At 73.6% G+C, this 449,640-nt stretch carries 437 protein-coding genes, 2 tRNA genes and 4 pseudogenes (2 of these 443 running past the window's edge); 226 read left to right on the top strand and 217 right to left on the bottom strand.

Annotated elements, in window-relative coordinates; translation table 11 throughout:
* The 3 genes in view from ACQPYX_RS10750 to ACQPYX_RS10740 are tightly spaced (at most 35 nt apart) and all read left to right on the top strand, a layout consistent with a single transcriptional unit that may run on beyond the window.
* On the top strand, positions 1 to 1,063 hold the 3' portion of the coding sequence (locus ACQPYX_RS10750; protein WP_433802897.1) for a serine/threonine-protein kinase. 584 nt of this gene lie to the left of the window's left edge; only the last 1,063 of its 1,647 coding nucleotides appear in the window; the start codon falls outside the window, past its left edge; its stop codon occupies positions 1,061 to 1,063.
* 35 nt (positions 1,064 to 1,098) lie between these two features.
* A complete protein-coding gene (locus ACQPYX_RS10745) occupies positions 1,099 to 1,860 on the top strand; it encodes an FHA domain-containing protein (protein WP_433802896.1) in 762 nt (253 codons plus the stop codon).
* Positions 1,848 to 4,220 (top strand): ATP-binding cassette domain-containing protein, encoded by a 2,373-nt coding sequence (locus ACQPYX_RS10740; protein ID WP_433802895.1) that lies wholly within the window; start codon positions 1,848 to 1,850, stop codon positions 4,218 to 4,220. The genes ACQPYX_RS10745 and ACQPYX_RS10740 overlap by 13 nt, the downstream gene beginning before the upstream one ends.
* 51 nt (positions 4,221 to 4,271) lie before the next feature.
* Here the strand turns inward: ACQPYX_RS10740 and ACQPYX_RS10735 are convergent, their stop codons facing one another.
* Complete coding sequence (locus ACQPYX_RS10735; protein WP_433802894.1) at positions 4,272 to 4,730, bottom strand: hypothetical protein; 459 nt, start codon at positions 4,728 to 4,730, stop codon at positions 4,272 to 4,274.
* Positions 4,731 to 4,814: 84 nt separating this feature from the next.
* Here ACQPYX_RS10735 and ACQPYX_RS10730 point away from each other — a divergent pair, with 84 nt between their 5' ends.
* From ACQPYX_RS10730 to ACQPYX_RS10720, 3 genes are all read left to right on the top strand, one after another.
* Complete coding sequence (locus ACQPYX_RS10730) at positions 4,815 to 4,949, top strand: hypothetical protein (RefSeq protein WP_433802893.1); 135 nt, start codon at positions 4,815 to 4,817, stop codon at positions 4,947 to 4,949.
* Between the two features lie 13 nt (positions 4,950 to 4,962).
* Positions 4,963 to 5,355: a type II toxin-antitoxin system VapC family toxin gene (locus tag ACQPYX_RS10725; RefSeq protein WP_433803707.1), complete on the top strand. Its 393-nt coding sequence runs from the start codon at positions 4,963 to 4,965 to the stop codon at positions 5,353 to 5,355.
* Between the two features lie 261 nt (positions 5,356 to 5,616).
* Positions 5,617 to 6,657, top strand: a complete 1,041-nt coding sequence (locus ACQPYX_RS10720; RefSeq protein ID WP_433802892.1) for a ketopantoate reductase family protein — start codon at positions 5,617 to 5,619, stop codon at positions 6,655 to 6,657.
* Between the two features lie 4 nt (positions 6,658 to 6,661).
* On the opposite strand, the pseudogene ACQPYX_RS10715 reads toward ACQPYX_RS10720, so the two are convergent.
* Positions 6,662 to 7,036 (bottom strand): annotated as a pseudogene (locus ACQPYX_RS10715) (tautomerase family protein); the annotation flags it as partial.
* Between the two features lie 122 nt (positions 7,037 to 7,158).
* Between ACQPYX_RS10715 and ACQPYX_RS10710 the strand changes: the two are divergent.
* Positions 7,159 to 7,605 (top strand): winged helix-turn-helix transcriptional regulator, encoded by a 447-nt coding sequence (locus ACQPYX_RS10710; RefSeq protein WP_433802891.1) that lies wholly within the window; start codon positions 7,159 to 7,161, stop codon positions 7,603 to 7,605.
* 68 nt (positions 7,606 to 7,673) lie between these two features.
* Here the strand turns inward: ACQPYX_RS10710 and ACQPYX_RS10705 are convergent, their stop codons facing one another.
* From ACQPYX_RS10705 to ACQPYX_RS10685, 5 genes are read right to left on the bottom strand one after another with little or no spacing between them, the layout of a single operon-like run.
* Entirely contained in the window at positions 7,674 to 8,903 is a 1,230-nt protein-coding gene (locus tag ACQPYX_RS10705) for an aminotransferase class III-fold pyridoxal phosphate-dependent enzyme (RefSeq protein ID WP_433802890.1), read from the bottom strand.
* The gene (locus tag ACQPYX_RS10700) at positions 8,900 to 9,931 is read right to left on the bottom strand and encodes a transketolase family protein (protein WP_433802889.1); all 1,032 of its coding nucleotides are present in this window, start codon (positions 9,929 to 9,931) and stop codon (positions 8,900 to 8,902) included. The genes ACQPYX_RS10705 and ACQPYX_RS10700 overlap by 4 nt, the downstream gene beginning before the upstream one ends.
* Positions 9,928 to 10,737 (bottom strand): transketolase, encoded by an 810-nt coding sequence (locus tag ACQPYX_RS10695; protein ID WP_433802888.1) that lies wholly within the window; start codon positions 10,735 to 10,737, stop codon positions 9,928 to 9,930. Before ACQPYX_RS10695 ends, ACQPYX_RS10700 begins: the two co-directional genes overlap by 4 nt.
* 17 nt (positions 10,738 to 10,754) lie before the next feature.
* Complete coding sequence (locus ACQPYX_RS10690) at positions 10,755 to 12,920, bottom strand: N,N-dimethylformamidase beta subunit family domain-containing protein (RefSeq protein WP_433802887.1); 2,166 nt, start codon at positions 12,918 to 12,920, stop codon at positions 10,755 to 10,757.
* The gene (locus tag ACQPYX_RS10685; RefSeq protein ID WP_433802886.1) at positions 12,917 to 13,966 is read right to left on the bottom strand and encodes an ABC transporter substrate-binding protein; all 1,050 of its coding nucleotides are present in this window, start codon (positions 13,964 to 13,966) and stop codon (positions 12,917 to 12,919) included. The genes ACQPYX_RS10690 and ACQPYX_RS10685 overlap by 4 nt, the downstream gene beginning before the upstream one ends.
* 236 nt (positions 13,967 to 14,202) lie before the next feature.
* Here ACQPYX_RS10685 and ACQPYX_RS10680 point away from each other — a divergent pair, with 236 nt between their 5' ends.
* The 6 genes from ACQPYX_RS10680 to ACQPYX_RS10655 are packed head-to-tail and all read left to right on the top strand — an operon-like array spanning position 14,203 to position 19,380.
* Positions 14,203 to 15,126 carry an ABC transporter permease gene (locus ACQPYX_RS10680; protein ID WP_433802885.1) on the top strand — a complete coding sequence of 308 codons (924 nt, stop codon included), beginning with the start codon at positions 14,203 to 14,205 and terminating at the stop codon, positions 15,124 to 15,126.
* Complete coding sequence (locus tag ACQPYX_RS10675; protein ID WP_433802884.1) at positions 15,123 to 15,911, top strand: ABC transporter permease; 789 nt, start codon at positions 15,123 to 15,125, stop codon at positions 15,909 to 15,911. Before ACQPYX_RS10680 ends, ACQPYX_RS10675 begins: the two co-directional genes overlap by 4 nt.
* Positions 15,908 to 16,993 (top strand): ABC transporter ATP-binding protein, encoded by a 1,086-nt coding sequence (locus ACQPYX_RS10670; RefSeq protein ID WP_433802883.1) that lies wholly within the window; start codon positions 15,908 to 15,910, stop codon positions 16,991 to 16,993. Before ACQPYX_RS10675 ends, ACQPYX_RS10670 begins: the two co-directional genes overlap by 4 nt.
* Positions 16,990 to 17,619, top strand: coding sequence for a class II aldolase/adducin family protein (locus ACQPYX_RS10665; RefSeq protein WP_433802882.1), 630 nt, complete (start codon positions 16,990 to 16,992; stop codon positions 17,617 to 17,619). The genes ACQPYX_RS10670 and ACQPYX_RS10665 overlap by 4 nt, the downstream gene beginning before the upstream one ends.
* Positions 17,616 to 18,560 carry a carbohydrate kinase family protein gene (locus ACQPYX_RS10660; protein WP_433802881.1) on the top strand — a complete coding sequence of 315 codons (945 nt, stop codon included), beginning with the start codon at positions 17,616 to 17,618 and terminating at the stop codon, positions 18,558 to 18,560. The genes ACQPYX_RS10665 and ACQPYX_RS10660 overlap by 4 nt, the downstream gene beginning before the upstream one ends.
* A gap of 43 nt (positions 18,561 to 18,603) precedes the next feature.
* Positions 18,604 to 19,380 carry an IclR family transcriptional regulator gene (locus tag ACQPYX_RS10655; protein ID WP_433802880.1) on the top strand — a complete coding sequence of 259 codons (777 nt, stop codon included), beginning with the start codon at positions 18,604 to 18,606 and terminating at the stop codon, positions 19,378 to 19,380.
* Positions 19,381 to 19,384: 4 nt separating this feature from the next.
* Here the strand turns inward: ACQPYX_RS10655 and ACQPYX_RS10650 are convergent, their stop codons facing one another.
* The 5 genes from ACQPYX_RS10650 to ACQPYX_RS10630 form a co-directional block, all read right to left on the bottom strand.
* Positions 19,385 to 22,516 (bottom strand): AAA family ATPase, encoded by a 3,132-nt coding sequence (locus ACQPYX_RS10650; RefSeq protein WP_433802879.1) that lies wholly within the window; start codon positions 22,514 to 22,516, stop codon positions 19,385 to 19,387.
* Between the two features lie 77 nt (positions 22,517 to 22,593).
* Positions 22,594 to 24,108 carry an SDR family NAD(P)-dependent oxidoreductase gene (locus ACQPYX_RS10645; protein WP_433802878.1) on the bottom strand — a complete coding sequence of 505 codons (1,515 nt, stop codon included), beginning with the start codon at positions 24,106 to 24,108 and terminating at the stop codon, positions 22,594 to 22,596.
* A gap of 34 nt (positions 24,109 to 24,142) precedes the next feature.
* Positions 24,143 to 24,781 carry a LysE family translocator gene (locus ACQPYX_RS10640; protein WP_433803706.1) on the bottom strand — a complete coding sequence of 213 codons (639 nt, stop codon included), beginning with the start codon at positions 24,779 to 24,781 and terminating at the stop codon, positions 24,143 to 24,145.
* A 51-nt stretch (positions 24,782 to 24,832) separates the two neighbouring features.
* Positions 24,833 to 25,552, bottom strand: a complete 720-nt coding sequence (locus tag ACQPYX_RS10635; protein ID WP_433802877.1) for a serine hydrolase — start codon at positions 25,550 to 25,552, stop codon at positions 24,833 to 24,835.
* A gap of 153 nt (positions 25,553 to 25,705) precedes the next feature.
* Positions 25,706 to 25,864, bottom strand: a complete 159-nt coding sequence (locus ACQPYX_RS10630; RefSeq protein ID WP_433802876.1) for a hypothetical protein — start codon at positions 25,862 to 25,864, stop codon at positions 25,706 to 25,708.
* Between the two features lie 186 nt (positions 25,865 to 26,050).
* Between ACQPYX_RS10630 and ACQPYX_RS10625 the strand changes: the two genes are divergently transcribed.
* On the top strand, positions 26,051 to 26,383 hold the full coding sequence (locus ACQPYX_RS10625) for a hypothetical protein (RefSeq protein ID WP_433802875.1): 333 nt from the start codon (positions 26,051 to 26,053) through the stop codon (positions 26,381 to 26,383).
* 58 nt (positions 26,384 to 26,441) lie between these two features.
* The gene (locus tag ACQPYX_RS10620; protein WP_433802874.1) at positions 26,442 to 27,479 is read left to right on the top strand and encodes an AbrB family transcriptional regulator; all 1,038 of its coding nucleotides are present in this window, start codon (positions 26,442 to 26,444) and stop codon (positions 27,477 to 27,479) included.
* 68 nt (positions 27,480 to 27,547) lie between these two features.
* Here ACQPYX_RS10620 and ACQPYX_RS10615 read toward each other — a convergent pair whose 3' ends face one another.
* The 3 genes from ACQPYX_RS10615 to ACQPYX_RS10605 form a co-directional block, all read right to left on the bottom strand.
* Complete coding sequence (locus ACQPYX_RS10615; RefSeq protein ID WP_433802873.1) at positions 27,548 to 27,880, bottom strand: TfoX/Sxy family protein; 333 nt, start codon at positions 27,878 to 27,880, stop codon at positions 27,548 to 27,550.
* Between the two features lie 140 nt (positions 27,881 to 28,020).
* Positions 28,021 to 29,316 carry an acyl-CoA dehydrogenase family protein gene (locus tag ACQPYX_RS10610; RefSeq protein ID WP_433802872.1) on the bottom strand — a complete coding sequence of 432 codons (1,296 nt, stop codon included), beginning with the start codon at positions 29,314 to 29,316 and terminating at the stop codon, positions 28,021 to 28,023.
* On the bottom strand, positions 29,316 to 30,653 hold the full coding sequence (locus tag ACQPYX_RS10605; RefSeq protein WP_433802871.1) for a PucR family transcriptional regulator: 1,338 nt from the start codon (positions 30,651 to 30,653) through the stop codon (positions 29,316 to 29,318). The genes ACQPYX_RS10610 and ACQPYX_RS10605 overlap by 1 nt, the downstream gene beginning before the upstream one ends.
* Before the next feature lie 113 nt (positions 30,654 to 30,766).
* Between ACQPYX_RS10605 and ACQPYX_RS10600 the strand changes: the two genes are divergently transcribed.
* Together ACQPYX_RS10600 and ACQPYX_RS10595 are read left to right on the top strand one after the other, a co-directional pair.
* Complete coding sequence (locus ACQPYX_RS10600; protein ID WP_433802870.1) at positions 30,767 to 31,858, top strand: LLM class flavin-dependent oxidoreductase; 1,092 nt, start codon at positions 30,767 to 30,769, stop codon at positions 31,856 to 31,858.
* A 65-nt stretch (positions 31,859 to 31,923) separates the two neighbouring features.
* Entirely contained in the window at positions 31,924 to 32,568 is a 645-nt protein-coding gene (locus tag ACQPYX_RS10595; protein WP_433802869.1) for a TetR/AcrR family transcriptional regulator, read from the top strand.
* Between the two features lie 3 nt (positions 32,569 to 32,571).
* Here the strand turns inward: ACQPYX_RS10595 and ACQPYX_RS10590 are convergent, their stop codons facing one another.
* From ACQPYX_RS10590 to ACQPYX_RS10575, 4 genes are read right to left on the bottom strand one after another with little or no spacing between them, the layout of a single operon-like run.
* Positions 32,572 to 33,318 carry an SDR family oxidoreductase gene (locus ACQPYX_RS10590; protein ID WP_433802868.1) on the bottom strand — a complete coding sequence of 249 codons (747 nt, stop codon included), beginning with the start codon at positions 33,316 to 33,318 and terminating at the stop codon, positions 32,572 to 32,574.
* Positions 33,319 to 33,320: 2 nt separating this feature from the next.
* Positions 33,321 to 34,130, bottom strand: coding sequence for an alpha/beta fold hydrolase (locus ACQPYX_RS10585; RefSeq protein WP_433802867.1), 810 nt, complete (start codon positions 34,128 to 34,130; stop codon positions 33,321 to 33,323).
* Between the two features lie 7 nt (positions 34,131 to 34,137).
* Positions 34,138 to 35,679 carry a long-chain-fatty-acid--CoA ligase gene (locus tag ACQPYX_RS10580; RefSeq protein ID WP_433802866.1) on the bottom strand — a complete coding sequence of 514 codons (1,542 nt, stop codon included), beginning with the start codon at positions 35,677 to 35,679 and terminating at the stop codon, positions 34,138 to 34,140.
* Positions 35,676 to 36,689: an LLM class flavin-dependent oxidoreductase gene (locus tag ACQPYX_RS10575; protein ID WP_433802865.1), complete on the bottom strand. Its 1,014-nt coding sequence runs from the start codon at positions 36,687 to 36,689 to the stop codon at positions 35,676 to 35,678. The genes ACQPYX_RS10580 and ACQPYX_RS10575 overlap by 4 nt, the downstream gene beginning before the upstream one ends.
* Before the next feature lie 127 nt (positions 36,690 to 36,816).
* Here ACQPYX_RS10575 and ACQPYX_RS10570 point away from each other — a divergent pair, with 127 nt between their 5' ends.
* The 4 genes from ACQPYX_RS10570 to ACQPYX_RS10555 are packed head-to-tail and all read left to right on the top strand — an operon-like array spanning position 36,817 to position 40,072.
* Entirely contained in the window at positions 36,817 to 37,848 is a 1,032-nt protein-coding gene (locus ACQPYX_RS10570) for a phosphotransferase family protein (protein ID WP_433802864.1), read from the top strand.
* 40 nt (positions 37,849 to 37,888) lie between these two features.
* Complete coding sequence (locus tag ACQPYX_RS10565; protein ID WP_433802863.1) at positions 37,889 to 38,572, top strand: ThuA domain-containing protein; 684 nt, start codon at positions 37,889 to 37,891, stop codon at positions 38,570 to 38,572.
* On the top strand, positions 38,565 to 39,311 hold the full coding sequence (locus tag ACQPYX_RS10560) for a sugar phosphate isomerase/epimerase family protein (RefSeq protein WP_433802862.1): 747 nt from the start codon (positions 38,565 to 38,567) through the stop codon (positions 39,309 to 39,311). The genes ACQPYX_RS10565 and ACQPYX_RS10560 overlap by 8 nt, the downstream gene beginning before the upstream one ends.
* 2 nt (positions 39,312 to 39,313) lie before the next feature.
* Positions 39,314 to 40,072 (top strand): SDR family NAD(P)-dependent oxidoreductase, encoded by a 759-nt coding sequence (locus tag ACQPYX_RS10555; protein ID WP_433802861.1) that lies wholly within the window; start codon positions 39,314 to 39,316, stop codon positions 40,070 to 40,072.
* 3 nt (positions 40,073 to 40,075) lie between these two features.
* On the opposite strand, the gene ACQPYX_RS10550 is transcribed toward ACQPYX_RS10555, so the two are convergent.
* The gene (locus ACQPYX_RS10550) at positions 40,076 to 40,948 is read right to left on the bottom strand and encodes a TrmB family transcriptional regulator (RefSeq protein WP_433802860.1); all 873 of its coding nucleotides are present in this window, start codon (positions 40,946 to 40,948) and stop codon (positions 40,076 to 40,078) included.
* Positions 40,949 to 40,969: 21 nt separating this feature from the next.
* Positions 40,970 to 41,737 (bottom strand): SDR family NAD(P)-dependent oxidoreductase, encoded by a 768-nt coding sequence (locus ACQPYX_RS10545; protein ID WP_433802859.1) that lies wholly within the window; start codon positions 41,735 to 41,737, stop codon positions 40,970 to 40,972.
* A gap of 142 nt (positions 41,738 to 41,879) precedes the next feature.
* Here ACQPYX_RS10545 and ACQPYX_RS10540 point away from each other — a divergent pair, with 142 nt between their 5' ends.
* On the top strand, positions 41,880 to 43,226 hold the full coding sequence (locus ACQPYX_RS10540; RefSeq protein ID WP_433802858.1) for an amidohydrolase family protein: 1,347 nt from the start codon (positions 41,880 to 41,882) through the stop codon (positions 43,224 to 43,226).
* Entirely contained in the window at positions 43,219 to 44,220 is a 1,002-nt protein-coding gene (locus ACQPYX_RS10535) for an amidohydrolase family protein (RefSeq protein ID WP_433802857.1), read from the top strand. The genes ACQPYX_RS10540 and ACQPYX_RS10535 overlap by 8 nt, the downstream gene beginning before the upstream one ends.
* A gap of 704 nt (positions 44,221 to 44,924) precedes the next feature.
* Here ACQPYX_RS10535 and ACQPYX_RS10530 read toward each other — a convergent pair.
* The 4 genes from ACQPYX_RS10530 to ACQPYX_RS10515 are packed head-to-tail and all read right to left on the bottom strand — an operon-like array spanning position 44,925 to position 48,455.
* On the bottom strand, positions 44,925 to 46,250 hold the full coding sequence (locus tag ACQPYX_RS10530) for an MFS transporter (RefSeq protein ID WP_433802856.1): 1,326 nt from the start codon (positions 46,248 to 46,250) through the stop codon (positions 44,925 to 44,927).
* 21 nt (positions 46,251 to 46,271) lie between these two features.
* Complete coding sequence (locus ACQPYX_RS10525) at positions 46,272 to 47,018, bottom strand: SDR family oxidoreductase (protein WP_433802855.1); 747 nt, start codon at positions 47,016 to 47,018, stop codon at positions 46,272 to 46,274.
* Between the two features lie 19 nt (positions 47,019 to 47,037).
* Positions 47,038 to 47,262, bottom strand: coding sequence for a ferredoxin (locus tag ACQPYX_RS10520; protein WP_433802854.1), 225 nt, complete (start codon positions 47,260 to 47,262; stop codon positions 47,038 to 47,040).
* Complete coding sequence (locus tag ACQPYX_RS10515; protein ID WP_433802853.1) at positions 47,259 to 48,455, bottom strand: cytochrome P450; 1,197 nt, start codon at positions 48,453 to 48,455, stop codon at positions 47,259 to 47,261. The genes ACQPYX_RS10520 and ACQPYX_RS10515 overlap by 4 nt, the downstream gene beginning before the upstream one ends.
* A gap of 134 nt (positions 48,456 to 48,589) precedes the next feature.
* Between ACQPYX_RS10515 and ACQPYX_RS10510 the strand changes: the two genes are divergently transcribed.
* From ACQPYX_RS10510 to ACQPYX_RS10495, 4 genes are read left to right on the top strand one after another with little or no spacing between them, the layout of a single operon-like run.
* Positions 48,590 to 49,786 (top strand): cytochrome P450, encoded by a 1,197-nt coding sequence (locus tag ACQPYX_RS10510; protein WP_433802852.1) that lies wholly within the window; start codon positions 48,590 to 48,592, stop codon positions 49,784 to 49,786.
* Positions 49,783 to 50,169, top strand: a complete 387-nt coding sequence (locus ACQPYX_RS10505) for a nuclear transport factor 2 family protein (RefSeq protein WP_433802851.1) — start codon at positions 49,783 to 49,785, stop codon at positions 50,167 to 50,169. Before ACQPYX_RS10510 ends, ACQPYX_RS10505 begins: the two co-directional genes overlap by 4 nt.
* A 25-nt stretch (positions 50,170 to 50,194) precedes the next feature.
* A complete protein-coding gene (locus ACQPYX_RS10500; RefSeq protein WP_230752696.1) occupies positions 50,195 to 51,037 on the top strand; it encodes an SDR family NAD(P)-dependent oxidoreductase in 843 nt (280 codons plus the stop codon).
* A 1-nt stretch (position 51,038) separates the two neighbouring features.
* Positions 51,039 to 51,548 (top strand): nuclear transport factor 2 family protein, encoded by a 510-nt coding sequence (locus ACQPYX_RS10495; RefSeq protein WP_433802850.1) that lies wholly within the window; start codon positions 51,039 to 51,041, stop codon positions 51,546 to 51,548.
* A 1-nt stretch (position 51,549) separates the two neighbouring features.
* On the opposite strand, the gene ACQPYX_RS10490 is transcribed toward ACQPYX_RS10495, so the two are convergent.
* The 5 genes from ACQPYX_RS10490 to ACQPYX_RS10470 all read right to left on the bottom strand — a co-directional run bounded on the left by ACQPYX_RS10490 (position 51,550) and on the right by ACQPYX_RS10470 (position 57,624).
* Positions 51,550 to 51,873: a hypothetical protein gene (locus tag ACQPYX_RS10490; RefSeq protein ID WP_433802849.1), complete on the bottom strand. Its 324-nt coding sequence runs from the start codon at positions 51,871 to 51,873 to the stop codon at positions 51,550 to 51,552.
* Between the two features lie 468 nt (positions 51,874 to 52,341).
* Positions 52,342 to 53,745: a hypothetical protein gene (locus ACQPYX_RS10485; protein WP_433802848.1), complete on the bottom strand. Its 1,404-nt coding sequence runs from the start codon at positions 53,743 to 53,745 to the stop codon at positions 52,342 to 52,344.
* 54 nt (positions 53,746 to 53,799) lie between these two features.
* On the bottom strand, positions 53,800 to 55,131 hold the full coding sequence (locus tag ACQPYX_RS10480; RefSeq protein ID WP_433802847.1) for a phosphotransferase: 1,332 nt from the start codon (positions 55,129 to 55,131) through the stop codon (positions 53,800 to 53,802).
* A 96-nt stretch (positions 55,132 to 55,227) separates the two neighbouring features.
* The gene (locus ACQPYX_RS10475; RefSeq protein WP_433802846.1) at positions 55,228 to 55,656 is read right to left on the bottom strand and encodes an SsgA family sporulation/cell division regulator; all 429 of its coding nucleotides are present in this window, start codon (positions 55,654 to 55,656) and stop codon (positions 55,228 to 55,230) included.
* 414 nt (positions 55,657 to 56,070) lie between these two features.
* On the bottom strand, positions 56,071 to 57,624 hold the full coding sequence (locus ACQPYX_RS10470; RefSeq protein ID WP_433802845.1) for a hypothetical protein: 1,554 nt from the start codon (positions 57,622 to 57,624) through the stop codon (positions 56,071 to 56,073).
* Positions 57,625 to 57,861: 237 nt separating this feature from the next.
* Between ACQPYX_RS10470 and ACQPYX_RS10465 the strand changes: the two genes are divergently transcribed.
* Both ACQPYX_RS10465 and ACQPYX_RS10460 read left to right on the top strand, forming a co-directional pair.
* Positions 57,862 to 59,112: an acyl-CoA dehydrogenase family protein gene (locus ACQPYX_RS10465; RefSeq protein ID WP_433802844.1), complete on the top strand. Its 1,251-nt coding sequence runs from the start codon at positions 57,862 to 57,864 to the stop codon at positions 59,110 to 59,112.
* On the top strand, positions 59,081 to 59,893 hold the full coding sequence (locus tag ACQPYX_RS10460; protein WP_433802843.1) for an enoyl-CoA hydratase/isomerase family protein: 813 nt from the start codon (positions 59,081 to 59,083) through the stop codon (positions 59,891 to 59,893). Before ACQPYX_RS10465 ends, ACQPYX_RS10460 begins: the two co-directional genes overlap by 32 nt.
* A gap of 409 nt (positions 59,894 to 60,302) precedes the next feature.
* Here the strand turns inward: ACQPYX_RS10460 and ACQPYX_RS10455 are convergent, their stop codons facing one another.
* Positions 60,303 to 60,800: a VOC family protein gene (locus ACQPYX_RS10455; protein ID WP_433802842.1), complete on the bottom strand. Its 498-nt coding sequence runs from the start codon at positions 60,798 to 60,800 to the stop codon at positions 60,303 to 60,305.
* An 84-nt stretch (positions 60,801 to 60,884) separates the two neighbouring features.
* On the opposite strand from ACQPYX_RS10455, the gene ACQPYX_RS10450 reads away from it, so the two are divergent.
* Positions 60,885 to 61,595 carry a DsbA family protein gene (locus ACQPYX_RS10450; protein ID WP_433802841.1) on the top strand — a complete coding sequence of 237 codons (711 nt, stop codon included), beginning with the start codon at positions 60,885 to 60,887 and terminating at the stop codon, positions 61,593 to 61,595.
* 3 nt (positions 61,596 to 61,598) lie between these two features.
* On the top strand, positions 61,599 to 62,492 hold the full coding sequence (locus ACQPYX_RS10445; protein WP_433802840.1) for a cytochrome c biogenesis CcdA family protein: 894 nt from the start codon (positions 61,599 to 61,601) through the stop codon (positions 62,490 to 62,492).
* Between the two features lie 37 nt (positions 62,493 to 62,529).
* Here ACQPYX_RS10445 and ACQPYX_RS10440 read toward each other — a convergent pair whose 3' ends face one another.
* A complete protein-coding gene (locus ACQPYX_RS10440) occupies positions 62,530 to 63,525 on the bottom strand; it encodes an NAD(P)-binding domain-containing protein (RefSeq protein ID WP_433802839.1) in 996 nt (331 codons plus the stop codon).
* A 364-nt stretch (positions 63,526 to 63,889) separates the two neighbouring features.
* Between ACQPYX_RS10440 and ACQPYX_RS10435 the strand changes: the two genes are divergently transcribed.
* From ACQPYX_RS10435 to ACQPYX_RS10415, 5 genes are all read left to right on the top strand, one after another.
* Positions 63,890 to 65,935, top strand: a complete 2,046-nt coding sequence (locus ACQPYX_RS10435) for a hypothetical protein (protein ID WP_433802838.1) — start codon at positions 63,890 to 63,892, stop codon at positions 65,933 to 65,935.
* A 233-nt stretch (positions 65,936 to 66,168) separates the two neighbouring features.
* Positions 66,169 to 69,474, top strand: a complete 3,306-nt coding sequence (lysS, locus tag ACQPYX_RS10430) for a lysine--tRNA ligase (RefSeq protein WP_433802837.1) — start codon at positions 66,169 to 66,171, stop codon at positions 69,472 to 69,474.
* On the top strand, positions 69,471 to 69,944 hold the full coding sequence (locus ACQPYX_RS10425) for a hypothetical protein (protein ID WP_433802836.1): 474 nt from the start codon (positions 69,471 to 69,473) through the stop codon (positions 69,942 to 69,944). Before lysS ends, ACQPYX_RS10425 begins: the two co-directional genes overlap by 4 nt.
* Positions 69,941 to 71,356 carry an amino acid permease gene (locus ACQPYX_RS10420; RefSeq protein ID WP_433802835.1) on the top strand — a complete coding sequence of 472 codons (1,416 nt, stop codon included), beginning with the start codon at positions 69,941 to 69,943 and terminating at the stop codon, positions 71,354 to 71,356. The genes ACQPYX_RS10425 and ACQPYX_RS10420 overlap by 4 nt, the downstream gene beginning before the upstream one ends.
* The gene (locus ACQPYX_RS10415; protein ID WP_433802834.1) at positions 71,353 to 72,573 is read left to right on the top strand and encodes an alpha/beta hydrolase; all 1,221 of its coding nucleotides are present in this window, start codon (positions 71,353 to 71,355) and stop codon (positions 72,571 to 72,573) included. Before ACQPYX_RS10420 ends, ACQPYX_RS10415 begins: the two co-directional genes overlap by 4 nt.
* Positions 72,574 to 72,688: 115 nt before the next feature.
* Here the strand turns inward: ACQPYX_RS10415 and ACQPYX_RS10410 are convergent, their stop codons facing one another.
* Positions 72,689 to 73,366: a hypothetical protein gene (locus ACQPYX_RS10410; protein ID WP_433802833.1), complete on the bottom strand. Its 678-nt coding sequence runs from the start codon at positions 73,364 to 73,366 to the stop codon at positions 72,689 to 72,691.
* A 375-nt stretch (positions 73,367 to 73,741) separates the two neighbouring features.
* Here ACQPYX_RS10410 and ACQPYX_RS10405 point away from each other — a divergent pair, with 375 nt between their 5' ends.
* Positions 73,742 to 75,064 carry a hypothetical protein gene (locus ACQPYX_RS10405; RefSeq protein ID WP_433802832.1) on the top strand — a complete coding sequence of 441 codons (1,323 nt, stop codon included), beginning with the start codon at positions 73,742 to 73,744 and terminating at the stop codon, positions 75,062 to 75,064.
* Positions 75,065 to 75,135: 71 nt separating this feature from the next.
* On the opposite strand, the gene ACQPYX_RS10400 is transcribed toward ACQPYX_RS10405, so the two are convergent.
* Positions 75,136 to 76,104, bottom strand: a complete 969-nt coding sequence (locus tag ACQPYX_RS10400) for a PaaX family transcriptional regulator (RefSeq protein ID WP_433802831.1) — start codon at positions 76,102 to 76,104, stop codon at positions 75,136 to 75,138.
* A 178-nt stretch (positions 76,105 to 76,282) separates the two neighbouring features.
* On the opposite strand from ACQPYX_RS10400, the gene ACQPYX_RS10395 reads away from it, so the two are divergent.
* From ACQPYX_RS10395 to ACQPYX_RS10355, 9 genes are all read left to right on the top strand, one after another.
* A complete protein-coding gene (locus ACQPYX_RS10395) occupies positions 76,283 to 77,194 on the top strand; it encodes a transporter substrate-binding domain-containing protein (protein ID WP_433802830.1) in 912 nt (303 codons plus the stop codon).
* Positions 77,195 to 77,196: 2 nt separating this feature from the next.
* Positions 77,197 to 78,075, top strand: a complete 879-nt coding sequence (locus tag ACQPYX_RS10390) for an amino acid ABC transporter permease (protein WP_433802829.1) — start codon at positions 77,197 to 77,199, stop codon at positions 78,073 to 78,075.
* A complete protein-coding gene (locus ACQPYX_RS10385; RefSeq protein ID WP_433802828.1) occupies positions 78,072 to 78,845 on the top strand; it encodes an amino acid ABC transporter ATP-binding protein in 774 nt (257 codons plus the stop codon). Before ACQPYX_RS10390 ends, ACQPYX_RS10385 begins: the two co-directional genes overlap by 4 nt.
* 5 nt (positions 78,846 to 78,850) lie before the next feature.
* Positions 78,851 to 79,975, top strand: coding sequence for a CapA family protein (locus tag ACQPYX_RS10380; protein ID WP_433803705.1), 1,125 nt, complete (start codon positions 78,851 to 78,853; stop codon positions 79,973 to 79,975).
* Positions 79,972 to 81,210, top strand: a complete 1,239-nt coding sequence (locus ACQPYX_RS10375; protein WP_433802827.1) for a CaiB/BaiF CoA transferase family protein — start codon at positions 79,972 to 79,974, stop codon at positions 81,208 to 81,210. Before ACQPYX_RS10380 ends, ACQPYX_RS10375 begins: the two co-directional genes overlap by 4 nt.
* Positions 81,210 to 82,238, top strand: coding sequence for a 2-hydroxyacyl-CoA dehydratase (locus ACQPYX_RS10370; RefSeq protein ID WP_433802826.1), 1,029 nt, complete (start codon positions 81,210 to 81,212; stop codon positions 82,236 to 82,238). Before ACQPYX_RS10375 ends, ACQPYX_RS10370 begins: the two co-directional genes overlap by 1 nt.
* Positions 82,235 to 83,479, top strand: coding sequence for a 2-hydroxyacyl-CoA dehydratase (locus tag ACQPYX_RS10365; protein WP_433802825.1), 1,245 nt, complete (start codon positions 82,235 to 82,237; stop codon positions 83,477 to 83,479). The genes ACQPYX_RS10370 and ACQPYX_RS10365 overlap by 4 nt, the downstream gene beginning before the upstream one ends.
* Before the next feature lie 66 nt (positions 83,480 to 83,545).
* A complete protein-coding gene (locus ACQPYX_RS10360; protein WP_433802824.1) occupies positions 83,546 to 84,499 on the top strand; it encodes an Lrp/AsnC family transcriptional regulator in 954 nt (317 codons plus the stop codon).
* A 125-nt stretch (positions 84,500 to 84,624) separates the two neighbouring features.
* Positions 84,625 to 85,734 carry an alkene reductase gene (locus ACQPYX_RS10355; RefSeq protein ID WP_433802823.1) on the top strand — a complete coding sequence of 370 codons (1,110 nt, stop codon included), beginning with the start codon at positions 84,625 to 84,627 and terminating at the stop codon, positions 85,732 to 85,734.
* Here ACQPYX_RS10355 and ACQPYX_RS10350 read toward each other — a convergent pair.
* Positions 85,692 to 86,909, bottom strand: coding sequence for an FAD-dependent monooxygenase (locus ACQPYX_RS10350; protein WP_433802822.1), 1,218 nt, complete (start codon positions 86,907 to 86,909; stop codon positions 85,692 to 85,694). The genes ACQPYX_RS10355 and ACQPYX_RS10350 overlap by 43 nt on opposite strands.
* 61 nt (positions 86,910 to 86,970) lie before the next feature.
* On the opposite strand from ACQPYX_RS10350, the gene ACQPYX_RS10345 reads away from it, so the two are divergent.
* Entirely contained in the window at positions 86,971 to 87,456 is a 486-nt protein-coding gene (locus ACQPYX_RS10345) for a MarR family winged helix-turn-helix transcriptional regulator (RefSeq protein WP_433802821.1), read from the top strand.
* On the opposite strand, the gene ACQPYX_RS10340 is transcribed toward ACQPYX_RS10345, so the two are convergent.
* Positions 87,422 to 88,249, bottom strand: a complete 828-nt coding sequence (locus tag ACQPYX_RS10340) for a helix-turn-helix transcriptional regulator (RefSeq protein ID WP_433802820.1) — start codon at positions 88,247 to 88,249, stop codon at positions 87,422 to 87,424. The two genes, ACQPYX_RS10345 and ACQPYX_RS10340, sit on opposite strands and share 35 nt — an antisense overlap.
* Positions 88,250 to 88,350: 101 nt before the next feature.
* Here ACQPYX_RS10340 and ACQPYX_RS10335 point away from each other — a divergent pair, with 101 nt between their 5' ends.
* A complete protein-coding gene (locus tag ACQPYX_RS10335) occupies positions 88,351 to 89,322 on the top strand; it encodes an aldo/keto reductase (RefSeq protein ID WP_433802819.1) in 972 nt (323 codons plus the stop codon).
* A 277-nt stretch (positions 89,323 to 89,599) separates the two neighbouring features.
* Positions 89,600 to 90,469 carry an LLM class flavin-dependent oxidoreductase gene (locus tag ACQPYX_RS10330; RefSeq protein WP_433802818.1) on the top strand — a complete coding sequence of 290 codons (870 nt, stop codon included), beginning with the start codon at positions 89,600 to 89,602 and terminating at the stop codon, positions 90,467 to 90,469.
* A gap of 17 nt (positions 90,470 to 90,486) precedes the next feature.
* Here the strand turns inward: ACQPYX_RS10330 and ACQPYX_RS10325 are convergent, their stop codons facing one another.
* Positions 90,487 to 91,248 carry a sulfite exporter TauE/SafE family protein gene (locus tag ACQPYX_RS10325; RefSeq protein WP_433802817.1) on the bottom strand — a complete coding sequence of 254 codons (762 nt, stop codon included), beginning with the start codon at positions 91,246 to 91,248 and terminating at the stop codon, positions 90,487 to 90,489.
* A gap of 73 nt (positions 91,249 to 91,321) precedes the next feature.
* Here ACQPYX_RS10325 and ACQPYX_RS10320 point away from each other — a divergent pair, with 73 nt between their 5' ends.
* The 6 genes from ACQPYX_RS10320 to ACQPYX_RS10295 all read left to right on the top strand — a co-directional run bounded on the left by ACQPYX_RS10320 (position 91,322) and on the right by ACQPYX_RS10295 (position 94,348).
* A complete protein-coding gene (locus ACQPYX_RS10320) occupies positions 91,322 to 91,642 on the top strand; it encodes a hypothetical protein (RefSeq protein WP_433802816.1) in 321 nt (106 codons plus the stop codon).
* Positions 91,643 to 91,676: 34 nt separating this feature from the next.
* Positions 91,677 to 92,510, top strand: coding sequence for an alpha/beta fold hydrolase (locus ACQPYX_RS10315; protein ID WP_433802815.1), 834 nt, complete (start codon positions 91,677 to 91,679; stop codon positions 92,508 to 92,510).
* A 116-nt stretch (positions 92,511 to 92,626) separates the two neighbouring features.
* The gene (locus tag ACQPYX_RS10310; protein WP_433802814.1) at positions 92,627 to 92,785 is read left to right on the top strand and encodes a hypothetical protein; all 159 of its coding nucleotides are present in this window, start codon (positions 92,627 to 92,629) and stop codon (positions 92,783 to 92,785) included.
* Positions 92,782 to 93,414, top strand: a complete 633-nt coding sequence (locus ACQPYX_RS10305; RefSeq protein WP_433802813.1) for a TetR family transcriptional regulator — start codon at positions 92,782 to 92,784, stop codon at positions 93,412 to 93,414. Before ACQPYX_RS10310 ends, ACQPYX_RS10305 begins: the two co-directional genes overlap by 4 nt.
* Before the next feature lie 134 nt (positions 93,415 to 93,548).
* On the top strand, positions 93,549 to 94,022 hold the full coding sequence (locus tag ACQPYX_RS10300) for an Asp23/Gls24 family envelope stress response protein (RefSeq protein WP_433802812.1): 474 nt from the start codon (positions 93,549 to 93,551) through the stop codon (positions 94,020 to 94,022).
* A complete protein-coding gene (locus tag ACQPYX_RS10295) occupies positions 94,019 to 94,348 on the top strand; it encodes an Asp23/Gls24 family envelope stress response protein (protein ID WP_433802811.1) in 330 nt (109 codons plus the stop codon). Before ACQPYX_RS10300 ends, ACQPYX_RS10295 begins: the two co-directional genes overlap by 4 nt.
* A gap of 13 nt (positions 94,349 to 94,361) precedes the next feature.
* Here ACQPYX_RS10295 and ACQPYX_RS10290 read toward each other — a convergent pair whose 3' ends face one another.
* Positions 94,362 to 94,859: a hypothetical protein gene (locus ACQPYX_RS10290; protein WP_433802810.1), complete on the bottom strand. Its 498-nt coding sequence runs from the start codon at positions 94,857 to 94,859 to the stop codon at positions 94,362 to 94,364.
* A 65-nt stretch (positions 94,860 to 94,924) separates the two neighbouring features.
* Between ACQPYX_RS10290 and ACQPYX_RS10285 the strand changes: the two genes are divergently transcribed.
* Positions 94,925 to 95,152, top strand: coding sequence for a hypothetical protein (locus tag ACQPYX_RS10285; protein ID WP_433802809.1), 228 nt, complete (start codon positions 94,925 to 94,927; stop codon positions 95,150 to 95,152).
* Between the two features lie 2 nt (positions 95,153 to 95,154).
* Here ACQPYX_RS10285 and ACQPYX_RS10280 read toward each other — a convergent pair whose 3' ends face one another.
* Both ACQPYX_RS10280 and ACQPYX_RS10275 read right to left on the bottom strand, forming a co-directional pair.
* Positions 95,155 to 96,717, bottom strand: coding sequence for a DICT sensory domain-containing protein (locus ACQPYX_RS10280; protein ID WP_433802808.1), 1,563 nt, complete (start codon positions 96,715 to 96,717; stop codon positions 95,155 to 95,157).
* A gap of 110 nt (positions 96,718 to 96,827) precedes the next feature.
* The gene (locus tag ACQPYX_RS10275; protein WP_433802807.1) at positions 96,828 to 97,709 is read right to left on the bottom strand and encodes an SDR family oxidoreductase; all 882 of its coding nucleotides are present in this window, start codon (positions 97,707 to 97,709) and stop codon (positions 96,828 to 96,830) included.
* A 151-nt stretch (positions 97,710 to 97,860) separates the two neighbouring features.
* Here ACQPYX_RS10275 and ACQPYX_RS10270 point away from each other — a divergent pair, with 151 nt between their 5' ends.
* A complete protein-coding gene (locus ACQPYX_RS10270) occupies positions 97,861 to 98,457 on the top strand; it encodes a hypothetical protein (RefSeq protein ID WP_433802806.1) in 597 nt (198 codons plus the stop codon).
* On the opposite strand, the gene ACQPYX_RS10265 is transcribed toward ACQPYX_RS10270, so the two are convergent.
* From ACQPYX_RS10265 to ACQPYX_RS10255, 3 genes are all read right to left on the bottom strand, one after another.
* Positions 98,447 to 99,037, bottom strand: a complete 591-nt coding sequence (locus ACQPYX_RS10265; RefSeq protein WP_433802805.1) for a hypothetical protein — start codon at positions 99,035 to 99,037, stop codon at positions 98,447 to 98,449. The two genes, ACQPYX_RS10270 and ACQPYX_RS10265, sit on opposite strands and share 11 nt — an antisense overlap.
* The gene (locus ACQPYX_RS10260; RefSeq protein WP_433802804.1) at positions 99,034 to 99,195 is read right to left on the bottom strand and encodes a hypothetical protein; all 162 of its coding nucleotides are present in this window, start codon (positions 99,193 to 99,195) and stop codon (positions 99,034 to 99,036) included. The genes ACQPYX_RS10265 and ACQPYX_RS10260 overlap by 4 nt, the downstream gene beginning before the upstream one ends.
* Before the next feature lie 91 nt (positions 99,196 to 99,286).
* Positions 99,287 to 99,775, bottom strand: coding sequence for a thermonuclease family protein (locus tag ACQPYX_RS10255; RefSeq protein ID WP_433802803.1), 489 nt, complete (start codon positions 99,773 to 99,775; stop codon positions 99,287 to 99,289).
* A 200-nt stretch (positions 99,776 to 99,975) separates the two neighbouring features.
* Between ACQPYX_RS10255 and ACQPYX_RS10250 the strand changes: the two genes are divergently transcribed.
* From ACQPYX_RS10250 to ACQPYX_RS10235, 4 genes are all read left to right on the top strand, one after another.
* Complete coding sequence (locus ACQPYX_RS10250) at positions 99,976 to 100,581, top strand: DUF4190 domain-containing protein (protein ID WP_433802802.1); 606 nt, start codon at positions 99,976 to 99,978, stop codon at positions 100,579 to 100,581.
* Between the two features lie 120 nt (positions 100,582 to 100,701).
* Positions 100,702 to 101,223 carry a 2Fe-2S iron-sulfur cluster-binding protein gene (locus ACQPYX_RS10245; protein ID WP_433802801.1) on the top strand — a complete coding sequence of 174 codons (522 nt, stop codon included), beginning with the start codon at positions 100,702 to 100,704 and terminating at the stop codon, positions 101,221 to 101,223.
* The gene (locus tag ACQPYX_RS10240; protein WP_433802800.1) at positions 101,220 to 102,224 is read left to right on the top strand and encodes an FAD binding domain-containing protein; all 1,005 of its coding nucleotides are present in this window, start codon (positions 101,220 to 101,222) and stop codon (positions 102,222 to 102,224) included. Before ACQPYX_RS10245 ends, ACQPYX_RS10240 begins: the two co-directional genes overlap by 4 nt.
* Positions 102,221 to 104,308 carry a xanthine dehydrogenase family protein molybdopterin-binding subunit gene (locus ACQPYX_RS10235; protein WP_433802799.1) on the top strand — a complete coding sequence of 696 codons (2,088 nt, stop codon included), beginning with the start codon at positions 102,221 to 102,223 and terminating at the stop codon, positions 104,306 to 104,308. The genes ACQPYX_RS10240 and ACQPYX_RS10235 overlap by 4 nt, the downstream gene beginning before the upstream one ends.
* Here the strand turns inward: ACQPYX_RS10235 and ACQPYX_RS10230 are convergent.
* From ACQPYX_RS10230 to ACQPYX_RS10205, 6 genes are all read right to left on the bottom strand, one after another.
* Positions 104,305 to 104,904: an Rv1733c family protein gene (locus tag ACQPYX_RS10230; protein WP_433802798.1), complete on the bottom strand. Its 600-nt coding sequence runs from the start codon at positions 104,902 to 104,904 to the stop codon at positions 104,305 to 104,307. The two genes, ACQPYX_RS10235 and ACQPYX_RS10230, sit on opposite strands and share 4 nt — an antisense overlap.
* Before the next feature lie 90 nt (positions 104,905 to 104,994).
* Complete coding sequence (locus ACQPYX_RS10225; protein WP_433802797.1) at positions 104,995 to 105,576, bottom strand: hypothetical protein; 582 nt, start codon at positions 105,574 to 105,576, stop codon at positions 104,995 to 104,997.
* 216 nt (positions 105,577 to 105,792) lie between these two features.
* On the bottom strand, positions 105,793 to 106,617 hold the full coding sequence (locus ACQPYX_RS10220; protein WP_433802796.1) for a CBS domain-containing protein: 825 nt from the start codon (positions 106,615 to 106,617) through the stop codon (positions 105,793 to 105,795).
* 9 nt (positions 106,618 to 106,626) lie between these two features.
* Entirely contained in the window at positions 106,627 to 107,202 is a 576-nt protein-coding gene (locus ACQPYX_RS10215; protein WP_433802795.1) for a hypothetical protein, read from the bottom strand.
* A gap of 44 nt (positions 107,203 to 107,246) precedes the next feature.
* A complete protein-coding gene (locus ACQPYX_RS10210; protein ID WP_433802794.1) occupies positions 107,247 to 108,860 on the bottom strand; it encodes a hypothetical protein in 1,614 nt (537 codons plus the stop codon).
* Positions 108,861 to 108,869: 9 nt separating this feature from the next.
* Complete coding sequence (locus tag ACQPYX_RS10205; protein ID WP_433802793.1) at positions 108,870 to 110,303, bottom strand: sugar transferase; 1,434 nt, start codon at positions 110,301 to 110,303, stop codon at positions 108,870 to 108,872.
* A gap of 199 nt (positions 110,304 to 110,502) precedes the next feature.
* On the opposite strand from ACQPYX_RS10205, the gene ACQPYX_RS10200 reads away from it, so the two are divergent.
* A complete protein-coding gene (locus ACQPYX_RS10200) occupies positions 110,503 to 111,213 on the top strand; it encodes a hypothetical protein (protein WP_433802792.1) in 711 nt (236 codons plus the stop codon).
* 183 nt (positions 111,214 to 111,396) lie between these two features.
* Here ACQPYX_RS10200 and ACQPYX_RS10195 read toward each other — a convergent pair whose 3' ends face one another.
* Together ACQPYX_RS10195 and ACQPYX_RS10190 are read right to left on the bottom strand one after the other, a co-directional pair.
* The gene (locus ACQPYX_RS10195; protein WP_433802791.1) at positions 111,397 to 112,164 is read right to left on the bottom strand and encodes a hypothetical protein; all 768 of its coding nucleotides are present in this window, start codon (positions 112,162 to 112,164) and stop codon (positions 111,397 to 111,399) included.
* Between the two features lie 410 nt (positions 112,165 to 112,574).
* Positions 112,575 to 115,712 (bottom strand): AAA family ATPase, encoded by a 3,138-nt coding sequence (locus ACQPYX_RS10190; protein ID WP_433802790.1) that lies wholly within the window; start codon positions 115,710 to 115,712, stop codon positions 112,575 to 112,577.
* Between the two features lie 98 nt (positions 115,713 to 115,810).
* On the opposite strand from ACQPYX_RS10190, the gene ACQPYX_RS10185 reads away from it, so the two are divergent.
* Both ACQPYX_RS10185 and ACQPYX_RS10180 read left to right on the top strand, forming a co-directional pair.
* Entirely contained in the window at positions 115,811 to 116,689 is an 879-nt protein-coding gene (locus tag ACQPYX_RS10185) for a hypothetical protein (RefSeq protein ID WP_433802789.1), read from the top strand.
* 284 nt (positions 116,690 to 116,973) lie between these two features.
* Positions 116,974 to 117,915: a helix-turn-helix domain-containing protein gene (locus ACQPYX_RS10180; RefSeq protein ID WP_433802788.1), complete on the top strand. Its 942-nt coding sequence runs from the start codon at positions 116,974 to 116,976 to the stop codon at positions 117,913 to 117,915.
* Here ACQPYX_RS10180 and ACQPYX_RS10175 read toward each other — a convergent pair.
* Complete coding sequence (locus ACQPYX_RS10175; RefSeq protein ID WP_433802787.1) at positions 117,912 to 119,126, bottom strand: glycosyltransferase family 4 protein; 1,215 nt, start codon at positions 119,124 to 119,126, stop codon at positions 117,912 to 117,914. The two genes, ACQPYX_RS10180 and ACQPYX_RS10175, sit on opposite strands and share 4 nt — an antisense overlap.
* Positions 119,127 to 119,317: 191 nt before the next feature.
* On the opposite strand from ACQPYX_RS10175, the gene ACQPYX_RS10170 reads away from it, so the two are divergent.
* Positions 119,318 to 120,283, top strand: coding sequence for a glycosyltransferase family 2 protein (locus tag ACQPYX_RS10170; RefSeq protein ID WP_433802786.1), 966 nt, complete (start codon positions 119,318 to 119,320; stop codon positions 120,281 to 120,283).
* Here the strand turns inward: ACQPYX_RS10170 and ACQPYX_RS10165 are convergent.
* The gene (locus tag ACQPYX_RS10165) at positions 120,244 to 121,761 is read right to left on the bottom strand and encodes a DUF4397 domain-containing protein (protein WP_433802785.1); all 1,518 of its coding nucleotides are present in this window, start codon (positions 121,759 to 121,761) and stop codon (positions 120,244 to 120,246) included. The genes ACQPYX_RS10170 and ACQPYX_RS10165 overlap by 40 nt on opposite strands.
* Positions 121,762 to 121,808: 47 nt before the next feature.
* Positions 121,809 to 124,730 (bottom strand): AAA family ATPase, encoded by a 2,922-nt coding sequence (locus ACQPYX_RS10160; protein ID WP_433802784.1) that lies wholly within the window; start codon positions 124,728 to 124,730, stop codon positions 121,809 to 121,811.
* A gap of 362 nt (positions 124,731 to 125,092) precedes the next feature.
* Here ACQPYX_RS10160 and ACQPYX_RS10155 point away from each other — a divergent pair, with 362 nt between their 5' ends.
* Positions 125,093 to 126,529 carry a sugar transferase gene (locus ACQPYX_RS10155; protein ID WP_433802783.1) on the top strand — a complete coding sequence of 479 codons (1,437 nt, stop codon included), beginning with the start codon at positions 125,093 to 125,095 and terminating at the stop codon, positions 126,527 to 126,529.
* Complete coding sequence (locus tag ACQPYX_RS10150) at positions 126,526 to 127,800, top strand: right-handed parallel beta-helix repeat-containing protein (RefSeq protein ID WP_433802782.1); 1,275 nt, start codon at positions 126,526 to 126,528, stop codon at positions 127,798 to 127,800. The genes ACQPYX_RS10155 and ACQPYX_RS10150 overlap by 4 nt, the downstream gene beginning before the upstream one ends.
* A 7-nt stretch (positions 127,801 to 127,807) precedes the next feature.
* Here the strand turns inward: ACQPYX_RS10150 and ACQPYX_RS10145 are convergent, their stop codons facing one another.
* Positions 127,808 to 128,920 carry a glycosyltransferase gene (locus ACQPYX_RS10145; protein ID WP_433802781.1) on the bottom strand — a complete coding sequence of 371 codons (1,113 nt, stop codon included), beginning with the start codon at positions 128,918 to 128,920 and terminating at the stop codon, positions 127,808 to 127,810.
* A 148-nt stretch (positions 128,921 to 129,068) separates the two neighbouring features.
* Between ACQPYX_RS10145 and ACQPYX_RS10140 the strand changes: the two genes are divergently transcribed.
* The 3 genes from ACQPYX_RS10140 to ACQPYX_RS10130 all read left to right on the top strand — a co-directional run bounded on the left by ACQPYX_RS10140 (position 129,069) and on the right by ACQPYX_RS10130 (position 133,653).
* Complete coding sequence (locus ACQPYX_RS10140) at positions 129,069 to 130,115, top strand: hypothetical protein (RefSeq protein WP_433802780.1); 1,047 nt, start codon at positions 129,069 to 129,071, stop codon at positions 130,113 to 130,115.
* A 95-nt stretch (positions 130,116 to 130,210) separates the two neighbouring features.
* The gene (locus tag ACQPYX_RS10135) at positions 130,211 to 131,545 is read left to right on the top strand and encodes a hypothetical protein (RefSeq protein WP_433802779.1); all 1,335 of its coding nucleotides are present in this window, start codon (positions 130,211 to 130,213) and stop codon (positions 131,543 to 131,545) included.
* Positions 131,542 to 133,653: a Wzz/FepE/Etk N-terminal domain-containing protein gene (locus ACQPYX_RS10130; protein WP_433802778.1), complete on the top strand. Its 2,112-nt coding sequence runs from the start codon at positions 131,542 to 131,544 to the stop codon at positions 133,651 to 133,653. The genes ACQPYX_RS10135 and ACQPYX_RS10130 overlap by 4 nt, the downstream gene beginning before the upstream one ends.
* A 31-nt stretch (positions 133,654 to 133,684) precedes the next feature.
* Here ACQPYX_RS10130 and ACQPYX_RS10125 read toward each other — a convergent pair whose 3' ends face one another.
* The 3 genes from ACQPYX_RS10125 to ACQPYX_RS10115 are packed head-to-tail and all read right to left on the bottom strand — an operon-like array spanning position 133,685 to position 136,874.
* Entirely contained in the window at positions 133,685 to 134,944 is a 1,260-nt protein-coding gene (locus tag ACQPYX_RS10125; protein WP_433802777.1) for a lipopolysaccharide biosynthesis protein, read from the bottom strand.
* A complete protein-coding gene (gmd, locus tag ACQPYX_RS10120) occupies positions 134,941 to 135,924 on the bottom strand; it encodes a GDP-mannose 4,6-dehydratase (protein WP_433802776.1) in 984 nt (327 codons plus the stop codon). Before gmd ends, ACQPYX_RS10125 begins: the two co-directional genes overlap by 4 nt.
* Entirely contained in the window at positions 135,921 to 136,874 is a 954-nt protein-coding gene (locus ACQPYX_RS10115; RefSeq protein ID WP_433802775.1) for a GDP-L-fucose synthase family protein, read from the bottom strand. The genes gmd and ACQPYX_RS10115 overlap by 4 nt, the downstream gene beginning before the upstream one ends.
* A 280-nt stretch (positions 136,875 to 137,154) precedes the next feature.
* Between ACQPYX_RS10115 and ACQPYX_RS10110 the strand changes: the two genes are divergently transcribed.
* A complete protein-coding gene (locus tag ACQPYX_RS10110) occupies positions 137,155 to 137,742 on the top strand; it encodes a hypothetical protein (RefSeq protein WP_433802774.1) in 588 nt (195 codons plus the stop codon).
* A 4-nt stretch (positions 137,743 to 137,746) separates the two neighbouring features.
* Here ACQPYX_RS10110 and ACQPYX_RS10105 read toward each other — a convergent pair whose 3' ends face one another.
* Complete coding sequence (locus ACQPYX_RS10105) at positions 137,747 to 138,037, bottom strand: hypothetical protein (protein WP_433802773.1); 291 nt, start codon at positions 138,035 to 138,037, stop codon at positions 137,747 to 137,749.
* Positions 138,038 to 138,197: 160 nt separating this feature from the next.
* Between ACQPYX_RS10105 and ACQPYX_RS10100 the strand changes: the two are divergent.
* From ACQPYX_RS10100 to ACQPYX_RS10090, 3 genes and pseudogenes are all read left to right on the top strand, one after another.
* Positions 138,198 to 139,241, top strand: a pseudogene (locus ACQPYX_RS10100) (DUF222 domain-containing protein); the annotation flags it as partial.
* 464 nt (positions 139,242 to 139,705) lie between these two features.
* On the top strand, positions 139,706 to 140,227 hold the full coding sequence (locus ACQPYX_RS10095) for an HNH endonuclease signature motif containing protein (protein ID WP_433802772.1): 522 nt from the start codon (positions 139,706 to 139,708) through the stop codon (positions 140,225 to 140,227).
* Between the two features lie 43 nt (positions 140,228 to 140,270).
* Positions 140,271 to 141,536, top strand: coding sequence for an IS256 family transposase (locus ACQPYX_RS10090; protein WP_433802771.1), 1,266 nt, complete (start codon positions 140,271 to 140,273; stop codon positions 141,534 to 141,536).
* A 48-nt stretch (positions 141,537 to 141,584) separates the two neighbouring features.
* Here ACQPYX_RS10090 and trpS read toward each other — a convergent pair whose 3' ends face one another.
* Together trpS and ACQPYX_RS10080 are read right to left on the bottom strand one after the other, a co-directional pair.
* Positions 141,585 to 142,646, bottom strand: a complete 1,062-nt coding sequence (gene trpS / locus ACQPYX_RS10085) for a tryptophan--tRNA ligase (RefSeq protein WP_433802770.1) — start codon at positions 142,644 to 142,646, stop codon at positions 141,585 to 141,587.
* 220 nt (positions 142,647 to 142,866) lie between these two features.
* The gene (locus ACQPYX_RS10080) at positions 142,867 to 143,559 is read right to left on the bottom strand and encodes a hypothetical protein (RefSeq protein WP_433802769.1); all 693 of its coding nucleotides are present in this window, start codon (positions 143,557 to 143,559) and stop codon (positions 142,867 to 142,869) included.
* A 160-nt stretch (positions 143,560 to 143,719) separates the two neighbouring features.
* Between ACQPYX_RS10080 and ACQPYX_RS10075 the strand changes: the two genes are divergently transcribed.
* From ACQPYX_RS10075 to ACQPYX_RS10065, 3 genes are all read left to right on the top strand, one after another.
* On the top strand, positions 143,720 to 144,229 hold the full coding sequence (locus ACQPYX_RS10075; RefSeq protein ID WP_433802768.1) for a mycothiol transferase: 510 nt from the start codon (positions 143,720 to 143,722) through the stop codon (positions 144,227 to 144,229).
* A gap of 151 nt (positions 144,230 to 144,380) precedes the next feature.
* The gene (locus ACQPYX_RS10070) at positions 144,381 to 145,013 is read left to right on the top strand and encodes an acetate uptake transporter (RefSeq protein ID WP_433802767.1); all 633 of its coding nucleotides are present in this window, start codon (positions 144,381 to 144,383) and stop codon (positions 145,011 to 145,013) included.
* A 66-nt stretch (positions 145,014 to 145,079) separates the two neighbouring features.
* On the top strand, positions 145,080 to 145,460 hold the full coding sequence (locus ACQPYX_RS10065; protein WP_433802766.1) for a hypothetical protein: 381 nt from the start codon (positions 145,080 to 145,082) through the stop codon (positions 145,458 to 145,460).
* Here the strand turns inward: ACQPYX_RS10065 and ACQPYX_RS10060 are convergent.
* Genes ACQPYX_RS10060 through ACQPYX_RS10030 form a run of 7 tightly spaced genes read right to left on the bottom strand, consistent with a single transcriptional unit; the run spans position 145,457 to position 150,625 of the window.
* Positions 145,457 to 146,704, bottom strand: a complete 1,248-nt coding sequence (locus ACQPYX_RS10060) for an amidohydrolase family protein (protein WP_433802765.1) — start codon at positions 146,702 to 146,704, stop codon at positions 145,457 to 145,459. The genes ACQPYX_RS10065 and ACQPYX_RS10060 overlap by 4 nt on opposite strands.
* A 58-nt stretch (positions 146,705 to 146,762) precedes the next feature.
* Entirely contained in the window at positions 146,763 to 146,993 is a 231-nt protein-coding gene (locus ACQPYX_RS10055; protein WP_433802764.1) for an MbtH family protein, read from the bottom strand.
* 41 nt (positions 146,994 to 147,034) lie between these two features.
* Positions 147,035 to 147,733, bottom strand: coding sequence for a class I SAM-dependent methyltransferase (locus tag ACQPYX_RS10050; protein ID WP_433802763.1), 699 nt, complete (start codon positions 147,731 to 147,733; stop codon positions 147,035 to 147,037).
* Complete coding sequence (locus ACQPYX_RS10045) at positions 147,730 to 148,347, bottom strand: carboxymuconolactone decarboxylase family protein (protein ID WP_433802762.1); 618 nt, start codon at positions 148,345 to 148,347, stop codon at positions 147,730 to 147,732. The genes ACQPYX_RS10050 and ACQPYX_RS10045 overlap by 4 nt, the downstream gene beginning before the upstream one ends.
* A gap of 9 nt (positions 148,348 to 148,356) precedes the next feature.
* Entirely contained in the window at positions 148,357 to 148,809 is a 453-nt protein-coding gene (locus ACQPYX_RS10040; RefSeq protein ID WP_433802761.1) for a GNAT family N-acetyltransferase, read from the bottom strand.
* Positions 148,806 to 150,194, bottom strand: coding sequence for an MFS transporter (locus ACQPYX_RS10035; RefSeq protein ID WP_433802760.1), 1,389 nt, complete (start codon positions 150,192 to 150,194; stop codon positions 148,806 to 148,808). Before ACQPYX_RS10035 ends, ACQPYX_RS10040 begins: the two co-directional genes overlap by 4 nt.
* Complete coding sequence (locus ACQPYX_RS10030; RefSeq protein ID WP_433802758.1) at positions 150,191 to 150,625, bottom strand: MarR family winged helix-turn-helix transcriptional regulator; 435 nt, start codon at positions 150,623 to 150,625, stop codon at positions 150,191 to 150,193. The genes ACQPYX_RS10035 and ACQPYX_RS10030 overlap by 4 nt, the downstream gene beginning before the upstream one ends.
* A gap of 522 nt (positions 150,626 to 151,147) precedes the next feature.
* On the opposite strand from ACQPYX_RS10030, the gene ACQPYX_RS10025 reads away from it, so the two are divergent.
* Positions 151,148 to 151,966, top strand: coding sequence for a C40 family peptidase (locus tag ACQPYX_RS10025; RefSeq protein ID WP_433802757.1), 819 nt, complete (start codon positions 151,148 to 151,150; stop codon positions 151,964 to 151,966).
* 103 nt (positions 151,967 to 152,069) lie between these two features.
* Positions 152,070 to 153,728: a DHA2 family efflux MFS transporter permease subunit gene (locus ACQPYX_RS10020; protein WP_433802756.1), complete on the top strand. Its 1,659-nt coding sequence runs from the start codon at positions 152,070 to 152,072 to the stop codon at positions 153,726 to 153,728.
* 59 nt (positions 153,729 to 153,787) lie between these two features.
* On the opposite strand, the gene ACQPYX_RS10015 is transcribed toward ACQPYX_RS10020, so the two are convergent.
* Together ACQPYX_RS10015 and ACQPYX_RS10010 are read right to left on the bottom strand one after the other, a co-directional pair.
* Positions 153,788 to 155,683: a primary-amine oxidase gene (locus ACQPYX_RS10015; protein WP_433802755.1), complete on the bottom strand. Its 1,896-nt coding sequence runs from the start codon at positions 155,681 to 155,683 to the stop codon at positions 153,788 to 153,790.
* Positions 155,680 to 157,125, bottom strand: a complete 1,446-nt coding sequence (locus ACQPYX_RS10010) for an APC family permease (RefSeq protein ID WP_433802754.1) — start codon at positions 157,123 to 157,125, stop codon at positions 155,680 to 155,682. The genes ACQPYX_RS10015 and ACQPYX_RS10010 overlap by 4 nt, the downstream gene beginning before the upstream one ends.
* Positions 157,126 to 157,419: 294 nt before the next feature.
* Here ACQPYX_RS10010 and ACQPYX_RS10005 point away from each other — a divergent pair, with 294 nt between their 5' ends.
* From ACQPYX_RS10005 to ACQPYX_RS09985, 5 genes are read left to right on the top strand one after another with little or no spacing between them, the layout of a single operon-like run.
* Positions 157,420 to 158,814 (top strand): APC family permease, encoded by a 1,395-nt coding sequence (locus ACQPYX_RS10005; RefSeq protein ID WP_433802753.1) that lies wholly within the window; start codon positions 157,420 to 157,422, stop codon positions 158,812 to 158,814.
* The gene (locus ACQPYX_RS10000) at positions 158,811 to 159,557 is read left to right on the top strand and encodes an IclR family transcriptional regulator (RefSeq protein WP_433802752.1); all 747 of its coding nucleotides are present in this window, start codon (positions 158,811 to 158,813) and stop codon (positions 159,555 to 159,557) included. Before ACQPYX_RS10005 ends, ACQPYX_RS10000 begins: the two co-directional genes overlap by 4 nt.
* A gap of 24 nt (positions 159,558 to 159,581) precedes the next feature.
* Positions 159,582 to 159,869, top strand: a complete 288-nt coding sequence (locus ACQPYX_RS09995) for a hypothetical protein (protein WP_433802751.1) — start codon at positions 159,582 to 159,584, stop codon at positions 159,867 to 159,869.
* 58 nt (positions 159,870 to 159,927) lie between these two features.
* On the top strand, positions 159,928 to 160,308 hold the full coding sequence (locus ACQPYX_RS09990; protein ID WP_433802750.1) for a hypothetical protein: 381 nt from the start codon (positions 159,928 to 159,930) through the stop codon (positions 160,306 to 160,308).
* Entirely contained in the window at positions 160,289 to 161,812 is a 1,524-nt protein-coding gene (locus tag ACQPYX_RS09985; protein ID WP_433802749.1) for a putative bifunctional diguanylate cyclase/phosphodiesterase, read from the top strand. Before ACQPYX_RS09990 ends, ACQPYX_RS09985 begins: the two co-directional genes overlap by 20 nt.
* Here ACQPYX_RS09985 and ACQPYX_RS09980 read toward each other — a convergent pair.
* Both ACQPYX_RS09980 and ACQPYX_RS09975 read right to left on the bottom strand, forming a co-directional pair.
* Positions 161,772 to 163,199: an AMP-binding protein gene (locus ACQPYX_RS09980; protein WP_433802748.1), complete on the bottom strand. Its 1,428-nt coding sequence runs from the start codon at positions 163,197 to 163,199 to the stop codon at positions 161,772 to 161,774. The genes ACQPYX_RS09985 and ACQPYX_RS09980 overlap by 41 nt on opposite strands.
* Before the next feature lie 24 nt (positions 163,200 to 163,223).
* The gene (locus ACQPYX_RS09975; RefSeq protein WP_433802747.1) at positions 163,224 to 163,532 is read right to left on the bottom strand and encodes a hypothetical protein; all 309 of its coding nucleotides are present in this window, start codon (positions 163,530 to 163,532) and stop codon (positions 163,224 to 163,226) included.
* Positions 163,533 to 163,672: 140 nt separating this feature from the next.
* On the opposite strand from ACQPYX_RS09975, the gene ACQPYX_RS09970 reads away from it, so the two are divergent.
* Positions 163,673 to 163,852 (top strand): hypothetical protein, encoded by a 180-nt coding sequence (locus ACQPYX_RS09970; RefSeq protein WP_433802746.1) that lies wholly within the window; start codon positions 163,673 to 163,675, stop codon positions 163,850 to 163,852.
* Here ACQPYX_RS09970 and ACQPYX_RS09965 read toward each other — a convergent pair.
* Positions 163,821 to 163,895 (bottom strand) — tRNA-Ile (locus ACQPYX_RS09965). The two genes, ACQPYX_RS09970 and ACQPYX_RS09965, sit on opposite strands and share 32 nt — an antisense overlap.
* A 316-nt stretch (positions 163,896 to 164,211) precedes the next feature.
* Between ACQPYX_RS09965 and ACQPYX_RS09960 the strand changes: the two genes are divergently transcribed.
* The 4 genes from ACQPYX_RS09960 (at position 164,212) to ACQPYX_RS09945 (ending at position 167,058) form a co-directional block, all read left to right on the top strand.
* Positions 164,212 to 164,403, top strand: coding sequence for a hypothetical protein (locus tag ACQPYX_RS09960; protein WP_433802745.1), 192 nt, complete (start codon positions 164,212 to 164,214; stop codon positions 164,401 to 164,403).
* A gap of 132 nt (positions 164,404 to 164,535) precedes the next feature.
* Complete coding sequence (locus ACQPYX_RS09955) at positions 164,536 to 164,682, top strand: hypothetical protein (RefSeq protein ID WP_433802744.1); 147 nt, start codon at positions 164,536 to 164,538, stop codon at positions 164,680 to 164,682.
* 97 nt (positions 164,683 to 164,779) lie between these two features.
* Positions 164,780 to 165,409 (top strand): hypothetical protein, encoded by a 630-nt coding sequence (locus ACQPYX_RS09950; protein ID WP_433802743.1) that lies wholly within the window; start codon positions 164,780 to 164,782, stop codon positions 165,407 to 165,409.
* A gap of 14 nt (positions 165,410 to 165,423) precedes the next feature.
* Positions 165,424 to 167,058, top strand: a complete 1,635-nt coding sequence (locus ACQPYX_RS09945) for an alkaline phosphatase D family protein (protein WP_433802742.1) — start codon at positions 165,424 to 165,426, stop codon at positions 167,056 to 167,058.
* 52 nt (positions 167,059 to 167,110) lie between these two features.
* On the opposite strand, the gene ACQPYX_RS09940 is transcribed toward ACQPYX_RS09945, so the two are convergent.
* Positions 167,111 to 167,908, bottom strand: a complete 798-nt coding sequence (locus tag ACQPYX_RS09940) for an enoyl-CoA hydratase/isomerase family protein (RefSeq protein ID WP_433802741.1) — start codon at positions 167,906 to 167,908, stop codon at positions 167,111 to 167,113.
* An 87-nt stretch (positions 167,909 to 167,995) separates the two neighbouring features.
* On the opposite strand from ACQPYX_RS09940, the gene ACQPYX_RS09935 reads away from it, so the two are divergent.
* The 4 genes from ACQPYX_RS09935 (at position 167,996) to ACQPYX_RS09920 (ending at position 173,340) form a co-directional block, all read left to right on the top strand.
* The gene (locus ACQPYX_RS09935; protein WP_433802740.1) at positions 167,996 to 168,550 is read left to right on the top strand and encodes a Uma2 family endonuclease; all 555 of its coding nucleotides are present in this window, start codon (positions 167,996 to 167,998) and stop codon (positions 168,548 to 168,550) included.
* A gap of 100 nt (positions 168,551 to 168,650) precedes the next feature.
* A complete protein-coding gene (locus tag ACQPYX_RS09930) occupies positions 168,651 to 169,796 on the top strand; it encodes a metallophosphoesterase family protein (RefSeq protein WP_433802739.1) in 1,146 nt (381 codons plus the stop codon).
* On the top strand, positions 169,793 to 172,636 hold the full coding sequence (locus ACQPYX_RS09925) for a hypothetical protein (RefSeq protein ID WP_433802738.1): 2,844 nt from the start codon (positions 169,793 to 169,795) through the stop codon (positions 172,634 to 172,636). Before ACQPYX_RS09930 ends, ACQPYX_RS09925 begins: the two co-directional genes overlap by 4 nt.
* Positions 172,637 to 172,773: 137 nt before the next feature.
* Positions 172,774 to 173,340, top strand: a complete 567-nt coding sequence (locus tag ACQPYX_RS09920; protein WP_433802737.1) for a hypothetical protein — start codon at positions 172,774 to 172,776, stop codon at positions 173,338 to 173,340.
* A gap of 518 nt (positions 173,341 to 173,858) precedes the next feature.
* On the opposite strand, the gene ACQPYX_RS09915 is transcribed toward ACQPYX_RS09920, so the two are convergent.
* On the bottom strand, positions 173,859 to 174,524 hold the full coding sequence (locus ACQPYX_RS09915; RefSeq protein WP_433802736.1) for a 4'-phosphopantetheinyl transferase family protein: 666 nt from the start codon (positions 174,522 to 174,524) through the stop codon (positions 173,859 to 173,861).
* The gene (locus tag ACQPYX_RS09910; protein WP_433802735.1) at positions 174,521 to 175,417 is read right to left on the bottom strand and encodes a metallophosphoesterase family protein; all 897 of its coding nucleotides are present in this window, start codon (positions 175,415 to 175,417) and stop codon (positions 174,521 to 174,523) included. Before ACQPYX_RS09910 ends, ACQPYX_RS09915 begins: the two co-directional genes overlap by 4 nt.
* Positions 175,418 to 175,470: 53 nt before the next feature.
* Here ACQPYX_RS09910 and ACQPYX_RS09905 point away from each other — a divergent pair, with 53 nt between their 5' ends.
* The gene (locus tag ACQPYX_RS09905; protein WP_433802734.1) at positions 175,471 to 176,652 is read left to right on the top strand and encodes an adenylate/guanylate cyclase domain-containing protein; all 1,182 of its coding nucleotides are present in this window, start codon (positions 175,471 to 175,473) and stop codon (positions 176,650 to 176,652) included.
* A 220-nt stretch (positions 176,653 to 176,872) separates the two neighbouring features.
* Here the strand turns inward: ACQPYX_RS09905 and ACQPYX_RS09900 are convergent, their stop codons facing one another.
* The 6 genes from ACQPYX_RS09900 to ACQPYX_RS09875 all read right to left on the bottom strand — a co-directional run bounded on the left by ACQPYX_RS09900 (position 176,873) and on the right by ACQPYX_RS09875 (position 181,870).
* Entirely contained in the window at positions 176,873 to 177,103 is a 231-nt protein-coding gene (locus ACQPYX_RS09900) for a hypothetical protein (RefSeq protein WP_433802733.1), read from the bottom strand.
* Positions 177,104 to 177,123: 20 nt separating this feature from the next.
* Entirely contained in the window at positions 177,124 to 177,384 is a 261-nt protein-coding gene (locus tag ACQPYX_RS09895; RefSeq protein ID WP_433802732.1) for a hypothetical protein, read from the bottom strand.
* 225 nt (positions 177,385 to 177,609) lie between these two features.
* The gene (locus ACQPYX_RS09890) at positions 177,610 to 178,212 is read right to left on the bottom strand and encodes a histidine phosphatase family protein (RefSeq protein WP_433802731.1); all 603 of its coding nucleotides are present in this window, start codon (positions 178,210 to 178,212) and stop codon (positions 177,610 to 177,612) included.
* Entirely contained in the window at positions 178,209 to 179,693 is a 1,485-nt protein-coding gene (locus tag ACQPYX_RS09885; protein ID WP_433802730.1) for an FGGY-family carbohydrate kinase, read from the bottom strand. Before ACQPYX_RS09885 ends, ACQPYX_RS09890 begins: the two co-directional genes overlap by 4 nt.
* A complete protein-coding gene (locus ACQPYX_RS09880) occupies positions 179,690 to 181,015 on the bottom strand; it encodes an MFS transporter (RefSeq protein ID WP_433802729.1) in 1,326 nt (441 codons plus the stop codon). Before ACQPYX_RS09880 ends, ACQPYX_RS09885 begins: the two co-directional genes overlap by 4 nt.
* 57 nt (positions 181,016 to 181,072) lie before the next feature.
* Positions 181,073 to 181,870 carry a DeoR/GlpR family DNA-binding transcription regulator gene (locus ACQPYX_RS09875; RefSeq protein ID WP_433802728.1) on the bottom strand — a complete coding sequence of 266 codons (798 nt, stop codon included), beginning with the start codon at positions 181,868 to 181,870 and terminating at the stop codon, positions 181,073 to 181,075.
* Between the two features lie 109 nt (positions 181,871 to 181,979).
* Here ACQPYX_RS09875 and ACQPYX_RS09870 point away from each other — a divergent pair, with 109 nt between their 5' ends.
* From ACQPYX_RS09870 to ACQPYX_RS09845, 6 genes are all read left to right on the top strand, one after another.
* Complete coding sequence (locus ACQPYX_RS09870) at positions 181,980 to 182,642, top strand: HAD family hydrolase (protein WP_433802727.1); 663 nt, start codon at positions 181,980 to 181,982, stop codon at positions 182,640 to 182,642.
* A gap of 28 nt (positions 182,643 to 182,670) precedes the next feature.
* Entirely contained in the window at positions 182,671 to 183,705 is a 1,035-nt protein-coding gene (locus ACQPYX_RS09865; RefSeq protein ID WP_433803704.1) for a 2-hydroxyacid dehydrogenase, read from the top strand.
* A complete protein-coding gene (locus ACQPYX_RS09860; RefSeq protein ID WP_433802726.1) occupies positions 183,702 to 185,201 on the top strand; it encodes an FGGY family carbohydrate kinase in 1,500 nt (499 codons plus the stop codon). Before ACQPYX_RS09865 ends, ACQPYX_RS09860 begins: the two co-directional genes overlap by 4 nt.
* On the top strand, positions 185,198 to 185,839 hold the full coding sequence (locus ACQPYX_RS09855) for a class II aldolase/adducin family protein (protein WP_433802725.1): 642 nt from the start codon (positions 185,198 to 185,200) through the stop codon (positions 185,837 to 185,839). Before ACQPYX_RS09860 ends, ACQPYX_RS09855 begins: the two co-directional genes overlap by 4 nt.
* A gap of 10 nt (positions 185,840 to 185,849) precedes the next feature.
* Complete coding sequence (locus tag ACQPYX_RS09850; RefSeq protein WP_433802724.1) at positions 185,850 to 186,734, top strand: hypothetical protein; 885 nt, start codon at positions 185,850 to 185,852, stop codon at positions 186,732 to 186,734.
* Between the two features lie 175 nt (positions 186,735 to 186,909).
* A complete protein-coding gene (locus tag ACQPYX_RS09845; protein WP_433802723.1) occupies positions 186,910 to 187,323 on the top strand; it encodes a hypothetical protein in 414 nt (137 codons plus the stop codon).
* 3 nt (positions 187,324 to 187,326) lie between these two features.
* Here ACQPYX_RS09845 and ACQPYX_RS09840 read toward each other — a convergent pair whose 3' ends face one another.
* The 4 genes from ACQPYX_RS09840 to ACQPYX_RS09825 are packed head-to-tail and all read right to left on the bottom strand — an operon-like array spanning position 187,327 to position 189,902.
* Positions 187,327 to 187,815 carry a MaoC family dehydratase gene (locus ACQPYX_RS09840; RefSeq protein WP_433802722.1) on the bottom strand — a complete coding sequence of 163 codons (489 nt, stop codon included), beginning with the start codon at positions 187,813 to 187,815 and terminating at the stop codon, positions 187,327 to 187,329.
* Positions 187,816 to 187,823: 8 nt separating this feature from the next.
* Positions 187,824 to 188,255, bottom strand: coding sequence for a pyridoxamine 5'-phosphate oxidase family protein (locus tag ACQPYX_RS09835; RefSeq protein WP_433802721.1), 432 nt, complete (start codon positions 188,253 to 188,255; stop codon positions 187,824 to 187,826).
* A gap of 58 nt (positions 188,256 to 188,313) precedes the next feature.
* Positions 188,314 to 188,910 (bottom strand): HAD family hydrolase, encoded by a 597-nt coding sequence (locus tag ACQPYX_RS09830; RefSeq protein WP_433802720.1) that lies wholly within the window; start codon positions 188,908 to 188,910, stop codon positions 188,314 to 188,316.
* The gene (locus ACQPYX_RS09825; RefSeq protein WP_433802719.1) at positions 188,907 to 189,902 is read right to left on the bottom strand and encodes a class I SAM-dependent methyltransferase; all 996 of its coding nucleotides are present in this window, start codon (positions 189,900 to 189,902) and stop codon (positions 188,907 to 188,909) included. Before ACQPYX_RS09825 ends, ACQPYX_RS09830 begins: the two co-directional genes overlap by 4 nt.
* A 42-nt stretch (positions 189,903 to 189,944) precedes the next feature.
* On the opposite strand from ACQPYX_RS09825, the gene ACQPYX_RS09820 reads away from it, so the two are divergent.
* Positions 189,945 to 190,403, top strand: coding sequence for an SRPBCC family protein (locus ACQPYX_RS09820; protein WP_433802718.1), 459 nt, complete (start codon positions 189,945 to 189,947; stop codon positions 190,401 to 190,403).
* A gap of 172 nt (positions 190,404 to 190,575) precedes the next feature.
* Here the strand turns inward: ACQPYX_RS09820 and ACQPYX_RS09815 are convergent, their stop codons facing one another.
* The 7 genes from ACQPYX_RS09815 to ACQPYX_RS09785 all read right to left on the bottom strand — a co-directional run bounded on the left by ACQPYX_RS09815 (position 190,576) and on the right by ACQPYX_RS09785 (position 196,350).
* Positions 190,576 to 192,183 (bottom strand): transposase, encoded by a 1,608-nt coding sequence (locus ACQPYX_RS09815; RefSeq protein ID WP_433800559.1) that lies wholly within the window; start codon positions 192,181 to 192,183, stop codon positions 190,576 to 190,578.
* A gap of 118 nt (positions 192,184 to 192,301) precedes the next feature.
* On the bottom strand, positions 192,302 to 192,628 hold the full coding sequence (locus tag ACQPYX_RS09810) for a VOC family protein (protein ID WP_433802717.1): 327 nt from the start codon (positions 192,626 to 192,628) through the stop codon (positions 192,302 to 192,304).
* Between the two features lie 23 nt (positions 192,629 to 192,651).
* Complete coding sequence (locus ACQPYX_RS09805) at positions 192,652 to 193,344, bottom strand: DUF998 domain-containing protein (protein ID WP_433802715.1); 693 nt, start codon at positions 193,342 to 193,344, stop codon at positions 192,652 to 192,654.
* A gap of 6 nt (positions 193,345 to 193,350) precedes the next feature.
* The gene (locus ACQPYX_RS09800) at positions 193,351 to 194,355 is read right to left on the bottom strand and encodes an isopenicillin N synthase family dioxygenase (protein WP_433802714.1); all 1,005 of its coding nucleotides are present in this window, start codon (positions 194,353 to 194,355) and stop codon (positions 193,351 to 193,353) included.
* Between the two features lie 203 nt (positions 194,356 to 194,558).
* Positions 194,559 to 194,789, bottom strand: a complete 231-nt coding sequence (locus tag ACQPYX_RS09795; RefSeq protein WP_285588378.1) for a hypothetical protein — start codon at positions 194,787 to 194,789, stop codon at positions 194,559 to 194,561.
* Complete coding sequence (locus ACQPYX_RS09790; RefSeq protein WP_433802712.1) at positions 194,786 to 195,928, bottom strand: anion permease; 1,143 nt, start codon at positions 195,926 to 195,928, stop codon at positions 194,786 to 194,788. The genes ACQPYX_RS09795 and ACQPYX_RS09790 overlap by 4 nt, the downstream gene beginning before the upstream one ends.
* A 152-nt stretch (positions 195,929 to 196,080) precedes the next feature.
* On the bottom strand, positions 196,081 to 196,350 hold the full coding sequence (locus ACQPYX_RS09785; protein WP_433802711.1) for a hypothetical protein: 270 nt from the start codon (positions 196,348 to 196,350) through the stop codon (positions 196,081 to 196,083).
* A 112-nt stretch (positions 196,351 to 196,462) separates the two neighbouring features.
* Here ACQPYX_RS09785 and ACQPYX_RS09780 point away from each other — a divergent pair.
* Positions 196,463 to 196,535 (top strand) — tRNA-Asn (locus ACQPYX_RS09780).
* 172 nt (positions 196,536 to 196,707) lie between these two features.
* Here the strand turns inward: ACQPYX_RS09780 and ACQPYX_RS09775 are convergent.
* The 3 genes from ACQPYX_RS09775 to ACQPYX_RS09765 form a co-directional block, all read right to left on the bottom strand.
* Positions 196,708 to 197,220, bottom strand: coding sequence for a hypothetical protein (locus ACQPYX_RS09775; protein ID WP_433802709.1), 513 nt, complete (start codon positions 197,218 to 197,220; stop codon positions 196,708 to 196,710).
* Positions 197,217 to 199,118 (bottom strand): DNA primase, encoded by a 1,902-nt coding sequence (gene dnaG / locus ACQPYX_RS09770; RefSeq protein WP_433802708.1) that lies wholly within the window; start codon positions 199,116 to 199,118, stop codon positions 197,217 to 197,219. Before dnaG ends, ACQPYX_RS09775 begins: the two co-directional genes overlap by 4 nt.
* A gap of 126 nt (positions 199,119 to 199,244) precedes the next feature.
* Positions 199,245 to 200,438 carry an alpha/beta fold hydrolase gene (locus tag ACQPYX_RS09765; RefSeq protein ID WP_433802707.1) on the bottom strand — a complete coding sequence of 398 codons (1,194 nt, stop codon included), beginning with the start codon at positions 200,436 to 200,438 and terminating at the stop codon, positions 199,245 to 199,247.
* Between the two features lie 81 nt (positions 200,439 to 200,519).
* Here ACQPYX_RS09765 and ACQPYX_RS09760 point away from each other — a divergent pair, with 81 nt between their 5' ends.
* Complete coding sequence (locus ACQPYX_RS09760; protein WP_433802706.1) at positions 200,520 to 201,065, top strand: TetR family transcriptional regulator; 546 nt, start codon at positions 200,520 to 200,522, stop codon at positions 201,063 to 201,065.
* On the opposite strand, the gene ACQPYX_RS09755 is transcribed toward ACQPYX_RS09760, so the two are convergent.
* Both ACQPYX_RS09755 and ACQPYX_RS09750 read right to left on the bottom strand, forming a co-directional pair.
* A complete protein-coding gene (locus ACQPYX_RS09755) occupies positions 201,066 to 201,416 on the bottom strand; it encodes a thioesterase family protein (RefSeq protein WP_433802705.1) in 351 nt (116 codons plus the stop codon).
* Positions 201,413 to 202,387 carry a LysR family transcriptional regulator gene (locus ACQPYX_RS09750; RefSeq protein ID WP_433802704.1) on the bottom strand — a complete coding sequence of 325 codons (975 nt, stop codon included), beginning with the start codon at positions 202,385 to 202,387 and terminating at the stop codon, positions 201,413 to 201,415. Before ACQPYX_RS09750 ends, ACQPYX_RS09755 begins: the two co-directional genes overlap by 4 nt.
* 103 nt (positions 202,388 to 202,490) lie before the next feature.
* On the opposite strand from ACQPYX_RS09750, the gene ACQPYX_RS09745 reads away from it, so the two are divergent.
* Genes ACQPYX_RS09745 through ACQPYX_RS09735 form a run of 3 tightly spaced genes read left to right on the top strand, consistent with a single transcriptional unit; the run spans position 202,491 to position 205,539 of the window.
* Positions 202,491 to 203,882, top strand: a complete 1,392-nt coding sequence (locus ACQPYX_RS09745) for a CitMHS family transporter (protein ID WP_433802703.1) — start codon at positions 202,491 to 202,493, stop codon at positions 203,880 to 203,882.
* Positions 203,879 to 205,231: an acyclic terpene utilization AtuA family protein gene (locus ACQPYX_RS09740; RefSeq protein WP_433802702.1), complete on the top strand. Its 1,353-nt coding sequence runs from the start codon at positions 203,879 to 203,881 to the stop codon at positions 205,229 to 205,231. The genes ACQPYX_RS09745 and ACQPYX_RS09740 overlap by 4 nt, the downstream gene beginning before the upstream one ends.
* Complete coding sequence (locus tag ACQPYX_RS09735; protein ID WP_433802701.1) at positions 205,228 to 205,539, top strand: AtuA-related protein; 312 nt, start codon at positions 205,228 to 205,230, stop codon at positions 205,537 to 205,539. Before ACQPYX_RS09740 ends, ACQPYX_RS09735 begins: the two co-directional genes overlap by 4 nt.
* A 49-nt stretch (positions 205,540 to 205,588) precedes the next feature.
* On the opposite strand, the gene ACQPYX_RS09730 is transcribed toward ACQPYX_RS09735, so the two are convergent.
* The 4 genes from ACQPYX_RS09730 to ACQPYX_RS09715 are packed head-to-tail and all read right to left on the bottom strand — an operon-like array spanning position 205,589 to position 211,052.
* Positions 205,589 to 207,241 (bottom strand): GMC family oxidoreductase, encoded by a 1,653-nt coding sequence (locus ACQPYX_RS09730; RefSeq protein WP_433802700.1) that lies wholly within the window; start codon positions 207,239 to 207,241, stop codon positions 205,589 to 205,591.
* Between the two features lie 7 nt (positions 207,242 to 207,248).
* Entirely contained in the window at positions 207,249 to 207,890 is a 642-nt protein-coding gene (locus tag ACQPYX_RS09725; RefSeq protein WP_433802699.1) for a gluconate 2-dehydrogenase subunit 3 family protein, read from the bottom strand.
* A gap of 32 nt (positions 207,891 to 207,922) precedes the next feature.
* A complete protein-coding gene (locus ACQPYX_RS09720) occupies positions 207,923 to 209,305 on the bottom strand; it encodes a phenylacetate--CoA ligase family protein (protein WP_433803703.1) in 1,383 nt (460 codons plus the stop codon).
* Between the two features lie 10 nt (positions 209,306 to 209,315).
* Positions 209,316 to 211,052: a thiamine pyrophosphate-binding protein gene (locus ACQPYX_RS09715; protein WP_433802698.1), complete on the bottom strand. Its 1,737-nt coding sequence runs from the start codon at positions 211,050 to 211,052 to the stop codon at positions 209,316 to 209,318.
* Between the two features lie 182 nt (positions 211,053 to 211,234).
* Between ACQPYX_RS09715 and ACQPYX_RS09710 the strand changes: the two genes are divergently transcribed.
* A complete protein-coding gene (locus ACQPYX_RS09710) occupies positions 211,235 to 211,960 on the top strand; it encodes a GntR family transcriptional regulator (RefSeq protein ID WP_433802697.1) in 726 nt (241 codons plus the stop codon).
* A gap of 79 nt (positions 211,961 to 212,039) precedes the next feature.
* Here ACQPYX_RS09710 and ACQPYX_RS09705 read toward each other — a convergent pair whose 3' ends face one another.
* From ACQPYX_RS09705 to ACQPYX_RS09660, 10 genes are all read right to left on the bottom strand, one after another.
* The gene (locus ACQPYX_RS09705) at positions 212,040 to 212,561 is read right to left on the bottom strand and encodes a gamma carbonic anhydrase family protein (protein WP_433802696.1); all 522 of its coding nucleotides are present in this window, start codon (positions 212,559 to 212,561) and stop codon (positions 212,040 to 212,042) included.
* A 13-nt stretch (positions 212,562 to 212,574) separates the two neighbouring features.
* The gene (locus ACQPYX_RS09700) at positions 212,575 to 213,225 is read right to left on the bottom strand and encodes a hypothetical protein (protein WP_433802695.1); all 651 of its coding nucleotides are present in this window, start codon (positions 213,223 to 213,225) and stop codon (positions 212,575 to 212,577) included.
* 37 nt (positions 213,226 to 213,262) lie between these two features.
* Positions 213,263 to 213,697, bottom strand: a complete 435-nt coding sequence (locus tag ACQPYX_RS09695) for a hypothetical protein (RefSeq protein WP_018331909.1) — start codon at positions 213,695 to 213,697, stop codon at positions 213,263 to 213,265.
* Positions 213,698 to 213,775: 78 nt separating this feature from the next.
* On the bottom strand, positions 213,776 to 215,239 hold the full coding sequence (locus ACQPYX_RS09690; protein ID WP_433802694.1) for a hypothetical protein: 1,464 nt from the start codon (positions 215,237 to 215,239) through the stop codon (positions 213,776 to 213,778).
* A gap of 345 nt (positions 215,240 to 215,584) precedes the next feature.
* Complete coding sequence (locus tag ACQPYX_RS09685) at positions 215,585 to 217,480, bottom strand: hypothetical protein (protein WP_433802693.1); 1,896 nt, start codon at positions 217,478 to 217,480, stop codon at positions 215,585 to 215,587.
* Positions 217,477 to 218,700 (bottom strand): deoxyguanosinetriphosphate triphosphohydrolase, encoded by a 1,224-nt coding sequence (locus tag ACQPYX_RS09680; RefSeq protein ID WP_433802691.1) that lies wholly within the window; start codon positions 218,698 to 218,700, stop codon positions 217,477 to 217,479. Before ACQPYX_RS09680 ends, ACQPYX_RS09685 begins: the two co-directional genes overlap by 4 nt.
* Positions 218,697 to 219,335, bottom strand: coding sequence for a YdcF family protein (locus tag ACQPYX_RS09675; RefSeq protein ID WP_433802690.1), 639 nt, complete (start codon positions 219,333 to 219,335; stop codon positions 218,697 to 218,699). Before ACQPYX_RS09675 ends, ACQPYX_RS09680 begins: the two co-directional genes overlap by 4 nt.
* Entirely contained in the window at positions 219,332 to 220,342 is a 1,011-nt protein-coding gene (locus tag ACQPYX_RS09670; protein WP_433802689.1) for an XdhC family protein, read from the bottom strand. The genes ACQPYX_RS09675 and ACQPYX_RS09670 overlap by 4 nt, the downstream gene beginning before the upstream one ends.
* 59 nt (positions 220,343 to 220,401) lie before the next feature.
* Positions 220,402 to 221,829: a glycine--tRNA ligase gene (locus ACQPYX_RS09665; protein ID WP_433802688.1), complete on the bottom strand. Its 1,428-nt coding sequence runs from the start codon at positions 221,827 to 221,829 to the stop codon at positions 220,402 to 220,404.
* Positions 221,830 to 221,867: 38 nt separating this feature from the next.
* Positions 221,868 to 222,224 (bottom strand): antibiotic biosynthesis monooxygenase family protein, encoded by a 357-nt coding sequence (locus tag ACQPYX_RS09660; RefSeq protein ID WP_433802687.1) that lies wholly within the window; start codon positions 222,222 to 222,224, stop codon positions 221,868 to 221,870.
* A 90-nt stretch (positions 222,225 to 222,314) separates the two neighbouring features.
* Between ACQPYX_RS09660 and ACQPYX_RS09655 the strand changes: the two genes are divergently transcribed.
* From ACQPYX_RS09655 to ACQPYX_RS09645, 3 genes are read left to right on the top strand one after another with little or no spacing between them, the layout of a single operon-like run.
* On the top strand, positions 222,315 to 222,614 hold the full coding sequence (locus tag ACQPYX_RS09655) for a DUF6703 family protein (protein WP_433802686.1): 300 nt from the start codon (positions 222,315 to 222,317) through the stop codon (positions 222,612 to 222,614).
* The gene (locus tag ACQPYX_RS09650; protein ID WP_433802685.1) at positions 222,611 to 222,946 is read left to right on the top strand and encodes an ArsR/SmtB family transcription factor; all 336 of its coding nucleotides are present in this window, start codon (positions 222,611 to 222,613) and stop codon (positions 222,944 to 222,946) included. Before ACQPYX_RS09655 ends, ACQPYX_RS09650 begins: the two co-directional genes overlap by 4 nt.
* Before the next feature lie 34 nt (positions 222,947 to 222,980).
* On the top strand, positions 222,981 to 223,391 hold the full coding sequence (locus tag ACQPYX_RS09645; protein WP_433802684.1) for a Fur family transcriptional regulator: 411 nt from the start codon (positions 222,981 to 222,983) through the stop codon (positions 223,389 to 223,391).
* A 236-nt stretch (positions 223,392 to 223,627) separates the two neighbouring features.
* On the opposite strand, the gene ACQPYX_RS09640 is transcribed toward ACQPYX_RS09645, so the two are convergent.
* From ACQPYX_RS09640 to recO, 4 genes are all read right to left on the bottom strand, one after another.
* Positions 223,628 to 225,526: a BCCT family transporter gene (locus tag ACQPYX_RS09640; RefSeq protein ID WP_433802683.1), complete on the bottom strand. Its 1,899-nt coding sequence runs from the start codon at positions 225,524 to 225,526 to the stop codon at positions 223,628 to 223,630.
* Between the two features lie 157 nt (positions 225,527 to 225,683).
* Positions 225,684 to 226,094: a hypothetical protein gene (locus ACQPYX_RS09635; protein ID WP_433802682.1), complete on the bottom strand. Its 411-nt coding sequence runs from the start codon at positions 226,092 to 226,094 to the stop codon at positions 225,684 to 225,686.
* Positions 226,095 to 226,892 carry an isoprenyl transferase gene (locus ACQPYX_RS09630; RefSeq protein WP_433803702.1) on the bottom strand — a complete coding sequence of 266 codons (798 nt, stop codon included), beginning with the start codon at positions 226,890 to 226,892 and terminating at the stop codon, positions 226,095 to 226,097.
* 77 nt (positions 226,893 to 226,969) lie between these two features.
* A complete protein-coding gene (recO, locus tag ACQPYX_RS09625) occupies positions 226,970 to 227,824 on the bottom strand; it encodes a DNA repair protein RecO (protein ID WP_433802680.1) in 855 nt (284 codons plus the stop codon).
* 120 nt (positions 227,825 to 227,944) lie between these two features.
* Here recO and ACQPYX_RS09620 point away from each other — a divergent pair, with 120 nt between their 5' ends.
* Complete coding sequence (locus ACQPYX_RS09620) at positions 227,945 to 228,268, top strand: DUF4190 domain-containing protein (RefSeq protein WP_433802679.1); 324 nt, start codon at positions 227,945 to 227,947, stop codon at positions 228,266 to 228,268.
* Positions 228,269 to 228,446: 178 nt separating this feature from the next.
* Positions 228,447 to 228,818 (top strand): nuclear transport factor 2 family protein, encoded by a 372-nt coding sequence (locus ACQPYX_RS09615; protein ID WP_433802678.1) that lies wholly within the window; start codon positions 228,447 to 228,449, stop codon positions 228,816 to 228,818.
* Positions 228,819 to 228,912: 94 nt separating this feature from the next.
* Here ACQPYX_RS09615 and era read toward each other — a convergent pair whose 3' ends face one another.
* The 13 genes from era to ACQPYX_RS09550 form a co-directional block, all read right to left on the bottom strand.
* On the bottom strand, positions 228,913 to 229,812 hold the full coding sequence (gene era, locus ACQPYX_RS09610; protein ID WP_433802677.1) for a GTPase Era: 900 nt from the start codon (positions 229,810 to 229,812) through the stop codon (positions 228,913 to 228,915).
* Complete coding sequence (lhgO, locus tag ACQPYX_RS09605; RefSeq protein ID WP_433802676.1) at positions 229,809 to 231,056, bottom strand: L-2-hydroxyglutarate oxidase; 1,248 nt, start codon at positions 231,054 to 231,056, stop codon at positions 229,809 to 229,811. Before lhgO ends, era begins: the two co-directional genes overlap by 4 nt.
* Before the next feature lies 1 nt (position 231,057).
* On the bottom strand, positions 231,058 to 232,488 hold the full coding sequence (locus ACQPYX_RS09600; RefSeq protein WP_433802674.1) for a hemolysin family protein: 1,431 nt from the start codon (positions 232,486 to 232,488) through the stop codon (positions 231,058 to 231,060).
* Positions 232,485 to 233,045, bottom strand: a complete 561-nt coding sequence (gene ybeY, locus ACQPYX_RS09595) for an rRNA maturation RNase YbeY (protein ID WP_433802673.1) — start codon at positions 233,043 to 233,045, stop codon at positions 232,485 to 232,487. Before ybeY ends, ACQPYX_RS09600 begins: the two co-directional genes overlap by 4 nt.
* The gene (locus ACQPYX_RS09590; RefSeq protein ID WP_433803701.1) at positions 233,046 to 234,098 is read right to left on the bottom strand and encodes a PhoH family protein; all 1,053 of its coding nucleotides are present in this window, start codon (positions 234,096 to 234,098) and stop codon (positions 233,046 to 233,048) included.
* A 37-nt stretch (positions 234,099 to 234,135) separates the two neighbouring features.
* A complete protein-coding gene (locus tag ACQPYX_RS09585; protein WP_433802672.1) occupies positions 234,136 to 235,755 on the bottom strand; it encodes an ABC-F family ATP-binding cassette domain-containing protein in 1,620 nt (539 codons plus the stop codon).
* A gap of 301 nt (positions 235,756 to 236,056) precedes the next feature.
* A complete protein-coding gene (locus ACQPYX_RS09580; protein ID WP_433802671.1) occupies positions 236,057 to 236,962 on the bottom strand; it encodes an alpha/beta hydrolase family protein in 906 nt (301 codons plus the stop codon).
* Positions 236,962 to 237,744 carry a 16S rRNA (uracil(1498)-N(3))-methyltransferase gene (locus ACQPYX_RS09575; RefSeq protein ID WP_433802670.1) on the bottom strand — a complete coding sequence of 261 codons (783 nt, stop codon included), beginning with the start codon at positions 237,742 to 237,744 and terminating at the stop codon, positions 236,962 to 236,964. Before ACQPYX_RS09575 ends, ACQPYX_RS09580 begins: the two co-directional genes overlap by 1 nt.
* 16 nt (positions 237,745 to 237,760) lie before the next feature.
* Positions 237,761 to 238,912 carry a molecular chaperone DnaJ gene (gene dnaJ / locus ACQPYX_RS09570; RefSeq protein ID WP_433802669.1) on the bottom strand — a complete coding sequence of 384 codons (1,152 nt, stop codon included), beginning with the start codon at positions 238,910 to 238,912 and terminating at the stop codon, positions 237,761 to 237,763.
* 43 nt (positions 238,913 to 238,955) lie between these two features.
* Positions 238,956 to 239,975, bottom strand: coding sequence for a heat-inducible transcriptional repressor HrcA (gene hrcA, locus ACQPYX_RS09565; RefSeq protein WP_433802668.1), 1,020 nt, complete (start codon positions 239,973 to 239,975; stop codon positions 238,956 to 238,958).
* A gap of 115 nt (positions 239,976 to 240,090) precedes the next feature.
* On the bottom strand, positions 240,091 to 241,650 hold the full coding sequence (locus ACQPYX_RS09560; RefSeq protein ID WP_433802667.1) for a dynamin family protein: 1,560 nt from the start codon (positions 241,648 to 241,650) through the stop codon (positions 240,091 to 240,093).
* Entirely contained in the window at positions 241,647 to 243,626 is a 1,980-nt protein-coding gene (locus ACQPYX_RS09555; RefSeq protein ID WP_433802666.1) for a dynamin family protein, read from the bottom strand. Before ACQPYX_RS09555 ends, ACQPYX_RS09560 begins: the two co-directional genes overlap by 4 nt.
* Before the next feature lie 349 nt (positions 243,627 to 243,975).
* The gene (locus tag ACQPYX_RS09550; RefSeq protein WP_433802665.1) at positions 243,976 to 244,944 is read right to left on the bottom strand and encodes an IniB N-terminal domain-containing protein; all 969 of its coding nucleotides are present in this window, start codon (positions 244,942 to 244,944) and stop codon (positions 243,976 to 243,978) included.
* 297 nt (positions 244,945 to 245,241) lie between these two features.
* Here ACQPYX_RS09550 and ACQPYX_RS09545 point away from each other — a divergent pair, with 297 nt between their 5' ends.
* Together ACQPYX_RS09545 and ACQPYX_RS09540 are read left to right on the top strand one after the other, a co-directional pair.
* A complete protein-coding gene (locus ACQPYX_RS09545) occupies positions 245,242 to 247,407 on the top strand; it encodes an Hsp70 family protein (RefSeq protein WP_433802664.1) in 2,166 nt (721 codons plus the stop codon).
* The gene (locus ACQPYX_RS09540) at positions 247,404 to 248,948 is read left to right on the top strand and encodes a helix-turn-helix transcriptional regulator (protein ID WP_433802663.1); all 1,545 of its coding nucleotides are present in this window, start codon (positions 247,404 to 247,406) and stop codon (positions 248,946 to 248,948) included. Before ACQPYX_RS09545 ends, ACQPYX_RS09540 begins: the two co-directional genes overlap by 4 nt.
* Before the next feature lie 213 nt (positions 248,949 to 249,161).
* Here ACQPYX_RS09540 and ACQPYX_RS09535 read toward each other — a convergent pair whose 3' ends face one another.
* The 8 genes and pseudogenes from ACQPYX_RS09535 to ACQPYX_RS09500 all read right to left on the bottom strand — a co-directional run bounded on the left by ACQPYX_RS09535 (position 249,162) and on the right by ACQPYX_RS09500 (position 256,644).
* Positions 249,162 to 249,722, bottom strand: coding sequence for a MarR family winged helix-turn-helix transcriptional regulator (locus ACQPYX_RS09535; RefSeq protein WP_433802662.1), 561 nt, complete (start codon positions 249,720 to 249,722; stop codon positions 249,162 to 249,164).
* Positions 249,723 to 249,778: 56 nt separating this feature from the next.
* The gene (locus ACQPYX_RS09530; protein WP_433802661.1) at positions 249,779 to 252,154 is read right to left on the bottom strand and encodes a xanthine dehydrogenase family protein molybdopterin-binding subunit; all 2,376 of its coding nucleotides are present in this window, start codon (positions 252,152 to 252,154) and stop codon (positions 249,779 to 249,781) included.
* A gap of 101 nt (positions 252,155 to 252,255) precedes the next feature.
* On the bottom strand, positions 252,256 to 253,065 hold the full coding sequence (locus ACQPYX_RS09525; RefSeq protein ID WP_433802660.1) for a mycofactocin-coupled SDR family oxidoreductase: 810 nt from the start codon (positions 253,063 to 253,065) through the stop codon (positions 252,256 to 252,258).
* A pseudogene (locus tag ACQPYX_RS09520) lies at positions 253,062 to 253,244 on the bottom strand (acyl-CoA dehydrogenase family protein); the annotation flags it as partial. The gene ACQPYX_RS09525 and the pseudogene ACQPYX_RS09520, both read right to left, overlap by 4 nt.
* 111 nt (positions 253,245 to 253,355) lie before the next feature.
* Positions 253,356 to 254,309 (bottom strand): YihY/virulence factor BrkB family protein, encoded by a 954-nt coding sequence (locus ACQPYX_RS09515; protein ID WP_433802659.1) that lies wholly within the window; start codon positions 254,307 to 254,309, stop codon positions 253,356 to 253,358.
* Positions 254,310 to 254,370: 61 nt separating this feature from the next.
* Positions 254,371 to 255,123, bottom strand: coding sequence for an SIR2 family NAD-dependent protein deacylase (locus ACQPYX_RS09510; protein WP_433802658.1), 753 nt, complete (start codon positions 255,121 to 255,123; stop codon positions 254,371 to 254,373).
* 13 nt (positions 255,124 to 255,136) lie between these two features.
* Positions 255,137 to 255,790, bottom strand: coding sequence for an alpha/beta fold hydrolase (locus ACQPYX_RS09505; protein ID WP_433802657.1), 654 nt, complete (start codon positions 255,788 to 255,790; stop codon positions 255,137 to 255,139).
* Positions 255,787 to 256,644, bottom strand: coding sequence for an aldo/keto reductase (locus ACQPYX_RS09500; protein WP_433802656.1), 858 nt, complete (start codon positions 256,642 to 256,644; stop codon positions 255,787 to 255,789). Before ACQPYX_RS09500 ends, ACQPYX_RS09505 begins: the two co-directional genes overlap by 4 nt.
* An 82-nt stretch (positions 256,645 to 256,726) precedes the next feature.
* Between ACQPYX_RS09500 and ACQPYX_RS09495 the strand changes: the two genes are divergently transcribed.
* On the top strand, positions 256,727 to 257,320 hold the full coding sequence (locus ACQPYX_RS09495; RefSeq protein ID WP_433802654.1) for a TetR/AcrR family transcriptional regulator: 594 nt from the start codon (positions 256,727 to 256,729) through the stop codon (positions 257,318 to 257,320).
* A gap of 163 nt (positions 257,321 to 257,483) precedes the next feature.
* Here the strand turns inward: ACQPYX_RS09495 and ACQPYX_RS09490 are convergent.
* From ACQPYX_RS09490 to ACQPYX_RS09480, 3 genes and pseudogenes are all read right to left on the bottom strand, one after another.
* A pseudogene (locus ACQPYX_RS09490) lies at positions 257,484 to 258,248 on the bottom strand (hypothetical protein); the annotation flags it as partial.
* Between the two features lie 60 nt (positions 258,249 to 258,308).
* The gene (locus tag ACQPYX_RS09485; protein WP_433802652.1) at positions 258,309 to 259,772 is read right to left on the bottom strand and encodes a dihydroorotase; all 1,464 of its coding nucleotides are present in this window, start codon (positions 259,770 to 259,772) and stop codon (positions 258,309 to 258,311) included.
* Complete coding sequence (locus tag ACQPYX_RS09480) at positions 259,769 to 261,145, bottom strand: FAD-dependent oxidoreductase (protein ID WP_433802650.1); 1,377 nt, start codon at positions 261,143 to 261,145, stop codon at positions 259,769 to 259,771. Before ACQPYX_RS09480 ends, ACQPYX_RS09485 begins: the two co-directional genes overlap by 4 nt.
* 165 nt (positions 261,146 to 261,310) lie before the next feature.
* Between ACQPYX_RS09480 and ACQPYX_RS09475 the strand changes: the two genes are divergently transcribed.
* From ACQPYX_RS09475 to ACQPYX_RS09450, 6 genes are all read left to right on the top strand, one after another.
* Positions 261,311 to 262,099, top strand: coding sequence for an IclR family transcriptional regulator (locus ACQPYX_RS09475; protein ID WP_433802648.1), 789 nt, complete (start codon positions 261,311 to 261,313; stop codon positions 262,097 to 262,099).
* A complete protein-coding gene (locus ACQPYX_RS09470; protein WP_433802647.1) occupies positions 262,096 to 263,277 on the top strand; it encodes a CaiB/BaiF CoA transferase family protein in 1,182 nt (393 codons plus the stop codon). Before ACQPYX_RS09475 ends, ACQPYX_RS09470 begins: the two co-directional genes overlap by 4 nt.
* The gene (locus ACQPYX_RS09465; RefSeq protein WP_433802646.1) at positions 263,274 to 264,107 is read left to right on the top strand and encodes an HpcH/HpaI aldolase/citrate lyase family protein; all 834 of its coding nucleotides are present in this window, start codon (positions 263,274 to 263,276) and stop codon (positions 264,105 to 264,107) included. The genes ACQPYX_RS09470 and ACQPYX_RS09465 overlap by 4 nt, the downstream gene beginning before the upstream one ends.
* Positions 264,107 to 264,919, top strand: coding sequence for a cyclase family protein (locus tag ACQPYX_RS09460; protein ID WP_433802645.1), 813 nt, complete (start codon positions 264,107 to 264,109; stop codon positions 264,917 to 264,919). Before ACQPYX_RS09465 ends, ACQPYX_RS09460 begins: the two co-directional genes overlap by 1 nt.
* Positions 264,916 to 266,313, top strand: a complete 1,398-nt coding sequence (locus ACQPYX_RS09455) for an MmgE/PrpD family protein (RefSeq protein WP_433802644.1) — start codon at positions 264,916 to 264,918, stop codon at positions 266,311 to 266,313. The genes ACQPYX_RS09460 and ACQPYX_RS09455 overlap by 4 nt, the downstream gene beginning before the upstream one ends.
* A 131-nt stretch (positions 266,314 to 266,444) precedes the next feature.
* Positions 266,445 to 267,722, top strand: a complete 1,278-nt coding sequence (locus tag ACQPYX_RS09450) for an MFS transporter (protein WP_433802643.1) — start codon at positions 266,445 to 266,447, stop codon at positions 267,720 to 267,722.
* Here the strand turns inward: ACQPYX_RS09450 and ACQPYX_RS09445 are convergent.
* Both ACQPYX_RS09445 and ACQPYX_RS09440 read right to left on the bottom strand, forming a co-directional pair.
* Positions 267,712 to 268,365, bottom strand: coding sequence for a class I SAM-dependent DNA methyltransferase (locus tag ACQPYX_RS09445; protein ID WP_433802642.1), 654 nt, complete (start codon positions 268,363 to 268,365; stop codon positions 267,712 to 267,714). The genes ACQPYX_RS09450 and ACQPYX_RS09445 overlap by 11 nt on opposite strands.
* 43 nt (positions 268,366 to 268,408) lie before the next feature.
* Positions 268,409 to 268,912 (bottom strand): putative immunity protein, encoded by a 504-nt coding sequence (locus ACQPYX_RS09440; protein ID WP_433802641.1) that lies wholly within the window; start codon positions 268,910 to 268,912, stop codon positions 268,409 to 268,411.
* Between the two features lie 105 nt (positions 268,913 to 269,017).
* On the opposite strand from ACQPYX_RS09440, the gene ACQPYX_RS09435 reads away from it, so the two are divergent.
* Positions 269,018 to 269,944 carry an SDR family oxidoreductase gene (locus ACQPYX_RS09435; RefSeq protein WP_433802640.1) on the top strand — a complete coding sequence of 309 codons (927 nt, stop codon included), beginning with the start codon at positions 269,018 to 269,020 and terminating at the stop codon, positions 269,942 to 269,944.
* On the opposite strand, the gene ACQPYX_RS09430 is transcribed toward ACQPYX_RS09435, so the two are convergent.
* Together ACQPYX_RS09430 and ACQPYX_RS09425 are read right to left on the bottom strand one after the other, a co-directional pair.
* Entirely contained in the window at positions 269,931 to 270,509 is a 579-nt protein-coding gene (locus tag ACQPYX_RS09430; protein ID WP_433802639.1) for an HAD-IA family hydrolase, read from the bottom strand. The genes ACQPYX_RS09435 and ACQPYX_RS09430 overlap by 14 nt on opposite strands.
* A 54-nt stretch (positions 270,510 to 270,563) precedes the next feature.
* A complete protein-coding gene (locus ACQPYX_RS09425; protein ID WP_433802638.1) occupies positions 270,564 to 271,406 on the bottom strand; it encodes a LysR family transcriptional regulator in 843 nt (280 codons plus the stop codon).
* A gap of 71 nt (positions 271,407 to 271,477) precedes the next feature.
* Here ACQPYX_RS09425 and ACQPYX_RS09420 point away from each other — a divergent pair, with 71 nt between their 5' ends.
* Positions 271,478 to 272,332 (top strand): EamA family transporter, encoded by an 855-nt coding sequence (locus ACQPYX_RS09420; RefSeq protein WP_433802637.1) that lies wholly within the window; start codon positions 271,478 to 271,480, stop codon positions 272,330 to 272,332.
* Between the two features lie 25 nt (positions 272,333 to 272,357).
* Here ACQPYX_RS09420 and ACQPYX_RS09415 read toward each other — a convergent pair whose 3' ends face one another.
* The 3 genes from ACQPYX_RS09415 to ACQPYX_RS09405 all read right to left on the bottom strand — a co-directional run bounded on the left by ACQPYX_RS09415 (position 272,358) and on the right by ACQPYX_RS09405 (position 276,816).
* Positions 272,358 to 273,926, bottom strand: a complete 1,569-nt coding sequence (locus ACQPYX_RS09415) for a dynamin family protein (protein WP_433802636.1) — start codon at positions 273,924 to 273,926, stop codon at positions 272,358 to 272,360.
* Positions 273,923 to 275,734 carry a dynamin family protein gene (locus tag ACQPYX_RS09410; protein ID WP_433802635.1) on the bottom strand — a complete coding sequence of 604 codons (1,812 nt, stop codon included), beginning with the start codon at positions 275,732 to 275,734 and terminating at the stop codon, positions 273,923 to 273,925. Before ACQPYX_RS09410 ends, ACQPYX_RS09415 begins: the two co-directional genes overlap by 4 nt.
* Positions 275,735 to 275,874: 140 nt before the next feature.
* Entirely contained in the window at positions 275,875 to 276,816 is a 942-nt protein-coding gene (locus tag ACQPYX_RS09405) for an IniB N-terminal domain-containing protein (protein WP_433802634.1), read from the bottom strand.
* A 327-nt stretch (positions 276,817 to 277,143) separates the two neighbouring features.
* Between ACQPYX_RS09405 and ACQPYX_RS09400 the strand changes: the two genes are divergently transcribed.
* From ACQPYX_RS09400 to ACQPYX_RS09390, 3 genes are all read left to right on the top strand, one after another.
* Positions 277,144 to 279,198, top strand: coding sequence for an Hsp70 family protein (locus tag ACQPYX_RS09400; RefSeq protein ID WP_433803700.1), 2,055 nt, complete (start codon positions 277,144 to 277,146; stop codon positions 279,196 to 279,198).
* Positions 279,195 to 280,766 (top strand): LuxR C-terminal-related transcriptional regulator, encoded by a 1,572-nt coding sequence (locus ACQPYX_RS09395; RefSeq protein ID WP_433802633.1) that lies wholly within the window; start codon positions 279,195 to 279,197, stop codon positions 280,764 to 280,766. The genes ACQPYX_RS09400 and ACQPYX_RS09395 overlap by 4 nt, the downstream gene beginning before the upstream one ends.
* 85 nt (positions 280,767 to 280,851) lie before the next feature.
* Positions 280,852 to 281,742, top strand: coding sequence for a type IV toxin-antitoxin system AbiEi family antitoxin domain-containing protein (locus ACQPYX_RS09390; RefSeq protein ID WP_433802632.1), 891 nt, complete (start codon positions 280,852 to 280,854; stop codon positions 281,740 to 281,742).
* Between the two features lie 124 nt (positions 281,743 to 281,866).
* Here ACQPYX_RS09390 and ACQPYX_RS09385 read toward each other — a convergent pair whose 3' ends face one another.
* From ACQPYX_RS09385 to ACQPYX_RS09375, 3 genes are all read right to left on the bottom strand, one after another.
* A complete protein-coding gene (locus ACQPYX_RS09385; protein ID WP_433802631.1) occupies positions 281,867 to 283,759 on the bottom strand; it encodes a S9 family peptidase in 1,893 nt (630 codons plus the stop codon).
* Positions 283,760 to 283,988: 229 nt separating this feature from the next.
* On the bottom strand, positions 283,989 to 285,857 hold the full coding sequence (locus tag ACQPYX_RS09380; protein ID WP_433802630.1) for a putative bifunctional diguanylate cyclase/phosphodiesterase: 1,869 nt from the start codon (positions 285,855 to 285,857) through the stop codon (positions 283,989 to 283,991).
* A gap of 88 nt (positions 285,858 to 285,945) precedes the next feature.
* The gene (locus ACQPYX_RS09375; protein ID WP_433802629.1) at positions 285,946 to 287,292 is read right to left on the bottom strand and encodes an amidase; all 1,347 of its coding nucleotides are present in this window, start codon (positions 287,290 to 287,292) and stop codon (positions 285,946 to 285,948) included.
* A 183-nt stretch (positions 287,293 to 287,475) separates the two neighbouring features.
* Here ACQPYX_RS09375 and ACQPYX_RS09370 point away from each other — a divergent pair, with 183 nt between their 5' ends.
* Positions 287,476 to 287,793: a hypothetical protein gene (locus tag ACQPYX_RS09370; RefSeq protein ID WP_433802628.1), complete on the top strand. Its 318-nt coding sequence runs from the start codon at positions 287,476 to 287,478 to the stop codon at positions 287,791 to 287,793.
* A gap of 3 nt (positions 287,794 to 287,796) precedes the next feature.
* Here ACQPYX_RS09370 and ACQPYX_RS09365 read toward each other — a convergent pair whose 3' ends face one another.
* Positions 287,797 to 288,924, bottom strand: coding sequence for a zinc-binding dehydrogenase (locus ACQPYX_RS09365; RefSeq protein ID WP_433802627.1), 1,128 nt, complete (start codon positions 288,922 to 288,924; stop codon positions 287,797 to 287,799).
* Entirely contained in the window at positions 288,924 to 289,115 is a 192-nt protein-coding gene (locus ACQPYX_RS09360) for a hypothetical protein (protein WP_433802626.1), read from the bottom strand. The genes ACQPYX_RS09365 and ACQPYX_RS09360 overlap by 1 nt, the downstream gene beginning before the upstream one ends.
* Before the next feature lie 109 nt (positions 289,116 to 289,224).
* Here ACQPYX_RS09360 and ACQPYX_RS09355 point away from each other — a divergent pair, with 109 nt between their 5' ends.
* Positions 289,225 to 290,220, top strand: coding sequence for an AraC family transcriptional regulator (locus tag ACQPYX_RS09355; protein ID WP_433802625.1), 996 nt, complete (start codon positions 289,225 to 289,227; stop codon positions 290,218 to 290,220).
* 25 nt (positions 290,221 to 290,245) lie between these two features.
* On the opposite strand, the gene ACQPYX_RS09350 is transcribed toward ACQPYX_RS09355, so the two are convergent.
* The 3 genes from ACQPYX_RS09350 to ACQPYX_RS09340 form a co-directional block, all read right to left on the bottom strand.
* Positions 290,246 to 290,875: a TetR family transcriptional regulator gene (locus ACQPYX_RS09350; protein WP_433802624.1), complete on the bottom strand. Its 630-nt coding sequence runs from the start codon at positions 290,873 to 290,875 to the stop codon at positions 290,246 to 290,248.
* Positions 290,872 to 292,746: a DHA2 family efflux MFS transporter permease subunit gene (locus ACQPYX_RS09345; protein WP_433802623.1), complete on the bottom strand. Its 1,875-nt coding sequence runs from the start codon at positions 292,744 to 292,746 to the stop codon at positions 290,872 to 290,874. The genes ACQPYX_RS09350 and ACQPYX_RS09345 overlap by 4 nt, the downstream gene beginning before the upstream one ends.
* A 122-nt stretch (positions 292,747 to 292,868) precedes the next feature.
* Positions 292,869 to 294,512: a cation:proton antiporter gene (locus ACQPYX_RS09340; RefSeq protein WP_433803699.1), complete on the bottom strand. Its 1,644-nt coding sequence runs from the start codon at positions 294,510 to 294,512 to the stop codon at positions 292,869 to 292,871.
* 92 nt (positions 294,513 to 294,604) lie between these two features.
* Here ACQPYX_RS09340 and ACQPYX_RS09335 point away from each other — a divergent pair, with 92 nt between their 5' ends.
* Positions 294,605 to 295,558, top strand: a complete 954-nt coding sequence (locus ACQPYX_RS09335) for an ATP-binding cassette domain-containing protein (RefSeq protein ID WP_433802622.1) — start codon at positions 294,605 to 294,607, stop codon at positions 295,556 to 295,558.
* Complete coding sequence (locus ACQPYX_RS09330) at positions 295,555 to 296,367, top strand: ABC transporter permease (RefSeq protein WP_433802621.1); 813 nt, start codon at positions 295,555 to 295,557, stop codon at positions 296,365 to 296,367. Before ACQPYX_RS09335 ends, ACQPYX_RS09330 begins: the two co-directional genes overlap by 4 nt.
* Before the next feature lie 5 nt (positions 296,368 to 296,372).
* Here the strand turns inward: ACQPYX_RS09330 and ACQPYX_RS09325 are convergent, their stop codons facing one another.
* Positions 296,373 to 297,578, bottom strand: a complete 1,206-nt coding sequence (locus ACQPYX_RS09325) for an alpha/beta hydrolase family protein (RefSeq protein WP_433802620.1) — start codon at positions 297,576 to 297,578, stop codon at positions 296,373 to 296,375.
* A 134-nt stretch (positions 297,579 to 297,712) separates the two neighbouring features.
* Here ACQPYX_RS09325 and ACQPYX_RS09320 point away from each other — a divergent pair, with 134 nt between their 5' ends.
* From ACQPYX_RS09320 to ACQPYX_RS09310, 3 genes are read left to right on the top strand one after another with little or no spacing between them, the layout of a single operon-like run.
* A complete protein-coding gene (locus tag ACQPYX_RS09320; protein WP_433802619.1) occupies positions 297,713 to 298,336 on the top strand; it encodes a sensor domain-containing protein in 624 nt (207 codons plus the stop codon).
* Positions 298,237 to 299,028, top strand: a complete 792-nt coding sequence (locus ACQPYX_RS09315; RefSeq protein WP_433802618.1) for a sensor histidine kinase — start codon at positions 298,237 to 298,239, stop codon at positions 299,026 to 299,028. Before ACQPYX_RS09320 ends, ACQPYX_RS09315 begins: the two co-directional genes overlap by 100 nt.
* Entirely contained in the window at positions 299,028 to 299,678 is a 651-nt protein-coding gene (locus ACQPYX_RS09310; RefSeq protein ID WP_433802617.1) for a response regulator, read from the top strand. The genes ACQPYX_RS09315 and ACQPYX_RS09310 overlap by 1 nt, the downstream gene beginning before the upstream one ends.
* 10 nt (positions 299,679 to 299,688) lie before the next feature.
* On the opposite strand, the gene ACQPYX_RS09305 is transcribed toward ACQPYX_RS09310, so the two are convergent.
* The gene (locus ACQPYX_RS09305; RefSeq protein WP_433802616.1) at positions 299,689 to 300,069 is read right to left on the bottom strand and encodes a hypothetical protein; all 381 of its coding nucleotides are present in this window, start codon (positions 300,067 to 300,069) and stop codon (positions 299,689 to 299,691) included.
* A 107-nt stretch (positions 300,070 to 300,176) separates the two neighbouring features.
* Here ACQPYX_RS09305 and ACQPYX_RS09300 point away from each other — a divergent pair, with 107 nt between their 5' ends.
* From ACQPYX_RS09300 to ACQPYX_RS09280, 5 genes are all read left to right on the top strand, one after another.
* On the top strand, positions 300,177 to 300,527 hold the full coding sequence (locus ACQPYX_RS09300) for an MmcQ/YjbR family DNA-binding protein (protein WP_433802615.1): 351 nt from the start codon (positions 300,177 to 300,179) through the stop codon (positions 300,525 to 300,527).
* A gap of 34 nt (positions 300,528 to 300,561) precedes the next feature.
* Complete coding sequence (locus ACQPYX_RS09295; RefSeq protein ID WP_433802614.1) at positions 300,562 to 301,371, top strand: SMP-30/gluconolactonase/LRE family protein; 810 nt, start codon at positions 300,562 to 300,564, stop codon at positions 301,369 to 301,371.
* Between the two features lie 52 nt (positions 301,372 to 301,423).
* The gene (locus ACQPYX_RS09290; protein WP_433802613.1) at positions 301,424 to 301,882 is read left to right on the top strand and encodes a hypothetical protein; all 459 of its coding nucleotides are present in this window, start codon (positions 301,424 to 301,426) and stop codon (positions 301,880 to 301,882) included.
* On the top strand, positions 301,803 to 302,426 hold the full coding sequence (locus ACQPYX_RS09285; RefSeq protein ID WP_433802612.1) for a DUF3558 domain-containing protein: 624 nt from the start codon (positions 301,803 to 301,805) through the stop codon (positions 302,424 to 302,426). Before ACQPYX_RS09290 ends, ACQPYX_RS09285 begins: the two co-directional genes overlap by 80 nt.
* A gap of 297 nt (positions 302,427 to 302,723) precedes the next feature.
* Complete coding sequence (locus ACQPYX_RS09280; RefSeq protein WP_433802611.1) at positions 302,724 to 303,146, top strand: hypothetical protein; 423 nt, start codon at positions 302,724 to 302,726, stop codon at positions 303,144 to 303,146.
* Here the strand turns inward: ACQPYX_RS09280 and ACQPYX_RS09275 are convergent, their stop codons facing one another.
* Complete coding sequence (locus tag ACQPYX_RS09275) at positions 303,147 to 303,815, bottom strand: hypothetical protein (RefSeq protein WP_433802610.1); 669 nt, start codon at positions 303,813 to 303,815, stop codon at positions 303,147 to 303,149. It lies immediately after the preceding gene.
* Positions 303,816 to 303,940: 125 nt separating this feature from the next.
* Between ACQPYX_RS09275 and ACQPYX_RS09270 the strand changes: the two genes are divergently transcribed.
* The gene (locus tag ACQPYX_RS09270; protein ID WP_433802609.1) at positions 303,941 to 305,338 is read left to right on the top strand and encodes an alpha/beta hydrolase; all 1,398 of its coding nucleotides are present in this window, start codon (positions 303,941 to 303,943) and stop codon (positions 305,336 to 305,338) included.
* Entirely contained in the window at positions 305,335 to 305,772 is a 438-nt protein-coding gene (locus tag ACQPYX_RS09265; RefSeq protein ID WP_433802608.1) for a Rieske 2Fe-2S domain-containing protein, read from the top strand. Before ACQPYX_RS09270 ends, ACQPYX_RS09265 begins: the two co-directional genes overlap by 4 nt.
* A gap of 4 nt (positions 305,773 to 305,776) precedes the next feature.
* Here the strand turns inward: ACQPYX_RS09265 and ACQPYX_RS09260 are convergent, their stop codons facing one another.
* Entirely contained in the window at positions 305,777 to 306,220 is a 444-nt protein-coding gene (locus tag ACQPYX_RS09260) for a hypothetical protein (RefSeq protein ID WP_433802607.1), read from the bottom strand.
* 67 nt (positions 306,221 to 306,287) lie between these two features.
* Between ACQPYX_RS09260 and ACQPYX_RS09255 the strand changes: the two genes are divergently transcribed.
* Positions 306,288 to 306,779, top strand: a complete 492-nt coding sequence (locus ACQPYX_RS09255; protein ID WP_433802606.1) for a hypothetical protein — start codon at positions 306,288 to 306,290, stop codon at positions 306,777 to 306,779.
* 390 nt (positions 306,780 to 307,169) lie between these two features.
* Here the strand turns inward: ACQPYX_RS09255 and ACQPYX_RS09250 are convergent, their stop codons facing one another.
* From ACQPYX_RS09250 to ACQPYX_RS09235, 4 genes are read right to left on the bottom strand one after another with little or no spacing between them, the layout of a single operon-like run.
* Positions 307,170 to 308,420 (bottom strand): alpha/beta hydrolase, encoded by a 1,251-nt coding sequence (locus ACQPYX_RS09250; RefSeq protein ID WP_433802605.1) that lies wholly within the window; start codon positions 308,418 to 308,420, stop codon positions 307,170 to 307,172.
* Positions 308,417 to 308,659, bottom strand: a complete 243-nt coding sequence (locus ACQPYX_RS09245) for a hypothetical protein (RefSeq protein ID WP_433802604.1) — start codon at positions 308,657 to 308,659, stop codon at positions 308,417 to 308,419. The genes ACQPYX_RS09250 and ACQPYX_RS09245 overlap by 4 nt, the downstream gene beginning before the upstream one ends.
* The gene (locus ACQPYX_RS09240) at positions 308,656 to 309,276 is read right to left on the bottom strand and encodes a VOC family protein (RefSeq protein ID WP_433802603.1); all 621 of its coding nucleotides are present in this window, start codon (positions 309,274 to 309,276) and stop codon (positions 308,656 to 308,658) included. The genes ACQPYX_RS09245 and ACQPYX_RS09240 overlap by 4 nt, the downstream gene beginning before the upstream one ends.
* Before the next feature lie 31 nt (positions 309,277 to 309,307).
* The gene (locus ACQPYX_RS09235; protein ID WP_433802602.1) at positions 309,308 to 310,042 is read right to left on the bottom strand and encodes a TetR/AcrR family transcriptional regulator; all 735 of its coding nucleotides are present in this window, start codon (positions 310,040 to 310,042) and stop codon (positions 309,308 to 309,310) included.
* Between the two features lie 63 nt (positions 310,043 to 310,105).
* Here ACQPYX_RS09235 and ACQPYX_RS09230 point away from each other — a divergent pair, with 63 nt between their 5' ends.
* Positions 310,106 to 310,453 carry an antibiotic biosynthesis monooxygenase gene (locus ACQPYX_RS09230; protein WP_433802601.1) on the top strand — a complete coding sequence of 116 codons (348 nt, stop codon included), beginning with the start codon at positions 310,106 to 310,108 and terminating at the stop codon, positions 310,451 to 310,453.
* Here ACQPYX_RS09230 and ACQPYX_RS09225 read toward each other — a convergent pair.
* Both ACQPYX_RS09225 and ACQPYX_RS09220 read right to left on the bottom strand, forming a co-directional pair.
* Positions 310,417 to 311,640 carry an amidohydrolase family protein gene (locus ACQPYX_RS09225; protein ID WP_433802600.1) on the bottom strand — a complete coding sequence of 408 codons (1,224 nt, stop codon included), beginning with the start codon at positions 311,638 to 311,640 and terminating at the stop codon, positions 310,417 to 310,419. The two genes, ACQPYX_RS09230 and ACQPYX_RS09225, sit on opposite strands and share 37 nt — an antisense overlap.
* 60 nt (positions 311,641 to 311,700) lie before the next feature.
* Positions 311,701 to 312,357 carry a TetR/AcrR family transcriptional regulator gene (locus ACQPYX_RS09220; RefSeq protein WP_433802599.1) on the bottom strand — a complete coding sequence of 219 codons (657 nt, stop codon included), beginning with the start codon at positions 312,355 to 312,357 and terminating at the stop codon, positions 311,701 to 311,703.
* 68 nt (positions 312,358 to 312,425) lie between these two features.
* Between ACQPYX_RS09220 and ACQPYX_RS09215 the strand changes: the two genes are divergently transcribed.
* The 3 genes from ACQPYX_RS09215 (at position 312,426) to ACQPYX_RS09205 (ending at position 314,805) form a co-directional block, all read left to right on the top strand.
* On the top strand, positions 312,426 to 313,334 hold the full coding sequence (locus ACQPYX_RS09215) for an NADP-dependent oxidoreductase (RefSeq protein WP_433802598.1): 909 nt from the start codon (positions 312,426 to 312,428) through the stop codon (positions 313,332 to 313,334).
* Position 313,335: 1 nt separating this feature from the next.
* A complete protein-coding gene (locus tag ACQPYX_RS09210; RefSeq protein WP_433802597.1) occupies positions 313,336 to 314,346 on the top strand; it encodes a zinc-binding dehydrogenase in 1,011 nt (336 codons plus the stop codon).
* Between the two features lie 207 nt (positions 314,347 to 314,553).
* The gene (locus ACQPYX_RS09205; protein WP_433802596.1) at positions 314,554 to 314,805 is read left to right on the top strand and encodes a hypothetical protein; all 252 of its coding nucleotides are present in this window, start codon (positions 314,554 to 314,556) and stop codon (positions 314,803 to 314,805) included.
* Between the two features lie 24 nt (positions 314,806 to 314,829).
* Here the strand turns inward: ACQPYX_RS09205 and ACQPYX_RS09200 are convergent, their stop codons facing one another.
* Positions 314,830 to 315,771, bottom strand: coding sequence for an amidohydrolase family protein (locus ACQPYX_RS09200; protein WP_433802595.1), 942 nt, complete (start codon positions 315,769 to 315,771; stop codon positions 314,830 to 314,832).
* Between the two features lie 323 nt (positions 315,772 to 316,094).
* Here ACQPYX_RS09200 and ACQPYX_RS09195 point away from each other — a divergent pair, with 323 nt between their 5' ends.
* The 3 genes from ACQPYX_RS09195 to ACQPYX_RS09185 all read left to right on the top strand — a co-directional run bounded on the left by ACQPYX_RS09195 (position 316,095) and on the right by ACQPYX_RS09185 (position 317,893).
* Positions 316,095 to 316,400 carry a hypothetical protein gene (locus tag ACQPYX_RS09195; RefSeq protein ID WP_433802594.1) on the top strand — a complete coding sequence of 102 codons (306 nt, stop codon included), beginning with the start codon at positions 316,095 to 316,097 and terminating at the stop codon, positions 316,398 to 316,400.
* Positions 316,401 to 316,523: 123 nt separating this feature from the next.
* The gene (locus tag ACQPYX_RS09190) at positions 316,524 to 317,549 is read left to right on the top strand and encodes a hypothetical protein (protein ID WP_433802593.1); all 1,026 of its coding nucleotides are present in this window, start codon (positions 316,524 to 316,526) and stop codon (positions 317,547 to 317,549) included.
* Positions 317,546 to 317,893: a hypothetical protein gene (locus ACQPYX_RS09185; protein WP_433802592.1), complete on the top strand. Its 348-nt coding sequence runs from the start codon at positions 317,546 to 317,548 to the stop codon at positions 317,891 to 317,893. Before ACQPYX_RS09190 ends, ACQPYX_RS09185 begins: the two co-directional genes overlap by 4 nt.
* A gap of 364 nt (positions 317,894 to 318,257) precedes the next feature.
* On the opposite strand, the gene ACQPYX_RS09180 is transcribed toward ACQPYX_RS09185, so the two are convergent.
* The 6 genes from ACQPYX_RS09180 to ACQPYX_RS09155 all read right to left on the bottom strand — a co-directional run bounded on the left by ACQPYX_RS09180 (position 318,258) and on the right by ACQPYX_RS09155 (position 327,024).
* A complete protein-coding gene (locus tag ACQPYX_RS09180; RefSeq protein ID WP_433803698.1) occupies positions 318,258 to 318,530 on the bottom strand; it encodes a type II toxin-antitoxin system Phd/YefM family antitoxin in 273 nt (90 codons plus the stop codon).
* A gap of 113 nt (positions 318,531 to 318,643) precedes the next feature.
* Complete coding sequence (locus ACQPYX_RS09175) at positions 318,644 to 319,399, bottom strand: maleate cis-trans isomerase family protein (protein WP_433802591.1); 756 nt, start codon at positions 319,397 to 319,399, stop codon at positions 318,644 to 318,646.
* A complete protein-coding gene (locus tag ACQPYX_RS09170; protein WP_433802590.1) occupies positions 319,396 to 320,955 on the bottom strand; it encodes a (2,3-dihydroxybenzoyl)adenylate synthase in 1,560 nt (519 codons plus the stop codon). The genes ACQPYX_RS09175 and ACQPYX_RS09170 overlap by 4 nt, the downstream gene beginning before the upstream one ends.
* Positions 320,952 to 322,616 (bottom strand): FAD-dependent monooxygenase, encoded by a 1,665-nt coding sequence (locus ACQPYX_RS09165; RefSeq protein WP_433802589.1) that lies wholly within the window; start codon positions 322,614 to 322,616, stop codon positions 320,952 to 320,954. Before ACQPYX_RS09165 ends, ACQPYX_RS09170 begins: the two co-directional genes overlap by 4 nt.
* Positions 322,613 to 324,916: a hydantoinase B/oxoprolinase family protein gene (locus ACQPYX_RS09160; protein ID WP_433802588.1), complete on the bottom strand. Its 2,304-nt coding sequence runs from the start codon at positions 324,914 to 324,916 to the stop codon at positions 322,613 to 322,615. Before ACQPYX_RS09160 ends, ACQPYX_RS09165 begins: the two co-directional genes overlap by 4 nt.
* A gap of 2 nt (positions 324,917 to 324,918) precedes the next feature.
* Positions 324,919 to 327,024 carry a hydantoinase/oxoprolinase family protein gene (locus ACQPYX_RS09155; RefSeq protein ID WP_433802586.1) on the bottom strand — a complete coding sequence of 702 codons (2,106 nt, stop codon included), beginning with the start codon at positions 327,022 to 327,024 and terminating at the stop codon, positions 324,919 to 324,921.
* Between the two features lie 211 nt (positions 327,025 to 327,235).
* Here ACQPYX_RS09155 and ACQPYX_RS09150 point away from each other — a divergent pair, with 211 nt between their 5' ends.
* From ACQPYX_RS09150 to ACQPYX_RS09090, 13 genes are all read left to right on the top strand, one after another.
* Complete coding sequence (locus ACQPYX_RS09150) at positions 327,236 to 327,673, top strand: hypothetical protein (RefSeq protein WP_433802585.1); 438 nt, start codon at positions 327,236 to 327,238, stop codon at positions 327,671 to 327,673.
* A gap of 5 nt (positions 327,674 to 327,678) precedes the next feature.
* A complete protein-coding gene (locus ACQPYX_RS09145; protein WP_433802584.1) occupies positions 327,679 to 328,098 on the top strand; it encodes a hypothetical protein in 420 nt (139 codons plus the stop codon).
* A 95-nt stretch (positions 328,099 to 328,193) separates the two neighbouring features.
* Positions 328,194 to 328,436 carry a hypothetical protein gene (locus tag ACQPYX_RS09140; RefSeq protein WP_433802582.1) on the top strand — a complete coding sequence of 81 codons (243 nt, stop codon included), beginning with the start codon at positions 328,194 to 328,196 and terminating at the stop codon, positions 328,434 to 328,436.
* A 75-nt stretch (positions 328,437 to 328,511) separates the two neighbouring features.
* On the top strand, positions 328,512 to 328,910 hold the full coding sequence (locus ACQPYX_RS09135) for a hypothetical protein (RefSeq protein ID WP_433802581.1): 399 nt from the start codon (positions 328,512 to 328,514) through the stop codon (positions 328,908 to 328,910).
* Positions 328,911 to 328,981: 71 nt separating this feature from the next.
* Positions 328,982 to 329,515, top strand: coding sequence for a MarR family winged helix-turn-helix transcriptional regulator (locus ACQPYX_RS09130; protein WP_433802580.1), 534 nt, complete (start codon positions 328,982 to 328,984; stop codon positions 329,513 to 329,515).
* Positions 329,516 to 329,662: 147 nt separating this feature from the next.
* Entirely contained in the window at positions 329,663 to 330,931 is a 1,269-nt protein-coding gene (locus ACQPYX_RS09125; protein WP_433802579.1) for an FAD-dependent monooxygenase, read from the top strand.
* Between the two features lie 50 nt (positions 330,932 to 330,981).
* On the top strand, positions 330,982 to 332,382 hold the full coding sequence (locus ACQPYX_RS09120) for an MFS transporter (protein WP_433802578.1): 1,401 nt from the start codon (positions 330,982 to 330,984) through the stop codon (positions 332,380 to 332,382).
* Between the two features lie 86 nt (positions 332,383 to 332,468).
* Positions 332,469 to 333,344 carry an FAD binding domain-containing protein gene (locus ACQPYX_RS09115; protein ID WP_433802577.1) on the top strand — a complete coding sequence of 292 codons (876 nt, stop codon included), beginning with the start codon at positions 332,469 to 332,471 and terminating at the stop codon, positions 333,342 to 333,344.
* The gene (locus tag ACQPYX_RS09110) at positions 333,341 to 335,731 is read left to right on the top strand and encodes a xanthine dehydrogenase family protein molybdopterin-binding subunit (RefSeq protein ID WP_433802576.1); all 2,391 of its coding nucleotides are present in this window, start codon (positions 333,341 to 333,343) and stop codon (positions 335,729 to 335,731) included. The genes ACQPYX_RS09115 and ACQPYX_RS09110 overlap by 4 nt, the downstream gene beginning before the upstream one ends.
* A complete protein-coding gene (locus ACQPYX_RS09105; protein WP_433802575.1) occupies positions 335,728 to 336,213 on the top strand; it encodes a (2Fe-2S)-binding protein in 486 nt (161 codons plus the stop codon). The genes ACQPYX_RS09110 and ACQPYX_RS09105 overlap by 4 nt, the downstream gene beginning before the upstream one ends.
* Positions 336,210 to 336,866: an SRPBCC family protein gene (locus ACQPYX_RS09100; protein ID WP_433802574.1), complete on the top strand. Its 657-nt coding sequence runs from the start codon at positions 336,210 to 336,212 to the stop codon at positions 336,864 to 336,866. The genes ACQPYX_RS09105 and ACQPYX_RS09100 overlap by 4 nt, the downstream gene beginning before the upstream one ends.
* Entirely contained in the window at positions 336,856 to 337,524 is a 669-nt protein-coding gene (locus ACQPYX_RS09095; protein ID WP_433802573.1) for an isochorismatase family protein, read from the top strand. Before ACQPYX_RS09100 ends, ACQPYX_RS09095 begins: the two co-directional genes overlap by 11 nt.
* Complete coding sequence (locus tag ACQPYX_RS09090; RefSeq protein WP_433802572.1) at positions 337,521 to 338,369, top strand: alpha/beta fold hydrolase; 849 nt, start codon at positions 337,521 to 337,523, stop codon at positions 338,367 to 338,369. The genes ACQPYX_RS09095 and ACQPYX_RS09090 overlap by 4 nt, the downstream gene beginning before the upstream one ends.
* 1 nt (position 338,370) lies before the next feature.
* Here ACQPYX_RS09090 and ACQPYX_RS09085 read toward each other — a convergent pair whose 3' ends face one another.
* The 4 genes from ACQPYX_RS09085 to ACQPYX_RS09070 form a co-directional block, all read right to left on the bottom strand.
* Positions 338,371 to 339,153, bottom strand: coding sequence for a maleate cis-trans isomerase family protein (locus ACQPYX_RS09085; protein WP_433802571.1), 783 nt, complete (start codon positions 339,151 to 339,153; stop codon positions 338,371 to 338,373).
* Entirely contained in the window at positions 339,150 to 340,181 is a 1,032-nt protein-coding gene (locus tag ACQPYX_RS09080; RefSeq protein WP_433802570.1) for a leucyl aminopeptidase, read from the bottom strand. Before ACQPYX_RS09080 ends, ACQPYX_RS09085 begins: the two co-directional genes overlap by 4 nt.
* A gap of 311 nt (positions 340,182 to 340,492) precedes the next feature.
* Positions 340,493 to 341,782, bottom strand: coding sequence for a hypothetical protein (locus tag ACQPYX_RS09075; RefSeq protein WP_433802569.1), 1,290 nt, complete (start codon positions 341,780 to 341,782; stop codon positions 340,493 to 340,495).
* Positions 341,783 to 342,002: 220 nt separating this feature from the next.
* Entirely contained in the window at positions 342,003 to 342,434 is a 432-nt protein-coding gene (locus ACQPYX_RS09070; protein WP_433802568.1) for a very short patch repair endonuclease, read from the bottom strand.
* A 90-nt stretch (positions 342,435 to 342,524) separates the two neighbouring features.
* Here ACQPYX_RS09070 and ACQPYX_RS09065 point away from each other — a divergent pair, with 90 nt between their 5' ends.
* A complete protein-coding gene (locus tag ACQPYX_RS09065; RefSeq protein ID WP_433802567.1) occupies positions 342,525 to 343,586 on the top strand; it encodes a DNA cytosine methyltransferase in 1,062 nt (353 codons plus the stop codon).
* A gap of 7 nt (positions 343,587 to 343,593) precedes the next feature.
* Here the strand turns inward: ACQPYX_RS09065 and drmB are convergent, their stop codons facing one another.
* The 7 genes from drmB to ACQPYX_RS09030 all read right to left on the bottom strand — a co-directional run bounded on the left by drmB (position 343,594) and on the right by ACQPYX_RS09030 (position 358,762).
* On the bottom strand, positions 343,594 to 345,420 hold the full coding sequence (gene drmB, locus ACQPYX_RS09060) for a DrmB family protein (protein WP_433802566.1): 1,827 nt from the start codon (positions 345,418 to 345,420) through the stop codon (positions 343,594 to 343,596).
* Positions 345,420 to 348,632 (bottom strand): helicase-related protein, encoded by a 3,213-nt coding sequence (locus tag ACQPYX_RS09055; protein WP_433802565.1) that lies wholly within the window; start codon positions 348,630 to 348,632, stop codon positions 345,420 to 345,422. The genes drmB and ACQPYX_RS09055 overlap by 1 nt, the downstream gene beginning before the upstream one ends.
* Positions 348,625 to 350,442, bottom strand: a complete 1,818-nt coding sequence (locus ACQPYX_RS09050; protein ID WP_433802564.1) for a UvrD-helicase domain-containing protein — start codon at positions 350,440 to 350,442, stop codon at positions 348,625 to 348,627. Before ACQPYX_RS09050 ends, ACQPYX_RS09055 begins: the two co-directional genes overlap by 8 nt.
* The gene (locus ACQPYX_RS09045; RefSeq protein WP_433802563.1) at positions 350,439 to 355,097 is read right to left on the bottom strand and encodes a sacsin N-terminal ATP-binding-like domain-containing protein; all 4,659 of its coding nucleotides are present in this window, start codon (positions 355,095 to 355,097) and stop codon (positions 350,439 to 350,441) included. The genes ACQPYX_RS09050 and ACQPYX_RS09045 overlap by 4 nt, the downstream gene beginning before the upstream one ends.
* A complete protein-coding gene (locus tag ACQPYX_RS09040) occupies positions 355,094 to 355,819 on the bottom strand; it encodes a DUF6339 family protein (RefSeq protein WP_433802562.1) in 726 nt (241 codons plus the stop codon). The genes ACQPYX_RS09045 and ACQPYX_RS09040 overlap by 4 nt, the downstream gene beginning before the upstream one ends.
* Before the next feature lie 94 nt (positions 355,820 to 355,913).
* Entirely contained in the window at positions 355,914 to 356,855 is a 942-nt protein-coding gene (locus tag ACQPYX_RS09035) for a hypothetical protein (RefSeq protein WP_433802561.1), read from the bottom strand.
* Positions 356,852 to 358,762 (bottom strand): hypothetical protein, encoded by a 1,911-nt coding sequence (locus ACQPYX_RS09030; RefSeq protein WP_433802560.1) that lies wholly within the window; start codon positions 358,760 to 358,762, stop codon positions 356,852 to 356,854. Before ACQPYX_RS09030 ends, ACQPYX_RS09035 begins: the two co-directional genes overlap by 4 nt.
* 213 nt (positions 358,763 to 358,975) lie before the next feature.
* Between ACQPYX_RS09030 and ACQPYX_RS09025 the strand changes: the two genes are divergently transcribed.
* The 19 genes from ACQPYX_RS09025 (at position 358,976) to ACQPYX_RS08935 (ending at position 374,021) form a co-directional block, all read left to right on the top strand.
* Positions 358,976 to 360,112, top strand: coding sequence for a DNA cytosine methyltransferase (locus ACQPYX_RS09025; RefSeq protein ID WP_433802559.1), 1,137 nt, complete (start codon positions 358,976 to 358,978; stop codon positions 360,110 to 360,112).
* A 63-nt stretch (positions 360,113 to 360,175) separates the two neighbouring features.
* Positions 360,176 to 360,631, top strand: a complete 456-nt coding sequence (locus tag ACQPYX_RS09020; RefSeq protein ID WP_433802558.1) for a hypothetical protein — start codon at positions 360,176 to 360,178, stop codon at positions 360,629 to 360,631.
* 157 nt (positions 360,632 to 360,788) lie between these two features.
* Positions 360,789 to 360,956: a hypothetical protein gene (locus ACQPYX_RS09015; RefSeq protein WP_433802557.1), complete on the top strand. Its 168-nt coding sequence runs from the start codon at positions 360,789 to 360,791 to the stop codon at positions 360,954 to 360,956.
* The gene (locus ACQPYX_RS09010; protein WP_433802556.1) at positions 360,956 to 363,076 is read left to right on the top strand and encodes a 3'-5' exonuclease; all 2,121 of its coding nucleotides are present in this window, start codon (positions 360,956 to 360,958) and stop codon (positions 363,074 to 363,076) included. The genes ACQPYX_RS09015 and ACQPYX_RS09010 overlap by 1 nt, the downstream gene beginning before the upstream one ends.
* Before the next feature lie 102 nt (positions 363,077 to 363,178).
* On the top strand, positions 363,179 to 364,870 hold the full coding sequence (locus ACQPYX_RS09005; RefSeq protein WP_433802555.1) for a hypothetical protein: 1,692 nt from the start codon (positions 363,179 to 363,181) through the stop codon (positions 364,868 to 364,870).
* 3 nt (positions 364,871 to 364,873) lie between these two features.
* Positions 364,874 to 365,704, top strand: a complete 831-nt coding sequence (locus ACQPYX_RS09000) for a hypothetical protein (protein ID WP_433802554.1) — start codon at positions 364,874 to 364,876, stop codon at positions 365,702 to 365,704.
* Between the two features lie 200 nt (positions 365,705 to 365,904).
* Complete coding sequence (locus ACQPYX_RS08995; RefSeq protein ID WP_433802553.1) at positions 365,905 to 366,996, top strand: SIR2 family protein; 1,092 nt, start codon at positions 365,905 to 365,907, stop codon at positions 366,994 to 366,996.
* Positions 366,996 to 367,916: a PGN_0703 family putative restriction endonuclease gene (locus tag ACQPYX_RS08990; protein WP_433802552.1), complete on the top strand. Its 921-nt coding sequence runs from the start codon at positions 366,996 to 366,998 to the stop codon at positions 367,914 to 367,916. Before ACQPYX_RS08995 ends, ACQPYX_RS08990 begins: the two co-directional genes overlap by 1 nt.
* A 147-nt stretch (positions 367,917 to 368,063) precedes the next feature.
* Entirely contained in the window at positions 368,064 to 368,525 is a 462-nt protein-coding gene (locus ACQPYX_RS08985) for a hypothetical protein (RefSeq protein ID WP_433802551.1), read from the top strand.
* A 23-nt stretch (positions 368,526 to 368,548) separates the two neighbouring features.
* Positions 368,549 to 369,061, top strand: a complete 513-nt coding sequence (locus ACQPYX_RS08980) for a hypothetical protein (RefSeq protein ID WP_433802550.1) — start codon at positions 368,549 to 368,551, stop codon at positions 369,059 to 369,061.
* A 77-nt stretch (positions 369,062 to 369,138) separates the two neighbouring features.
* Positions 369,139 to 369,555, top strand: coding sequence for a prevent-host-death protein (locus ACQPYX_RS08975; protein ID WP_433802549.1), 417 nt, complete (start codon positions 369,139 to 369,141; stop codon positions 369,553 to 369,555).
* Positions 369,556 to 370,112: 557 nt separating this feature from the next.
* Entirely contained in the window at positions 370,113 to 370,373 is a 261-nt protein-coding gene (locus ACQPYX_RS08970; protein ID WP_433802548.1) for a type II toxin-antitoxin system Phd/YefM family antitoxin, read from the top strand.
* 171 nt (positions 370,374 to 370,544) lie between these two features.
* On the top strand, positions 370,545 to 370,826 hold the full coding sequence (locus ACQPYX_RS08965; protein WP_433803697.1) for a hypothetical protein: 282 nt from the start codon (positions 370,545 to 370,547) through the stop codon (positions 370,824 to 370,826).
* Positions 370,827 to 371,014: 188 nt separating this feature from the next.
* On the top strand, positions 371,015 to 371,521 hold the full coding sequence (locus ACQPYX_RS08960) for a hypothetical protein (protein WP_433802547.1): 507 nt from the start codon (positions 371,015 to 371,017) through the stop codon (positions 371,519 to 371,521).
* A gap of 6 nt (positions 371,522 to 371,527) precedes the next feature.
* The gene (locus ACQPYX_RS08955) at positions 371,528 to 372,196 is read left to right on the top strand and encodes a hypothetical protein (protein ID WP_433802546.1); all 669 of its coding nucleotides are present in this window, start codon (positions 371,528 to 371,530) and stop codon (positions 372,194 to 372,196) included.
* Positions 372,197 to 372,299: 103 nt separating this feature from the next.
* Entirely contained in the window at positions 372,300 to 372,533 is a 234-nt protein-coding gene (locus ACQPYX_RS08950) for a DUF433 domain-containing protein (protein WP_433802545.1), read from the top strand.
* A complete protein-coding gene (locus tag ACQPYX_RS08945; protein ID WP_433802544.1) occupies positions 372,530 to 372,895 on the top strand; it encodes a DUF5615 family PIN-like protein in 366 nt (121 codons plus the stop codon). Before ACQPYX_RS08950 ends, ACQPYX_RS08945 begins: the two co-directional genes overlap by 4 nt.
* A gap of 445 nt (positions 372,896 to 373,340) precedes the next feature.
* Positions 373,341 to 373,469 (top strand): hypothetical protein, encoded by a 129-nt coding sequence (locus ACQPYX_RS08940; RefSeq protein WP_433802543.1) that lies wholly within the window; start codon positions 373,341 to 373,343, stop codon positions 373,467 to 373,469.
* Between the two features lie 33 nt (positions 373,470 to 373,502).
* The gene (locus ACQPYX_RS08935) at positions 373,503 to 374,021 is read left to right on the top strand and encodes a Uma2 family endonuclease (protein ID WP_433802542.1); all 519 of its coding nucleotides are present in this window, start codon (positions 373,503 to 373,505) and stop codon (positions 374,019 to 374,021) included.
* On the opposite strand, the gene ACQPYX_RS08930 is transcribed toward ACQPYX_RS08935, so the two are convergent.
* Positions 374,018 to 375,100 (bottom strand): alpha/beta fold hydrolase, encoded by a 1,083-nt coding sequence (locus ACQPYX_RS08930; RefSeq protein ID WP_433802541.1) that lies wholly within the window; start codon positions 375,098 to 375,100, stop codon positions 374,018 to 374,020. The genes ACQPYX_RS08935 and ACQPYX_RS08930 overlap by 4 nt on opposite strands.
* 120 nt (positions 375,101 to 375,220) lie before the next feature.
* Between ACQPYX_RS08930 and ACQPYX_RS08925 the strand changes: the two genes are divergently transcribed.
* Both ACQPYX_RS08925 and ACQPYX_RS08920 read left to right on the top strand, forming a co-directional pair.
* On the top strand, positions 375,221 to 377,419 hold the full coding sequence (locus ACQPYX_RS08925; RefSeq protein ID WP_433802540.1) for a helicase-associated domain-containing protein: 2,199 nt from the start codon (positions 375,221 to 375,223) through the stop codon (positions 377,417 to 377,419).
* 79 nt (positions 377,420 to 377,498) lie between these two features.
* Positions 377,499 to 377,819, top strand: a complete 321-nt coding sequence (locus tag ACQPYX_RS08920) for a DUF6247 family protein (RefSeq protein ID WP_433802539.1) — start codon at positions 377,499 to 377,501, stop codon at positions 377,817 to 377,819.
* Between the two features lie 71 nt (positions 377,820 to 377,890).
* Here ACQPYX_RS08920 and ACQPYX_RS08915 read toward each other — a convergent pair whose 3' ends face one another.
* The 3 genes from ACQPYX_RS08915 to ACQPYX_RS08905 are packed head-to-tail and all read right to left on the bottom strand — an operon-like array spanning position 377,891 to position 380,396.
* Positions 377,891 to 378,616, bottom strand: coding sequence for an alpha/beta fold hydrolase (locus tag ACQPYX_RS08915; protein ID WP_433802538.1), 726 nt, complete (start codon positions 378,614 to 378,616; stop codon positions 377,891 to 377,893).
* A gap of 47 nt (positions 378,617 to 378,663) precedes the next feature.
* Positions 378,664 to 379,482, bottom strand: a complete 819-nt coding sequence (locus tag ACQPYX_RS08910; RefSeq protein WP_433802537.1) for an SCO6745 family protein — start codon at positions 379,480 to 379,482, stop codon at positions 378,664 to 378,666.
* 26 nt (positions 379,483 to 379,508) lie between these two features.
* Positions 379,509 to 380,396, bottom strand: coding sequence for a LysR family transcriptional regulator (locus tag ACQPYX_RS08905; RefSeq protein WP_433803696.1), 888 nt, complete (start codon positions 380,394 to 380,396; stop codon positions 379,509 to 379,511).
* Positions 380,397 to 380,479: 83 nt separating this feature from the next.
* Here ACQPYX_RS08905 and ACQPYX_RS08900 point away from each other — a divergent pair, with 83 nt between their 5' ends.
* Positions 380,480 to 380,923: a cupin domain-containing protein gene (locus tag ACQPYX_RS08900; RefSeq protein WP_433802536.1), complete on the top strand. Its 444-nt coding sequence runs from the start codon at positions 380,480 to 380,482 to the stop codon at positions 380,921 to 380,923.
* Entirely contained in the window at positions 380,920 to 381,282 is a 363-nt protein-coding gene (locus ACQPYX_RS08895) for a DoxX family protein (RefSeq protein WP_433802535.1), read from the top strand. The genes ACQPYX_RS08900 and ACQPYX_RS08895 overlap by 4 nt, the downstream gene beginning before the upstream one ends.
* Positions 381,283 to 381,313: 31 nt before the next feature.
* Here ACQPYX_RS08895 and ACQPYX_RS08890 read toward each other — a convergent pair whose 3' ends face one another.
* Both ACQPYX_RS08890 and ltrA read right to left on the bottom strand, forming a co-directional pair.
* Positions 381,314 to 381,787 (bottom strand): DUF4262 domain-containing protein, encoded by a 474-nt coding sequence (locus tag ACQPYX_RS08890; RefSeq protein WP_433802534.1) that lies wholly within the window; start codon positions 381,785 to 381,787, stop codon positions 381,314 to 381,316.
* A 134-nt stretch (positions 381,788 to 381,921) separates the two neighbouring features.
* Complete coding sequence (gene ltrA / locus ACQPYX_RS08885) at positions 381,922 to 383,184, bottom strand: group II intron reverse transcriptase/maturase (RefSeq protein WP_433798656.1); 1,263 nt, start codon at positions 383,182 to 383,184, stop codon at positions 381,922 to 381,924.
* Between the two features lie 745 nt (positions 383,185 to 383,929).
* On the opposite strand from ltrA, the gene ACQPYX_RS08880 reads away from it, so the two are divergent.
* Positions 383,930 to 384,334, top strand: a complete 405-nt coding sequence (locus ACQPYX_RS08880) for a hypothetical protein (RefSeq protein WP_433802533.1) — start codon at positions 383,930 to 383,932, stop codon at positions 384,332 to 384,334.
* Positions 384,306 to 384,698: a hypothetical protein gene (locus ACQPYX_RS08875; protein ID WP_433802532.1), complete on the top strand. Its 393-nt coding sequence runs from the start codon at positions 384,306 to 384,308 to the stop codon at positions 384,696 to 384,698. The genes ACQPYX_RS08880 and ACQPYX_RS08875 overlap by 29 nt, the downstream gene beginning before the upstream one ends.
* A 96-nt stretch (positions 384,699 to 384,794) precedes the next feature.
* On the opposite strand, the gene ACQPYX_RS08870 is transcribed toward ACQPYX_RS08875, so the two are convergent.
* From ACQPYX_RS08870 to ACQPYX_RS08855, 4 genes are all read right to left on the bottom strand, one after another.
* Positions 384,795 to 385,436: a winged helix-turn-helix transcriptional regulator gene (locus tag ACQPYX_RS08870; RefSeq protein WP_433802531.1), complete on the bottom strand. Its 642-nt coding sequence runs from the start codon at positions 385,434 to 385,436 to the stop codon at positions 384,795 to 384,797.
* The gene (locus ACQPYX_RS08865) at positions 385,436 to 385,870 is read right to left on the bottom strand and encodes a VOC family protein (RefSeq protein WP_433802530.1); all 435 of its coding nucleotides are present in this window, start codon (positions 385,868 to 385,870) and stop codon (positions 385,436 to 385,438) included. The genes ACQPYX_RS08870 and ACQPYX_RS08865 overlap by 1 nt, the downstream gene beginning before the upstream one ends.
* Positions 385,871 to 385,935: 65 nt before the next feature.
* Positions 385,936 to 386,721, bottom strand: coding sequence for a class I SAM-dependent methyltransferase (locus tag ACQPYX_RS08860; protein ID WP_433802529.1), 786 nt, complete (start codon positions 386,719 to 386,721; stop codon positions 385,936 to 385,938).
* A gap of 29 nt (positions 386,722 to 386,750) precedes the next feature.
* Entirely contained in the window at positions 386,751 to 387,488 is a 738-nt protein-coding gene (locus tag ACQPYX_RS08855; protein WP_433802528.1) for a tetratricopeptide repeat protein, read from the bottom strand.
* 57 nt (positions 387,489 to 387,545) lie between these two features.
* Between ACQPYX_RS08855 and ACQPYX_RS08850 the strand changes: the two genes are divergently transcribed.
* On the top strand, positions 387,546 to 388,220 hold the full coding sequence (locus ACQPYX_RS08850; RefSeq protein WP_433802527.1) for a 2OG-Fe(II) oxygenase: 675 nt from the start codon (positions 387,546 to 387,548) through the stop codon (positions 388,218 to 388,220).
* Here the strand turns inward: ACQPYX_RS08850 and map are convergent, their stop codons facing one another.
* Positions 388,221 to 388,991: a type I methionyl aminopeptidase gene (map, locus tag ACQPYX_RS08845; protein ID WP_433802526.1), complete on the bottom strand. Its 771-nt coding sequence runs from the start codon at positions 388,989 to 388,991 to the stop codon at positions 388,221 to 388,223. It abuts the gene before it with no gap.
* A 50-nt stretch (positions 388,992 to 389,041) separates the two neighbouring features.
* On the opposite strand from map, the gene ACQPYX_RS08840 reads away from it, so the two are divergent.
* On the top strand, positions 389,042 to 389,305 hold the full coding sequence (locus ACQPYX_RS08840) for a helix-turn-helix domain-containing protein (RefSeq protein WP_433802525.1): 264 nt from the start codon (positions 389,042 to 389,044) through the stop codon (positions 389,303 to 389,305).
* Here the strand turns inward: ACQPYX_RS08840 and ACQPYX_RS08835 are convergent.
* A complete protein-coding gene (locus ACQPYX_RS08835) occupies positions 389,302 to 389,880 on the bottom strand; it encodes a TetR/AcrR family transcriptional regulator (protein WP_433802524.1) in 579 nt (192 codons plus the stop codon). The genes ACQPYX_RS08840 and ACQPYX_RS08835 overlap by 4 nt on opposite strands.
* 62 nt (positions 389,881 to 389,942) lie before the next feature.
* Here ACQPYX_RS08835 and ACQPYX_RS08830 point away from each other — a divergent pair, with 62 nt between their 5' ends.
* Positions 389,943 to 391,034, top strand: a complete 1,092-nt coding sequence (locus ACQPYX_RS08830) for a hypothetical protein (RefSeq protein WP_433802523.1) — start codon at positions 389,943 to 389,945, stop codon at positions 391,032 to 391,034.
* 164 nt (positions 391,035 to 391,198) lie between these two features.
* On the opposite strand, the gene ACQPYX_RS08825 is transcribed toward ACQPYX_RS08830, so the two are convergent.
* From ACQPYX_RS08825 to ACQPYX_RS08815, 3 genes are read right to left on the bottom strand one after another with little or no spacing between them, the layout of a single operon-like run.
* Positions 391,199 to 391,549, bottom strand: coding sequence for a hypothetical protein (locus ACQPYX_RS08825; protein ID WP_433802522.1), 351 nt, complete (start codon positions 391,547 to 391,549; stop codon positions 391,199 to 391,201).
* Between the two features lie 43 nt (positions 391,550 to 391,592).
* The gene (locus ACQPYX_RS08820; protein WP_433802521.1) at positions 391,593 to 395,990 is read right to left on the bottom strand and encodes a DUF6531 domain-containing protein; all 4,398 of its coding nucleotides are present in this window, start codon (positions 395,988 to 395,990) and stop codon (positions 391,593 to 391,595) included.
* Between the two features lie 50 nt (positions 395,991 to 396,040).
* Entirely contained in the window at positions 396,041 to 396,748 is a 708-nt protein-coding gene (locus ACQPYX_RS08815) for a DUF4253 domain-containing protein (RefSeq protein WP_433802520.1), read from the bottom strand.
* A 133-nt stretch (positions 396,749 to 396,881) separates the two neighbouring features.
* Here ACQPYX_RS08815 and ACQPYX_RS08810 point away from each other — a divergent pair, with 133 nt between their 5' ends.
* Together ACQPYX_RS08810 and ACQPYX_RS08805 are read left to right on the top strand one after the other, a co-directional pair.
* A complete protein-coding gene (locus ACQPYX_RS08810; RefSeq protein WP_433802519.1) occupies positions 396,882 to 397,289 on the top strand; it encodes a DUF6069 family protein in 408 nt (135 codons plus the stop codon).
* 180 nt (positions 397,290 to 397,469) lie between these two features.
* A complete protein-coding gene (locus ACQPYX_RS08805; protein ID WP_433802518.1) occupies positions 397,470 to 398,384 on the top strand; it encodes an SEC-C domain-containing protein in 915 nt (304 codons plus the stop codon).
* Position 398,385: 1 nt separating this feature from the next.
* Here the strand turns inward: ACQPYX_RS08805 and ACQPYX_RS08800 are convergent, their stop codons facing one another.
* The 3 genes from ACQPYX_RS08800 to ACQPYX_RS08790 form a co-directional block, all read right to left on the bottom strand.
* Positions 398,386 to 399,786: an FAD-dependent monooxygenase gene (locus ACQPYX_RS08800; RefSeq protein WP_433802517.1), complete on the bottom strand. Its 1,401-nt coding sequence runs from the start codon at positions 399,784 to 399,786 to the stop codon at positions 398,386 to 398,388.
* 101 nt (positions 399,787 to 399,887) lie between these two features.
* Entirely contained in the window at positions 399,888 to 400,121 is a 234-nt protein-coding gene (locus ACQPYX_RS08795) for a PASTA domain-containing protein (protein WP_433802516.1), read from the bottom strand.
* Positions 400,122 to 400,165: 44 nt separating this feature from the next.
* Positions 400,166 to 400,462, bottom strand: a complete 297-nt coding sequence (locus ACQPYX_RS08790) for a WhiB family transcriptional regulator (protein WP_433802515.1) — start codon at positions 400,460 to 400,462, stop codon at positions 400,166 to 400,168.
* A 100-nt stretch (positions 400,463 to 400,562) separates the two neighbouring features.
* Between ACQPYX_RS08790 and ACQPYX_RS08785 the strand changes: the two genes are divergently transcribed.
* On the top strand, positions 400,563 to 401,228 hold the full coding sequence (locus ACQPYX_RS08785) for an ATP-binding protein (protein ID WP_433802514.1): 666 nt from the start codon (positions 400,563 to 400,565) through the stop codon (positions 401,226 to 401,228).
* Here ACQPYX_RS08785 and ACQPYX_RS08780 read toward each other — a convergent pair.
* Together ACQPYX_RS08780 and ACQPYX_RS08775 are read right to left on the bottom strand one after the other, a co-directional pair.
* Positions 401,189 to 401,680 (bottom strand): DUF4262 domain-containing protein, encoded by a 492-nt coding sequence (locus tag ACQPYX_RS08780; RefSeq protein ID WP_433802513.1) that lies wholly within the window; start codon positions 401,678 to 401,680, stop codon positions 401,189 to 401,191. The genes ACQPYX_RS08785 and ACQPYX_RS08780 overlap by 40 nt on opposite strands.
* A 58-nt stretch (positions 401,681 to 401,738) precedes the next feature.
* The gene (locus ACQPYX_RS08775) at positions 401,739 to 402,299 is read right to left on the bottom strand and encodes a DUF308 domain-containing protein (RefSeq protein WP_433802512.1); all 561 of its coding nucleotides are present in this window, start codon (positions 402,297 to 402,299) and stop codon (positions 401,739 to 401,741) included.
* 110 nt (positions 402,300 to 402,409) lie between these two features.
* On the opposite strand from ACQPYX_RS08775, the gene ACQPYX_RS08770 reads away from it, so the two are divergent.
* Positions 402,410 to 403,030, top strand: a complete 621-nt coding sequence (locus tag ACQPYX_RS08770) for a TetR/AcrR family transcriptional regulator (RefSeq protein ID WP_433802511.1) — start codon at positions 402,410 to 402,412, stop codon at positions 403,028 to 403,030.
* A 65-nt stretch (positions 403,031 to 403,095) separates the two neighbouring features.
* On the opposite strand, the gene ACQPYX_RS08765 is transcribed toward ACQPYX_RS08770, so the two are convergent.
* The 3 genes from ACQPYX_RS08765 to ACQPYX_RS08755 form a co-directional block, all read right to left on the bottom strand.
* Positions 403,096 to 404,112, bottom strand: coding sequence for an LLM class F420-dependent oxidoreductase (locus tag ACQPYX_RS08765; RefSeq protein WP_433802510.1), 1,017 nt, complete (start codon positions 404,110 to 404,112; stop codon positions 403,096 to 403,098).
* Positions 404,113 to 404,115: 3 nt separating this feature from the next.
* Positions 404,116 to 405,783, bottom strand: coding sequence for an AMP-binding protein (locus ACQPYX_RS08760; protein ID WP_433802509.1), 1,668 nt, complete (start codon positions 405,781 to 405,783; stop codon positions 404,116 to 404,118).
* Positions 405,784 to 405,864: 81 nt separating this feature from the next.
* The gene (locus tag ACQPYX_RS08755; protein WP_433802508.1) at positions 405,865 to 406,497 is read right to left on the bottom strand and encodes a TetR/AcrR family transcriptional regulator; all 633 of its coding nucleotides are present in this window, start codon (positions 406,495 to 406,497) and stop codon (positions 405,865 to 405,867) included.
* Between the two features lie 153 nt (positions 406,498 to 406,650).
* On the opposite strand from ACQPYX_RS08755, the gene ACQPYX_RS08750 reads away from it, so the two are divergent.
* From ACQPYX_RS08750 to ACQPYX_RS08710, 9 genes are all read left to right on the top strand, one after another.
* The gene (locus ACQPYX_RS08750) at positions 406,651 to 407,802 is read left to right on the top strand and encodes an acyl-CoA dehydrogenase family protein (protein WP_433802507.1); all 1,152 of its coding nucleotides are present in this window, start codon (positions 406,651 to 406,653) and stop codon (positions 407,800 to 407,802) included.
* Complete coding sequence (locus ACQPYX_RS08745) at positions 407,802 to 409,376, top strand: AMP-binding protein (protein WP_433802506.1); 1,575 nt, start codon at positions 407,802 to 407,804, stop codon at positions 409,374 to 409,376. Before ACQPYX_RS08750 ends, ACQPYX_RS08745 begins: the two co-directional genes overlap by 1 nt.
* A gap of 2 nt (positions 409,377 to 409,378) precedes the next feature.
* Positions 409,379 to 410,977, top strand: coding sequence for an acyl-CoA carboxylase subunit beta (locus tag ACQPYX_RS08740; RefSeq protein ID WP_433802505.1), 1,599 nt, complete (start codon positions 409,379 to 409,381; stop codon positions 410,975 to 410,977).
* A 75-nt stretch (positions 410,978 to 411,052) separates the two neighbouring features.
* The gene (locus tag ACQPYX_RS08735) at positions 411,053 to 412,993 is read left to right on the top strand and encodes a biotin carboxylase N-terminal domain-containing protein (RefSeq protein WP_433802504.1); all 1,941 of its coding nucleotides are present in this window, start codon (positions 411,053 to 411,055) and stop codon (positions 412,991 to 412,993) included.
* A complete protein-coding gene (locus tag ACQPYX_RS08730) occupies positions 412,990 to 414,489 on the top strand; it encodes a class I adenylate-forming enzyme family protein (RefSeq protein ID WP_433802503.1) in 1,500 nt (499 codons plus the stop codon). Before ACQPYX_RS08735 ends, ACQPYX_RS08730 begins: the two co-directional genes overlap by 4 nt.
* Complete coding sequence (locus tag ACQPYX_RS08725; protein WP_433802502.1) at positions 414,486 to 415,241, top strand: enoyl-CoA hydratase/isomerase family protein; 756 nt, start codon at positions 414,486 to 414,488, stop codon at positions 415,239 to 415,241. Before ACQPYX_RS08730 ends, ACQPYX_RS08725 begins: the two co-directional genes overlap by 4 nt.
* 16 nt (positions 415,242 to 415,257) lie before the next feature.
* Positions 415,258 to 416,034, top strand: coding sequence for a TIGR03084 family metal-binding protein (locus tag ACQPYX_RS08720; RefSeq protein WP_433802500.1), 777 nt, complete (start codon positions 415,258 to 415,260; stop codon positions 416,032 to 416,034).
* Positions 416,031 to 417,824 (top strand): acyclic terpene utilization AtuA family protein, encoded by a 1,794-nt coding sequence (locus ACQPYX_RS08715; RefSeq protein ID WP_433802499.1) that lies wholly within the window; start codon positions 416,031 to 416,033, stop codon positions 417,822 to 417,824. Before ACQPYX_RS08720 ends, ACQPYX_RS08715 begins: the two co-directional genes overlap by 4 nt.
* Before the next feature lie 79 nt (positions 417,825 to 417,903).
* Positions 417,904 to 418,149 (top strand): CDGSH iron-sulfur domain-containing protein, encoded by a 246-nt coding sequence (locus ACQPYX_RS08710; protein ID WP_433802498.1) that lies wholly within the window; start codon positions 417,904 to 417,906, stop codon positions 418,147 to 418,149.
* Here ACQPYX_RS08710 and ACQPYX_RS08705 read toward each other — a convergent pair.
* On the bottom strand, positions 418,095 to 419,099 hold the full coding sequence (locus tag ACQPYX_RS08705; RefSeq protein WP_433802496.1) for an iron-containing redox enzyme family protein: 1,005 nt from the start codon (positions 419,097 to 419,099) through the stop codon (positions 418,095 to 418,097). The two genes, ACQPYX_RS08710 and ACQPYX_RS08705, sit on opposite strands and share 55 nt — an antisense overlap.
* 266 nt (positions 419,100 to 419,365) lie before the next feature.
* On the opposite strand from ACQPYX_RS08705, the gene ACQPYX_RS08700 reads away from it, so the two are divergent.
* The 7 genes from ACQPYX_RS08700 (at position 419,366) to ACQPYX_RS08670 (ending at position 424,096) form a co-directional block, all read left to right on the top strand.
* Positions 419,366 to 420,154, top strand: a complete 789-nt coding sequence (locus tag ACQPYX_RS08700; RefSeq protein ID WP_433802495.1) for a HemK2/MTQ2 family protein methyltransferase — start codon at positions 419,366 to 419,368, stop codon at positions 420,152 to 420,154.
* A gap of 93 nt (positions 420,155 to 420,247) precedes the next feature.
* Positions 420,248 to 420,421, top strand: a complete 174-nt coding sequence (locus ACQPYX_RS08695; protein WP_433802494.1) for a hypothetical protein — start codon at positions 420,248 to 420,250, stop codon at positions 420,419 to 420,421.
* A 199-nt stretch (positions 420,422 to 420,620) separates the two neighbouring features.
* On the top strand, positions 420,621 to 421,454 hold the full coding sequence (locus tag ACQPYX_RS08690) for an EamA family transporter (RefSeq protein ID WP_433802493.1): 834 nt from the start codon (positions 420,621 to 420,623) through the stop codon (positions 421,452 to 421,454).
* 23 nt (positions 421,455 to 421,477) lie between these two features.
* Positions 421,478 to 422,119 carry a hypothetical protein gene (locus ACQPYX_RS08685; RefSeq protein WP_433802492.1) on the top strand — a complete coding sequence of 214 codons (642 nt, stop codon included), beginning with the start codon at positions 421,478 to 421,480 and terminating at the stop codon, positions 422,117 to 422,119.
* Between the two features lie 6 nt (positions 422,120 to 422,125).
* A complete protein-coding gene (locus tag ACQPYX_RS08680; RefSeq protein WP_433802491.1) occupies positions 422,126 to 422,512 on the top strand; it encodes a hypothetical protein in 387 nt (128 codons plus the stop codon).
* Positions 422,512 to 423,678, top strand: a complete 1,167-nt coding sequence (locus ACQPYX_RS08675) for a hypothetical protein (RefSeq protein WP_433802490.1) — start codon at positions 422,512 to 422,514, stop codon at positions 423,676 to 423,678. Before ACQPYX_RS08680 ends, ACQPYX_RS08675 begins: the two co-directional genes overlap by 1 nt.
* Positions 423,679 to 423,787: 109 nt before the next feature.
* Positions 423,788 to 424,096, top strand: coding sequence for a hypothetical protein (locus ACQPYX_RS08670; protein WP_433802489.1), 309 nt, complete (start codon positions 423,788 to 423,790; stop codon positions 424,094 to 424,096).
* Positions 424,097 to 424,148: 52 nt separating this feature from the next.
* On the opposite strand, the gene ACQPYX_RS08665 is transcribed toward ACQPYX_RS08670, so the two are convergent.
* Both ACQPYX_RS08665 and hemW read right to left on the bottom strand, forming a co-directional pair.
* Complete coding sequence (locus ACQPYX_RS08665) at positions 424,149 to 425,003, bottom strand: alpha/beta fold hydrolase (protein ID WP_433802488.1); 855 nt, start codon at positions 425,001 to 425,003, stop codon at positions 424,149 to 424,151.
* Positions 425,003 to 426,238, bottom strand: coding sequence for a radical SAM family heme chaperone HemW (gene hemW, locus ACQPYX_RS08660; RefSeq protein WP_433802487.1), 1,236 nt, complete (start codon positions 426,236 to 426,238; stop codon positions 425,003 to 425,005). The genes ACQPYX_RS08665 and hemW overlap by 1 nt, the downstream gene beginning before the upstream one ends.
* A 70-nt stretch (positions 426,239 to 426,308) precedes the next feature.
* Here hemW and ACQPYX_RS08655 point away from each other — a divergent pair, with 70 nt between their 5' ends.
* The 8 genes from ACQPYX_RS08655 to ACQPYX_RS08620 all read left to right on the top strand — a co-directional run bounded on the left by ACQPYX_RS08655 (position 426,309) and on the right by ACQPYX_RS08620 (position 434,276).
* Positions 426,309 to 426,482: a putative leader peptide gene (locus ACQPYX_RS08655; protein ID WP_433802486.1), complete on the top strand. Its 174-nt coding sequence runs from the start codon at positions 426,309 to 426,311 to the stop codon at positions 426,480 to 426,482.
* Positions 426,483 to 426,665: 183 nt separating this feature from the next.
* Positions 426,666 to 428,366 (top strand): nitrite/sulfite reductase, encoded by a 1,701-nt coding sequence (locus tag ACQPYX_RS08650; RefSeq protein ID WP_433803695.1) that lies wholly within the window; start codon positions 426,666 to 426,668, stop codon positions 428,364 to 428,366.
* The gene (locus tag ACQPYX_RS08645) at positions 428,363 to 428,491 is read left to right on the top strand and encodes an Insertion element protein (RefSeq protein WP_433802485.1); all 129 of its coding nucleotides are present in this window, start codon (positions 428,363 to 428,365) and stop codon (positions 428,489 to 428,491) included. The genes ACQPYX_RS08650 and ACQPYX_RS08645 overlap by 4 nt, the downstream gene beginning before the upstream one ends.
* On the top strand, positions 428,488 to 429,207 hold the full coding sequence (locus ACQPYX_RS08640) for a phosphoadenylyl-sulfate reductase (protein ID WP_433802484.1): 720 nt from the start codon (positions 428,488 to 428,490) through the stop codon (positions 429,205 to 429,207). The genes ACQPYX_RS08645 and ACQPYX_RS08640 overlap by 4 nt, the downstream gene beginning before the upstream one ends.
* Entirely contained in the window at positions 429,204 to 430,112 is a 909-nt protein-coding gene (gene cysD, locus ACQPYX_RS08635; protein WP_433802483.1) for a sulfate adenylyltransferase subunit CysD, read from the top strand. The genes ACQPYX_RS08640 and cysD overlap by 4 nt, the downstream gene beginning before the upstream one ends.
* Entirely contained in the window at positions 430,112 to 431,389 is a 1,278-nt protein-coding gene (locus ACQPYX_RS08630; protein WP_433802482.1) for a sulfate adenylyltransferase subunit 1, read from the top strand. Before cysD ends, ACQPYX_RS08630 begins: the two co-directional genes overlap by 1 nt.
* 288 nt (positions 431,390 to 431,677) lie before the next feature.
* Positions 431,678 to 433,003 carry an MFS transporter gene (locus ACQPYX_RS08625; RefSeq protein ID WP_433802481.1) on the top strand — a complete coding sequence of 442 codons (1,326 nt, stop codon included), beginning with the start codon at positions 431,678 to 431,680 and terminating at the stop codon, positions 433,001 to 433,003.
* A 58-nt stretch (positions 433,004 to 433,061) separates the two neighbouring features.
* Entirely contained in the window at positions 433,062 to 434,276 is a 1,215-nt protein-coding gene (locus tag ACQPYX_RS08620) for an acyl-CoA dehydrogenase family protein (protein ID WP_433802480.1), read from the top strand.
* Here the strand turns inward: ACQPYX_RS08620 and ACQPYX_RS08615 are convergent.
* The 4 genes from ACQPYX_RS08615 to ACQPYX_RS08600 are packed head-to-tail and all read right to left on the bottom strand — an operon-like array spanning position 434,273 to position 438,302.
* The gene (locus ACQPYX_RS08615) at positions 434,273 to 435,133 is read right to left on the bottom strand and encodes a fumarylacetoacetate hydrolase family protein (protein WP_433802479.1); all 861 of its coding nucleotides are present in this window, start codon (positions 435,131 to 435,133) and stop codon (positions 434,273 to 434,275) included. The genes ACQPYX_RS08620 and ACQPYX_RS08615 overlap by 4 nt on opposite strands.
* Before the next feature lie 28 nt (positions 435,134 to 435,161).
* Positions 435,162 to 435,605, bottom strand: a complete 444-nt coding sequence (locus ACQPYX_RS08610; protein WP_433802478.1) for a nuclear transport factor 2 family protein — start codon at positions 435,603 to 435,605, stop codon at positions 435,162 to 435,164.
* A gap of 2 nt (positions 435,606 to 435,607) precedes the next feature.
* On the bottom strand, positions 435,608 to 437,374 hold the full coding sequence (locus ACQPYX_RS08605; protein WP_433802477.1) for an FAD-dependent monooxygenase: 1,767 nt from the start codon (positions 437,372 to 437,374) through the stop codon (positions 435,608 to 435,610).
* A 1-nt stretch (position 437,375) separates the two neighbouring features.
* Positions 437,376 to 438,302, bottom strand: coding sequence for a VOC family protein (locus ACQPYX_RS08600; protein ID WP_433802476.1), 927 nt, complete (start codon positions 438,300 to 438,302; stop codon positions 437,376 to 437,378).
* A gap of 117 nt (positions 438,303 to 438,419) precedes the next feature.
* Between ACQPYX_RS08600 and ACQPYX_RS08595 the strand changes: the two genes are divergently transcribed.
* On the top strand, positions 438,420 to 439,112 hold the full coding sequence (locus tag ACQPYX_RS08595) for a GntR family transcriptional regulator (RefSeq protein WP_433802475.1): 693 nt from the start codon (positions 438,420 to 438,422) through the stop codon (positions 439,110 to 439,112).
* Here ACQPYX_RS08595 and ACQPYX_RS08590 read toward each other — a convergent pair.
* Positions 439,109 to 440,305: an NAD(P)/FAD-dependent oxidoreductase gene (locus ACQPYX_RS08590; protein ID WP_433802474.1), complete on the bottom strand. Its 1,197-nt coding sequence runs from the start codon at positions 440,303 to 440,305 to the stop codon at positions 439,109 to 439,111. The genes ACQPYX_RS08595 and ACQPYX_RS08590 overlap by 4 nt on opposite strands.
* Positions 440,306 to 440,389: 84 nt before the next feature.
* On the opposite strand from ACQPYX_RS08590, the gene ACQPYX_RS08585 reads away from it, so the two are divergent.
* From ACQPYX_RS08585 to ACQPYX_RS08565, 5 genes are all read left to right on the top strand, one after another.
* Positions 440,390 to 441,499 carry an LLM class flavin-dependent oxidoreductase gene (locus ACQPYX_RS08585; RefSeq protein ID WP_433802473.1) on the top strand — a complete coding sequence of 370 codons (1,110 nt, stop codon included), beginning with the start codon at positions 440,390 to 440,392 and terminating at the stop codon, positions 441,497 to 441,499.
* A gap of 111 nt (positions 441,500 to 441,610) precedes the next feature.
* Entirely contained in the window at positions 441,611 to 441,805 is a 195-nt protein-coding gene (locus tag ACQPYX_RS08580; RefSeq protein WP_433802472.1) for a hypothetical protein, read from the top strand.
* Positions 441,806 to 441,862: 57 nt separating this feature from the next.
* Complete coding sequence (gene msrA / locus ACQPYX_RS08575) at positions 441,863 to 442,378, top strand: peptide-methionine (S)-S-oxide reductase MsrA (protein WP_433802471.1); 516 nt, start codon at positions 441,863 to 441,865, stop codon at positions 442,376 to 442,378.
* A 178-nt stretch (positions 442,379 to 442,556) separates the two neighbouring features.
* Positions 442,557 to 443,732 carry an LLM class flavin-dependent oxidoreductase gene (locus ACQPYX_RS08570; protein ID WP_433802470.1) on the top strand — a complete coding sequence of 392 codons (1,176 nt, stop codon included), beginning with the start codon at positions 442,557 to 442,559 and terminating at the stop codon, positions 443,730 to 443,732.
* Complete coding sequence (locus ACQPYX_RS08565) at positions 443,729 to 445,036, top strand: MFS transporter (protein ID WP_433802469.1); 1,308 nt, start codon at positions 443,729 to 443,731, stop codon at positions 445,034 to 445,036. The genes ACQPYX_RS08570 and ACQPYX_RS08565 overlap by 4 nt, the downstream gene beginning before the upstream one ends.
* Before the next feature lie 78 nt (positions 445,037 to 445,114).
* Here the strand turns inward: ACQPYX_RS08565 and ACQPYX_RS08560 are convergent, their stop codons facing one another.
* The 3 genes from ACQPYX_RS08560 to ACQPYX_RS08550 all read right to left on the bottom strand — a co-directional run bounded on the left by ACQPYX_RS08560 (position 445,115) and on the right by ACQPYX_RS08550 (position 447,873).
* Positions 445,115 to 445,411 carry a hypothetical protein gene (locus ACQPYX_RS08560; protein WP_433802468.1) on the bottom strand — a complete coding sequence of 99 codons (297 nt, stop codon included), beginning with the start codon at positions 445,409 to 445,411 and terminating at the stop codon, positions 445,115 to 445,117.
* Between the two features lie 300 nt (positions 445,412 to 445,711).
* Complete coding sequence (locus ACQPYX_RS08555) at positions 445,712 to 446,539, bottom strand: alpha/beta fold hydrolase (RefSeq protein ID WP_433802467.1); 828 nt, start codon at positions 446,537 to 446,539, stop codon at positions 445,712 to 445,714.
* 86 nt (positions 446,540 to 446,625) lie between these two features.
* The gene (locus tag ACQPYX_RS08550) at positions 446,626 to 447,873 is read right to left on the bottom strand and encodes an acyl-CoA dehydrogenase family protein (protein ID WP_433802465.1); all 1,248 of its coding nucleotides are present in this window, start codon (positions 447,871 to 447,873) and stop codon (positions 446,626 to 446,628) included.
* A 551-nt stretch (positions 447,874 to 448,424) separates the two neighbouring features.
* Here ACQPYX_RS08550 and ACQPYX_RS08545 point away from each other — a divergent pair.
* Positions 448,425 to 448,640: a dodecin gene (locus tag ACQPYX_RS08545; protein ID WP_433802464.1), complete on the top strand. Its 216-nt coding sequence runs from the start codon at positions 448,425 to 448,427 to the stop codon at positions 448,638 to 448,640.
* 167 nt (positions 448,641 to 448,807) lie between these two features.
* A protein-coding gene (locus ACQPYX_RS08540) for an LLM class flavin-dependent oxidoreductase (RefSeq protein WP_433802463.1) crosses the window boundary here: on the top strand, positions 448,808 to 449,640 show its 5' portion. Its footprint extends 298 nt past the window's final position; only the first 833 of its 1,131 coding nucleotides appear in the window; it begins with the start codon at positions 448,808 to 448,810; the stop codon falls past the right edge of the window.

Here is a 449,640-nt window from a genome sequence, read left to right as displayed (position 1 = left end):
CGACGTCTACTCCCTCGGCTGCGTGCTCTACGAGGTGCTCGCCGGGGACAAGCCGTTCCCCGCGACGACCCTGCCCGAGGCGATGCACGCCCACCTGAACCAGGAGCCGCCTCGCCTCGCGGAGGTGCGTCCGGACGTCCCCGCGGGCCTGGACGACGTGATCGCCCGGGCAATGGCCAAGGACCCGGCGGAGCGCTACACCTCGTGCGGGGCGGTCGCCGTCGCCGCCCGGGCCGCCCTCGAGCAGGCGACCGACACCCCGGTACCGCAGGGCGCCGTCGAGACCGTCCTCCCGACGCCCGAACCGGCCGCTGCGGCCGTCGCGACCGCACCCGCCGTCACGAAGACCCCCGACGACGAGCCGGACGACGAGCCCGCACCCTCACTCCCGCCCGCCGCTCCGACGCTCGTCCCGGCGCGGCGGCGTCCCCGCACGCCCGTGCTCGTCGGTGCCGGGGCCTTCGTGGCCGCCCTGGCGGTCGGTGGCGCGGTGCTCGTCGGCACCGGCGATGCGGGCGCGCCGGCGGCGGCCGCCCCGGCCGCGGTGGTCGGCGCGCCGGCGGTCTCCCCGGCCGCTGACACGGTGGTCCCGGCCATCGCCGACGGCGCCTACACGGGTCGTAGCAGCGGGAACGAGGTGACGGTCGCGCTGGCGGTCAAGGGCGGGAAGGTCGCCGCCTACCTCTGCGACGGCAAGAAGATCGAGGCGTGGCTCGAGGGCACCGTCTCCGGCACCACCATGGAACTGAGCAACCCCAAAGGCGCCGCGGTCCGCGTGGACGTCACCGAGACCGCCGCCCTCGGTTCGATGACCGTCGGCGGGCGCACGCTGCCGTTCTCCGCGGAGCGCTCGGCGCCACCCGCCGGCCTCTACAGCGCCCGCACGGGCACGTCCCGCGTCGGCTGGATCGTCCTCGCCGACGGCGAGCAGGTCGGGACCCGGAAGGACGGGGAGGTGGTCTCACCAGCCCCGGCGCTTGACCCCGCGGCGCGGACCACCACCGTCGACGGCCAGACCGTCCAGGCCACCCTGGTGGAACCCGCTCCCGGCGCGGGCTGGTGAGCGCACCCACCGCTCGCGTCACCGCCGGGGAGCGAGTGGCCGACCTCGTCCCGGGCGGCGAGCTGCTCATCGGCCGGGACGTGCGCTGCGAGATCCCCGTTCCCGACGAGGGGCGGCTGTCGCGTCGGGCCGTGCGGCTGCGCTCGCGCGACGGGGGCGTCGTCGTCACCAATCTCAGCCACACGCACGCGGTGCTGGTCGACGCGCACGGCACCGTGTCCCGGCTCGAGCCCGTCGGGCCCGAGGGCGCCGACGGCGGCTTCGTCCTCCGCGCCGGGTCGGCGCGGCTCACCGGTCCCTCCTGGGGACGGTCCCCCTTCGCGGTGTGGATCACCGTCGAGGGCGCTCATCACCGGACGGTGCTGCCCGGCTGGACCGCCGGCGGCGTCTCCGTGACCGCCGAGCCGCTCCGGCTGCAGCGCCGCACGAAGGAGTTCGTCGTCGCGCTGCTGCTGTGCCGGCACCGGCTCGAGGACCCGACGAGCGCCGCTCCTCCCCCACCCGTCCCGAAGCTCGCGCGGGACGTGCTCGAGGCGACCAACAGCTGGCACCTCGTCCGCGACTACGACGTCGACGAGCGCACCCGGCTGCGGCTGACCCGGCGCATGCACGAACACCTCAAGACGCTGCGCGCGAAGGTCGTGCGCAGCGGCCTCGCCGAGGAGGGTGCGGAGCTCCCGCCGATGCTGCTGGTGAGCCTCCTCCTCGACTCCGGCGCCGTCCGGCGCGACGACCTCGCCCTGCTCTCCGACGAGGCATGGCTCGAGCGGCAGGAGCAGCAGTGGTGGGACGCGTAGACCGACCGGTCGTCGGGCAGGAGGTCCTCGACGTCCGCGCCCCCGGCGAGCGGCGCGTGGTCCGCCCGGGCGTCGAGTTCGTGATCGGTCGCGACGAGACCTGTGACCTGCAGGTCGTCGGCCCGCAGGTGTCCCGGCGCCACCTCGTGGTCAAGCCCGGGCCCGAGGGCTGGGAGGTCGTCGACGTCAGCCGCAACGGGGCATGGAGCGACGACCGACCGCTCGGACGGCAGCCCGTCCGCGGCTCCCTCGCCATCCGTCTGGGTTCCCGAGCCGACGGACCCGTCATCGAGCTGAGCACCCGCCGGGCGCCGGCGGCCCTGCCGACCCCACCCGTCGTCGGGATCACCGAGGCCGCAGCGCGCTCGCAGCGACAGGGACGGTTCTCGGTCTCGCACGAGCTCAGCACCGTCCCGACGAAGGCGGTCACGATCGGGCGGGACGCCGTCAACGACGTGGTGGTCGACGATCTCCTCGCCTCCCGACGGCACGCGGAGCTGCACCGGCGGGACGGCCGGTGGGTGCTGATCGACCTCGGCAGCTCGAACGGGACGTTCGTCAACGGGCAGCGGGTCCGTCAGCAGGAGATCGGCCCCGACGACGTCGTGGGTATCGGCCACGCCCTGCTCCACCTCGACGGCGACCGGCTGGTCGAGTACGTGGACACCGGCGACGTGGAGTTCCGGGCGCACGGGCTCGTCGTCCGGGCCGGCGGGAAGACCCTGCTCGACGACGTCGGCTTCGCGCTGGAGTCGAAGAGCCTCCTCGCCGTCGTCGGACCGTCCGGCGCGGGCAAGTCGACGCTGCTCCGTGCTCTCACCGGGTTCCGGCCCGCCGACGAGGGACGGGTCGAGTACGCCGGCCGCGACCTCTACGCCGACTACGACGAACTGCGACAGCGGATCGGCCTCGTCCCGCAGGACGACATCCTGCATCCCCAGCTCACCGTCCGCCGGGCCCTGCGCTACGCCGCAGAGCTGCGGTTCCCCGACGACGTCGCCGCCGCCGAACGCGACCACCGCGTCGAGGAGGTGATCTCCGAACTGGGACTGTCGGGGCAGGCCGACCAGGCCATCCGCACCCTGTCCGGCGGCCAACGCAAGCGGACCTCCGTCGCACTCGAGTTGCTCACTCGCCCGTCGCTGCTCTTCCTCGACGAGCCGACCTCCGGCCTGGACCCGGGCCTGGACAAGTCGGTCATGCGCACGCTGCGCGAGCTGGCCGACGACGGGCGCACCGTGGTCGTGGTGACCCACAGCGTCGCCAACCTCGACGTCTGCGACCGCCTGCTGCTGCTCGCCCCCGGCGGGGAGGTCGCCTTCTTCGGGCCGCCCCGCGAGGCGCTCGCCTACTTCGGCGAGACCGACTTCGCCGACGTCTTCCTCCGGCTCGCCGAGCGGGACGACTGGGGCGAACGGTTCCGGGGATCCCCGGCGCACGCCCGCTGGATCGGCCGGGACCGCGGCCGGGCCGGCCGCACCGAGCGGCTCGGGAAGTCGGTGGGGGCGGCGGCACCCCGACAGCAGTCCGTGGTCCGGCAGCTGTCGGTCCTGTGCCGCCGCTACCTCGCGGTGATCGCCTCCGACCGCCAGTACCTGATCTTCATGGCGGCCCTGCCCCTGGTGCTCAGCGTGCTTGCACACGCGCTGCCCGGGGACGCCGGGCTGTCGATGCTCGAGCAGCTCCGGGGCGCTGCCGGGGCGCCCAACAGCATCTGGCTCGTCCTGGTCGTGGGCGCCGCCCTCATGGGCTCGGCCGCCTCGATTCGCGAGCTGGTGAAGGAACGCGAGATCTACTCCCGCGAGCGGGCCATCGGGCTGTCCCGCGGCGCGTACCTGGCCTCGAAGCTGATCGTGCTCGGCGTCATCGTCGGGGTGCAGGCCGTGGTCCTCGGCGTGCTCGGGACGATCGGCCGGCCGCCGCCCGATGCTGCGGTGGTGCTGGGCTCGCCCGTCGTCGAGATCGTGGCGGCGTTGGTGCTGCTGACGGTCGCGAGCATGGCCGTGGGGCTCGCCGTCTCCGCGCTGATCGACAACGCCGATCGCGGGATGCCGCTGCTGGTGCTGCTCGCCATGCTGCAGTTCATCCTGTCCAGCGCCCTGCTCCAGATCAGCGACCGGATCGGGCTCGGGCAGCTGGCGTGGCTGGTGCCCGCGAGATGGGGGTTCGCGGCGGGTGCGGTGACCATCGGGCTGCCCACCGGCCCCGGCACGTTCTACCCGTACGCCGACCCGCTGTGGGAGGTCTCGGCCGGGGTGTGGGTGCTCGACATGCTCGCCCTCGTCGTCCTCGCGGGGCTGTACGTGGCGGCGGCGTGGTGGCTTCTGCGCCGGCTCGACCCGCAGCGACGTTCGGGCTGACGGTACGAGGTCGGTCCACGGTCCTCCTCGGACCGTGGACCGACCCGTCGCTCACGCCGGACCGCTGTCACAGTGTTCGTTGCGCAGGTGAACGCTGCCGAACCAACCATGGGTGACGGCAGGCTTGGGGAACTTGTAGATCAGACATCTCCCGTCGTTCGCCGCGCCGTTGATCATGTGATTGAACTCCAGCGACCGCACCGCCACGGCCGCTCCGACACCGGCCACGATCGGTGCGGCGGGACCACTGGCAGCGGCCGCTCCGACGGTTGCTCCGGCCACACCCACCGCACCTGCTCCGACCAGCGTCTCCTTCCACTCGGCGTGAATCTCGCGGGTCCGCGCCACCGACCAGTACGCCGTGCAGGTGGTGATCCCACAGGCGACCTCCGACGGCGCGAGGCCGATCGGCTCCGCCGCGGCCTCCTTCGCCGCGATCGTCCCGCCCGAGACCACCAGCGCCGCCGTGAGCAGCGCTGTCGCCGCAGCGCGGGGAACCGAGATCCGCATGACGTCCCTCCTTCTCGTTGTCTCCGTCCGTGCAGGCCAGAGACTCCGCGAAGGAGCGGATCGGGACGATCCCGGAACTCAGGGGTGGCGTGGCGGCTCCAGCTGCCCCGGCCGCGGCTCACCCGGGAGGCACTCCTGTCCCGCTGGCGTGGTGTGCCCGCGATCGATCCCGACGCGTTCCGCGCCGAGGTGGACGGCGTGATCGACAGCGACCTGTGACCGCGGGGAGGGCCTGCTCGACACGAGCGTGATCATCGCTCTGCCGACCCTGACCGATGCGAGTCAGCTCCCGGTCACGCCGTTCATCTGCACGGTCACGCTGGCCGAGCTCTCCGTCGGCCCACTCGTGGCGCGCTCGGACGACGAACGGGCTGCGCGGCAAGCTGTTCTCCGACAGGCCGAGGCCGACGTCGATCCGCTGCCCTTCGACGCGCCCGCTGCACGCGCGTTCGGACGCGTCGCGACAGCTTTGCGCCAGGCCGGACGGAAATCCCGGGCCCGGAGCTACGACGCGATGATCGCCGCCGTAGCCCTCGCCCGCGCCCTGCCGCTGCACACGGCAAACCCTGACGACTTCCCGACCCTCCCGGGACTGACCGTCGTGCCGGTGGCGCAGCACGGCTGAGTGGACGGCGGGTCCGCCGGCGTATCGAGGCGGACCCGAACGCATCGCCGGCGGACGACGAGTTCCTCGCGCAGCGCGACCCGGAGCCGGTGCAGCTGTGGCAACCGAACACCGGGCGTTCGCCGAGAGCGGCTGATGCGGCGACGCCAGGCCTCCCTCCACGATCTGCCGCATCAATGCGGCCGACCGCCGCGTCCACGGTCCGCGCCCCGGCGGCGACACCTCCGACCTCCCGCTCCGACCGCGGAGTAGGAAGGGGCGGTGGCTCGCTCCCCGCGGTACGTGTTCCTCGGCGCCGGCGCGGTCGGCAGCGCCCTCGGCGGCCTGCTCGCCCGGCAGGGACGGGAGGTCCTGCTCGTCACGCGGGGCGAGCACGCCCGGGTCATGGCCGAGCGGGGTGTGACGCTGCGCTGCCCCGACCTCACCGAGACCGTCGCCGTGCCCGTCGCCACCACACCCGACCAGGCCCGACTCACCGTCGACGACGTCCTCGTCCTCACCGCCAAGACCCCGCAGGCCGCCGACGTGCTCGACACCTGGGGTGACGTCCCGGTCCACGACGAGGACGGCTCCGTGGTCGGCCGGGCTCTCGACGTCCTGCCGGTGCTCGTCGCCCTCAACGGCGTCGAGGGCGAGGAGATCGCCCTGCGCCGGGCCGAGCGCGTGTTCGCCGTGTGCGTCTGGTTCCCGACGGTGCTGCTCGAGCCCGGGGAGGTCATCGTCCGCGGGGCACCGCTCCGCGGGGTGTTCCACATGGGTCGCTACGGCCACTCCCCCGACCCGGCCGCCGACCAGGCGCTGCTCGCGGCGATCGCCGCGGACTGGGACCCGGCCGGCTGCCTCGTCCGCCCCACAGAGGCGGTGATGGCCTGGAAGTACCGGAAGCTGATCGCGAACGTCGGCAACGCCCTCGAGGCCCTGCTCGGCGACACGACCGGGGCCGAGGACATCACGACGGCGCTGCGCGCCGAGACCGAGCGGGTCCTCGAGGCCGCCGCCGTACCCGTCGTCGGGAAGGAGGAGGCCCGCGCCGGGTGGAAGCCCGAGGGCCTCGAGTTCCTCCCCGTGCCAGGGGAGCCGGAGCAGCTCGGCGGGTCGAGCTGGCAGTCGCTGATGCGCGGCACCGGCAGCATCGAGACCGACTACCTCAACGGCGAGATCGCGCTGATCGCACGACGCGTCGGCGCGGCCGCGCCGATCAACGCCCGGATCGCCGCGCTCGCGCGGGAAGCGACCCGGGACGGGCGCCGTCCGGGCTCGATCACCGCCGACGAGCTGCGGCGGGAGCTCGCGTTGACGTGAAGCCTCAGGCGATCGCGCCGACGTCGTCCGCCGACTCCGGCAGGATCTCCCCGTCCTCGAGGACGTTGGCCCCGGGCACCTCCTGCAGGAAGATCGCCATGTCCTTCTTCGCGACCCCGGTGATCTCCGACCAGGCGTCGGCGATCCCGTGCAGCAGACGGCCACGCGTCGCGGCGGACCGGCCGTCGCGGATGATCCCGACCATGCGCGGCCCGGTCACGGCCTCCCCCGCCACGAAGATGCTGCCCGGCGGGACCTCGACGAACGAGCAGTGCACGTAGGCGCTCGGGGCGCCGGTCACCTCGGCGTGCACCTTCGTCACCGCCGCCGCGACCTCGGCCCGGTGCTGCAACGTCGGGTCCCCGGTGGGCACGGTGAACTGGTAGAAGGGTACGTCGACCTCCGGACTCGTGGGTCACACTCGAACTGAGTCCGACCGTAGAGCGGACTTCGTCACCTCTGCAAGCTGCTGAGACTCGAAAAAGGTCTAGGGTTGCCGACGTGCGACACGACGAACTGGGCGACGTCTACTGCTCGGTGGCGCGCACCTGGTCGGTCATCGGTGAGCGCTGGACGATGATGATCCTGCGCGAGTGCTTCCGCGGGGAGCGGCGCTACGACCACTTCCGGTCCAAGCTCGGCCTCGGGGCCAACGTGCTCAACGATCGGCTCCGCGTGCTCACCGAGGAGGGCGTGCTCGAGCGGGTGCCCTACCAGGACCGGCCCGTCCGCCACGAGTACCGCCTCACCGCCAAGGGCGCCGACCTCTATCCGGTCCTGGTCGCCCTCATGGCGTGGGGCGACAAGTACGAGAACGACGTCCCGCCGGTGCAGCTGGTCCACCGCGCGTGCGGGCACGCGGCCGAGCCGCGGACCACGTGCGCGCACTGCGGCGAGCCGATCGCCTGGCGGGACATGACCGCGGACGTGCAGCCGACCGCCTGGTGAGCGGCCGGAACCGAGTCCACCGGACTCGGCTCCGGCGACGCACCACGCCGTCGCCGCCGGACGGCTCGCTACGCGACCGCCGCGAACGCCCCGTCGGTGCGCTCGAGGATCGCGTCGATCACCTCGTCGGTGTGCGCGGAGGACAGGAACCAGTTGTGCCAGGGGTGCAGGTACACCCCGCGCTGCACGGCCGCCTCGGCCCACGCGGTGACGCGTCGGAAGTCGGGGTCGCCGTCGAACGACAGCATCGGCATCTGCACCGGCCCGGTCTGCCGGATCGACACCCCGTGCGCGGCGGCCTGGGCGGCGAGTCCCTCGCGGAGCCGCGTCCCGGCCCGCTCCATCGTCGGCAGGGCCTCCCCGCGGCGCAGCTCGGTCAGGGTCGCCAGCCCCGCGGCCAGTGGCACCGCCCCCGTCCAGAAGGAGCCGGTCACGTAGATCGTCCGGACCGCGTCGCGCAGCGCGTCGATGCCCGTCACCGCGCCCAGCGGCTGGCCGTTCGCGAGCGGCTTCGACCACGCCGAGAGGTCGGGCCGCACCCCGAGCGGCTCCCACGAGCCGGCCAGGTCGAGCCGGTGGGTCGCGCGCACGTCGTCGAGGACCAGCACCGCGCCGGTCCGGTCCGCGAGGTCCCGGAGTCCGCGCGCGAAGGCCGGGTCGACCAGCTCCTGGTCGCGCTTGATGTCGTGCCGGAACGGCGTCACCAGGATGGCCGCCAGGTCGGAGCCCGCCTCGTCCGCGGCGGCCCGCGCCGAGGCCAGGTCGTTGTACTCGTAGCGGATGAGGTGCGCCTGGTCCTCCGCGGTCACGCCCCCGCCGCGCACGGCGAACCCCGGCACCGCGCCGTGGTAGGCGCCGCGGGCCACCAGCACCTTGCGTCGCCCGGTGGCCGCGCGGGCCGTCGTCATGCAGGTGGTCATCGCGTCGGTGCCGTTCTTGCAGAACAACGCCCAGTCCGCGGCGGCGACCGTGTCGACCAGCAGTTCCGCGTACTCCACCGCCGTCGGGCTGATGCCGTCGAGGCAGTCGCCGCGGCCGAGCTGGTCGACGATCGCCGCCGTCACCGCGGGATGGCGGTGCCCGACGATCATCGGGCCCCAGCTGCACATCAGGTCGAGGTACTCGCGCCCGTCGGCGTCCCACACCCGCGCGCCCTCCCCCGACACCACGAACTGCGGGTGGGCGGTGGAGAACGCCGACACCGACATGTGGCCGTACATGCCGCCCGGGATCACGCGGCCGGCCCGTTCCCGCAGCGCCAGCTCCTGCTCACCCAGACCCAGCTCGGTCGTCGTCATGATCTCGTCTCCTCCAGGAGCTCCCGGGCCGCGGCGGCGATCCCCGCGCCGTCGAGCCGGTAGTGGGCGTAGAGCGCGGCGGGGGGGCCGACCGGAACGTGCTGGTCGGGCACCCCGTGGCGGCGGAACCGGGGTGCGAGACCGGCCTCGAGCAGGCACTCCGCGACCGCCGAGCCGAGCCCGCCGGTCACGTTCGCCTCCTCGACCGTGAGCACGGCCCCGGTCTCCCGGGCCGCGGCCAGCACGGCGTCGCGGTCGAGCGGCGACACGGTCCACATGTCGACCACGCGGGCCTCGAGGCCCCCCGCGGCGAGGTCGTCGGCGGCCTGCATCGCCGGTGCGACCTCGGAGCCGGTCGCGATGATCGTCAGGTCGCCGCCCTCCCGCAGCGTCAGGGCCTTCCCGACGACGAGCTCGGGCACCTCCGCGTACACCTGCGGGTCCCGCCCCCGCCCCAGTCGCAGGTACATCGCGTGCGGGTGGTCGAGCGAGAGCCGCAGCAGCGCGCGCAGGTGGTTCGCGTCCGTCGCCGCGACCACCGTGAGGTCGGCGATCGACCGCATCATCGCCAGGTCCTCGAGGCTGTGGTGACTCGTCCCGTAGAATCCCATCGACATCCCCGAGTGGTGCCCGACGACGCGGACGGGCAGGTCGGGGTACGCGCAGTCGGTCCGGATCTGCTCGGCGCACAGCAGCGCGGCGAACGAGCCGAAGGTCGCGGCGAAGGGCAGGAGGCCGCTCGCCGCCATCCCCGCGGCCATCGTGATCATGTTCTTCTCGGCGATCCCGGCGTTCACGAACCGGTCCGGGTGCCGCGCCGCGAAGTCGGTGGTGCGGTTGGACCGACCGAGGTCGGCGGTCAGCACGACGATCCGCGGGTCGACGTCCGCGAGGTCCGCGAGCTCCTCGCCGAGCACGAACGCCGGCACGGCGCGGGTGTCGGTGCCGTCGACCGACCGGGAGTCCTTGAACGCCGCCGTGCCGTTGAAGATCGCGGCCTGGTCCTGGGCTTCCTCCGTGCTCGTCATGCGTTCAGCTCCGCCATCACGTCGTCGTAGTCGGCGCCGACGAGGTTGCCGACGTGCCAGTCCGGGCTCAGCTCCATCCGCGCGACGCCCTTGCCCTTCACGGTGTCGGCGACGATCAGCTGCGGTCGGGTCCCGCCCCGCGCGGGCAGGGCGGCGAAGGTCGCGAGCAGGGCCTCGAGGTCGTGCCCGTCCACCCGGTGGGTGTCCCAGCCGAACGCCGCGAAGCGCTCCTCGATCGGCTCGGCCGCCATCACGTCGGCGACGAACCCGTCGATCCCGAGCTGGTTGGCGTCGACGACGGCGACGATGTTCCCCAGCCCGTAGTGCGCGGCCGACATCGCCGCCTCCCACACCTGCCCCTCGGCGAGCTCGCCGTCGCCCAGCAGGCACCAGGTCCGGTGGTCGCTCCCCCGGTGCCGACCCGCCCACGCCATGCCGACGCAGATCGAGAGTCCGTGGCCGAGCGACCCGGAGGAGAAGTCGACGCCGGGGATCCGCTTGCCGTCGGGGTGGTCGCCGAAGGCACTGCCGAGCCGGGTGTAGGTGTCGAGCTCGGCGGGGTCGTAGAACCCGAGGTCGGCGAGCAGGGGGTAGAGCCCGATCGCGGCGTGGCCCTTGCTCATCACGAAGCGGTCGCGGTCCGGCCAGTCGGGTCGGGCCGGGTCGAGCCGCAGCTCGGCGTAGTAGAGCGCCGCGAGGATCTCCGCGCACGAGAACACGGCGCTGTAGTGCCCGGCGCCCGCGATGCGGGTGAGGCGCACCGTCTCGGTGCGCACGAAGCGGGCGCGCTCGGCGAGGTCCGTCATGGTCCCTCCTGAGATGGTCACGGGGCGACCGGTCCGTCGTGGTCGCGGAAGCGGTCGAGGACGGTCCCGGTGATGCGGGCGACGTCGTTGTCCCCGCCGTCGTGGCTCATGGCCGTCGACCAGCCGATCGAGCCGACGGAGAACACGGCGCCGCCTCCCGGCAGGCCGAACAGCACGAGGTCGGCGCGGACGTTCGGGTGCACGCCGGGCGGGGGCGCGGCGTAGCCGTGGTCGATCTCCTCGGGCGCGAGCCCGATCTTGTGGGAGTGGCCGACCGACGACCCGAGCACCGCGGCGTCCGGCGGCGTCCCGAGCCCGATGTCGGCGCGGTCGAACTCGTCGGCCGCCGCTCCCCCGAGGCCCGGACCGTCGGCGCCGACGACCTCGCCGACGCCCGCCTTCACCCCGTCGAACACCCACGACACGTCCGGCTCCGCGCTGCGGGCACTGCGCCGGTAGCCGTGACCCCGGTCGAAGCCCTGCGCGGTGAACCCGACCCCGACGAGGCGGTTCGGCGCCCGGCCACGCATGCGCCACAGGCCCCCGGGCTCGCCGGTCGCCGAGAGGTGCTCCTCCCCCGGGTCGGAGACCCAGGTCGCGACGCCCGCGTGGCCGCGACGGATCTCCAGGGCGTCCGGCACGCCGGGGTGGCGGGCCGTGACCTGGTAGAAGCCGTTCCCGCCGAGGTACATCAGCCGCCCGCCGGTGGCGGTGTAGGCGGCGTAGGAGTCGAGCATCCCGGCCGAGCAGTACTCCGGGTGCCCGCCGGTCAGCACGACGCGGTACCGGTCGAGCAGCGCCGTCCCCTGTTGCTCCACCTCGTCATCGGTGACCACCGCGTAGTGCTCGCCGCGCCGCTCGAGCCAGTCGAGCAGCAGCAGGTCCTGCGCGTAGTGCCGGAAACCGCAGGTCGTCGGCGTGTAGTAGTCGGGGCGGATGTTCACGATCGGTCGACGCCGCGTGGAGTAGCAGACCCCGCTGCCGTCGGAGTGCACGTCGTAGAGCGAGCGCCCGAACTCCGGGTGCGCGGCGAGCCACCGGTCGCGCTCGTCGATGCCGCGGTCCTCCCCGTAGAGCCCGAGCCGCTCGGTCTCGTACTCCGCGTACGTCCGCCAGTTCGCGTAGGCGAGGTAGGTCCACGTCGGCAGCACGAGCAGGACCGACGCACCGTGTCGCGCGGGGGTCACGACGACGGGGACGCGGTCCACGTCGTCGCCCGCGGTGAGACGCACCGCGTAGACCCCGCTCGGGAGGTCCGTCGGGACGGTCCACGTGGCGTCGACGTCCCAGCCGGCGTCCGCCAGGTCGTCCTCGTGCAGGTGCAGCGCGTCGAACTCCGCGGGCGCCGGGCGGAAGTCGCGCTCGGCCCCGGTCCAGAACGGTCCGGGGACGCCCCGCGTGGGGAGGTGGTGCACGGCTGCGCCGCCGGTGAGGGCGCCGCGGTCGGGCACCCGGACCCCACCCGGGTCGGCGGCGAGGTCGAGAGCGCTGGTCGACCCGGCGTCGAGCAGGGCGAGCGGGTCGGCGCCGCAACGCAGCGCCTCGGTCACCTCCGGTCCCCACGACCGCGAGACGACGGGCCGGGCGACCCCGCCGTCGAACGTGGCACCGGGCCCGGGCCGCACGACCCCGTCGCTGCCGAGCAGCAGGCGCTCCGAGACGGTCACCGGAGCCGCGGTCGTCTCGACCGCCTCGTCGGGAAGGCCCGGCCGGTGCAGCGTGAGCCGCACGCGACCGGCCGCGTCGACCGTCGCCGCCGCGAACGCCCAGCGTCCGCGCACCGCGTGTGCCTCGAGACGGGCGAGGACGTCGTCACCGTCGCGCAGCTCGAGCGCGTCCGCCGAACACCAGAGCCCCAGGCTCCCGACTACGAGCAGCGGGCGCTGCTCGTCCGTCGGGGCCGTCGGGCGGAACCAGAGCGCGCACCCGACGTCGGGAAGACGTGCGCGCAGCTGCGCCTCGGCGAACGAGCCCGAGGTCGTGCGCTGCACGCGCCCGGGCACGGTCGTCGGCAGGTCGGAGGCGACCGACTCCTCGACGAGCTCCACGTGGTGGCGGGGCGACCCGCCCCGGCGGAGGCGTACCAGCGACACCCCGACCTCGGGGTGCTCGCTCGACACGTGCACCGCGACCCGCCCACCCGCGGGCACCGAGAGCCGGTCGGCGTAGCCGAGCAGCCTCACCGGTTGACCCACGAGGTCCAGCGCTGCGTGGCCTGATCGAGGTTCTGGGCCCACCACGCGTTGTCCCGCACCACGGTGGTGCCGTTGGACTGCGGGCCGTCGATGAACTCGCGGATCGTCGGGTCGGCGCTCGGGGCGGCGGCGGAGTTCGTGGGCAGGTAGGGCATGCGGTCCGTGATGGCCTTCTGGTTCTTCTGCCCGATCAGCGCGTTGATCAGCTGGTAGGCCTGGTCGCGGTGCGGGGCTCCCTTGACCACCGTGACCGTGTCGAAGTAGCTCAGCGGCTGGTTCCACACCACGCCCAGCGGCGCCCCGCCCTTCACCGCGTCGTAGGCGCGGCCGGGCCAGGCGAGCATCATGTCGACCTCGCCCGACTGCAGGGCCTGGGTCTGTTGGGCCCCGGTGTCGTAGAACCGGGTCGACGCGCGGATCGTGTCGAGCTTGCGGAACGCCCGGTCGTAGTCGAGCGGGTAGAGCTGGGTGCCGGGGACGCCGTCCGCGAGCAGCGCTGTCTCCATCCCGGCGTCCTTGGCGTAGTTCATGATCCCGCGGGTGCCGGGGAAACGGGTGGTGTCGTAGAAGTCGGCCCAGCTCGTCGGCGGGTTCGCCCCGAACTTGGCCTTGTTGTAGACGAGCAGGAACGACGAGTTGATGATCGGGACGCCGCACTCGGAGGTCTGCGCGGGGTCGAGCCCGGACCGGTCGACGCGGTTCCAGTCGATCGGCTCGAACAACGTCCCGCACTTGCCCATCGCGGTGTAGGGCGTGGAGTAGAAGACGTCCCAGGTCGGGTTCCCGCCCTGCACCATCGCGGTCAGCTTCGCCTCGTTGTTCGGCGACTCGTCGGCCACCGTGACGCCCTGCGCGGAGAGGTCGGCGTACGCGTTCGCCTTGAACACCTCGGCGAGGGCCCCGCCGGTGTTGGCGAACACCACCGGTGCGCCACCCGCGCCCTGGGCGCCGACCGGGCCGAAACAGCCGGCGGTGGTCATCGCGACGACGCCGGCGAATGCGACGGCCGCGAGAGTGCTCCTCCGAGTACGCACGGTGCCCACCTCTCGAGTTGATTTCATATTGCGAAACGCTGTTCGCATGAAGAAAGCATGGAGCGCACTTCTTCGCGCTGTCAAGACGCCGTACAGCCGTGCTCCGCACGGCGTTACACGCGGGTTTCGGCAGCTTGACGACTGAATCCGGGCTTGACAGGGAGGACGACGAGCCGAGACGGTGATTCCACTTCGTGAAACGCTTCTCGGCTGCCGCGCCCTCAGGAGGCCCGTCGATGACCGTGACGTCACCCGTGGCGGGGGCGGCCACCTCCGCCCCGCCGGAGGCACCCGACCCGCCGCCGGGACGGCGACCGTCCCCGGCGCGCCGGGCCACGCTGCTGCTCGCGGTGCCGGCCCTGCTGGTGCTGCTGGTGTTCTTCGTCGTCCCCGCGCTGCGGCTGCTCTGGCTCTCGGTGACCACGCCCGAGCCGGGGCTCGGCAACTACACCGCGCTCGTCGGGGACGAGGTGACCACCACCGTCGTCCTGCGCACCCTGCTCATGGCCGCGGTGGTGACGGTCGTCTGCGTGGTGGTCGCCTACCCCTACGCCTACCTCATGACGATCGTGTCGGGCCGCTGGCGCGGGGTGCTGCTCGCCGTGGTGCTCGTGCCGTTCTGGACCTCCCTGATGGCACGCACCTTCGCCTGGGTGGTGCTCCTGCAGGACAACGGCGTGGTCAACCAGCTGCTCGGCGCCGTCGGCCTCCGGCCCGTACGTCTCCTCGGCACCACGGCGGGCGTCACGCTCGCGATGGCGCAGGTGATGCTGCCGTTCGTCGTGCTGCCCGTGTACACGGCCATGCGCGGGATCGACCGCCGCCTCGTCGACGCGGCGCTCTCGCTCGGGGCACGGCCGATCACCGCGTTCACCCGGGTCTACCTGCCGCTCTCGCTCCCCGGCGTCGCCGCGGGTGCCACCCTGGTCATGGTCCTCTCGCTCGGCTTCTACGTGACGCCCTCGCTCGTGGGCTCGCCGAAACAGTCGATGCTCGCCCAGTTCATCTCGGTGCAGGTCAACCAGCTCGTGAACTTCGGGGCGGCCGGGGCGCTCGCGGTGACACTGCTCGTGGTCACGCTCGTCCTGCTCGGCGGGGTGCGGATGCTGACCCGCACCCGCGGCACCACCGGCGCCGGGATCGCGGGAGGCCTGACGTGACCGGCGGGACGACCCTGCGCCGCGTCCTCGTCGGGATCGGGGTCCTGGTCGGGGTCTGGCTGGTGGTCCCGACGCTCGTCGTGGTGCCCATCAGCTTCTCCGGCGAGGACAGCTTCGCCTTCCCGCCGCGCAGCTGGGGGCTCGGGCACTACGCCACGTTCTTCACCGAGTCGAGCTGGCTGACCTCGCTGCTGGTCTCGCTGCAGCTCGCGCTCATCGTCACGGTCGTCGCCACCCTGCTCGGAACGGCGGCGGCGCTCGCGCTCGACCGGACGTCGTTCCGTGGTCGGGGGGCGCTCGACGGCCTGTTCATGGCTCCGCTGATCGTCCCCGGGATCGTGGTGGCGGTGGCGCTCTACGCCGCGTTCCTCGGGTGGGGCCTGATCGGGACCCCGCTGGGGTTCGTCATCGCCCACACCGTGCTCGCCCTGCCCTTCGTGGTGGTCAACGTGGCCGCCGCCCTGCAGAACGTCGACCCCGTGCTCGGGCGGGCGGCGGCGGGCCTCGGCGCCTCGGGCTGGGCGACCTTCCGTCAGGTCACCCTCCCGATCATCCGGCCCGGCGTCCTGGCCGGCGCGCTGTTCGCGTTCGTGACCTCCTTCGACGAGGTCGTCGTCTCCCTGTTCGTGCAGTCGCCGCAGCTGCAGACCCTCCCGGTGCGGATGTTCACCTCGGTCACCAACGAGGTCGACCCCACCATCGCGGCGGCCTCGACCGTCGTCCTCGTCGTGTCCACCGCCCTGCTGGGCCTCGTCGCGCTGACCCGGAGGAAGTCCACCCCATGACCGACCGCGCAGGCGCCACCATCCGCGCCGAGGCACTGACCAAGCGCTTCCCCGGGACCACCGCTCCGGCCGTCGACGCCGTCGACCTGCACGTCGCCGCGGGTGAGTTCATGACGTTGCTCGGGCCGAGCGGGTCGGGGAAGACCACGACGCTCAACATGATCGCGGGCTTCGAGGACGTCACCTCCGGGCGCATCCTGCTCGACGACGACGACATCGCCCGTCTGCCCGCGTACCGCCGCAATCTCGGCATGGTGTTCCAGAGCTACGCCCTGTTCCCGCACATGACCGCGGCGCAGAACGTCGCGTTCCCGCTGCGTCAGCGCAAGGTCGGCAAGGCGGAGACGGCGCGCCGGGTCGCCGAGGCCCTCGAGCTCGTCCACCTCGGTGGGCACGGGGACCGCCTGCCCTCCCAGCTCTCCGGCGGCCAGCAGCAGCGCGTCGCGCTCGCTCGCGCCGTCGTCTTCTCCCCGCGGGCGCTCCTGCTCGACGAGCCTCTCGGCGCGCTCGACAAGAAGCTGCGGGAGTCGCTGCAGCTGGAGATCTCGCGGCTGCACTCCGAGCTCGGCATCACCTTCGTGTTCGTCACCCACGACCAGGAGGAGGCCCTGGCCCTCTCCGACCGGATCGCGGTGTTCCGGGACGGACGGATCGAGCAGGTGGGCACGCCGGACGAGCTCTACGAGTCCCCCGCCTCCCGGTTCGTCGCCACCTTCCTCGGCGACTCGAACGTCTTCACCGGCACCGTCCGCGGCGGTCTGCTCGACACCGGCTCCGCCCAGCTGCACTGCGACGGACCGGACGGGCCGGGCTGCCTCGTCGTGCGCCCCGAACGGCTGCGGATCGGCGCCCCACCCACCGACGGCACCAACCGCCTCTCCGCGACCGTCACCGACGTCGTCTACCAGGGTGCGTTCCGCCGCATCCTGGTGCGCTTCGACGACGGTTCCACCGGCCTCGTCCGCGATGCGGGCGAGGCGGCGAGCGCCAGGCGGGACGACCGCGTCGAGGTGTCGTGGCCCGCGCAGGCCGGCGTGCTGGTGCCCGAGACCGCCGGCGAGCGGGTCGAGGTCGGGGCATGACGACCGAGCTCGACGCCGCCCGCGAGGCGGTCGCCGACGCCGGCCGGGCGATGCTGGCCGACGGCCTCGTCACGGGGACCGCGGGCAACGTCAGCGTCCGCGTCGGCGACCTCGTCGCCGTGTCCCCGTCGAGCATGTCCTACGACGCGGTCGGTGCGGCCGACGTGTGCGTGGTCGACCTCGACGGCACCGTCGTCGAGGGGCCGCACCGCCCGTCGTCGGAGACGCCGCTCCACCTGGCCGTGTACGCGAGCACCGAGGCCGGCGCCGTCGTGCACCACCACGGGATGCACAGCACCGCGGTGTCGGTGGTGCACGACGAGCTGCCCGCCCTGCACTACTACGTGGTCCGGCTCGGAGGTCCGCCGCGCGTCGCCCCGTACGCCACGTACGGGACGCCGGAGCTGGCCGCCTCGGTCCAGACCGCGTTGACGGACCGGTCCGCGGCCCTCATGCAGAACCACGGCGCCGTCGCGTACGGCGCCGACCTGGAGGAGGCCTACGACCGCGCCCGGCTCGTGGAGTGGCTGTGCGAGCTGCACACCACCGCGGCCCGACTCGGGCAGCCCCGGGTGCTGCGCGCCGACGAGCTCGACGCGGTCGTGGCCCGGCGGGCGACGTCGTGAAGGTCGTCTGTCTGGGCGCGCACATCCTGGACGTCCTCGGGCGACCGGTGACCGACATCCCCGCCGGCCAGGGACGCCGCGTCCTCGACGAGATCCGCCTGACGGCGGCGGGGACCGCCGGGGGCACCGCCGTCGACCTGGCGAAGCTGGGCGCGGACGTGACCAGCGTCGGGGCGGTCGGCGACGACAGCGCGGGCCGGCTCCTGCGCGCCCTGCTGACCGACCACGGTGTCGACGCCTCCGGGCTCGCGGTGCGACCGGACGGGGCGACCCCGTCGACGATCCTGCCGATCCGCCCGGACGGGTCCCGGCCCGCCCTGCACGCCCCCGGGGTGATGGCGACGCTGACCGCCGACGACGTCGACCTCGACCTCGTCGCCCACGCCGACGTGCTGCACGTCGGCGGGCCGGACGTCCTCGGCGGGTTCGCGACGTCGGACCTGCCCGGCATCCTGCGCCACGCCGTCGCCCACGGGACGACCGTCTCGATGGATCTGCTCAGCGTCGGACGTCCCGGCCTGCTCGAGGAGCTCGGCGCGCTGTGGGAGCACGTGGACTGGTTCCTGCCGAACGACGACCAGCTCCGCGCTCTCACCGGACGGCACGACCTCGAGGACGCGGCCGGGGAGCTGCGCGCGCTGGGGGTCGGTGGTGTGGTCGCCACCTGCGGGGCCGACGGCGCCCTGCTGGTCGGCGAGGTCACCGAGCGCGTCGGGGCCCTGTCCGTCGACGTGGTGGACACGACGGGGTGTGGCGACGCGTTCTGCGCGGGTTACCTCGTGGGGCTCGACCGGGGCCTCGTCCCGGTGGGTGCCGCTCTGTGGGGCACGGCGGCCGCAGCGCTCGTGGCGGGGGGCCTGGGGTCGGACGCGGGCATCGTCGACCTCGACACGACGCTCGCGTTCCTGGCCGAGCACGGAGGCCGAGGGGTGCCGGTGTGAGGATGAGCGGCGTTACGGCCGGCGGGTGCGCAGGGGGCGACGGATGACGGACCGGACCGCGGGTGCCGAACCCGTGCGTGTCCTCGTCAAGGCGATGGCGGTGCTCGACCTGCTGGCCGAGTCGACCGAGCAGATGACCCTGGGCGACATCGCCGCACGCCTCGATCTCAACAAGAGCACCTGCTACCGCATCCTCAGCACGCTCGCGAGCGAGGACTTCGTCGAGCGACCCTCCCCCGGCTCCTACCGGCTGGGCGTCGGCGCGTTCCGGATCGGCTCGGCCATGGCGCGGCGGATGGGCGTGCGGGAACGCGCGCTGCCGGCGATGCAGGACCTCTACCGGGCGACCGGCGAGACCGTCTTCCTCCTCGTCCCCCACGGCGACGAGGCCGTCTGCGTCGAGCGGCTCGACGGGCGCTACGCCGCGACCCACACCCTGCGGGTGGGAGGCGTCCTGCCCCTGCACCTGGGCGCGGGCCCGCGGTTGCTGCTCGCGGCGCTTCCCCCGGACCAGCGGGAGTCCTACCTCGCGGGGCCCTTCGCCCGCCGCGTCGTCCCGGGTCTGCGTGAGGAGGCGCTCCGCGCCCAGCTCCAGCGCATCGACGAGGACGGCTACGCCTTCAGCGAGGACGACGTCGAGACCGGCGTGTCAGCACTGAGCGCCCCGGTCCGGGACCACACCGGCTCCGTCGTCGCGGCGCTCAGCCTCTCCGGACTCAGCGCCCACCTCCCCGTGTCCGAGCGTGACCAGCAACTCGCCGCCCTGTTCGAGGCCGCGGGTCGCGCCTCGCGCGCACTGGGGCACCGCGCCACGGCATAGCCGGTCACGACGATCGGCGCCGCGGGAGCCCGAACGGCAGAGGTGCGGCCGGGTCGTCCAGGGCGGCGAGGGCCTGCCTCGCCGCTGCCGACCACGGCGGCCACCCGGCGCGGTCGGCGAAGGCCACGGCCGCCTCCAGGTCGGCGCGGGCGGCGTGGTCGTACCCCACGGTCCACGCCGCGAGCCCGGTCCACAGGCACACCGGCCCGATCACGGCGCCGCCGTAGCCGACGAGCACCGCGGCGTCCGGGTCCGAGGGCATCACCGCCCGGACCTCCGCGGCCACCTCGACGTCGCCGAGACCGCACGCGGCGCCCGCCGCCAGCGCGAAGGCGGCCCGCTTGAACCACATCGCGGGGTTCGCCGCCCGCCGCCGGTACTCCGCGAGATGGACCCGGGCCTCGTCGTAATTCGCGGCCCGGACCTCGCCGAACGCCGCGGCCGCCGCCCACACCGCGGTGTTCGGGACCCGGGCGGACGCCTGCGCGGCCACCGGACCGAACGGGAAGGACGAGTTGGCGAGCAGGTGGCGCATGAGGAGGTGCGCGCCGGCGGCCATCGGCGCGGCGGACAGCCCGAGCTCCGCGCCCCGGGACGACGCGCGCTGGGCGGCCTCGTCGGCGGCGGGGTCGCCCTCGGCCAGGAGCATCGCCGCCTCGACGACGAGGGCCGCCCACATCGCCCGCGGGCGGAACCAGCGTTCGGCGAGGGCCTGGAGCTCCGCGCGCAGCTTGTGGGCCCGCTCGGTGTTGCCGACCGTGAGCTCGGCCGACATCAGCAGTTCGATCGCGTCGAGGTGCAGGGCGGGCACGTCGGTCTCGAACGCGAGCCGGTGGGCGTCCTGCGCGATCGCCAGGCGATCGAGCGCCGGCGCGGCGATGTCGACGAGGTGCCGGGCCTGCAGCGCCCGCACCCGGGCGCGGGCGAGGGGGTCCTCGGCGGCGACCACGTCGGCCAACCGCAGCGCCTCCTCGATCGCCGGCTCCGCCGGGCGCTCGCCGGTCGCGCCCTCCTCGCGGATCAGGCCGGTGAGCAGTTCCAGGCGCAGGCGTGGCGGCAGCGGACGCTCGGCGAGCCGACGTAGCCGGGCGAGTCGACGGAGGTCGCCGTCGATCGCCAGCCCCAGCGGCTCGTCGCCCATGGCCGCGAGCAGCGCGAGCTCGTCGTCCTCCCCCAGCGCCGCGTCGAGGGCGTCGTCGAGGGCGTCGTCGGGAACCTCGTCCGCCGACCCGAGCACCGACAGACAGAGCGCCCGGTGGACGAGCAGTGCCGCGCGGACCGGCCCGACGGCCGCGGGGCGGGCGGCGTCGAGCAGGGCGAGCGCCTCCGGGAGGGCCCGGGACCGGTACGCCTCGACACCCGCGGCGACCCGCGCGGCTGCCACGTCGGCCGGATCGATCAGGCTCGCCGCGCCGAGGGTGTGGCGGAGGACGACGAAGGCGTCGGCGCCCTCGGGCAGGTCCGCGAGCCGCGCGGCGTGCAGGTGCGCCCGCCGGACCGCGGGGACGCCGGCGCGGAGGCCGTCGACGTCGAGGTCGTGGCGGAGGGTGTAGCGGTCGTCGTGGTCGGCGAGCAGGCCGGCGCGACGGGCGGGTTCGAGCGCGTCGGCCACGGCGAGTGGGCTCTCCTCGAGCACCGCCGCGAGCGCCGTCAGGTCCACGGGGTGCAGCACGGCGAGCGCCTCGAGGGCCCGGCGGGTGCCCGCGGACAGGCGGTCGACCTGGTGGGCGAGGACGGCGCGCACGCGGGTCGGCACCGCCGCGACCGCCCGGGCCGCCGCCGCACGGGAGTCGGTCCGCGCGACCTCGTCGAGCAGGGCGGTGAGGTGCAGCGCGTGCCCGCCGCAGCGTCGGGCCAGGGCCGTGACCAGGTCGTCGTCGGGATCGAGGTGCGCGAGCCGCTCCCGGACGAGCGACCGGACCACCGGCTCGGGCAGCGGGCCGAGCTCCGTCGGGACGTGGCCGTCGGTAGCCAGGTCGGCGAGGGCGGCGCTCCAGTGCGGGCGGTCGACGACGTCCGGGACGCGCGCCGCGACGACGAGCACGGTGCCGCGCGGGAGCTCGCGGCGGGTCAGGGTGCGCAGGACGTCGAGCGAGGCGGAGTCGGCGCGGTGGGCGTCGTCGAGCGCGACCAGCAGACGGTCGCCCCCGGTCCGGACGAGGTGCTCGTGCAGCCGGACGGCGAGTTCGGCCGGGCGCAGCGGGACCCCCGGCACGACCAGGTCGGCCGCGAGCTCGTTCCACGGCGCGACGGGCGCGTCCCCCTCGCCCCACGCGGAGGCCGCCGTCCGTGCGCCGCCGGCCCGCGCGTCGCGCAGGAGCGCCCGCAGCAGGGTGGACTTCCCGCTCCCCGCGGGTCCTGTCACGACGACGAGGCCGCCGGGCCCGTCGAGCCGGGCCAGGACGTCGTGCAGGAGGTCCTCGCGGCCCGGCAGGGTGCCGGCAGTCGCGACGGGGCGGCGGGCGAGCTCGTCGTGGAGGGCCTGGAGGTCGCTGTCGGGCTCGTCGGCGTCGCGGATCCGCGCCCGTGCCGCGTCCAGCGCCTCCCCCGGCCGCCCCGCCGCGACGAGGGCCTCGACGTGCGGGACGGCGAGCTCGTCGTCGGGATGATCCAGGACCTCGACCGCCTCGTCCGCGCGGCCCGCCTCGCGCAGGAGGGCGGCGTGGCGCAGACGCAGCGCGCGGTGGCGGTCCTCGGCGTGGGCGCGGACGGCGTCGAGGCGGCGGCCGGACAGGTCGGGGAACGGGCGGCCGGCCCACGCGTGTTCCGCGGCCTCGTACGCGGCGAGGTCGGTGCCGGTGAGGGCCGCGGCGGCGAGCCGGTGGAAGCGGAGCAGGTCGACGGCGTCGGGGTCGATCCGCAGCGTGTAGCGCCTCGCGGCCGCGGTGATGGTCGGTCCGTCGTCCCCGAGCCACTGCTTGCGCACGCGCGTCAGGGCGATCCGCAGCTGGTTGAAGTCGTCGGGGTCCTGTCGCGCCGAGGACTCCCAGAGCTCGTCCCGGAGCGTCTCGCGGGGCACCGCCTCCCCCGCGTGCGCGGCGAGGAGGGCGAGGACGCCGCGCTCGGTCGGGGCGTCGCGTTCCACCGGCGTGCCGTCGCGCTCCACGGCGACGGTGCCGAGCAGACGGATCCGCACCGTCGCCATCGCGCCCCCCAGACCCGATCACCCGGCGCGGATCGTAACCACACGAACGACCCGAACGGGTGACAAAGTCAGCGACGGACCACGGAGGCCAGACGGCGGCGCACCGCCCGGGGAACGACCCGACCGGCCAGATCGACCAGCGCGACGCGCGGCGGCGCGACGACCACCGAGCCGGACCGGGTGGCACCGGTGATCTCCCGCTCGGCACGCCGCGACAGACCGGTCCGCGACGGGATCACGGCCACGACGTCCACCTCCGAACCGAGCACACCGATGCCCAGCGACCGCGTGAGGGAGAGCAGGAACGCCTCGGTCGCCCCTCGACCCGGGCTGAGGCCGGCGGCGTCGGGCAGCGTCACGATGCGTCCTCCGCCGCCGGCCGACAGCGCGGACAGGGCCACGCGGAGGACTTCGAGCGAAGCCATCGGGCCGGCCTGCAGGTCGCGCTGCAGGACGTCGAGGGGCGTCGTCGAGAAGGGCGTCGACGACGAGGGCCGCTCGACACCGAGCACGACGAGGTCGACGGGCCTGCTCCGGTCCTGGAGGCGTCGGCCGACGTCCTCCCGGTCGGCGGGCACCGCGAGGTCGGCGACCACCACCTCGACGGCCTCCCGCTCGGCGCTTCCGAGCGACTCGACCAGTCGGTCCATCCGGTCCTTCGCGCGGCCCACCAGGACGACCTCTGCACCTCCGGCCCGGAGAGCGCGCGCCACGGCGGCGCTGAGGTCGGAGTCCGCCGACGTGATCAGAGCGCGACGCGGGGCGACGCCCGGAAGCCCGGACCGGCGTCGTCGGGCCAGGGCCGGGAGGACCCCCAGCGGGCGATAGGGCACGAGACGGCCCAGGGTCGCGGTGACCCGGAACCGGGCGCCCGGCACGGAGACGACCCGACCCCACGCGAGATCTCCGAGGCAGGCCTCCGCCATGTCGGCGGGCGACCACGAGCGGGCACCGAGCCGGCGGGGCGGCGTGTCACCGACCTCGTTCCGCTCGGAGAACTCGGTGTCGGTGAGGCCCGGACACAGGGCCATCGCGTGCACGCCGGTCCCCCGGAGCTCCCGGGCCAGCGACTCGGTGAGGACCGTGACCCACAGCTTCCCCGCGCTGTAGACGGCCGCGGGACCGGCCTTGGACACGAAGACGTCGACGCTGGCGACGTTGACCACCGCGCCCCGGCCGCGGGCGACCATCGCCGGCACCGCGGTGCGGGTGAGGGCGAGGACGGCGCCGAGGTTGAGGGCGACGTGGCTGCGCAGTCGGTCGACGCCGACGTCGGCCAGCGAGGCGTCGATCGTGTCCCCGGCGTTGTTGAACAGCAGGTCGACCGGTCGCTCCGGCTGCGTGAGCCGGGCTCCGACCCGCGCGAGGTCGTCCGGGTCGGTGAGGTCGGCGGCCAGCACCTCGACCGCGACCCCGTACCGCTGACCCATCTGCTCGGCGAGCGTCTCGAGCCGGGTCCGGTTCCGGGCGACGAGGACGAGGTCGTGCCCCCGTGCGGCGAGCGCCTCGGCCAGGGCGAGCCCGATGCCCGAGCTGGCTCCGGTGATCAGTGCGGTCCGGAGCCCGGCCAGGTCCACCCTCACGGGCGTGAGGGTATCCACGCTGGACGACGTCGGATCAGCTCGCCCGCTGCGCCGTCGCCGCTCCCGCGCCGAGGCCGATCATCGCCACGCCCCCGACGGTGCCCAGCCCCGCCAGGCGTCGCGGTGAGCGACTGAACCACGCCCGGGCCGATGCCGCGGTGAGCGCCCAGATGCTGTCGAGCACCACGGCGATGCCGGCGAAGAGCGCCCCGAGCACGAGCAGTTGGCCCGGGACACTGCGGCCGGGGTCGACGAACAGCGGGAGGAAGGCCGCGAAGAACACCACGGTCTTCGGGTTGAACAGCCCGACCGGCACCCCGCGCAGCACGCTGCGGACGAGCCCGGTCGCAACCTCCGGCGTCGCCGCGGCCAGCTGTCCGGAGGCGTCGTGGCGGTGCCGGATCGCCTGCACGCCGAGCCAGACCAGGTAGGCCGCGCCGACGAGCTTGATCACCGTGAACGCGACGACCGACCGCTCGATCAGCTCCCCCAGCCCGACCGCCAGCCCCGCGACCTGCAGCAACACCCCGAGCGCATTCCCGACGACGGACGCGAGCGCGCTCCGCCGTCCGACCACCAGCGCGCGGCTGATCGCGAAGACCACGCTCGGCCCGGGGATGACGATGATCAGCACGGCCGTGCCGACGAAGGCGAGCAGGCGGGGGTCCACGATCGGGAGTGGACCATAGGCGCGGGGAGGCGGCGATGCCTTTCCCGACGACGCTCAGGCGCCGAGTTCGTCGCGGATCGCCGCGGCCACGTCGTCGAGCACCTGCCGGGCCTCGGGGTAGCCGTAGGGCTGCCGCGACAGGATCGAGACGACGTAGCGCCCGTCCGGGCCGGTGAGGCCGGCGGAGTGCAGGTCGACGCGGTCGTCGACACAGCACAGCCACCCCTGCTTGGCCGGGGTCCCGTCGCGCCGCTCCGGGTCGAGCAGGCCGAACGCCTGGTCGAAGCCGTCGGTGGCGACCGCCGGGGCGGCGCCCAGGGCGGACAGCACGACGTCCCGGGCGTCGGGCGCGAGGTCGTCCGCGACGTACCGCAGGACGCCCGCCATGTCCCGCGCCGAGAGCTGGACCTCGCCCCACTGCGACGCGTCGTCGGGAGCCGTCGTGTCCTGCAGGCCGAGCGCATCGACGGTGCGCTCGATGCCGTCCTCCCCGCCGAAGCGCGACCACAACGCGTTCATCGCGTCGTCGTCACTGGGCCCGAGGGCCGCCCGGATCAGGTCGCGGTCCGTGCCGCTGACCGGCGAACCGCCGGTCAGCGCGTCGACGACGGTCAGCACCTTCGACAGCGACGCCGAGTTGAACGGCGTGGCGCCGTCGGGGTTGGTGGCGAGGGTGCCGGTCGTGCGGTCGAGCACGGCGATCCCGACGACGGTGTCGGCCCGCGCCACCGCTGCGTCACCGGCGTCGACCGCCACCTGCGCGGGCGAGGGCACGGCCGGTACGCTGCTCCTCGACGGCGTGGACGGCGCCGGACCGGCCGGCGCGCAGCCGACGAGCACGACCGCGAGCACACCGACCAGGACGAACCGCCACCAACGACCCACCCGGTGCGATACCCGATCGTGGTGAGCCGCCGGTGAAGGCCGTCATTCGTCGTCGTCGTTCTCCACGGGCGTCCGTGCCTGGACCCGGACGACGCCGCTCTCCAGGTCGAGCCCGACGAGCCGGGCGCGCTGCCCGGACTCGTCGCCCTCCTCCACGCCCTCGAGCTTCGGAGCACGGAAGACACCACCGAATGCGGTCATACCTCCCACGGTAGGTGGGCCGACGTGAGGGGAGGATGCGAGCGCTCCAGCGGCCTGAGGGGTCCCCTCACGTGGGCGTCCTTCGATCCGGTCATTCCCGACGACGCGCGGGGCCGGTCGGCGGCGCGCCTCGTTGCGTGAGCAGGGCGGCCGACGAGGGCCGCACTCCTCGAGGAGGCACCGCACATGGCGGCCCACAGCGCTCCGTCGTCGCGACGGCAGCTCCGCATCACCGCTCTCACGTCGATCGCGACCGCGCTCGCCGTCGTCGCCCTCATGTTCGTGGGTTCCGCGCTGACGACCTCCCCGCCCGGACGCGAGCCGGCGACGATCGGGACGACGACGGGCCCGGTCGCCCTCGTCGACGCGGCCGTGCCGGCGAGCCCGACCAGCTCGACCACGTCCGTCGTCCGGAAGAGCGAGGCGCCGCGGAGCAGCGCGAAGCCGACCACCACCACGACGAAGCCGCCGCGCACCACGACGACGACGCCTGACGCGGACTCCGACCCGGACGAGTAAGTCCCGCGCGCCACATCCGCTCGACGCGCTCGGCGTGGGCGCGGGATCGTCGGCCGCGATGACGGCGTGGATGCGGTGGGCGGTGCTGGCGGCCCTGACGCTGCTGGCCACCCTCGCGCTGCAGGCCATGGACGTGCCGTCGGCGGCGCTGTTCGCGGGGCTCGGGGTCGCGACGGTCCTGGCGCTGCTCGGGGTCGGGCCGCGGACCGTGTCGCGCCCGGCAGTCGGCGGGGCGCAGGCCGTGATCGGCGTCGTGATCGGGCTGCTGGCGCGGCCGGACACGTTGGGCGCGGTCGCCTCGCAGTGGCTGCCGGTGCTGCTGGTCAGCCTCGGGACGCTCGCCGTCAGCATGGGCGCCGGCCTGCTGCTCGGCGTCCAGCGCGGGGTGTCGCCGCTGACCGGGATGCTGGCGTTGACCGCCGGTGGGGCATCCGGGCTCACCGCGATCGCACGGGACATCGGCGGCGACGAACGCATCGTGTCGGTGATCCAGTACCTGCGGGTCGGGCTCGTCACGGCGACGATGCCGGTGGTCGCGGCGGCGGTGTTCGGCGCCTCGCACGTGGGGTCGAGCGGGTCGTCGGAGGGCACGGCGCCCTGGTACGTCGGGCTGGCGCTGGTGGCGGTGTGCTCGCTCGCCGCGTGGCCGGCCGAGAAGCTGAAGGTGCCGGCCGGGGCGCTGCTCGGACCGATGGTGGTCGCGATCGTGCTGTCGGTGTCGGGCCTGACCTTCGGCGGGTCGGCGCCGGACCTGCTCGTCGACCTCGCCTACGCGGTGATCGGCTGGCAGGCGGGCGTGCGCTTCACCCGCGAGGCGGTGCGGACGGTCCTGCGGGTGCTGCCGCTCGCGACGGCCCTCATCGTGCTGATCATGGCCGTCTGCACGGCGCTCGGGCTGCTGCTCTCGGCGATCACCGGCGTCACCCCGCTGGAGGGTTACCTCGCGACGAACCCGGGCGGCATCTACGCCGTCCTGGCCACCGCGATCTCCTCGGGCGGCGACGTCACGTTCGTCGTGGCGGTGCAGGTGGTCCGGGTGATCCTCATGCTGCTCGTGGCCCCGGCGCTGGCCCGTGTCGCGGGCGCTCGGTCGTAGCCGTCTCCCTGAGCAAACGGCACTGTCGCGCACATAGATGCTGCGAGGGTGCCGTTCGTTCCGGCGGGTCAGCGGCCGCGGGCCGGGGCGCGGGGATTGAAGTCGAGGGCGACGTCGAGCCAGAACCGCATCTGCTCGTCGTCGTCGACGCGGTCCGCCGACACCGTGAGCCAGCTCGGCCCCATCGAGCGGCCGGCACCCATCTCGGCCTGTTCGGCGCCGTGGTCGGCGACGAGCTCGGCCGACCGGGCCGGGTCGACACGGACGAGCAGGTCACCGCTGCCGCGGACGTTGACCAGGATCTTGTCGTCCACCATGAACGACACGCCGCCGAACATGCGCTTCTCCGCGAACGGCACCGTGAGGTTCTCCCGCACCCGGGCCGCGACGTCGTCCTCCATGGCGTGAGTGTGCCGCGCGTGCCGGACACGGCGTAAGACCACAGCTCTCGGCTCGAGATCCTGTTCTGCGGAGCGAAGTGCGCGGCCAGCGAGCACATCGCGCGGCGCGTCGTGATCTTGCCGGGCGAAGAACCGGGCGATCAGGCGTTGGCCACCAGGTGCTCCAGCCGCGCCGCCACGTGCGCCCGCGCCGCCTCGGTGCGCGTCGGGAGGTGGCCCGAGCCGAACAGCGGCTCCCCCGGCTCGACGTCGCGCAGCAGCTGCCGCGCGAGGGTCTGCCGGTGCACCTCGGTGGGCCCGTCGGCGATCGCCATGACCTGTGCGTCGACCATCATCGCGGAGAACGGCATCTCGTTGGAGATCCCGAGGGCGCCGTGCAGCTGCATCGCCCGCTGCACGACGTCGTGGTAGACGCGCGGCATCGCGACCTTGACCGCGGCGATGTCCTTGCGCACGGCGCGGTAGTCCTGGTGCTTGTCGATCAACCAGGCCGTGCGCAGCAGCAGGAGCCGGAACTGCTCGAGGTCGAGCCAGCTCTCGGCCACCTTGTCCTGGGTGGACTGCAGGTCGGCGAGCCGGCCGTGCCGGGTGGTGCGCGAGACCGCCCGCTCCAGCATCAGGTCGAACGCGCGCCGCATCTGGGCGATGGTGCGCATGCCGTGGTGGATGCGGCCGCCGCCGAGCCGGGTCTGCGCGATCGCGAAGGCCTCGCCCGGCTCCCCGAGCAGGTGGTCGCCGGGCACGCGCACGCCGGCGTAGCGCAGGTAGGCGTGGCTGGAGTGCTCGGGCGACTCGGTGCCGACCCCGGCGTCACGGATGATCTCCACCCCCGGCGTCTCCCGCGGCACGATGAACATCGACATCGAGCGGTGCGGCGGCGCGTCGGGGTCGGTGACCACCATGACGATGAGGAACGCCGCATGGCGCGCGTTCGAGGAGAACCACTTCTCGCCGTCGATCACCCACGAGTCGCCGTCGCGCACCGCGCGGGTCGTGAACAGCGTCGGGTCGGCGCCCGCGTGCGGCTCGGTCATCGAGTAGCAGGACGAGATCTCGCCGTCGAGCAGCGGCTGCAGGTACCGCTGCTTCTGCTCCGGGGTCCCGAAGCGGGCGAGGATCTCGGCGTTGCCCGAGTCGGGCGCCTGGCAGCCGAACACCGACGGCGCCCACCGCGACCGGCCGAGCAGCTCGTTCAGCAGCGCCAGCTTGACCTGGCCGTACCCCTGGCCGCCCAGCTCCGGCCCGAGGTGCGCCGCCCACAGCCCCTGCGCGCGGACCTCGTCGCGCAGCGGGGCGACGAGCCGACGCGCGGTCTCGTCGGTCTTGTCGTACGGGTCGCCGAGGACGAGGTCGAGCGGCTCGACCTCGTCGCGGACGAACGCGTCGACCCAGTCGAGCTTCGCCTGGAAGTCCGGCTCGGTGCTGAAGTCCCACATCAGACGTTCCCCTTCGTCCGGTCGCCGTCCGCCGTGCCCATCCTGTCCTGCCGCGGAGCTCCGGGGCCGACGCCCTCGCCACCGGCGAGGCCCTCGATCTGGAACGCGAGCTGCGCGACGAGCAGCGCGTCGAAGCGCCGCAGGTCGAGCCCGGTGAGGTGCTGGATCCGGCCCAGCCGGTACCGGACGGTGTTCTCGTGCACGCCCAGTGCGCCGGCCGCGGCGCGCACCTGGGCCCCGGCGGCGAGGTAGGCCCGGAGGGTCGCGACGAGGTCGCCGCCCGAGCTCTCGTCGCTGCGCCGCAACGGGCCGAGGTTCTGCTCGGCGAAGCGGACGGCGGCGCCCGCCTTGTCGGCGCTGACGACGAGCCGCACGGTGTCGAACTCGTCGACCGCGACGACCTCCGCGGCTCCGCCGAACGCCCGGACGATCTCGTCGACCTCCCGGGTGCCGGCGAGCGCGCCCGGGAGCCCCTCGGGATCGCCCACCACCCCGGACACGACGATCCGGCGGATCCCGGTGGCGGCCTCGACCCGGTCGAGCTCGCCGTGCAGGTGCACCCGGAGGGCCCGGGCGCGCGCGGCCGGGTCGCCCGGGAGCGCCACGAGGCCGACCACCGCGTCCGGCTCGAGATGGGTCGCCACCACGTGCTCGAGCGCCGCCGCCACCGGGCCGCGCGCGTCGACGGGAGCCGTCCCGGGCCTCGTCGGGAAGCGGACCAGGACGTGGGCGGGCTCGAGGTCGAGCCCGGAGCGGGCGGCGAGCCGCCGGAGGTCGTCGAGCGGGCGCGTGCCGCGCAGCAGGTCGGCGAGGACGTCCTCCCGCGTGCGGGCGAGGACGCGTTCGACGCGGACGTCGCCGGCGAGCCGCAGCGAGACCATCCCGGCGGCCTGCTCGACGAGCACGGCGTCCGCGGGCCGCAGCCGCCGCCCGAGCTCGCCGACGTCGAGGTAGCCGGCCGGCTCGCCGTCGACCACGAGGACCGCGAGCAGGTGCCGTCGCACGAGACCGTGCACGGGAACGGGCGGGAGGACCGTCGAGGGCTGCCGCGGACCGAGTCCGGCGACCAACGGCGCCACGGCGGCACACGACCACGCCGCGGCGGGCAGCACCGGGGGCCGGGCGAGCCCGAACACCGCCGGGGCCGACCAGCACCGGACGCCCAGGTCGGGCTCGCGCAGCGCCACCGGCAGCCCCAGCAGCCCCGCGACCCGCTCCACGAGACGGCCGACGTCCATGCCGCTCAGGGCGCCCTCGGTGAGCCCGGCGAGCCGGCGTGGGAGGTCGTCGACGTCGTCGACGGCACCGGCGACAGCGCTGTCGACGGAACTCGTCATGGCTTTCCGACACCTCCGCCGATGCCTTGACCCGCTGTGATGGACAGCACTACCGTCGCAGCCCTAACGATCGTTAGGCAACCCCGAAATCCGAGGGACAGAGGTGACCCACCATGGACGTCGGCGTGCTGCTCGTCTTCCAGAACTGGCACGAGGACCTGACCGACGCGGAGATGTTCCGCCAGGAGGCAGAGCTCGGAGTGCTCGCCGAGGAATGGGGCTTCGACTCCGTCTGGGCCGCTGAGCACCACTTCGACGACTACTCGATGTGCCCGGACAACCTGCAGCTGATGAGCTACCTCGCGGCGCGGACGAGCCGGATCAAGCTCGGCACGGGCGCGGTGATCCTGCCGTGGAACGACCCGCTGCGCGTCGTCGAGAAGGTGACGATGCTGGACATCCTCTCCGAGGGACGGGCCGTCTTCGGGATGGGCCGCGGGCTCGCGAAGATGGAGTACGAGGGCTTCCGCCAGGACATGAACGAGTCGCGCGGCCGGTTCGACGAGGCCGCCCCGCTCATCCTCGACGGTCTGCGCAACGGCTACGTCGAGGGCGCCGGCCCGTACTTCGCGCAGCCCCGGGTCGAGATCCGCCCGGCACCGGAGGCCGGTCGGGACTGGACCGACCGCCTCTACGGCGTGGCGATGTCGCCGGACTCCGTCCCCGCCGTCGCGAAGGTCGGCGCGCGGATGATGACCTTCATGCAGTACCCGGCCGAGATGCACGTCCCGGCCATCGAGCGCTACCGCGAGTGCTTCCGCGCCGACCACGGCATCGAGCCCGGTCCGGTGCTCACCCAGGACTTCATCTACTGCCACGAGGACGCCGACGAGGCCGAGGGCATCGCCCGCGACTACCTCTCGCGCTACTTCCTCTCCGTGGTCAAGCACTACGACTTCGCCGGCAAGCACTGGCGCGAGACCAAGGGGTACGAGGCCTACCAGGCGGGCGCCGACATGATCCGCGAGGCGGGGATGGAGGCCGCGGCCGCGGGCTACGCCGACACCCAGATCTTCGGCACCCCCGAGCAGATCGTCGAGAAGTACCGCCATCGGTTGGAGCTGTTCGGCGACCACCAGCCCAACGTCGCGCCGTCGTTCGCCGGATTGCCCTTCGACAAGGTGCGGGCCAGCCTGAAGCTCTTCAGCGAGAAGGTGGTCCCGGAGCTCCACAAGATGGGCGTGAAGACCGCCGTTCCCGCCTGACGACGCCCGGTCCGGCCGTGGTCGTCGTCCGGCGACCACGGCCGGGACCTGCTGATGAAGGGGGCGTGAGGCGGGTGGCAGGCTACGTCGCCATGGACGCCGGTGGCGGGCCGCCTCGCACGGGAACGCGGCGCAGCGAACTCATCGCGCTGGCCGGCCGGATGTTCCGCGAGCACGGCTACCACGGCGTCGGGATGCGGGCGCTCGCCGACGCCGCCGGGATCCAGGCCGCGTCGCTCTACCACCACTTCCGCAACAAGGAGGAGCTCCTCCTCCAGACGATCTTCGTCGTGGACCGCGACCTGATCGTCGAGCAGCTCCCCCTCCTCGACGGCCCGGGGCACCACGCCGAACGGCTGGCCGAGCTGGTGCGGGCCCACGTGCGCCACATCGGTGCCAACCGCGACGCCTGGTACGTCGCCGGCCGCGAGCTGCGGGCGCTGAGCCCGGAACGCCAGGAGGCCGTCCAGTCCTACCGCCGCGACTACCAGCGGCGGATCGCCCGGCACCTCGCCGAGGGCGTGGCGGCCGGCGAGTTCGACTGCCCCGACCCGCGGCTCGCGACGCTCGCGCTCCTCGACCTCATCAACGGCCCCCACGAGTGGTTCGAGCCGGCCGGCCGGCTGACGATCGAGGAGATCGCCGACCGCTACGCGGAGATGGTCGTGCGGCAGCTCTCCCCGCTCGCGCAGCCGGCGACCACCGGCTGACCCTCAGCCCGCCGCGCGTGAGCGCGGCCGCGGTGCCCCGAAGGACGCGAGCAGGCCGCCGTCGACGGCCACCGTCGACCCTGTCATGTAGCTCGCGCCCGCCACGGCGCAGATGACCTCCGCGATCTCCTCGGCGCGCCCCACCCGGCCCATCGGGATGCCGTCGACGATGGCCTGCCGGGCGGCGGGCGGGATGCCCGCCGTCATCTCGGTGTCGACGAAGCCGGGCACGACGAGGTTGACGCGCACGCCCTGCGGGGCGAGCTCGACGGCGAGAGTGGACGTCAGCCCGGACAGGCCCGCCTTCGCCGAGCCGTACGCCGCGTCGCCGGGGAAGCCGCGGAGCCCGACGACGGCGCCGACGTTCACCACCGACGAGCCGTCGACCAGCAGGCGCCGCACCGCCCGCGCGACCCGGAAGGCCCCGGTCAGGTTGGTGCCGATGACCTCCTGCCACGCCTCGTCGCCGAGCCGCTCGAGGCGGCCGCCGCGGTGCACCCCCGCGGCCTGGACGAGGGCGTCGACCGCACCCGAGTCCTGCTCCACCGCCGTGACGGCCCGCTCGACGGAGTCCGGGTCCGCGACGTCGACCGCCACCGGACGCACCCGGTCGCGCACCCCCGCCGGCCAGGAGTCCCGGTCGACGGTGCGGGCGAGCACGTGCACGGTGTCGCCCCCGGCCAGGGCCCGGTCGACGACGGCCCGCCCGATCCCGCGCGAGCCGCCGGTGACGACCCAGTTCCGTCCCATGCTCAGCCGTCCAGGCCCTTCAGGTAGGCGAGCAGCTCGGCGCGGTAGCGCTCCCCGTCCTCCAGGAACGGGGCGTGGCCGACCCCCTCGAACTCCACGAGCCGGGCGTCGGGGAAGAGCTCCACCGACGCCGCGACGGCGGAGAACGGGACGAAGCCGTCCTGGTGCCCGCCCGTCACGAGGACCGGGCACCCGATGGTCGGCAGGATGTCGCGCTGGTCGATGTGCGCGAGGTCGCGCAGTGAGGCGTCCGCCGCGGGGCCCGCCTGGAGGAAGGCGTGCCAGATGGCGAGCACGGCCGGCTCCCCCACGGGCTTCGCGCAGACCGCGTCGGCCACCGCGCGGAACGTGCCCGGCCGGTCGGCGGCGAGCCCGGCGAGCACGCCCTCGACGTCGTCCGGCGTCCCGCCGTGCGGCCAGCCGTCCGCGGCGGTGTAGCGGGGCGTGGCCCCGTTGGTGAGGACGAGGCCGCCCAGGTCCGCCCCCAGTCGGTGGGCCGCCTCCACGACGACCGCGCCGCCCAGCGACCAGCCGTTCAGCACCGGCCGCTGCAGCCCGAGGTGCGCCACGAGGGCCACGACGTCGCCGGCGATCGCGCCGATCGAGGTGTCGGCGAAGTCCTGGTCGGAGCGTCCGCAGGCCCGGTGCTCGATCGTCACGACGGTGTGGTCGGCGGCCCGCAGCGCCCCGAGCACCGTGTCCCAGCAGCGGGCGTTCGCGCCCCAGCCGTGCACCAGCACGACCGGCCGCCCGGAACCCCGGTGGTGCTCGTAGTAGACGTGCCTGCCGTCCTCCACCTCGAGGAACGCCATCGTCGGATCACTCCTTCTCGTCGTGCGCGTAGCGGCCGCGCAGCGCCCGCTTGTCCGTCTTGCCGACACTCGTGCGCGGGAGGGCGTCGACGAGGACGACCTCCTCGGGGAGCCACCAGCGCGGCACCCTCGTCGCGAGCCGCTCCCGCAGCGCCGCGCCGTCGACGGCCGCCCCCTCGCGGGCCACGACGACGGCGAGCGGGCGTTCCTGCCACCGCGGGTGCGGCACGGCGACGACCGCCGCGTCCGCGACGTCGTCGTCCTCGAGCAGCGCCTGCTCCAGGGCGAGCGAGCTGATCCACTCGCCGCCGCTCTTGATGAGGTCCTTGGTGCGGTCGACGACGTGCAGCCACCCGTCGTGGTCGATGGTGGCGACGTCGCCGGTGCGCAGCCAGCCGTCGACGAAGCGGTCGGGGGCCTCGTCGAGGTAGTAGGAGGTGGCGACCCACGGGCCGCGCACGAGCAGCTCGCCGGCCGCGGCCCCGTCGTGCGGGAGCTCGCGCCCGTCGCCGTCGACGATCCGCCACTGCAGGCCCGGCAGGAGGCGGCCCTGGCTCCGGGTGCGTCGGACCCGTTCCTCGCGGTCGTCGGGCGGGTCGGGGTCGCGGGTGAAGGTCGCCATCGGCGAGATCTCGGTCATCCCCCAGCCCTGGAAGACCGGGACCCCGAGGTCGTCGAACGCGCGGATCAGGTCGGTCGGCGGGGTCGACCCGCCGAGCACCAGGGCGCGGAGCGACGACAGGTCCGTCCCGTGGGTGCGCACGTGCGCCAGCAGGTCGGTGGCGACCGTGGGCACCATCCCGAGGTAGGTGACCCGCTCCCGCTCGAGGATCCCGGCGATCTCCGCGACGGTCGGGCGCGGTCCGGGGAGGACCTGCGCGGCCCCGGTGAACGTCGCCGCGAACGGCACGCCCCAGGCGTTGGCATGGAACATCGGCACCACGTGCAGCACCGTGTCGCGCGCGGAGATGGCGTGACCGTCGGACAGGCAGGCCGCGAAGGTGTGCAGGGAGAGCCCACGGTGGGTGTAGCCCACGCCCTTGGGGCGGCCCGTGGTGCCGGAGGTGTAGCAGAGCACCGCCAGGTCGTCCTCGGTGCGCCTGGGATCGGGGAGCTCCGGGGCGCCACCGGCGATCAGCTCCTCGTAGGCGTCCCCCGAGTCGATCACGCCCAGCTCGGGGCGGACGCCGTCGAGCAGCCCGACGACGTCGGCGTCGGCCACGATGAGCCGGTCGTCGGCGTGCCCGGCGATGTAGGCGATCTCCTCCGCGGACAGCCGCAGGTTCAGGGTGTGCAGCACGGCGCCGGCCAGCGGGACCGCGGCGTAGAGCTCGAGGTGCCGGTGGTGGTTCCAGCACAGCGACCCGACCCGGTCGCCGGGCCGGACCCCGAGCGCCCGCAGCGCGGACGCCAGCCGCAGGACGCGGTCGTGGTACCGGGCGTAGTCGTAGCGCAGGACCTCCCGGCCGTGCTCGTAGGCGACGATGCCCCGGTGCGGGTGGTGCTCCCGGGCCCGCTCGGCGAAGTCGGTGACGAGCAGTCCGGTCACAGCGCCGCGCGCACCTGCGGGAGCACCTTCTCGGCCAGGTAGGCGATCCGTTCCGACCCGCTCGCCACCGGCTCCCCGGGCAGCATCGCCCAGAAGTGCACGTCGCGGATCTGCGGGGTACTGCGGAGCAGCTCGGTGAAGTGCGGGACCGCCGTCCCGGCGTCCATCAGCTGGTAGGCGCCGGCGTCGACGATCTGCTGCGGGTCGGTGAACCGCGGCGTGCTCTCCGGCGGGCCGAACGCGCCCCAGGAGATGTACTCGTTGAGCTGGTAGAGCGCGTGCTCCCCGATGCTCGCCCACACCTTCTCGGGGTCCTCGGCCACGATCGCCCACTGCCCGGCGTAGATCCGGGCCTCGTCGGCGGGGCGGCCGACCCGCGCGCAGGCGTCCAGGTAGCTGCGGTGGTGCACGTTCTGGGTGGAGAGGAAGCCGTCGGCGATCCGGGCCGCCCGCTCGATCGCGACGTCGGCCATGGCGCCGACCAGCAGCTTCGGCGGCGTCTCCGGCACCGGGGTGACGGGCAGCGGCGGCAGCCGGTAGCGCCTCCCCGCGTAACCCGCCGCCGACCCGGACCACGCCGTGCGGATCAGCTCGACGCCCTCCTCGAGCAGGCTCGGGCGCTGCTTCAGCACCCGGCCGAACGCCTCGAACTCGCGCGCCCAGTACCCCTGCCCGACCCCGAGGTCGAAGCGGCCGCCGGAGAGCAGCGACAGCGTCGCGGCGTCCTCCGCGAGCCGGACCGGGTCGTGCAGCGGCGAGACGATGAGGTTGGTGCCGATCCGCATCCGCTGCGTGCGCTGCGCGATCGCCGAGCCGAGCACGAACGGCGAGGGGCTGTACCCGTCGTCGCAGAAGTGGTGCTCGGTGAGCCACACCGAGTCGAGGCCCAGCGACTCGGCCCACGCGATCTGGTCGAGCACCTCGGCGTAGAACGCGCTGAAGGAGCGCCCGGCGTCCGGGTTGCGGAAGTCGTACCAGAGTCCGAAGTCGGGAGCCGCCGTCTCAGCCATGGCGGCACTGTCCCGACGACCGCCGCCTCTGTCACCGCACCGGAGAGCCCGCCGTTGTCGACTCCTTCAACGTCCCCCGATGCCGGATCTCGATCGTCCGCCCGCCCGAGGACTAGCCTCGACCGCCGTGCCCACCGATGCGGACCTCGTCGACGTCGCGGCGCTGCGGGCCTGGGGCCGCGGGCAGGGCCTTCCCGACGACGGCCCCGAGGGACTCACGCGCATCGGCGGCGGCACCCAGAACGTGGTCCTCGGCCTGCGCTGGGGCGGGCGTGACCTCGTGCTGCGCCGCCCGCCGGAGCACCCGCGCCCGAGCAGCAACGCCACGATCGCCCGCGAGATCCGGGTCCTCTCGGCGCTCGCCGGGACCGACGTGGCGCACCCGGCGTTCGTCGCGGGCTGCACCGACGAGAGCGTCCTCGGCGTCGTCTTCTACCTGATGGAGCGTGTCGACGGCGACAACCCCGGCGAGGTCGTCGCCCCGCTCTACCGCGACTCCCCCGACGCGCGCCGGGCCGCCGGACTGGACGCCGCGGCCGCGCTCGCGCGCCTCGCCGCGGTCGACCACGAGGCCGTCGGGCTCGGTGACCTCGGCCGGCCGGCCGGGTTCCTGGAGCGCCAGGTGAAGCGCTGGCTCGACCACCTCGCGTCCTACGACGCCGTCCCCGGCTACGGCGACGACCCGCTCCCGCACGTGCCGGAGCTTGCCCGCTGGCTCGACGCCCACCGGCCCGACGACTCGGCCCCCGGGCTGGTGCACGGCGACTACCACCTCAACAACGTGCTCCTCGACCGGGCCGCACCGCGCGTGGCGGCGATCGTCGACTGGGAGATGTGCACGGTCGGCGACCCGCTGCTCGACCTCGGCTGGCTCCTCGTGACCTGGCCCGAGGGGCACGGCGACGAGGTCACCGGCGCGGCCCTCGCCGCCCTCGGCGGGCTGCCCGGGCGCGACGACCTCGTCGCCGCCTACGCCGCCGGCAGCGACCGCGACCTGTCCGCGATCGACTGGTACACGGTCCTCGCCGGGTTCAAGTTCGCGATCGTCATCGAGGGCACGCAGGCGCGGGCGCTCGCCGGCCAGGCCGACCCGGCGGTCGGACAGCGCCTGCACCGCGCGGCCGTGCATGCCCTGGAACGGGTCGCCGCACTCACGTAGGGTCCGTAGTCGTCAGCTTCCTGACGACGGGAGTGGTCCAGTGCGCGCGGTGGTGCTGTCCGGTGGACTGACCCACGACTTCCCGGCGACCACGGCGTGCCTCACCGCCGAGCTGGACGCCGTCGGGCTCACGGCCGAGGTGCACACCGAGGTCGACGACGCCCTCCTCGCGCTCGAGGGCGTCGCGCTCCTCGTCGTGAACGCGCTGCGGTGGACGATGACGAATGCCGGGGTCCCGGAGCGCTACCGGGCGCAGGCCGAGGCCGAGGGGGCGACCCCGTCGCCGGAGGCCCGCGCGGCGTTCGACGCGCATCTCGCGGGCGGCGGCGGGCTGCTCGCGATGCACACCGCCCCGATCTGCTTCGACGACTGGCCGGAGTGGGCCGACGCGCTCGGCGCCCGGTGGGTCTGGGGCCGCTCGCAGCACCCGCCGCTCGGGCCGGAGGTCGACGTCGACGTCTGTGGCGACCACCCGATCGTCGACGGGCTCGGCGGCTTCACCCTCGTCGACGAGGTCTATGGCGACCTGGAGTTCCGGGCTCCCGTCGACCCGCTCCTCGAGGCCGCCCAGCCCGACGGACGGGTCATGCCGCTGCTGTGGGCCCGGGAACACGGCGGCGGGCGCGTCGTCGTCGACCTGCTGGGACACCACCCGCCCTCGTACGCGGTACCCGAGCACGCCGAGATGGTGCGCCGCGCGATCCGGTGGACGTGCCGTGCCTGAGCTGTCGCTCAGCGCGGGGAGCGTGCTCGACCTCGCCCCGGCCGACGTCGTCGAGTGCGCCGCGGCGGCGGGCTACGACCTGGCCGGGGTCCGCCTCGCCGACCCCCGACGCGAGGCCCCGGCCGTCGCGGCGGCGCTGGCGCGGACCGGGCTGGGCCTGCTCGACGTCGAGGTGGTGCGGCTCGGGCCGGCCCCGCTGACCGACCACCACCGCGCCCTCGCGGACGCGGCCGCCACGCTCGGAGCCCGCTTCCTCCTGACGGTCGCCGACCACGACGACGAGGCGCTCGCCGTCGAGCAGGTGACGGCGCTGATCGACCACCTGCGCAGCTCGGACACCCGCGTCGCCCTCGAGTCGATGGCGTTCACGGGTCTCCGACGACGCGCGGACGCCGAGCGCGTGGCGCGGGCCGCGGGCGCCCGGGTCCTGCTCGACCCGCTCCACCTGCACCGTGCGGGCGACGACCTCGGCGCGCCCGCCTCGGAGGTGGTCGGCTATGCGCAGCTCACCGACGCTCCGGACGCGTCTCCCGGCACGGACTTGGCGCACGAGGCCCGGCACCTCCGGCTGCCGCCGGGCCAGGGCGGGCTCGACCTGGACCGCTTCCTGACGACGCTGCCGGCGGACCTGCCGCTCTCCGTCGAGGTCCAGTCCGACGCGCTGCTGGAGACGGCACCGCACGAGCGGGCGGCGACGCTGCTGGCGGCGACGCGGACTGTGCTGACGAGGAGGAGCTGAGCGTGGGACGGGCGATCGCGGGGATGTCCGTGCTGGTGACGGGCGGGGGCTCGGGTCTCGGCGAGGGCGTCGTCGAGCGCCTGACCGGCCTCGGGGCGCGCGTGACCGTCACCGGGCGTCGTCGGGAACGGGTGGAGGCCGTGGCGGCGCGGACCGGTGCCCGGGGCGTCGTCGGGGACGTGACCGACGAGGCCGACCGGCACGCCATGGTCGACGCGGCGGTGGCGCACGGCGGCGGGCTCGGCGCCGTCGTCCATGCGGCCGGGAACATGTACCGCGGGCCGCTCGCGGAGCTGACCGCCGAGGGCCTGCACGACGTGTTCGCCTCGAACACCATCGCGCCGATGCTGCTGACCGGGCTCGCGCTGCCGCACCTCGTCGCGGCGGGGGGCGCGGTCGTGTTCTTCGGCTCGGTGCACACCCAGCGCGCGTTCCCGGGCGCCTCCCCCTACGCCGCGACGAAGGGGGCGCTCGAGACGCTGACCGGGGTGCTGGCCGCCGAGCTCGGGCCGCAGGGCGTGCGCGTGAGCTGCGTGCGGCCCGGCGGGGTGCTCACCGAGATCAACCAGCGAGCCGGGGTGTTCGACGACGCGACGGCGGCCGAACGGATGGAGTCGCTCGGGCCGGCGCACGCCCTGGGGCGGCCGGGCACGGTCGAGGAGGTGGCCGAGGCGGTCGAGTACCTGCTCACCGCGGAGTGGGTCACCGGGAACGTGCTCACCGTCGACGGCGGGCTGGGCCTCGGGGTGACGCAGGCCTGAGCGCTACCGGCGGCGTCGTCGGGCGGGTCGCGCCCCGCCGAGCTGGAGCAGCGCGGCGGGGATGCCGTGGTCGTCGCGCAGGCGCCGCAGGGCGGGCTCGTTCTCCCAGAAGTGCTCGAAGTCGTCGGGGGCGAGCTTCTCCGCGATCAGGTGCATCGCGATGTCGTGGCGGACGTACTCGACGGCGACGAGGACGACGGCCGGGTCGTCGGTGAACACGCCCCACGCGTCGTCGCCGACCACCCCGCCGATGACGGCCTGCTCGCGGTCGGCGGCGACCACCAGCAGCCGGCAGCCGAGGTTCTCCAGCACCACCTCGGGGCTGGAGTAGCGGTGGACCGTGGTGCGGCCGACCGGCTCCGGGTCGTCGCCGAAACTCACCACCGACACGTCGACGCCGTCGGTCTCGGCCCGGCGCGCCGCCGGCTTGAGCGACGCGATCTCGCCCGGCCAGCCGGAGAGGAACAGGTCGTCGCGGGCGGCACCGACGACGTCCTCGGCCCGCTCGAGCAGCGCGGCCCGGTCGGTGAGGGTGTGGACGATGCGCACCTGCGGCGGCGCCGCGATCTGCGGGAGCGCGTCGGACAGCGCGTCCATCGAGGCGTCGAAGTCGCGGCGCATCCGGTCGAGCAGCGCCGAGGGCGGCAGCGACAGGTAGCCGACGCCGGACTCGCCGGCCCGGACCTCGTACGCCGCGCCCCGCGCGACGAGCTTGCCGAGCGTCTCGTACACCGTGCTGCGCGGGACGCCCGACCGCTTGGCCACCTCGTAGCCGTTCAGCGGCGTCCCGGCGCCCACGAGCGCGACGTAGGCCTTCGCCTCGTAGCCCGACATCCCGAGGCGGCCGAGTTCGTCGATGACGCCCTGCTGCGACATGCTCGTCATGATCCCAGGTCGTCAGGTCTCGAGCTGGGAGCGCGCCCGCGGCATCGCGTTGAGCGCGCCGCGGGTGATCCCGCCGTCGACCGCGAGCGTCTGCCCGGTGACGTAGGCGGCCCGGTCGGAGCCGAGGAAGAGGACCGTGTCGGCCACGTCCTGCGCCGTGCCCAGACGACCCAGCGGGACCCGGCCGGAGCGCAGCCGCCGCACCTCGGGGTCGGCGTAGATCGCGTCGGACATCCCGGCGTCGATCAGTCCGGGGGCCACCGCGTTCACCCGGATCCCGTGGGCGCCCCACTCCAGCGCCATGTGCTCGGTCAGCATCACGACCCCGGCCTTCGACGCGGTGTACGCGCCCGCGCCCGGGGCGGCGGCGAGGCCGTTGATCGAGGAGATGTTGACGATCGAGCCGCCGAGCCCCTCGTCGATCATCCGGGCCGCGGCGGCCCGGGCGACGAGGAAGGTGCCGGTGAGGTTGACGTCGAGGGCGGTGCGCCAGTCGGCGGCGCTCAGCTCCAGGAGGGGCCCGAACCGGACCACCCCGGCGTTGTTCACGACGAGCGCGGGGGCCTCGGGGAGGGCGGCCACGGCGGCCCGGACGGCGTCGTCGTCGGTGATGTCGACGCGGGAGGGCACGCATGCCTCGCCGATCGCCGTAGCGCTGGCCCGGACGGCCGACTCGTCGACGTCCCAGGCCGCGACGCGGTAGCCGTCCTTGGCCGCGTGGCGCGCGAGCACCGCCCCGATCCCGCTGCCCGCCCCGGTGATCACGGCCCAGCTCGTCACTCGGTACTCCTCCTGCTCGCCGTGCGGTCGTCGTGCTCCGGGTAACGACGCTAGTGAGTGTCGGTCCCCGCGTCTATGGTGCGAGGTGGCACACGGAGCGCGAATCCGTAGTCGTCAGACGGCGCACGACGCAGGAGGCACCATGTCCGGCATCCTCATCCGGGGCGGCACGCTGATCGACGGGACCGGGTCGCCCGCGCGGGCCGGCGAGGACGTCCTGCTGCGCGACGGGCGGGTCGCGGCGATCGGTCCCTCCCTGCCGATCGAGCCCGACACCGAGGTCGTCGAGGCGGCCGGCCGGACCGTGATGCCCGGCCTGATCGACGCGCACACCCACCTGACGTTCGGCGAGCCGACCGGCAACGACGAGCTGTTCAACCACCGCACCGAGGCCTACAGCTCGATGCTCTCGGCCTACAACGCCCGGAAGGTGCTGCGCGCCGGCGTCACCAGCGTGCTCGACGCCGACTGCCTGTGGAACATCGGCGTGGAGCTCCGCGAGGCCATCGAGTCGGGCATCGTCGAGGGCCCGCGGATGCGCGCGGGCGGCCAGGCGCTCATGACGATGCTCGGCGGCACCGCGGGCCGGATGATCCGCGACGAGGGCACCACCGGCTACGCCACGGTGGTCACCGGGCGGGACGTGATGGTCAACGAGATCCGCCGGCAGATCAAGTACGGCGTCGACTGGATCAAGATCATGGTCACCGGGCTGATCCCCTCGATGAAGGGGCCGGAGGTCAAGGTCTGGAACATCGACGAGCTGCGCACCGTGTGCGACACCGCGCACGAGCTGAACACCAAGGTCGTCGCGCACTGCCGCAACTCCGACTCGACGCGCGACGCCGCCCGCGCCGGGGTCGACCTGATCTACCACGCGTCCTACGTCGACGACGAGGCGCTGGAGGCCGTGATGGAGGCGGGCAGCGCGCTGTGCCCGACGTTCACGCTGCTGGGCAACCTCGCCGACTACGGCGCGAAGATCGGCACCGCGCCGGAGCTGCTCGACGTGTTCCGCGCGGAGATCGAGGTGACGGCGAAGCAGCTCGCGAAGGCCCACGCGGCGGGCGTCCCGTTCCTCGCCGGCTCGGAGACCGGGTTCGCCGTGACGCCGGTCGGCGAGTGGCACGCCCGCGAGCTCGAGATGTTCGTCGAGTACATGGGCATGACGCCGATGGAGGCGATCGTCGCCGCCACCCGCAACGGCGCCTTCGCGATGCGCGCCGAGGGCGAGCTGGGGACGCTCGAGGTCGGGCGGATCGCCGACGTGCTCGTCGTCGACGGGGACCCGCTGCGCGACGTCCGGGTGCTGCAGGACAAGGAGCGGATCGTCGAGGTGATCAAGGACGGGCGCCGCATCGACATCACGACGCCCATCCCGGAGCGCACGCAGCGCGCCTCGGACCAGGTGCGCTTCCTCGCCGCCTGCCCGCTGACCCGCTCGCTCGCGCTCACCGAGGACGACCTCGAGCGGCTCTCGCATGTCTGACGGCTCGGCGGCGGACGTCCTCGACGTGCACGCCCACGCGGTGCTCGCCGCGTCGGAGGGCGCGGCGGGCGCGGCCGGGCCGGAGCTCGGGGCGCTGGAGGACGGCACGCCGTTCTACCGCGTCGGCGACTACGTACTGCGCGGCGTGCGCTACGCGGGCAGCCCGTTCATGGACGTCGACGTGCGGCTCGCGGCGATGGACCGGGCGGGCATCGGACGGCAGCTGCTCTCCCCCAACCCGCTGACGTACTTCGGCGACCTGCCCGTGGCCGACGCGGTCGCCTTCGCGCAGCAGTACAACGACGGGTTGGCTGCTCTCGTCGCTGAGCACCCGTCGCGCCTTCTGGCGGCCGCCCAGGTGCCGGTGCAGGACGTGGGCGCGGCGGTGGCGGAGGCCCGGCGGGCGGTGCGCGACCTCGGGATGGTGGCGGTCTACCTCGACACCGACCCGGCCGGGCGGACGCTGGACGACCCGGCGCTCGACCCGCTGTACGAGGCACTCGTCGAGCTGGACGTCCCGCTGTTCGTGCACCCCTCTCCGCTCGGTCCGGGTGGTCCGCCCGCCGACCCCCGGCTGCGGCGCTTCGACCTCGACCTGCAGTGCGGGTTCGCCTACGACGAGACGTTGGCGGTCGCGGCGCTCGTGTTCGGCGGTGTGCTGGAGCGGCACCCGTCGTTGGACGTCTGCTTGTCGCACGGCGGTGGAGCGGCGGCGTTCGTGGCGGGGCGGTTCGCGCGGGCCGTCCGCAAGCGACCGTGGGCCTCGGCCGCTCTGCGCGAGCACGGGTTCGACCACTTCTTCCGCCGCCTGTGGCTCGACGTGCACGTGCACGACGAGGGGTCGCTGGAACTGCTCTGCGCGCGGGCGGACCCCGACCGCCTCGTGTTCGGCACCAACTTCGCCGGGTGGGACTCCGACGCCGACGACACCCCGACGGGTCCGTGGGCGGCACGGCTGACCGCGAACGCCGAGCGGCTGCTGCGGCTGCCCTGACGCTGGCGCGTGCGCCGCTCGAGGTGCACACCAGGCATGGTCGCGTGCCCACCGAGCTGCCTCACGTCATTCTCGCAACCGTGGCTCCGTCGCGCCGCATCCATCGTTGCGCGCCGCACACGGTCCGGACCCGCCACCCCACGCCTCACCGGCGTTGCGTCACGCACACGGCGCGGACCCGTCACACCACCCCTCACTGGCGTTGCGTCGCGCAGACGGCGCGGGCGACGAGGGGTCGACCCCGTCCACCGGTGCGCGACGCGACGGACTCGTCAGGGCCAGCGAAGGTGACATCAGGCATGGTCTGGCGCCCGCCGAGCTGCTTGGTGTCACCCTCGCGACGACGTGGCGCCGGGCCCCCACACCATCGTTGCGTCGCGCACACGGCGAGGACTTGTCACACGGCATAGCCCCCACGTTGCGTCCCGCAACCCGCGGGCGCCGAGAGGGCGAACCCGCCGACCGTGTGCGCGACGCACGACGCCGCCCGGCACAGGCAACCCCGCCGACCGTGCGCGTCCCGCAACCCGCGGGCGCCGAGGGGACGACCCTGCCGTCCGTGTGCGTCCCGCAACCCGCGAGCGCCGAGAGGGCGACCCTGCCGACCGTGTGCGCGACGCACGACGCGGCCCGGCACGGGTCGGTCCTGCCCACCGTGTGCGCGACGCACGAGACACCCCGGGAGCCGGCCGCGGCGGACGTCGTCAGGAACGCAGCGGACGACCGGCCGTCTCGCGGAGCGCGAGCACCGCGGGCAGCGAGACCAGGGCCAGCAGGATCACGTAGAACGCGCCGACCATGGTGCTGCCGGTGACCCCGCCCAACCACGTGAGCAGGTAGGGCGCGGAGCCGCCGAAGAGCGCGACGGACAGGTTGTAGGTGATGCCGTGGCCGCTGACGCGGACGTTCGTCGGGAACTGCTCGGTCAGCGCCGCGTTGATCACCGCCGCGTACGCGCCGGCGAGCAGACCGAACAGCACGAGTCCGCACGCGATCAGGCCGAAGGTGCCCGACGTGATGAGCAGGAAGCTCGGGTAGGCCAGCAGGAGCAGCCCGAGCCCGCTGGTGAGGAGCACCGGCTTGCGGCCGACGCGGTCGGAGATCCATGCGCCCGCGACCTCCGCGACCAGGCACGCCGCGAGGGCGATCAGCGACGGCGCGAAGGCCTGGACGCCGGTGAGGGCGAGGCTCTTCGTCGCGAAGCTCGGGAGGTAGCCGACGATCATGTAGAACGACGACGCGTTCACCGCGACCAGGCAGAACGCGACGACGAGCAGGCGCCGGGCCGCGCGTCCGCTCAGTGCGGCGCGCACCGGGTTGGCGGCGCGGGCGGACTCCCGGCGCAGGGCGACGAAGAACGGCGTCTCGTCGAGCCGGCGGCGGATGAACAGCCCGACCAGGCCCAGCGGCAGCGCGACCAGCAGCGGGATCCGCCAGCCCCACGCCTGCATGTCCGCGGTGGACAGGGTCAGCAGAAGGATGCCAGGCAGCAGACTGCCGAGCAGGGTCCCGACGACCGACCCGACCGAGATCATCCCGACGAACAGGCCGCGGCGGTGGTCGGGTGCGTGCTCGGCGACGAACGACACCGCGCCGGAGATCTCGCCGCCCGCCGACACGCCCTGCACGAACCGCAGCAGGACCAGCAGGACCGGCGCGGCCACACCGATCGCGGCGTACCCGGGCAGCAGGCCCATCAGCGTCGTCGCGACCGACATCAGCAGCACGGTGAGCGCGAGGGTGCCGCGCCGGCCGATACGGTCGCCGACCGCGCCCCAGACGAACCCGCCCAGCGGCCGGGCGAAGAACGCGACCGCGAACACCGCGAGGGCCGAGAGCAGGCCCGTCGTCGGGTCGACCGCCGGGAAGAACACCGCCGCGAGCGTCGTCGCGAGCACCGCGTAGACCGAGAACTCGTAGAACTCGACGAGCGACCCGATCACCCCGCCGAGCAGCAGGCGGCGCAGCGCCCGCTGGGTCGCCGGGTCGTCCGACCTCGCGGTGACGGGGGTGGGGTCGAGCGCGGACATCGGGCCTCCCGGGGTCAGGGGTCAGAGCAGGCCGGCGTAGGCGCCGCCGTCGACGGGCACCGCCGCGCCGGTGACGAAGCCCGCGGCCTCCGAGCAGAGGAAGGTCACCAGCGCGGCGCACTCCTGCGGCGTCCCGAGCCGCCCGGCCGGGACCCCGGCGAGCGCCGAGGCCAGGGCGTCCGGGTCGGTGTAGACGCCGCGGACGCGGTCGGTGTCGTGCAGGCCGGGGAGCACGGAGTTCACGGTGACGCCCTGCGCGGCGATCTCGCGGGCGAGCGTGCGCAGGAACCCGGTCGCCCCGGCCCGGGCGGTGTTCGACGGCGCGAGGTTCGCGTACGGCTGCCGCACCCCGAGCGAGGTGATCGCGACGATGCGTCCCCAGCCCTGGGCGGTCATCGTCGGGACCGCCGCCTGGCACATCGCGACGACGGCGAGCAGGCTGCGGTCGACCGCGACGCGGTAGTCGTCGAGGGTCGTGTCCGCCACGCGGCCGGGGCCGGGACCGGGGCCGTTCACGACGAGGACGTCGAGGCCGCCGAGCCGGTCGGTCGCCTCCATGACGAAGCCCGACGCCGCCTCGGGCACGGTGAGGTCGGCGACGGTCCAGTCGGCGCCGAGCTCCTCGGCCGCGGCCCGCGCACGGCCCTCGTCGGACCCGCAGAGCACGACCCGCGCGCCCTCGGCGACCAGCGCCGCCGCGCACGCGCGCCCCAGACCGGCCGTCCCCGCCGCCACCGCAGCGCGGCGTCCGCGCAGCCCCAGGTCCATGTCCGCCTCTCCCCCGACGTCAGAAGACGTCGATCTCCTCGCCGGTGTCCGCGTCGACGAGCTGCACGGCGCCGGACGGGCACGCCCGGGCCAGCTCCAGAGCCTGCTCGTCCGGCGGGCTCGGCGCACCGGGCACGATCTCGGCGACCTCCTCGGCGTCGAAGCGGAAGACGTCCGGCCGCTCGGCGACGCACCGTCCCGAGCTGATGCACACCTCGCCGTCGACGACGATGCGGTAGCTCATCGCGCACCGCCCAGCAGCACGGGATAGGTGCCCCAGTAGGGCCGGGCGGTGGCGGCGTCGGGCTCCGGCGGGCGCTCCGGGTCGCGACGGACACCGGCCTCGAACAGCTGCTGCACGGCGCCGGTGACCAGGCCGGTCAGGTGCGACGACGGGTCGACGCCGGGGCCGGCGACCACGCCGGCGGCGAGGTCCTGGCCGATGCACACGTGCATCCCGGCCGCGAAGCTCAGACCGAACGGCCCGACGCCGGGCGGCACGACCCGGTCGGGGTCGAACTCGGCGGCGTCCGGCCCGAACACCGACGCGTCGCGGTTCACGGCGTGCAGGTCGACGACCACGGTGTCGCCCTCGGCGATCTCGACCCCGGACCGCAGCCGCACCGGCGCGAGCGCCCGTCGTCGGCCGACCGGGCTCGACGGGTTGAGTCGCACCGTCTCGTGCACGCAGCGCTGGACGAACAGCGGATCCCGCCACCGGCCGGCGTCGTCGGGACGGCGCTCCAGCCAGGTGAGCAGGTGGTCGACGGTCCGGACGAACGCCGTCGCGCTCGTGTGCCCGCCCGCGAGCAGGAAGAACGCGACCTCGCGCCGGACCACGTGCCGGGGCAGGCCGAGCTCGTCGCCGTGGCGCAGCAGCGTCGTCAGGACGTCCGCCGGGACCTCGACGTCCTCCCCCGCCGCCTCGGCCGCGAGGAGGGCGCGGCGGCGCTCGAGCGAGGGCGTCAGGAACTCGACGTCCCAGTCCTCGAGGGCCTGCGCGACGGCGGCCGCGGTCGCCTCCCGGTCGCCCGTCCCGTGCGCGAGCGTGGCGCCCTGGATGAACCGGAGCATGTACGCGTGCAGCCGGTCGGTCTCCGCCGCCGTGCCCTCCGGCCGGTCCACCCCGGCGGTGAGCGCAGCCAGGTTCAGCATCAGCTCGTGGCCCAGGTGCACGAGGTCGGCCCCGCCCGCCTCGACGTACGGGGCGAGGGTCCGCCCGACGATGCCCGGGAACAGGTCGCGCTCGTAGTGCTCGACGATCGCGCGCCGGAAGAGTCGGTTCTCCACCCGGCGGCGGTCGCGGTGCTCGGTCCCGTGCAGGTTCACCAGCACGTCGGCCATCACGACCTCGCCCTCGTCGTAGAGGGACTGCCGGAGGTCGCGGCTGCGGTAGACGTCCTTCGCGTCGGCGAACGTGTCGACGGTGACGGTCATCGGTCCTCCTCGCTCCGGCCCGCGGGACGCTAGTCGTCAGCCCACTGACGCCGCAACGAGCCGTTGTCCCTTCCCGCAGGAGCCCACCGTCGTTAGGGTCGGAACGCCGACGACGCCGGACCGAGGGAGCGCTCATGTCGACCATCACCCTCGACCGCTACGCCGACGTCCGCGACGCCTTCCGGCGCCACGAACTCGCCCAGGCGCTCTACGACGCCGGCGGCGTGGTGATGGCCGACTGCCTGCTCGTGCTGCACGGGGCGGAGCACCGGGTCCGACGGCGGGTCGAGAACCGCCTCTTCCGCCGCGGCACGTTCCGGCACTGGGAGCGGGAGTTCCTGCGCGACGTCGTCGTCGACACCCTGCGGCCCTTCACGACGACGGGTCGGGCCGACCTGATCGAGCTCGGCTACCGGACGATCATGACGCTCACCGCGATGGTGGCCGGGGTCGACCGGCCGACCGGCTCGGTCGCCGAGACCGACGCGCTCTACCGGTTCGCGAAGAAGTTCTCCGAGGGCGCGACCCTGGTGCACACGACCCGCGACGCCGACGAGGTCCGGGCGGAGGTCGCCGCCGCGCTCGACGAGTTCGACCGCGACTTCCTGCAGCCCTCGATCGCCCGCCGCACCGCGCTGCTGGACCGCCTCGCGGCCGGGGAGATCGCCGAGGACGAGCTCCCCCGCGACGTCCTCACCGCTCTGCTGCGCCACCGCGACGAACTCGGCCTGTCCGACGACGCGATCCGCCGCGAGTGCGCCTTCTACCTGCAGGCCGGCTCGCACAGCACCGCGGACGCCTTCAGCCACGCCGCCGACGACTGGTTCGCGTGGTCGGCCCGGGAGCCGGAGGCCGCCGGCCGCGCGCGGCACGATCCGGCGCTGCTGCAGGCGTGCGTGTACGAGACGTTGCGGCTGCACCCGGCGAGCCCGGTGGCGCAGCGGCGGGCCGAGTCGGCGATCGCCCTGCGCAACGGCACGGAGGTGCCGGAGGGGACGGTCGTCGTGCTGGACATCGCCGCCGCGAACCGCGACGCGACCGTGTTCGACCGGCCGGAGGAGTACGACCCGACCCGCGACGTGCCCGCCGAGGTCCCGCGCTGGGGCCACGCCTTCGGCGGCGGGATGCACGCGTGCATCGGCACCGAGCTGGCGGGCGGGGTGCCGGTGGACTCGAACGACGACGGGTCGCAGGTCCTCGGCACCGTCACGCTCATGCTGGAGGCGTTGCTCGCCGCGGGCGCCCGCCCCGACCCCGAGCACCCGGCGCAGCGCGACCCGCACTCCGCGCGCGACCACTTCGCGTCCTACCCCGTGCTGTTCGGCCGATGAGCATGCCGGCGGCGCTCGCCCGCTTCCTCGACGCGGTCGAGGCGCGCGACGCCCGGGCCGCCGGGGCGTGCTTCGCCGACGACGCCCCGTACGCGAACGTGCCGCACCCGCCCGTCGTCGGGCCGGACGGGGTGCGGGAGATGCTCGCGCCGGTCCTGGACCGCTCCGAGCAGGTGCGGTGGGAGATCGTCACCTCGGCGCTCTCCGAAGAACGCTGCTTCCTCGAGCGCGTCGACCGGTTCGTGATCGACGGCCGCGAGTACGCCGTGGCCTGCACGGCGGTCGTCGAGATCGACCCGGCGGCGGACCGGATCACCGCCTTCCGCGATTACGTCGACCTCGGCGAATGGCGCGCGCGCCTGGCCGAGGCGTTCACGCCCTGAACCACCCGTCACCGAGGAGGACCCGATGCCCGCGATGCTGCGAGGACTCGAGGGGAAGACCGTCCTGATCACCGGCGCCGCGAAGGGGCAGGGCCTGAGCCACGCCCTGGCGTTCGCCGACGCGGGCGCGGACGTCGCCGCCCTCGACATCACCGACCCGATCGACGACATCTATCCGCTGGCCACGGCGGACATGCTCGAGGCGACCGTGCAGGCCGTCGAGGCGAAGGGCCGGCGCTGCCTGCCGCTGCCCTGCGACCTGCGCGACGAGGCCCAGGTCGAGGCGAGCGTGGCCAAGGCGCTCGGCTACTTCGACAACCGCATCGACATCGTCGTGAACAACGCCGGGGTCGCTGCACTGGACACCATCCAGGGCATGCGCTCGCACGTGCTCGACGCCGTGATCGACACGATCGTCAAGGGGCACATGTACGTCGCCAAGTACGTCGTGCCGAGCATGATCGGCCACCGGAGCGGCAAGATCATCAACATCTCGTCCGGCGTGACCGGGTCCGGCCACGCGCAGCTGTCGCACTACGTCGCCGCCAAGCACGCGATCCAGGGCCTGACCTCCGCGTGGGCGTTCGAGCTCGCCGAGTTCGACATCAACGTCAACGCGATCGCCCCGGCGACGATCAAGCCGGGTGAGGGCCAGGGCTCGGGCATGGTGCTCGGCCTGGCCGGCGAGGTCGGCATGACCCCCGACGACGCCTACGAGATGTTCTCCGCCGCCGGCAACATGCCGGGACCGAAGTGGCGCACCGAGGTCTCCGACATCACCGACGCCGTGCTGTTCCTGGCCTCCGACAACGCCGATCAGATCACCGGTCACGTCCTGCGCGTCGACGCCGGGCAGGGGGCGAAGTGAGGTGAGCGCCGACGCCGATCTCGTCGCGGAGCTGGCGGACCTGCGACGGCGGGTGGAGCGGTTGGAGAGCGAGTCCGCGATCCATGCCCTGCGCAACCGTTTCCACGAGTTCGTCAACACCGACCGCTGGGACGAGATCGGCGGGCTGTTCGCCGAGGACGCCGTGCTCGACTACTCCTACCTCGGCTCCGCATCGGGTCGCGCGGAGATCACGGCGTTCTTCGCGGCCATCCCGCGTCTGCTCCCGGCGGCGGAGGGACGGCCGTTCGTGCGGCAGTTCATCCACGGGCACGACGTCGAGGTCGACGGCGACACCGCCCGCGGCACGAGCTTCCTGCTGGCGACCCCGATCTACCACGGCGAGAGCTTCCTGCTCGCCGGGCGCTTCACGGACACCTACGTGCGTCGAGGGGAGGTCTGGTCCTTCGCCTCGGTCACGCTCGACGTCGACTACTCGGTGCCGATCCGCGAGGGCTGGGCGGGCGAGGACCGACACCGGATGCGGCTGTGAGTCAGCGCGCGCCGGCCAGCTGGGTGTCGATCCAGGCGTCGTGCGACCGCTGCCGGCCCTGCGCGTCGGTGTAGCCGCAGGCACGGTTGGTGATCACGTCCGGGTGGGCCGGGTCGCCGAACACGGGTGGGCCGTCGAGGTCGCAGGTGGGTGTGATCGGCGCGGTGACGGCGGTCGGGCTCTCGACGGCGGCGGGCGCCGTCGCCGGGACCGGGGCGGGCGCCGCGAGCGCGTAGGTCGCCGAGCACATCAGCCCGGCCACGGCGGCCGCGCCGAGCGGGAGGTGGACACGACGTGCCGTGCCCTGCTGGTGGTGCCGCCCCATGGTGTCCCCCGACCTCGATCCGTCGACCGGTGGTTCGGGATGACCGCCTTCGGCGTTATCGAACCGTCACCTGGTGCACCCGATCGAGGGCCTCCGCGAGTCGTCCTGCAGGAACCCAGGCACTGGTGCGCACCGAAGATCACGACGCGCCGAGCGATCTGCTCGGTGAGAGCGCGCAGATCGCTCGGCTCGTCGTGATCATGCCGTGGCCGACCCCTGCCAGGACTCCTGCGACGGGCCGCCGCAGGTCGCCTCGCAGAACCGATGCCGGCGGCACCGGTTCTGCGACGTGGCCCGCGAACCGACGTCACCCTCAGCGACGGGCCGCCGCAGGTCGCCCCGCAGAACCGATGCCGGCGGCACCGGTTCTGCGTCATCGCCGGGGGACCGAGCACCGATGCGCACCCAAGATCACGGCGCGCCGAGCGATCTGCTCGCTGAGCGAGCACATCGCTCGGCTCGTCAGGATCATGCCGAGGGCGACCCCGCCAACGCCTCCGCGATCGGCCGGGGCTCCAACCCCGACGCCTGCACGACGACGAGCGACCCCGACCCGGCGGGCTCCACCCGCGGCGGTTCCTCGCCGCACACGGCGTGCACGAGTGCACGTTCCAGCGCCGGCCGCACCAGGTCGGCGAGATCGGCGAGGTCGCGCGGCTTCGCCAGGCCGTCCACGATCGCCGGCTCGTCCACGAGCGCTGCGGCCGCACTCGGCGAGCTCAGCGTGCACACGTCTCGTTCCCGACGACGGCTCGCGGTGCTCCGCGACCAGGTCAGCACCACGGTGGCGTGCAGGTCGGTCCAGAACTGCTGCTCCGCGACCGGCGCCGGCAGCGGACCGGCCACGCCGGCCGGGATCGTCCGCCACCGCCGGACGTCCTCCGCGTTCGTCTCCAGGGCGGCGAGGCGGTCGGTGTCGTCGGGGTCGTCGGCGAGGTCGCTCAGGACCCGGAACGCGCCGTCGGTCGCGAGCATGGCGGGGAGGTCGAGCCGCGCCGCCTCCACGCGGTACTGGTGCACGACGAGCCGCGGCCCGTCGGTCGTCGCGTCCGCGCGGGTGCTGACGACGGCGAGGTCGAGCCGGTCCGGCGGGGTGTCGTCCCCGTCCGAGACCTCGTACGACCGCGAGCGGTCGGGCCAGTGCACCAGCGCCCGAGGAGCGTCGTCGGGAAGGGCCCGGCCCTCCCGCGTCCGGTCGAGGACGAGCCCGAGCAGGCGCAGCTGGTCGGTCTCCAGGGCGTCGACGTAGTCGCGGACCTCGGTCAGCGCGCGGTCGTGCTCGCCGGCGAGGTCGTCGACACGAGCATCGAGCCCGTCGTCGCGCTCCACCCTCGCGCGCAGGTCGGCGATCTCGGCGCCCAGCCGCTGCCACGCACGCCACCCGACGTAGCCCACCCCGCCGATCAGGGCGAGCAGCACGAGCCCGACGACCAGGAGCCACGGCCACCCGAGCCCGCGCTGCTCGATCACCGGCGCCGGGGTCACCGTGACGGGGGTGTCGACCGTCGTCGCCTGCACCCCGAGCCGGGTCAGCCCCTCGATCGCCACGGGATTCCCGACGTCGAGCCGCTGCGCCGCCTGGTAGTGCCCCGTCGCGCCGGTCGGGTCGCCCGCGGCCTCGGCCGACGCGCCCGCGGCCACCTCGGAGTACGCGGCGGCGTACCGCTCGCTCGCCGCCGTGAGACCGCGCGTCGCGCAGTCGCCCTCCTGCGCCGTGACCGCCCGCGCCGACAGCTCGGTCGCGGCGCCCACCCGGCCGGCCTGCAGCTGCGTCGCCGCCGCGTCGCACAGCGGCGTGGGCGCAGCGGAACACCCGGCGGTCGTCGTCGCGACCGCGAGCAGGACCGCGGACGCGGCGAGGAGTGATCGCACCGGGCATGTTCCTACAACATCGCCCACCCGTTCCCGACGACGGGTCGGTGCAGGTCAGCTGCTCCGCGGCGGCCGCGTCCGTGGGTGCCGCGGGTTCGCGACGGCGAGCCGGGTCAGGGTGCTGCTCCGCACCGCGGCCGCCACGGCCGGCTCGTCGGGGTCGAGCGTGCCGGCGCGCAGCCCGGCCGCGAGCGCGGCGTCGTCGGGACAGCCGGCCGCGCGCAGGGCCTCGTCGTGCAGGCGGCCCAGCCCCGGGCCGAGACGCTCCTCGCGCCGCACGATGCCCACCGCCGTGCGGGACACGCGGGCCAGGTAGCGCGAGCGGTCGTCGGCCGCCTCGAGATCCTCGGCGAGGAAGCCGTCGACGGCCTCCAGCAACTCGTCCACCGTCGGACGGTCGGTCCCGGTCGGCGCGGGGTCGACCTCGGGCAGGGGGTCGTCCGGGTCGACCAGCCCGAGGACGAGCAGCGCGTCGTACTCCGCCTCGACCGCGCGGCGGCCGAGCACCGCCAGCTCCACGGATCGTTCGGCGCCGGACAGGTGCCGCTCCGCCTGCCACCGGCAGATCACCGCCCAGTGCACGCACGCGTACAGCTCCCACCAGCGCACGGCTTCGGGGTCCGGCCGCTCCCCCGCGACCTCGGCGTACCCGTCCAGCAGCTCGTCCCGGGAGCCGAAGCCGCCGACCTCCTCGGCCGCCCCGAACCGCCACGTCCGCAAGCACAGCCACCCGAGGTCCTCGCGCGGGTCACCGAGGTGCGCGAGCTCCCAGTCCAGGACCGCGCGCAACCCGTCCTCGCCGATCAGCAGGTTGCCGTTGCGGAAATCGCCGTGCACCACGCCGAAGGGACGTCCCGACGGCGAGCGCTGGGCCAGCCGCCGGAAGGCCACCTCCAGCGCGGGCCGGGCCTCGTACGCGTCCTGGTCGGCGCGCAGGCGGGCCACCGGGTCGGGCACGGGCTCGAGCGACGGCACCTCGGCCGGCGGGATGGCGTGCAGCCGGGCGAGGGTGCGACCGAGGTCGCGGGCGAGGTGCTCGCGGGCGGCCGCGTAGCGCTCGTCGCGCAGCAGGCGCGGCGGCAGCGTCTCGCCCGCGAGCCGTTCCATGATCAGGTAGGGGCTGCCGACCGCGTCGGTGCCGTCGCCCGTCGTCACGAGCCGTGGGATCGGCACACCCGCCCGCGCGGCGGCCCGGAAGCACTCCGCCTCGCGCCTGACCTCGACCGGGCGCGGCACCTCGGGCGGGTCACGGCGCAGGACGAGGGCGCGGCCGTCGGCGTCGAACGACCAGGTCTCCCGGCTCGCCCCCGCCGTGAGCCGGCGCAGCCCGGTGATCGTCGCGCCGTCGAGCACGGTGGCCAGGGCTGCGGCGAGGTCCGCGCTCACCGGGCGCTCTCGACCACGTCGAGCGGGGACCGCCCCGCAGCCGCGAGGCGGTGCATGCGCCGCACCGTACCGCGCCGGTCGCCCGGTTCCATGCCGTCAGAAGCGTTGCTCGGAGCACCCGGGAGGGGCGACCCGGAGCATCGCGACGGCGTGGTCGAGGTCGAGCCACTCGTGCTCGGCGCCGAACGCGACGATCTCCTGTGTGCGGGCCAGGTACTCCTGGAGGACCGTGCGGGGCGCCCGGAAGACGGCGCGCTCGCCCGGCCAGCGCAGCTCGATCTCGACGACCGTGGCCGGCGCGGGGGTGTCGAGGGGCCGGACGCGGACGTCGCCCTCGCCGGCCGCCTCGATGAGGCCCTGGGCCAGGAGGCCGCGCGAGAACCGCCACACGACGTCCCGGGAGTGGGCGGTCGGGAACGCGAGGAGCACCGCGTAGGGCTCGGACCGGGCGTAGCGCAGCTCCACCTGGGCCGGGACCGGGGCGCGGTCGGTGCGCAGGAGCTCGAGGACGACGGGAACGCGCACGAGGACGTCGTGTCGCATGGCAGGCCTTTCACAGCACGTCTGGTGGTCGGGAGTGGAGCGGCGACGACCACGCGTGGGGCACATCCCGCGGCGTGCGCGGCGGGGATGGGCCGCCCCCTCGTTCGGCCCTCCCCCGCCGCCGGTGCACGACGAGGTGGCCCCACGCGTGGTCGCCCCGGGCCGTCCGACACGGGTGGCGCGATGGGCGCAGCACCTCGGAGCCGGCGGCCGGTCCAGGAGGGACAGGTGATCGCCGATCGGCGCCCGGACCGGTCCGCCCGCGTTCCGCTCCGGTCGTCGGGACCGGGTGAGCGCGGCGAGCGTCGAGATCCTGGGCAGCGGCCGATGGGCCTGTCCCGGGGTCAGGGAGACGTCAGCGGTCGTCCGTCACGGAGTGTGGCGGACGGCGAGGGCTCAGTCGGGCCCGACGGCGACCTCGGGGAACCACCACACGGCCCGGCGACGGCAGGCGGCGAGGACCAGGCCGACCAGGATCGCCGTCATCGCGAGCTCGTCGCTCAGCACGCCGGACAAGCCGGCGACGGCGCCGCCCGCCGAGGCGCCGGCCGCGCCGGTCGGGGCGACCGGAGCGTTCGGAGCACCCGGGGCGGGCGCACCGGGCATGTCGGGTCGGGACGCGGGATCGAGTGCGGCCGTGGGCACCGGCGCGTTCGAGCCCGTGTTCCCGTCCACGAGGGCCGGCGCGGACGGAGGCGGGACGGCCGCGGACGGAGTCGGGCCGGAGGCCGGGGTGACCGTCGGCGACATCGCCGGGACAGCGGCGGCGCCGACCGGCCCGAGCGGCACGGGCCCGAGGACGGCCCCACCCGCGATCCCGACCGTCCCGGTCAGCGCCTGGAGCGGCGGTCCGAGGACGCCGCCGGCCACGGTCGCGACCGCCCCGGTGAGCGCCGTCGTGGTCCCGGTCAGCCCGGAGACCGTCCCGACGAGGAGGCCGCCGGTCGCGTCGACGAGTTCGGGAAGTGGGAGCCGGCCCGGCACCGCGAGAACCGGGGCGAGCAACGTGGCCACGGTGGATGTCCGAGTCACCGTCGCCGTCAGCTCCCCGACGGGCGCGAGGACCGGCTGGAGCGGGGTCGTGATCGGCAGCACCGCGGGGAGAAGGGTCGACAGGTCGGTCGCCGTGCTCGTGAGGGAGGCGGTCGTGGCAGTGGTGGTGGCCAGGACCGGGTCCGCGACGGCTGAGGTCGTCGCGCCGAGTGTCCTGCTGAGGTTCGCCGCCGTCGCGGACCCGAGCTGCACCGCATCGGAGGTGGTCTCGATGATCGCGGTCGATGGCACCACCCTCGCCGGGAGGGCCGACCCGACGGAGTCCAGGGTCGTCGAGACCGCGCCCGAGATCGTCGTCCCCGAGGTCGCCTTCGTCGAGGTCGCCTTCGCCGGGGCCGCCCCGCCCACGAGCGCCTTGGCCGAGGACACCGTTGCGGACGCCGCCTTCGCCGGTGTGCTCGTCGCCGGGGTGGTCGTCGTCGACGTCAGCTTCGCCAGGGTGTTCTTCGTCGAGGCGGTCTTCCCAGGTGTGGCCTTGTTCGAGGTGGCCTTCACGCGCGCCGTGCCCGACGACGCCTTCCCCGAGTCCGCCTTGGTCGCCGCCTTCCCCGACTCCGCCTCGCCCGACGACGCCTTCCCCGGGTTGGCCTTGGTCGCCGCCTTCCCCGAGTCCTTGCTCGACGACGCCTTCCCCGAGTCGGCCTTGGCCGCCGCCTTCCCCGAGTCCTTGCCCGACGAGGACGTCCCCGAGGCCTTGCCGGTGACCGCGTGGACCACGGAGCTCACCGGGCCGTCCCCGGAGCCGCCGGAGGACGATCCGTCCTCGTCGGAGGACGCGTGCGCGGGGCCGGCGAGGAGGAGGGCGGCGAGGAGGAGCCCGCCCAGCAGACCGGCGAGGAGGACGAGGCGGCGGAGGATCGCGGGCAGGCGGGAGTCCGAGCGGAGGGCGTCGTGCACGGATCCCACCCCCTCGACGTGGCGGCCTCAGATGCGAGGAGTACCGCGAGGACTCCCGAGAGTGAAGACAAAGGGCCTGAATCACAGAGGTCGGGCGGAAAGTTCGTGCCTTCGCAGTCGGACGGTTACTGCCAACGGTCCATCGCGCTCACGACCCCTCCACCGGGCCCGACGACCGTGCTCTGGCCGACCCGCGACCCGCGCGGTAGAACAGCACGGGCCCTGGGAGGTGCTGTGATGATCTCGCCCGACCCCGACGTCGCGACCCTCCTGCGGGAGCTCGACGCCTTCATCGACGCCGAGATCGTCCCGCTGCAGGCGCAGGACGACAACGAGCGGTTCTTCGACCACCGCCGCGAGTTCGCCCGGACCGACGTCGAGGCGGGTGGGCTGCCGCGGCGCGAGTGGGAGGACCTGCTCGCCGAGGCCTGCCGGCGTAGCGACGCCGCCGGCTTCTACCGGTTCTCGCTGCCCGAGGAGATGGGCGGGCGCGCCGGCACCGAGTCGCAGATGGCCGCGATCCGCGAACACCTCGCCCACCGCGGGCTCGGGCTGCACAACGACCTCCAGAACGAGCACTCGGTCGTCGGGAACCTGGTCTTCGCGCACCTGCTGCACCTCTACGGGACACCGGAGCAGCGCGCGGAGTTCGTCGAGGACGTCATCACCGGCCAGCGGGGCCTCGCGTTCGGGCTGACCGAGCCCGAGCACGGCAGCGACGCGACCTGGATGGAGACGACCGCCCGGCGCGACGGCGACGACTGGGTCATCGACGGATCCAAGCGGTGGAGCACCGGTGTGCACCGGGCCAGCCACGGGATGGTGTTCGCGCGGACCTCCGGCGAGCCGGGCAGCGCCCGCGGCCTCTCGGCGTTCCTCGTCCCCACCGACGCGCCCGGCTTCGAGGTCCCCTTCTACTGGTGGACGCTGAACATGCCGACCGACCACGGCGAGGTCGTGCTGCGCGACGTCCGCGTGCCGGGCTCGGCATTGTTCGGCGAGGAGGGGCGGGCCCTGGACGTCGCCCAGACGTTCGTGCACTCCAACCGCATCCGCCAGGCCGCCTCGAGCCTCGGCGCCGCGCAGTACTGCATCGACCGGGCCGTCGCCCACGCCCGGGAGCGGCACACGTTCGGCCGTCCGCTCGCGAGCCGGCAGGCGATCCAGTGGCCGCTGGTGGAGCTGCACACCGAGGCGGCGATGCTGCGCGCACTGATCCGTGACACGGCCGCAGAGCTCGACGAGTGCCACCGCGAGGGCCGCTCCGAGGTGTCGGTGGGCCACCACGTGTCGATGTGCAACTTCCGCGCCAACCGGCTCGTGTGTGACGCCGCCGACCGCGCGATGCAGGTGTTCGGCGGGCTGGGCTACTCGCGCCACGAGCCGTTCGAGCACATCTACCGCCACCACCGCCGGTACCGGATCACCGAGGGCGCGGAGGAGGTGCAGATCCGTCGTGTCGCCGGACAGCTCTTCGGGTTCCTCTGACCCCGTCCTCTCCTCCACCGCGGACGGCGTCCGCACCCTGACCATCGACCGGCCGCGCCGGAAGAACGCGTTGGACGTCGACGGGTGGGCGTCGCTGGCCCGCGAGCTGGAGGCGGCGCAGGACGACGGCACGCGGGTCCTGATCCTGCGCGGCACGGGCGGGGATCTGTGCGCCGGGGCCGACCTGTCCGACGTCGGGCCGGGGCACCCGCTGCCCCGGATGCGGCGCATCAACGAGGTGCCGCTGGCGCTGCACGACCTCCCTGTGCCGTCGATCGCGGTCGTCGACGGCGTGGCGGTCGGGGCGGGGTGGAACCTCGCACTGGGGTGCGACGTCGTGGTGGCGACCCCGCGCTCGCGGTTCTCCCAGATCTTCGCGGCGCGCGGGCTCTCCCTCGACCTCGGCGGCTCCTGGCTGCTCCCGCGCCTCGTCGGGATGCTGCAGGCGAAGCGGCTCGCGCTGCTGGCCGAGATGATCGACGGGGTCGAGGCGCACCGGCTGGGGCTCGTCACCTACCTCGTCGAGCCCGACGAGGTCGAGACGACGGTGGCCTCGTTGGCGGAGCGCCTCGCGGCCGGTCCCCCGATCGCCCTCGGGCAGACGAAGGAGCTGCTCCACGGCGCCGTGGGCGTGACGCTCGCCGAGGCGCTGGCGAACGAGGCCCGGGCCCAGGCCGTGAACCTCGCCGGTGACGACGCCACGGCCGCGTTCGAGGCGTTCCTCGACAAGCGCCCGCCGACGTTCACCGGCGGGTGGAGCCCGGACACGCTCGAGCGCTGACCCGCAACCGGCACCGCGTTGCGCCGCGCACACGGCCAGCGGGCGGCGCCCACCCCGGCGACCGCGTTGCGCCGCGCACACGGCCAGCGGGCGGCGCCCACCCCGTGCACCGCGCCGCGCACACGGCCAGCGGGCGGCGCCCACCCCGTCCACCGTGTTGCGCCGCGCACACGGCTAGCCGGGGGCGACCACCCCGTCCACCGCGTTGCGCGACGCACACGGCCCGCGGCAACCCGACGAGCTCCGCCACCGTGTTGCGGCGCGCAACGCACCGCGACCTGAGTACCGACCGCTCCCACCGTGCGCGCCACGCAACAGGACACCGCAGGGGCACCGGCTGCTCCCACCGTGCGCGCGACGCAACGCGACACCGCACGAGCACCGCCCCCGGCGCCGCGCCCGCCGCGGATCAGCCCGGGTTCGTCCCGACGATCCACGTGACGCCGAAGCGGTCGGTCACCATGCCGTACGGCGCGCCCCACGGCGTCGGCGCCAGTGACTGGATCACCCGACCGCCCTCAATCAGCTTCGTCCAGTACCCGGTGACCTCCTCGAGGGTGTCGCCGTTGAGCAGGACGAACAGCGACTCGGAGTGCACCAGGGCATCGGCCCGCCCCGGACCGCCCGATCCGGCGAGCGACCCACCCGTCGCGTCGAACACGTCGTACGCCGCGATCCGGAACCCGTTCTCGGCTGCGACCAGGCCGAACCCCACGAGGTCGGCGTTCGGGGAGTCGGCCGCGACCGGGACGAAGGTGACCTGGTCGGAGTCGGCCGAGTCCTGCGGCACGCCGCCCTCGCCGTAGGTCCCGATCATGAGCTGTCCGCCGAAGACGGAGTGGTAGAACTCGAGTGCCTGCCGGGCGTTGCCCGTGAAGTTGAGGTGGGTGACGGTGCTGAGTGCCATGAGCAGACTCTCGCAGCCGAGGCGGTCAGGTCCGGTCCTCGTCCCGACGACGGGTCGAGGCCGCCATGCGGGGTACACCGTCGTGTGACCGACACGCAGGAACGCCGTCCGACCCGCACCCGGATGCTGGTCGGCGCCGGGATCGTCCTGGTCGTCCTGGTCGTGCTGGCGGTCGTCACCGTCTCGACCTCCCGCAGCACGCCGACGGCGGCCCCCACCTCGTCGGACCCGGTGGCGCAGGCGCGACTGGACGTGCCGCGTCGTCAGGACGGCGACCCGCTCGCGCTCGGGCGGGTGGGCGCTCCGGTGGTGATCGCCGAATGGGGCGACTTCCAGTGCCCGTTCTGCCGGCTGTACTCGACGACCACCGAGCCGGCGCTGATCCGGCAGTACGTCGACTCCGGGCAGGTCCGCATCGAGTGGCACGACTTCGCCTATCTCGGCCCGGAGTCCGTCCTCGAGGCGCGGGCCGCGCGCGCAGCGGGCCGCCAGGGACGGTTCTGGCCGTTCCACGGCGCGCTGTACGCCGACCAGGCCCCGGAGAACCGCGGCGAGGTCACCGAGGCGTCGCTGACCGCGCTCGCCGCGCGGCTCGGGCTCGACGTGCCACGGTTCCGGGCCGACTTCGCCGATCCGCGGATCGCCGACGACGTGGCCGCCGACCAGCAGCTGGGGTCGCGGCTCGGGGTCGGCGGCGTGCCGTCCTTCGTGATCGGCGACCAGCTGATCTTCGGCGCCCAGCCGCTGCCGACGTTCCAGCAGGCCGTCGACGCAGCGCTCGCGAAGACCCGCTGACCCGTGCCCGACCTCGGTTACGCCGCCGCCCTCCTCGGCGGGGTGCTCGCGCTGCTCAGCCCGTGCAGCGCCCTGCTGCTCCCGTCGTTCTTCGCGTACGCGTTCAGCGGTCGCACCGAGCTGGTGGCGCGCACGGGTGTGTTCCTGCTCGGGCTCGCGGCCGTCCTCGTGCCGCTGGGCGCCGGGTCGGGGGCGCTCGCGGGCGTGCTGACGCAGTACCGGTCGGTGGTGGTGACGGTCGCGGGCGCGCTGATCGTGGCGCTCGGCGTGGTCCAGCTCCTCGGCGGCGGGTGGGCGTTCGGAGCGGCGGCGCGATTCCAGTCGCGGATGGCGCGGCGCGGGACGTGGGTGGCGACCCTCGGGCTCGGCGCCGCGTACGGGTTGGCCGGGTTCTGCTCCGGGCCGATCCTCGGGGCGGTCCTGACGGTGGCAGCGGCGTCCGGTCAGGCGGTGCGCGGCGCCGCGCTGCTCGCGGTCTACGCGGTGGGGATGGCGTTGCCGCTGTTCGTGCTGGCCCTGCTCTGGCAGCGCTTCGACCTGGGCCGCCGCCGCTGGCTGCGGGGCCGTGAGTTCTCGATCGGCCGGCTGCGGCTGCACACCACGTCGGTGCTCTCGGGCGTGCTGTTCATCGTGATCGGCGTGCTGTTCATCATCTTCGACGGCACGGCCGGCCTGGTCGGCGCCGACCCGGCGACGTCGGCCGCGGCGGAGAACGGGGCGGTGTCCCTCGGCGACGCGGTGCCGGACCTGGTGGTGCTCGGCGGGATCGCGGTCGTGACGATCGGCGTCGTCGTCTGGAAGGTGCTCCGCCCCGACGACAGGTCCGACGACAGGCCCGACGACCGGTCCGAGACGTCATCCATCGGTGCGGGCGACGGCCGCGAGCCGGACAGGTGACGTCTCGTCCGACGCGGCACCGACCCGTCGTCGGGAATCAGTGCCGCAGGCGTGCGCGGACCTCCGCCTCGGAGCGGGCGATGTCCGAGCCCTCCGCCTCGCGGCGCAGTTCCGCCAGCCGCTCGGCGGCCTCCGGCCGACTCCACTCGCGGGCGAAGGCCCCGGAGAGGATGTCGTCGTGCAGGACGCCCGAGAAGCGTTCGTGCAGTGCGGAGACGTCGGTGGCGGCGAGGCCACGCAGCTGGCCGTACTGCGAGGTCCGCGAGTGCAGGCCGAGCTGGCCGAACAGGCCGTCGCGGGCGATGTGGTCGAACACCTCGGCCGGCTCACCGGAGAGGTAGAGCTCGGAGAGCACCGCCTCCTCGCTGAAGCCCGCCTCGACCAGGACGGCGTGCGCGGTGCGCAGCATCCCGAGGACGGTCGGCCAGACCGCCTGCTCGCTGAACAGGTCCAGCGCCGCCTCCTCGCGGGCCGAGGACACCACCGCTCCCCCGAGCGTGCCGCCGATCGCCCGGGTGATCGCCATCGTCGTGTCCCAGGCGCGCCCGGAGTCGTCGCGTTCGACCGAGACGAGGCAGGGGAAGCCGACCCGTGAGACGTAGCGGTCGCGCACCGCGGCGCCGATCATCCGCGGCGCGACCATCACGACGTCGACGCCCTCGGGCACGTCCAGCAGCCCGAAGTGCCAGTTGTAGCCGCTCGCGACGACGAGGGTGTCCCCCGCCCGCAGCCCGGGCGCGACCTCGTCGCGCACCAGGTCGGGCTGCACCTCGTCGGGCACCAGGAGCAGCGCCACGTCCGCCGCGGCCGCGGCTTCCGCGATCGGGCGCGGGGCGAAGCCGGCCTCGTCAGCGGCGGTCGCGTACTCGTCCACGCGGTTCCCGACGACGGGCGTCACGCCCGAGTCGCGCAGGTTCGCCGCCTGCGCCGCGCCCTGGTTGCCGTACCCGAGCACCGTGACCGTCCGCCCCGCGAGGGCGTCGAGGTCGCCGAGGCGTTCCGGGCCTTCCTGGTGGATCTCCGCGTGAGCCATCGCAGCAGGGTGCCATCACAGGCCGTCCACCCGGGGATCCTCGGGCTTTCCCCTAGGGTGCGCGCCCCGTGGTGCGCCGACCATCCATCACGTGCCGCACCGTCTGCCCAGTCCCCCGCCTCGTCTCCGAACAGCCCGTGCGCGAGGGCATCTCGCGCTGGCCCTCGGTGGTGTCCTCCTCGCAACGGCGTGCTCGGTCTCCGGAGGGGCGCCGCAGGCCTTCGCCCTCGGAGCGCCTGCTGCGCCGGCCCCGGCGTCGGTCCCGGCGTCGGTCCCGGCGTCCGCGGGCTGCCCCGGGGACGTGATCACGTCCGGCTGCACCATCTCGGGCGCCCGACACCAACAGCTCCACGTGCCCCCGGGCATGACCGAGGTGGGCATCGTCCTCCGCGGAACCGCCGGCGCGAACGGGGACCGGGGCGCCACCGGGGGACGCGGCGGCTTCGTGACCGCACTCGTCCCGACGACGCCCGGCGGAGGCCTCCAGATCGTGCTCGGCAGCCCCGGGGACAGCTACCACCCCGGTGGCGGTTTCCGGAACGGCGGGGAGGGCCAGCAGTCCACGGTCTACGACGACGCGGGCGGCGGCGGAGGGGCCAGCTCGGTGTCGTCGAACGGCACGCTCTACATGGTCGCGGGCGGTGGCGGCGGAGCTGGTGGTGCACCGCTCAACGATCCGGGGGTGGCCATCGGCGGCAACGGTGGCGACGCGGGCGCTCCCGCCGACGACGGCGCCCAGGGCGGCGACTCGAGCAACATCAACGGTGTCAACGGGGGCACCGGCGGTGGCGGCGGCTGTGCCGACGGCCGGATCGGGGGCGATCAGTGTCAACAGCCGCAGGGCCAGAACGACGGGAACGGCGGCCGCGGCGAGGCCCCGCACCAGGGCGACGTGCTCACGATCTTCCAGGCCTCGGGGGCGGGCGGCGGAGCAGGCTGGCCGAACGGGGGCGGAGGTGGGCAGGCCGCTCACATCGGCCTCAACCCCCTGGTCCAGGCCGGGGGCGGGGGTGGCGCGGGCGGACAGAACTTCGTCGGCAACGGGGCGGAGCTGCTCGCGCAGGGCATCACGCCCGACAACGGTGCCTCGATCACGTTCTTCGCCGCGGGCGGTCCGGTGTTCACGGCGTCCTGCAACGGCTCCAGTGAGCCGCGGCCCTACACCCCGCCGGTGGGGACCACGGCGGTCCTCGCCGTCGCACAGGGCGGGACGGGTTCCCCCACGGGCGATCCGGTCGACACCGGCCCGGCGGGCCGGGGCGCCATCACGGTGGGCACCATCCCCGTCGTGCCCGGTCAGCGCCTGGCCGTCGTCCCCGGCTGCCAGGGCTACGGGAGGGGCATCAGCCCGGGCGCCGGGATCGGCGGCGACGGCGGGTCCGCCCCGTGCCTCGCGTCACGTAACGGAGGCGGCGGTGGCGGTGGCTCGACGGTCTTCGCCGGCGGCCGGTCCCTGCTGACGGCCGGGGGCGGTGGGGGGTCCGGCGGCAATGCCGTCTCCGCGCTGAACCAGGGCCAGCCCACCCCCGGAGGCGCGGGCGGGGACGCGGGTCTCGGCTGGGGCCGCGCCGGCGCCGGCGACGGCGCCGCAGCCGGAGGAGGGGGCGGCAAGGGAGGATTCTCCGCTCAACCCGCAGGTCGCGGTGACACGGGCAGTCACGCGGTGGACAACCCCTGCTCCGGCGGCGGCGGGGGCGGCGGCGGCGGTGGTGAGGGCGCCGAGGGCGGGGACGCCGGGTACGCGAGCGGCGGCGGCGGCGGAGGTGCCGGGACGTCCACCTTCCAGGCGGGGGCCGTGCGCGACCCCGTCGTCGGGTCGGCCTCGCGCGTCGGCGACGGCTTCGTCAAGCTCCTGGCGGTCGACCCCATCCCCTACAACAACACGGCGCTCGCCGTGCCGGGCACCGCAGGACCCGGCTTCGACGGCGTCGGCAACGTCTACGACATCGACGCCGTGACGAAGGCGGGGAGATCCGGCGACACCGACGTGTACTTCGGGCAGATCGGCGGCGTCTTCGGCTGGAACTCGCCGCCGGGCTCGCCGGACAACTGGGCGCAGGACGGACAGACGATCCCGATCGCGCGCTCCGGCCCGGGCATCGTCGTGTTCGGGGCCAGCACCAGCGGCCCGACCGCGGCCGTCGCGACCGTGAGGTTCAGCGACGGCACATCCCAGCCGGTCACCATCTCGTTCCCGGACTGGACACGCCCCTTCGATCTCGCGCCGAACGTGCAGGAGGTGTTCCGGGTTCCGCGCTCCGACGGCACCCAGGTGTCCGTCTACGGGCAGTACATCCCGTCGCCGCCCGGGAAGACCGCCGTGTCGTTGACGCTGCCGCCGGCGAACCCCGGCGGCCCGACCGCGCCGACGTCGCACGTCTTCAAGGTCGAGGCCGGGGACCCCGACTGAGCGGGCGTCGCGGGGCGGTCCGGCTCTGACGTGGACCGGGGAGGAGTCGCGCTGCGGGCCGGGAGGCATCCGCGGCCGGCTCGTCTCCTCGGCGGGGTCACGCGGGTCGTCGCCCGCGGTAGCCGGAGGGGACCTCGGTGTGCCCTAGGGGAAATCCCCAGGGTGCAGACCACCCTCGGCGACCTACGTTCGCGGAGCTGACAGGTCCACGAACGACCGAGGGGTGGCGGCCGATGGCGACGACGGAACAGGAGGCCCTGCCCTACCGCTTCGCGATCGACCGCGGGGTGGCGGACCTGCGCGCGGAGTTCGACGACCTCGCGCCGGACACCGACACGGGTGTCGTCGTGCGGATCGCCGGACGCATGATCGGCCGCCGCCGCCACGGCGGTCTCTCGTTCGCCGACCTGCGCGACGGCACCGACGCCGTCCAGCTGCTGCTCGACACGGCCGTGCTCGGCGCGGACACCCACCACGCGTTCGACGCCCTCGACCTCGGCGACTGGATCGGCGTCACGGGCACCGTCATGACGACCCGCGCGGGCGAGCTGTCCGTCCGGGTCACCGGGTACGTGCTGCTGGCCCGCGCGAAGCGCCCGCTCCCCCTCGGTCACGGCGGCCTCACCGACGTCCAGACCCGCTACCGGCGCCGCTACGTCGACCTGTCGGTGAACGCCCGCACCCGCGACATCTTCCGGATCCGGCACGCCGCGATCCGCGCGATCCGCGAGCAGTTGGCCGAGGAGGGGTTCACCGAGGTCGAGGGCCCGGTGCTGCAGAACATCCAGGGCGGGGCGTCGGCGCGCCCGTTCGTCACCCACCACAACGCGCTCGACCTCGACATGTACCTGCGGATCGCGCTCGAACTGCACCTCAAGCGGCTGATCGTCGGCGGGATGGGCCGGGTGTTCGAGATCGGCCGCGTGTTCCGCAACGAGGGCGTCGACACCCGGCACAACCCCGAGTTCACGATGCTCGAGGCCTACCAGGCCTTCGCCGACTACCACGACATGATGGACCTGACCGAGAAGCTCGTGGTGGCGGCCGCCCGCGCCGCGCTCGGGCGGGGCTCCGACCTGACCGTGCACTACCTCGGCCGCACCGTCGTCCTCACGCCGCCGTGGCCACGGAAGCGCTTCGCCGACATGATCGCCGAGAAGACCGGCGAAGTCATGCACCCGGACATGCCGCTCGACGACGCCCGCGCCGCCCTCACCCGCCTCGGCATCGACTACGAGCAGGGCTGGGGCGCGGGCCGCCTGATGACCGAGGTCTACGACGAGCGCGTGCAGCACGACGTCGACGGCCCGGTGTTCTGCGTCGACTACCCGCGCGAGGTCTCGCCGCTGGCCCGCGTGCACCGCGACGACCCCGCCTACAGCGAGCGCTTCGAGCTCATCGTCGCGGGCTTCGAGCTGTGCAACGCCTACTCCGAGCAGAACGACCCGGCCGAGCAGATGGCCGCGTTCGTCGAGGAGGCCGAGGCCAAGCGCAACGGCGACCCCGAGGCCGGCGACATCGACGAGGACTACGTCCGCGCCCTGGAGTACGGCATGCCGCCCACCGGCGGCCTCGGCATCGGCATCGACCGGCTCGTCATGCTGCTCGCGAGCGTCGACTCGATCCGCGAGGTCCTGCTGTTCCCGACGCTGCGGCCCGAGTTCGCCCCGCCACCGGGCGCCGGGCCGACCGGGGCCGTCCGCCCGCTCCTCCCCCCGACCGGGCTGCCACCGGCCCCGATGGAACTCCCACCACCGGTGCCGAACGCGAGCGTCGAGCCCCCCGAGCGGCATCCCACCGTCGCCCCGCGGGTCGTCGCCGGCATCACCGCCGTCGCCGGGGTCCTGCACCTGCTCTCGATGCTCCCGGGAATTCACCGGCGCGTGCTCGGCGGCCTGGCCGTCGACGTCGTCCCGCCCTGGGCGATCGTCTCCGGCCACGTCATGTCCGCCGTGATCGGGCTCGTCCTGCTCCTGCTCGCCGACCAGCTCGCCCGGCACAAGCGGGCCGCCTGGCGCGTCGCCGTCGGGCTGTTCGGGATCGGCCTGGTCGCACACGTCCTCAAGGGTCCGCACGAGGTGGGCATGCTGCTCTGCCTCGTGATGCTCGCGCTGCTCGCGCGCTACCGCCGTTCGTTCCACGCGCCGGCCGACCCTCCGTCGTTGCTGCGGCTGCTCCGCGTCGTCCCGATCTACCTCGGCGCCGTGCTGCTCTTCGGCTTCGTCGGGCTCGCGTTCCAGCGCGGCCACGTGACGCCGGAGCTCAGCCTCGGCGGCGGCCTGGAGACGATCTTCGGCGGCCTGATCGGCCTCGACGGGCCGTACACCTTCGCCAGGCCGCTGTTCGCCGCATGGTTCCCCGACGCGCTGCTCGCGCTCGGGATCGCCGGGCTCGTGATCGTGCTGATCCTCGTCTTCCGGCCGCTGCTGTCCCGCTCCCCGCACACCCCGCAGGAGTGGGCGCACGCACAGACGCTGGTGACGACGTTCGGCTGGGACACGCTCGCCGCGTTCGCGCTGCGCGACGACAAGAGCTTCTTCTTCGCCTCCGACGGCCGCGCCATGATCGCCTACACCTACCTGCGCGGCTACGCGCTCGCCTCCGGCGACCCGATCGGCGACCCCGCCTCGATCCCCCGGGTGGTCGACGAGTTCCTCGCGATGTGCGAGGAGCGCGCCTGGACCCCCGCCTTCCTCGCCGCCCGCGAGGACACCGTCACCGGCGACGGGCCGCTCGCCGCCCGCGGGTTCAAGAGCTTCTACCTCGGCGACGAGGCGATCCTCGACTGCACGACGTTCACCCTCGAGGGTCGCGCCCGCAAGAGCGTCCGCGCCGCGGTGCGGCGGGTCGAGCGGTCCTACCGGTTCCAGCTCGTCACCGAGGCCAACGCCTCGCCCGAACTCGTCGCGGGCCTCAACGCGATCAGCGAGCAGTGGCGCGGCAAGGCCCCCGAGCGCGGGTTCACCATGGCGCTCTCCCAGGACGTCGCCGGAGCCGGCCGGAACCCCGCCTTCCTGCTGTGCGTCGCGCTCGACGAGCGCGGGGTGCCGGGCGGGTTCCTCCGGCTCGTCCCGGCCTACGGCGGGCCGCAGACCGGCACCACGTTCGGCTACACGCTCGACCTCATGCGCCACGACCCGTCGGCGCCGAACGGCATGACCGAGTTCCTCATCGCGAGGAGCGCCGAGGCCCTCGGCGCCCGCGGCGTGACGCGGTTGTCGATGAACTTCGCGCTCTGGGGGCGCCTGTTCGCCGACGACGTGCCGTTCACGCCCACCCAGCAGCTGGCGCGGAGGGCCGTCGGCGTGCTCAACCCGTTCTTCCAGGTCCGGTCCCTGCACGACTTCAACGCCAAGTTCGACCCGCAGTGGCTCCCCCGCGTGCTCGCCTACCGTCACGCGGCCGACCTGCCGCGGGTCGGGCTGCTCTACGCCGGGGCGGAGGGGTTCCTCGCCCTGCCGGGCCTCGGCCCGCTGTTCGTCCCCGCCGCGGTCGGCGGGACGCCGTCGCCGTCCGCCCCGTCGGGCGCTCCGGCGTGACCGCCCCGGCACCCGGGCGCGGAACGCTGCGGGCGGCGGGGGCGGTCGTCGCCGTCGCCCTGCTCGTGGTCCTGCTGCTGCTCGTCCTCTGGATCGACGGCGGGCGGGCGACCTTCGTCCGCGCCGGCGTCGACGCCGCGACCGGGGCGCTGGAGTCCGCGGGCCTCGCGGTCTGCGCCCGGGCCCCGCGGACCGGCGCCACCCCCAGTGCGCTCGAGGCGGTCACCCTCGACGTCGCGAACGACCGTCCCGGCTGCACCGCAGGACCCGTCGCGCGGATCGGGGTCGAACAGTTCGGCTCCGCCGGCGACCGCGACGCGGCGGCCCGGGCCGAGGAGGTCCGGGTCCGGCCGCGCGGCAGCACGCTCGTGCACACCCTCGACGACCTCGTCGTCTCGGTCCCCGGCCTCGCCGACGACGACCTGACCGACCGCATCAGCGCGGCACTCACCGCGCGGGGGGCCCGATGACCGCACGCGGCACGAAGCTGGGTGTCCTCGCCCTGGCCATGATCAACGTGGCGGCCATCGTCAGCGCCCGGAACCTGCCGGTGATGGCCGAGTACGGCTGGTCGATGCTCGCGCTGTTCGCGATCTCGATCCTCGTCTTCCTCATCCCGATCGCGATGGCGGCCGCCGAGCTGGGCACCGCCTGGCCGCGCGACGGCGGCGTCTACGCCTGGGTGAAGGAGGCCTTCGGCGAGCGGACCGGCTTCCTCGCGGTCTGGTGCGACTACTCCGAGAACGTCGCCTGGTTCCCGACGGTGCTCTCCTTCATCGCCGCGAGCCTCGCCTACGCGATCAACCCGGCGCTCGCGACGAACACCGTCTTCCTCGTCGTCGTCATGATCACGATCTTCTGGGCGACGACGCTCGCGAGCCTGCGCGGGGTCGGCGCCTCGGCGAAGCTCGGGGCCGTCGGGACGATCGCCGGGTCGATCGTGCCCGCGGTGCTCGTCGTCGTCCTCGGCGCCGCGTTCCTGGTGCAGGGCCGGCCGTCGGCGATCCCGTTCTCCGCCGGGGCGCTCGTGCCGGACCTGCAGATCGACAACCTCGCGTTCCTCGCCGGCATCGTCCTGCTGTTCACCGGCATGGAGATGGCGGGCTTCCACGCCCGGCACGTGGAGAACCCGGGCCGCGTGGTGCCGCGGGCGATCCTGCTCTGTGTCGGGATCACGATCGTCTTCTCGGTGGTCGGCTCGCTCTTCATGGCCTTCGTCGTGCCCGCCTCGGAGCTCAGCCTGGTCTCGGGGACGATGGAGCTCTTCCGCAGTGTGCTCGACCTGCTCGGCGTCGGGTGGCTCGTCGTCCCGCTGGCCCTGCTCATCGCGTTCGGCGGCGTCGCGCACCTCGCGCCGTGGATCCTCGGGCCGGCCGAGGGCGTCGCGGCGGTCGCCCGCGAGGGCAGCGCGCCGCGCCGGCTCGGGCGCACCAACGCCCGGGACGTACCGGTCACCCTCGTGATGGCCCAGGGCGTCGCGGGGACCGTCTTCGCACTGCTGTTCCTGCTCGTGCCGAGCGTGAGCACGTCCTACTGGATGCTCTCGGCGGTCACCGCCCAGATCGTGGTGATCATGTACGGGCTGATGTTCGCCGCCGTGATCCGGCTGCGCTACACCCGGCCCGACGTCCCGCGGCCCTACCGCATCCCGGGCGGGCTGCCCGGCGTGTGGGCCGCGGGCGGGATCGGCCTGCTCGGCTGCGTCTTCTCGTTCGTCCTGGGCTTCGTCCCGCCCTCGCAGCTCACCACGGGCAACACGACCGCCTACGTCGCGCTGCTCGCGGTCGCCGTGGTGGTGCTCTCGTGCCCGCCGTTCGTCGTCGCAGCCCTCGACCGCCGGAGGGCCCGGCTCCGGCCGACCGCTCCCGCCCCGGTCGCGTGAGCGAGCACGGGCGCCACGAGGCCCCACGTCGCTACGACCGCCCGTTCCTGCGGGCCACGCTCCTCGCGGTGGCCACCGCCGCCGTCCTGTTCGCCGTGTCCGCGGTCGTGCAGGCCGGCGGCCTCGTGTTCGAGATCGAACTCACCGACGCGTGGTTCGGCGCCCTGCTCGTCGCCCTCGTCCTGGTCGCGGTGGTGGCCCTGCTGCTGTCCCGACGACGGGCCGCGCGGGTCCTCGCCGTCCTCGGGCTCGTCGTCGCGCTGCTGCTCGGCGCGGCGGCCGCGGTCAACCTGCACTTCGACTACTACCGGACCCTGGGCGAGGCGGTCGGCGCGCCGGCGCGGGACCAGGTCACGATCGACACGATGCTGCGCGAGGACGCGGACCCCGGACCGGGCGTCGTCGCCCCGGTCCCGATCCCGGCGTCCGCGTCGGGCTTCCAGGCCCGGCCCGCGATGATCTACGTCCCGTCGGCGTTCTTCACGAGACCCCGCCCGCAGCTGCCGGTGATCATGCTGCTGCACGGCACCCCGGGGACCCCGCAGGACTGGATCAACGGCGGCCGGGCCGACACGATCGCGGACGCCTTCGCGGCGGCGCACGGCGGGGTCTCCCCGATCCTCGTCATGCCCGACATCAACGGCTCGACGACGGCCGACACCGAGTGCGTGGACGGGCCGGCCGGCAACGCCGAGACCTACCTGACCCAGGACGTGCCGGACTACGTGCTGTCCACGTTCCGGACGCGGCCGACCGGGTCGGCGTGGGCGGTCGCCGGGCTCTCCGAGGGCGGCTCGTGCGCGGTGATGCTCGCGCTGCGGCACCCGAACATGTTCCACACCTTCGGCGACTACGCGGGTCTCGAGGGCCCACGCAGCGGCGACACCAACGCCGGCGTCGTCGACACGGTCACCCAGCTCTTCGGCGGCTCGCAGGCGGCCTTCGACGCGCACGAGCCGACGACGATCCTCGGTACGACGCGCTTCCCGGCGCTCGGCGGCTGGTTCGAGGTCGGCACGGCGGACCCCGATCCCGCGGCGGCCCAGGCTCTGCTCGTGCCGGCCGCACGCCGCGCGGGGATCGCCACCTGCTCGGTCCTCGTCCCGAACGGCGGCCACACCTTCGACGTCTTCTCGGCGGCCTTCGAACGGTCCCTGCCCTGGATGTCGAGCCGTCTCGGCATCCCGACGACGGGTGCGGCCTGCCCGCAGCAGTGACCGCGTCGAGGGGACACGGTTACCGCGCAGCGATCCGGTGCGCGACGGCACGGACGAACGGGCCGTCCGTCACGGTGGATCGTGACGAACGGCCCGCTCGTGGGGTGGTGTCGGGTCAGCGGCGGGGCATGACCTCGGTGCGCGGCTCGCGGTAGTCCTGCCGGGCCTGCGCCGCCCGGTCGGCCTGACGTCCGCGACCGAGCGCGTACGCCCCGCCGCCGAGCAGCACGATCACGCCCGCCCCGCCGAGAGCCCAGGGCAGCACGTCCGACCCCGCGGTGTCGGTCACGTCGGTGCTGGTGCTGTCGCTCCCCGACGACGAGCCGTGCCCCGAGGAGTGCGTCCCCGCGGCGGTCCCGCTGCCGTGGTGCGCCGGGGCGGGCGCGGCGCCGGTGACGGTGATCCGGCTGGACACGGTGCCCGCCGACGAGGACGCGGTGACGGTGTAGGTGCCGGCCTTCGCGCTCGAGGCGATGGTGGCCGAGCCGGAGAACGCCTCCGGGTTCGTCCTCGACATCGTCGCCGGCCCGGCGAAGGCGGACGAGGTGACGGTGATCGGGCCGGTCGCGGTGGAGGCGGCGGGCTCGGCGAAGGTGCCGGAGAACGTGATCTGCGCGCCGGGCTTCACCGACGACGCCGACAGGGTGAGCACCCCCGGCTCGGCGACCGCGGCTTGGGCGCTGGAGGACTGGGCGGTGACCGGGGTGACGGTGTCGGCCAGGGCGACGCCGGTGCCGGCGAGGGTGAGCGAGCCGGCGATCAGGGTGGCGGCGGCGATCCGGGTGAGGCGCATGACGTGCTCCCGAGGGTGAGGGACGCGGTGCGGGGAGGAGTCCTGGTGGGCGCTTCCCGTGCTGACACCGGGAACTCTGCCGCCGCGGGGACCTCCGTCCCGTCCCCCGAGGAGCCGGTCCTGCGGACGACACCGCTGTCCCCCGACGAGGGGACACCGCACGCCGCTAGGCAATTGATCATGTCGAGCGCGACGGGCCGGGCGTCGCGCTCGACATGATCGACTGCCTAGCGGTCCGAGGCGCCCGTCCCCCGACGGGAGGACAGCCGTGTCGTCCGGACCCCGGCCGACGAGCCGACAGGACGCGGGTCCCTCGAGATCGACGCTTCATGGCGTCACCGGGACACACCCGGTCAGCCCGGAAGGGGCAACGTCATGAGCGTCGCCACCCTGCCCGTCCCCGCAGTCACCACCGCTCCCGCCACGCCGCGCGTCGTCGACCCGGCCCGGCTCGCGACCCGGCCGATGCGCCGCTGGCTGCTGGCGGTCCTCGCCGCCAACGTCGTCGCCGCCGCGATCCTGCTGATCACCGCCCCGTCCCTGGCCGCCGCGGCCACCGCCGCCGGCACGATGGCCGGCGTCGACGTCGGGCTCGCCGCGCTGATCCGCCAACAGGACGTCGTCAACGGCCTGTTCGCCCTGGCCACGCGGACGCCGAAGCGCTGGCCGCTGCGTCTGCGGGCCGCGATCGCCCAGGTCCACCAGGTCGGCGCCGGCGTCCACGTCGGCGCGGCGATCTCGGCGGTCGGCTGGTTCCTCGCCTTCACCGCCCTGACCGCGCTCGCGCCGGCGACACCGCTGCGCCCCGCGGTGCTCGGGATCGCCGGCGGCATCCTCGCGGTGCTCGTGACGATGGCCGTCCTCGCCCGGCCGAGCGCCCGCGAGAGCCGGCACGACCGCTTCGAGCACTCCCACCGCTGGGGCGGATGGGCCGCGCTCGCCCTGTTCACCGCGCTGACCGTCGTCCTCGCCGCCGACGCCCCGACCTCGTTCGCCACCGCTCTCGTGACCTCCCCCGGCGCCTGGATCCTGCTCGCCGTCGCCGTCGCCGCGGTGATCCCGTGGCTGCAGCTGCGCCGGCTCGCGGTGACGATCGAGACGCCGTCGGACCACGTCGCCCTCGTCACCGCCGACCGCGGCCGCCCGGTCCGCATCGGGTCGGCCACCCGCATCGCCCGCCACCCGCTCGGCCAGTGGCACGCCTTCGCCACGGTCGCCCGCCCGGACCGCACCGACTTCCGCCTCGCGGTCTCCCGCGCCGGGAACTGGACCGGGGACTTCATCGACGACCGCCCCGGGGCCGTCTGGGTCCGCGGGGTCCCGACGACGGGTGTCGGCAGCGTCTCGCGCCTGTTCCACGGCGTCGTCTGGATCGCGACGGGCAGCGGCATCGCCCCGGTGCTCCCGCACCTGCTCGGCGAGGACACCCCGGCCCACCTGCTCTGGGTCACCCGCAACCCCGAGCGCACCTACGGCTCGGATCTCGTCGCCGACATCCGCACGGCCGACCCGAGCGCGCTGTTCTGGGACACCGACGCGAACGGCAAGCCCGACCTGGTCGCCCTCGCCCGGGAGGCCGTGGCCCGCACCGGTGCCGAGGCCGTCGTCTGCATCTCGAACCGGCGCACCACGCTGCGGGTGGTCGGCGAGCTGCGGCGCCAGGGCATCCCGGCCTACGGCCCGATCTGGGACTCCTGAGGTGCGTAGCCCGTGAGTACTTGTGACGGCTATCGCCGTCACAAGTACTCACGGGCGAAGCACCTCGGAGCTCACATGCTCCGCACGCCGGCCGCGTCCACCGCCCGCTCGAAGGGGGTGTCGCCGCGCGGCACGTCCTCGCCCAGCTGCCGGTACAGCTCGGCGATCCGCGTGCTCACGTGGTGCGAGGCCAGCTCGGCGAGGGCGGGGTCGACCTGCGCCACCAGCTGGCGGAAGCGCAGCTCCGCCAGCGAGCCGAGCTGGTCGTAGACGTCGACGAACACCTGTTGCGCCTCCGCGCGGCGCCACCCCGCGGGCAGCAGGTCCGCCGGGAGGTCGGGGTCGCGCTCGGGGAACTTGCGCCAGTCGATGCGCATCTCGGTCCGCAGGCGCAGCGCCTCGGTCGGGCCGACCGAGCCCGCCGTGAGGCGCCGCCGCAGGGCGCCGTAGGTGTCGGCGAACGCGGCGTACTCGGCGGTGAGGTCCGAGAGGTCGAAGGCGCCGCCGAGCGCTCCGGCCTCGTGGCAGCCCGGCACCTCGGTCGCGCGCAGCACGGTGCTGCGCCCGACGCCGAGCTCGGCGAGCAGTGCCTGCACCCGGGAGGTCACGTCGCGCGGCGAGACCCACAGCCCGTCGTAGAGGGCCGCCAGCCCGAGCACCCGGAGCCGGGACCGGAGGGCCGTCCGCACCTCCCGCTCCTGCTCGGGCACCGAGAACGCGACCACCGTCCAGCACCCGTCCCAGGGCGGCGTGGTGGCACCGAACGTGAGCATCCGGTGGGTGCGCCCGACGACGACGGCCGGGGACCGCGGCGGGATGCCGTAGGCCGTGGTCCGACCGGTCCGCGAGGTGGTGAGCAGGCCCTTCGCGGCCAGGCGACGCATCGCGGCCCGTGCGTTCTCCGCGCCCACGTCGAAGTCGGCCAGCAGGCGCAGGAGGGCTGCGGACGGCAACTGCTCGTCGCGCCAGTACCAGTAGTCCCCGAGCAGCGAGGTCAGGAGCAGCTGGGGCTCCGACCGCGCGCGATCGTCGTCGGACACGGTCCACCTCCCCCGGGCGCAGCGTACGGGTCGTCCGACGCCGTCGGAATCCGGCGAGCGTGACCCTTGCCATTGACGACTACTACTGCGACGCTCGTCGCAGTCGACGTCGCCAATGATCGCGGTCACACCCCGAGGCGGCGCCACGACCGGTACCCCAACGCAGGGAGAACCCGCCATGCGCCTCCGTCCCCGTGCCGGCGCCCGCGTCCACGTCGCCGCCCTCCTCGTGGTCGCCGCCGTCCTCCTCGCCGGCTGCGGCGCCACCGTGGGCGACGGCGGCGGAGGCGGACCGGCACCGGGGGCGAACGCCGCGCTCTACGACCGACTCCCCGAGGCCGTCAAGCAGGCGGGCGTGCTCCGGTTCGCGGGCGACAGCCACCCGCCGTACCGCACCGTGGGTCCCGACGGCCGGATCACCGGCATCGACAAGGACTTCCAGGACGCGCTGAGCCGGGTCCTCGGCGTGCGCATCCAGACCACCATCGTCGACAGCCTTCCCGCCGCCCTGCAGGGCATGCTCGCCAACCGCTACGACGCGTTCAACGGCCCGGTCAAGGCCACCGCCGAGCGCGAGCGGCAGTTCGACACCGTCACCTGGATGACCACGCGCACCTCCTACGTGGTGCCGGCCGCCTCCCCCGTCACCGCCACCGACCAGCTGTGCGGGCGCCGGGTCGCGGTGGCCACCGCGAGCATCGTCGAGCAGCAGCTGGCCAACCTGTCCGCGTACTGCCAGCGCACCGGGCGACCGGCCACGACGTCGATCGGGCTGGCCGACACCAACGCCACCCTCCTCGCCGCGCAGTCCGGCCGGGCCGACGCCGCGGGGATGACCCAGGCGGCCGCCATCGACGTCGTGGCGCAGCAGCAGGGCGTCTACCGCTACGTCACGCAGACCGAGGAGCAGGGCGCGACAGCCGACAAGCTGGCGCTCTACGTCGCGAAGTCCTCGCAGCTCGGCCCGGTCATGGAGCAGGCCTGGCAGCAGGTGTTCGCCGACGGCGACTACGCCCGGATCATGGCGAAGTGGGGTCTGTCGGACGTCACGGTGCCCGCCCCGCAGTACAACGCCGGGACCGCGTCGTGACCGTGACCGCCCCACCCCCCTCGTCCACCACGACGGCGCCGGACGTCGCCGACGCCCGACGACGGTTCCGCCCCGGCCGGCTCGTCGGCGGCCTCGTCCTGCTCGTCGTGCTCGCCGAGATCGTGACGTTCCTGGTGACGAACGAGCGCTTCCAGTGGGACGTCGTCGCCGCCAACCTGGTCGCGCCGTCCGTGCTGGCGGGCCTCGGCACCACGGTCGGTCTCGCGGTGGCCGCCATGGCCATCGGCTCCGTGGTCGGCGGGCTCCTCGCGGCGGCGCAGCTCTCCGGCTTCGCCCCGCTGCGCTGGGCGGCGACCGCCTACGTGGGGCTCTTCCGCGGCATCCCGCCGCTGGTCCAGCTCATCTTCTGGTTCAACCTCGCCTACCTCCTGCCGCGGCTCTCGATCGGCATCCCGTTCGGCCCGACGCTGCTCAGCTGGGACACCAACGCGGTGATCACCCCGCTGTCGGCCGCCGTGATCGGCCTGTCGCTGGTGGAGTCGGCCTACCTGGCCGAGATCGTCCGTGCCGGCGTCCTGAGCGTGGACCGCGGCCAGCGCGAGGCGGCGTCCTCCCTCGGTTTCACCCCCGCGCAGACGTTCTTCCGCATCGTCCTGCCGCAGGCGATGCGCGTGATCATCCCGCCGGCGGGCAGCCAGTTCATCAGCGTGCTCAAGGGCACGGCACTGGTGTCGGTGATCGCCATGAACGACCTGCTGCACGCCGTGCAGGTCATCTACAACCAGACCTACGAGATCGTGCCCATGCTGATCGTCGCGTGCTTCTGGTACCTGGTCGTCGTCACGCTGCTGACGATCGGGCAGCGGCGGCTCGAGCGGCGCTTCGCCCGCGGGCACGTGCGGACGGAGGTGCCCGCGTGAGCGTCCTGCACCTGCACGCGGTGACGAAGCGGTTCGGCGCCCACACCGCGCTCGACGCGGTGGACCTCGAGGTCGCCGAGGGCGAGGTCGTCGTCGTGATCGGCCCCTCCGGCTCGGGCAAGTCCACCCTGGTCCGGGCGGTCCACCAGCTCGAGCCGATCGACGGCGGGGCGATGTACCTCGACGGCGAGCTCCTCGGCCACGAGGAGCACCGCGGCGCGCTGCGCCCGCTGCCCCCGAAGGGCGTCGCGGCCCAGCGGCGCCGGATCGGGATGGTCTTCCAGCAGTTCAACCTGTTCGGTCACTTCACCGCCCTGCAAAACGTCACCGAGGCACCCCGCCTCGTCCACCGGGTGGGACGGGCGCGGTGCGAGCGCGAGGCGCGGACCCTGCTCGAGCGGGTCGGGCTGGGCGACCGGACCGGTCACTATCCGAGCCAGCTCTCCGGCGGGCAGCAGCAACGGGTGGCCATCGCCCGGGCGCTCGCCACCGCGCCCCGCATCATGCTGTTCGACGAGCCCACCTCGGCGCTCGACCCGGAGCTGGTCGAGGAGGTGCTGGGCGTGCTGCGCGGCCTCGCCGCCGACGGCTTGACGATGCTCGTGGTCACCCACGAGATGGCGTTCGCGCGGGAGGTCGCCGACCGCGTCGTGTTCATGGAGGCCGGCCGGATCGTGGAGTCCGGCCCGCCGGACGAGCTGTTCACCCGGCCGCGGAGCCCTCGCCTGCGCACCTTCCTCGCCCGGCACGCCCGGGAGGTGTCCGCGTGAGCCTCATGGTGGCCGCCGTCGGGGACCTCATCCTCGACGAGCCCGACCCCGCCTCCTTCCTCGCACCCGCGGCCCCGGTGCTGCGCGCCGCCGACGTCACCGTCGGCCACGTCGAGGTCCCGCACTCCACCACGACGACGCAGGTCAGCACGGACGTGCCGGCACCCCCGGCGGACCCGGCGGCGCTCACGGCGCTGCGCGAGGCCGGCTTCGACGTGGTCACCCTCGCGGGCAACCACGTGTTCGACGCCGGCGAGGTCGGGGTGACCGACACCGTCGCGCACGCCCGCGCGGCCGGGCTCGTGCCCGTCGGCGCCGGCGCGGACCTCGCCGAGGCACGCCGGCCCGCCGTCGTGGCGGCGCAGGGCCGGAGCGTCGGCGTGCTCTCCTACAACTGCGTCGGGCCGCGGGAGTCCTGGGCGACCTCGCGCAAGGCCGGGTGCGCCTACGTCCAGGTGCTGACGCACTACGAACTGGACCACGCGAGCCCCGGCGGCCCGCCGCGGGTCTACACGTTCGCCGACCCCGACTCGCTCGAGGCCATGCAGGACGACGTGGCAGCCCTGCGCGCGGAGGTCGACGTCGTGCTCGTCGCGCTGCACAAGGGCGTCGGGCACACGCCTGCGGCGGTCGCCATGTACGAGTCCCCGGTGGCCCGCGCCGCGATCGACGCCGGCGCGGACGCCGTGTTCGGCCACCACGCCCACATCCTGCGGGGCGTGGAGGTCTGGCGCGGGCGGCCGATCTTCCACGGCCTGGGCAACTTCGTCACCGTCACCCACGCCCTCACCCCGGGCGGCGACGGCGACAGCGCCGAACGGGCCGCGTGGGCGGCCCGGCGCACCGAGCTCTACGGCTTCGCCCCCGACCCGGCGATGCCGCACTACCCGTTCCACCCGGAGAGCCGCGACACCGTCGTCGCGACCTGCCGGTTCGACCGCGACGGCCTCGTCGGGGCCGGGATCGTCCCGTGCCGCATCGACGACGCCGGGCGACCGGTCCCGCAGGGACCCGACTCCCCCGCCGTCGACTACCTCAGCGACATCACGCGCCGGGCCCGGCTGAACGGCCGCCTGGTCCGCCGCGGCGACGACTGGCTCGTCGCCGGCACCACCGAGGAGACCGCGTGACCGACCAGCCCCTCGCCGGACGCACCGTCATCGACCTGACCACCGCCCTCGCCGGCCCCTACGCGACCCTGCTGCTCGCCGGGCTGGGCGCGACCGTCATCAAGGTCGAGAACCCGGTCGTCGGCGGCGACGCCTCACGGAACAACGCGCCCTACGTCGGGCGCGACGGCCTCGCCCTCGGCCGCCGGCACCCGGACGACATGTCGGTCTCGATGCTCGTCCGCGGCCGCGGCAAGAAGTCGGTGACGCTGAACCTCAAGGACCCCCGCGCGGTCGCGATCCTGCACGACCTCGTGCGGGACGCCGACGTCCTCGTCGAGAACTACTCGTCGGGCGTGACCACGCGGCTCGGAATCGACCACGCCACCCTGCGCGAGATCAACCCGCGGCTGGTCTACACCTCGATCAGCGGCTTCGGCGCGCAGGGTGGCCCCGGCTCGGGCAAGGCGATGGACTCGATCGTCCAGGCCCTCTCCGGGGTGATGATGACGGCGGGCGAGCCGGACGGGGACCCGGTCCGCTTCGGGCTGCCGGTGGGCGACCTCATCGCGCCGCTGTTCGCGGTGATCGGCACGGTGTCCGCGCTGCTGCAGCGCGAGACGACCGGGGAGGGTCAGCACGTCGACGTCTCCATGCTCGGCGCGCTGACCTCGCTCGTAGCGTGCGAGCCGTTCGACGCCTTCGACGCCGTCGGGCTCCCGCAGCGCACCGGCCAGATGGTGCCCCGCCTCGCCCCGTTCGGGATCCTGCCGGCGCTGACCGGGCACGTGGCGCTCTGCGCGCCCACCGACGCCTTCGCCCACGGCGTGCTGCGCGCGATGGGCCGCGAGGACCTGCTCGACGACGGCCGCTACCGCACCCGCGACGAGCGGGTGCGCCACGCCGACGAGCTCCACGGGCTGATCGGGGCCTGGTGCGCGACCCTGCCGGCCGACGAGGTCGTCGACCGGCTGGCCGCCCACGGCGTCCCGGCCGCGGCCGTCCGCGACCCGCAGCAGGCCGTCCGCGACCCGCTGGTCCGCGAGCGCGGCGAGGTCGTCCCGCTCGCCCACCCGCACTACGGCGCCGTCGGGGACCTGTCGTCCACCGGCGTGCCGATCGTGTTCTCCGGGTCGTCGGTCGGCCTCGACGCCCCGCCGCCGGCCCTCGGGGAGCACAACGACCACGTCTATCGGGAACTGCTCGGCTACAGCGCCGAGGAGCTCGCGGCCCTGCACGCCGACGCGGTGATCTGATGCCGCTCGTCGCCGGCTACGTGGGCGCGGACGTCCCCGTCGAGCTGCTGACCGCGGCGGGCTACCTGCCCCGTCGGCTGTCCGGCTCCCCCGACGAGGACGCCGAGCCCGGCCGCCGCCACCTCGGGGGCGGGCTCGACCCGGTCGCCTGCTCGATCCTGACCCGCCTGCTCGCCGGGGCCTACGGCCACCTCGACGTCCTCGTGGTCTCGCACGACTGCGAGGCCTCGCTGCGCCTGTTCTACGTGCTCCGCGAGCTCACCCGGGTGGCGCCGGAGGTCGACCTGCCGCCGCTGCACCTCGTCGACGTGCTGCACCTGCCGCACCGCACCACGACCCGCTACGACCTCGCCCAGGTCCGCCGCTTCCGCGCCTGGCTCGCGGAGCGCGGCACCCCCGTTCCCGACGACGCGCTCGCCCGCGCCGTCGCGGCCCACGACGACCTGCGGTCCCTCCTGCGGCAGGTCGGCGCCCACCGCGCGCGCCGGGTGCTGAGCGGCACCGAGATGCTCGGGCTGGTGGACCTGGCCTGCACCCGTCCCGTCGACGAGGCCCGGGCGCTCCTGCGCGACCGGCTCGCCGAGCTGCCCGCCCGCCCCCCGCTGCCGGGCACGCCCGTCGTCGTGACCGGCAGCAGCCACGACACCCCGCACGTCTATTCCGCGCTCGAGGCGCACGGCCTGCTCGTCGTCGGGGAGGACCACGACCGCGGGGACCTCGTCGCGCTGACCGACGTCGGCGCCCCGACCGAGCCGGCGCTCGCCGAGCGCTACCAGGCCGCGGGCCCGGCGGCCGCCCACGCCGCGATCGCGGACCGCGCCGCGCACACCGCCCGCCTCGTCCGGGACCGCGGTGCCGTCGGCCTGCTCGCCTACGTCCGCCGGCACGACGACGGACCCCGTTGGGACGTGCCCGCGCAGCGCGCGGCGGTCGGGGTCCCGACGGTGCTCGTCGACCACCAGGAGTACGGCCGGATCGACGACGTCGCCGCGGTGGCGGACGCCCTGCGCGGCGCGGTGGCCGCGTGACGCGGCTCGACAGCGCGACGGCGGCCACCGCCCACCAGCGCGCCTGGTTCGCGGACCTGCGGCGCGAGGTCGGTGCCGGCGGGCCGTTCGCGCTGGTCAACGCGGACGCCCCGCAGGAGATCTTCCGGACGATGGGCGTCCCGTACGTCGTCAACCAGTGGTGGGCCTCGATCATCGCCGCGAAGCGACGGACCCAGGACCATCTCGCGCTCCTGCGCGAGCGCGGCTATCCCGACGACAGCGAGCAGTACAGCGCCTCGACCCTGGGCAGCGCGTACGACCCGGACCCGTCGTCGGGACCGTGGGGCGGGCTGCCCCGGCCGACGATCGTCCTGGCCGAGACCACCGGCGACGCCTCCCGCAAGATCTTCGACCTGTGGGGCGAGCAGCCGGGCGTCACGTTCTACCCGCTGGAGAGCGCGGCGGCGGACACCGTGCCGGTCCGCTGGTGGGAGCTGATGCCGGACCGCTGGGAGGAGGCGGTGGGCAGCGACCGGCTCGACCTCATGGTCGGCGAGCTCGAGGGCCTCGTCCGCGTCCTGGAGCAGACCACCGGCCACCGGTTCTCCGAACAGCGGTTCGTCGAGGTGATGGCGCTGGTGAACGAGCAGGCGGAGTGGAACCGGCGCACCCGCGACCTCGTCGCCGCCGCCCGGCCCTGCCCGGTCGCCGTCACCGACTCCATCCCGGCGGTGATGGTGCCGCAGTGGCACCGCGGCACCCAGTGGGCCCGGGACGCCGCGCGACGCCTGTACGAGGAGGTCGCCGAGCGCGTCGACGCCGGCACGGCCGTGTGCGACGACGAACGGGCCCGGCTGATGTGGATCGGGCGCGGGCTGTGGTTCGACCTCGAGTTCTACCGGCGCTTCCAGGACCGGTACGGCGCGGTGTTCGTCTGGTCGATGTACCTCGCGATCGCCGCCGACGGCTACGCGCGCTACGGACCCGACCCGATGCGGGCGCTCGCCGCCCGCTTCGCGGCCTTCTCCGACCAGCTCTACACCCCGCCCTGGTCGGCGGAGTGGTACGTGAAGGAGGCCCGGGCCCACGGCGTCGACGGGGTGGTGCACCTGGTCTCCGACGACGCCCGCGGGAGCTGGGCGACCACCCGCGCCCTGCGCACGGCCGGGATCCCGGTCCTGGAGCTGCACGCGGACAACGTCGACGCCCGCCGCTCCGACCCCGGCCACCTCGACCGGACCGTCGGGGACTGGCTGGAGAGGTGCGCTGCGCGCCCGTGAGTACGTGTGACGGCGATAGCCGTCACACGTACTCACGGGCGAAGCACCTCGTGCTGTGCTCGCACCGTGCCCGCCCCCGCCGACGAGATCGACCGCGGACTGCTTCAGGCCCTGCAGCTCGACGGTCGGGTGCCGTTCGCCCTCGTCGCCGAGGCCGTCGGGGTGTCCGAGCGGACCGTCGAGCGCCGCTACCGCGACCTGCGCGCGTCCGGGGCGGTGCGGGTGGTCGGGCGGACCTGGCCGGAGGCGGTCGGCGAACGGCAGTGGCTGGTGCGGGTGGGCTGCGTGCCGGACGCCGCGGAGGGACTCGCGCACGCGGTCGCGCGGCTGCCGGAGACGTCCTGGGTGCAGCTCACCTCGGGCGGCGCGGAGCTGCTCTCGATGGTGCGCGTGCCGACCTCCGACGACCCGCCGTCGTCCTCGGTGCTCTCCCGGCTGCCGCGCAGCCCCCGGGTCACCCGCGTCGACGGGCTGTCGATCCTGCGGGTGTTCGCGGGTGGCCGGATCAGCCCGCTCACCCGCGAGGGGCCCCTCCCCGACGAGGCCGTGGCCCGGATCGCGCCGGCGCCCCCGGCCCCCGGGACCGTCGCCCTCACCGCGGACGACCGGGAGCTCCTCGCCGTGCTCGCCCGGGACGGCCGCGCCCGCTGGCGCGACCTGGCGGCGGCCACGGGTCGCTCGGCCGCCACGGCCCGACGACGGGTCGGCGAGCTGACGCGCGGCGGCGCGATCTTCTTCGACGTCGACTTCGCGCCGTCGCTGCTCGGCCTGCGCACCTCCGCCGCGCTGTGGATCTCGGTGCACCCCGCCGACCTGGTGGCGGCGGGCGAGGCGCTGGCGCGGCACCCCGAGGTCGGGTTCGCCGCGGCCACCACCGGCGCGACGAACCTCTACGCGAGCGTCCAGCTCCGCGACGACCGTGCGCTGTTCGACTACCTCACCGGACCCGTCACCGCCCTGCCCGGGCTCGTCGCGATCCAGACCGCGCCCGTCCTGCGCACCGTCAAGCAGAGCGGGTGACGCGAACGGGCGCACCGGCCCCGATCGTCGTCGGGAACGAGCAGATCACGTCCGACACGGTCGTCGATCGTCGATCTCGGCGGCCTCGCTGGAGCGACCGCCCCGACCGGCGCACCGTCGCCGCCATGAGCACCGCGTTCGACCCCCTCGACCTCCCGACGATGCACCTGCCGAACCGGATCGCGATGGCGCCGCTGACCCGCCGTCGGGCCTACGGGCCGGGGCTGTCGGCCACCGACCTCATCGCCGAGTACTACGAGCAGCGGGCCACGGCCGGGCTGATCGTGGCCGAGGCGATGCAGCCCGAGCCGGTCGGGCAGGGCTACACCGACACCCCGGGCCTGCACGACGAGGCGCAGGCCGCGTCGTGGCGACCGGTCACCGCCCGCGTGCACGCCGCCGGCGGCCGGATCGTCGCGCAGCTGATGCACGCCGGCCGCAACAGCCACCCCGAGCTGCTCGGCGGCGGGCTGCACCCGCTCGCGCCGTCGGCGGTCGCGGCCGAGGGGCGGGTGCGGATCCACGGCGGAGAGCCCGCCGTCCGCAAGTCCTACCCGGTCCCGCGCGCGCTGCCCGTCGAGGACGTCGAGCGCACGATCGCCCGCTTCGCCGACTCCGCCGCGCTGGCGCTGACGGCGGGCTTCGACGGCGTCGAGCTGCACGGCGCCTACTGCTACCTGATCCAGCAGTTCCTCTCCTCGAACGCCAACCTCCGCACCGACCGCTACGGCGGCGACCTCGCCGGGCGCCGCCGGTTCGTCCTGGAGCTGGTCGACGCGGTGGCCGCCCGGATCGGGGCGGGCCGCCTCGCGCTGCGGCTCTCCCCCGGTTGCACCGCGTTCGGGCTCGTGGAGGACGACGTCGACGAGCTGTACCGGGGCCTGGTCGACCAGCTCCCCCGCGACCTCGGCTACCTGCACCTCTTCGAGTGGCCCGGGCACCGCGACCTCACAGTGGAGCTGCGACGACGGTGGCCCGGGACGCTCGTGCTGAACCCGCACGCCGCCTGGACCGACTTCCCGACCGGGCCGGACGCCCTGCGCGTGGTGGACGAGGGGCTCGCGGACGTCGTGGCGTTCGGGACGCACTTCATCTCGAACCCCGACCTCGTCGAACGCCTGCGCGTCGGCGCCCCGCTCGCCCCCGCCGACGACTCGACGTTCTACCGCGGGGACGCGCGGGGGTACACCGACTACCCGACGCTCGCCGCCGGGCGCACGGTCGGCAGCGGGTAGTCCGGCAGGTCCACCTGGTCGGCCGGCGGGCGGAAGAGCCTGGCCGCGAGGCCGCCGAACCGGTGCTGCAGACCCGCGGCGACCTTGAAGACCGTCTGGTTGACGGCCAGCGCCGCCCGCGACTGCGGGTTGACCAGGCGGATCGTCGAGAGCTTGACGTCCTGGGCCTTCGCGACGAACGGCCGCATGACCTCCTCGTAGCGGGCCAGGGCGACCCGGTGGTCGGGGGTCCGCTCGAGCTCCCCCGCCAGCACGTGCGCCGCGGTCAGCGCCAGGGTGGTGCCGGTGCCGAACGGGCCGGTGGCCCACGCCGCGTCCCCGAGCAGGACGCGCCGGCCCGTGCTCCAGCGCGGGAGCCGGACCTGGGCCACGGCGTCGAGGTACATCGGGGCGTCGTCGTCGAGGGCGTCGAGGACCCGGGGCGCCACCCAGCCCGCGTCGGCGAACGTGCGGCGCAGGATCATCACCTGGTCGTCGCGGTCCAGGCGCTCGAGACCCCGCACGTCGGTCATGAAGCTCAACATGGCCCGGGTGGTGCCGAGGTTGTCCGGCCGCAGGCTGACCCCGAGGGTGCGCTCGGTGTGGTACCAGTTCCACCACCGGTCGTCCTCGGGCGTGCGCGGGATCGTCAGGTAGGCGATGACCAGGCCGACCTCGGTCATCTCGGCGCCCGGCACCACGAGCTCCCGGGTGCGCGAGCGCGTGCCCTCGGCGACGACGACGAGGTCGGCGTCGATCCGCTCCCCGCTCGCGAGCGTGGCCGTGACGTGGTCGCCGTGGTCGTCGAGGTCGCGGATCTGCTCCTCGAAGCGGTAGTCGGTGCGCTCCGCAGTGCGCTCGTACAGGAGCCGGGCGAGCTCGCCGCGCAGGATCTCCAGCTCCGCCGTCGGCCCGTCGATGTCGTTCTCGCCGGCGGGGAACTCGGCCACCGTGCGGCCCTGCTCCCCGACGATGCGCAGGCCCACCTCCGTGGTCCCGGTGTCGAGGGCCGCCTGCTCGAGACCCATCCGCCGCAGCACCACCCGGCCCGCCCCGCGGACGTCGATGTTCTGCCCCTCGTCGCGCAGGCGCGGGAAGCGCTCGACGATCGTGGTGCGCCATCCCCGGGCGTTGAGTTCGTGCGCGAGGGCGGGGCCGCCGATGCTCGCGCCGGAGATGAGTGCGTGGCGTGTCATGCCGATCGGATACCCCGTCGCTAGAGAGTCTAACTACTAGAGATGTGACAGACTTTGCGCCGTGGATCCGGACACCGAGATCGCGCGCTTCGACGCGACGACGTTCGCGGTGCGCGACCTGATCGGCGCCTCGCAGGACCTCGTCGTGCGGATGGCGAAGGCGATGGGCATGAACGTCACCGACATGACGGCCATCCACCTGCTCGACGTCCACGGTCCCATGGGCGCCGCGGAGCTCGCCGAGCGTCTCGGCATCCGGTCGGCGTCGGCGACGGTGCTCGTCGACCGCCTCGAGGCCGCCGGCCACGTCGCGCGCACCCCCCACCCCACCGACCGGCGGCGCGTCACGCTCGCCGTCACGCCCTCCGCGCAGGCGCACGCCGTGGACGTCTGGCTCCCCGGGCTGCGCCACATCGACGAGGTCTGCCGGTCGCTCTCCACCGACGAGGCCGTCGTCGTCCGGACCGTCCTCGGCCGGCTCGCGGCGGCCATGGACCGGGCGGGCCGGGAGGTCACGCCGACGGATGCAGGTCCTGCGTCCCGATGACGCGCAGCAGGTCGAGCTTCTCCCGTGCGTCGGTGCCCTCGGTCGGGAAGTAGACGAGCACCACGCGGTCGGACTCGGGCGTGAGCAGCACCTGGCAGGTCAGGTGGACGAGGCCGACCTCCGGGTGCGTGAACCGCTTCCGAGCGACCCGCCGCACCCCGACCTCGTGGCGCTCCCACAGCTCCCGGAACTCGGCGCTGCGGGCGAGCAGGTCGTCCACCAGCTCGACGACGTCCGCGTCGCCGGACCGCCGTGCGGCCGTCGCACGGAGGTCGCGCACGTGGGCGGCGGACAGCGCGGCCCGGTCCTCCTCCGGGGTGCACGCACGCAGCGCGGAGTCGGTGAACCACCGCCGGACCGGGTTCGTGATGCCGCTGCCGAACAGGGTCGCCGCCAGCGGGTTCTGCCAGAGCACGTCGTGCAGGTCGGTGTGGATACGCGCCGGCACGGCGGTGAGGTGGTCGACGAGCGCGAGCAGCCCCGGATCGACGTGCCGGCCCCCGCGCCGCGGCGGTGGGGCGATCCCGGCGAGGTGGAAGAGGTGGTCGCGCTCGTCGAGGTCGCAGCGCAGCGCCCGGGCGACGGTCCCGACGACGCCCTCGCTCGGGTGCGGCCCGCGGGCCTGCTCGAGGCGCGTGTAGTAGTCGACCGACAGTCCCGCCAGCTGCGCCACCTCCTCGCGGCGCAGCCCCGGCGTCCGGCGCCGTACCCCGGGCGGGAGCCCGACGTCGGCGGGACGCAGCAGCTCCCGTCGTCGTCGCAGGAAGTCCCCGAGGCCCGCGCGGTCGATCACGGACCCAGCATCACCCGTCGTCGGGACGCCCAGCCAGGGTCGGTCGGTCCCTGGTTGCGCCGGGCCTGCCACTGCGGCGCGGGGAGGCGCACGGTGGTCCCATGCAGCAGCGACAGCTCGGCAGCTCCGGTCCCGTCGTCTCCTCCCCCGCCCTCGGGTGCATGGGCCTGTCCGGGGCGTACGGCGCCGTTCCCGACGACGAGGGCGTCCGCGTGATCCACGCCTACCTCGACGCCGGCGGCAGCCTCCTCGACACCGGCGACTTCTACGGCGCCGGCCACAACGAACTGCTCGTCCGGCGGGCGCTGGCCGACCGCTCGCGCGACGACGCCGTCCTCTCGGTCAAGTTCGGGGCCCTGCGGGCGCCCGACGGCGGGTTGGCCGGGGTCGACACGCGGCCCGCGGCCCTGCGCAACTTCCTCACCTACTCGCTGCAGCGGCTCGGGGTCGACCACGTCGACGTCTACCGGCCCGCGCGGCTCGACCCGGCCGTCCCGATCGAGGACACCGTCGGTGCGATCGCCGAGCTCGTCGAGCAGGGGTACGTGCGGCACATCGGGCTGAGCGAGGTCTCGGCGGCGACGATCCGGCGCGCGGCGGCGGTGGTACCGATCTGCGACCTGCAGATCGAGTACTCGGTGCTCAGCCGCGAGATCGAGGCGGAGATCCTGCCGACCTGCCGGGAGCTCGGCGTCGGGATCACCGCCTACGGCGTGCTGGGCCGCGGCCTCATCGGCGGCAGCGGCGCCGTGACCGGCGGCCGGGCCATGACCCCGCGCTGGCAGGGCGAGCACCTCGAGCACAACCGGGCGCTCGTGGCGCGGCTGCACGAGACGGCGGCGGCCAAGGGCGTGTCGGTGGCGCAGCTCGCGATCGGCTGGGTGAGCGCGCAGGGGGCGGACGTGGTGCCGGTGATCGGGGCGCGGCGGGTCGACCAGGTGACGTCGTCGCTGGTGGACGTCGACCTCTCGGACGACGACCTGGCCCGTATCGACGAGCTCGTGCCGGCCGGCTCGGTGTCGGGCGACCGGTACCCCGCGGCGGCGATGGCGCAGCTCGACAGCGAGCGGTAGAGGTCGGCGGCGGTCGGCCCCGACGTCACGGTGCGCCGGGACGATGGCGATCTGCACGCATCGAGTGGGACCAGCGCGCCATCGTCGCGATCAGCGAGCTGCCGGGCCCCACCGACCCTGCAGAACCGATGCCGACCGCACCGGTTCTCCAGCACGGTCCGGGACCGCGGGTCACCTTCCGTGGTCGGATCTCACGGAACGTCACCCGTCCCCGCGGAGACCACCGCAGAACCGGTGCCGACGGCACCGGTTCTCCCGACGGTGCGATGATCGCCCGGTGACTCAGGGTCTGCGGTTCGGATGGCTGTCCCCGGTGATCGGCAACCGGTGGAGCGACCAGGTGCCGATCGCCGCGTACCAGGACACGGAGATCCTCCCGACGGCGCTGCCGCACTTCGACTCGCTGTGGATCGCCGACCACTTCTACGGGTTCGACCGGAAGACCGACCCGTTCCTCGAGGCGTGGACGACGATCACGTGGCTCGCGGCGCGCCACGGGTCGGTCGAGCTGTGCCACCACGTGCTCGGCGTCGGCTACCGGCACCCGCCGCTGCTGGCCAAGATGGCCGCGACGCTGCAGTACCTCTCCGGCGGGCGCTTCGTGCTCGGGATCGGCGCGGGGTGGCGCGACCACGAGTACGCGGCCTACGGCTACGAGTTCCCGAAGCCGTCGGTACGGTTCGCCCAGCTCGAGGAGACCATCGAGATCTGCCGCCGGATGTGGACCGAGGAGTTCCCCTCCTACGAGGGCCGGTACTACCGGATCGACGAGGCGTCGGCTCCCCCGCTGACCGACCCGCCGCCGAGGGTGTGCGTCGGCGCGGCCGGCGAGAAGGTCGGGCTGCCCCTGGTCGGGCGCCTCGCCGACCGGTGGAACGGGCCCGCGGGGGACGGCTTCACCCGTCGTCGGGACATCGTCCGCAGCGCCGCCGAGGCGGCGGGGCGCGACCCCGGGTCGATCGAGGTGTCGGTGACCCTCGAGCGGGCGCTGCCCGAGAACGACGACGACTCGGCGAAGCTCGTCGAGGAGCTCGCGGGGCACCGGGACCTCGGCGTGGACCACGTCGTCATGGACTTCGGCCACCCGCGCTCCACCGAGCCGGTGCTGCGCTTCGCCGAGCAGGTCATCGCGCCGCTGCGGGGCTGAGGTGGCCGGCGGCCACCTCACCGCAGCAGGAGCTGCACCAGCGCCGCGAGGCCGACGACGACGATCACGCCGCGCAGCACCACCGGCGGGAGGCGCCGGCCGATCCGGGCACCGACCAGGCCCCCGACGATCGCGCCGCCCGCGATGAGCCCCACGACCGGCCAGGACACCGGCGCGACCACGGCGAACACGATCCCGGACACCAGGTTCGCCACGGCCGCCAGGATGTTCTTGACGGCGTTGTGGCGCTGCAGGTCGTCGTCGATCAGGATGCCGAGCACGCCGAGCAGCAGCACGCCCTGGGCGGCACCGAAGTAGCCGCCGTAGAGCCCGGTGCCGAACACCGACGTCAGCAGCCCCGGCCCGACCCGCGTCCGCGGCTCCCCCGACGGCCGCCGCGCCGCGATGCGCCGCGCGACGAACGGTTGCACCACGACGAGCACCACCGCGAGCGCCACGAGCACCGGCACCACCGCGTCGAACACCGACGACGGCAGCGCGAACAGCAGGAGCGCCCCGACGAGGCCGCCGAGCGCCGTGGGGATCACCAGCCGGACCACGCGCCCGCGCAGGCCGGTCAGCTCGCGGCGGTATCCGATCGCACCGGTCACCGACCCCGGCACGAGGCCCAGCCCGTTCGACACGTTGGCCGTCAGCGGCGGGAAGCCGAGCGCGAGCAGCACCGGGAACGTGACGAGGGTGCCCGACCCGACGATCGTGTTGATCATCCCGGCCCATACGCCGGCGACCGCGATGATCGCCGCTTCGCCCAGGGTCACCAGCGCATGATCGTGGTCCGCGCCCGGGAGGGCCAGACGGGCACGATTCGAACTGGTGTGCGAACGTGGACGGGTGGCACGCACCCCGAACCCTCGCCTCCGGGCCGCCCTCGCCCGGCAGGCCGAGCGGACGCGCCGCGCGGCGGAGGCGCTGCGCGAGGGCGACGAGCTGGACGAGGACGCGCGGCGGCGCGTCATCGAGATGCTCGCCGTCTGCGGCCGGCCGGAGATCTACGAGGCGCTCAACGTCCACGTGCAGGACCGGGTCGGCAGCGTGACCGACGCGATCCTGCGGGCCCGGGCGCCCCTCGACGCCCACGTCCGGCAGGCCGCGGCGGAGGCCGGGGTGACGCAGCGCAGCTCGCACGCCGGACCCCCGCGCCACGGCACCTGAGACCGTGCCACGATGCGAGCCGGAGGGGGATGCGGTGCAGCTCGACGCGGTCGACGTGACGATGCCGGACGGACGCCGGGTGGCGGCACGGATGTCGGTGTCGCGCGGGTCCGACCGCGGCACGGTGTTCTGGCACCACGGCACGCTGCGCGACGGCACCCCGCCCCGCCCGGTCGTCACCGCCGCCGAGCGCCTCGGACTGCGGTGGGTCAGCGTCGCGCGCCCCGGGCACGGCCGGTCCACGAGCCGCCCCGGCCGCACCGTCGCCTCGGTGGCGCCCGACGTCGCCGCCGTCGCCGACCACCTCGGCGTCGACCGGTTCGCCGTGGTCGGCCACTCCGCGGGCGCACCGCACGCACTGGCCTGCACGGCGCTGCTGCCCGACCGGGTCCTCGCCGCCGTCGCGATCGGGGCCTTCGCACCGCGCGACACCCCCGGCCTCGACTGGTACGCCCACCTCGACCCGGCCGCGACGCTGTCGCTGCGTGCCGCCGAGCAGGGCCGCGAGCACAAGCTGGCCTTCGACCGGGCGCACCCGACGCTGCGGTGGCTGCACCCGCCGATCGACCTCGAGGCCCTCGACCAAGGGTGGTTCCCGGACACCGACACCACCGGCGAGGCCGCGATCACCGCCCGGGCGGACGACCACATCGCCCTGGTCACGCCCTGGGGCGTCGACCCCGGCACCGTCCGCTGCCCCACGGTGCTGCTGCACGGCGACGGCGACACGTTCGTCCCGGCCACCCACGCGCGCGCCCTCGGGGCGGCGATGCCCCAGGCCGAGAAGTGGGTCTCCCCCGTCGACGGGCACTTCTCGATCCTGCGCCGGTGTGACGCCGCTCTCGAATGGCTGCGGCGCCACCTCTGACCAGCACGGACGTCTGTGGTCCGCACCTCTTTGTCACGCCGGGGTAACGCCGGCGGGTCCCGTGTCGATAGTCCCCGAAGTGCCCCTGCCCGACGTCGACCCCGACGGGAGGCCCGATGAACGACACGGCCCGCACGACCCCACCCGGCAGTCCGGAGGCCCTGGACCAGGGCTGCCACTGCTCGTTCCTGCTGAACGGCGAGCAGGACTCCGAGTTCGTCAACCCGCTGTGCCCCCTGCACGGGGCGCAGCGCGAGGGGGGTTCCTCCTCGTGACCCACACCCCCACCCGTCCCGTCCCCCTCGCCCGGCCGCACGCCGCGCCGCGGGGGCTGCGGGCGCAGTTCCGCGAGACCCTGCGCGAGCGCGTCCTCGAGACCGCCGGCGCCGCCGCCACCGAGCAGGGGTGGGGCCAGGTCCGCATGAGCGACCTGGCACGTCGGTCCGGGGTGTCCCGGTCGGCGATCCACCGCGAGTTCGGCGACAAGGACGCCGTCGCGGACGCGCTCGTCGCGCACGAGTCCGACCGGGTGATCGCCGAGGTCGGTCAGGCCCTCATCGACGCCCCGGACTGGCGCGCGGGCCTCACCGCGGCGCTGCGCACCACGATGGCGGCCCGCGACAACCACCCGCTGCTCGACACGGTCCTGACGACGGCGCACGACGACGTCAGCCTGCTCCCGCAGCTCACCACCGGGAGCAGCGCGATCATCGCCCGCGCCCGGGTGATGCTCTCGACGTGGCTGCGCGGGCACCACCCGCGGCTGCCGCGCCCCCTGCTCGACGACGCCGCGGACGTCCTCGTCCGCGCCGCCCTGAGCCACCTCGCCGCGCCGGACACCGACCGCGAGCTCACGGTCGCCCGGCTGCAGCGGCTCGCGGTGCGCCTGCTCGACCCCCGCTGAGGGCTGTGATCGGAACCACCCGACGTCGGGCGTGAGGATCCGCGATCCGATCGCGTCCTACGGGACGAGTTCGACGGACACGCTCCGCCCACCGGGGGCGGGGCTCGCGAACCACCGACGAAGGAGGTTCCCCCATGAGCACCCCCACGCCCACCGCGCCGAAGACCACGACGCCGAGCCCCGTCGCCCCGACCGGGTCGGCGCTGGAGAGCACCCAGGGCAAGACCACCATCGCCGACGGCGTCGTCGCCAAGGTCGCCGGCCTCGCCGCCCGCGAGGTCAACGGCGTGTACGGCTTCGGCGGCACCGCCGCCCGCGCCTTCGGCGCCATCACCGAGCGCATCCCCGGCAGCCGCTCCTCGGCCTCGCAGGGCGTCTCGGTCGAGGTCGGCGAGCGCCAGGCCGCCGTCGACCTAACCATCGTCGTCGAGTACGGCGTCGCCATCGCCGAGCTCTCGCGGGCCATCCGCCGCAACGTGATCGGGGCGGTCGAGCAGATGACCGGCCTCGAGGTCACCGAGGTCAACGTCGACGTCGTCGACCTCCACCTCCCGGACGAGGAGGACGACGCTCCGGCTCCGGCCCCGGCCCCCGCCCGCGTCCGGTGACCCGCCCGGTGCGCCCCGGCGACGTCGGTGCCCCGGCCATCGTGGCCGGGGTGGACGTCGACCGGGTCGCCGCCGCGGTCCTCGCCTGCCCCCTGGTGGCCGACCTGGTCACCGGCGAGCACGGCGCCACCGAGACCTACCTGCCCGGCCGGCGGGTCCCCGGGATCCGCGTGCACGACGACGGCCCCGGCCCGGCCCGGATCGCCGTGTCCGTGTCCGCCTGCTACGGCGCGCCGATGCGGCGTCTGGTCGAGCAGGTCCGCTCCGCCGTGGCCGTCCGGGCGCCCGGCCACCCGGTCGACGTCGTCGTCGCCGACGTGGGCTGAGCCGGCCCGTCCCTCACCGCAGGATCTCCACGAGCAGCGCCCACGCGTTGCCGAGCCCGCCCAGCAGGGCGAGCAGCACGGCCGCCGGCAGCCAGTAGAGGCCCCCGACGGTGCCCGTGGCGACCCCGAGCCCGGCCACGACCGGGGCCACGAGCACCGCCGTGGCCGGGGCCCAGGCGGTGACCAGCCACGCGGGCACCGGCTGCTGGGGCGCCCGTCGGCGCGGGAGGGCCAGCCGGACCAGGACCCACCCGGCCACCAGTCCGATCACCACCAGTTCCACCGCGAGCGCGACCTCGCCCTGCCCGGGCACGAGCACGACCAGCGCGAGGAAGAGCGGCACCGCGAGCAGGACCAGGGTCTGCGCCGCGCGGCCCGGCAGGTGGGTGTCGTCCAGGATCACCCGCAGGTTGAGCGACACCGCCACGAACACGAGCCCGGCGAGGGCGGCCGAGGCGCCCGCCGTCGCGACCGCGAAGTCCGTCCACGCCTCCGCCGAGTACCCGTTCACGCGGACGAGTGTGCTCGGCCCGTCCAGTCCTTCCGCAGAACCGACCGGTCGGTAGCTTCGTCGGCATGGCCGGGTCGGCGTGGACCCGACGTCCCGGGGGCGGGACGTCGCTGTTCGTCGTGCTCGTGCTCGACCCCGTGACCGAGGAGCTCGACTCCTACGGTCCCTACGAGTACCGCGCGGCCCTCGCCGCGGCCGCCCTGCGGCGCGAGGAGTACGACCGCGAGGACCTCGGCGAGGTCATGATCGTGGTCGTCCCCCTCCATCCGGCCACGCCGCCGGACGAGGCCTGAGCTCAGCCGTCCTCGCGGAACCAGCCACCGCGGTCGTCGAACCCGTCGAAGGTCGGGGCGGACGGCCGGGGCGGCCGCGCCAGGGTCGACCCGAGCGGGCTCGGCCGCGGCACCCGGGGCTCGTCGTCGTACCCCTGCCGCGGGAGCGGGGTGCCCTCGACGGGACCGGGGATCCCGGCGGGCACGTCCTCGACCAGGCGCACGTGACGCCCGGCCCGGGCGGCCTCGTCGGGGTCGGTCGGCTCGGGGACGGAGGCGACGGCCGGCGGCCCGTCCGCGGCCTCGCCGACGGCGGCACCGACGGGGCCACCGACGGCCACCATGATGCGTCCGCCCGCGGGCGTCCGGCCCGCGTCCACCGGCTCGCCCGACGCCTCGGCGTGCCCGAGCGCGGCCCGCAGGTCGTCGATCGGCAGGGGCCGGCCGCGGGTCGTCGTGGTGGCGACCCGGGCGGTCAGCGGGACCCCCGGGTGGCCCTCGGAGGCCAGCGCGAGTCCCTCGCCGATGCGGTCGGCGAGGTCGTTGAGGTGCACCGCGGACGCTCCGGGCACCAGGACAACGAAGGTCCGCGGGTCGAGCCGCACCGCCACGTCGACCGGCCCGAGCGGCTCGGTGAGCGCGGCGGCGACGCGGTGCCCCGCGTGATAGGCGGCCCGCGGCGAGGCGAGGGCCTCGTCGTCGAACGCGGGGATGTCGAACAGCGCGACCCCGACCTGCAGGGCGCCGGGGCCTCCGCGCGGGGTCCAGCGAGCGAGGAAGTCGCCGTCGGGCAGCCCGCTCGCCGCGTCCGTCCCCGCGACGGCCCGGGCTCCGGCCGCGGCGTGCGCGTCCGCGATCTGCTCGCGCAGCTCGCGGGTGCCCGCGTGCGCGTCCCGCATGCGGTCGATCATGTGGTAGAGCGAGGTGGTCGCCCACATCTCGCCGGGCGTGCCCGCCGAGCCCGCGGCGTCGCCGCCCGCGGGCATGGTGGTCGCCAGCAGGTCGTCGACGGTCCGCAGCACCTCGGGCGCGAGGCGGGTCCCGAGCGCGAACCGCAGGCGGGCCAGCTCGGTCGCCGCCTGGGCGCGGGAGAAGCCCCAGCGGCCGTCGAAGATCCTGCTGGGTTCGACGGCGGTCTCGCCCGCGTCGTAGGTGTGCTGGTCGGTGGCGACGAGGAACGCCCCGGCGCGGGGCCCCAGCGCGACCACGGTCCACTCGTCGGCGAGCGCCTCGGCGGGGTCGAGCTCCACCACGGTCACGCCCTCGGGCGGCGGGTGGGCCTCCCCCGCGACGAACCCGACCACCGCGGTGACGCCGGCGGCGGCCATGGCCTCGTAGACCGCGCGCTCCCGGTCGAAGTAGGGCAGCTGCTGGAACAGCGCCACCACCACCGTCGGGTGCTCGACGGTGCCCGCCATCACCGCCTTCTCCACGGCGTGCGAGACGTCGACGAGCAGGCGCTTCGACATCCGCTCCGGCCGCGACCCGCTCGCCCGGTCGCGGGCCACCCGCGTGTGGTCGGACAGGTTGTCGATGAAGGCCCGCTCCACCCGGGTACGAGTGGCGTGGGCGAGCGGACCCTCCATGGAACCCCCAGAGACGCGACGTCAGGGAGGAACTACCTCGACCGGGCGGCGGCGAGCCCCGCGGGCCCCGCCGACCCGGCGAACGGTGCCGACCGGTCGACCAGCGGCGACTAGAGCTGCGCGGCCCGGACCGCGTCGGCCGGCGAGGTGGGAGCACGCCCGAGGAGGTTCTCCAGGGCGGGGCTGTCGGTCTCCAGCTCGCCGCGGGCGAGCGAGGACTCCAGCGCGGCGACGAACTCGGCGGTGCCGCGGTCGGCGCCCGCGGCCACCATCGCCTCGGTGAGCTCGGAGGGGGTGTGGTCGCGGTAGACGACCGTCGTGCCGGTCACCTCGGTGATCGTGTCCGCCAGGTCGGACATCGTGAACGCCGGGCCGCCGAGCTCCCAGTAGCCCTGCTGGTCGACGACGTCCCCGGTGAGCAGGCTGACCGCGGCCTCGGCGTAGTCCGCCCGGGTCGCGGCGGAGACCTTCCCGTCGCCGGCCGCCCCGAGGATCTCGCCGCGCTCGAGGTAACGGGGCAGCTGGGCGGTGTAGTTCTCGACGTACCAGCCGTTGCGGGCGACGGCGAAGAGCAGGCCGGAGCCCTGCAGCACGTCCTCGGTGGCGGCGTGCTCGGGCGCGAGGACCAGCTCGGTCTCGTCGGCGTGCAGCACGCTCGTGTAGACGACGAACTCGACGTCGGCGGCCTTCGCCGCGTCGATCACGGCGGAGTGCTGCCGCACCCGGTCGCCGGGGTCGGGGCTCGAGACCAGCAGCAGCCGCTCGATGCCCTCGAGCGCCGGGCCGAGCGTGTCCGGCCGGTCGTAGTCGGCCACGCGGACGCCGACCCCGAGCTCGGCCAGGTCCCCGGCCCGGTCCGGGTCGCGGACCAGCGCGAACACGTTGCCCGCCGGCACGCCGCGGCGCAGCAGGGCGTCGACGGCGAGCCGACCGAGGTGGCCGGTGGCTCCGGTGACGGCGAAGGAGGGGGCGGGCGTGACGGGCGTGCTCATGGTCGCCAGGGTGGCCCGTCCCCGCCGGGTCCACACGCGTGGCCCGTCCCCGCCGGGTCCACACGCGGGTCCGGGCCACCCCGCGGGGAAAGGTGGCGGAAAGCCCGACCCGTCACGCTCGGGGGCGAACTCGCCGACCACGGAGGACGTCATGGCGGTCCGCACGCTCCCACGCCGCCCGACCCGTCGTCGGGAAGGGCCTCCGGTGTACTCGGTGGGGATCTGCGCCCCGGGCGGCGGCCTGCGGGCCGCCGCCGTCGGGCTGGGCACGCTGCAGGTGCTGCGCGCGACCGGCTGGATCCGGTCGGACGGCTACCTCTGCTACGTCGACGAGCACGTCGGGGTGGCCGCCGCCCTGCGTCAGGAGTGCCGGACGGCGGTCGTGGTCGACGTGGGCGAGGGACCCCCGGCGCTCCCCCGCGGCATCGAGGTCGACGACGTCTCCGGTCTCGCGCCGGGCACCGGGCTCCCGGACGACGCCACCGGCCCGTTCCGGACGCGGCTCGCCGACGCCGCGGTGGTCGCCGGGTGGATCACCTACCCGTCCGGCCGGCGCGGCCGGCTGGTGCTGGCGATGCCCCGGCTGACCGCCGACGTCCCCGACGCGGTGCTCCGGTACGCCGCGACGCACCCGGCCTTCCCGCACGAGACCACCGCGCTCGACGACGGCCAGGTCGAGATCTACCGCCAGCTCGGCCGGCACCTCGGGGCCCACGTGGTGGGGACGCTGCTGCGCCTCAGGACGTGAGCCAGGACCGCCATCCACGCCGTCGTGGGGCGGGGACCGGTTCCCGACGACGGGTCACCTCGGTCAGCAGGTCCGCGGCGGCGGTCGGGTCGTCGACGTGACGCAGGACGTCGGCGGTGGACCGGTCGAGCCGCCGGGCCAGGACGCGCGGCGACACCTCCGCGGTGTGCACCGGCACGCCGTAGCGCCGGGTGACGACCGCACGCTGCTCGGCGGACACGCCGGGGCCGGCGACGAGGAAGCGCGGGTAGGCGTGCGAGGCGCGCCAGCCGTGCTCGCCCTCGACGACCTCGCCCCACAGCGCGACGACGCCCAGGACCTCGTGGTCCGACGGGCTCCACCCGAGCGTGCCGGTGTCGGCGACCGCGTAGAGCCCGCACGGGCACGCGTCACCGGGCGGGGTGTGGCGGGGGCTCGCGCAGGTGGCGACCATCGGACGTCCCGCCGGCCACGGGGTGCCGGTGAGCGGGGAGAAGAGCGTGTGGCGGTGCTGGGCCCGCCGGCCGACGCGCCAGGTGCGCCAGCCGAGGACCGCGGCCGGGACGTCCGGCACCGCCACCGTGCGGTGCGGGGCGGTCACGAGCGGGCGTCGGCCGTGACGGTCCGGGGCTCCACGTGCTCGGGCCGGTCGGTGTGCTCGACGTGCACCACGTCCTCGACGGGCGCCTGCGCGGCGGCCGGGACGGGGCTCTGGAGGGGTTCGGCGGTGAAGCGACGCTGGACGCGTCCGATGTCCATGCCGACGAGCCTGTCATGCGGCGGGACCGCTTTCCAGCGTCGGGTCGCCTTCCGAATCGGAGGTTCCAGGACGCCGATCGATCCGACCGCCTCAGCCGCAGGAGCGGCCGTTGCGGTCGTCCTCGCGCAGGCTCGCGACGTAGTCGCGCAGGCCGCCGTTCGAGGCGTCGGCGCCGGTGTGCGCGTAGGTGACCATGAAGTGGCCGTAGTCGTAGCCGAAGGCGAGGTCGACGTGGCGCAGCAGCCGGCCGGACGCGTCACGGTCGATGCCCGGCTCCGCGCGCAGCGTGATCTCGCGCCCGCCGAGGAGGGCCTCCGCCATCTGCTTCGCCTCCGCGCCGCCCGGCGTCGAGGGGGCGCAGGAGTCGATCCCGAGGACGTGGATCACCTGGTTCCCGGCGCGGACGGTGTCACCGTCGATCACGTCGGTCACGGTGACGGTGCTGCGGGCGGGTGCCTCGGTGGCGCTGCTCGCCGGGGCCACGGTGGTCGCGTTCGAGGCCGGGCCCAGGACACCGATCCCGACGAGGCCGACCAGCGCCATCCCGATCCCCGACCACACCTTCTCCGCCGTGCGCACCGTGCCCTCTCCCCCGACGTCGTCGTCCGATGTCGCGGATGTCGGACTCCGTTGCTCCGGTGTTACGAGCAGTGCGCCGATCGGGTGACTACTGCTTTTCGGCCGCGGCACTACGGCATCTCGCCGTCGGGCACCCTGCCGTGATCACGGCCGCACTAGCGTCCGGCGGCACCCGACCCTCCTCGCGTGAGGACGCCGTGATGAGCCAGCAGCAGTACCCCTACGCCGCGCCGCCGCCCGGTCCGTTCGGACCGCCCGTGCCGCCGCCGCGCCCCAACGGCACGAACGTGATGGCGATCCTGGCGATCGTGTTCGCCTTCCTGTTCTCGCCGCTGGGCATCGTGTTCGGCGTGGTCGGGCGCCGGCAGACCGCGCGGACCGGGCAGGCCGGACGCGGGCTCGCGACGACGGGGCTGGTGCTGTCGGTGGTGTTCCTCCTGCTCGGGATCGCGGCGACCGTCTACCTCACCGTGCTCGCCGGGCAGCTCCTGCGGTCCGTCCCGACGACGTCCGTGCCCGAGGCCCCGACGGTCTCGACTCCGGCGGTGACCGGACCGGTCGGGCCGGGCACGGTCGGGGTCGCCGACGGCGACTACGGCCCCGAGCTGCCCGCGGACGCGCTCGCCGCGGAGGTCGGCACCCGGTCCGGTGCCACCGACGTGATCTGCCCCGGCTACCTCCCGGCCCAGGTGGAGGCCAGCTCGACCTGCGACGGCACCCTCGACGGCCAGGCCGCCCGCTTCCGGGCCACGGTCACCGCGGTCGACGGGTCGGAGGCGACGATCGACATCGCGCGGGAGCAATAGGCGGCGCCGGGCGCCGCACCGTGTTCCCGCCGAGCCTGGGACCGCCACGCCCAGGCTCCGACGGCGCGGACGTGCCACGGTGGTCACGGACCGGACCGGTCCCGTGACACAGAGGCGGGTATGACCACCACCATCCCCATGTCCATCACGGTCGACGGCGAGCGGCACGACCTCGACGTCGACCCCCGCACCACCCTGCTCGACGCCCTGCGCGAGCGGCTCGGCATCACGACGACGAAGAAGGGCTGCGACCACGGCCAGTGCGGCGCGTGCACCGTGCTGCTCGACGGTCGTCGGGTGCTGTCGTGCCTGACGCTCGCCGTCGCGAAGGACGGCGCCCACGTCGTCACGGCCAACGGCCTGGCCACCGACGGCGAGCTGCACCCCGTCACCGAGGCGTTCCTCGCGCACGACGCCTACCAGTGCGGCTACTGCACGCCCGGCCAGATCTGCTCCGCGGTCGGGGCGCTCGACGAGGCCCGGCGCGGCATGCCGAGCGCGGCCACGGCGGACCTCACCGGCGAGGTCAGGCTCGACCGGGCCGAGATCGCCGAGCGCATGAGCGGCAACCTCTGCCGGTGCGCGGCCTACGTGAACATCGTGTCGGCGGTCGAGGAGGCAGCCGGGGTGACGCAGCGATGAAGCCCTTCACCTACGCCCGGCCGGACGCCGCGACGGACGCGGTCGCCACGCTCGTGGCCGACCCCGAGGCCCGCTTCCTCGCGGGTGGCACCAACCTGCTCGACCACCTGAAGCTCGGCGTCGTCGAGCCGTCGCAGCTGGTCGACGTCACCGGCATCACGAGCACGGAGATCACCGAGCTCGACGACGGCGGGCTCCGGATCGGCGCGGGCGTCCCGAACTCCGACCTCGCGGCCGACCCGCGGGTGCGGGAGCGCTACCCCGCGGTCGCCGCGGCGATCCTCGCCGGCGCGTCGGGCCAGCTGCGCAACATGGCCTCCACCGGCGGCAACCTGCTCCAGCGCACCCGCTGCGCGTACTTCGCCGACCCGACGACGCCGTGCACCAAGCGCGACCTCTCGCAGGGCTGCTCGGCGCGCGAGGGCTGGGCGCGCTACCACGCGATCCTGGGCGCCTCGGAGCACTGCATCGCGACGCATCCCTCCGACCTCGCCGTCGCGCTCGTCGCGGTCGACGCGCAGGTCCAGGTCCTCGGCCCGGACGGGGCACGCACGATCCCGATCGGCGAGTTCCACCGGCTCCCCGGCGACGACCCGACGCGCGACACGGTGCTCGCCCACGGCGACCTGGTCACCGCGGTCGACCTGCCCGCGAGCACACCCGCCGTCGCGAACTCGACCTACCGCAAGGTGCGCGACCGGGCGTCGTACGCGTTCGCGCTGGTCAGCGCGGCGGTCGCGCTGGAGGTGCGGGACGGGACGGTCGTCGACGTGCGCATCGCGCTCGGCGGCGTCGCCCACAAGCCCTGGCGCGCGACGACCGCCGAGGCGGCGCTGCGCGGTCGTCCCGCTACCGACGACGAGTTCCGCGCCGCGATCGCGGCGGAGCTCGAGGCGGCGGTGCCGGTCGAGAGTCCGCTCGGCGGCAACGCGTTCAAGCTCCCGCTGGTGACCGGCACGGTCGTCAGCACCCTGCGAGGCCTGGCCGGAGGGACGGCATGACGACGATGGACGCCCGCAGCATGGGCACGTCGGTGCGGCGGATCGAGGGCCCGGAGAAGGTCACCGGCACGGCCGCCTACGCCGGTGACACCGTGGCCGCGGGGACGCTCGCGCTGCACCCGGTCCAGGCGACCGTGGCGCGCGGCGAGATCACCGCGATCGACACGAGCGCGGCCGAGGCCGTGCCGGGGGTCGTCGCGGTGCTGACCCACCGCACCGCACCGCGGCTCGGCGACACCGGCGACCCCGAGCACCTGGTCCTGCAGGGGACGACGATCCACCACCGCGGCCAGTTCGTCGCCGCCGTGCTGGCCGAGCACGCCGAGGCCGCGGCGGAGGCCGCGCGGCTCGTCGTCGTGAGCGTGGACGAGGCCCCGTCGACGACAGGCTTCGACCCCGACGCCGAGGCCTACACGCCCTCGGCGCTGGGCAACGGACAGCCCGCCGACTCCGGGCAGGGCGACCCGGAGGCGGCCCTGGCCGCGGCACCCGTCGTCGTGCGGGCCTCGTACGCGACGCCGATGGAGCACCACAACCCGATGGAGCCGCACGCGACCACCGCGACGTGGGTCGACGGGCGGCTGGAGGTCCGCGAGGCGAGCCAGGGCGTGGCGCTCGCCCGGCAGACGCTCGCGACGCTGTTCGACGTCGAGGTCGGCGACGTCACCGTGCGCTCCCCGCACGTCGGGGGCGGCTTCGGCACGAAGGGCTTCCTGCACGCGGGGACGGTGCTGACCGTGCTGGCGGCCCGGACGGTACCGGGGCGCCCGGTGCGGTTCGCGCTGGGCCGGCGGCAGATGTTCGAGACCGTCGGGTACCGGCCGGCGACGGTCCAGCACATGTCGCTGGGCGCCTCGGCGGACGGGCGGCTGCAGGTCGTCGCGCACGACGTCGTGGGGGCGACCGCGCGCTACAAGGAGTTCGTGGAGCCGGCCGGCGGGTCGACCCGGTCGATGTACGCGGCGCCGCACCGGCGCACCTCGCACCGGGCGGTGCCGCTCGACCTGGACGCCCCGACCTACATGCGCGCCCCCGGCGAGGCCCCGGGCAGCTTCGGGCTGGAGTGCGCGATGGACGAGCTCGCGGTCGCGCTGGACCTCGACCCGATCGAGCTGCGGGTGCGCAACGAGCCCGAGGTGCACCCGGAGACCGGGCTGCCGTTCTCCTCGCGCGGACTGGTCGAGTGCCTGCGGACGGGCGCCGAGCGGTTCGGGTGGTCGAGCTGGGAGCGGGCGCCGCGGCGGCGGCTGGTCGACGGCTGGTGGCACGGGGTCGGCGTCGGCTGCGGGACCTTCCCCGCCTTCCGGATGCCGGGGTCGACCGCGGACATCACCTTCACCGGCGGCCGCTACGTCGTGGCGATCGGCGCGTCCGACATCGGGCAGGGCGCCCGCACCGTGCTCACCCAGATCGCGGCGGACGCGCTCGGCGTCGACGTGGGCTCGATCGCGGTGGAGATCGGGTCGACGGAGGTGCCGGTCGGGTCGTTCGCGGGCGGGTCGGCGGGCACGGCGTCGTGGGGCTCGACCGTCGTGGAGGCGGCCGACCGGTTCCGCGACAAGTACGGCGACGCCCCCGACGAGGGCGACCACGCGGACGCCGCGACCCCGGACAACCCGTGGGCCGAGGAGTACGCGATGGCGGCGCACTGCGCGCAGTTCGCCGAGGTCGCCGTGCACGCCGACACCGGCGAGATCCGCGTCCCGCGGTTGTTCGGGATGTTCGGGGTGGGGCGCATCCTCAACCCGGCGCTCGGCCGGTCGCAGCTGCAGGGCGGCATGGTGTGGGGGCTGTCCATGGCCCTGCACGAGGAGAGCGTGGTCGACCCCCGCTTCGGCGAGGTGATCAACCACGACTTCGCGGGCTACCACGTGGCGGCCAACGCCGACGTGCGCGTCGTCGAGGCCGAGTGGATCGACGAGGACGACCCCTACGTCAACCCGATGGGCGCGAAGGGCATCGGGGAGATCGGCATCGTCGGGGTGGCCGCGGCCGTCGCGAACGCCGTGTACCACGCGACCGGCGTGCGGGTCCGGTCGTTGCCGATCACCTGCGACGACGTCCTGACGTCGGGTCTGCTCTAGCCGGTGGTGCCCCGGTCGCGGCGGTGGACGAAGGTCCACCAGTCCGCGTCCCAGTCCCGCATCCGGCCGCGGTCCAGCGCGAACCGGAGGGCGAGCAGCACCGAGCCCAGCACCAGGACCGCCCCGACCAGTGCCCCGACCGCGTCGACGACCCCCTCGATCGTCGCGTCGGAGGCGCTGGCGGGCGGCACCACGGGCCGGTCGCCGGGCCCGATCCACAGCCGCATCGTCTCGCCCGTCTCCAGTGACGGGGCGGCCGGGACGGACGCGGTGTGCCGGGTCAGGTCCGGCTCGACCCACGCGACGTCGACGTCGGAGAGCCCGCCGGTGTAGCCGACCGCGGGGCTCGCCACGGCGGGGGCCGCGAGCACGGTGGCGTCGACGGGGTGGGCGATCGCGCGGGTCGCGTCGGCCGCGGCCCGCGCGTCCTCGGCGCCGCGCTGGCCCAGCACGATCGCGCACGGGATCACGAGGAGGAGCACGACGACGGCGAACCGCAGCGCCGCCGTCTCGATCCGGTCGGAGGACCGCCGCAACGCGCTGCGCCGCGGGAAGAGCGCCGTCCGGATCCGCCCGGCTGCACGCACCGTCGCCATGGCCGATGGATTCCCGGGGTCCACGCACCCCAGTCCGCGATGTGACGGAACGCAGGCGATCGGCCGTCGTCCCGGCCCGGATCGTCACGCTCAGTCGCAGATGTCCTGCGCCTCCGACTCCCGGAACGACTCGCCGTGCTGCGGGAAGTACCACGTGACCCGGCGGTAGGCCTCCTCGCCGTCACAGTCGCCGAGGTCGAACGCGACGACCGTCGCGCGGTCCTGCACCCCGCGCGCGTCGGGTTCGTCCCCGGGCCGGTAGAGGGCCGTGCCACGACCGGTGGCCCGGTCCTCGCCCCAGTCCTCCCAGGTGATCCCGGTGACGAGGCCGCGGTCGCTCCCGCCGTCGATCTCCGTGGGCTGCCGGGCGCCGTAGCCCCGGCGGTCGCCCTCGCTGCGGCCGAGCTCGGGACCGTCGCCGGCGGTGGTGCTCGTCGCGGGCACGATCGGCGGGCCGGCCACCGGCGCGGGCGGGACGGTGCTGGTCGGCGGGACCGTCGTGGCCACCACGGGCGCGGGGGCCGGCGCCGCGACGGCGGTGTCCGTCACCCCGCGCGCCAGCCAGCCGCCCGCGGCCCCGGCTGCGAGCAGCAGCAGCCCCACCAGCGCCAGGACCGGCCACCGGGGCCCCGTCGCGACGACGGGTGCGGGTCCCGTCGGCGGGGTGCTCACCAGCGTGGGCTCCGGCCCGGGGGCCGGCGCGGCCGTCGGGGTCGGACCGGTCGGTGGCATGCGGACCGTGAGGGGCTCACCGGCCGGAGGCGTGTCGCGCTGCTCGACCACCGGCGCCCCCTTCCGGCCCTGCCCGTCGACCCACCGGCCGATCGTGCGGCGGAGTATGCCGCCCGCCGGGTCGCACGGTCGAGGACCCCGGCCGGGGTCCGGGTCTCAGCCCGGCGTCCGCGCCCGGAGCAGGTCGCCCCGGCTGACCATGCCCACCACCCGGTCGTCGGCACCGAGCACCGGCAGCGACCGGTAGCGGCGGCGCACCATGGCCTTGGCGACCTTCGTCAGCGGCACGTCGTGGCGCACCGCGGTGGCGCCGGCCGTCATCGCCTCGCCGCACGTGCGGGGCGCCCGCCCGCGGCCGGAGAGCCGGTCGGGCAGGAGGTCGGCCTCGCTGACCACCCCGAGCAGGTGGTCGTCGGCGTCGAGGACGGGGAGCGCCGACAACCGCTGCGCGGAGAGCCACGCGGCGGCCTCGCCGACCGGGGTCGAGGGGTCGGCGACCCAGCACCGGTCGATCGGCGTCATCACCTCGCCCGCGGTCGTGCCCGCGCGCGGGCGGTCGGGCGGGGGCACGTCGAGGTCGACGTCGGGGGTGCCGAGGAGCCGGTCGACCAGCGAGCGGCGTTCGGGCGTGCGCAGCAGGTCGCCGCGGGTCACGATCCCGACCAGCAGCCCCCGCTCCACCACGGGCATCGCCCGCACCTCGCCGTAGCGCCGCATGCGGTGGGCGAGGATCCCGACGAGCGTGTCGGGGGTGACCGTCATCGGGTCGCGGGTCATGAACTCGGCGACCCGGGCCCCGGCCCGCCCGGTCACCTCGGCGCGCAGCAGGTCGAGCGTGGTCACGATGCCCACCAGCCGCCCGCCCTCGGTCACCGGCAGCGCCGAGAAGCGGTTGGTCGTCAGGAGCGCGCGGGCGTCGTCCAGCGAGGTGCCCGGGGACACCGTGACGACGCCCCGGGTCATCACCGCACTCGCGCGCACCCCGGAGTCCTACCGGCCGTAGGTGATCGACGCACCCGTCCGCTCGAGCTGCTCGCGGGAGAACGGCTGCGAGTCGGCGACGCTGCGACCCACGCCGACGCGGTACGTCGCGTCGCCCGCCGGCACGTCGGTGAACAGCACGTCGAACCGGCACGCGTCGGCGTACGGGCTCCGCGTCGCCCACTGGTCCACGGCGTACCCGGTGCGCGGCACCGTCGCCGAGCCCACGATCCCGCCGTCCGCACCGAAGACCGACATCGTCCAGCCCGACACCGGCTGCGCGGTGCACGGCACCCCCGGCAGCGTCAGGCCGGACACCGCCACCAGCACCGTCCCCTGCACGGTCATCGTCCGCGGCCCGGTGTCCAGCACCGCCGCGGCGCCGCCGATCCCGAGCAGCGCGACCACCGCCAGCACGAGCCATGCGACCCGTCGTCGGGCCGGCCGTGGCGGGGCGGGCGGGGCCGGGGGCTCCGCGTCGAGCCAGCGGATGCCGCTCGGCGGCGTCGGGGTCCAGGGCTCGAGCGGGCGGCGCGGCGCGGGGACGGCCCCGACGTCAGGGGTGGTCCGGTCGAGCTGGGTCACGTCGCCTCCGTGTCGTCCCGGGGGGCCCGGTGTCGGGGTCGACGTTAGGTCATGGTATTGCGCAGGTGCCTGCCGAAATAGACGACGTGCACCGAGCGGGTGCGTTCGACCCAGGTGAAGTAGATGCGGGGCGCCAGCCCGGCCGACGAGATCTTGATGTGGGACTCCACGATCCGCGGCTCGCCGTCGACGTCGAAGGTGCGGGTGTCCGGCCAGCGGTCCATCACCGACTTCGACTCCCGCATGGCGAGCTTGCGGGGGCTGGCCGGCCAGGCCATCGGGTGCCCGGAGTTCCAGCACCACTGGAAGAAGTCGGCCTCGATGCCGTCGCGGGACCGGGCGCGGGAGTACCAGGCGAGCGCGCGCAGCGCCCGCCAGGCCTGCTCGCCCCAGGCCGCGCCCGCGGACTGCCGGTCGAGCAGCTCCAGGTCGACCCCGGCGCTCGTCGGGAAGACGAGGTACTCCCCGAGGTGCTTGCGGGCGAGGGCGGCCGCGTCGGTGCAGTCGCGGGCGTGCACGGGGGCGACGTCGAGGTCCTCCAGCCCCGCCTCGGCGCGTTCGCCGCGGACGCGGGCGAGCTCGCCGGAGAGCGAGCGCAGCTGGTCGCGCAGGCTCGCGACCTCGTGCTCCAGGTCGCCGTACTCCTCCAGCACCCCCTCGGCGACGGACCGTTCGGCGGCGAGCTCCTGCTCGAGGTCGGCGATCCGGGCGGTCGCCTTCTCCAGCGTCGCGCCGAGGGCGGCCGGTGCCTGGGCGTCGAGGTGGGCGCGGGCGCGGTCGTAGGAGTCCGGCGGGCGTCGGCCGGTGGAGAGCGGGGCGACGACCCCGGCGACGATCCGCCCGGCGAGGCCCGGCTTCGTCCAGAACCGGTCGGCGCGGACGTCGAGGGTGTGGTCGTCGTCGCCCTCGTCCCCGGCGGCGGGGTCGAAGCCCGGGAGGTACACGCGCAGGCCGCCCGGACCGATCGGGGTGTCCTCGCCGAGCGCCCCGGCCAGCGCCGACGCGCCCTCGGGGTCGACGACCGCGACGGGCGCGAGGCCCGCGACGTCGCGCACCGTGCGCCGGACGACCGCGTCGAGTACCCGTCCGTCGTCGACTCCGACATCGTCGCCGAGGTCGGCGAGGACGACGACGGGGACGTCGCGGTCGTCGAGGGTCACGAGGTCCGCGAGCTCCTCGGCGCCGTCGGCACCCCGGAAGCGCATCGGGGTCGCCCGCAGCGGGACCCCCTGCCGGACGGCCTTCGTGGCCGTGAGGAGCTCCCCGACGAAGATCGGCGGGCGCGGGACGATCGGCTCGTTCGGGTGGTGGGTGGACGCGTCGACGTCGACCCACACCCACGCCCGCGCACCCTCGTGCTCGGCGGTGCCGCCCGACCAGGTGCGCAGCGTCGTCGTCCACCGGATGCCGTCGCGCCGGTTCGCGATGAACACGGCCCGCACGATCGCGGTGATCTTCGTGTCGGTCGGGTCGCGGTGGATGTCGCGGCGCAGCGTGTAGCGGTCCTGCTTGCTGGTGCGCGTGCGGGGTCCGGGCGGGGTGAGCGGGCGGTGGTCGCGCTCGGCGGCCCGCTCCGCCCAGCGGGTGAAGGCGTCGTCGGCCAGCTCCACGGCGGCCGGGTCGTCGGAGGCCCAGATCGCGCGGTAGAGCGTGCCCATGCCTCTCCCCTAGTAGGCGCCCCGCGATCCGAGGACCGCGCCGACGGTCTTCCACAGGATCGTGGCATCCAGCGCCGGTGACCAGTTCTCGACGTACCGCAGATCGAGGCGCACCGACTCCTCCCAGCTCAGGTCGCTGCGTCCGCTCACCTGCCACAGCCCCGTCATGCCCGGACGCACGAGCAGCCTGCGTCGGGCGTCGTCGGCGTAGCGCGCGACCTCGCGGGCCAGCGGCGGCCGCGGCCCGACCAGCGACATCGACCCGCCCAGCACGTTGAACAGCTGCGGCAGCTCGTCGAGCGAGAGCCGGCGCAGCACCGCGCCGACCGGCGTGACCCGCGGGTCGCGGCGCAGCTTGAACAGCGGCCCGGCGCCCTCGTTCGGCAGCGCGTCGACCTGCCGGTCGGCGTCGACGACCATCGACCGGAACTTCACCATGCGGAAGGTCCGGCCGTGCACGCCGACGCGCTCCTGCCGGTAGAACACCGGGCCGCCGTCCCGGCGCACGGCCACCGCGATCGCGAGCAGCACCGGCGCGAGCACGAGGAGCAGCACCGCCGCCCCGACCCGGTCGACCACCGCCTTGATCCCCCGGGTGGTGCCGGAGAACCGCGGCTCGGTCAGGCGCAGCATCGGCAGCCCGTCGACCGGTGCCACGTGCAGCCGCGGCCCGCCGATCTCCATGAGACCCGGGTCGACGACGAGGTCCACCCCGGTGCCCTCGAGGTCCCACGCCAGCCGGTGCAGCCGCTTCGCGCTCCACCCGGGCGCCGGGGCGACCGCGACGACGTCCACGTCGTGGGTCGCGGCGTGGCGGGCGACGTCGTCGAGGTCCCCGACGACCGGCACGGCCGCGGCCCCCTCGCCCGTCGGCGTGCACGCCGCGACCACGCGCCAGCCGTGCCACGGCACCCGCTCGGTGCGCGCGACCAGGTCCGCCACGGCCTCGGGGGTCCCGACGACGAGCACGCGGGCCATGCAGGCGCCCTCGCGGCGGGCACGGTGCAGCACCCGCCGGACGAGCCACCGCCCGACCAGCACCGCCACCCCGACGGCGGGCAGCACGCCCACCACCCACGGGCGCAGTCCGTCGGCCTTGACCACGAACCCGATGAGCGCGAGGAGCAGGGTGGCCCGCACGAAGGTCCGCGCGAGCCGGTTGAACTCCTCGGAGCCCTGACCGAGCACCTGCGGGTCCCAGCAGTGCAGGGCGGCCATGAGGACGACCGCGGTGACGACGGCGGCGACCGCCCCGAGCGCGGTGCCCGCGACGTCCCACTGCCGCCACGTCACCCCGACGACCCCGACCACGCCCGTGATCACCAGCACGAGCGTCAGGTCGGTGGCGACCACCGCCCGCCGCAGCCGCCCCCGCCAGGCCCGGGCCTCCCGCGTCGGCGGTGCGACCCGCTCCGCCGAGCACGTCCCCACGTCGATCCCCATCCGCGACGTCTTCCCCTCGGTCGCGGTCGCGCCCCGTAGCGACCTCGCAGCACTGCTCCGTTCCGAGGAGTCGACGTACATCCGAACGGGCTATGACGCGAGGAGAGTATGTCGCTTTCGGTCACGGTCGGCCGTGGTGATGCACGACCCCGTGGATGGCAGGCTGTGGGGCCGGACCCGTCGTCGGGAAGGAGTGCGCGTGGCGCGATCGCCGTTCGGTGAGCTCCCGGAGTCCGACCGGCACGACGGGGAGGCGGGGTACTGGCCGGGCGACCGCACCGCCTGGGGCGGGCGCGGCCGGGTGCCGGTGCTCGTGGTGCTGGGCGTGTTCGCGGCGGTGCTGGTCGTGGTGCTGGCGCTGACGTTCCTGTCCGACTCGGACACCGGCTCGGGCGCGGCCGCCGTCGGCGGTCCCCCACCGCCGGTGCTGGCGGGCGAGGGCGTCACGCCCGGGACCCCGGTGCGCCTCGGCGGCTACTCGTTCGCGGTCGGGGTCGGCCCGTTCGCGGCGAGCGCCCGGGGGTCGACGGCGGGCTCGCACCTTCTGCTGGCGCCGCTGGTCGTCCGGAACACCTCGGGGGCACCTGCGCCGAACCCGCTGGCGTCGCTGCGGGTGCGGGTCTCGCTGGCGTCGCTGCCCGAGTCGGTGACGACGGGGCCGTCGGCGGTGCTGTGCGCGAACCGGCCCGCGGTGTCGCCGCTGGGTTCCCCGGCGGCGTCCTACCCGGGCCTGCCGGCGAGCGCGTGCGTGCTGGAGGCACGGACGTCGGGGGGTGGTGTCGCGACGCTCGCGCCGGACGAGGAGGCGCGCGGCACCCTGCTGTCGACCCCGGTCCCCGACGCCGTCACCGACACGGCCGCCTCGGTGTGGACCGAGACCACGCCCGGGACCTGGCAGCGGGTGGGCTGACGCGGGTCTGCGGCGCCCGGGTGGCTGTCAGTGGCACGGAGCGCCCTCGCGGGCGCTCCGTGCCACTGACGATGTGCAGCCGGCAGACGTGTGTGGCACGCGGGTCACTCAGGTGCACCCGATGCCACACACGTCCGGCCGCCCGGGTCGGGCCGCCCCCCTCGCGCCGGCCCGACCACGGGGTCACATGACGTCGGCGAGGATCGACTCCGTCGTCACGTCCGGCGTGCTCCCCGCGTCCTCCGTGTCCTCGTCGCTCACCTGGCCGCCCTCGCCGGTGCTGTCCTCGTCGCCGTCGAGCTTCGGCAGGCCCTCCTCCTCCGGCGCACCGGTGTCGCCGGCACCGGTGTCGTCAGAACCGGTGTCGTCAGAACCGGTTTCCTCGGTCTCGCCAGCAGGCGGCGTCGTCGCGTCGCCCTCGCCACCACCGGTCTCGCCGCCACCGGTCTCACCACCACCGGTGTCGTCGCCACCGGTCTCGCCACCACCGGTGTCGTCGGACTCGGCCTCGTCGGCAGGAGGCGGCGACGTCGTGTCGTCCTCGCTGCCCGGCGTCCCCGGGTCCGGCGTCTCGGGAGTACCGGGCAGCTCCCCATCCGGAAGGTCCGGCAGACCCGGGAGGTCAGGCAGACCGGGCAGCATCCCGCCCGGCTTCTCGGGCTCGGGGTGCTCGTGCTTCCCGCCGTGCTCGTGCTTCCCACCGTGCTCGTGCTTCCCACCGTGCTCGTGCTTGCCGTGCTCGTGCCCGCAGCCGCACTCGTGGCCGTCGTGCTGCCGGTCGTGCTGCCCCTCGTGCGTCGTGCTGGTCGACTGCTCGGGCAGCTCGCCGGCGAGCGCGACACCGGTGCCACCACCGGCGACCGTCAACGCCGCAACGGCGGCGAACGCGCCGCGGCCGGCGATGGTGGCGAGCCGGCCGTCGCGACGGCGGGGAGCGCTGTGTGCACCCATGAGGTCCTCCTCGATCGTCCCTGGACATCGCACGGCAGGAGGACCCGGTGTCCCCCGAACCGGGAAGCGACGGTCACGGACCGTCGCTGACGACGAATAACGAAGACATCACGGACGGGCGACGGAGATACCGAAGAAAAGGCCAGAAACTGTCGCGAGAACGCCGCTACCAGCGCGAACCCTGTCTGGAACGCCTTTTCCGAACAGATCGACAATTCGTGACCTCGCACGGAGCCACGCGAGTTACCCGGACACGATCGGGTTCATGCACGAATTCGTCGTCCGATGCGGCAAACTGCCGACCCCGACCCCCGAGGGCTGCGCGCGCGGCGCCGGGCGTGCAGGAAAGGTTCTGGAAAGGCGGACACGCTTCCATGTGACCGGTGGACGCCGGTCGGGACGGGACGCTCTCAGAGCTCCCGGCGGAGTCCCAGGGGAAGCGGGGGTCCCGGGGTGTCGGAGGGCCGCCCCGGGGCCGTCACCTCCGCGAAACCCTCCGCCGCCTGCGCCCAGGGCGTCCAGCCCAGGGCGCGTGCCGTGTCGGCGGCGGCGCGGAAGTGCCGGTACGCGGTCTCGGGGTCACCGCGGGCCGCGAGCGCGAGGCCGCGGTAGAGGTCGACCGGGCCGAGGAACGCCGCCCCGATGCCGACCACGACGGTGGCGCCCGGGTCCTCGGGCAGGGCCTTGAGGACGAGGTCGGCGGTCGAGCGGTCGTCGAGCGCGAAGGCCGCGCACGCCGCGAGGCAGAGCCCGACGCGGTCGAACAGGCCCGACTCGCGCCCCTCGCGGCGACGGTGGAACTCGGCGAGGTGGGCGGCGGCCGTCGGAGGGTCGCCGCCCTGCACCGCGTCGACGGCCGCGCAGGCCGCCCACGCGGGCACGTTGGGGTAGTCGGCGGCGGTGCGGGCGGGCAGGCCACCGAGGACCGGCAGGCTGCCGGTCAGCAGGTGGCGGATGACGAGGTGGGCCCCCAGGGCGCCGAGCGCGTCCGCGATCCCGAGCTCCGCTCCGCGCTGGAACGCCTCGCCCGCCGCCTGGTCGGCCGCGTCGATCTCGCCCTCCGCCAGCATCGCCGACGCCTCGACCAGCCGGACCGCCCACATCGTGCGGGGCCGGTGCCGGCGCTCGGCCTCGGGGACGAGCGCGGCGTGCAGGTCGAGGGCCTCGGCGAGGTCGCCACTGCCGACGAGCGCCGCGACCAGCAGCTCGTCCGCCTCGAAGCGCAGCGCGACCCGGTCCGCCGCCCGCGCGAGCCGCGCCGCCCGGCGGGCGGTGACCACCCGCTCGGTCGCCGGCACGGACACGCCGAGCTGCAGGTAGGCCTCCGTCACCGCGACCTCGGCCGCGAGGACGGGCTCGTCGGCGGCGCCGCCCAGGGCCAGCAGCTCGTCCAGCAGCGCGGCGCTGCCCTCGATGTCGAGCTGCTGCTCCTCGACGACGAGCCCGCGCAGCACCCGGACCCGCTGCACGTCGGTCAGCGGCAGCGCGTGCACGCGCCGGAGCCGCTCGAGCCGCCGCGGGCGCCCCGCGACCGAGGGCCCCTGCGCGTCGTCGCCGAGGGCGGCCGCGACGGCGTCGCCGACGTCGGCGTCCGGGTCGGCGACGACCGCGTCGAACTCGTCCGCCGCCTCGTCGACCCGGCCCAGTCCCTCGAGCACGAGACCGCGCAGCAGGCGGGCGTGGGCGGGCCGCGACGTCGCAGCCGCGGCGGTGTCGAGCAGTTCGAGCGCGCTGGACAGCGCCCCGTCCCGGTAGGCGGCGAGCGCGGCCGGCAGGTGCGCGTCGGCGACGGCCGCCGCGGGCAGGAGGGCCGCGGCGCCCACGGTGTGCCGCAGGACGGTGAAGGGCTCGGCGTCCGGGCCGAGCCCCGCGAGGCGCGCCCGGTGCAGCTGGGCCCGTTCGACCGCGGGCACCGTGTCCAGCACGGCCGTGGCGGTGAGGTCGTGCCGGAAGGCGAAGCCGTCGGCGGTGGACTCCACGAGGGTCATCCCGACGGCGGGTCGGAGGTCCCGCGCGAGGGTGCGCCCGTCGGTGCCGACGGCGTCCGCGAGCTCGCTCACCGGCAGCGGCCCGAGGACGGCCATGGCCTCCAGCGCGACCCGGCAGCGCTCGGGCAGGCCCCCGAGCTGGTGGTCGAGCAGCGGACGCAGCCGGGCCGGGACGCGGCGGGTCGCGGCCTCGCGCGCGTCGTCGTCGGGAAGGTCGCGCAGCTCCGCCAGCAGGGCCGACAGGTGCAGCGGGTGCCCGGCGGTCCGCGCCCAGAGCGTGGCGACGAGCCGCTCCCCCGTCGCGTCCCCGTCCATGGACTCCTCGACCATCGCCCGGGTACCGGCCTCGTCGAGCTCGCCGAGCGGCAGGCGGAGCACCCCGTCGAGCAGGACGAGGTCGGCCGCGGTGTCGCTCCAGGCGCGGTGGGCGGTGGTGTCCGGCTCGCGGGCCGCGACGAGCACGACGACCCCGGCGGGCAGCCCGGCCCCACCCAGTCCGCGCAGGACGTGCAGCGACGCCGGATCGGCCCGGTGGGCGTCGTCGAGCACGACGAGCACCAGCCCGTCCGCGGACGCGGCGGCGAGCCGGCGGCGCAACGTGCGGCCCGGGGTCGGGTCGCGCAGCGACGGCGGGGCGACGCCGACCGCGTGCAGCGCCTGCACCCACGCGGCGAACGGTGCCTGGTCGTGCTCCCAGAGCCCGCGGCCGACGGTGGCACCGCGCCGCTCCGCCTCCTCGGCGGCGGCGCGGAGCAGCGTCGACTTCCCGATGCCCGCCTCCCCGGCGACGATCACGATCCGGCCGCCCCGCGTGTCGTCGAGCGCCTCGCGGAGGGTGGCGAGCGGCGCGGAGCGGCCGACCACGTCGCGGCGACGCCGCTGCTCGGTGTCCAGGACGGCCCGCTCGGCGTCCCGGAGGACCTCGCCGGGGTCGACGCCGTGCTCCGTGCGCACCCGACGGCGGGTGTCGGCGAGCAGGCGCAGCGCCTCGGCGGTGCGGCCCTCCGCGTGCAGGGCGAGGGCCGCGACGGCGACGATCCCCTCGTGGGTCGGGTCCGCGTCGAGCACCTCGGCGGTCAGGGCGACGACCTCCCGCGCGGCGCCCGCCTCGAGCAGCGCATGGGCGTGGGCCTCGACGGCCTCGTCGCGACAGCGCAGCACCCGACGACGCTCGGCGTCGAGCCGCCGCCCGAGCCGACAGCCCGGGAAGGGCTCACCGCCGAAGGCGGCGAGGGCGGCGGCCGGGTCGCCCGGGGCGGCGTCGAGGAAGCGCGTGAGGTCGACGTCGTCGCGCCCGACCTCCAGGACGTACCCGCCGCCCGTGCTCGCGACCGTCGCCGGCGCGACCCACTTGCGCAGTCGCGAGATCTGGATCTGCAGCGCTCCCGGCGGGTTCTTCGGCAACGCGTCCTCGGCGTAGAGCTCGTCGATGAGCGTCTCCGAACCGACCGGCCGGCCCGGATCACACGCCAGCTGGGCGAGCAGGGAGCGCAGCACGGCGCTGCGCAGCGGCGGCGCGTCCGCCACCGCCACCTCGCCCAGCAGACGGATCTCCGTCAACGCTCCCCCAGGAGTAACCGCCAGTGACCTCTTACGCCGACCATACGTCCGAGACGGTCATCGGAGTAGACCACATCCAGGCAGGCGACATACTCCTGGTGACCCCCATCCCCGGCGAACCGCTCGGGGACATGATCACGCGGCTCGACGGCTCCGGCTTCTCGCACTCCGCGATCGCCGTCGCCGACGGCGAGGGCCGGGTCGCCTCCGCCCACATGTCGTTCTGCCGCACCCGCCCGTTCGACCTCGGCGGGATCCGCGGCGACCACGTCTCGCACTTCTGGGCGCTCGGCCAGTCGGTGTACCGCCTCGCGGTGCGGCCCGAGGTCGACCGCGACGCGGCGCTCGAGCGGCTCGCGACCTGGCGCACGCCGGACGACGACGGCACCTTCTCGGTGCCCAAGCTCGTCATCGTCGCCATCGCCCTGGCCACCTTCGCGCCCGACCTCGACCCCGCCCAGGCCCGGCGGGTGCGGGAGCTCGCCGTCGAGGCGGCCACGGCGTGGGAGGGCGTGCCGGAGCGCCGGCAGTTCTACTGCGCCGAGCTCGTCACCCGGCTCTACGACCGTCCGTTCCCGGCCGACGTCCTCCGACCGCCCGACCCGCAGCGCCCCGCGTCGGGTCCGCCGGTGCAGGAGGGCTTCCTCGACTCGCTGCTGGTGCGGACCCTCGGCTGGCTCACCGACGACGATCTCCAGGCGCCCTACGACCGGATGCTCGCCGCCGTGGAGGAGGCGATGCCGACCTTCCTCGACCAGGCCGCGGTCGACATCCTGCTCAGCCCGTTCCTGCGCGGCGACGGGCCGGCCCTGTCGCAGGGCCGGCGGACCCCGCGGACGGTTCCCGACGACGACGGGCGCGCGCCGCGGCTGCCGTTCTCGCTCGTCACGCCCCGCATGCTGCTCGACGCACCGTGGACGGCCGACCACGTGGAGTTGATCCGGGGCGAGGGCGCGCCACTGCCCCCGCCACCCTGATCGGCGGCACCCCACGGTGGTCACACATCGAGTTGTCCGGCGACGCTGCGGAGTTGTCCGGCGGACCAGAGGGTTGTCCGCTTCACTTCCGGGGAGATCCGAGGCCCGGAAAGCTGCTCCGCGTGACCGCTCCCGCGCTCGTGTCGGGGCCGCCGTTCCGGGGTCTCGAGGGGCATCCCGGACCGTTCGGCCGGGGCGGGAGCGGTCACCCGAACGGGTAACTGTGCGGGTCGTCGGGTCGATGGAGTCCGGGAGGAACACCGACGACGTCCGGAGGGACCACCGTGCCCCGACCGCAGCGTGAGCTCGACCCCGCCGGCGGTCCGCTCGTCGAGTTCGCCCGCGACCTGCGCGCCCTGCGCGATCAGGCCGGGAGCCCGAAGTTCACGACGATGGCCCGGCGCACGGGACGCTCGAAGACGGCGCTCGCCGACGCCTCGGCCGGCCGCCACCTGCCGCGCTGGGAGACCGTCGAGGACTACGTCCGGGCCTGTGACGCCGACCCCGCGCCGTGGCGGGTCCGCTGGGACGCACTGCGCGCGACGCTCGGCGCTCCCCCGCCGCCCCCGGGGGCGGCGCAGGACGACGAGCAGGACGACGAGCGCGCGCCCCGTGCGAACGGCGCCGTCCTGACGCCCGACGTCGGCGCTGCGCCATTCCTGACGTCCGTCGAGGCCGGGGCTCCCGACGAGCGTGGCGACCTGGTGAGGTCCGACGACCGCCGTGTGCCGCCGCTGACATCGGGCGGACGCACCCGCCGCCGCCCGGCCCTGCTCGTGGCGGCCGCGATCGTCGTGGCGCTCGCCCTCGGGTTCGTGCTGGGTCGGGTCTCGGTGCCCGACCCGCCCGTCGTGCCGCAGACCGTCGAGGCCATCGAGGTGCAGAACAAGGTCGCGCTGGGCGCCGACCGGCTCGTCGAGGACCGCACGCCCGCCTACCTGTCCACCGAGGCGCTGTCGTACTGCGCGTCGCCGAGCCGTTCGTGCAAGGTGCCCGGCACGGAGATGGCCTCGGGGGCCGCGATCGTCGCGAACTGCTGGACGCAGGGCCAGATGATGTGGAACGTCGACCTCGCCGACCCCGACCAGGGCCGCAACCCGGAGCGGGCCCAGTCCGACCTCTGGTACCGCGCGAGCTTCCCCGACGGCCGCACCGGCTACCTCTCCGAGGTCTACGTGGTGCGCGGCGACCGCGGCGGGCGGGGTCTGCCGCGCTGCGTGCCCTAGCGGCGCTGCGCCGCCAGCCCCTCGACCCACGCCACGTACGCCGCGTACGCCCGGCCGGCGCCCAACGCGTCGGCGGCGTAGGCCCGGCCCCGCTCCCCGGCGTCGTCGTCGCCGGCGGTCGCCAGCACGGCCGCGTGCAGGGCCTCGGGATCGCCCGGGTCGATGCGCAGGCCCGCGTCGGCGCGGGCGAGCTCGGCGGAGGCCGCCGACCGCGCCCAGGACGCCGCGACCACCGGCCGGCCGGCCGCGAAGTACGAGGTCAGCTTGGACGGCGCGCTCATCTCGGCCACGGTCTCGGCCTCGTTCACGACGAGGACGTCGGCGGCCGCCAGCGCGTCGGGGAACCGGTCGCCGGGCAGCGGGTCGAGGAAGGTGAGGCGCTCGACGTCCGCCCCGAGCTCGGCCAGTCGCGCACGCTGGTTGCCGTCGCCGAGCAGCACGAACCGCACCTTGGAGCCCGCCAGGTCGGCCTGGCGCGCCGCCTCGACGAGGTTCTCCAGGCCCTGCTTCACGCCCATGTTCCCGGCGTGCAGCGCGATCACCTCGTCCTCGCGCCACCCGAGCTCGCGGCGGACCGCGGTCCGGTCGCGGGTCGGCGGGGCGATGTGCGACCAGTTCGGGATGGTGGTCAGCCGCGCCTCGTCGACCCCGAGCCCGGTGAGGGTCGGGACGAACGACGGGTGCACCACCGCGACGCCGTCGGCCCGCGCGAGCAGTCCGCCCTCCAGGCGCGCCCCGAGCGACGCCATGCGGGACGACGTCATGCGGGTCTCGGTCAGCGCGCGGGAGTAGAGGTCCTGGGTGACGACGCCGAGCACGGTCCGGCCATCGCGGCGCCACCGGAGACCGGCGAGCACGGTGAGCAGGACGGGACTGACGGCGACGACCACGTCGGGCCGCGGGCCGCCGACGAGCGCGGCGTGCGCGGTGAAGGCGGCGTCCATGACGATCCGGCGGCGCGCGTCGGGCACGGCGGGGACGGGATGACGCACGCGGGTCACCGGCACGCCGTCGATCACCTCGCGGCGACGCAGCCCGGTGTAGCCGGCGGTGACCTCCCACGCCGGGTAGTGCGGGTACCCCGTGACCACGCGCACCCGGTGCCCGGCCGCGTGCAGCGCGCCGACCATGCCCGTGGTGTACGGCGCGTTGCCCGTGTGCTCGGGCGCGTAGTGCATGCCGATCACGCAGACGTCGAGCGCTGCCGACATCGGTGCGGCTCCCTCGTTGCTCGCGGACGTTCTCCTCACGCATGGTCGACACCCCGCCCGCGGGCCACCCTGGAAAGAGATCCCAGGGTTTCCAGGTCTACGCCACACGGGCGCCGGATCACGGTCGATACCACGCTCGATGTCCGATTCGCCCGTTGACGGTGGCCGCGTGCAACGCAGAAGATGGCCTCGTGTCCCCCGAACGCGCGACGCGACCGCCTGCTACGACGCACAGTGACCACACCTGGGCGCCCCGCGTGTCGGTGGTCGTGCCGCTGTTCCAGAAGGAGCGCTACATCGGGCGCACCGTCGCGAGCGTGCTCGGGCAGACCTTCGACGACTTCGAGCTCGTCGTGCTGGACAACGCGTGCACCGACGCGTCGGCCGAGATCGTGCGCTCCTTCCGCGACCCGCGCGTGCGGCTCGAGCGCAACGCCGCCACCGTCCCGGCGCCCGAGAACTTCGACCGCGCCGTCCGCCTGGCCCGCGCCCCGCTGGTCAAGGTCCTCATGGCCGACGACCTGCTGGCGCCGACGCTGCTCGCCGAGCAGGTCCCGCTCATGGAGGCCGACCCCTCGCTCGCGCTGGTGTCGTGCCGGCACGACCTCGTCGACGACGACGACCGCGTGATCGTCACGGGCCGTGCCCTGGGCTCACCGGACCTGCTCGGCCTGCGTGACGGGGCGACGGTGCTGCGCCGGATCGTGCGCCACCGCGGCAACCCGATCGGCGCGCCCGGCAACATGCTCTTCCGCCGCGACGCCTACGACGCCTGCGGCGGCTTCCCGGCCGACACCTACGTGCTCGACGTCGGCCTCGCGGCCCGGCTGGTCACGCAGGGCCGCTTCTACGGCATGTCCGAGAGCCTCTCCCAGTTCCGGCTGGCCACGGGCTCGCTGACGTCGTCGCACCGGCGGGCGAACACCGCCACGCAGCACGCCTTCCTGCGCACCCTGCGCCGCGAGCACCGCGGCGTCGTCCGGCGCCGCGACGTGGTCTACGGCCTGGCGCGCGAGCCGCTGACCTGGCTGCGCTCGCAGCTCATCGCCGCCGCGTCGACCGACCCCGCGTCCGCGCGCCACCGGGTCGCCTCGGTGGCGCTCGGACGCCAGCCGGGTCAGCGCGGGGTGGCGAACACGACGATGTTGTCGCGGTAGTTCAGCGTCGCGTCGTCGAACGGTCCGCCGCACGTCATCAGGCGCAGCGTCGGCGTCGTCATCGGCCCGTAGACCCGCTCGGTGGGCAGGGCGTCCTTGGCGAAGGTCTCCACCGAGTCGACCCCGAACCGGGCGGTGCCCCCGTCGGAGCGGCCGACCTCGATGACGTCGCCCGGCTTCAGGTCGTCCAGCGCGCCGAACACGGCCGGACCGCGCCGGGTGTCGACGTGGCCGACCATCACCGCCGCCCCGGGGTCGCCGGGTACGGCGGACGAGCTGAACCAGCCGACCTTCGAGAAGTCGGTCGGCACCTGCAGCGCGCCGCGGTAGTCGACGCGCAGGTCGACCGGGTCGTCGACGTCGAGGTTGATGGCGGGGATCGACAACGACGTCGGGTGCGGCCCGCCGGACGGGGGCGCGGTCGCGATGGCGAGGGGCATCTTGACGGCGGCCGGCACGCCCTCGGTGGGGTCGTCGCCGAACCAGCCCGAGATGGTGTCCCAGATGCCGCCCGCGGCGAGCCCGGAGTGGCTCAGCCCGCCGAGCCCGGCGCCGATCCCGCCCGACGGCGGGGTGGGCGCCTTCGGGGCGGGCGGCGCGGCCGAGGTGGTCTCGGCGCTCGACGGCTGCGGTGGGGCCGCCGTCCCGGGCGCCACCGGCGGGACCGACGACTCGGCGGTGCGCGGCGCCGAGCTCGGGGCCGGCGCCGGCTGGCCGGGCGCGGGGGCGGGCGCCGCTGCGGACGACGCGGCGTCGGCGACCAGCTGGGTCGCGAGGCCGCCGTCCGCGGCGCGCGTGACGACGAGGGTGCCCACGGACGTGCTGGTCACCGGCACCTCGACGGAGGAGGACTTCCCGCTGCGGCTCGACACCTGCAGCTCCCACGGCTTGGCGGGCACCGTCGCGTAGGGCGTCGCGGAGCCGTAGAACAGGCTGCGGGCCAGCGGCACGGCCGGGGAGGCACCGGACGGGTCGACGCCGGTGACGTCGACCGGACCGACCTCGGCGGCCGCCTGCACGATGCGCAGGGCGCCGGAGCCGGCCGGGGCCGGCGCGGTCTCGTCGTCGAGGACCTGCGCCTGGGTGGCGCCGTCGGGCCCGATGTCGACGAAGGTCGCGGTCTGCGCGGAGCCCGCGGGCACGTCCACGGCCACGTCGAACAGCGGCGGCGCGGTCTGCGGCGCCCCGGCCGGACGCCCCTGGATGCGGTAGGTGCCGGCGGGCTCGGTCAGGTAGGGGCTCACCGCGCGGTAGGAGACGTCGCCCGCCACCTTGGTCAGCGGCAGGTCGGGCCCCTGCGCGTACATGTCGACCGCCGGGGTGGTCGGCGAGAGGTGCGCCAGGCGGAGCATGCCCGTGCCCGGGTCGGCGACGGCCTCGCGGACCCCGACGACGCCGATCGCGCCCACCGCGACGACCACCGCCGCCGCGGCGCCGCCCACGGCCCACCACACCCGTCGTCGGGAACGCTCTGCCATGCGAGCCCAGTACCCCGGACGGGCGTCACCTATGTGGCGCACCGGGCTCAGTCGAAGGTGCGGCCCCAGAGCTGGCGCCGGGAGGTCACGCCGAGCTTCGCGAAGACGTTGCCGAGGTGGTAGCTGATGGCCTTCGGCGTGACGTAGAGGGCGGCCGCCACCTCGCGGCTCGTCAGCCCCTGCGCGACGAGGCGGACCACCTCGCGCTCGCGGGGCGTGAGCGAGGCGTGCTCGGCCGAGGACTCCGGGAGCACCGTCGCGGCGGCTGCCGGGAGCGTGTCCGGCACGGTGTCCGCGGCGGTGCGCACGGCGGCCGCCACGTCGTGCACGACGATCGGACCGGTCGTCGTGCGGTCCGGCTCGGGCACCGTCGGGGCGGGTGGCGCCGAGGAGGTCACGCCGGGCACGCCCAGGTCGATCTCGGCGTCGACCCGCACCACCCACGGCGTCGCGCCGAGCCCGGCGAACCCGCGTCGGGCGGTCGCGAGGTCCTCGGCGGCGCTCGCCCAGCCCTGGCGCCGGCCCAGGCGACCGGCCGCCGCGTGCAGGGCCGCGACCTCGATCGGACACGCCGCGGCCTCGCCCGCGCGGACGTCGGCGAGCTCGAGGCCGTCCCGGAAGTGCTCCCGGGCGGCCGGGACGTTCCCGCTGCGGGCGGCGAGCCGCCCGAGCAGCCGGTGCCGGGTGAGCTGGAACCAGAGCGGCGTCCCGGCGGCCGGGAACCCCTGCAGCACCGCGCCCGCCGTCGCGAGCCGTCCCGCGTCGATCGCGACCTCGGCGAGCAGCACCCGCCAGAGCGCGAGCGGCCCGGCCTCGAGGGCGGGCACGGGGCCGTCGGCCAGGTCGCTGAGCACCCGGTACGCCCGCTCGGCGTCGCCGCGGACCTGCGCGACGAAGGCCTCGGCGAGGTCGCGGGTGAACGCCCCGAGGGCGTTCGGCGCGGGCTCCGGGCCGCGCGTCGCCCTCAGGTCGGCCTCGGCGTCGCCGAGTCCGCCGCGCGCGGCCCGGACCACGGACCACATGCCCCGCGCGGCCGGGGCGATCCACGCGCTGCCCGGCTCCTGGGCGGCCGTCGCGCCGACGCGGGCCTCGATCTCGGCCTCGTCCCACCGCCCGGTGCGGAAGGCGGCCTCGGCGAGGAAGAGGTGGACGAGACGGCCCATGGTGGTGGTCGACCCGGCGCGGATCCGGTCGAGTCCGCGGTGGAGGTGGACGTAGGCCGCGGCCGGGTCGCCGGCGGCGAGGTGGAGCCGGCCGCAGACCACGTACAGGTCGGCCCCGTAGACGCCGTCCAGCTGCTCGCCCAGGACGTCGAGCGCGGTGTCCGGTCCCCACCGCAGGGCGCTGCCGACCACCTCGAGGGTGCGCGCACCCTCCCGCAGCCCCGGGTCGTCGGTCAGCTCCGCGACGCTCGCGGCCACCTCGACGGCCCGGGCGCCCCGGCCGTGCAGGACGTGGTGGGCGCCGAGCTTGAGGGCGGCGAGGGCCCTGACCGCGGCACCGGCCTCGGCGTCGGCGAGCGCCGCGGCGAGGGGGACGTACGCGTCCGGGTCGCCGGACTCGAAGGCGAGGGTGCCGAGGGCGAGGTCGCGCGCGCCGCACGCACGGGCCGTGCGCAGCGGCCCCTCGATCGCGCGCAGCCGCGTGACGCTGCCGGCCGACACGAGGTCGACGGCCGCGTCCAGCAGGAAGGCCTCCCGGTCGACGCCGGTGGCGGCCAGCTCGGCGGCCCACAGCCGGAGCGTCGCGGCCTCGTCGTGGTCGTTCTCGGCGTCCGCGGCCGCCCCGAGGGCGCCGGCGACCTCGGGCGACGGGGTGCCCGCCGCGCTGGCCACGGCGTGCGCGAACCCGGTGCGCCCGCCGGTGGCCGCGGCGGCCGTGCAGTGCAGGGCCGCGGCCGTGTCGGGAGGGAGTCCGCGGTAGACGGCGTCGCGGACGAGGCGGTGGGCGAAGCGCAGCTCGACCCGGGGCCCCCGGGCGGTCACGTCCACGAGGCCGGCCGTCGCCGCCTCGGCCGCGGCGGTGGGCGGCGTGCTGCCCGGGGCCACGGCGGCGACCTGCTCGAGCAGGGCCACCGGCGCCGGCCCGCCGAGCACGGCGAGCGCCCCGACGAGGTCCCGGGTCGTGGGCGGGAGCGCGGCGACGGCGTGCCCGACCCGGGCGGCCAGGGTCCGGCGCCCGGCCGGCGACCCGTCGGAGACGAGGACCTCGTCGGGCACCGTGCGCAGCAGCAGCTCGAGGTGGACCGGGTGGCCGCCGGTGGCCGCGGCGAGGCGGGCGGCGGCCGCGTGCCCCAGGGCGGGGGCCGCGGGGCGCCGGGTCGCGGCGAACGCCGCGACCGACGCCGCGTCGAGCCCGCCGACCAGCACGGTGCGCACCTCGGTCGCCACGCCGGCCAGGGCGGTGCCGTCGGGTCCGGAGCCTGCACCGCCGTCGGCGAACAGCCGCGGCCACCACGCGCGGCCCCGGACGGCCAGGCGCGAGGGGTCGGTGGCGGAGGCGAGGACCAGCACGCCCCCGGAGTGCACGCGCCGGAGCAGGTCGGCGAGGACGGTCGCCGACGCCGGGTCGACGTGGTGCAGGTCGTGCAGGGCGAGGACGAGGGGACGGGGTGCGGCCGCCCGGCGGGCCGCGGCGAGCACGTCGGACAGGGCGAGCGCGGACCGGGCGGACGTCGTCCGCTCCGGGGCCACCAGGTCGTCCAGGGCCCGGGCCAGCAGATCCGACGTCGCGTACGCGACCGGGGCGCCGACCGGCTCGGGGGCGACGACGCGGACCACCACGGCCCCCTCCGCGTCGGCCGCGACCTGGTCGCAGAAGGCGTCGGCGATCGTCGTCGTGCCGACGCCGGACTCCCCCGTCAGCAGGATGCGGGCGGCCCGCCCGCGCCGGACGCGGTCGAGCGTCTCGTGCAGACGCGCGATCTCGGCGCCCCGCCCGACGGTGCTCCGGACGCCGACGACGGACACGTTCGGTGACGACTCGTGATCCTCCGTCGTCCTCGACACCCCAGAACCTCCCACCACGGTCTGTTCCGTTGCCACTCGATCGAACGATGGGCTGATTGCACCAGACCTCGGGTATCGAGATCCAGTGACCGCATCGCGTAGTTGCCACTCACTCTAACGGACGTATCCCGGTCAGATGTCTCCCCGAGCGAGTGAGGCACTCGGCCGAACCCTGGGAAGAGTTCCCAGGGTCCCGCGCCGATCGATCGCCCACGATCGAGTTCGAAAGTTGCAGTGCGTGATCAGCCCAGGGAGGCACGGTACGGATGGCCGCTGTCCGCGGGACCGTCGAGCCCGTCAGGTCTGCGTCCGATCGCACCAGTGTGAGCAGCGCCTCGTCGGAGGTGGTGCTGCGTGATCTGCCCGCACCCCGCTCCGCCGGACGCGAGCACCCGCTGGACCGCCCGCCGGTGCGACCGCTCCTCGGGTTCCGCCGGGCGGGATCGATCCAGGCGTGGATGCTGGTCCTCCCCCTCGACGCCGCCATGACCGCGCTGCCGATGGCCTGGAACCCGCACTACTGGAAGGCCTTCGCCGCCCTCTCGGTGATCACCGTCGTCCTGGTGTGCGGGGGCGGGCGCTACCGGGCGCGCCTGCACCTGTCGGTGCTCGACGAGCTGCCGGCGCTCCTCGGGCGGCTCCTCGTCGCCATCGCGCTGGTCGCCGCCGTGTTCGCGGTCCGCCACGACAACGTGGGGGTCACCGAGTTCGTCCTGACCTCGCTCGCGTCGGTGGGGCTGGTGGTGGTCGGACGCGCCATCTCGACCGCGGTGGTGCTCGCCGCCCGCCGTCGGCGGATCGTCGCCCACCGCACCCTGCTCGTCGGCGGCGGCGAGCTCTCCGGCGAGGTCGCCACGCTGCTCGACCGCTACGCCCGCTACGGCCTGGCGGTGGCCGGCTACGTCGACACCCTCCCGGGGCCGGCCTCGGCCCGCGTGCCGTGGCTCGGCACGCTGGACGACCTCGACGCCCTCGTGGCGGAGCACGGGGTCGACGTGCTGCTCGTCGGGGACGGCGCCTTCCGCGAGGAGGACCTGCTCGACCGCGTCCGGACGCCGGCCACCCAGGACTGCGACCTGCTGGTCGTGCCGCGCCTGCACGCCTTCGCCACGGCGACGGGCCAGAGCGACCACATCGGGTCGCTGCCGGTGATGCGGATCCGCACCCCCGCCCTGGACGGCCCGGCCTGGGCGTTGAAGCGGGCGGTGGACGTCGTCGCCTCCTCGCTGGCGCTGCTGCTCCTCTCCCCCGTGCTGGTGGCGTGCGCGCTCGCCGTGCGGTGGGAGGGCGGCCCGGATGTCCTGTTCCGCCAGGTGCGGGTCGGCCGCGACGGCCGACGCTTCGAGTGCCTGAAGTTCCGCTCCATGCGCCCCGCGACGTCGGCCGAGGGCGACACACGGTGGTCGATCGCCCAGGACGACCGGGTGGGCCCGGTCGGTCGGGTGCTCCGGGCGACCTCGCTCGACGAGCTGCCCCAGCTGGTCAACATCCTGCGCGGGGAGATGACGATCGTCGGCCCGCGTCCGGAGCGCCCGCACTTCGTCGAACGCTTCTCCGCCGAGCATCCGCGCTACGGTCACCGGCACCGCGTGCCCGCGGGTCTGACCGGTCTGGCGCAGGTGTCCGGCCTGCGCGGCGACACCCCGATCTCGGACCGCGCGCGCTTCGACAACTACTACATCGAGAACTGGTCCCTGTGGCTCGACGCGAAGGTGCTGCTGCGCACGGTCTCCGAGGTGCTGTTCGCCAAGGGGCGGTGAGTCCTTCCCGACGGCGGGTGCTGGGGACGATGGCGGCCGCGGGCGCGGCCGTCGTCGGGACCGCGGCCTGTGCCTCGGTGTTCGGGTCCCGGCCCACCGGGCCGCCCGCCGCCGACCCCGACCTGCCGCGTCCCTCCGGTGCGCCCCGGCAGCAGGGCACGGTGGTCGACGTCCGCGCCGCGGGCGCGACCGGGGACGGCGTCACCGACGACGCCCCGGCCTTCGCGCGGGCGCTCGCGCAGGCCCGGGCGGGCGACACCGTGTTCGTGCCGGCCGGCACCTACCACCTCGTGCCGGCCCGGTCCCTCGTCGTGCCGCCGGGGGTCCTGCTCGCCGGCGAGCCCGGCCGCTCGGTGCTGCGGATGACGCCCCGGGCGACGGCGGCGATCGAGGTCCGCGGGGCCGACTGCGCGCTCGACGGGCTGGAGCTCGCCCGGGCCGGGGACGTCGAGACCGTGCTGCTGCGGGTGGGTCAGGTGGACCGGCTCACGCTCTCCCGCCTGGTGTTCTCCGGGGCGACGGACGTGTACGGGTCGTTCTGCCACGGGATCCAGCTCGGTGTCGACGGCGACACCTCGACCGCCCTGACGTTGACCGACTCGCTGCTCCACCGGCTCACCTACGGGCTCTACCAGGCCAACGACTCGCGCGCGGTGACGACGGGCGTGGCGGTCGACGGGTGCACCTTCGCCCGCAACGCCAACACCGACCTGGAGTTCAACAGCCCCAGCGGGTCCTTCCGACAGGTCCGGGTGCGCGGGTGCACCTTCCGCGACAACGACTCCCCCGGCTTCGCCGTCGGGATCGCCTACTGCGCCGACGTCGCGGTCTCCGGCTGCACCATGGCGAACTACCGGATGGAGGCCGTGCACGTCGAGGACTGGTCCTCCGACGTCACCGTCAGCGGGAACCGGATGACGGCCTGCGGGCTCTCCGAGTACGCCTTCGTGCAGATCATCCAGGGCTGCAGCCGGGTGGTGGTGCGCGGCAACACCTTCGACGCGACCGCCAACACCTCCGAGATCGCGGTGGTCAACGCGCTCGCGGGCGGCCGCGGCAGCTCCGCGGGCGGGCGGCCCGTGGTCCCGCCGACCGCGGTGACGGTGACCGGCAACGAGTTCCGGTGCTCCTCCGACGTCACCGCCGTCGCCTTCCTCGGGGTCGACGGCGGGGCGATCACCGGGAACCGCATCTCCGGGCTCGCCCTCGACGACGCCCTCGACCTCGACGGCGCGACCCGGGTCGCGGTCGGGTCGAACGCCGCGGTCTGAGCCGCGCTCAGCGCACCGCGCGCTCGGCGGCGGCCAGCACGTCGTCGGCCGTGCGCTTCGGCGACGCGGCCTCCTCGGGGACGTCCTCGGTCCACCCGGTCCACGCCGCCCGCGCGGCCTCGAGGCCCCGGTGGACACCCGTGGCGTCGGGTTCGACGACCCAGGCACCCTCGACGCCGGCCAGGTTCTCCGCGATCCCGGCCCGGGAGGAGACCACGACCTGCAGCCCGGCCACCTGCGCCTCGAGGGCGGTGAAGCCGTAGACCTCCTCGGTGGAGGGCAGCACCAGCGTCTGGCTGCGGGCGAGGACCTCGACGACGCCGGGCTCGTCGAGGAACCCGAGGAACCGCACCCGGTCGAGCACGCCGAGCGCGCGGGCCTGGTCCTCGAGGGCCGCGCGGTCGACGCCGTCGCCCGCCACGTCCAGGGTGGGCTCGCCGTCGAGCCGGGAGAACGCGTCGAGCAGCGTGTGGACGTTCTTGCGCGGGATCAGCTGGCCGATGACCGCGAAGCGGTGCCGGGCGGCCTCCGGGCCCCGCCCCGCGCCCGAGGCCCGGCGCAGCTCGCGCGGGCGGGCGCCGAAGGCCTCGAGGTCGATCGAGTTGACCGACTCGACGATGCGGTCGCGGGCCACGCCGGTGTGCAGCGCGGCGTCGCGCGCGGAGGGTCCGGGCACGACGACCGCCCCGGCGCGGGTGAACAGGCGCTGCCGCAGCCAGGCCACCGGGCCGCGGTCGAACTGGCGCGAGTCCAGCGTCGACTCGGAGAAGATCACGTACGGCACGCCCCGCCGGTGCGCGCGCAGCATCGTCCACGCGCTCGCCACCTGGGCCCAGGTCGGGATCACGACGACGTCCGCCGCGTCGAGCACCTGCCGGGTGATCCCCGGCCGCAGGGCCGCCTGGTAGGAGTCGAGGCGCCGGGCGAGCGGGCGCGGCAACGGGATCGGCACGGAGGGGAGGACACCGGACGAGTAGCCCGGGTGCGGCCGGAAGCGGAAGTGCCGCTCGGGCTCCTCGGCGAAGAGGAAGTGCACCCGGAAGTCGCACCGGTCCGCGAGCTCGCAGAACAGGGGTTCGCGGTACGGCGCCTGGGCGTCCGTGAGCCACGCGATCTTCATGCCCTCGTCCCGTCGTCGTGACCTACGGTGTCCGTCACCGGTTGATTATGGTTCAACCGAGGGAGTTGACCATCGGGATGTGGCACAGATGGCTGTGAATCCTTCGGGTTCGGACGGAGCGTCACCAAACGGGCGTGCACGGGTCGCCGTGCTCGAACTCGATGCGCTCGGGCACCGGCTGCGCTACGTGCGGCTGCTGCTGACGGCGTCGGACCGCGTGCCGTTGCTGCTCGTCCCGCCGGCCGTGCGCGCCTCCCCCGAGTTCGCCGAACACCTCGCCGACGTCCCCGCCGAGGTGGTGGAGGTGCCGGACGACCGGAGGGCCGCGGTGCGCGCCGCCGTGGACACCGCCGTCGCCGCCCGGGCCCGGCTCGTGGTGCCGGACGGCGACAAGAACGTCGCCCCGCTCCTGCTCGCCCTCGCCCGGAGCCGGCCGCCCGCGGTGTCGGTGCTGCTGATGCGGACGGTGCTGCCCGGCGGCTCCGAGCACACCACCCCGGGGATGGCCCTGAAGCCGCCGCTGGCGTGGCTGCTCGCCCGGCTGCCGCACGTGCGGGTCCGGTTCCTCACCGACGCGTTCGGCGTCGTCGTGCGCCGGCGCGGCTTCCCCGGGATCCAGCCCGTGCGCGACCCCGTCGTCCCGGACGACCGCGACGCCCCGGCGCGGGAGCCCGACGCGCCGTTCCGCCTCGGCGTGTTCGGGGTGATCAGCGCCCGGAAGAACGTGCCCCTGCTGCTGGCGGCGCTCGAGCGGGTGCCCGACGTGCACCTCGTGCTGGCCGGCCGGTGCGACCCCGACGTCACCGCCGCCCTCGCCGCCTCCGGGCTCGACCCCGAGCGGCTGCACGTCGACGACCGCCTGCTCAGCGAGGCGGAGTTCGACGCGGCCGTCGCGGGGGTCGACGCGGTCGCCGTGCTCCACGACAACGACGCCCCGAGCGGGATCGTCGCCGAGGCCGCCGCCCGCGGCGTCCCGGTGCTCGGCCCTGCCCGTGGCTGGGCCTCGAGCATGGTGACGGGGACCGGGATCGGCGAGGTCGCCGAGGTCACCGGGCCCGACGCGGTCACCGGCGTGGCCGACGCGGTCCGCCGTCTGGTCACCACTCGTGAGCGACGCGCCGCGGCGGCGCGCCGGGCCCGGGCCCGGCTCGGCACCGAGGACTTCGTCCGAGGACTGCTCGGCGACGTGTCGTGACCGACGACCCGGAGCAGTAGGCGTTTCTTCACCCGTTCGTTAGTCTGTTCGGCGGACAATGACCCACCGTGCCCACCAGGGGGAGGTGACGACGGGTGACCACGCTCTCGGCGGGACGGGCACCCGCCGTCCGCTCGCGCCGGGGTAGCGCGACCACCCCGCGCGTCCCCGCCGCCGTCCCCGCCGGGCTGCTGCTGGCCACGCTGCCGCTCCTGCGCCCCGGCACGCTCGGGGAGTACACGGCGCTCATCGGCTGCGGGGTCGCGCTGGCCGCCGGCGTCGCGGCCATGCTGCGCCGGGAGACCGCCCCGACCCGCCCGGTGCGGGCGGTCTCGGCGCTCCTCGCGCTGCTGGTCGCCGCCTACCTGTGGCTCGTCCTGCACACGGTGTGGGTCGAGGACCTGATCCGCATCCGCAGCCAGTTCCAGGACTTCGCGCTGACGATCGGCTCGGTCGTGGCCGCGGTCCTGGTGCTGAACGACCCGAAGGCCCGGCTCGCACTGGGCCGCGGCTTCGTGCTGGTGCTGTGCGCGATCGGCGCGCTGTGGTTGGTCACGGCCCTGTGGTGGGCCGTGGCCGGCGTCGGCACCGGACAGATCGCGACGATCCCGGTGGGTACCGTCGGCCCCCAGCCGGTCTACCTCCCCTTCACCGTCAGCTACTCGACCTCCTCGGTGTTCGGGATGGACGTGCCGCGGCTGACCGGCATCGGGCGCGAGTCCGGCTGGATGGCCATGTACTGCGCCGCGGGCTGGTTCCTCGCCGAGGCCGTCGGCTACCGGTCGTGGCTGGTCCGGGGCCTGATCCTGGCCGGCCTGATCGGCACGCTCTCGACGGCGGGCTTCGGCGTCTTCGTCGTCGTCCTCGCCGTCGAGGGCTTCCTGCGTCCGCGCGGCGGCATCGGCCTCGGCGGGTTCCTGCGCCAGGTGGGCGGGCTCGGGGCCATCGTCGGGGCGGCGTGGATCGCGCTCTACGCCCCGGTGTTCGGGCTGCAGGCCAAGCAGACCTCCAACGAGGCCTCGCTCGACGAGCGCTCGGACGCCACCGAGGCCGGCATCCGCGCGCTCACGACGAAGCCGTGGGGTGGGCAGGGCACCGAGAAGCAGGCCGGGATCAACCTCATCTCGGACGTCGCCGTGAACGGCCTGCCCTTCGTCCTGCTCGTGACCGCGGCGCTGCTCGTGCCGCTGCTGCTCGTCCGCCCCGCTCCGGGGACCCGCGGGCGCGCCGCCCCCGTCGCCCTCGTCGTGTTCGCGACGCTCCTGCTCTCGCAGCCGGCGGCCGCGTCGACGTGGGTCTTCATCCTCGTCGCCCTGGCCCTCGCCTGCGACGACCTGACCGAGGCCGAGCGCCGCGCGCCCGGTGACCTCCTGCCCCGCCGGCTCCAACGCCGGCTCGGAATCCGCGAGACCAGTGGAGCCGCATCGTGAACGCCCGCGAGTACTGGACCGTGTTGCGTGAGGACCGCCTGCTCGTCGGCGGCATCGTCGTCGTCTGCGTGGCGATCGCCGCCGCCGTGGCGCTGCTGCTGCCGCGCACCTACACGTCGAACGCCGTGTTCTACGTGGCCGCGCAACAGACGGCGTCGAGCTCGACCGAGTCCTACCAGGGCGCGCAGCTCTCCACCGAGCGCGTGAAGTCCTACACCGAGCTGATCACCGGGCCGCGTGTCGCCGCGGACGCCTCCGCCCTGCTCGGCGGCACCCCCACCGCGGACGAGATCCAGAACTCGGTGAGCGCGGACGCGGTGGCCGAGACCGTCGTGCTCAACGTCGGGATCACCCGGCCCACCCCCGAGGACGCCCAGCTGGTCGGCACCGCCGTGACCACGGCGTTCACCCGCCTGGTCAACAGCATCGAGTCGACCGGTCAGGCCGTGAACCGCCCGGTGGTGTCGACCGAGCTGATCTACCCGCCGACGCTGCCGGTCTACCCGGCCGGCCCGGGCACGACGATGCTGCTGGCCGCCGGTCTGCTGGCGGGCGTCGTGCTCGGGGTCGGTGCGGCGCTCGGGCGCCGTGCGCTGCGGCGGGCCGTGGACTCCGCCGAGGTGCTGGGCGAGGGACTCGACACGCCGGTCCTGGCCTCGGTGCCCGCGCTCGCCCGTCGTCCGGAACGGCCCGCGCTGCTCGCCGAGCCGGTCGCGGGACGACGGGGACGGGCCGCCGCGCGGGCCCGGGACCGGGCCGCCGCCGTGCGTCGACTGCGCACCGCGCTGGTGGCGGGGGCGGGCGACCGGCGCTGCCTCGTCGTCACCGGCGTGCGCTCCGAGCAGGGCACGACGACGGTGGCCGTGGACCTCGCGGTCGCCCTGGCCCTGGCCGGGGAGTCGGTGGTGCTGGTGGACGCCGACCTGCAGCGACCGGCCGTGGCCGCGGCGCTGGGGCTGCCGGAGGAGCCGGGACTGTCGGACACGCTGCGGGCGAAGCGCGTCTCGGGCGGCGTGGTCGGCGTGCAACGGTTCGCCGCGGGGTCGTTCGACGTGATCACCGCCGGGTCGGCCGTCGAGCGCCCGGGCGAGGTGTGGGGCTCGGCCGCGGGCGCCGCCGTGCTGACGGCGCTGCGGTCCACGTACGGCTGGGTCCTGCTCGACGCCTCGCCGCTGAGCGGCAGCCCGGCCACGCTCGACCTGGCCCGCCTCGCCGACGGCGTCGTCGTCGTCGCACGCCGCGGGTCCGCGCGGCCGGAGGACCTCGACGCCGCCGCGGCCGGCCTGCGCACCGTGGAGGCCGCCGCCGTCGGCGCGGTGTTCACGTTCGCCGTGGACGTCCCGGAGGCACCGGTCGAGACGCGCAAGGCCCTTCCCGCGGGGCGCACCGCGCCGCAGCCGATCGAGAAGCCGGCCGCGAAGCCGGTCGAGAAGCCGGTCGAGAAGCCGGTGGAGGTCGCTGAGAAGCCGGCCCCGGCCGAGCCGTCGGAGCCTGCCGAGTCGGCGGTTGCGGAGAAGGTCGCCCCCGAGCCCGTGCCCGCGTCCGCCGCTGTGTCCGAGCCGGTGTCCGAGCCGGTGTCCGAGCCCGCCGCGTCGAAGCCGGCCGCGTCGAAGCCGGCCGCGTCCGAGCCGGCCCGGCAGCCGGTCCGGGCGACGCCGGTCGTGGACCCGTCGGCCGCCGGTTCGGTCACGGGCCGTATCCCGGCCCGCAACGGGTCGGCGTCGACGGTGCCGGCCACCCCGGCCGCGCCCGCGGTCCCCGCGGCGCGCAACGGGGCGACACCGCTCACCGCCCCCGCCGAGCCGACGCCCGCCGAGCCGGCCTCCGCCGAGCACGTCCCGGCCGAGCCGGCGCAGGCCGAGCCCGAGGCTCCCGAGCCGACCGCATCCGTCGTCGGGAACGGGTCCCGGCGGCGGGGCCACCGGCGGGTCACCTCCTCGTGGCAGGTGCCGACGCAGGCCCCGGAGCCGACCGAGCCCGAGCCCGAGCCGCGGACCAACGGCAACGGCACGAACGGTCACAGCACCAACGGCAACGGCACCAACGGGCACACGACCACCGGCCGGCGTCGTCGCCGCGCGGTGCGCCCGACCCCGACCTCGTCGTGAACCCCGACCGCGGGGCCGCCCGGCCCCGCGGTCAGGGGCTCTCGGCGTCCGTGGCGGCGGCCGGAGCGGCCGCCATGGCGTCGTCGCGGCGGGCGCGCCGGGCGCCGAGGCCGAGCAGCACGAAGATGACGAGCTGGCTGATCACGTAGCCGACGGCCGCCCAGACGGCGCCGCCGAGCATCGAGAGCACGAAGGTCGCCACCAGCCCGACGCCGAGACCGATCGCAATGCCCACCGCGACCGTCTGCGGGCGACCCCGGTTCTGCAGGATCACGGCGAACGGCTGGTTCAGGGTCACGATCACGGCGCCGACGGCCAGGACGGCGAACACCGTGCCGGAGCTGCGGTACTGCTCCCCCAGCAGCAGGGGGATCACCGGCGGCCCGACGACGGCCAGCAGCAACGGGGCCAGACACAGCGCGAGGCTCACGCGCAGCACCCGTCGTTCCTCGCCCCGCAGCGCCGTCGGGTCGGTGCCGGCCCGCGCGAGCCACGGCCCGGCCACGAGCCCGACCGAGTTGGCCAGGAAGTTCAGCGGCCCGATCAGCCGTCCGGCCGCGGCGTAGAGGCCGCCCTCGTAGGCACCGTCACCCGCCGTCACCAGGGGGGTGTCGAGCTGCTGGGCCGAGACCGCCAACGTCGCCATGCCGTACCCGACCGACTCGCGGTGCGCGGCGACCATCTCGCCGGCGGTGCCGCGGTGACGCTCGGTCGCCCGGCCCAGGAACACGCGGTCGAGGACGGCCTCGAGGAAGAACGAGACGGGGATGGCGGTGGCGAGCGCGTAGTCGCCGGCCCCGGCGAGCGCGAGCACCAGGACCGCGACGAGTCCGCCGACCCGGCCGACGATCTGCCCGGTCGACGCCTTCGCGAAGCGCTCCCGGGCCCGCAGCAGCCCGTTCGCGTTCTGGGCCTCCCAGATCCCCGCGCCCACGAGTGCGAGAAGCAGGCCCACCCCCGCCGACGGGGCCAGGAGGAGGCTGGATGCGGTCCCGACGAAGAGCAGCAGGGCCAGTGCCCAGGGCCGCTTGGCCGCCGTGACGGCGCGGGCCCGGTCGGTGGTGATCCGCCCGGACGCCGTTTCGCGGACCAGGTAGTTGATGAGCCCGAAGTCGACGACGGTCGCCGCCACCTGACCGATGGCGGCGCACGTCGCGATGAGACCGAGGGTCGTCGGGGACATCGAGCGCGCGCCGACCACGAAGGTCAGCCCGAGCACGATCTGCCCGGCGACGAGCGCGCCCGCCACACCCCCGACGCGCCCCAGGAAGAGCCCCAGCCCGCCCTTCATCGGGCGGCGTCGAGATCCTTCAGCTCGGCCTCGACCATGATGCGGGCGAGTTGGTCGGGCATGGTCTGCGCCTTCCAGCCCAGTTCCTTCTCCGCCTTGGTGGCGTCGCCGATCAGGGCGTCGACCTCGGTGGGGCGCAGGTAGGTCTCGTCGAAGCGGACGTGCTTGTCCCACTCGAGGTCGACCGCCCCGAAGCAGTACTGCACCCACTCGCGGACCGTGGTCGCGGTCCCGGTCGCGAGCACGTAGTCATCACCCTGCTCGGCCTGCAGCATCCGCCACATGCCCTCCACGTACTCCGGGGCGTAGCCCCAGTCCCGGACCGCGTCCAGGTTGCCCAGGTAGACGAACTGCTCCTTGCCCTGCGCGATCCGCGCCGCCGCACGGGCGATCTTGCGGGTCACGAACGTCTCCCCGCGGCGCGGGGACTCGTGGTTGAACAGGATCCCGTTCACCGCGAACATCCCGTGCGCCTCACGGTAGTTCCGCGCCATCCAGTAGCCGTAGACCTTCGCCGCCCCGTAGGGGCTGCGCGGGTAGAACGGGGTCTGTTCGTTCTGCGGCGGCGGGGTCGCCCCGAACATCTCCGAGCTCGACGCCTGGTAGTAGCGGGTCTCGATCCCCACCATGCGGATCGCCTCGAGCAGCCGCGCCGTGCCGACCCCGGTGGTGTTGCCGGTGTACTCCGGCTCGTCGAAGCTCACGCGCACGTGCGACTGCGCCGCCAGGTGATACACCTCGTCGGGACGGACCTTCTCGATCAACGTCACCAGACGCGAGGAGTCGGTCAGGTCGCCGTAGTGCAGCACCAGACGCTGGTCCGGGTCGTGCGGGTCCTGGTACAGGTGCTCGATCCGACCCGTGTTGAAGGTGCTCGAACGGCGGATGATGCCGTGCACCTCGTAGCCCTTCGACAGCAACAACTCGGTCAGGTACGACCCGTCCTGACCGGTGATACCGGTGATCAGCGCCCGCTTCATCGAGCTCCCTCGTTCACGTAGTTGTCCAGGTACCAGCGGTAGGTCGCGGCCAGGCCCTCGATGAGCCCGATCCGGGGCTTCCACCCCGTCGCCGCGATCCTCGAGACGTCCAGCACCTTGCGCGGCGTCCCGTCCGGACGCGACGTGTCGTAGACGATGTCCCCCGCGAAACCCACCGTCCGGGCGACGGCCGACGCCAACTCGGCGATCGTCACGTCCTCACCGGTCCCGACGTTGATCGGCGCCGGATCGTCGTAGGCCTCCAGCAGGTGCACACACGCCGCCGCCAGATCATCGACGTGCAGGAACTCCCGCCGCGGCGTCCCCGTGCCCCACACCGTCACCGTCGCGTCCCCGTTCACGGTGGCCTCGTGGAACTTCCGGATCAACGCCGGCAGCACGTGACTGGACTCCAGGTCGAAGTTGTCCCCCGGCCCGTACAGGTTCGTCGGCATCGCCGAGATCCACCGCCGGTCGTACTCCCGCCGGTAGGACTGCACCCCCATGATCCCGGCGATCTTCGCGATCGCATAGGCGTCGTTGGTCGGCTCCAACGCCCCCGTCAACAGCGAGTCCTCCCGGATCGGCTGCTCCGCGAACTTCGGGTAGATGCACGACGAGCCCAGGAACAGCAGCCGCTCCGTCCCCGCCGCGTGCGCCGCGTCCAGCAGATTCGCCTGGATCCGCAGGTTGTCGTGCAGGAACTCCACCGGCCGCGCGTTGTTCGCCGCGATCCCGCCCACCCGGGCGGCCGCGTCCACCACCACCGCCGGCGCCGCGGCCGTGACGAACTCGCGCGCCGCATCCGCGTCCCGCAGATCCACCTGCGCCGACCGCGCCCCCACCACGTCCGAGAACCCCGCTGCCCCCAACGCCCGCACCACCGCCGACCCGACCAGCCCCCCGGACCCGGCCACCAGCACCCGCGCGGAACGATCCAGCTCGTCCATACCCGAGAAGGTAGCGGAGAGTGGCGGCCCCGTGAGCGGCTAGTCCATCCGTAGCGCATCACACTTCCGGCGGTCGCGGGCCGACGCGGACGGTGGACGACGCCCTCGCGCAGGGCGCCGCCGGTTGGTGCACTCGGCGTACTGCGTCCAATGCTCTGCCGTGGACGGCGACGGGACGGCCGACGATGTCGGAGTGTGATGAGGTGTGTGATCTGCGTGATCTTCGTGAACCGGGGGTAGCCGCTGCGCGACCAGCAGCATGCACGGCGGGAGGTCCCCCATGTCGGCCGGTGAGTTCGCCCGCGACGAGTCCGCCGGGAACGACGACGTGTGTCGCCGTCCCCGACCCCCGCTCGAGCGCGTGCCGCACGACCGGTTCGTCGTGGAGGGCACCCGGGGGCTCCGCTGGCGGGCCCGCTGGTGGCTGCTCACCTGCAGCCCGACGAGCCGGCCGTGGTCGGCCTTCGCGCTCTGCCTCCTCGGCATCGTCGGGATGTTCCTGCCCGTGGCCCGGGACGAGAACGGGGCGGCGCTGAGCATGCTGACGCTGGCCGACGGTCCGGCGATCCTGCTGCTCGTCGCCTTCGGGGTGCTGTCCCTGCTCCCGGTCGTGGACCTGGTGCTCGGTCGTGAGCGGCTGACGCCCTGGCTGGCCTTCCCGGCCGCCCTCGGGATGCAGGTGACGCTCGCCCTGGCGCTGGTGGCCGGCAGCCAGGGCCTGGGCGCCCTGCACCCGCGCCTCTCCGGCGGGGTGACCGGGCCCGGCTTGGGCGTGCTGGTGCTGGGCGGCGTCGAACTCGGCCTCGCCGTGATCGGCGCGCTCGGGTTCGTCCGGCGGGCGACGCGGCGGCGCTACGGGCTGACCTGAGGACTCACCCGGTCGACGACCGGGCGATGAGGTCCGCGAGGACCTGACCCGGGGTCGGTGTGCCGGCATCCGAGGGCGCGGGACCGGTGAGGGGGACGCCCAGGAGCGGGCGCGGCTCGGCCGGGATCGATCGCGCCGTGTGGCTCCCGCCGAGGACGGCGAGGCCGACGAGCACGGTGCACAGCGCGACACCCGCGAGCATCGCCGCGATGAGCACGCCCGGGCGGCGGCGCCGACCGCGCTCCCGCACCCAGGGCGGTGATCCCCAGGAGACGTCGTACGGCGTCGCGCTCATGCTCAGGCACGCTAGGGACGGCGGCCCTGCCACAGGTGACGATCCGGTAGGCCTTCGGCCACGATCTCGCGCTCTGACCTGGGTCGTTGCTCCGTTCGCGATCATGAAGTTGCTCTGACTGCGCCTTGCTTTGTTCGAACTGGTGTTCGATCATAGAGGCATGGCGATCGAGGCAGGGTGGGACCCCGAGGCGGGGCTGCCGCTGCCTACGCCTCCGTCGTGGGAGCCGGAGGAGCCGGTGTGGGTGCCGCCCGCGGAGGAGGACGTCGCCCGCTGGGAGGCCGAGAACGTCGCCGTCCTGCGGGACGCGGTGTTCCCGTGGGCGGAGTACGAGTACGAGGAACCCGACGCACCGGCCGATGACGAGCCGGCGTGGGCGGTGCCCGGCGTGTCCTCCGACGCGGAGCCGTCCGGCGAGCCGTCCGGCGACGACGGCCTGTCGCCCGAGTCCGCCGCCCTGCTGGCCGAGGCGGCTGCCGCAGTCCGTGCGCAGCGCCTGGCCGGGGCACGGGTCTATCGGTCGCTACGCGCGCTGCGCCGTTCCGAGGTGCTGGCCGAGACCGGGTACCGGCGGATGAGCCGGCTGCTCGAGGACCACCTCCGGATCGACCCGAAGACCGTCACCTCCCTGGAGCGGCAGGCCGACGCGCTGTCCGAGACCGTCACCCCGACCGGCGCTACCACCCCCGCTGACCTGCCCGCCACCGCTTCGGTGGTCGAGGACGGGTTGGTGGACGAGCAGCACGTGGAGATCATCCGCAAGACGATGGAACGTCTCGGCAAGGTCCCCGACCTCGACGACGCGGTCCGTGGGGTCGCCGAGGAACAACTCGCGGGGTTGGCGGCCACGTTGTCGCCGAAGGGGTTGGCGTCGGCGGCGCGGGCGATCGCGGACCGGCTCGACCCCGACGGGGCGGCCCTAAAGGACGACCACGCCGCCGGGAACGAGTTGCATTACACGAAGCGGCGCAACGGGGACCTGCACGCGAAGCTGATCCTGCGGGAGTCGACGGCGGCGGCGTTGTTCGAGGACGCCATCCGGGCCGCCACCCCCGCCCCGGTGTCGTCGGTGGTGGCGGATCCGGAGACCGGGGCGGCGCCGGTGTCCGAGGACGGGGCGCGGGGGCAGGACCCGCGCGACGAGGCCGACCGCTCGAAGCCGTCCCGCCAAGCCTCGGGTCTGCTGGACCTGATCTCGGCGAGCCACCACGCCGGGCTGAACGAGCCCGAGCACCCGGGTGCGGTGCCGTTCCCCGACCTCGACCGCGACTTCGACACCACCGCCTGGCCCCCAGACCCCCCCCCGACCCCGAAGACCCGGCCGAGGTTGGCGAGCACGGGTCTGGCCCCAGGGGCCACGCTGGAAGCGGTGCCACTGGCACCGGTTCCCGGGGTGCCGGCAAGCCCAACCCGGATGCCACCGGCGAGCACCGGACCGGCGAGCACGGTGCCGACGAGCACGGGGCCGACGAGCACGGGGCCGACCCCGGGGACCGCACTGGGGCCGATGCCACCGGCACCGGTTCTGCCGACCCGGCCGGGCCGGACCCCGAGGAACCGGGCGAGCCGCCACTGTTCGGCCCCGGGCCACCAGACCCCGACGCTGATCCGGAGCGGGAGTCCGAGTCGCCGCCGCACCGGCCGTGGACACCACCGGACTTCGACGCCATGGCCCTACCCGGCCGCGAACGGGTCACCCTCACCGTCACACTCGACTACGAGACGCTGCGCCAACAACTCGCCGACACCAGCACAGCGCTGGCACTGCTCGGGGACTCCACCTGGATCCGCCCCGACACCGCCCGCCGGCTGGCCTGCGACGCCGACCTCATCCCCATGGTCCTGGGCTCGAAAGGCGAGGTCCTCGACGTGGGCCGCAAAACCCGGGCCATCCCCACCGCCACCGGCCGCGCCGTCGTCCGACGCGACCGGCACTGCGCGTTCCCCGGCTGCGCCAAGAAAGCCCGGCACTCCGAGATCCACCACATCATCCACTGGGGCAACGGCGGCCACACCGAGCCCGACAACCTCGTCTGCCTCTGTCGCTACCACCACGACCTCGTCCACCACGGCGGCTGGACCGTGCACATGCTCGATCACCTGCCCTGGTTCGTCCCACCCCAGTGGATCGACCCCACCCGACAACCCAGACACAACCGGCCGTGGGGGAGTGTCCGACTAACGGTGTAACTGGTCCTCTGGCTCCGGGCGTGTCCCGGGGGAAGGACCAGTCATGAGCGACACGATCGAGCCTGTGACGGCTCGGATCGATCAGCAGCAGCTCGCCAAGGAGTTGGTGGCCGCGGCCCGCGCCGAGGGCGTCGAGCTCGTCGGCCCGGATGGGCTGCTGGCGGGGTTGACCAAGACGGTGCTCGAGACCGCCCTGGAAGCGGAGATGACCGAGCACCTGGGCTACGAGGCCCACGACGCCGCGGGCCGCGACGGCGGGAACTCCCGCAACGGCACCCGCACCAAGACCGTGCTCACCGAAATCGGGCCGGTCGAGATCGAGGTCCCCCGCGACCGGGACGCCAGCTTCGAGCCGGTGATCGTCAAGAAGCGGCAACGTCGCCTGGACGGGATCGACGAGATCGTGTTGTCGCTGACCGCCCGGGGGTTGACCACCGGTGAGGTCGCCGCCCACTTCGAGGAGGTCTACGGGGCGAAGGTCTCCAAGGACACCATCTCGCGGATCACCGACAAGGTCCTCGAGGAGATGACCGAGTGGCAGAACCGGCCCCTGGATGCGGTGTATCCAGTGCTGTTCGTCGACGCGATCCACCTCAAGGTCCGCGACGGCCAGGTGACCAACCGGCCGTTCTACGTGGTCATCGGGGTCACCGTCGACGGGCGCCGCGACATCCTCGGGATCTGGGCCGGCGAGGGCGGCGAAGGCGCGAAGTACTGGCTGCACGTGCTGACCGAGATCAAGAACCGTGGCGTCGTCGACGTGTGCATCGCGGTCTGCGACGGCCTGCCCGGGCTGCCTGCGGCGATCAACACGGTGTGGCCGCCGGCGCTGGTGCAGGCCTGCGTGCTGCATCTGATCCGCAACACCTTCCGCTACGCCTCGCGGCGATACTGGGAGCAGATGGCCAAGGACCTGCGGCCGGTCTACACCGCCCCGACCGAGGCCGCCGCCGCGGAACGGTTCGCCGAGTTCATTGAGAAGTGGGGCGCGCTCTATCCGGCGATCGTCACGCTGTGGCGCAGCGCCTGGTCGGAGTTCGTGCCGTTCCTGGACTATGACGTGGAGATCCGCAGGGTCATCTGCAGCACCAACGCGATCGAGAGCCTCAACGCCCGCTACCGGCGGGCGGTGAAGGCGCGCGGGCACTTCCCCACCGAGCAGGCCGCGCTGAAGTGCCTCTACCTCGTCACGAGATCCCTCGACCCGACCGGGAAGGGACGGGCACGGTGGGCGATCCGCTGGAAGCCCGCGTTGAACGCCTTCGCGATCTCGTTCCCCGGCCGTATCGTCCCGTCAAGCACCTACTGACCCATCAACGCCAGTTACACCGGAAGTCGGACAGTCCCGGCCGTGGCATCACGCGTAGGCCATGTTCATCGCGCGGCGGACCTGCTCGAGCTTCTGGTCGGCGATGAGGTTGGCGTGGTCGATGCCGCGAGCGAGCACGTCGTCGAGGCCACCGAACGCGGCATCGACGGCGAGCTCGGCACGCCGCCGACGCAGCGGGGCGAAGAAGTCGTTGACGGCGTCCGTCACGACGGTCTTCAACGCCGCCGCCCCACCATCACCGATGCCCTCGGCCAGGTCCTCCGGGGCACGGTCGAGGCACAGCCCGGCGAGCTCGAGCAGGTTGGCGACCTCCGGTCGCGCGGCGGGGTCGTACGTGATGCGCCGGTCGCCGTCCGTCCTGGCGCGGCGGATCAGCGTGCGGGTCTCGTCGGCGGTCGCGCGGAGTTCGATCGCGTTGCCCCGCGACGTGCTCATCTTGCGGCCGTCCGTGCCGAGCAGGGTCGGGGCCCGGCCGACGAGCGGCTCCGGGAGGACGAAGACGGGAGCGGTCGGGCAGTACCGGTCGTTGAACCTCCGCGCGAGGGTGCGGGTGATCTCGAGATGGGCGAGCTGGTCCTGCCCGACCGGCACGACGTTCGCGCCGCAGAACAGGATGTCGGCGGCCTGGTGGACGGGGTAGGTGAGCATGAGACCGCTCATCGCGCGGTCACCCGCCGCCGCGGTCTCCGCTTTCACCGTCGGATTGCGCATCAGCTCGGCGACGGAGACCAGCGAGAGCAACGGCAGCAGCAGCTGGTTCAGAGCGGGCACGGCACTGTGCGTGAAGATCGTCGTCCGTGACGGGTCGATCCCGGCGGCGAACTGATCGAGCAGCATCTCGCGGACGTGGCCCGGAATGTCACCGGCGACGTCGCGGTCGGTGATCACCTGGTAGTCGGCGATGACGATGTAGCTCTCGACGCCGAGGTCCTGGAGACGGACCCGGTGGGCCACGGTGCCGAAGTAGTGACCGAGATGGAGTGGTCCGGTCGGTCGGTCACCGGTCAGCACCCGGTAGCGGTGCGGTGCGCTCTCGACGAGCGCGATCAGGTCGGTGCGGGCGGGTGCAGTGGCGGGCGGGACGGACATGAGGGATCCTCTCGGGAAGGAGAGGCCGCCTCGACCCGTCGTCGTCCGCGTCGTGAAGAGGTCGCGTCGGCCGCCGGAGAGGCGGCCGCGTGCAGGGGTCAGGGCCGCCGGGAAGGCGACGACCACCAGCACGAGACGGACGGGAACACGGCGCGGAGCATGCCACGCCGGGCACCGCCCGGCCCAGCCCCGAACCCCGGGACCGGGCCGGACAGCACGCTCAGCGGGTCGGGCAGATCGCCGAGCGCTGCGCCGCCAAGGCGGCGGCGTGCGCACGGATCGCGTCGGCGAGGGCCCGACCGTCCGCCGCGATCGTCGCCGGCGGGGCACCGCGGCGGACGTCGGCCGCCAACCGCGCCCGGGCGGCCTCGACCGCGGCGGCCGTGCGCACGACGTCCGCGTTCCCGGCGGCGGGAACGGGGCCGGGCTGCGGGCACGGCACGACGACGGGCGGCACGGTCGGCGACGACGGGCGAGGCGCCGACGACGGCGCGGTCGTGCCCGACGACGGCGCGGTCGTGCCCGACGACGGCGCGGTCGTGCCCGACGACGGCGGTGGCGTCGTACCCGAGTCCGACGACGGCGGCGTCGTACCCGAGTCCGACGACGGCGGTGGCGTCGTACCCGAGTCCGACGAGGGCGGCGTGGTCGACGGGTCCGTCGACGGCGGCGTCGTGACCGGGAGCAGGACCTGACCCGTCACGGGGTCCAGATCGCCCGGGAGCACCCCCAGCGCGCCCACCTTCGTCCCGTTCGTCCCCCGACAGGTGGTCCCGTCGAGCGTGTAGCCGGACGGGCAGCCCCACACGATGTCGTCGGCGTGGGCCACCCCGAGTCCCACCGTCCCGCCCGCGAGCACCAGCCCCGCGAGCACTCCGGCCGAGCGCCTGACCATCCGCTGCCCCGTCGTCATGACCGTCCCCTCTCGTCGCACGGGCAGATGTCGGGGGCGGTCCGGAGCGTCGTTACCCCGACGCGCGGGGCCGGTCGAGGGTCCACTCGATGCGTGGACCGGGCTGGACAGCGCCGGACGATCCGTGCTCGTGACCGCCCCCGCGGGTAGACCGGGGGACGTGAACAGCACCGACGTCCTCGTGGACGCCTTCGGCCGGGTCCGCTCCGACGTGCACCGCGCGGTGGAGGGTCTCGACGAGCGCGCCCTGAACCTGCGGCTCGACGACGAGGCCAATCCCGTGGGGTGGCTCGTCTGGCACCTGACCCGTGTGCAGGACGACCACATCGCCGACCTCGCGGGCCACCAGCAGGCCTACACCTCGCAGGGCTGGGCGGACGCCTTCGGCTTCGACCTCGACCCCACGTCCATCGGCTACGGCCACACCAGCGAGCAGGTCGCGGCCGTCCACGTCACGGACGCGCAGATGCTCCTCGACTACTACGACGCGGTGCACGACCGGACGGTCGACTACCTGCGCACGCTCACCGACGACGACCTCGACGAGGTCATCGACGAGGCCTGGGACCCGCCGGTGACGCGCGGGGTCCGGATCATCAGCGTCGTGGACGACGACATCCAGCACGCGGGGCAGGCCGCCTACGTCGCCGGGATCGCCCGACGCCGGTGATCACCGATCCTGCCCGATGATCACGAACGACGTCTTGATCCGGTTCGTCCGTACCCGCACGTTTTCTCGATCAAGCGTCGAGACGTGTGATTGAAACCGCACGCTCGGTGGAACTCGGGGGCGTTCGATCACGCCGACGGGGAGGACCACCATGTCCACGACCAGTGAGAGCCGTGCCGCCGTGCACGCATCCACGATGGACGAGCACGCCGCCGATCCGACCCGGGCCTTCGCCGACCCGGGCCCACTCGGGTTGGCGGCGTTCGCGCTGACGACCTTCCTGCTGAGCCTGTTCAACGCGGGCCTCGCCCCCGAGGCGCTGGAGTCGACGGTGCTCCCCCTCGCGCTGTTCTACGGCGGGCTGGCCCAGTTGATCGCGGGCCTGTTCGAGTTCCGCAAGGCCAACACGTTCGGGGCGACCGCCTTCGTCTCGTACGGCTCCTTCTGGCTCGCGTTCGCCGCGTTCGTCAAGTTCGTGGAGCCGGGCCTGCCGCAGGGTCAGGCGACCACCGGGGCCGGGCTCTTCCTGCTGGGCTGGGCGATCTTCACCGGCTACATGCTGATCGCCTCGCTGCGCACCACCGGCGCGCTCATCGCCGTGTTCGCGCTGCTGTTCCTGACGTTCCTGCTGCTCGCGATCGGCGACCTGACCGGCACCGACGGCATCGCCACGGTCGGCGGCTACGTCGGCATCCTCACCGCGCTCGCCGCCTGGTACGCCTCGTTCGCGGTCGTCACGAACGCCACTTGGGGCCGTCAGGTCCTGCCCACCGCGCCGCGCTAACCCACAGGTGTCACCGGGTGGGTCGCTGTCCACCCGGTGCCGCCGGCGGTGCCACACTCCGCCGCCATGGGGGTCCTGCCACGTCTCGCACTGTTCCTGACGACGGGTCTGGTCGGCCTGGGAGGGACGGCCTGCGCGGCCGAGCCCGCACCCGCCGCCGGGAACGAGCCGCCGCGCACCGTCGAGTGCCCGGACGCGCAGTGCACCGTCACGGCCACGCCCGGCACGGTGGTCGACCTCGGTGACGCGGGCACGATGACCGTGACCGACGTCGGGTCGCGCACCGTCACGACGAGCTCCGGCGGCTCCCGGATCACCTCGACCGCCGGCGGGACGAACACGCTCGACGACGTGTCCTACCGCGTCACCGAGGTGCGCGACGGGCAGGCGACCCTGGTGTTCGGAGACAGCGACACCGACTCCGACGGCGGCACCGACCAGGGCTAACGGCGTGCCGGACCCACCACGTCCCGGCGATGGGGATGGGTGGGCGTCGACAGGTCGTGGGCGACCCCGCGGCGCCACACCGTGCGCAGCGACCGGGTCGCGGTGACGTCGGTGAGCGGGTCACCCTCGACGAGCAGCAGGTCCGCCCGCCGTCCGGGGGCGACCCGCCCGCGGTCGGTCAGGGCGAAGACGTCCGCGGCCCGCGAGGTCCCGGCCGCGAGCGCGTCGGCCGGCGACATCCCCGCCCGCACCAGCAGCTCGAGCTCCAGGTGCATCGACGCGCCGTGCAGCACGGCGGCCGGGCGCCCCGGGACGTCGTTGGCGTCGGTCCCCGCGACGATCGTCGCGCCGGCCTCCAGCAGGCGGGACAGGTTGTCCTGCGCGTGCGCGTACGAGGCACCCCGGGCCGACGACGTCGGCAGCCCGCCCCGGTCGCCCGCCGCGAGCCCTGCCACCACCTCGTCGGGCAGGCGGGCGGTGAGCCGCGGGTCGGCGAGCAGGTCGCGCACCGACTCCTGCGAGGTCAGCGCAGCCATCATCGTCATGGTCGGCACCACCGTCAGCTCCGCCGCCGCGTCGACCGGGCCGTCGAGCGGCAGGTGGGTCAGAACGTCGACCCCGGCGGCGCGGGCGGTGTCGAACGCCCAGCGGGTGGGCGCGTGGGCCACCGTCAACAGGCCGCGCCGGCGCGCCGCCCCGCACACCGCCGCGACCGTCTCCGGGCCGAGCGTGGGCCGCGTGACGTCCGCGGCGTTCTCCACGAACACCTTGAGGTAGTCCGAGCCCTCCCGTTCCCGATCGGCGACGAAGCGTTCGGCGTCGTCCGGGCCGGACAGCCCGGGCATCCGCCAGCCGGTCGGGTCGGGCGGCAGCATCACGGCGGGCCAGCCGTCGACCGCCCCCGCCATCAGCCCCGAGCTGCGCACGTCGGCCTCGTCGTCGCGCGAGGCCGCCCGGCGCCGCAGCATGGCCGTGAACTGCGGCGGGGCGGAGAACATGTCGAGCACGGTGGTCACCCCGTGCCGCAGGTCCTGGCCCAGGTTGCCGGCGCCGCGCAGGTGCACGTGGGCGTCGATCAGCCCCGGCAGGAGCGTCGCGCCGCGCGCGTCGACCTCGCCCTCGGCCGGCGCCCGCTCCCCCGGCTCCACGGCCCCGATCACGCCGGCGTCGTCCACGACGACCGTGGCCACCCCGATCGACCGGTCCCCGTCGAACACCCGCGCGCCCACGATGGTCGTCCCCATCGGGCGAGTCTGCCGGTGCCGGGCCCGTCCCCGGAACCCCGACGACGGGCCGGTGCGGTCAGGACGCGTCGGCCGCCAGGCGCTCGCGCAGGCTCCGGGGGCGCAGGTCGGTCCAGTGCTCCTCGACGTAGGCCAGGCACTCGGCGCGCGCAGCACCCTCGGGACCGTCGCCGAACACGATCGTCCAGCCGCTCGGGACCTCGGCGAACACCGGCCACAGGCTGTGCTGGTCCTCGTCGTTCACCAGCACCCGGAAACGGCCGTCCTCGTCGTCGAACGGATTGGTCATGGCGGGTCGACCTCCTGGAGAGTCGGCAAGGTAAGGCGACCCTAACCCACGCGACACGCGGCGAGCAGTAGGAAGGCCGGCTCGCGCGAGAGCCGGTCGAACGCCTCCGGGTCGCGCTCGGCCATCGACGGCAGCGGCCGCGGCTCGACGAGGTCGGTGAGGACGAGGCCCGCGCCCGTCACCCAGGCCGCCATCGCGCCGAGCGGGTGGTGGAAGAACCGCACGACGACGTCCTCGCCGGCCATCCGCCACGTGTCCGCCACCCGGTAGCTCTCCAGGTACGTCCCGTGCGGCTCGAGGCTCGCGATGCGGACGTCGGTGAGCGGGTGGTGCACGCTCGCCACCAGCCGCCCGCCCGGCCGCAGGACCCGGGCCACCTCGGCGAGCACGGCCGTCCAGTCCGGCAGGTAGTGCAGCACCAGGCCCGCCACGACGAGGTCGAAGCTCCCGTCCGGGAACGGCAGCGGGTCGGCCAGGTCGTGCACGACGAACGCCGCGTCGGAGAGCCCGCGGGCGTGCGCCAGCAACGGCGCGCTGCCGTCGACGCCGGTGACGCGCGCACCGCGCCCGACCAGCGCCGCCGTCGTGACCCCCGGCCCGCAGCCGAGGTCGAGCACGTCGAGCCCGGACACGTCCCCGGCCAGGTCGAGCAGCGCGGGGCGCTCGTAGTACGCGTTGTACGGCGCGACCGCGTTGTGCGCCGCGTAGGCGGCGGCGTGCTCGACGTAGGGGTCGCTCACGACGCCGGCGGGATCTCCGGGGCCGGCACCTCGAAGGCGTTGAGCAGCGCCGACGTGGCCAGGTACATGCCGATGAGGTGCACCATGTCGAGCACCCCGTCGCGGCCGAACGCGGCCTCGGCGGCGGCGTAGGTCGCGTCGGCCACCCGGTGTTCGCGGACGAGCTCGGCGGTGAACCGGTGGGCGGCGAGCTCGGCGCCGGTGAAGCCCTCCACCGACCCCGTGCGGATCCCCTCGATCACGGCCTCGGAGAGTCCCACCGACCGGCCGACCGCCACGTGCGCGTAGATCTCGTAGGCCGCGTTCCAGGCGACGCCGACGGTGAGGATGACGACCTCGCGGATCGGCGCGGGCAGCGAGGAGTTCCGCTGGTCGTTCGCGACCCACTGGTTGAACCCGGCGCCCTGCCCCGGACGCAGCACGAAGGCGTTGAACGGGCCGATGAGGCCGCCCTGGTCGTCGGTGGCCGCGAAGCCGGAGCGCTCGGCCCACACCTTCTGGCGCTGCCGGACCCGCTCGGCGGCGGCCTGCTGGTCGTCGTCGAGGTCGATCGACTCGTTGCGGGGCAGGCGTCCGCCCCAGTCCTTCGCGTCCGCCGCGGGGAGATCGTTCACGACGACGGATTACCCCGCCTCGGGCGGCGTCCACCGGAAGAGGGTGGAGTCACGCCGCACGAACCCGCACCGCTCGTAGAGCCGGATCGCGGCCTCGCGGGACGGCCGGGAGGTGAGGTCGACGGTGCGGGCGCCGACCTCGACCGCGCGGTCGAGCGCGGCGCGCACCAGCGTCTCGCCGACCCCGCGTCCCCGCGCCGCGTCGTCGACCACCACGTCGTCCACGTGCGCCCGCAGCCCCGTCGGCAGCGGGTAGGTGACGAGCGTCAGCGCCCCGACCACCGTCCCGTCCAGGGACGCGGTGAACAGCGTGCACGCCTCGTGCTGCACCACCCAGGCGATCGTCTGCTCGTCGAAGGCGGCCGAGCGGGAGAGCTGGGGCAGCAGGCGCCGGACCGCCTCCAGCAACGCGTCGTCGACCCGCTCGACGATCTCGATGGTGACGGTGTTCGGCTCGCTCACCCCCGCGACGGTAGACCCGGGGCGGGGACCTCCAGGCGGGTGAGGGACCGGTCGAGCACCGTCACGAGCAGGAAGAGCCCGGCCGCCACGAGCATCACCACGGCGAGGACGTGCAGCCCGGCCGTGGTCGCGCCGCCGGCGCCGAAGGCGAACCCGCCGGTGGTACCGGCGGCGATCGCGCCGAGGTAGAAGAACGTCCGCATCAGGCCCGCGGACGACGCCGTGCGCTCCGGGTCGGCCTGGCGGTAGACGGCGTTCTGGATCGCCAGGTTGTTCAGCCCCTGGGGCACGCCCGCGACGAGGGCGACCAGCACGATCAGCCAGATCGGGCTCGTCGGGCCCAGGACCAGCAGCAGGACCGCGACGACGACCTGCCCCGTCGCGCCCACCAGCAGCTTCCCGCGGATCTCGCGTCGCCGGCCGGTGAGCGCCGCGACCCCGATCCCGGCCAGGAAGATCGGCAGCAGCACCAGTCCCGCCCCCGACGCCGACAGTCCGCGCCCCTGTTCCAGCCACTGCGTCCAGCCGTAGAGGATCGCGTAGGAGACCGTCGCGCCGAGCAGGGCGCGCACGAACGTCAGCAGCAGCGGGCGGTTGCCGGCGAACACCCGGACGTCGAGGAACGGGTGCGTCGCCCGCCGCTCCCACCACACCAGCCCGGCCGCGGCCGCCACCGTGCCGATCCCGAGGGGCCACAGCGTCGGCCGCTCCAGGACCAGCAGCAGCGTCACCAGCGTCCCGGTGAACAGCGCGATGCCGGCCGGGTCGACCAGGGAGACCACTCGCTCCCCCGACCGCTCCCCCGCGGCGCGCGGCAGACGCCACCACCCCACCGCGAGGGCCAGCACCGCCAGCGGCAGGTTCACCGCGAAGGTGGCCCGCCAGCCGGCGACCCCGACGAGCAGGCCGCCGAGGGTCGGGCCGACGACCGCGATCGTCTGGGTCGCGACCGAGAGCACCGTCAGCACCGTCTCCGGGCTGTCCCGCCCGGTCCGCTCGGACTCGCGCCGCACCAGCGCCATCGCCGCCGGGTAACCCGCGCACGTGCCGAGCCCGATCACGACCCGGGCCGCCACGAGCGTGCCGATGTCGGGGGCGAGCGCGCCGAGCAGGCCGCCGAGCCCGACGAGGGTCGTCCCGACGAGGTAGAGCGGGCGCGGCCCCCAGAGGTCCACGAGCCGCCCGGTCACCGGCTGGCCCACCGCGGTCGCCAGGTACAGCCCGGACACCAGCCACGCCGTCTGCGCGGCCGGCGCCCCGAGCGCCGCGCCGATCGGGACCAGCGCCACCGCGATCAGCGTCGAGTTGACCGGGTTGAGGATCGACCCGAGCACCATCGGCGCGAGCAGGCGGCGGTCGAAGGCGTCCGCCCTCGCCGCGGTCACGCGATCACCTTCTCCAGCAGCGCCATCGCCTCGAGGACGTGCCGCTGCTCCTCGGGGGTCAGCCGCTGCGCGAGCGCGTCCGCCAGCCACCCCTGCCCGGCGGCCCGCGAGGTGACCAGCAGGTCCCGCCCCGCCGCGGTCAGCGACGCCACCTGCCGCCGCCCGTCGTCGGGATCGGGATCCCGACGGACGAAGCCGCGCTCGACGACGGCGCCCACGGCCGCCGCCATCGACTGCGGGCGGACCCGCTCCGCCGCGGCCAGCTCGCTGACCGTGGCCGGGCCCTCGCGGTCGAGTCGCGTCAGCACGCCGAGCTGGGAGGCGGTCAGCTCGGCCCGGTCGAAGTTCTCGCGGAGGCGCCGGCGCAGCCGCCCCAGGGTCACCCGCACCGCGCGGGCCGCGTCCACCGCCGACCCCTCGGTCGCGTCCATCCACGCCTCCGGAAAGACAGTTCGAACTGTTCAGTCGGGACTGTACTCCCGGCCCTGCCGCTCGGCGCGGGGCGACGACCCTCCACCGCGACGGGTGGAACCGGACGAACGGGGCGGCGGAGCCGCGACCCGGCGAAGCGCGCCAGGGCCGTTCGCCGGGTTCCTGCTCCACGCGGCCGTATCCACCCTCGCTTCCCGACGGCGGATGTCGGCGGGTCGGCGCCGGACGGTCGCCTGCTGCGACGACCGGACGACGAGCGGAGCGACCGCACCCGGCCTCGCGCGGGCTGCAGGTCACGGAAAGGTCTCGGTACGGTCTCGACCGGCTCACCACCCGGTGGGCCACCGCGCTCCTCGCCCGGGTCACCGCCCCGTCCCGGTGACCCGCTCCCCGGGCGACGAGCGAGGGACGACCGCGTGCGGTCCCCCGAGCCGATCCCCAGCGGCCCGAGGACCGCCCGAGCGGCCGCAGGACGGGAGCGGTGGACCCCGAACCACCGTGTCCGGCCAGGAGAACACCCCATGGCACGACACGCCGCCGTCGCCGGCAGTCCGGTCACCGCACCCTTCGGCGCGATCGACCTCCCCTCCGCCCCGGCGCCCCGTCGCCGCGGCGGACCCCGCACCGCGTCGGGACCGCTCACCACCGGCTCGCTCACCCGCGCCGGCATCGCCGCCGCCCTGGTCACGGCCAGCGCCGCGGCCGTCGCCGGCTCGACGGGCACCTTCCCGGCGCTGTCCGACGCCGAGGTGACGAACACGGGCGCCAACCTGCTGTCGGTCTCCGCCCCCGACGCCGCCGCCGTGCCCGCACCGCGCGCCGCGACCGTCACGCCCGTGTCGCTCGCCGCCGCGCCGGCCATGTCCGCGCCCGCCGTGAAGTCGGTGTCGCCCGCCCAGAAGGCCGCGGCGGCGCAGGCGAAGCAGGCGAAGGCCGCCGAGCAGACGGCCGCGGCGAAGAAGAAGGAGAGCGCGGCCCCGGCGAGCCTCGGGTCGCTCGGCGAGCGCATCGTGGCCCAGGCCGCGGAGTTCAAGGGCGTCCCCTACGAGTGGGGCGGCACCACGCCCAGCGGCTTCGACTGCTCCGGGCTCACCAAGTACGTCTTCGGGAAGATGGGCATCAGCCTGCCCCGCACCGCCCAGCAGCAGTACGACAAGGCCGAGCACATCTCGCAGAGCCAGGCCCAGCCCGGTGACCTGGTGTTCATGGGCGGCGAGAACAGCATCTACCACGTCGCGATCTACGCCGGCGGCGGCAAGATGTGGACCGCCCCCGAGACCGGACAGACGGTGAAGCTGGGCAACCTGTTCGGGGACTACTCGTTCGGCCGCATCCGGTGATGTAGCTCTCCCGGAGAATTGCTGACACTCGCTGCCACATTCGCGATGGAGCGGGTACCACGAACAGTGGCCCCCGATCGAGCTCGCTGACGCAGGAGGCGGCATGTCGACCGACACCGGTCTCGACGCCCGGACCGCGGTCGTCGAGGACGAGCGGCGTCCTGCGACGACCGCGCCGGCGGCGGCCGCCCCGGCGCCGGCGCGGCCCGCCCCGGCCGCGCCGCCGGCGGCCCCGGAGCGGCCCGCGCCGTCGTCGGGCACGACCGGCGGGAACCCGTGGATCATCCCGCTGCTGGTGCTCGTGGCCGGGATGTTCATGTCGGTGCTCGACATCAGCATCGTCAACGTCGCGATCACGACGATGCAGAACGACTTCGGCGCCACCACCGACGAGATGCAGTGGGTGTCCACGGCGTACTCGCTCGCCGAGGGCGTCGTCGTGCCCGCCAGCGCCTGGCTGGGCATCCGGTACGGGCTCGGCCGCGTCTACACCATCGCGATGATCTTCTTCGCGATCTTCTCCACGCTGTGCGGGTTCGCGTGGGACATCAACTCGATCATCGCGTTCCGCATCCTGCAGGCGATCCCCGGCGGCGTGATCCCGGTGGTCGCCCTCGCCGCGCTCTACAAGATCGTGCCGAAGGACAAGCTCGGCGCCGCGATGGGCATCTACGGCCTGGGCATCATCTTCGCGCCGGCGATCGGCCCGACCCTGGGCGGCTACCTCGTCGAGTACGTCAACTGGCGGCTGATCTTCTTCATCAACGTGCCGATCGGCGTGGTCGGCGTGCTCGCCGCGATCTTCTTCCTGCCGACGTTCTCCCGGACGAAGGGCAAGAAGCTCGACGTCCCCGGCTTCGCGGCGGTCGCGGTCGGGCTGTTCTCGCTGCTGCTGGCGCTGCACGAGGGCCCGAAGTGGGGCTGGACGTCCTACCCGACGCTGATCCTGCTGACCGTCGGCGTGCTCGCCCTCGCGCTGTTCGTGGTGATCGAGCTCGAGGTCGACGAGCCGCTGCTCGACCTGCGGGTGTTCACCCACTGGCCGTTCACCAACTCGCTGCTGCTCATCGCGATCATCTCGATGGGCCTGTTCGGGGTGCTCTTCTACATCCCGGTCTTCCTCCAGCAGTACCAGGGCCTCGGCGCCTTCGAGACCGGCCTGCTCCTGCTGCCCCAGGCGCTCGTCATGGCGTTCGTGATGCCGGCCGCCGGGTTCATCTACGACAAGATCGGTGCACGAGTCCCCGCCGCCCTCGGCCTCGCGATCGTCGCGTGGACGACGTGGGAGCTGGCCGGGATGACGATCGACGTGTCCCACGGGCACCTCGAGCTGCTGCTCGCCGCCCGCGCCGCCGGGATCGGCCTCGCGATGATGCCGATCATGACGGGCGGTCTGGGCTCGCTGCCCTCGTTCCTCTCCGAGAACGGCAGCGCGGTGAACACCCTGGTCCAGCGCGCCTCGTCCGCGATCGGCCTCGCGGCCATGACCGCGATGATGACGATCCAGCAGGCGCAGGCCTCCGCCGACCGCACCGGCCTCGCGTCGATGCCGGACGGGTCCGGCGGGGCGGGCGGGTCCGGTGCCGGTGGGATGATGATGGAGTACCAGATGTACTCCCGGCTGCAGTCGCTCTCGTTCGTCACCGCGATGAACGACCTGCTCTACGTCACCGCGATCCTGACGGCGCTCGGCGTCCCGCTCGCCCTGATGCTGCGACACGGGAAGCCGGCGCCGTCGGACGGACCGGCGATGGCCCACTAGGTGGCCTTCGGCCCTGTGAGTACTCATCCGTGCTGGAGCACGGATCAGTACTCACAGGCCTAGTGGCACCTTCCCGGGTTCGGCGGCACGTCGAGGGCGGGGTTGGCGTCGAAGAACCCGACCGGCTTGAGGGTGAACCCGGTGTACTCGACCGGCATCACCGGCCAGTCCTCCGGGCGCGGGAAGTGCGTGGTGCCGAAGGTGTGCCACACGACGATGTCGCCGCCGTCGACGTCCCGGTCGGCCTGCGTCCAGCGCGGCAGCCCGTCGCCGCCCGGGTTCTGGTTGACGAAGTCCCCGGCGGGGTAGCGCTCGTCGGCCGCGTAGGGCGTCACCCAGAGGTTGTGGGTGGAGAACCCGGCGCGGGCGTGGATCGAGCTGCGCTCGTCGGCGAGCAGCGTCGCCTTGTTCTCCGGGTGCAGCGCGTAGCCCACCGGCTTCTCGACGGCGTTGCGCTTCTCCGGGTTGACGATGTGCCAGGTCCGCACCACCGACCCGTCGTTGTCCCGCCGGGCGCCCTGCTCGGTGGCCAGGCGCGTGACCTTGCGGCGGAACGCGTTGCCGTAGGGGTTGCCCTCCCCCATCGGCACCCGCTCGGCCTCGACCTCGTCCACGGCGTTGTGCACGCCGTCGACGGTCATGTCGAGCCGGGCGCAGAACAGGTGCTGGTGGAACGGCGCGCCCAGGCCGGGAGCGACCTCCGCGGCGTAGTCCCCCGGCGTCGCCGAGGCGAACACCATGCCGGTCGCCTTCACCTCGAGCTGGATCGTGCCGTCCAGGTAGAGGTACCAGTAGAACCCGTAGTCGTAATTGCCGATCGGCACGAAGAACGAGATGACCAGCCGACGCTGCCGGCGCACCTCGGAGGCCTGCGTGAAGAACAGGTCGGAATGCTTCCACAGCACCCCGTAGTCCTCCTCGTGCATGCAGATCGCATTCGTGATCGTGCGCGGATTCCCGTCGTCGCCGGCGATCACGGCGTCGGTGTAGTGGATGTCGCCGAGGCAGTCGCACCCGAGTCGCAGCGAATCGGCGTAGCGGGCGAACATGTACTCGCCGCAGTCGAAGTAGTTCTGCCAGAACCGCACCGGGGCGGGGTCGGCGTAGGGCACCACCATCTCCGCGACGCTCGCCCGGTAGACGATCGGGCGGCCGTCGAACGCGACCTGGTGCAGGGTCAGGCCCTCGCGCTCGTTGAACCCGTAGCGCAGGTCCCACTTGCCCCACCGCACGTGGTTGCCCTCGACGGTGAAGCTGCGCCCCTCGGGCTGGGTGATCTCGATCGGCTTCAGCGAGTCCAGCGGCGGGCCCTGCACGGCGGGGTCCTGGAAGTTGCCCGACACGTCCGGCACGGGCACGTGCTGCTCGTCGATGACCCGGTCGACGGTGCGGTGCGTCAGGTCGACGTAGGCGACGAGCCCGTCGATCGGGTGCGCCCACGGGTGGTCGTCCGGCCCGTCCTGCCGGAAGCCGAACGCCCTCGCCATCCGGCGCCCGACCTCGTCGGGATAGTCGTAGACCCCGGCCGAGAGCGGCACGGCCCGCACCGTCATCGGGTCGATGCCACGGGCGGCGAGCGCGTCGGTCCAGCGGGCGTCCGCGCGCAGGATGTCGTCCATCGGCTCGAACTCGGAGTCGATGATCGGCGGCTGGCCGTCGCGGGGCGGGTCGAGCTCGCGGCCGGAGACGACCTCGCGGCGGGTCGCGGAGACGACGGTGTCCCAGGACCGGCCGGAGTCGAGGTCGAGCAGCACCACGCGGAACCGGCGCTCGACGACGTCGCCCGCGGTGAACGCGAGCACGTCGGCCTTGGCGGGCTCCTCCAGGTCGGCGAAGCAGTAGCGCACCTGGTCGGTGAGCAGGCCGGCCTCGACGAGCACCTCCCGCACGGCCGCGTACTCGGCCTCGGTCGGCATCTCCAGCGGGTGGGTCACCGTGCTGACGGTGGCGGTCATGCGAGCTCCTTCGCGGACGAGGGGTCGGGGGTCACGGGGGCGGGGGCGGGCTCCGGAGCCGGATCGCGGCGGACGAGCGCCACGACGATTCCGACCACGGTGACCAGCGCGAGCAGGCCGCCGAGGGCGAGGGCGAGGCCGGTGGAGCCGCCGATGAGGGTGGGGAAGTTCGCGATCGTCAGCACCAGGCAGACCGCGAGCCCGACGAGGCCCAGCGTCGGGGCGACCCGGGTGTGCCAGAGCCGGCGGTCGGCGCGGGTGCGGGCGAAGAAGACGAGGACCGCCACGCAGGTGACGACCATGAGCACGAGCAGCCCGAGGGTCGCCACGCCGGCCGCCCACGCGAAGACCTGCGCGACCGGGTCGAGTCCGGCCACCACGCAGACCGCGATGATCACGAACGACAGGCCCGACTGGGCGAGCGAGGCGACGTGCGGCGAGCCGTGCCGGGCGTGGGTCCGCCCGCAGGCCGCGGGCAGCGCACGGTTCCCGCCGAGGGCGTACAAGTACCGGGCGGCGACGTTGTGGAAGGACAGGATCGCCGCGAAGATGCTGGTCACGAGCAGGACCCCGACGACGTGGCCGGCGACCGGGCCGAGCCAGGCGTCCACCGTCGAGACGAGGATCGCGCCCGGGTTGGTCGCGGCCTCGGTGACCACGGCGGTGTCGCCCCAGGCCGAGACCAGCGCCCAGCTCGAGAGCGCGTAGAACACGCCGACCACGGCGAGCGCGAGGTACGTGGCGCGCGGGATCGTGCGGTCGGGGTCGCGGGCCTCGTCCCGGAACACCGCGGTCGCCTCGAACCCGATGAAGCTCGCGATCGCGAACATGACCGCGATGCCCACGGCGCCCGAGCCGATCTGCGCGGGCTGCAGGAACGCCGTCGAGAGCCCCTCGGGCCCGCCGCCGGAGACCGTGACGACGACGTCGAGCACCAGCACGATCGCGATCTCCGCGACCAGCAGCACGCCCAGGACCCGGCTCGACAGCTCGATGTGCCGGTAGCCGAGCACCGCGACCAGGGCCATCAGCAGGAACGTCCACAGCCACCACGGCACGCTCGGGCCGCCGAACCCGGTCACCAGCTCGTCGAGCGCCGCGCCGACGTAGCCGAACACCGCCGCCTGCACCGCGGCGTACGTGGCGAGCGCGAGGAAGGCGGCGCCGAGCCCGAGCGGGCGGCCGAGCCCGGCGCGGATGTAGGTGAAGAAGGCGCCGGCGTCGGGGACGTGCGGGCTCATCGCGCAGAAGCCGACCGCGAAGAAGGCGAGCACGACCGCACAGAGCACGAACATCGCGGGGAAGGCCGCGCCGTTGCCCGCGCCGATCCCGAGCGGGACGGCCCCCGCGATGACGGTCAGCGGGGCCGCCGCGGCGACGACCATGAACACGATCGACCCGGCCCCGAGGGTTCCGGACAACCGACCTGCCGGTGCGCCCATCGCGCGCTCCTGTTCCGACGACGGATATGTCGCGGGTCACGCTGGCGAGCCGGTGGGCGCGCGGTCAAGGACGGGTACGGAACTGCGGGAGCAGCGCGCACGACATTCCCGCCGACATCGCCCCGGCGGGTGTCGCATTCTCCGAACGGAGAATGCGGCCGCGGTGCGGGACGCCGAACGAGAATCGTCCGGTGCGGATTCTCGTTCGGAACCGTTCCGCTGATCACGCCCTGGGCCTACGGTACGGCCGTGCGATCGACGCGAGGGGTGCCCGGAGTGCGAACCCGTTCGCCCGTGGCCGGTCTGCGACGCCGCGAGCTCGGCCCGCTCGGGGTGCTCGCGCAGTCCGTCGCCACCACCGCTCCGGCCGGGGCGATGGCCGCGGTGCCGTTGCTCGTGACCGCGGCGGCGGGGCGGGACGCGCCGTGGTCGGTGGCGATCGCGGCGGTGCTGGTCGGGCTCGTGGTCGGCTCGATCGCCGTGTTCGCGCGTCGGATGGCGGCCGCGGGCGGGCTCTACAGCTTCACCGCCAAGGGCCTCGGGCCGGGCGGGGCGTACGCGTGCGCGGTGTCGATGGTGCTCGGCTACGCCCTGCTCGTGGCGGCGGCGCTGGTCGGGGCGTCCTGGTACGCGCGGGCGCTCGTGGAACGTCTGTGGCCGGTGGACACGACCGTGGTGGGCGTGGCGGTGGTGGTGGTGCTGAGCGCCGTGATCGCCGCCCTCGCCGTGCGCGGGGTCCGGCTCGCGGGGCGTGTCATGCTCGTGGTCGAGGGCGCGTCGATCGCGCTGATCCTGGTCGTGCTCGTGACGCTCGCGGTGCGCGCCCCGGCCGGTCCCCCGCCGCCCCCGCTCGCTCCGGGCGGGCTCACCGGCGTCGCGGCCGGGGTGGTGCCGGCCGTCGCGGCGTTCATCGGGTTCGACTCGGCCACCGCGCTCGGGGTCGAGGCCCGGCGACCGTTCGCGAGCGTCCCCCGCGCGGTGGCCACGACGGCGGGCGGTGCGGCGCTGCTCTACCTGGTCGCGATGCTGGTCCACCTCGCGGCGCCGGGCGTGCTGCCGGCGCTCACGGTGGTCGGTCCCGGCGGCGGGTCCGGCGCCGCGGTGATCGTCACGTGGGCGCCGGTGCTGCTCGACGCGGGCATCATCGCCTCGTTCGGCGCGTGCACGCTCGCCGCGCTGAACACGCTGGTCCGGGTGCTGTTCTCGCTCGCCCGCGAGGGCGTCGCCCCGGCGGTGCTCGGCCGCACGCACCGCCGCCACCTCACGCCCGCCGCCGCGGTGGGGCTGACCGTGCCGCTCCTGGCCCTCCCACCCGTCGTCGGGACCCTCGCCGGCGTGGCACCGCAGGACCTGCTCGGCGGCCTGCTCGCCGTCGCGACGGTCGGGTTCCTGGCCGCCTACCTGCTGGTCTGCCTCGCCGCGCCGCGCTTCCTGCGCCGGATCGGCGAGCTCACCCCGGCCGTCGTCGTGACCGCCTGGTGCGCGGTGCCGGTGCTGGCCGTGGTGATCGTCGTGGCCCTGTGGCGCTCGGCCGGGCCGCTGCTGCCGGTGACCGTCGGGATCGTGGTGCTCGCGGCGGTGGCCGGGTGGGTGGCGCTGCGGCGCACGCACGCCGCCCAGCTCGACGGGATGGGTGTCTACGACGAGACGACCGCGGCCGACCTGCACCCCGCGGACCGCGCGCGATGAGCCCCACGGAGGCGGCACGCACGATCACCGGGCGCCAGCCCCAGGCGGTGCGCAGCGCGCTGGCGATCCTCGAGGCGGTCGCGGCGGCCGGCATCGGGGCGACGGCCAAGGACATCTCCGCCGAGCTGCGCATCCCACCGGCGACGACCTACCGGCTGCTCAACCTCCTGGTCGCCGAGGAGTACCTCGTGCGGCTGCCCGACCTGCGCGGGTTCGCGCTCGGGCGCCGGGCGGCCAACCTGGCCCCCACCCCGGTGAGCACGCCGACCGCGGCGCGCGCGGTGCTGGAGCGGCTGCGCTCGAAGGTCCGCTGGGGCGCGCACCTCGCGGGCTACCTCGGGCACCGGCTCGTGTTCCTCGACCCCGACCCCGACCACCCGCCCGTCGACGCCGGCGAGCTCTCCCGCCACCTGCACGCGAGCTCGCTCGGGCGGCTGCTGCTCGCCGAGCACGACGACGAGCCGCCGGCCGGGGCCGCAGGGCTCACCCCGCACACCGTGGTCGACCCGCGGGAGCTGACGGCGCGGCTGACCGAGGTCCGCACGAGCGGGCTCGCCCGGCAGTGCGGGGAGTTCCGCGCCGAGCACGGGTGCCTGGCGGTACCGGTGCGTGCTCCCGGGGACGGCCGGCTGGTCGCGGGCCTGGCCCTGACCGGGCCCGCCGCGCGGGTGGCGGCGCCGAACGACGACCTCGTCGAGGTCCTGCGGGCCCACGCGGCGGAGCTGGGTCCGTTGTTGGCCTGAGACCGATCCGGGGCACCCCCGGTCATGGGCATCAAGGACGCGATCTCCAAGGCCGCCGACGCGATCAAGGGCGAGGACGGTCCGCTGGGACCGCCCGCCGCGGGCGAGCCGTCGGAGCAGGACGTGCCGCAGGACCCGAGGGTGGCGAGCAGCCGCGCCACCGGCGGCGTGCACCCCGACGACGAGACCCGCCGGGACGAGATGTCGACGACCGGTACGGGGGACACGGACGAGTTCGTCGGCCGGGTGGCCGGTGACGACCCCGCGTACGCGGAGGAGACCGGAGCCGAGGCTCGACGCGCCCGCGAGTAGCCCGAAAGGGTTAAACACATTAGCCCGTTCATCGCAGTGTTGCCGTAGTCTGCATCCCGTGAGCAGTGATCCGATCCTCGGGTACTTCGAGTCGCTGCACGTCGACGCGCTCGGGATCGTCCGCCTGCAGTGGGTGTCGGGTCTGCGCATCACCGGCGAGATCGCCGAGTACGCCATCCGGGCGGTCGACGAGCTCAACGGTGACCACCGCCGGCCCATGATGATCGTGGGCTCGGAGACCCCGACGAACCGGGAGGCGCGCGCCGTGTTCGGCCGCGAGTGCTCGGTGACCCGGATCGCGATGCTCGGCCGCTCGCTGGTCGACCGGACGATCGCCAACTTCTCGCTGTTCGTGAACCCGCCGGCGGCCCCGACCCGGTTCTTCACCGACGAGGCCGCCGCCGTCGACTGGTTGCTCGATGACCGCGCACGCGGGTGAGGACCTCGCCCGCCGGCTCGACGAGCTGGCGGGCTTCGTCGTCGAACTGGCCGCGGGCCGCCTCGACGCGCGCCTCGACCCCTCCCACGAGTCGGACGAGATCGACGCGATCATCGTCGGGCTCAACATGCTCGCCGAGGAACTGCAGGGGCTCACGCACGACCTGGAGGGGCGGGTCGTCGAGCGGACGCGCGAGCTCGCCGACGCCCACGCGGCCCTGGAACTGCTCGCCCACTCCGACCCGCTGACCGGGCTGGCCAACCGCACCCTGCTCCACGAGCGGCTGCGCGAGGTCGAACGGGCGGCGGCCGTCCCGGCCGTGCTGGTGCTCGACCTCGACGGGTTCAAGGCCGTGAACGACGCCTTCGGCCACGAGGTGGGCGACGCGCTGCTCGTCGCCGTGGCCGAACGGCTGCGCGGGGTGGTGCGCGAGACCGACACGGTGGCCCGGCTGGGCGGCGACGAGTTCGCCATCCTCGTGCACGACGCCACGCCCGAGCAGGCCCTCGACATCGCCGAGCGCATCCGCGCGGTCCTCGCCGCCCCCGTCGTCGTGCAGGGGCGGACGTGCTGGGTGAGCGCCAGCGTCGGGGTCCGGCTCGGCCGTCCCGGCGGACCCTCCGACGACTACCTGCGCGACGCCGACACCGCGATGTACCTCGCGAAGGCGCGCTCCCGGGGCGGGGTCAGCGTGTTCCGGCCCGCGATGCGCCGGGAGGCCCAGGCCCGGACCCGCCTCGCCGACGAGCTGCGCACCGCCCTGACCACGGGCCAGCTGCTGGTCCTCTACCAGCCGATCGTCGACCTGGAGACCGACCGCATCGTCGCCGTCGAGGCCCTCACGCGCTGGCGGCACCCCGAGCGCGGCTTCCTCACGCCGGACACGTTCCTCTCCGTCGCCGAGGACACGGGCCTGATCACCGCCCTCGACCTGTGGGTGCTGGAGACCGCGGCGGCGCAGGTCGCGCGGTGGCGCGCGGACGTGCTCGGCGACGAGCCGTTCACCGTGCACGTCAACGTGTCCCCGGTCGAGCTGCGCGCGCCGCAGTTCGTCGACGACATCGTCGGGTGCACCCGGCGGCACGGGCTCGCGCCGCAGGACGTCACCGTCGAGATCACCGAGCACCGGCTGCTCGGCGACGACGCCCTCACCCGCGAGGCGCTCGAGGGGCTGCGGGCGGCCGGGGTCGGGGTCGCGATCGACGACTTCGGCACCGGCAGCTCCTCGCTCGGCTACGCCCGGCGGGCCTTCGTCGACGAGGTGAAGATCGACCGCTCGCTGGTCAGCGACCTCGACGTCGACGAGCAGCAGATGCGGATCACCACCGCGATCCTCGTGATGGCGCACGCGTTCGACCTCGTGCCGATCGCGGAGGGCGTCCAGACGGCGGGCGAGGCCGACGCGCTGCGCCGGATCGGGTGCCGCTTCGGGCAGGGCTACTTCTGGAGCCCGCCGGTCGCGGCTACCGACCTGGAACGGCGGCTGCGACGGCAGCGCGCCTGACCTTGCCGGTGTCGTCGCGCAACGGGTGGTCGACGAACGTGTAGCCGGTCGGGCGCTTGTGCCGGCTGAGGCGCTCGGCGACGTGGTCGCGCAGCTCGGGCTCGACCGACGCGTCGGCACGGACCACGGCGTGCACGACGCGCCCGAGGTCCTCGTCGGGAACCCCGACCACCACCGCGTCGTCGACCGCGGGGTGGCCGAGCAGGACCGCCTCCACCTCCGCGGGGTACACGTTCGCCCCGCCGACGACGACCATGTCCGCCCGCCGGTCGGCGAGGTGGAGGTAGCCCTCCTCGTCGAACGAGCCCAGGTCGCCGAGGGACTCCCAGCCGTCCCGGGCCCGCGGCTCGGCGCCCAGGTACCGGTAGGTCGGGGCGTCCTCCGGGCGCATCCAGATCTCCCCGACGACGCCCGGCGGGACCTCGCGGCCCTCGTCGTCGGTGATCCGCATCCGTCCGCGGGTCACGCGCCCCACCGAGCCGGGATGCGCGAGCCAGTCCCGCCCGTCGATCATCGCGCTCGCCTGCGACTCGGTGCCGGAGTACAGCTCGAGCAGGATCTCCGGGCGCGGGAGCCGGGCGAGCCAGGCGCGCTTGACCTCGGGCGGGCACGGCGCGCCCACGTGCAGGGCGGTGCGCAGGGTCCCCAGCCCGCCCCAGGCCTCGTCGGGAACGGCCTTGAGGATGCGCGACATCATCGTGGGGACGAGGTAGAGCCACGTGACGCCGTGCCCCGCGACGAGCTCGAGCGTGCGGGCGGCGTCGAAGCGCTGCATCAGGACGACGTGGTGGCCCTGCAGGAGCGCCATCAGGCTGAACATGTAGGGCGCGTTGTGGTGCAGCGGGGCGGTCGCGAGAAAGACTCCGTCGCGGTCGATCCGCAGGCCGTCCGCACGGGCCAGCACGTGCTCGGTGCACGCGGCCTGACCGGCCACGATGACCTTCGGCGTCCCGGTCGACCCGCCGGAGGTCGGCGCCTTCCAGGAGGGACCGACGACGTCGGGCAGCGGCGAGTCGTCGGTCGTCGTGACCTCGGGGACCTCGTCGATCACGACGGCGGGGCGCGCGACCGCCAGGATCGCCGCGCGTTCCGCGGCGGGCAGGCGCGCCGAGAGCGGCAGCGGGACCGCGCCGAGCTTCCACGCCGCGACGCTGGTCGCGACGTGGTGCACGGTGTTCGGCAGCGCGATCGCGACGAGGTCGCCGCGGCCGACCCCGCGCCCGGCGAGGGTGCGGGCGAGCCGCGTGGAGAACCGGTCGAGCTCGTCGCGCGTGAGCAGGGTGTCGCCGTCGGAGAGCGCCGGCGCCGCCGGGGCCCGGGCGACGAGGTCCCGCAGGCGGGTGGCCAGCGGGGTCGGGCGCGCGGGGAGGGCGGGCTCGGGGATCACGATCCCGGAGCCTGCCCCCTCACGTCAGGCGGCGCAGGTGGGGCAGGCGCGGCGCTGCGCGTCGAGGTCGCCCCCCGCGGCCCACACGCGCACGACTGCGACGACCGGGGTGGTGCCGTGGTGGTGGACGGTCCCGTCGGCGATGGCGCGCTTCAGCGCGGCGACCGCGCCGGGGACGCCCGGCGTCACGGCCGGGAACGAGCCGGACGCGGGCTCGCGGCTGCTCGGGACGGCGAGGTGGTCGATGGAGACGGTCATGCCCTCCTCGACGGCCGTCCGGGCCCGGGACTTGATCCGCGTGGAGCCCGGATCACCGCTGCGCCGGTCCGTCATGATTCCCCCGATCATCGTACGGCTGTCCGAGCTGCAGTGATTCTCCGTAATGATCAGGTCGGGCCGCAAGCCGTCGTCACCCCGGCGGACCAGCGCGCGAAGGGCATCGACGCGGACCGCAACCGGTCCGGAACGAGACCGTGACCACCCGAACGTGTGGCGCGTCGGTCCTCGCGCAGCGTTGCTCCGTCCGGGTGATCAGCGGCGGTGGTCACGGCCGCGAGGTGGACACCACGCAGGCCGGGTCGCCGGAGCTGCGCCACGGACCGCTCGCCTCCGACGGAGAGGTGGGGCAGGTCGGGCTCGAACCGACGACCTGACGGATTATGAGTCCGCTGCTCTGACCAACTGAGCTACTGCCCCCTCGCGACACCTCCGACGACACCGGAGCACGTGATCGCGCGGGGACACTATCGGGCGACCGCCCGAGAGCCGTCGACCGGATGAACGGGACGTGTCGGCGCGGTCAGCGGGAGATCACCACGCGATCGGGACCGCGTACCCGCCCTGACCGGCCACGACGTCGTCGGGAACGCAGATCCGACACGTTTTCCGATGATCATCGTGTTACGGCTGCCCGTGACGCCGTGTTCGTCCCGGTCCGGCCTCGTTGCGCCGATCGACACCGTCCGCGGTGTCGGTCAGAGCAATCCAGCCGTCCCTTCGGGAAGGACCCCCCATGCCCTCGAACCGCTCCCTGCGCCTCGGCCTCGCCGCCCTCGTCGGACCGGCCCTCGCCCTCGGCGTGGCCGCGCCGGCCGCGAACGCCGCCGAGCTCACGCCGGTCGCGCAGTACCTCGACCACACCGTCGCCGACACCGAGGCCGAGGTCGGCGCCGTCCTCGACGACCTCGGCCTCGCCGCCGAGTAGCGCACGACGCCCGGCCCGGACCCGCTCCCCTGGTCCGGGCCGGGCTCCGGCTTCGTTGCGATCACGGGTCCCCGCTTTACATCGGCACATCGTCGGCCGACCATCGGAGGCACCCGAGCAGTGGAGGCAGACATGCGCCTGGGACGTCGACTCTCCGCCGGCATCGCCGAGGATCCGCCCGCCCCCCGACCCGCCGAGGTCGAGACCCCGGAGCCGGTCGCGGTCGCGGCCGAGCCCGTCGTCGAGCAGACCCCCGACCCGATCGCCACCGGGGGCTGAGCTGCGCCCGCTCTCGCGGCGCGGCCGCGTCGAGCCCGCCGACGGGAGCGAGGCGGGCACCCGCCCCGCGCTGCCCGGGTGGAAGATCGCCTACCCGATGCTGTCCGCGGACGGCACCGCGGTCGGGTTCAACGGCGTCGCGCTGGGTCGCAGCCAGGTCTACGGGACGGTCGCCGAGGCGGTCTGCGTGCAGTCGCCGCGGCACCGCTGCCCCTCGACCTGGTGCGACTGCGGCTTCTACTGCTTCCACGAGGCCGACCAGGCCCGCGCCCTCGCCTGCGACGAGCAGTACGAGCGCAGCGTGCTGCTCGAGGTCCTCGCTTCCGGCCGCTACGTCTCCTACGAGCTCGGCCTGCGCTACCAGCGCCAGACCGTGCGTTCGATCCGCCTCGGGCGCTGTCGCTGCGGACGGTCCGCCGCGGCGCTCGACGACGTCGGCGGCGGGATCGTCGGGTGGCGCCGCCTCGAGGCCGTCTGCCGGGAGTGCGCCGGCCGGCGCGCGGTGCTCTCCCTCGACCGCCTGACCCGCCTCGCGGGCGTCCCGGTGACCGTCGACGAGGGGACCGAGCGCTCGGTCCTCGCCCCGCTCGCGCCCCTTCCCGACGACGCGTCCCCCGAGTTGCCGCCGGAGGCCGAGATTCCGCTGCTGTCCGCCGAGGTCACCCTCCTGCAGGCCCGTCTCGACGAGGTCCAGCGGCGGTTGGAGCGGCTCACCGACCCGTCGTGAGGCACCCTGTCGGGGTGACCGACAGCACCCCGCTCGTCCTGGGACCGCTCCTGCGCCACGTCGGGAGCACGACCGCGACGGTGTGGGTCGAGGTGGACCGCCCGGGGACGGTGGAGGTGTTGGGCACCGCGGCCCCGACGTTCACGGTGTGCGGCGAGCACTACGCGCTCGTGGTGGTGCGCGACCTCGAGCCGGACACCGTCCGCTCCTACGAGGTCCACCTCGACGGCGAGCGGGTCTGGCCGGTCGACGGGCTGCCGCCCTCGCGTATCCGGACCCGGGCGGAGCGCACCGAGCGCACCCAGCGCGTCGTGTTCGGCTCCTGCCGCTACCCCCCGACCGGCGACCCCGAGCTCGAGGCCTCGCTCGGCGTGGACGGGCTGGACGCCTACGCGGCGCGCCTGATCCGTCGGCTCACCGGCGTGTCCGACGACGACGAGGCCGCCGCCGAGCTCCCGGACGCGATCTGTCTGCTCGGCGACCAGGTCTACGCGGACGAGACGACGCCGCGGACGCAGCAGTGGATCCGAGAGCGGCGGGGCGACGAGGAGGGCGCCGGGACCGAGATCGCCGACTATCCCGAGTACGCGCACCTCTACGCCGAGACCTGGCAGGACCCGGAGGTGCGGTGGCTGCTCTCCACCGCACCCGTCGCGATGATCTTCGACGACCACGACATCCGCGACGACTGGAACACCTCGCAGGCGTGGCGCGAGGAGATGGCGCAGCTGGACTGGTGGCCGACCCGCGTCCGGGCCGGGCTCGCGTCGTACTGGGTCTACCAGCACCTGGGCAACATGTCCCCGGAGACGCTGGACGCCGACGACGTCTACCGCAAGGTCATGGCCTGCGAGGGCGACGCGTACCCGGTGCTCGAGGAGTTCGCGGCCCGTGCCGACGCCGCCGTCGGGCGACCCGCGGGCATCCGGTGGAGCTACCGCTGGGACCTCGGGAGCACGCGGCTGCTCATGGTCGACTCCCGCTGCGGCCGGGTGCTCAACGACGACGAGCGCCTCATGATCAACGACGACACCTTCACCTGGCTCGAGGCCGAGGCGACGTCGCCGGACCTCGACCACGTGCTGATCGGGTCGTCGATCCCCTGGCTGATGCCGCCCGCGATCAGCCAGGTGCAGTCGATGGACGAACGGTCGGCCACCGCCGGCAGCCGGGTGGCGGAGTGGCTGCGGCAGGCCGTGGACCTCGAGCACTGGCCGGCGTTCCGGGCGTCGTTCGACCGGCTGGCGCGGCTCGTCGAGCGGACCGCCGCGTCGTCGGCCGCGCCCGCCACCGTCTGCGTGCTCTCCGGGGACGTCCACCACTGCTACGCGGCGCGGGCCACCTTCCCGACCCCCACCCGCTCGCACGTCTACCAGCTCACCTGCTCGCCGGTGCGCAACGCCGTGCCGTGGTTCATGGAGTACGTGTTCGCGGCCGGCTGGACCCGGCGGGCGACGCGGATCGCCCGCCGGATCGGGCGGCGCTGGGGCGTGCCGCCCGAGCCCGTCGAGTGGGACGCGATCGGCGGGCCGTACTTCGGCAACGCGATCGCGACCCTCGAGCTCACCGGACGGAGCGCCCGCGTCCGGTTCGAGCGCTCCACGCGGGAGGGGAACCTGGAGCCGATCAGCGTGCTGCCGCTGACGTAGGAGGTGGCTTCGCCCTGTGAGTACTCATCCGTGTTCTGGCACGGATGAGTACTCACAGGCCGTGGAACACGGCACGTCCGTGCCCACGCTCGACGAAGGACTCCATCGCCCCGCGCAGGTCCTCGGTTGCGAAGAGCTTCCCCGCGATCCCGGCGGTGCGGGCGTTCGCGGTGTCGAGCCCGCCGTCGGCCAGCGACGCGAGGATCTCCTTGGTGGCGGCGTGGGCCACGGTGGGGCCGGCCGCGAGCTCCCGGGCGAGCGTGCGGGCGGAGCCGTCCAGCTCGTCGTCGGGAACGACCCGGTCGACCCCGCCCCAGCGCTCCATCTCCGCGGCGCCGAAGCGACCCGCCGTCATGACGAAGTACTTCGCGCGGCCCTGGCCGCAGCGCTCGGCCAGCCGTTGCGTGCCGCCCATCGCCGGCGTGAGCCCGACCGTGGCCTCGATGAGGCCGAAGCTCGCCGACTCGGCAGCGACGATGAGGTCGCAGGCCAGGGCGAGCTCGAACGCCCAGGTGAGGGTGAGGCCGTGGGCGGCGAAGACGGTCGGGAACGGCAGGCGGTGGACGCGCTCGCCCAGCTCGACGAGCTCGGCGAAGTAGCGGGTGCCGGCCTCGACATCGGCGTTCTGCGCCAGGGGCAGGAAGGAGTCGCGGACGTCGACGCCGCCGCTGACGACCTTGCCCTCGGCGCGGAACAGCGCGCCGCGCGGGCGCTCGGCCTCGAGCTGCGTGACGACCTCGGCGAGCGCGGTGTGCATCTCGCGGTCGTAGAGGTTCAGCGGCGGGTGGTCGATCGTCACCACCGCGAGGGCGGGGTCGGTGCCGGTCTCGACGCGGATCGGGGAGGTCACGACGACGAGCCTGGTCGGCTCCGTCGGCCACCGCCACCGGAGTGGGACCGTTCTACGCTGGTCGGCGTCGAAGGGGGTGTGAGGACCATGTCGCTGCCGCTGTCCGCGTCCTGGCCCGGTCACCTCCTCGACCTGGCGCAGTGGGACGCGTTGCCCGAGGACACGAGCCGGCACATCGAGCTCGCCGAGGGAGTCCTGCAGGTGGCGCCGAAGCCGATCCCGATCCATCAGCGCGTCGTGAAGCGCCTGACCAGGCAGTTCGACGACGCGGCCGCGGGACGCTGGGAGGCGTTCTCCGAGGTCGAGATCGTGATCGAGGACGTACCGGCCGCGACCGTGCGGGCGCCCGACGTCGTCCTCGTCCCTCCCGATGTGCCGGTGGGCGTGCCGCGGTGGGCGGCGAGCGAGGTCCTCGCCGCGATCGAGGTCCTCTCCCCCGGCAGCCGACGGCTCGACCGGATCGTCAAGGTCCACGAGTACGCCGACGCCGGCATCCCGACCTACCTCGTGGTGGATCCGGGGCCGCCGGTGGAGCTGACGGAGTTCTCCCTCGTGGAGGGCGCGTACCGGCAGGTGGCGGTGCACCGCGGAACGGCGGCGCTGCGGCTCGGGATCACGCTGGACCTCGACGCCCTGGTGTGACTGTCGGACCCCTGTGCTCTGCTGATCATGGGTCGGCGCGGGGTGTCGGTGGGAGGGCCACCGGCGGCGCGGCCTACGGTGCTCCTGCGGGGAGGTGAGCATGCGCTTCGTCCACACCGCCGACTGGCAGCTCGGGATGACCCGGCGGTTCCTCGGCGCGGGTCGGGTCGGGCAGGCGGTCGGTGAGGCGCAGGCCCGGTTCGCGCAGGCCCGGCTCGACGCGGTGGCCGCCCTCGGGCGGGTCGCGGGCGACGAGGGCGCGGCCTTCGTCGTGGTGTGCGGGGACGTCTTCGAGTCGAACCTCGTCGGGCCGGACGTGGTGGGCCGCGCGTGCGAGGCGTTGCGCTCGGTCCCCGTGCCGGTGCTGCTCCTGCCCGGGAACCACGATCCGGCGGACGCCTCCCTCGTGACGCGGCGGGCCGACTTCGTGCGGCGCTGCCCCCCGCACGTCACCGTGCTCGACACCCCCGGGGTGCACGAGGTGGCGCCGGGCGTCGAGGTCGTCGCGGCGCCCTGGGCCACGAAGCGTCCGCTGTCCGACCTGGTGGCCGACCGGTTGCGGGCCCTGGAGCCGGCGCCCGAGGGCGTGGTCCGGGTGCTCGCCGGGCACGGGGCGGTCGACGTGCTCAGCCCCGACGAGCGCAACCCGGCGGTGATCGGCACCGCCGAGTGCCGCGCGGCGCTGGCCGACGGGCGGGTGCACTACGTCGCGCTCGGCGACCGGCACTCCACCTGGCAGCTGCACGGCGAGCCCCGGATCGCCTACTCCGGCGCCCCCGAGGTCACCTCCCACGAGGAGACCGACCCGGGCAACGTGCTGGTCGTGGACGTCGGCCCGGACGGCGCGGCGTCGGTGCGGCCGGTCCGCGTCGGGCGGTGGGCCTTCACCCGCGAGCACGCCGTGGCCGACTCGGACGACGACCTCGCGGCACTCGACGCCCGGCTCGACGCGCTGGACGCCCCGGAGCGCACCGCGCTGCGCCTCGCGGTCGAGGGCACCCTGACGCTGCGCCAGCGCGCCCGGCTCGACGAGATCACCGAGGCCCACGCTCCCGTCCTCGCCGCCCTGGAGGTCGACCTCTCGGGCGTCGTCACCCGGCCCGACGACGCGGACGTCGAGGCCCTCGGGCTCAGCGGGTTCGCGGCCGACGCGGCCCAGGAGCTCGCCGGAGCGGCCCGGGACGAGGCCGATGCCGAGGCGCTGGACGCGCTCGCCCTGCTGCACCGCCTGGCGGTGGCGCGGTGAGGCTGCTCCGGATCCGCCTGCGGGACTTCCGCGGGGTGCACGACCGCGAGGTCCACCTCGCCGAGTCCGGTGTCACCGTGCTCGAGGGCGAGAACGAGGTGGGCAAGACCTCCACGGTGGTCGCGCTCGACCTGCTCATCGACTTCCGCGACGACTCCAAGGCCGCGCCGGTGCGCAGCGCGGCACCGGCCGGTCGGGACGCCGGGCCCGAGGTGGAGGCCGAGTTCGTCACCGGCCCGTACCACGTCGTCTACCGCAAGCGGTGGCTGCGGCGGCGGCTGACCGAGCTGCACGTCACCGGCCCGACCACCGAGCAGCTCGCCGGCCGCGAGGCGCACGACCGGCTGCTGGCGATCCTCGACGAGACGATGGACCGGGACCTGTGGCTCGCCCTCCGGGTCGAGCAGCACACCCCGCTCGGGCAGGTCGACCTCGGCGGGCACGACGCCCTCACCCGCGCGCTCGACCGCGCCGCCGGCGGGGAGGCCGTCGGTCCGGCGGCCGACGCCGCGGCCGAAGGCCTCGTCGAGCGCGCGCTCGCGGAGGTCCGGCGCTACCACGGCGGGCACGGCCGCCCGGTCGGGCCGCTGCGCGAGGCCGGGGACCGGGTCGCCGCCGCGCGGGCGGAGGCCGACGCGGCCGCGGCGGCCCTGTCCGAGGTGGAACGCGACGTCGACCTGCGCGCGGAGCTCGACCGCGAGGCCACCGGGCTGGCGGAGGAACGGCGCGCGCAGAACGCCCGGGTGCGGGAGCTGGAGGACCGCTGGTCGGCCCTGCAGGCCCGGCAGCAGGAGGTCGCCACCAGCGCGGAGCGGGCCGAGGCCGCCCGCGAGCGGGCGAGCCGCGCCACCGAACGGCAGGACACCCGGGCGACGCTCGTCGCCGCGGCGGCCGCCGCGGAGCAGCGCGCCGACCGGGCCCGCGAGACGCTCGGGGGTCTGGAGGCCGGCGACCGCGCACGGCGGGAGGACCTCGCCGAGCGGCGGGCCGAGGCCGACCGGGCCCTCGCGGCGTCCGACGCGGCGACCGCCGCCGCCCGCACCGCGGCCGCCGCACTGGCCGTGGCGCGCGACCGGTCGGAGCTGGCCGACCTGCGGGGACGGTTGCGACGCGCCGAGACCGCCGAGGATGCGCGCCGGGAGGCCGCGCGGGCGGCGGACGGTCCGTGCGCCGACGCCGCCGCGGTGGACCGTCTGGAGGGACTCGACCGCGCGGTGGTCCAGGCCGAGGCCGAGCTGGCGGCCGGGGCCGCGACGGTCGAGGTGACCGGGCTGGGCGACCGGACCGAGGTGGCGGTCGACGGGGACCTGCGCGAGGTCGCCGACGGGGAGACCACCACCCTGCCGGTGGCCGACGCGGTGACGATCGACGTGCCGGGTGCGGTCCGCATGACGGTGCGGCCGGGCCTCGACGGCGAGGCCGCCCGCCGCCGTGTCACCGACGCCCGCACGGCCCGCGACCAGGCGTGCACCGCCCTCGGGGTGGCCGACGTGGCGGCCGCACGCACCGCGCTGCGCACGGCCGGCGAGGCGGCGGCGCGGGTGCGCGAGCTCGCCGCCGTGGTGGAGCGGGAACTGGGCGGCCGCGCGCTCGAGGACGTGCGCGGCGCGATCGCGGCGCTCGCCGGGCGGATCCCGTCCAATGCCCCGGACGGCCCGGACGCCGCGCCCGCCCGGCGACGCGGGCCGAGGCGCGCGGCGCCGGACGAGCCCGGCCTGTTCGAGGAGGCCGGGCTGCTCGACGACGCGTCGGCCGACCCGGAGCCGGAGGACCTGGAGCCGCTGCGGCTCGAGGCGGTGCGCACCCTCGACGCCGCCGACGAGGCCCATCGGACGGCGCGCGCCGCGGAGGAGGCCTGGCGGCGTCTCGACGCGTCGGTGTCGGCGGCGGGCACGGAGGTCGTGGCGGCGCGGACCGCGCTCGCGGTGGCCCGCAACGAGGCCGACCGGCGCTCCGGGGAGCTGCGCGACGCCCGCGCGGAACACCCCGACGACACCCTGGCCGCGGCGGCCACGGACGCGCTCGCCCGGGCGCGCCGCTACGAGGCCGACCACGAGCAGCGGGCCGCCGCGCTCGAGGCCGACGACCCGACGACCGTCGAGGCGCTCTACGCGACGGCCAAGCGGGCAGTGGAGTCGCTGACGCAGCGCACCGCCGACGTGGAGCGGCGGCGCGCCGAGGTCACCGGGCGGCTGCAGGTCGCGGGCGGCGAGGGCCGGCACGACCGGCACGCCGCGGCGCGCACCGAGCTCGCCGCCGCCGAGCGCGAACACTCCTCCGTGTCGCGCCGGGCGGCCGCGGCCGTGCGGCTGCACGACACCCTGGCGCGGCGGCGCGACGAGGTGCGGCGGGCGTACGTCGCACCGTTCCGGCGCGAGGTGGAGCGGCTCGCGCGGATCGTGTTCGGCCCGTCGCTGGCCCTCGAGGTCGACCCGGCGCTGCGGATCGTCTCGCGCACCCTGAACGGAGTGACCGTGCCGTTCGACGCGCTGTCGACCGGGGCGAAGGAGCAGCTCGGGTTGTGCGCCCGCCTCGCCGTCGCCGCCCTGGTCGACGCCGAGGACGGGGTGCCGGTCCTCATCGACGACGCGCTCGGGCACTCCGACCCCGGTCGCCTCGAGCGGCTCGCGGCCGTCTTCGGGGCGGCCGCCGCGGGGTCGTCGCACCAGGTCGTGGTGCTCACGTGCACCCCGGCGCGCTACCGCGGCATCGGCGCCACCCGCACCGTGACGCTGAACCCCTCCTACCCGCCGCCGCAGGCCGTGGCCGCCGCCGACGGGGACCGCGAGGACGCCCGGGACGACGAGCGGGCCGACGTCGAGGCGTTCCGCGCGGGCTGACGACCGCTCGCCCGCTCGTCTCACTGCGGACACGGAACGGTCACGAAAGGGTTACGAACACGCCCGGTCGAGGGAAGCCCCCGCGCGTTCGGAGCACAACACGTGCCCGGACCCGATCTCGAAGGAGGGGCACGACCATGGGCAAGCACCACAGCACGGCCCACGCGATCCAGCTCGACGGGCACGGTGTCGAGCGCGGGCGTCCGGGACGGGCGGCGTACGCCGGCCGCGTCGCGGCGGTCGCCGGGGTCGCCGGGGTCGGTCTGGTCGCGGCGACGGGGTCCGCGATGGCCTCGACCGGCGAGCACCAGGGCCATGCCGACCGCCAGAGCGTGGACTGCGGCTCGGGGCAGCACTCCGGCGCCTCGGGCCGGCACGGCTCGAAGGACGGGCACGGCTCGAAGGACGGCGGCCACCGTGGTTCGCCGATCACCGACGTCACCACCTCGGTGACCAGCCTGGTCGGCGGCAACGGCGGAGCCGGTGGCGCGGGCACGGGTGGCGCCGGCGGTAACGGCGGGTCGGCCATCGGTGGCCAGGGCGGGATCAACGTCCTGTCGGGCAGCAACCTCGCGCTGCTGGGCGACTCCGCGCCGAGCAAGAACTCGTCGTCGGGCGGCGACGCCCAGGCGAACGGCGGCTCGGGCGGTCACGGCACCGGCGGCAGCGGCGGGAGCGGGAAGCTCGTCGCCGCCGAGAGCTGAGCACGACCTGACCACCCTCGCGCCGCCCGACACCACGCCGGGCGGCGCGAGCGGTCGGCGGCCGAGCGCGGTTCTGCGCGGTGGGCGGCCCCCGGCGCGAGCGAGCACCTGCGGCGGCCCACCACCCCCGACGACTACCGCAGGTGCTCGTTGATCACGGACCGGGCAGCCGGGCGAGCCAGCCCGGCACAGCGGGCGCGGCGAGCGAGCACCTGCGGCGGCCCACCACCCCCGGCGACCGCCGTAGGTGCTCGTTGATCACGGACCGGGCAGCCGGGCGAGCCCGGCACAGCGGGCGCGGCGGGCGAGCACCTGCGGCGGCCGACCACCCCCGACGACCACCGTAGGTGCTCGTTGATCACGGACTGGGCAGCCGGGCGAGCCAGCCCGGCACAGCGGGCGCGGCGAGCGAGCACCTGCGGCGGCCGACCACCCCCGACGACCACCGTAGGTGCTCGTTGATCACGGACTGGCTGCGGCGGCGTCGCCGTGCGGCCCGCAGAGCCCCGGCCGGCGCGTCAGCCCTGCGCCTCCAGCGCGATCCCGGTCACGATGTGCGCCCCGCACACCGCCCAGCGACCGTGGAACTCCGCGCGCAGCTCGTCGTCGACGACCGGGCCGGGGACGAGCAGCAGCGCGCGGAAGGTGCCGTCGGGGCTCGGCGTCAGGACGGCCTCCTCGAAGCCGAGCCAGCGCCCGGTCAGCGGGTACCACGTCTTGTAGACCGACTCCTTGGCCGAGAAGAGCAGCCGGTCCCAGTGCACGTCCGGGTGCTCGGCGCCCAACCGGGCGAGCACGGCCCGCTCCTCCGGCGAGGACACGGCCCCGAGCACGCCGTCGGGCAACGGCCCGTGCTGCTCCGCGTCCACCCCGACCGAGCGCACGTCCACCCGGCGCGCCACGGCCGCCCCGCGGAAGCCCGCGGTGTGCGTGATCGACCCGACCACGCCGTCCGGCCACACCGGGGACCGCTTCTCCCCCACCGGCACCGCCGCGGCCGGCGCACCGAGCGCCGCGAGGGCCTCCCGGGCGCAGGACCGCGCGGTGGTGAACTCCGCCCGCCGGGTCGCCACGGCCTTCGCGACGGCGGGTTCCTCGTCCGGGTGCAGGGGGCCGACCCCCTCGTCGTCGAACCGGACGGCCGTGGCGACGGTGGCGGGCAGGATCTCCGCGAGCGGGTTCACCCCGTCGACCCCCACCGGGCGCCGTGGTCGATCGCCCAGGCGGTGAACGGGTCGGGGATCTCGGGCTCGGGAGCGGGCAGGATGCGCCGCACGGGGCCGCGCACGAGGTCGTGGCGCTGCCACTCGCGCGGGTAGCCAACCGACACCTCCTCGAAGCGGACCTCGTCCTCCCACGTGGTCCGCGGCAGGTGCAGGTGCCCGTACACCACGGCCGCGGCGTCGTACTCGACGTGCCAGCGGGCCGTCTCGGTGGTGCCGCACCACAGCGAGAACTCCGGGTGACGCAGCACCCGCAGCGGCAGCTCGGTCAGCGGCCAGTGGTTGATCAGCACCGTCGGCATCCCGGCGGGACGCTCCGCGAGCCGGCGCCGGGTCTCGACGAGCCGCTCGGCGCACCACGCCGCGGGACCCTCGTACGGACGGGAGGCCATGAGGAACTCGTCGGTGCACACCACGCCCGCCTCGCGGGCCGCGTCGAGGGCCTCCCCGGTGGACATCGCGGCCATGTCGGGGCGGACCCGCCACGAGTAGTCGTAGAGCAGGAACATGGGGCAGACGAGGTGGCCGTCGAACACCGGCCACTCGTCCTCGGGCGTCAGCACCCCGAGCGAGCGGCAGAGCTCGACGAGGTGGTCGTACCGCTCGGGCCCGACGAGTTGGACGTCGTCGCCGGGCGGGGTCCACAGGTCGTGGTTGCCGGGGACCCACAGGACCCGCGCGAACCGCTCGGCCAGCAGCGACAGCGCCCAGCGGACGTCGGAGACCTTGTCGGCGACGTCACCCGCGACGATCAGCCAGTCGCCCGGGTCGGTCGGGTGGAGATCGCGGACCACCGCCTCGTTGCCCGAGCGGTTGACGTGCAGGTCGCTCGTGGCGAGCAGACTGGGAGCCATCGGACGATCACTCTAGCCGCGCCGCGTCGCGCGGGATTCGCCATGATGATCCCGTGCCCCCGCGCCACCTGACGTCCCTGCCGATCCCGCAACGCCTGCGGTCGGCGATGGCGGAGACGGACTACGACCGGGCCGGGCTGCTCGAGGGGCTCACCGGGGACCAGCGCCGCATCCGCGTCGAGGTGCTCTCGGCGCTGGCCGGCGACGGCGTGGGCATCGAGACGATGCGCGAGGCCATCGAGCGGGACCGGCTGGGGCTCCTGCTGATCGAGCGGACTCTCGCCCCCGAGGACGGCTGGTCGATGTCGGCGATCTGCGCGCACACCGGGCAGGACCCGGAGATCGTCTCGAAGTGGTTCCGTGCGCTGGGGCGCCCGGTGTCCACCGACCCCGACGAGGAGATGTACACCGACGAGGACACCGAGATCGCCGCGCGCATCGAGCGCTACCGCTCCCTCGGGTTCTCCGACGAGGAGATGATGCCGGTGGTCCGCGCCATCGGCCGGGGCGTGCTCAACATGGCCGACGCGCTCGGCGGACTGCTCGGCGAGGCGCTGCTGGCCGCGGGCGAGCCCGAGCCGGAGATGGCGCTGCGGTACGCGATCGAGGCCCGCCAGATCGCCGAGCAGGACATGCTGCACCTCACGCACCTGGTCTCGGTGGCCCTCGCCGACCGGATCCGGTCGCACGCGCTCGCCGTCGAGGAGTCCACCGCCGGCCGCCTCCAGGGCGCCCAGGAGGTCTCCGTCTGCTTCGCCGACCTGGTGGGCTTCACCGACCTCGGCGAGAACGTGTCCGCCGCCGAGCTCTCCGAGGTCGCCGAACAACTCTCGGCGTGCGCCACCGACATCGCCACCCGCCCGGTCCGGCTCGCGAAGACGATCGGTGACGCGGTGATGCTCGTGTCCTCCGACCCGACCGCGCTGGTCCGCGCCGCCGTGGAGCTCGCGCGCCGCTGGTCCGACGCCGACGACGGGCGCCCGGACGTGCGGGTCGGGATCGCGAACGGGATCGGGGTGCCGCACGCCGGCGACTGGTACGGCCCGCCGGTCAACCTCGCCTCGCGGGTCACGACGACCGCCCGCCCGGGCCAGGTGGTGGTCACGGCCGCGGTGCACGACGCGGTGTCGCGGGCCGGGGACGAGGCCGAGTTCCGGTGGCGGGTGGCCGCGCCGCGGCGGTTCAAGGGCATCCGGGGGGCGCAGCGCCTCTACCGGGTCACCGCGGCGTCCTGACCGGGGTCATGGACGGTGTCCTGACCGGAGCCCGCGGGAGGACCGACGAGGTGCCGGGGCCGGCGGCGGTCCGCTCCCCAGCGACCGCCGCCGACCCGGGCAGTCGGCGTTCCCCGAACACCGACACCAACCGTCCGTCGGTGAGGAAAGAGTGAGGCACGGACCACGCGTTCGTCCAGCACGAACCCTCGATCACCACATGAGTTCACCCGGTGGAGTGCTACTTCGAGGGCTTGCGCGCGTGCTCCCCGGCCCGCAGGCGCAGGAGGTTCACCGCGACGCCCATCGTCAGGATCACGCCGAGGATGAACAGCACGAACCCGACGGCGGGCGCCGAGCCGGTGAGGACGAGCGCGAGACCCACGAGCAGCAGCACGGCGGCGAGCGCCCAGCCGGCGAGGAGCAGTCGCATCGGCGTCGTCCCGAAGCGTGCCGCGAGGCGTTCCACCATGGTCGGAGTCTATCCGGCGCTCAGGCGGCGAGGCCGAGATCGTCGAGCCAGGAGACGACCGTACGCGCGGCGAGGGCACGCACGGGGCCGAGCAGGGCGCGCAGCTGCGCCGCGGCCCCGAGCGTGCCGGCCCGGTCGAGGTGCCCGCGCTGGAGCTGCTCGGCGAGGGCGACGACCTGGGCGCGACGGTCTGCGGCGAGGTCGTCCAGCGACTCGACGTTGGCCAGCACCGAGCGCGCGGCGACCCGCGCCTGCTCGCTCGTCCGGTGCTGATCGTGCACAACCGGGACGTTATGTAAAGTACATCGATGTCACTCCCTGCATCCACGTCGAGCGGTCGATCGGCGCGCCCGACGGTCGTTCTCGCTGGTCAGGCAGGCTGATGCACCGGTCGTGCGAGCATGATCACCGAGCACCTGCGGCGGTACGTGAGGTCGGGGGGGCGCCGACGGTGCTCGATGATCATGGGCGCCCCGACGCCGTGCTGCCACGGAGGGAGGGGCGCCTCAGCGCACGTTGAGCGCCCGCAGCGCGGCCGGACCGGACGCCGCCGGCACGACGACGGTCCGCGCGGCCGACTCCAGGCGCGGGAACACCGCGCGGTAGTGGTCGAGCGGCAGGCCGAGCAGCTCGCAGAGCAGCAGGCGCAGGAGCGTCTGGTGCGCGACCACGAGCACGCGCCCGTCCGGGAACGCCGCGACCACCTCGTCGAGCACCGGCCGGGCGCGGGCCACCGCGGCATCGCCGCGCTCGCCTCCCGGGAACGGGCTCGAGGCGGGCGCCGCGAGGAACGCGTGCAGCGCCTCCGGGAACCGGTCGGCCATCTCGTCGCGGGTCAGCCCGTCGCCGGCCCCGAAGTCGACCTCGACGAGGGCGGGGCGCACGTGCAGCGGTGCCCCGGCCGCCGCGGCCGCGGGCTCCGCGGTGCGGTGGGCCCGGGACAGCGGCGAGCAGTAGACGGCGTCGAGCCCCGCGTCGCGCGCCCAGTCCGCGAGCGTCGCCGCCTGGTCCAGCCCCCGCGGGGTCAGGGCGACGTCGGTGCGGCCGGCGTACCGGTTGTCGGCGTGCCACTCGGTCTCGCCGTGGCGCCCCAGGACCAGCTCGGTCACGCCACCCACCCCCGCTCGACGAGCGCCGCCCGGAAACGGCCGTAGCGGTCCTCGAGCGCGGCGTCCGGCCGCGGCTCGTAGGTCTCCCCCGCCGTCGCGCGGCGGACGTCCCGCGCGGCCGCCACCAGGTCCGGCTCGCCGCCGTCCGCCTCGACCGCCGCCCGCGCCAGGATCGCCATCCCGACGGCGGGTTCGGCGTGCTCGGGGCGCTGCAGCGCCACCCCGAGCACGTCGGCGCGTCGCTGGTTCCACCACCGGTTCGCGGTCGCGCCGCCGGTGATCGACCGCTCCCCGTCGACGTCGGCGCCCAAGGCCGCGACCCGCTCGAACGCGAGCCGCTCGACGAACGCGATGCCCTCGGCGAGTCCGGCGAACGCGGCGGTCTCCCCCACTGCGGAGGCGAGATCGGCGAGCGACCGCGCCGCCGCGTCGTCGGGAAGCCAGAACCCCTCGGCTTCCGGAGCGTCGAAGGGGAACCGCTCGCCGCGGCCCCGCAGCGGCAGCACCACCGGCGGGTCGACGGGTTCGCGCTGCAGAGCCGTCGTGACGACGTCGAACCGGTCGGGCTCGACGACGTCGGAGAGCACGGCGGCACCGGTGTTCGAGGCCCCGCCGGGCCACCACCAGCCGCCCTGCGGGCCGCGGTGGCAGTAGACGGTGCCGTCGGGGTCGCGCAGCAGCTCCTCGACGACCCCTTTGAGCACCAGCGTCGTCCCGAGGACCACGTTCCACTGCCCCGGGGCGACGGCGCCCGCGGCGAGCTGCGCCGCGCATCCGTCGGTCATGCCGGCGACGACGGGGGTCCCGACGACGAGTCCGGTCCGGTCGGCGGTTCCCCGTCCGATCCCGCCGAGGACCGTCCCGGGCGGGACGACCTCGGGCAGGGCCGCGGGGTCGAGCCCGAGCGCGACGAGCACGTGGGTCGGCCAGTGCCCGGCGAGCGCGTCGTAGCCGGTCTTGAGCGCGGTCGAGGCGTCGGTGGCGGTGGCGGTGCCGGTGAGGTGGGCGGTGACGACGTCGGTCTGGTGCCGGTAGCCGGGCGCCGGGTCGAGCGCGAGCAGGGTCGGGAGGGCCCACGAGTCGCCCACCCGGTAGCCGAGCCGGTCCCACACCGCGGCGCCCGCCTCGCGGACCCGCGCGGCGTGGCCGTGGCCGCGGGCGTCGTCGTACATCACCCCCGGCCCGTCCGGGCGCCCGGCGGCGTCGACCGCGACGACGCTGCCCGAGGTCCCGTCGACGGCGATCCCGCCGACGGCCGCCGGGTCGTCGAGCCCGGCGAGGAGCTCGGCGAGGACCTCGTCGACCGCGGCGCACCAGGCCCCCGGGTCCTGCTCGTGGCGGGCGGAACCGTCACCGGCCCGCCACCGGCGGCTGCGCAGCGGGCGGGACGCGACCGCCGGGAGCGGTCCGTCGTCGTCGACGGCGGCGGCCCGCACGCTCTGCGTGCCGAGGTCGACCCCGATCCAGACCTGCCCGCTCACGCCTGCCCCGCCGCCTCGCGCCGGCGCGCGACGCCGGGATCGATGTCGGACCGGATGACCAGCGAGAGCGCGGCGACCAGGAGGTACATCACGCAGTAGGCGATGACCACCCCACCGCCCCCGAACACCGGGAACAGGGCGGTGACGGTGAGCGGGCCGAGCAGCGCCGCGCCACCCGCGCCCGTGTTGAGCACGGCCAGTGCCGCCCCCTTGTCCTTGAGCTCGACCATCGACGGCATGAGCGCCGACAGCGGCACAAAGCCGGCGAGCAGGATGCCGTACACGGCGCCCAGGATGGCGGTCACGACGAAGCTCTGCGAGGCGATCGCGCCGAAGTACCAGAGCGGCACCGCGACGGCGCAGCCGAGGCAGCCGAACACCGTCACGGTGCGCCGCCAGCCGAAGGAGTCGCCGAAGACCCCGAAGAAGAGGTTGGCGCCGATGTTCGCGGCGTAGGCGACCGTGGCGAGCAGGGCGACCTGCGCGGTCGTCAGGAAGCCCCCGCCCGGGGTCTCGGGGCCGAAGACGAACGGGAACATCGCGAAGAACCCGTACTGCGGGGCGGTGTTGACGAGCCGGACGAAGAACCCGGCGATCGTCCGCCGGTCACGCCAGAGGATGTCGACGCCCTCGGTGAGGCGGCGCAGGCTGGTGGGGTTCGGCATGGAGGCGTCGGCGATCGGGCGCAGGCCCTGCGGCTCGGTGACCGCGAAGCAGCCGATGGCGGCGCCGACCGCGACGAGGACCAGCGAGATCACCAGCGTGCCGTACTCGGAGATGCCGAGCGGCCCGACGGCGATCGCGGCGAGGGCGGCGCCGAGGGTGGGCAGGCCGCCGGTGAAGGCGAACCAGAACCAGCCGGCGGCCGAGCCGCGCATCCGGGGCCGGGCGATCGTCTGGATCCAGACGAGGAAGGCGAACGCGAAGAGCGGGTAGGCCAGGCCGCGCACGGCGTACGTCGTGATGATCAACGTGGCGTCCTGCGCCGGGATCGCGACGAACAGGAACAGGGCCTCGAGCACGATCCAGATCGCCGCGCCGAGCCACATCACCCGGCGCGGGCCCCAGATCGCGGACAGCGTGCCCGAGAACCAGGAGGCCACGAGCGCGGCGACGCCGTAGAGGGTGACGGTGGCGAAGGAGGCCTGCGCGCCGTCGAGGCCACCGCCGGCCGGATCGGCGAGGTAGGCGGACAGGAAGCTGGTCTCGACGCCGTCGCCGATCATGAAGATCAGGACTCCGACGAAGCCCCAGCGCAGCGGGTACGGGATGCCCCACCGTTCGATGCCGGTCAGGGGACCGTCCGCGGTCGTGGTGGTCATGGGATGCGCCCTTCTGTCTGAGTGCGGCGCATCACTTCTAACAAAGGATCTGTGAATTTAACAAGGCTCGGCGACGGTCACACGGGTGTGCTCACCCATCTCCTCGAGGAGGGCCGCGGACGTCCCGTCGTCGACCACGAGGTCGTCGAACGCCGCGAGGGGCCGCAGGTGGTGCAGCGCGCGGCGCGGCGCCTTCGAGGAGTCCATGAGCAGCACGCACCGGTCGGCGACCTCGAGCATCCGCCGCTTCACGACGACGATCTCCTGCTCCTGGTGGAACGTCATCGAGCCGGTCATCGACGAGGTCGAGACGAACGCGGCGTCGACCGACACCGCCTCCACGGCCTCGAGGCACCCGACGCCGCCGAACGAGTCGTGGGTGCGCGAGTAGTCGCCGCCGAGCGCGATCAGCCGGACCTCGGGAAAGGTCTTCAGCAGCTCCAGCGCCGGCAGGTAGTTCGTCACCACGGTGAGTGGGCCGACGTCGCCCAGGCGTTCGGCCAGCGCCAACGCCGAGGTGGAGTCGTCCAGCATGATCGACGACCCGGGTTCGACGAAGGCCAGGGCGGCCGCCGCGATCGCGTTCTTCTCCGCGCGGCGCACCGTGCGCCGGTAGTCCGAGTGCGACTCGAACACCGACGTCGGCTGGGCGGAGACACCGCCGCGGTACTTCCGGACGAGGCCGCGGCGCACGAGCTCGTCCACGTCGCGGTGGACGGTCATCAGGCTGACGCCGGTCAGCTCGACGAGCTCGGTCGCGCTGGCCGACCCGGCCGCGAGGACGTGGTCGACGATGCGCTGCTGGCGGGTGGCGCGCGAGCCCCCGCCCCGGCCCGGCCCGGCTTCGCTGCTCACGCGCCCAGCATCGCCGACGGCGACGCCCCCGCGGAGCATCCGGGCACGAACGACACTTCCGTGATCACATCTTCGATGTTAATTTCACATCGACGCGGGAGGGAAGAGCATGAGCGGAACCCGAGCCGTCGTGTTCGACCTCGACGGCGTGCTCGTCGAGAGCGAGCACCTCTGGGAGGAGATGTGGACGCGGTACGCCGCGCGCCACGACGTCACCTGGACCGCCGCCGACACCGAGCACGTCCAGGGCATGAGCGCACCGGAGTGGTCGGCCTACCTGGCCGACCGCGCGGGCGGCCACGACGACGCCGCGGCCTGCGAGCGGGCGGTGGTCGACGGCATGGTCGACGCCCTGGCCGACGGGCGGATGGAGCCCTACGCCGGGGCAGCGTGGATGGTGCGCGACGTGGCGGCGCGCGTGCCGGTTGCCCTCGCGACCTCCGCGCCGCGCCGACTGATCGACGCGGTGCTCGACGCGCACGGCCTCACTCGGGCGTTCCAGGCCACGGTCTCCTCGGCCGAGGTGGACCGGGGCAAGCCGGCCCCCGACGTGTACCTGGAGGCCGCCCGTCGGCTCGCCGTCGACCCGGTCCGCTGCGTCGGGGTCGAGGACTCGAGCAACGGCATCCGCGCCGCGGCGGCCGCGGGCATGACCGTGGTCGCCGTCCCGAACCCCACCTATCCCCCGAAGCCCGACGCCCTCGCCCTGGCCACCTGCCACGTGGACGGGGTCGACGCCGCGCACCGGGCGATCGTCGACCTCCTGACCTGACCCTCCACATCGAAGGAGCCACCCGATGCTGCGTGTGCTCGCCGCCGGCGACCACTTCGTCGCGCCGCGGACGTTCCTCGACGCGTTGCGCGCCGAGGACGTCGGCGAGTTCGAGTCGACCACCCTGACCGCCGGCTGGCCGCAGGAGCCCTTCGGGTCCGTCGGGAGCGGGGAGAGCGTCGTCGACGAGGCCTCGGGCACCGAGGAGGAGCTCGTCGAGGCCCTCGACGGCGTCCGCGTGTGCCTGACCCAGATGGCGCCCTTCACCGCGAAGGTCTTCGAGGCCCGCCCCGAGCTGGAGATGGTGGCGGTGTGCCGCGGCGGCCCCGTCAACGTCGACCTGGCGGCCGCCGACGCCGCCGGTGTCGCGGTCGCCCAGGCCCCCGGGCGCAACGCCGCGGCGGCCGCGGAATTCGCGGTCGGCATGGTCCTGGCCGCGCTGCGACGCATCCCGCTCGCGGACTCCGAGCTGCGGGCCGGACGTTGGCGGGGCGACTTCTACCACTACGACGAGGCCGGGCTCGAGCTGGACGGCGCCACCGTCGGCCTCGTCGGCTACGGCGCCATCGGACGGATCGTCGCGCGCGTGCTCCGGGCGTTCGGGGCGACGGTGCTCGTCTCCGACCCCTACGCCCCGGACGAGGACGGCATCGAGCTCACCGACCTCGACGACCTGCTGCGCCGCTCGGGCGTGGTCTCGCTGCACGCCCGGCTCACCGACGAGACCCGGGGCATGATCGGCGCCCGCGAGCTGGACCTGCTCCCGCACGGCGCCGTGCTGGTCAACACCGCGCGTGGCGGGCTGCTGGACTACGGGCCGCTGCCGGCCGCGCTGGAGTCCGGTCGACTCGGCGGCCTCGCGCTCGACGTGTACGACGTCGAGCCGCCCCCGCCGGACTGGCCGCTGCACGCCGCACCGAACGTCGTCGCGACCCCGCACCTGGCTGGCGCCACCCGCCAGACCGCGCACCGCGCGGCCGCCATCGCGGCGGGCGAGGCCGCCCGGTTCCTGCGCGGCGAGGCACTGCGGCACCCGGCGAACACGGTCGGGGGGAAGCGATGATCATCGGGCTGGACGTCGGCACCTCCATGACCAAGGCCGACGCCTACGACGACGACGGGGTCAAGATCGCGTCCGCGGAACGGGCCTCGCGGCTGGACCAGTACGACGACGGGCGGGTCGAGCAGGACCTCGAGGACGTCCTGGCGAGCGCGGCCGACGTCACCCGGCGGGTGGTCGCCGAGGCCGGCCGCCCGGTGCGGGCCCTCGCGATCACCGGCCAGGGCGACGGGCTCTGGCTGCGCGACGGTGACGGGTACGCCACCCGCCCGCCGATCTCCTGGCTCGACGACCGCGCGGGCGACCTCGTGCGGCGCTGGCAGGACGACGGCACGGTGCAGCGGGTCTACGGCCGGACCGGCTCCGGGCTCTTCCCCGGCTGCCACGGACCGCTGATTAACCACCTCGCCGAGCACGAGCCCGAGGCGCTGGAGCGGGCGACGGTGGCGGGCTACTGCGTCGACGCCATCGTCCAGCGCCTCACCGGCGAGGTCACCGTGGACGCGTCCGACGCGACCCTGCCGTTCCTCGACGTGACCACCCGCCGCTACGACGACGAGGCGATCGCCGCGTGCGGCATCGCCGACCACCGCCGCCTGCTCGCCGAGCCCACCCCGGCCGGCACGGTGCTCGAGCTCGACCGGCGCGGGGCCGAGCTCGTCGGCCTGCCGGTCGGGACCCCGGTGACCGGCGGGCCGTTCGACCTGCCGGGCTGCGCGATCGGGGCGGGCCTGTCGCGGCCCGGCGACGGCCTGCTCATCCTCGGCACCACGCTCGCCTGCGAGGTCTTCACCGACACCGTGGACCTGGACCCGGCCGACGAGCCCGCCGGGATGTGGATCTGCACGCCCGACCCGGGGTCGTGGCTGCGGGCGATGCCGGCTATGGTCGGGACGGCGGGGCTGGACTGGCTGCTGAACCTGCTCGGGGTGGGCATCGACTCGCTCGGCGACCTGCTGGAGGGCACCGCGCCCGGTGCGGGAGGCGTGTCCGCGCTGCCGTTCCTGTCCGCCTCCGGGGAGCGTGCGCCGTTCCTCGACACCCGGGCCCGGGGCCAGCTGGAGGGCGTCACCCTCTCCACGACCCGCGGCCAGGTGGTGCGGGCGGTGTGCGAGGGCATCGCGTACACGGCGCGGAACTGCTTCGAGCGCGCCGCCTCGGCGTCCCGGGTGCCCGGCCGCCTCGTGGCGTGTGGTGGCGGGTCCCGGTCCGGCCCGTGGGCGCAGATCTTCGCGGACGTCCTGGACGTCCCGCTCGTCGTTCCCGACGACCCCGGGCTCGGCACGCGCGGCGCCGCCGTCAGCGCCGCCCGCGCGCTCGGCGACGAGCTCGACCCGGCGGACTGGGCGGCGCCGTCGCGCACCGTCGAGCCGACCGCGCACGCCCACGAGCACTACGAGCCCGGCTACCTCCGCTACCGGGCGCACGTCGACACGGCCCGGGACTTCTGGGCCCGGCAGGCGCAGGGCTTCGCCCGTCCTGGTACGACGACGCGGTGAGCGATCCCGATCTCGACACCGCGCGCGCCGACGTCGCCGAGCACGCCCGCCGCCTCGTCGCCGACCGGCTCGTCGCCGGGACCGCCGGCAACCTCTCGGTGCGGGTCGGCGACCTCGTCGCGGTGACCCCGACCGGCGTCGCCTACGACACCATGACCGCCGACGACGTCGTCGTCGTGGACCTGGACGGGACACCCGTCGTCGGGAGCCTCCGGCCGACGAGCGAGCTGCCGCTGCACCTGCTCTGCTACGCCCGGCACGGAGCGTCGGCGGTGGTGCACACGCACTCCGCCGCGGCCGTCGCGCTCTCCCTGCTGCGCGACGACGTCCCCCTCGTGCACTACCAGACCGCGATCTTCGGCGGTGGCGTGTCGGTCGCCGAGTACGCCCCGTACGGCACCGACGAGCTGGCCGCGAACACCTCGGCCGCGCTCGCCGACCGCACCGCGGCAGTGATGCGCCACCACGGCACGATCGTGCTCGGCTCCACGCTCCGCGCGGCCTACGACGGGGCGGCCCACCTCGAGTGGCTGTGCGACGTCTGGCTCCGGGCGTCCGCCGTCGGGACCCCGCGGCTGCTCGCGGAGGAGCAGGTCGCGGACGTCGTGGAGCGGCTGAAGGGCTACGGCCAGCGCTAGGGTCGCCGGCGTGCGGACGGCACTGCGGTACGCCGCGCCGGGCCTCCTGGCTGCGGTGATGCTGCTCGCGGCCGACCTCCTCGACGACCGCGCGGTGCTCTTCCCCGAAGCCGTCGCGCTGGGCTACGGCCTCTGGACGCTGGGCCGGAGGGCGTGGGCGGCGCCCGCGGGCCTGGTCGGGGTCCCGACGGCGGGTGCAGCGCTCGGCGTCGTCGCGGCGGGTCTGCCCGGGCCGTGGTGGTGGCGGGCCGCGGGGGCGCTCGCCGTGATGGTCCTCGTCCTGCACCTGGTGCGCAGTCCGCTGATCCCGGCGGTCTCGGCCGCCGTCCTGCCCGTGGTGTTCGATCTGCGCGGACTCGGCTACGTCCTCGCCGTGGCGGCGTGGTGCGCCGTGCTGGCGCTCAGCGTGTGCCGGGTGCGGGCCCCGCGGGCCCCGGCGTGGCCGGGCGGGCGCCTGGCGGCCTTCGTGGTCGCGGCGGCGGCGTGGATCGTGGTCGTCGGTGCGGTCGGGCTGCCGCCGCTGCTCTGCGCTCCTCCGCTGCTGGTGGCGGGTCTGGAGTTCGCGGCGCGGGCCGGCGCGCCGGTGTCCGGGTCGGCCACCCGGCGCGTGGCGCTCATGACCGCGGCGGGCGTGGTCGGCGCGGCGGCCGCTGGTCTGCCCGGCCCGACCTGGCTCGCGGGCGGCCTCGGTGTGGTCCTCGTCGTCGGGCTGGCGGCCCTGGTGCGCGAGCCGCTGACCCCGGCCGCCGCGCTCGTCCTCGTGCCGTTCGTGGCCGGGACGTCCGACGCGCTGCTCGTCGCCGGGGCGTTCGCGGCGGGCGGGCTCGTGCTGACCGTGGTGCCCGCCGCGCTGGTCAGAGCAGGAGGGCGGCGAGGAAGGCCAGCAGCAGGATGACCGCCACGACGAGGACCGCGGCGGAGCCCACGGCGGGAAGATCCGCCTGCGTGCCCGATCGGCCGCACCGGGTGACGAGACGAGATCGTTTCCCGAGGACGGGTCACGCCCGGCCCGCCTCCCGCGATGAAGGCACGTGACCTCGCCCGGACCGCGTGTCCCCCAGTGGCCCGGCATGCCGACGGCCCGCGCGATCGCTGCCGCCGCGGGCGCCCGCAGTGTCGGGACGCAGCACGTTCTGCTGGCCGTCCTACGGCGACGCGCGGCCGACACGGCCGCCCTGCTCGACGCGGGCGGGGTGGAGGAGGACGCGGTCACTGCGGCGCTGCACGGCATCGCGGGGACCGGGTGTCGCACCGGCGCGGTGCCGGTCGAGCGGGTCCCGGTGTCGCCGCGCGTCCTGGCACTGGTGCGAGCGGCGGACCGACCGGACGCCGGGAGCGGGTCGGTGAGCGATCTGCAGCTCCTGCGCGCCCTGCTCTCCGACGACGAGCCCTCCCTCGCACAGTTGGCCCTGTCCTCGCTCGGCGCGCTGCGCCGAGTCGTCCGGGCGCTCGACGAGGCCGGCGGAGACCTCGTCGGCGCCTGACCCCTACGCCGGCCGCACCGCCACCATGTTCATCGCGACCCCGGTGAGCACCGCGCGGTCGTCGTCGGTGAGCACCTCGATGGCGGTCCGGACGATGCCGCGGTCGGGCTTGGACCGCGAGACGCGGGACTCGACCACCGTGGTGCGCAACCGGACCGGCTCGTCGGGACGCAGCGGCGCGGGCCAGCGCAGCTCGTCGACGCCGGGCGAGGCGAGGCTCGCCACCGCCGAGATGTAGTGCGCGCAGTACAGCCGCATCATCAGCCCGGCGGTCTGCCAGCCACTGGCGATCAGCCCGCCGAACGGGCCGGTCGCGGCCCAGTCCGGGTCGGTGTGCAGACGTTGCGGGTCGTACTGCCGGCCGAACGCGACGATCTCGTCGGCGCTCACCGAGACCTTCCCGTACTCGTAGGTCTCGCCGACGACGTAGTCGGCGAACCACCGGTCGTCGATCGGCGCGGCGAAGTCGGTCGAACTGAGCACCTCGGTCACGGCAGCGATCATGGCACCGACCGGTACTCCGGGCCGTCCTCGCCGGCGCGCCAGACGACGAGTCGCCGCGCCACGATCTTCAGGGCCACCGAGAACGTCTCCCGCCACGCCGCGAACGACTGCTCCCCCAGCTGATCGGCGTACTTGGCCGCGAACGCGTCCTCGCCGACCGGGCGGTCGTCGAACTCCGCGACCCCCTCCAGCAGTACGACGTCGGTGCCGCCCGCCGCGGTGTCCAGGTGCAGCGCGACGGCGGGGTCCCGGCGCAGCTGTCCGATCTTGGCGGTGTCGGGCCGGCTGAACACGGTCACGGCCGGGTCGGACCAGCGGAACCACACCGGCACCGCGTGCGGCCGGCTCGTCGCGAGCCAGATGACCGGCTCGGCGTGCAGGCGTTCGTGGGCGTGCGCGAGCAGTGGGTCACCCGGGTCGAGCAGCATCGTCGGTCCTCCCCGTCGTCGTGGTGGAGGCGTACTGTGCCCGGTTCGTCCGGAGACGTCACCACTCCGGGCCGGACCCCGCGGAGTCGACGAGCTCGGTCAGCGACGCGACCTGACGGGCCACCGGCAGCGTCGCGGTCGACACGCCGATCACGCGGCACCCTGCGGTCGCGGCGGCGAGCACGCCCGGCGCCGAGTCGTCGAGGGCCACGCACTCCCCCGGCAGGAGACCGAGCCGCCGCGCGGCCGCCTCGTAGACGTCGGGCGCGGGCTTGGGCGCCATGCCCGCCCCGAGCCCGACGACGGCGACGAACGCGTCCCCGAGCCCGAGGGCGATGAGTTGCTCCCCGACGAGATCGGTCGGGCTGTTCGACGCGACGGCCAGCGGCACGGCGAGGGAGCGCACCAGGTCGGCCGCCCCGGGCATCAGCCGGACCTGGTCGATGCGCGCGCGGTAGGCCGCCAGGATCTCCTCGCGGGTGACCTCCCGGCCCGCCCGCTCCCCGAGGCGGCCGAGCGTGGCGTCGGTGTCGAGGCCGTGCAGGGCGCGGTCGTCGACCTCGGTCCAGCCGGGTGCCACCGCCGCCGCGGCCGCGCGCCAGACCGGGGCGGTGTCGGCGAGGAGGCCGTCGAAGTCGAACAGGACCCCCCTCACGGTGCGACCACGATCAGCGCGATCAGCGAGTGCCCGACCCCGAGGCCGGGCGCCGCCCCGTGCTCGAGGGCGCAGAGGTCCGCCGCCAGCGCCCGTCGTCGGGACGGGGTCCGCCCGAGGGCCGCCTCCTGCTCGAGCGCGCGGTCGAGGCGCGCGTTCCAGAGCGCGGCGAAGGCGGCGAAGAAGGCCGTGACCTCGTCGGGGGCGTGGCCCGACGGCGGGTCGAGGTGCAGGGCGGGGAGGTCCACCGCGGTGTCGCCGTCGTAGAGGGCGTTGACGAGCCCGCGGTAGTCGGGCAGGCCGGGGTGGAAGGCGCCCGTGGTGGTGTGGCGGCCGACCGTCACGGCGCGGTCGTGGAACTCCAGCGCGGCCAGGGGGACGTCGGCCTCGAGGACGGCCGCGTCGATCGACCATCGGCTGTGGGTGCTCATCGGCGCGGCCACCGGGTCGTCGCCCGCGTCCTGGAAGAACGACATGCGGTAGTCCCACCGTTCGTCTTCCCAGTGCGTGGGCCACTCCGGCGACCAGCGTCCGAGGGTGTCGACGACGACCGCGGTGGGCCGGTCCCGGCGGGCCGCGTCACGGAGGAGGCGGACGAGGGTGGTGCGGAAGTCGTCGTGGTCGAGATGGGACCACGGGGCTCCCGCGGAGAGCCAGAGATCGGGCGCGAGGTCGAGGTCGTCGCGCACGTCGGCCTGCACGAACCGGACGCCGGTCCGGTCGGCGTGGGTGGTGGTCGCCGTCGTGACCATCTCGGGGTCGGGGTCGATGCCCGTGTAGTCGAGCGGGCGGTCGGTGGCCGCCTCCAGCAGCGCGAGGCCGTCGCCGGTGCCCGCGCCGACGTCGACCACCCGCACCGGATCGCCCTCGACGAACCCGAGGGCGCGGTCCAGGATGCGGTGGTTGACCGGCTCCTCCCAGAACCGCTTCACGGGGTCGCGGCGGCGCGGCGAGAGGTAGTGGGCGGACGCTCCCGCGTAGGAGGTGGTCATGATCCACATGGTGCCCCCGATCGACGCGTGGAGGATGACTCCGTGACCGACGACCCGTACGCCTTCGCCGACTCCACCTGGATCGACGCCACCCCGCACCACGTCTACGACGTGGTCTCCGACGTGACCCGCCACGGCGAGTGGAGCGAGTTCACGCGCGCCTGCGAGTGGGAGGACGCCACCGGCCCGGTCGTCGGCGCCCACTTCACCGGCCACAACTCGCGGCCCGGGCGCGACTGGTCGACCCGCAGCGAGGTCGTCGTCGCGACACCCGGCCGGGAGTTCGCCTGGGAGGTCCGCGACGGCTTCGTCCGGTGGGGCTTCACCATGGCGTCCGAGCAGGGCGGCACCCGGCTCACCGAGAACTGGCAGTTCCTGCCGCCGGGCCGGGCCTGGGTGCGGGAGACCTTCGGCGAGGACGGGATCACGCTGCGCGTGAACGACGCGCGCACCTCGATCCCCGCCACCCTCGAGCGGATCAAGAAGGTCATCGAGGGCTGAGTCGGCGCGCAGGATCCGGTTCCGCCGCGCGATGTGCTCGCTGACAGGCTGTTGCCAAATTAGTCCTGCGTCGGCTCAGTCCGGTAGCGATCAGCGTTGAGGTTGACCGCTGGTGGGGGGTTCGCGGCCCGCGCCGGGGTGCCCGCGAAGCGGGCGCCCCCGCGCTGTTGTCTCAGGTGGGGGCGGCGTGGAGGCGGTGGAGCTTGCGTAGGTTGTGGGCCAGGGCGGCGAGGGTGACTTCGGCGTCGGCGGCGGCCAGTCCGCGGCGGGTGATGCGGGCGAGGAGTTTCTTGACGTTGCCGATGCCGGGTTCGACGGTGGCGCCGCGGCGTTTGTAGGTGGCCCGGCCCTCGGGGGTCCTTAGTCGGTGGTCCATGCGTTCGCGGGCGGTCGCCTCGGGCGGCGGCTCGCCTTCGGCGGGGTGTTCGCGGGCGGCCCGCTCGACGGCGCGGCCTTTGCCCAGCGCGATCAGCCGGTCCGGGCCGGGGGCGGTGAGGTTGGCGTGGCTGGCATAGCCGGCGTCGGCGAGCACGACGCCGATCCCGCCGTGCTCACCGGGGCAGGCCTGCGGGTCGCGGGCCAGGGCGATCTCGACCGCGGCGGCGACCGCGGCCTGGGTCATCGGGGTGAACCAGGCCCCGTCGAAGGGGTCGTTGGTGGCGCGGACGGCGAGCACGAGCTGATCGTCCGAGACCACGAACTGCACGTTGTAGCCCTGGGTCCAGCCCCGCCTGGTCTTCATCAACCGCGAGTCGGGGTCGGTCAGATTCCGCAGCACCCCAGCCCCCGACCCCGACCCCGACCCCGACCCCGCCTGCGGCTCGGCGGACGCGGCGGCGAGTTGGCGGGCGAGGTGTTCGGCTTTGGCCCGGGCCCGGGCCAGCGCTGCTTCGGCGCGGACCACGACCACGGCCTTGTCGACCGGGCGGGGGCAAGCGCCCTGGGGGGCGTAGTAGAACAGCGGGCGGGCCCGGTGATCAGCCCAGCCCTGGTGCCACCGGTCGATCTTGGTTTGCTGCTCGGCGCGTAGCCGGGCGACGTCGGCCTCGCGGGCCTGGACCCGCACCTCGAGCTTCGCGGCCTTCGCCGTGAGGTCGGCCTGCGCGCTCTGCCCGGCGTCCTCCAGCTCGGCCAAACACGTCTGAATCCGTGCCTGCCGGTCTCCGGCCCCCTGCTCAGCCCACCCCGCCGGGCCCCGATCGCCACCCTCAGGGTCACCTCCGGCGTCGAGTCGCTGTCCTTCGGCGGCGTCAGTGGCCGCGGCGGCCTCGACCCGCTCGGCGGCCTGGCGGGCGAACCAGTCGCGGCCGTGGTTCGCCCCGGGTGAGGCGTCGCCGGTGAACTTCGACCCGTCGATCGCGACCGTGCCGACCTGCCCCAGCCCGGCCCGCGCACACAACCGCAGGACCTGGGCGAACACCTCGACGAACTTCTCCTGGTGCGCGGCGCGGAACCGGGCGATCACCGTGTGGTCGGGAATGTCACCGGCGCAGAGCACCCGGAACGCGACATCGGTGTGACAGAGCCGCTCGATGCGCCGCGAGGACTGCAGCCCGTTGGCATACGCGTAGATCAACAGGCCGAGCAGCAGGTCCGGGTCGTAGCCCGCCCGGCCCGCCGTCGATCCCGTGTCCGGACCCTGCTCGCGGCGCCGTGGCCGCCGCGCGAACACCGACGTGTCCATCGCCGCGATCACCTCGAGCAGGAACCACACCAGATGATCCGCCGGCAGCCACTCACGCATGTCCGGCGGCAGCAGGAACCCCTGATCCCGCCGCACCGGCCGATACCCCTTTGCCACCCCAAGATCTTCCCGACCACCGAAGATCAACAGAAGAGCGAATTGGCAACAGCCTGCTGAGCGAGCACATCGCTCCGCGCGTCCTGATCTTGTCCGGTCACATCCCGCCGACGCCGAACTCGTTGCCGTCCGGGTCGCGGAAGATCGCCTTGCGGACGCCGTTCTCGTAGGTCTCGGTCGTGGTCGGAGCCATGCCGGCGCTCGTCAGGAACCCGTCGAGGTCGTCCAGGAACACCGTCGCGTGCGAGTGCCCGGCCCGGCCGGGGCTGAGCTCGACGTAGACGAACCGGTCCTCGGCGATCTCCCAGACGGCCTCGTCGTCGTTCGGCCGCATCACCGGCTCCGCACCGAGCAGGCGGGTGAACCAGGCGACGGCGGCCTCGAGGTCGGAGACCCGGAAGCCGGCGAAGAGGGCAGGAGGCACGCGCCCATCGTGCCCCGGTGTCGTCAGGACGGCTGCAGATCCAGGCCCTTCACGAGCCAGGCGAGCGCGAATGCGAACACCGCGACCGACTCGAGCCAGAGCAGGAAGCGGATCTCGTCGCGGACCGCGGAATCCAGCACCAGGGCGCCGACGACGGCGACCACCAGCGCGAGCACGATGATCACGCCGCACACCCGGAACAGCACCCGACGACCCCGCGGCACCGTGTTGACCGCGACGCCCGGGTCACGCGGGAAGAGGAACAGGCAGAACACGGCCATGCCGACGAAGAACACCGCGGCCGCCGTGATGTGCAGGCCGCCGACGAGGCGCTGGAGCGTCGTCGGGTCGGGCGGGGTGGTGGGGCACAGCCCGACGATCGCCGCGGCGATCCCCGCCACGATCCCGACGCGGCGTTCCCAGACGCCGTAGCGGTAGGTCACGAGGAACACCGCGAACGCGATCTGGGCGCCGACGAAGATGTTCGCCGAGTACGTGTAGTAGTACGCGCTGATCGAGCTCTGCACCGAGTCCCAGAAGCTCGGGGCCAGGTGCGTGCCGTTCGCGGCGTCGACCACCAGGCCCCAGACCCAGTTGAAGACCACGACGAGCACCGGCAGCGCGAACCCGGCCGTGCCGACCAGACGACGTTGCAGCAGGTGCGAGCGGATGAACCAGCGGTCCTCGAGCCAGTCCGACACCGCGAAGCCCGCCACGGACGATCATCGTGCCAGGGCGGACACCAGATCGGCGTGGTGGGCGGCGGCGACGTCCGGGTGGGCCCGCAGTCGCGCCTTCAGCAGGTTGTCGCCGAAGGTGCCGGAGATGACGTTGTCCGGGTCGGCCGTGACGCCCCGGGCGCGGGCCGCGAGCTCGGGCGGGAGCTCGACGCGCGGCACCGTGGAGTCGAGCGCCGGGTTGAAGAAGAACGGGATCGACAGCCGCGTCTCCCCCGGCGGCGGGGACACGACGCGGTGCACGGTCGCCTTCAGGTAGCCGTCGGTGGCGAACTCCAGCAGCTCGCCGATGTTCACGACGAAGGCCCCGGGCACGGCGGGCGCGTCGATCCAGTCCCCGTCACGCTCGACCTGCAGGCCGCCCTTGCCGGGCTCGATCATGAGCAGGGTGAGCACGCCCGGGTCCTGGTGGGCGCCGACGCCCTGGCCCCGCTCCTCGCGGCCCGGGTATCGGATCAGCTTGATCAGGGTGGACGGGCGGTCGCCGAAGAGGCCGTCGAACCGGTCGGCCGGCCCGCCGAGCGAGAGCGCCCAGGCCGCCATCAGCCGCTGCGCGACGACGGTGCACCGGCGCTCCCAGTCGGTGAACACCTCCCGGAGCTCGGGCTGGGCGTCCGGCCACAGGTTGGGGCCCTCGAGCCGCATGTAGGCGGGCGCGTCGGGGTGGTCCCAGGTCGACCGCTCGGCGCCGAGGTCGATCTGCTCGCGCCAGTCGACCTGTCCGCGGGTCAGCTCCCCGCCGGTGCGGGTGTATCCGCGGAAGTGCGGGCTGCGCAGCATCTCGACGGCCCGCTTGGCCTCGTCGGGCAGCGCGAAGAACCGCTCGGCGGCGGCGAAGGCTCCGGCGACGACGTCGTCGGGGATCCCGTGGCCGGTGAGGTAGCAGAACCCGACGTCGTGGGTCGCCTCGCGCAGGTCGGTGCGGAAGGCCTCCGCCGCGGGGCCGCCCCGGTCGAGCTGCGCCAGGTCGAGGATCGGGAGCGCGCTCATGGCCGCCAGTATCGGCGACGCCGGCCCGGCCCGGTACCTGCTCCGGCCGGGACGGGCTCGCCGCCCGGACCGAACGACGCGTTCGTGCAGCGAGAAGCCACGAACGCGTCGTTCGTTCCGGCCGGGGCGGGGGCGGCCGGGAGCGCGAGTGCGGCGGAGTGCGCCACGGCCGGCGCATTCCGCCGCACTCGGTGGGAGACCGCTCAGGCCACGATCAGGTACAGCCCGTAGAGCACGATCAGGACGGCCACGGTCAGGCAGATCGCCCCGACCGCGGTGCCGACGGCCGGCGACAGGGCCGGCTCCGGTCCGTCGGCCCGCGGCGCCCGGGCCGCGAGCCCGACGATGCCGAAGGACACGAGCGCCGTCACCACGATGGCCGCGGCGAACGACACCAGGGCCACCAGTCCGAGGGAACCCCACGCGATGCTCATGCCTGCGCCACCTCACGCTGCTCGTCCGGGGCCACCGGCGCCGGCACGTCGTTGACGTTCTCGGCGGTGACCGGGGTGCGGCGCGAGGCCGCGTAGATGCCGATCGCCACGGCGATCGCGGCGACCGCCACGAGCACGGTCCCGACGGCGCCCTGCGAGGCCGCGAACGCCGCCACCGCGCCGACCACGGCCGCTGCGGGGAGGGTCAGGATCCAGGCGACGGCCATCTGCCCCGCGACGCCCCACTGCACGCCGGCGATACGGCGACCGGCGCCGGCACCGAAGATCGCCCCGGTGGCCACCTGGGTCGTCGAGAGCGCGAAGCCCAGGTGCGACGAGGCGAGGATGACCGCCGTCGTCGAGGTCTCGGCGGCGAAGCCCTGCGGGGTCTGGATGTCCGAGACGCGCTTGCCGAGGGTCCGGATGATGCGCCAGCCCCCGAGGTAGGTGCCGAGCCCGATCGCCAGGCCGGCCGCGAGGATCACCCAGATCGGCGGGCCCGAGTTCGGCGCGAGGACACCCGAGGCGATCAGGGTCAGCGTGATGACGCCCATCGTCTTCTGGGCGTCGCTGGTGCCGTGGGCGAGGGCCACGAGCGACGCCGAGACGATCTGGCCGCCCTTGAACCCCTTCTTCACGGTCTCGTCGTCGGACCGCTGGGTGCTCCGGTACGCGATCACCGTGCCGACCAGGGCGATCACGCCCGCGAGGACCGGCGAGATCACCGCCGGGAGGATGATCTTCGACAGCAGCGTCGGGAAGTGCACCGCGCCCGCACCGGCCGCCACGAGGACGGCGCCGATGAGGCCGCCGAACAGGGCGTGCGAGGAGCTCGACGGCAGGCCGAGCAGCCAGGTCAGCAGGTTCCAGAGGATCGCGCCGACGAGCCCCGCGAAGATGATGTACGGGTTGATCTTGGTCTCGTCGACGAGGCCGCTGGAGATCGTCTTCGCGACCTCGACGGACAGGAACGCGCCGACGACGTTGAGCACGCCGGCGATCAGCACGGCGACCTTGGGCCGCAGCGCCCCGGTCGCGATCGAGGTCGCCATGGCGTTGGCGGTGTCGTGGAAGCCGTTGGTGAAGTCGAAGGCCAACGCCGTCACGATGACGACGATGACGATCAGTGAGAGGTCCATGCCCTGACGGGTCCCTCCGGCGGTGTCGGTCGCGGTCGCCGATCACGTTAGGTACGGGCAACGACCGCCCACCGCTCACCGGAGGGAACAGGAGCTGAACAGCGCCTCCAGCGCTGGTAAAACCCGCCGGAAGAGTCCGGTTCGTCCGGCTGTCAGCGGCCGTTCGACCCGACGGAGCGACCCGGCGCCGCCGGCTCGTGGCCCGGTTGCGACGACGGGGCGACCTTCTCCTTCGCGACCGTCACCGCCGCGTGCACCGCCTCGCCGGCCTTCGCCTGCGCGACGCCGGCCGCGGCCTGCACCTGGGGGTTGTCGGCGACCCGTCGGTACGCGCGCGAGAGCTGCTCGTAGCGCTCCCGCCCCGCCCGGGCCCCCAGCACGTAGCCCACGCCCACACCCAGCGCGAACGGCAGCAACTTCATGTCCGGATCCTCCCGACGACGGCGTTGACCCATCCTGCCTGACGGCCCCGGATCCGCGTCGGGTACGGTCTACGACCAGAGCGGAACGGACACCGAGCCGGGCCGCAGGCGGTCCTCCTTAGCTCAATTGGCAGAGCATGCGACTGTTAATCGCAGGGTTACTGGTTCGAGTCCAGTAGGAGGAGCACTTCCCTCCCGGGCCGCGCGCACCGCGGCCACACGGTCAGCCGGCGGCAGCAGCGGGTCCGGCACCTCCGAACTCCGTGAGCGTGTCGCAGCCCTGCTTGCGCGTGTCGCGCACGAGTTCGCGATCACCGATGCCGGTCGCCGGGGGCCGACACCTCGACCGGCGGGTGCTCAGGCCCGGCCGAGCTTCTCCGCGATGCCCTCCGCGAGGGTGCGCACCTGGTCGGGGTCGGTGCCCGGGTCGGGCCGCACGTGCACCTCGATCCCCTCGGGCGTGCGGCGCTGCACGAACCAGGCGCCACCGCTGGGCAGGTCGTGGTGCTGGCGGGTGGTGATCACGCCGGTGACCCGGCGGTGCACCGTCTCGGGCAGCCGGCCCGGGTCGGGGAGCGCCAGGCGGACGGGGGCGGCGTCGGACAGGACGACCACCGAACCGTGTCGCGCCGACTCGGTCGCCTCCACGACCGACAGCGCGCCGTTCGCCCACGTCGCCTTCGAGATCAGGTGCCACGGGACGCGGCGGCCCCCGAACCAGAGGCCGAGGTCCGTCGCGAGGACCACGTCCCCCGCACGGGTCCGGGCGTCCGCGAGCACGCGCTCCTCGTCCTCGAGCGTGCCGGTGAACCCGTCGGGCGTGATCTCCCGGCCCAGCAGGACCGAGGCGAGGCGCTCCGTGAACTTCACGCCGACCACTGCCCGCCGATCGCCTGGTCGCGCAGGGCCTTCTTGTACTGCTCGAGCGCGACCAGGTCACCGAACAGCTCGTGGTACTCGTCGGCGTCGGTGACCGGCGAGATGCGCTGCAACCGGGACTTGATCTCCGCGACCTGGCGCTCGACCAGCGCGCCCTGCAGGGCGGTGAGCATGGAGGAGACGTACCGGTGGTCGTCGGCCTCGCGGGACTGCATCGGCTCGACGGCGAGCTCGGCCACCAACCGGCCGTACGACGGCGGGTTGATCGCCTCGGTGACCGCGGCGACCCACGAGGCCCCCGAGTAGCCGGTCGAGGTCCCGCCGGCGGCGAGGATCGCGCGGTGCACGGCGAGGTAGCCCTCGTGGGAGAACGCGTCGTCGGGCAGCGTGTCGTACACCGGCCCGGCGAGGGCCGGCACCTGCAGCGCCGACTTGAGCACCTCGCGCTGCACCCGCAGGCGCGGGTCGTCGCGCGGTGGCAGGGCCGGCCCCTCCGGAGCGGACGGCTCGACCGGCCGCACCCGTCGTCGGGAAGTCTGGCGCTGGTCCGCGGGCTGGCCCGCGGTCTCGCGCACCCGGCGGACCACCTGCGCCTCGTCCGCCCACCCGGTCCAGCCCGCGAGCCGGCGGGCGTAGCCGTCGCGCAGCTCGACCTGGCGGATCTGGGCGACCAGCGGGACGCAGCGCTTGAGGGCGGCGGTCTGGCCCTCGACGGTGCCGAGGTCGTACTCGTCGAGGATCGAGCGGATCGCGAAGGTGAACAGCGGCGAGCGGCGGGCCACGAGGTCACGCACCGCGGTGTCGCCCTTGGCCTGGCGCAGCTCGCAGGGGTCCATGCCGTCGGGGGCGGTGGCGATGAAGGTCTGCGCGGAGAACTGCTGGTCGCCGTCGAAGGCCTTGAGCGCGGCCGCCTGCCCGGCGGCGTCGCCGTCGAAGACGTAGATGACCTCGCCACGGTCGAACGAGTCGTCGAGCAGCAGCCGGCGCAGCACCGCGACGTGGTCCTCGCCGAACGCCGTCCCGCAGCTCGCGACCGCGGTCGGCACGCCCGCGAGGTGCATCGCCATGACGTCGGTGTAGCCCTCGACGATCACGGCCTGGCGGGACTTGGCGATGTCGCGCTTGGCCTTGTCGAGCCCGAAGAGCACCTTCGACTTGTGGTAGATCGACGTCTCGGGGGTGTTGAGGTACTTCGCCTCGATGCGGTCGTCGTCGAACAGCCGCCGTGCGCCGAACCCGACGACGTCGCCGCCCAGGTCGCGGATCGGCCAGAGCAGACGACGCTGGAACCGGTCGCGGTGGCCGCGCTGCCCGGGCACCGACAGCCCGGCCTTCTCGAGCTCGTCGAGCGAGTAGCCGAGCCCCAGCAGGTGCTTGGTCAGCTTCTCCCAGCCGCCCGGTGCGAACCCGCAGCCGAACTGCTCGGCCGCCGCCTGGTCGAACCCGCGCTCGGCGAGGAACTCCCGGGCGCGCTGGGCCTCCCCCGGCGCGCGCAGCTCGCCGGCGTAGAACTCGGCCGCGGCCTTGTTCGCGGCCAGCAGCCGGGAGCGCGTGCCGCGGTCGCGCTGGACGCTGGACCCGCCGCCCTCGTAGGTGAGCCGGTAGCCGACCCGGTCGGCCAGCTTCTCGACCGCCTCGACGAACCCCAGCTGGTCGATCTGCATGAGGAAGTCGATGGCGCTGCCGTGCGCCCCGCACCCGAAGCAGTGGTACGTGTTGTGGCTGGTCCGGACCTGGAACGACGGCGACTTCTCGTCGTGGAACGGGCAGAGCCCCTTGAGCGAGCCGGGGCCGGCCGGCCGCAGGGCCACGTAGTCGCCGACCAGCTCGTCGATGCGGTTCCGGTCGCGCACCTCCGCGATGTCGGAGTCCCGGATCCGTCCTGCCACGCCCGGCAGTTTACGACGACGCCCGGGGTGGCCGGGGGCCGCTCCGGGCGGCCGGTCGGCACGTCATGGTCAACGAGCACCCTCGGCGGCCGGACGGGCCGGCGGACGACCGCAGGTGCTCGATGATCACGGCGTCGCCGCGTCGATCGCGGCCGTGACCGCGGCGAGCGTCGCCGCCGGCTGTTCCACGTGCGGCAGGTGGCCGGCCTGCTCGACGAGGGTGAACGGGGCACCGAGCGTCGCGGCGTAGGCCCGGCCGTAGTCGACGTCGACGATCCGGTCGGCCTCGCCCCACACGACCGCGGACGGGACGGTGATGCCGCCGAGCCGGCCGCGCAGCGTCGGGTCGTGCATGTACGGCTCCCCCGCGTAGTCGGCGAAGACCGCCGCGTTGGCCGCCATCACCTCCTGCCGCTCCGGAGGCAGGGTGGTCGGGTCGATGCGGAACCGGTCGGGGTCGGCGTAGGAGAACTCGGCGATCTCGTCGATCCGCAGCCCCAGGATCGGACGGATCGGGTGGTCGGGGACCTCGATGCCGACCGCGTTGACGAGCACCACCGCGCCGACCCAGCCGTCGGTGTCCTGCAGGGCCATCTCGGCGGCGACCCAGCCGCCCATGGAGCTCCCGACGAGGGCGACGTCGTGCAGGCCGCGCTCCGCGAGCACCGTCAGGAAGCGGGCGGCGACGTCGGCGACGGTCCGGCACCCCTCCGGGCGCGGCGTGCCGTCGAACCCGGGCACCGTCGGGGCGAGGACGTGGTGGTCACCGGCGAGGGCGTCGGCCAGTCCGGCCACCGAGAACGGCCCTCCCCCGCCGTGCAGCACCATCACCGGGCGCCCGCTCCCCTGCTCCGCGACCGCCGGGGCGTACTCCGTCGAGGGAACCGTCGCGTAGCGCGCCATGACCGGGGTGACGTTCTCCGGGGTCATCGGCCGGCCACTCTCGACCATCGCGCGCAGGTCGCGGAAGTACTGCACGTAGAGGTCCGGCGTGAAGGTGTTGAGCAGGACGGCGGGCTCGTCGCCCGGGTTCTCGAAGGTGTGCGGCGCGCCGGGCGGGACCATCACGAGCGTTCCGGCGGGCGCGTCGTGGGTCGTCGTCCCGACGGTGAACCGGGCCGTCCCGCGGACGACGTAGAAGCCTTCGTCGTGCTGGGCGTGGCGGTGCTGCTGCGGGCCCGCGGTGTGCGGCGCGACGGTGATCTCGCTGATCCCGAGCCGGTGGGAGGTGGTGCTGCCGTCCTCGAGGATCCGCATCGTGACCGGGCCGAGCCCCGCGGTCTCCCCGGCGTCCGGACCGACGATCGACACCTCGGTCATGGCGACCTTCTCTCGTGAGAGTGAGCTTTCACGACGAGACGCTAGTCGCGTTCCGAGTCTTCGTGCAAGTACGCTCTCACGATGGCGGTGCGGACCCAGCAGAAGGAGCGGACCCGGCGGGCCATCGCCGCGGCCGCGCGGGAGCTCGTCGTCGAGAACGGGGAGGTGACGATGCCCGCGGTCGCCGCCCGGGCGGGCGTCTCGGAGGCGACGGCGTATCGCTACTACCCCGACCTCGTGACGCTCCTGCGGGAGACGGTGGGCGACACGTGGCCCGCTCCGGCGGAACTCGTCCCGCTGGACGGGGTCGACGACGTCGCCGAGCGCGTGGCGCGGGTCGCGACGGCGTTCTGCGCGCGCACCGTCGCCCACCAGGTCACGGTGCGCCACATCGTCGCGGCGTCGGTCGCGGGCGGCGGGACGCGCGCGGCCCACCGGTTCGCGCTCATCGAGCACGCCCTGGCGCACGTCCCGGCGTCGCCGGCGCGGGCGGCGCTGGCGACGCGGCTCGCCGTCGTGATCAGCGCCGAGTCGCTGTTCACGTTGCTGGATCTGTGCGGCCTCGACCCGGAGGCGGCGACCGCGGCCCTGCGCGAGACCGCGGTCGCGGTCGTCGCGGGGTCGTGATCAGGAGCCGAAGGCACCCATCCGTTCGACGATGACGCGGTCGATCTCGCCGTCGGCCACCGTGGCGCCGTCCCCGTCGACGGCCGAGACGGAGAACGACAGCCGGCCCTTCTCGTCGGGGCCGCCGGTGAGCTTCGCGGTGGTGGTGATCGTGCCGCCGACGCGGGTGGGACGACGGTGCTTGACCCGGACCGCCGTCCCCACGGTGGTCTGGCGGTCGGCGAGCTTCGGGCGCGCCGCCTCGACGGTGGCCGCCTCGAGCCACGCGATGAGCCGAGGGGTGCCGAGCACGGGAACGTCGCCGCTCCCGAGGGCCTGCGCGGTGTCGTCCTGGGTCACCTCGTACGTCACCCGGACGACCCTACGGGGCGAGGTGCCCAGCGGGTGCTCACCTGCCACTCCACCGCGGCCAGGTCCGGCAGCAGCACGGGCGCCGACTCCACGAGGGCGTCCCGGAAGGAGGTCGCGGCGGCACTCAGCGGGCGTCGCGGGTCGTGGCGCACCTCGACGTCCCGGGTGACGACGGGGACCAGGTCGATCCGCCGCAGCCCCGCGAAGGCCACCAGCGGGAGGACGAAACCCGGGACGGCCGTGACCCCGAGACCCGCGGCGACGAGGCCCGCCACCGCCGCCACGTTCTGGGTCTCCTGGACCGACCCCGGCCGCGCCCCGGCGGCGCGCAGCGCGTCCTCGACCGGCCGACGGATGCTGCTCCGCTCCCCGAACACGACCATCGACGTCCCGTCCAGCTCGGCCCAGTCCACGGAGGAGCGGGTCGCCAGCGGGTGCCCGTCGGCGGCGAGGAGCACGAACCGGTCCCGCGCGATCGGGACGGCCGAGTCCTCCCGCGGCCCGGTGCGCGCCGTGACGGCCAGGTCGATCACGCCCCGCGCGAGGAGGTCGGCGACGGACTCGGCGAGCCCGTCGCGGACCCGCACCTCGACGTCCGGGTGCCGCCGACGGTGCTCGGCCACCACGGGCGGCACGACGATCGCGGCGAGCGAGGGCAGGGCGGCGACCGAGACCGTGCCCCACGTCCCCGCCAGATAGCCCTCGATGTGCGCCAACCCGGCGTCGTGGTCGTCGACGAGGCGACGGACGAGCGGGAGGACGGCCCGCCCGTGCTCGGTGGGCACGACGCGTCGCGTGGTGCGGGCGAACACCGGGACCCGGAGCCGCCGCTCGGCCTCGGCGACGAGGCGGCTCACCGCCGACTGCGTCGTGCCCAGCCGGCGCGCGGCTGCACCGAATCCCCCGGCGTCGTGCACCGCGGCCAGCGCCCGCAGGTGGTTCACCCCGAGGTCGAGCACGAGTCCTCCCATGCCGATCGCTCATCGGTCAATGACGGATTGATCGTAGATACGACTGGCGTGACCGCCGACACTGGGCGCGCACCGTTGCCGTCGCTCCGAGGGAGCCATCGAGATGTTGTCCGCGCTCGGCTTCGCGACGATCGGCCTGATCCTCGTCCTGCTGCTGACCAACCGGGTCGCGGCCGTGGTCGCCCTGGTCGCCGTCCCCGTCGTCACCGCCTTCGTCGCGGGTTTCTCGCCCTCCGAGGTCGGCGAGTTCGTCGGCGACGGCCTGGAGGGCGTCGTCGGCGTCACGGCGATGTTCGTCTTCGCGATCGTCTTCTTCGGCGTGATGCGCGACGCGGGCCTCTTCGAACCGGTCATCCGCAGGCTGATCGGCGCCGCCGGCAACGCGCCCGTCGGGGTCTGCCTCGCGACGACCACGCTGGCCGCGGTGGTGCACCTCGACGGCGCCGGCGCCACGACGTTCCTCATCGCGCTGCCCGCGATGCTGCCGGTGTTCGACCGGCTGGGCATGAGCCGGCTGGTCCTCACCACCTGCGTCGGGCTCGGTGCCGGCGTCATGAATGTGCTCCCGTGGGGCGGTCCCACGGCCCGCGCGTCGACCGTCGTCGGGATCGACCCGGTCTCGCTCTGGGTGCCCCTGATCCCCGCCCAGGTGGTGGGGCTCCTCGCCGCGCTCGCCGTCGCCGGCTTCCTCGGGCTGCGCGAGAGCCGTCGGCTCGCGGGAACGACCGTCGCGACCTCGGCGGTGCCGGTCGGTGCGGCGGCGGGGACGACCACGACCGTCGCGTCGGGCTCCGGTCGCACCGGTCCGACGACCGAGGGCCCCGACCGGCCCGACGACGACGCCGACGAGGCCCGCGAGGAGGAGGACCTCTCCCGCCCCCGCCTGTTCTGGGTGAACGCCGTCCTGACCCTCGCCGTCCTCGCGACCCTCGTGAGCGGCGTGGCGCCGCCCGAGACCGTGTTCCTCGTCGCCGCCGTGCTCGCGCTCGTCGTTAACTACCCGGGGCTCTCGGTCCAGACCGCCCGCATCCAGGCCCACGCGCAGGGCGCCATGCTCATGGCGACCACGCTGCTCGCGGCCGGCGTCCTGCTGGGACTCCTCGACGGGACCGGGATGGTCACCGCGATGGCGCAGACCCTGGCCGCGGCCGTCCCGGCGTGGCTCGGACCGGCCCTGCCCGTCGTCGTCGGCGTGCTCGGGGTGCCGCTGAGCCTGCTGTTCGGTCCCGACGCCTACTACTACGGGGTCCTCCCGGTCCTGACCGAGCTCGGGACGAATCTCGGGATCGCCGGGGTCGACCTCGCCCGGGCCTCCCTCGTCGGCCAGGAGACCGTCGGCTTCCCGATCAGCCCGCTGACCGGCGCGTTCTACCTCCTCATCGGGCTCGGCGGGGTCGACATCGGCCGCCACATCCGGTCGTTGATCGGGTGGGCGTGGCTCGTGTCGCTCGTCATGCTCGCGACGGCGCTGCTCACCGGCGCGGTGGCGCTGTGACCGGCCGGACGACGGTGCGCCTCGGCGCGGGCGCGGGGTTCGCGGGGGACCGCATCGACCCCGCCGTCGACCTCGCCGAGCGGGGCGGGCTCGACTACCTGGTCTTCGAGTGTCTCGGCGAGCGCACCATCGCCGCCGCGAACGCCCGCCGGCGCGCCGATCCGGAGGCCGGCTTCGATCCCCTGTGGACCCGGCGACTCCGGGCGGTCCTGCGCCCGACGGTCGAGGGCGGGGCGACGATCGTCAGCAACTCGGGGGCAGCCGACCCCCGGGGTGCGGCGGCCGCGACCCTCGACGTCGCCCACGATCTCGGCCTCCCCCGGCTCCGGGTCGCCGCGGTGACCGGGGACGACGTCCTGGACGCGACGGTGGCGGCGGACCCCGTGGTGTGGGAGACCGGACGGCGGCTCTCCGAGCACTCCGAGGACCTGCTGGCCGCCAACGCCTACCTCGGCGCCGACCCGATCGTCCGGGCCCTCGACGCCCGCCCCGACGTGGTGGTGACCGGGCGGGTGGCGGACCCGTCACTGTTCCTGGGTCCGCTCGTGCACGAGTTCGGGTGGGCGCTCGACGGCGACCCCGGCCTGCTGGGCCGCGGTACGGCGGTGGGCCACCTGCTCGAGTGCGCGGGGCAGCTGACCGGCGGCTACTTCGCGGACCCCGTGACGAAGCCGGTGGACCGTCTCGCGCACCTCGGCTTCCCCTTCGCCGACGTGGCCGCCGACGGGACCGCCGTCCTCGGCAAGCTCCCCGGCACCGGAGGTCGGCTCGACCTCGCGACGACCCGCGAGCAGCTCCTCTACGAGGTGGACGACCCCGGCGCGTACGTGACCCCGGACGTCGTCGCCGACCTCTCGCAGGTCCGGCTCCGGTCCGACGCCCCCGACACGGTGGCGGTGTCCGGCGCAGGAGGCACCCCGCGGCCGGACGCGCTGAAGGTGACGCTGGGGTTCCGCGGCGGCTGGTCGGGCGAGGGACAGATCTCCTACGCCGGGCCGCGGGCACTCGCCCGGGCCCACGCCGCGGCCGAGGTGGTTGTCGACCGTCTCGACCGCGTCCACGGCATCCCGGCCGCCGACGTGCACGTCGAGTACATCGGGGCGGGCGCCGCGCTGCGCGGGCTCGCACCGGTCGGGGACCCGCTCGAGGTGCGGCTCCGCGTCCAGGCGTGGGCCCCCGACGAGGAGCGGGCGGAGACCGTGGGCTGGGAGGTCGAGAGCCTCTACACGAACGGGCCCGCAGGCGGGGGCGGCGCCCGCCGGTCACACGCCGAGGTCCTCGCGGTCCGCTCCTGCCTGCTCGACCGCCGACTCGTCACGCCCGCCGTCGACCTCCTGGAGCTCTCGTGATCCTCGACGACCTCGCCGGCGTCCGGGCCGGCGACAAGGGCGACACCCTGATCCTGGCCGTGCACGTCCGGGACCGGGCCGACCTGCCCCGGGTCCTTGCGACGACGACGCCGCAGCGGGTCGCCGCCCACTTCGACGGGCTGCTCACGGCCCCGGTGATCGTCCGCGAGGTCCCGGACCAGTCCGCGGTCGTGGTCGTCCTGCCGGGTGCGCTCGGTGGCGGCGTCACGGGGTCGGCGACCCTGGACGGCCACGGGAAGGCCCTGGGCCACCACCTGCTGAGCCTCGAGGTGCCTGACGGCCCGTGAGTACTAATCCGTGCTGGAGCACGGATTAGTGCACACAGGGCGAAGCCACCTACATCGTCGGCGCGTCCGCGTTCGACGGCGTCGTCCTCTGTGTCGTGATGTGCTCGTAGTTCCGCTTGATGTACTCGCCGGCCCGCACCGCGAGGGCGCCGATCGTCGAGGTCGGGTTGACCGCGCCGCCGGTGGTGAGCGTGGAGCCGTCCACGACGAACAGGTTCGGCAGGTCCCACGTCTGGCACCACTTGTTGAGCACCGAGTCCTGCGGGTTGTTGCCCATCCGGCAGGTACCCATGAGGTGCCAGGCCGGCGGCGGGTAGAGCACACCGGTGTCGTTGGTCTCCACCGCACCGACCGCCCGCGTGGCCTCGAAGATCTTCTCGATGCCGTACTTCGCGAGCGCGATGTCGTTCGGGTGCAGTTCGTAGTTCACGTGCGCGGCGGGGATGCCGTCGGAGTCGGTGACGGTCGGGTCGAGGGTCACCGCGTTCGACTCCACCGGCAGGTCCTCGCCGAACATGAACACCATGAGGTGGTTGGCGAAGTGGTTCGCGAAGAAGTCGCGGTGCTTGTCGCCCCACGGCGCCGTGTACCCGGTGTGCGTCCCCATCGCCGCATAGGACGGCCCGAACGAGCGCGCCACCTGCATGCCGAATCCGTTGACGAATCCGCGGTCCATGTCGGTGTGGTAGAACTCGTGCGAGTACATCGGCGAGCCGAACGAGCCCTTGAATCCCTCGACGGGCTCGTCGAACCACGAGTCGCAGAACGCGAACACGTGGTGCATCAGGTACTTGCCGACGAGACCGTTCGAATTCGCCAGGCCGTTCTCGTGGCCCTTCTGCGCGCTCGCGAGCAGCATGCGCGGCGACCCGATGCCGTTGGCCGCGAGCACCACGATCTTCGCGCGGATCTCGTGGCGGTTGCCGGTGTTGCGGTCGATGTAGACCGCGCCGGTCGCCTTCCCGCCCTCGGCGGTGATCGTCTCGACGCGGGCCATGGTCCGCAGGTCGACCCCGGCGCGGACGTTGTAGGGCCAGTGCGCGTGCGCCGGCGTCGAGAGCGACCCGGTCGGGCTGCCGGAGAGCTCGTTGCCGTGGCCCACGTCGGCCTCGCGGTTCTCGCGGGGCCGGGTGATCACGGCGTTGTCGGACGGCCACCAGTGCCAGCCGAGGTCGCGGGAGGCCTTCGCGTACTTCAGTCCGAGCTTGCCGGGCAGCACCATCGGGTCGCGCTGGGCGTTCTTGCGGTCCGGGTACGACGGGTCGCCGATCAGCCCGGAGATGCCGTAGATCTCGTCGTTGCGGTCGTAGAACGGCGCGAGGTCCTCGTAGGAGATCGGCCAGTCGATCGTGCCCTCGAGGCCGTGCTCGGTGCCCTTGCGGAAGTCGACCGGCTTGTAGCGCGGCCAGTGCCCGGCGTAGTGCACCGTCGAGCCGCCGACGTTGTTCATCATGTACGGCGTCGTGGTGCCGGTGACCGGATAGTCCTCGGGCAGCTGGCGGACGTTCGGGTCGTAGGCCCACCCGCGCTGCTTCTCGATCTCCCACTCGTCGTGGTAGTGCGGGTGCTCCGGGGCGGTGACCCACGGGCCCTGCTCCAGGCACACGATCTTCGCGCCGGTGTCCTTGAGCTCGTAGGCGACACCGGCCCCGCCGGGCCCGGCACCGATGATCAGGACGTCGACTTCTTCGTAGCTGGCCATGGGTGCCTCACTTCGTCCAGGTGAGCTTGGACAGGTCGACACGCTCGACCTGGTCGGTCTCGAGGTAGGAACCGTTCTCGTTCGCCTGCGCGAGGGTCGTGTCGTCCCACGGCTCCAGCGACTGGATGTAGCCGTAGGGCAGCGGCGGGCCGTGGTAGTCCTTGCCCGCGGGCACGTTCTTCCGGATCGCGAGGACGACCTCTGGCCGTGAGTAGTAGCCGTAGTAGACGAGGGCGCGGATCTGCTCGAAGAACGGATCCTCGGCCTTCTCGAGCGCCTCGAACGCCTTCGCGCGCTCGGTCGCGTCGGCGTCGACGAACGCCTGACCGAGCTTGTCCAGCGCGGCGACGAACGAGTCCTCGTCGGCCCAGGGGAAGTGCTTGTTCCTGTAACCGGTCGGCGTGATGTACCGGCCGCAGAAGGCGACGATGTCGGTCTCGCTCGCCGTCGGCCAGTCCGGGTGCGGCGGGATGATCGTGTCGGCCAGCGCACCGATCACGGCCTGCCGGGCCGCACTGAACTGCACCGGGCGCTCGAGGCCGCCGAGACGCGGGCGGCCGTTCTCGAAGAACCCACCGCCCCATCCGGGTTCGACCGTCGTCTCGGGGGCGCCGAACGGAGCCGGCTTCTCCCCCAGGGCGTTGTTCATTGACGTGTCCTCCTTCTGCTGAAGACTGGGAATCAGCGATGCGTGCGCTCGTCGACCACGCGACGCGACTTGTGCTCCGCGCGCTCGAGGGTGTGGGCGTCGACGGACTCGAAGGTCACGCGGACGCCGAGGAGGGACTGCAGGCCTGAGCCGGTGCTCGACTCGAACTCGGAGCGCTGTCCGTCGGGGAGAGTGCACTCGGCGCGGACGATCATCTCGTCCATCGAGCCGGTGCGGCGGACGACGATCTGGTGCTCGCCGCCGTAGTGCTCGACGGTGCGCAGGTAGTTGTCGACCTCCGTCGGGTACACGTTCTCCCCGCGGATGTGGATCATGTCGTCGATCCGGCCGTACACGCCGTCGGGCAGCTTCGGGTAGGTCCGGCCGCAGGGGTTGTCCTCCAGGACCCACCGGGTGAGGTCGTTGGAGGCGAGCCGGATCATCGGCTGCGACGTGCGCTCGAGGTGGGTGTAGACCGGCGTGCCCTCGTTGCCGTAGGGCACCGTGCGGAACGTCTCCGGGTCGCAGACCTCGTGCCACACGATGTCCTGCCAGAGCAACATCCCGTCCGGCGTCCCCGCGGTGGCCGACGCCGACATGAACGGCGTCATCTCGGCCATGGTCCCGCAGTCGATCACCGTCGCCCCGAAGCTGTCCTCGATCGCCTTGCGCACCGAGGGCACCGACGCACCGGGCTCCCCGGAGAAGAACATGACCTTCAACCCGAACTCGCGGGGGTCGATCTTCTCCTGCTCGGCCACCTCGGCCAGGCGCAGCGCGTAGGAGGGCGTCGCGTAGAACGCCGCCGGCTTGATGCGGGCGAGCCAGTTCACCGCCCGCGAGGTCATCCCCGACGCGCCGGCGCCGAACGGGAGGACGTTGCAGCGCAGCCGCTCCGCCGCGGTCATCGCACCCCAGGAGCCGAGGTAGAGCGAGAACAGCGCGGCGACGAACACCGTGTCGCCGGGCCGCACGCCCATCCCCCACAGGATCCGGGCCTGGTTGTCGGCGATGACCTCCCAGTCCCGCCGCCCGAGCGCGAAGGCCGTCGGGGCCCCCGTCGTGCCGGAGGTGCCGTGGATGTGGTGGATCTCGGACGGGTCGACACAGGTGTAGTCGCCGAACGGCGGGTGGTTCGCCTGCGACTCGCGCATCTCCGCCTTCGTGACGACGGGGACCTGCTCGAACGCCTCGAACGACGTGATGTCGGCCGGCTTGAGGCCCGCCGCATCCCACTTCGTCCGGTAGAAGCCCGAGTTCGCGTAGGCGTACTCCATGACCTCCCGGAGCCGGACGAGGACCGCGGCGTCGCGCTCGGCCGGGTCCATCGTCTCGCGTACCGGGAACCAGTACGGCGAGTCCGGGTCGGGCAGGTAGTCCTGGTCGTAGCGGGTGGGGAACGCCCACTCCTCCATCTGTGCCACGTCAGATCCCTTCCTGACGACGAGCGACCTCGGCGTCGTTCCACGGGGTCAGTGCCTGGTAGTCGGGGACGAAGCCGAGCCCCTTGCCGGAGTCCGGCGACGATGCGTCCTGCGTGGTGACCACGTCGACGACGGCGGGCGCGTTCTCCAGCGCACGCCGGACGGCGCCGTCCAGCTCGGCCGGGTCGGTGACCCGCTCGCCGTGCGCCCCGAACGCCCGCGCCATGGCGGCGTAGTCGGAGTCGGCGAGCAGCGTCCCGGCGACCAGGCCGTAGTTCTCCTCCTGGTCGTAGCGCTCGATGTTCCAGGCGCTGTTGTTCGAGACGATCACGACGATCTTCGCGCCGTGCCGCACGGCGGTGTCGATCTCCGTCGCGGTGATGCCGAAGGCGCCGTCCCCGGTCACCGCGATCACGGGCCGCTCGGGCTGCGCGAGCGAGGCCGCGATCGCGAACGGCGTTGCGACCCCGAGACAGCCGAACGCCCCGGCGTCGAGGTAGCGGGCACAGCGGGTGATCCCGAGCCGGGCGAACGAGAGCAGGTCCCCGCCGTCGGCGATCATGATCGCCTCGCCCAGGTCGAGGGCGTCGCCGTCCAGCGCGTCGAGGGCGCCGAAGATGCGGTTCGGGTGGATGTGCCCGTCGGCGCCGTTCTCCGTGGTGTGCAGGGCCTGCCGGTAGTCCTCGGAGCGCTTCCGGTGCTTGGCCTTGAGCTCGTCACGCCACGTGGTGTCGGGGGTGTGGTCCTTCAGGGCGTCGGCGAGCGCAGCGAGCGCGGCGCCCGGCTCGGCGAGGATCTCGACCTCGCCGCGCCGGTTGTCGATCAGCTCGCTTGCGGTGTCGGCGATCCGGACGACCTTCGCGTGCGGGAACACCGCCGGCGAGCCCATGCCGAGCTGGTAGTCGAGCTGGCGGCCCACGGTGATCAGGAGGTCGGTGTCGCGCATGACCGCCGACCGGGCGCTCCCGACGGCGGCGGGGTGCGCGTCCGGCACGAGGCCGCGGCTCTCCTGGGTGTCCAGGTAGGCCGCGCCGGAGGCGTCGAGCAGTCGGATCAGGTCCGTGCCGTCGGTGGTGCGCGCACCACGCCCGGAGATGATCGCCGGCTTCGCGGCGGCGCGCATCAGCTCGGCCGCGGCGGCCACGTCGTCGGGATGGGGCTGCGGGCGGCGCTTCGGCTTCGCGCGCAGGTGCTCGGGCATCTGCAGGGCCGGCGGCACCTCGCGGCGGAGCACGTCGGTGGGGATCTCGAGGTAGACCGGGCCGGGCTCGCCGCGGTCGCCCGACGCCCGCGCCCAGGCCTCGTCGAACTCGCGCAGGACCTGGTCGGCGCTGCGCAGGGTGCGGGAGAGCCGGGTGACCGGCTCGAGGATCGCGGTGTGCGGGATGTCCTGCAGCGGCCCCATGTTCGACTGCGGGATCGGCGGGCAGCCCCCGATCACGAGCAGCGGGATGCGCGAGACGGACGCGTTGGCCACGGCGGTCACGGTGTTCGTGACGCCGGGTCCCGCAGTCACCATCGCGACGGCGGTCTGCCCCGTCAACTCGGTGTGGGCGTGTGCCATGTGCACGGCCGAGCCCTCGTCCCGAACGTCGACGATGCGGACGCCGCGGCGCGCGAGCTGGTCCCAGATCGGCTGGATGTGTCCGCCCTGCAGGCCGAACACCCGGTCGACCCCGTGCTCGGTCAGGAACTCCGCCACCAGGCTCGCGACCTGCACCGGCCGTCGCTCCGCCATGGACCCTCCTCGTCGAGGTGATCACCGACACGCTCTTTGACGTGTCGTGTGTCACTCGACAGTGCGACATTCTGAATTCACAAGTCAAGGATGAGTTCACGATCACGGACGGCTACCATGCGGGGCGCACGCGCATCCGTCGATCCAGCAGCGGGGACGGAGGACGGCGGGGAGGGCGGTCGATGGCGGAGCTGCCGCACAGGCCCTCGCGGACCGAGCAGGTCTTCGAGGCGATCGTCGACGACATCTGCACCGGGCGCCTGGCCCCGGGCGTGCCGCTGCGCCAGGAGCAGCTGGCCGAGCGGTTCAACGTCTCCCGCCAACCGATCCAGCAGGCCCTGCTGCTGCTCCGCAACCAGGGGCTCGTCCGGGAGTTCGGGCGGCGCGGGCTCGAGGTGACCCCGCTCGAGCGCGACTTCGTCAGCCACCTCTACGAGCTGCGCGCGATCCTCGACGGCCAGGCCGCGCGGCTGGCCGCCGACCGCCACACCGAGGACTGGCTGCGGCACGCGACCCGCATCGTCGTCGCCGGGCGGCAGGCGTTCGACGACCGCGCGTTCGCGTCGATGGTCCGCAACGACGTCGAGTTCCACCGGACCGTCGTCGAGGCGACCGCGAACCCGCTGCTGGCCGAGAGCGCCGGCGTCATGTGGCGCAACGTGCAGCGCGTGATGGGCGAGGTGCTGCTGCAGGGCGGCGCCCCCGCCTGGGTGTGGGAGGACCACGCCGCGATCCTCGACGCGATCCGCGACCGGGACGGCGACGCCGCCGAGGAGCTCGCCCGTCGCCACGCCGAGCACGGCGAGAAGCTCATCCTCGACTCGATGCCGCCGGCCGCCGAGAGCGGTCCGGTGTCGGACGACGGGCTCGGTCCGGCGCCGGACGACTCGGCGCCGCTGGCGGAGTAGCGCCGCCGACCTGCACGAACGGCACTCTCGCAACATCTATGTGCGCCAGAGTGCCGTTCGCTCGGGAAGGAGGGGGCCCTCAGTCCGTGGCGGTGCGGTGCACGCCCAGCAGGTGGCGGTAGGCCGCGGCGCTGACACCGTTGAACGCCTGCTCGTCCCCGGTCGTCTCCCGGCGGACCTTGCCCGGCACGCCCGCGACGAGCGATCCGGGCGGCACGGTCACGCCCTGCGAGATCACGGCACCGGCGGCGATCACCGACCCGCGCCCGACCGTCGCGCCGTTCATGATCACGGCGCCCATCCCGACGAGGACGTCGTCCTCCACGGTGCACCCGTGCACCACCGCGCGGTGCCCGATCGTCACGTTCTCCCCCACCGTGCACGGGAAGCCCGGGTCGGCGTGCAGCACCGAGCCGTCCTGGACGTTGGAGCCGGCGCCGATGGTGATCGTGTCGTTGTCGGCGCGGACCACGGCGGTGTACCAGATCCCGACCTCGGGCCCGAGGGTCGCGCGCCCCGCCACCACGGCGCCGGGCGCGATCCACGCCGTCGGGTCGATCTGCGGGGCGTGGCCGTCGACGGTGACGATCAGGTGGTCCATGCCGGGCATCGAATCACGGCCGGGTGAGGGCCTCCGAGGGAGGCATTCCCGACGACGGGTCGGGACCGGTCCCGTCGTCCGGCTCCTGTTCCGTGCGCTCGACGGTCGGTGGGGTCATCGCCGTCGCCCAGGGTGCGGGCTCCGCCTTCGGGGCCCAGGCCGCGCCGTCCGTCGTCGTCGGGACGGGGTCGAGGCCCGGGAGCCCCTCGGGTGGGACCGCCGGGGCGACGGGGGCGGCCGGGGTGAGGTCCCAGCGGCCGTCGACGGGACGGCGCTGGAGGGTGGGTCCGGCGGTGAGCGCCTCGACCGGGACCTCGGCGAGACGTTGCCGCACCCGCGCGACGACCCGGGCCGGGCCGCGGACCACCGCGGTCAGGACGATCCGGTCGCCGTGCGGGTCGGGGACCTCGCGCAGGACGTGTACGCGGCCGTCCCCGGTCTCGACGACGAGCGCCCCGCCGGCCCCGCCGCCCGGTGCGAGGACGGCACCGGCGCGCGCGAGGTCGGCGTGGGCCGCCCCGAGCAGTTCGAGGTCGGCGAGGCCGTCGTCGCGGGTGCAGGCGTCGAGCAGGAACCCGCTCCCGACGTCGACGAGCGTCGCCGCGACCACGCGACGGTCGGCGAGCAGGGACTCGAGGACCGTCGACAGGCCGTCCGACCGCACGCACGTCACATGACGATGACGCGCCACCGCCGGCGGGTCAGCGTCGCCCGGCCTGCTGCGGGAAGTACCCGGGCTCGGCCGGCGCGGCGGTCGGGTCGTCCATCGAGAAGCGCGAGCAGATCATCCGCAGGTCGCGGCGGGCCATCGCCAGGTTGGCCTGCTGCCGGTTGAGCACGAGGTAGAGGAACAGCTTGTCCTCGTCCGTGCGCGAGTAGATCGGCCGGATGATGTGGTACTGGGTGTCGAGGGTGATCAGGATGTCCTCGATCGTCTCGCGCAGGCCCAGCTTCGCCATCACGTCGAACTTGGCGCGGACGACCTCGGAGTTGCCCGGCGCCGCGACGTCGAGGTCGAACTCGGCGCTGCCGCCGCGCGAGCCGAGGGTCATGCCGCTCTCGTAGTCGACGAGGGCCACCGCGAAGGCGCCCTTGATGTTCGTCGCGGCGTTGAGGATGTAGTCGATGTCGGCCATCGGGGGCTCCGGTTCTGTGGTGTCTCGGGTCGGGGTGGTCGCCGCGGTCTCGGGCGGGGGTCGGGGGTGGGCGGGACGTCAGGTGAGGCGGCGCAGTCCGAGGAGCAGGCGGCGCAGCACGGACGGCTCGGTGCTCCACCCCGGGATCCCGGTCGACAGCGCGGCTGCCGGAGCGGGATCGGGTGCGGGCGTCGGCGACCGCAGGTTCGCGCCGGGGGAACGACGGGGCAGGCCAGCGTCGGTGGCGGCCTGCACCTCCTCCGGCGCGGGTCCGGGGTCCGCCGCGGCCGGCACGGGGGCCGGCTCGAGCGGCGGGGCGGTGATGATCGGGTAGGGCACCGGGGCGGGGACCTCGGTGGTGTCGTCGTCGACCGGCGACGGCGGGGGCGGCACCACGACGACGGGCGCGAACAGCGACCCCGTCCGCGGTGCGGGGATCTCGGGCGCCGCGACCGTGAGCTCGGCCGGTTCGCGGGCGGCCGGGACCTCCGGGGCGCCGCGCCAGGTGCGGGCCTGCCGGACGGTCAGGGGGCGCCGCCGGGGGTCCCACATCCCGGGCTCGGGGTCGGACCGGTCCGGCTCCGGGGCGGCCTCGGGCTCTGCGGTCGGCGAGGTGTCGGTCGTCGATGGCGCGCTGGTCCCACTGGATGCGTGCAGGTCGCCATCGTCGTCCGCACCCGGGGTCTCGGGGTCCGCCGGCAGCGATGGCTCATCGCCGACGTCAGAGGTGCGGACGGCGCCACTCGTGCGGGGAGCCGGGGCCGCGGGCGGCGGCGGCACCTCCTCGGGCACCAGCAGGGCCGGCCGGACTGCCGGTGCGGCGGGCGGGGTGCCCGGTGTGGCCGGGCTGGCTGGCGTGGCCGGTCGGTGCGTCGGCAGGAACGCCAGGGCGGGCACGTCGGAGCCGGGACGGGGGGTGGGGCGGGGCAGGTCGTGGTCGGGGGCCCGGCGCGGCGCCGGCCCGAGGGGCGCGGGCGTCCCGGACGACGGCATGGCGGCCGGCAAGGATCCGGTGGTCGGGCCGCTCGGTCGGGCCACGACCGACGGAGACGGAGCCGACGCAGCCGACGGGGGCACCGGCGCGGACGGGGCGGCGGACGGGCGGCGCCGCTCGACGACGGCGGGCAGGGACCGGGTCCGGGCGGAGCCCACGCCGGCCAGGGCACGCCGGGCGAGCGCGAGGTTGCCGTGCTCCCGGTCGATGCGCAGCACCACCCAGAGGTCCTCGCCGACGCCGGGGACGGTGCGCACCAGGTGGTGGGCGGTCTCCGTGGTCAGGACGACGTCCTCCAGCGCGCGCCCACGCTCGCGCGAGACGTCGGCGATCCGGCGGGCCCAGGCCAGGATCGCCGGATCGGCGTCGGCCGGGCCGCCGAGCTCGCCGCGGACGTGGTCGCCGGCGGCGTCCACGACCAGCACGTGGCGGGCGCCGGGCAGGTCACCGAGCGCGACCAGGGACTCCGGCAGGGCGGTGACCGCCCCCGAGGTACCGGAGAGCGGGACCGCGTCGACTGGGGTGGTGCCCCGACCGAGTGGGACCACGCGATTCCTTCGACGGTCGATGAACAGGACCGACGCACCGTAGGTTCGCGGTGCGTGAGCGGCAACGAGTCCGAACGGAGCAGGGACGTCCGGTTCATCCGTCCGCCGACGAACGCTGCGTTCCCGGTCCGCCTCGTACGCAACGGTGCTGGCCTCGGGCCCGGACACCGGCGACGGTCCGCATCCGGATCAACCATGGTGCAGCGTTCGGCTACCAGCTAGGACCGAACGGCCCTGCAAACAATGCGCGATCGTCGCTCAGTACTCGGCCACACGGACGATGCGACACGGTGTCACGGTTCCGTGAACGTGGGAGAACATCACCGGATCGGACCAATGTGGCTCTCAGCGTCGCGGAGAGCAGGCCACCTCGGCGAGCACCGGATCGCGCGGGAAGCGCAGCTCGGTCCGCGCCGGGGCGCCGACGAGGTTGTCCCAGAACCGGCCCCACGTCAGCGGCGCGGACACCGAGTCGCGCAGCTCCACGATCGCCGGGCACTGCAACGCCCGGGCCGCGGCCGCCACGTCCGCCCCGGTCGCCGCCCGACTGTCGACGGCCGCTCCCCCGCCCGCCGCGATGAACCACGCGGCGGGGAGGTTCTTGTCGTGCCCGGTGCGCCCGTCGGGGACGTTGGTGGTGTGGGCCGCGAGGGGGTCCGCGAGCCCCACGGTGTCCGTGACGCGGACGTCGAGGGGGTTCAGGGCGCCGGCGGCGCCGAGGTTGAGGAACACCAGCCCGGAGGGACTGCCCGGGGCGAGCGGCACGAGGTCCCACTCCGGCCCGGCCGGCCCGGTCCCGCGCGCGAGGAGCGCCACCACCGGCCGGGGGCTCTCCGCGACGAGCTCCGCGCCGCCCGCCACGTAGGGGTGGGCGCGGTAGTCGTCGGCGGTGACGGGGTGGGGGTTGCCGAGCAGCTGGGTGTAGAAGCCGCGCTCGTCGGCGATCCCGGACGCCGAGATCCCGTGGTAGTTCGGCCGCGCCGTGGTGCCCACCACGGCCGCCCACACCGCGAGGACCACCAGCGGCAGCACCGTCCGCCGGCGCACCGGCAGGGCCATCACCGGCAGGAGCATCGCGAAGATCGCCGGGAGCAGCATCCGGGCGTGCATGAAGTCGCCGCCCACGCGCGTGACGTAGAGCAGCATCGCGAGCCCGCCCAGCACCGGCGCCACGGCCACCGCCACCGTGCCCGCCCGGTCCCAGGCGCGGGTCCGGCGCACGTCGGCGCCGCCCTCCGGCAATGCCGCAGCGACACCGTCCCGGCGGCGGGTCCACCAGCCCGACCGCGCGACCCGCTGCGCCACCATCAGCAGCGCGGCCGCCGCCAGTACCGCGGCGGGGATCAGCAGCCAGTAGGTCGCGACGGTGTCGCGCAGGTAGGAGTAGCCGCGGCCCCAGCGGGAGACCCCGGCCTCCTTCGCCAGCGCCGTCGACGGCACGAGCAGGCCGTAGTAGCCCGCGCGGAACACCTCGTAGGCCAGGGCGGGCGCCACGCAGAGGGCCCCGAGCCCGACGATCCGTCGGGCGCCGCGGCGGTCCCGCGGCTGCTCGAGGACGGCCAGCGCGATCCCGCCGGCGGCGGCGACCACCGCGAGGTCGGGGCGCACGAGCGGGCCGAGACCGAGGACGAGCGCGACCGGCCAGGCCGACCCGGGTCGTCGTCGGGACCCCGCGGCGACGAACAGCCGCGGCTCGCGCTGGGAGCGGCGCACCAGCAGCCACCAGGCGAACGCGAGCCAGGAGAAGGACAGCCCGGTCTCCAGACCCGACGTCCCGAAGTCCCAGAAGGGAGGCATCGCGAGGAAGACGAGCGCCCCGGCCGGCACGACGACGCGGCCCAGGCCGGTCAGGCGGCGCGCCGCGTCCATGGCGAGACCGAGGGCCACGACCGAGAGGAGGCCGCCGACCACGAGTGCCGCCGGTTCGGGTGGCACGGGCAGCAGGGCGAGGCCGAGCAGCACGACGGTCCAGAGCGTGGAGGTGTTGGTCTCCACCCGCTCGCCGACGTTGAACACCGGGCCGTGGCCCTCGAGGATCTGCCGGACCGTGCGCAGGAAGATCAGGCCGTCGTCGGAGACCCAGCGGCGCTGCCAGACGAGCAGGCCGTAGGCCACGACGGCGAGGGTGAGCGCGACCGCGGTGACCGTCACCGGTCGTCGTCGGGCGCCGCGGGCGAGGTCGGCGGGCAGGGCGCGCACGCGCGTCGGGGTGGCGGGACCCCGGGCCAGCGTGTCGCTCATCGTCCCTCCCCGCGCCGGTGCCAGGACCGGGCCTGCGCGTCGGTCAGGACCGCGACCTGGTCGACGACGACCCGGAGCCGTCCCGCGTCGTCCTGCGCAGCGTCCCACGCCGGGCGGAACGCAGGGTCCAACGCGTCCGGTGCGCCGTCCCACAGTCGCCCGACCAGGTCCGTCAGCAACCCCCGTTCGGCCTCCTGCGCGCGGAGACGGACCGGGTCGGACATCACCCACCGCACCGCGGCCGCCTTGAGCAGCGTCACCTCCGCACGCGCCCGGGCCGGCACGACGAGGTCGTCGGTGGGCTCGGGGCGCTCGCGGCCGGTCGTCGCGATCGTCTCCTCCACGGCCGCGGCCACGAACCGGCCGACGAGCTCGCTGGTGAGGCGCTTGAGCGCGACCTGGGCGGTGAGGCTGCCCGGCGCGTCGAGGTCGGCGACCGCCCGCAGCGGCGGATAGGCGGCGAGCCGTTCCGCCGCGCGGGCCAGTTCGTCGGGTTCGGCGCCGAAGGCCGCGGCGGCCAGGGCGATCAGCCCGTCGTCGGGAACGGCGAGCCGGGCCGGGTCGATGCGGGCGGCGAGGATGGCGTCCTCGACGTCGTGGACGGAGTAGGCGACGTCGTCCGCCCAGTCCATGACCTGCGCCTCCAGGCACGCGCGGCGATCGGCCGGGTCGCGGATCCAGGCGAAGACCTCGACGTCGTCGGCGTAGACGCCGAACTTGCGCCCGCTCCCCCGCTCCCAGGGGTACTTCATGCAGGCGTCCAGCGTCGCGCGGGTCAGGTTGAGGCCGGAGGCGGGGCCGTCCTCCAGGGTCTTCGGCTCCAGCCGCGTGAGCAGCCGCAGCGTCTGCGCGTTGCCCTCGAACCCCCCGGCCTCCGCCGCGACGGCGTCGAGGGCGCGCTCGCCGTTGTGCCCGAACGGCGGGTGGCCGATGTCGTGGGCGAGGCCCGCCGTGTCGACGACGTCGGGGTCGAGGCCGAGCTCCTCGGCCATCCCCCGGCCGATCTGCGCGACCTCCAGCGAGTGCGTCAGCCGGGTCCGCGGCACGCCGGTGACCTCGGCGTCCTCCCCCGGGCCCACCACCTGGGTCTTGCCCGCCAGGCGCCGCAGCGCCGCGGAGTGCAGCACCCGGCCGCGGTCGCGCGCGAACGGCGAGCGCCGGTCGCGGCCACGCTTGGGCGCCTCGGGCGAGAAGCGCTCGTCCCGACGACGGATGCTCACTGCAATCCGGGGTCGGAGAAGTCCGACGAGGCGTGGGCGAGGTGGTAGTAGATCAACCCCGCCGTCTCGCGCACGATGTAGAAGAACTGCGTGCGTCGGGTCTGCGACACCGGTCCGCCCTTGGCCGGCGACGTGGTGGCGTCGAGCCCGACGTCGCGGGCCATCGTGCGCGAGCGCAGCGAGTGCCACGGGTCGGACACGATCACCGCCGAGGTCCACCCGCGCTGGCGCGCCACCGACCCGACGGCCTCGAAGCTGCCCAGGGTGTCGCGGCCCTCGTCGATCGGGAGCACGTCGCGGTTCGGCACGCCGTGGTCGGTGAGCCACCGGTCGCCGCTCTCGGCCTCGGAGAACTGGTCGCCCTGCGCGGAGCCGCCCACCGTGACGATGCGCGGCGCCACCCCCTGCCGGTAGAGCGCGAGGGCGTGCTCCAGGCGGGCCTCGAGCACCGGGGACGGGCGCCCGTCGTACTGGGCGGCGCCGAGCACCAGGATCATGTCGGTGGGCGTGCGCTCGTCCACCCGGCCGAGCCACCACACGCGTGCGGCGGTCCCGCCGACGAGCAGCAGGGCGATGACCAGCGCGCCGACGACGACCCGGGGCGCCCAGGTCAGGGCCGCCCGCGAGCGGCTCACGCCCCGATCTGCCCGCGCCCGGCGGACAGCGCCCCGGGGTCGCGGCCGGACCGGACGGCGAGCACCTCGGCGACGACCGACACCGCGGTCTCGGCCGGGGTGCGCGCCCCGAGGTCGAGCCCGACCGGCCCGTGGATCGTCGTGAGCTGCTCCTCGGTGACGCCCGCGGCGAGCAGCCGCTCGCGGCGGGCGGCCTGGGTGCGTCGCGAGCCGAGGGCGCCGAGGAACCCGCGCCCGTGGCGCAGGCCGGCGAGCAGGGACTCGTCGAAGGCCGGGTCGTGGTCGAGCAGGACGAGCACGTCCGCGTCGGTGAACGCCTCGACCGCGGCCGTGGTCTCCGCGACCGTGGCCACCGCGCGGCAGCCCCACCCGAGGACGGCGGCCTGGGCGGCCAGCGCCTCGCCGAGGGCCCCGGCGCCGACGACGAGCAGCGACGGCACCGGCACCCACAGGTCGACGAGCACGTCGGTGCCCGCGAGCTCGGTGCGGTCGGTCGCGGTGGCGCCGCGGCGCAGGAGGCCGGCCAGGTGCTCTGCGGCCGCCGTGTCGAGGTCGGTGGAGCCGAGGGTGCCGTGTCGCTCCGCGAGGTCGTTCCCGACGAGGACGAGCGCGGCGGTGCCGTCGGCGGTGGAGACGAGGGCGGCCGGGACGCCGTCGGCGAAGCCGCGCGCGAGGGCGTGGGCGGCCTCGCCCGTGAGCGGGTGCGCGAGCAACGTCGCCCCGCCGGCACAGGCGAGCCCGGCGGCGACCGCGTCGTCCTCCGCGACGTGCGCCTCCTGCGTGCCCGGCGCGCTCAGGGCCGTGCGGGCCAGCTCCGCGGCGGGCGCGTCGAGCGCGCCCCGGAGCAGGTCCCCGGCCGTGACGATCTCGCCCATCAGCGTGCCGCGGGCCACCAGGAGCTGCCCCGGCTCGACGGTGCCGAAGCCGTGCCGCGCGAGCACGCGCACGACGCCGACGGGGGCGGCCGGGTCGTCGCCCCCGGCCAGGACCTCACTCAGCTCGGTCACGGGAACCAGCGTAGGTGAGGGGCCCGACGGTCTCGCCGCACCCGTCGTCGTGCAGGACCTCAGCAGCCGATGAGCCGCGCGGCGAGGTAGCCCTCGAGCTGGTCGAAGGAGACCCGCTCCTGGGTCATCTCGTCGCGGTGGCGCACCGTGGCGGCGCGGTCCTCCATCGAGTCGAAGTCGACCGTCACGCAGAACGGCGTTCCGATCTCGTCCTGACGGCGGTAGCGACGGCCGATGGCGCCGGCGTCGTCGAAGTCGACGTTCCAGTGCCGGCGCAGCCGGGCCGCGACGTCACGCGCGACCGGCGAGAGGTCGGCGTTGCGGCTCAGCGGCAGCACCGCCGCCTTCACCGGCGCGAGCCGCGGGTCGAGCTTCAGCACGGTGCGCTTGTCGACCCCGCCCTTGGCGTTCGGCGCCTCGTCCTCGGTGTAGGCCTCGAGCAGGAACGCCATCATCGGTCGGCCGACGCCGGCCGCGGGTTCGATGACGTAGGGCCGGTACCGGGAGTCGGTCGCCTGGTCGTAGTACGACAGGTCGACGCCCGAGTGGTTCGAGTGCGTGGTGAGGTCGAAGTCGGTGCGGTTCGCGATGCCCTCGAGCTCGCCCCACTCCTGGCCGGCGTTGAACTGGAAGCGGTACTCCACGTCCACCGTGCGCTTGGAGTAGTGGGAGAGCTTCTCCTTCGGGTGCTCGTAGTGGCGCAGGTTCTCCCGCGCGATCCCGAGCTCGGTGTACCAGCGGGTCCGCTCGTCGATCCAGTACTGGTGCCACTGCTCGTCGGAGCCCGGCTCGACGAAGAACTCCATCTCCATCTGCTCGAACTCGCGCGTGCGGAAGATGAAGTTGCCCGGCGTGATCTCGTTGCGGAAGCTCTTGCCGACCTGGCCGATGCCGAACGGCGGCTTCTTGCGCGCCGTGGACATGACGTTGGCGAAGTTGACGAAGATGCCCTGCGCGGTCTCCGGCCGCAGGTAGTGCAGGCCCTCCTCGGACTCCACCGGCCCGAGGTAGGTCTTGAGCATCATGTTGAACTCGCGCGGCGGGGTGTACTGGCCGCGGTTGCCGCAGTTCGGGCAGGGCACCGTCGAGAGGTCGAAGTGGACGTGCCCCTCGGCGTCGGTGGACTCCAGCGAGGGCCCGCCGGTGCGCTCGGCGAAGTCCTCGGCGAGCTGGTCGGCGCGGAACCGGCGGTGGCAGTTCGTGCACTCCACCAGGGGGTCGGTGAACACGTCGACGTGCCCCGAGGCGACCCACACCTGGCGCGGCAGGATCACGCTCGAGTCCAGGCCCACGACGTCGTCGCGGCCCTGCACCATGAACCGCCACCACTGGCGCTTGATGTTGTCCTTGAGCTCGACACCCAGGGGGCCGTAGTCCCAGGCCGACCGGGTACCGCCGTAGATCTCGCCCGAGGGGAAGACGAACCCGCGCCGCTTGCACAGGTTCACGACGGTCTCGATGCGGGCGCTGTCGGTGGGGGTGGGCACTTCGGTCTCTCCTGATGCTGCTCGGTGGCCCACCCAGGTTATCCAGCAGGCATCGGGCCCGTCGGGCCGCCTCGGTCGAGGATGCTCGGGTGCTCGACGAACCCGCCGTCGGGACGACCGGTCAGCCGCCGCTCGAAGGTGGCCTCCCGGTCGGTGGCGGCCTCGGACAGGAACGGGACGACGTGCTCGCGGACGTCGAAGGGCTGCAACGCGCGCCGGTAGGCCGTGAGCGACTCGAACACGGCGACGAGGACCCACTCCCCCGGCGCCTCGACCGCGCGCGCGACCTCGACGCGTTCGCAGCCCGGCTGCGCCGCCAGCAGCCCGACCGCACGGCGGGCGCGGACGAGGAACTCCGCCTCGTCGTCGGGACGGAAGCGGCAGACCAGGAGCACGGCCGGACCTTATCGACACCGGGTGTCAGTATGGGATTCTGGAGGTCGACGAGTGCTGCCGGCTCGTCGGATTCGGTGGAGAGGAGCGCCGTGGCGAACGGACGCGGACGACGGCCCGCACGGGGCGACATGCGCCGCCCGCTGCTGCCCGGGGCGGGGCCGCTGGCCGGGGTGTCGCCGGTGCTCGTGTTCCTGGTGGTGGCCGTCGTCTTCGCGGCCGGGGTGATCCTCGGCGGGGTCGTCGGGGCGCTGCTGCTGGCGCTGCTGGCGGCCGGGGTCGCGGTGCTGCTCGCGACGACGTGGGGGGCGATGAGCCGCCCGGAGCGGGTGGCCCGGAGTCTGATCCTCGCCGTGCTGGTGCTCGTGGCGATCGGGGTGGCGTGGCGATGACGGTCTCCCACGAGGCGCCGGCGGTGCCCGACGCGCCCGCTCCCCTGGAGCCGACGACGCTGGAGGCGGCCGGGGAGCTGCTGCGCGCCCTGGCCGCGCCGGTGCGGATCGCGGTGGTCATGCAGCTGCGGGTCTCGCCGCGTTGCGTGCACGAGCTGGTCGACACCCTGGGCGTCACCCAGCCGTTGATCAGCCAGCACCTGCGGGTACTCAAGGCGGCCGGTGTCGTGCGCGGGGAGCGACGGGGCCGCGAGGTCGTCTACCGGTTGGTCGACGACCACCTGGCGCATATCGTGATCGACGCCGTCGAACACGTGCAGGAGGACGCATGAGTGGCCGGAGACGGAGCGCAGCGGAGCTCGACCGGTGACGGAGCCGCGGCCGACCGTCGTCCCCGGGCAGCGCTCGACCCGGCAACGGGCGGCGATCGGCGACCTGCTCGACGAGCTGGACGACTTCCGCTCCGCCCAGGACATCCACGAGGAGCTCCGCCGTCGAGGTGAGGGCATCGGCCTGACCACCGTGTACCGCACGCTGCAGGCGCTCGCCGACGCCGGCGAGATCGACGTCCTGCGCACCACGGCGGGTGAGGCCTCCTACCGCCGCTGCTCCGACACCCACCACCACCACCTGGTGTGCCGCCGCTGCGGGCGCACCGTGGAGGTGGAGGGACCCGCCGTCGAGCACTGGGCGGAGAAGGTGGCCGTGGAGCACGGATTCGCCGAGATCGACCACACGGTGGAGATCATCGGCACGTGCTCGTCCTGCCGGTCCTGACGGCGGGTCCGGGCACCGGGAGCGGGGCGTGATCGCTCGTCACGCCCGGTGACCTGTCTCCCCGGAGCGCGCCGGAGAACCGGTGCCGCCGGCACCGGTTCCGTGGCCTGGTCCGGAGGCCGGGGTCACGCTCCGGAGGGCCTGGAGACGCCCCGGAGCCGGCGGCGCGGACGGGCCGGCCCGAGCGCGACCGTGGCCCGCCCCCGGGATCGGGGACGGGCCACGGTCGTCGCGCGTTACTCCCGGTCGGCGCGCGGACGGCCGGCGGTCTCCCGCTCGGCGCCGCCCGTGGGACCGACCTGCAGCGTGTCGTCCACGCCGTCCGCGTCCGGACGCCCCGGGGCGTCCGCCGGCACCGGCTCGTCCGACTCGCGGAACGGGTCGCCGTTGCGCCGCACGTCGGCGTAGGTGACGCGCTCCCCCGCCTCGTTCACGTTCGTCCGCCACGGACCGTCGGCGTCGGCCGGGAACGACTGCACCCGCAGGTAGAAGTCGTCCCCGTGCTTGTCGGTGCCGTAGTCGATCGCCTGCTCGATCACCTCGGTGCCCTTGATCTCGCGGAGCACGACCGGGTCGTGGTTGAGATCGCGGGTGAGGGCGACGCACAGGGCGATCATGATGATCACGAACGGCGCGGCGACCAGGATCGTCAGGTTCTGCAGGCCGGACAGCGCGTCCTGGCCGCCGACCAGCAGCATCACCATCGCGACGAGGCCCATCGTGGCGCCCCAGAAGATGACGACCCACTTCTTCGGCTCGTCGGTGCCGCGCTGCGAGAGCGTGCCGGTGACGATCGAGGCGGCGTCGGCGCCGGAGACGAAGAAGATCGCGACCAGCACCATCACCAGGATCCCGGTGACGGTGGCCAGCGGGTAGGCCTGCAGCACCGAGAACAGCTGGGTCTCGGTGTCCGCGGCGGCCGGGTCGAGGCCCGCCTGCTGCTGGGTGATCGCCGTCCCGCCGAAGATCGCGAACCAGAGCAGGGACACGAGGCTGGGCACGAGGATCACGCCGCCGACGAACTGGCGGATCGTGCGGCCACGGCTGATCTTCGCCAGGAACATCCCGACGAACGGGGTCCAGGAGATCCACCAGGCCCAGTAGAAGACCGTCCACGACGAGAGCCAGTCGAGCATCGGTGCGCCGCCGGTGGCCTCGGTGCGCCCGACCATCTCGAAGAACTCCGAGAAGTAGGCACCGACCGCTGTAGGCAGCAGGTCGAGGATGATCACCGTCGGGCCGACGACGAACACGAACAGCGCCAGCACGCCCGCGAGCACCATGTTGATGTTCGAGAGCCACTGGATGCCCTTGGCGACGCCCGAGACCGCGGACAGGATGAACGCCGCCGTCAGGACGATGATGATCGGGACGAGCACCTCGTTGCCCGCGTTGGGCAGGAAGCCGGTGGCGCCGAGCCCGCCGCCGATCTGCAGCGCGCCGAGACCGAGCGACGCGGCGGAGCCGAACACCGTCGCGAAGATCGCGATGATGTCGATGATCCGGCCGGGCGTGCCGTTGGCCGCCTTCTCCCCGATCAACGGGATGAAGGCCTGGCTGATGAGCTGACGACGACCCTTGCGGAACGTCGAGTACGCGATCGCGAGGCCGACGACGGCGTAGATCGCCCACGGGTGCAGCGTCCAGTGGAACAGCGACGTGGCCATCGCGGTGCGCAGCGACTCCACCTGGTCCCCGCCGGCCACCGACCCCGGCGGCGGGCTGGTGAAGAACGACAGCGGCTCGGCGACGCCGTAGAACATCAGTCCGATGCCCATGCCGGCCGAGAACATCATGGCGATCCACGACACGGTGCGGAACTCGGGCTGCTCGTCCTCGCCACCGAGCTTGATCCGCCCGAACTTCGAGAACGCGAGCCACAGCGCGAACACCACGAACCCGGTGGCGGCGAGGATGAACAGCCACCCGCCGCCCTTGATCAGCCCGCTGATCATGCCGCTGGACACCGAGCTCAGCGACTCCGTGCTGAGGATGCCCCAGAGCACGAAGACGACGGCCAGCGAGGCGCCGACGCCGAAGACGACCTTGTCGACGGGCACGCCCTTCACGTCGGCGGCCGTTCCACCCTGCTCCTCCGGCGACTTCTCCGGAGGACTCTCCTGTTGCTGTGTCATACCGGTACGCCCGTCGGATGCCGACGGGCGTCCTCCTCTCCGGATGCGACGTCCGGAGCAGACTACGGGAGGAAAGGGACAGACACCGCGCAATCGGCGGAAATCGCAGCGTGACCGGGCCGCCGGGAGGAGCTTCGCCCCCGCGGCGCCTGCCTCGTCAGGAACTCCCGACGAGATCGGCCCGGACCTGCGAGGCCGTCGAGACGACGAGCATCAGCAGCGTGCCGAGGGGGTCGGCGGCGAGGTCCTCGGCGGGGAACGCGTAGCGCAGCGTCACGTCCCAGCCCCCGTCGGTCCGGACGACGCCGAGCGTGCCGAAGAGCCCCTGGCCGGCGCGTTCGGCCATCCGGCGCGGCACGTCGTCGTCGGTGAGGTCCCAGGCGACGACGCAGGTCAGGGACAGGACGGCGAGCCCCTCGACGAGCTCGACACCCTGCACCGCGCAGGGCACGTCGCCGTGCCGGAAGGAGAGGGCTCCGTCGTCGTCGACGCGGACCTCGACGAATTTCTCGAGCGCCTCGCGGGCGGTGATCAGCAGGGTGGCGGTCGTGGCGGCCTCGCGGCTCACTCAGCTCTCCTCGGCAGGGTCGACCCCGGCGTCGACCCCGGACGCGTCGACGGCGCCACCGTAGCGGCGGTCCCGGGAGGCGTAGATCTCGCAGGCCTGCCAGAGGTGGCGGCGGTCGAAGTCGGGGAAGAGCGTGTCGAGGAAGACCATCTCGGCGTACGCGGACTGCCAGAGCAGGAAGTTCGACGTCCGCTGCTCGCCCGAGCTGCGCACGAACAGGTCCACGTCGGGCATGTCCGGCTCGTCGAGGTACCGCGCGAGGGCCCGCTCGTCGATCCGCTCCGGGTCGAGCTCACCGCGTGCGGCCCGCCGCGCCAGCTCCTTCGCGGCACCGACGATCTCCGCGCGGCCGCCGTAGTTGACGCACATGGTGAGGGTGACGACGTCGTTGTCCTTCGTCAGCTCCTCGGCGATCTCGAGCTCCTTGATCACGCTGCGCCACAGCCGCGGCCGCTGCCCCGACCAGCGCACCCGCACACCCATCGCGTGCATCTCATCGCGGCGGCGGCGGATCACGTCGCGGTTGAACCCGAGCAGGAAGCGGACCTCCTCGGGGCTGCGCCGCCAGTTCTCCGTCGAGAAGGCGTAGGCACTGATCCACTTCACGCCGACGTCGATGCAGCCGCGGACCACGTCGAGCAGCTGGGCCTCGCCGTGCCGGTGCCCCTCGATCCGCGGCAGGCCGCGCTGGTTCGCCCACCGGCCGTTGCCGTCCATGACGAGCGCGACGTGGTTCGGCACCAGGTCCGCCGGGATCGCCGGGGCCGTGGCGCCCGACGGGTGCGGGGTCGGCGCCATCACCGTGGGGTCGCCCGGTCCGCGCAGCCGACCTCCCGACCGGCCACGACTCCGTTCGGCGCGCTGACGCAGCGGACTCACACGACTCCTTCCGATTCCCGACGACGGCTGTCGTCGGCCTCCGTCGTCGGGACCCCGTCCTCCAGGTCCACCCGCGGGACCGCGCCGCGGCGGTCGACGAGCGGGAGCGAGCGCAGCTGGCGCTCGAGGTGCCACTGCAGGTGGGCGGCGACGAGGCCCGCGGCGTCGCGCCGGGCGTCGGGCGGGCTCTGCTCGGCGGCGGTCCAGTCGCCGTCGCGCAGGGCCTCGAGCAGCCGCCAGGTCCACCACGACGGCACGACCGCCCCGCCGGGCCGGCAGTCGTCGCACACCGCTCCCCCGGCGGCCACCGCGAAGCGCCGGTGGAACCCGTGCGTGCCGTCGGGGGCGTCCAGCGGGGTCTCGGGCTCCACGCCGCAGCGGGCGCACTCGGTGACGGCGGGCGCGTACCCGGCGATGACCATCGCGCGCAGCAGGTAGGCGTCGAGGACGAGGTGCGGGTCGCGCTGCCCGACGGCGAGGCCGCGCAGGGCGCCGACCAGGAGCAGGAACAGCTCGCGCGCCGGCTCGCCCTCCTCGGGGGTGAGCCGGTCGGCGGTCTCGAGCAGGGCGCACCCGGCGGTGTAGCGCGGGTAGTCGGCGACCAGGTCGCCGCCGAAGGCGTCGATCGTCTGGACCTGCGTGACGATGTCGAGGCTGCGTCCGGTGTGCAGCTGCAGGTCGACGTGGCCGAACGGCTCGAGGCGCGCGCCGAACTTCGAGGTGGTCCGGCGCACCCCCTTCGCGGTGGCCCGCACCTTGCCGTGGTGCTGGGTCAGGAGGGTGACGATCCGGTCGGCCTCACCGAGTTTCTGACACCGCAGCACCACGCCGGTGTCGCGGTAGAGGCCCACGGACCCATCCTGGCACCACGGTCGGACATCCGGCGTCGTTCACTCCTTCGGCCCATTCGTGCCGGGCGTGGCTCCGTCTACTGTCACGCTCAGTCACATCAACCCGGAAGGACCCCCGTCATGACCACCCCGCAGCAGCAGCCCTCCGCCCCGCAGCCCGTCGGGTACGGCCATCCCGCCGCCCAGCCCGTGGGGTACGGCCCGCCGGTCCGGCGGACCAACGTGCTGTCGATCGTCGCGCTCGTCGCCGCGTTCTTCGTCCCGCTCGCCGCGGTGGTCTGCGGGTGGGTGTCGTTGCGCCAGATCGCGCGCACCGGGGAGAACGGGCGCCCCCTGGCGATCACCGCCCTGGTGCTCGGCGGGATCGGCTGCGCCCTGTGGATCCTGTTCTGGGTGCTGATCATCGCCGGGGGCGGCAGCTTCTCGTACTCGTACTCGATCTGATTCCTGCCGCTCCGCGCGAGGTTCACCGCAGACAGGTTCCGCGTCCCGGGACGATGCCTCGTGTGAACCTCGCGGCAGAGCCGGCCGCGGTGCTTTCGGCGAGGTTCACGCCAGACAGGTTCCGCAGCCCGGGACGATGCCTGGTGTGAACCTCGGCGGCGCCCCTAGCGTGGCCGGCATGGAGTTCGCCGGACGGGTCCTCGATGCCCTCGCCTCGACCACGGCGGACGGGCCGCCCGAGGGCCTGTTCGCCCCGGAGGCCATCACCTGGCACTCCTTCGACGAGGTCGAGGCGCCCACGGTGCCGGCGACCTTCGACTCGCTGCGCGCGATCCGGGCGGTCGTCCCCGACTTCACCATGGTCGACGTCCGTGCCTACGGCGGCGAGCCGGGCCTCGCGCAGTACGTCGTCACCGGCACCCTGCCCGACGGGTCGCGCCTGCACGCGCCCGCCGCGCTGGTGGTGCACTCCCGCGACGGGCTCGTGACCCGCATCGAGGAGTACGTCGACACGGGTCAACTGGCGCCGCTGTTCGCCCACCTCGGCTGAGCCCGCGCGGACGACGAAGCGGCGTTGCTGCCACTGGGTGACAGCAACATCCGGCTGAGCACGCCGATAGGGCTTCGCTGGCACAAATAGTCGGTCAGAACCCCAGCTTGCGCAGCTGACGGGGGTCGCGCTGCCAGTCCTTGGCGACCTTGACGAACAGGTCGAGGTGCACCTGCGTGCCCAGCATCTTCTCGATCTGCTGCCGGGAGTTGGTGCCGACCTCCTTGAGCCGCGACCCGCCCCGGCCGATCACGATCGCCTTCTGGGACTGCCGCTCGACGAAGATCTCGGCGCGGATCTTGAGGGTCCTGCCCTCGACCATCTCCTCGACCACGACGGCCAGCGAGTGCGGCAGCTCGTCGCGCACGCCCTCGAGCGCGGCCTCCCGGATGAACTCCGCGATCATCGTCGTCTCGGGCTCGTCGGACAGCTCGCCCTCGGGGTAGAGCGGCGGGCCGGGCGGCATCTGGGCGAGCAGCAGGTCGGTCAGCAGCTCCACCTGCTTCCCGGACACCGCCGACACCGGCACGATCTCGGCGAAGTCGGCGAGTTCCTGCAGCTCCAGCAGCCGCTGCGCGATCACCTCGGGGCGCGCGAGGTCGGTCTTGGTCAGGATACCGACGACGGGCGTCCGGTCGGCGACCTTGCGCAGCTCCGAGACGATGAACCGGTCGCCCGGCCCCACCGCCTGGTCGGCCGGGGCGCAGAACCCGATCACGTCGACCTCGGCCCACGTCGTGCGCACCACGTCGTTGAGCCGCTCCCCCAGCAGGGTGCGCGGCTTGTGCAGTCCGGGGGTGTCGACGAGCACGAGCTGCCCGTCGGACCGGTGGACGATGCCGCGGATCGCGTGCCGGGTGGTCTGCGGGCGCGACGAGGTGATCGCGACCTTCTGCCCCACCAGCGCGTTCGTCAGGGTCGACTTGCCGACGTTCGGACGTCCGACGAAGCAGGCGAACCCGGAGCGGAAGTCGTCGGGCCAGGGCTGGGTCACGCCGCGTCCTTGCCCTCGAGCCGCGCGACGATCTCGCGCCCGATCGGCAGGGCCGCCGTCGCCGCCGGCGAGGGAGCGTTGAGCACGTGCAGCACCGACACGTCGTCGGAGCGGTCCTCGACGAACAGGAAGTCGTCCACCAGGGACCCGTCCGGCCGGACCGCCTGGGCGCGCACCCCGGCGCGGCGCATCACGTCGTGCGGCGGGTGCAGGTCGGCGGCCGTGGTGCCGGGCAGCATCGTCGACACCGCCTTCGCCATGGCGGCCTTCGACAGCGAGCGCTGCATCTCGCCGATCCCGTAGCGCCACTGCTGCGCGGCGAGGGAGAGGAAGCCCGGGTCGGTCAGCGTGCCGACGAGCTCGCGCACCTTCAGCGTGCGCCAGTCGTACCCCTCGCGGGCCAGCGCCAGGACGGCGTTCGGGCCGACGTGCACCGAGCCGTCGACCCCGCGGGTGGCGTGCACCCCGAGGAACGGGAACGCCGGGTCGGGCACCGGGTAGACCAGGCCGCGGATGGCGTCGGCCTTCGGTCCGCGCAGGTCGGAGTACTCCCCGCGGAACGGCACGATGCGCACGCCCGGGTCGAACCCCGAGGCGCGGGCGATCTCGTCGGAGCGCAGGCCCGCGCACACCACGACCTGTCCGGCGAGCAGGTCCCCGCGGTCGGTGTGCACCACCACGTCCCGACGACGCCGCACGGCCGACCGCACGGCGCGGCCGGTGTGGATCACGGCGCCCCGCGCGACGGCGAGCTCGGCCAGCTTCGTCGTGATCGCCTCGTAGTCGCAGATGCCGGTGGAGGGGACGAAGAGGCCGGCGACCGCGCTGACGGCGGGCTCGCGGTCGCGCACCCCCGCGGCGTCCAGCTCGTGCACCTCGACGCCGTTGGCCCGACCGCGTCGGACCAGCTCGGCCATGCGGGGCAGCTCGTCGTCGCTCGTGGCCGCGACGACCTTGCCGCACTCGACGTAGGGCAGGTCGTGCTCCGCGCAGAACGTCTTCGTCTCCGCGCAGCCGGCCACCGCGAAGCGGGCCTTCAGCGAACCCGGCGCGTAGTAGAGCCCGGAGTGGATGACGTTGGAGTTGCGCCCCGTCTGGTGCCCGGCCAGCGACGACTCCCGCTCCACCAGCGCGACCGACGTGTGCCCGGCGTCGAGCAGGGCCGTGAGCACGGCGAGCCCGACGATCCCGCCGCCGACCACGACGACGTCGTGCCGCGGGCTGGGCCCCGGGACTCCTGACACGTCACCCACGCTGGTCCTCTCCCGTCTCTCCTGCGCGGCGCCCGAGTTCGGCGCCGGTCCGTCGGCCGCTCGCGCTCACGAGCGTGTCGGTGTCGTCGCCCTCGTCGGCGGACCCGTCCTCCGGGTCCTCCGACGCCGGCGGGTGCGGGTCCCACACCAGCACCGACACGATGCGCATGCGGCCCCGATCGTCCTCGCCGCCCTCGGCGCGCAGACGCAGGCCCCCGACCTCCGCCTCGGCGCCCGGCAGCGGGACGCGCCCGAGCCGCTGGGCGAGCAGGCCGCCGACGGTGTCGACGTCCTCGGCCTCGAACTCGACGCCGGTGGCCTCCTCGAGGTCCTCCACGGGCAGCCGCGCGGACACCCGCAGCGACCCGTCGTCGAGCCGGTCGACGGGGCGGTGCTCGGCCGTGTCGTACTCGTCGGTGATCTCCCCGACGATCTCCTCGAGGATGTCCTCGATCGTCACCAGACCGGCGATGCCGCCGTACTCGTCGACGACGAGCGCCATGTGGTTGCGGGTGCGCTGCATCTCGCGGAGCAGGTCGTCGACCTGTTTGGAGTCGGGCACGAAGGCCGCCGGGCGCATGATCTCGCCGACCGCGCCGGAGTGGTCCGACGGCGCGTGCTGCGGATCGTTCTGCCGGGCCGTGGTGAAGCGCACCAGGTCCTTGAGGTAGACGACGCCGACCGTGTCGTCGACGTTCTCCCCGATCACGGGGATGCGCGAGTAGCCCGAGCGCAGGGCCAGGGCCAGGGCCTGCCGGACCGACTTGTCCCGCTCGATCCACACCATCTCGGTGCGCGGGACCATCACCTCGCGCACGATCGTGTCGTCGAGCTCGAACACCGACTGGATCATGGAGCGCTCGTCGTCGTCGACGAGCCCGCGGGCCTCGGCCATGTCGACCAGCTCGCGCAGCTCCACCTCCTGGCTGAACGGCCCGTCGCGGAAGCCGCGCCCCGGCGTGATCGCGTTGCCGACGAGGATCAGCAGCGACGCCAGCGGGCCCAGCAGCCGGGCGAGGGCGCGGATCGGGACGGCGACGGCGAGCCCGACGCCGTAGGGGTGCTGCAGGCCGATCGTGCGCGGCCCCACCCCGATCAGCACGTAGGAGACGACGATGACGACGACCGCGGCGATCGTCACCGCCCAGCCCTCCGACGCGACCAGCTGCAGCGCCACGTAGGCGCCGAGCACGGTGGCCACCGCCTCGCAGGCGAGCCGCATCAGGAGCAGGAGGTTGAGGTGGCGCGGCTTGTCCGCGACGACCGCGGCCAGCGACCGCGCGCCCGCCCGGCCCTCCCGCACCAGCCCGTCGACCCGTGCCGGCGACATCGTGGTGATCGCCGAGTCGGCCGCCGCGAACACCCCGGCCAGCGGGACCAGGACGAGCGCGGCGATCAGTTGCCCGATCTGGGCGGCGGTCACGTCTGACTCTCGTCCAGCCCGACGGTGCCCAGCAGCTTCGCGTCGGCGGCCCGCTGACGTTCCCGGGTGAGCCGCTCGCGCTCCGCCCGGGCCCGCTCGGCCACCTCGGCCCGCCACCCCCCGAGGAGCTCGCCCTGCAGGCCGAACATCTCGGCCTCCTCGTCGGGCTCCGCGTGGTCGTACCCCAGCAGGTGGAGCACGCCGTGCACGGTCAGCAGGTGCAGCTCGTCGTCGAGCGTGTGTCCCGCCGACACCGCCTGGTCCCGGGCGAACGCCGGACACAGCACGATGTCGCCGAGCAGGCTCGGTCCGGACGGCGGGGCGTCCGGCCGCTTGGCCGTGTCGAGCTCGTCCATCGGGAAGCTCATCACGTCGGTCGGCCCCGGCAGGTCGAGCCACCGCTCGTGCAGCTCGGCCATCGGCTCGAGCTCGACGAGCAGGATCGACAGCTCGGCGAGGGGGCTCACGCCCATGCGTTCGAGGGCGTAGCGGGCGACGTCGACGATCGGTGCCTCGTCGACGTCGACCCCGGACTCGTTCGCGATCTCGATGCTCATCTACCGGCCCCGCCGTTCCCGACGATTCTGCGGCGGACCGGTGCGCGGAGGCACGGCCTTGGGGCCGTTGTTCTGCCGCGCGTCCCACCGGCCGTAGGCGTCGATGATCTCGGCGACCAGCCGGTGACGGACCACGTCGGCGCTGGTCAGCTCGCTGAAGTACACGTCGTCGACCCCGTCGAGGATCTCCCGCACCACTGCCAGGCCCGAGGTCTGACCGCCGGGCAGGTCGACCTGCGTCACGTCGCCGGTCACCACGATCCGCGAGTCGTAGCCCAGCCTCGTCAGGAACATCTTCATCTGTTCCGGCGTGGTGTTCTGGGCCTCGTCGAGGATGATGAAGGCAGAATTCAAGCTGCGACCACGCATGTACGCCAGCGGCGCGATCTCGATCGTCCCGGCCGCGAGCAGCTTCGGGACCGCCTCGGTGTCCATCATGTCGTGCAGCGCGTCGTAGAGCGGGCGCAGGTACGGGTCGATCTTCTCCGAGAGCGTGCCGGGCAGGAAGCCGAGCCGCTCCCCCGCCTCGACGGCCGGGCGGGTGAGGATGATCCGGCTGACCTGCTTGGCCTGCAGCGCCTGCACGGCCTTCGCCATCGCCAGGTACGTCTTGCCGGTGCCGGCCGGACCGATCCCGAAGACGATGGTGTTGACGTCGATCGCGTCGACGTAACGCTTCTGGTTGAGCGTCTTGGGCCGGATGGTGCGCCCGCGCCGGGACAGGATGTCGAGGCTGAGCACCTCGGCCGGTGACGCCGACTCCGCGGCGTCGTCGCCGAGCATGCGGACGGTGCGCCGGACGGCGTCGGGGTCGATCTGCTGGCCGCGGCTGGCGAGGACCACCAGCTCGGCGAACACCCGCTCCGCGAACGCCACGTCGGGCGGCGCACCGGTGAGGGTCAGCTCGTTGCCGCGGACGTGGACGTCGGCGTCCAGCAGCTCCTCGGCCTCGCGGAGGTTCTCGTCGCGCTTGCCCAGCAGGGCGAGCAGCGCGGACTCGGGGACGACGATGCGCGACTCGCCGGACGAGTCGGTGGACGTGGGACTCAGGATGCGTGCTCCCCGTGCGGTGATGCGTGCGTGAATCAGTCTAGACCGCCCCTCCGACACTCAAATCCAGCGTCGGGCCCGCCCAGCGCGAGCGCAACCAGCGGTCGTGCGAGGTGACGACCACCGTGCCCGTCGCCGCGGCCACCGCGGACTCCAGCTCGCCCGCGAGGCGCAGCGAGAGGTGGTTGGTCGGCTCGTCGAGCAGGAGCAGGTCCGGCCGGACCGCCACCGCGATCGCCAGCGACAGCCGTCGCCGCTGTCCGACGCTGAGCGCGCCGACCGCGGTGCCGTGGTCGCGCGGGTGCAGCAGCCCCAGCGACCGCAGCGGGACGGCCTCGGCCACCTCCGCCCCGACCGCCTCGGCGAACGTCTCGCGGGCGGAGAGGTCGTCGCGGGCGAACGACGGGTCCTGCCGGACCAGGGCGACCCGGCGCGCCCCCACCGCCACCGACCCGGCGTCGGGCACGAGCTCCCCCGCGAGGACGTCGAGCAGCGTCGACTTCCCCGTCCCGTTCGGCCCGGTGACCAGCAACTTCTCCCCGTCCCCGACGTCGAGCCGGGGCAGGTCGAGCCGCCCGTCCACCCGCAGTCCGCGCACCGACACTGTCGCTGCCCCGCCCGTCAGTGGGGCGTCGAAGCGCAGCGGCTCCGGGGGCTTCGGCAGGGCCTCGCGCTCGGCGACCTCGAGCCGGCGCTCGGCGTCGTGGACCCGCCGGGCGCGGGCGCGCTCGACCCCGGCGCCCTTGAACTTGGTGATGAACTTGTCGTTGTCGCTGGGTCCCCGGCCCGCGGCGACCGAGCGCAGGTCGACGTGGGTGCGCTCGCGCAGGGCGGCGATCTCCTCCTGCTGGGCGGCGAACGTCTCCTCCCAGCGCCGCCGCGAATCGGCCTGGGCCGCGAGGTAGGCGGTGAACGACCCGCCGAACCGGTGCCCGCCGCGGCCGTCGGTGCCGAGGACGCCGGCGTCGAGGTCGAACAGCTCGGTGGCGACGCGGTCGAGGAAGGTCCGGTCGTGGCTCGCCGCGACGACGACGCCGGGCAGCTCCACGAGGCTGCGTTCCAGCAGGTCGAGGGCCGTCTCGTCGAGGTGGTTGGTCGGCTCGTCGAGGAGCAGCACCGCCGGCCGGCGCACGAGGGCGGCTGCCAGGGCGAGCCGCGTGCGCTGGCCGCCGGACAGGGTGGCCACCGGACGGTCGCGGTCGAGGTCGGCCACCCCGAGGGTCGCGGCGGTGACCTCGGCGCGCCGGTCGGCGTCCCACGCGTCGTGGGTGACGGCCCAGGCGAGCACGGCGTCGTACTCGACCGAGACGTCCTCGTCGGCCATCCGTTCAGCGAGCTCCTCCAGCCGCGCGACCGCGTCGTGCAGCGGGCGCAGGGCGTCGTCGAGCATCCGGCCCACCGTCGAGGCGTCGGCGGCGGGCTCCTGCGGCAGGTACACGAGGTCCGCCGGGACCCGCACCGATCCGGCGTCGGGCCGGTCCGCCCCGGCGAGGAGCCGCAACAGCGTGGACTTGCCCGTGCCGTTCTCCCCGATCAGGCCGAGGTGGGTGCCGGGAGCGACGGTGAGGTCGATCCCGTCGAGGACGCGGCGGGCGCCGAAGGTGCGGACGAGGCCGTGCGCGACGACGGGCTCGAGACCGGTGATCAGGGCGGAAGACATGACGACACTCCGGGAGGCGGAGGGCGAGGACCCCGCCGGGCAGTGGCCGCAGCGTGGGTCGAGGCGTCGTCAGAGCTCCATGATGGGCTCGACGGTAGCAGGCTCCTTCCGCGGGAGCGCGCCGTTTTCCCGTGTGTTGCGGCACGCACACGGCCCGACCGGCGCGCACACCCGCGGCATCGTGTTGCGGCGCGCAACGCGTACCCGAAGGGATGTCACTCGCCCCAGCCGTGTGCGCCCCGCAACGCACCCACCGCGGGACGTCACCCGCCCCAACCGTGTGCGTTCCGCAACGCGGCGATCAGCGCAGCAGGCCGAGCACCTCGTCGCGCACGGTCCGCCAGGCGGGCGCAGCGGGGTCGATCAGCTGGAAGTGGTCGACGCCGGGCAGCTCGACGAGCCGCGCCTGCCCGCGCGCGGCCGTCGCCGCCGCGACATAGCGGCGGGACTGGTCGATCGGCACCGTGTCGTCGGCGGTCCCGTGCACCGCCACGACCGGGCACGACGCCGGGACGAGTGCCGCCGGCGAGGCGACGGCGTACCGGGCCGCCTGGGTCACCGGGTCACCCCCGAGCAGGTCCTGCGTGGCACCGCCGCCGAGGTTCTGCTGGGCGGCCGCGACGAGGTCGAGCACCCCGGCCTGCGAGACGACGCCCCGCGGGACGACCACCGGGTCCGCACCGGGAGCCGGGGCCTGCAGCCGCGACCGCGAGGCCGCCCACGCCGCGAGGTGCCCGCCGGCGGAGTGACCGAGGAGCACGACGCGGCCCAGGTCCAGCGAGCGGCCCGCGCGCCGAGCGGCCTCCGCGCCCTGGCCGGCGAGCAGGTCCACCGCCGCGGCCACGTCGGCGAGCGTCGTCGGGAAGCCACCGCCGTCGCCGACCCGCCGGTACTCGACGTTGAGCGCCGCGACGTCGGCGTTGGTGAGGTCCACGGCGAGCGGCGTCCCCAGCTCGAGGCCGTACGCCGCGCGCCAGTACCCGCCGTGGATCACCACGACGACGGGCAGCGGCCCCTCCGATCCCTCCCCCGGGTCCCCCGGAGGCAGGTGGAGCACCGCGTACTGCGACGGGTCCGGGCCGTAGCGCAGCGGCTCCGGCTCCGGGGTGCCCGGGCGGGGCGCGGGGGTCGTGCCGGCGGGGCTCGTCGAGCAGGCGGCCAGCAGCCCGGTCAGGCCCAGGGCGGCGAGCAGGGTCCGACGGGCCATCACGCGTCCCACCGACCGGGTCCGGCTCCGCTCCGCTCCGCGTCCCACCGACCGGTCCGCAGGCCCAGCGCCCCGAGCGCGACGGCGGCCGCGGTCGAGGTCCGCAGCACGTCCGGGCCGAGCCGCACGGGGGTCGCCCCCGCGGCCACGAGCCGCTCCGTCTCGGCCTCGGTCACGCCGCCCTCCGGGCCCACGAGCAGCACGACCTCCTCGCCGAGCGCCACGTCCGCCACCGACACCTCCGCCGTCGCCTCCAGGAGCAGGGCCGTGCAGTGCTCGAGCCGCCGCGCGAGCTGGTTCGTCGTCATCGGCTCCGCGACCTCGGGCACCCACGCGCGCCGTGACTGCTTGGCCGCCTCGGTGACGCTCGAGCGCCAGCGCGCGAGCTGCTTGGCCCCGCGCGGTCCGTCGTCCCACCGCGTCACGCAGCGCTCCGCCCGCCACGGGATGACCGCGTCGATGCCGGCCTCGGTCGCGGTCTCGACGGCCAGCTCGCCGCGGTCGCCCTTCGCCAGGGCCTGCGCCAGCACCAGCCGCGTTCCCGACGGCGGGTCGGTGCGGGTCTCGAGGATCTCCGCGCTCACGCGACCCTTCGCGACCGCCCTGACCTCCGCCCGCGCCCGCGTCCCGGCACCGTCGCCGACGAGGATCACCTCGCCGGCGGCCACCCGCTTCACGTCGGCCGCGTGCCGGCCCTCGGCGCCCTCGAGGGTGACCACGCCGCTCGTCGGGACCTCCTCGACGAGGAACAGGGCCGGGCGGGTCCAGTCCGCCCGGCTCACCACGAGGGGGTGGGCGTCACCGCGTGCGCCCCGCCTTGCGGCGGCCGAACAGCCCGTTGCGGGCCTGGCCGGCGTACTCCGGCTGCTCCTCGCCGCGCAGCGAGGCGAGCTCCCGGAGCAGCTCGGTCTGGCGGGCGTCGAGGTTCTCCGGCACGGCCACGTCCAGGTGCACCAGCAGGTCGCCGCGGCCGTCGGTGCGCCCGGACGAGCGCAGCCGCGGCATGCCCTTGCCGCGCAGCGTGTGCACGGTGCCGGGCTGCGTGCCCGGGTCGATGTGCAGCTCCTCGTCGCCCTCGAGCGTGCGCTGGCGCAGCGTGGTGCCGAGCGCGGCCGCGGTCATCGGGAGGCTGACGTGGCAGTGCAGGTCGACGCCGTCGCGCTCGAAGTACTCGTGCGGGGCCTCGGTGACCTCGACGTACAGGTTGCCGGCCGGGCCGCCGCCGGGTCCGACCTCACCCTGCCCGGCCATCCGGATCCGCATGCCGTCGCCGACGCCCGGGGGCACCTGGACGGTGACCGTGCGCCGCGCGCGGACACGGCCGTCGCCGGCGCACTGCTGGCACGGGTTGGGGATGATCTCGCCGAGCCCGCGGCACACCGGGCACGGGCGGGCCGTGACGACCTGCCCGATGAACGAGCGCTGCACGTTCTGGATCTCGCCGCGCCCGCCGCAGGTGTCGCAGGGCACCGGGTGCGACCCGGCCTCGGCGCCGCCGCCCTGGCAGCGCTCGCAGAGCACCGCGGTGTCGACCGTGAGCTCGCGCGCCACGCCCGCAGCGCACTCCTCGAGGGTGAGGTCGATGCGGATCAGCGCGTCCTCGCCGGGCTGCACGCGCCCGCGCGGTCCGCGCCCGCCGCCCCCGCCGGCCGCCCCGAAGAACGCGTCCATGATGTCGCCGAGCCCGCCGAAGCCGGCGCCGCCGAACCCGCTGCCGCCGAACCCGCCGGCACCGGCGGTCGCGTTGGGGTCGCCGCCGAGGTCGACGATGCGCCGCTTCTCCGGGTCGGAGAGCACCTCGTAGGCGCTCTTGACCTGCTGGAAGCGCTCCGCGGCGTCGGGGTTGACGTCGGGGTGGAGCTCGCGGGCGAGCTTCCGGTACGCCCGGCGGATCTCCGCGTCGTCGGCCTCCCGGCTGACGCCGAGGATGTCGTAGTAGTCCGTGGCCACGCTGGTGTGTCGTCCTTGTCCTGGAGGGTGGGGAGCGGTTCGGTCAGCGTCCGCCGACGATCTCGCCGACGTACCGCGCGACGGCCCGCACCGCCGCGATCGTGCTGGGGTAGTCCATCCGGGTCGGCCCGACGACGCCCATCCCGCCGAGCGCCGGCGCCGACACCGGGCCGTAGCCGATCGACACGGTGGAGGTGGCGAAGAGGTCCTCGGCCTCGTTCTCCTCGCCGATCCGCACCGTGACCTGCGCCGGGTCGTTCGACGCGGCGAGCAGCCGGAGCACCACGACCTGTTCCTCGAGCGCCTCGAGCACGCCCCGCAGCGACGCCGCGTCGGCGCCGTGACGGGCGAGGTTCGCGGTGCCACCGAGCACGAGCCGCTCCTCGGGGTGCTCCACGAGCGCCTCGACGAGCACCGCACTCACCGTGGTGACCACCGTGCGCAGGTCGGACGCCTCCTCGGGCAGGGTGGCGACCGCGGCGGCCGCCGTCGCCAGGGGCTTCCCGACGAGGGCCTGGTTCAACATGGTGCGCAGCCGTGCGACGTCGTCGTCGGACAGGACGTCGCCGAGGTCGACCACCCGCTGGTCCACCCGGCCGGTGTCGGTGATCAGCACGAGCATCAGCCGGGCCGGGGTGAGGCTCACGACCTCGAGGTGGCGCACCGTCGAGCGCGTCAGGGTCGGGTACTGCACCACCGCGACCTGGCGGGTGAGCTGCGCGAGCAGCCGCACGCTGCGGCGGAGCACGTCGTCGAGGTCGACCGCGCCGTCGAGGAACGTCGCGATGGCCTTGCGCTCGGCGGCCGACAGGGGCTTGACCTGCGCGAGGCGGTCGACGAACAGGCGGTAGCCCTTGTCGGTGGGGATCCGGCCGGCGCTGGTGTGCGGCTGGATGATGTAGCCCTCGTCCTCGAGCGCGGCCATGTCGTTGCGGACCGTCGCGCTGGAGACCCCCAGGTTGTGGCGGTCGACGATGCCCTTGCTGCCGACGGGTTCGTTGGTGGCGACGAAGTCGGCGACGATGGCCCGCAGGACGGCGATCCGGCGTTCCTCGGCGTTCATGTCGTCGACCTCCTCACGCGTCCGAGAACCCGACACTCCATGGTAGGCGAGACATGGGTACGGGGTCGGACGGCCGTGAGCGTGGTCGACTCAGCCTTGTCGACGGCGGAGGTGCTCAGCCCACCGCCACGGGGCGCGGCAGCTCGGCGAGGACCCCCTCGAGCGAGCGGACGACGACCTGTGCGGTCTCCACCGTGTCCGGGTCGGCCAGCGGGTTCTCGGCGTGCCCGCGCCAGCGGCCCAGCGCGGCGAGGGCCACCGCGCGCAGCTCACCGGGCCCGGTGTCCTCGGCCACCCCGAGGCGGGCCGTCGGGGCCGGGCCCTGGTCGCCGAGCAGCCGCTCGGCCTCCTCGGTGAGCGCGGCGCCGGCCCGGCCGGGGACGTCGAGCGGCCGGCGCCGCAGGCGGGTCAGCACGTCCAGCTCGACGATCTCGTGGGCGCCCGAGCGGACGCGCTCCACGTGCTCGGCCAGCGCGGCCAGGGCCGCCGGTGCGACGGGCCGCGGCACCCCGGCCCGCGGGACCGGGGAGGGCCGGGGGTCGACCCCACCGGTCGTCGGCAGATACCCGCTGCGCGCCCGGGCGAGGAACCGCTCGACGGCGAGCAGGGCCGAGCGGGCCTGGAAGACGTCCCGGCGCGCGAGGAACCGGGTCGTGAGGATGTCGCGCAACTCGTCGAGGCCGCTGCGGCGGGCGAGCTCGGCGGCGAGGGCGGCCGAGTCGTCGACCCCCCGGCGCAGCAGGGAGGCCGCGAGGCGGACGCCGAACAGCCCGAAGCGGTCCAGCAGCGCCAGCCGCGTCCCCGACGGCAGCACGCCCGCGGCCTGCACGAACCGGTCGGCGGTGAGCAGCTGCGCGTCGAGGTCGGCCCGATCGAGGCGGGCGAGCGAGCGCAGCGCGGTGAACTCCACGCCGCGCAGGGTGCGGGCGGTCTCCGCGACGAGGCCCGCGACCGTCGTCGTCGTCGCGCACCACGGGCGCAGCGCCGGGTCGGTCCGGTAGCGGCGGGCGACCTGCTGGGCGGCCATCACGGCGTCGATCCGCCCGCCGCCCACCTCGTCGGCGCGGGAGAGCACGACGAGCGTGCCCGCGGCGCCGACGTTCTCCGCGACGCGGTCGCCGTAGGACTCCAGGAACGCGACGTCGGGCTCGTGCAGGTGGCGCACCAGGTGGACGACGCAGTCGACCACGTCCTCGGAGAACTCGCCCCACACGCTGCGGCTGGCGGCCGAGTCGACGCCCGGGGTGTCGATCAGCGTGACGTCGCGCAGGTGCTGGGTGGGCCAGTCGACGTGCAGGGCGGCGACCCGGGCGAGGTCCAGCCGCTCGGTCTCGATCACCAGCGACCCGCGGCGGTGCAGGGCGGGCAGCTCGACCGGGTCCTCGTCCCGGCGCGCGCCGCGGTAGGTCACCCCGATGCGGGGACTCGGCCCGTCGGCGTAGTGCGTGGTCACCCGGGTGCACTCCCCCACCCCGGTCGGCGCGATCTGCTCGCCGACCAGCGCGTTGAGCAGCGTCGACTTGCCGGTCTTGATCGACCCGGCCAGCGCGACCCGCAGCGGGCCCCCGAGCCGGGCGCGCTGCGCGGTGAGCGCGCCGACGGCGTGCGGGTCGCCCGCGAACACGGTGACGGCGTGGTCGAGGACCCCGCGGGTCTCGTCGAGCAGGCGGCTCATCGGACGCCCCCGGAGGTCAGCTGGCGGTCGTGAGGGGAGGATGCGAGCGCTCTGTCGGCACGAGGGTTCCCCGCACGCGGGTCGAGGGCGGCCGCGAACCCGGCGCGGCACGCGGACACCCGCCCGGCCAGCAGCTCCACGCGCGCGAGCTCGGCCTTCACGTCGCGCAGCCGCCGTTCCCGACGACCGCTCTCGATCTCCTGCGCGGCCGCGGCGGCGGTCACCGCCTCGGCCACCGACCGCGCGAGCGACTCGGCCTGCGCGGTGAAGTGGTCGCGCAGGGTGCGCTGCACGTCGCGCAGCAGGTCGCGGGAGCGCTTGCTCGCCAGGTGCAGCACCTCGTCGCCGTGCCGCCGCACCGCCTGCTTCGCCTCCGCCCGCCGCCGCTGCAGCGCCCGCTTGCGCTCGTCCCGGATCGTCTTCGAGCCCAGCAGCACCCCGGCGCCCACCGAGAACGGGTTGATCAGCGCGAGCCCCGACAACGTCGTCACCATCCCGACCATCAGCACCCCGCCGTAGGACCCCCGCATCCCGACGACGAACCCGTTCGCCCAGCCGATCCGCTCCAGGTCGGGCACCTCGATCCCCGGCACGTCGGGCAGCTCCGCGCGCACGACCATGCCGCCGGGCATCGTCTGCTCCAGCGGTGACTCGGGCGGCGAGGGCGCCACGACCGCGGCGTCCTCCCGGGGCTCTGCGCCGGGCAGCTGCGAGCGCACCGAGCCGCCGGAGAGCGCGAAGTGGTCGGCCACCCGCTCGGCGAGCCGCCAGGTGCGCTCCCCGGCCCAGATGAACGTCGTCGTGACCGCCTCCGAGATCTCCTCCGAGAACCAGGGCGCGAAGGTGTCCCACGACGACGCCGGGTCGGCCGCGTCCAGCGCCTCCTCCCCCGCGCGGATCACGTGGCGGATGCGGTCGCGCAGGTCCCAGTCGATGTCGGAGACCAGGTCGGAGACGCCGTCGGCCAGCGTCTGCTGCCAGCGGGCGCTGCGTTCCCTGAGCTCGGCGGCCCGGTCGCGCGCGGCCGAGAGCTCCCGGGCCATGGCGGCCGCCGCCTCGGGGTCCTCCAGCCCGATCCGCTCGGCCTCGAGGGCCGCACCGAACTCGGTGACGGCCTCGGCGACCTGGTCGAGCACGGCCAGCGTGTGCCGCGCCCCCGCCGGGTCGGCGACCTCGCCGCGCAGCAGGTCGGCCAGCGCCGGCACACCGGACTCGGCCAGCAGCTCGTCGTCGCCGAGCCGGCGCGCGTGCGCCGCGAGCGTCGCCGAGACCGGGACCACCCGCACCCGGCGGAGGTCGTGCGCACGCAGGTGACGCAGGTCCAGGTCGCGGACCTCCCGCCACCGCGGGTGCAGGTCGACCTTGGTGAGCGCGAGGACGACGACGGCGCACTGCCGGTCGGCCGCCCGCAGCAGCGCCAGCTCGGGCGCGGTCAGCTCCCGCGACGCGTCGGTCACGACGACGACCGCGTGCGCGGCCGGGAACCCCGCCCGGACGGCGAGCCCGCGCGCCGACCGGGGACCGCCCTCGCCCGGGGTGTCGACGAGGACGAGGCCGTCGCCGACGAGGCCGTCGGGCAGTTCGACCTCGGCGTGCGACCAGGCCGGGCCGCCGGGATCGCGCCCGGAGACCGCGGCGGTCAGCTCGGCCGCGGAGACCCGTCGTCGGGCCGGGGTCCGGTCCGGGCCCTCCGCCTCGTCCGCCTCGTCGTCACGGGCGCCCGCCCCGACCAGCACCGCGGACGGCTGGGGGCCGTGGCGCACAACGGTGGCCAGGCGGGTCGCGACGTCGTCGTGCACGGGGCACACCGCGGCACCGGCGAGCTCGGACACGAGGGCGCTCTTGCCCTGCTTGAAGTCCCCGACGACGAGGACCCGCGCCCCGGGGTCCGCGAGCCGGTCGGCCGCGGCGGCGAGGTCGGCCGCGAGGTCGGGACGGCCGTAGGCCGTGGCGGCCCGGACGGCGAGTGCCGTCACCGCCCGTGCCTCGTCCCGGTCCGGGCCCGGCTCCGGGTCCGGTGCTTCGGCGTCCTGCCCCTCCACGTCGTCCCCCCGCGTCGGTCTCCGCTCCCGAACGTGGCCTCGCCGGACCAGTCCGTTAGGCCGTTCGGCCGACCCTAACGCGCGGAGCCGACCGCGCCGGGCCGACGCGGACGCCCGGTCGGAGGACAGCGCGCCCACCGGGCGCGCACACGGGAACAGCCGGGGCCCCTGACGTGGAGGGGTCCCGGCTGTTCGGGTCGGGTCGCGGCGGGCGCGGTCGCCACGACCCGTCCCGGGGGCGAGGTGCGGGGGGCAGCCCCCGGGACGTCGTGCTGGACGTGGATCAGGCGTGCGTGATCACGTCGTGGTGCTGCTCGTGCGCGGCCAGCGCCTCGGCCTCGGCCGGGGTGGAGTGGCTCTCCTGGGCGAACAGCGGCGCGGCCTCGCGCTGGGTCGTCGTCTGGTCGCCGGCCCCGGAGTTGGTGGAGTCGTGGCTGTCGGTGTTGCCGCTGTCGTTGACCGAGTTGTCGGTCGCGGTCGCGGTGTCGGTCGAGTTGTCGGTCACCGAGTGGTCCGAGGTGGCGTCAGCCTGCGAGGAGGCCGCGCCCGAGCCGAAGTTGGTGGCCGACTCGTCGGTGTTGGTCGCGGTCGCGGTGTCGTTCAGCGACACCGCGCCGCCCTCGCCGGCCGCGATCGAGCCGCCGACGCTGGAGGCGTCGCCGGCACCGAACGACGCGGTGCCGTCGTGGTTGACCATGTTGCCCTCGCCGGCCACCGCACCGGCGCCGGTCGCGACCGGGGCCGTGATGTCGCCGCCCGCGGCCACCGCGCCGTCGCCGGAGGCGACCGGCTGGTTCAGCGTGGTGGTCACGTCGCCGTTGGCGCGGATGTTCTGCTCGAGGTTGGTCTCGATGTCGTGCGAGTCGTACGCGTAGTTGTTGGTGACGTACTGCAGCTGCTGGATGACCTTCTCGACCTCCGGCGTGTGCGGCGGGAGGACGGGGCCGGGGATCCAGTGGTGCTCGCCGCCGTGGCCACCGTGGTGGTGCTCCTCGCCGACGACCGCGACGGCCGAGGCGGAGGCGGCACGGACGTCGTCGTCGTAGCGGGCGGCGACGGCGGCCGGCGCGTGGTCCATGACCAGCGGCAGGGCGTCGCGCACGTCGGCGAAGCACATCCCGTCCAGCCCGGCGGCCGCGAGCGTGGCCTGGGGGTTGGCGTCGAACTCCGCCTGGGTCTGCGGGTCGCGCAGCAGGTCGAGCAGGAACTGCAGCAGGGTCTTGGCCTCGGTCGCCGGCATCGTGTTCTCCATGTGCTCCTTCCGGACCTGTCTGATCCGGCGTTGGGAGCAACGTTAGGAACCCCGGGCCGCCGCGACATCGGTGTTCCCCCCGCGAACCCGATCCGGGGAGGAGGGGGATCCGACCACCCCCCGGGGATCCCGACCCCCGGGTCCCGTTCACCCCACCAGCCCCACCGTTCACCCGACTCTCGACGCCCACTCGGGTGGCGGCCCTCAACTGTGACTCTTGTTCCTCCGATTGGCGCAGTATGTTGCGCTTGACGGGGGAGCGCCGGTGTGCGGTCGACCGAGTGATGGGGGAATACGGTGGGTTACGACCTGGGGGTCGACCTGGGCGGGACGACGGTCGTCGCGGCGGTCCTGCGTGACGGCGAGGCCCGCGCGGACGCCGTCGCACTCGGGACCGACGGGTCCCCGAGCATGCCCGCCACCGCGCACCGCGGCAGCGACGGGGTCGTGCGGACCGGGGCGGACGCCGAGCGGCGCGCCGCCCTCGAGCCCGACCGCGCCGTCCGCGACGTCACGGCCCGCCTCGGCGACGACGTCCCCCTGATCGTCGGCGACGAGCCGTGGCGCGCGGACGACGTGGCCGCGGAGATCGTGCTGGCCGCCGTGCGCCGGGTCGCCGCCCTCGAGGGCGGTGCGGCACGGGCGCTCGCCGTCACGCACCCCGCCGGCTGGGGCAGCCACCGCGAGCGCACCCTGCGCCGGGCGCTGGTCCGGGTGGGTCTCGGGCACGCCACGCTCGTCGCCGAGTCGCGGGCGGCGGTCCTCGCCGCGTCCACCTACGGCGGGTTGCGGGCCGGGCGGGTGGCCGCGGTCTACGACCTCGGCGGCCGCCGTTTCCGGGCCGCCGTCATCCGCCGCGGCGCACGCGGCGTCGTCGCCTCCGGCACCGAGGGCGGGGCCGCCGCGCCCGGCACCACGACGACCGAGGTGCTCGCCGATTCCGGCACCCCGGTCCGTGCCGGCGGCACCGACGTCGACGCCGCCGTCCTCGCGCACGTCCGCGAGGAGCTCGGCGAGCCGTTCGACGCGGCGCTCGCCGCCCTCGACGACAACGCCTCCCGGCACGCGCTCGCCACCCTCCAGCGCTCCGCCCGGGTGGCCAAGGAGCGGCTCTCGGCCGACACCGAGGCGCCGCTGCGGGTGACGGTCGGGCCGCTGGACACGACCGTGCGCATCACCCGCGCCGACCTCGAGGCCCGCATCACGCCGCTCGTCGCGGCCACCGTGGACGCCTTCGCCGGGACCCTCGAGGCTGCCGGCATCACGCCCGACCAGGTCGTCCTCGTCGGCGGGTCGTCCCGCATCCCGCTCGTCGCCCGCCTCCTCGCCGAGGAACTGGGCCGCCCGGTGCGCCCCGAGCTGGACCCGGTCACCGTCGTCGCCGAGGGCGCCGCCCTGGCCGCGGCCGGCCACGCCGCCGCCCGCCGCCACGAGGCCCTGACCGGTCCGGCCTCCGGTTCCTTCCCGACGACCGGCCCGGCCTCCGGTTCCTTCCCGACGACGGGCCCGGCGTCCGCGCCGTTCGCCGCCGCGGCGGCGGGCGTGCGGGAACGGCGCCGGGTCGAGGCGGAGCGCCGCCCGGTCACCGCCGGTGCGTATGCGCCCGAGCAACCGGAGCCGGTCGAGCGGCACGCCGCCGTCGGCGCCGCCGTGGCCGCGGGGGTCGCGCTCGGGGCGTCCGCCGCCCGATCCAGTGCCCGGGTGACGCCGGTCGCGGGCTCCGGGGACGGCGACTGGGGTCCCGCCTCGGCGCTGCCGGCCGCGGCCGAGGAGGCGCGGCCCGCGCGGTCGGGCTCGACGGCGCTCATGGAACGGCCGCGGACCCCGGGCGACGACGTGCCGCGCCCACCCGTCGCGACCGCGGCCGCCCCGATCGGCGAGCACGCCCCGCAGGGTGTGTTCCGGCGCTACCGGACGCTGCTGCTCGTGCTCCTGGTCCTGCTCGTGCTGGCCGCCGTGGCCGTCCTCGTGCCGATCCCCGGGCTGACCACGGCCCGGACCTCGACGACCACGACCACCACCCCGGCCCCGACCACGCCGCCCGCAGCCCCCACACCGGCGGCCGCCGCCCCGCTCGTCCCGCTCCCGTCGGCCGAGTCCGGCCCGACCGGCGAGGCCGCGCCACCCGCCGTCGGGAACGAGGAACAGGAGCGGTCCTCCGCCGCGGGGACCACCACCCGCCGACCGGCGGCGACGACCCGCTCCTCCCGCACCCCGACCGCGCAGAACCTGCGGCCCGCGGGCGGCGCGGCACCGGTCGCCGACCCGCAGGCGGTGGCACCGACCTCGGTCCCGGCCGCCCCGCCGGCCCAGCCTGCGTCGGAGGAGCCCGTCGCGCCGGCGCCCTCACCGGACGTCGCCCGTCCCGTGGCGCAGGCCCCGCCGGTCACCCCGTCCGCGGCGGACACGCCGGTCGCCTCCGCACCGAGCAGCGTCGCGCCGACGACCGGGACGTCCTCGTGACACCGGCCCCCGACGACGCCTCCGACGCCTCCGACGCCTCCGACGCCGACACGGCCGCCCGGGCCGCGCTGGCCGGCGACTCCGACACCGCCCTGCGGCTCGCCGACGTCGCGCTGCGCACCGGGGCCGGCGCGGACCGGCTGCTGGGCGCGCGGGTGCTCGCCGCGGTCCTGCCGCAGCGCGGGCTGCTCGCCCGGGCCGCCGAGGTGCACCGCTGGCTCGCGCGGCAGGACGCGGGGACGCCGGACGCCGTGGTCAGCCTGCTCGGCACCGGCGCCCTCGACGAGGCGCGCGGCGCGGTGGCCCCTGCGGCCGACGCGCTGCCCGGCCTGCGCGACGGCGCCGACACGCTCACCGCCGAGGGGCTGCTGGCCTCCGTCGACGGCCGGGACATCACGGCGGGCACCTCCCTGTCGCTGCTGGTCCGCGCGACGACCGCCCTCGCCGCGACCGGCGAGCAGGCTCCCGCCGCCGACTCCCCCGCCGCCCTCGGCGCCCTGCTCGCGCTGCACCGCGGGGAGCCCGAGCTCGCCGACCCGCTGCTCGACCTCGCGGTCGACGCCGACCTCGGCGGCCCCGCCCTCCGGCGCCGCCACCTGCTGCTGCGTGCCTGGTCGGCGATGCTGCGCGACGACGAGCCCGGCGCCCGCGCCGCCCTCGCCGCTGCTGCCGAGCTGCCGGGCGCCCCGGAGCCGCGCGACGCGCTCGTCACCGTGGCCTGCGAGGTCGCCCTCGCCCGCCGCGCCGGCGACACCCGCCGGCTGCTCGACCTGTGGTCGCGCGCCCGGCAGGCCCTGCTGCGCCACCCGGTCGACCTCTACTGCCTGCTCCCCGTCGGCGAGCTCGCGATCGCCGCGGCCCGGCTCGGCGAGAGCCGGTGGGTGGACCCGCACCTCGCCGAGGCGACCGCTCTGCTCGCCGGACTGGGCGACCCGCCGTCGTGGTCGACCTCCTGGCACTGGGCGCGGCTGCACGCGGCGATCACCGCCGACGACCGCGCCGCCGCCGGCGACCACGCCGCCGCCCTCGAGGACGCCGCGCGCACCAACGACCGCGCGGTGGCCCCCGCCCGGGCCGCGCGCGTGTGGCTCGCGGTGCTCGCCGGGGAGATCGACGCCGAGGCGGTGACGGCGACCGCGACCGCCCTGCGCGCCGTCGGCCTCGCCTGGGACGGTGCCCGCCTCGCCGGCGAGGCCGCCATCCGCACCACCGACCGCACCGACTCCGCCACCCTCCTCGCCTGCGCCCGCGCCCTCCAGGCCGGTCGCGTGCCCACGGCCCCGGAACCCCTTCCCGACGCCGGGCCCTCCCGGGCCGCCGCGGTCACCCGCGCCCGCCGGGAGGCCACGCTCACCGGCCGGGAACGGGAGATCGCCGAGCTCGTCCTCGAGGGGCTGACCTACCGGGAGATCGCGGGCCGGCTGTTCCTCTCGACGAAGACGGTGGAGCACCACGTGGCGCGGATCCGTCGTCGGCTGGGCTCGGAGAGCCGGGCGGAGCTGTTCAGCGAGCTGAAGGTGCTGGTCGGCACCGGTCCGTGACCGCCGCGGCCACCGGCCGTCACCTCGCCGTCCAGACCGCTCCACGGAACCGATGCCACCGGCACCGGATCCACGGAGCAGTCCGAAGAGCCGCGTCACGCAAGGTGCCAACCGACCACCGACCGTCGCCTCGCCCTCCGGAGCACACCGCAGAACCGATGCCGTCGGCATCGGATCCACGCAGCAGTCCGAGGAGCCGCGTCACGCACGGTGTCAGTCGATCACACGCGGTGATCCGCGCATCCTCTGCGCATACCGTCGGCGCCCCGTGAGCCGGTCGCTCGCCTGTCGAGCGGCATCGAACAGGCATCCACTCAGGATCCGCATGATCACGGCGGCCCCGGCGAGCTCGCGTCGGCGGTGCAGCCCCGCCTCCGACGCCGCGGCCGCCATCGCCGACCGCACGACGAAGCGCAGCTCGGCCGCGGCGTCGTCGCGCTCCTGGTGCGGCACGAGGGTGACGACGATCCGCTGCGCGTGGGTGTCGTCGGGACCGCGGGCCACGTGGCCCTCCCGCTCCAGACGACGGAGCATCCGCGACAGACCGCTGCGGGTGAGCCCGGTGCGGTCGGCGAGGGTCTCCGTCGTCAGCGGTCCCCGCTGCCGGAGCAGGTCCAGGCAGGCCAGCTCGTGCACCGTGAGGCCGAGCCGGGCGGCCGTGAACAGCCGGAGCCGGTTGACCACGGGGACGACGTCGTCGAGGACGAACCCCGTGAGTTCGTCACCCGCCTCACGCCACGCGCGGTACCGCGCGAGGTGCTCGGGCTCCTCCATGCCCCCAGCCTGACCGAACGGCCCCGCCGCCGGGGGCCGTTCGCGCCAGGTCGTGGTCAGACGTCGACCGACGCCGCCTCCGGGTCGGCCGAGGCCCCGCGCACCGGGAGGGTGGCGAAGACCGCCGGCGGCTCCGACCACGGCTCGGCGAGCGTGCCGGTCTCGGCGTCGCGGATGGCGTGCCAGACCCGATCCGGCGTGAGCGGCATGTCGACGTGGCGCACCCCGAGGTGGGCGAGCGCGTCGACCACGGCGTTCTGCACCGCCGGCGTCGAGCCGATCGTCGCCGCCTCGCCGATCCCCTTCGCCCCGAGCGGGTTGTACGGGGTGGGCGTCTCGGTGGACGCGGCCTCGAACGTCGGCAGCTCCGCGGCGGTCGGGAGCAGGTAGGCGGCGAACGAGCCGGTCGTCGGGTTGCCCTCGTCGTCGTAGGAGAAGCCCTCCCACAGCGCCTGCGAGATGCCCTGGACCAGCCCGCCGTGCTGCTGGCCGGCGACGAGCGTCGGGTTGAGCACGCGGCCGCAGTCGTCGACCGCGATGTGCCGGGTCGGCGTGACCCGACCCGTGTCCAGGTCGACCTCGACGACGCTCACGTGCGCGCCGAAGGGGTAGGTCGCGCCGGGCTGCGACTCGTCGCGCGCCTCGGCCAGCGACACCCCCTGCTCGTGCGCAGCCGTGGCGACCTCCGCCCACGACATCGACCGGCCGGGGACCCCGGACACCCCCACGGAGCCGTCGTCGAGAACCGCGATGTCCTCCGGCGCCGCCTCGAAGACCGACGCGACCACCTCGCGGGCGCGGGAGAGCACCGTGTCCGCGGCGACGAGCACGCTGGAACCGGCCAGCTGCAGCGAGCGCGACCCGCCGGTCCCGCCGCCGTGCGGCACCGTCGCGGTGTCGGACTGGACGAAGCGGATGCGCTCCATCGGGATGCCGAGCCGGTCGGAGACGATCATCGCGAACGACGTCGCGTGCCCCTGCCCGTGCCCGGAGGTGCCGACCGCGACGGTCGCCCCGCCGTCGTCGTCGACGGAGACCTTCCCGTACTCCTGCGCGGCGCCACCCGCCGTGACCTCGACGTAGACCGCGAGGCCGATCCCCAGCACCACCCGGTCCCCGCGGTCCCGACGACGGGCCTGCTCGGCCCGGAGCTCGTCGTACCCGGCCAGGCCCAGCGCCTCGTCGAGGGGCTTGGCGTAGTCGCCGGAGTCGTAGAGCGAGCCGGTGACGGTCGTGTAGGGGAACTGGTCGGGCGCGAGGAAGTTCCGGCGGCGCAGCTCGGCGGGGTCCATGCCGAGCTCGGCCGCGCCCATGTCGACGAGCCGCTCGAGCATCGCGGCGGCCTCCGGGCGACCGGCCCCGCGGAAGGCGCCCATCGGCGTCGTCGTGGTGAGCGCGGCCGCGGCGCCGTAGGAGATCGCGGGGATGCGGTAGACGCCCTGGGCCATGTTGCGGGTCGGGCCGAGCGCGAGGGCGCCGCCGAAGCCGGCGTAGGCCCCGGCGTCCCCGACGACGCGGGCCCGCAGGCCGACGATCGTGCCGTCCCGGCGCAGCCCGAGCTCGCCGTACTGCACCTGACCCCGGCCGTGCGGCATGGCGGTGAGGTTCTCGCTGCGGGTCTCGGTCCAGGTCACGGGGCGGCCGAGGCGCCGGGCGAGCTCGATGACCACGGCGTGCTCGGGCGCCATGCCGGCCTTGCCGCCGAAGCCGCCGCCGACGTGCGGGGCGATGACGCGGACGCGCTGCGGGTCCCAGCCCCACTGGTTCGCGACCTGGTCGCGCAGGCCGTGCGGCATCTGGGTGGAGACGTGGATCGTGGCGTCGTAGTCGCCCGAGGCGGGCTCGGCGGTGACCGAGTTGCCCTCCATCGGCGCGACCGCGAGGCGCTGGTTGACGATCCGGGCGCGGACCACGACCTCGGCGTCGGCGAGCGGGTCGACGTCGTCGGCGTCGCGCATCCCGGCGGCGAGGTTGGAGCCGAGCTCCTCGAACTGCAGCGGGGCGCCGGCGGCCAGGGCGGCCTCCGGGTCGACGACGGGCTCGAGCGGGTCGTAGTCGACCTCGACGAGCTCGGCGGCGTCGACCGCCTCGGCCTTCGTCGTCGCGACGATCGCCGCCACCATGTCGCCGACGAACCGGACCTTGCCGCGCGCGAGCAGCGGCCGGGCGCAGGCGTCGTTGAGCACCATGAACGGGCGGTGATCGGGCAGGTCGGCGAGGTCGTCGGCGGTCACCACGGTGACGACGCCGGGCGCCTCGCGGGCCTTGTCGACGCTGACGTCCTCGATCCGCGCGTGCGCGAGCGGCGAGCGCACGAAGACGACGTGCAGCGCGCCCGGCGGGACGATGTTGTCGACGTAGGTGGCGTGACCCCGGATCAGCTCCGGGTCCTCGACGCGGCGGACGGCGGTTCCGAGAATGGATCCTGGCACGGACCTGACGCTATGCCTTCGAGTGCGCTCGAACGCAAGGTGCCGGAGGCCCGTGAGTACTTCTGACGGTGATGACCGTCAGAAGTACTCACAGGACGCAGTCACACCGTCGTCGAGCCGAGATCGACGGGGAGCGCGACCCCGGTGACCGTGCGGGACTCGTCGGAGGCCAGCCACACGACGGCGTCGGCGATGTCGCGCGGCGCCGCGACGCGGGGCTCGTCGAGGACCTGGGCGAAGGACCGCAGGTAGTGCCGCTCGGCACGCAGCAGTGCCGTCAGGTCATCGTCGTGGGCCATCGCGGTCTCGACCGCCCAGGGGTGCACCGAGTTCGCGCGGATGCCGTAGGGCGCGAGCTCCAGCGCGGCGGTGCGCGTCAGCCCGAAGAGGCCGTGCTTGCTCGCGCTGTAGTGCGCCTGCCCGGGCAGCGCCTTCAGCCCGGCCACGGAACTGATCGTGACGATCGACCCTCCGTGACCGGCGTCGATCATCGCCGGGATCGTGGCGCGCAGCGTGTGCCAGACACCGGTGAGGTTGACGTCGAGCACCGCCTGCCACTGCTCGGGCGTGATCTCCCACAGCCGGCCCCAGGCGCTGATGCCCGCGTTGGCCACCACGACGTCGAGCCGACCGAACCGGTCCGTCCCGGCCGCGACCGCCGCCTCGACCGCGTCGAGGGCGCGGACGTCCGCCTGCCGCGCCACGACCCCGGCGCCGGCCGCCTCCGCGAGGGCGACGGTCTCCGCGAGATCGTCGGGGGTCGAGGGCGGATAGCCCAGCGCTCCCACGGCGTCGCAGACGTCGAGCAGGACGAGGTCGGCGCCCTCCTCGGCGAGACGCAGCGCGTGCGCCCGGCCCTGTCCGCGGGCCGCGCCGGTGACGAGGGCGACGCGGCCCGCGAGCCGCCTCACGGGGTCCGCCGCGGGGAGGGGCCGGCGAGCAGCGCGCGCCCGACGACCTCCTTCATGATCTCGTTCGTCCCGCCGTAGATGCGCTGCACGCGGGCGTCCCGCCACATCCGCGCGATGGGGTACTCCTCCATGTAGCCGTAGCCGCCGAAGAGCTGCAGGCATCGGTCGATGACCGTGTTCTGCTTCGCCACGACGCTGGTCGACGGGCTGCTCGTACCAGGTGCGCTCCGCGCTCGTGAGTACTAATCCGTGCTCTGACACGGGTTAGTACTCACAGGTGCGGAGCACACCTACATGCGCAGCACCTTCCCGACGAGGCCCGCCGAGGCGCCGACCGCCAGCGTCCCGCCGGCGCGGCGCAGACCCTCCGCCGTCGTCGTCTCCGGGTCGCTCGCCGAGGTCGCGCTCCAGACGGTGACGAGCAGCAGCCAGCGCATCAGCGTGTAGACGAACAGGAGCAGGCCGACCAGGGCGCCGAGGGTCGCGACGGCGGGTGAGTGCGTCAGCAGCGCGAGGTAGAGGCCGCCGAGCTGCTGCAGCGCCGCCAGCCCCAGGGCTCCGACCGCAGCCGGCAGGAGGACCTCCCGCACGGGGCGCCGGACCCGCGGCAGCTTCGCGAGACACCAGCCGACGACCACCCAGTTCGCGAGCAGGCCGACCACGATCGACCCGGCCGTCAGCAGCACCCGCGCGCCGAGGGTGCCGCCGAGCCCGAGCGCCTCGAGCACCCACGTGCCGATCCGCCCGCTCAGGGCGGCCGACGCGAACGAGAGCACCATGGCGACCCCGATGCCGAACAGGGTCACCACGTCGGACAGCACGGTGCGCCACAGCCGTTCCCTCGGCCGCGGCTGCCCCAGCATCGCCGTCACCGAGTCGCGGACATGGGCGATCCAGCTCCACCCCGAGAACAGCGCGACGGCCAAGGCGAGCACCCCGAGCCGACCGCGCTCGGCCACGACGGTGTGCACCACCCCGCCGACCGCACCGGACGCCCCGACCGGCAGCGCGACGGCGAGCGCAGCATCCAGCTGGGCGAGCACCACGCCGTCGGCGGCGAGCACGAACCCGGTCACGGCGACCGCCAGCATCAACAGCGGCACCAGGGCGAGCAGCGTGAAGAAGGTCAGGGCGGCGGCATGGTGGTTGCCGTCCCGGTCGCGGTAGCGGCCGACGGTGCGGACGAGCCGGCGGACCGACGGCGCGCCGGCCACCCGTCGTCGTGCCGTGCCCAGCCGCATCATGGGGGCCAGTGTGCGCTGCGCGCCCGTGAGCACTGTCCGTGGCTCCGACCACGGACAGTGCTCACATGCGCAGCACCTGAGGGAGCACCTCCGAGATCCCGCCGCGCAGCACCACGGAGGCGATCGGGTCGTAGGGCGTCGGCTCGGCGTTCACGATGATCACCTCGGCGCCCACGGCGGATGCGACGTCCACCAGCCCGGCCGCCGGGTGCACACCGAGCGAGGTGCCGATCGCGAGGAACAGGTCGCAGGCCAGCGTGGCGTCCCGGGCGCGGGTGAGCACGTCGACGTCGAGCATCTCGCCGAACATGATCGTGGTCGCCTTGAGGATGCCGCCGCAGTGCACGCAGCGCGGGTCGTCCTCGCCGGCTCGCACGCGGTCGCGGGCCTCGGCCATCGGCGCCACCGCCCCGCAGCCCAGGCAGACCGTGCCGTGGTTCGACCCGTGCAGCTCGGCCACCAGGTCCGGGGACGACCCCGCCTTCTGGTGCAGCTCGTCGATGTTCTGGGTGAGCAGCGCGAGGAGCTTGCCGGACCGCTCGAGCTCGACCAGCGCCTCGTGCGCCCGCCCCGGGACCGCGGCGAACATGGGGTGGTCGAGCCGCTCCCGCCACGCCTCCCGACGGACCTCGGGGTCGTCGCGGTAGTTGTCGATGTTCCAGATCAGCTCGGCCTTCGGGTTCTTCGTCCACACGCCCTCGGGGCCCCGGAAGTCGGGGATCCCGGAGTCGGTGGAGATGCCCGCGCCGGTGAGGACGGTGATCCGCTGCGCCCGGGCGATCAGCTCGCGGGCCCGCTCGATGTCATCCGGCATGCGTTCCACCGTGTCACGCGAGCAGGGCCCGGGCGACCGCGTCCGGCTGCGCCAGCGCCACCAGGTGCCCGCCCGGGAGCACCTCGGCCTCCACGCCGACCCGTTCCCGGGCGAGACGCTGCACGAACGGCAGCGGGAAGAGCCGGTCGTCGCGGGCGGCGAGGACGCGGGTCGGGACGTCGGGCCATCGTCCGAGCAAGAACGGCGCGTCGAACAGCGCGTCCGGCGGCCACGACGGCTCGGGCTGCTCCGGCAGCACCGCGGGCGGCACGTCGTGCAGGAACGTCACGTCCACGTCGAACCCGGGCCCCGGGACGACGAGGGCGGGGTCGAGTCCCTGCGCCTGCGCGCCGGCGGCGGCGGCCGCTGCGTGCCCGGTGGCGTCCCACCACGCCCCGGCGGTCTCCCCCGGCGCCGGGACCATCGGGGCCAGCAGCACCACCGCGTTCGTCGGGAAGCGCGAGGCCGCGAGGGCGACGACGAAGGCGCCCATCGACTGCCCGACGAGCACCGCGGGCTCGTCGGTGCGGAGCGCGTCGACGCACTCCTCCCAGGTGGTGGCCTCGGGCGGGAGGTCGACGGCCACGGCGTCGGGCAGCAGCGGCAGCACGCGGGACCAGTAGGCCGAGCCGCCGCCGGCGCCGTGGACGAGGACGATCCGGGTCACGCGTCGAGTGTCGCGAGGTCCTCCGCCGACAGCGACACCGACCCGGCCGCGACGTTCTCCTCGAGGTGCGCGACCGACCGGGTCCCCGGGATGACCATGGTCTCCGGCGACCGGGTGAGCACCCAGGCGAGGCCGATCTGCGACGGGGTCGCGCCGAGCCGCTCCGCGACCGACTGCACGGCCGGCAGCGACGTCACCTGTGTCTGACCGGGCCAGCCGCCCCCGAGCGGGAAGTACGGCACCCAGGCGATGCCGTGGTCACGGCAGAGGTCGAGCACGTCCTCCGACGAGCGGTCGACCAGCGAGTAGGCGTTCTGCACGCACACGATCCCCGACGGGAGGGCCTGGCGCAGCTGGTCCGCCGACACGTGGGAGAGCCCGACGGCGCCGATCTTCCCCTCGTCGCGCAGGGCCGTCATCGTGGCGAGCTGGTCGTCGAGGTCGACGACCTGGTCGCCCTCGGCGACGAGCCCGGGCGGGGCGTCGGCGCGGCGGAGGTTCACGACGTCGAGCCGCGGCGCCCCGAGCGAGCGCAGGTTCGCCTCCACCTGGGCCCGCAGCTGCTCCGGGCGCTGGGCGAGCCGCAGCGGAATCTCGCCGTCCGCCGGTTCCGCGCCGACCTTGGAGACGATCACGACGTCGTCGTAGGGCGCGAGCGCCGCGCGGATGCGTCGGTTGACCACGCCGTCGCCGTAGAACTCGGCCGTGTCGACGTGGTCCACGCCGAGCTCGCGGGCGCGGCGCAGCACGGCGACCGGCTCGTCGTCGCTCCCCGCCCAACGCAGCTGCATCGCGCCGTACCCGACCCGCGCGACCTCGTGCTCCCCCAGCTTCGCGGTACCTCCGGGACCCATCCCGACTCCTCTCGTCGGCCGATCCGGAGTAGCCTCCGGTTGCACCGACGACGCTACACCCGAAACGGAGGCGCCTCCAGATATGCCCCGCGCCGATGCCGAGCGGAATCGCGCTCGCCTGCTCGAATCGGCGGCCCGCGCCTTCCAAGCAGGCGGTGACCCGACGCTGGAGAAGATCGCGCGGGACGCGGGCGTCGGGATCGGCACCCTCTACCGGCACTTCCCCACCCGCGAGGCACTCGTCGAGGCCGTCTACCGCACCGAGCTCGAGGCGCTGTGCCGCGACGTCGACCCCGGCCCGCACGCGGCGACCGCCTTCCGCGCCTGGCTCGACCGCTACGCCGAGTTCGTCCTCACCAAGCGCGGCATGGCCGACACGTTCCGCGCGATGGTCGCCGACGGATCGCTCACCTCGTTGCGGACGCGCGAGCAGGTCGACGCCGTCGTCGGGACCTTCCTGACGGCGGGTGCGGCCGACGGGTCGCTGCGTCCCGGGATCGAGCCCGACGACGTCGTGACGCTGCTCGTCGGCACGTTCGTCACCCTGCAGGGCGCCGATGACCGGGCGCGGACGGGGCGGCTGCTGGACCTGGTGGTGTGCGCTGCGCGAAGCACATCACCGCCAGCCGCCAGTCGAACCACGGCCCGGACGACGCCGAGGCGATCGCCTGCGTGAGGTGCTCGTCGAACAGCGCGGCCGACACCGCGGCCCGCCGGGACGGCTCCAGTCCCTGCAGCAGCGGTTGGCCGAAGGACACCCGGATCGCGGCCGCGGCCGCCCGCGCGTAGTCGTCGCCGGCCCCGTACTGGCGCCACAGCGGATCGCCCAGCTCCACCGACTCGTACCGCTCGAGCACCAGGCCGAGGTCGGCGGACAGCGGGGCCCGCCACTCCGCCTCGGTGCGGTACCAGGCCGGCACCACCATCGCGTCCCGCTCCGCCGCGGAGAGCACCCCGCGCTCGACGAGGAGCGCCAGTCCGCGGGCGAGTTCCTCCATCACGGGCTCCGCGCCCGAACGCCGCGGGGAGCCGTACGCCGCGCCACTGACGACGACGAGCCGCGCCCCGGGCCGCAGCTCGGTCGCCCTCGCCGTCAGGAACGCCGACCAGTCGGCCGCCGCGCCGCGTTCCCACGCGACGGCCTGCTCCCCCGTGGCGACGGTCGGCCAGAACCCGTCCAGCGGACCCGGGACCTCGCGCATCCAGTGCACCGCGATCGAGCTCCACCCGAGGCCGACGGTGCCGGACGGGAGCAGCTGCTCGTAGAACGACCGGCCGATGGCGGCCGTGTACACGCCCGGCCGGCGGTAGCTCGCCGGGTCGTCGGCCACGGTGCGGAAGAGCGAGGTGAAGTCGTTGTCCGGCAGGTCGGTGTGGACGACGACGACCGGCCGGTCACCCCGGGCGCCCCGGACGGCGTCGACGGCCGCCCCCATCGGCGCCAGCGAGTTCCGGCCCTCGGAGGCGCCGTAGTCGACCACGGTGACCGTGCCGTCCGGCCCGGGCGGCGCGGTCCGCGCCGCCGCCCGCACCAGGTCGAGCGCGAACTCCGCCGACGCGGCCTGCGCCGAGGCGTGGGCGTTGTACCGCCCGCCGCCCTCCATCGCCGTCATGTGCGCTCCGCGCCTGTGAGTACAAATCCGTGCCCTGGCACGGAAAAGTACTCACGAGGCCGTAGGCCTCCTGAGGAACTGCCCCGTCGGCTCGCCGACGACCTTGCCGTCGGCGAAGACCGTGCGTCCGCGCAGGATCGTGCGGGTCACGGTCGAGCCGATCTCCAGCCCGCGGAACGGGGTGTACTCCTGGGTCGACTCGGAGTCGGCCGGGTCGACGACCCACGAGCGGTCGGGGTCGACGAGCGCGATGTCGGCGTCGAAGCCCGGCGCGAGGTCGCCCTTCGTGGCGCCGAGCCCGAAGCGCTGCGCCGGCGCGGTCGACGTGAGCTCCGCGATCCGCGACAGCGGCAGCCCCCGCTTCAGTCCCTCCCCCACGAGCCCGGGCAGCAGGTACTCGGTGCCGCCGAAGCCGGACTTGGCCGCGAAGACGTCCTCGTGGTCGTCGCCGAACTTCGTGGCCTCCTTGCAGCAGGCGTGGTCGGACACGACCCACGAGACGTCGCCCGCGAGCACGTGCCGCCACAGCGCCTCGACGTCCTCGCGCGGGCGCAGCGGCGGGTTGACCTTGCCGCCCACGCCGTCGGCGGTGTGGATGTCGGCGAGCAGGTGCCCGACCGTCACCTCCCGCCGGAAGTCCACGTGCGGGAACGTCTGCGCCATCAGCATCGCGGCCTCGAGGGCCTTGCCCGACGACAGGTGGAGCAGGTTGATCGTCGGGAGTCCGGTCTCGTGCGCGAGGTAGGACGCGATCGTCACGGCGAGGCCCTCGGAGTGCGGCGGGCGCGACGCGCTGTAGGCCTCCAGCCCCGAGAGCCGGCCCTCCTGCTCGACGATCTTCGTGTACGCCGTCATGATCTCGGCGGTCTCGCAGTGCAGCGACAGCGAGATGGCGTCCGCGATGTCCGGGCGCGCCTCGCGGGCACGCTGGATGCCGCGCATGACGAACTCGAAGTGCGCGATGTCGTAGCGCTCGCCCTCGGGGATCATGAGGAAGTCGTTCTGGTCGTTCGAGCGCCCGTGCAGCCCGTGGCTGCCGTAGAACATGAAGATCTTGAACGACGTGACGCCGTGCTCGTCGACCAGCGCCGGGATCTCGTCGATGTGCCCGGCCTGCATCGGGGCGAGGTGGAAGGCGTAGTCGACGTACGAGCGGCCCTCGGAGGCCTCGAGCACACGCGGGAAGAACTCGGCGTACGGGCCGCCGGTGTTCAGGTAGTACTGCCCGGTGCGCATGTAGGTCAGCGAGGTGGTGACGCCGCCCTGCGCGCACGCCCGGCTCTCGGTCGCGGTGTCCTCGTCCAGCGGGTTGTAGATGCCCCAGTGCTGGTGGGCGTCGACCACGCCGGGGAACGCGAGCTGCCCGTGCCCGTCGACGACCTCGCGGGCGTCGGTCCCGAGGTCGGGTCCGACGGCGGTGACGCGGCCGCCGTCGACGGCGATGTCGCCGAGCGGGGCGTCGTCGACCCCGGGGCGGACGACGCGGACGTTGCGCAGGATCAGGTCGTGGGTCATGCGGGGACCTCCTGGTGGGTCAGCAGGGACGCGAGGTGGTCGGCGGCCCGGTAGGCCAGGCCGAGGGCGGGGAGCAGGCCGTTGCCGGCCAGGTAGCCGGCCGCGCCGTGGCCGGACATCCCGACCGCGGCACCCCCGGACGCGTAGAGCGGGCCGAGCGGGCGCCCGGCGGGGTCGAGCACGCGGGCGTCGGCGTCGACGGCGAGCCCTCCCTGGGTGTGGAAGAGGGCGGGCACGATCTCGACGGCGGCGTAGGGCGCCTCGAGCGGGGCGGCGACGGTGCGCCGCCCGACCCGGTCGGCCGCCGACTCCCCCCGTGCGACGGCGGCCGCGTCGGCGATCTCCGCGTAGAGCACCGCGGCGTCGACCCCGATCCGGTCGGCGAGCTCTCCCACCGACGCGCCCCACCGCACCGCGCCGGCGTCGACGACGTCGCGGTAGTCGGTGAACCCCTGGGTCGCCGCGTCGATCCGGGCGTCGAACACGACCCAGCCGCGGGCGCCGGGGCGGCCCGCGAGCATCGCGGCGTACTCCGAGTAGCCGACCGTCTCGTCGGCGAAGCGGCGCCCGTCGGCGTCGATCACGATCGCGCCGTTCATGACGGTGGTCCAGGTCAGCAGGGTGCGCGCGGAGGCGGAGAGCCCGGCGTGACCCTGGTAGGCGTCGAGGAACCCGGAGGCCGCGCCCAGCTCGCCGCCGAGGCGCAACGCGTCGCCGGTCGAGTACTCGCTGCCGTGGTAGGCCGCGTCGGCGATCTCGGGCAGGTACTGCGCGACGAGCTCCGGCGAGGCGCCGTAGCCGTTGGTCGCGAGCAGGACGGCCGCCGCGGTCAGCTCCTCCGATCCGCCGTCGGGCCGGGTGAGCGTGACCCGCCACGACCCGCCCTCGGGGTCGAGGCCCGTCAGCCGCGCCGGGCACAGCAGGTCGATCGACGACGACGCCTCCACGGCGTCGGCGAGCCCGCGCAGCAGCGTCGAGCCGTGGTGGCCGGGCAGCGTGTGGCAGCGCCGCACGGAGTGGCCGGGGTAGTCGACCGCGGCGAGCTCGACCGGCAGCCCGACGTGGTCGGCCAGCCACTCCACGAGCTCCGCCCCGAGGTGCGCGAGGGTGCCGGCGACCACCGGCTCGGCCTCGCCGTGGGTCTTCGCGGCGACGTCGGCGAGGAAGCGTTCCGGGGAGTCCTCGACGCCCGCGGCGCGCTGGAAGCGGCTGCCGGGCCCCGGGATCATCGCCGTCGACATCGCCGTGTTGTTGCCCCGCCGGAAGTGCGGGTTCGCCTCGGCGACCACCACCTGCCGGCCGTGCTGCGCGGCCCGCAGCGCCCCGGCGAGACCACCGCCCGCGCCGGCGACGAGCAGGTCGACGTCCGCCATGCTCGACCTCCGTTCCGCTGGAAGAAACGCACCGGGATGGGTGCGTCCCGACTCATGAGAGCACTTCGCAGCCCTCTGCACAACGACGAGCGGCCATCGGCTTGACGGCACCCGCCCCGACGATGAACCCTGTGTTTCGTCCAGCGGTACGACCTGGAGGTGGCGGTGCCCGAACAGACCGGCGGGACCGAGGCGACGGCCCGGGTGGCGGACGTGCTGCTGCTGTTCGTCGACGGCCCGTCGACCCAGGGGGTCTCGCACATCGCCCGGGAGCTGGGGCTGTCGAAGGCGGTCGTGCACCGCATCCTCACCTCGCTGGCCGGGCGCGGGATGGTCGCGCTGGACCCGGTGAGCCGGGAGTACCGGCTCGGTCCGGCCGCCGCCGCGATCGGGGCGCGGGCGCTGCGCGAGTCCGACCTGCGCCAGGCCGCACTCCCCCTGCTCCGCGAACTGCGCGACGAGACACGCGAGACCGCCACGCTCTCCACGCCGGTGCCGCACGGCCGGGTCTACCTGGACCAGGTCGTCGGCACCCACGAGATCAAGATGACCGTCGAACTGGGCCGACGGTTCCCCCTGCACGCCGGCAGCTCGGGCAAGTGCATGCTCGCGTTCCTCGACGCCGAGGGCCGCGAGGAGGTCCTCGCCGAGCCGCTGGAGGCCCTCACCCCCGGCACCGTCGTCGACCCCGACGTCCTGCGCGCCGAGCTCGACCGCATCGTCGCCGCGGGCTACGCGGCCTCGATGGGCGAGCGCCAGGCCGACGCCGGATCGGTCGCCGCCCCGGTGTTCGGGGTGTCCGGCGACGTGCTCGGCGCCATCTCGGTGTGCGGGCCCCGCTACCGCGTCACCGACGAGTTCGTCACCGCGATCGCACCGCGCGTCGTCGCCGTGGCCGACCGCATCTCCCACCGTCTCGGCGCCGCCCCGCGGCGCCCGGAAAGGACCGCATGACCGCCCTCGCCGGACTCAAGGTCCTCGACGTCGCGACCCTGTTCGCCGGTCCGCTCGCCGCCACCCTGCTCGGCGACCACGGCGCCGACGTGATCAAGGTCGAGCACCCGCGCGGCGACCCGAGCCGCACCCACGGCGCCGCGAAGGACGGCGTCGGCCTGTGGTGGAAGATGCTCGGCCGCAACAAGCGCTCGATCACGCTCGTGCTCTCCACGCCGGAGGGCCAGGACGTGTTCCGGGAGCTCGCCGCGGACGCCGACGTGATCATCGAGAACTTCCGCCCCGGCACCCTGGAGCGCTGGGGGCTCGGCCCCGACGTGCTGCGCGAGCGCAACCCCGGGCTCGTCCTCGCGCGGGTCACCGGCTTCGGCCAGTTCGGCCCGTACGCGTCGCGCCCCGGCTTCGGCACGCTCGCCGAGGCCATGAGCGGGTTCGCCGCGATCACCGGCGAACCCGACGGCCCGCCCACCCTGCCTCCGTTCGGGCTCGCCGACGGCGTCACCGCGCTGACCACCGCCTTCGCGATCATGACGGCGCTGCGGGCCCGCGAGCAGACCGGGCGCGGCCAGGACGTCGACATGGCCATCATCGAGCCCCTGCTCACGGTGCTCGGCCCGCAGCTCATCGCCTACGACCAGCTCGGCGAGCTGCAGCCCCGGCACGGCAACCGCTCCTCGAACAACGCGCCGCGGAACACCTACCAGTGCGCCGACGGCCGCTGGGTCGCCGTGTCCACGAGCGCGCAGTCGATCGCCGAACGCGTCATGCGGCTGGTCGGGCGCCCGGAGCTGATCGACGAGCCGTGGTTCGCCGCCGGGTGGTCGCGCGCCCAGCACGCCGACGAGCTCGACGAGGCGGTCGGGGCCTGGATGGCCGCCCGCGACCGCGACGAGGTGGTCGCCGCGTTCGAGAAGGCCGAGGCGGCCGTCGCCCCGATCTACACCGCGGCCGACGTGCTCGCCGACCCGCAGTACGACGCGCTCGGCAGCGTCGTCACCGTCGACGACGACGAGCTCGGCCCGATCCGCTTCCAGAACGTCCCGTTCCGGCTCTCCGAGACCCCGGGCGCCGTGCGCACCGCGGGACCGCCCCTGGGCCGGCACACCGCCGAGGTCCTCGGCGAGCTCGGGATCGACGCGCAGCGGCTCGAGCAGCTGCGCGCCGCGGGGGCGGTGTGAGCGCGTTCGGGGTCGCCCGGAGCTGGCTCTACGTGCCCGGCCACCGGCCCGACCTCGTCGCGAAGGCCCTCGCCGGCGACGCCGAGGCGGTCGTCGTCGACCTCGAGGACGCCGTGCCGGTCGGCGCGAAGCAGGCCGCCCGGGAGACGGTCGGGATCCTGCGCACCGAGAAGCCGCTCTGGGTGCGGATCAATCCGTTTCCCGACAGAGCAACCGAGCACGCCGATAGGGAGGCCGGTCGGCTCGACCTCGAGGCGCTCGCCGGGCTGCCCGTCGACGGGGTCCGCATGCCGAAGGCGACCGATCCCGTCGTCGTGCGGGACGTCGCCCAGGCGCTGGACCGGCCACTGCACCTGCTGCTGGAGTCGGCGCTCGGCGTGGAGCGGGCCTTCGAGCTCGCGAGCGCGCACGAGCTCGTCGTCGGGCTCTCCCTCGGCGAGGCCGACCTCGCCGCCGACCTGCGCGTGCGCGACCGCACCGCGCTGGAGTGGGCGCGGCAGCGGGTCGTCGTCGCGAGTCGCGCCGCGGGCCTGGCCAGCCCGGTCGCGCCGGTGTGGACCGACGTCGCCGACCTGACCGGCCTCGCCGCCGACTCCGCCGCCGCCCGCGAACGCGGTTTCCACGGCCGCTCGGTGATCCACCCCCGCCAGATCCCGGTGGTGCACCGCGCCTTCACCCCCTCCCCCGACGAGCTCGCCCGCGCCCGGGCGCTGCTCGCCTCGCTGGAGGACTCGACCGAGACCGCGTTCCTCGACGCCGACGGCCGCTTCGTCGACCCCGCCGTCGTCGCCGGGGCGCGGGCCCTGCTCGCGCAGAACCAGGAGACGTGATGACCACCGCGACCTCGACCCGCGCCCTGCTCGACGCGATCGGCGGCGGCGTCCGCACCGTCGAGCTCGGCCAGCCGCTGTTCACCGGCATGCCGTGCTCGCCGAACCACCCCGGCTTCCGGATGACGCTCATCCGCCGCCACGGCGACATGGTCCGGCCCGACGGCGGGTCCGCCTCCAACGAGATGATCGTGACCGGCGGCCACGTCGGGACCCACGTCGACGCCCTGTCCCACGTCAGCCACGAGGGCTGCCTGCACGGCGGGGTCGACGCGATGGAGGCCCAGGTCGGCGGCGTGCACCGCGAGCACGGCGCCGAGACGATCCCGCCGATGATCACCCGCGGCGTCCTGCTCGACGTCGCGGCCGCCCGCGGCGTGGACTCGCTCGCCCCGGGCGAGGCCGTGACGGCCGACGACCTGGCCGCCGCCGGTCCGGAGCCGCGGGCGGGCGACGTCGCCCTCGTGCGCACCGGCTGGGCCCGCCACTTCGGCGACGCGGCGACCTACCTCGGGCAGGCCGACGGCGTGCCGGGCGTCGACGAGAGCGGCGCCCGCTGGCTCGCCGAGCGCGGCGTGGTCGCGGCCGGCGGCGACACCACGGCCTTCGAGTGCATCCCGCCCGGCGCCGGCCACCGGGTGCTGCCGGTGCACCGGATCCTGCTCGTGGAGCACGGCATCCACATCATCGAGCACCTCGCGCTCGAGGACGCGCACGACGCCGGCCTCACCGAGTTCCTGTTCGTCATGGCGCCGCTGCGCATCGTCGGAGGCACCGGATCGCCGGTGCGCCCCGTGGCGGTGGTGGCGTGAGGACCCCCGCCCAGCAGGTCGCCGACCTCGCCGCGAAGGTCGCCCACGAGGGCCTGCCCGACGAGCTCCGCGACGACCTCGCCGCCCGCACCGTCGACCTGCTCGGCAACTGCCTGGGCGCCCGTGCCGAGGAGCCGGGACGGATCGTCTCGGCGGTCGTCGACGAGTGGGGAGGGACCGGGGCGGCGACCTCGTTCGCCGACGGCTCGTCGCTGCCCGCCCCGTCGGCCGCCCTGGTCAACGGCACACTCGCGCACTCCCTCGACTTCGACGACACCCACCTGCCGTCGGTGCTGCACCCCTCCGCGGCCGTGCTGCCCGCGGCGTTCGCGGTGGCCGAGGCGGTCGGGGCGAGCGGGCCGGCGTTCCTCGACGCCGCCGCCGTCGGGGTGGAGCTGACCTGCCGGCTCGGCATGGCCGGGTACGACGAGGATCTCGGCAACTCGGTGTTCTTCGAGTACGGCCAGCACGCGACCGCGATCTGCGGCGCGGTCGGCGCGGCGCTCGCGGCCGGGATGCTGCGGGGGTTGGACGCCGAGCAGCTCACCTCGACGATCGGCATCGCCGCCTCGATGGGCGCCGGCGTCATCGAGGCGAACCGGACCGGCGGCACCGTCAAGCGGGTGCACTGCGGCTGGGCGGCACACGCCGGGGTCGCGGCCGCCGACCTCGCCCGTCACGGCCTCACCGGGCCGCCGACCGTGCTCGAGGGCCGCTTCGGGTTCCTGCAGGCCTTCTGCGGCGACCGGGTGCGGATCGAGGAGGTCACCGAGGGGCTGGGCGAGCGCTGGGAGACCCTGCGCGTGTTCTACAAGCCCTACCCCTGCAACCACTTCACGCACGCCGGGATCGACGCCGCGCTCGCCCTGCGCGACCGCGGGGTCCGTCCCGACGACGTCGAGCGCCTCGTCCTGGGCATCCCGGGTCCGGTGATGCGCACGATCGCGGAGCCGCCGGAGGAGAAGGCGCACCCGCGGTCGGGCTATCACGCGGCGTTCTCCGGCCCGTACACCGTCGCGGCCGCCCTGACCGGCGAGCGCGGTGGGCTCGGCGTCTCGCACGCCGACTTCACCGACGCCGCGGCGGCCGACCCGGCCCGGCTCGCGGTGGCCGCCCGGGTGGAGTGCGTTCCCGACGACGAGGCCACGGCCGGGTTCCCCCGCGCCTTCCCCGCCGTCCTCACCGCCCACCTGCGCTCCGGCGAGACGCTCACCGAGCGCGTGCGCGACAACCGGGGCGGGCCCGCCCGGCCGCTGTCCGCCGACGAGCACCGGACCAAGTTCGCGATGAACGGGGGGGCGCCCGAACTCGCCGACCGGGTGTGGGAACTGCGCGGCGACCTCACCCCACGCGATCTGTCGCGCGCTCTTCGTTCCTATCAGCGGAACGATTGACAATTCGCGGTTACCGGTCTCACCAGGCCTCTTGACCCGATCTCGTTCCGGCAGCCATTCTTCACGTCGACGCCATTCGGCTTTCGTTCCTTCCAACGGAACGACAAATCCTTCCGAACAGGTGAGGACCGATGCCCACCCGCTTCCGCTGGGTCACGATCGCGCTGATCGTCGCCCTCGTCGTCATCAACTACATCGACCGCAGTGCGATCTCCTACGCGGTGACGCCGTTCAAGACCGAGTTCGGGATCACCGACACGCAGTACGGCGTGGTCTCGAGCGTGTTCTCGATCGGCTACGCCGTCTTCGCGTTCCTCTCCGGCCCGCTGGTCGACCGGTTCGGGCCGCGCAAGGTGCTCATCACCGCGGTCGCCCTCTTCTCGCTGACCACGGCGCTGATCCCGCTCGCCGGCGGGTTCGTCGGGCTGCTGCTCATCCGCATCGTGCTCGGCGCGGCCGAGGCCCCGGCGTTCCCCGCCGCGACCCGGACGGCGGGGCGCTGGCTGCCCGCCGCCGAGCGCGGCTTCGCCCTCGCCCTGATCGGCGGGGTGGCGGTCTCGGGCAGCCTGCTCATCGCCGGCCCCCTGCTCACGCAGCTCATCGGCGCCGTCGGCTGGCGCGGCATGTTCTGGGTGATCGGCGGGCTGGGCCTGCTGTGGATCGTCGTCGCGGCCGGCCTGCTGCGCAGCACCCCGGAGGACGCCCCGCAGGTCAACGAGGCCGAGCGGGCGCTCATCCTCGCCGGGCGCGAGGCCGAGGTGGAGCACGAGTCGCCCGGGCGCACCGACTGGGGCGCGATCTTCCGCAACCGCAACCTGTGGATCTGCGCGATCGGCTACTTCTCCTGGGGCTTCATGTTCTGGGGCTTCATGTACTGGCTGCCGCAGTTCCTCTCCACCTCGTTCGGGCTCTCGCTCAAGGCGGTCGGTGCCTTCTCGATCGCCCCGTGGGCCGCGGGCGTCGTCGGCGCCCTCGTCGGCGGGTTCCTCGTCGACCGGGTCTACCGGCGCACGCAGAGCGTGCGGAGCCGCTACACGATCATGGGCGTCGCGCTGCTGTGCTCCGGCGCCTCGCTGATCCCCGTGTTCCTCGACCCGACGCTGACCGTCGCCCTGATCTTCATCTCCTGCGGCGTCGGGTTCGGCTTCGTCACCGGCGGCATCTGGTGGGTCGCCTCGATCGACGCCGAGCCCCGTCAGCCGGGTACTGCAGCCGGGTTCGCCGACGCCGCGTTCGCGATCTCCGGCGTCATCGCGCCGGTCGCCATGGGTGCCATCGTCCAGAGCACCGGCACGTTCACCAGCGGGTTCGTGACGATGTCCGTGCTCGCGCTGGTCGGTGCCCTGCTGATGCTGTTCGCGACGAAGGAGCCGGCCCGCGAGGAGCGCCCCGCGCCGGTCAGCACCTAGGACGGCGCGCGCACAGCACCACGGTCGGACCGATCGGCGGGTCGGGCGGGAGCTGCAGGTCGGCGACGAGCTGCAGCCCCGCCCGGTCGAGCAGGTCGACCAGCTGCTCCGGGCGCCACCGGTGGGTCGTCCACCGCACCGGGACCCCGTAGGCCTCGGTGCGCTCGAGGTCGTCGTCGCCGACGTGCGTCGCGAGCAGCACCTGACCGCCCGGGACCAGCGCCCGGGCGAACGCCGCGAGGACCTCCGGCAGCACGTCGCGCGGCAGGTTGAACAGCGACCACCACCCGAGCAGCCCGCCGTGGGACGCGTCGGGGAGGTCCAGCTCCGTCGCCGACGCCACCGCGAACTCGCAGGTCGGGTGCAGCCGGCGGGCGTGCTCGGCCATGCGTGGCGAGAGGTCCACGCCCCGCACGTCCAGGCCGCGCTCCGCGAGGTACGCCGTGACCAGCCCGGGCCCGCACCCGACGTCCAGCACCGGTCCGAGCCCGGCCACCGACGCCGCGAACGCGTCGACGGCCGCCTGCAGCCAGGGGTGCGTGCGGATGTCGCCCAGCCCCGTCGTCTCCACCATCTCGACGTAGGCGTCGGCCGCCCGGTCGTAGGACTCACGCACGGCGTCGAGGTCGTCGGGGCGGCGCACGGTGTCGGAGCCTAGCCCGGTCACCCCGTCGCGCTCGGCATGATCAACTGCCTACCGCGCGCACCGCGGCGTCCAGCTCACGGACCAGCTCGCCGACCCGTTCCCCACCGTCCGGCGCCGCCGGGTACCGCCGCAGGACGGTCCCGACGACGGGGTCGGCCAGGTCCGCCACCGCCGCCACCCCGACCTCCTCACCGCGCAGCTCCCGCGCCCGGATCGCGTGCGCGCCCGCCCCGACGACGTGCCGGACCTGGGTGGCATCGGCCAGCGGGTGCAGGTAGCCGGCCCCGGCGGCGGCCATCGCGGCGCGGGCCGCCTGCTCGGCGACCGGGTTCCCGGCCTCCCGCGCCGCCCGTCCGGCCGCCCACGCCGTGTCCCGCATCGCCCGCGTCCGGGGCCCGCCGTCGGCGAACGCCGCAGCCGCATCGATCGCCGCCCGCGGGCGGTCGTCGTCGGGAAGGACCTCCTCGACGAGCGGCAGGACGGTGCGCGCGCAGGCGACCGCGAACCCGGCCACCGACCGCAGTTCGTCGAGGGTCAGCTCCACGGGTCCGACCGTAGGGGTGGATCGCCGATCCGTGGATGAGCGGGCCGTGGCCGCCCTCGGTCGACCGCAGCAGTCTCGGTGCCAGCCCACCGAGAAGGAGTCACCATGCGGGAGATCACCGTCCCCGACCTCACCGGCCGCCTCGCCGTCGTCACCGGCGGCAGCGACGGGGTCGGCCTCGGCATCGCCACCCGGCTCGCCGCGGCGGGCGCCGAGGTCGTGCTGCCCGTGCGCAACCCGCGCAAGGGCGAGGCCGCGCTCGCCACCATCCGGGAGGCCGCCCCGTCCGCCCGCGTCGAGCTACGCGAGCTCGACCTGTCCTCGCTCGCGTCCGTCGACGCCCTCGGCGCGACCCTGCGCCGCGAGGGCCGGCCGATCCACCTGCTCGTCAACAACGCCGGCGTCATGACGCCGCCCGACCGACAGGTCACCGTCGACGGCTTCGAGCTGCAGTTCGGGACCAACCACCTCGGGCACGTCGCGCTCGTCGCGACCCTGCTGCCGCTGCTGCGGGCCGGGAGCGCCCGGGTGGTGCACCAGATCAGCGTGGCGGCGATGCGCGGCACGATCCACTGGGACGACCTGCAGTGGGAGCGCTCCTACGACGGCATGGCCGCCTACCGCCAGTCCAAGATCGCGTTCGGGCTGTACGGCCTGGAGCTCGAGCGGCGGAGCCGGGCGAACGGCTGGGGCATCACCAGCCTGCTGTCGCACCCCGGCGTCGCGCCGACCAGCCTCCTCGCGGCGCGCCCCGAGCTCGGCCGGTCGCAACCCGCGCGGGGTCGGCGCGTCATCGGCGCCCTGTCCCGGATCGGCCTCCTCGGGAACGCGGAGAGCGCCGGGCTCCCGGCCCTCCTCGCCGCCACCTCCCCCGACGCGCGCGGCGGTCACCTCTACGGCCCGTCCGGCCCCGGGCACGTCGGCGGCGGACCCGCCGAGCAGGCGCTCTACCGCCCGTTGCGCGACGACGCCGAGGCCCTCCGGGTGTGGCGGGTGTCCGAGGAGCTCCTCGGGCGGCTCACCCCGTCCTGAGCCCGAGCGTCACGAGCGCAGCGTCCGGGCCCTCCCAGACGTGCGCGGTCCAGCCGTGCACGCGGGCGGCCTCGACGTTGCGCGGGCGGTCGTCGAAGAAGACGCACTCGTCCGGCGTCGTGCCGTAGGCGTGGTCGGCCGCGGCGTAGACGGCCGGGTCGGGCTTGACCAGCCCGACCTCGGCCGAGAACACCAGCGTCTCGAACCCGCGCGACCAGTCGGCGTCCCGCACGGTCCGCGCCAGGTGCGCCGGGGCGTTCGACAGCACGGCGGTGCGCTGCCCGGCCAGCGCGGCGAGGAAGGCCGCCGATTCCGACGACAGGTCCGCCCACTTGGTCGCGTCGATCGCGGTCAGCTCGCGGGCGTCGCCGGGAGTGACGGCCACGCCGAGCCGCTCGCCCACGGCACGCCAGTAGTCCAGGTCGGAGCCGCCGAGGTCGAAGGCCTCCCGCGGCCCGTAGTAGACCTCCTCGAGCGCGGGGGTCGACACGCCGAGCCGCGACGCCACGGCTGCCATCACCTCGTCCGAGCGCACGAGGACACCGCCGAGGTCCAGGACGATCACCAGGTGAGCTCCGCTCCTGTGAGTAGTAATCCGTGTCCGAACACGGAAAAGTACTCACGGGCGCGCAGCGCACATGAGGTCGGCCAGGTCCGCGGCGCCCGGCACGGAGCGGACGTGGACGTGCACGGTCCGGCCCAGCGGCGGATCGAGCGGCAGCACCACGACGCCCGCGGGCAACGGGTCCGGCAGCGCCAGGGCGGGCAGCACGCCGACGGTGATCCCCGCCGCGGCCATGGCGAGCACCGTCCCGACGTCGCGCACCACGTGCGCCGGCACCCACGACTCGCCGTGCGCCACGTACCCGTCCTCCAGCTGTGGTCCGCAGGTGCCGCCCGGGTCGGCGACCCCGGCCTCGACCAGCGTCCGGAGCCCGACCGGCCCGCGCCCCGCCAGCGGGTGCCGCGCCGGGAGCACGGCGAGGAACGCGTCCTCGCGCTCCAGGTGCACGTCGGCGGAGGCGAAGTGCTCCGGGCCCCACGTCGACACCGCGAGGTCGACGGTCCCCGCCGCGAACCACGCCGCCAGCTCGTCGTCGTCGCCCTGCACCACCCAGACCCGGCCCGGCACCCGCCGCACCACCGCGGGCACCAGGCGGACCGTCGCCGAGTGGACCGCGCCCATTCGGAGGTCGGCCCGCTCGCCCCGCTGCGCCAGGCCCGCCACGGCGTCGAGGTGACCCCGCACCGCCCGGGCGTGGTCGGCGACCTCCCGGCCGGTCGCGGTGAGCGTGACGACCGGCCCGCGGTGCGCCACGGGCACGCCGAGCCGACGCTCCAGGGTGGCCACCGACCGACTCACGGCCGACTGCGTCCGGCCCAGCGCCGCGGCCGCCCGGGTGAAGCTGCCGTGCTCGGCGAGCGCGAGCACCGCGTCGAGCTGGGCCAAGGCGACATCCATGAGTCCACATCATGCCGGTCAGGAGGAGAAGTCGTTGGACTCATCCGTCCCGGCGGCCTTCTCCTGTCGCCATGCCCGCCCGCGTCGTGCTCGCCCTCGTCTCCCTGTGGCTCTGCTGGGGCTCCTCGTTCCCCGCGATGCGCGTCATGGTCGGGACGCTGCCGCCGCTCACCACGTCCGGCGCGGTCTTCCTGACGGCGGGCGTGGTCCTCACGGTGGCGCACGCCCGGGACCTCCGGCGCACGGCGCCGCTCGCGCTGCGGCGGGCGACGCTGGTCGGTGTGTGCCTGCTGGGCGCGCAGGGGCTCGCGGTCGTCGCGGTGGTGCACGTGCCGGCGTCGACCTCGGCACTGCTCGCGGCGTCGATCCCGCTGTGGCTGGTGGTGCTGCGGGTGGTGACCGGCGAGCGGGTCGGGGCACGGGAGCTCGCGTGCCTGGTCGTCGGGCTCGCCGGGGTCGTCGTGATCGTCCTGGTCGAGGCGGGCGGGCCGGGGTGGACGCCGTGGGTGCTGCTGGTCCTCGGCACGAGCGTGCTGTGGGCGACCGGCACGCTGGTGGCCGCCCGCAGCGTCGTCCTCCCCGCCCCCGGGGCCGCCACCGCGGTACAGCTCGTCACCGGTGGCGCCCTCGTCCTCACCGCCGGCCTGGTGCTCGAGCCGGCCCCGTCCGTCGTCGGGAACGCCTCCTCCTGGGCGGCCGTCGCCGTGCTCCTCGTGGCCGACTCGCTCGCCGGCTTCGCGCTGTTCACCTGGCTGCTGCGGCATGCGCCGGTGTCGGTGGTCGGGACCTACGCGTACGCGGTGCCGGTGGTCGCCTACCTCGCGGGCGTGCTCGTGCTGGGCGAGCCGTTCCACCCGGTGGTGCTGGTCGGCGCCGCGCTGGTGCTGGGCGCGGTGGCAGGTGCGCTCCGCGCCCGTGAGTACTAATCCGTGCTGGAGCACGGATTAGTACTCACAGGTGCGTCAGCACACCTTCGCAGGAGCGCACGACCGCCCGGGCGACCTCGGCCGCCGCGCGTGAGGTCAGCGGCGACTCCGCCCGCGTGCGCCACCGGTCCAGCGTCTCGAGCGCCGCGACCCTGGGCTCGTCGGCGCCGCCGAGACGTTCGGCCACGCCCGGTCCGTCGCCGCCGAGCAGGCGCTCGGCCTCGGGCTGGGTGTCGCCGGGCATCGTCACCTGTCCCTGGCGCAGCGCGGCGAGCAGGCGCTGCTCGGTGAACTCGTGGGCGCCGGAGAGGACCCGCTCCAGCTCGGCGGCGAGCGGCCCGGAGTCGGGACGCGGCGCCCGCGCGAGCACCATCTCCACCGCGAGCAGCGCCGACCGGGCCTTGTGCACGTCGCGCCGCCCGACGACCCGGGAGGCGAGCACCTCGCGCAGCTCCTCCAGCCCGGACCGGCGCACCAGCTCCTCGGCCAGCGACACCGAGTCGACCACGCCCCGGCCGGTCCGCGCCCCGCGGCGCAGCACGGTGGTCGCGGTGCGGATGCCGTACACGCCGAACCGGTCCATCAGTGCGCGCCGCGTCGGAGCGTCCAGCCGCACGCCGTCCGGGTCGGACGCGAGGGCCTCGGCGACGACGGCGGGCGGCTCGGCCGCGCAGAACCGGTCGACCGAGAGGAGCAGCGCGTCGACCTCGGCGCGCGGCGCCCGGGCGAGCGCGCGCAGCGCCGTGAACTCGGCCTGCCGCAGCGTCCGCGCGGTCTCGGCGAGCAGCCCGTCGACGGCGACGACGGTCTGGCACAGCGGCCGCAGCGCCGGGTCGGTGCGGTACGCGTCGGCGACGCGACCCGCCGTCGTGATGGCGTCCAGTCCCCCGCCGCCGATCTCGTCGGCGCGGGAGAGGACCACGACCGTGCCGGACGCGCCCACCGCGCCGAGCCCGCCCGCACCGCCGCGGGCGAGGTCGGCGAACGCCTCGAGGAACCCGACGTCGTTGCGGTGGGCGTGGCGCATCAGGTAGACGACGGCGTCGGCGCCGGAGGGGCGGTCGTCGGGGGTGACGAACGCGAGGGTGCGCCGCGAGTTCGTCTCGCGGATCGAGTCGAGCCCCGGGGTGTCGACGAGCGTCGTCTCGGCCAGCCCGCGCGACGGCCAGTCGACGAGGAGCCGCCCGACCCGCGCCGGGTCGACCCCGCGCAGGTCGATCCGCAGCCCCTCCCGATCCTGCGCGAACGGCACCGGGCCGCGCCGCCCGTCGACGTCCTCCCGCGTCACCGTCGGCGAGGGCGCGTCGCGGTACCAGGTGACCAGGCGCGTGCACTCCCCCGCGTCGGTCGCCGCCACCCGCTCCCCCACCAGCGCGTTGAGCAGCGTCGACTTCCCGGCCTTCAGCGTCCCGGCCAGCGCCACGCGCAGGGGCTCGTCGAGCCGGGCCCGAGCGTCGTGCAGCACAGCGCGTGCCCACTCGGTCGGCGGGTCCGCGGGCCCGGCGCCGTACAGCCGCTGCGCGTTCCCGACGACGGCGCGGGCCTGGTCGGTCAGCCGTCCGGGGGTCGTCCGGGGGTCCACGTGCCGGGTCACGCCCCGACCAGCCGGGCCGTCCCGACGCTCTCCCGGATCCGCCGCGCCCGCTTCTCCAGCGCGTCGAGCCGCTCGAGCTCGGCCTCGACGTCGGCGAGCCGCGCCTGGCGCTTCGCCCCGTCGGCCTCCACCGCCTTCGCCGCCTGCGACGTCGCGTTGAGGGAGCGCTCGAGCTGCTCGGCCGTGCCCGTGAAGTGGTCGCGCAGGGTCCGCTGGACCTCGCGCAGCATGTCGCGGGAGTTCTTGCCCGCCTGGAAGATCACGTCGTCGACGTGCCGGCGGACCGCCTGCTTGGCCTCGGCCTGACGACGCCGCAGCGCCCGCTTGCGCTCGTCGACCAGCGTCTTCGAGCCCAGCAGCAGGCCCGCCCCGACCGAGAAGGGGTTGAGCAGCGCCATCCCCGCGATGGTGGTGAGCATGCCGATCATCAGGACGCCACCGTAGGAGCCGCGCATCCCGATCATCAACGACTGGGAGAGCCCGAACTTCTCGTGGTCCGGCGCGGCCAGCAGGCCCACCGGGTCGGCCGCCATCGACTGCCCCTCCGGCGAGGCCATCGGCGGGAGCACCCCGGCGCCGTCCTCTGCGAAGTGGGTGGCGACCCGCTCCGCGAGCCACCGCGTGCGCTCCTCCGCCCACACCACGTTGGTGGCCACCGCCGCCGACACCTGCTGGTGCAGCCACGGGGCGAACTGCTCCCACGTCTTGGCGGGGTCGGTGTCGTCGAGGGCCGCCTCGGCGTCGGCGGTGACGGTGCGCAGCCGGTCGCGCAGGTCGTACTCGATGTCCGAGACGAGGTCCTGCGTGCCGTCGTTGAGGGTCTGCTGCCAGCGGGCGGCCCGGTCGCGCAGCGCGGCGACCCGGGCCTTCGACCGTTCCAGCTCGTCGGAGATGCGCCGCGCCCGGTCGGGGTCGGCCAGGGCGTCGCGCTCCGCCCGGAAGCGGGCGGACAGCTGCTCGCAGACGACGAGCACCTCGTCCGCGGCCATCCGGGTCCGCCGGGCCTGGCGGCCGCCGACGACCTCGGTGCGCAGCAGCTCCCGCAGCTCCGGGACACCCGACTCGGCGAGCAGGGAGGCCTCGTCGTGCAGGGCCAGCGCGGCCGAGGTGGGCAGGATCGGGAGGCGCCGCAGCGACTCGTGCGCGTGGTCGAGGTGCCCGCGGTCGAGGTCGGCGATCCGCCGCCAGTGCGGGTGCAGGTCGGTGCGCGTGAGCACCACGGCGACCGTCGGGCACACCGCGACGGCCGTGCGCACCAGGGCGAGCTCGGGGGCGGTCAGCTCCCGGCCGGCGTCGCAGACCAGCAGTACCGCGTCCGCGCCGGGCAGTTCGGCCATCGTCGACACCGACGACGGCGAGGCCAGCCCGCCCGCGCCGGGGGTGTCGACGAGCCGCATCCCCTCGAGCACGTCGACCGGCAGCGTCGCCTCGGCGTGCGACCAGCCGGCCGCGTTGTCCGGGTTGCCCGCCTCGGTGACGTGCTCGGCGAGCTGGGCGGGGGCGATCTGTTGCTGCTCCTGGCTGCCCTCGACGGCGCGGGCCAGGGTCACGGCGCGTTGAGCCCCGTACACGCAGATGGTCGGCACGGTCGTGGCCTTGTGCGCATGCGTCGGCAGGGCGCGGCCGCCGAGCACGGCGTTGACCAGCTCGGTCTTCCCGGCCTTGAACTCGCCCATGACCAGCACCCGGGCGCGGTCGTCGGCGACGCTCTCGGCCACCGTGGAGAGCCGCTTCTCCAGGTCGGGCCGCCCGTAGGCGATCGCTGCCTGGCGCGCGGTCTTCACCAGGTCGACCAGGTCCTTGCTCACCGAGCCTCCCTACACACGCGAAGGCCGGGACACGGAGTTCCGTGTCCCGGCCTCGTCGTCACCTCGGGGACGTTACGCGGCGCGCTCCGACCGTCGCGCCGCTCGTCCCCGGAGTGGGTGTTGCCCCCAGCTCAGACGGCTCAGAGAGCCGGCAGCAGCGAGTCGTGGTGGATCTCGCCGCCGTGGCTGGCGGTCTCGTGGCTGCTGAGGTCGTTGTCACTGGCGATCTTGAGCTCGTTGTCGTGGATCGACGTCGACGCGTCGGTGTCGGTGTTGCCCACGTCGTGCTGGTGGTTCGACGAGTCGACCGTGGACGAGTTGTCCTGGTGGGAGTTGTTGGTGTCCACCGAGTTGTCGTCGTGCGAGTCGGTGTTGACGCCGTTGGCGCCCGCGACCTGGTTGCCCTCGCCGAACGCGTTCGAGTTGTTCACCGTGCCGGAGCCGGTGGAGATGACGCCGCCGTCGCCGGTGCCGACGTGGTCGAGCGAGGTGGCGTTGCCCGCACCGAAGGCGGTGGTCGAGCCGTCGCCGGAGACCTGGTTGCCGTCGCCCACGAAGCTGTGGTCGCCGGTCACGATCGGGGCGTTCGAGTCGCCCTGGACCTGCACGCCACCGTGACCGATGTTGTTGGTCTCGTTGTTGACGTTCACCTCGGAGCCGTCGCCGGCCCAGATCTTGGTGACGTTGGTCGTGTTGTAGATCGTGTCGTGCGAGTCGTACGAGTAGTTGTTCGTCACGTAGTTGAGGTGCGTGACGACCTTGTCGATCTCGGAGCAGTGCGGAGCCGGGCGACCCTCGTCGTCGCAGTCGATCGGCTTGCAGTGGTGCTCGTGGTCGTCGTGGTGCTTGGGCTCGGAGTCCCAGCACTTGTCCTCGTCGCAGTCGTCCTCGTACTGCGCGCACTTCTCGGCGTCGACCTTCTCGAGGACGACGGGGAGGAGCTCCTTGATGTCGTCGACGCAGACGTTGCCGAGGCCGGCGGCCTGCAGCGCGGCGTGCGGGTCGTCGCGGAACTCGGCCAGCGCGTCGTGGTTGTTGAGGAGGTCCATCAGGAACTCGAGGAGGGTCTTGTGCTCGGCCATGGTCTCTGCCCCCAGAGGAAGTGGTGAGCGCTGCGGGCCGGGCGACCCGAGCGGCGTGGTGAGAACAGTCGTCGTCGGGGGCCCGCCGGCCATCGGGGCTCCCGCCGGGTTCCCGGGGCGACCCCCTAGGGGATCCGGGGTCCCTCGACCGGTCGGCACCCCGGGATCACGGCACGTGAACCAGCTCAACCATCCGAACGGAGCAGGGTCACTCGTTCGAGCTACGAACGTGTAACGGTCTTCGGGATCGGGTCGATGATGCGCACGAGTCAGCGACACGGTGCCGCCCCGTCCGGGCGGCCGGGGCGGATGGAGCTGGGTGTGACGATGGTGGACCCGCGGCACGCGGGAACGGCAGGGCGCGGTACCCCCGTCGCCTATGACCTGGGCATCGACCTGGGGACCACGTTCACCGCCGCTGCCGTCCACCTCGCTCCGGCCCTCGACGTGCGCGTGGTCGGCCTCGACCGCGGCGCCGTCCAGGTCCCCTCCGTGCTGCTCGTCGACGACGACGGGTCCCTGCTCGTCGGCGGCGAGGCCGAGGCCCGCGCCCCGTTCGCGCCGCAGCGCGTGGTCCGCGAGTTCAAGCGCCGCCTGGGCGACGACACCCCGATCGTCGTCGCCGGTGAGGGCTTCTCCGCCGACGGCGTGGCCGCCGAGATGGTCCGCTGGACCGCCGACCGCGTCGCCGGGCAGCAGGGCTGCGAGCCCCGCCGCCTCGCCGTGGCCCACCCCGCCGGCTGGGGCGCCTACCGCCGCCGGGTCTTCACCGAGGCCCTCGCCGAGGTCGGCCTGCACGACGTCGTCCTGCTCACCGAGCCCGAGGCCGCCGCCTCCGCGCACGCCGCCGCCGGCCGCCTCCCGGTCGGGCGCACCGTCGCCGTCTACGACCTCGGCGGCGGCACCTTCGACGCCGCCGTCGTCCGCGGCGTACCCGCCTCTCCCGTCGCCCCGGTCGGCCTGACCGTCCTCGGTCGCGGCCAGGGTCTCGAGGCCCTCGGCGGCATCGACTTCGACGAGGCCCTGTTCTGGCACGTCTGCTCCGAGCTCGGCGGCGCGGTCGCCGCGCTCGACCCGGCCGACCCCGCCACCGTCCGGACCGTCGCCGGCTTGCGCCGCGCCTGCGTGCTGGCGAAGGAGGCGCTGTCGGTCGACACCGAGGCCGTCGTCGACGTCCGCCTCCCGAACGTCACGACCCGCGTCCGCGTCACCCGCGGCGAGTTCGAGGAGATGATCGCCCCGGCCCTGCGCCAGACGATCGACGTCCTCGGCGAGGTCCTCGACTCCGCCCGCGTCCGCCCCGCCGACCTCGACGGCGTCCTGCTCGTCGGCGGCTCCTCCCGCATCCCGCTGGTCGCCCGGATGCTGACCGCCGAGCTGGGCCGCCCGGTGTCGATCGACCCGGACCCCACCACCGTCGTCGCCCGCGGCGCCACCTGGGCCGCCGCGGCCGCCTCCGGGGTCGTCCGCCCGCCGTCGGGCCCGTTCCCCGCCGTCTCCGGCCCCTTCCCGACGCCGGGTCGTGCCCCGATCTCGGGGCCCTTCGAGCGTCCCGAGCCGCGCACCGAGTTCGTCGGGCCGGCCGCCGCACTGCTCGCCCACGCCGAGGCGGACCCCCGCACCGAGTTCGTCGGGCCCGCCGCGGCGCTGCGGGCGCACGCGGAGGACCCGGTCACCCATCCCGTGCGCCTGCGCCCGCAGGTCGACGACGAGCCGGTCACCGACACCCTCGGCTCCGGCCTGCCGAGCCGCACCCCGATGCCCACGAGCGCGCTGCCGCCCGCCCGGGTCGCCTCCCCGGCGCCCTGGCCGGGCCCGCTCGCGCCGCCGAGCAGGCCCGACACCCGCAAGCGCCGCATCGCCATCGGTGCCGGCGCCGCCGCCGTGCTCGTGGCCGGCGGGGTCGTCGCGGTCGCCGTGCCGATGGTGAAGAACACGAGCGGCGAGGCCAGCATCGCCGCGACCCAGGCCCCGGCCGCACCCGCCGCTCCTGCACCCTCCGTCGGCGACGCCGGCACCCTCCCGCCGAACACGCTCGGCGGCGGCGAGCAGGAACGCAACGCGACACCCGTGGCCGCCACGAAGAGCCGGACCGCCACCACTCCGGCGGCACCCGCCGCGCCGAAGCCCGTGGCTCCGGTCGCCCCCGCCGTCGTGCCGCCGCCCGCGGCCGCCCCGGCGCCGGCCCCCGCTCCCGTGGTGAACAACCCGGCTCCCGTGACCAACACCGGGACGAACCCCGGCGGCAGCGGCAAGTCCGAGACGCCGCCGCAGCCGAAGCCCGACCCCACGCCCGTGCCGTCGCCCGACCCGACCCCCGCGCCCGGGAGCACGACGACCCCGCCGGCCGTGACCGACCCGGCGGCGGCGAAGACCGCGTGAGCGCCCCCGAGCTCGAGCGCCCGATGACCACGGACCTCGTCACCATCGCCGAGCAGGCCGCCCTGACCGGCGAGCTCGTCGAGGCCGCCCGGTGCGCCGACGAGGTGCTGGCCACCGACGCCCCCGAGCGCGACCTCGTCCGCGCCGCCCGGGTCCTCGCCGCGGTGCACGCCCACCGCGGGATGCTGACCGACGCTGCCGAACTGCACGCCTGGGTCGCCGCCGTGGCCCCGACGGGCGTCTCCCCCGCCGCCGCGATCGCCCTCGTCGGCACCGGCCGCGAACTCCCCGCGTCCCCGGCCGACCCCGGCCGTCCCGCGCCGCCCACCCTCCGGACCGGCGCCGACGGCCTCGTCGGGAAGGCGATCCGGGCGAGCGTGCGGCCCGGCGGGTCGGCCTCGGCGCTGTCCGACCTCACCCGTGCGGCCGCCATGCTCGAGTGCTGCGCGACCCCCGTGCTCCACGACGACTCGCCGGCCGCCCTCGGCGCCCTGGTCGCCCTGCACCGCGGCGAGCCCGACCTCGCCCGCACCCTCGTCGACCGCGCCCTCGCCACCGACCTCGGCGGTGCGCCCTACCGCCGCCGGCATCTGCTGCTGCGCGCCTGGGCCGACATGGCGGGCGGCGACCTGCTCGCGGCCCGCGCCGGGCTCGACGCCGCGAACGCCCGTCCGGAGCCGGTCCACGCGCGGGACGAGCTGGTGGCGGTGGCGCTCGAGGCCGGCCTGGTCCGGCGCGCCGGCGACACCCGTGGCCTGCTCGCCGTGTGGTCCCGCGCCCGCGAGGCGGTGCTGCGGCACGCGGTCGACCTGTGGTCGCTCCTCCCGATCGGTGAGCTCGCGGTCGTGGCCGGCCGGCTCGGCCAGCTCGGCTGGCTCGCCCCGCACCTGCAGGCCGGCGACGAACTCCTCGCCGCGCTCGGCGAGCCCGTGCTCTGGGCCGCGCCGTGGCACTGGTGCGCGTTCCTCGCCGCGGTCGCCGCCGACGACCCGCCCGCCGCCCAGCGCCACGCCGCCCACCTCGCCGAGGGCGCCGCCGACGTGGCCGCCCAGGCCGGTTCGCTCGCGGTCGTCCTCTCCCGCGCCGCCCGCACCTGGCTGCACGTGCTCGCCGGGGACGTCGACGCCGACGAGGTCACCGCCGTCGCGGGCTCGCTCTCCGACGCCGGCCTGGCCTACGACGGCGCGCGCCTGGCGAAGGAGGCCGCCGTGCGCACCAGCGACAAGCGCGTCCTCGCCGCGATGCTGAACCTCGCCCGTGGTCTGCTCGCCGGGCCGGCCGCGCCCGTCGAGTCGGCCCCCGCTCCGGCCGCGCCGTCGTCGCCGGCCGAGCCCGCCGCGCCCGCACCCGCCGCCGTGACCCCGTCCCCGCGGCCGGGCGTGCTCTCCGACCGCGAGCGTGAGGTGGCGGAGCTGCTCCTCGACGGCCTGACCTACCGCGAGATCGGCGACCGCCTGTTCATCACGGCCAAGACGGTCGAGCACCACGTCCGCGGCATGCGCCAGCGCCTCGGCTCGGAGTCCCGCACCGACCTGTTCGCCGATCTCCGGGCGTCCCTCTCGGGCTGAGCGCCCGGTACGAGGTCGCGAAGCTTCCGACTGATCATCCTGAAGTCGATGGAACCGTTCGTCGTCCGCGTGAGTCCGAGCCCATGTGAAGGCCGACCAGTTCATCGCTTCCCGTAACGGCGTCATCACCCGATCCCAGGCGAAGCAGTGCGGGATGAGCGACGACCAGATCGCCCGGAAGATCGCGAGCGGCGAGTGGGTCCGGCGTGCACCCGGGGTCTACTTCGTGACGGCCTGGCCCTGGACGGCGGCGGCACGGGTGCGGATCGCCGCGGAGTGGATCCGCCCCGTTGGCGCGCTGATCGGAATCTCGGCAGCCTGGTGGTTGGGGCTCGGAGTGGCCAACCCGCACCCGATCGTCGTCGCGCTCCCACCGGGTGACTCCCGCCGGGCGCCGTCGGGGCTCTCCGTGGTGCATCGGGACCTTCGAGGTGACCGGATGCTGCATCGAGATCTGTGGGTGACGACGAAGGCGTTGACCGTCCTGGACGCCGCCGTCGCCCTCGGTCGTGAGGGGCAGGCCTTCCTCGACCGTGCGCTCCAGCAGAAGGTCGTGTCCCTCGACGAACTGCGGGCGACGCAGTCGCGTCACCTGGGCCGACGGGGATCGCGCGCCGCCCATGAGCTCCTGGTCCAGGCGGCGGATCGTGCGGCGTCGAAGGCGGAGCGCATGGTGATCGCCCTCCTGAAGGACGCGGGTATCACCGGGTGGGCGGTGAACCTGGCCGTCACGCTCTCCGACGGGCGCGAGGCGATCATCGACATCGCGTTCGTCGGCGCGAAGTTCGCCCTGGAGATCGACGGCTGGGCGTTCCACTCCGATCCGGAGCGGTTCATCGACCGTCGGGCGCGCACCCGCGCCCTGGTCGCCGACGGATGGGTCGTCGCCGAGGTCGCCTGGCGTGACCTCGTGCAGCGCCCGGAGAAGGTGATCGACGAGATCCGCCGGACGCTTGCACTCCGCTGCGCGCCCTGAGCCGGACCAAGATCACCAGGACGTGGAGCATCCGGACGGCTGGCGCACGAATCCTCCACGTCCTGATGATCATGGTCGGCCACCGGCCGCTGGCCGCCCCGGGACGGAGGCGACCACGACCTACCTACAGGTTCTCGATCTCCACCGGCGGCACCTCGACCGACAGCCCGAACAGGCGCGCGTAGAAGGCCAGCTCCGCGTCCAGGGCGCGCCGGATGTTCTCGGCGGCGCGGAAGCCGTGCTGCTCCCCGGGGAAGAGCAGATACGCCACGGGCACGCCCCGGGAGCGCAGCGCCGACACGATCATCTCCGACTGGTTCGGCGGGACGATCGCGTCCTCCTCGCCCTGCAGCACGATCAGCGGCGTCGAGAACTCGGCCACGTGCGTCAGCGGCGAGCGCTCCACGTACACGTCGCGGGCCTCCGGGTACGGCCCGACGAGCCCGTCGAGGTAGCGCGACTCGAACTTGTGCGTGTCCCGGGCGAGCGCCTCGAGGTCGGCGACCCCGAAGTGGTCGGCGCCCGCGGCGAACGGGGTGTCGGGTCGGGCCAGGGCAGCGAGCACCGTGAACCCGCCCGCCGAGCCGCCCCGGATCGCCAGCCGAGCAGGGTCCACCCGGCCCGACGACGCCAGGGCGCGGGCCGCCGCGAGGCAGTCGGCGACGTCGACGAGTCCCCACGCGCCCTTGAGCTGCTCGCGGTAGGCGCGCCCGTACCCGGTCGACCCGCCGTAGTTCACGTCGACGACGCCGAACCCGTGGCTCGTCCAGTACTGCAGGCCCACGGCGAGCACCGGGGACGCGGCGCCGGTCGGACCGCCGTGGATCACGACGAGCAGCGGCGGCGGGCCGGAGACCGATCCCGACGGCGGGTAGTACAGCGCGTGCGCGTCCCGGGCGCTGCCGTCCGGTGCCACCGAGGCGAACGTCAGCGGCTCGGGCACGGAGATCGTCGTCGGGTCGAGCCCGAGGTCACGGGGCGGGCGGAGCGTGGTCACCGCGCCGGCCAGGGAGACCCGGTGCACCCCGGGCTCGGCCGTCGGGCTCCCGGCGATGCAGACGACGCCGTCGCCGTCCGCGCGCACGGAGCGGACCGCCGTGAACCCCGTGTCCAGCTCGGTCAACTCACCCGAGGGCGACCGCACCACCAGCGCGTCGAACCCGTCCGACGACCGCGCGAACACCACGGACCCCTCGTCGAGCACGGCGTAGCGCGACCCACCGAGCGCCCAGCCCGGCTCGCCGATCTCCGCCTCCAGCTCCACCAGCGGCTCGACACCGGCCCGGGAGGACCAGCGGTAGAGGTTCCACCAGCCGGTGCGGTCGGAGATGAAGGTGAGCGACCCGTCGTCGTGCCAGGCGGGCTCCGAGACCGACTCCCCCGCGCCACCGGCGACCACCGTGTCGGCGCCGGAGGACAGCGAGCGCACGGTCAGCACCACGTCGTCCCACGGCATCGACGGGTGGTCCCACGACAGCCACGCGAGCTGCCCACCATCGCGCGACAGCCGCGGTGCGGCGACGAAGTCCGGGCCGCTGACCAGCACCTCCGGCTCCGACGGCGCCACCGCCGACAGGCGCACCACCTCGTTGACGACCTCGGTCGCCGGGGCGCCCGCCGTCGGGTGGTGCTCGCGGACGCAGACCAGCCAGGTGCCGTCGGCGGCCACGTCGCCGTCGGCGTAGCGGTCGCCGCGCGGGGCCGCGGGCTCCGGCGTCAGCACCGTCACCTCGTCGTCGGCGATCCGACGCAGCCGCTGGTCGGACCAGTCGACGGCGAACACGACGCCGTCGTGGACCCACCAAGCACCGCCGCCGTACTCGTGCACGGCGGTGCGGGCGTTCGAGCCCTCGGGCAGGAGGTCCCGCACCGTCCCGTCCGCCGCGCGGCGCACGAGCTGCACCCGCCCGCCGTCGGACGCGCGCCCCTCCCCCCAGACGACGCCGTCCCCGTCGGGCAGGACCGCGTCGAGGCGGACGGCAGCGGTCACGACGAGGTCGGAGGTCACCGGTGTCACGTCGCGCACGGTAGACCGCCCACCGCTTCGGGATCGGTCAGGTCCGGACCACGGCGGCGGGAGCGGTTAGCGTGCCTGGCCATCGGGTACGCCGGGAACGAACCGGGTGTCCGCCGAACGCGGAGGTGGTCGCGATGAGTCTGCTCCTGGGGAACCTACGCGACCTGATCGGCGACCTCTGGCACGACGACGACGAGCCGGACCCCGACGCCGGCGACGCCACGGACGACTACCCGGTCGCCCCGCGCGAGTAGTCGCCCGCCCGTCGCAGCAGCGCCTCCCGCACCTCGTCGGCCGGTTGCGGTCGGGAGAACAGATACCCCTGGGCCACCCGGCAGCCGAGTTCGACGAGCGTCGCCGCGGCCTCCTCGCTCTCCACGCCCTCGGCGATGAGGTCCAGACCGAACGACTCGGCGAGCTTGATGATCGAGCGGACGATCGCGTGGTCGTCGGGGTTGTGCCCGAGGTCCTGGACGAAGCCGCGGTCGATCTTGAGCGTGTTCACCGGGAACGCCTTGAGCTGCGCCAGCGAGCTGTATCCGGTGCCGAAGTCGTCGATCGCGATCGCGACCCCCATCGCCCGCAGGCCGTGCAGCGTCCGCCGGGCCGCGACGTCGTCGCTGACCACGGCGTGCTCGGTGACCTCCAGGATCAGGTGCCGGCCGTCGAGCCCGTTGCGGTCGAGCACCGAGGCCACCGTCGCCACGAAGTCCATCGCGATCAGCTGCACGGGCGAGATGTTCACCGACACGGCGAACCCGTCCAGTGCCCCGGCCGGCAGCTCCGCGCGCCACGCCGCGAACTGGCGGCACGCCTCGCCGAGCACCCAGTCCCCCAGCTCGCCGGCCAGGTTGGTGGCCTCGGCGACCCCGACGAACAGTTCCGGCGCGACCGGCCCGAGCGTCGGGTGGTTCCACCGCACGAGGGTCTCCACGCCGACCGGCACGCGGGTCCGAAGGTCGACGATCGGCTGGTAGGCCACGGTCAAGGAGCCGTCGCGGATCGCGGTCAGCAGGTTCATCTCGACCGCCACGCGCACCTGCTCGCGCTTCTCCATCTCGGCGGTGAACACCACGACGTTGTTGCCGCCGCGGCTCTTGGCCACCAGCACGGCCTGGTCGGCCGAGCGCAGCCACTGCGCGAGCGACACGTCCGCCGGCTCCATCACGGCGATGCCCACGCTCACGGTGCGTCCCAGTGACTGCCCGCCGAGCTGGATCGGCTGGGAGATCGCCCGCTGCACGCGTTCGGCGAGGGCCACCGCCCGGGTCTCGTCGCAGGGGCCGTCGACCGCCACGACGAGTTCGTCCCCGCCCAGCCGCGCGACGACGTCGGCCGGGTCGACCGCGTCGCGCAGCCGCCCGGCGATCTCGACGATGAACCGGTCCCCGGCCTCGTGGCCGAGGAAGTCGTTCATCGCCTTGAGCCGGTCGACGTCGAGGAACAGCAGCGCGCGGGTGCCGGGCCCGCCCGCCGCCAGGACGCCCTTGAGGTGGTCCATCAGCGCGCGCCGGTTCGGCAGGCCGGTCAGCTCGTCGTGGTGGGCGATGTGGCGCAGCCGGTCCTCGGCGGCCATCCGGCCCTGCATCTGCGCGATGAGGAGCGCGATCGTCGACAGCGCCTGCAGTTCCTCGGCCGGCCAGCCGCGGTCGCTGTACTGCAGGAACCCGATGATGCCGGTGGTCCGCCCGGCCTGGCGCAGCGGGACGACGGCGAGCGAGGTCGGCGGCGCGCCCGACCCCTCGCGCACCCGCTCCTGGTACTCCACCGAGTCCGACGGGCGGACGATCATGATCTGGGAGAGATGCTCCGCCTCGGCGAAGACGGGGTCGGCGTCCGCGAACGGGACGACGCCCAGGGGGTCCGGGTCCGGGACGTGCTCGCGCGGCGGCCACTCCGCGACCAGCACGGTGGCGCGGCGACGTTCGTCGTGGAACCGCACGAAGCTCTGGTCGACGCCGAGCTGCCGGACCATCATCGCCAGCACGGACTCGGCCGCGTGGTGCAGTCCCGCCGAGTCGACCCCCATGAGGGTCGTCGCGACCGCCGTGACCAACGCGTCCAGCGTCGGCTCGGGGTCGGGATCCGGCTGCTCCACGTACAGAGCGTAACGAATGCTCGGCCATTCAGGCACCACGCCGTCGCTCCCCCCGAGCTCCGCGCCCCACCGTTCGGAGGGGTACAGCCTAGGGCGTCGGGGCCCGTGCGCCCCAGTCCTGCGCGGCCGCTTCCAGCTCGAACGCCACCTCCAGCAGGGTCCGCTCGTCGCCCCGCCGCCCCGCCAGCTGCACGCCGACCGGCAGCGTCCCGGCCCGTCCCGCGGGCACCGCGACCGCCGGGGCGCCCGCGACGTTCTGCAGCGGGGTGAACCCCACGTAGCGGACCAGGCGCTGCGCCAGCTCGTCGAACGGCACGGCCGGATGCAGCCACCCGAGGCGCGGGGTGCGGTGCGCGAGCACGGGCGAGAGCAGCACGTCGTGGTGCGTGAACTCCTCCGCGTAGGCCAGGGCCCGCAGCCGCCGGAGGAACCCGGGGCGACGCGGAGCCGTCGTCGCGAAGTGGCGGGCGAGGCCGCGCGTGAGCGGGTCCAGCCGGGACCGGTCGAAGCTCGGCCCGAACGCCGCCCGTCCGCCCGCGGTGACCGAGAACGCGAGCAGGCCCCAGTAGACGAGGAAGTCGTCGACGAAGGCCGTCCCGACGGCGGGTGCGTGCGGCTCGACCCGGTGGCCGGCGGACTCGAGCGCGGTGGCGGCCCGCTGCACCGCGACACGCGTCGCGGTGTCGACCTCACCCCCGGCCGGGCTGTGCAGCACCACCCCGACGCGCAGCCGTCGTCCCGGTCCCTCGACGCGGGGCTCGCCGCTCATCGCCGCGAACGCGAGCGCGGTGTCCCGGACGGTGCGGGTGACCACCCCGTCGGCGACCAGGTCGATCGGCATCAGCGCGCCGTGGGCGCTGCGCGCGAGGCGGCCGCGGCCCGGCTTCAGCCCGACGAGCCCGCACGCGGCGGCGGGGATGCGGATCGACCCCCCGCCGTCGTTGGCGTGCGCGAGGGGCACGGCTCCGGCCGCGACGAGGGCCGCGGCGCCGCCGGACGAGGCACCGGCGGAGTGGGCGGGATCGTGCGGGTTGCGGGTGGGCTCGGCGTCGACGAACTCGGTCGTCGCGTTGAGTCCGAACTCCGGCATGCGGCTGGTGCCGACCAGGTCCAGCCCGGCGGCGAGCAGCTGCTCCGTCACCGCGGCGTGCGCCCGGGCGGGCCGCGGCTCGTAGGCGGCCGACCCGTTCGTCGTCGGCCACCCCGCGACGTCGGTGTTCTCCTTGACCAGCGTCGGCACCCCGGCGAGCGGCGCGTCGGCACGCCCGGCGACCGGGGCGTCGGTCCGGTCGAGCCCGAGGCCGCGGACCGTCGGATCGACCGCGGCGAGCCGTTCCGCGACGGCCGTGCGCAGCTCCGTCGGCGAGACCTCCCGGCGGCGCAGCCGTGCCACGAGGCCGGTGACGTCGTCGTCGCCCAGGGCGTCGTCGGGCACGGTCCCCTCTCCTCCGACGTGGCTCCTCCGGCTGGCAGCGAAGCGTCGTCACTGGCGTCCAGTGACAGCAACGCCACATCGTCGGAGACGTCACGGGCCCGCAGCGCCACGTCACACCCGGCCGTCGTGGCGTACCCCGGGGTACCTGCGGACCATCGGGGGCTCGTCGACCGGGAGGTAACCGTGAACCCCCAGGAACGCTTCGACCGCTTCCGCTCCGCGCTCGGCTTCCGCGCCGACCTGGCCATCGGCTCCGACGCCCCGGGTCTCGCCCTGGCCGCCCTCGACGGCGAGCCGATCGCTCCTCCGGTGCACCTGCACGTCGACGCCGCGAGCCTCACCGAGCACCTCGGCGCCCCCGCCGACGACGACCACGAGGCAGCCCGGCTCCAGTCCCTGCTCGCGCAGATCGAGGAGGCCCTGCTCGTGCGCGAGCACGGGCAGGACCACCTCGTCCTCGACGGCGCCGGGCTCCGGGCGGCGACGAGCGCCCCGTCCTGACGGTCAGACCCCGGCCGTCACGTCCACGGCCGCCCGGACCCCGGCCGGCGCGGGCCGCGACGGGTCGACCAGGATTTTCGCGTCCGTCGGCGTCGAGAGCCGCGCGAACGTCTCCGGCACCTCGTCGAGCGAGACGTGTCCGCTGATCATCGGGGCCACGTCCAGCCTCCCGGCGCAGAGTTCGTCGAACACGGCGAAGAACTGGTCCGGCGAGTACATCAGCGAGAACCGGACGTCGATCTCCTTGAGCACCGCCTCCGTCGGGGAGAACGAGTCGGTGTTCATGCAGAGCCCGGCGACGACGATCCGCGAGGCGGGCGGCGCGCCGGCGATCACCTCCTGGATCATCCCCGGCACGCCGACGCACTCGAAGGCGACGGTGGGCCGCAGCGGGAGCTGCCCGAGTACGGCGGTCGGCTCGGTCATCCGCTCCGGGTCGTCGGTCGCGGCGACCTCGGCCCACGCCGTGTAGGGCGAGGTCTGCGCCGGGTCGACGACCACGTCGGCGCCCATCCGCCCGGCCAGTTCCCGCCGCGCGGCCGAGTAGTCCGCGGCGACGATCGGGTGCACGCCCCGGCTCCTCAGCACGGCGAGCACCGCGAGACCGATGGGGCCGCACCCGACGACGAGCGCGACGTCGTCGGGACCGAGCTGCGCCTTCGCCACCGCCCGGGACGCCACCGCGAGCGGCTCGGTGAGCGCCGCGATCGCGGTGTCGACGTGGTCGGGCACCGGCATGAGCAGCGGCTCGGAGAGGAGCATCCGCTCCGAGTAGCCGCCGGGGACCTCCGGGCCGCAGAACCCCACGAACGCCGGGGTCTCGCGCAGCAGGGCGGCCATGGAAACCACGCGGGTGCCGACCGGAAGCGTCTGCTGGGTGCACGCGCCGTACTCGGAGATCGCGCCGACGAACTCGTGGCCGAAGCTCACCGGACGCGAGAGGTCCATGAGCTCGACGCCGAGCGCGTTGCGGGTGGCGGCGTTGAAGTCCGCCCCGTGGCGGGCGCAGTGCAGGTCCGAGCCGCACACCCCGCAGGCGAGGACGTCGACGACGACCTCGCCGGGGCCGGGCTCCGGGTCGGGGACCTCGGCGACCCGGACCTCGCGGTCCTGCATGAGGACGCTGCGCATCAGCCCTGCCCCACGGGAGTGGCCTCGGTGAAGCCGGCCTCGATGTAGTTCGGCGGCTGCGTCGCCAGGGCGTCCACCAGCTCGATGTCGTGCTCGTTGACGGCCAGCAGCGCCTGCTGCGGCAGCGCGACGATCGGCAGGACCGACCCCGACGTGGTCTTCAGCTCGACCGGGCCCGTGCTCTTCGGCATCTCGTTCTCCTCGATGAGGACGTGGTGGTGTGATCGAGACAACCAGCTGGGGACGCTGCAGGCTTGACTCCGCGCGACAGGTCTTTGACTCTCCACGACAATGGACGCGTTGATCCGATCGGCCTCGCTGCAGGGGTTCGACACCCTCGTCACCGAGCTCGGTGCCGACCCCGCGCCGCTCATGCTCGAGGCCGGCCTACGTCCCGACCTGGCCGCGGACCGCGAGGCGTACCTGCCCTACCGGTCGCTCGCGCACCTCGTCGAGAACGCCTCCCGGACGCTGCGGTGCCCCGACTTCGGGCTGCGACTGGCGCAGTACCAGGGCATCGAGATCCTCGGCGCGGTCGCGATGATCGCGCGCCACGCCCCCACGGCCGCCGACGCGATGGTCGGGCTCAACCGGTACACGCAGTTCTACTCGACGGCCTTCGAGGTCGACCTGCACCCGCTCGACGACGGCCGGTCGCGCTACACGTTCACGATCGTCGCGGCCCGGGTGCCGGAGCGGGTCCAGGTCCTCGAGCTCTCGCTCGGGGTGTCGCTCGACCTCTTCCGCATCCTGCTCGGCGACGACTTCCGGCCCCGCCGGGCCCTGCTCCCCCACCCGGCCGTCGCCCCACCGGCCGTCTACCACGCCTTCTTCGACTGCCCGGTCACCTTCGACGCCGCGGTGTGCGGCTTCGACATCGACCAGGCGCAGCTCGAGCGCCCGCGCCGCGGCGACGACCCGGAGGTCCGCCGCCTCGCCGAGCGCTACCTGGAGACGACCGCGGTGCCGGTCGGGGCGGACCTGCACACGCACGTCCACGAGCTCGTCGACCGCCTGCTGCCCACCGGTCAGGCCACGATCGCGACCGTCGCCCAGCACCTCGGGCTGCACCCCCGCACGCTGCAGCGCCGGCTGCGCGACGAGGCGACCACGTTCGAGTCCGTGCTCGACGGGGTGCGCCGGGACCGCGCCGAGCAGTACGTCTGCTGGTCCGACCGGACGTTCCCGCAGATCGCGACGATGCTCGGCTACACCGAGCAGAGCACGCTCTCGCGGGCCTGCCGGCGGTGGTTCGGCGTCCCGCCGCAGCGCCTGCGCCAGGGACGTCCGGCCTAGGCGACGCGCTGCCGGTCCGAGCTCCCTACCGCTCGCCGAACCCCGCCGCGAGCTGGTCGAACATCGCCCCGAGGCTCGCCCGCAGGACGTCGCGGTCGCGCGTGCCGCCGTCGGTCCAGCGCTGCATGGCCACCCGGACGCCCGCCATCACCGTCGCGGCGACCAGCGCGGGCCGCAGCCCGACCTCGATCCCCTCGGTCGAGCCCTCGTCGGGAACGACCTCCCCGAGCCGCTCCGCGATGACGACGGCGAGCTCGCGCTCCCGGGCGGCGTAGGCCGCCAGCTGGTGCGGCAGCAGCGACGGCGTGCGGCGCATCATGCGCAGCGCGTCGAGCTGGTCGTCGCCGGCGAGCTCGTCGACGTGCTCGACGACGGCCGTGCGCAGCGCGGTCAGCACGCTCTCCGACGCGGGGCGCTCGCGCACCAGCTCCACCAGCGCGTCGCCGCGGGCGCTGTCCCCCGCGACGACGGCCTCCTCCTTGCTGGAGAAGTAGTTGAAGAAGGTGCGCATCGAGACGTCGGCGGCGTCGGCGATCTGCTCGATCGTCACGTGCTCGAGGCCGTGCTCGAGCGACAGCCCGACGGCGGCCTCGCTCAGCGCCGCCCGCGTGGCCAGCTTCTTCCGCTCCCGACGACCGAGCTCCACGGTGGTCATCGTGTCACCGCCGACATGACCTCCGTGCTCGCGTCGAGCGCGTGCCGCCCGGTCGCCTCCGCGCCGAGCTGCAGGTCGCGGCGCTGGCGACCGACCGTGCCGCCGAGCATCTCGACGTGCGGGGTCCCGCGGTACTGCGCGATGAGCAGGTGCGGCGCGACCTCGTCGTCGACCGGGAGTCGGTAGCGGCCCTCGTCGTCGGCGGTGGCGCGGGCCAGCTGACGGCCGGTGCGGTCGATCAGGGTGAGCACCGCGCCGGCGGCGGGGCGGTCACCGTCGCGGACGGCGCCCTCGACCAGCGAGACCGGCTCCGGCTCGGGCCGGGCGTCGTCGTCGTCGTCGGGAACGGCCTCGATGTCGATGGTCTCCCGCAGCGGGACCTCACGCAGGAACACGATCGCGATCAGTGCGATGAGGGCCAGCGGGGCCGCGACGAGGAACAGCAGCGCCACCGAGTCGCCGTAGGCGTTCTCGACGATGCCGCGGATCGGCTCGGGCAGGTTCGCGACGTTCGGGATCTGACCGCTCGACGACGACGTCGCCGAGGCCGGGATGCCGGCGGCGGCGAGCCCGGAGGTGATCGCCGAGGAGACGTGCCCGGAGAGCAGGGCCCCGAGCGCGGCGACGCCGGCGGCACCACCGAGCGAGCGGAAGAAGGCGACGGTCGAGCTGGCGGCACCCATGTCGCGCAGGGCGACCTGGTTCTGGACGGCGAGCACGAGGTTCTGCTGCGTGAACCCGACGCCGACGCCGACCAGCACCATCGCGACGGCGAGCTCCCAGTACGGGGTGTCCGCGCCCATCACCAGGCCCTGCATGAGCAGCCCGGCGACCAGCGAGATCCCGCCGCCGACCAGGAAGCCCTTCCACTTGCCGGTCCGCGAGATGAGCTGCCCGACGATCGTCGAGGCGAGGAACAGCCCGGCGATCATCGGCAGGGTCAGCAGCCCGGCCTCGGTGGCCGAGGCGCCGCGCGAGAGCTGGAAGAACTGCGAGAGGTACACCGACGAGCCGAACATCGCGACGCCGACGAAGAGCGCGGCGACGGTGGCGAGGGCGACGGTGCGGTTGCGGAAGAGCTGCAGCGGGACGACCGGCTCCTTCGCGCGGTTCTCGACGACGACGGCGAGCACCAGCGCGACGACCCCGACGGCGAGCCACACGAGCGAGGCCCAGGAGATCCAGGCGAAGTTCTTGCCGCCGAGCGAGACCCAGACGAGCAGGGCGGAGACGCCGCCGGCGACGAGCAGCGCGCCGAGGTAGTCGATGTGCACCTCGCGCTTCTCGGTGGGCACCGTCAGGGTCCGCTGGAGCACGACGAGGGCGATGACGGCGATCGGCACGGTGACGTAGAAGCACCAGCGCCAGCCGATGGTGTCGACGATGACGCCGCCGATGAGCGGGCCGCCGACGGTCGCCACGGCCATGATCGCGCCGAGGTAGCCGGAGTACCGACCGCGCTCGCGCGGCGGGATGATCGCGGCGATCACGACCTGCGCGAGCGCGGTCAGCCCACCCATGCCGAGGCCCTGCAGGACGCGGAAGCCGATCAGCTCCGGCGTCGAGGTCGAGAGGCCGGCCAGCATCGAGCCGACGATGAAGACGCCGATCGCGAGCTGGACCAGCAGCTTCTTGGAGAACAGGTCGGCGAGCTTGCCCCAGATCGGGGTGGACGCGGTCATCGCCAGCAGGGACGCGGTGACCACCCAGGTGTACTGCGCCTGGGTGCCGCCCAGGTCGCCGATGATCCGCGGCAGGGCGTTGGACACGATCGTCGAGCTGAGGATCGCGACGAACAGGGCCATCAGCAGGCCCGAGAGCGGGATGAGCACGGCGCGGCGGCTGGTGCGCGCGGGTGCGGCGGTGGTCATGGGGTCCGGCCTTTGCGAGAGGAGTCGCCACGGCCTGCCCGTGGCGCCGTCCTTCACACTACGCATCTCTGCATAGCGTGCAAGTTTGCGCGTTGTGCTGTCGTGCACACTGCGCAGTGGTTTCAGGCGGAGCGGTCCCGGAGCTCGATCGCGATCTGCGCGGCGTCCAGGTCGGCGAGGGCGTCCTCGAGGACGTCCGCGTCGAAGGTGCCGTGGTCGCGGGCGTCGAGCAGCGCCGTGCGCTGCGCCTCCAGGACGGCGAGCCGCCACCGGATCTGCGCCTGCCGGGACCCGTCCGCGTCCGGGACGGGCTCGGGCAGCTCGTCCCCCGCGTGCCGCATGAGCTCGAGGAGCCGCACACGGTCGGCCTGCGCCTGCTCGTCGGTCGCGCCGGGGTCCGACGGCGCGAGGCGTCGGACCAGGGGGCCGATGGTCCCGCCCTGCACCAGCAGCGACAGCGTCGCGACCGTGAAGGCGACGAGCACGAGGACCGACCGCTGCGGTGTCGACTCCGGCAGGGTCTGCGCCGCGGCCACGGTGACCGCGCCGCGCATCCCGGCCCACACCACCGTCGCGCCCTCACGCGGGCCGAGCGGCTGCCGCAGGAAGTAGTCGATGTCGGCCACGACCTGGGTCACCCGGGAGGCGAAGCGTTCGAGCTGGCGACCCGAGGGAGCACGACGACGGTGGTTGACCTCGGCGAAGGCCTCCTGCTGCCCCTGCGCCGTGGTCATCCGGTCCTGCATCTCCTGCATGCGCTCGCGCAACTGCCCGCTACGCCGGGACCGGAGGGCGAGGACCTTCAGCAGCGGCGCGACGTAGGCCGCGCGGAGGAGGACCGTCAGGACGAGGGCGCCCACCGCGACGAGCACGGCCGTGCCGACACCGGCGTGGTCGCGCTCGACGGACTCGACGATCGCGCGGATCTGCAACCCCATCGTCAGGAAGACCGCGCCCTCGAGGACGAGTTCGACGGTGCGCCAGTTCTGCGAGTCCGAGAGGCGGTTCCGCACGGAGAGGTCACGCGGGGCGCGGACCCCGGTGACGAGGCCCGCGACGACGGCGGCGACCAGGCCGGAGGCCTCCAGCAGCTCGGCCGGCACGCTGGCGAGGAAGGGCACGGCGAACGAGACGACGGTGCTGACGGTCGGGTCGGACACCCGCCTGCGGACCTGCAGGGCGAGCACCCCGACGGCGCCCCCGACGACGACCGCGACGGCCACCGAGTACGCGAAGGACCCGAGCGCGCCCCAGAAGGAGAAGGCCGCAGCGGTCGCGACGATCGCCGTGCGCAGGACGACGAGCGCGGTCGCGTCGTTGAGCAGGCTCTCGCCCTCGAGCATCGCGACGACGCGCTTCGACGTCGGGGTGCGCTTGATGATCGAGGTGGCGACCGCGTCGGTCGGGCTGACGATCGCGCCGAGCGCGACGCCCCAGGCGAAGCCGAGGCCCGGCACGACCAGGGCGAAGAAGACCCCGAGCACGAGCGAGCTGGCCACGACCAGGACCACCGAGAGCCCGCTGATGGCGCCGAACTCGCGCCGGAAGTTCATGGCGGGCATCGAGACCGCGGACGAGTAGAGCAGCGGCGGCAGGACGCCCTCGAGGATCCACTCCGGCTCGATCTCCACCGACGCGAAGAGCGGGAGGAAGCTCGCGCCCACCCCGACGACGACGAGCAGGAGCGGGGCCGCGATCCCGAGACGAGGACCGAGGACGGCCGCCACCGCGATCACGATGAAGCCGCCCACCAGGACGACGAGCATCTCGGTCACGCGGGCAGCCTGGCAGGGAACTCGGCGGACGGTGTCGGACCCCGTCGCTACGCTGCCGCCGAATCGGACATCAGGGAGCTCTCATGGACGTGGCGATCGAGGTCGCCGGGCTGGTCAAGCGGTACGGCGGCGTCACCGCCCTCGACGGTGTCGATCTCCAGGTCCCGCGCGGCACCGTCCTCGGGCTGCTCGGCCCGAACGGCGCCGGGAAGACGACGATCGTCCGCATCCTCACCACGCTGCTGCAGCCCGACGCCGGGCGGGCGTCGATCGACGGGGTGGACGTGCTCGCCCAGCCGCGCGAGGTGCGGCGGCGCCTGGGGTTGTCCGGCCAGTACGCGGCGGTCGACGAGTACCTCACCGGCTTCGAGAACCTCGACATGATCGGCCGGCTCTACCACCTGGGGCGGCGCCGCAGCCGCGAGCGGGCGCGGGAGTTGCTCGCGCAGTTCAGCCTGTCCGACGCGGGCGACCGGCCGGCCCGCACCTACTCCGGCGGCATGCGCCGGCGGCTCGACCTGGCGGGGGCGCTCGTCGCCGCTCCCCCGGTGCTGTTCCTCGACGAGCCCACCACGGGGCTCGACCCGCGCAGCCGCACCGAGATGTGGGGCGTGATCCAGCGGCTCGTCGCGGAGGGCACCACGCTGCTGCTCACCACGCAGTACCTGGAGGAGGCCGACGTCCTGGCCGACGACATCGTCGTCATCGACCACGGACGCGCGATCGCCCGCGGCACCGCCGACCAGCTCAAGGCCCAGATCGGCGGCGAGCGCCTGGAGCTGACGGTCAGCGACGAGTCCCGGCTCGACGAGGTCGCCCGCCTCGTCACGCCGCTCGGGGTCGCGCCGCCGGTCACCGACGAGCACCGGAGGTCCCTGACGATGCCGGTGTCGGGCGGGGTGAAGGCGCTGCGGCAGGCGCTGGACCTGCTGGAGTCCGAGAGCCTCGACGTCGACGACGCGGGGGTCCGCCGCCCCACCCTCGACGACGTGTTCCTCACCCTGACCGGCTCCACCACCGAGGAGGACGCGACGTGAGCACGCTCGACGTCGTGAACGACGCCGCCGTCGTCGCGAAGCGCAACCTCATCAAGATCAAGCGGGTGCCCGACCTGCTGGTCTTCACCACGCTCTCGCCGATCATGTTCGTGCTGCTGTTCGCCTACGTGTTCGGCGGCGCGATCGACCCGACCGGCGGCGGCGCGGCGTACCGCGAGTTCCTCATCGCGGGGATCTTCGCGCAGACCGTGGTGTTCGGGGCGACCAACACCGGCGCGGGCCTGGCGGAGGACGTGAAGAAGGGCATCATCGACCGGTTCCGCTCGCTGCCGATGGCGCCCTCCGCAGTGCTCACGGGCCGCACGCTGTCCGACGTCGTGAACAACGTGCTGGTGCTGATCGTCATGTCGATCACCGGCCTGCTGGTCGGCTGGCGGATCAACACCGGCCCGCTCGAGGCGCTGTGGGGCTTCGTGCTGCTGCTGGTCTTCGCCTACGCGATCTCGTGGATCATGGCGTGGCTCGGCCTGCTGATCCCGAGCCCCGAGGTCATCAACAACGCCTCGTTCATCGTGATCTTCCCGCTGACGTTCGTGGCGAACACGTTCGTCCCGCTCGACACGCTGCCCGGCCCGCTGCGCGTGTTCGCCGAGTGGAACCCGGTGTCCGCGGTGACCCAGGCGGCGCGGGTACTGTTCGGCAACCCCGACCCGAACCCGGCCGCCACCGTCTCGCAGGCCTGGTCGCTGCAGCACCCGCAGCTGTATACGCTGATCTGGGCCGTGGCGGTCGTCGCGGTGTTCGCCCCGCTCGCGAGCGCCCAGTACCGCCGGGCCGCGAGCCGGTAGCCGTGTCACGGCCGGGAGAGCTCGGCGAACCAGGTGCGGATCGCGGGGAGCGCCGCGATCGCCGTGCCGACGTGGTCCGCGCCGCCCATGTCCTCGACGACGGCGTCGCCACCGCGGACGCGGAGCTGGTCCCGACAGGAGGTGCTGTTCGCGTAGACGACGTCGCGGTCACCATGTCCGGCGTACAGACGGACCGGCACGTCGGGCCTCCACCGGCACACCTCGTTGGCCTCGAGGGCGGCGGCGAACGGCGCGGTCGGGTGCTCGACCAGGGCGAGGGCCGCCGGCGCGAGGAGCTGCTGGGGGGCGGGGAGCGCGGCGGCGATCTGCGTGAAGTCGTGCGTACCGTCGAAGAGGTGCGCGATCTCGTCGGCGGCGGGCACGGCGAACATCTGCCGCGGATCGAGTCCGAGAGGGTAGAGCCGGTCCCAGGCGAGCAGCAGGTACGCCAGGTAGGCCGACGCCCGGTGGGGGTCGACGGCTCGCGGATCGGTGATCGCGGGGAGTTCGGCACCCGCGAGGTCGTACGGACCGGCCATCGGGGCGAGGGCGCGCAGGCGCCACGGGCCGCCCTGCTGCTGCATCGCCTCACCGGTCGCCATCGCCGCCGCGCCGCCCTGCGAGTGCCCGGTGAGCAGCACGTCGTGGGAGAGCGCCACCCCGAGCCCGACGCCGGCGCGCTCGACGGCCGGCAGCAGGTCGAGGGTCGCCGAGGCCTCCGTCGACGCCTGCATGAACGGGTGCGGGCCGGGCGAGGAGCCGAGCCCGAGGTAGTCGGGAGCGGCGACGGCGAACCCCGCCGTCGCGAAGTAGGGCGGGGCGAGCAGTCCGTCTCCGCTCGGACGGGCGGACGGCACGTTCCCGGCGGCGGTCACGGTGGAGTGCTCGTAGACGACCAGCGGGCGCTCGCCGGGCTCGTCGTCCGGCAGGGCGAGCAGCCCACTGGCCACGGTGGGCGTCGCGTCGGCGGCGACGGTGCAGTAGCGGACCTGGTACTCGTCGACCCCGTGGAGCGCGCCGCCGGTGAGATGGGCCCCGGCGAGGGCCTGGGAGAGCTGGGACCGGTCGAGGTGGTGCGTCGGGGCCACGGACAGCAGCCGGCCGCGGTCGCCGGGCGCGCACGGCGCCGGCGGGTCCTTCGGGGCGCACGCCGTGGTCACGCCGAGCAGGACGGCGGCCGCGAGGACCGGCACGAGCAGTCGGGAGGTCATACCGCCGGACGGTGCTCGGGGTCGGATGCCCGCGACCAGCCGGTGGGCCCCCGCCCCGGGTGGGGGCCTGCCCCCATGCGAAGCCCGGGGCCCACCGGCTGGGCCGGTCCCGGCGTCGCCGCGAGGCTCGTCCCATGACCGAGACGACCGTCCTGACCGCACCACACCTCGAGACCACGACACCACGGTGGCTCCGGGAGGCGGGCTACCTGCTGGCCGGCCTGCCCGCGGGCGTCGCAGCGTTCACCGTGGCCGTCATCGGTCTCTCCGCCGGCGTGAGCACGCTGATCATCTGGATCGGCCTGCCGATCCTCGCGCTCACCCTCCGCGCCTGCCGCGGCCTCGCCGTGCTGGAGCGCCGGGCCACCACCACGGCCACCGGTCGGGCGATGCCGCCGCACCACTACCGGACCAGCCCCGACCGCCACCCCGCCCTCCGGGCCCGGCTCACCGACCCGCAGGCCTGGCGCGATCTCCTGCACGCCGTCGTCGGGTTCCCGGTCCTGCTCGGCGGTGCGGTGATCACCCTGTCGTGGGGCCTGGGTGGGCTCGGCGGTCTGGTGTACGTCGCGTGGGAGTGGGCCCTCCCCCGCGACGGCCGCTACCAGGGTCTCTACGAGACCTGGTCACCGGGAACGGTTCCCGGGTCGCCGACATCGTGGCGACGACGGTGCTCGGGGCCCTGCTCCTCGCCACCTTTCCCCTGGTCACCCGGGTGCTCACGGCGGTCCGAGCGGCCCTCGCCCGGGGGCTGCTGACCAACCAGACCGCGGCACTGCGGGCCCGGACCGGGGAACTCGCCACCGCCCGGCGCGCGGCCGTCGACGCCGAGGCGAACACCCTGCGCCGGGTCGAGCGCGATCTGCACGACGGCCCGCAGCAGCGCCTCGTGCGCCTGGACATGGATCTCGAGACCCTCGGTCGACGTCTCGACGACGACCCGGCCCGGGCGCGCGTCCTGCTCGACGAGGCGCTCGCCCAGAACCGGGAGGCTCTCGCCGAGATCCGCGCGCTGTCGCGGGGCATCGCTCCGCCGATCCTCGCCGACCGGGGTCTGGCCGAGGCCATCTCCGCCGCCGCCGCCCGGTGTCCGGTGCCGGTGACCGTCGAGATCGACCTCCCCGCCGCCCCGCGGCCGCCGGCCGCCGTCGAGAACACGGCCTACTTCGTGGTGACCGAGGCGCTCACCAACGTCGCCAAGCACTCGGGAGCGACGCGGGCCGACGTCGTCCTCGCCCGCGACGCCGATCGGCTCGTCGTGCAGGTGGCCGACGACGGCCACGGCGGCGCCCACGTCGGGAAGGGGCACGGGCTCGCGGGCCTCGCCGACCGGCTGGCGGCCGTGGAGGGCAGACTCGACGTGGCGAGCCCGGACGGCGGGCCCACCGTCGTCACCGCGGACGTCCCGCTGGCCGGCGTCGGGCAGCCCGGGGAGGAGCGGTCGCGCTGATGCGGGTGGCCCTGGCCGAGGACTCGGTGCTGTTGCGCGAGGGGCTGGTCCGGCTGCTCGACGAGCTGGGCGCGTCCGTGGTCGCCGCGGTCGGCGACGGGCCCGCCCTGGTCGACGCGGTCGACGCCCACCGGCCCGACGTCGTGGTGGTCGACGTCCGGATGCCCCCGACCTTCACCGACGAGGGTCTGCGCGCCGCCCTGGAGCTCCGGCGACGTCAACCGGGCATCGGGATCCTCGTGCTGTCCCAGTACGTCGAGACCGCCTACGCCCGGGACCTGCTCGACGACGGAGGCGGGGTCGGCTACCTGCTCAAGGACCGGGTCAGCCGCCTGGACGATCTCGCGGACGCCCTCGCCCGGGTGTGTGTCGGCGGCGTCGTGCTGGACCCCGACGTCGTGTCGGCCCTGTTCGCCGAGCGCGACCGTCGTGACCCCCTGGCGGCCCTCACGCCCCGGGAACGCGACGTGCTCGCGGCGATCGCCGAGGGCCGGACGAACTCCGCGATCGCCCGGGACCGCGGGCTCAGCGCCGGCACGGTCGAGAAGCACATCTCGTCGATCTTCGCCAAGCTCGGGCTCGAGGCGTCGTCCGACGACGATCACCGACGCGTGCTGGCCGTCCTCGCCTGGCTCGGCGTCGGGCGCTAGCTCCGCCCCCTCAGCGCTTCACCGCGGAGATGATCCCGGCGACCAGCAGCCCGACGAGCAGGAGCAGGAGCGCGACCGGGCTCAGGACGCCGAGCAGCACGAGCCCGACGATGATCGCGATCTTCGGCCCGACGCCGAGCGCGCCCCAGGCGCCCTTCATCGCGCCGAACAACGGGTTCTTCCCGGCCATCAGGGCATTGCCGGCGCCGAAGATCGCGCCCAGCTTGAGGCCGCCGCCGGACGCCATCTTCTCGAGCTGGTCGGAGAGGTCGTCCACCTTGTCGGCGGCGACGCCCGCGAGGCGGTCGATCACCGCCACCGCCAGCCGCTCACCACAGATGCGGAGTCGTTCGCCGGCGTTCAGCTCCGCGACGGCGGTGGAGACGGTCATGGAATCGGACGCTATCCCTTGGGTGTCCCCGTGGAACATCCGCCGAGTGCCGGTACCTCCACCGCGACCGGCGCAACGCTGTCGGGGTGTCGTGCCAGGGTGTCGGCGTGGGTGAGCGGCCGGACGTCCCCGAGGAGTTCGTCGAGCGGATCGACGCCGTGCTGCGCGCCTGGCAGGGCGTGACGCGGGAGCCCGCGTGGGTCGGCACCCGGTGGAAGGTCCGCGGCGCCACGGTGGCGCACGTCTTCGGCGGCGAGGACGGCCTGTTCCGCATCACCTTCCGCGGCGAGCCGGACGAGGTCGCCGCGTTCGGCCACATGGGTCCGCCGTACTTCACGGTCTCCTGGGGCTCGAACGTGATCGGCCTGCTGCTCGACGAGGACAGCGACTGGGAGGAGCTCGCGGAGCTGCTCCAGGACTCCTACCGCATCCAGGCACCGGCCGCGTGGGCTACCTAGTTGTCTTTCAGGACTTTCCTGTTAGTTTTCCGGCATGAAGACGCTCCTCGACGGCCTGGCCATGGTGGAAGGCGCCCGGTGGCACGACGGCCGCCTGTGGTTCGCGCACTGGGGTGTCGGCGAGGTGATCGCCGTGGACCTCGACGGGAAGGCCGAGGTGGTCGCGCCCGGCCCGGAACAGATGGGCTGGGCCTTCGACTGGCTGCCCGACGGGCGCCGCGTCACCACCGGGGACGCCGTCCGCATCGACGGCGAGGTCCTGCGCGAGGGCGGGGTCAACGAGGTCGTCGTCGACCCGCGCGGGCACATCTTCGTCAACGGGATCGACGGCGGGTTCTCGTTCACCGAGCCCGGGTGGATCGACGTCCTGTCCCCCGACGGCTCGTCGCGCCGGGTCGCCGACGACATCCGCTTCCCGAACGGGATGGTCGTGACGCCCGACGGGTCGACGCTGGTGATCGCGGAGTCCGTCGGTGGATGCCTCACCGCCTTCGACCTGCACGATGACGGCTCGTTGTCCGGCCGCCGGGCGTGGGCCGACGGGCTGGGGCCGGACGGCATCGCGATCGACGCCGACGGCGGCATCTGGACCCAGACCGCCGACACCTTCGCCCACAGCGGCGACCCGTCCGCCCCGGCCGGCGCGGTGGTCCGCGTGCTCGACGGCGGCGAGATCACGCACCGCATCGAGACGCCCATGCCGTGCTTCGCCTGCACCGTGGGCGGCGGGAAGCTGTTCCTGCTCTGCAACGAGTGGGAGGGCATCGAGAAGGCTGCCGAGGTCCTGGCCCGGCGGACCTCGCGGGTCTTCGTCGTCGATCTCGACGACGTCCCCCGGGTCTGAATCCTCCGAAAGCGCCCCGGGCGTCGGGTCCCGGCGGCTAGCGTGGTCGGTCGTGACCGACCCTGTGCCGCCCGGGCTGTACTCGCAGCCCCCGCAGGGCCCGCCGCCGTGGTTGCCCGAGCGCCCGCTCCAGGCCGCCGATCCGACCGTCCTCACCTCCGGCCAGGTCGTCCCCCGCCAGTCCATGCCCGTCGCCGCGGCGGGCGACTCGTTCTCGGTCGACCTCGCCCAGGCACCTCGGGTGCTCGAGGAGCTCTATGCCGCACGTGACGAATTGCAGCGGGTCCGCATGGACGCGCTGCGGCTCGGGCAGATTGATCCCGGCACGGGAGACGAGGTCAGTCGAGACGCCGCAACCGTCTTCGGGAGCATCGCAACCGGCGGCCGCGGGTCTTTGGTCGAGGCGATCAACGGTGGGATAGCGAAGATGGGTGAGCTCATCAGCGCCCTCGAGGCAGAGCTTGCCTCGTACCGGTCCGCTGAGCAGGAGAATCGTGGGAGCCTGGCATAGTGCGGTTCTGCTGTCGGTCCTGGTCGGATTAGCTGGCTGCAGCTCTGAACCAGGGCCCTCCCGCACCTCGCAACCGACGGTCGAACGAAACGGCGCGCCTACGGTCGATCGACCCCTCGATGTCACTGGTATCTACGGGGACCCATGCAGCCAGCTGACGCGGGATGAACGTCGCACTCTCGCCATCGTCCGTGAGGGATCGTCGCGAAGTTTTCTCGGGGACAGCGAATGCCGGTGGACCTCACAAGGTGGCGACATCCTCGCGCTCTCCGTCGATCGGAATCGAGACCTGCTGGCCGACACCTACCGCGCTCGCGCGCTTCCCGTTTTCCTCCCCGTGATCGTGGCCGGCTATCCCGCAGTGCGAGAGATGACCAAGATCGAGGACAACAACTGCGTCGTCACCATCGGCCTCGGACCCGAGCAGGCCCTACGAGCCGACTGGACGGGGCTCGGGACGTACAAGCCGGGCGATCCCGACCCGTGCGAGCGCGCCGAGACCGCCGCCGCCATGGTGATCCGCAAGCTGCCGCCCCAGCGCTGAGCACCACGGCCGACCACGCTATCCGCCACCTGCCACAGCAATGAAGATCCCAACCAGCCGAGCGATGTGCTCGCTCACCGATCACATCGCGCGGCGCAACTTGATCTTGAACCCAACGCGGCCACCTCGGCCCGGCGCCACCGCGATGGTCGAACCGAGTCCACTGGACACGGCGAGACGGGCCCGAACCCGCCCGGAAGCCCGAGCCGCTCGAAGATCCCGATCCGTCGACGCAACGGGATCTTCAGCCAGGCGGGACTCACCCGGCGAGGTCGGTCGTCCGTCATCGTGAACCACGTGCCCCACACCCTCACCCGAGCTCGCCAGCAGACGGAGATGGGCGAAGGCCTCGCCGTCGGGTGCCTCGTCGTGGGCGTCACCGGACTCGACCCGGCCACCGCCGACGACGCGCTCCGAACCGCCCTCGAGACCTGGCCCTGGGCGACCCGCTACCCCGCCCTCCGCCGGAATCCCGCCGTTCACGACACCATGCGCACGAGCCCCGGCCGCCGCGCCCTCACGATCGCGCAGTGGGTCTTCTCCCGTGGACTCGCCGTGCCGCAACTGCGCGACGACGAGTGGGACCTGCCGAACGCCTGCGTCCGGCTCGAGGAGGCGACGGCCGTCCCGGCCCGGCGGTGGCTCGACCTGACGCGAGCCTTCCTCGAGCGCCTTCCCGACGACGCGATCTGGCGCGCACCCGGGACCGATGAGCCCTGATCAGGGTCGGACGGTGTCCGCCGGGTCGTCGAACACGAACGAGTCGACGCGACGGAACGCCCGCTGCACCAGGCCTGAGCCCCACAACGCGGCGCCGAGCAGCACGAGAGCCGCACCCGCGAGAGCACCGAGCACACTCACCACACCCAGCGGCGGCACGACCCGGGCGTCGGGCAGGTTCGGCGGCGACACGGTGCTCACGACCACCCGCGACGGTCCCGTCCCGACCGTCTCCGCGGCGGTGATCGCCGCCGACAGCGCCCGGTCGACCACCCCGTCCGCCGTCGCGGCCTCCGCCGGCGTCGCCGCCCGGACCGCGATCGAGAGCACCGTCGTGTCGGGCACCGGCGTCACGCGCACGACCTGCTGCAACGCCCCGACCGTCGTGCCCAACTCCGCGGCGGCCGGCGCGAGCACCGTGTTGTCGGTGGCCAGTTGGGCGTAGGTGTCCATGCGCGTCGCGATGTACTGGTCCTCGGTCGAGGCCGCGTCGGCGGACGGGAGCCCCAACGGACCGTCGGAGACCAGCACCTGCGACGTCGAACTCACCGGCGTGTGGTCCATGTGCAGGTCGGCGAACAGCCCGACCGCGGCACCGACCACCAGCCCCACCACGACGATCCATCGGGCTCCGCGGACGCTCCGCGCCACACCCGGTCGTTGACTCATGCCAACGATTCTCCGCGTCGTCGGTAGCCGTTCCGTGAGACGCGAGCTGTGGATCCGCTGAAGATCGACGGAGGACACCCGCAGTCGTCGCGACCCTCTCAGGGACGGGCGCGACCGTGGCGGACATGTCCCGCCGCACCGGTGTCTCCCTGCTCGAGGGGTGGCTGCCGATCACGATCCAGGCCCTCGCGGCCGTGCTGCTCGTGCTCGTCGCGCTGTGGCTGGTGCGTCGGGCCCGCTCGCGACGGGTCGTCGTGACGGTCGGCGTCGCCGTGCTGGCGGCCGCCGTCGCGGTCGTCGGGACGTGGTGGTCGCTCCGGGACCAGGACCTGCAGGCCGATCCGCCGCCGGTCGGCCTCTGGGTCTGGGCGGGCGTCGTCGCCGTGGCGCTGGTCCTGCTCGTCGCCGGCATCGTCCGGAGAGGGTGGTGGCGTCGCGGTGCCGCCCTCGTGGCTCTCCTGCTCGCCGTCGTGTCCGTCGGCGTCCAGGCGAACGAGTGGGTCGGCTACTTCCCCACGGTCGCCGAGGCGTACGCCCAGCTCACCGCGGCCCCTCTTCCCGACGAGGCCCCTCCCGGGTCCCTCGACGCGATGCGCGCGACCCCACGGACCACCGGCGTCGTCGTGCCGATCACCACCCCGGACGACGTCAGCCACTTCGCCCACCGCACCGAGTACGTCTACCTGCCGCCCGCGTGGTTCGGCCTCCACCCGGCGACGCTGCCGGCACTGATGATGATCGGCGGCGAGTTCGCCACGCCCAGCGACTGGATCCGCACGGGCGACGCGGTCACCACCGCCGACGCCTTCGCCCGGACCCACGGCGGGCTCGCGCCGATCCTCGTGTTCGCCGACTCGACCGGGTCGTTCCGCAACGACAGCGAGTGCGTCGACGGGCCGCGCGGGAACGCGGCCACGCACCTCGTCGACGAACTGCGCCCCTACGTCGTCAGCCACTTCGGGGCGGGCGCGTCGCCGGCGCAGTGGGGCGTCGTCGGCTGGTCCACCGGCGGGACCTGCGCGGTCGACCTCGGGGTCACCCGCCCCGACGCCTTCAGCGCGTTCGAGGACATCCAGGGCGACCTCGCCCCCAACGCCGGCGGCGCCCAGCAGACCCTCACCGAGCTCTACGGCGGGAACGCCGCCGCGATGGCCGCGTTCGATCCGACGACCGTGCTCGCCCACCACGCGCCCTACGCGGACTCCGCCGGGTGGTTCGCGGACAACCCGTCGACCAGGCTCGCCACGAAGCCGGGGCGCCACCCGGCCACCGCGGACGATCCGCGCGCGGGCATGGGCGGGCACAGCGACCCGGCTCCCGCCGCGATGCAGGGACAACAGGCGACGGAGGCCCAGACGCTGTGCGCCGAGGCGACCGCGCGCGGCATCACCTGCAGCGTCCACATCAGCCCGGGCAAACACACCTGGCAGTTCGCGCACGCGGCCTTCGCCGCCGCCCTGCCGTGGCTCGCCCAGCGCCTCGGACTGCCGCCCGCGGTGGGTGCTCCTACGGTGCGATCATGAGCCGACCGGAACCGACCGACCCGCCCGTGCTCGGGCGTCGTCCCCTCCTGCAGGGCTGCCTCGCGTGCGGCGCGGCCGTCGTCGGGCTCGGGGCGCTCTCGGCGTGCGGTGGCCCCCAGACGACGCCCACCGTCCCGGCGCCCGGCCCGCTCGCCACGCTGGACCAGGTGCCCGTCGGCGGCACCGTCGTGGTGACGAGCCCCAACGGCGCACCGGTCGCCCTGGTCCGGCCGAACGCCGGCACCGTGGTCGCGCACAGCGCGATCTGCACACACCAGGGCTGCAGCGTCTCCCCCGCCGGGGCAACGCTGGCCTGCCCCTGTCACGGGTCGGTGTTCGACGCCGCGACCGGAGCCGTGCAGCAGGGGCCGGCGGACCGGCCCCTGCCCGCGATCCCGGTGCAGATCCAGGGGCAGTCCGTCGTCGTGACCTAGACGGTCAGTTCTTCTTCGTGAGCGCCACGAGCTTCGTCGAGCCGCTGCCCGAGCTCGTGCTGCCCGATGACGAGCTCCTGCTGCCGGACGATGACTCCTTGCTCGACAACGAGTCCTTGCCCGAGGACGACGAGCTCTTCGTGCTGGCGGACTCCGCGCTCGAGGAGTTCTTGACCGAGGAACCCTTGTTCGACAACGACCCGGTGTTGTTCGACGCCTTCTGCACCGTCGAGGACGAGGACTTCTTCGGCGGCGCGGTCGGCAGGTCGAGCGTCACGTCGATCTTGTTCGGCGCGTAGGTGAACGAGTAGTACTTCCCGCTCACACAGAACGTCCGACCGTTCTGGTTCGCGGCATAGGCGTTCCCGCCGCCACAGCTCACCGACGCCGGCGCCCCGTTCTGCGCACTCGACGCCGTCGCCGTGGCGTTCTTCCCCGCCCACGCCACCGACCTGTCGTGATCGGTCGCCGTCGCCCGCGCGAACGAATTGTCCCCGGCTGCCGTCGCTTTCGCGGTGCTGCCGTTCGAGGCCGCCGACCCCGCCGTCGAGTTCGACCCCTTCGCCGTCGAGGTCGCCGTCGAATCCGTCGACGCCGCCGCCGCGGCCGCCGACGACGAGCCCGACGCCGTGGACGTCGCCTTCGAGTCGTCGGCCGCCATCGCGGACGCCAGCGCTGCGTCGCCCGACGAGGTGGCCGTGGCCGTCGAGCCGCGCACGGCGGACGTCGCGGCGGACCCGGTGCCGCTCACGACCCGCGACGTCGCCGTCGACGCCTCGTCCAGCGGGCCACCTCCGCTCGCTGCGCTCGTCGCTGGGCCACCTCCGATCGTGGTCGCGGTGGCCGACGACCGAGGAATCCCGGTGCCGTCGGACGACGAGGAGGACGAAGCCCTCGTCTGCGGGGCCTCGCCGTTCGCGCCCTGCCCGAGCGGGCCCGCCACCGCCTCGCCCCGACCGTCGGGGCCGGTGGACTCCGCGGTGACACTGCGGTCCGGCGCGGTGTAGCCCGCACCGGCGATCGTGCCGCCGACGGACACGGAGGCGGACTGGGCGAATCCCGGACCGGCGTAGGCGTACCCCCCGGCCTGCCTCGTCCCGTCACCGATCGCGGTGCTCCTCGAACCGGGGATGTCGACACAGGAGGCCCGCTCAGGGGTGGCGGTACACGACTCCCCCATCGCGGACAGCGGACTTCCCATCGTCGCCGTCACGGCCAGCGCGAACGCGCCCAGCCCCATCACAGTCCGGCGTCGGGCCGGATTCCAGGCAGCCATCGGTCGTCCCCCAGCGGATCGTCGTCATCGAACGGCTCGAGACGTCCCCGCACGACCTCGGCGCTCGGAGTGTGGCGGACGAGGATCGACGCCGACCTAGGTGAATCACCCAGGATCCGGGTCAGAGCGACGGCGGCGCCAGCTCGTACCGCTCGGACAGCCAGTCGACGATCTGCCGGGCCGCGAGTTCGTTGCCGGTGGGCTCGTCGGGACCGATCGCCCCGCCGAAGTGGGTGCCGCGCACGCTCGTGTGCGTCAGGTCGGACGCCCCGAGCGCGGCCACCATGCGCTGCGAGTCCGCCGGGAACGCGGCCTGGTCGCCGGTGAGCTCGACGAACAGCGTCGGTACCTGCACGCCCGGCGCGCACCGCACGAAGTCGGCGTTCGACGACAACCCAGACCAGGTCGAGAGCCACGCCTCCGGCGTCGTGAGTCGGCAGAAGCCGACCTGCCCGTAGTTGATGAGGTCGGGCCGAGAACCGAACAGCGACCCGTACGGCCGGTCGCTCGGGTCCAGCGACAGGTCCACGCACCGCGGGTCGGCGTCGGTGCGGAACACCGTGATGATCTCCGGCGCCAGCGCGCGTCGACGGTCCGCGGGTGCACCGGTGCGCTTGTGCACAGCGCGCGCCTCGGCGGCCCGGGCGAGCGCCGCGTGGGCCCGCGCGTCGATCCGGGCGACCCGGTCGCGCTGCGCCGCCCGGAACCGCTCGAGGAACTCGGGCGGGTACGACGAGCTGGTCGGCGGCTCCGCGAAGCCGTTGCGCGGGTCGAACGGGTCGAGGTCCGGCACCGCCGCGAGCGGGTCGGTCTCGTCGGCGACCGACGGGTCGATGCATCCGAGCAGCAGCCGCCCCTGCCCCGGGTGCGGGGCGAGGAACACCGCCGCGTCCACCGGCGGCAGGAGAGCATCACCCAGCTTCGTCGGGCGCCCGCCCGGCGTCGTCGCGATGCGCTGCGACGGGTCCAGTCCCGCCTGCTCGGCGTAGAACGCGAAGAGCGTCCCGCCCCCGGAGTGCCCGAGGGTCACGACCGACTCGAAGCCACGGTCCCGCAGGAACGCGAGACCCGCCGCGACGTCGAGCAGCGCCTGCTCGTGCACGAGCGTCAGGTCGTTGTTCACCGACCGCGTGTGCTGGGTCCACACCGCCGCCCCGGCCTGCAGCAGTGGCGGCACGAGCGGGTGGTGGGTGACGTCCTGCCGCGGGTGCATCAGGACCACGACGGTCCGCGCGCCGGGCACCGTGGCGAGCACCCCGCGGACGGAGGCCCCGTCCGCCGTCGTCAACTCGTGGACGCTCGTCGTCGTGACCGCAGGGCGTTCATCGGCGGCGACGTAGCGCCCCGCGCCGAGCCGGGTGGGCGCACTCATGTCGGGTCGACCTGCAGGGCGTTCTTGTCGTGCTGCACGATCCGCCCGCCGGCCACACCCGCGATGCAGCTGTACCAGACCGCGTGCCGGCAGCCTGTTGCGCGACGATCGATGACGATCGGGCCGTCGGCGGTGATCTCGAAGTACGGCCCGATCTTCCCGACCGCCGCGCCGGACTCGGCCGCCACCTTCGCCACCGTCGTGTTCTCGGGGACGTCGAGGACGTAGAGCGCGGTCATACCTGCGCCGCTTCCCAGTCGGCCGCCCGCTCGACGATCAGCTCCGCCTTGCGGGCGAGGAGCTTCCCGAACGACGGGTCCGGCTCGGCCACCACGTCGAGGAGCGCGTCGATCGTCAGGTTGGCGTCGAGGTCCTCCTGCGGCGTCACCGGACGCATCGCGCGGGTGAACTCGACCATGTAGCCGTTGGGGTCGTGCGTGTAGATCGACTCGATCGTCTCGTGCTGGATCTGCATCTCCACCGGCCACGCCGAGTCGTCGAGCCGGCGCCGGTACTCCAGCAGGTCGGCCTCGTCGTCGACGTGGATGGCGAGGTGGCGCGAGCGCACGAAGAACTCCGGTACCTCCGGCCCGAAGCCGGCGTAGACGTCGCCGCGCTCCTGCGCGTGCTGCGGGGAGAGCCCGAAGTAGTAGAAGAAGGCGATGCGGTCGTCGTTGCCGATGTCGAAGAAGAAGTGGATGAAGTCCGGGTGGTTCTCCGGGCCCCAGCCCGCGGCGCAGATCGAGTGCACCACCGGGAAGCCGAGGACGTCGCGGTAGAAGCGGACGGTCCCAGCGGGATCGAACGTCGGGAACGCCGCGTGGTCGACACCGCGGACCTTGTGCTCCAGTGCCATGCCCTCAGCGTAGAAGTCGTCTACGTCTGCGTCAATCTTTCGACGGCGTCGTCGTGATGATGCGCTCGAGGTAGTCGAGGTCCTGACGAAGCAGGCTGAGGGCGGCCGCCGGGTCGTCGGGCCGGGGCGTCTCCGGGAGCCGGTCGGGCGCCTGCGCCACCATCGCGACGGCCATCTCGGCCATCTGTCCGGCGACCTCCTCGGGCGACTGCGGCCCGCCCGGCCGGAACCACCAGGCGATCCAGTTGCACATGCCGATCAGCGCCAGCGCGGTCGTGCGCACGTCGCGCGGCCGGAACTCGCCGCTGCGGATGCCCTGGTCGACGACCCGCGCGAACCCGTCCAGCACCCGCCGCTTCGCGGCCTGGTGGGCGACCGCGAGCTCGTCGGGAAGCTCCGACTCCGAGCGGATGACCAGCTGGAACCGTGCGGCCTGCCGCGCCTGCTGCCCGGCGATCAGCCCGACGAGCTCGCGCAGTTTGGTGGTCGCGTCGAGCTCCCGGCCGGCGATCTCCTCGGTCGCCGCGGCGGGCGCCTCGGTGATCTCGGTGACGAGCCGCGCGAGCAGCTCGTCCTTGTTCTTCACGTAGTAGTAGAGCGACGGCCGCGTCATGCCCATCGCGTCGGCGATGTCCTGCAGGCTCGTCCCGGCGAAGCCGCGCTCGGCGAACAGCCGGGTCGCCTGCTCGTAGATCTGCGCTTCGACCAGTTCCCGACGAGGCCGTCGGGCGGGGGTCCCGTCCGGGGCAGGTTCCGCCGCGCTCATGGAGCGGACCTTACGGAGCAGCGGCGGTGGCGGATCGTCCGCCGCGCCACCTACCATTGGTCAATGGACCAGAACACCGGGCAGGACGACGGCGTCACCTTCATCAACATCTTCGAGATCGCCCGCGAGGACGTGGAGACGTTCAAGGTCGGCTGGCAGCAGCTCGCGGCGATCATGGCCGCCGCACCCGGCTTCCGTGGGGCCCAGCTCCACGAGGCCGTGAACGACGAGGCCCGGTTCCAGCTCGTCAACATCGCCCGGTGGGACAGCGAGCAGGCGTGGCGCGACGCCGCGACGAACCCGGCGATGCGCGAGGCCGCGACGCGCTTCGGGACCGATCCGAACGCGCCACGACCCGCCCAGTTCCCCGGCCTCTACCGCCCGACCGTCTCCTTCTCCCCCGCGAGCTGACGTCCACTCCGCCACACGCCCGCGATCGACAGGCTGTCGCCGATCGTCGTGGTCGGGTCGCCGTCGACCAGGAGCAGGTCGGCGCGCAGTCCGGGAGCGACCCGCCCCCGGTCGTCGAGGCCGAACCGCCGGGCGGGCACCGACGTCGCCGCACGCAGCGCACGCGCCGGCGACAGCCCGGCCTCGACGAGCAGCGCCAGCTCGTGGTGGACGCTCGCGCCGTGGGCCGGTCCGCCGCTGCCCGGGAAGGCGATCGAGGCGTCGGTCCCGACGAGGACGTCGATGCCCGCCGCGTCGAGCGCCGCGACGCTCGCGAGGGCGTCGTCGAACGGGACGTTCCAGGTCGAGAGCGACCGTCCCAGCGCGTCGACCCAGAGCGGATCCAGCTTCTCGACGACGCGCGGGTCCGCGGCCAGGTCCGTCGCAGCCAGGCCCATGAAGGAGCGGGCGAGGACCAGGCACGGCGTGACGAAGGCGCCGGACGCGGCGATCGTGTCGACGAGCCGGTCGTCGTGCGGACGATCGATGAACAGGTGGACCAGGGCGTCGGCTCCGGCCTGCGCGGCCTGGGTCCAGGTCGCGGCGGTCTGGGCGTGCGTCATCGTCAGGACGCCGCGCTCGTGGGCGGCCCGGACGCCGGCGGCGTAGGCGTCGTGCCGCAGCAGCGGGAGACCGGGATCCCCCATGACCGTGCCCTCCTCGAGGATGAACTTGACGTAGTCCGAGCCGGAGTCGACGAGCCGGTCGACCAGTCGGCGCGCCTCCTCGGGGGTGCTGGTCTGCGGCCACGCCGAGACGTCGGGGACGTCCGGGCCGCTCAGGTGCGCGAAGAGCTGGGTGGGGTGGCCGTGCGGCGCCGTGACCGGCAGTCCGGCGCTACGGACGTCGGCGCTGTCGGGGCGGGCCGCCCAGGCGGCGCGGTCCTCGGCCGACGACGGGCCGCCCATCTCCAGGACGGTGGTGACGCCGAAGCGCAGGGCCGTCGTGAGGTCCTCGGGCAGCGTGTGGGCGTGGGCGTCGATCAGGCCGGGCAGCAGCGTGCGGCCGGTGCCGTCCACGGCGTGGTCGATCCCGGCCGGCTCGGGGTCGCCGACGGAGGCGACGAACCCGTTCTCGACGACCACGGTCGTCGTCGGGTGGACCTGCTCGCCGTCGAAGAGGCGGATGTCGGTGAAGGCGGTGCGCATGGCCCGACGATCACCGCGGAGGCGGACAGCTCCTGTCCCCCGCCGACCGAAACGTGACGGTCAGAGCACGGCGTCGAGCACCCGGTCCAGGCCGCGCTCGAAGAGCTCGTCGTCGGACGACCCGTCGTCGAGAAAGCCGGAGGACCCCAGCGTCGGGTAGAGGTCGCCCCGGCCCGCGATGTGGTCGCGCACCTGCACCATGACGGCCGGGTCCTCGAGCCGGCGCCACGACGAGTCGTTCATCGCGGTACCGATGACGACGTTGGAGAGCAGCTTCGTCGCCACCTGCAGGTCGGCGCCCGACAGACCCGCCCGCACCAACGTGGACTGCAGGAACTCGATCCGCGCGAGCACGTTCGGGCCGAGGAGCGGACGCCCGAGCAGCCCCGGCGACCACGGGTGGCGCAGCATCGCCGCCCGCCAGTCGACCAGCAGGGCGCGCACCGCCGGTCGCGGCTCCGCGTCCGCCGGGATCGGCACCTCCCCCAGGACGTGGTCGACGGCGAGGTCCAGCACGTCGTCCTTGGTGCGGACGTGCCAGTAGAGCGCCGTCGAGGTGACGTCGAGGCGCTGCGCGAGCCGCCGCATCGTCAGGCGCTCGGCGCCGTGCTCGTCGAGCTCCGCCACGGCCGCGGTGACGATCCGTTCCACGCTCAACGGCTCGGCCCGCCGCGCGGCGGCCGGCCGGTCTCGCAGCCACAGGACGTCCTCGGTCACGCCCACAGATTATCCAGCGACACAGCGCCTTACCAACGGTAAGTTCCTGTCCGACGGAAGGGGCGGCCATGAGGGCAGCACGGTTCGAGCAGTACGGAGGGCCCGAGGTCCTCGAGATCGTCGACCTGCCCGATCCGCACCCGGGCCCCGGCCAGGTGCGGATCGCGGTCCGCACGGTCGGGGTGAGCGCCTCCGACCCGAAGCTGCGCGCCGGCACGCTGAACTTCGGGGCGCCGCTGCCCTCGACGACGGGGGCCGAGGTCGCGGGCGTGGTCGACGAGCTCGGCGAGGGGGTCACCGACGTCGAGATCGGCGACCGGGTGTTCGGCATCTCCGACGACCACGCCGGCGCCGCCGAGTACGCGCTCATCACCTACCGCGCCCCGATCCCCCGCTCCCTCGGCTTCGTCGACGCGGCCGGCCTCCCCGTCGCGCTCGAGACCGCCACGCGCGTCCTAGACCAGCTCAAGGTCGGCGGCGGCACGACCGTCCTGCTCAGCGGCGCCTCCGGCGGCATCGGCAGCGTCGCCGTGCAGCTCGCCAACGCCCGCGGCGCCCGCGTGATCGGCACGGCGAGCGCGGCGAACCAGCACTACCTGCGCCTGCTCGGCGCCGAGCCCGTCGTGTACGGGGACGGGCTCGTCGACCGCGTTCGGGCCGTCTCCCCCGACGGCGCCGACGTCGCCGTGGACATCGCCGGCAGCGGCGTCCTCGGTGAGCTCATCGAACTCACCGGCGCGGCCGACCGGGTGCTCACCGTCGCCGACATGGACGGCGCGACTGCGCACGGCGTGCACTTCAGCAACGGGTTCGCCGACGGCAACGCCTTCCACGCCATGGCCACCATCGGCGAGCTGATCGAGGCCGGCCGCTTCTGGCTGCCGGTCGAGCGCACCTTCCCGCTCGCCGCGATCGCCGACGCCCACCGCTGGAGCGAGACCGGGCGCGTCCGCGGTCGGCTCGTCCTGGTCGTCTGACGTGGCCGTTCCCGACCACGTCCGCGCGGTCCACCTCGTCGCCCGCCCCTCGGGCGCCCTGACGACCGACGTCTTCCGCACCGCCGACGTCCCCGTCACTCCCCCGGCGCCCGGTCGTCTGCTCGTGCGCGTGGAACACCTCGGGCTCGCCGCCGTGCTGCGCGAGCGGATGGACCCCGACGCCGATCTTCCCTTCCCGCCGCTCGCTCTTCACGAGCCCGTGAACGGCCCCGTGATCGGCACGGTGGTCCTTCCCGACGCCGGGTCGGTGCCGGTGGGTGCGCTCGTCGCCTTCCACGGACCGTGGGCGGAGTACGCCGAGGTCGACGCCTCGTCCGTGCAGGTCCTCGACCCGGACCTCCTGCCCTCGGCCGAGTACCACCTGGCCGCCGGCAACGGCGCCACCGCGCTCCTCGGCGTCCGCGACGTCGCCGCGGTCGGTGACGGCGACGTCGTCGTCGTGACCGGCGCGGCCGGTGGCGTCGGCTCGCTCGCCGGGCAGATCGCCCGGCGGCTCGGGGCCGCACGGGTCATGGGCACGGCCGGGTCGGCGGAGAAGTGTCGGTGGCTCGTCGACGAGCTCGGCTTCGACGTCGCCCTCGACTATCACGACGACGGGTTCGCCTCCGCCCTGCGCGACGCGGCTATTGAGGGCGTGACCGCCGCGCTGGATCTGGTCGGCGGCACCCAGCTCGAGGCCGTCGTCGCCGCGGCGGCCCCGCACGCGCGGATCGCGATCGGCGGGGCCCTGGCGACCCAGCAGGCCGGTGCGCCGTGGCCGCGGATCGACACCCAGCAGGTGCTGTTGAAGGGCGTGCACCTGCGCGGCTTCGCCCTGCTGCACGCTCGGCACGTCCTCAGTGAGTGGCCCACCCTGTTCCGCCGCTGGCTCGACGAGGGCCTGGTCTTCCCGCACACCGTGGTCGACGGCGGGCTCGACGCCGCCCCGCAGGCCCTGGTCGACGTGCTCGCCGGCCGGTACCGCGGTCACGTGTCGGTACGGGTCGCCTGAGGCGGCTCACCGACAGGCCTGGCGCACCGTCAGGGGATCGCAAGACCGGGCGGATGACAGCGGTGTCGTCCACGCCGATAGTCGAGGGCGATGTACCGACTCGTGGAGCACCCCAGGCCCGCACCCCGGCCCGATACACCCGCCGGTCCTCCGGAACGGTCCTCGGGCGCCGTCGCCCGCGGCGGCGCGCACCGCGCCCCGGCCGGCGTGGACGACTGGTACGTCTCGCCGCTGCGGATGGCCAAGCGGCAGCGGGAACGCGCCATCCGTCGGGCGAAGCTGACGGTTGCGGCCTGCACGACCGCCGCCATCGCGATTCTCGTCGGCGTCGTGCTGAGCGTGGCGCCGTCGGTCGGGGCCGACGGTCCCTCGTCGCCGACCGGTTCGACGGCGACGGGCACATCCGCGTCCTCGAATGCTCTGGTTCCCCGCAGCGAAGCTGACCTCCTCAGCTCCTGATCAGCGGTTCTGGCAGCGCACTGCTCACGTCCCGCTGCGGGTCGCCGTGCGCAGACGGGGCAGGAGCGCCTCGGCGTTCGCGCGGTCGACTCCGGGGAGCCCGGCCTCGTCCAGCTCCCGGTCGAAGGTGGTCCCCCAGGACTCGGGCGCGAACGGGAAGTCGCTGCCGTAGAGCACGTGGTCGGGCGAGAAGAAGGCCGTGATCGACGGGAGCGCGGTGGGGGTCGCCGACAGGGCGGTGTCGACGTAGAAGCTGCGCAGCTCGGCGAGGATGTCGGCCTCCGTGACCCCCTCCGTGAACATCGCTGCTCCCGCCAGTCGGCTGGCCACGAACGGCACGAACCCGCCCGCGTGCGACAGGATCACGCGCACCCGCGGGTGCCGGGCGAGGACCTGCCGGGTCGCCATCTGCAGGGCCGCGCGCGTGGTGTCGAACGGGAAGTCGAGCAGCGGACTCGGCAGGCCCGGCAGCATCGGCAGACCGGGCGGAGCGGTCGGGTGCACGAACACCACTGCATCGCGCTCGTCGAGCACCTGCCACAGCGGGTCGAGCGAGGCGTCGCCCAGATAGACCCCGCCGGCGTTCGACAGCAGCACCACCCCGTCGGCGCCCAGCACGTCCAGCGCATGGACCGCCTCCGCGACCGCCCCGTCGACGTCGGGCAACGTGAGCACCGCGAACTGCCCGAACCGGTCCGGGTTCTCGCGGACCAGGTCGGCGTGCTCCTCGTTGACCGCCCGCGCCAGCTCCCGGGCCGCCGCGTCGTCCCCGAAGTGCACGCCGGGCGCACTAATCGAGAGCACGCCGGTGGCGGTCGCGCGGCGGTCCATCATCGCGAGCGCCGCCTCCGGGTCCCAGTCCGGCGTCGGCCACCCGCCCGCCGTCAGCCCCTGCTCCTCCAGCGCGCTCCGGTAGCGCGCCGGGATGAGGTGCTGGTGGACGTCGATCCGCCCGGTGCCGGTCATGCTCTTCCTCCGCATAGGTCGACGAGTGCCGTGTCTGGTGCACAGGAATCCTGCGCACCACACACCCCGCTCCGCGACCTAGCGACCGGAAGTCGCCGCGCCGTCCTCGCCATGATCACGTCGAGTGGACGCTCAGGGCTGATGTCGATCTTCGAAACAGCTCTGACGGTCCCCTCGACGTGATCATGGTCAGGTCGGCGTCCTGCTCCTCTCCTCGCGCGACGCCGGGGGGCGTGCGCCTCGCCCGACGCAGCTGTTCGCCTCCCCCGCTGGGCTCGACCGTTCGGCATCTCGGAGGAGACGCTCTGTGTCACGCTTCCGAGGTGTCCGAGGGCTTCCACGCCGACCTCCCCGCGCTGCGCCTGACGGCGAGCGGGCTGCGCGGCGACGCCGTATCGATCGACATGGCGGCACGCAGCGGCACCGACGCCCTGGTCAGTGCCGGTGCGGCTGCCGGCGCCGGGCCGCTGGAGGGCGTCGTCGGCGCCTTGTCCGCGCAGCTCAACGCCGCGCTCGCGTCGGCCGCGCGCAACGTGCAGGACTCGGCGGCCGCTCTCGTCGCCGCGTCGGTGACCTATGAGAGCTCCGACGCGGCGACGTCGCGCTCCATCCGGCTCCCCGGGTCCTGACCTTCCCCGAAGCGGACCCACCGCCTGATCCGACCTGTTTGACTCGTCACCGTGCCGCTGCCAGGGGATCCCGATGCTCTCCTCGCGGCGTCTCGGAGTCTGCGCAGTGCCGCCGAGGGACTGATGTCGGCCCACGACGCGCTGCTCGGGCGGAGCACCTCGTTGTCTGGCGCGTGGACGGGGCAGGCGGCCGACACAGCTCTCGCCCGGCTCGCGGGGGATGCAACAGAGGTTCGTCGGGCCGCCGATGCCGTGCAGCGGTCGGCCGCGCCGCTCGCCACCTATGCCGAGGAGCTGAGGGCTGCTCAGGCGGAGTACGCCCGCGGCGAGCAGATGCTGCTGTCGGCGCAGAACGCTTTCGCCGCTGCGGGCTCCGGCGCGGTCGTGGCTTCCGACGCCACACGAGACGCGGCCGCGCAAGCACGAGCTGACGCGGCGACGCTCATGGACCGGGCCGAGGAACGCGCCCGCCAGGCGAACGAGGTGGCGGCCCGGGCCCTGGACGGAGCCGGGGCGGCCGTCGGAGCCGCACCGACTGCCGGCGGCGGAGGCAGTTCGATCCCGGCGGACGTCGGCAACGCCGCGGCCTCTCTCGGCCATGCCGCTCTCCGCAACCCGCTCAGCGGCCTGGCGCTCGCCGGCGGCGCCGCTCTCGCCACGGCGGGAGCCGTCGGCGCGATCGGCAGCGTGGCCCTCGACCTCACCGGCGTCGGGGCCCTCGTCGGCGTTCCCCTCGGCGCCGCGTCGACCGCCGCCGTCGTGGGCGGAGTGGGACTCGCGGGCGCAGGTCTCCTCGACATCGCTCGGCACGCGGCGACCGATGACCGGGTCACGCCCTTCGAGGTCGCCGCCAGCAACCTCGACGACGACCTGCCCGACACGGCGGCGGGCGAGGCACTGCGCGAGCGGACCGAGCCCGGGCGGAACGACCGTGTCCGGCAGGTCCCCGACGACGAGGCCGTCCGGGCTCTCGCGGAGCAGCTCCGCGAGGGCGGGGTGCCGTATGCCCGTGGCTCGTACCCTGGCACGTGGGTCACCGCCCCCGACGGCACGCGCATCGGGCTCCGGGAGACCTCCGGGTCCGGCGGTCCCACCGTGGACATCGAGTTCCCGAACGGCGAGTCATGGAAGGTCCACCGTCAGAGATGACCTCTTACAACGACCCGACCGTCAAGATCCTGGCGAGCGGCCTCGACGACTGGGTCAGCCTCGCGGAGGCACGGTCGCTCGTCCAGGTCGCTCACGGCGATCTGGACGACCGTGCGCTGAGGTCGGAGACCCTCGCCGTGGTGGGACGGTTGCTCGCCGACGGACTCGTCCGCCCCGGCACGTTGTCGGATCGATTTTCCGCCTGGGACCTGGGAGACGACGCTCTCCAGCGCATCGCGGAAGGCTGGGAGGACGCGGACGCCAGCGACTGGCTGTACAGCGTGTGGTTGGAGAACACCGAGCCCGGCAACGCTGTCGCGCGTTCGATCCCGGATCGCCGCTAGATCCGCGGAGACAGACACTCGCCCCGGTCCACGAGCCCGAGCGTGACTCGATCAGCTGTGGCCTCGCTCGTCGACCCTCCACGGCGGTCCCTCATCCTGCGGTTCACCGACGACCCCGTCGCTGCGGAACCGCGTCCCGCACGCACAGCACTGCCGGTCCTCGGGCGCGACGCAGCATCCGCCGAGGACGATTCCGGGGTTCTGCATGACCGACTCGAAGTCCATCAGTCCATAGACGACCGGCGCTGATCTCGTCCCACCGCAGGACGGGCAGGGCACCGAGGACGTGCTCGATGACGTGGTGATGGCGAACTCCGGGGCCAAGGCACGGCGTGCAGCCGAACCGCGGACGAGCTCGTGGACCTCATCGTTCATCAAGGAGTCGCCGCACGGCATCGACTCCGCGAACCACATCGCCGCGCGCGTACGACTCGTCCGACTCCCGGATGTCCGCCAGCGCTGCCGGGTCTGCGGCCACCGAGAGCGATTCCTCGATCTCGGCGAGGTCCTCGGGGCTGATGAGCACCGCCGCGTCGCGACCGTTGCGCGTGATCACGACGCGCTCGTGGTGGTGCTCCACGCGGTCGACGACCTCGGAGAAGTGGTCGCGGACCGACCGGAGCGACTCGGTGCTCATGGCCACGATGGTGGCCGCCGTTGTCCTGGTTGTCGACGCATCCTCGGGAGGGTCGGCGAGGGGTCCCCGTCGACCCCGCGTGGACCTCGGGCAAGACCGTCCCGTCGACGTGATCACCGCGGCGACGCACCGACCGGCGCGGCGAGGAGCGCCCCGGCGTCCGGAAGCTCTGGCGGCAGACCGAGCGAGCGGAGCAGGCAGAACGCCCCCGCCGTGGCGGCGGAGAGCACGGGCACGCCGAGCTCCTGCTCGACGACGGGGACGAGCGGCAGCGACGGCATCTGCACGCAGCAGGAGATGACCAGCGCGTCGGCGCGGGACAGATTCAGCCCCCGAGCAGCGTCGACGACCCGCGAGCCCGGGATGCAGCCGACCTCCGTGTTGTCGCCGACCTCGAGGGCGGCCCAGTCGACGATCTCGATCTCCTCGGCCTCGAGGTAGGCGACGACCTGCTCCGCCAACGGCTTCATGTACGGCATGACCAGCGCGACCCGCCCCCACGACCGCGCCGCCAGCGCGTCGACCAACGCACCTGCCGACGACACCAGGCCCGCCGGCAACCCGCGCTCAGCGAGCTGGGCGGCGACCTCCGTCTCGACGCGCCGGTGCTCCCCCGCGCCCTGGGCCATCACGGCGACGAGGCAGGCATAGAGCAGGGCGTCGACGCCGGCGTCGGCGAGCTCGTCGACGCACCGGCCGCGTTGCGCGTTCATGGCGACGAGCTCCTCGGGCGTCACCTGGTGCATGCGCATGCGGCTGCCGTGGAAGGAGAACGTCTCCGTGGGGTGGCGCGCCAGCAGCGCCGGGATCTCGGTCTCGACGGTGACGTTCGAGCTCGGGACGATCATGCCGATGCGGTGGTGGCTCACGGGTTCTCCCCCGACAGGCGTGCGGTGATGTCGGCCGTCATGGCCTTCTTGTCGAGCTTCCCGATCCTCGTCCGCGGCAGCGCCTCCACCAGCTCCACGCGCTCGGGCCACTTGAACTTCGCGACGTCGAGCCGGTGCAGGTGATCGCGGAGGTCCTGCAGCGTCACGGGCGTGCCGTCCGTGGACAGGTAGGCGCAGCCGCGCTCGCCGAGTCGGGGATCGGGCATGGCAACGAGTGCCGCCTCCACCACGTGCGGGTGGGAGAGGAGCAGCAGCTCGACCTCCTCGGCGTTGATCTTCTCGCCGCCGCGGTTGATGAGGTCCTTGATGCGGCCCTCGATGGAGATCGCGCGGTGCCCGTCGAGCAGACGGACCGCCGCGAGGTCGCCGGTCCGGTAGAAGCCGTCGGACGTGAACGCCTCGGGTCGGTCGATGCCGTAGTAGGCGCGCAACGTGTACGGGCCGCGGCAGCAGAGCTCGCCGACCTCGCCGTCGGGAACCTCGGTCTCGGTGCCCGGCTCGAGGAGGCGTACCTCGTCCTCCGGCGAGATCGGCACGCCGACCGTCTCCCGGCGCAGTTCCACCGACGTCCCGACGGGCGTCACCAGGAACATGCCCTCGGCCATACCGAAGAGCTGACCCACCCAGGCCCCGCCCCGACCCGTCGTCCGGAAGAGCTCCTCGGAGACCTTGGCGCCGGAGAGCAGGACGACGCGCAGGGTCTGCGCGAGCTGGTCGTACAACGGGTGCTCGGGCGCGCGGTAGTGGACGTGGCCGAAGAGCACCGAGGTGGTGCGTTCGGCGACGAGGAGGGGCATGGCGGTGTCGAGGTCGTGGTCGGTGAGCACCAGGCACGCGCCGACGCTGTGCGGGGCGTGCACGCCGCAGACCACCCCGGCGTTGTGGATGACGGGGATGAGGTGGCCGACGCGGTCGTCGGCGGTCCAGCCGAGGACGTCCGCGTAGGCGCGGGCGTTGTACCAGTACTCGGCGTGGTGGCGCGGGATCAGCTTCGGGACGCCCGTGGTGCCGCCGGAGAGCTGGAAGACGGCGATCCCATAGGGGTCGATGCCGCGCTGGATCTCCTCGACGCGCTTGCGGGCCTCGTCGGGGTCGATCTCGGCGACGGGGAGGTCGTCGAGGACCAACACGTGGTGCATCGTCGGGTGGTCGCGGCCCTGCTCGTGGGCGAACTCCACGAGGTCGATGCCGCGCGTGCCGGCCTCGACGAGGTGTGCCCGCGCGCCGACCGCCCGGCTGATGTGGGCGATCTCGTGGCCGCGGTGGGCGGCGAGGGTCGCGACCGGCACGAGCCCGGCCTTGAGCATCGCGTACCAGGCGACGACGGTCTCGAGCCGGTTCGTGACCTGCATGATCACCGGGTCGCCCGGCCGCAGCCCCAGCTCCGCGAGCCCGACGGCAAGCCGGTCGGTCTCGGCGTCCAGCTCCGCGTAGGTGCGGCGGCCCTGGGCGGCGACGACGGCGTCGCGGTCGGGGTAGACCCGCGCCGTCTCGTGGAACTCGTCGGCGATCGTCTTCGTCCCGAGCAGACTCATCGCAGGGCCACCAGGTGTGTGCGGTCGGCCGCGAGCCCGTCGGCGAAGTCCTCCCGGCACGCGTGCGGGCCGGCGACGACGACGAGCGCGGGCGTCCGCCGTCGTAACCGCTCGGCGACCTCGAGCCGGGTCAGGACGGACGACCGGTCGTCGGCGCCGGTGAGCCAGATCGTGTCCATCACCCGTTCTCCCCGTCGCACCGCGTCCTCCACGACCTGCTCCGAGCCCGAGGGGCGGGCGTCCGAACCGAGGTCCAGCACCGTGGCGTCCAACGCGCTCGGGTCGTCGGCCACGACTCGCGCGTCGAAGCCTCGTGGACCCACGGTCGGGTCGTCGACCTCCGGGTCCTGCCCGGGCGTCGACGGCCGCAACGATCGGCTCAGCACCCACTCCGCGAGCGAGTCAGCGGTGGTCCCCTGCTGACGTCCAGTGTCAGCGGTGGCACACGGCTGACCCGCCGGCTCCACCGTGTCCCGTTCCTGACGCTCACCGTCAGCGGTGGGCCACGGCTGACCCTGGGGCGGCGACTCCCCCGCCCACTGCTGCAAGGCCGCATTCACGACGTCGGGTGTGCCTGCGGCGAAGCGGTCCAGCGGCACGTTCCCGGCGCGGCTCATGTAGGCGACCAGCAGCTGTTCGACCGGCAGGTCCAGGCGTTCCGGGAACGTCTCCCACCAGCGACGGGAGCGCTCGGCGATGTCCTGGATCCGTTCCACGGCGGGCCGGCGGGCGACCTCGTACTCGGTCAGCGCCGTGTCGAGATCGGAGCCGTCCAAGGCGTTCACCAGGGCGATCGCGTCCTCCATCGCCAGCTTCGTCCCCGACCCGACCGAGTAGTGCGCCGTGTGCGCCGCATCCCCGAGGAGCACCGTGCGCTCGGAGTGCCAGCGCGAGCACCGCACCGTCCGGAACTGCAGCCAACGCGTGCGGTTGCCGATCAGGCGGTGCCCGTCGAGGTGATCGGCGAAGACGTCGGACAGGTAGTCGAGCGCCTCCTCGTCGGAGGAGTCCGCCGGCCCCTCACGATCAAAGCCGGCCGCCTGCAATGTCGCCGGGTCCGTCTCGACCAGGAACGTGCTCCGGTCGGCCGCGTAGGGGTAGGCGTGCGTCACGAACACCCCGTGCTCGGTCCGCTCGGGAGCGAACAACGCGTGGGGCAGCGCCGTGTCGACGCCGGCCCACAGGTACCACCCGCTCCCGACCTCGACGTCCTCGCCGAAGGCGCCGGCTGACCGGGTCGCACTCCCGACCCCGTCGGCCGCGATCACGAGGTCCGCGTCCAGGTCGTCGGCCGTCCGCCGCACGCCGAACTCGAGCTTCACGCCCGCGTCCTCGGCGTGCCGCTGCAGCACCCGCAGCAGCTCCGCCCGACCCACCGCGACCAGCGACGACACGCTCATCCCGGCCGAACGCTCACCCACCGTCATCCGCATGTCGTGCGACCACGCGGAGGCGAGGATGTCGTCGAGCGAGGCGGGGTCGGCCTCGGCGAGCCGACGCTGCGTCCGTGCGGCGAGCCCGACCCCGAACCCGAACGTCTGGTCCGGCACGCCCTGCTCGTGGACCACGACCTCGCAGTCGGGAGACGCGAGCTTGATCAGCCGCGCGGCGTAGAGACCTCCCGGTCCCCCGCCCAGCACGGCCACCCGGTTCAGCTTCACGACCGCGCGTCCGCGAGCACCCGGCTCGTCCGGGTCACGTCGTCGACGTGGTCGACCGGCACGACCGCCGTCGACACCGCCGTGAAGCACCCCGGGCAGCAGTACTGCCGGAAGTGCACCGCGCCGTCGACGTACTCCCCCGCGTTGTCCACGACCTGCGGGCCCGCGTCGCTGACCGGCCCCTCGTAGCGGACCAGGTCGAGCTCGCCCACCGCGCCCGACCCGAGCACCGTCGCGCAGTGGACGCATGCCACCTGCTCGCCGACGGCGACGAGGTTGTCGTCCAGCCGGCGCGCGTCGGTCAGGTCGACCGTCTCGCGCGTGCCCTCGCTCGTGCCCCGGGCTCGTCGTGCGTCGCGGAGTTCCCGACGACGGGTCTCGGTCGCCTCGGCATCGACGGTCCCGTCGACGACGACCACCCCGTAGGCCGAGGCCGCACTCGCCGCGGTGACCTTCTCCTCGCGCACGTCGCGGGCAACGTCCTCCGGCGTCCGCGTCAGCGGGTCGCCGTAGCCCCCGCCGCCCTGCCAGAACATCGTGAACACCTCGCCGGGCGCCACGTACGTCTCGCCGTAGCAGGGCTGCAGCTCGGCCGTGCCGCCGATCTCCTCCAAACCGGCCGGCAACTGACCCGCACCGAGCATCGTCGTGACCTCGCTGCCGCGGGCGATGTACTCGACGCCGGTGTTGCCGGGGTAGCCGCCGGCGAGCCCGTTGTTCTGGCTGACCGCCTTGCCGTTGGACGCGAGGACGAGGCCGATCGGGAAGCTCGTGCCGTGCGGGGTGACCGCCATCGACGCCGAGACCCCGCCGCGTCGTCGTCCGGGACCGCCCGAGTCCGGCTCCTCGCGCCGCCAGAGCGCGAGGACCGGGTAGAGGAACTCGGTCATCTCGACGTCGGGCACGCGGCCCATCGGGATGCAGAACAGACCGCCGGTGTCCATGCCGTCGGCCTGCGGCTGGGCGCCGTAGCCGCCGGCCATGGGGTCCATGAGGATCGAGAGGAACGGGGTCGGGACCGCGCCGCGTTGGTCGAGCCCGGCGATGACGGCGGTGTCCCACGTGCCGCAGCAGGCCGACTGGACGTGCGCGTCGAGCTCCGGCGCCTGGTCGAGCATCTGCGAGAGGCACTCGGCGACGAGGTTGCCGGTGAGCCAGGCCGGCCCGATCGGCCCGCGCCCGACGGCGGCCGGGAAGCTCGCGTTGTTGATCGTGCCTTCCTCGGCGACGAGGTCGAAGCAGCGCATCAGCCCGCCGGCCGACCACGGGATGTCGCCCGCGAGGATCGGCAGCAGCGCGAGCATGACGCCGCCGCGCATCCCGGCGTAGGTGCAGTTCACGACCCCGGACTGCGGGTCGGTGCCGGTGAAGTCGAAGGTCAGGTGGTCGCCGGCCTTGCGCATCTCGACGGTGATCTTGTGCAGGCCGCGGTCGCCGGAGTGGGACTGGTCCTGGTAGCCGGTGGCGCGCCACCGGCCGTCGGGGAGGTCGGTGAGCTTGCCCCGCAGGCGCGACTCGGCGTCGGACATCATCCGCTTCATCACGGCCTTGACCGTGTCGGCGCCGTACTGCTCGATGACGGCGAGCAGGCGGTCGCGGCCGACGGTGTTGGAGCCGATCTTGGCGCGCAGGTCGAGCCCGATCATCATCGGGACGCGGGAGCGCCGGACCCAGACGTCGGCGACGTCCTCCTGCAGCACGCCGTCGCGGACGACCTTGATCGGCGGGGTGGGCAGCGACTCGGAGAAGACGTCCTGCGCGGCCGGGGAGAAGGAGCCGAGGCCGACGCCGCCGAGGTCGGGTTGGTGCGCGATCGCGGAGGTCCAGCCGAAGAGCTTCCCCTCCCAGAACACCGGCTGGTAGACCATCGCGTCGTTCTGGTGCAGCCCGCCGCCGACCCACGGGTCGTTGGTGAGGAACATGTCGCCCTCGGCGATGCCGGGGTTGGTCGCGCGGTGCTGCAGCGTCCAGTAGATGGCGAGGTCGACGGCGCCGACGAGCATCGTGTTGTAGAGCCCGACCTGCACCTCCTGGCCGAGCTCGTCGGAGACGGCGAAGTCGAAGTCGTTCGCGTCGGTGACGATCGGCGAGCCGGACATGCGCTTGAGCGCCTCGCCCATCTCGTCGGTGACCGACCAGAGACGGTGCCGGATGACCTCGTAGGTCAGCGGGTCCAGCGCGTCGATCTGCTCCTGGGTGACGGTGTGGATCTCGAGCGTCGACGGCAGCTGCGCCGCCAGCGTCGCGGGGTCGATCGGACGGCTCGAGAAGCGCTCGGAGCCGGGCACGGCCATCGTCATGATCAGGCTCCGTTCTCGGTGCGGCGGATGTGGAGGTTGCCGAGCTCGTCGACGGTGCCGGTGCGGCCGTCGGGGACGACCACGGTCGTCGTCGGGACCTCGATGACGGCGGGTCCGGCGATCACGTGGCCGGCGCGCAGCGCGGTGTAGTCGTAGATCGGGGTGTCGACGAAGCCCTGACCGATCTCGAGGTAGACGGGCCTCGTTCCCGACGACGGCGCGGGTCCGTCTGCTCGGTCGAGCGGCGGGAGCTCGGGGCTGAACGGGAGGACACCGCGGCCGCGCACGCGGTAGGTGATGGCCTGGATGCCGGCGGCGGAGAAGCCGGTGCCCTTGCCGTAGAGCTCGGCGTAGCGCTGCTCGAACCGGTTCGCCGCGTCCTGCAGGGCACCGGTGTCGACGGGCCCGTCGGCGACCGGGACCGTGACCTCGGCCAGCTGCATGGCATAGCGCATGTCGATCTCGCGGACGATCTCGACGCGGTCGAACTTCAGGCCCTGCCGGTCGAGACCCTGGCGGACCTGGTCCTCGAGGAGCGCGAAGTTCTTCTCGGCGCGCACGGCGTCGACGGGGAGCTGGGCAGGGTCGGAGAGCTCCTGGGCGAGCGCGATGTCGGACGCGGCGAGGCCGTAGGCGGAGAACGCCGAGGCGACCGGGCCGAGCGGGACCACGACCTCGTTCACGCCGAGGTGCGTCGCGTACTTCGCACAGAACGCGGGGCCGGAGCCGCCGAAGGCGTAGAGGACGAACTCGCGCGGGTCGTGCCCGGCCTCGACGACGCTCTTGCGCAGCAGGTCGCCGGTCTGGGCGTTCTGCGCGGCGTGGATGGCGGCCGCGGCGTCCTCGACGGAGAGGCCGAGCGGGTCGGCGACCTTCGCCTTGATGGCCTCCCGCGCCTTCTCCAGGTTCAGCGCCTTGCGACCGCCGAGCAGACCCGTCGTCGGGAGGATGCCGAGGACGAGGTTGGCGTCGGTGTTGGTGGGCTCGGTGCCGCCCTGGTCGTAGCAGGCGGGGCCGGGGACGGCCTGCGCGCTGTGCGGGCCGATGCGGAGGTTGCCGCCGGCGTCGACCCACGCGATCGCGCCGCCGCCGGAGCCGATGGCGTGGACCTTGAGCGTGGGGACGTTGATCGGGTGGTGGTTGATGACGGTCGTGGTGTCGCGCTCGGGCTCGCCGTCGACGATCAGCCCGACGAGGAACGTGGTGCCGCCGACGTCGGTGGAGATGATGTTGCGGTGGCCGAGGCGCTGGCCGAGCTGCACGGAGCCGATCACGCCGCCGGTGAGGACGGAGCCGACGGTGGAGATGGCCTGCTGCGGGGCCTCGCTCGCGGCGACCGCTCCCCCGTTGGACTGCATGACGAGCAGCGGGCCGCCGAGGCCCTTCTGCTTGAGGCTCGACTCGAGGGTCGCGAGGTAGTCGCGCAGACCAGGCCCGACCTGCGTCGACATGATCGTCGTGGAGTTGCGGGCGAACTCGCGGATGCGGGGGCTGACCTCGCTCGAGAGCGCGACGTAGATGTCGGGGTCGATCTCGGCGACGATCTCGCGGATGCGCCGCTCGTGGGTCGGGTTGCGGAAGGCCCAGAGCAGGGAGACGGCGATGGCCTGGATGCCGTCGGCTTTGAGGGCGTTGACCCGGGTACGGACCTCGTCCTCGTCGAGGGCGACGATGACGTTGCCGTCGCGGTCGATGCGCTCGGTGACCTCGAGGGCGTGCCGCTTGGGCAGCAGGTAGTGGTCCTTGTCCTGCGCCAGCACGTGCTGCAGCTCGTGCGGGGATCGGCCGAGGTAGCGGCCCTCGACATTCATGATGAAGATCGAGTCGCGGTGGCCCTTGGTGGTCAGGAACCCGACGTCGGGGACCTTGCGCTGCACCAGCGCGTTCAGGCTCGAGGTGGTGCCGTGGGCGATGTGGTGGGTCTCGGCCAGCATCTCCTCCAGCGACCGCCCCAGCTGCTCGGCCAGCAGCTCCAGGACGTCGAGCACGCCCTGCGAGTAGTCCGGGGGCGTCGACGGGGCCTTCGCGGCGATGACCGAGCCGGAGTCGTCATCCAGCACCGCGTCGGTGAAGGTCCCGCCCACGTCCACGCCGATCACGTAGGCCATGCGCCTGCTCCTCGTTGAACTCGCTCGTGACCCGCGCCACGACTTTGACGGTCGTGTCGACTATCTGACAGGAGCGATGGTTCGTCAAGGGCGAAGCGCGGAGCCCGCCTGACGGACTGTCGGCCGCTCGTCCGATGGAGTGGTTCGTGGATCCAGGAGAGCTCCACCTGCCTCTGAACCCACGACGGACAACTCTGGTCGGAGGTCAATCGTGCTGAAGCGCATCTGGGTCCTCGTGTTGACGATCGCGGCAACGTTCTCCGCGCCGAGCAGCGCGAGCGGGGAGGCCATCCCACCGTGCATCAACTACGTCCACCGCGAGGAGGCCGGCCGGGTCGAGATCGACCTCCGTCCCGACGACAGCCTCGGGACGTTCTCGGTCCTGACGATGTGGTGGTTCATCAACGACATCGAGGCCCGACCCGGCATCTACACGTGGAACCACCTCGTCAACGGGCGCGCGACGAGCTCGCCGAACATGATCGTCAAGGACGACAACCTCCATACGGCTCTGCGGATGATCGACCAGGTCCGCGGACCGCAGTGGTCGTGGGGCGACGTCTACACCTTGCAGGCCACCCACTACTCGCCGGCCACGAACACGACGTACGTTGCCGCGTACAACCGTTGTCGGATCACTCCGAGGTAGCAGCGATGGCAGACCAGCAGTCGTGGCACGAGACGTGGATGGCTTCCTTCGGGCGCCATCTGGCGACACAGCTGACGCCGCTGCTGCCCGCCGAGCACGAACTGGTGGCAATGGGACGCGAGCTGTCGCTGATCGTCCGTCGGGACGGGGCCCCCCTCCGTATCGCGGTCTCCTACGAGCTGCCGATGCCGGCCCCGGGCGCCGTGCTCACCGCGGCGGCGGCCGAGCAGCTCCTCGGCGAGGTCCAGGACGAGGTGGCCCAGTTCCTGACTCGGACGTGGCCGGGAGACCGCGGGCTCCATCCGCGGGCGGACGACGCTGATGGGGCCATCGCGATGCGGTTCTCGGCACGGGACGGTTCTGGCGCGATCGAGCTGGCGCCGTTCGTGCCGCCCTCCACTGCAGACGCCGTGGCAGCCGGCTGACGTGCACACGCCGCCACCTCGCCACGCGGGCGTCTTACTCGCCGACCTCATGACGGCGGCTACGTGACCACGAGAACCGGGCGCCGCTGCTGTTCGTGGCCGGCAGCCGCGACCACATCATGCCGCCGAAGGTCCAGTGGTCGAACGCCGCGCACTACGAGGCCGCATCGACGATCACCGACGTCGTCGAGTTCGGCGGGATGCCCCATCTGCTGCCCGCGGCGCCGGGATGGGAGGAGATCGCGGACTACGTCCTCGCCTGGGCCGTTCGCCACGCGACCACTCCGCCACCCGTCGTCCCCGAGCCTTCTGCGCCGGCGGAGGCGATGACCGTGTGACGCCTGGGGCTCGTGTGTCACCCCTCCGTGCAGCATCATCAACGGGTCCCGTCGGGAGGCTGACCGGAGGCGCGGGTGCACGTCGAACTGCTGGCCCACCGGGTCGTCGAGCTCGTGGAGGGCACGGCCTTCCCGCACCTCGACCACGGGGCGGTCGTGGCGGCCCTCGCGGCGGTGCTCCTGGGCGCCGGGCTGGTGATCGTGCGGGACTACGCGGTGGGCGGCGGGGAGCTCCTCCCCCTGCTGGTCGCCGAGCCCTTCCCGCGCGTCGAGGCGTCGCTCGGGGTGGTGCCGGCACTGTCCGGGCTCGACGACGCCCTGACGGCGCGGCTCCGGCGCTACGCCCAGCACCCGGCGGTCGACGGACTCGTCGTCGTGAACGCCTCTCCCGATCCGATTCCCCGGCCTCGGACGGTGAGCGGGGTGCCGGTGCGGACGGCCGTCGCCGGGGCGCGCGCCGGCAGCGACCGCTGACCGGTCCCGCTCGTTCCGAGCACGTACCATCTGGTCCGAGGGGTCATGACGCGAGGGACGGGGTGAGCGTGGTGGCGTCGAGGACCGGGCCGGTGGTCACGGGCGACGAGCCGCACGACGAGCACCGCGCGAGCGCGCGACGCCGTGCCCGGGTCGAGCCGCCGCCCGACATCGTGGCCGCTCCCGGATTCGGCGCCCGCCGCCTCTACCAGGCCTACCTCGCGGCCTGGAACCGTCACGTCGACGCGGTCATCACCGGGCCGCAGTTCGCCGTGCTCTCCGCGGTGCGGGCCTACCCGGACGCCGACCAGACGGCGCTGGCCGGCGCGGCGGCCCTGGACACCTCCACGATGGCCGACGTCTGCCGGCGCCTCGAGCGCCGCGGGCTCATCTCCCGGGCGCCCGCACCCCACGACGCCCGCGCCAAGGTCCTCGTCCTCACCGACGAGGGCGTCGAGGCCCTGAACGAGACCTTCCGGCGGACCCGGGCCCTCGACGAGGCCCTGCTCGCCGGCTGCCCCGACGAGCAGCGGCCGCACCTCGCCGCCCTGCTCAACGACCTCGGGCAGCAGTGGGAGCAGGTCGCGGAGCGCGGCGAGCTCTAGCCGCCGGGACGGCGCCACCGCCCTGACCCGCTCGCGCCGGCGATCTGTTACGTCCGTGTCTCGGGACACAGCAGGGTATTGCGTACTCGGATAGTACGTGTTCGGATTTACCCGGTCGAGGCAACACCACACCGGGAGGGCGGCCAGATGGCGAGCCAGTCGTTCGAGGTCACCATCGTCGGAGGAGGTCTGGGCGGCCTCTGCGCGGCGCTGTCGCTGCGCCAGCGCGGCCTGCGGGTCACCGTCGTCGAGGCGGCGCCCGAGCTCGGCGAGATCGGCGCCGGCATCCAGACCGCGCCGAACGCCAGCCGCATCCTCATCGGGCTCGGGCTGCGCGCCCAGCTCGAGGCGATCCGCACCCAGCCGGAGGACCAGGTCCGCCGCCGGTGGGCCGACGGCAGCATCATCGCGCAGCTCCCCCTGGGGCAGCGGGTCATCGACCAGTACGGCGCCCCGTACTGGCACTACCACCGCGCCGACCTGCACCGGGTCCTGCTGGACGCCTGCACCGACCCCGAGGGCCCCGGCCCGGTCGTCACGCTCCACACGGCCGCGAAGGTCGTCGAACTCGACCGCACCGACCCGACGCGGCCCGTCGCGGTCGCCGAGGACGGCCGCCGCTTCACCGGCGACGTGCTGGTCGGCGCCGACGGGATCCGCTCCGCGGTCCGCGACCTCGCGGGCTTCGACGACTCGCTCGTCTTCTCCGGCGAGATGGCCTACCGCGCGCTGATCCCCGGCGAGCTCGTCGCCGCGGACCCGGCAACCCGCTTCCTCTTGGACCGCTACCACTCGACGATCTGGTACGGCCCGGACAAGCACCTCGTGCATTACGTGATCCGCGGCGGCCAGTACCTCAACGTCGTCGCGATCGTGCCGTGCACCGACACCATCGCCGCCGACTGGAGCGGACCCGCCACCCCCGAGCAGCTCGCCGCGGACTTCGCGGACTGGGACGACCGGGTGCCGACGGTGCTCTCGAAGGCGAAGCCCGAGGACGTCTCGCTGTGGGCGATGTACCGGCGCCGCCGCGACCCGGTGTGGGTCGACGGCCGGGTCGCGCTGCTCGGCGACGCCTGCCACGCGATGCTCCCCTACCAGGCACAGGGCGCCTCCCAGTCGATGGAGGACGCCGCGGTGCTCGCCGAGGAGCTCGGCCGCGTGATCCGCGACGACATCGACGGCGCGCTCGTGCGCTACGTCGACCGCCGCGCCAAGCACGCCGGCATGGTCCAGGACGCCTCGCTGCAGAACATGGCCTTCTACCACCTGCCCGACGGCCCCGAGCAGCGCGAGCGCGACGAGAAGCTGCGCCGCTTCGACGGCGAGTCCGACGTCTCGTACGACTGGCTGTGGAACGGCAGCCCGCTGCGGGACCACGACAGCGAGTCCATCCACTACCAGTTCGCCCGCTGATGCGCGGACCGACCGATCCCCCCACACCACCCGCGACGGGAGCGAACTCGATGCGCACCGGAGACCAGATCGTCCAGGACCTCCCCTGGCGCTGGGGCGTCCAAGGAAAGATCTTCCTCATCGGCGGCCTCGGCTACATGTTCGACGCGTGGGACGTCGCCCTCAACGGGTTCCTCACCCCGCTGATCGGCACCGAGTTCGGGCTCTCGCCGGCCCAGCGCGGACTCGTCGCCACCGCCAACCTCATCGGCATGGCCGTCGGCGCCGTCGCCTGGGGCACGGTCGCCGACCGCATCGGGCGCAAGAAGGCCTTCAGCATCACCCTGCTGATCTTCGCGCTGTTCTCGGTGCTGGGCGCCCTCTCGCCGAACATCGCGGTCTTCCTGCTGCTGCGCTTCCTCGCCGGCGTCGGCCTCGGCGGCTGCATCCCGGTCGACTACGCGATCGTCAGCGAGTTCTCGCCGAAGAAGCACCGCGGTCGCGTGCTCGCCGCCATGGACGGATGGTGGCCGATCGGCGCCACGCTCGCCGGCGTGTCGGCGACGCTGCTCGTCCCCGTCGACGGCAACTGGCGCTGGATGCTCGTCCTGATGATCCTCCCGGCGCTCCTGCTGTTCTGGGTCCGCCGCGGGGTGCCGGAGTCGCCGCTCTACCTCTCCCGCATGGGTCGCGAGGCCGAGGCCCGCCTGGTCATCGACGACATGGTGACCCGGACCGGCGCCACCCCCGAGCCCTACGTCATCCCGGCCCCTGTCGCCGAGGACAAGCGCGGTGGCGCCGCGGCCGCCGCCGTCGACCAGTTGCGCCGCGTCTGGGCCTTCAACCCGACGATCACCGGCGTCGCCTGGTCGCTGTTCATCGCCGTCATGCTCGTCTACTACGCCGCCCTGAGCTGGATGCCCTCGATCCTGCGGGCGCAGGGCTTCGGCGAGATCGCCGCGTTCGCCTCGACCACGCTGATGAACGCGCTCGGCATCGTCGGTGTCGCCATCTCGGTGCTCGTGGTCGACCGCTACGGCCGCAAGCGCGTCATCGCGATCGCCGGCCCGCTGGCCTCCGCGACCCTGGTGGCGTTCTCGCTCCTGCTGGGCACACCGACCCTCGCGGTCGTCGCCATCGGCGCCTTCGGCATGTTCGCGCTGATCGTCATCCCGGTCATGTACGCCTACGTCTCGGAGCTCTACCCGACCGAGCTGCGCGCCTCGGGCTTCGGCTGGGCGTCGTCGTCGAGCCGCGCGATCACCGGCTTCGCCCCGCTGCTGTTCGGCAGCGTGCTCTGGCCGGTGCTGGGCCTGCCGCTGACGTTCACCCTGCTCGGCGTGCTCGTCGTCGGGGCCGTGATCTTCATGTGGATGGGCGCGCCGGAGACGGCGGGCCGCGAGCTCGACCGGATCACCACGGACGTCCCGGACGAGGCGGCCGCGGCCGACCCGGAGCGCACGCGCGCCTGACCAGCGAGTTCCGCGCGAGGGGCACCGTCGGCCGACGGTGCCCCTCGCCGGATCCCCACCACGCACCAGCACAGGAGGCCCGCGACGTGAAGCCCGCCGCGTTCACCTACCACCGCGCGCACGACGTCGCCGACGCCGTCGGCCTGCTCACCGACCTCGCCGCGGCGGGCGGCGACCCCAAGGTCATCGCGGGCGGACAGAGCCTCATGCCGATGATGACCTTCCGCCTCGCCCGCCCCTCCGCGCTCGTCGACCTCGGTCCGCTGCGCCGGATGCCGTCCATGACGACGATCCGCGCCGACGGCGACCACCTCACGCTCGGCGCCCTCGTCACCCACCACGCCGTCGAGGCCGCCGCGCTGCCGGCCGGCTTCGCCGTCCTCGCCCGCGCGATGCGCTGGGTCGGGCACCTGCCCATCCGCAGCCGCGGGACGGTGGCCGGGAGCCTCGTGCACGGCGACGCGACCGCCGAGTGGTGCCTGCTCGCGCTGCTGCTCGACGCCGTCGTCGTCGCCGAGGGCCCGTCCGGGCGCCGCGAGATCCCCGCCGGCGAGCTCTTCCACGGCTTCTACGCCACGGCCGTCGATCCCGACGAGGTCGTGGTCGAGGTGCGCTTCACCCGTCCCGCCCCGCACGCCGCGCTGACCGAGTTCGCCCGCCGGCACGGCGACTTCGCGATCGTCGACGCCGCGGTCGCCCTCGATCTCGACGGCGGGTCCGTGACCGGCGGGCGGGTCGTGCTGGGCGGCGTCGCGCCCGCCCCCGTGCGGGTGCCCGAGGCGGAGGCGGTGCTCGCCTCCGGTGGCGAGGTCGGGGACGCGCTCTGGTCCGCCGTCGCCGACGCGGCCGCTGCCGCGGTCGATCCTCCGGACGACGCCGCCACCACCGCCGCCTACCGACGGCGGCTGACGCGCACGCTCGTCGCGGACGCCTGCCGGGACGCTGCCGGGGGCCGCCGATGACCGCCACCGACGTGCCCGAGGTCCGCACGCCCGAGCCGCGGTTCGAAGGACGGCGGGGCCGCTGGGTCGGCGCCTCGATCCCCCGCCACGAGGACCCCCGCCTGCTCACCGGGCGCGGCCGCTTCGTCGACGACATCGCCCTGACCGGGATGCTGCACGCCGGCTTCGTGCGCGCGACCGTCGCGCACGCGCACGTCACGACGATCGACCTGGCCGCCACCCGCGCGGTCGGGGGCGTCGTCGCCGCCTACGACGCCGCCGACCTCGCGCTCGGCGACATCGTCGCCCTGCTCGACCGGCCCGCCGAGGAGTTCACCCCGACGGCGATGCCGATCCTCGCCAAGGACAAGGTCCGGTTCGTCGGCGAGCCGCTGGCGATCGTCATCGCACGCGACCCCTACGCCGTCGAGGACGGCATCGAGGCCGCCGTGGTCGAGTACGAGACCCTCGACGCGATCGTCGACGAGGAGACCGCGCTGCGCGCGACCGCCCGGGTCCACGACGAGGCCCCGGACAACGTGCTGCTCGACGTGTCGATGTTCGACACGCCGGGCGTCGACGAGGCGTTCGCTCATGCCCACGTGACCGTCGAGGTCACCACGCACAGCGGCCGGCAGAACGCGCTCCCGCTCGAGACGCGCGGAGTTGTCGCGTCGTGGGACGCGCGCGACGACCAGCTGCTCGTCCAGACCTGCACCCAGGTCCCCCACCAGGTCCGCACGCTCGTCGCGCGCTGCCTCGACGTCCCCGAGCGCACCGTCCGCGTCACCGTTCCCGACATGGGCGGCGGCTTCGGCCAGAAGTGCGTGGTGGGCCGCGAGGAGGTCGCGGTGGCGGCCGTCGCGCGGCGGCTGCACCGCCCCGTGAAGTGGATCGAGGACCGTCGCGAGGCGCTCACCGCGGGATTCCTGGCCCGCGAGCAGACCTACCGCGCCCGCGCCGCGTTCGACGCCCACGGGCACATCACCGCGCTCGACGTCGACGTCGTCTGCGACATGGGCGCCTACTCCTGCTACCCCTTCACCGCGGGCATCGAGCCGCTGATGGCGTCCGCGGAGATGCCGAGCGTCTACCGCGTCCCCGCCTACCGCGTGCGTGGCCGGGCGCTGACCAGCAACAAGGCCCCGACCGCCCCCTACCGCGGGGTGAGCCGCCCGCAGTACGTGATGGCGATCGAGCGGGTCATGGAGAAGGCCGCGCGGGCGCTGGACCTCGACCCGGTCGAGGTCCGCCGGCGCAACGTCATCACCGAGTTCCCGTACACCGGCGTCAACGCCGTCACCTACGACCCGGGGACCTACCGCGAGTCGCTCGACCTCGCGGAGGCGACGATCCGGGACGAGGGCTGGTACGACGTCCGCGCGTCCGACGACCGCGCGATCGGCATCGGCTTCTGCTGCTTCTCCGAGCGCACCGGCTACGGATCCGAGGCGTTCGCCAAGCGGAAGATGACCGTCGTCCCCGGCTTCGACCTCTCCGAGATCCGGATGGACACCACCGGCGCGGTGGTCGTCACCAGCGGCACGATGAACCACGGCCAGTCCCACGAGACGACGTTCGCGCAGATCGTCGCCGACTGCCTCGGCATCGACGTCGACCGCGTCAAGCTGCGCCAGGGCGACACCGAGCGCATCGCCTACGGCTGGGGGACGTTCGCGTCGCGGTCGGTGACGATCGGCGGCTCGGCGGTCGCGCTGGCATCGGAGCGGCTCGGCGAGCTGCTGTGCCGGATCGCCGCGCACCTGCTCGAGACCAGGCCGGAGAACGTCGCGATGGACGGCGACGGCGGAGTGGTCCAGCTCGACGACCCGTCGCGGCGCCTGACCTACGAGGAGATCGCCGACGTCGCCTACCTGCGCAGCCACCTGCTGCCCAAGGACGTCGAACCCGCCCTGACCGCGACGGCGAGCTTCGACGTCCCCGGCGACGGCACGTTCTCGAACGCCACGCACGCCGTGGTCGTCGAGGCGGACCGGGGCACCGGCGCGATCCGCATCCTGCGCTACGTGTGCGTCGAGGACTGCGGGGTGGTGATCCACCCGCAGGTCGTCGACGGGCAGTGCCGCGGCGGGATCGCACAGGGTATCGCCGGGGCCCTGTTCGAGGAGGTCACCTACGACGAGCACGGCGAGCCGTCGGCGGCGTCGTTCATCGACTACCTCGTGCCCACCGCGACCGAGATCCCCGACGTGTCGATCTCCCACCTCGAGACCCCGTGCGCGTTCACCGAGAACGGGGCGAAGGGCGCCGGCGAGGGCGGCACGATCGGCGCCCCCGCCGCGGTGCTCAACGCCGTCAACGACGCGCTGCGCCACACCGGCGTCGAGCTCGACACCACCCCGATCCATCCCCGGACCGTGCTGAGTGCTCTGGAGGGCGGGCTGTGAACGATCCGCATCTGCTGTCGCTGACGGTCAACGGGACCGAGGAGGAGGTCGTCGTCGAGCCGCGCCGGACGCTGGCCGACGTCCTGCGCCACGAACTGCGCCTGACCGGCACCCACGTCGGCTGCGAGCACGGCGTGTGCGGGGCGTGCACGGTGCTCGTCGACGACGCCCCGGTGCGCGCCTGCCTGATGTTCGCCGTGCAGGCCGAGGGTGCCGAGGTGCGCACGGTGGAGTCGCTGGACGACGGAGGCCGGCTCTCGGACCTGCAGCAGTCGTTCTCCGACCACCACGGCCTGCAGTGCGGCTTCTGCACCCCCGGGTTCCTGATGCTGGCCGAGGGGGTGCTCGCCGAGTCGCCCGACGCCGGTCGCGAGGAGATCCGCGAGGCGCTCTCGGCGAACCTCTGCCGCTGCACCGGCTACCAGACCATCGTCGACGCGGTGCACGCGACGGCGACGTCCCGACGGGAGACCACCGCGTGATCCTGGACAACCACCTCGCCGTGCCGGCCGCGCCGGACGACGTCTTCGCCCTGCTCAACGACGTCGAGCGGGTCGCGGGCTGCCTGCCCGGTGCGACGCTCGAGGGCCGCGACGGCGACGCCTACCGCGGGCGCGTGAAGGTCAAGGTCGGCCCGATCAGCGCCGCGTACGCGGGCACGCTGCGGTTCACGGAGGTCGTGCCCGATCAGCGCACGCTGCGTCTGTCGGCGCGGGCCAGCGACGCGCACGGGGCGGGTGACGCGGAGGCCGACGTCGTGCTCTCGGTGGCGGAGGCCGACGGCGGCTCGACCCTCGACCTGCACACCGACCTGCTCGTCCGGGGCAAGATCGCGCAGTTCGGGAAGGGCGCGATCACGACGGTCTCGAGCCGCCTGCTCGACCAGTTCGCCCGCAACCTCGCCGGTGAGCTGGCCGACGGCGCTACGGCTACCCCGGAGCGTGCGACGCCGCAGCCCGCCGCCGCCTCGTCGTCGGGCGATTCGCTCGACGGGCTCGCCATGCTGCTGCCGCCGAACGCCGGACGGTGGGCCGCGCTCGCCGGCGCTGCCGTGGTCGGCGTCGTCCAGGGCTACCTGCTCGGGCGACTGCGCGGCCAGCGGATGCTCATCGAGGAGCTGCGCCGTGACCGCTGAGCCCCTGCACGGCGAGGAGACCGACGCCGTCTACGACCGCGCTGGGTTCGGCGCCCCGGTCCCCCGCGGTCCCCGACCCGCGCTGGTCGTCGTCGACCTGACGCGCGGCTTCACCGAGCCCGCGTTCCCGTCGGGATCGGACCTGACCGCCGAGGTCGCGGCGACGTCGCGGCTGGTCGCCGCCGCCCGCGCGGGCGGGGTCCCGGTCGTCTGGACCGTCATCAGCTTCTCCCCCGCCGAGGCCGACGGCGACGCGGTCGCCTGGCTGCGCAAGGCGCCGGGGATGCGCGCGTTGCGCCACGGCAGCGCAGCGGTCGACCTCGACCCGCGCCTCGACGCTCGGCCGACCGACCCCGTCGTCGTCAAGAAGGGGGCCTCGGCGTTCCACGGCTCGTCGTTGGCGACGCTCCTGACGAGCCTGCGCGTCGACACCGCCGTCGTCTGCGGCGCGACGACGTCCGGCTGCGTGCGCGCGACCGCCGTCGACGCCGTGCAGTCCGGGTTCGACACGCTCGTCGTCGCCGAGGCCTGCGGCGACCGCGCGCGGGGACCGCACGACGCCGCCCTGTTCGACCTGCAGGCGAAGTACGCCGACGTCGTCACCCTCGACGACGCCGTGACCTATCTCGACGACCCCTTTCGGAAGGCCGACCGGTGACCGAACCCGCCACGCAGCGCGTCCTGACCCAGCCCGCGCTGGCCGACCTCGCCGACACCGCAGCGGTGAGCCGCTGGGTCCGGTCCGGGGACGTGCGGCTGCACGTCCTCGACCACGGGCCCGACGACGGGGTGCCGCTGCTGATCGTCCCGGGGATCACGAGCCCGGCGATCGCGATGGACTTCGTCGCCCGCGAGCTCACCGACCTCGTGCGTCCGCTCGTGCTCGACGTCCGCGGCCGGGGGCTCTCCGACTCCGGCGACGCCTACGACCTCGGCACCTACGCGGCGGACGTCGCCGCCGTGATCGACGGGCTCGGCCTCGAGCGCCCGCTCGTGCTCGGTCACTCGATGGGCGCCCGGATCGCCGCCGTCGCCGCCACCCGTCTGGCTCTGCGCGGCACGGTGCTCGTCGACCCGCCGATGAGCGGCCCGGGCCGCGGCCCCTACCCGACGACGCTCGAGGCGTTCCTCGGCCAGCTCGACCAGGCCCGTCGCGGCACCGACGCCGACGAGGTCGCGCGGTCGTGGCCGCGGTGGCCCCGCCGCGAGCAGGAGCTGCGGGCCCGATGGATGAGCTCGATCTCGCGCGACGCCGTCATCGCGACGCACGCGGGCTTCGAGTCCGAGGACTTCTTCGCCACCTGGCCCGCGGTGCCCGCCCCGACCGTGCTGATCCACGGCGGTGACAGCCCCGTGGTGACCGCCGCCGGCGCGAAGGAGGCGGCGGAGGCGAACCCACGGGCGTCCGTCGTCGAGGTCCCGGGGACCGGGCACATGGTGTTCTGGGACGACCCCGCGGCCGCGCTCTCCGCGGCGCGCGGGGCCCTGCAGTCCCTGCTCTGACCTACGCGGCGCGGGCGACGTCTCCGGGGTCGGCGACGGCCCCGGAGAGCAGCGCGCCGGCGCCCGGCACCCGGGTCTCGAGGCCCAGCGAGGACAGGATCCGGAACGTCGTCGCGGTCGCCGCGGAGAGGACCGGCATGCCGACCTCGTCCTGGACGGCCTCGATGGCCGGCAGGGACGGCATCTGCACGCACGCCGAGAGCACGAGGGCGTCGGCGCCGGTGAGGTCGAGCTTCTGGTAGTGCTCTCGCAGGTCGGCGGGGTCGAGCCGGGCGACGGCGAGGTTGTCCGGCACCTCGAGCGACAGGGAGTCGACGACGTCGATCCCGGCGTCGACGATGTAGTCGGCGACGGCCTGCGTCAGCGGCTTCATGTACGGCGTCACGACCGCCACCCGCTTCGCCCCGAGCGCGGCGATGCCCGACAGCAGCGCCCCCGCGGACGAGACGACCGGCGCCTGCGAGCCCTCGGCCCGCAGGGCGGCGGTGATGTCGTCCTCGGCGGTGCAGTGGTAGCCCGGCCCCTGCGCCATGATCGCCACGAGGCAGGCGGTGGCGACGACGTCCGGGCGCGCGTCGGCGAGCTCGGTCGCGGCCCGGGTGGCCTGCGCGTTCATGGCGACGAGCTGCTCGGGCGTCACGTGCTGCATGCGCGCGCGGGCAGCGTGGAAGACGAAGCGGTCGTCGGGAAGGACCTGCTCCCGCGCGGCGAGCATGCGCGGGAGCTCGGTCTCCATCGTCAGGTTGGAGCTCGGGACGATCATCCCGATGTGGTGATCGGTCATCGCGTCGTCACCGGCTTCATCTCGGGGATGGTCAGCTCACCCTGGTCGACGACGAGCTCGTCGTCCAGGTAGAGCGAGTTGCCGCGCATCGGGATGTCGAAGTGGCACGGCGTGTCGTTGGGGCCGCCGAGCTCGTTGTTCGGGCCGATCGAGAACATGACGTTGCCGTAGAAGCTGCGCAGCTCCATGCCCATCCCGCCGGGGAACTGGGTGAGCCCGTGCCAGTGGGCGCGCTCGTCGAGACCCCAGCCGACGTGGCTCATGCCGTAGCCGCGAGGGTCGTCGAAGCTCTTGATGTAGCTCGAGAGGAGCTCCGCGTCGAGACCGCCGCGGATGTCGCGGATGAAGCCCTGCTCGATCGTCAGGGTCACCGGCGTCTGCACGTAGGTGTTGAACGGCAGCAGGACGTCGCCCGGGGAGAGCACGATCTGCCCGTCGACGCCGTCGTCGGCGCCGCCGGTGAAGACGAACGCGGCCGGCCAGTGGTCCCAGCGGCCGGGGGTGTCGGTGTAGCCGTACTCGCTCATCGTCGGGTAGACGCCGAGGCGGTAGGTCACGTCGGTGCCGGCGGGACTGGTAATGCGCATCGACTGCGCCTTCGCCAGCAGGTCGGCGCCGTACTCGACGCGCTCGCGCAGCTCGGTGGTCGGCATCAGGCGGGCCAGCAGCTCGGGCGGCTCGACGGCCGTGAGGATCCGCGTGCCGGCGTCCTGGATGGCGAACTGCTCCGGGGAGAAGAGCAGGAACGTGCAGTCGACGAGCATGTCGACCGACTTCAGCGCCTCGACCGCCAGCGGGATGGCACCCAGCCCCGAGTCGCCCACCGCCCAGGCCCCGGACGCGCTGGACGGCGGCGGGAGGCGCAGGTGGAAGGTCGCCGCCCCGAGCTGCTGCGCAGCCCACAGGAACGCGTCGGCGTACTCCCCGCGCTCGGCGCCGCGGGTCAGCACCGCCACCGTCTCGCCCTCGTGCACCCCGGAGAGCCGCAGCTGCTGCAGGCAGATGTCGTTGAACAGGTTCTGGTCCATGGGTCGACCACCTCCTGTCTCAATCCGAGCACGTACTATCCGAGCACGCAAGGTCTGCAACGCAATCGTCATCGCCGGATCGGACCCTGCCTACGTGCTCCCGCCGCGGCGCGACTCCACCCAGTTCTGGTGGTGCTGCTCCCCACCAGGACTGGCGTTGGCCGGGGTGCTTGAGCGGGAGCCATGGAGAGATCGGCCATCGAGTGGGAGAAGGCGCTCCGAGCCGCACGAGGCATCGCGGCGCAGGACGACCCGGTCGGTGCCGAAGATCTTCGTCTACTGCCCCTGTGAACGCGACGCGCCGGCAGGCATCACGGGTCCGAGCGGTTCGTCTTGCGAGCGTGCTTTCCCGTCGGAGTTGGACCGTCCGGGGCGGCGCCTTCCACCCAGGAGCCGACCTGGGTGATCCAGCCACCGACAGCCTGACGGCCGCCCAACGCCGCTCGACCGGCTCTTCTACCGACCTCGCGCGCCGCATCTCGAAGGCCGGGGCTGCTTTCCGGCGCCCATGCCTCCAGCTGCTGAGCCCTTGCTCGAGCGAACTCGTCGACCGCCGCGTACAGCTCGCCTCCGCGTCCGGGCAGCCGGCTCCTCGTCCCGAACCGCACGCCGTCGAGCGGAGCCACGCGTGTGAGCGTCTTGATGGCTGCAGTGACCTCGACGATGAGTTCGCGATCCGCCAGCGCATTCTCGCTCAGCAGGGCCTTCGCGGCCTCGGCCTCCATCTCCAGTGCCTCGGGTTCCGCCACGCGGACCTGATCGAGTTTCAGCGAGCGCCACAGGAGTCGGCACTGCTCGGCGAGTACCAGCAGCCTCAGATTGCGCTGGAGCGTGCCCTCTTCGACCAGGCGATCCGCCGCCTGGAGCCTGTCGTTCGAGCCCTCGGCCAAGGGTAGGTCCCTGAGAACTCCACGCAGATACTGACGGACGCGGTCGGCGGACTGCTGAGCTGTCACCTCGTGTGTTGCTATCGACTCCCACGTGGTCCGCGAGATGGTCCCGGTGTGGTTCACCTGAGTGCGCGCATTGGCCAGGACGCGATAGAGCCCCGCGAGATTACCCGGCTCCGCGGCCTCGGTGTGCCGCTTCAGGTCGTCGACGTTCTTGGCGATCTCCTCGACGGTAGCGGCGATTGACTCGAGTGCCATCTCGATCGCGGCGAGAGCGATCAGGACCTCGGGCTGAGTCGCTGCTGCCGTCCTGGCCACAGAGGTGTTGCTGACGAACCGACCGGAGGTGACGTCGCGCGTGACGTACCGAAGTTCGCCACGAGTCGCAGCAGGCGTCGATATCTCCTTCCAGCGCTCCGCGCTCAACTCCACGTAGCGCTTCGCCGACTTCGCGCCCGCCGGCACGTCGAGCGAGTTGACACCCTCACGGAGAGCGCGGAGCGCGCCGAGGTCGAGCTCGCGTTCAGGAGCGAGATCGCGGATGAATTCGTCGACGCTCGCAACCTCACCTGCGATCAGAAGTCTTCCGTCCTCGGCCCAGGCGACGACCTCCTCACCCTCGTCTGCACCCTGTCCTTCGAACCGTTCGGACACGGTCCACCCCCTCGCGACTGACATCATGATCCATGACTCGGTGGAGTCGAGCAGCATCGAGTGCTCCGGAACGCGATACGCGATCCCACATCGCCGCCCCGGGCTTCACAAGATCGACATCGCTCGCTGAGCCTGTTGTTCGACCGCAGTCGACACGCTGTCGAAGCAGACGGCCGGCGCTCGCGTCATTTCGCTGTGCTCGGGTGTGGAGCAGTGGCGCTGTCGAGCAGCGACGTCGAGGCGGCCGCTGTGGTCGTCCTGCCCGGTGGAGCGACCCTCAGGTCCTGCTCTCCGCGTTCGGCCTCACCACGGCCACGATGCGCTCCACCACCTGGACCGGGTCCTCATGCTCCCAAAATCGAAGGACGGTCCAACCCAGACCCTGGAGATGACGATCGGTGTCACGGTCCCGTTCGACGTTCGTCGCGAGCTTCGCGGCCCACCAAGAGCCGTTCGCCTTCGGCGAGGTCCGGTGCTCGGGGCACGCGTGCCAGAAGCAGCCGTCGATGAACACGGCCACCTTGGCGCGGGTGAAGAGCATGTCAGCCCGCCGACGGGGCATGCCCGGCAGCGGAGCATCCACCCGGTACCGGAGTCCCCTGCGATGCGCTTCGCGCCGGACGAGCAGCTCGGCTGCGGTGTCGCGTCGGCGGGCTGCGCTCATGCGCTCGCTGACGGCCGGGGACGACGCGGTCGGCCTCTCCTCCATGCTCGATCCACCTCGCGTCCGTCGTCGTGTCGCCAGTCTCGCCCGATGATCGCCGGCTAGGTTCGGCGGGTGCCTCGAACCCTTCGACTCGTGGACCTCTTCGCAGGCTGTGGAGGCCTCACCCGCGGGTTTCTCGACAGCGCACTCCTGCCGGACGTCCGCGCCCGTTTCAAGGTCCTCGCCTCCGTCGAGCACGATCGGGCCGCGGCAGCCAGCTACGCCGCCAATTTCGGCCGCGACCACCTGTTCCACGTGGACATCAGGGAGTGGGACGACATCCCCTCGGCCGACGTCGTCATCGGTGGGCCTCCATGTCAGGGCTTCTCCGATCTCGGACTGCGCGACCCCGACGACCCTCGCAACACCCTGTGGCGGGAGTACCTCCGGACCCTCGCCCGGGTCCGTCCCGACTACTTCGTCATCGAGAACGTCGCGGCCTTTCTCCGGTCGCCCGAATGGGACCTGCTCCAGGGGCAGGTGGGACGGGGGCCGCTGCGTCAGTACGAGGTGAGCGCGACCGTGCTGGACGCCGCCGATTTCGGGGTCGCCCAGCGGCGGCGCAGAGCCGTCGTCATCGGTCGTCGGCTGTCCGTTCCTCCCCTTCCCCGTATCGAGCCGACCGTCCCGAAGGCGCTGCGAGCGACCGTCGGTGAGGTCTTCGACAAGCTCGAGCAGTGCGTCGGGGCTCCCGTGGCAGAGATGCCCCAGGCCATGTTCGAGTTCGAGGGCAGGGAACTTCCGGGCGCCTTCAAGACGTCGCAGTTGCACGTCACGCGTGAGGTGCAATCGATCACCCGTCGGCGGATCGAGGCGATCCCTCCCGGCGGTAGTCGGAAAGACCTCCCGCACGATCTCCTGGCGCCGTGCTGGCAGCGCCACACCAGCGGTCAGATGGACGTGATGGGCCGCCTGCGACGGGACCGGCCGTCCGTCACCATCCGGACCGAGTTCTTCAAGCCGGAGAAGGGCCGGTTCCTGCACCCCGAGGCCCACCGCCCCATCACTGCCGCAGAGGCTGCGGTTCTCCAGTCCTTTCCCCTGGACTACCAGTGGTGCGGGACTCGCGCCCAGATCGCCCGACAGATCGGGAACGCGGTCCCGCCCCTGCTCGCACGCGCCATCGGTTCGACGATCGCCCGCCAGTACGGCTGAGATCGCGTCAGGTCGCCACGGACGAGAAGTAGCCGAGCTTCGGGTCATCGGGAGTCCCGATCAGCAGAGCCCGGTCGAGGAAGGTGTTGTTGTACTCGCAGCTCGTCTCGGGCAGGAGCATGCACGCGTGGCAGGCCGCGAGGTTGAGCGCATCGGCACCTGATGCCTCCGCCTCGATGCACAACGGGTCGGCGGAGCACCACCGCGCCCGACGGATCGCGGACTCGAGCGACCGTCGCAACGCCTCCGGCTTCCCGCGTTCCACGAGGCCGCCGAGGCTGCCCGCGGAGTCGCTCGTCGCCGTGTAGACCAGGAGGCCCGCCATGCCCTCGGACACGTACAGGCGTTCCCGGAGCGAAGCTGCGGGATAACCGGCCTCCAGACTCCACTCGTTGATCAGGGCGTGCGCGAGGGAGTGCACGAGCATCAGGCGGCTCGTGACCGGCGACGGGAACTCGGCGAGGTCGATGCCGTGCTCGCGTTGGATCTGCTCGTGTGCATCGAGAACCTGCGCAGCGCGCTCGTGCGCCGAGCGCGGTCCCCGCACCTGCTCCCAGTCCTCGAGGCGGCCGGTGTCGAGCCGGAGGAACACACCCTCGCCGACGACCTCGACCGCGGGCAACCAGGGTGGACGCACATCCCCGTGGACCGGGACGACCCGAGGGTCACCGGCCCCCGCCGGCGGATCGACCCGCGTGAAACCGTGCAGGGCACGAACCTCCCGCAGGCGGTTCACCAGCATGGCGGGTTCCACGCCGGCGACGGGTCCTTCGTCAGCTGCCAGTTCCGTCTCGAACTCGTCGTTGGGCGTGGCGGTCTCGTGCAGGAGCTGCCGGTACTCCTCCTCCCGCAGTACGGCGGAGACGTCCGTGGCCTCCTCACCCTCGCCGTAGGCCTCGCGCTGTCGTATCGCGGCGATGATGTCCTCGACGGAGTACTGGTCGAGCGCGGGTACTCGCCGCACGAGCGTCGCGATCGTCGTATCGGGGAGGCCGGCCCACTCCTCGGCCCGATCGCCGAGAGCCCTGTGCAGCGCCTCGGTGAACGGCGGGATCGAGAGGGCCGAGCTCATGACCGCGAACCAGGCCGATGAGGAACCGCGCTGCAGCGCACGCGGCAGGGCGTCGCAACCCTGCTCGGCGCTGTCCCTGCCGAGCCACGGCCGACGGCCGCTGCACCGGTACCCGATGTCCCGCATCGCGCCCCGTCCGAACGATCCCTCCATCGAGGCGGACGCTCCGCAGCTGCACCGGATGACGATGGACCGCAATGCGGAGGTGCGCCCGCTGGAGGTGAAGGCGAGCCTGTGCGGGCCCTGACCCCGCTCACCACCGCCGCGGTTGCGGTGGACCCAGTCCCAGTAGGGGAAGTCGTCCAGATGGCCCTTGTCGCAGGCGACGACGAACCGCGAGGGGGTCAGCGGTCCACCGCAGGCCGAGCACTCGTTCTTCCTCGTCGCGTCGAACCGGCGGTACTCGGCGAGGTTGTACTCGCATCCGCCCGACCGACCGCTCTCCCCGCCCGGACACGTGTAGAAGTCCGGGAAGCGCCGGACGTGGACGCCGTCCGGATTCCGCTCCTCGTCACCCGGCGCCGGAGGACGGTGGAAGCCGGCGACGCGGAGACGCCGCTGCAGCCTGAACTCGTGGAGGTCGGGCTGCTGCGGAACCGCCCACCGATCGATCCCCGCGACGACGAAGGACTGCTCCTCGGCGGCGATGAGCGCACCAACCCCGTAGGTGGTCACCAGCTGAGCCCGGCGAACCCGTCCGACCGGATCGGGGCTGATGGACGGTCCTTCGTTCCGCGTTCGCGCTGCACCACGTCTCGGCATCACTGACGCTCCAGGAAGAGGGGGCACTCGACGTCCACGTCCCGCAGGCTCCACATCGTCGGCGTGGCGTCCGCGAGGTCCTCGTCCTGCTCGAACCCGCGCAGCAGGGCGATGTCCGGCTCGCGGGGTCCACCACCGAATTTCCGCTTCGGCTCGTACCGCAGTCGGGGATTGCTCTCGGCGAGGTCTCTCCATTCGAGGATGAACTCCTCGAGTTCCGCCACGACGTTCTCCGGCGACGGCGCCGACGGATCGTCCGCCCCAATGCGACCGGCGCGCTCGCCGATCAGCTTCATGAGCCGTTCGGCCTCCTCGTAGAAGGTGTCGATCGACGCCGCCGCCTCGTCGGCTCGCGCCCGAGGATCGGTCATCCGGAGCATGGCCACGAGGGCGGCGTGCAGCGCACGGTCCCGCGCCCGCGGCGCGAACGGCGTGACACTCGTCGACTCGACCTGCCGGTAGAGCGCCGAGTGGTACGGCACGAAGCTCTCGTAGTGCGAGCGGTCGCGGGACCGGGACGCGTTGTACATCGTGACGACGAGGCCGGGGTCGCGTCGACCCACGCGGCTCGTCGCCTGGATGTACTCCGCGGTGGCCTGGGGCTGGCCCATGACCGCCATCAGTCCGAGTCGGTCCACGTCGACGCCCACCGAGATCATGTTGGTCGCCAGGACCACGTCGAGAGGCGATGCCTGTTCGTGGCCGAGCGGGACGAAGAGGTCCCGCAGGCGAGTGGGCACCTCGCTCGACCTCAGGCGACTGGTCAACTCGCTCAGGTTGAGCTCGGTCGAGCGGTGGGGATCTCCGTCGCGCGACGCCAGCTGTCCCAGCCGCTCGACGACGTCGGCGTGGACCTGCAGCTCCGCGGCGGAGAGCAGTCGCAAGCTGCTGAAGTAGCCGACGAGGGTCCAGTAGGCATCCCGGACCGTCTCGGTCCCCTCGATCCTCCCGACATGGTGGAGCAGCGACGCATAGGTGCGGATGAGGAGGGTCGCCTGGCTCGTGCCGGGTGCGAGCACGCCGACGTACCGCCGCGTCGCCCTCCGGGCTGCGTCGGCCTCGACCGCGAACCACGAGTCCCGCGCATCGAGGCCCGGCGGTGGGAACTGCCGCGTCCGGCGATCGAAGAGGCTCAGCCCCTGCTCGTCCGAGCGACGGATCGTGGCGGTGGAGGCAATCACCTTGGGGTGATCGGAGGCGTGATCGACCGCACTCTCGTAGAGGCCGGCGAGAGTCCCCAGCGGTCCGCTGATGAGGTGCAGTTCGTCCTGCACGATCAGCTCGGGCGGCGGCGTTCCCACCGGGGTTCCCATCCGATTGAACACGGCGGCGACGTCCGGCTTCCACACCATCAGCGCGAACTTGTCGGACGTGGCGATGATCAGGGTCGGGTGGGCGTGGTAGATCGTCTCGTCGACGACGTGGACCGGGAGTCCGTCGGCGAAGTCGCAGTCGGAGGCGCGGCAACGCACGACGAGGCGCGTCGCGGGCTCGTCCACCTCATAGTCACGGTGGTCGAGCGGGGTGCCGCACCAGGGACAGGACGTCAGCTGGACCGGGTTCTGCTCGTCGAGCTGCTTCCCGACGGCGAGCTGGTCGAGTGCCTTCTTCGCCTCCTTCAACGAGTTGGGGGTGGCGGCCCGACCGACCCACATCCCGATGGAGACGGCTTCGGGGCCGAGGTCGGGCTCCCTGCGCCGCAGGATCTCCATGGAGCAGATCAGGGCGGCCGCACGCTCGAACTGCTGGAGGGTGAGAAGGCGCAGGGTGTAGCGCATGAGCACGGTGACCCCGGCTCCGCGGACGCCGAGTCGAAGCCGACGGAGGAAGGTGGTGAAGGCGATGAGCCCCAGGTAGGCCTCGGTCTTCCCACCGCCGGTCGGGAACCACAGGAGATCCGCAGTGTCCCGGTCCTCGTGAGCGGGATCGACGATGCCGCGAAGACAGAGGAGGACGAAACCGATCTGGAAGGGTCGCCAGCTGGGGGCGCCCAGATCGGGACGCCCCTGTCGACCGCCACGGATCCAGGCGGAACGAGCACGTTGGACCGCCATTGCCTCATTGGCGAGGCGGAACGCCCGCATGACCTGACCATCCGCCAGCAGCCCGATGCCGTCCCGCATCCGAGAGGCAGCGGCAGTGCACTCCTCGATGTGTTCGGCCGACATGGCCGCGTACGGGGTGCCGGCGAGCTCCTCGGCCTCCCGGCGTCTCTCCCCGACCCACCGTTCGTAGGCATCGACGAGCGACGACAGCCGCTCCCGGACCTCGTCGTCGGGGTCCTGGACGAGGCCGAGCATCGCGATGTCCCCGAAGTCCGGATTGGACTCGGTGAGCAGGACGTCCCGTGAGGGCACCCACGCCGTCGTCAGCGAGTCCGTGCGGGCCGCCTCTGCTCCGACCCGCCCCGCGGGGGGTGGTGTCCAGTCCAGCCACTCGACGGAGCACCCGTGACCGACGGCGAAGGTCGGCGCATGACGGTGCAGGAGTGCCGCCGTCATGACGTCGTCGTCCGCGACGTGGTGCACACGGGACCGGTCGACGATCGCGGGGGCCGCACACCACACAGCGATGCGCGGTTGGAACCAGCAGAACGGATCGGCGACCGACGCCTGGTCGACGTACGCGGTGTTGACCAGGCTGACCGTCAACGCCACGAATCCGTCGTCACCCGGAGGACGTCGCTTGATCCGCAGCTCGAGGCCCTGCTCCACCTCTCGTCGCTCGGAGTCGGTCCCCGCGACCTCGACCCGGAACGACTTCCTCGGGAGCGGCACACGCCTCCAGCGGACGGCCCCGTCGTCGACGCCGCGGCGCTCGGCCCGAGCGGCGGTCGTCACGCGACCTTGCGCGTCGATCGGTTCGTACCGAGCTGCATCGATGTCGAGTCGCACCTCGTCCGTCGCTCGCGGATCGACGGAGAAGGTGAGGCCCATGGCCGACGGCTTCTGCACTCCAGAGAGCGAGATACCCGTGTCGACGAGCTCGTCGGTGCCGAGTCGCGCCGGATCGGCGTCGTCCTCACGCGACTCGATCTCCTCGCGCTTCGCCTCGCTGCCCTTGCGACGCGCGTGGAGGACACCGGTCACGTAGGCCGCGAGCGGTTCCTCACCGAGGATCTCCTCCGGGCCGAGGGCGGGCCCCAGGAGATCGGCGGTCAGTCGGTCCGCGACCTCGTCCCGGAACGCGTAGTGACTCGCGAGGTCAGTCATCCGTGCCGCCCTTCGGATAATCGAACCAGGAGAGCCCGACCAGTCGCGGGACCCGTCGTAGCCCGAGATCATTGAGCCCGGCCTCACGACCGGCCGCGTCGCCCTCGACGACGGTCTCGATCCCGTCCACCCGGAACCCCTGGATCGCGTCGGGATATGACCGCACGCGGCTCCGCGATCCACGCTGCAGGAACGTCCGCAGGTGTTCACGGAAGCGCCGGGACGCCGCGCCGACGGGCTCGCCCTCGTACATCACGACGTACTCCGGTGCCTCGCCGTCCGGCACCACCGTGTCCATGCGCACCATCTCCACGGCATCGCCGACACCTATTCGCGCGGTGACGTCGTCCTGCGCCCTGTCCGCCGGCGCGGGGTCGCCGTGGAGGCCCGGTAGGGAGGCGGTGACATCGCCCGAGCCACCCTCCAGGCCGAGGCGCTGCCACGGCTGCCAGCCGTACCTCGCCCATCGGGCGACCTCTGCCGCTCGGCGGACCTGCGGGGAGCGGACCGGAGCCGCCGACCAGAGCTGCTCCCGCGATCGCGTCATCGCGACGAACAGGAGCCGGGCCTCCTCCCCCGAGTCCGCCGGTTCGAGGTGCTGCCAGTGGTAGTCGCACGGATCGACGACGACGACGACGTCGAACTCCAGACCCTTCGCCCGATGGAAGCTGCTGACCACGACGTCAGCGGCAGGTTCCGCGACCAGTTCGTCGGGAAGCCGGCCGTCGCGGACGGCGTCCCTGACCTGCACGAGGTCGACCACGCGACGGCCTCGGTCCCCGCCGACCCGGAGCAGCTGTGACCACGTCATGTCCGGCGAGGTCAGCGCGAGACGATCGGCGAGCGACTCGAAGCGCTCTCTCGTCAGCGACGTGCCCTGTGTGCGGTGCGCGATCTCCGCGAGCCACCCCGGTGCCATCCGGTCCGTCGAGGACCGGCGCAGCCTGTGCCGCACCCCCTCGCGGCGGAGTATCTCCGCGACGACGAGTGCCTCGCCGTTGGTGCGGCACAGCACGGCGGTCGACCCCTGAGGCTCGGCCAACATCGACAGGGCGAGAGCGTCGTCGATCGCCCCGATCGGATCGAGGCTCTCGAAGGTGTCGCGCAGTGACCGCAGGCGCCTCTGCGGCAGGTCGGCCCGTCGCAGGTCGTCCCCGTGCTTCAACGCACGGCGTGAGTCCCCTGTCCGGAACCGGAAGTCCTCGTCGAGCCGCAGCTCCGTCAGCGACGGGCACAGGGACCGGAGATCGTCGACGAAGCTCCCCTGCTCGCCGTCGCGACCGATCTGGAAACCGTAGATCGACTGGGCCAGGTCACCGACGAGGGTGAAGCCGCACTCGAACTCCGCGAGCAACGTCCGCACGAGTCGTCTTCTCGCCGCCACGAGGTCCTGGACCTCGTCCACAACGACGTGCCGGAGGTCACGGAGCACGTCCTGGGTGTCGTCCGCGAGGACGGCCGTCGCCTCGCGAATCCTCCGGTCGAAGTCGCCGTCGAAGCCGTCCGGTTCGCGGCCGACCTCGCGGAGAATCTCGAGCGCCCACGAGTCGAACGTCCGCACGCGCACCCGCGCCGGATCTCCTCCTAGATCGCGGAGACGGGCCGTCAGCGTGCCGACCGCAGCGCGCGAGAAGGTGAGGACGAGGAGCTCGTAGCCCGCTACCTCGCCGTCCTCGAGCAGGTGGGCGATGCGGTGGACGAGCGTGTGGGTCTTGCCCGTGCCGGGACCTGCCGTGACCAGCACCGTGGCGTCCGCGGGCATCTCGACCACACGGCGCTGCTCGTCGGTCAGAGCGACGGTCAGTGTCACCGGCCACCCGACCAGAGGTACTCGAAGCCCGACCAGGCCAGCTGGCCGTCGAAGTTCTCGATGTTGTCCTCGACGTCGAGGATGAGGCAGTCCGTCGAGCCACCGTTCTGCGGACCACGCAGGCCGCGACCGATCATCTGCTGGTACACGTTGGGGCTGAACGTCGGTCGGGCGACCACGACTGCCCGCGTGGCCGGCGCGTCGAAGCCCTGTGCGAGAACGCCGTAATTGGTGAGGACGCGCACTTTCCCCCGGCGATAGGACTCGATCGTCTGCCGGCGCTGTCCCGGTGGCGTGGCTCCGCTGATCGACGCGGCGGGTATGCGCCGGGCGTTCAACGACGCCGCCAGGAACTTGGCGTGCTCCACGGAGACCGCGAAGACGAGGACGGACCAGTCGGCGGGAAGACCGACGATCTCGCGCAGGAGGGTGTCGTTCCGGACCTCGTCCAGACCGAGTTGCGCCTCGGCGGACGCGGGCAGGGAGCCCAGCTGCTTGGCCTGGGCGCTCTGATCGTCCGACAGCGTCAGTGTCGATCCCTTGAGCCTCCGGTGCTCGACCCGCGCCAGAACCCCGAGACGTTGCAGGGCGACGGCGGCCTCCTCCTCGCCGAACAGCCCGTCGTCGAGGCGGGTCCCCCCGAAGCGCTCGACGAGATTCTTCGTCTCGGCCTCGTTGCGGCCACGGAAGGGTGTGGCGGTGAGCCCGATGAGCGGCCGATCGGTACGACGGGCCTGCAGGCTGAGCCCGAGCTTCTCGAAGATGCGCGTGTATCTCGGGGTCGTGCCGCGATGCGCCTCGTCGACAATGACGACGGAGGGTCGGCACAACCAGGCGAGGTCCTCGTTCCCGAGACGCTGATCGAGGGTCGCGTCCGTCGCGACGACGAGGTGCGTGGTGTCGTTGACGGCCACCACGTCGTTGCCGCCCCAGAAACGCGAGATCGTGAGCTGTTCCTCGGGGCCGACCTTGCTCCACACGAACTTCCAGCTCTGCACCGCCTGCTCGCACAGTTCGTTGGACTCGGCGATCCAGAGGATCGGCCCCCGGAGGGGTGCCGCTTTCACCACCCGGATCATCGCCTCGACCGCGACGCGGGTCTTGCCGGCGCCCGTGGGCAGTCGCAGGAGTGCGCGCCGAGGGACGGGCTCGAGGAGGAGATCCCGCATCCGAGAGGCCAGGGTCTCCTGGTACTCGTGGAGCGCAGGATACATGGTCGGCCCGGAGACGGTCTCGACGACCGGCGGGGCGGGGATGGACGCACCGGCGAAGTTGTCGGGCAGGCCGAGGTCCGCCACGAAGCGCCGGGCGCTCTCGGCTCCGACGTATGTCCGCGGCGCGTTGTCCGCCCGGGTCGCGACCTCGTCGGCATGTTCGCGCAGCAGTTCCGGACCGTGGGCGTCGATGGCGAGCTGCCCCACCTCGACCGGAGTGAGGGGGCGTCCCTTCCGTCGCCGCTCGGCCGCCTCGAGGCCCGCGGGCAGGCGGGCACGCAGCACGTCCTCCCCGAGGAGGCGGACGACCTTCTCCGGCACCGAGGAGGTCCGTCGGATGTCCTGGATCTTCCGGGACCGTGCCTGCTTGCGCTGGTTGTCGATGATGATCCTGCACTGTGGAAGGCCGAGCCCCAGCGACAGTTCCGCGTCGACGGCGCGCAGCGTCGCGAGGTCGTCCTCGGGTTCCGCCACCAGGACGGTCTGGCCCTGGCTCGCCCGCTCGAGAGGCTCCGAACGCACCCCCTGAGGCGAGTGCACGAGCCGTTCGAGGACCGAGCAGCGTTGGACGGACCAGCCCTCCACCCGGCTCTTCTTGATCTTGAGCGCAGGGAACAGGTCGAGGATGACCTCGGGCGCGGCCTGGGGAACGGTACGCAGCTCCTTCGTCACGAGGTCGCCGCCACGCTGCATACCCCACTCCTCGATGAGAAGTGCCACGTCCTCGTCCGTGGGAGCGAGGAGTGCCGGCGTCTCCGAGCGACGGAGCTCGTCGTAGTCCTCTCGGGATGAGGTGACCGCGATCTCCTCGTCCCTGTGCTGTGCCCACCTGTTGCCCACGCGGCACCAGGTCGCGATGTCCTCCGGCCACGTCCCGCCCTCCCGGAGGAGGAGCGCGTAGAGGCGGACCGGGGCCTCGTCCTGGTCGACGTGCGGCAATCTGTTCAGCGCTGCGCGCCAGACCGCAGGCGGAATTTTGGCGACCTCGGACGGCAGACGGATCACATCGGCGACGAGATTCCCAACGTCCGCAACAGGGAGGACGTCCCGGTACTCGTTGAGAGCCGGCCCCACGCTCTCAATGACCGGCCGGAGTCCGTGCGAGGTGTCCAGTCGACCGTGCTTGACCGCCATCCACGCGAGGGGCGAGCGGAACTGCTTCCTCGTCTGCTGCTGGCGGCCTACCTGGACCGACCAGTTCTGCACCAGACCGGCCGCCGGAAGGTGCTTGATGAACGCCGCCCTTCCCTCGTCGCTCAACCTCGGCAGGAGGCGGAGGGGGCCGGCGGTCGGCGTTCCCTCGACCTTCATCGTGGCCAACTGCGGTCGGCGTGCATCGGACGGCAGGGAGCGCATGAAGGCCTGCCAGGCCGCCTCCCGATAGTCCTCGAACCACTCCTCCCCGCTCGGATCGACCGAGGGCGCGGGCACCTCGAGCAGGCCGAGCGAGGACAGGACCGTGAGGTCGGAAGCGTGGAACGTCGTGTCGAGTGCGATGACCTTGTCGCGGCTACCGTCCGCCGGCACGACACGTCCGGGCCGGAGAATCTCTCGCAAGGGGCGGAACTGCCCTGCCACGACGCGGGCGCGGAGCTCGGCGAGGGCGCGCGGGCGCGCCTTCAGCACCTCGACCGTGCCCGATGGGCCCGCTTCACGGGTGAGGTCCCAGAACGCCTCCCACGCCTGCGTGTCGTAGCCCGCGAACCCGCGGTCGGCGGCGGCGGACAGTCGACCGTCGGCGTCCGCCTCGTTGATGCCCAGCGTCGCCAGTGCGGAATGGATGCCGAACTCCTGCAGCACGTCCGGGTGGACGTACACGATGTCGTCGGCCAGGGACTCCGCGCCGGACCTCTGGAAGACCGTTCCGGGGCGTGGCGCCACCAGCTCTCCGAGCTCGGTGAGCACGATCTTCGCGCGAAGAGCCCGGGAGGCGTACTCGTGCTCGCCGCGGGCAAGGCTCGCCGCGATGCGGACGGCCGCGGCGCTGCACGTCGGCTCCCTCGACTCGACCAGCGCCTCCAGCCACTCCTCGACCGAGGCCGCCGCACGGCCCGCGGCGGCGAAGATCTGCTCGACGCGGGAACGACGTTCCCTGGCCTCCAGAGCGGGATGCACCCACGCCGACGGCCTGCCGGGTGCCGCCGCCCAGATGTCGAGCAGCTCGCGATCCAGGTTGTCCGGGTGAAGACGGACGTCGGACGGACGCCGGAGTCGACCCTCCTGGTCGAGGACCGACGGCTTCTGCCCCGCGACGCGCCAGATCGCAGCCGTCAATCTCTCGTCGGCGAACTGCGGCGCCTCACGCCCGCGGCCGGGCAGGAAGGCGAGGTAACCGCCCGGCTCGTCGTCGTTCACGAGGTGCTCGAGGGAGTCCACGACCAGGTCGGCCGCGACACCGATGAGCTCTTCGTTGAAGGCGTTCCCGTCGAAGATCGCCTGGCGGTCCTCGGACGTCTTCCAGGGCGCGTTGAGGATGCCGCGGAGAAGAGTGGCGAACTTCGTCGGGAAGTACGACCAGAAGAGTCCCCGGGCCTGGGCGCTGCGGGGTACGGCCCAGCTGACGTCGACCGTCGGCCGGTCGTGCAGCTCTCCGGCCGTCGCGAGGGCGTCCTGTCCCGGCCGATGGGCCCGCGTGAACACCCGCCAGTGATGCTGGACGGTGTTGCCCTCGGGGCGCTCCTCCTCGATGACATGGTCGACCCCGGAACGGCGGAGGAAGAACTGGCGCTTCACGGGCGCACGCCGTCGGTCCAGCAGGGTGACGGTCCCGACGTGCGGGGAGAACAGGGGGAACTCCACGGGGAAGGTCCTGAGATCGTGCGCGAGCCGATCGTGGAGCCCCTGCCTGAGTGGAAGACGGACCACGGTCGTCGCCCAGGTCAGGAGCTCGTCCAGTACACCGTCGTCGGTGCGTTCCTCGTCGACGTCGAGCGCCCGCGCCATCCGGAGCACCGGTGTGCGCTCGGCGTCCGGCTGCACGCTGCGGATGCGCGCGGCCGACCAGGCGCGGTCGAAGCCGAAGGCGAAGAGGTCGCCATCGGACGTGCTGAAGAACTGCGGCGCATCACAGATCGCGAGAACCGACTTGACACCGACCCCGAAGCGCCCGATCTGCCCTCCCCGCTTCTTCGAGACGCTCATCCGGAGGATCGTGTCCGCGCCCTGGGGGGTCACCGGCTCGCCCTCGTTGGCGCAGTACAGGGTCTGCTCGGTCAGGACGACCGAGATCTCCCCGCCGGGCTGGCCGCGAAGTTCGTCGGCGGCGTTCTGGACGAGCTCGAAGATCTGTCGGTCCCCGTAGCCGCCCTGCTCGATCCGTCGCTCGTTGTTCGCGTGCTCCTCGACGAGCCCCGGGTCGACGCGGTACACGTCGAGAGCACGGGCCGTCTGTGCCTCGACGAGATCGAGGACCGGGTTCGTCGACGGGTGTTCCGCACTCATGATTTGCCTCCGTCGGCCGAGCTCGTCCTGGCCAGGTCGCGGGCCCTACGGGCGATCTCGATGCCTGCGGCCACCGATCGCCCGGTGGTGTCCTCGACCTCGGGACCGATCGGAAGCGCCTGCCATGAGCTCGGCCTGGCAGCGGGCGTCCCGACCCATCGCAGATAGCCTGTGCGGTCGTCCTGTTGGAAGCCCGTCTCGATCTCGGGTGGGCTCCCGGCGGTGACCAGATTCAGGACGCGAGCGAGCTCGTTGACGTCGGCAGCCGTGCCGGCGGTCCCCTCGGTGGCCTCGGGGACGAGGACGTCGAGGAGTCCCAGCGCGAGGGAGCGGCAGCGGACGAGCGGCCGGTGCAGGTAGCTGTTCGGAAGATCCTGGAGGACGAAGGCCCGTTCGACGGTGCTGTAGTCCGCGCCGTTGCGGAAGAGCTCGGCTCCCCACCAGAGCCGTGCGAACGCCTGCTTGTGGATCGGACCGACCAGGCGATCGGTCGCGACCTCACCGTTCGCGTCCGCCCACCGCCACTGGACCACCTCGAGCTGTCGGTTGGCGATCCAGGCCCAGCTCAGGCGGTCCGCGGCCTCTCGACGAGTCAACCTCAGGGCGTAGTGCAGCCGCGGCGCGAGCCAGCGGTCCGACGCCGACCGGTCGTCGTCCCAGGCGCCGTCGACCCGACGTCGGACGAACTCCACCATGAGCTCGTCGAACAGATCGATCGACACCGGGGCCCCTCCACGGAGCACCGGCTCGGACCGTTCGCGGACCTCGTCCGGGTCCTCCGATCCCACCGGCTCGGCCGACGTGAGCCTGCGGAGCTCAGACAACCCGACTCTCCTCACAGGCGGTGGCCACGGCCGCTCGTCGACCGACCAGTTCGTCGATCGCCAGGTCGAGTCGACTCCAGAGGTCACCGCCGACGTCGGTCCGCTCCACGGCGAGACGCTGATACAGCTCCTCGACCGAACCCACGCCGTTGACGACCTCGACGACGGCCTCGCAGACCTGACGGTGGAGATCGTCCTGAGGCTCGATCACGGTTCCGTCGTCCGCCTCGACGATCTCGGAGGCCGCGGCACGGAGCAGCGACGAGACCGCGAGGCGCGCCACGTCGCTGCCGAGCAGGTCCCTGAGCCGGCGACGTTCGAGCTTGGCCGAGTCGGCGTGCAGCAGGTCCTTGAAGCCTGGGAGTGCGGAGTTGAGGAGAAGGGCGGGCACCGCACCGATCCCGGTCTCCATGACCGCAGAGGCCTGGGGGGCGCCTCGCACGACGTCGGGCGCGCCCTCCGCGGTGAAGTCCAGCCAGGTCATCGCGAACGGCAGACCGCTCGGCGGACGAGGAGCCGTCCCGATCTCGGAGACCACGGTCCACGGCGCGGCACGCCCGACGACCCGCCGACGACCTCGGTACGACGCCGCTGCGTCCACCGTCAGCAGGGCGTTCCGGGCGATCTCGTCCCGGTGGAGCTCGAGGCGCCCCTCCCCTGGCAGGCCCGACAGCACGAAGGGCACGCGTGTAGCAGCGTCCCGGGAGGCCGCCACGGCGTAGCACACGAGGTCCTCAAAGACGGAGAGGTCCTCGTCCGTCGTAGCCACCACTTGACAACTGAACCGTTGCCACGATTCGTCCTCGGGGAGGACGACCCGGAGATGGTTTGGCTCAACGGCGATCCGCCGGGACTCCGCGCCGTCGAGGCGGAGCTCCCGGAGCTCGACCTGAGGGGCCTCGGCGAGGGTCGGCCAGGCATAGCGGACGCTCACGTTCCCGCTCCCGACACGGCCATAGGGGCCGTCCCGCGCAGGACGACGTCGATTCCTGTCTCTCCCGCCGGTACGGGCAGGCGGTCGGTGCTGACCGCCCGGAGCCGCACGGTCGTCGACCGGCGGCCACCGATCCGAGGAAGGTGGAGGAAGCCGTCGACGATCCGGGCGTCCTCGGTCAACGACTCGAGGTAGTCCCACGGGACGACCTGGTTCGAACCATCGAGTCCGACGAGCGCGAGCGCAGGACGCATCACCCAACCCTCCGGCCTGTTCCGCGCTCGGATTTCGAACGTGACGTGCCAGCGACCGTCCTCGACGGCCCACGCCTTGATGTCCACCTCCGGCTTCTTCGAGGTCGTACCGATCCCGCCCGAACCCGTGGTGCCTCGGAGGAACTCGAGGTTCTTGAGCACGGCCCGCGGTGGTTTCTCGGTGTCGCTCGTCCGGGCGCCGAAGAGCTGCACGAGGGCGGTCATCACGTTGTCCTGGATCGACCGCAGGTTGGGCAGCCACGGTGCGACGTAATGCGCTCCGAGGTTCGCCTGCGACGCGCCGCGACCGGGGATCCAACGGTCGTGTGCGGGAGGTTCGGCGTACCGCAGGAAGTCGTCGGCCCTGACCTCCTCGTCGGTCGGGTTCGAGGGCCGAACCGCCGCACCGGCGACCAGGAACGCGTGGTACGTCCTGCCCTCGAACGTCCGTGGGAGCTTCTGCACCACCATCTCGGGGCGCCTGAAGAGACAGACCTGGTTCTCGAGCGTGTCCTTCTGGGCATCGGACATCGTCACGACGAGCTTGGCGGTGTGCTGGAACCTGCCGTGCTTGTTGCCGGTGCGTCGCCTGGAGATGTCCACGGGAATGTCACGCACGACCACCGAGTACGGCTCCCCGAGGCTCTCGTCGACGTCCCCGCGATCGAACCTGCGCAGCGCCCGAACCAGTTCGGTGAACGTCTCCTCCGGGTCGACGATCTCCTCGAGGATCTGGGTGCCGTCGTCGACCTCGATGCGGACGCGGAGGCCCCCGCGGGTGAGCAGCGGCCAGAAGTTCTCCTCCACACCGTTGCGCAGCTCCTTGGCGAGATCGTGCAGCTCGGCGAGCTCGTTCGTGTACAGGAGCTTCTCGGGCCGATCCGGATCGTGGAAACCGACGAGAAGGGCAGAGGTTCCCGGTCGCGGGTCGGTCCGGCCGAGGTGGAGCGCCTCGGCGAGGCGGTCGTCGTTCCAGGACGAGACGACGTTGCCGTCGTCGTCGAGACCCCCGAAGCACCCACGACCCTGATAGCCCTGTGTCCCGACGCGGTGGACGACGCCCTGGTTGACCCCGAAGAGCCGGGTCCGTGGCCTGTCGCCCGGCTCGGCCGGCAGGGACGAGTTGAAGACGACCGTCTGGATTCTGGAGAAGCGCCAGTAGACGGCCTTGCCCAGGCCGAAGGACCCGCCCGCTCCCTCGTCCTTCCCGCTGAAGAGGTCCAACCGGCAGAGCTTGATGAAGTCGCCGTAGGCGGCGGGATCACCGACGGTCAGCTCGGGTCCACCCAGTCCGCGACAGCCGTAGTCGGCGATGCGCAGCAGCGTCAACGAGGGCGCGTTCCGCATCGCCTCGAGATTCGCCTGGATCTGACCTGCGGTCACGGCGCCGACCGCGGCAGAGCCCATCGCCTGCAGGTGGGGCTCCAGCTGGTCCCAGCCCAGGGCCTCCTCGAACCGACGTCGCCGCTCACCCGTGAGACGGATCAGCGTGTAGACCAGCTCGGCGGGCTCATCGGTACGCCTCGCGTCGTTCGAGTTCTGGGCGGTCTCCCTCGCCAGGGACTCGAGCCCTGCGTTCAGCGTCCACTGGTTGGCGTTCCCGTAGTTCCCGTACGTGGGGCTCTGAGGCTCCCACTTCCAGACAGCGACCACGCTGTGTATGACCCCCTCGACCCGACCCGCCCCGCGGGGCCCGGAGAGTACTTGAGGATCTCCCCCGAAGCGATCTCCCTCACAGGGCGCGACATCGTTCCGTACACGGACGTCCGTTACTCCGGATCGATCATGCTCTGTGGGGCCCACTCGTTCGTCCTGTTCCCGTGTACCGGACGAACGGATGGGGGCACGAAGCTACGATCCGCCCCCGTGGCCCCGGAGCAGCCTCTGCCGGACGCTCGCCTCGTCGACCTCTTCGCCGGGCCGGGCGGCCTTGACGTTGCAGCAACCTGGCTCGGGATCCACTCGGTAGGTGTCGAGTGGGACGACGATGCCTGCGCGACACGCGCTGCGGCCGGCCTGCGAACGGAGCACGCAGATGTCCGCAAGCTGGGACCGTCGGACTTCCCGACCGCCACCATCCTGACGGCCGGGCCACCGTGCCAGACCTTCACCGTGGCCGGCTCGGGCAACGGACGACGCGCCCTGCAGCAGGTGGTCGGCCTCATGCATCGCATGGATCAGGGCTCGGACGTCATCAATGACGTCGCAGCACTCGACGATGAGCGCACCGGCCTCGTGCTCCAACCACTCCGGTGGATCCTGGAAGCGGAGGCGGCCGGCCGGCCTTATGAGGCCATCGTTCTGGAGCAGGTACCTGCTGTCCTTCCCCTGTGGAACGAGCTCGCACGGGTGCTCCGACGCCATCACTACCGCACGGCGGTCGACGTTCTCCGCACAGAGGAGTTCGGCGTGCCCCAGACACGTCGTCGCGCAGTCCTGTTGGCGCACCGCGACCATCAACCCCTGCTGCCAGAGCCGACCCACCGCGTCTATCGCAAGGGCGTCGCCCGCTCGGCCGGGAACGTCGACCTGCTTCCCTGGACGACCATCGGCGAGACGATCAAGCGCCGGGGCCACTTCGTCGCGGTCTCCAATTACGGGACCGGCGGGGACCCGAGCGCGCGAGGCCGACGCACCTCGAAGCAACCTGCCGCGACGATCACCGGGAAGATCGATCGGACCAGGCTCGAGGGCCCAGGAATCACGGAGTCCCGCTCCAGACTGACCATCCAGGAGGCCGGGAGGCTCCAGACCTTCCCGGCCCGCTACCCCTGGTCGGGTCGACGCCAGAGCCAGCAGGTCGGCAACGCGATACCCCCCCGGCTCGGCGCACATGTGCTGGCGGCGGTGCTGGACAGAGTGCCGCCCGACGGAATGCTCGACAACCTCGTCCGGGAGAAGTGGAGCCCGGAGGTCCGGGAGGCCAATTTCGATCGTCTCCTGCCACGGGCCCAGGCACTATCACGCAGCCAGGAGCTCGAGCCGATGTTGTTCAACTTCTGATCGGGCTCCCGGTCGTCTTGTGGAACCGGTCCCCGCTAGGCCGGTCAGAGCAGAGGGGAAGCCGTGGAGATCACGGATGGTGCGATCGAGGTCGCGTTGCGCTGGTACTTCGAAGAGCGCGGCAGGAGCGACTGGGGCCTGTCCGAGGACCAGTGGCGAACGATCACCCGTCAGATGCGTGACGTCCTCGAGGCCGCAGCTCCACGGCCCGAGGGCCTTCTGTTCTATCGAGGCCTGGTCGAGCAGACGGACCTCCGTGATCATCCCGCCTGGAACCTCCTCGTCGCGGAGTTCCTGCTGCTCCTGGTCAAAGCCTGCGTCGACAGCGGCCTTCCCCTGCTGACGGCCCTGGTCTACGGGAAGGCGAGCAACGAGCCGGGCCCGGGGTTCTACGACGCCGCCCGACACTTCGGACTCCTGTCACCCAGCCGGTCGGACGACGAGTTCTGGTTCAGTCAGATCGCGGAGGTCCGGGTCCGTTGGCGTCAGGGGACGAGCCTCGGCCTGCGCCGTCCGTGAGCCAGGTGTGAGGCGGTGCGACGACCCTGCACGCACCCCCAAGCGGTCGACGCGTAGATCTGGTCGCCCGATTAGGGTTCACTCCTCCAAGTGATCCAGAGCGCCGGGGGGCGAGGGCTTGACGGTCGACGCGGCATTCGCAGCGGGGAGCGCGATCGTGGTCCGGGACGAGGAGTGGATTGTCTCGAGCTGCGAGCGGGTCGGTAAAGGCTGGCGCGTCCGGTGCACCCACAGCACCGAGCTGGTCCGCCGCACCGCGAGCACCTTCTCCGCGCCACCCGAGGTCGACGACGTCCCGAAGGCGCTGGAGGAGGACGAGGGCTGATGGGCGTCATCATGTCCAAGGAGTTCCACAAGGACCTCGAGCTCGACGGCTCGATCAAGGCCAAGGCGTGGGACTTCCTCGGCAAACTCACAGCGAACGCGGACCTGACCGGGCTCGATCTCAAGAAGCCGAAGAACCCGGCCGACCCGCGGGTCCGTACCGCACGGGTGGACCCGCAGTACCGTGCGGTGCTCTTCGCCGTCGGAGAGAAGCCCGAGCCGATGTGGCTGCTCGCCGCCGTAAAGAATCACGACGAGGCCTACGAGCTCGCGGGCACGCTCGTCTACGAGGTCAACCCGGCCAACGGCGCCACCGAGCTCTACCGACCCGCCGCCATCTCGAAGAAGGTCGGTGACTTCAAGACTCGCCCGGTCAGGACGGACTCCCCGCAGGTCCTTCCCTTCACCCCGGACGAGCTGATCGGGGTCGGCATCAACGCCGAGGTCGCGGCCGAGGCGGTGCGGTTGACCACCGAGGACGACATCCTCGAACTCGCCGGCGATCTCCCTGCCTGGCAGCAGCAGGTCCTTCTCGACCTCGCCACCGGCTCGTCCCTCGACGACGTCCGGGCGACGTACGGCAACGACGAGCCGGCCGACGTCGAGGACCCTCTGGCCGCGGTCCAGCGTGCCGCCAGCCGCATGGAGTTCGTCTACCTCGACAACGACGACGAGCTGCGCCGCATGCTGGAGGGCGACTTCGTAGCATGGCGGACCTACCTGCACCCCACTCAGCGGTCGATCGCCTACCGCGAGAATTACAACGGGCCGTTCCGTCTCGCGGGTGGCGCGGGTACGGGCAAGACCGTCGTGGCACTTCACCGGGCGGCTTTCCTCGCCGCACGCGGCCGTGTCCTGCTCTGCACCTTCACCCGCAACCTGGCAGCAAACCTGCGCGTCGATCTCCGCAGCCTGGTCACGGCCGACGCGGCCGCGCGCGCGGACGTCAGCGGGGTAGACCAGCTGGTCCGCCGGGTCGTCGAGGCCGTCGACGGACAGGCCGGGCAGCCGCTGAACGGTCGGGAGGAGGACCAGCGCTGGGAGGAGGCCGTGTACGCGGGAGGAGTCCCTGCCGACCTTATCCCGCAGCTGACAGCGTCGTTCCTCGCGAGCGAGTACCGGACGGTCGTCCTCGCCCAACCCGAGCCGACGAAGCAGGCCTACCTCAAGGCTCGTCGGACGGGACGCGGGGTGCGTCTGAACCGGGTGCAGCGCACCGCGGTCTGGCGGGTCTTCGAGGCCTTCGAACGCGGTGTCGAGGCCGAGGGGCGGACGACCTACGACCTGCTGGCGAGTCGGGCCGCCACGATCCTGGCGGACAGTGAGCTGCGGGAGAAGGCGCCGCGGTACGACCACGTGGTGGTCGACGAGGGCCAGGACCTGCACGCCGGACATTGGCGCATCCTCCGCGGTCTGGTCGAGCCCGGTCCCAACGACATGTTCCTCTGCGAGGACGGCCACCAGCGCATCTACGGAGAGCGCATCGTGCTCGGTCACTTCGGTATCGAGACGCGGGGGCGCTCACGACGCCTCACCCTGAACTACCGCACCACGCGGCAGAATCTCCGCTTCGCCATGTCCGTGATCGACGGCGAGCCGTTCGTCGACCTTGACGGCGACATGGAAACCACCGTTGGATATCACTCCTCCTTCGACGGCCCCCCACCAAAGACGCACGGATTCGTCAACGACGCGGAGGAGATGCGCTTTGTCTCAGAGACCGTCCGGGATTGGCTCCACGAGGGGCTCGAGGCCAACGCTATTGCTGTGCTATCACGACGGAGTCAGGAGCGGGATCAAGCTTATAGGGCTCTCAGGGACGCTGGCGTCGACGTCGAGGTGGTCGACCGCGGAGGACCTGGTGGGGGCAGTGGGGTGCAACTCATGACGATGCACCGCTCGAAGGGCTCTGAATTCTCTCGCGTACTCGTGGTAGGTGCGCGGGACGGAGTGCTTCCGCTCGAATGGCTTATGGCGAGCTCTCCCGAATCCGAGCGTGCGCTTGCACGAGCACGAGAGAGGTCGCTGCTCTATGTAGCCTGCAGCCGCGCACGGGATCAACTCGTGGTCACGTGGTCAGGCGCAGCGAGCAATTTTATTCGGCGGATGGAGCGTAATTAGCTCCGCCGCGTAGAGTCCCCACGAATACATCTTTCAATTGAGTCAATTAAATTACGGCCACCCAAGAGTCGAACACAGACACGATAAGATCGGGAGTTAGAGTTGACCGCCGACGAGGAGACGGAGATGCTCGCAAGCGTCTTCGAAGAACGCGCGGAGTACCTAACGCGAGCCGAGCTCACCAGCTGGACTGCAACTACTGATCGCGATAAGGCGATCTTGTCAGAACTGCGAGGACCGGGAGCAAAGCTCCTAAGCGGACCCCGTGGCTGTGGAAAATCAACGCTTTTGCGACAGGCCTATTTCGAGGTGCAAGAGGCCGGCAAGGACGTTCCAGTTTATGTCAACTATAGCAAGTCCCTCGCTCTTGAGCCGCTCTTTCACAAAGCTGCGAACGCCCTTGTCCTATTTAGACAATGGGTCCTTATCAAAATTATCCTTGGCTACGGTGAGTTCGTAGAATCATCCGGGCTCCAAATTCCTGAGTCACTCACCCCCCTCCTGCAAGAGGGTCATCGATTCGTACAGGAGTTGGAGACAGGAGCAGCAGGCGATCCACCAGAGAGGATGCTGGGTCCGACCGAGCTAGTCAGGCTCCTTGAAGCCTGGACCAGAGAATTTGCAAGACGTCGTTGCATCCTTTTGCTCGACGATGCAGCGCACGCCTTCTCCCCGGAACAGCAGCGGGAGTTTTTCGAGATCTTCCGCGAGCTTCGATCACGAATTGTTTCAGCCAAGGCAGCCGTCTATCCTGGAATCACAAGCTACTCTCCGAACTTCCACGTGGGTCATGAAGCCCGGATTGTGGAAGCGTGGTATCAACCAAACGAAGAGAATTACTTGGCTACGATGCGCGAAATCGTTGATCGCAGACTCCCGGAGGGCTTCAAGAAGAGACTGCAAGGTCGCGAGGAACTTGTAGACTATTTAGCCCTAGCGGCTTTCGGGATCCCGCGCGGATTCTTGGTCATGCTCTCGAATCTGCTAGGTGTAGAAGAGGAGGACGTCCAAGCTCCAACTCGCGCGCGAGCCGAGGCCGCAGTTCGAGACCATGCCGCGTCCGTGAGAGAGTTATTCGAGAGCTTGTCAGGCAAACTTCCACGCTACAAAAACTTCGTGCAACTCGGAGTCGAGCTGACTAACGAATCTCTCGGTGCAGTTCAGAAATATAACGCTACCACGTCGGGAGACAAGAAGGCCGTCACTATTGCATTCCCAAGTCCTGTGAGCCAGGACCTCGAACGGATGCTCTCGATGCTCGAGTATGCGGGCGTTATGCGAGACGCATCAACGGTCTCACGTGGCGTCAAGGGCGTCTTCCAGCGATATGATATTCACTATAGCCTAATTATTGAGGCCAATAGCCTCAGCCTGGGCCGCAGTTTCAGCACAAATTCAATTGTGTCGTCACTCAGTCAAAGAAGCGGCCATGCCTTCGTGCGAACGACGCCAGAACGACTCCTGGGAAAGTCCTACGAGAAGCGTTGCACACTAGATCTTGCCCCTTGTCAGAATTGTGGGACCCCACGTCTTTTCGAGGGGGCAAAGTTCTGCATGAACTGTGGCCGCGAATTGAGCACCGTTTCTGTCTATGATGAACTGCTTAAGTCTCCGATTGAAAGACTCCCACTTACAAAAAATAAGCTTGCAAGCTTGACCAATCATACCGCAATCAAAACTGTAAACGATATTCTTCTTGACGAGGACAACACACAGCTGAGAAAGGCACCTCGCGTGGGTCCAGTGTGGTCGAAGCGCATCAAGCGTTACGCCGAAGAGTTCGTGAGCGTGTAGATCATGCCCGAAGCGGAGACCTGGGAGATTGTCAACGCGCCCGCAACCACGATGAACCTAGATTGCTCTTCTGCGTGCACTCGACACTCGTCATCTGTCAGCCCAATCGATGCGTTAATCGAGGACGTTCGATCCACTTTGGTTTTGGGTCAGCCGGAGGACCTATCGTCTAACGAGAGTTTAGGGAGACTTCTCATCCTGAGCTTGGTTACGTCGGTCGAGGGCTACTTCCGCGAACTCCTCTTCCAACTAACTCGTGTGTGCCCGATAGCCGCCGACAAAATCGCCGACGACGAAATCCCTCTCGGCGCTCTTTCCTTCTACGGAACACACGATGCCGCCCGGGGACTCTTCGAGCGGGTCAGCTTCTCTTCGGCGGGAGAAATCCGCCGACAGACAAAAGCTGTTGCCGGGGTCTCTTGGAAGGAATCTGATTCGCTTGGCGTAGCGATCGAGAACTTTGACAAGGTTTGTCACATGCGCCACGCGGCCGTGCACTCGAAGGGTCTTCTAAGCCGAGGAAATGCACGGGCACTAGGAGTGCAGGACGCTGGACGCGTCCAATTGTCTATCAAGGTGTCCCACCTGCAAGATGCCGCCTCGGTTTGCCTAAGTCTGGTGCGCGAATATAATCAAACGGTATACAGAGCAACTATTGGCCGTTGGCGGGACCAGCAAATTCTGTGCGGCGACTGGAAGAAGGATAAGGAGAATTTTGAAGCCGTCTATCGCTTGTTCCGCAGTCGAGAGGACGGAATCGGGCCCGATAGGCCCTACATCGTCTATAGATCGCTACAGGAGTCGCTGAGAAGGAGGGCACTAGCGCGAGCCTAGCCCCTTCGGGGTCGGCTGCGGCAGCTCAGCCGGCGGGACCGGGTCCGAACCCGTCGAGTGGTGCGTCCACGCCGTCTGGAATGTACTCACGATGATCGCCGCACTCGGCGAGAAGCCCCTCCATCGTCGGGAACGGCGGTTGACGGCGTTGCCGCTGGTCGGGGGTCGGGCGAGGCGGCGCGAGCGCGAAGCGCGGCGAGGTGATCAGCGCGATCCTCGACCTGCTCGACGAGCGCGCCGCGGACGAGCAGGACGTCGCGCTGGTGCTGTGGACCGACCGCGACCACGCCGCGGTCCAGCACGTCCGACGCGTCCGTGACGAGAAGCCCCCCGACGAGACGCAGGAGGCGACGGCGGGCGCGCTGGCCGACCGCGCCCGGCGTCGGGAACTCGCGCTCTTCCTCGGCGCCGGGGTGAGCGTGAGCGCCGGACTGCCGCTGTGGAAGGACCTTCTGGGGCTCCTGCTGGAGCGGGCAGGCGTCGTGGCCGAAGAAGCCAAGGCCATCGCCGTTCTCGACCCGCGGGACGCGGCCACGCTCGCCGTCCGGAAGCTCGGTGGAACGGTGCAGCTTGTCGAAGCTTTGAGTGCGGTCCTCCCCCAGCGCCGCTACGGCTTGGCGCACGCGCTGCTCGCGGCGCTACCCGTGGCGCAGACGGTGACCACCAACTACGACCAGCTCTTCGAGACCGCCCGCCGCGACCAGGGGCGACCCGTCGCGGTGCTGCCGTTCGAGGCGCCGGCTCAGGAATGGCTGCTCAAGGTGCACGGCGACCTCGGAACCGGGAAGGGCATCGTCCTGACCCGTGACGACTACCTGCGGTTCGGGGAACGGAGCAGGGCGCTGGCCGGCCTGGTGCAGGGCATGCTGATGACCAAGCACGTCCTCTTCGCCGGCTTCTCCTTCACCGACGAGAACTTCTTCCGCATGGCCCATGCGACGCGGCAGGCGCTCGTCGAGGCCGGGAAGCCGCGCGGGATGGGGACGGCGTTGGAGCTGAGGGGCGACCTCGTCAAGCGGTCGTTGTGGGCCGGGGAGCTCGAATACCTCTCGATGGACGGTGCTGATGACGCCTCCGCGGCGCGGAAGCTCGAGATCTTCTTCGACCGGGTCGTGCAGCTCGCCAGCGACGACGTGTCGTTCCTGCTCGACCCCGTCTACGACTCGCTGAAGTCGGACACCGACCGGAAGCTCGCGGACGAACTGCTCGGTCTGGCCGGCCGGATCGAGGGCGACGGCCAGGCGCGGGCGCAGGTCGACGGGCTGCTCCGGTCGCTGGGGTGGCGGGGCTGATGGCGACCCCGAGCCGGGCGGTCCTCGAGCAGCACCACGCCTGGGTCGCCGGCGACAACGCGTGGCAGCGGGAGGCGCGGCTGCGGCAGGCGCGGTGGCGGGAAGGGCAGGGACTCGACGCTGGGCTCCATCGAGGTGTGCCGCTCGGCTCGCGACTGACCGAGGCCGACGGCCTGCCACCCCGCATGGCTAACTACCTGACGCCGACGATCCGTACGGTCGTGCAGCGCGCGCTCGCCGAGAAGCAGCGCGGCGCATTGTTCAAGGAGGACCGGCTCTGGTGCGACCTGCTCTCCAGCCAGCCCCTGTGCTTCAACCTCTTCGGCGAGCTGGCGGCGGACCTCAAGTTGGCCGCGCAGGTGTTCGAAGTGTGGTGGCCACGGCGGGTCGACGTGGTGGAGTCGATCGCGTTCGAGTGGTCGCCCGGTCGCGGCGACATGAAGTACACGGGCAACAAGAGCGCCTTCGACGTCTTCGTGACCTACCGCGGCCCGCGTGGTCGCGGGTTCGTCGGGATCGAGGTGAAGTACCACGAGGATCTGCGGGGCAGCGCTGTCCGCAACGACTCGCGGTACCGGGAGCTCACCCGCGCCCACGGCCTGGTCGCGGAGTGCGCGATGGCTGAGCTCGAGACCCTGCCGCTCCAGCAACTCTGGTTCGACCACCTGCTCGCGCTCCAGATGCTCGCCGTCGATGACTGGTGGCAGGAGGGCATGTTCGTCGTCCTGTTTCCCGAGGGGAACCGACACTGCTCGGACGCGGTCGCGCGCTATCGAGGGCTCGTGGGTCGGCAGGACACCGTCGACGTCCTCACGCTCGAGAGCGCGATCGGCGGGCTCGGCCAGGCAACTGACGCCGACTGGCTCCGCGCGCTGAGCGATCGATACCTGGGCGAGGCCGGGGCAGTGGCCGGCGGCTGACGCGACGGACCGGTCGAGCCTCGGCGATCCGGGCGGAGCGCCCGCGCGTGTCCCGCCTCCCAATCAGCTCGTACCGGACGCTGGAAAAACACGGAACCGAACGGTCCCTCGCCCAGTCCGTGCGAGTAGAGGACCCGGGAGGTAGCCATGAAGGCGATCATCACGAAGTCGGCGGCGGTGCTTCTCGTCGCGCTCGCGATCACGACGACGTCGGGAGCTGTGGCGGAGGCAGACCCGCGACCCGTCTCCGACGAGGAGTACTTCGGACTGATCCTGCTCGCCCGGGACCAGGACGGGGTCGAGGTGCCGGTTCGCAATGGCGACCTGACGCTCGGCCACGCGAAGGCATGCTGGAAACACAACTTCTGCAGTCTGCGGGCCATGGCGTTGACGATTCAGGGGCGGCAGAACAAGCAGCCGCCGGAAGGACCACGCGTCGTGTACGTCGCGCACGCCGTCGGAGGAGGCTTCGACCTCCGGCTGCGCGTCGTGGTCGACACGAGCACCTTCACGCGCCGTGGCACACCTCCGGACGGCCGCCCTGTCGGCGTGATCACGGCCTACTGCGAGGGGATAGAGCGGTGCCCCGACGAGCTGAATCGCGCGTGACGCCGCCTTCTATGGTGTCGTCCGTGCACCTTGTGGCCGTCCTGCCTGCGTGGATGCTGGCCGACGGCGATTTCGGCGGTCTCGTCGTCGGGGGCACGGCTGAGTTCGGGTTCGCGGTGGAGCCGGCGCACATCGACCTCGGCGCGGACATGGCTGGCATCGTTCAGGTCGGAGACGCCGTGCCCACGACCACGGTGTCGGGCACCGTGCTGGCTCCCTCCCCCGAGGCGCCCCTCGTGATCGACGCCGGGTGGGTGAAGCCGATCGTGACCGCCCTGGACGCCAGCCACCGGGGCACCATCTCCGTGCGGGGCCGCCTCGTCGTAGAACCACAGCTCTGGGCGACGGACGGCGTCCTGTGGCCCCTGGTTCCGGACGGGGTCAGGCTGTGGTCCGTCGATCGAATCCGGGCAGTGACCGCCGAGGTGGTCGATCTGGCGGCCAGCCCGCCCGTGAGCGCCGTCGATCACGACGCCGTCTATCTCCTCGACCTCAACAGGCCCCAGCCCGCTCGACGGTCGGTCGACGGGACGTGACTGACACTGCCGCGCGCGATGAGAGGCATGCGACGGCGACCCACGTACGCTATGTAAGCACCACTGCGGAGGCGGGCGTGTCCAAAGTCCACTGCGACAGCTACTCCGAGGCTCGCGCGCACCTCAAGGACCTCCTCGACGCCGCCGAGCGGGGTCGGCTCGCGACCGTGCGTCGCAACGCAGCGACCGCGGCGGTCGTCGACGTCGAACGGTTGCGGCACTTCCTCGCCACGCGAGGCCCGGCTCGAGCACAGGTGGTTCCCGAGGCCGGCGGCTGGTCGGTGTTCCTCCCGGGGCTGCCCATCGCGGCGGATGGCGCGAGCTTCGACGAGGCGATCGACGAGATGGTGGGGGCGTTGCGGGACTACGCCGCGGACTCGCAGGACCGCCTCCTCCACGCGCCCAACCACCGCGAGCAGTGGGGCCTCGTCCAGATGATCGGCCTCAGCAGTGACGATCAGCTACGAAGCTGGCTGACCGGTCCGTCGTCGTGACCCTCCCGGCGCCGACCCGACAGGATCGCGGACGGTTTCTGTCGAGCCGAGGGCTGGCGGCCGGTCCGTGATGCGCGCGGACGCACCGGGACGCACCACGTCACCTACGAACTCGCGCTCCCCGACGGGCGCGTCCTCCGTACGCGGGTCTCCCATCCGCCGGACCGCTAGACGTACGGCAAGGCTCTGTGGACGCACATCCTGCGTGACGAGCTCGACGTCGACGAAGCGACCTTCTGGTCGTGCGTTCAGCGTGGCGAACCGCCTGACCGCGGGGTGCGTTCAGCACCCGACAGCGCCCTCCCCGCGCAGGTCGTCGCTCTCCTCTTCTCTCGCGTCGGGCTTGACGAGAGCGAGGTCAAGGCCATGAGCAAGGAGGGAGCGATAGCCCGCCTCCACCAGTTCTGGACCGAGGGCCACTGAAGCCTGGACGATCAGCGTCGTCCGAGGACCGCTCGGGTGCCGCGGACGCCCGCCCTGCTCCCCGTGCAGAACCGTCACGTTCGACCTGACGGCAGACGTACGGAGCGCAGTTCGTTGTACGCGGAGGTGGTCCCATGAAGACGATGTCCTACTCGGAGAGTCGCGCGCGGTACGCCGAGGTCCTCAATTCCGCCGTCGATGATCGCGAAGAGGTCGTGATCACCCGCGCAGGGCACGACCCCGTCGTGATCGTGGCGCTCGACGAGTACGAGTCGCTGAAGGAGAGCGCCTACCTCCTGCGCAGCCCTGAGAACGCTCGCCGGCTGCTAGCCTCCATCGATCGCCTGGAGAACGGAGCCGGCGCGACCCATGAACTGGTCGATCCCGAACCGTGAAACTGGTTTGGGACGAGAGGCCCGGGCCTACTACCTCTGGTGGCAGGTCCAGGACCGCATGGTGCTCAAGCGGATCAACGTGCTGATCATTGACATCGTGCGAGACGGCAACGAGGGCATCGGTGACCTGAGCCGCTCAAGCATGGCTTCTGCGGCTACTGGTCGCGGTGCATCACTGATGAGCACCACCTCGTCTACAACGTCGTCGAGGACGAGATGCGCATCGACGCCTGCCGATACCACTACGACGCTGAGGGACGTGCACCCGGACGCGGCGCTCCGTGCCGTGACCGCAGTTGGACGTGCTGGTCAACGGCGCCTGAACTCGGACCCCTGGCGACGGCATCAACGGATTCCTCGCGGTTGTCGATCAAGCTGGTCGTCGGTCTTGCTGGCCGCGGGGACGCGGCCGAGGTCGCGGTCCTCGAGCCGGTAGCCGCTGCGGTCGGATAAGGCGAGAGGCGGGCCGGAACCGTTGGCGGGCGCGACCCTTGTCGCTCGTCCACGCGGACCAACGTGGCCTGGCATGGGAGACAGATGTTCAAGGGGTAGCCGCGACGCCGAAGAAAGATGGAACCGATCGGGCCCGGCCGCAGTCCAAGCCCACGAAGAGCTCTGCCACTCGTCGTCAGGAGCCGGCCGTGACCACCCGCCTGCGCGTTCTCCTCGTCGCCCTCTTCGTCTGTCTCGTCGGTCCTCTCGTCCCGTCATCAGCGCTCGCACAGTCGGGCGCGCCGCCGTGGGCGGCGTGCGGACGTACCGACCCCGAGAGCAAGCCGGTCAAGACCTATCCCGTCCAGCCTCCCGTCAGCGGACCGTCGCGGACCTATGCGGTGCTGATGTGTGGCAATCGGGCCTTCGGCCAGCGACACATCGCGAACGAGCACGGGAAGCAGTGGTCCGATCTCGCCGTCTACACCGGCGGGCCATGGCAGGGCTTGGCTGACTTCGCCATCCGACAGACGTTGACGATTCCGCAGCCCGGCTACCCCCGCTTCAACCCGGAGCGGAACACCTGGACCTACAAGTCGCCGCTGCAGATCAAGGACCAGGAGGGACAGGTCCGGGTGACCTACTGGGTCGTCGTCGGGGTCGCCGCGCAGGATGGCAAGCTCCTGACCAGCTTCTACAGCCGCGACCCGAGGTGAGGCGAGATGCCCTCCACGGAGGATCAGGTCCTCTACGCCAGGCTCCTCACAGCGATCGGTGAGGGTGGCGTCGTCGAGCGAACAGCGGACGGCGTCGTCATCGACGCGTTCGAGGACCGCAGCCTGATGCAGCTCATGCACCTCCGCGTGACCCCGGCAACCTTCGGACCGCTGTTGCGGTCGACGGCCGGTCGATCGGCGTCCGCCTTCCCCGACGTCGAGCCGCTGGAAGCCGCGTGGCGGTTGTTCCTCGTCCACCTCGACGAGGCGATCCAGACCGCTGCTCCGGGCGAGACGGAACTCGTGCCGACGCCCGACGGGGTCGGGGCGTTCCGCCCCGACCTGACCCGCCTTCCCTCGACGCGTGAGCAGGAAGAGCAGTGGGTCGACCAGCAGCGGTACGACCGGCTGATCCAGCACTTCGCGGATCGAGGCCAGGCAGAAGTGCATCTCGAAGCCCAGACTCTCGTCCTTCGTGAAGTGGACGGCAAGGCACTTCCGCAACCGGTGCGGATACGGCTGCCGTTCGGCGTGCTCTCGGACCGTTTCCGCCGTGCTGCTCATCCAGACGGCGCCGTCGTCGAACTCATCGCCGAGCTGCAGGCGGCGATCGACGCCGGCGGGACCGACCTGGAACTGCGAGCAGACGGATCGGTCGGTGTTCGTGAGCGCTGACGAGGCGGATGTCGGCCGGGAGGTCGTCGGTCACGAGCGGGCGCGACGTGGGGACCGGCTTGTATCGCCGCGCCCCCGGCGGGAGCCGAGGTACGTTCAAGCCATGTCGCGGCTCGAGCGCATCACCACGAGGCCAGAGTTGTGCCACGGCCAGCCCACCATCCGCGGGATGCGCTTCCCGGTCTCCCTCTTGCTGGAGCTGCTGTCCTCCGGCATGAGCATGGAGGAGATCCTCGAGGACTATCCAGACCTCGAGCGCGAGGACATCCTTGCTGCGCTCGAGTTCGGATCCCTCGTGGCCGGACGGGCCAGGACCATTCCTCTCGGCGCCGCGTGAGGTTCCTGGTCGATGCGCAGTTGCCCGCTCGCCTGGCGGGAGCCCTGCGCGATGCCGGTCACGACGCCGTGCGCACGACCGATCTCCCGAACGGCAACCGCACCTCGGACGCGGAGATCGCCGAGGTCGCTGACCGCGAGGACCGAGTCGTGGTCACGAAGGACCGAGATTTCCGGGACTCCCACCTCATCCAGGGACAGCCCGCCCGCCTGCTCGTGATCGCGACCGGCAACATCACGAACCGCGCGCTCCTTGCTCTGATCGACCAGCACCTGAAGTCGATCGTGGTGGCGCTCGACGAGGTCGCCTTCGTCGAACTCACCTCGGCCGCGCTCGTGCTCCACTCCCCCGACAGTTCGTAGAGCACCGCCGCTGGATCGACGGCTCGCGACGAGGCGGGGACCGAAGGCCAGCCACCGACCGATGTCGTCGAGGAACTCGACAGCCGTGTACGTCTCCGTGGCGGCCACGCCGAGCTCGACCAAGGCCGGGCCCGACGCGGGTGTCAGACCGCAGCGGTCCGTCCGATCCTCCTGCCGGGAATCTCGATGGAACCGATCGGACTCCGCGGACCTCTGTACCCATGACGACGTCATGACAGGAGGAGCCGATGGCAACGACGGACGACGAGCTGTTCGTGACGAAGCTCGTGCAGCTCACCGAGGCCGGAGAGGTGGCGCCAGAGGTGGACGGGCCGTCGTCGTCCTGCGGGGCCAGCCCGGCCAACGCGTCCCGGAGTGCCGGCTCCACCTCACGCCCGCGCTGCTCGAGGGGTCTCTCCACGATCTCGCCCCGGACTATGCGCCGGTGTTCCCACTGCTGGCGCCGCTCGAGGCTGCGCTGGTGGCCTTCTGGGTCCACCTCATGGCGGCGGTGGAGGACGCGGGGCCGGGTGCCACCGACGTCGAGTCCATCGCTCCGGACGCTGTGCGCTAGTGCCGACGGAACCGTGCGACCTACCCTCGGGCCATGAGAGCCGTCGTCCCGGAGTCGCTGCTGGCCGAGCGGCGCTCGCGCGGCCTCGACCGCCGCGACGAGGTCTGGGACGGGGTCCTGCACATGGTGCCCCCGCCCGGTGACACGCATCAGGGGTTGTCGACGGAGCTCGTCATGCTGCTCGGTCCCCTGGCCAAGCGTCGGGGTCTCGTCACGCGCGTCGAGACCGGACTGTTCCGCACGGGCGAGGACTACCGCGTGCCCGATCAGCTCTACCGCCGTCCCGACGACGGGTCCTCCCGCGGCGCGGAGGGCGCCGAGCTCGTCGTCGAGATCCTGTCGCCGCAGGACGAGACCCTCGCGAAGCTCCCCTGGTACGACGAGCTGGGCGTGCGGGAGGTGCTCGTCATCGAGCCCGAGACCCGGACCGCGACGCTGTATCGCGCGGGCCGGGTCGTCGAGCCGACGTACTCCGAGGTCCTCGGCGTGGCCTTCGAGACCGTCGAGGGTCGATTGACGCTGATCTGGGACGGTGGCGAGGATGTCGTCTAGGACGAGGCCAGCGACCGCGCGAACCCCGTCACGTCCCGGACCGCCTCGGCGTACACCTCGGGCATCGCGTTCTGGAAGAGCAGCTCCCCGACGTGGCACAGGCCGAGGTTGACCTTGCCGATCGAGGGGACTCCCGCGTCCAGCAGCATGCGGTGGTAGGCGACGCCCTCGTCGCGCAGGGGGTCGACCTCGTTGACCGAGATGACGTGCGGAGGCAACCCGCGCAGGTCGTCGGGCTGAGCGCGGAGCGGCCAGCAGGTGGGGTCGTCGACGTTGCGGTCGTCCGGGTCGTAGACCTCCGCGAGCAGCGGGAACAGCGCGCGGTCCAGCCAGTACTTGTCGTTCTCCCAGAGCGAGTGCAGCTCCGCGGGCGGCTCCTCCCAGCGCCCGAGGATGTACGGGCACTGCGCGTAGACGCCGGCGATCTCGCCGACCCAGCCCTCGCGGTTCGCCTTGATCGCCACCGCGAGCGACAGGTTGGCGCCGCCGGAGTCGCCCGTGACCACGATGTGGGTCCCGCCCAGCTCGGCACGGTTCGCGTACACCCAGCGGACGGCGGCCGCGCAGTCGTCGAGGCCGGTCGGGAACGGGTTGGCGCCGGCGACACCGCCGGCGTTCCGGTAGTCCACCCCGACGACGACCGCGCCCGCCTTCGCGAGCTCGTCGCGCCAGTGCGAGTACAGCGCGCCGGTCGCCGACAGCATCACCATGCCGCCGCCGTGGATCTGGACGATCACCGGGAGCGGGCCGTCGACGCCGTCCGGGCGGTGGACGTGGAGCGCGATCTCGTGCCCGTCGCGCGTCACCGTCCGGACCTCGTGGGACACCCCGTCGACCGGCTTCAGGTCCTGGGCGAGCACGGTGAACAGGCCCTCGAACGCCTCCTCCGCCGCGACGCTGAACCCGAGCATCGTCTCGCGGCCGGCGTCCCGGGTGAGCGGGTTGGCCGGCGGGTGGTCCAGCGCCCCGAGCGCGCCGAAGACGGCGACCATCCGAGGGTCGGAGCGGGGGTCGGTGCCGAGCGTGAGCGCCTGATCGCCGAGTCGGCCCGGGGGAACGTGCGGGGTGTCCGTGGACATCGACCTCTCCTCGTCGAGCGGAACAGCATCCGCGCAGAGCGTGGCTCAGCTCACAGGCGACGGTCAACGCCGCCGGACCCGACCCGTCGTCGGGAAGGACCCCGTCGGAGACTGGCGCCCGTGGCCCTCACCTTCGCCGAATACCTGGAGACCCTCGACGACGAGGCGCTGGCCGCGCTCCTGATCCGCCGGCGGGACGTCTGCGCCGAGCCCGTCCCCCGGGATCTCGCGCATCTGGCCGACCGGCTGTGCACCGCGGACTCCCTGTTCGACGCCCTCGCGGAGCTCGACCAGGACGCCGTCGAGGTGGGGCGGGCCGCCGCCGCGCTGGGCCCGCAGTCCGCTCCCGAGACGATCGCCGCGCTGCTCGATGCCGACGACGCAGTCGTCGAAGCGGTCGTCGACCGGCTCGTCGCGCTCGGCCTGGCCTACCCCGACGGCGCGTACCTCCGTCTCCCCGAGCGCGTCGACCGGCATTTCCACGCCGACCTCGGCGGCGGCGCGCCGATCACGGTTCTCGTCCGCTCGATGGTCGTCGAAGACCTGCGGGTGCTCGCGGACGCCCACGGAGTCTCGACGGCCGGGCTGCGCAAGCCCGAGCTGGTGGAGGCCGTCGTCGAGGCGCTGCACGACGTCCTCGGCGTCGCCGGCCGCGTCCGCGCCCTCGACCGCCCGCTCCTGCACCGGCTCGCCGGCATCCTCGGTCCCGGCGACGGTTACGCCTACCGTCTGGAGGCCGCTGAGGAGGGTCTCGTCGACCGCGGGATGCTCGTGCTCCACAACCGCGCGCTCGAAGTGCCGCACGAGGTGGCGATCGCCGTCTGGCTGCTCGTCGCGAAGGTCACCGGGCCTCCGACCCTCCCGACCGCCGTCGCCGGGGACACCACGGGCGCGGCTCAGGAGTTCCTCCGCCACGTCGGCGCCGTCCTCGACCACCTCCGCGCGTCGCCGGTGCCGCAGATCAAGGCGGGCGGGGTCGGGAAGCGCGAGCGGACACGCCTGGTCAAGGCCCTCGATCTTCCCGACGACGCCCAGCTCGCCCTGGCGCTCGACCTCGCCTTCGCGCTCGGCCTCGTCGCGCCCGGCGCGGGCGGACTCACCACGACCGACCGCTACCCGGAGTGGCGCGCGGAGCCGGCCGCCCGTCGGTGGTCGAGCCTCGCCACGGCCTGGATCGACCTCCCCCACTGCCCGACCCACCGCGTCGACCCCGACAGCACCGAGTCCGCTCCCCCACTGCCGCCGATCGTCGACTCGAGCTCGATCCGCCGAGCGCTGCTCCGCGTCGGGCGCGACGGTCGGTCGCTGCGGGCCGCGTGCGACGAGATCGCCTGGTACGCACCCATGCGTGGTCCCGAGGACTGGCGCGCGGCGATCGCACACGCCGTGGTGGACGAGACGCGCCGGCTCGGGATGGGCGACGGGGACGCGCTCGGGCCGCTCGACCCGTCGTCGGGACGGGTCGAGGAGCTGCTGGGCGACGTCGCCTGCCAGATGGTGCTCCAGTCCGACCTGACCGCCGTCGTCTCCGGCGTTCCCGACGACGAGGGGCAGCGGTTGCTGACCGATGCCGCCGACGTGGAGGCGCGGGGCGCCGCGACCGTGCACCGATTCTCCACCCGCAGCGTGCGCCGGGCCCTCGACGCGGGCTGGACCGCGGACACCCTGCTCGCCGGGCTCCGGCACCTCGCCGGCGACATCCCCCAGCCGCTGGACTATCTGGTCCACGACGCCGCACGGGTGCACGGCTCGATCCGCGTGCACGAGGTGCGCACCTGCGTGGTCGCCGACGAGTCCCTGGCGCTCGAGCTCGCGGCGGCCCGGTCGTTGCGCAAGCTCGGCTGGCGACGGATCACGTCGACGGTGCTCGGCTCGTCGGAGCCGCCCGCGGTCGTGCTGCGGCTGCTCCGCGACGCCGGGTACAGCCCGGTGCTCGACGACGGGTCGGGTGCGGTCGCGGTGGAACGTGCACAGGTCGAGACGGCGGAGCCGCTGGAGGACATCACGACGACGTCCGTGCCGGCGGCCGAGTTCCTGCGGCGGTTGCGGTCGTCGGACGCGCGGGTGAACCCGACGGCGCAGCGGCTGGCGCACGCGTCCGGCGGTCGGCTCTCGTCGGACGAACTCGACCAGCTCGCGTACGCGCTCGACCACACGTCCCCGGTGCGGATCACGTACCGGGTCAGCAGCGGGTCGGTGGGCAACCGGGTGATCACGCCGCAGGTGTTCCAGCACCGGTGGCTTCGCTCGTGGTGCCACCAGGCGGGCGACGTCCGCGACTTCACGGTCACGTCGATCCTGGGTGTCGGACCGGCGTAGGTGGCTTCGCCTCGTGAGTAGTAATCCGTGTCCTGGCACGGCTTACTACTCACAGGGCGGAGCCACCTACGGTGCTGTCATGAGCACATCGTCATCTGTCCCGGACCGACCGGGATCCCTCGCGAGAGGAGCCTCGCCCGCGGCCATCCGGGCGGCGCTGTTGCCGGAGGACAAGCCGGTCTTCGACGCGGCGTACGAGAGCGCCCTCGAGCAGGCCCGTCACGACGACGACCTCGAACCACTGCACGACCTGCTCGAGAACTGGCGGCGGCAGGCCATCGCCCAGTCCGACCCGGAGGCCTTCCGGCGCACGGTCCGCCGGGCGGCGGCGTTCTTCACCGGCCAGCCGATTCCCACCGATGAGCCCTTCGCGGTCACGCGGGCCAAGGCCGGGATGTAGCCGGAGAGCGTGTCCGTCAGACACGGCTCCAATCGTTCGGACCTGACCTTCCTGACGACGGGTCGAGAGCGTCAGCCCGTCAGGAACTCGATGATCACCTCGGCGAGCTCGGGCGCGACCATCGCCGCGAGGTGGTCGCCAGGCACGGTGCGGAAGCGACCGTCGCCGAGCGCCGCGGCCAAGTCGGGAGCCGTGAGTCGGGCCCGGTCCTGGTCGCCCGTGAGGACCAGGGTCGGAACGGGGATCGCGGCCAGGACGGCGTCCGGACTAGCCACGTAGGTGTCCAGGAGATGCAGCAGAGCGACCGCGCCACATCTCTGGTCCACGATCCATTGCGCCGACGGGTCCAGCGGCTCGCCCCGGACGATCCCGGACAGCAGGCTGCGGAACGACGCGCTGTTCGGCCCCTCCGCGGCAGCGCTCGCACGTCCCTGACCGGCGATCACCGCGCGCCGCGGCCGTGCCCCGCGAGCGAGCATGCGGAGCACCACCCGTCCGCCGAGCGAGTAGCCGACGAGTTCGTAGTCGTCGAGCCCCAATGCCTCGACGAGCTCGAGCCCGTCGTCGGCGAGGACGTCCGGCGGCCACGCGGACGGGTCGCGCGGGGCGTCGCTGTCCCCGTGTCCGCGCAGGTCGGGTAGGACCACGCGGAAGCCGGCCGCCGCGAGCGCCCGCGCCGGGCCCTCGTCGACGAGCTGCGACGCGCTGCCGGTGAAGCCGTGGACGAAGACCAGCGGCCGCCCCACGCCCAGCTCGAGGTAGGCGATCGCGGTCCCGTCGTGGGCTCGGACGAACACGCCAACAGAGAATTCCCGACGACGGGTTGGAACCGCCAGACCTGTCGTCAGGAACGCGCTGCCACGACCGCCGCGGCGATCGGCTCCAGCAGAGCGATCAGCTCGTCCAGCTCTGCAATTGTCAGTGCCTCGTACGGCGCCTCGGCGAGCTCGTCGGTCAGTGTCTCGATCCCGTCCTTGAGGTGCTGACCCGCGTCGCTCAACCGGCCCTCGTCGTCGAGAACGCCCCGCGCCCGCAGGCCGTCCATCACGGCCGCGAGGCGCGCCTTCGGCAGGTGGTGGATGCGCCCGAACGACTCCGCCGGGTAGATGCCCATGTCCAGCGCCGACAGGACGTGCGCCTCGGTCCCGCCGATCCGTGCGCCGACGAGCGCGGCGACGTGCCCGTCGCCGCGGTGCTCGCGCAGGATCGTCGCGGCGTGCCACAGCCGGGCTAGCGGCTCGGACGGCACCTCGTGCGTGCGCATCCCGGCGTACATCACCCGGCCCGCGACGGGCGCGCCGAACGCGGCCTTGAGAGTTAGGTCGGCGGCGCGGGCCACCTTCGGGGAGTCGGCCTGCGCGCCCAGGATCCGGCGCAGCGACGCGACGCTCCCCCGCCGCTGCGCCGCGAACGACGCCTCCGGCGACGCGGTGTCCCACGCGCTCGGGATGTGCCGCGCGACCTCACCGGGCGCGAAGCTGTAGAACGCCGCGTCGACCACCTCGGCCGGCACGCGGCCCAGCCCGGCGGCTCGCGCGGCGAAATAGCCGTCCCAGTAGGTGCGGTGGCCGAGCGCGGCGTATTCCTCGTTGACCTCGTCCTCCAGGTACGTGACGAGGCAGATCGGCTCGAGCAGGTCGAACATCCGGCGGGCGACGGTCATGATCAGGGCCTCTCGGTGCGGCGGACTCATCCCGACGTCGAACGGGCAGAGCCTCCTTCGACACGTCCGGCAGGCCGTTCCTCGGCCACCACGCCGGCGAGGAACGACCGCACCAGCGGTCCCGCCCGGCGCGGGTCCCAGGCGACGATGAGCTCGGCGGGCGGATGGTCGCGCAGCGGGACCGTGACGAGGCCGGCGGGGACGTCGTGGCCCGCCGGGACGAGCCCGACGCTGCCGTTCCAGAGCACCGCCTGCAGGCACTCGTGGGCCGTGTGCACCACCGGCCCGCCGCGCCCGCCGCCCCAGAAGGCGCTCCACACGGGGTCGGCTCCAGGTGGCATCCGGAACCACGGGCGGTCGGCCAGATCCTCGGACGTCACGGCGGATCGCCCGGCGAGCGGGTCGTCCGCGCGCAGCACGACCTCGACGGGATCGGTGCGCAGGACCTGCACCGCCAGACCCGTCGTGTCGAACGGTGCCAGCGTGACGGCGAGGTCGACGAGTCCGGCGCGCAGTCCACAGGTGGGGTCGCTGAAGTCGGATTCGCGGACGTCGACGCGGACATCCGGGTGCCGGCTCCGGAAGGCCGACACCAGCGCCGGACCGGCGTGTTCCACCGCGCCCGCGAGGCTGCCGAGCGTGATCACCGCGTCCCCGCCCACGGCGGCGACCCGGACCCGTAGGTGATCGGCCCGCTCGAGCAGGAGCCGTGCCTCGTCGAGCAGGAGGGCACCCGCCGGGGTCGTCGCCACGCCGCCGGACGACCGCTCGAGCAGCGTCGCCCCGAGGTCCCGCTCCAGGACGCGGATCGCCCGGCTCAGCGACGGCTGCGCAATGAACAACCGGGCCGCAGCCCGCCCGAAATGCCGTTCCTCGGCCACCGCGACGAAGTAGCGCAGCAGCCGCAGGTCCACGAGCAGCAAAGATAGCCGCCCGCTATCGCCCATCCGATCCCGGTCTTGGACCGCCGGGGACGACCGCGCCGAGCATGGCCGGCATGGCTGAGGTGAGCGTCGTCGGTCCGGACGACGCAGAACGGTTGCAGATCGGGTCCGCCGTGACGACGCGAATCCTCGAGGACGGCACGACGACGGGCCATCGCCTGGGGGTCGCCGAGGGGACGATCGCCCCGCACACCGCCGGCCCGCCGCAACACCGCCACGCCCTGCACGACGAGGGCTTCTACGTCATCTCCGGGCTGCTGCGCTTCACCGTCGGCGACCGGGAGTACGACGCCGCGCCCGGCACGCTGGTCACGGTGCCGCCCGGGGTGCCGCACACCTTCGCCAACCCCGGCGACGAGCCGGCCCGGGCGCTGACCACCTTCACCCCGGCCTCCTACACCGCCTACTTCCGCGAGCTCGCCGCGACTCGGCCTGACGAGATCGAGGACCTGATGGCGCGCTACGCCACCGTGATCACCGAGGAGTACGCGCCGTGAGGATCGCGTTCTGGGTGATCGCGGTGCTGCTGGCCGTGTTCTATCTGTACGCGGGCGGCCTCAAGCTGGTGCGCACCCGCGGGCAGCTGGCGCCGACGATGGCCTGGGTCGACGTCGTCCCGATGCCGGCGGTGCGCGCCCTCGGGGTGGTCGAGGTCCTGGGCGCCCTGGGGCTCCTCCTCCCCGCCCTGACTGGCATCGCCCCCGCCCTCACCGTCGCCGCGGCCGTCGGGCTCGTCGTCCTGCAGGTCCTTGCCACGGCGCTCCACCTGTCGCGGCACGAGGTCCGCGACCTGTGGCTGAACGGGTTGCTGCTGGTCCTCGCCGGGCTTGCAGCGGTCCTCGCCGGCTCGTCCTGATCGCCTCCACGCCGTTGGCTGACCGAACCCTTCATGACGTCGGCGCCATCCCAGGCGCGTCGGTACGGGGCCCGAGGACCGGCTGGCCGCCCCTGCGACCCCGGAACCCGGCCTCCCAGGGCCATCGACCGCGGTCGTCTCGCCAGACCAGCTGGTAGGCCCGGAACGGTCGCGGCGCGAACAGCGCCCGCGCGGTTTCCAGATGGGCATCGGGATGCGGTAGTTCGACGATCTCCAGCGCAAGACCGTCGCGCAGGGTGAACCGCTGCCCCGGCTCGCACATGGGTACGTCATGGTCGACGTAGTGATGCGCGAGATCCTCGAGAAGCGCGCCGACGCGGGCTGTAGCCATACCGGTGACGACGAGTTCGGGCAGGTCCACCAGGGCCAGCCCGACCGTGTAGCACCACGGCGGGTGGAAGCGGTCCCCACGCACGTGCTGGACGGCGAATCCCGCATCGCGGACGACGTCCCCCATGCGCTCCAGGTAGTCGGCTCGGGTCATCGTCGGGTCACTGCACATCCAGCACATCGCCGGCCTCCAACATCACGAGTCGGGTGGCCCGGGGGAATCTCACCCCCGGGCTCCCACAGATCCCGGCGTGACAATCTCTTGTCACCGGGCTCTTGCCATCTTGTTCATCGGGCCGGAGGAACGCTGGCGACCCATTTCCAGTGCGCGAACAGGCGGGGATACCTTCCGATGATCCCCAGCCAGCACCGGACGGCCGCCTTCTGCGCTCGCAGTCGTTTGTATTTCTTGCGGATCCATCGCACCAGGTAGGCGTTGATGCGGGCGAACAGGCCATACAGCGCGGAGCGGTAGAACGCCCCGTAGTACTGCATCCATCCTCGCACCATCGGATTCACCCAGTGCGCGAGTTCGGAGAAACTCAGGCGTATGTGCCGGTGCAGTCGCCAGGACCGCACCTGCGCACTGATCCGTGTGAGGGCAGCCTTGCTGATCGCGGGAAGGAACCCAGAGAAGGTCCGCCCGCCGCGACCTTTGGCTTCGCGTTGACGGAAGGTGAACCCCAGGAACGTGAACGACGTATGCTCCGCGGAGCGACGCCGGTTCCCGTCCTGGCAGTAAACGATCCGTGTCTTGTCGGGATGCAGACGCAACCCGACCTGTTCCATGCGCTCGCCGATCGCCGCGACCATTGTCTCGGCTTGCTCGCGGCTCGTGCAGTGCACGACCGCGTCATCGACGTAGCGCTCGAAGGAGATACCGGGAAAGGCCCGGTCCATCCACGTGTCGAACGCGTAGTGCAGGAACATGTTCGCGAGCACCGGTGACACCGGCGACCCTTGCGGCGTTCCACGGTCGCGAGCGACGAGGTCACCGTCACGAGTCTGAATGGGTGCTTGCAGCCAACGCGTGACATACAGGACGACCCATCGCTGGTCGGTGTGCGCCTCGACCGCCTTGATGACGAGGTCCCACGGGACGCTGTCGAAGAACTTCTGGATGTCCAGATCGATCACCCAGTCGGTCTTCCAGCAGCGCTTCCTGCAGGTCTCGACCGCATCGAGGGCCGAGCGGCGCGGGCGGTAGCCGTAGGAGTCCGGGTGGAAGATCGGTTCGACCGACTTCTCCAGCCTCCGTGCCACCACAGTTTGCGCCACCCGGTCCGCCACGGTCGGAATACCCAGGACCCGTGTCCCGTCGCCGTGAGCTTTCGGGATTTCCACCGCCAGCACCGGCGAAGGTAGATAGCTACCCGAGGACATCCGATTCCAGATCTTGTAGAGGTTTCCCCGCAGATCCTTCTCGAACTCCTCGACCGAGCAGCCATCCACCCCCGCTGCACCCTTATTGGATCGCACCTGCTCCCAGGCCTGTTGCACCTCCCACTTCGAAATGACGAACGACTTGCCCGAGGACTTCAGTTCGCTCACTGCGATTCCTCCCGGCTAGATTCCGGTTGATCGAACGAACAAACCACAGATGGCCCGACCCCTTCGCTCCACTCCCACCGCGTCAAGCAGGAGATTCACAGCTACTACGAGTCGGTCCGCCGGCGCCCACCGCATCGGTACTCAGTCCCTCCCGGTTTCAGTCGGTCGGGATTCTCCCTCTCGCCACCGCAGAGATGGCAGTATCGGTGCACGCCTTCCCACGTTCCCCACCGGAGCAGCAGACCGGGCTCACGCCGCCTACATGCCGGGCACCGACTGGCCAATAAACGGGCTCCCGCCAGCCTCATCCCAGGATTGTTCGAACGTCCCGGTTCTGATGCCATCCACACTAATTACGACACTTCACAGGCTACGACGCAGCGTCTTCCCGATCCCCACCTGACACCTCACACGGTGCCTTTTCCCACATCGCTCACCACGACAGTCTTCAGCTAACGCAGCAGTGGGCGGTTTGGAGCCTCCCCCGTAGGTCGACTCCGAAGGGCCACAACCTTCATCTCCGATGGAGCAACACAAGAAACAGGACTCCGCCTACATCAGAGCCTCCTTCTTGTGCGCGTGGCACACTCGAACATGTGTTCGCATCGTGCACCCGACCCCTGACAACCAACGCTCGCAGGTGTTGCCACCTCCGCTTCGGGATCGACGTCAAGCGAAGATTCTTGGAACCGATCGGCCTCCGAGCCACTCCAAGCCCCTGAGGAACGACATCCCGGAGGCCTGCATGAATCTCCGAGTCATCGTTGTCCTATTCGCAACACTCGCTGCCCTTCTCGCACCTGGGTCGGCAGCCGCGTCGACCTTCGACACAGCGCGCGGCGTCCTACCTCAGTGCACGGACATCAGTTTCAAGGGCGGCACGGGGCAGATCAACATCAGGACGAGCGCCACCAGGTACGTCGCGTGGAACATCGCGATGTACAGCTCCGCGCTGAACGACGGACCGTGGGTCGTCGACGTGTGGGTCAACAACCGTAGGGTCGACCACAAGGAGCAGGGCTACCAACCGCACGGGAGCATCAGCCCGCGAGATCTTCCGGCGAACTCCTTCGTCTCCATCGAGGCGTGGCACACGGATCGCTCCGGAGAGGAGCACTACTTTGTCCCGAACCAGTGTCACGTCCCGTGATCTGGCCGCCTTCCTGAGCGCCCAGCTCGCACCCGAGCTCGCCGGCACCGGGTTCCACCTGTCGGCCGACGGGTCCGACGTGGTGCTCCGTGCCTCCGACGGCGACACGACCAGGAGCGGCGCGGCCGCCATCCTTGATGACGCCGACGGGCGGACCTTCTCGGAGCGAGTGGCGACAGCCGCACGAGCGGTGCTGAGCCACCTCCAGGACGTGGTCTCGACCGCCACGGGTCGGCCGTGGCCCGGCAGCGGTTCCGAGTTGTCGCTGCCCGACGCGCACGTCGAGGACGGCTCCCTCGTGGCGTGGTTCGGAGACGCCGATCGGCCGGTGTGGTCGTCGGCGCCCTTCCCGACCGAGCGCTGAGACACGAGCACGCCTGCGCATCCGAGTCATGGCGACTCGGATGCGCAGGAGCACTTCGCCACGGCAACCGGCACCGACCGTCGTCGGGAACGCAGATCACGCCGCCAGGCGGAACGTCTCCGCGAAGCGACCCAGCAACGCACCGGGGCCGTGGAGGACCTCGACGACACCGTCGGCGATCGCCCGGTCCGGGGCGAGCTCACCGGTGATGAGGCGACGGATCCCCGGGCCGGCCGCGAAGGAGAGATCAGCCGGTCCGTCGCCGCGCGCCACCTCCAACGACGACCCGTCGACCCGGATCAGCAGCTCGGCCGCCCCCAGGTGCGCGGAGTACGCGGTCGCCGGGAACGACGCCGCCACCTGCGCCCGGAAGGCCGACCGCAGCGCCACCGTGAGGGCGTCCGGGGTGATGACCTGCTCCGCCCGCGGCTCCCCCAACGCCTTGAACCCCCACGCCGAGAGGGCCAGCACGATCGGCTCGAGCTCGCGGCCGTACGGCGTCAGCTCATAGATGATGATCCGCGAACGCGGCACCCGGCGGATGATCCCGGCCGCCTGCAGTTCCTTGAGCCGGGCCGCGAGGATGTTGGTCGGGATGCGCGGCAGGCCGGCGGCGAGCTCGCCGTTGCGACGAGGGCCGACGAGGAGGTCCCGCACGATCAGCAGCGCCCAGCGCTCCCCGACGAGCTCGATCGCCCGGGTGACCCCGTCGTACTGCCCGTACTCGCGTGGCGCCATCAGCCCTGCTGGTCGGCGACGGCCGGCGGCCCCTGCTCGGCGGCCTTCGGGTCCATCCAGCCGAACTCGAGGACGTTGCCGTCGGGGTCGGTGAGCTGGCGCTGGTACATGAAGCCGTAGTCCGACGCCGGACGGTCCTCGCGCCCGCCGAGCCCCAGGCCGGCCGCGACGGTGGCGTCGACCGCCTCCCGGCTGTCGAGGAACAGGCCGATGGTGGTCAGCACGTCCTTCGAGGGGTCGCCGATGGGGCGGTCGGTGAAGGTCTGGAAGAAGTCGCGGAGCAGCAGCATGAAGAAGTTGTGGTCCTCCTCCACGACGACGCACGCGGCGTTGTGGTCGGTGAACGCCGGGTTGATCCGGAACCCGAGCGCCTCGTAGAAGGCCTTCGAGCGGTCGAGGTCGGTCACGGGCAGGTTGACGAACATCGAGGTCATCGGGGGCTCCCTGGCATCGCCGGTGTGCTGACAGGGAGAAGACTTGCAAAAAACAAGTAGCTCCGTCAAGCCCTCTCGTACGTTTGTAGGACCATAGCGTTGCGCGCATGAGGCACCAGGGCGAAGAGCCGGACGGCCGTCGAGGTCAGCCCGCCGGTCCGGGTGGCGGTCGCGTCGACCAGGGATAGCTCGTCGACGAGGCGCGGTGCGACCTTCGCCAGGTCCGCGGTGGAGGACCGGAACCCCGTGTCGGCCGCGCGCATCGCCGGCTGCAGCCCCGCCACCCACGTCACCCACGGCGCGACCGTGTCCGCGACGAGCGTCGCGCCGCCCGTCAGCGCCCCGTCGACCACGCTCTGCACGCCCGCCGGGTCGAGGTACATCAGCAGGCCCTCGGCGAGGACGAGACGCGGGAGGTCGTCGGTAAAGCGGGACCAGAACGACGGGTCGGTGACGTCGCCGGCGACCACGGTCGCGCCCTCGCGCTCGTCGTAGAGCCGACGGCGCAGGTCGATCACCGGCTCCTGGTCCACGTCGAACCACTGCACGCCCGGCCCCGGGTCGAGGCGCAGCACCCGGCTGTCGAGCCCGCACCCCAGGTGCAGCACCACCGCCTCGTCGTGCCGGGCGAGCCAGCCGCGCGCGACGTCGTCGATCAGCTTCGCCCGCGCGCAGATCAACGGGGTGTTGCCGCCCAGGCTCAGCCCGAGATCCGGCGGGTCGTCGACGCGGTCGAGCAGCTCGGCGGCGTACGGGTCGCCCAGGATCGGGCGCGCCGACGCGGCGTCGTGCGCGTGCATCGTCAGCGTCCACAGCATGGTGCGCTGTTCCTGCCGCAGTTCCACGGTCATGCGCGGGGACTTCCCGACGACGGCTCCGCTCAGCCCTGACGCTCGGCCAACCACTGCCGCCATCCGGTCGCCGTGCCCGCGTCGCCGAGCAGCTCGGCGTCGACGGCCAGCGCGCCGCCCGAGCGCAGCGTCCACGGGTGCCGCTCCCCCAGCACCCGGTTCGCCCGCGCGAAGACCTCCGCGTCGACCGACCGCGCCCAGGTGACGTCGCCCGCTCCACGCAGCACCGCGCCGAACTGGTGCGCGGCGTCGATCGTGCGCGCGTCGTCCTCGCCGAACACCCGACGGTGCCGCTCGAGCGACTCCTGCGCGAGGTCCCGCACCAGATCGATCGCGCCGACGGCAACCCCGAGCGCGACGATGTTCCGTCCCGTGTCGAGGGTGTCCGGCGCATCCGGCCCGAGCACGTCGCGACGGCGGGTATGGACGTCGTCATAGACCCGTAGGGCCTCCTGCAGCTCCCCGACGTGCGCCAACGTCGCCGCGAGGCTGCTCGCCGTCGTCAGGGTGCGCGGGTCGTCGACGCCGTGCAGCCGGACCCGCCGCGCCAGGGTGTCGCGGTCGACGGCGAGGGCGAAGTCGGCGTCGCCGAGCTCGGCGACGAGCCCGGCGAAGCGGTCGGCCGCCGCCAGCGTGTCCTCGTGGTCCGGCCCCAGTTCGTCCCGACGACGGGCCAGGACCTGCTCGAGCAGGCGGTACGCCTCGTCGGGACGTCCCTCGCGATCGGCCGCGACGGCCGCCTCGAACTGCTCGTCGTCGACGGCCACGCGGGCAGCCTAGGGCGCGACTGCAACGCGGCGGCCCGGCGTGGGGTTCCTGCGGACGTGACCCACGATCCGCTCGACGCCCTCGAGTCCGACGGCTTCGCCCGGCTGCCCGGCCTCCTCGACCCGGGCACGTGCCGCGAGCTCGCCGCGATGTTCGACGACGACGCCCGCTTCCGGTCGACCGTCGTCATGGCTCGCCACGCCTTCGGCGAGGGCCGGTACCGGTACTTCGCCGACCAGCTGCCCGACGTGGTCGCCGACCTGCGGACCGGGCTGTACCCGCGGCTCGCGGCGGTCGCGAACCGGTGGGCCGACGTCCTGGACGAGCCCGGGTATCCGGCGACGCACGCGGAGTACCGCGCGCAGTGCGCGGCGGCCGGGCAGACGAAGCCGACCCCGTTGCTGCTGCGCTACGGGCCGACCGGCTACAACTGCCTGCACCAGGACCTGTACGGCGACCTCGTCTTCCCGCTGCAGGTCCTCGTCATGCTGAGCGAGCCGGACGTCGACTTCACCGGCGGCGAGAGCGTCTTCGTCGAGCAGCGTCCGCGGCAGCAGTCGCGGGCGAGCGTGGTGCGCCCCGGCCTGGGCGACGCGGTCGTGTTCCCGGTACACCACCGCCCGCGCCGGGGCGCCCGGGGCCACCACCGCGTGCAGATGCGGCACGGGGTGTCGACGGTGCACAGCGGGTCGCGGCACGTGCTCGGGGTGATCTTCCACGACGCCGCATGATCAGAGCCGGGTGAGCACCTGCGGCCCGTCCGCGGTGATCGCGACGGTGTGCTCGACGTGCGCGGCGCGGGTGCCGTCGAGGGAGCGCAGCGTCCACCCGTCGTCGTCCTCGCGGTACTCGTCGGTGCCGCCCGCGATGAGCATCGGCTCGATCGCGAGCACGAGGCCCGAACGCAGCCGGTAGCCGCGGTTCGGGCGCCCCTCGTTCGGCACGTGCGGCGCCTCGTGCATCTCGCGGCCGATGCCGTGCCCGCCGTGGCCCTCCATCAGCCCGTAGCCCGCGGCGCGCGCGACCGCGCCGATCGCGTGCGCGATGTCCCCGATCTTGTTGCCGGGGCGAGCGGCGTAGATGCCGGCCTGGAGGGCCTCCGTCGTGATGTCGATGAGGTGCTGGTCCTTGGCATCGGGAGCGTCGCCGACGACGAAGCTGATCGCCGCGTCCCCGCTCCAGCCGTGCAGGCGGGCGCCGCAGTCGATGCTGACGAGGTCGCCGGGCTGCAGCGGGTCGGAGCTCGGGATGCCGTGGACGATCGCGTCGTTGACGCTGATGCAGCTGACGGCAGGGAACGGCGTGGACGCCGAGCTCGGACGGTAGTTGAGGAAGAGTGGCTCGGCGCCCGCTCGCGCGATGACCTCGGCGGCCACGTCGTCGAGCTCCTTCGGCGTGACCCCTGGTCGCGCGGCGGCACGCGCCGCCTCGAGTGCCTGCGCCGTGATCCGGCCCGCCTCGCGCATCAGCTCGATCTCGTGCCGGTTCTTGATCTCGATCATGTCCCGCTCCGACCGCGTGGGATAACTATCCCGGTATTAGTATCACGGTCATGGTGCGCGTGCCGCTGACCCCCGACGAGCGTGAACGAGGGGCCCGCCTGGGCGAGATCCTGCGTGGCGCTCGAGGTTCGCGGTCGATGACCGACGTGGCCGCGGCGGTCGGGATGCCGGTCGAGACGCTGCGGAAGATCGAGTCGGGTCGGGTGCCGACGCCCGCGTTCTTCACGGTCGCCGCGCTCGCGACGGAGCTGTCGCTGCCATTGGACGAGCTGGTGGCGGCGTGCCGTCCGGCGTCGGTCGCGCGATCCGCCTAGAACACCAGGTCGAGCTGGGCGTGCAGGGTCGCGCGCGCCTCGTCGGCGGTGAGGTGCTGCCCGAGCACGTGCAGGGCCAGTCCCTCGACCAGTGACAACAGGGCCGTAGCCGCACGCCGCGGATCGTCGACCTTCCCGGCGCTCGCGATCCACTGCGCGAGACCGTGCCGCATGCCCTCGGTGTCGGCCCGCAGATCGGCGGCGATCTCCGGCTTGACGGCGGCCCAGGCCTGGAACGCGAGGCCGACGTGGGCCTCGAGCGTGCGCTCGTCGTCGAGCGGGAGGAGCTGCTCGAGCAGCGCCGCGACTCGTCGTCGGGAAGAGCCCTGCATCGCCGGGTCGGCGGCCAGCCGCTGCTCGACGCGGTCACGGACCGCCCCGAGCGCGAAGACCATCATCTCGTCCTTGGTGCGGAAGTAGTGCTGCACCATCCCGGCGGTGACGCCCGCCTCGGCCGCGACGTGCCGGAGGCTGACGTCGGTCAGCCCGCGCCGCGCCGCGACGCGCATCAGGGCGTCGGCGAGCAGGGTGCGGCGCTCGTGCGGGTCGACCTTCTTCGGCACGATCCGCAGCATTTCACGTTGCACCTGCACTGTCATCTGCTTTACGTTGCAACTGCAACGTGAAGGAGGACGCCGTGCTGGAGCTCCCGCTGCCGAGACCCGACCCGATCACTCCCCCGCCCGCCCACGACGCATTGCGTCGGGAGAGTCCGGTCGCGCGGGTGAAGACCGTCGCGGGGCCGGCATGGCTCGTGACCTCGGCCGATCTGGCCGTGAGCGCACTGTCCGACCCGCGGCTGAGCGTCACGCCGCCGGGGGTCGAGGTGGACGTGCGGGCGTCGTTGTTCCAGGACGGTCCGGCACACGCCCGGCTGCGTCGCCTGGTGGCCGGCGCCTTCCGCCCGGCGCGGATCGCGGAGATGCGGGGGCGGCTGGACGCGCTGGCGTCGTCGTACGTGGACCGGGTGGTGGAGGCCGGGCCGCCCGTGGACCTGGTCGACGTGCTCGCCGCTCCGCTGCCGATCGCGGTGATCGGGGACCTGGTCGGTATCTCCCGGCTTGACGAGTTCCGGGTGCTCGTCGACGCGGCGCTCGCGGTCGATCCGATGACAGCGGACGCCGCGCCTGCGTGGGACTCGCTGGGAGCCTTCGTCGAGTCGCTGGTCACGGAGCGGCGGGCCGTACCTTCGGACGACCTGCTCGGCGACCTCATCGCGGTGCGCGACACGGCGGACGGGCGGCTCTCTGACGAGGAACTGGTCGCGCTGGTGCAGGTGCTCGTGGCTGCGGGCGCGCTGACGGTGCGGAACGCGCTGGTGCAGGCAGTGGTGCGGTCGGTGTCGTCTGGTCGCTTCGCCGCGTTGGCGACCGCGGACGTGTCGGCGGTCGTGGAGGACGTGATCCGGCAGGCCGGCGTGGAGCCGTTCCCGCGCTTCGCCGTGACCGACCTCGTGCTGGGCGGCGTGGAGATCGCGGCGGGCTCGATGGTGCTCGTGTCGCTGGAGGCGGCGAACCACGATCCGGCCCGGACGGCCACTCACCTCGGCTTCGGGCACGGTCCGCACTACTGCCTCGGTGCCGCGCTGGCGCGGGCGCAGTTGTGTGCGGTGCTGCCGGTACTCGCGCGACGGCTGCCGGGCTTGCGGCTCGACGTCCCGGTGGCGTCGATCCCCTGGTTCCGAGGCTTCGTCGATCATGGGCCGCTGGCGTTGCCGGTGAGCTGGTAGAGCGACTCCGAGAGTTGGCACCGTGTCCGGACAGGGTGTTGGCCGCTCCTTGACGCCCTCTCGCTTCAAGATCTCAACGTGCCGAGCGATGTGCTCGCTGGGCGAGCACATCGCTCGGCTCGTCGTGATCTTGGGGAGAGGAACCAGCGATAGACGCACGCGATTCAGCCGCGGAGTCCCTGAAGGCGGTCCACCGACAGGCTTTCTCCAATAACGCTCATGTTGGTCAATGCCCCTAAGAAGCTCGCCTCGACGCCCGCTGAAGAGGTCGCGAAGTGCAGCGCGGACCGGTCGTCCGAGGGCCAGCCGGATAGGGCGAACGACGACACGCCATCGAACGTCATCCTCATCAGGCCGGTCAACGCGCTCTCCCACTTGGCGGGCAGCTTGACGGGAAGGTCGAAGAACTCGATCGTCACCAGTGCTCGGGGCCCTGCACCGCGCGTCTCAAGTTCGACGCCTCGGACAACCACATCCTGCAGCTCGGGAACATGGGCACCGAAGAGCATGCGCACGGGACGGTCGTTCGATAGCAAGGTCGTCCACTGGCTCTCACCGTTACCGCGGGTAGATGTGGTGCTCTGCGACTCCGTCAACGGGACCAGATCCTCCCTTGGCCTTCTCTTCGACGACGTTGAAATGCGGGGGCTTGTCGCCCACGCCCTCCTTGTACCCGCCGTGTCCACGGTAGTGGTCACGAATTGTTACCGCGTCGCCCTGATGAGTCCGGTAGTCGAACTCGTGGTAGTTGGCCTGGGCGCCGTACTTGTCTCGTACCGGGTTGCCGGCCACGTCCTGACCTCGGTAGGGAACCATGCGCGTGGCCTCCGGTTGAGCTGATCGCGGCACACCGGCAGCGTCTTTCGCTGCACGGAGGGCGGCTCGTCGACTTGCGAATTCTTGGTCGGGTGCCGGACCAGTGGTGGCAGCGTTCTTGCAGCCCGACAACCCGAGCGGGTCGAGCCAGGTGTGCGGGTTGTGGACGTAGGTGCTCGGGTTCGGGGCGGGCGCGAGGCCGAGTGGGTCGAGGCTCGCGTAGCGGGCGGTGTCGGGGTCGTAGTGGCGGTGGACGTTGTAGGCGAAGCCGCTCTCGGGGTCGTGATACTGCCCGGGGAAGAGCAACGGCGTCGACACGCCCGCCCAGGTCGTGCGGCCCCACAAGGTCCGCGAGGCGGAGCCCGCCACCGTGCCGTCGAGGGCGAGTAGCTCGGTCGGAGCCCCGACGAGGTCGGTGACGATCGCATAGAACCGTTCGTCGATCTCCCGCTGACCCGCACGGCGGACCCGTTCCCGCTGGCAGACCGGGCGCAGGCCGGTGTGGTCCCAGGTGGTCGAGGAGACTCCGTCGGGCCCGTGGGCGACCTCCTCGACGAGCGTCGACCCGTCCCACGCGAAGTCGACCTGACGGTCGGGGCCGATCTTCGAGACGCGGCGGCCGAGGGCGTCGTAGACGTAGCGCCAGCGGGCACCGTCCGCGGTGACCACCCCGACGAGGCGATCGTCCGGGTCCCACTCGTAGTGCCACGACTCGGCCCGCCCCGACAGCCGCCCGCGGGTCCGGCGCACGACGCGGCCCTCGGCGTCGTGGGCGTACGTCATTCGGCCAGCGCGGACGAGCAGCGTGCCCCGGTACTCCCGGCGCCCCGCGGACTCCGGCTCACCGGGCCACTGCGCGGCGGTCTGGTTGCCCGCCGCGTCGTAGGCGTACCGCTCGGTCCAGCCCTCCCCCGCCACCGCCGTCACGTGTCCGAGCGCGTCCAGGTCGAACGTCCGCGCTCCCGTGCCGGTGACCGCCGCCAGGTAGCCGTCGTCGCGGTACCGGTAGCGCCGCCGCACCGGACCGGCCGACACGGCGCTGAGCCCCTGCGGCCCCCACTCGGAGTCCACCGACGCCACGCCGGCACCACGACGGGTCTCCCGCCCGAGCTCGTCGTGCTCGAACGCGACATAGACCCCGGCGTGCAACGACGCCACCCGGGACGCGGCGTCGAACGTCCACTCGCTGACCTGACCGGTCGGCGTCTCGCGCCGCACCCGTCGTCCGGACGCATCGAACGACGACGTGACGGCCCGCCCGTTGACCGCCTCCCGCACGACCCGACCGCACACGTCGCGCTCCAGCACCAGGTCCACCTCGGGTGTGGTGGCCCGGATCAGTCGGCCGGCCGGGTCGTGGTCGAACGTCGTCAGCACCCCACCGGCGCGCTGCTCGGTGACCCGTCCGAGCAGGTCGTACGCGGTCTCGACCGTCTGCCCGAGGGCGTTGCGGCGCTCGACGACCCGCCCCGCGACGTCGAGCCGGTAGGTACGACGACGCCCGTCGAAGTCGGTCTCCGCGACCACCCGCCCGGCCTCGTCCCGCGTGTACGACCAGCTCAGGCCCTGCGGGTTCCGCACCTCGACCAGCTGCACCTGCGCGTCCCAGACGAACTCGGTGCGCGACCCGTCGGGATCGACGCGTGCGGCGGGCACCTCGAAGTGCGCGCGCTCGAACCGCGTCACGTGCCCGGCGGGGTCGACGGACTCGACGACGTTGCGCTCGCCGTCGTAGACCGTGCGCGCGGTCCGGCCGTCCGGGCTCGTCGTGGACGCCGGCAGGCCCTCGAGCGTCCAGCCGTACCCGGTCCGCTGCCCGAGAGCATCGACCTCCGCCACGACCCGGCCGAAGGCGTCGCGCTCGAACCGGGTCGTCGCGCCGAGCGGGTCGGTCATCTCCACCGGCAACCCCGCCGCGTCGCAACGCACCAGCGTGCGGTGGCCGAGCGGGTCGGTGACGGACGACAGATGGCCGGCGGAGTCGTACGTGAACGAGGTGCGCGCCCCTTCCGGGTCGACCACCCCCGTCCGCAGACCCCGCTCGTCGTAGGTGTACCGCCACACGGCCCCGTCCGGCTCGACGACCCGCATCGGCAGCCCACGGACGTCGCGCTCGATCGTCGTCGACGTCCCGTCGGGGCGCACGACCTCGACCAGCGCGCCGGCGTCGTCGTACTCGAACGTCGTCCGGCGGCCGAGCGGATCGGTCCTCGACGTGACCTGGCCACCGTGACCCCAGGTCCAGCGACGTGCGGCGCCGGTGGGATCGACCGCACGCACCACGCGTCGCACGTCGTCGTGGACGTAGTGCGAGCGGTAGCCGAGGGCGTCGGTCATCTCGACCACGGCGCCCGCGTACTCCAGGTCGCACGACAGCACCCCGGCCGCGCCGGTCTGGCGCACCACCCGGTCCTGCTCGTCGTACTCGTGCCGGAACCACGTGCCGATCCGGTCGACCCAGCCGGTGATGCGGCCCCGCTCGTCGTAGCCGTAGCGGAACGGCAGGTTCGACGAGTTGACGATCGCGGTGAGGTTGCCCGCGGTGTAGCCGAAGCGGACGAGCGCCGACGGTTCACCGTCAGGTCCGGCGTCGAGCAGGTCGAGGCCGACGATCCGGTCGAGCGCCGAGTCGACCCGGACGCGGTAGCTCCCGGAGGCCCGCACCTCGACCGGCATGCCGTCGGCGAGCCGTTCGATCGTGATCTCGTGCCCCGCGCGGTCGGTGATCTCGGTCAGCCACCGCGTCTCGCCCTTGCCGGTGAACCGCAGCGTGTGTCCGCGATCGAGGTCGTCGAGCAGGACCACGCCGTCCTCGTCACGTGCTGTCCACCGCGGCGTGTGCGTCGAGGCCACCGGGACCACACCCGGCGTCGGGAACTCGAGGACGTGCGCGTCGGCGCGGGCGAACCAGACCGCGTCCACCCCGATCTCCAGCCGCTGGTCCAGCGTCGACGCCCAGGACGGCCCGAAGAACCGGCCGGCGCGGTAGTTCGAGACGTGCGTCCGCTCGAGGACCAGCGGCAGCACACCCGGGAGGTCGATGTCGAGCTCGGTCTGGAAGAGGAGGCCCGACGCCAGGTCCACCGGCTCGTCGTTCGAGACCTTCGTCTCTGCGACGGCCGGCGACTCCGGTCCGCCCTGCCGCGCCGCCTGCCCGGCCGGCGCCACGGTCTGCGGCGGGACCTCCGCCGTCCGCACCGCCGCGGCCGCGTCCCCGACGACGGGCGCGGCGGCGTCGCCCGCCCGCGCGAGACCCCCGATGGCCTCCCCGGCCTTGAGGCCGCCCTTGATGCCGGTGGCCGCCCAGCCGGCGAAGGGCACCATGGCCGCCGCCGAGAGTCCCGCGTTGAGGTAGTCGCCCTCCGCGGCGTACCAGGCCGCGTTGGCGCCGTCGGCCACCTCGCCGACCACCGGCACGAGGCCCGCGACGTCGAGCGCGGCGTGCCCGAGGTCGCCCCACGAGAAGCCGGACTCCTCCTGCGGGGCCGGCGCCGGAGGGGCCGCGGCGAACTGCGGTGGCGCTCCGAGCGGGGCACCGGGAGCGCCCGCCGTCCCGCCTCCCGGTGCCCCACCGGCCGCGCCGGGAACCGGCGCCGTCATTCCCGCCAACTGGGCCTGGGCGCTCTGCACCTGCGCGGTCGCGGCCTGGTTGGCCTGCTGCTCGCGCTGGATGCCCTGCGTCTTGAGCTGCTCGCCCTGCGCGATCTTGGCGTTCGCCGCGTCGATCGCGGCCTGCGCACCGGACATCGCGGCGTCCTGCTGCGCCGACGGCGGCCCGGCCGACACGGTCTGCATCGTCGCCGTGGCCGCCGCGAGCTCGGCCTGTCCCTCGGCGACCAGCCGCTCCCCCTCGGCGAACATCTCCTGCGCCGACCGCAGCTCCGTCGCGTAGGTGGTCAGCGCCTGCCCGGCCAACCGCGAGACGTCCGCACCGATGGCGGCCCGTGCGCCGATCTCGGAGATCTGTCCCGTCGCGGCCGTCGCCGCCCCTCCGGTCCAGGCGCTGCCGAGCCCACCGCCTGCGGCCCGGATGCCCTCACCGGCGCTGGTGAACTGCTCGGCCGTCGACGTCAGCTGCGACGCCCCGGCCTCGACCGCCCCCGCATCACCCGGCATGGGCACCTCGACCACCCCCTCCACGCCGGGACGGTAGGGAGGTCGTCGGCGCCGTGGGTGCGGTTTGGAGAAAGTCAGTCCCACCAGAAGCGCCAGGTCCAGGCGCCGCGGAGGGTCGCCGCGTAGCTCCTCGGGGTGTGCACCGTGCCGTTCTGCGGGTCGTGCTGGTCGGGGCAGAACGCGAAGTGCTCGGCAGCGACGGCCTCGGCCTCCACCGCCGTCTCGGGCGGGAACGCCACGGTGAGCGTCAACGTGGAGCCGTCGAGCCGGACGAGCGTCGCGCCGAAGCGCTCCTCCCAGCTGCGGAGCACGGCGGTGAGGCCGACCAGGTCGTGGTCGGCATAGTTGCCGGCCCCGGACCAGCGCACCGCGAGCGGGATGTCCGCGGGGCGTCTGGCGTCGACGACCGCGAGGTCGGAGTACGGGCCGATGTCCCGCGCGAAGTCGACCGCCGCGGCCAGGGTGGCCGACTCCGGCGAGCGGTCGAGCGCCGGCCCGGGACGCGGCGGGAACCGGTCGATCCACGGATCGAGGCAGCGGCAGCCCGCGGTGCACGGGCCGGGCCACCACCGCTCGAGCACCGCGTGGGCGTCGGTCTGCTCGACCGCCGCCCACGGGTCGTCGGGCACCGGCATCCCGCCGGCACTCTCCACGGCGCGGAAGCCGAGGAGCACCGGGCAGCGGCTCGACCGCCCGACGTCGCCGAGGAGGCGGGCATACAGGGACGGGTCCGGCGTTTCGTGGATCTCGACGATCCCGGGCGCGGTGTCAGAGAGGCTCACACCCGCTCGGACTCCGCCCGCGCCGGAACCGGTTCCAACTTTTTTTCCAGGTCCCTGTCGAAGGACGTCGACCTGGTTCGACGCAGAGGTGAGAGACCGGCACCGGGCCGGTCACCAGCCCACGGAGGCCACCATGTCCGTCCTCACCGCTCCCGCCGCCACCACCCGCACGTCGTCCCTGGTCCTGGGCGGGCTCGCCGCCACCGTCGTCGCGTCGCTCGCGACCTCCGCGGTCGCCGCCGCGGGCCTCGTCGTCGGGATCAGCCTCGACGTCAGCGGGGCCCCGATCCCGGTGCCCGGCTTCGCCTCGCTGACCGCGATCTTCTCCGTGATCGGCCTGGTGCTCGCGCTGGTCCTGGCGCGCACGGCGCGCAGCCCGCGAACCGCGTTCGTGCGCACCACCGTGGTGCTGACCGCGCTGTCCCTGGTGCCGGACGTCATCGCCGACGCGGCGATCTCCACCCGGCTGCTGCTGATGGTGACCCACCTGGTCGCGGCCGCGATCGTCATCCCGGTGATCGCCCGGCGTCTGGCCGCGTGAGGCCCTTCCCGACGACGAGTCGGGTCCCGGCTCGGGGACGTAGGCAGATGATCATGTCGAGCGCGACGATCCACTCCGTCGCGCTCGACATGATCATCTGTCTACGGGGTCGGACCCGGGGTCCTACCGCGCCGCGGGGTGGTCCGCCGGCTGCCTGGTCGACCCCCTAGCGTTCCGCGCGTGGCTGCTGCCCTGACCGAGGACGACCTCACCGGCATCTCCTCCGACGCGATCGCCTCCGACGACCCTCGGCCCTACATCGACCAGCTGGTCGCCGCGGTCGACGAGGACCGGCTCGCCGCTCCGGACCTCGCGTCGTACGCGCTCGGACTGGCGGCCGACCTCGCGGAGGGCCTGCACGACGGCGACCTGGCGCTCACGCTCTCGGAGCGTTCGGTCGAGGCGACGCAGGGGTTGGACGACGAGAACTGGACCCGCGCGCGGCACGCCGAACTGCTCCTGCGCTTCGGGCGGGAGGACGAGGGCATGCGGGAGCTGCACGCCCTGCGCCCGCAGCTGACCCGGGACGAGATGGCGAGCCTGTACGTCACCGAGGCCCTCGTCGAGAACGGTCGCGGCGAGCTCGCCGAGGAGTGGTTGACGACCGCGCTGACCACCGCCGCGGAGATCGTCGAGCGGGCGGGCCCGGGTCGCGAGGCCGACGAGATCCGGAACATCGAGAACGTGCTGGCGCTCCGACGCTTCCACGTCCGCCGGGACCTCGGGCTGCCCTACGACGAGATCGACCGGATCGCCGAACAGCTCGACGACGAGAACCCCGACTACGTCTTCTGGCCCGAGAAGGCCTTCGCGACGCTGCTCGAGGCGCAGCCCGACGCCGCCGACGAGCTCGGCGCGACCTGGGACGAGCACCGCGCGATGATCGAGCGCGACCTCCAGGCGAGCGACCCGGGCGACCTGCCGCTCGTGGAGGTCGGCACGCCCGAGCTGCTGACCGCGCTGCTCGGTGACGACGAGGACGCCGCGCCGCCGCCGGGTCCGGAACTCGAGTGGCCTCCGGGGCGGAACGAGCCGTGCTGGTGCGGCTCGGGCGCCAAGTACAAGAAGTGCTGCCTGCCCCGCGGACGCGCCTGACTCACGGGGCCCCGAACCACCGGGCGAGGTGGACGTCGAGGTCCCGCTGGTCGGCACCGATCCACGCGACATGGCCGTCGGGCCGCAGCAGCAGCGACGCGCCCCGTGACCCGTCGTCGGGAAGGTGGACCACGCGCCCGGACCAGGCGCCGACGGAGAGGCCGGTCCGGTCGAGCAGCAGCCCGCGGCCCTGGTGCAGGTCGTGGTACAGCCGACCGTCACCGACGGGGACGTCGGGCATGCGGCGACCGACGCGGTCGTCGTCGGAGCCGAGGTCGTATCGGACGCCGGTCGCGGCGATCCGATCGGTCAGGTGCCGGCTGACGCCGGGAAGCTGCCCGACCTCGGTGAGCAGCGTCCGCAGCGCCGCCGTCTGCGGGTCCTCGCGCAGGAGCGCGACCATCGCCCGGCAACTCACGACGACGCCCTCGGCGACCGCGCGACGCTCCGCCTCGTAGGTGTCGAGGAGCCCGTGCGGCGCCCATCCGTCGACGGCGGCGGCGAGCTTCCAGCCCAGGTTGACCGCGTCCTGTACGCCGAGGTTCAGGCCCTGCCCGCCCGTGGGCGGGTGGACGTGCGCGGCGTCGCCGGCGAGGAACACGCGGCCGACGCGGTAGGTGTCGGCGAGCCGGTCGCCGGTGCCGAAGCGGGACACCCCGCGTGGGGAGTGTGTGCCGAGATCGGTGCCGGCGAAGGCGCGGAGCCGGTCGCGGAACTCCTCGAAGGTCGGCTGCGGACCGCTGTCGGAGACCGTGGCGGCCGGCAGGATCACGCGGTGGACCCCGCCCTCCAGGGGCACGACGCCGAAGCGCAGGTGCGTCCTCCGGAGCTCGGCGACGACGGGCGTCGGGTCCTCGGTGAGCTCGACGTCGGCCAGGTACGTGTCGGCCGTGGACGGTTCACCGTGGAAGCCGATGCGGAGGGCCGTCCGCACGGTGCTGCGCCCGCCGTCGGTCCCGACGAGGTAGCGGGCGCGCAGGGTGGAGCCGTCGGCGAGCATGGCCGTGACGCCGTCGCCGTCCTGGTCCAGGGCCGTGAGCTCGACGCCGCGCCGGATCTCGGCGCCGAGGTCGAGGGCGTGCCCGGTGAGCAGCCGCTCGATCCGCTCCTGCGGGATCGCGAGGCCGTAGGGGTGCGCGGTGTCGAGGTCCTCGGGCCACGGGAGCGGGACCCCGGCGAACGGTCCCCCGACGCTGAAGCGGGTGGCCTCGGCGGCGAAGCGGTCGAGCAGGCCGCGCTGGTCGAGGATCTCGACGCTGCGCACGTGCAGCCCCAGCGCACCCGCGCGCCAGGTGGCGATGGCGCGCTTCTCCAGGACGACGACCTGCACCCCGTGCAGCCGCAGTTCCGCCGCCAGCATCGTTCCGGTCGGTCCACCGCCGACGACGAGCACGTCGATCACGGGCGGAGTCTGCGGCCGAGGGGCGGTCTTGTGGCAAGTCCCCCCGCCCGCTATACCTTGAGGTGGCGGAAGGGTCGGTCAGGGTGTCTTCCCGAACCGGCTCAGTCGGAGCTGATCCAGATCCGCACGATCGAGCCCGTCTCGACGGACGTGCCGGGCTCGGGGTCCTGCCGGCCCACGTGAGCGCGGCCCGCCCCGGTGTGGAACGCGTTCTCCGGCACGGCGAGCAGCCCCGCGTCGAGGGCACGGTCGTGCGCCTCGGACACCGGGACGCCCGTCAGCTCGGGCACCCGGGCAGCAGGACGGGACGGCGTGGTGGCGGTGTCGTCGGACATGGGCGACCTCCCGGTGTCGTCGATGGGGGTGGGATGGGCCGGCATCAGGCGGCCGGGTGCGTGGACCGTTCGCGACGGAGCGCGGCCCGTCGCTCGTCCTCGCTCTCGCCACCCCAGATGCCGTACGGCTCCTGCACCGCGTGCGCCCAGCTGCGGCACTGCTCGAGCACGGGGCAGGTGGTGCAGACGGCGCGGGCGTCGGCGACACGGCGGCTGCGCGACGGGTCGCGCTCACCGTCGGGGTGGAAGAACATCTCCTGGTTCATGCCCCGACACGCGGCGTGCCGTTGCCAGTCCCAGTGGTCGACCAACGCCGCGGGCAGGCGGGATACATCAGCCACGACGAGCACCTCCTACAGGACGTCGTAGTACCTGAGGCTACCCCGGGGTAGAGGCCCCAACCGTCGCGTCGAGACCTATTTCGCCCCCTACGGTGGAGGCGTGCCGGGACCCTTCGTGAGCTGGTCGTGCGGCAAGGACGCCGCCCGTGCGCTGAGCGAGGTGCGTACCGATCGCGACGTCGGCGGCCTGCTCACCACGGTCACGGACGACGTGGTGGCGATGAGCCGGGTGCCCCTCGCCTGTCTCCGTGCCCAGGCGGCTTCCCTCGGACTGCCCCTGCGAACCGTCGACCTGCCGTGGCCGTGCCCGAACGAGGTCTACGAGGAGCGCACCGGCGCCGCGTTCGACGCCCTGCGCGCGGACGGCGTCGACGAGGTGGTCTACGGCGACCTCTTCCTCGCCGACGTCCGGGCCTACCGCGAGCGCTCGCTCGCCGGCACCGGCCTGTTTCCCCACTTCCCGCTCTGGGGCCGCGCCACCGACGACCTCGCCCGGCAGATGCTCGACGCCGGTCTGCGCGCGGTGGTGGTGTGCGTCGACCCCGCCCAGGCGCCGCCGGAGATCGTCGGCCGCACGTGGGACGAGCACCTCCTGGCCGACCTCCCGCCGGGCGTGGACCCGTGCGGCGAGAACGGCGAGTTCCACACCTTCGTGACCGACGGCCCGGGATTCGCGCACCCGGTCGACGTCGTCGTCGGTGATCCCTACGACCACGACGGGTTCCGCTACGTCGCCCTCCGACTCCGGGGGCCGAGCACGGGCTGACCACCGATCCCGCCGTTGAAGCGCGGGTTCCAGGGCCAGCGCCCCCGACCGTCGCACCAGACGAGTTGCAGCGCCTGCAGCGGTCGCTCCGGGAACAGCGCGACCACGGTCCCCAGGTGTGCCTCGGGGTGGGGCAGCCCGACGATCTCGATCCGGAGACGGTCGGCCGTCCGGAACCGCTGCCCGGGCTCCCACCGCTCGTCGTGGCACAGCACCCCGTGCGCCGTGTCGTTCAGCAGGAGACCCGCCCGCTCCGGACGCAGCCCCGTCACCACCAGCTCCGGCAGCCCGTGCCGCGCCAGACCGACGGTGTAGGCCCACTTCGCCCGGGCCTTCTCACCCTCGACGAACTGGATCGCCCAGCCGTACCGGTCGACCAGGTCCATCATCTTCGCCAGCTCCGCGCCCCTGGTCGCCCCGTCGCACATCCCGCACATCGCATCCTCCGTCATTCGAACTCATGTTCGGATCATGCACCAGGGGTCCGACAGTCACGGTCCGCCCGACCCGTCAGGCGTGGACACCCCGCAGACGCACCAGGCCGACGAGGGCGAACGCGGCGCCGGCCAGCGCGTATCCGGCCACCGGGGCCAGGCTCGGAGCCGGACCGGCGGCCATGACGACGAAGGCGACCCCGACCACGCAGGACAACCCGCCGCTGACGACCAGCGGCCACTGGCCGCGGCGGACCCGTCGTCGGGACAGCGCGACGACGCACTGCCCGAGGCCCGCGACCACGGCCCAGACTCCCCAGACCAGCAGCACGCTCGGCAGGTCCCGGGTCGCCGCCACCGCGAGCGCCACGGCAGCGAGCGCGCTGAGTGCGGCGTTGGCCAGCAGACCGACACGGGCCGATGCCGCGGCCCGGCGCGCGTCCAGCCCCACGAGGACGACGTCGGCGAGCGGATAGAGCGCCACCAGCACCGCCAGGACCGGACCGATCCCGGGCGCGACGGCCATGACGGTCACCGCCCACACCACGGCGGCGACGACCCTCGCGAGCAGCAGGGGCACCTGATCACGTCCGCCCGAGGTCGGACGGGCGGCGGCCAGCGTGGGTGCGGCGGACATGGCACTCCTCGAGTCACAGACAGAAAGACCGTTCTCCCTACCGAACGAGAGCCTGCACGCGCGACGACGCCATCGTCAAGACCGATCGTTCTTTCTGCTAGCGTCGGAGCATGTCGACGGACCGATCGACGCGCTCCGAGGCCCGGGAGCGCCTGCTCGGCACCGCGGGCGAGCTCTTCTACGGCGAGGGCATCCGGGCGGTCGGCGTCGACCGGCTCGTGTCGGAGGCCCGCGTCACCCGGGCGACCTTCTACCGGCACTTCCCGTCGAAGGAGGACCTCGTCCTGGCCTACCTGCGGGGCGCGGACGAGCAGGTGCGCGACGGCGTGCGGGCGGCGGCCGGGAGCACCGCGACGGCGGGCGACGCACTGCGGGCCATCGCCGCCTCGATCGACGACGACCTCGCCCGCCCGGGGTTCCGTGGGTGCGCCTTCCTCCGGGCGGTCGCCGAGTTCCCCGACCCGGCGGACCCGGTGCACCAAGCGGTCGTGGCCCACCGGACCTGGTTCGTGGGCGCCCTCGAGGAGATGTTCACCTCGGTCTACCGCGACGAGGGCCCCGGCGCCCGACCCGGCCGCGCCGCCCGGCACTTCCTCATGCTGCGTGACGGCGCCATGAGCGCGGCGGCGATCGACGCGACCGACGACATCGGCGACACCTTCCGCCGAGGTGTCGAGGGGCTGATCACCGTCGTGCACTCGCCGGGGACCCGGCCGCACCTGCCCAGCTGATCGACGATGTGGGCTTTCCTCGCACTGGATGCAAGCAGTGACGCATTGCTTGCACTGGAAGAGGGTCAGAGCAGGCGAGCCACGGCGGCCAGGTCGTCGGGCAGGCCCTGCACCGCGATCTCGTCGACCACCGTCGACTCCCAGCGGTCGAGTTCCCGGCGGACACGGGAGACCGGCCCGATCAGCGAGACCTCGTCGACGAGCTCCGTCGGGATCGCTGCGGCCGCCTCGTCCTTGCGCCGCTCGAGGTAGAGCTCCTGCACCCGCTCGGCGACGGCGCCGTGGCCCATGCGGACGAAGACGTCGTGGTGGAAGTTCGCGCCGCGCGCACCCATGCCGCCCATGTAGAGCGCGAGCTCGGGGCGGAGCCGGTCGGCGGCGCGCTCGACGTCGTCGTCGAGCACCACGGGCACCGTCGCGATCACCTCGAAGCCCTCCGGACGACCGCCCGGGCGCCGTGCGAAGCCCTCCGCCAGCGCGGAGCGGTACACGGCGTCGAACGCCGGCGCGAAGAACATCGCGAGCCAGCCGTCGGCGATCTCGGCCGACAGCGCGACGTTGCGCGGACCCTCCGCACCGAGCACCACCGGCAACCCCGCCCGGTACGGGTGCAACGACGAGCGCAGCGGTTTCCCCAGCTCGGAGCCGGGTGACGGCAGCGGGAAGTACGGCCCGTCGTTCCGGACCGGCGCCTCGCGGGCGAGCACCTGCCGCACCACCGACACGTACTCGCGGGTCCGCGCGAGCGGGCGCGCGTAGGGCACGCCGTGCCAGCCCTCGGACACCTGCGGTCCCGACGCCCCGATACCCAGCACCACTCGGCCACCGGAGAGGTGGTCCAGCGTCATCGCAGCCATCGCGGTCGCGGCCGGTGTCCGGGCGGGCACCTGCGCCACCGCGGTCCCGAGGCGCACCCGCGACGTCAGGGCCGCCGCGAACGCGAGCGGGGTGAACACGTCGGATCCGTACGCCTCGGCGAACCACACCGACGCGAACCCGAGCTCGTCGATCTCCCGAAGCCGGGCCGCCAGCGACGCCGGCGGAGCGCCCGCGAAGTGCCCGACGTTGACCCCGATCCGCACCGCTCAGACCGTCGCGGAGAACAGGTCGGCGTACCGCGCGCGGAGCTTGTACTTGAGGATCTTCCCGCCGACCGTCTCCGGCAGCTCGTCGGTGAACACGACCGCCTTCGGCGTCTCGTAGCCGCCGAGCCGCTCGCGCGCGTGGGCGATGAGCTCCTCGGCCGGCACCTCGGAGCGCGCCACGACGACGGCCGTGACCGCCTCGCCCCACCGCTCGTGCGGGAGCCCGACCACGGCCACGCGCTCGACGGCCGGATGCGCGTACAGCGCCGCCTCGACCCGCAGGCTCGAGACGTTCTCCCCGCCGGTCTTGACGATGTCCTTGATCCGGTCGACGACGACGCGCAGGCCGGCGTCGTCGAAGGCGGCACTGTCGCCGGAGTGGAACCAGCCGGTGCGGAACGCCTCGCGCGTCGCCGCCTCGTTCTTGTAGTAGCCGGCGGTGACGGTCGGGGTCCGGTAGACCACCTCCCCCGGCACGCCCGGGCGGTCGCGCAGCGAGATCCCGTCGTCGTCGAACACGTCGGAGGCGAGCAGCGGGCTCGGCAGGCCGACGTAGTTCACGACGGGGGCCGTGGCCGCGTAGGTCTCGGGCCAGCGGCGGGGCCAGAAGCGGTAGCAGGCGATGGCCTCGGTCTGTCCGAAGATGCCGAGCACGACGGGATCGCCGGCCCGCTCCATCAGCCGGTCGTAGACCTCCGGCGGCAGCGCGCCCCAGCCGTAGACCAGGACGTCGAGGCAGGAGACGTCGCGCCCCTCGAACTCCTTGGTCAACGCGGTGACGAACTGCGGCGACCCGGCCCACAGCGCGGTGATCCGCTCCTCCTCGACCGCCGCGGCCACGTCGGCCGGGACCGGACGACGGCCGAGCACGAGCGTGCCTCCGGCGACGAACGCCGCGAGCGCGAAGATCAGCTCGCCGACGTGATAGATCATCGGCAGGTAGGTCCCGACCCGGACCTCGTTCTCCAGCCCGGACCCGCGGGTCAGCGAGAGGGCGAAGTTCAGCGCCGCGTAGTGGCTGGCCGAGTGGGAGATCATCACGCCCTTGGGCATGGCGGTCGTCCCCGAGGTGAACAGCATCTCCCAGATGTCGTCACCGTGGATCTCGACGTCGGGCTCGGCGTCGCTCGCCGCGGCGTCGACGAAGGCCGTGAAGTCCTGACTTCCCTCGACCGGCCCGCCGCCGATGCCGATCGTGACGCCGGGCGCGAGGCCGGCACGCGCGAAGGCGTCGGCCGCCCTCGGCCACGTCTCGGCGTCGACGATCGCGAACCCGGGCTCAGCGTGCGCGATGAGGTGCTCGACGACGTCGGGCGCGAGGTTCGGGTTGAGCGGCATCGCGACGAGGCCGGCCTTCGCGATGCCGATCTTCGCGAGGTAGGCCTCGACCGAGTTCTCGCAGAACAACAGCACCCGCGCGCCGGGCTCGAGGCCGCGATCGATCAGGGCGTTGGCCACCCGGTTGGCCGTGCGGTCGGCCTCGCGGTAGGTCACGGCGGCGAAGCGTTCGTCGGCGTAGGCACCGGGGCGACCGACCATCGCGACGTGGTCCGGGTAGCTCCAGGTCAGCCGCTCGAAGACGTCCCCGACGGAGGTTCGTTCCCACCGGTGCACGGCCCGACGGCCCCGGAGCGTCGTGACGTCGAACGTGATGGCGTCCAGGTCCACTCGGGCCTCCCTGCCGCGACGATGTGACGTGCAGCATTCCCAGTGGACCCGGACGAACGCAAGCCCCGAGTCATCCGCGGTTCACAATCCGAGGACGCCGCGGGCCATCCCGCCCAGCATCTCGGCGAGCCGCTCGGCGGGGAGGCCGCTGTGGTGGAAGAGCACCGCCTGCGTGGTGCCGAGCGCCGCGTGCACGACGACGCGCAGCTCGGCGTCGGAGAGCTCGCGGCGCAGCGGGGTCAGCACGATGACCCACTCCTCGACGTAGTGGCGCTGGGCGCGGCGCAGCCGACGGAGGTCGTCCTCGGGCAGGTGGTGGGCCTCGCGGTAGTAGACCTGCAGCAGGCGGCGGTCCTCGATCGCGAACCGCACGTGGTTGGCGACCAGTCGTTCCAGGGCCTCGCGGTCGTCGCCCGCGTCGGCGACGGCGGCGGCCCCGGTCCGCTGCATCTCGTCCATGAGCTGCTCGAGCAGGGCGGAGAGCAGCGCCGACTTGGAGCCGAAGTGGCGGTAGATGCCCGACCCGACGATGCCCGCCGCCGCGCCGATGTCGGCCATGCCGACGGCGTGGTAGCCGTGCTTCGCCACGAGTTCGGCCGCGGCGGCGAGGATGCGGTCCTTGCGGGCGGGGTCCCGACGACGAGGCCGGCGGGCCGGGGTGCGCGTCGCGTCCGGCTCCCCGGCCAGCGCGAGCGTCGGCTCCGCCTCGGTCATGGGCACCTCCTCAGGTGCGCTGCGCGCATGTGAGCACTTTCCGTGCCCAGGACCACGGAAAGTGCTCACGGGCCGAAGGCACCTATCGGTCCGTCCGCGCGGACGCTACGGTACGGCCTGAGTGAACCGCCAGTCACAAGACGGGGAGTCGGCGTGGACTTCGTGGAGACCGATGAGCACCGCGACCTGCGGGCCGCCGTCGCGAAGGCGTCCGCGCCGTTCGGCGGCGACTACTACGTCGACCACGCCCGGCGCGGCGCCGAGTGCACCGAGCTGTGGCACGCCCTCGGCGACGCCGGGTACATCGGCGTCTCCGTCCCCGAGGCCCACGGCGGCGGGGGCGGCGGCATGGTCGAGCTCGCCCTGGTCTGCGAGGAGACCGCGGCCCAGGGGGCGCCGATCCTCCTGCTGCTGGTGACGCACGCGATCTCGGCCGAGGTCATCGCCACGTACGGCACCGAGGAGCAGCGCAAGGAGTGGCTGCCGGGGCTCGCGGCGGGCCGGGAGAAGGTCGTCTTCGCGATCACCGAGCCGGGCGCCGGGTCGAACACCCTCCAGCTCTCGACCAACGCCCGCCGCGAGGGCGACGAGTGGGTGATCCGAGGCGAGAAGTACTACATCTCCGGCGTGGACGACGCCGAGGCGCTGCTGCTCGTCGCGCGCACCGGCACCGACGCGAACGGGAAGGCCCAGCTCTCGCTCTTCCTCGTGCCCACCGACGCCGAGGGCCTGCAGAAGGTGCCGCTGCCGGTGGACGTGCTCCTGCCGGAGAAGCAGTTCACGCTGCGGTTCGACGACGTCCGGGTGCCCGCCTCCGCGCTGGTCGGCGACGAGAACCAGGGGTTCAAGCAGGTCTTCCACGGCCTCAACCCGGAGCGGATCACCGGGGCGGCGCTGTGCGTCGGCATCGCCCGGTACGCGCTGTCCCGGGCCACGCGCTACGCCAACGACCGCCAGGTCTGGGACCGCCCGATCGGCGCCCACCAGGGCGTGTCCCACCCCCTCGCGAAGGCCAAGATCGAGACCGAGCTCGCCGCGCTGATGACGCAGAAGGCCGCGTGGCTGCACGACCGGGGGCTGCCGGCCGGTGAGGCGTCGAACATGGCGAAGTACGCCGCCGCCGAGGCCGCGATCGCCGCCTGCGACGCCGCGATGCAGACCCACGGCGGCAACGGCGTCTCCCAGGAGTTCGGCCTCCTCCCCTACTGGGGTCTCGCCCGGCTGCTGCGGATCGCACCGGTGAACCGCGAGATGGTGCTGAACTTCGTGGCGCAGCACAGCCTGGGTCTGCCGAGGTCGTACTGATGGACCAGCAACCAGACCTCCAGCGCAACCTCGTCCAGCGGATCAACGTCGGCGACGCCCTCACCCGCAGCGCCTTCGCCCGGCCCGCGCAGCTCGCCGTCGTGGACGGTGACCGACGCTGGACCTACGCCGAGTTCGACGCCTGGGTGAACCGCCTCGGCCACGGGCTCCTGGCCCGCGGCTACGCGGTCGGCGACGCCCTCGCGCTCGCGGCCGGCAACAGCGCCGAGTTCCTCGCCGTCTACTACGCCTGCGCGAAGACCGGCGTGGTGTGCGTGCCGATCAACCTCGGCTGGCGACCCGACGAGGTCGCCTACGTGCTCGGGCACTCGCAGGCCCGCGGCATCGTCGTCGAGAGACAGCTGCTCGAGCCGATCACGGCCGCCGTCGGGAAGGTCCCGTCCGTCGCCGACGTGTTCGTGGCCCCGGGCACCGGAGACGCGAGCGAGCAGACGCTGGCGGAGCTCGAGTCGGCCGACGACTCCCCCGTCGAGGTCGCGATCGACGACCGCGCGGCGCTGAGCTACCTCTACACCTCGGGCACCACGTCGTTCCCGAAGGGCGTGGTCGGCACGCACCTCGGCATCCACCTCGAGTCGATGTCCGCGGCGCTGGACTCGGGCTGGAGCGCCGCCGACCGGTTCCTCGCGATGATGCCGATGTTCCACACCGCGCAGCTCAACGCGTTCTGCACGCCCGCGGTGGTCGTCGGCGCGACGATCCACGTGCACCGTGGCTTCGACCCGGAGCGGTTCCTGACGACGATCGAGACCGAGGGCATCACGCAGGTCTTCGGGCTGCCGATGATGTACCGCGCGGCGCTCGATCACCCGTCCTTCGCCGACCGCGACCTGTCGAGCCTCAGGCGCGCCGTCTACGCCATGGCGCCGATGCCCGAAGCGCAGATCCAGGCCTGCCTCGAGGGCTACCGCTGCGACTTCGCGCTGTTGTTCGGCCAGACCGAGATGTCGCCGATCACCACGCTGTTCCGCCCGGAGCACCAGCTCAGCCACGTCGGATCGGTCGGGACGCCGCTGACGGGCGTGCAGGTCGCGATCATGGGTCCCGACGGCGGCCTGCTGCCGCCCGGCGAGCAGGGCGAGATCGTCTACCGCGGGCCCTCGACGATGCAGGGCTACCTGCACGACGAGGCCGCGACCGCCACCGCGTTCGCACACGGCTGGTTCCACTCCGGCGACGTCGGACGCTTCGGCGAGGACGGCGTGCTCTGGTTCGCCGACCGGACGAAGGACGTCATCAAGACCGGCGGCGAGAACGTCGCGTCGCTCGAGGTCGAGCGGGCGGTGTACGACGCCGAGCCGGACGTCGCCGAGGTCGTCGTGGTCGGACTGCCGCACGCGCGGTGGAGCGAGGCGATCACGGCCGTCGTCGTCCCGAAGCCGGGCGCGACGATCGACGCCGAGAAGCTCACCGCGGCGCTCAAGGACCGGCTCGACGGCTACAAGGTGCCGAAGGCCGTCATCGTCGAGAACGAGCTGCCGCGTACCTCCACCGGAAAGATCCAGAAGAACGTCGTCCGGGAGACCCACGCGATGCACTACGGAGGGCGCTAGGCATGGCGGTCCTGACCAGCCTGCTCGACCCGTCGTCGGAAACGTACAGGAGCAACCGCAAGCAGCAGCTCGAGGTGATCGCGCAGCTCGACGAGCAGCTCGAGCTCGCCGTGGCGGGCGGTGGCGAGCGGTACACCCAGCGGCACCGCGACCGCGGGAAGCTGCCGGTGCGCGAGCGGCTCGCGCTCCTGCTCGACCCGGACTCGCCGTTCCTCGAGCTCTCCCCGCTCGCCGCGTGGGGCACGGACTTCACGGTCGGGGCGTCGGTGCTGACCGGGATCGGGGTCGTGTCCGGCGTGGAGTGCCTGGTCATCGGGCACGACCCGACGGTCCGCGGCGGCGCGATGAACCCGTACTCGCTGCGCAAGACGCTGCGGGCCCTCGAGATCGCGCGGCTGAACCGGCTGCCGGTGATCAACCTCGTCGAGTCCGGCGGGGCGGACCTGCCGACCCAGGCCGACCTGTTCGTGCCGGCGGGGCGGATCTTCCACGAGCTCACCGAGCTGTCGTCGATGGCGATCCCGACGGTGGCGCTGGTGTTCGGCAACTCCACCGCCGGTGGCGCCTACGTGCCCGGCATGTGCGACTACGCCGTACTCGTCGACCGCGCGGCGAAGGTGTTCCTCGGCGGGCCGCCGCTGGTGAAGATGGCGACCGGCGAGACCGCCGACGACGAGGCGCTCGGCGGCGCGGAGATGCACTCCCGGGTCTCGGGCCTGTCGGACTACTTCGCCACCGACGAGCGCGACGCGATCCGGCTCGGCCGCGAGATCGTGTCGCGGTTCCACTGGCGCAAGCTCGGGCCTCGTCCCGCCCGGAACCCGGCGCCCCCGACGTACGACCCGGAGGAGATCCTCGGGATCCTGCCGCCCGACCCGAAGGTGCCCTTCGATCCGCGCGAGGTGCTCGCCCGCACCGTCGACGGCTCGGAGTTCGACGAGTACAAGCCGCTCTACGGCACCTCTCTGGTGACCGGGTGGGCGAGCATCCACGGCTATCCGGTCGGCGTCCTCGCGAACCACCGCGGCGTGCTGTTCTCCGAGGAGGCGAAGAAGGCCAGCGAGTTCATCCTGCTCGCCAACCAGACCGACACCCCGCTGATCTTCCTGCAGAACACCACCGGCTACATGGTCGGCACCGACTACGAGCAGGGCGGGATCATCAAGGACGGCGCCAAGATGATCAACGCGGTGACGAACAGCCAGGTCCCGCACCTGACGATCAACATGGCGTCGTCGTTCGGGGCCGGGAACTACGGCATGTCGGGCCGGGCGTACGACCCGCGGCTGATGTTCGCCTGGCCCGGCGCGAAGCTCGCCGTCATGGGCGCGGCGCAGCTGGCCGGAGTCATGTCGATCGTCGGGCGGGCATCCGCGCAGTCGCAGGGCAAGCCGTTCGACGAGGAGGCGGACGCCGCCCGCACCCGGGCGATCGAGGCGCAGATCGAGGCCGAGTCCCACAGCTTCTACATCTCCGGGAAGCTCTACGACGACGGAATCGTCGACCCCCGCGACACCCGCACCGTCCTCGGCCTGTCGCTCTCGGCCGTCCACTCGAACCCCGTCGCCGGCCGTCGTGGCTACGGCACGTTCCGGATGTGAGGAGGTGGCTTCGCCCTGTGAGTACTAATCCGTGCCAGAGCACGGATTAGTACTCACAGGCGCGGAGCGCACATCATGATCACCAAGCTGCTGATCGCCAACCGCGGCGAGATCGCCGCCCGCGTCATGCGCACCGCGCAGGCGCTGGGCATCGACACCGTCGCCGTGTACTCCGACCCGGACGCCGACGCCCCGTTCGTCGCCCTCGCCGACGAGGCGGTCCGGCTGCCGGGCGCGTCGCCGACCGAGACCTACCTGCGCGCCGACCTCGTCATTGAGGCCGCCCGCGCCACGGGCGCCGACGCCGTGCACCCCGGCTACGGGTTCCTCTCCGAGAACGCGGGGTTCGCCCGGGACTGCGCGGCGGCGGGCCTGACCTTCGTCGGGCCCTCCCCCGACGCGATCGCCTCGATGGGTTCGAAGCTCGAGGCGAAGGCGCTGATGGACGCGGCCGGCGTGCCCGTGCTGCCGGGCGCGACCCTGCCCGAGGGCGCTCCCCTGCCGACCGACCTCGACTTCCCCGTGCTGGTCAAGGCCGCGTTCGGCGGCGGTGGGCGCGGGATGCGGATCGTGCGGCGGGAGTCGGACCTGGCCGGCGCCGTCGAGGGCGCCCGCCGGGAGGCTGCGGCGGCCTTCGGCGACGGGACGGTGTTCCTCGAGCGGTACGTCGAGGACCCGCGCCACGTCGAGGTCCAGATCCTCGGCGACAGCCACGGCGAGGTGGTCCACCTCTTCGAGCGCGAGTGCTCCATCCAGCGGCGCTACCAGAAGATCGTGGAGGAGAGCCCCTCCCCCGCGGTCGACGCGACCCTGCGCGCCGAGCTGGGCGCGGCCGCCGTCGCCGCCGGGAAGGCCATCGGCTACACCGGCGCGGGCACCGTCGAGTTCGTCCTCGACGCCGACCGGCGCTTCTTCTTCCTCGAGGTCAACACGCGGCTGCAGGTCGAGCACCCGGTGACCGAACTCGTCACGGGCCTGGACCTGGTCGCGCTGCAGCTGCGGGTCGCGGAGGGGCACCCGCTGCCGCCCGAGGTGATCGGCGCTGGGATCGACGGCCACGCCATCGAGGTCCGGCTCTACGCCGAGGACGTCCCCGCCGGCTACCTCCCCGCGACCGGCACGCTGCACCGCTTCGCCATCCCGACGATGCCCGGGTTGCGGGTCGACGCCGGGGTCATCGACGGCTCCGTCGTGAGCCCGCACTACGACCCGATGCTCGCCAAAGTCATCGCCCACGGCCCCACGCGCACCGAGGCCGCCCGGACCTTGGCCCGCGCGCTCGCGCACGCCGGCATCCACGGCGTCACGACGAACCGCGACCTGCTCGTCGGCATCCTGCGCGACGAGGAGTTCCTCGCCGGCCGCACCGACACCGGCTACCTGCCCCGCCACCCCGAGCTCCTGACGCCGGGTGCGCCCGCCGGCGAGCGGGTGCGGGCGGTCGCGGGCGCGCTCGCGGCGCAGGCGCAGCACCGGGCGGACGCGCGGGTGCTGCGCGACCTGCCGTCGGGGTGGCGCAACGTCGGCGGCCCGCCGCAGACGGTCGGGTACTCGGTCGGCGACCGGACGCTCGAGGTCGCCTACTCGTTCCGCCGCTCCGGGCTCGACGTCGCCGTCGACGGGGAGCCGCTCGCCGTCGCGCTGGTGTCGGCGACGCCGTCGGAGGTGGTCCTGACGCTCGACGGCGTGCGACGGACCTACCGCGTCCACCGCGCCGCCGGACGCACGTTCGTCGACGGGCCGGACGGGTCCAGCGCGTTCGACGACGTCCCGCGCTTCGCCGACCCGAACGCCGTCGCACACGCCGGATCGCTGCTCGCGCCGATGCCGGGGACGGTGGTGCGGGTGCTCGCGGCGAGCGGGGAGTCCGTGGCCGCGGGAGCGGCCCTCGTCGTCCTGGAGGCCATGAAGATGGAGCACACGGTCGCGGCGCCGGTCGACGGCGTCGTCGCGGAACTGCACGTCAGCCCGGGTGACCAGGTGGAGACGCGCCAGGTGCTGGCGGTGGTCGAATGAACCTCGCGACGCTCCTGCGGCGTGCCGCGGCCGATCATGCCGACCGGGTGGCGCTGCGGCTGGACGACACCGAAGTCTCCTACGCGGACTTCGCCGACCAGGTGGCGCGCTTCGCCGGGTACCTCCGCGCGACCGGCGTCGGCGAGGGCGAGCGGGTCGCCGTCCTGGCGCCCAACTGCCTGGAGTACCTCGTCGCGATCGTCGGGAGCTGGCAGGCCGGGGCGGTCGGCGTGCCGCTGAACTACCTGTTCCCGGACGCCCCGCTGCGCCACGCGCTGCTCGACTCGGGCGCGCGGCTCGTCGTCCTCCCGCCACAGGACGTCTCCCGCGTCGAGAAGGTGCTCGGTGAGGACCTCCCGGTCTTCCTGACGACGGGCGCGGAGGGTTCGTTCGCCTCCGCGGTCGCCGGGGCGGAGCCGCTCGACGGCGTGGTGCCGCGCCTGGACGGCGACGACGCGCTGCTGATGTACACCTCGGGCTCGACCGGCGTGCCCAAGGGCGTGCGGCAGACGCACCGCAACATCGCCGCGCAGGTCGACGGCGCGATCGAGGTCTACGAGCTCAGCGGCGAGGACCACGTCCTGAACTGCATGCCGATGTTCCACGTCGGCGGGCTGCAGCTCGCGAGCCTGCCGATGCTGGTGCGCGGCGGGCAGATCACGTTCATGCCGCGCTGGGACGTCGTGCGGTGGCTGGAGCTGGTCGAGGAGCTGCGCCCGACCTACGGCGGGCTGATCTCGACGATGATGATCGACGTCGGGAACCGGACGGTGGAGAACCCGGTGGTGCTGGACTCGTTCCGGGTCTGCATGTTCGGCGGGTCCCGCACGCCCACGGCCGCGATCGAACGGCTCGAGACGGGCACCGGCATCGTCGGGACGGAGATCTACGGACAGACCGAGCAGAGCGGCCTCGTCGTGACCTACCGCGCCGGGGAGACCCGTCGTCCGGACTCGATGGGCCGGCCTCTGGACCAGATCGTGCGGACGCGGCTGGTGCCGGTGGACGGGTCGCCGGACCTGGAGCCGGGTGACTCCGGGGTCGGCGAGCTGTGGGTGCGCGGCGACGCGGTGACGCCCGGCTACTGGGGCGTGGACACGTCGGAGAAGTTCGTGGACGGCTGGTTCCGCACCGGCGACCTGATGTCCCGCGACGCCGACGGCTACCTCTACTACGTCGACCGGATCGACGACATGATCGTCTCCGGCGGCGAGAACGTGTTCCCGCAGATGGTCGAGGAGCACCTGGCGGGCCACCCGGACCTCGCGGAGGTCGCCGTGATCGGCACCGCGCACGAGCGGTGGGTGGAGCAGGTGACCGCGGTCGTCGTGCCGCGTCGGGACGGCGTCACCGTGGAGGCGCTGCACCGGTGGTGCGCCGAGCACCCCGACCTGCAGGGCATGCACCGGCCGCGGCGGATCGAGATCGTCGACGCGCTCCCCCGCACCGGCAGCGGGAAGCTCAACCGGCCCGACCTGCGGAGGATGTTCCCGTGACCTCTCCGGTAGTCACGTACGAGGTCGACGACGGCGTCGCCTGGCTGACGATCGATCGGCCCGAGGCCCGGAACGCGCTGTCGAAGGAGGTGCGCGACGGGCTGTGGGAGGGCACACGTCGGTTCGTCGACGACTCCGGCGCCGCCGTCCTGGTGCTCACCGGCGCCGGTGAGAAGGCGTTCTGCGCGGGCGGGGATCTCAAGGAGATGGCGGAGACCTCGCTGGAGATCCCGCCGCCGGACTTCCTGCCACAGTTCGGGCGGAACATCGACGTGCCGAAGCCGACGATCGCCGCCGTCAACGGGGTCGCCTACGCCGGCGGCTTCCTGCTCGCGCAGCAGTGCGACCTCGTCGTCGCGGCCGAGCACGCGCGGTTCGCGGTGTCGGAGGTGAAGGTCGGGCGCGGGTCGCCGTGGGCGGCGCCGCTGTCGTGGCTCGTGCCGCCGCGGGTGGCGATGGAGATCCTGCTGACGGGCGACCCGCTGGACGCCGCGCGGGCGCGCGAGGTGGGGCTGGTGAACCACGTGGTGCCGGCGGCGGAGCTGCGGGACCGGGCGCAGGCGTTGGCGCGGACGATCGCGGCGAACGCCCCGCTGTCGGTGCGGGCTGGTAAGCAGACGGCGTATCTCTCCCGGCCCGACGTCTACGAGCGGGCCGAGGAGATCTGGGCGCCGGTCTACCGGTCGGCGGACGCACAGGAGGGGCCGGCGGCGTTCCGCGACAAGCGCACGCCGGTCTGGACGGGGAGGTAGCACCGTGCCGGTGTCCATGGACGCACTCGCCGACGACCTCAGGGCCGAGTCCGCCGAGCTGCGGGCGGTGCTGGCGGCGCTGACCGAGGAGCAGTGGCGCCAGGAGACCCCCGCGGAGGGCTGGACGGTGGCCGACCAGGTCTCCCACCTGGCCTACTTCGACGACGTCGCCCTGCGCTCCGCGACCGACCCCGAGGCGTTCGCGGCGGAGAAGGACGCGATGGACGCCGAGGGCGGGGTCAGTCCCGACACGATCGCCGCCCGCTTCCGCGACCTGTCGGGCGCGGAGATGCTGACCTGGTTCGACGAGGCCCGCACCGGGCTGATCGACGCCTTCCGCGAGCTCGACCCGAAGACGCGCGTGCCCTGGTTCGGGCCGGCGATGAGCGCCGCGTCGTCGCTGACCGCGCGGATCATGGAGACCTGGGCGCACGCCCAGGACGTGTACGACGCGGTCGGGGCGCCGCACCCGCCGTCGGACCGGCTGCGCCACGTCGCGCACATCGGGGTCGGCGCGCGGGCGTTCAGCTACGCCGCGCACGGGTTGGCGATGCCCGAGGTGCCGGTCCGGGTGGAGCTCGTGGCGCCCGACGGGTCGACGTGGACGTGGGGACCGGAGGACGCGGCCGACCGGATCACGGGACCGGCGGAGGACTTCGCCCTGCTGATCACCCAGCGGCGGCACCGGGACGACCTGTCCCTGACGGTCGAGGGCGACGCCGCCACGGAGTGGGCGCGCATCGGACAGGCGTTCGCCGGCGAGGCCGGGACGGGGAGGAAGCCACTCTCATGACCACCACTCCGCGTGAGGGGAACCCTCACGATGCCGGGGCGGACGCATCCTCCCCTCACGGCGGGCGTCCGGTGCGGATCGGCAACGTCTCCGGCTTCTACGGCGACCGCCTGGGTGCGGCGCGCGAGATGCTCGACGGCGGCCCGGTGGACGTGCTCTGCGGGGACTACCTCGCCGAGCTCACGATGCTCATCCTCGCGAAGGCGCAGGCCAAGGACCCCGACGCCGGGTACGCGAAGACGTTCCTGACCCAGATGCGCGACGTGCTCGCCGACTGCGTCGCCCGCGGCGTGAAGGTGGTGTCCAACGCGGGCGGGCTGAACCCGGCCGGGCTGGCGGCGGCGATCGACGAACTCGGAACGGGCGCGCAGGTGGCGTACGTCGAGGGCGACGACCTCCGGGGGTCGCTCGAGGAGGTGACGCCACCGGTCGTCGGGAAGCCCGTCTCCGCCAACGCGTACCTGGGCGGCTGGGGCATCGCGGAGGCGCTCGCCGCAGGCGCGGACGTGGTGGTGACGGGGCGGGTCACCGATGCGTCGCTGGTCGTGGGACCGGCCGCATGGTGGCACGGGTGGGACCGCGACGCCTTCGACGCGCTCGCCGGCGCCGTCGTCGCCGGACACGTCATCGAGTGCGGCCCGCAGGCGACCGGCGGCAACTACTCGTTCCTCGACGAGATCACCGACCGCCGCTATCCCGGGTTCCCGATCGCCGAAGTCGACGCCGACGGCTCGTCGGTGATCACGAAGCACCCGGGCACGGGCGGACTGGTCTCGGTCGGCACCGTCACCGCGCAGCTGCTGTACGAGATCGCCACGCCCGCGTACCTCGGGCCGGACTGCACCACGCACTTCGACACGATCACGCTGGCCCAGGACGGCGAGCACCGGGTGCGGATCTCGGGGGTGCGCGGGTCGGCGCCGCCGGAGACGCTGAAGGTGGCGCTCAACGACGCCGGCGGCTACCGGAACGCGATGACGCTCGTGCTCACCGGGCTCGACATCGAGGCGAAGGCCGCGTTCGCCGAACAGATGCTCTTCGACGTGCTCGGGGGTCGGGACCGGTTCGCCGAGGTCGACGTCCGGCTGCTGCGCTTCGACCACCCCGACGCCGCGTCGAACGCCGAGGCCACCGCGCACCTGAGGATCACGGTGAAGGACCCCGACCCGCGCGTGGTCGGGCGCGCGTTCTCCAACGCGACGATGGAACTCGCGCTCGGCGGCTACGCGGGCTTCCACACCACGACACCGCCCAGTGCCGAGTCGGCGTTCGGGGTCTACCGACCGGCGGCGGTGCCGCGCTCGGCGGTGACGCAGACCGTGGTGCTCTCGGACGGCGAGCGGCGGGTGGTGGCGGACCCGCCCACCACCTCCCCCAGTGGCAGCGAAGCGTCGTTGCTGTCATCCGGTGACAGCAACGACGCTTTCCTGCCACGGGGGGAGGTGGGCCCGACCCGCCGCGTCCCCCTCGGCACGGTCGTCGGCGCGCGCTCGGGCGACAAGGGCGGGAACGCGAACATCGGGGTCTGGGCGCGCACCGACGCCGCGCACGCCTGGCTGCAGGACTTCCTCACGCCGGACCGGGTGCGGGAGCTGCTCGGAGCGGAGGTCGCCGACCTGGCGATCGACGTGCACCCGCTGCCGAACCTGCGCGCCGTGAACGTCGTCGTGCACGGGATCCTCGGCGACGGCGTCGCCTCCTCGACCCGGCCCGACCCGCAGGCCAAGGGACTCGGCGAGTACCTGCGCAGCCGGCTCGTGGACGTGCCGGAGGCCCTGCTCGGTGCGTGACCGGAGGATGCGAGCGCTCTTGCGGTGCGAGGGTTCCCCTCACGCTTGACGGCGGGACGGGGTCGGGTAGCCGCGCCGCATGCCGCACTCCGACCGCGTCCCGCGCGTGACCCTGACCGACGGCGGCCCCATGCTCGTCGAGGGGCCCGTGGAGCTGGAGACCCCCGACGGCGAGATCGTGCGCTCCGAGCGGCCGGTGGTCGCGGTGTGCACCTGCCGGCGGAGCAAGCGCTTCCCGTTCTGCGACACCAGCCACCGGCGCAAGGTCCGTCAGACCAGGGTGCGCAGCGAGGACGACCCGGCGTCCCAGGACCGCATGAGGTGATCGGAGAGCCGGTCCTCGAGCAGCGTCAGCGCGCGCATGCCGAACACCACGTCGGCGGCCAGCTCCGGCGAGCGCCCCACGAGGTCGGCCAGCAGACCACGCCGCACGAGCTGCTCGTGCACCGCATCGGCCTCGACGTGCTCGACGTAGAAGGCGGTCGCCGCCTCCGACAGACCGAGGCGCTGCATCGCCTTGACCAGCCGCGCCGACCCGGGCGACGACGTCACCTCGATCAGCGCGAACTGCCCCACCGACGCCCCGCGCCACCGGCGGTGCAGCCCGCACAGCGACATGAGGTTGACCGGCGCGAGCGACGCGGCGGGCGCCGCCTCCAGGTAGCCGTGGTAGCGGGAGTCGAGGCCGAGCTCGTCCATCATGTCGGCGAACACCCGGGCGTGGACCCGCTCGGCGCGGCCGCCGCCGAACTCGTCGTGCTCGACGGTCACCAGCGACGCCTTGGCCTGGCCGTCGATCCGCGGGATCACCCAGGCCTGCGGGTCGGCCTCCTTCAGGTGGTAGATCGACCGGTGGATGACGTACTCGCGCAGCTGCCAGAGCCGGCCGTCCCGCATGAGCCGCCACGACGCGCCGTCCCCGTCGGCCTGCTCGACGAGCAGCGCCTCGACCTCGGCGTCCACGTCGTCGCCGGCGGGGACCTCGGCCACGAGCGCGTCCAGGAACGTCCGCTCGAGGGAGCGGCGCAGCCGGAGCAGCTCGGGCTCCCACTCGAGCTCGGCGTCGACCTCGGCGAACCCGTGGTAGTGCAGCTCGTAGAGGACGTAGAGCGCCAGCTGGAGGTCCTCGCCGTACGGGTCGAGTCCCGGGTCCGACGGCAGGTCGGTGACCGGACGACGGCCCGCGAGCACGTCGACGACGGCGGACGAGACGGGCCCCCGTCCCGACGGCAGGGCGTCGGCGCGGGCGACGGGCGGGCTGAGGACGTCGGTCACTCGGGTCTCCTCGACGACGGGTCGATGCGATCGAGCCGCCCGGCTACCCGACGACCTGCTCCGCATACGCGGTGTGTGCATCACACCGGATTCGACGGTCGGTGCTCGTAACCAGCGGGTAACACCCGCTCACCTCCGTCCCCGGCGGTTGAGTGTGCAGCTGTGCATCGGGGACGCCCGGCCGCCGGTCCTTCCCGGCCGCCGTCACGCGTCCGTGTCAGTCGTGCCGAACGTGGCCGTCCCCGTGCCCGCCGAGGAGCATGCGCATGTCGATCTCCCTGCCCACCCCGCGCACCACCACCGAGCCCGAGCCGGTCGTGCCCGACGTCATCGTCCCGATCCACGCCGCCGACGGCACCCGTGCGCACCTGCCGGTGCTGCGCGGCCCGGGCGTCTACCCCGCGCAGCGCGACACCTGGCTGCTGGCCGACGTGCTCGTCCGGGAACTGCACGAGTCGCTCCCCGGGCGGCGCGTGCTCGAGCTCTGCTCCGGGACCGGTGCACTCTCGCTGGTCGCGGCCGGGGTGCCGGGCACGGACGTGACCGCCGTCGACGTCTCGCGGCGCGCTCTCGCCAGCGCGTGGACCAACGCGCGTCGGCTGCGCCGTCGGGTCCGGCTGCACCGGGGCGACCTGGCCGCACCCGTCGTCGGCAAGCAGTACGACCTCGTCGTCTCGAACCCGCCGTACGTCCCCGCCGCGGACGCCTCTCTGCCGACGCGCGGCGCGATGCGCGCCTTCGACGGTGGGCTGGACGGCCGCACCGTCGTCGACCGCGTGATCGACTCCGCCCCGCAGGTCCTCGCCCCCGGCGGCTGCCTGCTGCTGGTGCACTCGGCCATCAACGGGGTCACGACGACGCTCCGGAAACTGGCCGCGCACGGCCTCGAGGCCGACGTCGCCGCCCGCTGCGAGCACCCGTTCGGACCGGTGTTCACCGCCCGCGCGGAGCTGCTCGAGCAGCGCGGTCTCATCGAGCCGGGGCAGCGGACGGAGGAACTCGTCGTCGTGCGGGCGCGGCGCCCGCTGGCCGCGTCGGCGCGCGAGAGCGCGTAGACACGCCGGACCTCCCGTCCGGGTGGCGTGCGCCCCGACCCGCCCGACGACGGGTTACGGTCCGCCCGTCGTCCGTACGGGAAAGGGTCCGACGTGCTGCGCTGGCTCCGGGATGTCCTCGTCATCGCCGTCCTCGCCGGGGCGATGACCTCGTTCGTGCTGGGCCATCCGGCCGTGGGCGCGGTGCTCGCCGTCGTCGGCGGCGTGATGATCAGCCTGGCCGCGCGTGGCCACAAGTACATGACGTTCGGCGGGCTGATGCGCTAGCCGGAGCCGTAGGCTGGCCCCTGCCTGCGCCTAGGGTTCCGTCCGACGCCCGCCACCTGATCCACAACCAGGGCGATCCGGGGTCTGGACCGAGCGGCGCCACGGCCCACGGCCGACACCTGACGGGAGAGAAACCCCGAGGGCTCCAGTTCCGACGTGCCCGCACCCGGTGTGCGGGCCGACGCCCAGGAGCCGCCCGGTGTCCCCCGCCGTCATCGCCCTCACCCTGCTCGCCGCGGTCCTGCACGCGACGTGGAACGCGATCGCCCACGGCGTCGCCGACCGCCTCGTCGGCTTCGCCCTCATCGGTCTGTCCTACGTCGTCGTCGGGGGCGGGGCCGCGCTCGTGCTGGGTCCGCCGCCCGCCCACGCCTGGCCGTTCGTGCTGGTCTCCGCGGGGCTGCACGTCGGCTACACGCTGCTGCTGTGGGCGAGCTACCAGCTCGGCGAGTTCAGCCAGGTCTACCCGGTCGTCCGCGGGACGGCGCCGTGGGTCGTCGCGCTCTACGAGGTGCTGTTCGGCGGCGGCCTGCCCTGGTGGGAGCTGCTGGGTGTCGCCGTGATCTCGCTGGGACTCGTCAGCCTGGCCCTCGACGGCCGGCGGCTGACGCGGGCGGCGCTGCCCGCGCTCGGCGCCGCCGTCGCGACCGGCCTGTTCATCGCCGGCTACACGCTGGTCGACGCGACCGCGGTCGCCACCACGCCGGTCGCGGTCTACGCCGCGTGGATGTTCCTGGTGCAGGGACCGGTGATGCCCGTGCTCGCGGTCGTCCGGCGGGGCCGGGGGCTGGCGCGGGTGCCGTGGTCCTCGCTCGCGGTCGGCTTCCTCGGCGGGCTGGTGTCGCTGGCGGCGTACGGGCTGGTCCTGGTCGCGCAGACCAGCGGGGCGACCGCGGCGGTCGCGGCCCTGCGCGAGACGTCCATCGTCATCGGCGCGGTGATCGGCACGCTCTTCCTCGGCGAGCGCTTCGGGTGGCGGCGGACGGTGGCCGCCGCGGTCGTCGTCGTCGGGATCGTGCTGGTGGATCTGTAGGCGCGGTCGGGCACCCCGCGGCCGTGGAACGCTTCGACGGCTGGATCGGCGGGCTGGGCACGGCGTCCGGGCTGCGCTACGTGATCGGCCACTGGCCCTCGTCGCCGCTGGGGACGTTCACCGACGTCATGGTCGAGCGGCCGGACGGGCACCGCCTCCTGCTCGCCCCCTCGACCGCCGTGGAGGAGTTCGTCGGCGCGACCTACACCTTCGACGAGGTGCGCCACGTCCCCGTCGACCTGCGGTCGGTCGGCCCGGAGTTCTTCCTGACGGCGGGTCCGCTCACCTCGCGCTTCGTGCTCGGCGGGCGGTCCCCGCTCGGGGTGCTGCTGCGCGCCGTGCCGTGGCGGCTCGCGACCGCCCCGCCGTGGATCGCGACGATCGACGCGATCGCCCGGCGGGTGCTGCCCGGGGTGCGCACCGTCGGCAGCGCGGGTGGTGGCCGCACCGAGTACTACGGCGCGCGGGACCTGCGCCGGATCGAGGCGGCGACGACGACGTTCGACGGGGTCGACCAGGGGGCGCTGCGGCCGGTCTCGCCGCCGGTGCGCTTCGGGTTCGGGTCGACGCCCACCGCGCCGTCGTGGGTGCGGATCACGACCCTGATCGAGGGCGCCGGGAATTCGTGGGAACCGATCGGGGGCGGCGGCACTCCAAGCGGATGAGGGACCGTGATCGACACGGCCTCGTCGTCCTGGGAGGCCGTCGTGATCCGTTCGTTCGTCGTCGCCGTGCTCGTCGTCGTGGGTGTCGTGGTGGGCGCCCCGTCCGCGCTCGGCGAGCCACCCGAGATCTGCGGCCCGGGCACGGCCGAGGACCAGGTGGTCCGGATCTTCCCGCGGGGAGCGGAGACCTCCGCGCTGCTGTGCGGGAACCGCTACTTCGGCTTCCACCGGATCGACTGGTCCGCCGTCTCGCTCGACGCGATCGCCCGCACGCTGGCCGACCCGGCCACGTCGACCTACGACGAGCGCAGCGAGACCTGGACGCTGACCGGCGCGGCGGTCGTCGTGATCACGGCCGCGCACGGTCAGATCATCACCGCGCGGGCGGCGTGATGGACGTCGTCGAGGAGGTCGGCCTGTGGTGGCCCGCGGCGGACCCGGAGCGGCTCCGCGCGGCCGCGGGCGCGTGGGACCGGGCGGCGGCGGACCTGGACCGGGCCCGCGAGGTCGGGTGGTCGGGCGCCGCCCAGGCCCGCGCGACGTGGACGGGCGAGGCGGCCGACCGGTTCGCCTCCACCTGGACCGCGCACGAGGCCGCCCTGCGCGACGACGCCGCCGGCTGCCGGGCCCTCGGGATCGCGCTGACCCGCTTCGCCGACGCGGTGGAGGACGCGCGGACGCGGGTCACGGAGCTGGCGGTGACGGCGGGCGCGACGCTCGTCGCCGGGGTGGGGCTCGCCTGGCTGACGTTCGGCACGTCGGCCGCGGCGGCCGGCGCGGTGAGCGCGGGTCTGGTGGCCGCCGCGGCGGCGATCGGCGTGGAGCTCTCGTCGACCGCCGCGGCGATCCTCGGGGGCGTGGTCGTCGGCGCCGTGTTCGGTGCCGTGGAGGCGGCGGTGGTCGACCTGGCGGTGGCGCAGCCGCTGCGCGTCGAGGCGTTCGGCCGCGGCGGGTACTCGCTCGACGAGGCCGGGGCGGCCGCGGCGGCGGGTGGCGCGTTCGGCGGGGTGCTGGGCGGGATCTCGGGCGGGCTCGCGGGAGCGGTGTCCCGTCCGGCACCCGCGGCGGCGCCGTCCGGGCTCGCCGACGACCTCGGGGCGCTCGACGGCCGCATCTCCGCGGCGCTCGACCCGGCGTCGCGCGGTGCCCTCGGCCCGCTGTTCCGCCCCGGCGTGCACGAGTCGCCGGGCGCCGCGTTCTCGCCGGAGCAGGTGCCGACCGCCCGGCTGCTCGAGTCCGAGGGCATGAGCGTCCACGCGCGGGCCGACGCCGGGGCCCTCGTCCGGTCCGACGCGACCGACCGGGGGCGCTTCGTGGAGCTGACCGTGCCCGAGGTGTCGTCGGCGTCGTCGGTGGAGGCCGCGGTGCTGGAGGGCAGCGGGCGGCTGGCGCGGCAGGGCGGCGGCGACCTCGTCGTCGACGGCCGGATGATCGCGCTCGACGTCGACGAGGCGGGCAAGGGCCTGCTCGCCGCCGTGCTGCGGGCCAAGGCCGAGGGGCTCGAGCTGCCCACGTCGATCCGGTTCGTGTTCGACGAGGGGAGCATCTTCTGGCCGTGAGCTCTCTGGCGAGTGCCAGCAAAGCGTCACTGCTTGCATCCAGTGACAGGAAAGGCCACTTCGTCGAAACCGCCCCTGACGACCGGCCGGAGTTCCTACCCTCGGCGTCGTGACTGGCGCATTCGGCACCCGGCCCGAGGACCTCGAGGCCGCGGCGACGCGGTTCGACGAGGCGGGGCGGATCGCCGCGGAGGCGGTGGCGGCCCTCCGGTCGACCCTGGCCGGGCTCGGCGACGTGGCCGGTGACGACGAGCAGGGCCGCACGTTCGCCGCGCAGTACGACCCGAAGGCGGCCGAGGGGATCACCGCGATCGGACAGGAGGCGGCGGGCCTGTCGTCGGTCGGCGGGGCGCTGCGGGCCACCGCGGCGGAGTACCGGGCGGGCGACGCCGGGGCGCTGGGTCCAGGCGCGCCCTGACCTGCCCGAACGGCACTCTCGCGCATATAGAGCGCGCGAGAGTGCCGTTCGTTCAGGCAGGCAGGCGGCCGAGGAACGCCAGCAGGTGCTCGTTCACGGCGTCGGCGTGCCGGGCGGGGAGCCAGTGGCCCGCCCCGGGCAGCGTCACGCACTCGAAGCCGCCGGTGACCCACGCGCCGGAGCCGGCCATCTGCGCCTCGCCCAGCGCGATGTCCTCGGCGCCGATCAGTCCCAGCACCGGGCAGGTGACCGGCGGCAGGTCGACGGGGTGCTCGTCGACGAAGGTCCGCGGGTCGACGTTCGCGCGGTACCAGGACAGGCCGGCGGTCAGGGCGCCCTCGCGGGAGAGGTCGCGGATGTGGGTGCGGACGAGGTCGTCGTCCTCGGTGCCCGGGTGGGCCCAGCGGCGCAGGAAGGACCAGTCGTCGGCGGGCAGCACCGCCTCCGCGACGCCCGGCTCACGGAACCACAGCATGTACCAGGACAGTGCGCGCTGCCGGAGCCCCGCGGCGCGGAACGCGTTGGGGTGCCCGACGGACAGGGCCACGTAGCCGCGCACCGCGTCGCTGGACATCGCGAGCGCCCAGCCGACCGCGGCGCCGTAGTCGTGGCCGACCACCACGGCCGAGTCCACTCCCCGCTCCCCCAGCAGCGCCGCCATGTCCGCCACCGAGTGGCGCAGGCGGTAGGCCCGCACGTCGGAGGGACGGTCGCTGTCGCCGAAGCCGCGCAGGTCGGGTGCGAGCACGCGGTACCCGGCCCCGACGAGGCACTCGATCTGCGCGGTCCACAGCGTGGCGCGGTCGGGGAAGCCGTGCAGGAGCAGCACGGCCGGGCCCGACCCGACGTCGTACACGGAGAGGGTGATGTCCGGGAGCGCGATCCGGACCGGGTCGGGCAGCTGCATCAGTCCCCCGTCAGCGAGATGGCGACACCGTCGGCGAGCAGGCGCCCGTGGCGCGTGAGGACCGCCCGCCCGCGGGCCCAGCACCCGTCGTCGAGCAGACCGTCCCGGACCGCCTGCTCGGCCGCGGCGCGCCCGCGGTCGTCGAGAACGCCCGCAGGGAGCCCCTCGACCGTGCGGAGGGACAGCAGCACCTGCTCGACGTGGCGGTCCGCTGCGGTGAGCAGCTCGCGCGCCTCCGCGGGTGACTCCCCCGCGGCCAGCTGCTTCGAGTAGCGGGCCGGGTGGCGGACGTTCCACCAGCGCACCCCGCCGACATGGGAGTGCGCGCCCGGGCCGGCGCCCCACCAGTCCCCGCCCGACCAGTAGCCGAGGTTGTGCCGGCAGCGGGCGGCGTCGGTGCGCGCCCAGTTCGACACCTCGTACCAGCCCAGGCCGTGGGCGGCGAGGACGTCGTCGACGATCTCGTAGCGGTCGGCGAGGACGTCGTCGTCGGGCATCGGCAGCTCGCCGCGGGCGACGCGGCGGGCGAGGGCGGTGCCGTCCTCGACGATGAGCGAGTAGGCCGAGACGTGGTCGGCGCCGGAGGCGAGCACGGCGTCGAGGGAGCGGCGGAGGTCGTCGTCGGTCTCGGTGGGCGTGCCGTAGATCAGGTCGAGGTTCACGTGGCGCAGGCCCGCGTCCAGAGCGGCCCGGGCGACCGACACCGCAGCACCGGGCGTGTGGCGGCGGTCGAGCACGGCGAGGACGTGGTCGACGTCGGACTGCATGCCCAGCGAGAGCCGCGTGTACCCGGCGTCGGCGATCGCGGCGAGCATCTCCGGCGTCGTCGACTCGGGGTTGGCCTCGGTGGTGACCTCGGCGCCGGCCGCGAGGCCGAACGTCCCGCGGATCGCGTCCAGCACGGCCGTGAGCCCCTCGGCGCCGAGCAGCGAGGGCGTGCCGCCGCCGAGGAAGACCGTGTCGGCGGGCGGGGGCGTGCCGAGCACGCGGGTCGCGAGGTCGAGTTCCCGACGGAGGCCCTCCAGCCAGCTGGCAGGGCTCGCGGGGTCGTCGGTGCCGGTCAGCCCGAGGTCGGAGGCCGTGTAGGTGTTGAAGTCGCAGTACCCGCAGCGGGTCGCGCAGAAGGGCACGTGGACGTAGACGCCGAACGGGCGCGTCCCCAGCCCGTCGAGCGCGCCGGGCGGGAGCGAGCCGTCGGCCGGGGCGGGTTCGCCGCCGGGCGGCACGGAGGGCATCCGTCCATTGTGCGCGTGTCGAGGATGTGGCTTCCCTGCCACTGGATGACAGCAACGACGCTTTGCTGCCATGGGGGCCATGACGGGCCATGAGGGGGAGAGGGGCACCCCACAGAGCCGCCGGTGGAATCGTGCCCCACGACATGGCACGCTCGACCTCGTGCGTGCACTGGACCCGATGCTCGTCGGTCGACCCCACGTCGACCTCGCGCGCGTCGCCAGCGCACTCTGCCCGGCCTGCTGAGGCACGCCGCTGACGCCCGCCCAGGGCAACCACCACCACGATCGTCAGCGGGTGCGCGCGGGCCCACCCCGGGTCGTCGCGCGCGCCTGCGCCCCGGAGGACGCACCACCGATGACCAGCGCCCCGTCCAGCGAAGGTGCCACGACGCCCGAGCAGTCGTACGCCGAGACCACCTCCGTCGGCATGCGCGGTGACGTGGAGGACAAGCCCGTCAAGGCCGCCCCGAAGCGCGCCCGCAAGGGCAAGGCCGAGGGCCAGTGGGCGCTGGGCTACCGCGAGCCGCTGAACAAGAACGAGCAGTCCAAGAAGGACGACAACCCGCTCAACGTGCGGGCCCGCATCGAGAACATCTACGCCCACCGCGGGTTCGACTCGATCGACCCGGCCGACCTGCGCGGGCGGTTCCGCTGGATGGGCCTCTACACCCAGCGCGCCGAGGGCTTCCCCGGCACCGACACCGGGCACGTCGAGGAGGAGGAGCTCGACGCCTCCTACTTCATGCTCCGTGTCCGCGTCGACGGCGGCGGGCTGACCACCGAGCAGCTGCGGGTCATCGGCGAGATCTCCCAGACCTTCGCCCGCGACACGGCCGACGTCACCGACCGCGAGAACATCCAGTTCCACTGGATCCGCATCGAGGACATGCCCGAGATCTGGCGCCGGCTCGAGGCCGTCGGGCTGCAGACGACCGAGGCGTGCGGCGACTGCCCGCGCGTCGTGCTCGGCTCCCCCGTCGCTGGGATCAGCGCCGACGAGATCATCGACGGCACGCCCGCCGTCGAGCAGATCGTCGAGCGCTTCATCGGCGACCGGTCGCTGTCGAACCTCCCCCGCAAGTTCAAGACCGCGATCTCGGGCCAGCAGGACGTGGCGCACGAGGTGAACGACGTCAGCTTCGTCGGCGTGGTCCACCCCGAGCACGGCCCCGGCTTCGACGTGTACGTCGGCGGCGGCCTCTCGACCAACCCGAAGCTCGCGGTCCGCCTCGGTGCGTGGGTGCCGCTCGACGAGGTGCCCGACGTCTGGCACGCCGTGGTCCAGACCTTCCGCGACTACGGCTACCGCCGCCTGCGCACCCGCGCGCGGATCAAGTTCCTCGTCGCCGACTGGGGCCCGGAGAAGTTCCGGCAGGTCATGGAGGACGAGTACCTGCACCGGAAGCTCATCGACGGGCCGGCGCCCGAGACCATCGCCGGCACCATCGACCACGTCGGCGTGCACGACCAGGTCGACGGCCGCAAGTACGTCGGCGTCGCCCCGCCCGCGGGCCGGACGAGCGGCTCGACGCTGGTCGGCGTCGCGAAGGCCGCGGAGGACGTCGGGTCCACCCGCATCCGCCTCACGCCGTACCAGAAGATCGTCGTCCTCGACGTCCCCGAGGAGAAGGTCGACACCCTGACGACGGCGCTGGACCACCTCGGGCTGCCCGCGCGCCCCAGCGTGTTCCGCCGCTCGACGATGGCCTGCACCGGCCTGGAGTTCTGCAAGCTCGCGTTCGTCGACACGAAGAACCGGGCCGGCGACCTCGTCACCGAGCTCGAGCAGCTGTGCGCGGACGTCGCGCCGCAGCTCGACACGCCGATCTCGATCCACCTCAACGGCTGCCCGAACTCGTGCGCCCGCGTGCAGGTCGCCGACATCGGCCTCAAGGGCCAGATCGTCAACGACGCCGACGGCAACCCGGCGGCGGGCTTCCAGGTCCACCTCGGCGGTGGGCTCGGCCTCGACTCCGGTTTCGGGCGCAAGCTCCGCGGCCACAAGGTGCTCTCCGCCGAGCTCGGCCCGTACGTCGAGCGCCTGGTCCGGGCCTTCGTCTCCGACCGGAACGACGGCGAGCGCTTCGCCCAGTGGGTCCTGCGGGCGGAAGAAAGCCGACTCCAGTGAGGTTGGCGATCCAGTACTGCCCCTACTGCGGCGAGCAGGACCTGCGCCCCCGGGAGACGCCGGAGAACGCCTGGGAGTGCGCCGACTGCCGCAGCACCTTCGTCGTCACGGGAGTGGCCGTATGACCAGCACCGAGAGCGCCACCAGGGCCGACGCCCTCGCGGCGGGCGAGCGCTTCGCCGCACTCGAGGACTCGACCGACCACGTCGAGCTCGCCCACGACATCCTCGCCTGGGCGGCCGCGACGTACGGCGAGCGGCTCATCGTCGCCTCGAACATGCAGGACGCGGTGCTGGTCAAGCTCGGCGCCGAGGCCCGCCCCGGCGTCGACGTGCTGTTCCTCGAGACCGGCTACCACTTCGCCGAGACCCTCGGCACCCGCGACGCGGTCGCCCAGGTCTACGGCGTGAACATCGTCGAGGCGCACCCGGAGCTGACCGTCGCCGAGCAGGACGAGCGCTTCGGCAAGGATCTCTTCGCGAGCGACCCCGGCGCCTGCTGCACCATGCGAAAAGTCGAGCCGCTGAAGAAGACCCTCGCGCTCTACGACGCCTGGGTCACCGGCGTGCGCCGGGTCGAGGCCCCCACCCGCGCGAACACGCCGCTGGTGACGTGGGACGAGAAGCACGGACTGGCCAAGGTCAACCCGATCGCGCACTGGTCCGACGAGCAGATGGACGCCTACATCGCCGACCACGCGGTGCTGGTCAACCCGCTGGTCGGCGAGGGCTACCCGTCGATCGGCTGCCGGCCGTGCACGGCCAAGCCGGCGCCGGGCGCCGACCCGCGCAGCGGCCGCTGGGCGGGCTTCACCAAGACCGAGTGCGGGCTGCACGGATGACCGCGACGCTGAGCACCACCGACCAGCTCGACGTCCTCGAGTCCGAGTCGATCCACGTGATGCGCGAGGTCGCCGGCGAGTTCGACCGCCCGGTGATCCTCTTCTCCGGCGGCAAGGACTCGATGCTGCTGGTGCACCTCGCCCACAAGGCGTTCTGGCCTGCGCCGATCCCGTTCCCGGTGCTGCACGTCGACACCGGGCACAACTTCGACGAGGTCATCGCCTTCCGCGACGCGGTCGTCGAGCGCTACGGGCTGACGCTCGAGGTCGCGAGCGTGCAGGACTACATCGACGACGGCCGCCTGGCCGAGCGCGCCGACGGGACCCGCAATCCGCTGCAGACCACTCCCCTGCTCGACGCGATCGCCGAGCACCGCCACGACGCCGTGTTCGGCGGCGGCCGGCGCGACGAGGAGCGGGCCCGCGCGAAGGAGCGCATCTTCTCGCTGCGCACCGCGTTCGGCGCCTGGGAGCCCTCGCGGCAACGACCCGAGCTGTGGAACCTCTACAACGGGCGCCACAAGCCGGGCGAGCACGTCCGCGTGTTCCCGCTGTCGAACTGGACCGAGCTCGACGTCTGGCGCTACATCCAGCGCGAGTCGATCGACCTGCCGTCGATCTACTACGCGCACACCCGCGACGTCTTCGCCCGCGACGGCATGTGGCTGACGTCGGGTCCGTGGGGCGGTCCGCGCGACGGCGAGCAGGTGATCACGAAGACGGTCCGGTACCGCACCGTCGGGGACGGTTCCTGCACCGGCGCGGTCGAGTCGACGGCCACGACGCTCGACGAGGTGCTCGCCGAGGTCCGCGGGTCGCGGCTGACCGAACGCGGTGCCACGCGCGCCGACGACCGGCTCTCCGAGGCCGCCATGGAAGATCGTAAGAAGGAAGGCTACTTCTGATGACCGATCTCCTGCGGCTCGCGACGGCGGGCTCGGTCGACGACGGCAAGTCCACGCTCGTCGGGCGGCTGCTCTACGACACCAAGTCGGTCCTGGCCGACCAGCTCGAGGCCGTCGAGCGCGCGTCGAAGAGCGCCGACGGCGAGCCCGACCTGTCGCTGCTGGTCGACGGCCTGCGCTCGGAGCGGGAGCAGGGCATCACGATCGACGTGGCCTACCGCTACTTCGCGACGCCGCGCCGGTCGTTCGTGCTCGCCGACACCCCCGGCCACGTGCAGTACACCCGCAACACCGTCACCGGCGCGTCCACCGCGCAGCTCGCGGTGCTGCTCGTGGACGCCCGCCACGGCGTCGTCGAGCAGACCCGCCGGCACGCCGCGGTCATGGCGCTGCTGCGGGTGCCGCGCCTCGTGCTCGCCGTCAACAAGATCGACCTCGTCGACTACGACGAGGCGACCTACCTGACCATCGCCAAGGAGTTCCTCGACCACACCGCGGCCCTCGGGTACGGCGAGGACGCGGTCGTGACGATCCCGGTGTCGGCGAAGAAGGGCGACAACGTCGTCCTGGCCTCCGACCGCACGCCCTGGTACGACGGCCCGACGCTGCTCGACCACCTCGAGACGGTGCCGGTCGACGGTCCCGACGACGACGCCCCGTTCCGGTTCCCGGTGCAGACCGTGATCCGGCCGCGCTCGGCCGAGTACCCCGACTACCGCGGCTACGCGGGCCTCGTCGCGGCGGGATCGGTGTCGGTGGGCGACGAGGTCGTCGTGCTGCCGGACGGCCAGTGCACCACCGTCGAGGGGATCGACCGGTACACGTCGTCGCTCTCCTCCGCGTCCGCCGGCGACAGCGTCGTCCTGCGGCTCGCGCACGACCTCGGCATCGCCCGCGGCGCCGTGCTCGTGGCGGCCGGGTCGGCCCCCGAGCCGGTCACCGAGTTCACGGCGACCCTCGCGTGGCTGCACGACAAGCCGCTCACGCCCGGACGGCGGCTGCTCGTCAAGCACGGCACCCACACCGTGCAGGCCATGATCACCGCTGTCGAGGACCGGCTGGACATCCAGACCCTGGCGCTCGACGCCGACCCCGGCACGCTCGAGATCAACGACATCGGCCACGTCGCGGTCACCGTCGCCGAGCCGCTGCCGCTCGACGACTACGACACGGTGGCGGCCACCGGCTCGTTCCTGGTGATCGACCCGCAGGCGGGCGACACGCTCGCCGCGGGCCTCGTCGGGCGGCCGCTCGTGACGACGCCGGTGGACGCGTAGGTCTCACCGCGCAGCGAACGGCCCCTCCGGTCGGTCTCCTCGACCGAAGGGGCCGCTCGTGCACGGACCCCGCGTCGCGAGATGCACATGACGCAGGCGCGGGCGCGTCGGACGCTGCCTGACGTGACCCTCGCGACGGTCGGGGGCGCCGGGAAGCACCGCCCGTTACCGTCGCCGCGATGACCGGCTGGCTGCTCGTGGTGCGTGAGCACATCGACCTGCTGCTGGTCGCCTCGTCCCTGTGTCGGTAGGGCTGCCCCGCTCCCCCACCGACCTCCGGAGACCCGAGTGACCAGCACCGCCACGCCGGCGCACACCCCGCGCCGCGTCGCCCTCGCCAGCGCGGTCGGCACCACCATCGAGTGGTACGACTTCTACCTCTACGCCACCGCGACCGCGCTGGTGTTCAACACGCTGTTCTTCCCCTCGGTCAGCCCGACGGCGGGCACCCTCGCGGCCTTCGCCACCTACGCCGCCGGGTTCGGCGCCCGCCCGATCGGCGCGGTCGTCGCCGGCCACCTGGGCGACCGGATCGGGCGCAAGAGCGTGCTCGTCGCGTCGCTGATCGCGATGGGCGCCGCCACGACCCTGATCGGCCTGCTCCCCTCCTACGCGAGCATCGGTGCCCTCGCCCCGACCCTGCTCGTGGTGCTGCGCCTCGTGCAGGGGTTCGCGGTCGGGGCGGAGTGGGGCGGCGCCGCGGTGCTCTCGGCCGAGCACGCCCCGGCGCACCGCCGCGGCTGGTACGGCAGCTTCACCCAGATCGGCTCGCCCGCCGGGATGCTGCTCGCGACCGGCTCGCTCTTCCTGGTCCGCGCGACGACCTCCGAGGACGCCTTCCTCTCCTGGGGCTGGCGCATCCCGTTCCTCGCGAGTGCGGTGCTCGTCGTGATCGGTCTGGTCATCCGCCTGCGCCTCGAGGACGCGCCGGAGTTCACGACGCTGCGTTCCGAGCGCCAGGTCGCGAAGCTGCCCGTCGTCGAGGTCCTGCGCACGGCGCCGCGGGCGGTCATCCTGACGACGGGTCTGCGGCTCTCGCAGATCGGGCTCTACGTGCTGATCACGACCTACGGCCTGACGTACATCACGCAGACCCTCGGCCGCGGCTCGACGGCCGGTCTGACCGCCGTCGTCATCGTGTCGGCGATCGGGCTCGTGACGACGCCGCTCTGGGCGGTCCTGTCCGACCGGATCGGGCGCCGGCGCCCCTACCTGCTGGGCGCGATCGGCGGGACGGTCGCGCTCGCGCTGTTCTTCGCGGCCGTCGACACCGGGTCGACCGTGCTGATCGTGCTGGCGGCGGTGCTGGCGATCAACGTCGTGCACGACTCGATGTACGGCCCGCAGGCGGCGTGGTTCGCGGAGATGTTCGACGTCCGCGTCCGCTACAGCGGCGCCTCGCTCGGCTACCAGATCGGGTCCGTCCTGGCCGGCGGGTTCGCCCCGCTCGTGGCCGCCTCGCTGCTCATCGCGGGCGACGGACGACCATGGTGGATCGTGCTCGCCTACGCCGGGCTCGCCGTCCTGACGACCGCCGCCGCCCTGCTCGCACCCGACCCGAGCCGTCGTCGGGACGGCGTCCCGGCCCCCGCCGCCGCCTCCCCCGCCGCGTGAGGGGAACCCTCACGCTGGTGGGGCGACCGAATCCTCCCCTGGCGAACGGAGCAGCGACGTGACGGCCGAACGCGAGGGGACGATCCGGGCGCTCCAGCAGCACGAGGGTTCCCCTCACGCGGGAAGACGGGAGCTGCTGAGCTGGATCGCAGCGGGCGCGGCCGAGCGGGAGCGCGCGAACGTCAGCCCCTTCGAGCAGGTGAAGGCCGTCGCGGACGCCGGGTTCGGCGCGCTCGCGCTGCCGGTCGACCGGGGCGGACGGGGCGCGTCGATCCGGGAGCTGCTCGCGTTCGTGATCGACCTCGCCGAGGCCGATCCGATCGTCGCGCACGTGCTGCGCACGCACTACAGCCAGACGCTCGGCTTCGTCCGCGGCGGCCACGAGCGCTGGCTCGACGAGGTGCGGGCCGGGAAGGTCTTCGGCAACGCGATCTCCGAGACGGGCACGGTCGCCGCCGGGAACCACGACTTCACGACGACGCTGCGCGAGACCGCCGACGGCTGGCGGCTCGACGGCGTGAAGTACTACAGCACCGGCACGCTGTACTCGGACTGGATCTCGGTGGCGGCGCGGGTCGAGGGCGACCGGGTCGCCACGGTGCTCGTGCCCGTCGACCGGCCGGGCGTCGAGGTGGTCGACGACTGGGACGGGATGGGCCAGTCGCGCACCGGGACCGGGACGACGCGGTTCACCGACGTCCCCGTAGCGCCCGAGGAGTTCCTCACCGTCCGGCCGCGCCACGAGCCGCGCGCGGCCGCCGACGTGCCGTTCCTCCAGCTCTACCTGCAGGCCCTGATGGCGGGGATCCTGCGCTCGGTCGCGGCCGACGCCGCGGCGCTCGTGCGCTCGCGGACCCGCACGTTCGACCATGCGCCCGCGCCGGAGCCGGTCGACGACCCGATCCTGCAGGAGACCGTCGGCCGGCTGGTGTCGACGGCCTGGGTCGCGGAGGCGGGCGTCCTCGCCGCGGCCGACGCCGTGCAGGCCGCGGAGGACGCGGTCCGTGCCGGGGAGCCGACCGAGGAGGTGGGCCGGGCGGCGTCGGTCGCCGCCAGTGCGGTCAAGGTGCACCTGGACCGGGTGGCGGCCGACGCGGCGACGGCGCTGTTCGACGTCGGCGGCGCGTCGGCCTCCAGCCGGGCGAAGAACCTCGACCGGCACTGGCGCAACATCCGCACCCTGAGCCTGCACAACCCGGCGTCGTACCGGGCCACCGCCCTCGGCCGCCTCGCGATCAGCGGCGAGGACCTCCCCCGCAACGGCTACTTCTAGGTCGCGGCGACGAACCGCTGCCGCAGCGCCCCGAGGCCGGTGATCCACGAGGTCAGCACGTCGCCGTCCTGCAGGAACTGCTGCGGGGACCGGCCCTGACCGACGCCCGCCGGGGTGCCGGTGAAGATGACGTCGCCGGGCAGGAGGGTCACGATCGCGGAGAGCTTCGCGATGAGCGTCGGGACGTCGAAGACCATGTCGGCCGTCGTGCCCTTCTGCACGCTCGTGCCGTTCACCTCGCACCCGAGCTCGAGTCGGTCGGGGTCGGGGACCTCGTCCGGCGTCACCAGCGTGGGCCCGAGCGGGCTGTAGCCCGGGAACGACTTGCCCAGCCCGAACTGCGGCGGTGCGTTCGCGAACTGCACGGTGCGGTCGCTGATGTCCTGCCCGACGGTCAGGCCGGCGACGTGGTCCCAGGCCTGCGCGGCGGGCACGTGCGCGCCGCCCCGTCCCAGCACGACGACCAGCTCGACCTCCCAGTCGACGTTCCCGGCGGAGAGCACGACGTCGCCGACCGGGCCGGCGAAGCTCGAGGCGTACTTCGTGAAGACGACCGGCTCGGCGGGCAGGTCGAACCCGGACTCCGCGGCGTGGTCGGAGTAGTTCAGACCGATCGCGAACACCTGGGGTGGCCGGGGCGCCACGGCCCCGAGGGTGTCGGTGGGCAGCGGAGTGGCGCCGGACAGGTCCGCGTCGACGGCCCAGGCGCGGAACTCCTCCCAGCGGTCGAACACCGCCTGCGGGTCGGCCGGGAAGCGGCCACCGCTGGCCGTCTCCACGTCCACCCCGCGCAGGTCGTCCGGGCCGGACGACGGGTCCACGAGGACGAGGCGGCCGGCCGAGTTGGCGATACGCACGGAGGTTCTCCTTCGATCGGGGCGGAGCTCAGGAACGGGCGAGCCACGGGTAGCGCGCGACGTCGGCGTCGGCGTAGTCCGGGTCGAGGTAGATGAACAGGCGCTGGATCCGGTGGTCGCGGATCTCGAAGACGTCGCAGAACCGGCCGGCGTGGGTGACCCCCGCCCGCCAGCCGGCCCCGCTCGTCGTCGTGCCGGAGGACGTCCCCTCGACGACGAGCGTGTCGCCCTGGGCGACGTAGTTGAAGTACGCATAGTCGTGGCTGATCGCGGCGATGAGCTCGCCGACCCGCCCGAACAGGGCACCGATGTCGTCGTGACCGTTGGCGAGCGGGCACTTCGGGAAGAAGACCTGGGCGTGCTCGTCGAACAGGTCGAGCACGTCGCGGCCGGTGTCGAGGCGCTTCAGGTACTCCAGCGCGATCGCCTTGCGCGCCTCGTCGGTCATCGGGGTGGTCACGGGGACGGACACGGTCAGCCTCCTACGGGGACGGGACGCCCGGCGCGGGCCAGGGTGTGGGTCAGGGCGTGGCGCAGGGACGCCACCGGGTCATCGGTCGCGGCGGGCGAGCGCCAGGCGACGTGGCCGTCCGGGCGGACGAGGACGCAGCCGTCCTCGTCCACCTCGCGGCGGTGCGCCCAGTCCCCGTACACGTCCAGGTACGTCCGGCCGGCACCGATCACGGCACTCTCCACCCGGAGTCCGAGCTCCGCGCCGACCTCCTCGGCCGCGGTGCACCACGCCTCGCCGCCGATGCCGGTGAGCACGGTGAACCGGCCGCCGCCGCAGAGGTCGAGGGTGGACAGGGCGCGGGTCCCGGTCTGGAGCCGGGCGTGCGGCACCGTGGCGCCGGGGTGCGTGGTGGGACGGTGGAACAGCTCGGGGTCGCGGTCGGGTACGGGCCGGGCGGACCCGTCGTCGAGCACGGCCCCGGACGCGTAGTGCTGACCGAGCTCGACGCCGTGCGCGTTGAACTGGTAGTTCTGCAGCTCGACGGCCGAGGCCAGCTCCGCGCGGCGCCGCCGTCCGGCCTCGGTCGGGCCGGAGAGCTCCTCGAGCGCCGCCCACCCCTCCTCGGCGGTCTGGTCGGGGCGGAACCCGAAGGCCGCGCTGAGGGGCGCCATGTCCCGGACGCTCTGCATGGCCCGGTCGACGACCTGGCGTCCGACCGGCTGCCGCTCGGCGTCGTAGGAGTCGAGCAGGGCCTCGCCGGCCTCGCCGCGCAGGACCGCGGCGAGCTTCCAGCACAGGTTGTAGGAGTCCTGGATCGAGGTGTTCGTGCCGAGACCGTTGGCGGGCGGGTGGCGGTGGGCGGCGTCGCCGGCGAGGAACGCCCGGCCGCGCCGGTACTCCCGCGCGACCACGTGGTTGATCTGCCACGTGCTGACGGCCTTGATCCGGATGTCCACCGCGTCGTCGCCGATCGTGACGCGGGCCCGCTCGCGGACCGCGTCCTCGCTCAGGTCCGGCTCCTCGGCCGGGTCGTACATGAACAGCAGGACCCACTCGGTCCACGGCTTCACACAGATCCAGGTGCCGCTGCCGACCCAGTAGTCGTTGCCGGGGCGGCACATCCAGTACAGCGTCACGGGGCGGTGGGCGGTGTAGGCGGTCAGGTCGGCCTCGAGCCAGACGTTGGCCGCCGCGCCGAGCCCGGACTCGCCGTCGAAGACGAAGCCGAGCTGCTCGGCGACCGTGCTCCGACCGCCGTCCGCACCGATGGCGTACCGCGCGCGGACGCGGGTCTCCTCGCCGGTGTCCCGGTGCCGGATCACCGCCTCGACCCGCTCGGCGTCCTGGGAGATCGCGACGAGCTCGCTGGAGAAGCGGATGTCCGCGCCGAGCTCGAGGGCCCGGTCGAGGATGACGGGCTCGAGGACGTGCTGCGGGATGTTGCACATCTCGCTCGGGCTCGCGGCGGCGTAGTCGGAGAGGCGCTCCTGGGCGGTGCCCCAGGTGGCCAGCCGCGCGAGTTCCGGCGCGGCGAAGCTGGTGGCCCAGACGTTCGCGCCCATGAGCTCGTTCGGGGTGGCGACCGCGCGGACGGCCTCCTCCATGCCCAGGTCGCGGAAGACCTCCATGGTCCGCTGGTTCGTGATGTGCGCCCGCGGCGAGTGCGCGGTGCCGGGGTACTTGGTGACGGTCAGCGCGTCCACGCCCTCGCGGGCGAGCAGCGCGGCGGCGGTGAGCCCGGCGGGCCCCGCCCCGACCACGAGGACGTCGGTGTCGACGGTGTCCATGTCAGTGCCCCGAGTGGTTGCCGACCATGAGGTCCGCGAGGTCCTCGGGCGCCAGGAACGACGGCGGGGGCGGCGGGCCCCAGCGGTAGAGCCCCTCGCGGCCGTGGAACACCTCGGGGGTCCACAGGGCGTCGTCGATGTCGCAGTCCATGTCCGCGAAGTACTCGCTGAAGTTGCCGGCGGGGTCCTTCAGGTACCAGAAGAAGTTGGACCCGGCGTGGTGGCGCCCCAGGCCCCAGACGTGGCGGTCCGGGTGCCCGTCGAGCATCGCGGTCGCCCCGCGGCCGACCTCGTCGACGTCGGGGACCTGCCACGACGTGTGGTGCAGGAAGTTCACCGGAGCGGCGAGGACGAGGACGTTGTGGTGCTCGTCGGAGCAGCGCATGAAGGCGCCGTGGTCGCCGATGTAGTCCGAGACCTTGAACCCGAGGCCGTCGACGAAGAACCGCATGCTCGCCGGCATGTCGATGCTGCCCATCACCGCGTGCCCGAGGCGCGTCGGCCGCACGCGGTCGTCGCGCACCACGCCGGGGGCCCGTTCGCCGTGGCGCTCCACGCGCCCCGGCCCGTTGTAGGGCGGCAGCGGCAGCGCCGGCCGCTGCACCAGCCGCGGGGCGACCCGGACGACGACGCGGCTGCCCGACACCGGCTCCGCGGTGACCAGGTCGTCGCCCTCGAGACGGTGCTCGACGCCGAGCGTCGTCAGCGAGCCCGCGATCCGGGCGAGGTCGTCCGGGGTCTCGGCCCGGACGACGAGCTCCGCGAGGCGACGGCGCGGACTCGTCACGAGCCGCAGCTGGCGGCCGCCGTCGGTGGTCGAGAACCACCCGTCGTCGTCGGGGACCAGCCCGAAGTCCGTGTAGTACGCCGAGGTCGCCGCGACGTCGGGGACGCCGATCGTCACCGAGGCGAGACCGTGGAGAGCCATCGTCGGCTCCTTCCGCCGGAGGGTTCGGAGGGGGTGCGACCACTGTGCGCCGGGCGAAGTCCATCAAGCAATAGAAAATCCATATTAATCTGGATACAGGGAGATTATGCTGGTCGCATGGCATCACGAGGGACGGCCCCGTCCCTGACCCAGCGCACCTACGAGCGGCTGCGGGCCGACATCGTCGGGGGACGGTTGGGGCCGGGCGAGCGCCTGCGCCCGGGAGGCATCGCCGCGGCCGAGGAGGTCAGCCTCAACGTGGTGCGGGAGGCGTTGAACCGGCTGGCGGGGGCCCGGCTCGTACGCGCGTCACCGCAGCTGGGCTTCACCGTCACGACGACGTCGCTGGAGGACCTCTGCGACCTCACCGACGTGCGCGGCCTGGTCGAGGGCGAGGCGCTGCGCCGGTCCGTCGAGCGGGGTGACCTCACGTGGGAGGGCGAGCTGGTCGCCGCCCACCACCGCCTCGAGCGGACCCCGATGATGTCGGCCGACCGGCCCGAGGTGCTGAACGAGGCGTGGACGGCCGTGCACGTCGCGTTCCACGCCGCGACCATGTCGGCCTGCGGGAGCCCGCGGATGATCGAGCTGATCGAGGACCTGCAGGAGTGCGCCGCGCTCTACCGGCAGTGGTCGGTCCGCGGCGACGGCGGGCGGCGCGACGTGGCGGCCGAGCACCGCGACATCTTCGAGGCGGCCGTCGCCCGGGACGCCGACGGTGCCTGCCGGGCGCACCTCGACCACATCGGGCGCACGGCCGAGCTGGCGGCGGCGGCGATCCGCGCGGAGTCGCCGCCGCCGACCGACTAACCGACGACCCGCAGCGTCTCCTCGCTGACGGGCTCGTCCGACCCGACGTGGGAGCGGAGGTCGTCGAGACCCTCCCAGACATTCACGTTCATCACGGCGAGCAGGCGGTCGGAGCCGTCCAGCCACGAGGCGACGAACTCGCGGCCGGCGACGTCGCCGCTGGTGACGACCCGGGCGTAGCTCCCCCGCGGGGCGTGCCCGACGTACTCCATGCCCAGGTCGTACTGGTCGGAGAAGAAGTACGGCGCCTCGGTGTAGGTGTCGTTCCCGCCGAGCATGGCGGCCACGGCGGTCGCCGGGTGGGTCGACGCCGCGTTCCAGTGCTCGACGCGCAGCCGGCCGTAGGTCGGGTGGTCGTGCGCGGCGATGTCGCCGACCGCGTAGACGTCCGGGTCGCTCGAGCGCAGCGAGGCGTCGACGAGCACCCCGTCCTCGACGTCGAGACCGGCGTCCTTCGCGAGGGCGAGGTCCGGGGCGGCGCCCACCCCGATCAGGACGGCGTCGGCCCCGACGGTCGAGCCGTCGGCGAGGCGGACCCCGGACGCCCGGCCGTTCTCGACGACGATCTCCGCCACCTCGACCATTGGGCGCAGCTCGACGCCGTTCCCGGTGTGCAGGTCGGCGAACACCTGCGCCATCTCCGGTCCGAGGACCTTCAGCAGCGGGAGCCCCTCGTGCTCCAGCACCGTCACCGTGGTGCCGGCCCCGCGCGCGGTGGCCGCGACCTCCAGCCCGATCCACCCGCCGCCGATCACGACGAGGCGACGGCCCTCGCCGAACTCCGCCTTGATCGCGTCGGAGTCGGCGAGCGTCCGCAGCGTGTGGACGCCCTCCGCGTCGGCGCCCGGCAGGCCGAGCGTGCGGGCGGTGGAGCCGGTGGCGAGCACGAGCTTGTCGTAGGTGAGCGTCTCGCCCCCCTCGAGCGTCACCTCGTGGGCCTTCGGGTCCACCGCGCTCGCCCGCGTCCCGAGCCGCAGGGCGACCCGGTTCTCGTCGAACCAGCCCCGCTCCTGGAGCAGGATGTCGTCGGCCCCCGACGACCCGGCCAGGTAGTCCTTCGAGAGGGGCGGCCGGTCGTAGGGCAGGTGGTCCTCGCCCGCGAGCAGCGTGACGTCCCCGTCGAACCCCTGCTCCCGCAGGGCCTGCGCCGTGGTGGTCCCGGCGAGCCCTGCTCCGATGATGACGATGTGCATGGCCGCAGGGTGCCTTCGGCCCGTGAGTACTAATCCGTCCCAGGACACGGATTAGTACTCGCGGGGCGGAGCCACCCCCCGAATGTGGAGTTCATCGGTCAGCTCAGCCCCCGCTTCGGTTCGGAGATCCACCCGCCGTCGGGTCCGCCGCTGGACGTCGACTTCGTCCACCGGTTCGCCGCCGCGCACGAGGACGCCGGGTTCGACCGGGTGCTCGTCGGGCACAGCGCCTCCTCCCCGGACGGGTTGCAGGTGGCCGCGGCGCTGGCCGCGTCGACGCAGCGCCTCGGGTTCCTGATCGCCCACCGGCCCGGCTTCGTCGCCCCGACGCTGGCCGCCCGCTCGTTCGCGACCCTCGCCCGGTTCGCCGGCGGCCGGGTCGCCGTGCACACCATCTCCGGCGGCAGCGACGCCGATCAGGCCCGCGACGGCGACCACCTCGACAAGGAGGGCCGCTACCGGCGCACCGACGAGTACCTCGAGGTGTTGCGCCGGACGTGGACGGCGACCGAGCCGTTCGACCACCACGGCGAGTTCTACGACGTCACCGACGCGCAGACCGACGTCCGCCCGGAGCAGCCGATCCCGGTCTTCTTCGGCGGCTCGTCGGAGTCGGCCTACCGCGTCGGCGGGAAGCACGCCGACGTGTTCGCGCTGTGGGGCGAGCCGCTGAAGGAGACCGCCGAGCAGATCGCGTCGGTCCACGCGGCCGCCCGCGCCGCGGGTCGCACCGAGATGCCGGGTATCTCGGTGTCCTTCCGCCCCATCCTCGGCGCCACCGAGGAGCAGGCGTGGGACCGCGCGCACGACGTGCTCGACCGGATCGTCGCCGCGGGCGGGGGCGGCGGGTCGTTCACGGGGCGGTCGTCGCACCGGCAGGGCCACGAGACGACCCGCACCAACGTCGGGTCGCAGCGGCTGATGGCGGCCGCCGAGCGCGGCGAGCTGCACGACCGTTGCCTCTGGACGCCGACGGCTTCGGCGAGCGGGGCGGCCGGGAACTCGACCGCGCTCGTCGGGACCCCGGAGACGGTGGCGGCCGCCCTGCTCGACTACGTCGACCTCGGCGTGACGACGTTCCTGCTGCGCGGCTACGACCCGTTCGACGACGTCGCCGCCTACGGCCGGGACCTGCTGCCGCTCGTCCGATCGGGCGCCGCCCGAACCGAACGAACGGCACTCTCGCGCACATAGATGCTGCGAGGGTGCCGTTCGATCGGCACGGAGGGCGGTCGGGTGACGGCGCTTGTGTGATCGGCACCACAGGCGTAGGGGTGGAGGGACACGTCATCGGAGGTGCCGGTCATGACCGAACCACGCCAGCCCACCACGCCCCTCCCCCGCCGCGACGCCGACGAACCGACGCGCGCGGGCACGATCTCCGGCTGGGTCGAGTCGGTGCGGATGTGGGCCCGCGAGCGGGGCCTGCCCGTCCCGTCGTCGGGACCGCTCCCCCGCGGGATCGTCGACCAGTACCGCCGCCGCCAGAGCCGCGAGTAGGGAAGGTTCGGCGGTCCCGGTTCGTTGTGCACGACGAAGTCGAGAGAAGGGACCTTCATGGCCACCGAGACCGCGATCCTCGCCGGCGGCTGCTTCTGGGGCGCCCAGGACCTGCTGCGGCGTCGGCCCGGCGTCATCTCCACCCGCGTCGGCTACTCCGGCGGCGACGTCCCGAACGCCACCTACCGCAACCACGGCGACCACGCCGAGGCGGTCGAGGTCGTGTTCGACGACGAGAAGATCTCGTTCCGCGAGATCCTCGAGTTCTTCTTCCAGATCCACGACCCGTCGACGCGCAACCGCCAGGGCAACGACGTCGGCCGCAGCTACCGGTCGGCGATCTTCTACACCTCCGACGAGCAGAAGCGCGTCGCCGAGGACACCATCGCCGACGTGGACGCCTCCGGCCTCTGGCCCGGCAAGGTCGTCACGGAGGTGGAGCCGGCCGGTGACTTCTGGGAGGCCGAGCCGGAGCACCAGGACTACCTGATCCGCCAGCCCTGGGGGTACACCTGCCACTGGGTGCGCCCGGACTGGAAGCTCCCGAAGCGGAGCGAGTCGGCCCAGGCCTGACGAGCACGTCACCTCCGGTTGTCGGGTCCGCCCGGCGGCCGGAGGATGGACGCCCATGACGGCCGACCACACCCGCCTGCTCACGCGGCGGCGTCACGTCGACCACAGGTGCCTCCGGCTCGTGTGCACTTTTCCGTGCTCTGACACGGACTAGTACTCACGAGCCGGAGGCACCTCCTTGTCCATCACCGCTCATTGGTTCCTGCCCACCTACGGCGACTCCCGCGGCCTCGTCGGCGGCGGGCACGGCATGGCCGCATCGGCCGCCGGTACGCCGCGCGAGGCGTCGCTCGGGTACCTCGCCCAGATCGCCCGCGCCGCCGAGACCGTCGGGTTCGAGGGGGCACTGACCCCCACCGGCGCCTGGTGCGAGGACGCGTGGCTCACCACCGCGATGCTCGCCGCCGAGAGCGAGCGCCTGAAGTTCCTCGTCGCCTTCCGCCCCGGCGGCACCTCCCCCACGCTCGCCGCGCAGATGGGCGCCACCTTCCAGCGCCACTCCGGCGGTCGGCTGCTGGTCAACGTGGTCACCGGCGGCGAGCCCGCCGAGCAGCGCGCGTACGGCGACTTCCTCGACAAGGACGACCGCTACACCCGCACCGGCGAGTTCCTCGACGTCGTCCGGCGGCTGTGGGCCGGCGAGGAGGTCACGCTCGAGGGAGAGCAGGTCCACGTCGAGGGCGCGAAGCTCGAGCGCGTCCCGGACCCGGTACCGCCGATCTACTTCGGCGGGTCCTCCGCGAAGGCCGGCGAGGTCGCCTCGAAGCACGTCGACGTGTACCTGACCTGGGGCGAGCCGCCCGCGCAGGTGCAGGAGAAGATCACCTGGATCCGCAAGCTCGCCGCCGACGAGGGCCGCGAGGTCCGCTTCGGAATCCGGCTCCACGTGATCACCCGCGACACCGCCGACGCCGCGTGGGCCCAGGCCGAGGAACTGCTGCGCGGGATCCCCGACCACATGATCGAGAACGTCCAGGCCGGGTTGGCGCGCTCCGAGTCCGTCGGTCAGCAGCGCATGCGGAGTCTCCACGACGGCGGCGCGAAGACGGCCGCGGACCTGGAGGTCTCCCCCAACCTCTGGGCCGGCGTCGGTCTGGTGCGCGGCGGGGCGGGCACGGCGCTCGTCGGCAGCCACGCCGAGGTCGCCGACCGCATGGCCGAGTACCACGACCTCGGCATCACCGAGTTCGTCCTGTCCGGCCACCCGCACCTCGAGGAGGCCTACTGGGTCGGTGAGGGCCCGCTGGCCGAGCTCGGCCGGCGCGGTCTGTGGACCCCGGCCGCCGGCTCCGAGGCCGCCCGCGCGCTGCACGCCCCCGCGGCGTCCGTGCCGTTCGCCGGGTCCGCCCGGTGACCGCGACGGCCGAGACCGCCGTCCCGTCCGCCGGCAGCCGCGAGGGCCGCACGGTCCTCGCGGCGTCGCTCATCGGCACGACGATCGAGTGGTACGACTTCTTCCTCTTCGCCACCGCCGCCGGGATCGTCTTCCCGCAGCTGTTCTACGGCAACGGCGACCCGACGGTCGCGACCCTGCTCTCGTTCGCCACCTTCGCGATCGGCTTCGTCGCGCGACCCATCGGCGGGTTGATCTTCGGGCACATCGGCGACCGGGTCGGTCGGCGCAGCACGCTCATCGTGACGATGGCCCTGACCGGGCTGTCGACCGCGGCGATCGGCCTGCTGCCCACCTACGCCGCGATCGGTGTCGCCGCGCCGATCCTGCTCGTGCTGCTGCGCGTCATCCAGGGCATCGCGATCGGCGGTGAGTGGGGTGGCGCCGTGCTCATGGCCGTCGAGTACGCGCCGCCCGGCCGACGGGGCGTGTACGGCGCGACCCCGCAGATCGGCCTCGGCCTGGGCCTCGCACTCGGGACGGGGGCGTTCGCCCTGCTCGGGGCCGTGATGGACGACCAGGCCTTCATCGACTACGGCTGGCGCATCGCGTTCGTGGCCAGCGTGGTGCTCGTGGTCATCGGGTTCATCGTCCGGCTCGCCGTGCTGGAGACCCCCGCGTTCCGGCGCATGCAGGAGGCCGCGGAGATCTCGCGGGTGCCTGCGGTCGAGGTCGTGCGCGACCCCGACTCGCGCCGCAACCTCGGCTTCGGGTTGCTCGCGCGCTGGGCCGAGGGCGCGTCGTTCAACACCTGGGGCGTCTTCGTCCTGACCTACACCGTGTCGACGCTGAAGCTGCCGCGGACCGAGATGCTGATCGCCGTCACCGTCGCCGCGGTGGTGAGCGCGTTCGTGGTGCTGCTCGCCGGGTTCTGGGGCGACCGCATCGGCCGCGGACGGGTCTTCGCCATCGGCTGCGCGATCCTCGCCGTCGGGGTGTTCCCGGCGTTCGCGCTGCTCGGGCTGGGCTCGACGATCGTCGTCGGGCTGGTGCTGATCGTGATGCTCGGCGTCTCCTACGGCCTCACCAGCGGCGCCGAGTCGACGCTCTTCGCGGAGATCTTTCCGACGAGGACGCGGTACACTGGCATGTCGCTCGCCTTCCAGGGCGGCGGGATCTACGCCTCCGGGCTCACCCCGCTGATCCTCACCTCGCTGCTCGCCCTTGGCGGCGGAGCGCCCTGGTACGCGGCGGGCTACCTGTTCGTCGCGGCGCTGGTGAGCATCTGGGCGGCGTTGAAGGCGCGGCCGCTGGAGCACCTGTAGGCCCCTGACCTGCACGAACGGCACTCTCGCAGCATCTATGTGCGCGAGGGTGCCGTTCGTTCGGTTGGAGGGAGCACCTCAGGCGGACCGCTCGCGCAGCCGGTCAGCCGCGACGAGCAACGCGGCGCGGGCCTCCTCCACGTCGGCGGCGGTGAGGTAGGCGCAGGCGACGGTGACGGCGGGGGCCGCGGCGGAGGGCCCGAGCACGAGCTGCTCGTCGAGGGCGGCGCGCAACGCGGACTCGATGGTGCGGCAGCGGGTCCACCGCTCGCGGGTGCCCGCGGCGTCGAGGCTGCTCAGGTGGCGGAGGCCGGTGCGGACGGCGTCGTCGAGCGGGTCGCGCACAGCGTGGCGGCGGCGGCCGGTGGTGGTCATGGCAGGACGGGACGAGGGCATGGCGATCCTCGGGGACGGTCGGTCCGGCGCGGACCGACGGGCGGGCGGATGAGCTCAGCTCGTCCGACACCCCGCGGAGACGACGCGCAGCAGATCGACGTACGTGCGGCGCACGAGTCGCGATCCGGGTCCCGTCACGGGATCACTCTGACACGGCCGGTCCCCCGATCACCAGACCGTGATCGACGAGGCTCCGGAGCCAGTGCCCTCGGAGTGAGCTAGGCAGATGATCATGGCGAGCGCGACGCACTCCGCGTCGCGGTCGGCGTGATCACCTGTCTAGCGTTGCGCCTCCGCTGCCCGGACGAGCCACGCCAGCGCGTCCTCGGCACGGCGCAGGACCGAGATGTGGCCGTCGGCCGGCTCGAACCAGCCCTCCGCGGTGGTCGCCTCGACCAGCCGGCGGCCGTGGGCGCACGGGACCATGCGGTCCTGCCGTCCGTGCACCACCAGGGTCGGCACGTCGCGCGTGGGCTGGAATCCCCAGTCCCGGACGAACGCGAGGTCGTCATCGACGAGCCCGCCCATCCCCTGAGCGAGGGCGGGCCCGACGACCTCGTCGAACCACGACCAGTCACCGGCCAGCGCCGCGTGGTCGGCCGGGGTGAAGACCTCCGGGTCGAACTCCGCCGACGCCTCGAAGCGTTCCTTCACGGCACGTCCTTCCTGCGCGGCCCGCAAGCCGGCGGCGGCCGCGGGATGCATGCCGTCGAACCAGCTCGAGCCGGGCGGCGCGAGGCCGGAGATCGTGGCGACGGCCGTGACCCGGTCCGGCAGCAGTGCCGCACACGCCAGCGCATGCGGTCCGCCGCCGGAATGGCCCAGCACCGCGAACCGGTCGACGCCCGCGTGATCGGCGACAGCGCGCGCCCAGGCGGCGGCCGACGCGACGTCGCGGCCGGGACACTCGCTCGAGCCGCCGTATCCGGGGCGGTCGAACGACAGCCAACGGATCCCCAGGCGAGCCGACGGTGCCGCCAGCGGAGCGGGAGGCGTCCCCAGATTCGGTGTGCCGTGGTGCCAGATCACGGTGGTCCCGCCGGTCCCGCCGGTGTCGTAGACGCGCAGGACGCGACCGTCCGGCAGGACGAGGTCGCTCTCGATCACGCCTCGATCCTCCACTGGACCAGCCGAGCCCGGCGGGTCCTGGCGGGTGGTGGTTCACCGGGACACGCCGGTCCACGACCCGTGCGTCAGCTGTACCAGGTCGGCTGCGGCAGCTCGCCGATCAGCACGTAGCGGCCGACCTCCCGGCGCTTGTAGGCGACCGGGTCGTGCAACGAGTGCGTGCGGACGTTGCGCCAGAATCGGTCGAAGCCCAGCGACGCCCGGGTGGCGCGAGCCCCGGTGAGCTCGAAGATCGCGTTCGAGGCGGCCAGGGCGACGTCCGTGGCGACCGCCTTCACGGCCGCCACCCGGACCTCGTGCTCACCGCGCGCCTGCTCGGTGAGGGCGTCCGGGTCACGGTGGATCTCCTGCTGCTCGAGGGCGACTGCGTCGGCGAGGGCCTCGGCCGCCCAGAGCTTCGCGGTCAGGTCGCCGTAGCCGTCGACGATGTAGGGCTCGTCGGTGGCGCGCTCCTGGCCGCCGTGCAACCACGGGCGCGTGGTGGTGCGGGTGTACTCCGCGGCCGTGTCGAGCGCGCCGCGGGCGATGCCCAGGTAGAAGTTGACGAACACCAGCTGGATCACCGGGACGTTCAGGGTGTTGTAGACCCGCGGCTGGTAGACCTTGTCGCGGAACCCCGCCGCAGCCGCCCACGGCACCCGCACACCGTCGATGGTGACCCCGCCCGACTCGGTCAGGCGCTGGCCGATGTTGTCCCAGTCGTCGTGGTAGACGATGCCGTCCTGCTTCGAGGGCACGATCGCGAAGACGTGGGTGTCGGTCCCGGAGATGACGCCCTCGAGGACGGTCACGTCGGAGACGTTGCTGCCGGTCGAGAACGACTTCTTCCCGTGGTAGACGAGCTCGTCGCCCTCGTCGTGGATCACCACGTCGTCGTCGCGCGGGTTCACCGCCCCGCCGAAGAACCACTGCTCGGCGGTCGCCTGCGTCTCGACGGCCTCGATCTGCTCGGGCGTGCCGACCAGCCGCGCCGCCCAGAACCACAGGTAGTGGTAGCCCAGGAGCTGGCCGATCGAGCCGTCGCCGGCCGCGACCTCCCGGGTCACCCGATAGGCCAGCGGCCACTCCTGCCCGCCGCCGCCCTGCGCCGTCGGGCCCAGGAGCGTGACCAGGCCGGACCGCTTGAGCACCGCCACCTCGTCGTACGGCGTCGCGCCCGCGGCGTCGCGCTCGGCGGCGTCGACCTCCAGGATGCGGCGGACCAGGCGGGCGCGCTCCAACCACTCGTCGGCGGTGCGCGGGGTGGGCAGGGCCGCGAAGTCGGCACCGCGGTCGCGGGCGGCGGTCACGAAGGGCTCGAGTACCTCGGTCATGGGTGTGTCCTTCCGTCAGGGGGTGCACGCGACGTCGGCGCGCGCGGGGACGGGCCGCAAGGCGCGCACGGCGGTGCGGACCCCGGGCCGGGGAGGGCGTGCGGGGACGCCGGGGAGATCGCGCGGACGACGCGCGTGGAGAGGGCGCGCTCAGGGGGCGCCGAGGACCGTCGAGGTCAGGGGCGACACGCGCTGGAGGAGACCAGCAGCAGGTCGACGTGCAGACGCGACGTCAGCAGTGCCGGGATCAGCACCTCGGTCGGTCGGCTCACGGGCCTCACCGAACCGGCACCCCGTGGCCCTGTCAACGGGTCCTGCGCCGGAGAGAGGTCGCGGTCACATCCGCGTCCGCCCGGCTTGCTGCGGCGTCGCCCGGGTGATGACGTTGGCCTCCCGCCGACCCCGCTCCGACGAGGTGAGACCCGTGCCCGGACGCCTGGTGCGCCGCCTGCACGTCGACCTCCAGCGGCGTTCGAGCGCGGCCTGTCCGGGCCGCTGACCGCCCCGCGTCCGGCGCCCGTACCTGACCCTCGACATCCAGGAGCTACCCCATGGCGGACACCACGTACAGCAAGACCGAGATCGTCGGCACCTCGGAGAAGGGCGTCGACGACGCGATCCGCGGGGCCATCTCCCGCGCGTCGGCGACGTTGACGGACATCGACTGGTTCGAGGTGACCGAAATCCGCGGGCACGTCGAGGGCGGCGAGGTCGGCCACGTGCAGGTCACCCTGAAGGTCGGGTTCGCCCTCACCGACACCAAGTGACCGCGAGCGCCTCGTGCCTCCATTGACCCGCCGCCGCCCGCGGAGGACGGTGGAGGACGTGCCGCTCCTGACGCGTCGGCGTCACATCGACCTCGAGCGGGTCTGCTCCGCGACCTGAGCCGGGCCACCGTGCCCACCTGTCGTCGTGAATCCACCGGAGTAGAGCCGTGCCCGTCGAGTTCCTCGGTATCGCCGCTACGAACGACGGATCGGAGACCGGGGCCCGCAGCGGCCCCGCCTTCGACCCCGACTACACCCTGCGCCTCGCCCGCGCCCACGCCGAGAACGGCTGGGACCGGGTGCTGACCGCCTACTCGTCGGGCAGCCCCGACCCGGCCCAGGCCGCCGCGTACATCCTCGACCACGTCGAGGACCTGCAACTGCTGGTCGCCCACCGGCCCAACCTGTCGGTCCCCACGTTCGCGGCGAAGACGTTCGCGACGATGGACGTGCTCGGCGGGGGCCGCGTCACCGTCCACGTCATCACCGGCGGCAGCGACCACGAGCAGGCCCGCGAGGGCGACCGGCTGTCCAAGGACGAGCGCTACGGCCGCACCCGCGAGTACATGCAGATCCTCAAGCAGGCGTGGACCCGGACCGAGCCGTGGGACTACGCCGGGGAGCACTACGCGTTCGAGGACTTCGTCGCCGACGTCCGCCCGCTGCAGTCGCCGCGCCCGAACCTGAGCTTCGGCGGTTCGTCGGCCGCGGCGTACGCGGTCGGCGGGGCGGAGGCCGACATCTATGCGCTGTGGGGCGAGCCGCTCGCGGACACCGCCGAGCAGATTCGCACCGTGCACGCCGCCGCCCGCGCCGCGGGGCGCACGACGATGCCGCGCATCCAGGTCGCGTTCCGTCCGATCCTCGGCGTCACGGAGGAGGCGGCCTGGGAGAAGGCGTACGCCACCGTGGCGCGGATCGAGGAGCGGACGCAGGGCGGCACCGTGCCGCTGACCAACCGGCACCGGCTGCGGGACCCGGAGAACGCCGGCTCCCAGCG

The sequence above is a fragment of the Actinomycetospora sp. CA-084318 genome (assembly GCF_050955885.1).
Taxonomy (GTDB): domain Bacteria; phylum Actinomycetota; class Actinomycetes; order Mycobacteriales; family Pseudonocardiaceae; genus Actinomycetospora.
The sequence above is the reverse complement of the archived record's forward strand: the minus strand, read 5'-3'. Positions and strand labels throughout refer to the sequence as shown.

Coding starts and splice junctions, on each gene's coding strand:
- ACQPYX_RS10735 (WP_433802894.1), bottom strand. CDS start 4,730: ATGCGGATCTCGGTTCCCCGCGCTGCGGCGACAGCGCTGCTCACGGCG.
- ACQPYX_RS10705 (WP_433802890.1), bottom strand. CDS start 8,903: ATGACGACGACCGAGCTGGGTCTGGGTGAGCAGGAGCTGGCGCTGCGG.
- ACQPYX_RS10700 (WP_433802889.1), bottom strand. CDS start 9,931: ATGACGAGCACGGAGGAAGCCCAGGACCAGGCCGCGATCTTCAACGGC.
- ACQPYX_RS10695 (WP_433802888.1), bottom strand. CDS start 10,737: ATGACGGACCTCGCCGAGCGCGCCCGCTTCGTGCGCACCGAGACGGTG.
- ACQPYX_RS10680 (WP_433802885.1), top strand. CDS start 14,203: ATGACCGTGACGTCACCCGTGGCGGGGGCGGCCACCTCCGCCCCGCCG.
- ACQPYX_RS10670 (WP_433802883.1), top strand. CDS start 15,908: ATGACCGACCGCGCAGGCGCCACCATCCGCGCCGAGGCACTGACCAAG.
- ACQPYX_RS10665 (WP_433802882.1), top strand. CDS start 16,990: ATGACGACCGAGCTCGACGCCGCCCGCGAGGCGGTCGCCGACGCCGGC.
- ACQPYX_RS10655 (WP_433802880.1), top strand. CDS start 18,604: ATGACGGACCGGACCGCGGGTGCCGAACCCGTGCGTGTCCTCGTCAAG.
- ACQPYX_RS10630 (WP_433802876.1), bottom strand. CDS start 25,864: ATGACCGCATTCGGTGGTGTCTTCCGTGCTCCGAAGCTCGAGGGCGTG.
- ACQPYX_RS10625 (WP_433802875.1), top strand. CDS start 26,051: ATGGCGGCCCACAGCGCTCCGTCGTCGCGACGGCAGCTCCGCATCACC.
- ACQPYX_RS10620 (WP_433802874.1), top strand. CDS start 26,442: ATGACGGCGTGGATGCGGTGGGCGGTGCTGGCGGCCCTGACGCTGCTG.
- ACQPYX_RS10615 (WP_433802873.1), bottom strand. CDS start 27,880: ATGGAGGACGACGTCGCGGCCCGGGTGCGGGAGAACCTCACGGTGCCG.
- ACQPYX_RS10610 (WP_433802872.1), bottom strand. CDS start 29,316: ATGTGGGACTTCAGCACCGAGCCGGACTTCCAGGCGAAGCTCGACTGG.
- ACQPYX_RS10605 (WP_433802871.1), bottom strand. CDS start 30,653: ATGACGAGTTCCGTCGACAGCGCTGTCGCCGGTGCCGTCGACGACGTC.
- ACQPYX_RS10600 (WP_433802870.1), top strand. CDS start 30,767: ATGGACGTCGGCGTGCTGCTCGTCTTCCAGAACTGGCACGAGGACCTG.
- ACQPYX_RS10590 (WP_433802868.1), bottom strand. CDS start 33,318: ATGGGACGGAACTGGGTCGTCACCGGCGGCTCGCGCGGGATCGGGCGG.
- ACQPYX_RS10585 (WP_433802867.1), bottom strand. CDS start 34,130: ATGGCGTTCCTCGAGGTGGAGGACGGCAGGCACGTCTACTACGAGCAC.
- ACQPYX_RS10575 (WP_433802865.1), bottom strand. CDS start 36,689: ATGGCTGAGACGGCGGCTCCCGACTTCGGACTCTGGTACGACTTCCGC.
- ACQPYX_RS10550 (WP_433802860.1), bottom strand. CDS start 40,948: ATGTCGCAGCAGGGCGTCATCGACGAACTCGGCCGCCTCGGGATGTCG.
- ACQPYX_RS10540 (WP_433802858.1), top strand. CDS start 41,880: ATGTCCGGCATCCTCATCCGGGGCGGCACGCTGATCGACGGGACCGGG.
- ACQPYX_RS10535 (WP_433802857.1), top strand. CDS start 43,219: ATGTCTGACGGCTCGGCGGCGGACGTCCTCGACGTGCACGCCCACGCG.
- ACQPYX_RS10530 (WP_433802856.1), bottom strand. CDS start 46,250: ATGTCCGCGCTCGACCCCACCCCCGTCACCGCGAGGTCGGACGACCCG.
- ACQPYX_RS10525 (WP_433802855.1), bottom strand. CDS start 47,018: ATGGACCTGGGGCTGCGCGGACGCCGCGCTGCGGTGGCGGCGGGGACG.
- ACQPYX_RS10520 (WP_433802854.1), bottom strand. CDS start 47,262: ATGAGCTACCGCATCGTCGTCGACGGCGAGGTGTGCATCAGCTCGGGA.
- ACQPYX_RS10515 (WP_433802853.1), bottom strand. CDS start 48,455: ATGACCGTCACCGTCGACACGTTCGCCGACGCGAAGGACGTCTACCGC.
- ACQPYX_RS10510 (WP_433802852.1), top strand. CDS start 48,590: ATGTCGACCATCACCCTCGACCGCTACGCCGACGTCCGCGACGCCTTC.
- ACQPYX_RS10505 (WP_433802851.1), top strand. CDS start 49,783: ATGAGCATGCCGGCGGCGCTCGCCCGCTTCCTCGACGCGGTCGAGGCG.
- ACQPYX_RS10500 (WP_230752696.1), top strand. CDS start 50,195: ATGCCCGCGATGCTGCGAGGACTCGAGGGGAAGACCGTCCTGATCACC.
- ACQPYX_RS10490 (WP_433802849.1), bottom strand. CDS start 51,873: ATGGGGCGGCACCACCAGCAGGGCACGGCACGTCGTGTCCACCTCCCG.
- ACQPYX_RS10465 (WP_433802844.1), top strand. CDS start 57,862: ATGATCTCGCCCGACCCCGACGTCGCGACCCTCCTGCGGGAGCTCGAC.
- ACQPYX_RS10455 (WP_433802842.1), bottom strand. CDS start 60,800: ATGGCACTCAGCACCGTCACCCACCTCAACTTCACGGGCAACGCCCGG.
- ACQPYX_RS10440 (WP_433802839.1), bottom strand. CDS start 63,525: ATGGCTCACGCGGAGATCCACCAGGAAGGCCCGGAACGCCTCGGCGAC.
- ACQPYX_RS10435 (WP_433802838.1), top strand. CDS start 63,890: ATGACCGAGGTGGGCATCGTCCTCCGCGGAACCGCCGGCGCGAACGGG.
- lysS (WP_433802837.1), top strand. CDS start 66,169: ATGGCGACGACGGAACAGGAGGCCCTGCCCTACCGCTTCGCGATCGAC.
- ACQPYX_RS10420 (WP_433802835.1), top strand. CDS start 69,941: ATGACCGCACGCGGCACGAAGCTGGGTGTCCTCGCCCTGGCCATGATC.
- ACQPYX_RS10410 (WP_433802833.1), bottom strand. CDS start 73,366: ATGCGCCTCACCCGGATCGCCGCCGCCACCCTGATCGCCGGCTCGCTC.
- ACQPYX_RS10405 (WP_433802832.1), top strand. CDS start 73,742: ATGAGCGTCGCCACCCTGCCCGTCCCCGCAGTCACCACCGCTCCCGCC.
- ACQPYX_RS10395 (WP_433802830.1), top strand. CDS start 76,283: ATGCGCCTCCGTCCCCGTGCCGGCGCCCGCGTCCACGTCGCCGCCCTC.
- ACQPYX_RS10380 (WP_433803705.1), top strand. CDS start 78,851: ATGGTGGCCGCCGTCGGGGACCTCATCCTCGACGAGCCCGACCCCGCC.
- ACQPYX_RS10370 (WP_433802826.1), top strand. CDS start 81,210: ATGCCGCTCGTCGCCGGCTACGTGGGCGCGGACGTCCCCGTCGAGCTG.
- ACQPYX_RS10355 (WP_433802823.1), top strand. CDS start 84,625: ATGAGCACCGCGTTCGACCCCCTCGACCTCCCGACGATGCACCTGCCG.
- ACQPYX_RS10350 (WP_433802822.1), bottom strand. CDS start 86,909: ATGACACGCCACGCACTCATCTCCGGCGCGAGCATCGGCGGCCCCGCC.
- ACQPYX_RS10335 (WP_433802819.1), top strand. CDS start 88,351: ATGCAGCAGCGACAGCTCGGCAGCTCCGGTCCCGTCGTCTCCTCCCCC.
- ACQPYX_RS10310 (WP_433802814.1), top strand. CDS start 92,627: ATGAACGACACGGCCCGCACGACCCCACCCGGCAGTCCGGAGGCCCTG.
- ACQPYX_RS10300 (WP_433802812.1), top strand. CDS start 93,549: ATGAGCACCCCCACGCCCACCGCGCCGAAGACCACGACGCCGAGCCCC.
- ACQPYX_RS10285 (WP_433802809.1), top strand. CDS start 94,925: ATGGCCGGGTCGGCGTGGACCCGACGTCCCGGGGGCGGGACGTCGCTG.
- ACQPYX_RS10280 (WP_433802808.1), bottom strand. CDS start 96,717: ATGGAGGGTCCGCTCGCCCACGCCACTCGTACCCGGGTGGAGCGGGCC.
- ACQPYX_RS10275 (WP_433802807.1), bottom strand. CDS start 97,709: ATGAGCACGCCCGTCACGCCCGCCCCCTCCTTCGCCGTCACCGGAGCC.
- ACQPYX_RS10270 (WP_433802806.1), top strand. CDS start 97,861: ATGGCGGTCCGCACGCTCCCACGCCGCCCGACCCGTCGTCGGGAAGGG.
- ACQPYX_RS10260 (WP_433802804.1), bottom strand. CDS start 99,195: ATGGACATCGGACGCGTCCAGCGTCGCTTCACCGCCGAACCCCTCCAG.
- ACQPYX_RS10250 (WP_433802802.1), top strand. CDS start 99,976: ATGAGCCAGCAGCAGTACCCCTACGCCGCGCCGCCGCCCGGTCCGTTC.
- ACQPYX_RS10245 (WP_433802801.1), top strand. CDS start 100,702: ATGACCACCACCATCCCCATGTCCATCACGGTCGACGGCGAGCGGCAC.
- ACQPYX_RS10240 (WP_433802800.1), top strand. CDS start 101,220: ATGAAGCCCTTCACCTACGCCCGGCCGGACGCCGCGACGGACGCGGTC.
- ACQPYX_RS10235 (WP_433802799.1), top strand. CDS start 102,221: ATGACGACGATGGACGCCCGCAGCATGGGCACGTCGGTGCGGCGGATC.
- ACQPYX_RS10230 (WP_433802798.1), bottom strand. CDS start 104,904: ATGGCGACGGTGCGTGCAGCCGGGCGGATCCGGACGGCGCTCTTCCCG.
- ACQPYX_RS10210 (WP_433802794.1), bottom strand. CDS start 108,860: ATGGGCACGCTCTACCGCGCGATCTGGGCCTCCGACGACCCGGCCGCC.
- ACQPYX_RS10205 (WP_433802793.1), bottom strand. CDS start 110,303: ATGGGGATCGACGTGGGGACGTGCTCGGCGGAGCGGGTCGCACCGCCG.
- ACQPYX_RS10195 (WP_433802791.1), bottom strand. CDS start 112,164: ATGGGTGCACACAGCGCTCCCCGCCGTCGCGACGGCCGGCTCGCCACC.
- ACQPYX_RS10175 (WP_433802787.1), bottom strand. CDS start 119,126: ATGTCGGCAGCGCTCGACGTCTGCGTGATCGGCATGCACTACGCGCCC.
- ACQPYX_RS10165 (WP_433802785.1), bottom strand. CDS start 121,761: ATGGCAGAGCGTTCCCGACGACGGGTGTGGTGGGCCGTGGGCGGCGCC.
- ACQPYX_RS10145 (WP_433802781.1), bottom strand. CDS start 128,920: ATGAAGATCGCGTGGCTCACGGACGCCCAGGCGCCGTACCGCGAACCC.
- ACQPYX_RS10125 (WP_433802777.1), bottom strand. CDS start 134,944: ATGAAGGGCGGGCTGGGGCTCTTCCTGGGGCGCGTCGGGGGTGTGGCG.
- gmd (WP_433802776.1), bottom strand. CDS start 135,924: ATGAAGCGGGCGCTGATCACCGGTATCACCGGTCAGGACGGGTCGTAC.
- ACQPYX_RS10115 (WP_433802775.1), bottom strand. CDS start 136,874: ATGGACGAGCTGGATCGTTCCGCGCGGGTGCTGGTGGCCGGGTCCGGG.
- ACQPYX_RS10110 (WP_433802774.1), top strand. CDS start 137,155: ATGTCGGCCGGTGAGTTCGCCCGCGACGAGTCCGCCGGGAACGACGAC.
- ACQPYX_RS10105 (WP_433802773.1), bottom strand. CDS start 138,037: ATGAGCGCGACGCCGTACGACGTCTCCTGGGGATCACCGCCCTGGGTG.
- ACQPYX_RS10095 (WP_433802772.1), top strand. CDS start 139,706: ATGGCCCTACCCGGCCGCGAACGGGTCACCCTCACCGTCACACTCGAC.
- ACQPYX_RS10090 (WP_433802771.1), top strand. CDS start 140,271: ATGAGCGACACGATCGAGCCTGTGACGGCTCGGATCGATCAGCAGCAG.
- trpS (WP_433802770.1), bottom strand. CDS start 142,646: ATGTCCGTCCCGCCCGCCACTGCACCCGCCCGCACCGACCTGATCGCG.
- ACQPYX_RS10080 (WP_433802769.1), bottom strand. CDS start 143,559: ATGACGACGGGGCAGCGGATGGTCAGGCGCTCGGCCGGAGTGCTCGCG.
- ACQPYX_RS10070 (WP_433802767.1), top strand. CDS start 144,381: ATGTCCACGACCAGTGAGAGCCGTGCCGCCGTGCACGCATCCACGATG.
- ACQPYX_RS10065 (WP_433802766.1), top strand. CDS start 145,080: ATGGGGGTCCTGCCACGTCTCGCACTGTTCCTGACGACGGGTCTGGTC.
- ACQPYX_RS10060 (WP_433802765.1), bottom strand. CDS start 146,704: ATGGGGACGACCATCGTGGGCGCGCGGGTGTTCGACGGGGACCGGTCG.
- ACQPYX_RS10055 (WP_433802764.1), bottom strand. CDS start 146,993: ATGACCAATCCGTTCGACGACGAGGACGGCCGTTTCCGGGTGCTGGTG.
- ACQPYX_RS10030 (WP_433802758.1), bottom strand. CDS start 150,625: ATGGACGCGACCGAGGGGTCGGCGGTGGACGCGGCCCGCGCGGTGCGG.
- ACQPYX_RS10025 (WP_433802757.1), top strand. CDS start 151,148: ATGGCACGACACGCCGCCGTCGCCGGCAGTCCGGTCACCGCACCCTTC.
- ACQPYX_RS10020 (WP_433802756.1), top strand. CDS start 152,070: ATGTCGACCGACACCGGTCTCGACGCCCGGACCGCGGTCGTCGAGGAC.
- ACQPYX_RS10015 (WP_433802755.1), bottom strand. CDS start 155,683: ATGACCGCCACCGTCAGCACGGTGACCCACCCGCTGGAGATGCCGACC.
- ACQPYX_RS10010 (WP_433802754.1), bottom strand. CDS start 157,125: ATGGGCGCACCGGCAGGTCGGTTGTCCGGAACCCTCGGGGCCGGGTCG.
- ACQPYX_RS10000 (WP_433802752.1), top strand. CDS start 158,811: ATGAGCCCCACGGAGGCGGCACGCACGATCACCGGGCGCCAGCCCCAG.
- ACQPYX_RS09995 (WP_433802751.1), top strand. CDS start 159,582: ATGGGCATCAAGGACGCGATCTCCAAGGCCGCCGACGCGATCAAGGGC.
- ACQPYX_RS09985 (WP_433802749.1), top strand. CDS start 160,289: ATGACCGCGCACGCGGGTGAGGACCTCGCCCGCCGGCTCGACGAGCTG.
- ACQPYX_RS09975 (WP_433802747.1), bottom strand. CDS start 163,532: ATGACGGACCGGCGCAGCGGTGATCCGGGCTCCACGCGGATCAAGTCC.
- ACQPYX_RS09960 (WP_433802745.1), top strand. CDS start 164,212: ATGCCCTCGAACCGCTCCCTGCGCCTCGGCCTCGCCGCCCTCGTCGGA.
- ACQPYX_RS09955 (WP_433802744.1), top strand. CDS start 164,536: ATGCGCCTGGGACGTCGACTCTCCGCCGGCATCGCCGAGGATCCGCCC.
- ACQPYX_RS09950 (WP_433802743.1), top strand. CDS start 164,780: ATGCTGTCCGCGGACGGCACCGCGGTCGGGTTCAACGGCGTCGCGCTG.
- ACQPYX_RS09935 (WP_433802740.1), top strand. CDS start 167,996: ATGTCGCTGCCGCTGTCCGCGTCCTGGCCCGGTCACCTCCTCGACCTG.
- ACQPYX_RS09930 (WP_433802739.1), top strand. CDS start 168,651: ATGCGCTTCGTCCACACCGCCGACTGGCAGCTCGGGATGACCCGGCGG.
- ACQPYX_RS09920 (WP_433802737.1), top strand. CDS start 172,774: ATGGGCAAGCACCACAGCACGGCCCACGCGATCCAGCTCGACGGGCAC.
- ACQPYX_RS09910 (WP_433802735.1), bottom strand. CDS start 175,417: ATGGCTCCCAGTCTGCTCGCCACGAGCGACCTGCACGTCAACCGCTCG.
- ACQPYX_RS09900 (WP_433802733.1), bottom strand. CDS start 177,103: ATGGTGGAACGCCTCGCGGCACGCTTCGGGACGACGCCGATGCGACTG.
- ACQPYX_RS09880 (WP_433802729.1), bottom strand. CDS start 181,015: ATGACCACCACGACCGCGGACGGTCCCCTGACCGGCATCGAACGGTGG.
- ACQPYX_RS09870 (WP_433802727.1), top strand. CDS start 181,980: ATGAGCGGAACCCGAGCCGTCGTGTTCGACCTCGACGGCGTGCTCGTC.
- ACQPYX_RS09860 (WP_433802726.1), top strand. CDS start 183,702: ATGATCATCGGGCTGGACGTCGGCACCTCCATGACCAAGGCCGACGCC.
- ACQPYX_RS09845 (WP_433802723.1), top strand. CDS start 186,910: ATGCCGACGGCCCGCGCGATCGCTGCCGCCGCGGGCGCCCGCAGTGTC.
- ACQPYX_RS09835 (WP_433802721.1), bottom strand. CDS start 188,255: ATGCTGCTCGACCCGGGTGACCCACTGCTCGCGCACGCCCACGAACGC.
- ACQPYX_RS09825 (WP_433802719.1), bottom strand. CDS start 189,902: ATGACCACCTCCTACGCGGGAGCGTCCGCCCACTACCTCTCGCCGCGC.
- ACQPYX_RS09800 (WP_433802714.1), bottom strand. CDS start 194,355: ATGAGCGCGCTCCCGATCCTCGACCTGGCGCAGCTCGACCGGGGCGGC.
- ACQPYX_RS09795 (WP_285588378.1), bottom strand. CDS start 194,789: ATGAGCATCGCGTGGGGTTCCCTCGGACTGGTGGCCCTGGTGTCGTTC.
- ACQPYX_RS09790 (WP_433802712.1), bottom strand. CDS start 195,928: ATGGACCTCTCACTGATCGTCATCGTCGTCATCGTGACGGCGTTGGCC.
- ACQPYX_RS09785 (WP_433802711.1), bottom strand. CDS start 196,350: ATGAAGTTGCTGCCGTTCGCGCTGGGTGTGGGCGTGGGCTACGTGCTG.
- ACQPYX_RS09765 (WP_433802707.1), bottom strand. CDS start 200,438: ATGACCGAGGTGTCGATCGTCGGTCCGGACGCCGGGGAGACCGCGGGG.
- ACQPYX_RS09760 (WP_433802706.1), top strand. CDS start 200,520: ATGGCGGTGCGGACCCAGCAGAAGGAGCGGACCCGGCGGGCCATCGCC.
- ACQPYX_RS09750 (WP_433802704.1), bottom strand. CDS start 202,387: ATGGGAGGACTCGTGCTCGACCTCGGGGTGAACCACCTGCGGGCGCTG.
- ACQPYX_RS09745 (WP_433802703.1), top strand. CDS start 202,491: ATGTTGTCCGCGCTCGGCTTCGCGACGATCGGCCTGATCCTCGTCCTG.
- ACQPYX_RS09730 (WP_433802700.1), bottom strand. CDS start 207,241: ATGGCCAGCTACGAAGAAGTCGACGTCCTGATCATCGGTGCCGGGCCC.
- ACQPYX_RS09725 (WP_433802699.1), bottom strand. CDS start 207,890: ATGAACAACGCCCTGGGGGAGAAGCCGGCTCCGTTCGGCGCCCCCGAG.
- ACQPYX_RS09720 (WP_433803703.1), bottom strand. CDS start 209,305: ATGGAGGAGTGGGCGTTCCCCACCCGCTACGACCAGGACTACCTGCCC.
- ACQPYX_RS09715 (WP_433802698.1), bottom strand. CDS start 211,052: ATGGCGGAGCGACGGCCGGTGCAGGTCGCGAGCCTGGTGGCGGAGTTC.
- ACQPYX_RS09710 (WP_433802697.1), top strand. CDS start 211,235: ATGGCGGAGCTGCCGCACAGGCCCTCGCGGACCGAGCAGGTCTTCGAG.
- ACQPYX_RS09705 (WP_433802696.1), bottom strand. CDS start 212,561: ATGGACCACCTGATCGTCACCGTCGACGGCCACGCCCCGCAGATCGAC.
- ACQPYX_RS09695 (WP_018331909.1), bottom strand. CDS start 213,697: ATGGCCGACATCGACTACATCCTCAACGCCGCGACGAACATCAAGGGC.
- ACQPYX_RS09685 (WP_433802693.1), bottom strand. CDS start 217,480: ATGAGCGACACGCTGGCCCGGGGTCCCGCCACCCCGACGCGCGTGCGC.
- ACQPYX_RS09650 (WP_433802685.1), top strand. CDS start 222,611: ATGACGGTCTCCCACGAGGCGCCGGCGGTGCCCGACGCGCCCGCTCCC.
- ACQPYX_RS09640 (WP_433802683.1), bottom strand. CDS start 225,526: ATGACACAGCAACAGGAGAGTCCTCCGGAGAAGTCGCCGGAGGAGCAG.
- ACQPYX_RS09630 (WP_433803702.1), bottom strand. CDS start 226,892: ATGGCGCCGACCCCGCACCCGTCGGGCGCCACGGCCCCGGCGATCCCG.
- ACQPYX_RS09620 (WP_433802679.1), top strand. CDS start 227,945: ATGACCACCCCGCAGCAGCAGCCCTCCGCCCCGCAGCCCGTCGGGTAC.
- ACQPYX_RS09615 (WP_433802678.1), top strand. CDS start 228,447: ATGGAGTTCGCCGGACGGGTCCTCGATGCCCTCGCCTCGACCACGGCG.
- ybeY (WP_433802673.1), bottom strand. CDS start 233,045: ATGAGCATCGAGATCGCGAACGAGTCCGGGGTCGACGTCGACGAGGCA.
- ACQPYX_RS09585 (WP_433802672.1), bottom strand. CDS start 235,755: ATGTCTTCCGCCCTGATCACCGGTCTCGAGCCCGTCGTCGCGCACGGC.
- ACQPYX_RS09580 (WP_433802671.1), bottom strand. CDS start 236,962: ATGGCCCGTCGGACCCTGCTCGCCGCCCTGGGCCTGACCGGGCTGCTG.
- hrcA (WP_433802668.1), bottom strand. CDS start 239,975: ATGAACGCCGAGGAACGCCGGATCGCCGTCCTGCGGGCCATCGTCGCC.
- ACQPYX_RS09560 (WP_433802667.1), bottom strand. CDS start 241,650: ATGAGCCGCCTGCTCGACGAGACCCGCGGGGTCCTCGACCACGCCGTC.
- ACQPYX_RS09550 (WP_433802665.1), bottom strand. CDS start 244,944: ATGGAGAACACGATGCCGGCGACCGAGGCCAAGACCCTGCTGCAGTTC.
- ACQPYX_RS09535 (WP_433802662.1), bottom strand. CDS start 249,722: ATGGAGGAGCCCGAGCACCTCGCGCGGTACCGCGCGTGGCGTGAGGCG.
- ACQPYX_RS09515 (WP_433802659.1), bottom strand. CDS start 254,309: ATGATGCGGCTGGGCACGGCACGACGACGGGTGGCCGGCGCGCCGTCG.
- ACQPYX_RS09510 (WP_433802658.1), bottom strand. CDS start 255,123: ATGCCGGATGACATCGAGCGGGCCCGCGAGCTGATCGCCCGGGCGCAG.
- ACQPYX_RS09500 (WP_433802656.1), bottom strand. CDS start 256,644: ATGGGTCCCGGAGGTACCGCGAAGCTGGGGGAGCACGAGGTCGCGCGG.
- ACQPYX_RS09495 (WP_433802654.1), top strand. CDS start 256,727: ATGCCCCGCGCCGATGCCGAGCGGAATCGCGCTCGCCTGCTCGAATCG.
- ACQPYX_RS09485 (WP_433802652.1), bottom strand. CDS start 259,772: ATGACCCACGACCTGATCCTGCGCAACGTCCGCGTCGTCCGCCCCGGG.
- ACQPYX_RS09480 (WP_433802650.1), bottom strand. CDS start 261,145: ATGGCGGACGTCGACCTGCTCGTCGCCGGCGCGGGCGGTGGTCTCGCC.
- ACQPYX_RS09470 (WP_433802647.1), top strand. CDS start 262,096: ATGACCGCCCTCGCCGGACTCAAGGTCCTCGACGTCGCGACCCTGTTC.
- ACQPYX_RS09460 (WP_433802645.1), top strand. CDS start 264,107: ATGACCACCGCGACCTCGACCCGCGCCCTGCTCGACGCGATCGGCGGC.
- ACQPYX_RS09450 (WP_433802643.1), top strand. CDS start 266,445: ATGCCCACCCGCTTCCGCTGGGTCACGATCGCGCTGATCGTCGCCCTC.
- ACQPYX_RS09435 (WP_433802640.1), top strand. CDS start 269,018: ATGCGGGAGATCACCGTCCCCGACCTCACCGGCCGCCTCGCCGTCGTC.
- ACQPYX_RS09425 (WP_433802638.1), bottom strand. CDS start 271,406: ATGGATGTCGCCTTGGCCCAGCTCGACGCGGTGCTCGCGCTCGCCGAG.
- ACQPYX_RS09420 (WP_433802637.1), top strand. CDS start 271,478: ATGCCCGCCCGCGTCGTGCTCGCCCTCGTCTCCCTGTGGCTCTGCTGG.
- ACQPYX_RS09405 (WP_433802634.1), bottom strand. CDS start 276,816: ATGGCCGAGCACAAGACCCTCCTCGAGTTCCTGATGGACCTCCTCAAC.
- ACQPYX_RS09400 (WP_433803700.1), top strand. CDS start 277,144: ATGGTGGACCCGCGGCACGCGGGAACGGCAGGGCGCGGTACCCCCGTC.
- ACQPYX_RS09365 (WP_433802627.1), bottom strand. CDS start 288,924: ATGCGCAGCGTCCTCATGCAGGACCGCGAGGTCCGGGTCGCCGAGGTC.
- ACQPYX_RS09360 (WP_433802626.1), bottom strand. CDS start 289,115: ATGCCGAAGAGCACGGGCCCGGTCGAGCTGAAGACCACGTCGGGGTCG.
- ACQPYX_RS09350 (WP_433802624.1), bottom strand. CDS start 290,875: ATGACCACCGTGGAGCTCGGTCGTCGGGAGCGGAAGAAGCTGGCCACG.
- ACQPYX_RS09345 (WP_433802623.1), bottom strand. CDS start 292,746: ATGACCACCGCCGCACCCGCGCGCACCAGCCGCCGCGCCGTGCTCATC.
- ACQPYX_RS09340 (WP_433803699.1), bottom strand. CDS start 294,512: ATGCTCGTCGTCCTGGTGGGCGGCTTCATCGTGATCGCGGTGGCGGCC.
- ACQPYX_RS09335 (WP_433802622.1), top strand. CDS start 294,605: ATGGACGTGGCGATCGAGGTCGCCGGGCTGGTCAAGCGGTACGGCGGC.
- ACQPYX_RS09325 (WP_433802620.1), bottom strand. CDS start 297,578: ATGACCTCCCGACTGCTCGTGCCGGTCCTCGCGGCCGCCGTCCTGCTC.
- ACQPYX_RS09320 (WP_433802619.1), top strand. CDS start 297,713: ATGACCGAGACGACCGTCCTGACCGCACCACACCTCGAGACCACGACA.
- ACQPYX_RS09310 (WP_433802617.1), top strand. CDS start 299,028: ATGCGGGTGGCCCTGGCCGAGGACTCGGTGCTGTTGCGCGAGGGGCTG.
- ACQPYX_RS09305 (WP_433802616.1), bottom strand. CDS start 300,069: ATGACCGTCTCCACCGCCGTCGCGGAGCTGAACGCCGGCGAACGACTC.
- ACQPYX_RS09295 (WP_433802614.1), top strand. CDS start 300,562: ATGAAGACGCTCCTCGACGGCCTGGCCATGGTGGAAGGCGCCCGGTGG.
- ACQPYX_RS09275 (WP_433802610.1), bottom strand. CDS start 303,815: ATGAGTCAACGACCGGGTGTGGCGCGGAGCGTCCGCGGAGCCCGATGG.
- ACQPYX_RS09270 (WP_433802609.1), top strand. CDS start 303,941: ATGTCCCGCCGCACCGGTGTCTCCCTGCTCGAGGGGTGGCTGCCGATC.
- ACQPYX_RS09265 (WP_433802608.1), top strand. CDS start 305,335: ATGAGCCGACCGGAACCGACCGACCCGCCCGTGCTCGGGCGTCGTCCC.
- ACQPYX_RS09250 (WP_433802605.1), bottom strand. CDS start 308,420: ATGAGTGCGCCCACCCGGCTCGGCGCGGGGCGCTACGTCGCCGCCGAT.
- ACQPYX_RS09245 (WP_433802604.1), bottom strand. CDS start 308,659: ATGACCGCGCTCTACGTCCTCGACGTCCCCGAGAACACGACGGTGGCG.
- ACQPYX_RS09240 (WP_433802603.1), bottom strand. CDS start 309,276: ATGGCACTGGAGCACAAGGTCCGCGGTGTCGACCACGCGGCGTTCCCG.
- ACQPYX_RS09235 (WP_433802602.1), bottom strand. CDS start 310,042: ATGAGCGCGGCGGAACCTGCCCCGGACGGGACCCCCGCCCGACGGCCT.
- ACQPYX_RS09230 (WP_433802601.1), top strand. CDS start 310,106: ATGGACCAGAACACCGGGCAGGACGACGGCGTCACCTTCATCAACATC.
- ACQPYX_RS09225 (WP_433802600.1), bottom strand. CDS start 311,640: ATGCGCACCGCCTTCACCGACATCCGCCTCTTCGACGGCGAGCAGGTC.
- ACQPYX_RS09215 (WP_433802598.1), top strand. CDS start 312,426: ATGAGGGCAGCACGGTTCGAGCAGTACGGAGGGCCCGAGGTCCTCGAG.
- ACQPYX_RS09200 (WP_433802595.1), bottom strand. CDS start 315,771: ATGACCGGCACCGGGCGGATCGACGTCCACCAGCACCTCATCCCGGCG.
- ACQPYX_RS09190 (WP_433802593.1), top strand. CDS start 316,524: ATGTCGGCCCACGACGCGCTGCTCGGGCGGAGCACCTCGTTGTCTGGC.
- ACQPYX_RS09185 (WP_433802592.1), top strand. CDS start 317,546: ATGACCTCTTACAACGACCCGACCGTCAAGATCCTGGCGAGCGGCCTC.
- ACQPYX_RS09180 (WP_433803698.1), bottom strand. CDS start 318,530: ATGAGCACCGAGTCGCTCCGGTCGGTCCGCGACCACTTCTCCGAGGTC.
- ACQPYX_RS09170 (WP_433802590.1), bottom strand. CDS start 320,955: ATGAGTCTGCTCGGGACGAAGACGATCGCCGACGAGTTCCACGAGACG.
- ACQPYX_RS09160 (WP_433802588.1), bottom strand. CDS start 324,916: ATGACGATGGCCGTGCCCGGCTCCGAGCGCTTCTCGAGCCGTCCGATC.
- ACQPYX_RS09155 (WP_433802586.1), bottom strand. CDS start 327,024: ATGGCCTACGTGATCGGCGTGGACGTGGGCGGGACCTTCACCGACGCG.
- ACQPYX_RS09145 (WP_433802584.1), top strand. CDS start 327,679: ATGGCAGACCAGCAGTCGTGGCACGAGACGTGGATGGCTTCCTTCGGG.
- ACQPYX_RS09125 (WP_433802579.1), top strand. CDS start 329,663: ATGGCGAGCCAGTCGTTCGAGGTCACCATCGTCGGAGGAGGTCTGGGC.
- ACQPYX_RS09120 (WP_433802578.1), top strand. CDS start 330,982: ATGCGCACCGGAGACCAGATCGTCCAGGACCTCCCCTGGCGCTGGGGC.
- ACQPYX_RS09110 (WP_433802576.1), top strand. CDS start 333,341: ATGACCGCCACCGACGTGCCCGAGGTCCGCACGCCCGAGCCGCGGTTC.
- ACQPYX_RS09085 (WP_433802571.1), bottom strand. CDS start 339,153: ATGACCGATCACCACATCGGGATGATCGTCCCGAGCTCCAACCTGACG.
- ACQPYX_RS09080 (WP_433802570.1), bottom strand. CDS start 340,181: ATGGACCAGAACCTGTTCAACGACATCTGCCTGCAGCAGCTGCGGCTC.
- ACQPYX_RS09075 (WP_433802569.1), bottom strand. CDS start 341,782: ATGCTGCTCGACTCCACCGAGTCATGGATCATGATGTCAGTCGCGAGG.
- ACQPYX_RS09070 (WP_433802568.1), bottom strand. CDS start 342,434: ATGGAGGAGAGGCCGACCGCGTCGTCCCCGGCCGTCAGCGAGCGCATG.
- drmB (WP_433802566.1), bottom strand. CDS start 345,420: ATGCCGAGACGTGGTGCAGCGCGAACGCGGAACGAAGGACCGTCCATC.
- ACQPYX_RS09055 (WP_433802565.1), bottom strand. CDS start 348,632: ATGACTGACCTCGCGAGTCACTACGCGTTCCGGGACGAGGTCGCGGAC.
- ACQPYX_RS09045 (WP_433802563.1), bottom strand. CDS start 355,097: ATGAGTGCGGAACACCCGTCGACGAACCCGGTCCTCGATCTCGTCGAG.
- ACQPYX_RS09010 (WP_433802556.1), top strand. CDS start 360,956: ATGGGCGTCATCATGTCCAAGGAGTTCCACAAGGACCTCGAGCTCGAC.
- ACQPYX_RS09000 (WP_433802554.1), top strand. CDS start 364,874: ATGCCCGAAGCGGAGACCTGGGAGATTGTCAACGCGCCCGCAACCACG.
- ACQPYX_RS08990 (WP_433802552.1), top strand. CDS start 366,996: ATGGCGACCCCGAGCCGGGCGGTCCTCGAGCAGCACCACGCCTGGGTC.
- ACQPYX_RS08985 (WP_433802551.1), top strand. CDS start 368,064: ATGAAGGCGATCATCACGAAGTCGGCGGCGGTGCTTCTCGTCGCGCTC.
- ACQPYX_RS08970 (WP_433802548.1), top strand. CDS start 370,113: ATGAAGACGATGTCCTACTCGGAGAGTCGCGCGCGGTACGCCGAGGTC.
- ACQPYX_RS08955 (WP_433802546.1), top strand. CDS start 371,528: ATGCCCTCCACGGAGGATCAGGTCCTCTACGCCAGGCTCCTCACAGCG.
- ACQPYX_RS08950 (WP_433802545.1), top strand. CDS start 372,300: ATGTCGCGGCTCGAGCGCATCACCACGAGGCCAGAGTTGTGCCACGGC.
- ACQPYX_RS08935 (WP_433802542.1), top strand. CDS start 373,503: ATGAGAGCCGTCGTCCCGGAGTCGCTGCTGGCCGAGCGGCGCTCGCGC.
- ACQPYX_RS08930 (WP_433802541.1), bottom strand. CDS start 375,100: ATGTCCACGGACACCCCGCACGTTCCCCCGGGCCGACTCGGCGATCAG.
- ACQPYX_RS08920 (WP_433802539.1), top strand. CDS start 377,499: ATGAGCACATCGTCATCTGTCCCGGACCGACCGGGATCCCTCGCGAGA.
- ACQPYX_RS08910 (WP_433802537.1), bottom strand. CDS start 379,482: ATGACCGTCGCCCGCCGGATGTTCGACCTGCTCGAGCCGATCTGCCTC.
- ACQPYX_RS08900 (WP_433802536.1), top strand. CDS start 380,480: ATGGCTGAGGTGAGCGTCGTCGGTCCGGACGACGCAGAACGGTTGCAG.
- ACQPYX_RS08890 (WP_433802534.1), bottom strand. CDS start 381,787: ATGACCCGAGCCGACTACCTGGAGCGCATGGGGGACGTCGTCCGCGAT.
- ACQPYX_RS08880 (WP_433802533.1), top strand. CDS start 383,930: ATGAATCTCCGAGTCATCGTTGTCCTATTCGCAACACTCGCTGCCCTT.
- ACQPYX_RS08870 (WP_433802531.1), bottom strand. CDS start 385,436: ATGGCGCCACGCGAGTACGGGCAGTACGACGGGGTCACCCGGGCGATC.
- ACQPYX_RS08865 (WP_433802530.1), bottom strand. CDS start 385,870: ATGACCTCGATGTTCGTCAACCTGCCCGTGACCGACCTCGACCGCTCG.
- ACQPYX_RS08860 (WP_433802529.1), bottom strand. CDS start 386,721: ATGACCGTGGAACTGCGGCAGGAACAGCGCACCATGCTGTGGACGCTG.
- map (WP_433802526.1), bottom strand. CDS start 388,991: ATGATCGAGATCAAGAACCGGCACGAGATCGAGCTGATGCGCGAGGCG.
- ACQPYX_RS08840 (WP_433802525.1), top strand. CDS start 389,042: ATGGTGCGCGTGCCGCTGACCCCCGACGAGCGTGAACGAGGGGCCCGC.
- ACQPYX_RS08835 (WP_433802524.1), bottom strand. CDS start 389,880: ATGCTGCGGATCGTGCCGAAGAAGGTCGACCCGCACGAGCGCCGCACC.
- ACQPYX_RS08810 (WP_433802519.1), top strand. CDS start 396,882: ATGTCCGTCCTCACCGCTCCCGCCGCCACCACCCGCACGTCGTCCCTG.
- ACQPYX_RS08795 (WP_433802516.1), bottom strand. CDS start 400,121: ATGTCCGACGACACCGCCACCACGCCGTCCCGTCCTGCTGCCCGGGTG.
- ACQPYX_RS08780 (WP_433802513.1), bottom strand. CDS start 401,680: ATGACGGAGGATGCGATGTGCGGGATGTGCGACGGGGCGACCAGGGGC.
- ACQPYX_RS08775 (WP_433802512.1), bottom strand. CDS start 402,299: ATGTCCGCCGCACCCACGCTGGCCGCCGCCCGTCCGACCTCGGGCGGA.
- ACQPYX_RS08770 (WP_433802511.1), top strand. CDS start 402,410: ATGTCGACGGACCGATCGACGCGCTCCGAGGCCCGGGAGCGCCTGCTC.
- ACQPYX_RS08755 (WP_433802508.1), bottom strand. CDS start 406,497: ATGACCGAGGCGGAGCCGACGCTCGCGCTGGCCGGGGAGCCGGACGCG.
- ACQPYX_RS08745 (WP_433802506.1), top strand. CDS start 407,802: ATGGACCAGCAACCAGACCTCCAGCGCAACCTCGTCCAGCGGATCAAC.
- ACQPYX_RS08740 (WP_433802505.1), top strand. CDS start 409,379: ATGGCGGTCCTGACCAGCCTGCTCGACCCGTCGTCGGAAACGTACAGG.
- ACQPYX_RS08735 (WP_433802504.1), top strand. CDS start 411,053: ATGATCACCAAGCTGCTGATCGCCAACCGCGGCGAGATCGCCGCCCGC.
- ACQPYX_RS08730 (WP_433802503.1), top strand. CDS start 412,990: ATGAACCTCGCGACGCTCCTGCGGCGTGCCGCGGCCGATCATGCCGAC.
- ACQPYX_RS08720 (WP_433802500.1), top strand. CDS start 415,258: ATGGACGCACTCGCCGACGACCTCAGGGCCGAGTCCGCCGAGCTGCGG.
- ACQPYX_RS08715 (WP_433802499.1), top strand. CDS start 416,031: ATGACCACCACTCCGCGTGAGGGGAACCCTCACGATGCCGGGGCGGAC.
- ACQPYX_RS08710 (WP_433802498.1), top strand. CDS start 417,904: ATGCCGCACTCCGACCGCGTCCCGCGCGTGACCCTGACCGACGGCGGC.
- ACQPYX_RS08700 (WP_433802495.1), top strand. CDS start 419,366: ATGTCGATCTCCCTGCCCACCCCGCGCACCACCACCGAGCCCGAGCCG.
- ACQPYX_RS08675 (WP_433802490.1), top strand. CDS start 422,512: ATGGACGTCGTCGAGGAGGTCGGCCTGTGGTGGCCCGCGGCGGACCCG.
- ACQPYX_RS08665 (WP_433802488.1), bottom strand. CDS start 425,003: ATGCAGCTGCCCGACCCGGTCCGGATCGCGCTCCCGGACATCACCCTC.
- hemW (WP_433802487.1), bottom strand. CDS start 426,238: ATGCCCTCCGTGCCGCCCGGCGGCGAACCCGCCCCGGCCGACGGCTCG.
- ACQPYX_RS08655 (WP_433802486.1), top strand. CDS start 426,309: ATGGGGGCCATGACGGGCCATGAGGGGGAGAGGGGCACCCCACAGAGC.
- ACQPYX_RS08650 (WP_433803695.1), top strand. CDS start 426,666: ATGCGCGGTGACGTGGAGGACAAGCCCGTCAAGGCCGCCCCGAAGCGC.
- ACQPYX_RS08640 (WP_433802484.1), top strand. CDS start 428,488: ATGACCAGCACCGAGAGCGCCACCAGGGCCGACGCCCTCGCGGCGGGC.
- cysD (WP_433802483.1), top strand. CDS start 429,204: ATGACCGCGACGCTGAGCACCACCGACCAGCTCGACGTCCTCGAGTCC.
- ACQPYX_RS08630 (WP_433802482.1), top strand. CDS start 430,112: ATGACCGATCTCCTGCGGCTCGCGACGGCGGGCTCGGTCGACGACGGC.
- ACQPYX_RS08605 (WP_433802477.1), bottom strand. CDS start 437,374: ATGGACACCGTCGACACCGACGTCCTCGTGGTCGGGGCGGGGCCCGCC.
- ACQPYX_RS08600 (WP_433802476.1), bottom strand. CDS start 438,302: ATGGCTCTCCACGGTCTCGCCTCGGTGACGATCGGCGTCCCCGACGTC.
- ACQPYX_RS08595 (WP_433802475.1), top strand. CDS start 438,420: ATGGCATCACGAGGGACGGCCCCGTCCCTGACCCAGCGCACCTACGAG.
- ACQPYX_RS08590 (WP_433802474.1), bottom strand. CDS start 440,305: ATGCACATCGTCATCATCGGAGCAGGGCTCGCCGGGACCACCACGGCG.
- ACQPYX_RS08580 (WP_433802472.1), top strand. CDS start 441,611: ATGACCGAACCACGCCAGCCCACCACGCCCCTCCCCCGCCGCGACGCC.
- msrA (WP_433802471.1), top strand. CDS start 441,863: ATGGCCACCGAGACCGCGATCCTCGCCGGCGGCTGCTTCTGGGGCGCC.
- ACQPYX_RS08560 (WP_433802468.1), bottom strand. CDS start 445,411: ATGACCACCACCGGCCGCCGCCGCCACGCTGTGCGCGACCCGCTCGAC.
- ACQPYX_RS08550 (WP_433802465.1), bottom strand. CDS start 447,873: ATGACCGAGGTACTCGAGCCCTTCGTGACCGCCGCCCGCGACCGCGGT.
- ACQPYX_RS08545 (WP_433802464.1), top strand. CDS start 448,425: ATGGCGGACACCACGTACAGCAAGACCGAGATCGTCGGCACCTCGGAG.